Genomic DNA, 461,373 nt, shown 5'->3' on the forward strand with positions numbered 1-461,373 from the left:
GTGTCAGTGGAACTTTGGCAGCAGTGCGTGGAGCTTTTGCGCGATGAGCTGCCTGCCCAGCAATTCAACACCTGGATCCGTCCACTACAGGTCGAAGCCGAAGGCGACGAGTTGCGTGTCTACGCACCTAATCGTTTTGTTCTCGACTGGGTCAACGAGAAATACCTGAGCCGCGTTCTCGAATTGCTCGATGAACATGGCAACGGCCTCGCGCCCGTGCTCTCTCTGTTAATAGGCAGCAAACGTAGCTCCGCCCCTCGTGCTGCGCCGAATGCGCCATTGGCCGCGGCTGCGTCGCAATCCCAGGCGGCGGCCGCACCGGTCAACCACACGCCGACTCCTGCGTCGACGGCTTCGAAAGCCTCGGCGCAGAAAAACGCGCCGGCCAACGTAGAGCCGTCCCGCGACAGCTTCGATCCGATGGCGGGTGCCAGTTCCCAGCAAGCACCGGTTCGCGCCGAACAGCGCACCGTGCAGGTTGAAGGCGCGCTCAAGCACACCAGCTACCTCAACCGTACCTTTACCTTTGAGAACTTCGTCGAGGGTAAATCCAACCAGTTGGCCCGTGCGGCCGCCTGGCAAGTGGCAGACAACCCCAAGCATGGTTACAACCCACTGTTCCTTTATGGTGGCGTTGGCCTGGGTAAGACGCACTTGATGCATGCGGTGGGTAACCATCTATTAAAGAAGAACCCGAATGCGAAGGTTGTGTACCTGCACTCGGAGCGCTTCGTGGCTGACATGGTCAAGGCCCTGCAGCTCAACGCTATCAACGAATTCAAGCGGTTCTATCGCTCCGTGGATGCCTTGCTGATCGATGACATTCAGTTCTTCGCGCGCAAGGAACGTTCCCAGGAAGAGTTTTTCCACACCTTCAACGCCCTGCTCGAGGGCGGCCAGCAGGTCATCTTGACCAGCGACCGCTATCCGAAGGAAATCGAAGGCCTGGAAGAACGCTTGAAGTCGCGCTTTGGCTGGGGCCTGACCGTGGCTGTCGAGCCGCCGGAACTGGAAACCCGCGTAGCGATCTTGATGAAAAAGGCCGATCAGGCGAAAGTCGATCTGCCCCACGACGCGGCGTTCTTCATCGCCCAACGCATTCGCTCCAACGTGCGTGAGCTGGAAGGCGCACTCAAGCGGGTCATCGCGCACTCGCACTTCATGGGCCGCGACATCACCATTGAGCTGATTCGCGAATCCCTGAAAGACCTGCTGGCACTGCAGGACAAACTGGTGAGTGTGGATAACATCCAGCGCACCGTGGCCGAGTACTACAAGATCAAGATTTCCGACCTGCTGTCCAAGCGCCGTTCGCGCTCGGTGGCACGTCCGCGCCAGGTGGCCATGGCACTCTCCAAAGAGTTGACCAACCACAGCCTGCCGGAAATCGGCGATGTCTTTGGTGGTCGCGACCACACCACGGTCTTGCACGCATGCCGCAAGATCAACGAACTTAAGGAATCCGACGCGGATATTCGCGAGGACTACAAGAACCTGCTGCGTACACTGACTACTTGATGACACCAGCGCAGCTTATTAAGGCAAGGGACTAGACCATGCACTTCACCATTCAACGCGAAGCCCTGTTGAAACCCCTGCAACTGGTCGCAGGCGTCGTCGAGCGCCGACAGACCTTGCCGGTACTTTCCAACGTATTACTGGTTGTCGAAGGCCAGCAATTGTCCCTGACCGGCACCGACCTGGAAGTCGAGCTGGTGGGTCGTGTTCAGCTGGAAGAGCCCGCAGAACCTGGCGAGATCACTGTGCCCGCGCGCAAGCTGATGGATATCTGCAAGAGCTTGCCCAACGACGCGCTGATCGACATCAAGGTCGATGAGCAGAAGCTGGTGGTCAAGGCCGGTCGCAGCCGCTTCACCTTGTCGACCCTGCCGGCCAATGACTTCCCTACCGTTGAAGAAGGCCCAGGTTCGCTGACCTGTAGCCTGGAGCAAAGCAAACTGCGCCGTTTGATCGAGCGCACCAGCTTCGCCATGGCCCAGCAGGACGTGCGTTATTACCTCAACGGTATGTTGCTGGAAGTATCGGAAGGCATTATTCGCGCCGTGGCCACCGACGGTCACCGCCTGGCCATGTGTTCGATGAAGGCCGATATCGGTCAGCCGGACCGTCACCAGGTGATCGTGCCGCGCAAAGGTATCCTCGAACTGGCGCGCCTGCTCACCGAGCCGGATGGCAACGTCAGCATTGTCCTGGGTCAGCACCACATCCGTGCCACCACCGGCGAGTTCACCTTCACCTCCAAGCTGGTTGACGGCAAGTTCCCGGATTACGAGCGTGTACTGCCTAAAGGTGGCGACAAGTTAGTGGTAGGTGATCGCCAGGCCCTGCGTGAGGCGTTCAGCCGTACCGCGATTCTGTCGAACGAAAAGTACCGGGGTATTCGCCTGCAATTGGCTAACGGCCAACTGAAGATCCAGGCCAACAACCCGGAACAGGAAGAAGCGGAAGAAGAAGTGGGCGTCGAGTACAACGGCGGTTCGCTGGAAATCGGCTTCAACGTGAGCTACTTGTTGGACGTGCTGGGTGTGATGACCACCGAACAGGTTCGCCTGATTCTGTCCGACTCCAACAGCAGTGCACTGGTGCAAGAATCCGACAACGATGACTCGGCTTACGTTGTTATGCCGATGCGTCTGTAATCATGCTCAGCAGAAGCTAGATGTCCCTCAGTCGCGTCTCGGTCACCGCGGTGCGCAATCTGCACCCGGTGACCTTCTCCCCCTCCCCCCGCATCAATATTCTCCATGGCGCCAACGGCAGTGGCAAAACCAGCGTGCTGGAAGCCATCCATCTGCTGGGGCTCGCTCGGTCTTTCCGCAGTGCCCGCCTGTTGCCGGTGATTCAGTACGAACAATTGGCGTGTACGGTGTTTGGTCAGGTCGAATTGGCTGAAGGTGGCCACAGCAGCCTGGGGATATCCCGTGATCGCGGCGGCGAGTTTCAGATCCGCATCGATGGGCAAAATGCCCGCAGTGCGGCGCAGTTGGCAGAAATCCTGCCGCTGCAGTTGATCAACCCTGACAGTTTCCGTTTGCTGGAAGGCGCGCCGAAAATCCGTAGGCAGTTCCTCGATTGGGGAGTGTTCCACGTGGAACCGCGCTTCATGGCCACTTGGCAGCGCCTGCAGAAGGCCTTGCGGCAGCGGAACTCATGGCTGCGGCATGGTACACTTGACGCCGCTTCACAAGCAGCCTGGGACCGGGAACTGTGCCTGGCCAGCGATGAAATAGATGAATACCGCCGTGCCTATATCAAAGCCTTGAAACCAGTCTTTGAGCAGACCTTGAGTGAGTTGTTAGACCTCGAAGGGCTGACGCTGAGCTACTACCGCGGTTGGGACAAAGAGCGTGAACTGAGCGCAGTGCTCGCCACGTCCTTGCAGCGGGATCAGCAAATCGGCCACACCCAGGCCGGCCCCCAGCGCGCTGATTTGCGTCTTCGGTTAGGCGCACATAATGCCGCGGATATCTTGTCCCGCGGCCAGCAAAAGTTGGTGGTGTGTGCATTGCGTATCGCCCAAGGGCACTTGGTTAGCCAAGCCCGGCGCGGTCAATGTATTTATCTGGTGGATGATTTGCCGTCAGAACTCGACGAGCAACACCGCCGTGCGTTATGCCGCTTGTTGGAAGACTTACGCTGCCAGGTGTTTATCACCTGTGTAGACCACGAATTATTGAGGGAAGGCTGGCAGACGGAAACGCCAGTCGCTTTGTTCCACGTGGAACAAGGCCGTATCACCCAGACCCACGACCATCGGGAGTGAAGGCATGAGCGAAGAACACACGTACGACTCGACCAGCATTAAAGTGCTGAAAGGTTTGGATGCCGTACGCAAACGTCCCGGTATGTACATTGGCGACACCGATGATGGTAGCGGTCTGCACCACATGGTGTTCGAGGTGGTCGACAACTCCATCGACGAAGCTCTGGCCGGTCACTGCGACGACATCAGCATTATCATTCATCCGGATGAGTCCATCACCGTGCGCGACAACGGTCGTGGCATTCCGGTAGACGTGCATAAAGAAGAAGGCGTTTCGGCGGCAGAGGTCATCATGACCGTGCTCCACGCCGGCGGTAAGTTCGACGACAACTCCTATAAAGTCTCCGGCGGTCTGCACGGTGTCGGTGTGTCGGTGGTGAACGCACTGTCCAAAGAGCTGATCCTAACGGTGCGCCGTAGCGGCAAAATCTGGGAACAGACCTACATCCATGGTGTTCCACAAGAACCGATGAGGATCGTTGGCGAGAGTGAATCTACCGGTACGCAGATCCACTTCAAGCCATCGGCTGAAACCTTCAAGAACATTCACTTTAGCTGGGACATCCTGGCCAAGCGGATTCGTGAACTGTCCTTCCTCAACTCCGGTGTTGGCATCGTCCTCAAGGATGAGCGCAGCGGCAAGGAAGAGCTGTTCAAATACGAAGGCGGCCTGCGTGCGTTCGTTGAATACCTGAACACCAACAAGACTGCGGTCAACCAGGTGTTCCACTTCAATGTTCAGCGCGAAGACGGCATCGGCGTGGAAATCGCCCTGCAGTGGAACGACAGCTTCAACGAGAACCTGTTGTGCTTCACCAACAACATTCCACAGCGCGACGGCGGTACTCACCTGGTGGGTTTCCGTTCCGCACTGACGCGTAACCTGAACACCTACATCGAAGCCGAAGGCCTGGCCAAGAAGCATAAAGTTGCCACCACCGGTGACGATGCCCGTGAAGGTCTGACTGCGATTATTTCGGTGAAAGTACCGGACCCTAAATTCAGCTCCCAGACCAAAGACAAGCTGGTGTCTTCCGAAGTGAAGACCGCCGTGGAACAGGAGATGGGCAAGTACTTCTCCGACTTCCTGTTGGAAAACCCGAACGAAGCCAAGCTGGTTGTCGGCAAGATGATCGACGCAGCACGTGCCCGTGAAGCGGCGCGTAAAGCCCGTGAGATGACCCGCCGCAAAGGCGCGCTGGACATCGCCGGCCTGCCGGGCAAACTGGCTGACTGCCAGGAGAAGGACCCTGCCCTTTCCGAGCTGTACCTGGTGGAAGGTGACTCTGCTGGCGGTTCCGCCAAGCAGGGTCGTAACCGTCGCACCCAGGCCATCCTGCCGTTGAAGGGTAAGATCCTCAACGTCGAGAAAGCGCGCTTCGACAAGATGATTTCCTCCCAGGAAGTCGGCACCTTGATCACGGCGTTGGGCTGCGGTATTGGCCGCGATGAGTACAACATCGACAAGCTGCGTTATCACAACATCATCATCATGACCGATGCTGACGTCGACGGTTCGCACATCCGTACCCTGCTGCTGACCTTCTTCTTCCGTCAGTTGCCGGAGCTGATCGAGCGCGGCTACATCTACATCGCCCAGCCGCCGTTGTACAAAGTCAAAAAGGGCAAGCAAGAGCAATACATCAAAGACGACGACGCCATGGAAGAGTACATGACGCAGTCGGCCCTGGAAGATGCCAGCCTGCACCTGAACGACGAAGCGCCGGGCATTTCCGGAGCGGCGCTGGAGCGCCTGGTCAACGACTTCCGCATGGTCATGAAGACCCTCAAGCGTCTGTCGCGCCTGTACCCTCAGGAACTGACCGAGCACTTCATCTACCTGCCGGCCGTGAGCCTGGAACAGTTGGGCGATCACGCAGCAATGCAGGATTGGCTGGCCCAGTACGAATTGCGCCTACGCACCGTCGAGAAATCCGGCCTGGTCTACAAAGCCAGCCTGCGTGAAGACCGTGAACGTAATGTGTGGCTACCTGAGGTCGAATTGATCTCCCACGGCCTGTCCAACTACGTCACCTTCAACCGCGACTTCTTCGGCAGCAATGACTACAAAACCGTAGTCACCCTGGGCGCACAGCTGAGCACTCTGCTGGACGACGGCGCTTATATCCAACGTGGCGAACGCAAGAAGCAGGTTAAGGAATTCAAGGAAGCCCTTGACTGGCTGATGGCCGAAAGCACCAAGCGCCACACCATCCAGCGCTACAAAGGTCTGGGCGAGATGAACCCGGATCAACTGTGGGAAACCACCATGGACCCGGCTCAGCGCCGTATGCTGCGCGTGACCATCGAAGACGCGATCGGCGCAGACCAGATCTTCAACACCCTGATGGGTGATGCGGTCGAGCCTCGCCGTGACTTCATCGAGACCAACGCGTTGGCGGTGTCTAACCTGGATTTCTGATCCAAGTTGTAGGTTCTCAAAGTAGTTGATCATCTTCACAAATAGATGAATCGACGAACTTAGGAAAAAGGCCAATTCTCTGAATTGGCCTTTTTTTGTGCTCGAAAATTCGGTCTCCGACGACGCCCATCCGTAGGTCGTAACAACTGCGAAAAGATAGCCTGAAAAAATCGAGCATTTCGGCACTTTTGTCGAGCGTTTCGGCACAGTAACCGCTCTTTGTTCAATCTATCCTCGAGGCCCACCTAAAAACTCAGATGGAGTCGCGATGAAAATCAGATTAGTCCTGCCTGCACTTTCCATGGCAGTAGCACTCAGTGGTTACGCTGCCGACTTCTCACTGACCAGCCGGGATATTGCTGACAACCGCCCGCTGAGCAGTCGTGAAGTGTTCCAAGGTTTCGGTTGCGAAGGCGGCAATACGTCTCCTGAGCTTTCCTGGAAACACGCCCCCGCAGGTACTAAAAGTTACGCGATCACGGTCTACGATCCCGATGCACCGACCGGTAGTGGTTGGTGGCATTGGACGGTGGTTAACTTACCCGCTTCTACCAATAGCTTGCCGAGAGGAGTGGGAGCGAACCTGCCTGCCGGTGCGGTACAAGGGCGAACCGATTATGGCCTGCCGGGATTTGGCGGGGTTTGCCCTCCTGTAGGGGATAAACCCCATCGTTATCAATTCACCGTATGGGCATTGAAAGTGGATAAGCTACCACTCGACGGTGAGGCCAGTGGCGCCTTGGTTGGGTACATGCTCAATGCCAATGCCCTGGCCAAAGCGACCATTACTTCAACTTACGGACGTTAAGAACAATGCGCCCCTGTGACGGCATACAGCACCGGGAAAACATTATCGATGCGTGTGTCATACGGGCGCGACAGCCCATTACCTTGCCAAGGGTGCCGGTGCTCGTGACCACCTTATGTCGAGTGCGACAGGGGGAAAAACTGTTGCAATGGGATGACAGGGAGATGCGCGCGGGGCCACAACATCTGATTCTGATGCCGGCCGGACGCGAGCTTGGTATCTCAAACTTCCCTGGACTTCACGGTCACTACGTAGCCGATGCGGTGACGTTTCCCGTCTCGACATTGCGTAACTTCAGCGCCCGATATAGCCAGCAGATCATGAGCCGTCGCGGTGTACTGAAGACCGATCTATGCGTACCGCTGGACAGGCACACAACGCAGGCATGGGATCAGCTATTGGCCTCTATCAATGCGAACGCGCCGGACGCATTACGCACGCTCTATGGGGAAGCGGTTCTTCTAAGCCTGTGCCTTGACGGCCAGCTCGGACCTCTGCTGATGGGGCGCAACGACCCCATTTGCGAACGAGTTCAGCAGATATTAATGGGCAGCCCGGAGAGAGACTGGACGGTTGCGAGCGTCGCACAACACCTGAACCTGGGTGAGTCGACGTTGCGTCGCCAACTCGCGAATGAGGGGGACAGTTTCAGGCATATTCTGGAGGGCGTTCGACTGGCGACAGCGTTGCAATGGTTGCAAACGTCTTCCCGCCCAATTGGTGAAATTGCCGGTGCCTGCGGTTACGCCTCGGCCTCGCGTTTTGCGGTGCGCTTTCGCTCACACTATGGCCTGTCGCCACGTGAATTGCGTGCAGCGATTTAAGCACTCCATTCCGCTGAGGTTTGACCCGTTTTATTAGCTAAAGAACACTGCCCATAAAAATGCTCCACGTGGAACATCAGTATTTTTAGCCGGCCGATGCTGCGGCCACACTCTCCAACCGATACCCATACCCATAGATCGTCAACAGTTGCCAACCCCGATCCGCGGTCAACCCCAGCTTGTTCCGCAGCCGATAGATATGTGTATCCAGCGGGCGGGACGAGACCATTTCTTCGTGGCTCCAGAACCGCTCATACAGATACTCGCGAGACAACGGGCGAGCCAGGTTTGCGAACAGGCAACTGGCCAGGCGGTATTCGCGTTCGGTCAGGTTGATCGGTTTGCCCGCACGGGTGACGGTCAGTTCGGCGTCGTCAAAGGTCAGGTCGTTGAAACTTTGCACTTCAGAGGTTGCCGACTTTTGCAGACCATGGCGGCGCAGGACGGCGTTAACCCGGGCTTTGAGTTCATTCGGCCGAAAGGGCTTACTGACGTAATCGTCGGCGCCGCTGTTCAGGGCGGTGACGATATCGGCCTCGGCATCGCGGCTGGTGAGCATGATCACCGCCGGGGGCGATTCCATGTGTTCACGGGTCCAGCGCAGCAAAGCGATACCGCTGATATCGGGCAGTTGCCAATCGAGGATCAGCAGGTCGAAGGTTTCCCGACGCAGTTGGCGCAGCAGGTCATCACCGCGTTCGAAGCAATGCACAGACCAGTGCTGTTCCAGGTTGCTGGGGATCTGTCGCAGTGTCTGTTCCACCCGCTGCAATTCAGCGGGTTCGTCATCCAGTATTGCGACACGCATGGGTAGGTCCTTTCAACTTGAAATATTTCAGCTGTCGGCCGGTCGAAGAGCGGGCGTCCTTGCTGCGCGAATGCCGGTCATTGAATCTGAAGAATTGTGGTCAGATTCAACGAGCCATGGGATCTCTCGGTACGCTGATATCAAAGGGCCGTTAATGCTTTGAAAACCGTGTGGCTCAGGGGGAAAGATACCGACTCCCGTGCGTAAGGAAAAGGATCAGTGCTACTGGCATTGCATAGCCCTGCGCGCAGCTGATACCGCGCCCCGATGTACGGTATGTTTCAACCAACGCATTCAGGAAAACCCCTGGGGCGATCAAAATGAGCTTCACTGGGTTCAGCATCACGCCGCGCACCACCTGGACGGAGAAACCGGGTCTATGACATCTTCAACTATCCATTTTCAGCAGCGGTGCGGGTTCCCGGCGGTCGCGCTGTGAAGCTGTGGCGCAAGGCCGAAAAGCGCCAGCCCACGCAAGCGCAGCTTTTGTTCCACGGCCTGGTCCGCGAGTGGTTGTGGATTGGCCTGGTGTTGCTGCCCTTCACCGCGTATCTGTCTTTAAGCTCGAGCCTTGCCTTTAACAGCCCGTTGTATGACAGCCTTCGCCGCCTGACTCCCCTGCCGGTTGATCCGCGTATTTTGCTGGTGACCATCGATGACCAAAGCCTGAAGAAGCTGGGTCAATGGCCGTGGCCCCGCAGCCTGCATGCGGACTTGATCAACCGTCTGAGCGCGGCCCAGCCGACGGCGATCTTGTTCGATGTGATCTTCAATGACGCGGGTAACATCGCCGATGACCAGCGACTGGCGGATGCGGTGTGCAACGCCGGCAACGTTCTGCTGCCCCTGGAACGCGATGGCACCGCGAGCTTAAGCCCGGCAGGCGAGCAGCTGTTACCGCTGCTCAAGTGTGCCAAGGGACTGGGCCATATCAATGTCGAAGCAGACAGCGACGGTGCTGTCCGTAGCCTGTATCTGCGCGAAGGCCCGCCTGGGAGCACCCTCCCGCAGTTGGCGTGGCAGGCGTATAGGTTGAGCGGGCAAACCGCGCAAATGCCTGGGCGCAGCGAGCAACCCAACACTCAGCGCTGGCATCGGGAATTCAGGGTTCGTGTCCCGTTCACGTCTGAGCAACATGCGTTTCCCAGTGTGTCCTATGTCAGCGTATTACACGGCGAAGTACCGGCCGAGTTGCTGCGTGACCGCCTGATCCTGGTGGGCGCGAGCGCCTATGGGTTGGGTGACCGTTTTGTGACGCCGCTCTCCTCCACTCCAGATACCACTGCGGGCGTGGAGATCCAGGCCAATGTGCTCAACGGCTTGTTGCAGGAGCGCAGCATTGTCGATCTCCCCGGCTGGCTCGCGGCACTGATTGCAACCGCCTGGGTGGCGTTGCTGCTGGGCCTGTTGTTGTACCGTCCGCGCTACGCCCTGTGGATGACCTTGGGTTGCATGGCCGGCGCGTTGCTCGGCGCATGGGCGCTGTTACGCCTTGGTCACTGGTGGTCACCCGCCGCGTGCCTGATCGGCTTGTTGCTCAGCTACCTGATCTGGAACTGGCGCCGCTTGAGCGTGATCCTTGCCTACTTTGGCTGGGAACTGGCGCGACTGGACAACGAACCCAAGGTGTTGCCCGAGCGCCGCCGAGCGCCGGCGAACAAAGGCGATGTGTTGCAAGGGCGCATCTTTGCCCTGGAGCAGGCCGTTAGCCGGACCCGTGATACCCGACGCTTCATGGCCGATGGCCTCGAATGCCTGCCGGTGGCGACCCTAATTACCGACCCACGGGGCAACATTTTGTTGGCCAACCGCATTGCCCGCGAAGTATTCGGTAATGATCTGGTCAACGAAAACCTGCTCGAACAACTCGCCGACCTGGGCTATCCGCCGCTGCATAACGGCGTGCGCCCGGCCCTGTCAGCCCTGGAACTCGTCGAGTTCCGTGACATCCACCAACGCAGCCTGCGCATGGAAATCGCGCCCTTGCTGCCCGCCGAAGGTGATATCGCGCTCGGCTGGTTGCTTAGCCTGACCGACTTGAGCAAGGAACGCGAAGCCCAGCAACACCGCGAAACCATGCTGCGCTTCCTGTCCCACGACCTGCGTGCGCCGCACTCGGCGATCCTCGCGTTGCTGGATGTGCATAACGGTGAGTCCCCGGTGTTTGCCCAGATCGAGCAGCAGGTTCGACGCGCCTTGAGCCTCACCGAATCTTTCGTACAGCTGGCAAAAGCCGAGGCTGACGGCTATCACTTCCAGCCAACCCTATTTGCCATGCTGGTGATGGATGCGTTTGACCAAGTGGCGGTGATCGCCCAGCTCAAGGGCATCCAGTTGGTCAACGACCTGGATGTGGCGGATGAAGGCATGGTGTCGGCCGATCAATCCCTGCTCACCCGTGCATTGTTCAACGTGCTGGAGAACGCGATCAAATACTCGCCGTCCGGAACCACCGTGAGGTTGAGCCACGGCAGCGCGCAAGGTTGGTTGGAATGTCGCATCAGCGACCAGGGCGCAGGCATTGCGGCAGAGGACTTGCCGGAACTGTTCAGCCAGTATTGCCGCTTCGATTCCGCCCAAGGCAGCGAAGGCCTTGGGCTGGGCCTGACCATGGTCAAGGCCGTCGTGGAGCGTCACGGTGGCCGTATCTGCTGCGAAAGCGTGGTGAGCAAAGGCACCACGTTCACCCTGCAACTGCCGCTGCTGGAAGACTGACAACACGTGCTTTTGCGCTGTGTATAAAAAACCGGTCTCAAGGACCGGTTTCTTTATGCAAAAAAATACTTATGCACGGTTTCAGTATTTTTATGAGCTTTGTAAATATCTAAGTAAATCAGCTTGTTACGAAGAAAAAATGCCACTTTTCGAACAAACCGTACACAGGTTATCCACAGATTCTCAGGCGACCGGCGTGTCCACCACCACCGGCTCCGGCGGCAGCGAACCCATGGCACGTTGCTGGGCTTCATTCCAGGCTGCAGCGCGGTCATTCAGCGCGGCAATTGCACGTGGGCCTTCACCTTCGGCGTACATCGGTTTCCCAATCACCACGGTGATGGTGCCTGCACGTTTTAACCAACCGGTTTTTGGCCAGAACCTGCCGGCGTTGTGTGCAATCGGTAAAACAGGCAGGTTGGCGTTGACGGCCAACGCAGTGCCGCCGCGTGAGAACTTACCGACGGTGCCGTAGGGCACACGCGTACCTTCCGGGAAGATCAGTACCCAAACGCCGTCCTTGAGTAGCTCGTGGCCCTTTTTGGCCACGTGCTTGAGCGCCGCCTTGGGGTTGTCACGGTCGATGGCGATCGGGCGCAGCATCGCCATGGCCCAACCGAAGAACGGCACGTACAGCAGCTCACGCTTGAGCACTTGGCTCAGGGGCGAGAAGTACGCCGAGAGGAAGAACGTCTCCCACGTGCTCTGGTGGTTCGACAGAATCACACAGGGCTGATCCGGGACGTTTTCCGCGCCCTTGACCTCAAAGCGAATGTTCAGGAACACCTTGGTCAGCCACAACGCGCAGCGGCACCAATAGACGTTGATGAAGCGATAGCGCGCCTTGAACGGCAAGAAAGGCGCGATAAAAAAGCTCAGGGTGCACCAGAGAAACGAACTGGTGCCCAACAGCAGGTAAAAGAAGAAGGTTCTGATGGCCTGCAAAATCGACATGGCGGCATTTACCGTTGCGGGACACAGCCCGCCTTTTAAAGGCGCACTCCCGAACAATCCTTGGTCAGGAAGTCGAGGGTGGCTAGTTGTTGATAAGTTCTGCGGCAACCGCCGCCAGATCGTCAAAAATCAAGGTGCCTACCGGCAGGTCTTTCGCCTGGGTCTTTTCGCCTTTCCCGGTCTTTACCAAAACTGGCTGAGAGTCGACGGCTTTGGCAGCCTCCAGGTCACCGAGGCTGTCCCCGACGAACCATAGCCCAGCCAGGGGCACGTTGTAATGTTCTGAAATAGTTTTCAACATGCCGGGCTTGGGCTTGCGGCATTCGCAGCCCTCATCCGGCCCGTGGGGGCAGTACACCACCAGCCCCACCTCACCGCCCTGCTCCGCCACCAACGTGCGCAAGCGCGCGTGCATGGCGTCCAGGGTTGCGATGTCGTAGTAGCCGCGGGCGATGCCGGACTGGTTGGTGGCGACGGCCACCGTCCAGCCGGCTTTGCTCAACTGCGCGATGGCCTCGATCGCGCCGGGCAGTGGGATCCATTCCTCCACCGACTTGATGTAAGCGTCGGAGTCGTAATTGATCACCCCGTCCCGATCGAGAATCAGCAGTTTCAACATGATCAGCCCAGTACGGAAATGTCTGCGATGTTGATGAACAGGCCGCGCAGACGCGCCAGCATGGCGTAGCGGTTTTTCCGCACGCCGGCATCTTCGGCATTGATCATCACCGCTTCGAAGAACGCATCCACCGGCTCACGCAACGTGGCCAGGCGCGCCAGTGCTTCGGCGTAGTTACGCTCGGCGATCAACGGCTTCACCGCATTTTCCGCCTTGGCGATGGCCGAGTTCAGCGAGAACTCCTTGGCATCGGCGAACAGGCCAGGGTCGACATCGGCGTTGCCCAGGCCTTCGGCCTTGCTCAGCAGGTTCGACACACGCTTGTTCACGGCGGCCAGGGCATCGGCTTCCGGCAGTTTACGGAAGGCCTGTACGGCTTGCACACGCTGGTCGAAGTCCAGCGCCGAACCCGGTTGCAGGGCACGTACCGACAGGTACACCGAAACGTCCACGCCTTCGTCTTCGTAACGCGCACGCAGGCGGTCGAACACGAACTCCAGCACTTGCTCGGCCAGGCCGGCTTGCTTGACCTTGCCACCGAACTGGCCGACCGCGAACACCACGGCCTGGGTCAGGTCGAGGTCGAGCTTCTTGTCGATCAGGATACGCAGCACGCCCAGGGCCGCGCGGCGCAGGGCATACGGGTCTTTGCTACCGGTGGGCAGCATGCCGATGCCGAAGATACCGACGAGGGTGTCCAGCTTATCGGCAATGGCCACGGCCGCACCGGTCAGGGTGGTCGGCAACTCGGCGCCAGCACCGCGCGGCATGTACTGCTCGTTCAGGGCCAGGGCGACATCGTCTGGCTCGCCGTCGTTGAGGGCGTAGTAGTAACCGGCAACACCTTGCATTTCCGGGAACTCGCCAACCATTTCGGTGGCCAGGTCGCACTTGGACAGCAGGCCGGCACGCGCGGCCCAGGCGGTATCACCACCGATACGCGGCGCAATGTAGGCGGCCAGTTTGGAAACGCGCACGGCCTTGTCGTAGACGCTGCCGAGTTTTTCCTGGAACACCACGTTTTGCAGGCGCAGGTTGAAGTCTTCGAGCTTCTGCTTCTTGTCTTGCTTGAAGAAGAACTCGGCGTCGGTCAGGCGCGGGCGCACGACTTTCTCGTTGCCCGCGATGATCTGCTGCGGGTCCTTGCTTTCGATGTTCGCCACGGTGATGAAGCGCGGCAGCAATTTGCCGTCCACGTCCAACAGGCAGAAGTACTTCTGGTTGTCCTGCATCGTGATGATCAGGGCTTCTTGCGGCACATCGAGGAAACGCTCTTCGAACGAGCACACCAGCGGCACTGGCCATTCAACCAGGGCGGTCACTTCGTCCAACAGGCTTGGCGGCACGATGGCGGTGCCTTCCTGCAGGCGGGCCAGCTCTTCGGTGCGCTTGCTGATCAGCTCGCGACGCTCGTTGGCATCGGCCAGCACATAGGCGGCGCGCAGGTCGTTGAGGTAGTTGGCTGGCGCGGTGATACGCACGCTTTGCGGGTGGTGGAAGCGGTGACCACGGGAATCGCGGCCGGCTTTCTGGGCAAGGATGGTGCAATCGATGACTTGGTCACCGAGCAGCATCACCAGCCACTGGGTCGGACGCACGAACTCTTCCTTGCGCGCACCCCAGCGCATGCGCTTGGGGATAGGCAGGTCGTTCAGGGAGTCTTCGACAATGGTCGGCAACAGGCTGGCCGTCGGCTTGCCTTTGATGACCTGGCTGAAGCGCAGTTTCGGGCCGCTCTGGTCGATCTCGCTCAACTCGACGCCACACTTCTTGGCAAAGCCCAGTGCGGCTTGAGTCGGCTTGCCTTCGGCGTCGAAGGCAGCCTGGCGTGGCGGGCCGTCGAGGTTGATGCTGCGGTCCGGCTGCTGGGTTTCCAGCGCGGTCAACAACACCGCCAGACGGCGCGGCGCGGCATAGACCTGCTTCGCCTCAAACTTCAGGCCGGCGCTTTGCAGGCCTTTTTCGATACCGGCCAGGAACGCATCGGCCAGGGTGTTCAGCGCCTTGGGTGGCAGCTCTTCGGTGCCCAGTTCAACCAGAAAATCTTGAGCACTCATTGTGCAGCCTCCAGCTTAGCCAACACTTCATCACGCAGGTCCGGGGGTGCCATCGGGAAGCCCAGCTTGGCACGTGCCAGCAGGTAGGCTTGGGCGACGGAACGCGCCAGGGTGCGTACACGCAGAATATATTGCTGACGCGCAGTCACCGAGATGGCACGGCGGGCGTCCAGCAGGTTGAAGGTATGGGACGCCTTCAACACCATTTCATAGCTCGGCAACGGCAGCGGCTGGTCGAGTTCGATCAGGCGCTTGGCTTCGCTTTCATAGAAGTCGAACAGTTCGAACAGCTTCTCGACGTTGGCGTGTTCGAAGTTATAGGTCGACTGCTCCACTTCGTTCTGGTGGAACACATCGCCGTAGGTCACTTTGCCGAACGGGCCGTCTGCCCACACCAGGTCGTAGACCGAGTCCACGCCTTGCAGGTACATGGCCAGGCGCTCGAGACCGTAGGTGATCTCGCCGGTCACCGGGTAGCACTCGATGCCGCCCGCTTGCTGGAAGTAGGTGAACTGCGTGACTTCCATGCCGTTGAGCCAGACTTCCCAGCCCAGGCCCCACGCGCCGAGGGTCGGCGATTCCCAGTTGTCTTCGACGAAACGGATGTCGTGGACCAGCGGGTCCAGGCCGACATGTTTCAGCGAGCCCAGGTACAGCTCCTGGAAGTTGTCCGGGTTCGGCTTCAGTACCACCTGGAACTGGTAGTAATGCTGCAGACGGTTCGGGTTTTCGCCGTAGCGGCCGTCAGTCGGGCGTCGACTGGGCTGCACATAAGCGGCGTTCCAGGTTTCCGGGCCGATGGCCCGCAGGAATGTTGCGGTGTGGAAAGTGCCGGCGCCTACTTCCATATCGTAGGGCTGAAGTACCACACAACCTTGCTCGGCCCAGTACTGCTGGAGGGCGAGGATCAAGTCTTGGAAGGTACGCACGGCTGGCGTAGGCTGGCTCACGAAATTCACCTGTTACTTGGGCTGCGATTTAAAGAGCGGGAGTATACCCGATTCGGCCGCGCCACCATCCCCTGGAGCCTTATGCCACGCTGCTTTTGGTGTTCTGAAGATCCGCTGTACATGGCTTATCACGATCAGGAGTGGGGAACGCCGCTGCGCGAAGCGCAGGGTTTGTTCGAGTTACTTTTGCTCGAAGGGTTCCAGGCGGGCCTGTCCTGGATCACCGTTTTACGCAAACGCGAGCATTATCGAAAGGTCTTGTTCGGTTTTGATGCGCAGCGCCTGGCGCGGCTGAGCGATGCCGAAATCGAAGCGTTGATGCTTGATCCGGGCATCGTGCGCAATCGTCTGAAGCTCAACGCCACCCGCCGCAATGCCGCGGCTTGGCTCGCGCTGGAGGACCCGGTGGGGTTGCTTTGGTCGTTTGTCGGCGGCGTGCCTAAGGTCAATCACTTCAAGGACCGCAGCGAAGTCCCGGCGATTACGCCCGAGGCCGAGGCCATGAGCCGCGCCCTGAAAAAAGCCGGTTTCACCTTTGTCGGGCCGACCATTTGCTACGCGTTCATGCAGGCCTCGGGCATGGTCATGGACCACACCCGGGACTGTGACCGTTACGCGGACTTGGCCAACGCCGGTTAGAATGCGCGCTTTGCGCACCACACACGATCAGGAGTGACCTGTGGAAAAGTTTAAAGGCGCCTTGCTGGTAGGCGCTCTCCGGTTATTTGCCCTGCTGCCCTGGCGCGCCGTGCAAGCCGTAGGTTCGGCGATTGGCTGGATCATGTGGAAAACCCCCAACCGCTCCCGCGACACGGTGCGGATCAACCTGTCCAAATGTTTCCCGGAGATGGACCCGGCCGAGCGCGAACGCCTGGTAGGCCGCAGCCTGATGGACATCGGCAAGTCCCTGACCGAAAGCGCCTGCGCCTGGATCTGGCCGGCCCAACGCTCCATTGACCTGGTGCGCGAAGTCGAAGGCCTGGAAGTCCTCCACGAAGCCCTGGCCTCGGGCAAAGGCGTGGTCGGTATCACCAGCCACTTGGGCAACTGGGAGGTGTTGAACCACTTCTATTGCAGCCAGTGCAAACCGATCATTTTCTACCGCCCGCCGAAGCTCAAGGCGGTGGATGACCTGCTGCGCAAGCAACGCGTGCAACTGGGTAACCGCGTGGCCGCGTCCACCAAGGAAGGCATCCTCAGCGTGATCAAGGAAGTGCGCAAAGGCGGCCAGGTGGGTATTCCGGCCGACCCGGAGCCGGCTGAATCGGCGGGGATCTTCGTGCCGTTCTTCGCCACCCAGGCGCTGACCAGCAAGTTCGTACCGAACATGCTCGCGGGCCACAAGGCGGTCGGCGTGTTCCTGCATGCCCTGCGCCTGCCGGACGGTTCAGGCTACAAAGTGATCCTGGAAGCAGCGCCGGAAGACATGTACAGCACCGACACCGCCACCTCCTGCGCGGCGATGAGCAAAGTGGTGGAGCGTTATGTCGGCGCCTACCCGAGCCAGTACATGTGGAGCATGAAGCGCTTCAAGAAACGCCCGCCGGGTGAGGCGCGTTGGTACTGACTCAAGGGCAACACAAAACAATGTGGGAGGGGGCTTGCCCCGATAGCGGTGGTTCAGTCACATATGCATCGACTGACACACCGCTATCGGGGGCAAGCCCCCTCCCACATTTGAGTTCTACTTAGGCCTGGCGGTCGAGTTTCTTCAGGAACACCGTCATCTCTTTTTCGGCCTGCTTGTCGCCATGGGCCTGAGCAGCCGCAATCCCCTGCTCCCAGGCCAAGCGTGCCGCCGCACGGTCTTCCAATCCCAACTGCGCCTTACCCAACAACTTCCACGCCGCCGAATACTTCGGATCAAACTCGACACACTTGTGCAAATGCTCGGCCGCCTTGGTGTTGTCCTTCAGGTCCAGATAACCCTTGCCCAGCCCAAAGCGCAGCAGCGCGTTATCCACACCCTTGGCCAGCATCTTCTCCAGGGATTCGAGCATGTCGGTGTACTCCGTTTAATCAGAAAAAGCTCAGCCCCACGTGGAACAGCTTCTCCACATCGCGGATATGTTTTTTATCCACCAAAAACAGGATCACATGGTCGCCGGTGGCAATTACCGTGTCGTCGTGGGCAATGATTACTTCTTCATCGCGAATGATCGCGCCGATGGTGGTACCCGGCGGTAGGCCGATGTCGCGGATGGCCTTGCCGATGACCTTGCTTGACTTCGAATCGCCATGGGCGATCGCCTCGATGGCTTCCGCCGCGCCCCTGCGCAGGGAGTGTACGCTGACGATATCGCCACGGCGCACGTGGGTGAGCAAGGTGCCGATGGTGGCCAACTGCGGGCTGATGGCGATGTCGATATCGCCGCCCTGGACCAGGTCGACATACGCCGGGTTGTTGATGATGGTCATCACCTTCTTCGCCCCCAGCCGCTTGGCCAGCAGCGACGACATGATGTTGGCCTCGTCATCGTTGGTCAGGGCCAGGAAGATATCGGCGTCGGCGATGTTTTCTTCCATCAGCAGGTCGCGGTCCGAGGCGCTGCCTTGCAGGACCACGGTGCTGTCGAGGGTGTCGGACAAATGCCGGCAGCGCGCCGGGCTCATCTCGATGATCTTCACCTGGTAGCGGCTCTCGATCGCCTCGGCCAAGCGTTCGCCGATCTGCCCGCCACCGGCGATGACGATGCGTTTATACGTCTCGTCGAGACGGCGCATTTCGCTCATCACTGCACGAATATTCGCTTTGGCGGCGATGAAGAAGACTTCGTCGTCGGCCTCGATCACCGTGTCGCCCTGGGGCAGGATCGGCCGGTCACGCCGGAAAATCGCCGCCACGCGGGTTTCCACATTCGGCATGTGCTCGCGTAGCTGGCGCAGTTGCTGGCCGACCAACGGGCCGCCGTAATAGGCCTTCACGGCGACCAGTTGCGCTTTGCCGTCGGCGAAGTCGATCACCTGCAAGGCGCCGGGAATTTCGATCAGGCGCTTGATGTAGTGGGTGACCACCTGCTCCGGGCTGATCAATACGTCCACCGGGATCGCATCGTTGTCGAACAGGCCGGCGCGGGTCAGGTAGGCGGCTTCACGCACCCGGGCGATCTTGGTCGGGGTGTGGAACAGCGTGTGGGCGACCTGGCACGCGACCATATTGGTCTCGTCGCTGTTGGTCACGGCCACCAGCATGTCGGCATCGTCGGCACCCGCCTGACGCAGCACCGTAGGAAATGACGCACGGCCCTGTACGGTACGAATATCCAGGCGGTCGCCGAGGTTGCGTAGGCGCTCGGCATCGGTGTCGACCACGGTGATGTCGTTGGCTTCGCCGGCCAAATGTTCGGCCAGCGTGCCACCGACCTGCCCTGCCCCAAGGATGATGATTTTCATCCGGTCACTCCCTTTAAACCGTTCAGCCGCGTGCGGCGGCGATCTTGATCAGCTTGGCGTAGTAGAAGCCATCGTGCCCGCCTTCTTGCGCCAGCAATTGGCGACCGTGGGGCTGCTTGATGCCGGCTGCCGTAGCGACGTCCAGCTCCCGTGCGCCGCTGGTGCGGGCGAGGAAGGCTGCGATGACCTCGGTGTTCTCGGTGGGCAAGGTGGAACAGGTGGCGTAAAGCAGGATGCCGCCGACTTCCAGGGTCGGCCACAACGCGTCGAGCAGTTCGCCTTGCAGCACGGCGAGGGCGGCGATGTCGTCGGGCTGGCGGGTCAGCTTGATGTCCGGGTGGCGACGGATCACGCCGGTGGCGGAACACGGCGCATCGAGCAGGATGCGCTGGAACGGCTTGCCGTCCCACCAGGTGGCGGTGTCGCGGCCGTCGGCGGCGATCAGCTCGGCGTTCAGGCCCAGGCGTGCGAGGTTTTCCCGCACACGCACCAGGCGCTTGGCTTCCAGGTCGACGGCGACGACGCCGGCCAGGTCTTTTTCGACTTCGAGGATGTGACAAGTCTTACCGCCGGGTGCGCAGCAGGCGTCCAGCACGCGCTGGCCCGGGGCCAGGTCGAGCAGGTCGGCCGCCAGTTGCGCGGCTTCGTCCTGCACGCTGATCCAGCCTTCGGCGAAGCCCGGCAGGCTACGCACATCGGTGGCGGCTTCGAGCACAATGCCGTCGGGGCTGTACACGCACGGCGTGGCCGCGATGCCTGCATCGGTCAGCAATTGCAGATAAGCATCGCGGCGGTGATGGCGACGGTTGACCCGCAGGATCATCGGCGGGTGCGCATTGTTCGCCGCGCAGATGGCTTCCCATTGCTCGGGCCAGAAGGCTTTCAGGGATTTTTGCAGCCAGCGCGGGTGCGCGGTACGTACCACCGGGTCATGTTCCAGTTCGGCCAGCAGCGCTTCGCTTTCACGTTGGGCACGGCGCAGCACGGCGTTGAGCAGGGCTTTGGCCCAGGGTTTTTTCAGCTTGTCGGCGCAGCCGACGGTTTCACCGATGGCGGCGTGGGCCGGCACGCGGGTGTAGAGCAATTGATAAAGGCCCACCAGCAGCAGCGCTTCCACATCGGCATCGGCCGCCTTGAACGGCTTTTGCAGCAGCTTGGCCGCCAGCGCCGACAGACGCGGCTGCCAGCGCGCGGTGCCGAAGGCCAGGTCCTGGGTGAAACCGCGATCGCGGTCTTCGACCTTATCCAACTGGGTCGGCAGTGAACTGTTCAACGAAGCCTTGCCGTTGAGTACGGCGGCCAGGGCCTTGGCGGCGGCCAGACGCGGGTTCATTGGGCGACCACCCCGAGTATCGTGCCCACGGCAAATTTCTCACGACGACTGTTGAACAAGTCGCTGAAATTCAGCGCCTTGCCGCCGGGCAATTGCAGACGGGTCAGACACAGCGCCTGTTCACCGCAGGCGACCAGCAGGCCGTCTTTGCTGGCGCCGATGATTTCACCGGGGGCGCCCTTGCCGTCGGCCAGGGTGGCGGCGAGTACTTTCAAGGCTTCACCATTGAGGGTGCTGTGGCAGATCGGCCACGGGTTGAACGCGCGCACCAGGCGCTCCAGTTCCACGGCCGGGCGGCGCCAGTCGAGGCGCGCCTCGTCCTTGTTCAGCTTGTGCGCGTAGGTCGCCAGGCTGTCGTCCTGCACCTCGCCTTCCAGGGTGCCGGCGGCGAGCCCGGCAATGGCCTGGATCACGGCTGGCGGGCCCATCTCGGCCAGGCGATCGTGCAGGCTGCCGCCGGTGTCTTCGGCGGTGATCGGGGTGCTGACTTTCAACAGCATCGGGCCGGTATCCAGGCCCGCTTCCATGCGCATCACGGTCACGCCGCTTTCGCTGTCGCCCGCTTCCACGGCGCGCTGGATCGGCGCCGCACCGCGCCAGCGTGGCAGCAGCGAAGCATGGCTGTTGATGCAACCCAGGCGTGGGATATCGAGAACCACTTGGGGCAGGATCAAACCGTAGGCCACCACCACCAGCAGGTCCGGTTTCAGCGTGGCCAACTCAGCCTGGGCCTCGGCGTTGCGCAGGGTCGGCGGTTGCAGCACGGGAATGTTGTGCTCCAGCGCCAGTTGCTTGACCGGGCTCGGCATCAGTTTTTGCCCGCGACCGGCCGGGCGATCCGGCTGGGTGTACACCGCGACGATGTCATAAGGGCTGGCGAGCAGCGCCTTGAGGTGTTCGGCGGCAAATTCGGGTGTGCCGGCAAAAACAATGCGCAGTGGCTCGGTCATGGGCGTTCTCGGTTAAAAGCAGTCACAAAAGAAAAAGGCTTGCCGCAGCAAGCCTTTGGAAGAAGGGCATCAAGCTTGCTGGCGGTGCTTTTTTTCCAGCTTCTTCTTGATCCGGTCACGTTTGAGCGTGGACAAGTAATCGACAAACAGCTTGCCGTTGAGGTGGTCGCATTCGTGCTGGATACACACCGCCAGCAGGCCTTCGGCAACCTGCTCGAAAGGCTTGCCGTCGCGGTCCAGGGCCTTGATCCTCACGCGCACCGGGCGTTCGACGTTCTCGTAGAATTCCGGCACCGACAGGCAGCCTTCCTGATATTCGCCCATTTCGTCGGTCAGCGCTTCGAACTCGGGGTTGATGAACACCCGTGGTTCGCTGCGATCTTCGGACAGGTCCATCACCACGACACGCTGATGCACGTTGACCTGGGTCGCGGCGAGGCCGATGCCCGGGGCTTCATACATTGTTTCAAACATGTCATCGACCAACTGACGAACGTTGTCGTCCACTACGGCCACTGGTTTGGCGATCGTGCGCAGGCGCGAGTCGGGGAATTCGAGGATGTTCAAAATAGCCATAAGCGTAATTGCTGCACATGTGAGGTAAAGGCAAATCGGCGTTGGGATGGACCCACACGGCCGGTGTGGAACGCTCGGAAGCCGCGAAGGCTATGGCGTTTCACGCGAACGTACATAATAAAGGAGATTGACCCCATGAGGAAATCGCTACTCATCTTGCTGCTCTGGGCCCCGTTCGCCCTGGCCCTGCTTCCACGGTCTGGCCCGCGCCTGGATCAACCGACGCAACAGGCCATCCAGCAATTTTTGTTACACAATCGCATCCTCGATTCGCCTCTCGATCTCGATAACGCGCCCTACGTTGTCGCGGCAGAGGCCGGGCGTGTGCTGGGGGCTGATGGCGAGCGCGTGTATGCCCGCGGCGTCATGGACCCGGCCCAGCCCAGTTACGGGATCTTCCGCCGAGGCAAGGTCTACACCGACCCCCAAACCCAGGAGCTACTGGGGATCAACGCCGACGACATCGGCACCGCGCGCTGGGTGATGGCCGGCGACCTGACCACCCTTGCCGTGCAGCGGGTCACCCAGGAAGTGCGCCCCGGCGACCGTTTACTCCTTACCGAGCCGCCCGTTGCGCTGGCCAGCCTGGAAGGCGCGCAGGCAGTGCCGTTTATTGAAGGGCACATCATCGACGTACCCAGGGGCGTTACACAGATCGGCGTGCTGGATGCCGTGACCCTGAATAAAGGCCGCCGCGACGGCCTGGTCGAAGGCCAACGGCTGAGCGTGCTCAAGACCGGCGCCACGGTACGCGACGCCCTCAGCGGCGCCCAGGTAAAACTTTCCGATGAGCGCGGCGGCACGCTGCTGGTGTTTCGCACCTATGAAAAGCTCAGTTACGGCCTGGTCCTCAGTGCCTCGCGGCCACTGGCGGTGATGGACCGTTTCGAGACTGCCCGTCAAACGCAATAAATAGGCTGCTAAATAAGTTACCAACAGAGTTATCCACAGCTTGTTCCGGTCAAGGATGATCAGATGTATCCGATAAACAACAGTGAAATTTCCCCGGCAGAACTGGAAGCCCGGCTACGTTTGCACCGGCTGCCGGAACTGGGCCCGAAGCGTTTTCGCCTGTTGATCGACGCGTTCGGCTGCGCCTCGAAGGCGCTCAGCGCGCCGGCCAGCGCCTGGCGCTCGCTCGGGTTGCCCGCCATCAGTGCCGAGGCCCGGCGCAGCCATGAAGTCCGCGAGGGCGCGAGCGTGGCGCTGGCCTGGCTGGCGCGTCCGGCCCAGCATTTACTGATGTGGGACCAGCCTGAGTACCCCGCACTACTGGCCCAGATCGATGACGCACCGCCGTTGTTATTCGTTGCCGGCGACCCTTCGATCCTGGAAAAACCCCAGTTGGCCATGGTCGGCAGCCGCCGCGCATCGCGTCCCGGCATGGACACCGCCGCGGCTTTTTCCCGCAGCCTGGCGAGCGCCGGTTTTGTCATCACCAGCGGCCTGGCTCTGGGCATTGACGGTGCGGCGCATCAAGCGGCTTTGGAGGTCGGCGGGCAGACAATCGGCGTACTCGGCACCGGCCTGGAAAAGTTTTATCCACAGCGCCACCGACGCCTCGCGGCAGCGATGATTGCCCAGGGCAGCGCGGTGGTTTCCGAGTTTCCGCTGGACGCCGCGCCCCAGGCCGGCAATTTCCCTCGGCGCAACCGCATCATGATTCGGTAAACGATTTTTCCGAGTGAAAAACCCAGGCTAATTCACCTGCATGCACGCAACACAGTGGTGATGATGGAGGCATTTCGCTATGCTCAAAAAATGGTCAATTCACCATGCACACGGATGGGTAAAAATGAGGAAACCCCGGATATTTTTGGCCTCTTCAGTTGAAGGCCTTGGTGTAGCTAATGCTATCAATGAGTGCCTCGACTATGACGCCGAGATTGTTCACTGGAAGGATGGTTTCAGTCTCTCGAGTTTCACAATAGACAGCCTGATGGAAAAGGCTAGAACGGTAGACTTTGCGATTTTCGTCTTCACACCGGATGACGTATCTACAATTCGAGAGCAAAGCCATATTGTGGTAAGAGATAACGTGCTTTTTGAGCTTGGGCTTTTTATCGGCAGTCTAACAAAAGAGCGCTGCTTCATTATCAAACCCCGAGGTATTGACCTTCACTTCCCAACCGACCTATTAGGGTTAACTCCGGCTGACTTTGATGGAAATCGTTCAGATAACGACCTGACACAAGCAGTGAACGCCCCATGTAACAAAGTTAAAAAAGAAATTTTACGACTTGGTTTGGCGACGGACGATACGAATATCATTAAAGCTCGCACAAAGAAAACCGGATTTGATTATAAAGTCGGCAATAACGAATGTCGTTTACTGTTAGAAATTTTCGAGAAGGGTTTGCATAACGTAGAAGGCGTGAATTCCGGCGAGATATTCAACGAATCTAACCCGCACGATTTTTTCTCTATTGCAGTAATTAAGCTTGAGCGACTAGGGCTCATTCAGAAAGCCGTGTGTGCTGATGGCAGATACGAATACTATGTGTATTCGGTAACTCCTGACGGGATAGATTATATTCTATCTAACGAAACAGAAATTAAAGAATCCCGAAAGCCAGCACCCGCGAAGAAAGCCGCCAAGCCCAATGACAAGTCTTTTGTCTCTTTTGATGACGACATACCGTTCTAAAGCCTAATGTGATTTTTCGGGAGGAAAATATGAAGCTACCAACCGACTTAGAGATTTTAAATTCAATCTATAAAGAATATTACGAAGCATATAGTAACTTTAGAGAGGGAGAAGAAAATGGGCGTGATAGCAAAGCATATATGCCCATCGACATTAAGCTGATAGCTTCTAAATTGAATGTAGATGCCGGCATCGTTTTTGGTCGCCTTTACAATCATTTGAATAAGCTACATTCATATGCAAATGACGATATACAAAAATCTAAAGTCCCGCTATTTGCGTTACAAGTGGGAAGGGACGTTCACTGTATTCACTTTCCTATGATGTCTTCCGTTCTGGCGGGCCTTCAATCAGAGAAAAGCAAATTTTTCACAACCACTTGGATTTCATTATTGGCCATTTTTGTTTCGCTATCGGCTTTAGCGGTAAGTATCCTGAAGTAAGCTGAAGTTCAAATGGTGCAATCCATCAATAACAAACAACTCCCACATGATTTTTAGGTGATGGGGCGTTGTATTTCCTGGCCGAGGGCAGGTGGGGATTCATGCCCGTTGTCATTGGTCGTCCTACATGTGCCATGTACCAAAGGATTAGGATAGTTTTTGCTAAATTTTAGGTGTCTTTCGCGCCTTTCCGATTAAGTCAACGAGCCTCTTCAGCTCTTCAGCATCAGCGTTGCGGATAACTTCAAAGAGAAAAGCCCTTTGCTCAATCTCACTTTCAAAATCGGTGAAAAACGCTTTTACAGGCACACCTAAAATTTCAGCAAATTTGTACACCGCCTCAATGGTTGGGACGTATTCACCTGTCTCATAGCGACTTATTGTTTTGGGGTCGAATCCTGACCTAATCCCCAATTCTACTTGGGTGATTCCTTTCGCGACCCTGAATCGCTTTATCGCTTTTGCAAGAATCACAGTATTCAGCCCGCTCACACATTTCAAACGTGCACTTAACTGTAAAAATCCACATCCACCAACGCTCTGTGCCATCGATTTTATTGTCATAAATACGATGGCATGCGTAGAATTCATCGTGAGCAGCAGACGACCATCACTACGTCTGTCAGAGGCCCATCGGGGCAATCAGGTCGAGGGTTAAGGAATGGCAAATCGGGATGATGAAGGCTGGTACAGGTCGCATGATGGGCAGAAGCACGAGACCCATTTTCAGGCCAACGAAAAGGACAAAGCTCATGGCAGGGAAATGCGCGAGACGTATAAAAAAGAAGTGAGTCTAAAAGGCAATCTTCTTCAAGTGATATACCTGATTCCCTGCGTGTTGATTTTTGCAGCAGCTCAACAATTCCAGAGTGGCCTCGGATATTTCATGCTGATTCCTTTAGCCTGGGGAATGTATGCGCTCACAAAATTCGTCAACAAATTTACCCAAGAGCAAAGAGATAGAGTGTTTATGTGGACGCTCATTATTATAGCGGCCGTGTCAATTACTATGATGATAAAGGGATTTTGAAATGATACGAAAAATCAGTTGGCTTGTACTTTCAGCGTCGATTTTCGCCATGCCTACTTTTGTTCAAGCAGAGCAGGTTTTCTCGATGAACGGAAGCTACAAAGATAATCAGACAAGTGCTGACATACAAGGTTTAGGAAACCAAATTTTAGACCAGGCCGGAAAGTCTAGTTATCTGAAATTCGATTTGCAAGGCACTGAATATGCTTATGTCATCGAACGTATGGCTTCAAATTCCGTGAATTATACCGGAAGCTCTAGTGATATAAGCGGTGTGGTCTTCGTGCTTGTAAGAGCATTTAAAGACGGTTTCGAGCTTCCGAAACAGGTCAGCACCTTCAAACCCAGTAAATATAATCACGCTATTCGAATAGAAAAAATGAACCGTAACGACGAGCGCCCTTATGAGTTCGATATAGGTATGGATGACGAAAAACAATTATTCCTAATCGACAGCCCTACGTCTATGACTAAACTAGAGCAAGTAGATAAAATTAAGAAGTATGTCTCAAGACGAGACAAAAAAAGCCCATACGCTTTCTAAACGGAATCCCAAATATAAGGATATGATTTTCTAAGAGCAAAAAAGGCAGCAGGCCAATCTGCTGCCTTCTATAAATTTCTTGCATCGAATGCTATTGCCTAGCTTTCAGGCTTTTGATTTTGCTTCTCTTGGATAATTCTAAAATAACTGTCGCATTCAATAATTACTTCATGATGAGCGCAATGCAAATCTTGGAATTGCTTGGATACCCGCTTTATTTATATAAATGCGACAGTGTTATATAGATGCGACAGCATTAAAATATAGATGATAAAAAAGAGCCCCTCGGCCCTTGTGTTTATTTTTTATTTGTTATAATTAAGTTACCACACGTAACTAAAACAAATGAAAAATAACTATACCTCAACTATACCATTTATAAATAGAAAAAAAGCAATAAGCAAAGAGAATCTTGAGGAGATTCATGCTGATGCCGAACTTTATCAAAAGAAAGAAATATCAATTTCTGAGCTTGTTCAAAAACTCAAGATTATCATTTCTCAATTCAATAATGCGACTAAAACGTTTGACCTCGAATATTCATATGACCAGATAGTTACTTTACCTTTTTTGAACAAGGTTGAAGCTATATCACTTGGTGCGTTTGAAATAGTCAAAAACTCTGAAAAACCAAAGACTCACGTTATTCGGGCAAAGAAAGCAAACCATTTCCTATACCAAGATAAAATTGACGATTATCAAAAAGAGACTTTTGCTTTAGCTAACATTATAAATAAGCTATTTGGTTATTTGTCTGCTGATTCACATTTGAAGATTCTCATTTTAAAAGCTAGTGACAGCCCTTCTTTGAAAAAGGAGTTGGAAAGCATTGAGATTTATAAGTCCGTAAGGTTTACAGACTTCCGCTGCGCAGGGACAATTTTCGATAAGTTGAATGAGTATTTTGTTACTAATGAAGCCCTAGACTTTGCTTCGGACATGGCATTCCTAGACAAAGCAATAGATAAAAAAGACAAACGAACGTTCAATAGATTAAATCGCATTATCAAGCGAGTGGCGAGGAAGCAGCGCGAGTTGCATTTGCTGAAAGGCCGAAAAATCGGTACGACTGGTGAGTTGTATTGCAGCGATGAGTTGCTTAAATATCAGAATGAAAGAGATATTGAACAACAGGAATTTATTGATAATACAGAGGTCGTGTATGTTAGGAATGGAAAAGAAGAAAAAATCCCCCTTGCAAAATTTGCTCTGACAGATGAACGCAAATCCTCAGAAATTTATATGAAAGTTAAAGACCTAGAGAAAGAGGCAGACAAAAAAGGTTATATAGCTCTTTTTACTACGTTCACTTGCCCGTCTGAATACCATTCAAACCCAACCAGCGGAAAGAATAGCTGGAATGGTTCGACACCGAGGCAAGCGTCCGACTGGCTATCTAATCGACTAGTAGCTCTCAACAAAGACAGAGAGCGCCATGAAATTCATACGCTGGGAATGTGGTGTAAAGAAGCTCACAAAGACCAGTGCGTTCATATGCATTCCATGTTTTTCGTCCATCCAAATCAAGAAGATGATCTGATTATGCTGATCAACAAGCATTATGCACACAGCTCTAATGCTGTTCGGATTGTGCGAGTTTCAAAAGAGGAGGCTGATAAAGTTGGAAAAAAAGCAGCGAGTCCAGCAAGCTACATAACAAAATATGTCATCAAAAGTCTTCGCGAAAAATCTGACGAATCTATGAAAAACAAAGCGGTCGCTAGGTTATGGGGTTATCGAATGTACGGTTTTTTTGGAAAAACTAAAACCATGCTTTGGAGAACTTATGATAGATTTTTTGGGAAAGAGCTTAATGTGTTAAAGCTAACTCTAAAAAACACAGTTTTTTTAAAACTGGCGGAATTAAGGCAGGCTGGTCGATTTTGGGAGTTTTGCGCATACGCAAATGAATATGTTAAGCCTGTAATTATAGAGCATGAAACGATTTCTTGGAGTGGCTTCGAGTTTATTAGAAAAATCAAGTGGGGGTATCGGGTCATCGGAACAGATGAATGCTTGCAAACAAAATTCGATTGCCAGTTAAAAACTAAAGTTGGCAATATGTGAAGTTTGTTATCACGTAGCCAATATCACCTACTCATGAAGTATTCTTGACAGAGCGTAGAGTAGATGCATTTTTGGCATTCAAATTGTTTGCGAGTTTTTCAATTAGCTGGTCGGCGTCTAATTTTCTTTCAAGAATTTCATAAGAGCTTTGTACCTTTTCTTTTCGCTTATTCACCTCGTCTCGTGATAGGTCTTTAAAAAAGGTTAATACAAAGTCGCTTACAGATGAAGCAAACTCTTCAAATTGGGTCCTAAAACTGTTGAGTTTTTCGTTTTTTAATAAAATAAGTTCGTCTAAGATTGTTCTTTCTGAAATCCTATCTTTTATCTGGTTTTCTAACTTTATTTTTTCATTGAGTAGTGTTTTATGTCCACCACGTTGATTGTTCAGCTTTTCAGTTAGGTCGATAATTTGTTTATTCCAAAAACTTGCGGCTCTCTCAATTTTTGGCTTTTTTGCATCTTCTTCAATCACCGCCATGCGCGCGTTATGCTCTCTAGTTTTTTCAAGCTTTTTAGCTTGAATGTTGTATTTGTCGAGCATCATGTTTGTGTGCTGATAAAATAACGACTGAAAATATTGAGCTTGAAGTTTTTTTGTTAGATATTCTCGTTTAGAAAAGTCCAGGGGTTCGGCGTCAGGATACTCACGTCTTAATTTATCAATATTGTCATTCACAAATTTTTTTTGGGCGGTAAGTAAATCGTATTTACCAGTGCGTCTGTTTCGCGCATCTACAAATATATGAGGATGATGTCCAATTTCGTCGCCGTGGAAAACGATAAGCTTAATTGGATAGTCTGGAAAGTTATTCTTATAAAACAAGTGTATGTTTGTGATGAGGTCTGTAGTGGACACCTCAACCCCATTACGTTTAGGTATTTTGAAAAATGCTTCTTGGACAATGATTTTGCTTCGGGAAATATCAGACCTATTTTTAATAGAGTGGTTATGAAGCTCTAGATATTTTTCAAAAGTCGCTGTTTTCTGATTTTTACGAGAGAACTCAAATTGGCTTAATAAGTCCGTCATGTGTCTTACATCAATCACTTCCTTTTCATTAATAACTTTTAAAAGGAAGTCTTTTAATGAGTCAGGCCCACCAGTTAATGAGTTGTACCATTTGTTAATTTTCGCTTTGTATTTCCTCAAGGCATCAAGAGATTCAGAACTCTTATCTTTCAAATTCTGCTCATTGTTAACTTTCACAATGAAGCTGTTTTGAATTTGTACCTTCTGTTCTTCTGTTAGTGTATTTAATCGTAGAGCTTTCGCGCCTAAAAGAGGAGAGTAAATCAAATTGGTATGGGATAAGTTTTCGTCCCATTCTAAGATTTTAGTTTGCTTAATCTTGTTTTCTATGGTGGGAGAAATCCGAAGTGAGTGAGCTAGAGATTTCAAAAGTTTTGCCTTGCCTTTTCCGTCATTTTTAAAGTTTAGGTGCCTATAAATTATCGTTATTATTTTTTTTGTATTCATTATTTCACCATATGTTTTTCCTTTATAAGATTTTTAAAATACGCGTAAATGCGATATTTCTAAATTGTACCGAGTGGTGCTTTGTTTTTGATTTCTGCTATGTCCTGCTGACAAGCATGAGCTAACTTGAAGCCTCATCTTTTGCGTAGCAAAAGTGTGGCGGAAAGTGTAGCGAGTTACTCTCCACGTACTACAATATAAAATACCATATTGATGGTAATGATTTTGGGTTATACGGCAAATATTTAGACCTTAAGTGGAGTGCTTTTAAAACCTAAATTTTAATTTTGGCTTTAAAAGCACTAATCATGATGGGGTTTAAGGTTGAACATGGATTGTAAATCTTCAAGGCCGAATTCTTGCAGTATGTTTTTCAAAGGAAACACTTTTTCAGTTCCAGAAATTATTTCATCCACATCGGCGTTCTTACGATGCATTTTAAATTTTGTTTGCCGATTATCTTTAAAATGGGAAGCATAGAAGACAATATCATTAGATTTGAAAAATGAGTTCAGTTTCGCTCGACCGTCGTCTGTTTGGAACAAATCAATCACAGACCTAGTGTCTTCAATATCTATGCTTTCATGTTGAGCACTCTCTAGAAGTGCAACGCTTTTCTTTAAGCTATCAATCTCAATTTCAATATTGGACATTTCTTTGATATATGCAGTGGGTACTTTATAATCTGCTTCAATCATTCGTGCATTCATGTCATCAAGCTTTGTTCTTCGAGCTACCAGCAATTTATGTTTCTCTTCCAGAGCCAAACCCTGCTTGGTATCATTGACCTTCAAAAGATTAGAGATTCTAGGGTTTAAGTATCGGGCTTGCGTTGAAATGCCTTTAAAATCTTTTGTAATGTCCCGTGCAATTCTGTTAATTAGCTGTATGCAGTCAAGCAAAGAGCCAAATACATATTCGAAACGAATATTATCTGCCGTGCAAATATGCTTTTGAACTCGAGAGTTGTCGCACTTGAAAAAGGGATATATTTTTCCTTTGTATCTGCTACCCCTGTGGTCGTAGTACATTTTTCCACCGCACTGTCCGCAATATATACAGTGTTTGAAAATATTGAAGTCCTGCTCTGTTCTTCTACCAGACCAGTTTTTTTGTTTGCGGTTTGACATAGTATCAACAACCTTATAAAACATGCCAGGTTCTATAAGGTTAGGATAATAGTTTTCGATAAACCCAGTTAATATTTTCCTGGCTTTACCATCGGCTGTATATTCAATGCGATGTGTCGCCATACATCCAATGACGGTTTTATGCTTAATCAGCTTGTTAACTGTACCATTGTTCCATTTTTTTAGAGACGTTTCGTTTATTTTTGTAATCGCAGTATTAAGTCCAAATTGAAGTAACAGTTCAAAGAGCATTTTTATTTCGCTTTGCTCCTCTTTATGTATAACAAATTTACCTTTTTCCACTCGCAAACCGTAAGGAATGGACTTTCCCTTCTTGATGATTACCTCGCCGTTTTCTGCCTTTGCCTTACGGGCTTTCCAGGCAGAGAGCAAACGCCCAGATTTCGTTTCACTCTCCTCATTGGCTCTCTTTGCAATCAGGCTAATCATCAGGAGATTTTCAAAGTCTCGCGATGGGTCACTATATGAATACGTTTTTTGGTCAACAGTGGTGTAAATATTGATGCCTTTCTTCAAAATGCCTTGGAGAAGCTCGACACCATCAAGCACGCGTTGGCGTGTGATTCGGTCGATGCTTTCAACGACTAGGTAATCACCTGCACGAATAGCACCACTGTCCATCCGGTCCAGCATTTCTTTGAAATTGCCCGACCGGGCGTTGTCACCTCGAAATGCCGATTTACCCTTGTCGTATACGACCTCTGCGATGGTCGTTCCTGTGGACGTTTCAAAGAAGTCCAGAGCCGTCAATTGACGGTGTTCACTGTCCCCGGTCTGCTGAATGGCACGGGAATATCTTATGTAGGCATATGCTTTGGGCATGATAAAAACGTCCTGAAATTACTCGGAAAACTATAACACCTGATGATCAGTGGTCTGTCGCTCGGCGTGCTGGTGGTGGAAGCCGGCATGGCCAGCGGTTCGCTGATCACCGCGCGGCTCGCGGCCGAGCAAGGGCGCGAGGTGTATGCGATTCCGGGCTCGATCCATCATCCAGGGGCCAAGGGTTGTCATCAGCTCATTCGCGATGGCGCGGTGTTGGTGGAAACCATCGAGCACATTCTTGAAGGCTTGCGCGGGTGGCAGGCGCTGTCGCGTCCGGTGCCGATGCCGGTGACCCATCCGCTGGTTGCACTGCTGCACGCGGCGCCGCACACCAGCGAAGCCTTGGCGATTGCCAGTGGGCGGCCGTTGTCCCAGGTGCTGGCGACACTCACCGAGTTGGAGCTGGAAGGCCAGGTGGTCTGCGAAAGCGGGCGCTGGCTCGCGCGCTGCTAGGTTTTGTAACGAAGATCGGTAAACTGCGCAGAGCTTTAGTCTGGAGAGTGAGCAATGGTCAACAGGTGGCGTGTGCTGGAAGCCGCACGAGAAATTCGCGCAGGCGCGGTGATTGCCTATCCAACCGAGGCGGTCTGGGGCCTGGGCTGTGACCCGTGGAACGAAGCGGCAGTGGACCGGCTGCTGGCGATCAAGAACCGCTCGGTGGATAAGGGCCTGATCCTGGTCGCGGATAATATCCGCCAGTTCGATTTTCTCTTCGAAGACTTCCCGCAAGACTGGATCGACCGCATGGCCAGCACCTGGCCGGGGCCCAATACCTGGCTGGTGCCTCATCAGAACCTGTTGCCGGAATGGGTCACGGGGGTGCATGACACCGTGGCGCTGCGGGTCAGCGACCATCCGCTGGTGCGTGACTTGTGCTCATTGGTCGGGCCGTTGATTTCCACCTCGGCCAACCCCCAGGGCCGCCCGGCCGCCCGCACGCGGATTCGCGTCGAGCAGTACTTCCGTGGCCAGGTCGATCTGGTGTTAGGTGGCGCCCTCGGTGGGCGCAAGAACCCAAGCCTGATCCGCGACCTGGTGACGGGTGAGGTTGTGCGGCCGTCGTGAGACCGGGTCGTGGCCATCGCGGGCAAGCCCCCTCCCACATTTGACCGTGTTGTCATGACGGACACTGATCGAATGTGGGAGGGGGCTTTCCCGCGATGGCGCCCTTAACCACGCCAGAAACCCAAAGCCTTACGGCAACAGAATGGTCGACCCCGTCGTGCGCCGCCCCGACAACTCCGTCTGCGCCTTGGCCGCGTCCTTCAGCGAGAAGCGCTGATTGATATCGATGCGCACCTTGCCGCTCTTGATCATCGAGAACAGATCATCGGCCATGGCCTGCAAGTCCTTGGGGTTGCTGGCGTAGGTCGCCAGGGTCGGCCGGGTGACATACAGCGAGCCCTTGGCCGCCAGAATCCCCAGGTTCACCCCGTCCACCGCGCCCGAGGCGTTGCCGAAACTCACCACCAAGCCGCGTGGCGCCGCGCAGTCCAGCGAGGTCAGCCAGGTGTCCTTGCCGACGCCGTCGTACACCACCGGGCATTTCTTGCCGTCGGTCAATTCCAGCACCCGCTGTGCGACGTTTTCCTTGCTGTAGTCGATGGTTGCCCAGGCGCCGAGGGATTTGGCCACCGCGGCTTTTTCCGGCGAGCTGACCGTGCCGATCAGCTTCACGCCCAGGGCCTTGGCCCACTGGCAGGCCAGGGAGCCCACGCCACCGGCTGCGGCGTGGAACAGAATGGTTTCGCCGCCCTTCAACTCGTAGGTCTGGCGCAGCAGGTATTGCGTGGTCAGGCCCTTGAGCATCGCGCCGGCGGCTTGTTCGAAGCTGATGTCGTCCGGCAGGTGAACCAGGTTCGCGGCAGGCAATACGTGCAGTTCGCTGTAGGCACCCAACGGGCCACTGCCGTAGGCCACGCGGTCGCCGACCTTGAATTGCGTGACTTCACTGCCCACGGCGTCGACCACACCCGCGCCTTCCGCGCCCAGGCCCGATGGCAAGGCCGGCGGCGCGTACAAGCCGCTGCGAAAGTAAGTATCGATGAAGTTCAGGCCAATGGCGGCGTTACGCACCCGAACCTGCTGTGGGCCTGGTTCTGCTGGCGTGTAGTCCACATACTCAAGCACCTCGGGGCCGCCATGGGCGCTGAACTGGATACGTTTGGCCATCTGCACTTCTCCTGGGTTCGAATTCGGGTAGCGCCCTATCGGACTCCTTAGCTTGATCTTCGTCAACTGCGACGGACCTGAGTGCGGTGGTATCCTGTGCGCCCATTTGCCGCCGACGCCCAATGGCCTCGCGTAGCTTTGCCCGATTCAAGGTGATGCCATGACTACCCGCACCGAGGCTGTTAAAGCCTATCTGCTTGATCTGCAAGACCGTATTTGCAGCGCCCTGGAAACCTTCGAGACGGACACGCGCTTTATCGAAGACGCCTGGACCCGGCCTGCGGGCGGCGGCGGTCGCACCCGTGTGATCGAAAACGGTGCGGTGATCGAAAAAGGCGGCGTTAACTTTTCCCACGTGTTTGGCAGCGGCCTGCCACCGTCTGCCAGTGCGCATCGCCCTGAATTGGCCGGGCGCGGGTTTGAAGCCCTTGGGGTGTCGCTGGTGATTCACCCGCACAACCCGCATGTTCCGACTTCCCACGCCAACGTGCGCTTTTTCATCGCTGAAAAAGAAGGTGAGGAGCCGGTGTGGTGGTTCGGCGGCGGCTTCGACCTCACGCCCTACTACGCCAACGAAGACGACTGCATCCACTGGCACCGCGTGGCCGAGCAGGCCTGCGCGCCGTTCGGCGCCGACGTTTATGCGCGCTACAAGGCCTGGTGCGACACCTACTTCCATATCAAGCACCGCAACGAACCGCGCGGCATCGGCGGCCTGTTCTTCGATGACTTGAACGAATGGGACTTCGACACTTGCTTCGCCTTCATCCGTGCCATCGGCGATGCGTACATCGACGCCTACCTGCCGATCGTGCAGCGCCGCAAGGCGCAGGCCTATACCGCACAGCAGCGCGAATTCCAGGAATTCCGCCGTGGTCGTTACGTTGAATTCAACCTGGTCTATGACCGTGGCACCTTGTTCGGCCTGCAATCGGGCGGGCGTACCGAGTCGATCCTGATGTCGCTGCCGCCGCAGGTGCGCTGGAGCTACGACTGGAAAGCCGAGGCCGGCAGCGAAGAAGCGCGCCTCACCGACTACTTCCTGCAAGACCGCGACTGGCTCGGCGTGGCTGCGCCCAAGGCGGCTGTCTGATGGACCGCTATGTCGTGTTCGGCAACCCCATCGGCCACAGCAAGTCGCCGTTGATTCACCGCATGTTCGCCGAACAGACCGGCGAGCAACTGGACTACAGCGCTCTGCTTGCGCCGCTGGAGGACTTCATCGGGTTTGCCCGTGAGTTTTTTCAGCAAGGCCGTGGCGCCAACGTCACAGTGCCGTTCAAGGAAGACGCCTACCGCCTGGCCGACACCCTCACCGCACGCGCCGAGCGCGCCGGCGCGGTGAACACCCTGAGCAAGCTGGCCGATGGCCGCCTGCTGGGCGATAACACCGACGGCGCCGGCCTGGTGCGCGACCTGACGGTGAATGCCGGGCTCAGCCTGCAAGGTCAACGCATCCTGTTGCTCGGCGCCGGTGGCGCGGTGCGCGGTGCGTTGGAGCCGTTGCTGGCCGAGCGGCCGGCGTCGCTGATCATCGCCAACCGCACCGTGGAAAAGGCCGAAATGCTTGCCGAGTTGTTCGACGATTTGGGCCCGGTGTCTGCCAGTGGTTTCGACTGGCTGTGTGAGCCGGTGGACGTGATCATCAATGCCACCTCCGCCAGCCTGTCGGGCGATGTACCGCCGATTGCGGGCAGCCTGATCGCGCCGGGCAAGACGTTTTGCTACGACATGATGTACGCCAAGGAACCGACCGCGTTCTGCCGCTGGGCCACGGAACACGGTGCGGCGGTGGCAATGGATGGTCTGGGCATGCTGGTGGAGCAGGCGGCGGAAGCGTTCTTCCTGTGGCGTGGCGTGCGCCCGGATTCGGCGCCGGTGTTGGCCGAGCTGCGCCGCCAATTGGCTTAACGCACGTCCAAAGGTTGGAGGGGGCTTGCTCCCGATAGCGGTGAGTCAGCCAAACATGCATCGGCTGCACGACGGCTATCGGGGGCAAGCCTCCTCCCACAGTTTTGATCGTATTCAGTCTTCGAAATGGATGGGGCAGTTGTCGGCGCCTTCCAGCTTTTTCAATTCCTCAACGACCTGCGGCCGGGCCCGGCGCAAGGTCAGGCTGCGCCCCAGCGCTTTCAATCGCCGCGCTTCCTGGTGCAGCATCTCCACCCCGGAATAGTCGATAAAGTTGATCTGCTGCGCCTCGATCACTACCCGCTCGCCCTGCAGGCTTTGCAGGCGCACTTGCAGGTAATGGCTGGCGCCAAAAAAGATCGAACCACCGACCCGCAGCACCTCTTCCTCGCCGTTGCGCCATTGCTGAACCCGCGGCTGCGAGGTGCGCTTGAGGTAGAAAAACAGTGAGGCCAGCACCCCGGCGTAAATTGCGGTTTGCAGCTCCAGCAGCAAGGTGGCGATGCAGGTCAGGCTCATCACCACGAACTCGGCGCGACTGACCCGGAACAACGCGCGAATGCCCCGATGGTCCACCAGGCCCCAACTGATCAGCAGGATGCTCGCGGCCATGCTCGGGATCGGTATGTGGGCGATCAGCGCCGCGCCAAACAGTGCGAACAACGCCACCCACAGTGCGGAAAATACTCCCGCCAGCGGCGAACAGGCGCCCGCTTCATAGCTGAGGCCGGAGCGCGTAAAGGAACCGGCCGACAGGTAGCCGGAGAAAAATCCGCCGACGATGTTGGATAAACCCTGCGCTCGAACTTCCTGGTTGGCGTCGAGCAATTGCTGCGAGCGCGCCGCCAGCGAGCGGGCAATCGACAGGCTGGTCACCAACCCGAGCATGCCCACCGCCACGGCGCTGGGCAGCAGGCGCAAGACCATGTCCAGGTCCAGCGGCAACGGGCTGAATGGCGGCAGCTTGCCGATAAATGCGCTGACCAGTGCCACATGCCCGAACATCGCCGGCCACAGCCAGGCGGCCAGACTGCCCAGCGCGAGCGTGATCAACAGCGTCGGCCAGCGCGGCAGCAGGTATTTGAGCAGTGCGCCCACCAGCAAGGTGCCCAGCCCGAGCAGGAGTGAGGCGTGGTCCCACTCGGCACCATGGTCGATCAGTTCCAGCAAGCTGTTGATCGCCGTGGCCTGGCTCGGCAAATCCAGGCCCAGCAGGTTGGGCAGTTGGCCGAGGGCAATCACCACGGCGGCGCCGAGGGTGAACCCCAGCACCACTGAATGGGAGATGAAATTCACCAACGCGCCGAAGCGCAGCAGGCCGAGCAACCACTGGAACACTCCGGCGAGGAAGGTCAGCAGCAGGATCAAGGTGATGTAGTCCTGTGAGCCCGGCACGGCCAGGGGGCTGATGCTGGCGTAGAGCACGATGGAAATCGCCGCCGTGGGGCCGCAGATCAGGTGCCAGGACGAACCCCAGAGGCAAGCGATCAACACCGGGATGATCGCGGCGTACAGCCCGTATTCCGGTGGGAGACCGGCGATGAGCGCGTAGGCAATCGACTGCGGCAAGGCCAGCACCGCGCCGCTGAGGCCGACGATTGCATCCCGACCGACGCTGGCGCGGGTTTGGCGCGGCAGCCAACTGAGGAAGGGAAAGAGTGTGTGGCGGTTGGGCCGGCGCATCGCAAACTCGGATAGAAAGGTTTGGCTCAGGGTATCAGTACACGCCGGCTTTTGTGGGAGGGGGCTTGCTCCCGATCGCGGTGAGTCAGCCACACATGCATCGGCTGAACGACGGCTATCGGGAGCAAGCTCCCTCCCACATTTGGACAGTGGCCGGCTTTAGAGTTTGGCTTTTACAGCCGCCAACGCATCCTGGCCGTCCACGGTTTTTACGCCGTCGAGCCACTTGTCCAACACTGCCGGGTTGGCCTTGATCCACGCTTTTGCCGCATCCGCATTGCTGACCTTATTGTTGGCCACCTCGGCCATGATGCTGTTCTCCATCGCCTGGGTGAAACTCAGGTTGGTCAGCAGCTTTCCTACGTTCGGGCAGGCCTGTGCATAACCCTTGCGGGTCAGGGTATACACGCTGCCGGTGTCGCCGAAGTACTTCTCGCCGCCCTTGAGGTAATGCATTTTCAACTGCACGTTCATCGGGTGCGGGGTCCAGCCGAGGAAGGTGATGAAGCGCTGTTTCTTCACAGCCCGTGAGACTTCGGCGAGCATCGCCTGTTCGCTGGACTCGATCAGCTTCCATTTGCCCAGGTCGAAGTCGTTCTTCTTGATGATCTCCTGCAGCGAGAGGTTTGCCGGCGCGCCGGAGCCGATGCCGTAGATCTTCTTGTCGAACTTGTCGGCGAATTTACTCAGATCAGCAAAGTCATGCACCCCGGCGTCCCACACATAGTTCGGCACGGCGAGGGTGAATTCGGTGCCGTCGAGGTTTTTCGCCAACTGCACCACATCGCCGTTGGCCACGAACTTGTCGTAGAAACCTTGCTGCGCCGGCATCCAGTTACCCAGGAACACATCCACCTGGCCGTCCTTGAGCCCGCCGAAGGTGATCGGCACCGCCAGGGTGTCGACCTTGGCCTTGTAGCCCATGCCTGTCAGCAGAAAACCGGCGACGGCATTGGTGGCGGCGATATCGCTCCAGCCTGGATCGGCCATCTTCACCGTCTCACAACGGGCGTCTGCGTACACGGCGGCGCTGCTCAACGCCACCATGCCCGCTACGCCCAGCACCACAGTCAACTTTTGCATGGCTTTCCCTCTGTTTTATGGGTGTTGGCAGGGTTGTGGATAACGTGCCTTGCGCTCCAGGTCGTCGAGGTCGATATGGTTGCGCATGTATTGCTGACTGGCGTCCACCCGTGGCTGGTGATCCCAGCTCTTCAGCTTGCCTTGGCTCAGTGCTTCAAACACCAGGCGCCGACGGCGTTGGCTGGCGAGCACTTGTTGGTGGATCGCCGGGATGTCCCATTTGGCCCGCGCTTCAGTCAGAAAGGCTGCAAACAGCGCCCGGTGTTGCTGCGACTGGCTGAGTTCTTCCTGTTCCCGTGGGTCATTGTGTACATCGAACAGTAGGCAGGGATCGTCTTCGCTGTAGATGAACTTGTAGGCGCCACGGCGAATCATCATCAGCGGGCTGACGGTGCCTTCGGCCATGTATTCGCCGAACACTTCGTCGTGCCCGCCCTGGCCTTGCAAGTGCGGGACCAGCGAGCGGCCGTCCAGGGGCAAGTGCGGTTCGAGTGCGCCGCCGGCCAGCTCCACCAGGGTTGGCAACAGGTCGGCGGTGGAGACGGCCTGGGTCACACGGCGCGCGGCGAACTGCCCCGGCGCGCTGACCAGCAGCGGCACGCGGGCGGCCATTTCGAACCAGTGCATTTTGTACCAGAGGCCGCGCTCGCCGAGCATGTCGCCGTGGTCGCCGGAGAAGATGATGATGGTGTCGTCGGCCAGGCCGGTGTCGTCCAGGGTCTGCAGCAGCTTGCCGACATTGCTGTCGATGTAACTGCACGCGCCGAAGTAGGCGCGGCGTGCATCGCGGATCTTCTCCGGCGGCAGCGGCTTGTCCCATAGGTCGTAGACCTTGAGCAGGCGCTGGGAGTGCGGGTCGAGGTCGCCCTGGGCCGGCGTTGTGGGCAAAGGGATGTCGCTGTCGTCGTACAGATCCCAGAACGGTTTGGGAATGGTGTACGGGTCGTGGGGATGGGTCATCGACACGGTCAGGCAGAACGGCTGGTCGCCGTCCTCGCGAATATGGTCGAACAGGTACTGCTGGGCCTTGAACACCACCTCTTCGTCGAAATCCAGCTGGTTGGTGCGCACGCACGGCCCGGCTTGCAGCACCGAGGACATGTTGTGGTACCAGGTGGGGCGTACGCCCGGCTCGTCCCAGTTCACCGCCCAGCCATAGTCGGCGGGGTAGATGTCGCTGGTCAGGCGCTCTTCGTAACCGTGCAATTGGTCCGGCCCGCAGAAGTGCATCTTGCCCGACAGCGCGGTGCGGTAGCCGAGGCGACGCAGGTAGTGGGCATACGTCGGCACATCGGCGGGGAAATCCGCCGCGTTGTCGTAGGCGCCGATCTTGCTCGGCAACTGGCCGCTGACCAGGGTAAAGCGCGACGGTGCGCACAGCGGGCTGTTGCAGTAGGCGGCGTCGAACACCACGCCTTGTTCGGCGAGGCGACTGAGGTTTGGCAACTTGATCGGGGAAGGTCCGTAGAACGGAAGCATCGGCGCGGCCATTTGATCGGCCATGATGAAAAGAATGTTCTTGCGCTTCATGAGTCTTCGGCATTCCATAGGCGTTGTTTATGCGAATGAGCATGCGGCCCATGGAAAATGGGGTAAAGCCCATGAAAAGCAATGTCTAGGATAAGCACAGCTTATGTATGAAGCCCTCGGCGATGTATCCCTCGATTTGCTCCGCGCCTTCGAAGCGGCGGCGCGCCACCGCAGCTTTACGGCGGCGGCGATGGAGTTGGGCACCACCCAGCCGGCCATCAGCCAGCAGATCAAGCGCCTCGAAGAGCAATTGGCGATCCGCCTGTTTGATCGCATCTACCGTGGCATCGAGCTGACCGATGCCGGTGCCTTGCTGTTCGAACATGTCCAGGGCGGTTTGCAGACCATCAACCAAGGCCTGAGCGCGATCACCCAGCAGGACCAGCACGAAGTGCTGCAAGTGGCCACCGACTTCGCCTTCGCCGCCTACTGGCTGATGCCGCGCCTGCATCGCTTCCATGCGGCCAACCCTCAGGTCGACGTCAGCCTGGTGACCAGCGAACGCAATCACGCCACGTTGCGCAGCGATATCGACGTGGCGGTGCTGTTTGGCGACGGCCGTTTCAAGCAGGGCGACAGCCTGTGGCTGTTCAATGAAGAAGTGTTCCCGGTGTGCAGCCCGCAGTGGCTCAAGGACCAAGCCACGCCGCTGACCGTGCAGACCTTGCCCGACTGCCCGTTGCTGCACCTGCGCCAGGAACACAACAGCCAGTGGTTCGACTGGAGCGGCGTGTTCCGCGAGCTGGGCATTACCACCGCGCCGACCCCCGGCCAACTGCGCTTCGATAACTACACCCTGCTGATCCAGGCCGCGATTGCCGGCCAGGGCGTGGCCATCGGCTGGCGCCACCTAGTGGACAACCTGCTGGAACAGAAGTGGCTGTGCCGGCCGATCAGCGACACGGTGATCTCACGCTTGGGCTACTACGTGGTGCAACCGCAGCGCAAACGCCGGGGGCAGTTGGTCGAGCGGTTCGTCGATTGGCTGGTGGCGGAGCAGGCGCGCAGCGCACAGTCACTGACCGGTCTGGCTCTGCCGTCGATTGCGGTCTAGGATTTGTCGCACAGCGGTTCTGGATCTTGTCATGCAGCGTATCAAGGGCTATCACGCCCACATCTACTTCGATGCCCACACCATCGACCAGGCGCGCACCTTGTGCGAAGACGCGGCAACCCTGTTTCCGCTGCACATGGGCCGCGTGCATGAACGCCCCGTGGGCCCGCACCCGGACTGGAGCTGCCAGTTGGCGTTCGACCCCGAATACATTGGCGCGGTGCTGCCGTGGCTGGCGTTGCATCGCAATGGCCTGGTGGTGTTTCTGCACCCTGATACCGGCAACGACCTAAAGGATCACACCGAGTACGCGATCTGGATGGGTGCGATGCGCGAGCTGGATCTGTCGGTTTTTTAACCTCCCTCGTCAAATACAGCCTGGCCATTCCCGCAGTAAAAGGCGGGAAGGTCGTAGGATCTATTTCGCGTCGTCTCATTATATGGGATTGATATTTATATATTGAGATATCGCCGAGCATAGGTTTATATTCGCCCATCTGCTTTTTTCAGCACCCACTCATTTCAGGTGAAGCGATGCCGGCGCAATTGATCGCGCTCGATTGGGGAACCAGTTCCCTTCGTGCTTATAAACTCGGCCCCGCAGGCGTGGTGCTGGAACAACGTGCGCTGGCGTTGGGGATCATGCATCTGCCCAGCCAACCCCGGGAGATCGCTGGCGTGCGCTGCAGCGATGGCTTCGAGTTGGCGTTCGACGCAGCCTGCGGCGATTGGCTCGACGCCCAGCCGGGCTTGCCGGTGATCGCCTGCGGCATGGTCGGCAGCGCCCAGGGTTGGAGCGAAGCGGCCTACCGCAACACCCCGGTCGACGTCGCCAGCCTCGGCCAGGCGCTGCACCGCGTGCGCAGTGTGCGCGGCGTCGATGTGCATATCGTGCCTGGCGTGATCGAGCAGGTCGGCTTGCCCAACGTGATGCGCGGCGAAGAAACCCAGGTGCTCGGCGTGCTGCAGGGCCTCGCGGCCGAGGTGTTGATCGGCCTGCCCGGCAGCCATTCCAAATGGGTCGAGGTGGTCGACGGCTGTATCACCCATTTCGACACCTTCATGACCGGCGAGCTGTTCGCGGTGTTGAGCAAGCACAGCCTGCTCGGGCGCACCCAACAACCCGCCGAACACTTCCAGGCGGCAGCCTTCGACCTTGGCGTGCAGGTGGCGCTGTCGGTAGACGGCGAGCGCGGCGTGCTGTCGACGCTGTTCAGCGCACGCACCCTGGGCTTGACCGGCAAACTCGCCCCCGACGAGCAGCCCGACTACCTCTCCGGCCTGCTGATCGGCCATGAACTCGCCGGCTTGCCTGCCGCCGCCAAACACCAGCCGATCATTCTGGTCGGCGCCGCGCCGCTCTGTGCCCGTTATCAACGCGCCCTCGACCTCTGCGGCTTCGCCCACGTCAGCCTGGCGCAAGAGGCCACCGAACGCGGCCTCTGGCAGTTGGCCCAGGCCGCCGGGCTCATTCAACCTGCAATGGAGGCCTGACATGCTCAAGCAAGCACTCACGCAAAACGGTTTGATCGCGATCCTGCGCGGTGTGCGACCGGACGAAGCCGAGGCGATTGGCCAGGTGCTGTACCGCGCCGGTTTTCGCGTGATCGAAGTCCCGCTCAATTCGCCGGACCCTTACACCAGCATCCGCACCCTGCGTGACAGCCTGCCCGCCGATTGCCTGATCGGCGCCGGCACGGTGTTGCTGCCTGCGCAGGTCGAGCAGGTCAAAGCCGCTGGTGGCCAGGTGATCGTGATGCCCCACAGCGATGCCAAGGTCTTGCGCGCCGCGAAAGCTGCCGGTCTGTACCTGTCGCCGGGGGTTGCCACCCCGACCGAGGCGTTCGCCGCGCTGGCCGAAGGCGCCGACGTATTGAAGCTGTTCCCCGCCGAGCAAATGGGCCCGGCGGTGATCAAAGCGTGGCTGGCGGTGTTGCCGGCGGGCACGTTGTTACTGCCGGTCGGCGGCGTGAGCCCGGACAACATGCAGGTGTATTTCGACGCCGGCGCCAGGGGTTTCGGCCTGGGTTCCGGGTTGTTCAAACCGGGCATGTCCGTGGCCCAGGTGGCGAGCAATGCCCAGGCGTATGTCGCAGCCTGGAACGCTCTGAACTGATCGCAAGTTTTGCGCCTTGGGCGCTGCATCGACAAGAGAGATAAGAAGATGAAAATCACCAAACTGACGACCTTCATCGTCCCACCGCGCTGGTGCTTCCTCAAAGTGGAAACCGACCAGGGCGTCACCGGCTGGGGCGAACCCGTGGTCGAAGGCCGCGCCCACACGGTGGCGGCTGCGGTTGAGGAACTGTCCGACTACCTGATCGGCAAAGACCCACGCAATATCGAAGACATCTGGACCGTGCTCTATCGCGGCGGCTTCTATCGCGGCGGCGCCGTGCATATGAGCGCGCTGGCCGGCATCGACCAGGCGCTGTGGGACATCAAGGGCAAAGCCCTGGGCGTGTCGGTCAGCGACCTGCTGGGCGGCCAGGTGCGCGACAAGATTCGCGTGTATTCGTGGATCGGCGGCGACCGCCCCGCCGACACCGCCCGCGCCGCCAAAGAAGCCGTAGCGCGTGGTTTCACTGCGGTGAAAATGAACGGCACCGAAGAGTTGCAGTTCGTCGACAGCTTCGAAAAAGTCGACCTGGCCCTGGCCAACGTCGCCGCCGTGCGCGATGCCGTCGGCCCTAACGTGGGCATCGGCGTCGACTTCCATGGCCGCGTACACAAGCCCATGGCCAAGGTGCTGATGAAAGAGCTGGACCCGTACAAGCTGATGTTTATCGAAGAGCCGGTGCTCAGCGAAAACTACGAAGCCTTGAAAGAACTCGCACCGCTGACCAGCACGCCGATTGCCTTGGGCGAGCGCCTGTTCTCGCGCTGGGACTTCAAGCGCGTGCTCAGCGAAGGCTACGTCGACATCATCCAGCCGGACGCTTCCCACGCTGGTGGCATCACCGAAACCCGCAAGATCGCCAACATGGCCGAAGCCTACGACGTGGCCCTGGCGCTGCACTGCCCGCTGGGCCCAATCGCGCTGGCCGCCTGCCTGCAACTGGACGCGGTCTGCTACAACGCGTTTATCCAGGAGCAAAGCCTGGGCATTCACTACAACGAGAGCAACGACCTGCTCGACTACGTGCGCGATCCGGGCGTGTTCGACTATGACCAGGGCTTCGTGAAGATCCCCAACGGGCCGGGCCTGGGCATCGAGATCAACGAGGAATACGTGATCGAACGCGCGGCCATCGGCCACCGCTGGCGCAACCCGATCTGGCGCCACGCCGACGGCAGTTTTGCCGAGTGGTGATGTCTGCCTGAAAAAATGTGGCAAAAAATGTGGGAGGGGGCTTGCCCCCGATAGCGGCGAACCCGCCGCCGAAGATGTCGACTGACACTCACCTATCGGGGGCAAGCTCCCTCCCACATTTGATCCGGTTTATTCAGTAAGTCCGTCCTCAATAAACATAAGAAGAGACAACCCCATGCACCCTGAATCCCTCACCGGGCAGGCTTCTTTAGTCACGCCTAGCAGAAAGCGCTACTTCATCATGGTGCTGCTGTTTATCACTGTGGTGATCAACTACCTCGACCGCAGCAACCTGTCCATTGCAGCGCCGGCCCTGACCAGTGATTTGGGCATCGACCCGGTGCATGTCGGGCTGATTTTCTCGGCGTTCGGCTGGACCTACGCCGCCATGCAAATCCCCGGCGGCTGGCTGGTGGACCGGGTGCCACCGCGCATTCTCTACACCGTCGCATTGCTGCTGTGGTCCATCGCCACCGTGATGCTCGGCTTTGCGGCCAGCTTCATCGCGCTGTTTGTCCTGCGCATGGCGGTGGGCGCCCTGGAAGCCCCGGCCTATCCGATCAACAGCCGTGTGGTCACCACCTGGTTCCCCGAGCGTGAGCGCGCCACGGCGATTGGGTTCTACACCTCCGGGCAGTTCGTCGGGCTGGCGTTTCTCACCCCGGTGCTGGCCTGGTTGCAGCACCAGTACGGCTGGCACATGGTGTTTGTCACCACGGGCGGCGTGGGCATCCTCTGGGCGCTGATCTGGTACGCGGTGTACCGCGAGCCGAAGGACTTCAAAGGCGCCAACGCCGCCGAAATCGAACTGATCCGTGCAGGCGGCGGGCTGGTGGACATGCAGGCACAAACCACCAAGGCACCGTTCAGTTGGGTCGACCTGGGCATCGTGCTGAGCAAGCGCAAGCTCTGGGGCATCTACCTGGGCCAGTTCTGCCTGAACTCCACGCTGTGGTTCTTCCTGACGTGGTTCCCGACCTATCTGGTGAAATATCGCGGGATGGACTTCATCAAATCCGGCCTGCTTGCTTCCCTGCCCTTCCTCGCGGCGTTTGTCGGCGTGCTGTGTTCCGGGATTTTTTCCGACTGGCTGATTCGCCGTGGCGCGTCGGTGGGCTTTGCGCGCAAGTTGCCGATCATTGGCGGGCTGTTGATCTCCACCGCGATCATTGGCGCCAACTACGTGGATTCGACGGCGTGGGTGATTGCGTTCCTGGCGGTGGCGTTCTTTGGCAATGGCTTGGCGTCGATCACGTGGTCGCTGGTGTCGACCTTGGCGCCCGCCCGTTTGCTCGGGTTGACCGGCGGTGTGTTCAACTTCATCGGCAACCTGGCGGCGATTACCACGCCGATCGTGATTGGCTTCCTGGCCAGTGGGGATTCGTTCGCGCCGGCAATCACCTATATCGCCGTGCTGGCATTGCTCGGGGCGCTTTCCTACATTTTGTTGGTGGGCAAGGTCGAGCGGATCGAGTTGTAAAAAACCGGCGACCCCGGGGTTAATGCCAGTCAGTTAAGCGATAGAGCGGGTAACCGGTGGCGAGGGAGCTTGCTCCCGTTGGACTGCGTAGCAGTCCCCTCTGTTGGGGCCGCTTCGCGTCCCAGCGGGAGCAAGCTCCCTCGCCACAGTGACAGTGTTCTTCCTTAATTGACTGGCATTACGACCCTGGGGTGGCGCTTTTTTTCGGATTATGGCACCGACGCATCAGTTCAATACGCCTTCCAGAATCTCATAGACAATGCCCGTGCCCACTGCGATCAACACCACATCCGGGCCCGAACGGCGCCATTCATAGCCCTCGTAGTACGGCAGGCGCGCCAGGGCGCGGTTGTCGAGGCGTTCGCCATAGTAACCGTGGGGCATCGGCCGGCCACGGACCAGGCGCATATCCGGCGGCGGTGGCGCGCCACGGCCGAATTGGCCGTGATTGTCGCGGATGATCTGGCGCACCGGACCGAAGTCCCGGGGTGGGCCGCCGCGACGGTCGTCCTGCGGGCCGCGATGGTCGTCGCCACGTTGTTCGTGCTGGCCTGGTGGGCCGCCACGGTCGTCGTCGCGCTGGTCAGGCGGCGCGGCGTGCGCCAGGGCGCTGGCGGCAAGCACCAGCGCGCCACAACCAGCAATCACGGACTTGGGCATTTTCATCGGGAATTCCTCAGGGCACGCATACAAAAAAGGGATTTCGAACACGGTTCGAAATCCCTTGGTCTTGCTGTTTAGGCCACGGTTTTGCGGGTTGATTCCTCTGTATCAGGAACTTTACCTACCGTATACGAGGCGCTTACTTACGTGCGTTACGGACACCTGCTGACAGCGCTGCACATAGGCTCAGCACGCCGTCGATGGCTTGCTGGTCATTGCTGGCGTTGGCGATTTGATCGATCAGCGCCGAACCCACCACCACACCATCGGCCAAACGTGCGATGGCGGCCGCTTGCTCCGGCGTGCGGATACCAAAACCGATGCTGATCGGCAGGGCGGTATGGCGACGCAGGCGGGTCACGGCTTCTTCGACGTGTTCCAGGGTGGCGGCACCGGCACCGGTCACACCGGCCACCGACACGTAGTACACAAAGCCCGAGCTGCCATTGAGCACGGTCGGCAGGCGCACGTCGTCGGTGGTTGGCGTGGTCAGGCGGATAAAGTCGATACCGGCGGCCTGGGCCGGGTCGCACAGCTCGCCGTTATGCTCGGGCGGCAGGTCGACCACGATCAGGCCGTCGACGCCGGCTTCTTTGGCGTCAGCGATGAACTGCGGCACGCCGTATTTGTGGATGGGGTTGAAGTAGCCCATCAACACCAGTGGCGTGTCGTTGTTGTCTTGGCGGAACTCGCGAACCATTTGCAGGGTTTTGGCCAGGTTCTGCTTGGCTTCCAACGCACGGATGTTGGCCAGTTGAATGGCTGGGCCGTCGGCCATCGGGTCGGTGAAGGGCATGCCCAACTCGATCACATCGGCGCCGGCAGCGGGCAAGCCCTTGAGGATCGCCAGCGAGGTGTCATAGCCTGGGTCGCCGGCGGTGACGAAGGTCACCAGGGCGGCGCGGTTTTGTTCCTTGAGTTGCGCAAAGCGGGTTTGCAGGCGGCTCATTTAGTGTTTCTCCTGCTGGGACTGTTCCATGTGGTGCATCACGGTCTGCATGTCTTTGTCGCCACGGCCGGACAAGTTCACCACCATCAGGTGATCTTTCGGCAGGGCCGGTGCGCGTTTGAATACTTCGGCAAGGGCGTGGGCAGTTTCCAGTGCGGGAATAATCCCTTCCAGGCGGCAGCATTTGTGGAACGCTTCCAGGGCTTCGTGGTCAGTCACCGACGTGTACTGGGCGCGGCCGATGTCATGCAACCAGGCGTGTTCCGGGCCGATGCCGGGGTAGTCGAGGCCGGCGGAAATCGAGTGGGCGTCGATGATCTGGCCGTCGTCGTCCTGCAGCAGGAAGGTACGGTTGCCGTGCAGCACACCCGGTACGCCGCCGTTGAGGCTGGCGGCATGCTTGCCGGTTTCGATGCCATAGCCTGCCGCTTCAACGCCGATGATTTCTACGCTGGTGTCATTCAGGAACGGGTGGAACAGGCCCATGGCGTTCGAGCCACCGCCGATACACGCCACCAGGCTGTCCGGCAGGCGACCTTCCTGGGCTTGCATCTGGTCACGGGTTTCCTTGCCGATCACTGCCTGGAAGTCGCGCACCATTGCAGGGTACGGGTGCGGGCCAGCCACGGTGCCGATCAGGTAGAAGGTGTCATCAACGTTGGTCACCCAGTCGCGCAGGGCTTCGTTCATCGCGTCTTTGAGCGTGCCGGTACCGGACACTACCGGGATCACTTTGGCGCCCAACAGCTTCATGCGGAACACGTTGGCCTGTTGGCGCTCGATGTCGGTGGTGCCCATGTAGATCACGCAGTCGAGGCCGAAGCGCGCAGCCACGGTGGCGGTGGCCACACCGTGCATGCCGGCGCCGGTCTCGGCGATGATGCGTTTTTTGCCCATGCGCCGCGCGAGCAGGATCTGGCCGATGCAGTTGTTGATCTTGTGCGCGCCGGTGTGGTTCAGCTCTTCGCGCTTGAGGTAAATCTTGGCGCCGCCGCAGAACTCCGTCAGCCGCTCAGCGAAATAAAGCGGGCTTGGTCGACCGACGTAGTCGCGCTGGAAGTAAGCCAGTTCTTCGTTGAACGCAGGATCAATCTTGGCCGCTTCGTATTCGCGGGCCAGTTCGAGGACCAACGGCATCAGGGTTTCGGCGACGTAGCGGCCGCCGAATGCGCCAAACAGGCCGTTGGCGTCAGGGCCGTTGCGTAGATCGGTCTGGGACTGAGTCATGGGACGCTCCAGGAAAAGAATTCGGGTGGGAAGCAATGACGGTCACTCTACCCCTGACGTTCGGTGCTGAAAACCGATAAGATCGCCGTAACCTGTCAGGAAAACTCACAGATGAGCCGAGACCTTCCGCCCCTTAACGCCCTACGCGCATTCGAAGCCACGGCGCGCCTCAACAGCGTGAGCCAGGCGGCTGAGCAGTTGCACGTCACCCATGGCGCTGTGAGCCGCCAGCTTAAAGTGCTGGAAGAACATTTGGGTGTCAGCCTGTTCGTCAAGGAAGGACGCGGCCTCAAACTCACAGATGCCGGCGTGCGTCTGCGCGATGCGAGTACCGAGGCGTTCGAGCGCTTGCGCGACGTGTGCGCAGAAATCACCCAAAGCAGCGCCGATGCACCGTTCGTCCTCGGCTGTTCGGGCAGTTTGCTGGCGCGCTGGTTTATTCCGCGCCTGGGCCGCTTGAATGCCGACCTGCCCGATCTGCGCCTGCACCTGTCGGCAGGCGAAGGTGACCTGGACCCCCGCCGCCCCGGTCTGGACGCGCTGCTGCTGTTCGCCGAACCCCCGTGGCCAGCGGATATGCAGGTGTACGAGCTGGCCAGCGAGCGTATCGGCCCGGTCATGAGCCCGCGTTTCGCCGGTTACGAGCGCTTGCGCGACGCACCGGCTGCGGCGCTGTGTGGCGAAGCGCTGTTGCACACCACGTCACGCCCGCAGGCCTGGCCCAGTTGGGCGCAGCAACACGGGATCGAGCCCGGCGCGTTGAAACACGGCCAGGGTTTTGAGCATTTGTACTACTTGCTGGAAGCGGCGGTTGCAGGGCTGGGCGTGGCGATCGCGCCGGAGCCGCTGGTGGCGGAGGACGTGCGCGCCGGTCGCCTGGTGGCGCCGTGGGGCTTCACGCAAACCCCGGCGCACCTGGCGTTGTGGCTGCCCAAGCGCGCCGCAGATGGGCGCGCTCGGCAACTGGCGCAATGGCTCAAGGCTGAGCTGTTGCGCCAGCCGGTATAGCCGGCAAATCAGTTACCGCGTTTGCACAGCAGGTAAGCCGCCAGCAGGCCCAGTGCGCCAACGGCAACGCCGGCTGTGGTCCATGGGTGCTCTTGTGCGTAGTCCCGGGTCGCCACACCGGTTTCGCGGATTTTTACTTTGCTTTCTTCGTAGGCGTCGCTGATCAGGTGACGGGAATGCTTGAGTGCGTTCTCGGCATTGCTTTTCAGGGCCTTCAGGGTCTTGCGCGACTCATCGGAAGCATCGTCCTTGAGGTCCTCAAGGGACTTGAGCAGGCTCGAAATCTCGGCTTCCATGCTTTCCAGCGACGCTTTGCGTAAAGAAGTGTTGGCCATGTGGACTCTCCTGAAATGATTGAGTGGCGTGTGTAGATACCGACTACGGCCGTTTCAGAAAGTGCAGTAAATCTGAACTTTCGAATAGGAATGGTCGCCAGAAGCAGTATGAACTTTCACTGCTAGGCTTTATTGACGACCCTCAGGAGAAACGCCATGTCTGATCATCACACCTACAAGAAAGTCGAATTGGTGGGCTCGTCCGCCACCAGCATCGAAGAGGCGATCAACAACGCCTTGGCCGAAGCCAGCAAAAGCATCAAGCACTTGGAGTGGTTCGAGGTGATCGAAACCCGAGGCCATATCAAGGACGGCAAGGCCGCGCACTTCCAGGTTACGTTGAAGGTGGGGTTCCGAATTGCCAGTAGTTGATCGAAACGGTTGAACTTGCCGGCTGGCCGATTGCCATAACCTGCGCTACAACCAATGGGGGCCGATGCGACCTGCGTCGGCACGCTCGTTTCGATCAGCGCAAGGAAAGTGACGGATGAAGAAGTTCCTGTTAGCGGTAGGTTTGTTGAGCATGGCGGGCACCGTGCTGGCGGCGGGCAAGCCGTGTGAAGAGCTGAAAAGCGAAATTGCTGCGAAAATCGATGCCAATGGCGCTTCGGGTTATTCGCTGGAAGTGGTGGCTAAAGGCGCTGCGGCTGACGGCAAGGTCGTTGGCAGTTGCGAAGGCGACACCAAGGAAATTGTCTACAAGCGCGGTTGATCCTGCGTTGCAGACATAAAAAACCGACGCAGGTGCGTCGGTTTTTTTTCGCCTGCGGGGTTTACTCCTTCATCAACTGCGCGAGCAGTTCGTAGGAATGAATCCGGTCGGCGTGTTCGTACAGGTCGCAGGTAAAAATCAGCTCATCGGCGCCGGTCTGTTCGATCAGCACCTCCAGTTTGGCGCGGATCTTCGCCGGGCTGCCGACCATCGCCAGGCCGAGGAAGCTGCCTACCGCGTCTTTTTCATGGGGTAGCCACAGGCCGTCCATGCTGTTCACCGGCGGACGCTGCACCAGGCTCTGCCCGCGCATCAACGCCAGGATGCGTTGGTAGACGGAAGTGGCGAGGTAATCGGCCTGTTCATCGGTATCCGCCGCGACCAACGGAATGCCGAGCATCACGTAGGGCTTGTCCAGAACGGCAGAAGGCTTGAAGTGATTGCGGTACACGCGAATCGCCTCATGCATCAAGCGCGGTGCGAAATGGGAGGCAAAGGCGTAGGGCAAGCCGCGCTCGCCTGCCAACTGTGCGCTGAACAGGCTGGAACCGAGCAGCCACACCGGGACGTTGGTGCCGGTGCCCGGAACCGCGATCACCCGTTGGTCGGGCGTGCGCGGGCCGAGGTAGGCCATCAGTTCGGCCACGTCGTCGGGGAAGTCGTCCGCGCTGCCGGAGCGCTCACGGCGTAGGGCGCGGGCGGTCATCTGGTCGGAACCGGGCGCACGGCCCAGGCCTAGGTCGATCCGGCCGGGGTACAGGCTTTCCAGGGTGCCGAATTGTTCGGCGATCACCAACGGCGCATGGTTGGGCAGCATCACGCCGCCGGAACCGACGCGGAGGGTCGAGGTGCCGCCGGCCAGGTAACCGAGCAATACCGAGGTGGCCGAGCTGGCGATGCCATCCATATTGTGGTGTTCAGCTACCCAGAAGCGGTTGTAGCCAAACTTTTCCACATGCTGGGCCAGGTCCAGGGAATTGCGCAGCGACTGTGCGGGACTGCCGTTGGCCCGCACGGGCACCAGGTCGAGGGTCGAGAACTTCACGTCGGACAGCGATTTCATAAGCCTGCTTCTCCAATAAGGGCGCAGGCTTCTTAGACGAACCAAAACCTGCCGCTTCATGTGCATGTTCTATGCAATGAGGGCATATACCCGAGATTCAATAGCGCGCGAGAAATTTCCTACCTTGGCGCTAGGTTTTTCTTACAAGTGAACTTTGCCAAAGCTTCTATCCTCAGAACCCTTACTGAAGCAAAACCACCGTTCGAGGAGACCGCTATGAGTATCGTAAAAAAAGCATCCGCGCATTGGGAAGGTGATCTGAAGACAGGTCTGGGTTCCATCTCCACGGAAACCGGCGTGCTGCGCGAAGCGCCCTACGGCTTTAAGGCCCGTTTCGAGGGAGGCAAGGGCACCAACCCTGAAGAATTGATCGGTGCGGCCCACGCCGGCTGTTTCTCCATGGCGTTTTCCATGATTCTCGGCGACGCCGGGCTCAAGGCTGACAGCATCGACACCCAGGCCGAAGTGACTTTGGATCAGGTCGACGGTGGTTTTGCGATCACCGCGGTACACCTGGTGCTCAAGGCCAAGATTCCCGGCGCGAGCCAGGCGCAGTTCGAAGAACTGAGCAAAAAGGCCAAGGAAGGGTGCCCGGTGTCGAAGGTGCTGAACGCGAAAATCAGCCTGGACGCCACGCTCGTCAACTGACACCGCCTTAAAAATGTGGGAGGGGGCTTGCCCCCGATTGCGATCTGTCAGTATCGGATGAGCCGACTGAATACCGCTATCGGGGGCAATCCCCCTTCCACATTTAGTTGTGCGTTAAATCAGAACTCGTGTTTCCCCGATGTGGTCCTATAGCCTATGCAGCCTTAGGCGCACACCCGTGCGCATGCATTCAGGGAGCTTCACACATGAAACGTTTTGCTTTGGCGATCATCTGCGGTGTGTTGGCCACATCGGCCGTGGCCGCACCCAAAGACTGCGAAGAGCTCAGGAAAGAGATCGAGATCAAAATCCAGGCCAAGGCGATTCCGTCCTACACCCTGGAAGTCATCACTGCCGAAGAAGCCAAGAACCACGACCGCGCGATGATTGTCGGTTCCTGCGAAAACGGTACCAAGGCGATCATCTACCAGAAGAACAACGACTGATCAGATGCAGTTCACGCTGCGCTCTTGCGCCAATAACTGACGCGCGGCGTTGTACAGCCGGATACTCGGTGTGTAGGCCAACGAGCGCCCCTCCAGGCGATAACGCTGGCCGGCCTCGAAGTGGTCGTACTGCAAGGTCATGAAGCAGGTCCGGTCCTGGGTTTGTGCCAATCCGCCAAAGCTGCCGCCGGCCGGCACTTCGAAATCAAAGCGCACCATCAGCTCGTGACTGCCCGGCGGGACCTGGAAGAAGCGTCCGTCGTTGAGGTTCTTCCCATCCAGACGTTGGGCCATCACCAGCTTGGCCCCCGGTGTCGGGGTGGCGAAATCGACCCAGGCCTGTTGCGGGTCCACCGGCGGGATGGGCGGCGAAGCACAGGCGCTGAGCAACAGGGCGGCGATGGGAAGCACTAGCTGGCGCATGGCGGGCACTCAACACAAGGAGAGGTTTGAGTATAAACACGCTACGCCATGGAAAAACGCCGGGCAGTCACGATAGGCTGGCGAGCCAATTACCCAAGGAGCAGTCGCGGCATGGTCAGGCGTTTTCTTCCAGGGTTGTGGGTTGTGCTGCTCAGCGGGTGTTCCAGCGTCGGTTATTACGGCCAATTGGCCAGCGGCCAGTGGCAGTTGCTGCAGGCCAGGGAGCCGGTGGCCAAGGTGATTGCCGACCCCGCGCGACCGCAGCCGTTACGTGATCACTTGGTGCAAGCGCAAAAGGCGCGCACGTTCGCCAGCGCGCAACTGCACTTGCCGGATAACCAGAGTTACCGGCTGTACGCCGATATTGGCCGGCCATATGTGGTCTGGAATGTTTTTGCCACGCAGGAGTTTTCCCTGGCGGCGCAAAATCACTGCTTCCCCATCGCCGGCTGCGTCGCCTATCGCGGCTATTACAGCCAGGGTGCGGCGCGGGGTGAGGCCGCGTTGCTCAAGCAGCAAGGCATGGATGTGTCGATTGGCGGCGTCGAGGCCTATTCCACCCTGGGTTGGTTCAATGACCCGATCATGAGTTCGATGCTGAGCTGGGGCGATGAGCGCCTGGCCACGTTGATTTTTCACGAGCTGGCGCACCAGCGCTTTTACGTGAAGGACGACACCGAGTTCAATGAGTCCTTTGCCACCTTCGTCGAACAGGAAGGCACGCGCCAATGGCGCGTCGCCCGGGGCCTGGCGCCGATCGGCAGCGCGGCGCTGCAGCAGCGTGACCAATTTACCCGGTTGGTCCTCGATACCCGCAAACGTCTGGAAACACTCTACGCCCAGCCCTTGGCAGCCGATGCGATGCGGCGGGCCAAGGCGGCCGAATTCGAGCGCCTGCGCAGCGAATACCGGCGGGTGCGGGACAGTCAGTGGGGTGGCGACAAACGTTATGACGCCTGGGTGAATCTGCCGATGAACAATGCGCGGCTTCTACCGTTCGGGCTGTATGACCAGTGGGTGCCGGCGTTTGCGGCGTTGTTCCGACAGGACGGTGGGAATTGGCTGAAGTTCTATGCGGCAGTGGAGCGGATGGGCCATTTGCCGGTGGCACAGCGTAAGGCGGCGTTGAGGCAGTTGGAAGGTGCTGGCCGGTAGGGCCTCATCGGGAGCAAGCCCCCTCCCACATTTTGATCCGTGTACGCAGGCCAAATGTGGGAGGGGGCTTGCTCCCGATAGCGCCCTCAAGGCCGCTGCAAAAACGCCTGATGCATCTGCGCCAACGTCTGGAAATGCCAGGTCGGCGCTTCAGCATTCAACTCTTCGAAACTGCCGAACCCATACCCGACCGCCGCCGAATCCAGCCCATTGCTGCGCGCCCCGATCAAGTCGTGCTTGCGGTCGCCGATCATCAAGGTGGTGGCCGGGTCCAGGCGTTCTTCGCGCATCAAGTGGGCAATCAGCTCGACCTTGTTGGTGCGCGTGCCGTCCAGCTCGCTGCCGTAGATCACCTTGAAGTGCTTGGCAAAATCGAAATGGCGGGCGATCTCGCGGGCAAATTCCCACGGCTTGGAGGTGGCTACATACAACTGGCGACCCTGGCTGTTGAGGGCTTCTAGCAGCGGCATCACCCCGTCGAACACGCGGTTTTCATACAAACCGGTGACCTTGAAGCGTTCACGGTAGAAGTTCACCGCTTCCCAGGCCTTGGCTTCGTCGAAGCCGTAGAACTGCATAAAGGCTTGCAGCAACGGCGGGCCGATGAAGTGTTCGAGTGTGGTGATGTCGGGCTCGTCGATACCGAGTTTGCCCAGGGCGTACTGGATCGAACGGGTGATGCCCTCGCGGGGGTCGGTCAGGGTGCCGTCCAGGTCGAACAGTACGGTTGGATAGTGCAGGGTCATTGATCGAATCCTTGCGCCAGGTGCAGGTCTTTGAGCTTCACGTAGTTCGCGGCGCTGTAGGTGAAAAACGCGCGTTCCTTGTCAGTCAGTTCGCGGATCTGTTTAACCGGGCTGCCGACGTACAAGAAGCCGCTTTCAAGTTTCTTGCCCGGCGGCACCAGGCTGCCGGCGCCGATGATCACCTCGTCTTCGACCACGGCGCCGTCCATCACGATGCTGCCCATGCCGATCAGGATGCGATTGCCCACGGTGCAGCCGTGCAGCATGACTTTGTGGGCGATGGTCACATCGTCGCCGATCAGCAGCGGAAAACCATCGGGATTGAACGGCCCGGCATGGGTAATGTGCAGCACGCAGCCGTCCTGCACGCTGGTGCGCGCGCCGATGCGGATGCGGTGCATGTCGCCGCGGATCACGGTGAGCGGCCAAACCGAGCTGTCGTCGCCGATTTCTACATCGCCGATCACCACCGCCGAAATATCGACAAAAGCCCCGGCGCCCAGGGTTGGCGTGTGGTTCTGATAGGTGCGAAGGGTCACGATAGCCTCTCTCTCTTCTGCTGATAGCTGCGGTGGACGTTGATTGTAATTAAGATGGCCCCATCTTTGTTCTTACATGTTTCTTCAGCCAAGGTGCCAACCGTGAGCGCGAACAACCCTCTTCTGCAGCCCTACGACCTGCCGCCGTTCTCGGCGATACGTGCCGAGCACGTACAGCCGGCCATCGAACAGATCCTCGCCGACAACCGGCTTGCCATCGAAGGCATCCTGCAAAGCCAGGGGAAAAATCCGACATGGGCCGGTCTGGTCCTTGCCATGGATGAACTGAATGATCGTCTGGGCGCCGCCTGGAGCCCGGTCAGCCACCTCAACGCCGTGTGCAACAGCGCCGAGTTGCGTGAGGCGTATGAAAGCTGCCTGCCGGCGTTGAGCGCCTACTCCACCGAGATGGGCCAGAACCGCGAACTGTTCCAGGCGTTCGAGGCTTTGGCCAACAGCCCGCAAGCTGCCGGTTTCGATGTGGCGCAAAAAACCATCCTGGAACATTCGCTGCGCGATTTCCGCTTGTCGGGTATCGATCTGCCGCCCGAGCAGCAAAAACGCTACGCCGAAGTGCAAAGCAAACTCTCCGAGCTGGGCAGCAAATTCTCCAACCAACTGTTGGACGCCACCCAGGCCTGGACCAAACACGTTACCGATGAAGCCACCCTCGCCGGCCTGACCGACTCGGCCAAGGCACAAATGGCCGCCGCCGCCCAGGCCAAAGACCTCGACGGTTGGTTGATCACCCTGGAATTTCCCAGCTACTACGCGGTGATGACCTACGCCCAGGACCGCGCTCTGCGCGAAGAAATCTACGCCGCCTATTGCACCCGTGCGTCGGACCAAGGCCCGAATGCCGGTCAGAACGATAACGGCCCGATCATGCAACAGATCCTCGACCTGCGTCAGGAACTGGCCCGGCTGCTGGGCTATGCGTCCTTCTCCGAATTGAGCCTGGCCACCAAAATGGCCGACTCCAGCGACCAGGTGCTGAGCTTCCTGCGCGACCTGGCCAAGCGCAGCAAGCCGTTTGCCGCCCAGGACCTGCAACAGCTCAAGGCCTACGCCGCCGAACAAGGCTGCGCCGACCTGCAAAGCTGGGACAGCGGTTTCTACGGTGAAAAACTGCGTGAACAGCGCTACAGCGTGTCCCAGGAAGCCCTGCGCGCGTACTTCCCGATCGACAAGGTGCTCGGCGGCTTGTTTGCCATCGTGCAGCGTCTGTACGGCATCGAGATCGCCGAGCAGAAAGGCTTCGACACCTGGCACCCGGACGTGCGCCTGTTCGAAATCAAGGAAAACGGCCAGCACGTCGGCCGTTTCTTCTTCGACCTGTACGCCCGCGCCAACAAGCGTGGCGGTGCCTGGATGGACGGCGCCCGCGACCGTCGCCGCACCGTCGAAGGTGTGTTGCAAAGCCCGGTGGCCAACTTGGTGTGCAACTTCACCCCGGCCGACAGCGGCAAGCCTGCCCTGCTGACCCACGACGAAGTGACGACGCTGTTCCACGAATTCGGCCACGGCCTGCATCACCTGCTGACCCGTGTCGAGCATGCCGGCGTGTCCGGCATCAACGGCGTGGCCTGGGATGCGGTGGAGTTGCCGAGCCAGTTCATGGAGAACTGGTGCTGGGAGCCGGAAGGCCTGGCGCTGATCTCCGGCCACTACGAAACCGGCGAGCCGCTGCCCCAGGACCTGCTGGAAAAAATGCTCGCGGCGAAAAACTTCCAGTCCGGCCTGATGATGGTGCGCCAGTTGGAGTTTTCGCTGTTCGACTTTGAGTTGCATGCCACCCATGGTGACGGCCGCAGTGTGGCGCAGGTACTCGAGGGCGTGCGCGACGAGGTGTCGGTGATGCGTCCGCCGGCCTACAACCGCTTCCCCAACAGCTTCGCGCATATCTTCGCCGGTGGTTACGCTGCGGGTTATTACAGCTACAAGTGGGCTGAAGTGCTGTCCGCCGATGCTTTCTCCAAGTTCGAAGAAGACGGCGTGCTCAATGCCGAAACCGGACGTGCTTTCCGCGAGGCGATCCTGGCCCGTGGCGGTTCCCAGGCGCCGATGGTGTTGTTTGTCGATTTCCGCGGGCGTGCGCCGTCCATTGACGCACTCTTGCGCCACAGCGGCCTGAGTGAGGACGCAGCAGCATGAGTGACGTGCCAGTGATTACCAAAAAGCAGTTTATTGCCGGGGCTGTTTGCCCGGCGTGCAGCGAGCCGGACAAGTTGAAGATGTGGACCGAGGACAACGTTCCGCATCGCGAATGCGTGGCCTGCGGTTATACCGACACGCTGAATGATCAGGGCTTGTCGGTGCCCAAGGAGCTGGGTACGCGGGTCAATACCTCGGCGCTCAAAGCGCCGGACCCGAAGGTGCAGTCGGTGCAGTTCTTTCCTAACCCGAAGCTGAAGAAAGACTGAGATCCTGTCAGGGCGTAATCAGCGCTCTGGGGTCTTTGGTGGGTTCAACAGGGCTGGTGGTACCAGCCGTGTTGAACCAACTTTTCATTGAGCACAGGGCAAACTCGCTGGTGCTGCAATCGCCATTCGCCAAGGCTGTGCGCAACTTGTCGATATCGGCCTTCATCATGTAGCGAACACCGTCCTTGAGGCCCTTGCTGCTGCCGAAGCCGCCCAAGGTCATTTCGTTCAACGCCTCTTCCTTGCTCCAACCCTGAACCACCACGCGATACATCGCCGCCATCAGGCCGGTGCGGTCTGTGCCGTGTTTGCAGTGCATCAGCACTGCACCGTTGGCTTCGGCCTCGCGAATCGCCCTCAGCGCGGCGAGCACGTCAGCGTCATCGACATGGTTGGTGCGATAAACCAACTGGACCTGTCGGATATCAGGAGTTTTCAGCCAATCGCTGTCGGACTCTGGCAGAAAGTTGATTACGGTGCCGATCTTGAGTTTTTCCAGCAGAGGTACCGCGTTGCTGTCTGGCAGCGCGCTGCGATAGAGCGTGGGCGTCATCTGGTGCAGGTTGTATTGATTGCCAACCGGCTGCGCCCATTCGGATGAGCGAAGGGATGCGGTGTCGTCTGCCCAGGCGTGCGCGCTGGTGAACAGTGCCAGGAACGCGAGGCTGAGGGCCGGTAGCCATTGATGCTTGAACATGGGCGACGTAACCGATAGTGGGTTGGTGGGTGATGTCCAGAGTCGGTCATGCGGGGTCAATGGGGTGTGAGGGGCGCGTCAAAGAATCGTGAATCGCCGCCGGGCGACGACCCTGGGGCAGGTGACGCAAAAACACGGACCGCCAAACGGCACTGGTCTTCCCGCTTGCGCCCCTATACTGTATATAAAAACAGTATAGGGGCATTTTCATGTCTGCACCTCTGCCGCCCCGTGGCCGGGGCACGGCGACCAACCTGCACAATCGTTTCGCGCCCACCGTCAGCGTGGCCGAGGACGACGGCTGGTATCAGGAAGTGCCGCCGACCCAGGGCACCGAAGTGCGTATCGAAACGGCCAAGACCATCATCACGCGCAACAACTCGCCGGACTTGCCGTTCGATCGCTCGATCAATCCTTATCGCGGGTGTGAGCATGGCTGCATCTACTGCTATGCGCGGCCCAGTCATGCCTATTGGGACCTGTCGCCGGGGCTGGATTTCGAAACCAAACTGATCGCCAAGACCAACGCCGCCGACGTGCTGGAACAGCAGCTGTCCAAGCCCGGCTACGTGTGTGCGCCGATCAACCTGGGGTCCAACACCGATCCGTACCAGCCGATCGAGCGCGAGTACACGATCACCCGGCAGACCCTCGAAGTGCTGCTGCGCTATCGGCATCCGGTGACCATCATCACCAAGGGCTCGCTGATCCTGCGCGATCTCGACCTGCTCACCGAACTGGCGCGCCAGCGGCTGGTGGCGGTGATGATCAGCCTCACCAGCCTCGACGACGAGCTCAAGCGCATCCTGGAGCCACGCACGGCGGCGCCCAAGGCGCGATTGCGGGCGATCCGGGTGATGCGCGAGGCCGGCATCCCGGTGGGGGTGCTGTGCTCGCCGATGATCCCGATGATCAACGACAGCGAACTGGAGAGCCTGCTCACCGAAGCCCATGCGGCCGGTGCGCAAAGTGCGGCGTACATGATGCTGCGCCTGCCGCTGGAGGTGGCGCCGCTGTTCGAGGAGTGGCTGGCCGCGCATTACCCGCAGCGCGCCGCCCATGTGATGAGCCTGGTGCGCCAGGTGCGTGGCGGGGAGGTGTATGACAGCCGCTTCGGCGTGCGCATGCGCGGAGAGGGGCCGTTTGCCGATCTATTGGCGCAGCGCTTTCGCAAGGCAATCAAGCGCCTGGGGCTCGACCGTCGGGAAGGCTTCAACCTGGATTGCACGGCGTTCTGCCCACCGGGCAGGCAGATGGCGTTGTTGTAGACTATCGAGCAAATATGCGCCGGCCCTGTAGGAATAGTCGCGTTTTGACATCACTGAAACCCGCGATCTAGAGCGGTTCATTCAGTTTGAGTTAAGTTTCGACGGCTACTTTGTCCAGCGAGTGACTGATGAGTCGGAACCTGGCTTTGTGGCGTTCCAAAACTATTTCATCGGCCCGGCGTCGAATTGACCTGAACCCTCCCTGCATTAATCAAGAGGATGCATCATGAGTGACAAGGATAAACAGCCGTTGGCTGCGTCGGCTTCAGCCGCTCAAGTGGCGGAGTCCGCCGATGCAGCGCTAAAGCACATCGTTGACGGCTTTTTGCATTTCCATCACGACGTCTTCCCTCAGCAAGAAGAGCTCTTCAAGAAACTCGCCACGGCCCAGAACCCGCGAGCGATGTTCATTACCTGCGCCGACTCGCGCATCGTGCCCGAGCTGATTACCCAGAGCTCGCCCGGCGACCTGTTCGTGACCCGTAACGTCGGCAACGTGGTGCCACCCTACGGGCAGATGAACGGCGGCGTTTCCACCGCCATCGAATACGCGGTCCTTGCCCTGGGCGTGCAGCACATCATTGTGTGCGGGCACTCCGACTGCGGCGCGATGCGTGCGGTGCTCAACCCCGCGAGCCTGGAGAAGATGCCGACGGTCAAGGCCTGGCTGCGTCACGCCGAAGTCGCCAAGACCATGGTTCACGACAACTGCGATTGCGCCAATGAAGGCGAGAGCATGAAGATGCTGACCGAAGAAAACGTCATCGCCCAGTTGCAGCATTTGCGCACCCACCCTTCCGTGGCCTCGCGCATGGCCAATGGTCATTTGTATATCCATGGTTGGATCTACGACATCGAGACCAGTGAAATCCGCGCCTACGATGCGGAAAAGGCGGCGTTTCGACCGCTGAACGGCACCGAGCCGATCCCCTCCGCGACGCCTAAAGCGCGCTTCTAACACACTTCCCTGCCGGGTAAAGCGGTGGCTGCCATGGATGCAGCCAGGCTTTGCCGCGCCCGGCGAATGCCTCGGGAGAGTCATCATGCGTGCTGCTCAATTAAAAGCTGTATTACCTCGGGAGCTGCTGGCTTCCGTGGTGGTGTTTCTGGTCGCCCTGCCGTTGTGCATGGGGATCGCGATCGCGTCCGGCATGCCGCCGTCCAAGGGCCTGATCACCGGGATTATCGGTGGCCTGGTGGTGGGCTGGATGGCGGGTTCGCCACTGCAAGTCAGCGGGCCGGCGGCGGGTTTGGCGGTATTGGTGTTTGAGCTGGTGCGCCAGCACGGCATGCTGATGCTCGGGCCGATCCTGCTGCTGGCCGGCTTCCTGCAACTGGTGGCCGGGCGTTTGCGTCTGGGTTGCTGGTTCCGTGTCACGGCGCCCGCGGTGGTCTACGGCATGCTGGCGGGGATCGGCGTGCTGATTGTGCTGTCGCAGGTCCATGTGATGCTCGACGGTGCGCCCAAGCCATCAGGGCTGGATAACCTGGCGAACTTCCCGGCCGCGCTGGCCGAGGCGATTCCTACCCTGGGCGGCGGCCTTGGTTGGCAGGCCGGTTTGCTGGGTTTGTCGACCATGCTCGTGATGTACCTGTGGGATAAGTTCCGCCCGCAACCGCTGCGGTTTGTGCCGGGCGCCTTGTTGGGGGTGGGCCTGGCAACGGTCACCAGCCTGGTGCTGGCGTTGCAGGTCAAGCGCGTGGAGGTTCCGGAAAACCTCGCCGACGCCATTGATTGGCTGCGTCCCAGTGACCTGCTGAACCTGGCCGACCCTCAATTGTTGATCGCCGCGTTCGCCGTGGCGTTTATCGCCAGTGCCGAAACCCTGCTTTCCGCCGCAGCGGTCGACCGTATGCACAGTGGTCAGCGTTCCGATTTCGATAAGGAATTGTCCGCTCAAGGTGTCGGCAACATGCTCTGCGGCCTGGTCGGCGCCTTGCCGATGACCGGCGTGATCGTGCGCAGCTCGGCCAACGTGCAAGCCGGGGCCACCACGCGCTTATCGGCGATGTTCCATGGCGTGTGGCTGCTGGGGTTCGTGCTGTTGTTGTCGAGCGTGTTGCAAAGCATTCCGGTGGCGAGTCTGGCGGGCGTGCTGGTGTACACCGGGATCAAACTGGTGGACGTCAAGGCGTTCCGGGCCTTGGGCCGCTACGGGCGGATGCCGATGTTTACCTATGCGGCCACGGCGCTGGCGATCGTCTTTACCGACCTGCTGACCGGCGTGCTGGTGGGCTTCGGGCTGACGTTGCTGAAACTGGCGTTCAAGGCTTCGCGTCTGAAAATCAGTCTGATCGATTTGCCTCAGATCGGCGAAATGGAGCTGCGTTTGAGCGGTGCGGCGACCTTTCTGAAAGTGCCGGCGTTAACCCAGGTGCTGTCGACGGTGCCTGCGGGAACCACCGTGCATGTACCGCTGAGTAACTTGAGTTACATCGACCACTCTTGCCTGGAGTTGCTGGAGGAGTGGGGCCGGGCCAATGCGGCCAAGGGCGCGAAGCTGGTGATTGAGGCGCGGGGGTTGAAGCGTCGGCTGGAAGGACGGGTGCGGACGACGACGGGGATCGGTTCGGCGCCGCTTACCAACTGACGGAACCGGATCAAAAATGTGGGAGGGGTCTTGCCCCCGATGGCGGTGAATCAGTGCCTAATCCGCTAGCTGACACACCGCCATCGGGGGCAAGCCCCCTCCCACATTTGTTTCGCGTCAGGCCGAAGATTCAGGCCGGCTGATCCAGCTCCAACTCAACGCCCAGCTTGCGTGACAGGCACGGCCAGCGCTTCCATGCCGCTTCCGTTGCCACGCTTTTGAGCTGCTCGCGATACGCCTCGACCGATTCCAGCGCAAAGCTGTCTTCGTCGAGCATTTCATCCACCGCATGGTGGACGGCTTCGTCCAACTGGTTGGCAAATGTCTCGCCGATCAGTTGATGGGCAATCAGGTTGGCCACGGTCGTATCCGCCGGAATCAACGGTTGGCCGAAATGCTTGATATACAGGTCATTGACCTCTTCAACCAGACGATGGGCCAGGTAGGCCTCGTCCAGCAGGCCGTCGAGGCCAATATGCCCCGCCAGAATCGCTGGCGGTTGCAGGAAAAATTGCTCGGCGATCTTCAGTACCGGCTTAACCTGGCTTTCGATGCCGGCCTCGCGGGCTACGTCGTTGGCGGCGTCCAGTAGGTCCGGGACGAGGTCGACGTAGGCAGTGACAAAGCGGGTCATGACGATGTTGCGATCCCCTTCCGCCAGGGTGATGGCCGGATGCAGGTGCGGCAATTGTTTCTCGAGTTGCTGGGCCAGTTGGCCAGTGCTGGCTTCGTGTTGATGGGCAAGGGAAATCTGCTCGCGCAATGCGGCGGTGTTCATGAAAGCTCCAGTGAAGCAGGCGTAGGAAAAGGGAAAGGACAAGGTAGTTCGTTTATACGAGCGTCTAAGACGCATTTGTCATAATTATTTCATGGTTATGCACCGCGGTTATATCGAATTGCCATCGTTCGTCGGATAAACGATTCCGTCCCCGACTTTATGGGCTCCGTCCGTCTGTTTTAGCTCATTTGCCCCCGCACATTGCGGGGTTGCAGGTGCTGTCTATACTCGGTTTTGTACGCGATTAGCTGATGACGCCAGACTGCATAAGCAGGTGAGGCTAAGCGGTTGTAAGCAGTATGGAAGCCGCGCCCTTCGCCGCAGGTGCAAACCGGCGGGATAACAAGAACGATAAGGGGAACCCGCAATGACGCGACATCCACATGTTTGGATGGGCCTCCTGTTGTGGTCAGTATTCGGTCAGGCGCATGCCGCCTGGACAACGAATATGGCGCCAGGGGCGACAGAAGTCAGTCACGCTGTGTTCGACCTGCACATGACCATTTTCTGGATCTGTGTGGTGATCGGCATTGTCGTATTTGGCGCGATGTTCTGGTCGATGATCCTTCACCGCCGGTCTACGGGCCAGGTGGCAGCCAAGTTCCACGAAAGCACCACCGTGGAAATCCTCTGGACCGTAGTGCCCTTGCTGATCCTGGTGGCCATGGCCATCCCGGCGACCAAGACCCTGATCAACATCTACGACAGCACGGAATCGGATATCGATATCCAGATCACCGGCTATCAGTGGAAGTGGCATTACAAATACCTCGGCCAGGATGTGGAGTTCTTCAGCAACCTGGCCACGCCTGCCGAGCAAATCCATAACCAGGCCACCAAGGGCGAACATTACCTGCTGGAAGTCGACCAACCGCTGGTGTTGCCGGTGGGGGCCAAGGTGCGTTTTTTGGTGACCGCTGCGGACGTGATCCACTCCTGGTGGGTGCCGGCCTTTGCGGTCAAGCGCGACGCGATCCCCGGTTTCATCAACGAGGCCTGGACCCGTGTCGAGAAGCCCGGCATCTACCGGGGCCAGTGCGCCGAACTGTGCGGCAAGGACCACGGCTTCATGCCTATCGTGGTCGAGGTCAAGTCCAAGGCCGATTACGACACCTGGCTTGGCGAGCGCAAGGCCGAGGCCGCCAAGCTCAAGGAGCTGACCTCCAAAGAGTGGACGCGCGAAGAGCTGGTGGCCCGTGGCGACAAGGTCTACCACACCACCTGCGTGGCCTGTCACCAGGCCGAAGGCCAGGGCTTGCCGCCGATGTTCCCGGCGCTCAAGGGCTCGCCGATCGCCACCGGCACCAAGGAAGACCACCTGCACCGCGTCTACTTCGGCAAACCGGGGACCGCCATGGCGGCTTTCGGCAAGCAGCTCTCGGAAGTGGATATCGCCGCAGTGGTGACCTACGAGCGCAACGCCTGGGGCAACAACAAAGGCGACATGGTCACGCCCAAAGACGTGCTGGCTCTGAAACAGGCGCAAAGCAAATGACAACCTTCATTGGCTGCGCCCTGAACCGCCCCGCCCACTCGTTTGCAGGAGAACGGCCATGAGCGCTGTGATCGATGACCATGGCCACGCCAGTGACCATGCCCACGGCCCCGCCAAGGGTTTGATGCGCTGGGTGCTGACCACCAACCACAAAGACATCGGCACGATGTACCTGTGGTTTGCCTTCACCATGTTCCTGCTCGGCGGTTCGTTCGCTATGGTGATCCGCGCCGAGCTGTTCCAGCCCGGCCTGCAGATCGTCGAGCCGGCGTTCTTCAACCAGATGACCACCATGCACGGCTTGATCATGGTGTTCGGCGCGGTGATGCCGGCGTTCGTCGGCCTGGCCAACTGGATGATCCCGCTGATGATCGGCGCGCCAGACATGGCCCTGCCGCGCATGAACAACTTCAGCTTCTGGCTGCTGCCGGCGGCGTTCCTGTTGCTGGTCTCGACCCTGTTCACCCCGGGCGGCGGGCCGAATTTCGGCTGGACCTTCTACGCCCCGCTCTCCACCACCTACGCCCCGGAAAGCGTGACCTTCTTCATCTTCGCCATCCACCTGATGGGTATCAGTTCGATCATGGGCGCGATCAACGTGGTCGCCACCATCCTCAACCTGCGCGCACCGGGCATGACCCTGATGAAAATGCCGCTGTTCGTATGGACCTGGCTGATCACCGCCTTCCTGCTGATCGCGGTGATGCCGGTGCTGGCCGGTTGCGTGACCATGATGTTGATGGACATCCACTTCGGCACCAGCTTCTTCAGTGCGGCCGGCGGCGGTGACCCGGTGCTGTTCCAGCATGTGTTCTGGTTCTTCGGCCATCCCGAGGTGTACATCATGATCCTGCCGGCCTTCGGCGCCGTCAGTTCGATCATCCCGACCTTTTCGCGCAAGCCGCTGTTCGGCTACACCTCGATGGTCTACGCCACGGCGAGCATCGCGTTCCTGTCGTTCATCGTGTGGGCGCACCACATGTTCGTGGTCGGCATTCCGCTGGTGGGCGAGCTGTTCTTCATGTACGCCACCCTGCTGATTGCCGTACCGACGGGGGTGAAGGTGTTCAACTGGGTCAGCACCATGTGGCAAGGCTCGCTGACGTTCGAGACGCCGATGCTGTTCGCGGTGGCGTTCGTGATCCTGTTCACCATCGGTGGTTTTTCCGGCTTGATGCTGGCCATCGCTCCGGCGGACTTCCAGTACCACGACACCTATTTCGTGGTGGCGCACTTCCATTACGTACTGGTGCCTGGCGCGATCTTCGGCATCTTCGCTTCGGCCTACTACTGGCTGCCGAAATGGACCGGCCACATGTACGACGAAACCCTGGGCAAGCTGCACTTCTGGCTGTCTTTCGTGGGCATGAACATGGCGTTCTTCCCGATGCACTTCGTCGGGCTGGCCGGCATGCCGCGCCGGGTGCCGGATTACAACCTGCAGTTCGCCGACTTCAACATGGTCTCGTCCATCGGCGCCTTCATGTTCGGCGCCACGCAGATATTCTTCCTGTTTATCGTGATCAAGTGCATCCGCGGCGGCCCGCCAGCGCCGGCCAAGCCATGGGACGGGGCCGAAGGCCTGGAGTGGAGCGTGCCCTCGCCCGCGCCGTATCACACCTTCACCACGCCCCCGGAGATCAAATGAACCGGTTTGCACAAATCCCCTGTGTGAGGGAGCTTGCTCCCGATAGCGGTGTGTCAGTCGACACCTTCATTGGCTGTAAGGCCGCCATCGGGAGCAAGCCCCCTCCCACACCGTCGGGTGATCGCCATGGCTGACTCCGTGCCGCTCAAGCGCCTGGTCACCCGCCTGCTGATCCTGGTGTTGGCGATGTTCGCCTTCGGCTTTGCCCTCGTGCCGATCTACGACGTGATGTGCAAGGCGTTCGGCATCAACGGCAAGACGGCCGGGCAATATGAAGGCGAGCAGATCGTCGATCCGTCGCGCCAGGTGCGGGTGCAATTCCTGTCCACCAATGCCATCGACATGGTCTGGGAGTTCCATTCCAAGGCCGATGAGATCGTGGTCAACCCGGGCGCGGTCAACGAGATGCTCTTCGTGGCCTACAACCCCAGCGACAAGCCGATGACTGCCCAGGCGATCCCGAGCATTTCCCCGGCCGAAGCGGCAATGTACTTCCACAAGACCGAGTGTTTTTGCTTTACCCAGCAAGTGCTGCAACCCGGTGAGCGCATCGAAATGCCGGTGCGCTTCATTGTCGATCGCGACATGCCCAAGGATGTGAAGCATTTGACCCTGGCGTACACGCTGTTTGATATCACCGCGCGCCAACCGCCCGTGGCTGTCCATAGCGGCGGCTAGCTACTGTTTGCCCGCTCAATCAGGAGAGCGAATACATGTCGACTCATGATACGTACTACGTACCAGCGCAAAGCAAATGGCCGATAATTGCGACGGTTGGCCTGCTGGTCACCGTGTATGGCCTGGCCGTGTGGTTCAACGACCTGAAGGCCGCCCGCCCGGAGTCCCACGGGCCGTGGATCTTTTTCGTCGGCGGCTTGCTGCTGGCCTACATGCTGTTCGGCTGGTTCGGCGCGGTGATCAAGGAAAGCCGCGCAGGGTTGTACAGCGCGCAGATGGACCGCTCGTTTCGCTGGGGCATGACGTGGTTCATCTTTTCCGAAGTGATGTTCTTTATCGCGTTCTTCGGCGCGCTGTTTTATGTGCGGCATATGTCGGCGCCGTGGTTGGCGGGCGAAGGCTCCAAAGGCGTCGCGCATATGCTGTGGCCGAATTTCGAGTTTGCCTGGCCGCTGCTCAACAACCCTGACCCCAAGCTGTTTCCCGCGCCGGAAGGCACTATCAGCCCGTGGGGCCTGCCCCTGGTCAACACCATCCTGCTGGTGAGTTCCAGCGTGACCATCACCATCGCCCACCATGCCCTGCGCAAAGGCCATCGTGGCGCGCTGAAAATCTGGCTGGCGCTCACGGTGCTGCTGGGCCTGTGCTTTCTCGGGTTCCAGGCCGAGGAATACATCCACGCCTACAAAGAGCTGGGCCTGACCCTGGGCTCCGGCGTGTACGGCGCGACTTTCTTCATGCTCACGGGTTTTCACGGTGCCCACGTGACCATCGGCACCATCATTCTGTTCGTGATGCTGATGCGCATCCTGCGCGGGCACTTCAATGCCGAGCATCAGTTCGGCTTCGAAGCCGCCAGTTGGTATTGGCACTTTGTGGATGTGGTTTGGATCGGGCTGTTTTTCTTCGTTTATGTGCTGTGAGGCGCGTTACCAAGGCGCATGCGACACCAACTGGCCGCTGAAAAAGCCCCAGGCGATCAACGCCACGGTGATCACGGCCAGTACGACACGCACGGTCAAGGCCGTGACGAGGCGGTTGGAGTGGCCCTCGTCCTTGACCAAAAAGAACAAGCCGCTGAACAGGCTTGCGACGGTCGCGATCAGCATCAGGGCAATGGCGGCTTTGAGCATGGTCTGGCTCCAGGGCTTACAGAGGGAGGGGCGATGAAATTCAGTATAGCCAGTGCTATCCAGCGCTTTCGCCCCGGTATAGCGCCGACGTTGGTGGTGCTCGTGTTGCTGCCACTGATGGTGGGCCTGGGCTTCTGGCAACTGTCACGCGGCCATGAAAAACAGTTGATGGTGGACAGCTATGCCGAGCGCCGCGCCGCTGAGCCGGTAGGCAGTGCGCAACTCGGCGGCATGGCTGATCCGGCCTTCCGTCGCGTGCATCTGCGCGGCCAATTCGACGGTGAGCACAGTGTGTTGCTCGACAACCGCATGCGTAATGGCAAGGCCGGCGTCGAGCTGCTGCAACCGTTCCACGACCAGGCCAGCGGCCTGTGGCTGTTGCTCAATCGCGGCTGGTTGCCCTGGCCGGATCGGCGTGCGCCGCCGGTCTTCAGCACGCCGGAGCAGCCGGTGAATCTTGACGCCTGGGTGTACGTCGCGCCCGGCGAAACCTTCCAGCTGCATGCTGACCCTGCGACCGCACAATGGCCGCGCCTGCTCACCGCGCTGCATCCCGCCGCGTTGTGGGCCGAGTTGGGCCGCAGCGGTTTTGTCTACGAGCTGCGCGCCGAAGCCGGCCCCGGTACGTATGAAACCACCTGGCCCATCGTCGCCATGGGCCCGGAAAAACACCTGGCCTATGCGGTGCAATGGTTCGCCATGGCGCTGGCGCTGCTGAGCCTTTACCTCTACCTCGGATGGCACAACGCAAAGGAGAAGCACCATGGGAGCGGCCATGAATCCACTCAACATGTCTGATGCGCCAGCGACGCCCGACCGGCGCAAGGGCCGCTGGCAACTGATCCTGATCCTGCTGATGGTGATCGGCCCGATGGCGCTCGCCACCTTTATGTACAAGCTGCAGTTCTGGGTGCCGGACAGTCGCAGCTACCACGGTGAACTGATCGGCAACGGCCAGACCCGCGCCGACATCGGCGTGCAGGCCGACGAACAGCGCTGGCAGTTGCTGGTCACTGCGCCCAGCGCCTGCGCCGCCGAGTGCCGGCAACTGGTGTACCTGGCGCGGCAACTGCAGATCGGCCTCGGGCGTGATGCCTCTCGCGCCAGTCACGCCCTGGCCAGCGCGCTGCCGATCGGCGCCGATTACGACGCCAAGCTCAAGGCCGAATACCCGCAATTGCAACGCTACCCGCTGGACCTGACGACCTTCGGCAAAGCTGCCGCCGCACCGGGCGAGGCGCAACTGTGGATCGTCGATCCCCACGGCAACCTGGTGCTGCGCTACGACACGACGGTCAAGGGCAAGGACTTGCTCAACGACCTGCGCCAACTGCTGAAACTGTCGAACATCGGATAAGGGCATTGTCATGGCCAAACCTGGATTTCGCCTCGCGCTGTTTGCCACCTTGCTGGCGCTGATCGTCGTGTTGCTCGGCGCCTACACGCGCCTGACCCACGCCGGCCTGGGTTGTCCGGATTGGCCGGGGTGCTACGGCTTTATCAGCGTGCCGCAAAGCGAAGCCCAACTGGCCCATGCCGAGCTGCATTTTCCGGACACGCCGGTGGAGGCCGGCAAGGGTTGGAGCGAGATGGTCCATCGTTACTTTGCCGGCACCCTGGGCCTGCTGATCGTGCTGTTGGCGGCGCGCTCCTGGCGGCATCGGCGCGACCCCGGCCAGCCGGTGAAGTTGCCGCTGTTCCTGTTGGCGGTGGTGTTGGCCCAGGCGGCGTTCGGCATGTGGACGGTGACGCTCAAGCTCTGGCCGCAAGTGGTGACGGGGCATCTGTTGGGCGGCTTTGCGACCTTGAGCCTGTTGTTTCTGCTGACGTTGCGTCTGTCCGGCGTACTGCCTGCGCTGATCGTGCCCAAGCGCCTGCAATATTGGGCGACGGCGGGGTTGGTGCTGGTGATCGGGCAGATTGCGCTGGGCGGCTGGGTGAGCTCCAACTACGCGGCGGTGGCCTGTATCGATTTGCCCACCTGTCATGGCCAGTGGTGGCCGGCGGCGGACTTTGCCAATGGCTTTCACCTGACCCAGCACATCGGCCCCAATTACCTCGGTGGCCAGCTCGACAGCGATGCACGCACGGCCATCCACCTGACCCACCGCGTCGGCGCGCTGCTGGTCACCCTGGTGTTACTGGGCCTGGCCTGGCAACTGCGCGCCGTGGGCATGACCCGGCTCGCAGGCTTGCTGCTGATCGCCCTGGCGGCACAAATCTGCCTGGGCCTGAGCAACGTGTATTTCCATCTGCCATTGCCGGTTGCGGTCGGTCACAACGCCGGTGGTGCAGCCTTGTTGCTGACCCTGGTACTGGTCAATTACCACGCCCGCACCAGCCTGGTTCGGGTGCGCCGCCAGTTGCCGTTCGGCTGGCGCTTCAGCCCGCGCAAACACGTATCGGGCCTCATCACCCTTAAAGGAGAGATGCCATGGCGACCTTGATCGGCGCGCGTCACGGCCAGGCGATCTGGCGTGATTACCTGGAGCTGACCAAGCCGAAAGTGGTGGTGCTGATGCTCATCACCTCGCTGGTGGGCATGTTCCTCGCCACTCGCGCCGGGGTGCCGTGGGCGGTGCTGATTTTCGGCAACCTGGGGATTGCCCTGTGTGCCGGTGGCGCGGCGGTGGTCAACCACGTCGTGGATCGGCGCATCGATACGCTGATGGCGCGCACGCAAAAGCGGCCGATCGCGCAAGGGCGTGTGTCGCCCGTGGCTGCGCTGGCCTTTGCATTGTTTCTGGCTGTTGCAGGGTTGGCGCTGCTGCTGGCGTTCACTAACCCACTGGCGGCCTGGCTGACGCTGGCCTCGTTGCTCGGCTACGCGGTGATTTACACCGGCTTTCTCAAGCGTGCGACGCCGCAGAACATCGTCATCGGCGGCCTGGCCGGCGCGGCACCGCCGCTGTTGGGGTGGGTTGCGGTTACCGGGCATGTCAGCGCCGAGCCGCTGTTGCTGGTGCTGATCATCTTCGCCTGGACCCCGCCGCACTTCTGGGCCCTGGCCATTCACCGCAAGGAGGAATACGCCAAGGCCGATATTCCGATGCTGCCGGTCACCCATGGCGAGCACTACACCAAGGTGCATATCCTGCTCTACACCTGCGCCCTGCTGGCGGTGAGCCTGATGCCCTACGTCATCCATATGAGCGGCCCGCTCTACCTTGGATGTGCGCTGCTGCTGGGCGGGCGCTTTCTGCAATGGGCCTGGGTGCTGTACCGTGGCGCTCAGCCGCACGCGGCGATCAACACCTTCAAGTACTCTATCTGGTACTTGTTCCTGCTGTTTATCGCCCTGCTCGTAGACCACTACTTACTGTTGAACCTATGACTCGAACTCAAAAAACTGTCTTCATTCTGGTGGCCATTGTCGCGTTGATCATGGGCCTGACCGTCAATAAAGTGCTCTCGGGCAAGGGCCAGGGCGACCCGACCGCCTTGATCGATGCCGGCATCATCCTGCTGCCGCAAAGCCGCCAATTGCCGCCGGTGACCATGACCAACCAGGACGGCCAGCCAGTGCTGGTCAATGAGTTGAAAGGCAAGTGGAGCCTGCTGTTCTTCGGCTACACCTTTTGCCCGGACATCTGCCCCACCACCCTCGCCCAACTGCGTCAGATCAAGAGCGAGTTGCCCAAAGAGGCTATGGATAAGTTGCAGGTGATCCTGGTCAGCGTCGACCCGAACCGCGACACGCCGACTCAGCTCAAGCAGTACCTGGGCTATTTCGACCCGCAATTCCAAGGCCTGACCGGTGCGAATGTGGACGATGTGCAGAAGGTGTCGAACGCGGTAAGCATCCCGTTCATTCCGGCGGACACGACCAAACCGAACTACACGGTCGACCACAGTGGCAACCTTGCGCTGATTGGCCCGGACGGTACGCAGCGTGGTTTCATTCGTGCGCCGTTGAACAACCAGAAGCTGGTGGTGCAGTTGCCGGGGCTGTTGCAGCGTAAGTAACAGGCAACACAAAACACAGATGGGAGGGGGCAAGCCCCCTCCTACATTGTTTGATCTGCGGTGTGTTGGAGATCGAGTCGGATCAGAACGCCGGCTTGATCGCGCCTTTGTACTTCTCTTCGATGAACTTCTTCACTTCAGGCGTGTGCAGGGCTGCAACCAGCTTCTTCACGGCGTCCGAATCTTTGTTGTCTTCGCGGGTCACCAGGATGTTCACGTAAGGCGAGTCGCTGCCTTCGATGACCAGGGCGTCCTTGGACGGGTCCAGCTTGGCTTCCAGCGCGTAGTTGGTGTTGATCAGCGCCAGGTCGACCTGAGTCAGCACGCGCGGCAAGGTGGCGGCTTCCAGTTCGCGGAACTTGAGTTTTTTCGGGTTGGCGGTGATGTCCTTGATGGTCGACAGGATGTTGGTCGGGTCCTTCAGGGTGATCAGGTCGTGCTTGGCCAGCAGCAACAGCGCACGGCCGCCGTTGGTGGCGTCGTTCGGGATCACGACGTTGGCGCCTTCAGGCAGGTCGGCCAGGGTCTTGTACTTGCTGGAGTAAGCGCCCAGGGGTTCCAGGTGGACCGCGCCGACGCTCACCAGGTGCGTGCCCTTGGCTTTGTTGAACTCATCCAGGTACGGCTGGTGCTGGAAGAAGTTGGCGTCCAGGCGCTTTTCAGCCACTTGTACGTTGGGCTGTACGTAGTCGGTGAAGACTTTGACCTGCAAGTCCACGCCTTCTTTGGCGAGCACAGGTTTAACGAACTCCAGAATTTCCGCGTGGGGTACCGGCGACGCGGCGACGGTAAGGGTCTCGGCGGCGTGGGCGGAAAACGCGGCAACGGCGGCGAAAGCAACCAGTAGTTTTTTCATTCAACAAGCTCCTTGTTCGGGCATTTATCGGCGTGTGGCCGGCAATAGCCGTTATTTTCGAGAAAAATGCACCACCAGCTTGTCGCCGACGGTTTGCAGAATTTGCACCAGGATCAACAGCATCACCACGGTGACCACCATCACATCGGTCTGGAAGCGCTGGTAGCCGAAACGGATCGCCAGGTCACCCAGGCCACCGGCACCGACGACACCGGCCATGGCCGTGTAGGACACGAGTGTAATAGCCGTCACCGTAATCGCCGCGAAAATGCCGGGACGGGCCTCAGGCAACAACGCATGGGTGATGATCTGGCGCGTGCTGGCGCCCATGGACTGGGTGGCTTCGATGATGCCGCGGTCTACTTCACGCAGCGCGGTTTCCACCAGGCGCGCAAAAAACGGCGTAGCCCCCACGACCAGCGGCGGAATCGCACCGGCCACCCCCAGCGAGGTGCCGGTGATCAGCACGGTGAACGGGATCATCACGATCAACAGGATGATGAACGGCAGCGAGCGCAGGATGTTCACAATCAGCGACAGCAACGCGTACAGGCCTTTTTGCTCGAACAACTGGCGCGGGCTGCACAGAAACAGCAGCACGCCCAAGGGCAAGCCGAGCAGCACGGTGAAGAATAGCGAACCGAACAGCATGGTCATGGTATCGCCGGTGGCGAGCCAGATTTCTGACCAGTCGATATTGGCGAAGAAACTCAACAGCACTTCCATTAGCGCAGCACCTCCATGTGGACGTCGGCGGCGGTGAAGCGGGCAAAGGCTGCTTCCATGTCGCCGCCGGTGACGGCGAGGGTCAGTTGCCCGTAGGGGGTGTCTTTGATGCGGTCGATACGCCCGGCGAGGATGCTGTAGTCCACCCCCGTTTCACGGGCGACGGTGCCCAGTAACGGCGCGTAGGTCGCTTCGCCCTGGAACGTCAGGCGCACGATGCGGCCCGGTACGTGGGCGAAGTCATCGCGCTGCTCGCTTTCGTCGACCTGATCGGCTTCCTGGACAAAGCGCTTGGTGGTCGGGTGCTTGGGGTGCAGGAACACATCGGCCACGGAGCCTTGCTCGACGATCACACCGGCGTCCATCACCGCCACCTGGTCGCATACGCGGCGGATCACGTCCATTTCGTGGGTGATCAGCACGATGGTGAGTTTCAACTCGCGGTTGATCTCGGCCAGCAGTTGCAGCACCGAGGCGGTGGTCTGCGGGTCGAGGGCGCTGGTGGCTTCGTCGCACAGCAGGATTTTCGGTTTGGTCGCCAGGGCGCGGGCAATGCCGACGCGCTGCTTCTGGCCGCCGGACAGTTGCGCCGGGTACTTCTTGGCGTGGTCCGACAGACCGACGCGCGCCAGCAGTTCGGCGACGCGCTGGTCGATGGCCTTGCGCGACAATTCGCCGGCCAGGGTCAGTGGCAGCGCCACGTTGTCGGCGACGGTCTTGGAGGCCAGCAGGTTGAAGTGCTGGAAAATCATCCCGACCTGCTGGCGGAAACGACGCAGGCCGTTGGCATCCAGGGCAGTGACTTCTTCGCCATCGACGTGGATCTGGCCGCCGCTGGGTTGCTCGAGACGATTGATCAGGCGCAGCAGGGTACTTTTTCCCGCGCCGGAGTGGCCAATCAGACCAAACACCTGGCCGTTCTCGACGCGCAGGCTGGTGGGGTGCAGCGCGGGGATTTCCTTACCGGCGACGCGGTAGGTTTTATGGACGTTATGAAACTCGATCACGTAGCGAACCTTGTGGGGCGCATGGAAAAGGGATCAGCGGTTAGCCGGGCGCGCATTTTAGCCTGTCCGTATAGCGTTTCTTAGCATTTATTTCGCTTTCAACCAGCGATTTGGCAATAACGCGATCAAAGGTCATAAAAAAGGAACGGTGCAAATTCGTGTCAGTCACTACTTAAGCAACTCGATTTCCCAGGTGCCGTGCCTGGGGTTTGCTCAAACGAGCCGGGGACCGCTCTGGCCACTTTGAATAAGGAGTTTTGTCTGATGAGTACCAAGAAGCCAGCCACCCCGCCGAAGAGTGAACTTGCGGGCACCGATACCCTGGACCGTGGCAACACCAACGCCAAGCTGCAGGCCCTGGAAGCGTTCCGTTCCGACGCGACCGGCCAGGCCCTGCGTACCAACCAAGGCGTGAAGATTTCCGACAACCAGAACACCTTGAAAGTCGGTGCCCGTGGCCCCTCGCTGCTGGAAGACTTCATCATGCGTGAAAAAATCACGCACTTTGACCATGAACGTATCCCGGAGCGCATCGTGCATGCGCGTGGTACCGGCGCCCACGGCTATTTCCAGACCTATGAGAACCATTCGGCGCTGACCAAGGCCGGTTTCCTGCGCAACCCAGGGCATAAAACTCCGGTGTTCGTGCGTTTTTCCACCGTGCAGGGCCCGCGTGGTTCGGGCGATACAGTGCGTGACGTGCGCGGTTTTGCGGTTAAGTTCTTCACCGATGAAGGCAACTTCGACCTGGTGGGCAACAACATGCCGGTATTTTTCATTCAGGACGCGATCAAGTTTCCCGACTTCGTGCATGCGGTAAAACCTGAGCCGCACAACGAAACGCCTACCGGCGGCTCGGCCCACGATACGTTCTGGGATTTTGTTTCGCTGCAGCCGGAATCGGCGCACATGGTGATTTGGGCCATGTCTGACCGGGCCATTCCGAAAAGCCTGCGCAGCATGCAGGGCTTCGGCGTGCATACCTTTCGCCTGGTGAATGCCGAGGGGCAGTCCAACTTCGTCAAATTTCACTGGCGCCCTACGGTCGGCACCTGCTCGCTGGTGTGGGACGAAGCGCAAAAGCTCGCAGGTAAAGATGCCGACTATCACCGTCGCGATCTGTGGGAGTCGATTGAAGGCGGCGATTACCCCGAATGGGAATTGGGTGTGCAGGTGATTCCTGAAGCGAAGGAACACGCGTTCGACTTCGATATCCTCGACCCCACCAAGCTGATTCCCGAGGAGTTGGTGCCGATTACCCCATTGGGCAAGATGGTGCTGAACCGTAACCCGGATAACTTCTTCGCTGAAGTCGAGCAGGTCGCGTTCTGCCCGGGGCATATCGTGCCTGGGATCGACTTCTCCAATGACCCGTTGCTGCAAGGCCGTTTGTTTTCCTACACCGACACGCAGATCAGCCGGCTGGGTGGCCCGAACTTTCATCAGTTGCCGATCAACCAGCCAGTGACACCGCTGCATAACAACCAGCGCGATGCCATGCACCGCAGCACCCTCGATAAAGGGCGCGCGTCTTACGAGCCGAACTCGATTGATGGCGGCTGGCCGAAGGAAACCCCGCCAGCGGCGCAGGATGGCGGGTTTGAGTCCTATCCGGAGCGCGTCGACGCCCACAAGATTCGCCAGCGCAGTGAGTCGTTCGGCGATCACTTTTCCCAGGCACGCCTGTTTTTCCGCAGCATGAGCTTGCACGAGCAAGAACACATCATCGCGGCCTACAGTTTTGAACTGGGCAAGGTGGAGCGTGAGTTTATTCGTGCGCGTCAGGTCAACGAGATCCTCGCCAACATTGACCTGGAGTTGGCCAAGCGCGTGGCGCAAAACCTCGGGCTGCCCGTGCCGACCAAAGGCACGGTGCCGGAGCGCAAAACCCAACCGGAGCGCTCTCCCGCGCTGAGCCAGGCGAATTTACTGTCCGGCGATATCAAAACGCGCAAAGTGGCGATTCTGGCGGCGAACGGTGTGGATGGCGTGGCGATTGCCGCGTTGAAGAAGGCGCTGGAGGCCGAGGGCGCACATGCCAAGTTGCTGGGGCCGACCTCGGCGCCGGTCACCACGCTCGAGGGTAAGAGTCTGCCGGTGGATGCCTCGATGGAGGGCTTGCCGTCGATTGCGTTCGATGCGGTGTTCGTACCTGGCGGTAAGGCGTCGATCACGGCATTGAGTGGGGATGGCGTGGCGTTGCACTACCTGCTGGAGGCCTACAAGCACTTGAAGGCGATTGCCGTAGCCAGTGACGCGAAGCCATTGCTGGATCTGCTGAAGCTCGAAGCGGATGCGGGGTTGGTCGTGGGATCGGATGCCAAGGCGTTCAAGGTGTTCTTTGAAGCGATTGCCCGGCATCGGGTCTGGGAGCGTGAGCCGAAGGCCAAGGCGATTCCGGCTTAAGTCATCTGCTGTTGGTTAGACCGCCATCGGGGGCAAGCCCCGATGGCTTTATTCCGCCTTACGCGGAATCAGCACAACCTGCGCCGGAATATTCTTCAGAATCTGCCGGTGAATCTTCAGGTCGTACCCCGCATCAATGCGCTTCACCCGTTTGCTCAGCAAGGTCGCCAGCCATGGGTAATCCTGGGTGCGCGGTGCCTGGATGCTCACATCGCACTGGTAATTCACCACGTCGGTGGCGATGGCATCCAGTTGATGGCGCAGTTCTTCGATGTCAGTGAGGTTCAGCGCCACCGTGGTGCTCTGTGCGGCCGGGTCGATGACCTTGGCGACGGGCTGGGCTTCGGCGGCCTTGAGGGCGGCTTCGGCTTTGTCCAGCTCGGCTTTGCGCGCATGGGTGATGGCGCTGTTGACGCCACCGGTCAGCGCCGGGGCCTTGGGCATCAATGCACGGGCCCGGCTGAGGGCGGTGGCGGCGGCGTTGACATCACCTTTTTGCAACACGACCTGACTGCGTTGCAGATAGGCCTCGGCCAATTGGCGCTGATAAGCCACCAGCGCCGGATCGTTGGGCGACTGGGCCTGTAGCGCGGCCAGTTGGTCTTCGGCGGTGGCCAGCTCGCTGCTGGCCAGGTTTTGCTCCAGTTGCGCGATGGCGACAGCGCGTGCGTCCGGGGCCTCGGGGGCGGCGGGCGGTGTACTTTGACAGGCGCCCAGCAGCAGGGAAAATGCGGCAAGGAGCAGATAACGGGAGGTGAACGGCTTCATTCCTGCGACTCTCTATTTGCGCAAAAAGCGAGCAAGTCTACACCCCTCGACGGGGCAGGACAAAACTCAGCAGAAAGAGGGCGGCGGCCGTGACCACAATCGACGGCCCTGCCGGAGTGTCCTTGAACCAGGACAGCGCCAGGCCCCCACACACGGCCAGCATCCCCAGCACGCTGGCGCCGATCGCCATCTGCTCCGGCGAACGGGCGTGGCGCTGGGCTGCGGCTGCGGGAATGATCAGCAGTGACGTGATCAACAATACGCCGACAATCTTCATCGCGACAGCGATCACCACGGCGATCAACAACATCAGGGTCATGCGCAGGGCGGGCACGGGCAAGCCTTCCACCGTGGCCAGTTCTTCATGCACGGTGATTGCCAGCAGCGGGCGCCACAGCGTCACCAGCAGCACCAGCACGGCGGCGCTGCCGCCGAGAATCCACGCAAGGTCAGTGGGGCTGATCGCCAGCAGGTCACCGAACAGGTAGGCCATCAGGTCGATGCGCACTTCGTGCATAAAGCTCAGTACCACCAGGCCCAGGGACAGGGTGCTGGGCGCCAGGATGCCCAGCAGCGTGTCGGAGGCCAGCGGTTGGCGCTGTTGCAGGGTCACCAGCAGCACCGCCAGCAGCAGGCAGCCGACCGTCACGGCGATGGCCGGGCTCACATCCAGCAGGAAGCCCAGGGCCACGCCCAGCAGTGCGGCGTGGGACAAGGTGTCGCCGAAATAGGCCATGCGCCGCCAGACCACGAACGAGCCCAGCGGGCCCGCCACCAGCGCCAGAGCCAAGCCTGCCAGCAGGGCGTAGAGCAGAAAATCAGCCATGCTTGCAGCTATCTCCATGAACGTGAGTGTGGGGCGTAGCGGGATCGTCGACCACGGCGCCATGCAGGTCATGGGCGTGGTCGTGATGGTGGTGATAAATCGCCAGGCTCTGCGCGTTCTTGCCGAACAGCTCGACGAACGCCGGGTCGCCGCTGACTTGCTCCGGGTGGCCGGAGCAGCACACGTGGCGGTTGAGGCACACCACCTGATCGGTGGTGCTCATCACCAAGTGCAGGTCGTGGGAGACCATCAGCACGCCGCAGCCAAGGCGGTCACGCAGGCGGGTGATCAGGCTGTACAGCTCGGCCTGGCCGGCGACGTCGACACCCTGCACCGGTTCGTCGAGCACCAGCAATTCCGGTTCGCGCAACAGGGCGCGGGCCAGCAACACACGCTGCATTTCACCGCCGGAGATGCTTTGCACCGGGCTGTCGATGACCTGTTCGGCGCCGACTTCCTTGAGCGCGGCTTGCGCGCGGGTGCGGTCCACGCCTGGCACCAGGCGCAGGAAGCGCAGCACAGACAAGGGCAGCGTCGGGTCCACGAAGAGTTTTTGCGGCATATAGCCGACACGCAGTTTGGGCTTGCGCCACACACTGCCGGTGTCGGGCTTGAGCAAGCCGAGCACGGCGCGCACCAGGGTGGTCTTGCCGGCGCCATTGGGGCCGATCAGGGTGACGATCTGCCCCGGTTCGACGCTCAACTGGATGTTATCCAGCACGTTTTGCCCGGCGAACGTGACCCCGACCTGTTCCAGGCGGATTAACGCGTTGCTCATCAAGCCCCCTGGCAACCGGCGCAGAGCCCGACGACTTCGACGGTTTGCCCTTCAACCTTGAAGCCGACGTCGGCGGCGCTCTGGATGATGGCGTCGCTGATGCTTTTTTGCTCAAGCTCGATGGCGGCGTGGCACGTGCGGCAGATCAGGAACTGACCCTGGTGCGCGTGTTCCGGGTGGTTGCAGCCGACGAAGGCATTGAGCGAAGCGATGCGGTGGACCAGGCCGTTGTCCAACAGGAAATCCAGCGCGCGGTACACGGTAGGCGGTGCGGCGCGGCGACCGTCCTGTTCGCTGAGCACGCCGAGGATGTCGTAGGCGCCCAGCGGTTTGTGGCTCTGCCAGACCAGTTCCAGCACGCGCCGGCGCAGGGCGGTCAGGCGCAGACCCTGCCGTGCGCACAGGGTGTCGGCCTCCGACAGCGCGGTATGCACGCAGTGAGAGTGGTCGTGGGGACGGCTGGCGAGCGGTGTTATAGGCATGAGCGGCGACAGATATTTGATAGAGACGTTATTATGTTACCCGTTCCTACGCCATTGAGTGGTCATCGTGTCCCGACTTTTTCCCGTTTTTGTCGTATTTGTCGCCAGTTTGTTCATCGCGGGTGCCGCTCAGGCGCAGGTCAAGGTGCTGACCAGCATCAAGCCGCTGCAGTTGATTGCCGCCGCTGTGCAGGACGGGGTGGCGGTTCCCGAGGTGTTGTTGCCGCCGGGTGCGTCGCCGCATAACTATGCGTTGCGCCCATCCGACGTGCGGCGTGTGCAGTCGGTGGATCTGTTGTATTGGATCGGACCGGACATGGAAGGCTTCCTGCCGCGCGTCCTCAAGGGGCGCAGCCTGCCGACGGTGGCCGTGCAGGATCTTCCGGGCATGAAACTCCGCCGTTTCGCCGAAGATAGCCATTCCCATGCCGACGATGCCGACGAACATGACCACGATCATCGCCCGGGCAGTCTGGATGCGCATTTGTGGTTGTCGACGCTCAACGCTCGGGTGATTGCCACTCGCATGGGCGCTGACCTCAGCGCCGCAGACCCGGCCAATGCCGAGCGTTACCAGCACAACGTGAAGGCGTTCCTGGGCCGACTGGATGCATTGGACGCACGCCTGAAAGCGCGGATGGCCGGCATCCAGGACAAACCCTACTTTGTGTTCCACGAAGCCTTTGATTACTTCGAAGACGCCTACGGCCTCAAGCACGCCGGTGTGTTCAGCGTGGCCGCCGAAGTGCAGCCAGGCGCCCAGCATGTGGCGGCGATGCGCACGCGCTTGCAGGAAGTCGGCAAGACGTGTGTGTTCAGTGAACCGCCGCTGCGTCCGCGCCTGGCAGAAACGCTGGTCGCCGGTTTGCCGGTGAAATTGGCGGAGCTGGATGCGCTGGGTGGCTACACCCCGGCGACCGCCCAGGGTTACGAGCAGGTGCTGGACAAGCTGGGCAATGACTTGGCGGGGTGCCTGGAGTCGCTCTGAAAGACCAGGCATAACGTCTGTGCGAGGGGGCTTGCTGCCGATGTGGGGTGTCAGTCACGGCATGTGGCGACTGGTACGCCGTAATCGGGAGCAAGCTCCCTCGCACATTTTAGAGCGCGAACGGCAACTGGATCGCGACCTGCTGGCGCTGCGCCAGCCGATGCTCAAACTCCGCCGGGTCATGAATCAACACATCCTGCCCGGCAAACGACTCCGCCGCGATCAGGCGTGACAACCAGAACCGCACGCACGCCACGCGCAACATCGTCGGCCACAACTCGGCTTCCTTTGCGGTAAACGGCCGCAACCCGGCGTAAGCGCCGAGCAGCGCTCGGGCGCGCTGGCCGTCGAGCACGCCGTCGGCATCCGAGCACCAGTCATTCAGGGCGATCGCTACGTCGTACAGCATCGGGCCCGAGCAGGCGTTGTAGAAGTCGATCAAGCCCGACAGGTGCGTGCCTTCGAACATCGCGTTGTCGCGAAACAGGTCGGCGTGAATATTCGCGCGCGGAAGGGCGAGGATCTGTGCCTTGTGGGCCTCGATCTCATCCAGCGCGTCCTGCAGCAGGCGTTGCGGCGCTGCGTGCAGGTGCGAAATCAGCTGCGCGCCTTCGCTGAGCATCCAGTCCAGCCCGCGATCGGTCTTGCGCTCCAGCACCTTGTCACCCTGTGTTGCCAGGTGCAGGTGGCCAAGCAGGTCGCCGACCTGGGCGCAGTGCTGGGCGTTGGCGTCCTTGATGTGCTTGCCGGCCAGGCGCGGTTGCAGCAGCGCCGGTTTGCCGGCCAATTCGCGCAGGGCCACGCCGTCGGTGGTGCGCAGGGCGTAAGGCACCGGCAAATCGGCGTCGTGGAGCACGTCGAGCAGTTCGATGAAGAACGGCATTTCCTGCACCGGGCCGCGTTCAACCAGGGTCAGGACGAACTCGCCCTGTTCCAGGCTGATGAAGAAATTGGTGTTTTCGCTACCCGCAGCAATCCCCTGGAAGTCAAGCAGGCGGCCGAGCCCGTAAGGGGCAAGAAAGGTTTCCAGCTCGGGCCGAGCCAGGGGGGTGAACACAGACATGGTTAAAACTGCCAGTACGGGCGCCGCGGTGTGTGGCGCCAATTAAAGTTAAGAAATCATTTCCATTCGAAAATCTTCCATGACGGGATCAGCATATCCGGCTGGTCAGAGCGGATGAAGTTTGCATCGGTTCCGTCCGCGCGCACCAGGAAATACGGTGGGAAGCCTTTCTTCGTTATCTTGATTGCGTACAGGAAACCGTTTTGGCGGTATTCCTGAATGGTCCTGTCGCCTTCCGTGCGAATGGTAACTTCCGGATCGCCCGAAGGCGCACTGTCTGCCGCCATGGCAGCCATCGGAGCGAGTGCAAACAAGCCGGTCAACAGCAGGCGATTGAATGTGCGCATGATAACCTTGTCCCTTTGTTGTCTGTGGTCCGGCTATTCTAGCGCCTGACCCGCCGAAAAGGTTGATCCTGCTCATGAGCCAAGCCCCCCTCGTCCTGGTGGACGGTTCTTCTTATCTGTACCGCGCCTTCCACGCGCTGCCGCCGCTGACCACCTCAAAAGGCCTGCCGACCGGTGCGGTCAAGGGCGTATTGAACATGCTCAAGAGCCTGCGCAAGCAGTACCCGGAGAGCCCGTTCGCGGTAGTGTTCGACGCCAAGGGTGGGACCTTTCGCGACGACATGTACGCCGAATACAAGGCCAACCGCCCAAGCATGCCCGACGACATGCGCCTGCAGATCGAGCCCCTGCACCAGAGCGTGATCGCGCTGGGCTTCCCGCTGTTGTGCGTCGAAGGCGTCGAGGCCGATGACGTGATCGGCACCCTGGCCCGCAGCAGCGCAGCGGCTGACCGCCCGGTGGTGATCTCTACCGGTGACAAGGACATGGCACAGTTGGTCGACGGGCACATTACCTTGGTCAACACCATGACCGGTAGCGCCATGGACGTGGAGGGCGTAAAGGAGAAATTTGGCGTCGCTCCGGAGCAGATCATCGACTATCTGGCGTTGATGGGCGATTCGTCCGACAACATCCCAGGCGTTCCGGGCATTGGTCCGAAGACCGCTTCCGGCTTGCTGGTGGGCGTCAATGGCGGCCTGAAAGAGCTTTATGAGCAGTTGGATATTGTGCCGACCCTGCCTATCCGTGGGGCCAAGACGCTGCCGGCCAAGCTGGAAGAGCATAAGGAGATGGCGTTTCTCTCCTATCAGTTGGCGACGATCAAGATCGACGTACCGCTCGATGTTGGCTTGGACGATCTGCACCTGATCGAGCCGGATCGTGAAAAACTCCTGGAGCTGTATACCCTCCTGGAGTTCAAAAGCTGGTTTGACGAAGTGCAGCGCGACGCCAAGCGCACCGGGCTGGAGGTGGCTGCTCCGGTCATCGAGAATGCGCCGGTCGTGAATACTGAGCTCAAGTACGAAACCATCCTCGAACAGGCGCGTTTCGATGTGTGGATGAAGAAGCTCGGCGACGCCAAGCTGTTCGCCTTCGACACCGAGACCACCGGCATCGATGCGCAGCAGGCGCAATTGGTTGGCTTGTCGTTCGCGGTTCAGCCCTATGAAGCGGCCTACATCCCGCTGACCCATTCCTACATGGGGGTGCCGGAGCAATTGGACCGCGACACGGTCCTGCGCGCGCTCAAGCCGATCCTCGAAGACCCGAGCAAGCTCAAGGTCGGCCAGCACGCCAAGTTCGACATGAATATCCTGGCCAACTGCGCCATCGGTGGTGATCAGAGTTGTGGCATCACGGTGCAGGGCATCGCCTACGACACCATGCTCGAATCCTACGTCCTCGACTCCACGGCCACGCGGCATGACATGGACAGCCTGGCCCAGAAATACCTGGGTCACACCACCGTGAGCTTTCAGGATATTGCCGGTAAAGGCGCTAAACAGCTGACCTTTGACCAGATCTCCCTCGAACAGGCCGGGCCTTACGCGGCTGAAGATGCCGACGTCACCCTGCGTCTGCACCAGACCTTGTTCGAAAAACTCACGGCGATCCCCAGCCTGGTCAGCGTGCTGACAGATATCGAGATGCCACTGGTGCCGGTGCTGGCGCGTATCGAGCGCCAGGGCGCACTGGTGGATGCCAAGTTGCTCGGTGTGCAGAGCGTCGAGTTGGGCGAGAAGATGGTCGAACTGGAGCGTGAGGCATTTGCCATCGCCGGTGAGGAATTCAACCTCGGCTCGCCCAAGCAATTGGGCGCGATCCTGTACGAAAAACTCGGCCACCCGATCCTGAGCAAGACCGCCAAGGGCCAGGCGTCGACCGCCGAAGCGGTGCTCGCCGAACTGGCCGAGCAGGATTTCCCGCTGCCCAAGGTGCTGATGCAGTACCGCTCCATGAGCAAGCTGAAAAGCACCTACACCGACCGCTTGCCTGAGCAGATCAACCCGCGCACCGGGCGCATCCATACGTCGTATCACCAGGCGGTGGCGGCCACGGGGCGTTTGTCGTCGAGTGATCCGAACTTGCAGAACATTCCGATCCGCACGGCTGAAGGCCGGCGGATTCGTCAGGCGTTCGTCGCGCCTAAAGGCTACAAGCTACTGGCGGCGGACTACTCGCAGATCGAACTGCGCATCATGGCGCACCTGGCCAAGGACGAAGGCTTGCTGCACGCCTTCCGCAATGACCTGGACGTACACAAGGCCACCGCCGCCGAGGTATTTGGCGTGGAACTGGGCGCGGTCACTACCGACCAGCGTCGCAGCGCCAAGGCGATCAACTTCGGCCTGATCTACGGCATGAGCGCGTTTGGCCTGGCCAAGCAGATCGGTGTCGATCGTAAACAGTCCCAGGCCTATATCGACCGCTACTTCGCCCGTTATCCGGGCGTGCTGGCCTATATGGAGCGCACCCGCGCCCAGGCGGCCGAGCAGGGTTATGTCGAGACGATCTTCGGTCGGCGCCTGTACCTGCCGGACATCAACGCGAAGAACCCGGCCCTGCGCAAAGGTGCCGAGCGCACGGCGATCAACGCGCCGATGCAAGGCACGGCGGCGGATATCATCAAGAAAGCCATGGTCGCGGTGGATAATTGGCTGACCGCGTCGGGCCTGGACGCCAAAGTCATCCTGCAGGTACACGATGAACTGGTGCTGGAGGTTCGCGAGGATCTGGTCGAGCAAGTGCGTGACGAGATTCGCCAGCACATGAGCCACGCGGCGACGCTGGACGTGCCGTTGCTGGTGGAAGTGGGCGTGGGTGATAACTGGGACGAAGCGCACTGATGGCGTGGTTCTGCCACCCCCCGAGCGTGGTGGCAGAACGCTTTAGAGCCGAAAGCGCCGTCGGTTATTACAAATAGTTTTTTGTACCTGCCGGAACTTAACCCATGAAATGCCACTCAGATTTACTGAATGGGTGGTGAAGCCCTTCAATGCTCCTATGTTGTGTTAAGTGTTGGCAGATATCTGGACCCCGCCCTAGCGGTCCGGAACTTGAACCCCGAACTTCCCCTCCCCTACGAAGTCCGGGGTTTTTTTTGCCTGCGCAAAAGTTACTCGGCGATTTCCGCGCCCTTGTCGGCCAATTCCATCCAGCCGGCCAGCACGGTGTAGGCGTCTTCCAGGCCCAGGCGCTTTGGCGCCGAGAACAGCTGGATGGTGATGGTGTCACCCCAACCTTTACGGATTTCCGCCTGCACCTTCAGCAGCGTGTTCTTGGCGGCGCCATAGGTCAGTTTGTCGGCTTTGGTCAGCAGGATATGCATCGGCATGCCGCTGGCGACCGCCCAGTCGAGCATCAGCAGGTCGAAGTCGGTCATTGGATGACGGATGTCCATCATCAGGATCAACCCCTTCAAACTCTCCCGGCCACCCAGGTAAGCCTCGAGGTGACGCTGCCAGTGCAGCTTCAGCGGGATAGGTACTTTTGCATAACCGTAGCCTGGAAGGTCGACCAGACGCCGATCATCGTCTAGCTTGAAGAAGTTGAGTAGCTGTGTGCGGCCCGGGGTTTTCGAGGTGCGCGCCAGGCTGGCGTGGGTCAAGGTGTTCAGCGCGCTGGATTTACCCGCGTTGGAACGGCCGGCAAAGGCGACTTCAAAGCCCTCGTCATCGGGGCATTGGTCCACTTTGGCGGCGCTGAGCATGAAGGTGGACTGTTGGCACAGGCCGAGGATGGGGTTCTTGAGTTGCATGAGATTTCCGATGTGGGCGGTGCCGAAAAAGGGTGCGGCAAGCGGTGTCGTTTCCGTTTCAGTAGCGCCAGTATATAATGCCGCAGATTTTGTGTGTGCTTTGTCCCAGCGAAGGGTGAAGTTCACGGGAGCGATAGACCTTTATTGCGCATTAGAACGCAAAACGCTCCCAAACCCTGAAAAGGTCGATGTATGACCAGATGGTTGCTTGCTATCGGTGTCCTGATGCCGCTTTACGGCGCTCAGGCTACACAGGAACCGGAAGCGGTGTACAACCGAGTTTGCGTGGCTTGCCATGCTGGCCAACTGCCGAACGCCCCGAAGCGGGGTGACCAGGCAGCCTGGGCGCCCAGACTGGCGCAGGGCATGGACACGCTGGTGCAACACGTGACTCAGGGTTTCAAGGCAATGCCGCCGCGTGGTTTGTGCATGGACTGCAGTACCGAGGATTACCAGGCCATCATTGAGTGGATGGTGAGTAAGCCCGGTTAGATAACTCTTTAAACCCTTAGCCGTAGTTGGATTAGCTGATGAACAAACTGATCGTGAGTCTGCTGTTGACCTTGGGCATCACCGGTGTTGCCCATGCTGCAGGCGACGCTACTGCGGGTCAGGCGAAAGCCGCCGTGTGTGGTGCTTGCCATGGACCGGATGGTAATAGCCCGGCACCGAACTTCCCTAAACTGGCCGGCCAGGGTGAGCGCTACCTGACCAAGCAGATGCACGACATCAAGGACGGTAAGCGCACGGTCCTGGAAATGACCGGCTTGCTGACCAACCTCAGTGACCAGGACCTGGCGGATATCGCCGCTTATTTCTCCAGCCAGAAAGGCAGCGTGGGAGCTGCCGATCCGAAGCAAGTGGCCCGTGGTGAAGAGTTGTTCCGCGGCGGCAACCTGGAAAAAGGCATGCCTTCCTGCATCGGTTGCCACTCGCCTAACGGCGCGGGCATCGCCGCTGCGGGCTTCCCGCACTTAGGTGGCCAGCATGCGCAGTACGTCACCAAGCAACTGACGGACTTCCGTGAAGGCAATCGCACCAACGACGGCGATACCAAAATCATGCAAAGCATTGCCGCCAAGCTAAGCAACAAGGACATCGAAGCGGTTTCCCAATACGTTCAGGGTCTGCACTGATCGAAGGGCTACGTTAACACTCGATTAATCCGTTGATGCAAGCATAAAAAGGGTGGCCCAGGCCGCCCTTTTTTGTGGCCGGTGCCGTTACACTAACGAACTCATGCCCGCGTAGACCTGTCACAACAAAGGTCGCGTGAGGCGACCCTATTTGTTCAGGAGTAAAGCATGCGTAATCTGATCCTCAGCGCCGCTCTCGTCACTGTCAGCCTCTTCGGCATGACCGCACAAGCTGCCGACGTGCCGCTTGAAGCCGGTAAAACCTACGTGGAATTGGCCAACCCAGTGCCGGTGTCGGTGCCGGGCAAGATCGAAGTGGTGGAGCTGTTCTGGTACGGCTGCCCGCATTGCTACGCCTTTGAGCCAACCATCAACCCATGGGCTGAAAAACTGCCCAAGGACGTGAACTTCAAACGCATCCCTGCCATGTTCGGCGGCCCTTGGGATGCCCACGGCCAACTGTTCCTGACTCTGGAAGCCATGGGTGTCGAGCACAAGGTCCACAACGCGGTCTTCGAGGCTATCCAGAAACAAGGCAAGCGCCTGACCAAGCCTGAGGAAATGGCTGACTTCGTCGCTACCCAGGGTGTCGACAAGGACAAGTTCCTGGCTACCTTCAATTCCTTCGCTATCCAGGGCCAGATCAAACAGGCCAAGGAACTGGCGCAGAAGTATGGCGTGCAAGGCGTACCGACCCTGATCGTCAACGGCAAGTACCGTTTCGACCTGGGGACCACCGGCGGTCCTGAAGCGACCCTCAATGTGGCCGACCAGTTGATCGCCAAAGAACGCGCCGCCAAGTAAGGGGCCTGCCATGCGCCGCTGGGGTACCGAACGCGTTGTCGGCCTGCATGACCCACAGGTCAACGAAGCTCACCTGGAATCCACAGGACTGCCGGCGGACAGCCGCCTGCGCCTGCTCAGCTTCAATATCCAGGTGGGCATCAGTACCGAGAAGTACCGGCACTACCTCACCCGTGGCTGGCAGCACTTGTTGCCCCACAACGGGCGGGCCGGCAACCTGCAGAAGATCGGCGACCTGTTGGGCGACTTCGACCTGGTCGCCTTGCAGGAAGCTGACGGCGGCAGCATTCGCTCGGGCTACATCAACCAGGTGGAACACCTGGCCCAGTTGGGCGCGTTTCCCTATTGGTATCAGCAACTCAATCGCAACCTCGGGCGTCTGGCGCAGCACAGCAATGGCGTGCTCAGCCGCCTGAAGCCATCGGCTATCGAAGATCACCCATTGCCGGGCCCCAAGGGCCGTGGCGCGATCCTCGTGCGTTTCGGCGAAGGCCCGGAAGCCCTGGTGGTGGTGATGATGCATCTGGCACTCGGGGGGCGTACCCGCAACCTGCAGTTGGCCTACGTGCGTGAGTTGATTGGCGGCTACAAGCACCAGGTGCTGATGGGTGACATGAACACCCATGCCACCGACCTGCTGCAGAATTCCCCGTTGCGTGACCTTGGCTTACTGGCGCCGCAAGTCGAAGCCACGTTCCCCAGCTGGCGCCCGCAACGCTGTCTTGACCATATCCTGCTTAGCCCGACCCTCACGCTTGAAAGCGTGCAGGTGTTGGCGCAGCCCATCTCCGATCACCTGCCGGTCGCGGTGGAGATTCGTCTGCCGGGTTCGCTCACGGCTGATGCATTGCCCGCGTTGAGCCCCGGCCCTCGCGGACCCCTTGCATGAGCGACGAAGCCCAGCGCTGGAAAGAGAAATACCTTAAAAGCATCGAACAACAAGACACGCTCGAACGCCGCTGGGCTGCCCGCCTCGACCTGCTGCGCCGAGGGTTGGTGCGCAGTACGTTGGCCGCTGAAGGCACCGACCGCGCGGTCGATCAATGCATGAAGGAAATGCGCGACGCAGTGCGCACCGACGACATGGATGCCGCCCTCGCTGGGTTGCTGCCGCGCCTGGAAAAAGCCGTACTGGATTCGGAGCAGCGTCGCGAAACCCGGATTGACCAGATGAGTACCGCGCTCGCGGCCCTGGTTGCGCAGTTGCAGAAACTGCCGCTGCCCCGCGAGGTGGCCCGCCCGTTGAAAACCTTCGCCAAACAGTTGGATAGCCGCGTAGGCCAGGCGCGCGAGATCCCACTGTTGCTCAGTGAGCTGAGCAGCCTGCAAGGGCAGGCGTTGAATAACCTGGAGCCGGACGGCGAAACCCCGCGCCCCGGCCCCGGCCTGCTGCAACGCCTGTTTGGCGCCAAGGATGTCGCGAATGAAGCGCCGCCCGGCGAGGCCGCGCCGCCGCCTGCTCCGCCATCTTTACCGCCGCCCCCCGCCTCCAGGCCGGCGCCCGAGCCCGTCGCCGAGACGCCGGCGCAGCCTGACGAATTAGCCCAGGCCCTGCGGGCGTTCGCGCCGTTGCCGCAAGGCTCGGCCTCACCCCAGCCGGAACCCGTAGCGCCGGCCAAGGCGGTCGAGATCGTGACCCCCTCCGTTGCCGTCGAAGCCGTGTCACGAACTGCGCCGATCGCCCGGCCGGTCGAAGTGGCGGAGCCCGAGGCGCCTCCGGTCGAGGCGCAAGAGCCTGCCTCTGAAAGCGCACTCGCTGCGTTTATCGAAACACCGCCGGTCGAGGTCGATGCGCCGCCGCAAACTGTCATCGGCAGCCTGTCACTGCCGCCCGTGCAGGAAGTACCGGACCCGGACGAGTTGCAAGCGGACCCGGTCTACGCCCTGCCCGATTCGCCGGAGCCGTCCTACAGCTCCGTGGCCAAACACATTGAAGACACCTTACTTGGCCTGCTGGAAGACCTGTCGCTGCCCGAGCGACACCGGCCCCAGGCCGAAGCCATGCGCGAACGCCTGGCCCATGGTTTGAACTGGTACGAACTGCTGCCGATCCTCGACGATCTGGCCACGCTGATGCTGGCGATCACCGACAGCGGCCAACATGAGTTCGAGGCTTACCTAAAACAGCTCAACGAACGCCTCGAAGCGTTCCAGGGCCATCTGCAGACGGCCAGCGAAGGGTATGCCGACAGTCGCTCGGCCGCCCGGGAGCTGGACACGCAAATCCGTGAACAGGTCGACGGCCTGCAAAGCAGTGTGCAGGACGCCGCCGACCTGGACAGCCTCAAGCAGGTCTTGGAAAGCCACCTTGAAGGCCTGCTTGGCACCATGGACCAGCACCAGCAGCAACGTGATCAGCGCGAGCAGGAAGTGGCGGAGCGTTTGAAAGGGCTCGCGGAGCGCGTCGCCAATATGGAACAGGAGGCCCAGGGTTATCGCGATCACCTGGAAGTGCAGCGCCAGAAAGCCCTGATCGATCCGCTCACCGACTTGCCCAACCGTGCGGCCTGGAGCGAGCGCCTGGACCATGAGGTCAACCTCTGGCATCAGCGCGGCAATAGCCTGTCGCTGGCAATGCTGGACCTCGATCACTTCAAGCGTATCAACGACGGCTACGGGCATCTGGCCGGCGACAAAGTGCTGAAAATCATCGCCAACGTGCTGCGCAAGCGCCTGCGTCCTGGCGACTTCATTGCGCGATTCGGCGGTGAAGAGTTTGTGTTGCTGATGCCCGACTCCTCCCTGGCGAATGCCCTGGCCGCTGGCGAAGCGTTGCGAACGGCGATTGAAGTCTGCCCGTTCCACTTCAAGGGCGAGCCGGTGACGATCACGGTGTCGATGGGCGTGGCACAGTTCCAGCCCGGCGAGCGCAGTGACTTGGCGCTCAAGCGCGCCGACGAGGCGTTGTACCGGGCCAAGGCGGCGGGACGTAACCGGGTGCAGGCGGCCTAAAAGATGTTCCATTTTGTAATTTGACGTTTGGGCTACAAACGGTACGTTACACTGTTGCATTATCGTCTTCTGCGTAACGTGATCCGCCATGAAATCCGTGTACTTCGCTTTTGTGTTCCTCCTGCTCACCGGCTGCGCCAGCGGCCCGCGCCTGGATACCAGCCACCCCTCGGCCAACCACGACAACCGCGTGCAGTTCGTGGTGGTCCATTACACCTCGGCCAACCTTGAACGCTCCCTGGCGCTGCTGACCCATGGTCAGGTCAGCAGCCATTACCTGATCGGCGACGACGCTTCGGGCACCATCTACAAGCTGGTGGATGAAAGCCAACGCGCTTGGCATGCGGGGGAAAGCGAGTGGATGGGGCGTACCTGGCTGAACTCCAGCTCCATCGGGATCGAGATCGTCAACCCAGGGTTTCGCGACACGCCGACGGGCCGTGTGTGGTACCCGTACTCCGAAGCTCAGGTGCAATCGCTGGAGGTGTTGCTCAAGGACATCAGCACGCGCAATGGCATTGACCCCAAAAACATCATTGGTCACAGCGACATCGCGCCGCTGCGCAAGCAGGACCCGGGGCCGTTGTTTCCGTGGAAGCGCCTGGCCGAGAAGGGCTTGGGCGTCTGGCCCGACGCGCAGGCTGTGGCGCGCTACCAGGCGCAGTACGCCACGGATCTGCCGAGCATCACCTGGTTCCAGGAAGCGTTGGCGCACCTGGGCTACCAGACGCCGCAGACCGGTGAACTGGACGTCGCCACGCGCCATGTGATCGCGGCGTTCCAGATGCACTTCCGCCCTGCGCTGTTCGATGGCACACCGGATGCCGAGAGTGCCGCGATCCTGCGCGCCCTCGACCGGCGTTAATCGCTACAGCGGTAACGCCATATAGAACTGCGTGCCCTGCCCCGGCCTTGAATACACGCCCATGCGGCCGCCATGCAGTTGCACGATCTCCTTGCACAGCGCCAGCCCCAGGCCGGCGCCGCCTTTCTTGCGGCCCACCTGCACGAAGGGTTCGAAGATGCGCCCCTGCTGGCCATAGGCGATACCTTCGCCGTTGTCCTCGACGCTGATAATCACCCGCTCGCCATGACGCCGTGCCTGCAGGCGGATCTGCCCGCCTTCGGCGGTGTGGCGCAGGGCGTTGCCCAACAGGTTGTCGAGCACGCGTTCCAGTTGCGCCTGGTCGGCATACAGTCGGGGCAGGTCGGGCTGGGGCTCTACCAGCAGCTCGATGTGTTGCGCATTCGCCGGCTCGGCGAAGCGCGCACGCGCATGCTCCAGTAGGTCGGTGACATCGCACGGGCCCAGGGTGAGTTTTTGCATGCCGTTCTGGTAGCGCGAAAAGTTGAGCAGGTCGTTGATCAACTGCATCAGGCGCTGCATCTCTTCATTGACCGTATCCAGCAGGTCCGCTTCACGGGACTCCGCAGGAAACTTCGCGCGTTCGCGGAACAAGCCGAAGGCCATGTGCATGCCGGTCACCGGCGTGCGCAATTCGTGGGAGGCGCGCAACACGAACTCGCTGCGTACCCGCTCAAAGGCGCGCTGCTCGGTGACGTCATGTAGCACCATCACTGCGCCGAGGATATGCCCCTGGGTGTGGCTTACCGGCGTCAGGCTGTAGGTCAACAGGCGCAGCTCACCCTCGACTTCCACCTCCAGGTCGTCCGGCGCCCGTTCCAGGTTGCCGCCGCGCAGCACCAGTTGCAGTTGATCGTCCATTTCCGGGCGACCCAGCGCATCACCCAGGCCCTGGCCGAGACGTTCCTCGTCCCAGCCCAACTGGCGCTGTGCGACGGGGTTGAGGTGCTCCAGGCGGCCTTGACGGTCAATCATCAACAGGCCGTCGTCGATACTGTCGAGCACCGCTTGCAGGCGCTGCTGGCCCGCCAGCAGCTCATCGATATTGGTTGCCTGATGCTGGCGCAACGCTTCGGCCATGATGCCGAAGCGTCGGGTCAGTTGGTTCATTTCCGCCGCTGAAGAAATGGGCAGGGTCACTTCGAAATCACCTTGCCCGATCTTGTCGGCGGCCTTGGCCAGCGCTTCGATCGGCCCGCCAAACCGTCGGGCGATGCCATGGGCGGTAATAAAACCGATGATCAGCACCGCGAGGCCTACCAGCCCCAGCAGCCCCGCGATCAACAAGGCGCGCTCGCGGGATTTATGCTCGCTGGCGCTGATGTTTTCCAGGGCCTGCTTGTGCTCGGCGATCAGGCCGTTGCGCAGAACATTGAATGTTTCGGTGATTTTCTCTTTGCTGCCGGGCGGTGGGGACGCTTGTTGAGATTCGTCAAAAGCCGCCAGCAAGCGCTGGTAGTCGAGCCGGGCCTGACTGAAACCGCTGCTATGCCCGTCGCGCTGTTCGTGGGCAATGCCTTGGTCGAGCAGCTCGAAGTAATGCTGTTCCGCCGCTTGCAGTGCCTCCGGATTGGGGCGTTGTTCGAGCATCATCATCAACTGGTCGCCCAGGCTCTGGCGCAGCTTGAGTCCCAGGTCGAGGGTGATGAAGTTACTGCGAATCGATGACTCCTGGGTCTTGGCCATCTGCATCACGCTGACCAGCCCCAGGATCAACCCCAGCAGGGCGACGGTGATCAGCGCGGAGATACTCAGGAATAACCGAGTGCGCAGTTTCATCGCTAACTTCATAAGGTACAGCTCACAGGTTGTACTGTTTGCGTTTGCGGTACAGGGTCGACGCGTCGATGCCCAGGGTGCGGGCAGCCTGATCCAAGGTGTCGCTGGTGGCCAGTACGGCGCCGATATGCGCTTTCTCCAGTTCGTCCAGGCTCAACGCGGCACCGATACGGGGTGCATTGTGGGTCGGCTGTTCGGCCATTCCGAGGTGGCTGATTTCGACCTTTTCCTGCGGGCAGATAATGCTCGCGCGTTCCACCACGTTGCGCAGCTCGCGGATATTGCCCGGCCAGCGGTAGTTGAGCAGCGCTTCGCGCGCTTCATCGCTAAAGCCCCGCGCCGGTCGGGCGTATTCCTTGACGAAGCGGGCGAGGAAGCGGTCGGCCAGGGCCAGGATGTCTTCGCTGCGTTCGCGCAGCGGCGGCAGGTGCAAGGTGATCACGTTGAGGCGGTACAGCAAGTCTTCGCGAAAGCGGCCGTCGCGCACCATGTCTTCGAGATTCAGGTTGGTGGCCGCAAGGATGCGTACATCGGCGCGCCGGGTAACCGGGTCGCCCACGCGCTCGTATTCCTTGTCCTGGATAAAGCGCAGCAACTTGGGCTGCAGGGTGAGGGGAAAGTCGCCGATCTCGTCGAGAAACAGCGTGCCGCCGTCCGCCTGGTTAACCCGGCCCAAGGTGCTCTCGCTGGCGCCGGTAAAGGCACCGCGGCTATGGCCGAACAGTTCGCTTTCCATCAACTCCGCCGTCAGCGACGGGCAGTTGATGGTGACGCAGGATTTCTTCGCGCGCTTGCTCCAGCCGTGAATGGCCCGGGCCAACTCGCCTTTACCGGTGCCGGATTCGCCGAGGATGAGGATGTTGGCGTCAGTCCCGGCCACTTGGCGTGCAGTTTCCAGCACCACCATCATCGCCGGGCTGTGGGAGTCGAGGCCGTCTTTGGGTTGGCGTACTTCGCCTTCCAGCGCCTCCAGGCGCGCGGAGAGCTGGCGCACTTCCAATTGTTTGGCGGTGGCCAGGCGCAGTTGGTCGGGGCTGCACGGTTTGACCAGATAATCAGCCGCGCCGGCCTGGATCGCATCCACCGCAGTGTCCACGGCGGAATGCGCGGTCACAATCACCACGCGCATCCACGGCGCCTGGATGCGCATCTGCGCCAACACATCCAGGCCGTTATCCTCGCCCAGGCGCAGGTCCAGGAAGCACAGGTCGAACACTTGGCGTTGCATCAGGGCATCGGCCTGAGCGGCGCTGTTCGCGGTGGCTACGGTGTAGCCCTCATCTTCCAGGCAATAACGGAAGGTACGAAGGATCGCGGATTCGTCGTCCACTAAAAGAATGCGGCCTTGAAGTTCCTTGGCTGATTCCATTTGTCCCGCGCTCCTGAATATGAATGATGGTGTTTAGTCCCGCAATAATCGGGCAAGTTGCATGGTTCATTCTGATTGATAAAACGCAACGTCGTGCAGCTATCTACGTGTGTCCCTACAAAGCCCGCGCCTGCTGGCGTTTTCATGCCTTCTTGCCACTTCGGCAGTGCGCTATTGGCTTTCTATCCACCCATCCGACCACTGGTGATCGTGCATTTCGCACGGCGTCCAGGTGGCCATCGTGCAGGATGCTGGGCTTCGTGTTGATCAAATATATTTAACTGATTGATTTTGTTGAGTTTTATTTTGTAAAAAAGCTGGCACGCCCTCTGCAATAGCTCTCCTAACGAATAATCAAAATGCGGGAGAAAGCAGCATGACTCGCCAAAGCCTCGCTCAACTGTGTGTATCGCCAGTGCGCTTGCAACAAGGCCTGTTCGCCAGCCTGGCCCTGATGGTCACGTTGATTGGCGGCCAGCAGTTGCAGCATTGGCAGCAGCAGACCCCGCATTTCGAACGTCCGGCAATGACCCAGACCCATTTTCGCTCCATTGATAGCCGTTCCGTTGGCAGCGTCTCTGCCGATGTAACGGCTCCCCAACTGCGGATGGTTGACCAGGCGTCTGCCCTGGGTGAACTGCCATCCCAGGAACGTTGGGTGTTCTAGGCAACAAAAGGTCGCTTGAGTTGAGCGATTGCACGGCAGTACCGCTGTCACCCCTAAAAAAGCGTAAGGAGAATCACCATGTTGAGTTGGGCAATCACATTTCTGATCATCGCCATTGTGGCTGCAGTCCTGGGCTTCGGTGGGATCGCGGGCACTGCCACGGGTATCGCCAAGATTCTGTTTGTGGTCTTCCTGGTGATGTTCATTGCTTCGTTCTTCTTTGGTCGTCGCGGCCGAGGCTGAATATGACCACTTTGTCTCTCAAGGCCATGGCTGCCGTCCTGCTTCTGGGCGGCAGCGGTTTGGCGATGGCCGCTAACGACGGCCAGACCCGGGCCAACGAATTGCTCAGCGCGGACCCGCAGTACCGTGAAACGTGGCAAGGCGTGGTGAAGAAAGAAGAGCGCCTGCCGGAATGGGTCATGAACCTGTCCGGCACGGCCGAGCAAATGAATGCCGTTGAAGAAGAGGGCGACAAGTACTTGGTCGGGCCCCTCTGCGAAACCGCAGACACCTGCCTGAACAAGCGCCTGATCGTCGCCTTCAGTTACGACAAGGAAGATGCCTACGCCATGTTGGTGGAAGTCCCGGCCGGCCTGCCGGCGGACAAGTCTCCAACGCGTCACGCCGATTACCGGTTTATCGGTAAGCCGGATGCAGGCATGCAAAAGCTGCTGATGGAGCAACTGAAGAAAGATCCGAATTGGTACTAGGTTCCGTCTGACGCATCTGTCGTCTGCGGGGCCGGCGTCCATAGAAAGAAGCCCTTGCGCTTCTTTCTGTTTGCATCGCTCACCAAGGGCGATGCATGGCCAGGGGGCCGGGTTGCTCTGATCCGTCGAGATCGGCGTGACCTACGGGTACAGGGAGTGCCTGCGCAAGGGCCGGGTCAGGTGAAAAGCTACGACGCAAGTTCACACGCTCTCGAGCTTGCTGGACTTGCGGCGGGCTTATGAGGTTCATCCCCCGCCTCTCATACTGCTCTTAGCCGAGAATCTGCTTTTTGCCCGCGACTAACCATTACTGGGTATGTCGTGGCGACCATCTATCGAGAAAATTTCGTTCACGCTATAGGACATTTCAGACAACAGACCCCTGAATACACAGGCATTTTTGCGAATGCCTTCAGCGTGTCCTGCATCTCTAAGCGACCCTGATTTGACCGGTTCACGGCATATTCGCCGGGCAAAATGTCGCATTTGAACTGACCGTCCGGTCAGTTATTATGAAAAAAAGCCATGCCGATTCGGCATAGGGTAGGCGTTTACGGCATTAGACGTCGCCCCCTTGCATGGGAATAGTTGCGCCTTTTTTCGCCTGCCAGTAAGCCATTTCGGCCATGCGGCGGTGACTTTCTATGGAGGCAGATGCACACACTTTTTCGCTTCCGAGCGTTGCAGCTGGCGCATTTGCCTTAAGTTCACTTGAAGTAAGGGTAATGACATGAAGAAGGCAAAGCTAAGCCTCGCCTGGCAGATCCTCATCGGTTTGGTGCTGGGGATCGCAATCGGCGCCGTGCTCAACCATTTCAGTGCTGAAAAGGCCTGGTGGATCAGCAATGTGCTGCAGCCGGCGGGCGATATCTTTATCCGCCTGATCAAGATGATCGTGATCCCGATTGTGATTTCCTCGCTGATCGTCGGCATTGCCGGTGTCGGCGATGCGAAAAAGCTCGGTCGAATTGGCGTCAAAACCATCCTTTACTTCGAGGTCGTCACCACCATCGCCATCGTGGTCGGCCTGTTGCTGGCCAACCTGTTCCACCCTGGCACGGGCATCGACATGAGTACCCTGGGTACCGTGGATATCTCCAAGTACCAGGCGACAGCGGCGGAGGTGCAGCATGAGCATGCGTTCGTTCAGACCATCCTCAACCTGATCCCATCGAACATCTTTGCCGCCGTCGCGCGTGGCGAGATGCTGCCGATCATCTTCTTCTCCGTGCTGTTCGGCCTGGGCCTGTCGAGCCTCAAGCCTGAGCTGCGCGAGCCGTTGGTGACGATGTTCCAGGGCGTGTCCGAGAGCATGTTCAAAGTCACCCACATGATCATGAAGTACGCGCCTATCGGTGTGTTCGCGCTGATCGCGGTGACCGTCGCCAACTTCGGCTTCGCCTCTTTGCTGCCACTGGCCAAGCTGGTGATTCTGGTTTACGTCGCCATTCTGTTCTTCGCCTTTGTGATCCTGGGCCTGATCGCACGCCTGTTTGGCTTCTCGGTGATCAAGCTGATGCGCATCTTCAAGGATGAGCTGGTGCTGGCCTACTCCACCGCCAGTTCCGAAACCGTGCTGCCGCGGGTGATCGAGAAGATGGAAGCCTACGGCGCGCCGAAGGCCATCTGCAGCTTCGTGGTGCCGACCGGTTATTCGTTCAACCTCGATGGTTCGACCCTGTACCAGAGCATCGCGGCGATCTTTATCGCGCAGTTGTATGGCATCGACCTGTCGGTCGGCCAGCAACTGATGCTGGTGCTGACCCTGATGGTCACCTCCAAAGGCATCGCGGGTGTGCCGGGCGTGTCCTTCGTGGTGTTGCTGGCTACCCTGGGCAGCGTGGGCATTCCATTGGAAGGCCTGGCGTTCATTGCCGGCGTCGACCGCATCATGGACATGGCGCGTACCGCCCTCAACGTGATCGGCAACGCCTTGGCGGTACTGGTCATCTCCCGTTGGGAAGGCATGTACGACGATGCCAAGGGCGAGCGCTACTGGAACTCCCTGCCGCACTGGCGCACCAAGCAAGTGTTGCCGGCGGGTGAGGCCAGCCGCGGCTGAGGTCTGCCTGATGCGCACAAACCCCGGTAAATCCGGGGTTTGTCGTTTCTGTCAGCCCCGCTATCATTCGCCCCATCTTTCGGGGGATTCAACTGATGCTCAATGGCCTGTGGCTTGGCTTCTTTGTCGTAGCAATGGTGTCAGCACTGGCGCAATGGCTGGTCGGCGGCAACGCCGGGATTTTTGCGGCGATGGTGGAAAGCATTTTCGCCATGGCCAAATTGTCGGTGGAGGTCATGGTGCTGTTGTTCGGCACGCTGACGTTATGGCTGGGCTTTTTGCGCATCGCCGAAAAAGCCGGGATCGTCGACTGGCTGGCCAGGGCCCTCGGCCCGCTGTTTCGCCGGCTGATGCCGGAAGTGCCGGCTGGCCACCCGGCCATCGGTTTGATCACCCTCAACTTCGCCGCCAACGGCCTGGGCCTGGACAACGCCGCGACACCCATCGGCCTGAAAGCCATGAAAGCGTTGCAGGAGCTCAACCCGATCCCCAATACCGCGAGTAACGCGCAGATTCTGTTCCTAGTGCTCAACGCATCCTCGCTGACGCTGTTGCCGGTGACCATCTTCATGTACCGCGCCCAGCAAGGCGCAGCCGACCCGACGCTGGTGTTTTTGCCGATCCTACTGGCCACCAGCGCATCGACCCTGGTGGGCTTGCTCTCGGTGGCAGTGATGCAGCGCTTGCGGCTGTGGGACCCGGTGGTGCTGGCCTATTTGATCCCAGGTGCACTGCTGCTGGGCGGCTTCATGGCGTTGCTGGCGACCTTGTCCGCCACGGCGCTGGCCGGGTTGTCGTCGATCCTTGGCAACCTGACGCTGTTTGGCCTGATCATGCTGTTCCTGCTGGTCGGCGCGTTGCGCAAGGTGAAGGTCTACGAGGCGTTTGTCGAAGGGGCCAAAGAGGGCTTCGACGTCGCCAAGAACCTGCTGCCGTATCTGGTGGCGATGCTCTGCGCGGTGGGCGTGTTGCGTGCATCCGGTGCGCTGGACTTTGGCCTGGAAGGCATTCGTCATGTGGTCGCCTGGACCGGCATGGACACGCGCTTCGTCGACGCGCTGCCGACTGCGATGGTCAAGCCGTTCTCCGGCAGTGCCGCGCGGGCGATGTTGATCGAGACCATGCAGACCCAGGGCGTCGACAGCTTCCCGGCGTTGGTGGCGGCGACGGTTCAGGGCAGTACCGAGACCACCTTCTATGTGTTGGCGGTGTATTTCGGCTCGGTGGGTATTCAGCGGGCGCGGCATGCGGTGGGCTGTGCGTTGCTGGCGGAGTTTGCCGGTGTGGTGGCGGCGATTGCGGTGTGCTACTGGTTCTTTGGTTAAGGCTTGGATGGCTATCGGGAGCAAGCTCCCGATGAGGCCCTCAGCGTTTCGGCGCAGTGTTGCCCTGCGCCACCACCCAATCCACCACCTGCTTGTTCAACTGATCCCCCGCCAGCCCAAACCCGGCCACCACTGCCGGCACTTTGCTGTCGCTGACCGGCTGGCGCACTTCAAACCGTCGGCTGGCAATGATCCGCTGATCACTTCCACGCACCAGCCGCGCATCCAGGCGAATCACCACTTCCACCGCGCTGCTGCGGTATTCGCTCTGGAACGCCTGCAATTGCCCGCCCAGCTCGTAGTCGGCCTGCAGGTTGGTCTCGTCGCTGCTCAACAGCGTGACCCGGCCATCGCGCTGGAAGCCGTCCATGAAGCGGTTGCGCAGCAGGACCGGCGCCGGGTCGCTCCAGCGTGAGTGGGCGTAGCTGCTGATCAGATCGCCCTGGGGCACCACGGCAATGCGCGGGCTGTCGAGGAACTCGCTGGTCTGCGGCTTGGTCACGCGCAGCGACCAGGCTACCGGCGCCGCTTGGGCGGCCACCGGGGCCGAGGCCAGGCGGTAGACGTCCGATGGATCGGCCGTGGGCAGGATCGAGCACGCGCCGATCAGCGCCAGGGCAACGGGGGCGATCAGTTGGTAAGCACGCTTCATGGCGTGAACTCCTTGTTCTTGTCGCTGCCCAGCAGGTAACCGCTGGGGTTGGCTTCCAGGCGGCGGGAGATGGCGCGCAGCGAACCTAGGGTTTCGCGCAGTTCGCGCACGGCCGGCGCCAGTTCGTTGAGGCCCTGCATGCCGCTGTTCACCGCGTTCTTGTTATCGGTCAGCAAGGTGTTGATGGTCGCGGTGCTTTGCTCAAGGGATTTCATCGCCTGCTCAGCGCTGCCGAAGACCTGCCTGCCTTGATCGTTGAGCAGGCCGTTGGCATTGCGCATCAGCGCGGTGGTCTGCTCGAGGGCGGCACCGGCCTGCTTGCTGACCTGCATCAGTTGCTGCATCACCACTTTGATATCGCCGCGCTGGTCGGCAATCGCGCCGGTGGTTCGTTCCAGATGGTCCAGGGTGTTGCTGATGCGCTCGACATTCTGCGCAGAGAACATGTCGTTGGCGTTGTGCAGCAGCAGGTTGATGCTGGTCATCAGGTCGTTGCTGTTGTTCAGCAACCGCGCGATAGGGGATGGCGAGGCGATGATCTCCGGCAGGTCGCCGTCCTTGCCCTTGAGTGTCGGGCTTTGCGGTGTGCCGCCGCTGAGCTGGATGATCGAGGTGCCGGTGATGCCGGTCAGGGCCAGCTTGGCCTGGGTGTCTTCCTTGATCGGCGTCTCCCCGGAAAGGCGGATGCGTGCGAGCACGCGGCGCGGGTCTTTGGGGTCCAGGCGCAGGCTGATGACATCGCCCACCTTGATCCCGCTGTACTGCACCGAGCTGCCCTGGGACAGGCCGCTGACCGCCTCGTTGAAAATCACTTCGTAATCCTGGAACGCGGCGTCGACGCTGGACTTGGCCAGCCACAAGCCAAACAGCATCGCGCCGACCACCACAATCACGCTGAACAGACCGATCATCACATGATGGGCTCGGGTTTCCATGTCATACCTCGTTGAGCGGTTGAGCGGCATCCAATGCCGCGCGGCCCCGGGGGCCGTGGAAATATTCGTGAATCCAGGCGTCGTCGGTTTCCGAGACGACATCGATGGCATCGGCCACCAGCACTTTCTTCTGCGCCAGCACCGCGACGCGGTCGGTGATGGTGTACAGCGTGTCCAGGTCGTGGGTGACCAGGAACACGCTCAGGCCCAGCGCATCGCGCAGGGTCAGGATCAGTTGGTCGAATTGCGCGGCGCCGATCGGGTCGAGCCCGGCGGTGGGTTCGTCGAGGAACAGAATGTCCGGGTCCAGCGCCAGGGCTCGGGCCAGGGCCGCGCGCTTGATCATGCCGCCGGACAGCGACGCCGGGTATTTGTCGGCCGCCGACAGCGGCAACCCGGCCAACGCCAATTTGACTGCGGCCAGGTGCTCGGCGTCGGCGCGGCTCAGGCCGGCGTGCTCGATCAGCGGCAGCGCGACGTTCTCAATCACGGTCAGCGAAGAAAACAGCGCGCCCTTCTGGAACAGCACGCCAAAGCGCCGCTCCACCAGTGAGCGCTCATGCTCCGACAGGCTCGACAGGTTCTTGCCGAATACCCGCACCTCGCCTGCGCTGGGCCGGCGCAGGCCGACGATGCTGCGCAACAGCACCGACTTACCGCTGCCGGAGCCGCCGACCACGGCGAGGATTTCGCCCTTGTACAGATCCAGGTTGAGGTTTTCGTGCACGCGCTGGCTGCCAAAGCGATTGCACAGCCCACGGACTTCGATCACCGCTTCGCTGGGGGCTCGGGGTAGGCGCCTCACCAGCCCATCTCCATGAAGAACAACGCGGCGACCGCATCGAGCACGATCACCACAAAGATCGATTGCACCACGCTGGAGGTGGTATGGGCGCCGACCGACTCGGCGCTGCCGCTGACCTTGAAGCCTTCCAGGCAACCAATGGCGGCGATCAGGAACGCGAAGAACGGCGCTTTCACCATGCCCACCAGGAAATGCTTCACACCAATGTCCGACTGCAGCAGCGAGAGGAACATCGCCGGCGAAATATCCAGGGTCAGCGCACACACCACCCCGCCGCCGACAATCCCCGAGAGCATCGCCAGGAACGTCAGCATCGGCAGCGACACCAGCAGGGCCAGCACGCGGGGCAATACCAGCAGCTCCATCGGGTCCAGCCCCAGGGTGCGGATGGCGTCGATTTCTTCGTTGGCCTTCATCGAGCCGATTTGCGCGGTAAAGGCACTGGCGGTGCGGCCGGCGATCAGGATCGCGGTCAGCAAGACGCCGAATTCCCGTAGGAAGGAGAACGCCACCAGGTCCACGGTGAAAATCGTCGCGCCAAAGCTCTTGAGCACCGTGGCGCCGAGGAACGCCACCACGGCGCCCACCAGAAACGTCAGCAAGGCGACGATGGGCGCGGCGTCGAGGCCGGTCTGTTCGATATGCGCAACCATCGGCGTCACGCGCCAGCGCTTGGGCCGGAAAATGCTGCGGGCGAAGGTTTCAAGGATCAGGCCGATAAAGCCCAGCAGTTGCTTGCTGTCCAGCCACACCGCATCCACCGCGGCGCCGATGCGCGCCAGCACCTGGATGCCGGTGGCTTCTTCCGGGGCTTTTTCCGGTACGCAGAAATCATTCAGGGAGCGGTAGACGGTCTTGAGCAGTGCGCGGTCGGCGGCGGACAGGCTGCAGTCGGTTTGCTCGGCGGATTGCTCGATACGGTCTGGGCCCAGCAGCTCGACCAGCAGTGAGGCGCCAGCTGTGTCGAGGGCGCCGAGGCCATTGAGGTCGACGCGGGCGCCGGCGTCGTATCGGCCGTCGAGCTTGTCCGACAGTTTTTTCAGGTTTGTGTAGTGGGCAAGCGTCCAGTCCCCCGTAATCCTGAGCAACGGGGGGGCGGTGGACGTATCGAGGTGGGCTGTGCCGGCCGAGGTACGAGTGGTCATAAGCTCCGAGCTTGTCTGGCTATCCACAATGCCTACGTAATAGCACGATACAGCCTACTTTGGGTTGTCCGTTTGCGCTGTGTCAGTCACCTTGAAGCGCAGCACGCCGATCACCTGCCCGTCTTCGGTCAGCACCTGGACTTGCCAGCGCCCCACCGCGTCGGCCGGGAAGTTCTGTTTGTGGGTCCAGGCGCGGTAGCCTTCCTTGCGCCCGCCATGAATATCCAGGGCGATGCGGTCGACCTCCTTGCCGTTGAATTTCCACACGTGGTAGATCCGCTCATCCAGCCCGCGCGGGGCATTGATGGCGGTATAGGCATAGAGCCCGGCGCTGCGCAGTTGGGCGGCGCTGACTTCTTTGAGATCGTCGCCCGGCGTGCGGTCTTGCAACTGGGTGCTGATCGCCACTTCAGTCATCCACAAGGTGGCCGGTGGCACCCAACTGCGTAGGAACCATCCTGCGCAGCCAATGGCGGCCGTGACCCCGAGCAGCATCGCCCAGCCTTTGAGACTGCGCAGCGGCAAGCTCACGGCCAGGCTCGGGATCGACAAGGCCATGGCCACGCCGAGGGCCAGTTTGTAGCTCTCGGCGGTGGTCAGGTGCAGGATGATCGGCAGCGCGGTGAGCAGCGCGGCGAACAGGGTGAAGGTGTGTAAGGCGAGGAACAGCGAGCGTTTGGGCGCCAGCCACTTGTAATAGAGCGGGTCGGTGATCGACACCAGCGCCGCCGCGCCGAGCAGCCCGGTGAAGATCGATTGGCCGCTGTTCCAGGCGGTGGTGATGAAAAAGAACGGCAGCACAAAAAACAGACTTTCCTGGTGGATCATCTGGGTGGCGTAACGCAGCAGCGGTTCGGGGATTTCGCGCTTGAAGACTTTGGTGAACAGCTGGGTAAAGCTGTTTTCCAGCATCAGCCACAACCAGCTCACCAGCATGATGACCGCGATCCAACTGGCCATGCCCTGCTGGCGGTCCACCAGGATGAAGCTGCTCACCCCCGAGATGAAGCCGCCGAGTGCGATCACCCCTGGGTAGCGTTTCATCAGTTCGAGGATGCGCTGGATGTAGTGGTTCAGGTTCGGCATTCGGCAGTCACAGTCTTTGTAGGAAAAATCCCCGATAGAATAACGTCTTAGCCCTGGGTACGGTGCCTCATTGCGCGATCCGTTTGCGATAACTGCGCACGCCGATCAATACAATCGCGATCAGCCCGAGCACACCGGCACCTATCCAGTTCAGCATGTCGTAGCTCAGCAGCGGTTTTTCGATGCGCCAGTAGCCCGGCTGCTTGAATAGCTCGCGCATGGCCTGGTTGGTCTGCGCCAGGCTCACGGCCTTGATGCGTTTGACCGGGTCGCTGAAGTGACCGTTGTCGTAGTCGCCCGAGGCGCTCCAGTAATAGTCGGCCAGCGCGCTGTTGCCCTGCACGGCCCAGGCCTGGCGCGCGATGGCGGCCTGTTGCAGGCGTGCGAATGCCGCCGGGTCGAGGCCGTCCTTGAGCAGTTGGGCCTTGAGGTCCTGCAACACCTGTTCGGCTTCGGGGAGGGTTTCCCGTTCGAGGTCGGCATTCAGGCTGAGGAAACCGACGCCGCCGAGCACTTCGCGTTCGCTCCACGGGCCGTAGGACAAACCGTGCTTGAGGCGCAGTTGGCGATACAGCGCCCAGTCGAGGTAGTCCTTGAGCAGGTCGTAGGTTTCGTCATGCTGGTCGTCGAGCACCGGCTCGGGGAACAGCCAGTGCAGTTTGGCGCCGTTGCCGACCCAGCCATGGATCAGGTCGCGACGGCTGGCAGCGGCGTGCTGGATTTCCGGTAGGGCCAGATGCTCGGTCGGCTCGACCGGAACGAGTTGGCCATAAGTGCGTTCCAGGTAGGCCGGCAGCAGCTTGTCGAGGTCGCCGACGATGATCAGCGTCATGTTGTTAGGGGCGTACCAGTTTTTGCGCAGTTGCTCCAGTTGGTCGCGGGTCAACTGGTTGACCTGGGCGCGTTCGGCGCACTTGAGGCCCAGTTCGACCGCCAATTGGTTGCTGGCGGTGTGGCCCAGGTCCTGGCGGTCCAACAGGCGCTGCAGGTGTGAGTAATGGCCGCCGTCCTCGCGCTCGACCACCTGCTTGGCCGCGTTGATATGGGCGTCGGTGAGTTCGGTGCGAGTGAGGATCGCCCGTAGCAGGTCCAAGACCTTGCGCTGGTTTTGCGCGGGCGCCTCGATCACGAAGGTGGTGTCGGCATTGCTGGTGTAGGCGTTCCACTCGCCGCCCAGGGCTTGCATGCGTTCTTCGAGGTCGCCTTCACCGCCGCCGTCGATACCGCTGAACAACAAGTGTTCGAGCAGGTGCGGCAGTTCCTTGTCTGCGCAACGGAAGTCATCCAGGCCCACGCCGACTACCAGGCGAATGGCCACATGCCCGCGTTCGGTGCCCGGCTTGAGCAGTAATTGCAGGCCATTGGGCAAGGTGTAGCCCTCGACTTGCAGGCGGTCAAAGGCAAAGGCGTGTACAGAGCCCATGAGCAGGCAGGCGAATAACAGGCGACGCATAACTGGCTTCCTGGCGAGTGAGGTCAGTGTTAACTGACTTCACTGGCCGTCTTACGTTCAGGGCGAATGTGTGATGTCGGCAATATCTTCGGCGGAGAGCGCGCTGATGTCGGACGTTTCCAACACTGCATAAGCACTGCTGCAGAACAACGAGTTCAAGCGTTTCATGTCGGCAATCAGTTCCAAATGCAGGGAGCTGGTCTCCAGGCTCTGCACGATCTTGCGTTGCAGACGGCTGACGTGGGCGTGTGCCAGGCGGCGCTCCTGGGCGCGGAAGCGGCGTTTCTCGCGCAGCAATTGGCGCGCGCTTTCCGGGTCAGCACTGAGGAACACCGACAGGCCCAGGCGCAGGTTGGCGATCAGTTGGCTGTGCAGGCCGGTGAGTTCTTCCAGGCCCACTTCGGAGAACTGGCGCCGCTGGGAGGTTTTCTGCTGCTGGACTTTGCGCAGCATGCGTTCGATCAGGTCGCCAGCCAGTTTCAGGTTGATCGACAGCTCGATGATCTCGGCCCAGCGGCGGTTGTCCTGTTCGCTTAGGTCTTCGCGAGGCATTTGCGCCAGGTAGAGTTTGATCGCGCTGTAGAGTGCCTCGACGTCGTCGCTGAGGCTGCGCATTTCCTGGGTGATGGCGGTTTGTTTGCCGCGCAGCACTTCGAGCATCGCGGTGAGCATGTTGTCGATCAGGTCGCCCAGGCGCAGGGTTTCCCGCACTGCGTTGGCCAGCGCCAGGCTTGGCGTGGCCAGGGCGGCGAGGTCCAGGTGGCGCGGCGTGGCCTTGCCGTTGGCCTCTTCCCGTTCGGGCAGCAACCACGCGCAGACCCGGGCCATCGGGCCGATGCTCGGTAGCAGGATCAGGCAACGACTGACGTTGTAGAGCAGGTGGAAGCTAATGACCATGCCTTGGGCGCTGTAATCCAGGCTGTCCATCCACAACACGAGCGGGTCCAGCACCGGGATGATCAACAACAGGCCGATCAATTTGTACAACAGGCTGCCCAGGGCTACCTGGCGTCCGGCGGCGTTCTGCATGTTGGTGCTGAGGAACGCCAGCACGCCGCTGCCGATGTTGGCGCCGATCACCAGGCCGATGGCCACGTGCAAACCGATCACGCCGGCGCCGGCCAGGGTGGCGGTCAGCAGTACGGCGGCGAGGCTGGAGTAGGAAATCATCGCGAACAACGCGCCGATCAGGGCATCGAGCAGGATGTCGCCGGTCAGCGAGGCAAACAGCACCTTCACGCCCTGCGCGTGGGTGATCGGCCCGGCGGCTTCGACGATCAATTGCAGCGCGAGGATGATCAGCCCGAGGCCGATCCCGACCCGGCCCAACTGCCCGGCCCGCGTCTGTTTGCGCGACAGGAAGAAGATCACCCCGAGAAAGATCAGCAGCGGCGACAGCCAGGACAGGTCAAGGGTGAGCACCCGCGCCATCAGCGCCGTACCGACATCGGCGCCGAGCATGGTCGCCAGGGCGGGCATCAGCCCCATCAGGCCCTGGCCGACAAACGACGTGACCAGCATGGCGGTGGCGTTGCTGCTCTGCACCATGGCCGTCACCAGGATACCGGCGACAAATGCCAGCCAGCGCTTGGACATGTTTTGCCCGATGACGTGGCGCAGGTTGGAACCGTAGACCCGCAGGATACCGGTACGGACGATATGCGTGCCCCAGATCAGCAGGGTCACGGCGGAAAGCAGATTGAGCAAGGTCAGCATGCTCGGCCTCCCGTGTGGGTGGGCTCCAACAGGAGCCAATGAGAATTGCCGCGTGCCGTTCTACGTCTTGTACTTAAGCTGTAGTTGGCGAATGGGCTCTGCGCCAGCATCGCATAGCTAAAGTTGGGATTGAAACAAAACTGTCATGAGATCAATTTTTTGCAGATGAAAAAATGGGGCGCGAACGCCCCATTTCAGCAGCGGATCAAGGTTATTGACCCGGAATGTCCTTGCGCAGTTTCACAGGGTCCTGCTGTTTCTTCTTTTTCGCGATGGCGGTGCGCATCTTGATGTTCACCACTTCCACCGCCAGCGAGAACGCCATGGCGAAGTAGACGTAGCCTTTTGGTACATGCACGTCGAAGGATTCGGCGATCAGCACGGTACCCACCACCACCAGGAACGACAGCGCCAGCATCTTCAGCGACGGGTGCTTGTCGATGAAGTCGCTGATGGTGCCTGCTGCCAGCATCATCACCAGCACCGCGACCACGATCGCCGCGATCATCACCGGCACATGGGACACCATGCCGACGGCGGTGATGACCGAGTCCAGGGAGAACACGATGTCGATGATCGCGATCTGGATGATGGTGTAGATGAACTTGCCGCCGGTGCCTTTGGGCTCTTCGTGGGTTTCGTCTTCACCTTCCAGGGCGTGGAACATCTCCTGGGAGCTTTTCCACAGCAGGAACAGGCCACCGAAGAAGAGGATCAGGTCGCGCCCGGAAATGCCCTGGCCGAAGACCACGAACAGATCGTCGGTCAGGCGCATCACCCAAGCGATGGACAGCAGCAACAGGATACGCGTGACCATGGCCAGGGCCAGGCCGAAGAACCGGGTGCGCGCCTGCATATGCTTGGGCATGCGGCTGACCAGGATCGAAATCATGATGATGTTATCGATGCCCAGGACGATCTCAAGGGCCGTCAGGGTGAAGAAGGCAATCCAGATTTCCGGATTGGTCAGCCATTCCATGTGTATTCCTTTAAGCAAGTGTTAAACCGCGCCAGCTGCAGCGCCGCGCGGTGAGTCGGTAGGATTATAGAGTGCTGAACAGCGGAAAAATCCCCATCAGCAACGCGGCGAACATTATGCACAGGCACACCAGCACTGCCCACTTCAGGGTGAAGCGCTGGTGATCGCCGAATTCGATACCGGCCAGGGCCACCAGCAGGTAAGTCGACGGCACCAGCGGGCTGAGCAGGTGTACGGGTTGGCCGACGATGGAGGCACGGGCCATTTCCACGGCGGTGATGCCGTAGTGGCTGGCGGCTTCGGCCAGTACCGGCAGTACGCCATAGTAGAACGCATCATTGGACATGAAGAAGGTAAACGGCATGCTCACCAGCGCGGTAATCACCGCGAGGTAAGGGCCCAGGGCGTCGGGAATGACCGCCAGCAGGCTCTTGGACATCGCGTCGACCATGCCGGTACCCGACAGGATGCCGGTGAAAATCCCGGCGGCGAAGATCAGCCCCACCACGGCCAGTACGCTGCCGGCATGGGCGGCGACGCGGTCTTTCTGCTGTTGCAGGCACGGGTAATTGACGATCATCGCGATACTGAACGCCACCATGAACAGCACCGGCAGCGGCAACAGGCCGGCGATCAACGTACACATCAGGGCCAGGGTCAGTACGCCGTTGAACCAGATCAGCTTCGGACGGCGGGCGTCCGGGTATTGCGACACGCTGATTTCGCTGTGGTCGATCTCGTCGCCCTGCAGGTGCAGTTCACCCAGGCGCGCACGTTCGCGCTTGCCGTACATATAGGCGATCACCAAGATCGCGACCACGCCGGCGGCCATGGCCGGGATCATCGGTACGAAGATGTCTGACGGGTCCACGTGCAGCGCACTGGCGGCGCGGGCGGTCGGGCCACCCCAGGGCGTCATGTTCATCACGCCACCGGCGAGGATGATCAGGCCGGCCATGATCCGCGGGCTCATGCCGATGCGCTGGTACAGCGGCAGCATGGCGGCCACGCAGATCATGTAGGTGGTGGCGCCGTCACCGTCGAGGGACACCACCAGGGCCAGCACGGCGGTGCCGACCGAGACTTTCAGCGGGTCGCCCTTGACCATCTTGAGGATCTTGCGCACGGCCGGGTCGAACAGGCCGGAGTCGATCATCAGGGCAAAGTAGAGGATGGCGAACATCAGCATCACGCCGGTCGGCGCGAGCTTGGTGATGCCTTCGAGCATCATCGGGCCGATCTTCGGCGCAAAACCGCCGAACAGCGCGAACAGGATCGGCACGATGATCAGGGCGATCAGCGCGGACAGGCGCTTGGTCATGATCAGGAACATGAACGTGATGACCATGGCAAAGCCAAGGAAAGTCAGCATAGGAATACTCCAGGCGTAGCGCGGCTAGGGAATGGCGAACCGGGTGGGGTCAGCGCAGAACGAGAGGCACTAGGCTTACGGGCGGAGTGTGGGCGAACAGGCGGGTACGGGCGGACATCGGGAATCACCATTGTTGTTAATAGCCGGTCTGTTGCCGGCAGTGGGGGCGATCCTAGACGCGTTAGCTTTCAGCCAGCTTTCGTTGATCAAACACGTGATATGGAAATGACACACGGTCTCCAGGCTTGCGCAGATCAAAATGTGGGAGGGGGCTTGCTCCCGATGGCGCAGTGTCAGCCACGGTTGTATTGGCTGATGCACCGCGATCGGGAGCCAGCCTCCTCCCACATTCAGGGCAATTCGAGGCCGCCGGCGGCTTTGTGCAGTGCGCGTAGATGTTCGCCGACCTGCTTGAGGTTGGCCTCGCAGGCGGCGATTTCGGCTGAGCGTGACGGGTCCAGCAGCGCCCTCACCTCTTTGTCCAGCTCGCCGGTCAGGGATTGCAGCTGTTTTTGGCGCTCGGCGCTTTCCGATTCAAGGCGCTTTGATTCCGAGGGTTGCGGCAGGCCGTAGCCGCTGCTGCCGAGCAGTTCCGCCGGGCGGCTGAGGAAGCCGCTGTTGGCGAGAATTTGTTGCAAGGTGGCGTTGGCTTTCTCCATGCCGCCGTTTTTCAGCTCGCGGGCGCCGAGGTAGCGCTGTTTGACTTCGTCCTGGGCCAGCATCAATTGTTTGCGAAAGCTCGCCTGTTCCAGCAGCAGGAGCGCGGCGCTGGTGCGCAGGTCGGCCTTGTCGAACCATTGGCGGCGCTCTTGCGCACTCAGGGACAGCCAGTCTTCGACCTGGGTCTGCTTGATCGGCAGGTGCTTGCGCAGCACGTCGAACATCGCTTGATAGCGCTCGCGGAACGAGTCGAAGTGATAGCCCAGGCGCAGCGCCTCGCGCTTGTCGTTCAATACGCTGGTGTCGGCCAGGCCGCGCGCCTGCAGGACCTCCAGCAGCCCGTTGGGCGTGATGTTGTCCAGGCCGGTCAGTTGCGGGTTGGCGCTGCCGCTGCGCAACAGTTTCAGGCCTTCGACCGCGCAGTTGTTAGACAGGAAGAAGTAGTTGCCGTCGTAGCTCCAGTGCATTTCAGCCGCGTGCTCGACGGTGTCCTCGATCTCCCGACGCGTCAGCTTCAGCGGCACCGAGGCGAGGCCGCGCAACTCGGTCTTGGTGTACTCGTCGATGACCTGGGCCAGCGGCAGCACGAACAGCCGTGACGGGTACTTGCCCACCAGGCCATCCCAGCTCGACAGCTGTACGTCACCGACAAAGGCGCGGTAGGACAACACCAGATGCTGGTCCAGATCGAGCCGACAGTCCGGGCCGCGAGGGCGACCGGGCGCGCAGATCACCAGGCGCAACATGCTGTGGCCCCAGCGGCTGACCAGGTTTTGGTTGGCTTCGGCGAGCAGGTAATCGATTTCGTAGACCCGTTCCGGGTCGACATGGCCCAGGGGCGTCTTGGCGAAATCGTTGCCGGCGTTGAGAAAGGCGTAGGTCTTGGCGCAGGTGTCTTGCTCGGGCGGCGCCCAGCCAAAGTGTTCCTTGTAATAGCGGAACAGCGCGGGGCGGCGGCAGGCGTAGCTCGGGTCGAGGAGGAAATACTCCATGTTGACCGCGACGAACTCCAGCGGGCTGCTGGTTTCGTAGAGGTCCGGGCTGCGCGCGATCTGGCGGTTGTGCTGCTCGCGTTCACCGCGGCGGCCGACGTATTGCGGCCAGCCGGCGAGGTCCAGCAGGCGTGGGTCGTCGCTGAAGGTGAAGCGGCGGTCGTTCTGGCCACGGCATTGATCGGGCAGGCCGATCAGGCCGGTGATGCTGTTCTGGCGGCTGCAGCGCCGGATCAGCGTGCGCTCGTCGCTGGGCCACAGGCGCGCACGGTCGTAGATGTGGGTCAGTTCATGCAGCACGGTGGCGAGCATTTCCCGGCGCACGGTGCCGTGGGGGCGGTTGGTCTTGCGGGTGGCGGCGCTGCCGTCGGTCAGGCTGGTGAGCAGGTTGCGGTTCAGGTCCAGTTCGGACACCAGCGAGGCCTGGCCGTAGGCGTTTTCGGGCATCTTATCGGTCCAGCCGACATCGATGCGCCGGTCCAACTGCTCGATAAAGCGCGGCGGCAGTGAGCGCAACGCTTCATCGAGCAACGCCTGGCTGGCCTGCTGTTCGGCTGGGCTCAACCCTTCGGTTATGAGCCGCAGTTGCAGGCTGGCCTGGGCTGCGCCGGCACACAGCAGCAGAGCCCCGGCCAGGAGCCAGGCGTTGAGACGCCTCACAGCGCGAGAATGGCTTCGGCGAGGGTCTGGTCGCTGGCATCACGGGCTTCCGGCACGCGGGTGCGCAGGGTGTCGAAGGCGGCTTCGAGTTGCGCGCCACGGATCTCGCCGTTGGTGGCGACGAAGCTGGCGGCGTCATCATGGGCTTCGCGCACGATCTTGGAGTCGCGGATCGAGGTGGTGGTGTCCGAGGTGAAATCAATGGTGCGCCCGGAGGCGCGCACGATGATGTTACTGGTGGCCTTCAAGGTCTGCGCGTGGGCGACATCGGTCAACAACAGCAGGCCGAGAGCGGCGGCGATCAGCGGGCTACGCATGGAATGACTCCGAAATACAAAGATGGTTATTGGACGAGAATTGCTTGCGCCAGTTCAAGGTCACTGGCGTTAAGTTTTGGTTGGCTGCGGCGCAGACGATCCAGTGCTGATTCCAGTCGAGCCCCCCTCCATCGGCCGTCAGTGGCAATGAATGCGGCGGCATCATCCTGGGCGGCCAGTACCCACTTTCTGTCGAACGGCGCGGAGGTCACTTTGCTGGTGGCATACGCGCTCACGACGGTGCTCTGGGTGGACAGATCAAAGGCCGAAGCCAATGGTGACCAGCAGGCGGAAAACATCACAGGAACGATTAACCGGCGGTATGAAAAAGCCATGGGACTCGACAACTGAAAGCGAGCGCCAAGGCTAGCGCAATGCCCGGGCGAGAGCCAGCGCCGAGGCATCCGGGAGCCGCTGGCGCTCCCTTGTCCCGCCCTGTTATCAGATGGCCAGAATGGCTTGGGCCAGTTGTGCGTCTGTCGCGACGTTCAGTTGTGGCGCTTGCTGGCGGATCTGCGCGAGGGCGCTTTCCAGTTTGACGCCGCGAATGGCACCGGCGCTGGCGACGAAGCTGGCGGCGTCGTCACGAGCGGCACGCACGACCTTGTTGTCACGCAGGGAGGACGTGGCATCGGAGCTCGCATCGGAGGTGGCTTTCAGCGCGCCGACGATGGAGTCGGTGGTGACGATGAAGCTGGACGCGTGGGCGTTGGCGGCGAGGGCCAGCAGGGTGGCGGCGCTCAGCAGGCGAAGACGGGACATGGGGTGACTCCTGTAGATGAACAAATAAGGTCGCGCGGAGCGGCCACTGTGAAGCGGATGTGGATGCCATTGGCATCAGACGCCCGTTCTACACGGTTCGCCACGTGGTGAGCGGATATTAAGCTGCGGCCTGTCCATTCGAAAAGCGCCTTGACTGTCTAGTCACGCCAGAATGGCTTGGACAGCTCGACCAGGCGTTCGCCGGGGCTGATACCCGCGTCGGACAGCTCTCGCGGGTCGAGTTGGGCCAGTTGGTGGCGCTCGTGAGCCTGTTGCAGCCATCTGGAGAGCGTAGCGGCAGTGCGACGTAACAACGAGGTGCGCGGGGTTGGTGGGTTCATGGGGAGCGCCTTTCATGGTGTTTTTGGAAGACCATGTTGAGCGGATCGTTTCGACCGATACAGATACACTGGCGCTTAATTGTACTGCTTAATTGTTGTATTTATTAAACTGTACTGGTTGATCTGCAAGCTATCTGTTCCGGGGGGCACAAACACCCAAACCCAGAAACAACAAAGCCCGCCTCCGGTTACCCGGGGCGGGCTTTGCTTAACGAATCAGGTTGCTGGCTGTGGACCCGGTAGGTCAGGGCCAGCGAGCGCCTATTAGCGCCAGAACGGCTTGCTCAGCTCTTCGTAGCGTTGTGCTTCGCTGATACCGGCGTCAGCCAGCAGACGCGAATCCAGACGAGCCAGTTGATGGCGGCTGGAGATGCGGCGCTGCCACAACATCAGGTTGGCGATAACGCGCAGAGGCATGGAAGCCTGGGTGTTTACAGCTTTCTCTTCGAAGAACAGATCGGAACTGAGTGTACGTTCCATGATGACATCCTTCCGCTTGTGGCGGGATTAGGTAGTGGTTTAACTGATGCCAATGATCCTCCTCCCGCGCAAGACTCTCTAGATACAGTTCACCTGTATTGTGAGGGGGCAGTTAACTGTTTATGGCTGCTGTACTGTACGGAAATGAGGCAACTGTACCTGTCTGCACTTAATCAGTGCAAAAACGGCATTTTTGAAGGAGTGTGTGGGATATTTCAGTAGGAAAAGACCAGTACAGCAGTACAGTTTTTCCAAGGAGAGGGGGGTGGTGCAACCGAGCTGATGAAACTGTGTGTGCATCAGCTCGGCTGTGTATCGATCAATCCTTGAGCATGTGCCCGGTTTCTTCCAGGTTAATGTGCCAGCTCAGTGCTTCGCGCAGGATGTGTGGGGTGTGGCCACCAATCGCACAAGCGTCGTTGAAGTACTTGTTCAGCGCGTCGCGGTAGGCTGGGTGCACACAGTTGTCGATGATCACCCGTGCGCGCTCCCGTGGCGCCAGGCCGCGCAGGTCGGCGAGGCCCACTTCGGTCACCAGGATGTCGACGTCATGCTCGGTGTGGTCGACGTGGCTGACCATTGGCACTACGCTGGAAATCGCCCCGGCCTTGGCAATCGATTTGGTTACGAAGATCGCCAGGTGCGCGTTACGAGCGAAGTCGCCCGAGCCGCCAATCCCGTTCATCATCCGTGTCCCGCACACGTGCGTGGAGTTGACGTTGCCGTAGATGTCGAACTCCAGCGCGGTGTTGATCGCGATGATGCCCAGGCGGCGAACCACTTCCGGGTGGTTGGAGATTTCCTGCGGGCGCAGCACCAGCTTGTCCTTGTAGTGCTCCAGGTTGCCGAACACGTCGCTGTTGCGACGCTCCGACAAGGTGATCGAACTGCCGGAGGCGAAGGTCAGCTTGCCGGCGTCAATCAGGTCGAACGTCGAGTCCTGCAGCACTTCCGAATACATGGTCAGGTCTTCGAACGGCGAATCGATCAAGCCACACATCACGGCGTTGGCGATGTTGCCGATCCCGGCCTGCAGCGGGCCGAGCTTATTGGTCATGCGGCCGGCGTCCACTTCCTGCTTGAGGAAGTTGATCAGGTGGCTGGCGATGCCTTGGGTTTCGGCGTCCGGCGGCGTCACTGTTGAAGGTGAGTCGGACTTGTTGGTGATCACGATGGCGACGATCTTCTCCGGCGGAATCGGGATCGCGGTGCTGCCAATGCGGTCGTCGACTTTTACCAGCGGGATCGGCGTGCGCGTCGGCCGATAGGTCGGGATGTAGATGTCGTGCAGACCTTCCAGGTTCGGGTTGTGCGCCATGTTGATCTCGACGATCACTTGCTTGGCGAAAATCGCGAAACTGGCCGAGTTGCCCACGGAAGTGGTCGGCACGATATGGCCTTGTTCGGTGATCGCGACGGCTTCGATCACGGCAATGTCAGGCAGCTTGAGTTGGTTGTTGCGCAGTTGCTCGACGGTTTCCGACAAATGCTGGTCGATAAACATCACTTCGCCGGCGTTGATCGCCTTGCGCAGGGTGCTGTCGACCTGGAACGGCATGCGTCGCGACAGCACGCCGGCTTCGGTCAGTTGCTTGTCGAGGTCGTTGCCCAGGCTGGCGCCGGTCATCAGGGTGATTTTCAGCGGCGACGTCTTGGCGCGCTCGGCCAGGGCTTGAGGCACGGCCTTGGCTTCACCGGCACGGGTGAAGCCGCTCATGCCGACGGTCATGCCGTCCTCAATCAGTGCGGCGGCATCAGCCGCGCTCATGACCTTGTTCAACAGCGAAGGCAAGCGGATACGATCACGGTACATGGATTGTTATCTCGGGATACGGAGGCAAGGTATGCAGTTTAGTGATTTCAAAAAATTTCGGCCCGCTACCATGGTCGAATGCCGGGCAGCGATTTAAGGCCTTTGGTCGGTTTTCATGCTGCAATAAAAAACCCTAGCCTACTGGAGGCCAGGGTTTCGGGTGTTGCGCTGGCGCAGTGTTATTCGACAGCCTTGACCATGTCTTCGATAACCTTCTTGGCGTCGCCGAAGACCATCATGGTTTTGTCCAGGTAGAACAACTCGTTGTCCAGGCCGGCATAGCCGCTGGCCATCGAGCGCTTGTTGACGATGATGGTCTTGGCCTTGAACGCTTCGAGGATCGGCATGCCGGCAATCGGCGAGTGCGGGTCGTTCTTGGCGGCCGGGTTGACCACGTCGTTCGCGCCGAGCACCAGTACTACGTCAGCCTGGCCGAATTCGGAGTTGATGTCTTCCATCTCGAACACCTGGTCGTAAGGCACTTCGGCCTCGGCCAGCAGCACGTTCATGTGTCCGGGCATACGGCCGGCCACCGGGTGGATCGCGTACTTTACGGTCACGCCGCGGTGGGTCAGCTTTTCGGTCAACTCCTTGAGTGCGTGCTGTGCGCGTGCCACTGCTAGGCCATAGCCCGGCACGATGATCACGGTATCGGCGTTGGTCAGCAGGAACGTGGCGTCGTCGGCCGAGCCGGACTTCACCGGGCGCGCTTCTTTTGAGCCGGCCGCAGCAGCGGTATCCGGCGCATTGCCGAAACCGCCGAGCAGCACATTAAAGAACGAGCGGTTCATCGCCTTGCACATGATGTACGACAGAATCGCGCCGCTTGAGCCCACCAGCGAGCCGGCGATGATCAGCATCGAGTTGTTCAGCGAGAAGCCGATCCCTGCCGCTGCCCAGCCGGAGTAGCTGTTGAGCATCGAGACCACCACCGGCATATCGGCGCCGCCGATCGGGATGATGATCAACACGCCCAGCACGAACGCCAGGGCCAGCATCAGCGCGAAGGCGCTGAGGTTGCCGGTGAACATGAAGGTGAGGCCAAGCCCCAGCGTGGTCAGGCCGAGCACCAGGTTCAGTTTGTGCTGGCCGGCGAACTGTACCGGTGCGCCTTGGAACAGACGGAACTTGTACTTGCCCGACAGCTTGCCGAAGGCGATCACCGAACCGGAGAAGGTGATAGCACCGATAGCGGCGCCAAGGAACAGCTCCAGGCGATTACCGGCGGGGATCGAGTCGCCCAAGTTTTTGACGATGCCCAAAGATTGCGGCTCGACCACGGCGGCAATGGCGATAAACACCGCTGCCAGGCCGATCATGCTATGCATGAAGGCGACCAGTTCCGGCATCTTGGTCATTTCCACGCGCTTGGCCATGATCGAACCGGCGGTGCCGCCGATCAGCAGGCCAACGATCACGTAGCCAATGCCGGCGGTGGCAAGCTCAGCGCCCAGCTTATAGATGAGGCCCACGGTGGTCAGTACCGCCAGCGCCATGCCGAGCATGCCGAACAGGTTGCCGCGTCGCGAAGTGGTTGGGTGCGACAGGCCTTTGAGGGCCTGGATGAAACAGATCGACGCAATCAGGTAGAGCGTCGTGACGAGATTCATGCTCATTACTTCGGCGCCTCTTCTTTTACTTTCGGGGCTTTCTTCTTGAACATCTCAAGCATCCTGCGAGTCACCAGGAAGCCGCCGAACACGTTGACCGCTGCCAGGGCCACGGCCAGGGTGCCCATGGTCTTGCCCAGCGGTGTAACGGTCAGTGCGGCGGCCAGCATCGCGCCGACGATCACGATTGCCGAGATCGCGTTGGTCACGGCCATCAGTGGCGTGTGCAGTGCGGGGGTAACGTTCCAGACCACGTGGTAACCGACATAAATCGCCAGCACAAAGATGATCAGGTTGTAGATACCGGGGGAGATAAGCTCTTCCATCGTCTGAATCCCTGCTTAGGCGTTTTTGCGGATGACTTGGCCGTCGCGGCACATCAGGCACGCGGCGACGATGTCGTCTTCGAGGTTGATTTCAAACTGCCCTTCCTTGTTGAAGACCAGCTTCAGGAAGTCCAGCAGGTTGCGCGCATACAGGGCCGACGCGTCAGCGGCGACGGCACCTGCCAGGTTGGTCGGGCCGCAAATGATCACCCCGTTTTCCACTACCACCTGATCGGCGACAGTCAGCGGGCAGTTGCCACCTTGAGCGGCGGCGAGGTCGATCACCACCGAGCCCGGCTTCATTTGTGCAACCGTATCGGCGCTGAGCAGGGTCGGGGCCTTGCGGCCCGGGATCAGGGCGGTGGTGATGACGATGTCGGCCTGCTTGGCGCGTTCGTGGACGGCCAGGGCCTGGCGTTGCATCCAACTGGTCGGCATCGGGCGTGCGTAACCACCGACGCCGACGGCGCATTCACGCTCTTCGTCGGTTTCGTAGGGCACGTCGACGAACTTGGCGCCGAGGGATTCAATCTGCTCCTTCACGGCCGGGCGCACGTCAGACGCTTCGATCACTGCGCCCAGGCGTTTCGCCGTGGCGATGGCCTGCAGGCCCGCGACGCCAGCGCCGAGGATCAGCACGCGCGCGGCTTTCACCGTACCGGCGGCAGTCATCAGCATTGGCATGAAGCGTGGGTAGTGATGGGCGGCCAGCAACACGGCCTTGTAACCGGCGATGTTGGCTTGGGACGACAGCACGTCGAGGCTCTGGGCCCGCGAAGTACGCGGCGCGGCTTCCAGCGCGAAGGCAGTGATGCCCTGCTCGGCCAGCTTGGCGATGGTTTCGTTGCTGAACGGATTGAGCATGCCCACCAACACGGTGCCGCTTTTGATCAGCGTCAGTTCGCTGTCGCTGGGGGCCACCACTTTTAGGATCAGCTCGGTGCCGAATGCATCGCTGGCGCTGCCTATGGTTGCACCTGCCGTTTCATAGGCACTGTCGACGATGCTGGCTTTAATACCCGCCCCGCTTTGTACAGTGACCTTATGGCCCTGGCCGATCAGCTTCTTGATGGTTTCCGGGGTGGCAGCCACCCGCGTTTCACCGGTCTGGGTTTCGAGAGGAACACCAATGTGCACGTCAAATCTCCTGCATGATCTTTTTGCTTTTGATCTTATTGTAAAAAGGCCAGCGCACCGTGAGTGGCACATCTGGGGCGGCCGATCAGCACGATCCCGCTGAAATGACAGCGGGGCGCGGCATTTTGCAGGCGAACTTTACGGCCTTCAAGGGATTATGACGGGTGACGAAAAATTAACTACAAGTCACCCTGTGACTGATTGCCGCAACGCTTTTAAATAACCCATTTAAATACAGATACTTAACATGACTATTTGGATTTTTCTCGGTTTCGCAATCGCCGTTGTGAATAGTCGGGCATTGGCCGGTAATAGTCGCTACAAGCCATGAGGGTTATGGCTTTGAGCCATATTTTCGTCGTACAAGTACAGTTTTCTTAAATGCGACATTTACGGATATCTGTAGTATTTGATGTTATCTGACTACATAGTCCATAAGTGGCGTTTGGTCCTTATATTCCTGGGCTGTAGCGCTGCGACTGGTCGATCAGCCAGTCCCTGAAGGCGTGCAGGGATGCGGATTCGACTTTTCTGTCAGGAATCATCAAGTAATACGCCTTCGAGTTGCTCAGCGCTTCGGGGCTTGCGATTACCAGTTGGTGCTCGTTCAGTTCGCGCTGGATGAGGAACGGTGGAATCAGCGCAATGCCCATGTCATGCATGGCCGCCTGGGACAACATCGAGAATAGCTCGTAACGGGGGCCCGTCATGTCGCGGGGGATGTTCAACTGTTGCGCGTTGAACCACTGGCGCCAGGCATAGGGCCGCGTGGTCTGCTGCAGCAATGGCAGTTCCGCGATTTCCTGTGGGCTGAAATGTGTGCGGCTGCCGAGTAAGCGCGGGCTGCACACGGGGACGGGGTTTTCTCCCATCAGCCGGTGGGACTCGGTACCGGACCAGTCGGCATCGCCGAAATAGATCGCGGCGTCGAATTCAGTGTCGGCAAACAGGAAGGGGCGCGTGCGGTTGGTGAGGTTGACCGTGACTTCCGGGTGCTGGCGCTGAAAGTCCTTGAGGCGAGGGATAAGCCATTGGGTGCCAAAGGTCGGCACCACCGCCAACTCGATGACGTTCGCGCCCTGCTGCCCCATGACCGACAAGGTGTCGCGCTCCACCGCGTCCAATTGCGTGGCGACGCGACGGCTATACGACAGGCCCGCTTCTGTCAGCTTGACCCCGCGCCGCGAGCGGCGAAACAGCTCGACACTTAAAAACTCCTCAAGGCTGGCGATCTGCCTGCAAATGGCGCCCTGAGTGATGGAAAGCTCCTGCGCAGCCTTGGTAAAGCTCTCGTGGCGGGCCGCAGCTTCAAAGCTGACAAGGGCGGTGGTGCTGGGGATTTTTCTGCGCATGTACCTTGTCCTCACTTATAAGGCGCATTTGCGCCCTTCTCGGCTATTACGGAGTGAGAAATTAGCACAAGCCTATGCAAAAACCTCGTTTGCCCTCTGCGCTTGCCGGGCCTAGTCTGCATCCACGACTTCTGATTTTCTTTGCGAGGACTTATTCATGGCTGGCAAGGCAAGCTTCAACTGGATCGATCCACTGCTGCTGGATCAACAGCTCACCGAAGAAGAGCGCATGGTGCGCGACAGTGCTGAGCAATTCGCCCAGGACAAGTTGGCGCCAAGGGTGCTCGAAGCCTTCCGCCATGAAAAGACCGACCCTGAGATCTTTCGCGAGATGGGTGAGACCGGCCTGTTGGGCGCGATGATTCCCGAGCAGTACGGCGGCAGTGGCCTGAATTATGTCTGCTACGGGTTGATTGCACGTGAGGTCGAGCGAGTCGACTCCGGTTATCGCTCGATGATGAGTGTGCAGTCTTCACTGGTCATGGTGCCGATCAATGAGTTCGGCACCGAAGCGCAAAAACAGAAATACCTGCCGAAACTGGCGTCGGGTGAGTGGATCGGTTGCTTCGGTCTGACCGAGCCTGACCACGGGTCCGACCCTGGCGCGATGATTACCCGGGCGCGCAAGGTAGATGGCGGCTACAGCCTGACCGGCGCCAAGATGTGGATCACCAACAGCCCGATTGCCGATGTATTCGTGGTGTGGGGCAAGGACGATGCCGGTGATATCCGCGGTTTTGTCCTGGAGAAAGGCTGGAAGGGCCTGAGCGCTCCGGCGATTCACGGCAAGGTCGGCCTGCGGGCTTCCATTACCGGCGAGATCGTCATGGACAATGTGTTCGTGCCCGACGAGAACATCTTCCCGGATGTGCGTGGCTTGAAAGGCCCCTTCACCTGCCTTAACTCCGCTCGCTACGGGATCTCCTGGGGTGCGCTGGGGGCTGCCGAGTTCTGCTGGCACACCGCTCGCCAGTACACCCTTGATCGTCATCAGTTCGGTCGGCCATTGGCAGCGACCCAGCTTATCCAGAAGAAGCTCGCGGACATGCAGACCGAGATCACCTTGGCCTTGCAAGGTTGCCTGCGCCTGGGGCGGATGAAGGATGAAGGCACTGCGGCGGTGGAAATTACTTCGATCATGAAGCGCAATTCCTGCGGCAAGTCGCTAGATATCGCACGCATGGCGCGGGATATGCTGGGCGGCAACGGCATCTCCGATGAGTTCGGGGTGGCGCGTCACCTGGTAAACCTGGAGGTGGTGAACACCTATGAAGGTACCCACGATGTACACGCCTTGATTCTGGGGCGTGCGCAAACCGGTCTTCAGGCGTTCTATTAATAGGAGCACGGGCATGGGCGCGCTTTCGCATCTGCGGGTACTGGATTTGTCGCGAGTACTGGCGGGCCCCTGGGCCGGGCAGATTCTCGCGGATCTTGGGGCTGAAGTGATCAAGGTCGAGCGGCCGGGTAATGGTGACGACACGCGTGCCTGGGGGCCCCCCTTCCTCAGGGACGCGTATGGCGAGAACACCAGTGAGGCGGCGTATTACCTGTCCGCCAACCGCAACAAAGAGTCGGTGACCATCGACTTCACGCAGCCGGAGGGGCAGAAGCTGGTGCGTGACCTGGCGGCGAAGTCCGACATCCTCATCGAGAATTTCAAGGTGGGCGGCCTGGCGGCGTATGGGTTGGACTATGCGTCGCTCAAGGAGGCCAACCCGGCGTTGATCTATTGCTCTATCACCGGGTTTGGCCAGACGGGGCCTTATGCGACTCGTGCAGGCTACGACTTCATGATCCAGGGGTTGGGCGGACTCATGAGCCTGACGGGGCGGCCTGAGGGTGATGAGGGGGCGGGGCCGGTGAAGGTGGGGGTGGCGCTGACTGACATCCTCACGGGGCTCTATTCAACGGTGGCGATCCTGGCGGCGCTGGCTCATCGCGAGCGTGATGGCGGCGGGCAACATATTGATATGGCGCTGCTGGATGTGCAGGTGGCTTGCTTGGCTAACCAGGCGATGAACTACCTGACGACAGGTGTGCCGCCAAAGCGCCTGGGCAATGCGCATCCGAATATCGTGCCCTATCAGGATTTTCCCACGGCCGATGGTGACTTCATCCTGACGGTGGGGAATGATGGGCAGTTCCGTAAGTTCGCGGAGGTTGCGGGTCAGCCGCAGTGGGCGGATGACCCGCGTTTCGCGACCAATAAGGTGCGGGTGGCCAATCGTGCGGAACTGATTCCCTTGATTCGCCAGGCGACGGTGTTCAAGACGACGGCCGAATGGGTGTCGCAACTGGAGCGAGTCGGCGTGCCGTGTGGGCCGATCAATGATCTGGCGCAGGTGTTCGCGGATGCCCAGGTCAAGGCGCGCGGGCTGGCGATTGAGTTGCCTCACGCACTGGCGGGGATGGTGCCGCAGGTTGCCAGTCCCATCCGGTTATCCAAGACCCCCGTGGAGTACCGCAGTGCGCCTCCTTTATTAGGTGAGCATACGGTCAGGGTGTTGCAGGAAGTACTGGGGTTGATGCCGGCAAATGTGGCTGCTTTAAAAGAGGCAGGGGTTATCTGAGTCCTCTCTTCTATATAGAGCGCGGTGAAGAGCGCTATATAGAAGAAAGTTGGTGATTTTTTAGCCAATTCTAACTAATGGTTAAATAAGCAAAATTAAGGGTTGACGGCAAATCCTGTACGTCTATAATTCGCCCCACTTCCGGCGCAGTCGAAACGGAAAACTCCTTGGTAAACAAAGAGTTATGCGAGATTCGACAGCGGCCTGCTTCAGTTCATCGAAGCCTGGAAGGAGTTGGTAGATCAGTGTTGTTTGGCTCTATTAACGTTTCGATCTTCTCGGTCGAAAGCGGAGAAAAAGAGGTGTTGACAGCAGCGTGTAACGCTGTAGAATTCGCCTCCCGCTAACGAGAGATCGGAAGCGCAAGTGGTTGAAGTTACAAAGGAAACTTTGAAAACTTCTGAAAATAATCACTTGACAGCAAATGAGGCTGCTGTAGAATGCGCGCCTCGGTTGAGACGAAAGATCTTAACCAACCGCTCTTTAACAACTGAATCAAGCAATTCGTGTGGGTGCTTGTGGAGTCAGACTGATAGTCAACAAGATTATCAGCATCACAAGTTACTCCGCGAGAAATCAAAGATGTAACCAACGATTGCTGAGCCAAGTTTAGGGTTTCTTAAAAACCCAAAGATGTTTGAACTGAAGAGTTTGATCATGGCTCAGATTGAACGCTGGCGGCAGGCCTAACACATGCAAGTCGAGCGGTAGAGAGAAGCTTGCTTCTCTTGAGAGCGGCGGACGGGTGAGTAATGCCTAGGAATCTGCCTGGTAGTGGGGGATAACGTTCGGAAACGGACGCTAATACCGCATACGTCCTACGGGAGAAAGCAGGGGACCTTCGGGCCTTGCGCTATCAGATGAGCCTAGGTCGGATTAGCTAGTTGGTGAGGTAATGGCTCACCAAGGCAACGATCCGTAACTGGTCTGAGAGGATGATCAGTCACACTGGAACTGAGACACGGTCCAGACTCCTACGGGAGGCAGCAGTGGGGAATATTGGACAATGGGCGAAAGCCTGATCCAGCCATGCCGCGTGTGTGAAGAAGGTCTTCGGATTGTAAAGCACTTTAAGTTGGGAGGAAGAGCAGTTACCTAATACGTGATTGTTTTGACGTTACCGACAGAATAAGCACCGGCTAACTCTGTGCCAGCAGCCGCGGTAATACAGAGGGTGCAAGCGTTAATCGGAATTACTGGGCGTAAAGCGCGCGTAGGTGGTTAGTTAAGTTGGATGTGAAATCCCCGGGCTCAACCTGGGAACTGCATTCAAAACTGACTGACTAGAGTATGGTAGAGGGTGGTGGAATTTCCTGTGTAGCGGTGAAATGCGTAGATATAGGAAGGAACACCAGTGGCGAAGGCGACCACCTGGACTGATACTGACACTGAGGTGCGAAAGCGTGGGGAGCAAACAGGATTAGATACCCTGGTAGTCCACGCCGTAAACGATGTCAACTAGCCGTTGGGAGCCTTGAGCTCTTAGTGGCGCAGCTAACGCATTAAGTTGACCGCCTGGGGAGTACGGCCGCAAGGTTAAAACTCAAATGAATTGACGGGGGCCCGCACAAGCGGTGGAGCATGTGGTTTAATTCGAAGCAACGCGAAGAACCTTACCAGGCCTTGACATCCAATGAACTTTCTAGAGATAGATTGGTGCCTTCGGGAACATTGAGACAGGTGCTGCATGGCTGTCGTCAGCTCGTGTCGTGAGATGTTGGGTTAAGTCCCGTAACGAGCGCAACCCTTGTCCTTAGTTACCAGCACGTAATGGTGGGCACTCTAAGGAGACTGCCGGTGACAAACCGGAGGAAGGTGGGGATGACGTCAAGTCATCATGGCCCTTACGGCCTGGGCTACACACGTGCTACAATGGTCGGTACAGAGGGTTGCCAAGCCGCGAGGTGGAGCTAATCCCAGAAAACCGATCGTAGTCCGGATCGCAGTCTGCAACTCGACTGCGTGAAGTCGGAATCGCTAGTAATCGCGAATCAGAATGTCGCGGTGAATACGTTCCCGGGCCTTGTACACACCGCCCGTCACACCATGGGAGTGGGTTGCACCAGAAGTAGCTAGTCTAACCTTCGGGAGGACGGTTACCACGGTGTGATTCATGACTGGGGTGAAGTCGTAACAAGGTAGCCGTAGGGGAACCTGCGGCTGGATCACCTCCTTAATCGACGACATCAGCTGCTCCATAAGTTCCCACACGAATTGCTTGATTCATTGAAGAAGACGATAAGAAGCAGCCCGAAATTGGGTCTGTAGCTCAGTTGGTTAGAGCGCACCCCTGATAAGGGTGAGGTCGGCAGTTCGAATCTGCCCAGACCCACCAATTTTGTGTGGGAACCTGTAGAAATACGGGGCCATAGCTCAGCTGGGAGAGCGCCTGCCTTGCACGCAGGAGGTCAACGGTTCGATCCCGTTTGGCTCCACCACTACTGCTTCTAGAAGTTGAAAGCTTAGAAATGAGCATTCCATCGTAATGATGGTGAATGTTGATTTCTAGTCTTTGATTAGATCGTTCTTTAAAAATTTGGGTATGTGATAGAAAGATAGACTGAACGTTACTTTCACTGGTAACGGATCAGGCTAAGGTAAAATTTGTGAGTTGCTCTTAATTGAGTATTATCGAATTTTCGGCGAATGTCGTCTTCACAGTATAACCAGATTGCTTGGGGTTATATGGTCAAGTGAAGAAGCGCACACGGTGGATGCCTTGGCAGTCAGAGGCGATGAAAGACGTGGTAGCCTGCGAAAAGCTTCGGGGAGTCGGCAAACAGACTTTGATCCGGAGATGTCTGAATGGGGGAACCCAGCCATCATAAGATGGTTACCTTACACTGAATACATAGGTGTAAGGGGCGAACCAGGGGAACTGAAACATCTAAGTACCCTGAGGAAAAGAAATCAACCGAGATTCCCTTAGTAGTGGCGAGCGAACGGGGACTAGCCCTTAAGTGGCTTTGAGATTAGCGGAACGTTCTGGAAAGTACGGCCATAGTGGGTGATAGCCCTGTACGCGAAAATCTCTTAGTCATGAAATCGAGTAGGACGGAGCACGAGAAACTTTGTCTGAATATGGGGGGACCATCCTCCAAGGCTAAATACTACTGACTGACCGATAGTGAACTAGTACCGTGAGGGAAAGGCGAAAAGAACCCCGGAGAGGGGAGTGAAATAGATCCTGAAACCGTATGCGTACAAGCAGTGGGAGCCTACTTGTTAGGTGACTGCGTACCTTTTGTATAATGGGTCAGCGACTTATTTTCAGTGGCGAGCTTAACCGAATAGGGGAGGCGTAGCGAAAGCGAGTCTTAATAGGGCGTCTAGTCGCTGGGAATAGACCCGAAACCGGGCGATCTATCCATGGGCAGGTTGAAGGTTGGGTAACACTAACTGGAGGACCGAACCGACTACCGTTGAAAAGTTAGCGGATGACCTGTGGATCGGAGTGAAAGGCTAATCAAGCTCGGAGATAGCTGGTTCTCCTCGAAAGCTATTTAGGTAGCGCCTCATGTATCACTGTAGGGGGTAGAGCACTGTTTCGGCTAGGGGGTCATCCCGACTTACCAAACCGATGCAAACTCCGAATACCTACAAGTGCCGAGCATGGGAGACACACGGCGGGTGCTAACGTCCGTCGTGAAAAGGGAAACAACCCAGACCGTCAGCTAAGGTCCCAAAGTTATGGTTAAGTGGGAAACGATGTGGGAAGGCTTAGACAGCTAGGAGGTTGGCTTAGAAGCAGCCACCCTTTAAAGAAAGCGTAATAGCTCACTAGTCGAGTCGGCCTGCGCGGAAGATGTAACGGGGCTCAAACCATACACCGAAGCTACGGGTATCACTTAGGTGATGCGGTAGAGGAGCGTTCTGTAAGCCTGTGAAGGTGAGTTGAGAAGCTTGCTGGAGGTATCAGAAGTGCGAATGCTGACATGAGTAACGATAATGGGTGTGAAAAACACCCACGCCGAAAGACCAAGGTTTCCTGCGCAACGTTAATCGACGCAGGGTTAGTCGGTCCCTAAGGCGAGGCTGAAAAGCGTAGTCGATGGAAAACAGGTTAATATTCCTGTACTTCTGGTTATTGCGATGGAGGGACGGAGAAGGCTAGGCCAGCTTGGCGTTGGTTGTCCAAGTTTAAGGTGGTAGGCTGGAATCTTAGGTAAATCCGGGATTCTAAGGCCGAGAGCTGATGACGAGTTAACTTTTAGTTAACGAAGTGGTTGATGCCATGCTTCCAAGAAAAGCTTCTAAGCTTCAGGTAACCAGGAACCGTACCCCAAACCGACACAGGTGGTTGGGTAGAGAATACCAAGGCGCTTGAGAGAACTCGGGTGAAGGAACTAGGCAAAATGGCACCGTAACTTCGGGAGAAGGTGCGCCGGTGAGGGTGAAGGACTTGCTCCGTAAGCTCATGCCGGTCGAAGATACCAGGCCGCTGCGACTGTTTATTAAAAACACAGCACTCTGCAAACACGAAAGTGGACGTATAGGGTGTGACGCCTGCCCGGTGCCGGAAGGTTAATTGATGGGGTTAGCTAACGCGAAGCTCTTGATCGAAGCCCCGGTAAACGGCGGCCGTAACTATAACGGTCCTAAGGTAGCGAAATTCCTTGTCGGGTAAGTTCCGACCTGCACGAATGGCGTAACGATGGCGGCGCTGTCTCCACCCGAGACTCAGTGAAATTGAAATCGCTGTGAAGATGCAGTGTATCCGCGGCTAGACGGAAAGACCCCGTGAACCTTTACTATAGCTTTGCACTGGACTTTGAATTTGCTTGTGTAGGATAGGTGGGAGGCTTTGAAGCGTGGACGCTAGTTCGCGTGGAGCCAACCTTGAAATACCACCCTGGCAACTTTGAGGTTCTAACTCAGGTCCGTTATCCGGATCGAGGACAGTGTATGGTGGGTAGTTTGACTGGGGCGGTCTCCTCCTAAAGAGTAACGGAGGAGTACGAAGGTGCGCTCAGACCGGTCGGAAATCGGTCGTAGAGTATAAAGGCAAAAGCGCGCTTGACTGCGAGACAGACACGTCGAGCAGGTACGAAAGTAGGTCTTAGTGATCCGGTGGTTCTGTATGGAAGGGCCATCGCTCAACGGATAAAAGGTACTCCGGGGATAACAGGCTGATACCGCCCAAGAGTTCATATCGACGGCGGTGTTTGGCACCTCGATGTCGGCTCATCACATCCTGGGGCTGAAGCCGGTCCCAAGGGTATGGCTGTTCGCCATTTAAAGTGGTACGCGAGCTGGGTTTAGAACGTCGTGAGACAGTTCGGTCCCTATCTGCCGTGGACGTTTGAGATTTGAGAGGGGCTGCTCCTAGTACGAGAGGACCGGAGTGGACGAACCTCTGGTGTTCCGGTTGTCACGCCAGTGGCATTGCCGGGTAGCTATGTTCGGAATAGATAACCGCTGAAAGCATCTAAGCGGGAAACTAGCCTCAAGATGAGATCTCACTGGGACCTTGAGTCCCCTGAAGGGCCGTCGAAGACTACGACGTTGATAGGTTGGGTGTGTAAGCGCTGTGAGGCGTTGAGCTAACCAATACTAATTGCCCGTGAGGCTTGACCATATAACACCCAAGCAATTTGACTACTCGAAAGAGCATCAGATTGCGGTGTGTGAAGACGAAACGAACCGAAAGTTCGAATCTCACAAAACACCGAAAGCTATCACATACCCAATTTGCTGAAGCGAGGCCAGCTGGCCACGACTCAGTACCCGAATTTCTTGACGACCATAGAGCATTGGAACCACCTGATCCCATCCCGAACTCAGCAGTGAAACGATGCATCGCCGATGGTAGTGTGGGGTTTCCCCATGTGAGAGTAGGTCATCGTCAAGATTAAATTCCAGAACCCCTGTTTGCTTGCGCAGACAGGGGTTTTGTTTTAGTAGAAGTCCACGAATTTCACTGGGACGTTGCCAACGCAACGATCTGGTACACAGAATTTCTTGACGACCATAGAGCATTGGAACCACCTGATCCCATCCCGAACTCAGCAGTGAAACGATGCATCGCCGATGGTAGTGTGGGGTTTCCCCATGTGAGAGTAGGTCATCGTCAAGATTGAATTTCGAAACCCCTGTCTGCTAGCGCAGACAGGGGTTTTGTCGTTTATGGCGTTTGCTTTGGCCACACATCCGCTCAGATAACCCGCGGCCTATGATCAATGGCCAACCTTCTTGAAAGACTGCAAGACTTTGCAGTTTCGGGCACCTTACCGGGACCACCGGTCGGTTTCCCACTCAAAAAGAGGATCTTTCTCACAAAACCTTAAGATTCCACTTCATTTGGCCGAAAGCCTGATGAGCCATGCGTGCACCGATTTAGGGCGACCCAAGCGTCCACCTATGCGTTACATGGATGTTCCACCCTGCACGCTCCCCCCCTTTGGCAAAAGAAGTCGATGAAATGAATCTAAAGTTCAGTCATAAAATTCTGTTGGCCGCGTCAGGCGTCGTCGTCCTGGCTTTCGCTTTATTCACGCTGTACAACGATTATCTGCAACGCACCACCATCAAGCAAAACCTGGAGTCTTCCATCCAGCAATCCGGTGAGCTCACCGCAAGCAGTGTGCAGAACTGGCTCAGTGGCCGTGTGTTGGTACTCGAAAACCTGGCGCAAAACGTGGCTCATCAGGGGAGCGCTGCAGACCTTCCTGGCTTGGTGGATCAACCCGCGCTCACCTCGAACTTCCAGTTCACTTACGTCGGCCAAACCAACGGCGTGTTCACCCAACGCCCCGATGCAAAAATGCCCGACGGTTATGATCCGCGCCAGCGCCCTTGGTACAAGCAAGCCGTGGCTGCTGACAAAACCATGCTGACGCCGCCTTATATGGCTGCCGTTGGCGGACAGATCGTGACCATCGCCATGCCGGTGAAAAAGAATGGCGAGTTGCTGGGCGTGGTCGGCGGTGACCTGAGCCTGCAAACCCTGGTGAAGATCATCAATTCGGTAGACTTCGGCGGCATCGGCCATGCGTTCCTGGTCAGCGGCGACGGCCAAGTCATCGTTAGTCCTGATCAGGACCAGGTGATGAAGAACCTCAAGGACATCTACCCAGGCACCCGCGTAAGCATCGAGAAGCTAAACCAGGATGTTGTCCTCAACGGCCAGGATCGCATTCTGTCCTTCACCCCTATCAGCGGTTTGCCGGGTGCAGACTGGTACATCGGCTTGTCGATCGATAAAGATAAAGCCTACGCCCCTCTGGGTAAATTCCGCACGTCCGCGCTGATTGCCATGCTGATTGCCGTGGTGGCGATTGCAGTGCTCTTGAGCCTGCTGATCCAAGTGCTGCTACGGCCGCTGACAACCATGGGCGTTGCCATGCAGGACATCGCTCAGGGCGAGGGTGACCTGACCCGCCGCCTGAATGTGACCAGCAAAGATGAGTTTGGCGAGGTAGGTAGCGCGTTCAACCAGTTCGTCGAGCGTATCCACGCCTCCATTTCCGAGGTTTCCTCGGCAACGCGCCAGGTGCATGACCTGTCGCAGCGCGTAATGGCGTCGTCCAACGCCTCGATCATCGGTTCTGACGAGCAGAGTGCGCGCACCAACAGCGTCGCGGCGGCAATCAACGAACTGGGCGCCGCTACCCAGGAAATCGCGCGTAACGCAGCCGATGCTTCCCAGCACGCCAGCGGTGCCAGCGAGCAGGCTGACGATGGGCGCAAAGTGGTGGAGAAAACCATCCTGGCGATGTCGGAACTGTCGCAAAAGATTAGCCTGTCCTGCACCCAGATCGAGACTCTGAATGCCAGCACCGATAACATCGGCCACATTCTTGATGTAATCAAAGGCATCTCCCAGCAGACCAACCTGCTCGCGCTCAACGCCGCGATCGAGGCCGCCCGTGCCGGGGAAGCTGGCCGTGGGTTTGCCGTGGTCGCCGATGAAGTGCGTAACCTGGCTCACCGTACCCAGGAGTCGGCCGAAGAAATCCACAAAATGATTACTTCGCTGCAAGTGGGTTCGCGTGAGGCGGTGACCACCATGAACGCCAGCCAGACCTCCAGCGAAGAGAGCGTCGTAGTCGCCAACCAGGCCGGCGAGCGCCTAATCAGCGTGACGCAACGGATTGTTGAAATCGACGGCATGAACCAATCGGTCGCCGCCGCCACCGAGGAGCAGACCGCCGTAGTGGAAACCCTCAACGTCGATATCAATCAGATCAACCTGTTGAACCAGCAAGGCGTGGTCAACCTCAACGAAACGTTGAAAGACTGCGACGCACTGTCCCAACAGGCCAACCGCTTAAAACAACTGGTTGACAGTTTCAAGATCTGACCCCGATGGCAGAGGAGTGAGGCCTCTCGCTCCTACTGCTTAGCCAAGCATCTGTCGGACATTATCCAATGCGCCGTCGGCGAAGCTCTGCATAAAGTGTTCGAACCCTTCCTGCGCGGTATCGACCGGTTCGCCGATGAGCGTCCAGGTCGCCCTGGAACAGCCTGAATCCATTGCTTCCACACGCATTGCCGCCCACAGGCGGGCCACGCCCAAGGTGTTGTAGACGGTGGTCCAGGTCATGTACATGGCCTCTTCGTCACGGCTGTTGAGTTGCTCCACGGCACAATGGCCATCGTGGAAATACTTCGTGCGCAAAGCGCCTACACCGGTGCCGATTATTTCAATGTGCGACAAGGCGGGAATGAACGCATCAAAGCCTGCAAACTCACCCACCAAGCCCCACAGCCTGGCGGCCTCGCAGGCGACTACGACAGAGGCCACGACTGGCGTGCCCCGGGGGTTGCGGATCAATGTATCGGGTTGCAACGGTTTCATGAGGTTGTCCTGAAGCGGTTCAAAGAAAGCCGATGGCCTTGAGGTAGTCGCAGCCTTTGCCTAACAGCGCGGGGCTTTTCTCGGGGTACGGTGTGCCCATTTCTTCCACGCCCCGGCGTGCATTGTCGTGACGGATCATCGACGTATCGCCGATGTCTTCACCCAACCCGTCCAGGTAAAAACCCAGCACGCCAAACAGTGCGTTTTCGCGGCCCACTGTTCGCAGTTGCCGTTGCCATTGCGCAACACTGACCCGGTCGAATGTGTAGCCGGCGTCGCTGAATGCATCGAGGTACTGCTCCCAGCTCAAGGGTTGTGGGTTATGCAGGTTGTACACGCTGCGCCCGGCTGCAAAATGTGTGCAGTGTCGCGCGATAAAACGCGCAAAAAAGTCCACCGGCATTAGGTCGAAGTTCACCTCTAAACGGGGGACCAGGCCCAATTGCAGCGAGCCCTTGAGCATCAGCATCAGGCGATTTTTCTGTGGTTGGCAAACACCGCTTTGGCTGTTGAAGCTGATATTGCCCGGACGATAGATATTCACCCAGGCGCCTTGCTCCAGCGCACGGCCCGATAGCCGTTCGGCCACCCATTTGGACAGGTTGTAACCATTTTTGATGTAGATCGGCAGCGTTGCCGCCGCCGGCGACTCCAGGACCTGTCCCGTGGCGTCGATGGCGCTGCATGCCGACAGTGTCGAGATGAAGTTGAAGACCTTTTTGCTGTGTGTTTCACACAGGCGCATGCATTCCAGTACGGGGTCGACGTTGTCTTTCACCAGCGCCGCGTAGTCCATCACATGATTGACCCGCGCCGCGTTATGCACCAGCGCGCCAAAGTCCCTGGCGAGGCGCTCGTACACCTCACCTGCTAAGCCCAAGCCAGGCTGGCTGATATCGGCGGCGTACACTCGCACCCGGCTCTGGTCCAGATGTTCCAAGCGGTATTCATGCAACGCCTGGGTGAACCGTACCGGTGCCGACTGGTTCGGCAGTTCCCGCACCAGGCATGCCACTTCCGTAGCACCGCGGGCCAGCAACGCTTCGACGATGTGTACCCCGATAAAACTGTTGGCGCCCGTCACGATCACTTTGCGGCGGTCACCGGCGCAGGCCTCGGGCAGCACCTCAAGCGCCGGTTTGCGCTGTGCGTCTTGAACCGCCTGGCCGGAGGGTGCTTCGGCGCGCGGGCCGTCCTCCAGCAGCGTCGCGAGTGTACGAATGGTCGGCATTTCAAAAAAGCTGTTTAGAGGCAGACTGCGACCAAATTGTTCGCGAACCCGTAGCAGCAGGCTCGACAGCAGAATGGAATGGCCGCCGACGTTAAAGAAGCTGTCATCGATGGACAACGTCCCTGCGGGAAGCTGCAACAACTCACTCCACAGCCGCACCAGTTCAACCTGCAGCGGCGTTTGTGCGGCCTCTGCGGTGCGATTCGACGGGGGCGCCGCCGGCAGTTGCAACAAGGCCAGGCGATCGACTTTACCGTTGCCCGCGTAAGGCATGCCGGCTAATTCGATCCACCGCTCGGGTTGCAGGTAGTCAGGCAGCCACTGCCTTGCGTACTGCTTAAGGGCGTCTATCGTGGCGCCAGGCTCCGGCTGGGCGACCACACCGCTAATCCTGTGATCACCGTCGATCACCACCGCCACCTGACGAAACAGCCGGCTGGCGCGCAGGCACTGTTCGATCTCCTGGGGCTCGACTCGAAACCCCCGAATCTTCACTTGCTCGTCCCGACGCCCGCCCAGTTCGATGCCGTCGGCGGTCCACTTTGCGCAATCGCCGCTGCGGTAGGCGCGCAAGGACTGGCCGCCCGACAATGCCAGTTCGACAAAAGGGTCGTCGCGCCGTTGTGTTGCGTTCAAGTACCCCAGGCTCACGCCGGGCCCCACGATGTACAGCTCGCCCATCACCTGCTCGTCCACCGGCTGCAAGTGCTCATCGAGTATCAGCACCTGGCTGTTGGCGATGGGGCGGCCGACGTTGCGATTGCTATCCCCAGGCCGCAACGTCCGATGGGTGACCAGTACCGTGGCTTCGGTGGGGCCATAGAGATTGTGCAACTGGCACTGGCCGGCCAGTCGTTCGATCACGTAGGGCTCACAGGCGTCGCCGCCGGTCAGCAGGTGCGCCAGGCCCAGCGGTTGATCCAGCGGCAGGATGCTGAGCAGCGCCGGCGGCAGGAAGGCATGGGTGATACGTTGCTGGCGGATCAGCTCCAACAGTTGCTGCGGGTCGCGTCGTTGCGTCTCGCTTGGGACAATCAACTCGGCGCCGGCAATCAGGCTGGGGAAGATATCCATCACCGAGGCATCGAAGCTCAACGAAGCGAACTGCAACACCCGGCTCTGCTCATTCAGCCCCATGCAACCGCCGAACCAGGCGGTGAAATGGGCCAGGTTGCCCTGGCTCAGCAGCACGCCTTTGGGGCGGCCGGTGGTGCCCGAGGTGAAGAGCGCCATGCACGGTGCATCGGGGTTGGGGCGATGCCGCAGCAGCGGCGGCAACGTGTCGCGCTGATCGATTGCACTGACATCCAATGAAACGAAGCCATCGCGCAGTGGGTGGCGGCCATCATCCAGCAACACCCTGGCTCCCGCGCTGTCCAGCATGGCCTGTTGGCGTTGCGGTGGATGGTCAGGGGCCAGTGGCAGGTAAACCGCGCCGCAGCCCAGCACCGCAAGAATACTGGCGTACAACGCGGTTGTTTTTTCCAGGCACACCCCGACCACCGGCGGTGCCTCGACGCCTTCCAGCAGTGGGCCGAGCCGTTGCTGGATCGCCCGTGCTTGAGTGTGCAATTGCCGATAGGTCAGCACGCGGCCGGCAATGTTCAGCGCCGGCCGTGTGGCGAAGGTGAGCAGGCTGGCCTGCAATCGTTCGATCATCGGCACCTGCGCCGCCTGTAGCAGTTGCACGTCGGTCGTGTGATTGAACCGATGCACAAACGCCAGCGCTTCGAGCCTTTGCAAGCCGTGTTCGGGCCAGGCATTGGCGCCGGCCCCTGCGGGAAAATACTCAGGGTCGCGGGCGAAGCCGCTCACCAGCACAGCGACCCATTCCACCAGCGCAGTTACCGCTCGCAGGCGCAGTCGCTGGCCATTACCGCTGGGCTCTTCGACAAGGTCCAACACGACCCCCCAGCGTTGGCCAGCGTCATACGCGCGCAACTGTAGCTGCGGCAACCCGTACTCCGTCAGCGGGCCGACGCCCAGGCGCAGGCTGATGCGTGGAGCGGCGGCCAGGTGTGTCGGCAGTGACGCACTACCGTCCTCAATTACCAGGTCGGCAGCGTCATGACTCGACAGATGACCATATTGCTCCAGCTCCAGCCTCAGCGCACCGAGGGCATGGCTGATACCGAACCATCCAATTGTCAGACGTCTCATGCCGCTCTCCCGGCCACTGGCAGATAGTCGGCCAGTGCCTGGGCTACGCTCGGTGTCTGCAGCAAGCCGCTGTGCTGCAGAAAGCCCATGATGTTGCCGATCAGCGGGTGGTGGCGGGTGATGGGGAAATCCAGTGCCGCCATGTCGGCCCTCAGTGCATGGCGAACGTCAGTGCTCACGTCCAACTGATCGATCAGTTGCAGGTCGAAGGATTTTTGCAGCTCGTTGGTCAGGTAGTGCTTCAGGAAGATGGGCAAGACAGGGGCAATGCTGTCGCGCTCATCCGGGCTTGCCGCCTGCCAATAGAGGCGCACCAGGCGCGTCCAGAACTGCCCATGGCGCCCTTCGTCGAACAGGTGATCGGCCATCAAGCCACGGATGGAAGCCTTGACGCTGTGGTCCTTGGAAAACGCCGCCACGTCATGGGTCACGGTGTTCTCGGCGATGGCCACGCCAATCAATTCCACCGCGTCGCGCAGGTGCGCCGGGGCCTGTGCCTGCGCCGCCGGCAGGGCGCGGCTGAGTTCGATTTGCAGGGGCAGGTCCAGTGGCGGTATGCCGGTCATTTCCACGGTCTGTTGCAGGAAGTCCAGTGCGACCAGGGCGTGATAATCCTCGTCCACCACGACGGTCATCGCGTCGTAGCGACACACAAGGGGGAAGGGCAGCGCGAAACGGTTTTTGGCAATGTTGCGCGCGGTCTTGTCGACGATCTCGGTTTCGAAAATCACCACGTCATTGATGAACTTGTAGAAGCTTTGCAGCAGCACGAAGTCGCGCCACTGCGGGCAATGCTCAAGAAAGGTCGTGCTGAGGACCAGGGGCTGGCGGCAGAGCGGATAGATCAGCTTGTCGTCGTTTTCCAGCAGGCGGCGAGGGCGCGTGCGGATGGTGGCGCGGCGTTCCCAGTCTTCGGCGATGGAACGGTAGTCGGCGACGTTCATGGGCGCACCTGTTGCAGCAAGGTACGCACGTCGTCCCAGAGCTTAATGCGGTTTTCCACGGCGTTGATCGCGGTTTCAACGGCTTGTTGCTGGTACTCGGGAGCGCTGAGGGTCAGGCCTTGGAGCATCCTCTGTGCCGCTGGCTCATGGCCTTGGGTGTCCAGTTCGATGTGGCGGTTGAGGTAGTAGCCCAATGTAGGCGCTTGGCGATCGATGATTTCACTGCCCTGCAACAGCCGTTCGAACATGCTTGGGATAATACTTTCGCGGCCGTGCAGGAAGGCGGCGGCCACACAGTGGGTGGGCGCATTCAACGCGATGTGCAACGTGCTCGCGACGAAGCGGGCCACGCCGGGCAGGACATCGACCTGACACAAGGCGGCATTGGCCTCGACACCCCGACGTTGCAGCGCGATGAAGGTATCGATGGCGTGGGTACTGGCGCCCACCTCAAGCATGGCTTCCCGGTACAGCTCGAAGTGACTGCAATGACCACGCCTGGGGTGTTCGTCCGACTCCTCGCCCAGCACGATTTCGTTGATCAGGCGGGCGGCTTGCGGGTCGCTCGGTGGGAGCCAGGGCAACTGCGTACACGTCAGGTCCCGTTGCAGGCGTTTGGTGAGGGTCATGAAGTCCCAAACGGCAAATACATGGTTTTCCATAAAAAGTTGTAACTTGCCAAGTGAAGTTATTTCTTCAAATAACGGGTGACTGCATAACTGCAGCTTTTTTTGTTTAAGTAGAACTTGATACATGGTTGATGCCTATAAGTTGTTGCGACTGCTCTGAAAACAGTGATGGGCTTTTGCAGCCAAAAAGCAGACAGGTAACGTTTTAGCCAAGCCGCGCGCGCAGCGCTGCCCAAACAGGGGTTCGTGCAGGCGGTTGAGGTGTTTGGTTTATTGAAGAGTGATAATAAGCTGATTAAACGTTTGGGCGAGCTTATAAATGTATTAGATGTTTTTTCGAAAAGATTCCGGTTGTGGGTAAGTTGTATTGTTAAACGTGGGAAGTTTCCCGGGCATTACGCAGTCGAATAGTGTTAACCGGGGCATCTTGACGCGGGGCTTTCCCAGGAGGAAGACAGCCCCGCAATGCTTAAAGGGTGAATTCGGCGGAAAACCTTACTTGCCGGCCGCCTCAAGGCCCTTTAGGTATGTGCTGATGACCTCCATGCCTCGCATCAGGTGATTGCGCAGCGTCAGGATGCTTTCGGCGACCTTCTTCTGCGCCACCAGGTTCAGCAGTTCGCGGTGATCTTCCTGGGACGTCTCGCCCAACCCCATCGCCTCAAGGTTGAAGCGCAGGAAGCGCTCCTCTTCATTCAAACCGTGTTCGACCAACGTGAGTAGCCGCCGGTTGGGCGCCTTGCCATACAGCGCCATGTGGAACAGGCGGTTGAGCCGGCCAATCTCGGTATAGTCTTTCTCCTGCTCCAGCGCCGTGATGAAGGCATCGGCCTGGGCAATGTCGTCTGCGCTGAGCAACGGAATCGACAACCGCAGCGCTTCGGATTCCAGCAGCATGCGCAAGGCGTAGGTTTCGGCTGAATTGTCTTCGATCAGCGGTGCAACCACCGCACCCTTGTGCGTCACGACATGCAGCAACGACTGGGCTTCCAACTGCCGAAGGGCTTCACGCACGGGCATGCGGCTGACGCCGAACAGGCTGGCCAGCTCTTGCTGGCGCATGGCGGTACCACAAGGCAAGCGGCCATCAAGGATGGCATTGCGCAAGGTTTCTTCGATTACGGAACGAGCAAGATGGGCGGGAATAGGCCCGCTGACCTTGATACTGCTCAAAGGGCTCGGCTTTTGCGTCACGGCTACGCTAGCCTCCTTATAGAATGGGTATGGCTTATTGGATCCAATGCACACTAGAGATTGCCTACAGGCTTGTCAAACGAGCAAGGTTTTCGGCTTGTAAGCGGCTAAACACGCGACTCTGAGCGCCCACATCAAGCTTTTGCGGTGTCTTACACGCCGGTGTCAGATTGCTCTGAATTGAACACTTCACCGCCGTCGTTTATTCCACTACCAGCGCCCAGCGCAGGTGATCGGCGATACATTCCCATCTATGCATATTCACTAACGGTATTTAAAGTGCTGTTCTTATACCTATAAAGTCACTCTCCTGTCCGACCGGGAGTGAATTCATGTCCGCCACCTCTACTGTTCCAGCAGCGACCCCTAACGCCCAAACCTTCGAGATTCGTCCACTCCCCGGCCGCGTGGGGGCCGAGATCATCGGCCTGGATTTGTCCCGTCCGGTCAACGACGAGGATTTCGCCCGCATTCACCGCGCACACCTGGATCAGCATGTGCTGATTTTTCGCGACCAACGCATCACCCCCCAACAGCAAATCGCTTTCAGCCGCCGCTTTGGCGTGCTGCAGATCCATGTGCTCAAGCAGTTCCTGCTGGCCAACCAACCGGAAATCCTGATCGTCTCCAACATCATCGAAAACGGCCAATCCATCGGCCTGGGCGATGCGGGCAAATTCTGGCATTCGGATCTGTCCTATAAAGAACTGCCCAGCCTGGGCTCGATGCTGCACGCCCAGGAACTGCCAGCCGAAGGCGGCGACACCTTGTTTGCCGACATGCACAAGGCCTGGGACCAACTGCCCGCGCACCTACGCAAAGCCATACACGGCCGCAGCGCCGCGCACGCCTACACCGCGCGTTACAGCGAAAGCAAATTCGAAGGCAACTGGCGCCCGACGCTGACCCCCGAGCAGCTCGCCCAAGTCGCCGAAGTGGTCCACCCGATTGTGCGCACCCACCCGGAAAACGGCCGCAAGGCGCTGTTCGTCAGTGAAGGCTTTAGCACCCGCATCATCGGCCTGCCGGAAGACGAAAGCCGCGACCTGCTGGCCCAGCTCTATGCCCACAGCGTGCTGCCGGAAAATATCTACCGCCATCAATGGCAGCCCCACGACCTGGTGTTCTGGGACAACCGCTCGCTGATCCACCTGGCGGCCGGTTGCCCGAGCCATCTGCGCCGCAAGCTGTACCGCACCACCATCCAGGGCGACGCGCCTTTCTGATTCGGAGCATGACCATGTCCAGGAACATTCCATTTGCACGGCTGGCCGCAACGCTCGGCCTGGGTATCAGCCTGTTGGCTGGCAGCCTCGTCGCCCCAGCGGTTGCGCAGGCTGAAGGTGAGATTCGCATCGCCGAGCAGTTCGGCATCGTCTACCTGTTGCTCAACGTGGTGCGCGATCAGCACCTCATCGAAAAATACGGTAAACAGGAAGGCCTCGATATCAAGGTCGACTGGACCCAACTCTCCGGCGGCGCGGCCGTTAATGATGCGCTGCTCTCCGGCTCCATCGACATCGCCGGTGCCGGCGTCGGCCCGCTGCTGACCATCTGGGACCGCACCCACGGCAAGCAGAACGTCAAGGCCGTCGCCTCCCTCGGTAACTTTCCCTACTACCTGGTGAGCAACAACCCCAAGGTCAAGACCATCGCCGATTTCACCGACAAAGACCGCATCGCGGTGCCGGCGGTGGGTGTGTCGGTGCAGTCGCGCTTCCTGCAATACGCGGCCGCCAAGCAGTGGGGCGACAAGGAATTCAATCGCCTCGATCAGTACACCGTCGCCGTCCCGCACCCTGACGCCACGGCGGCGCTGATCGCCGGCGGCACTGAGCTGACCGGGCACTTTTCCAACCCGCCGTTCCAGGACCAGGCCCTGGCGAACCCCAATGTGCATGTGGTGCTCAATACCTACGACCTGCTGGGCCCGAATTCGCCGACGGTGTTGTTCGCCACTGAAAAATTCCGCAACGACAACCCGAAAACCTACCAGGCCTTTGTCGACGCGCTGACCGAAGCCGCGCAGTTCGCCCAGAACGACAAAGGCGCCGCCGCCGACACTTACATCCGCGTGACCAAGGCCAAGATCGACCGCGCCGAGCTGCTGAAAATCATCGACAACCCGCAATTCGAATTCAGCGTCACGCCGAAAAACACTTACCCGCTGGCGGAATTCCTCTACCGCGTCGGCGCGATCAAGAACAAGCCTGAATCGTGGAAGGACTACTTCTTCCAGGACGCCAAGCCCCTGCAAGGAAGCTGAGATGAACGCGCCCTTGCCAGGCCACGCGGCCAGCAACCTGTCCGCTGCCGCCGCGCTGCTGGCGGTGGATAACGTCAGCCTCGAATACCGTACCCCCGAGCGCGTGGTGCGGGCCACGCACCAGGTCAGTTTCGAAGTCGACCCGGCCGACCGCTACGTATTGCTCGGCCCGTCGGGTTGCGGCAAATCCACCTTGCTCAAGTCCATCGCCGGGTTTATCCAGCCTTGCGAAGGGGAGATCCGCCTGCTGGGGCAGAAGGTCGAACGCCCCGGTCCTGATCGCATCGTGGTGTTCCAGGAATTCGACTAGCTGCCGCCGTGGAAAACCGTCAAACAAAACGTGATGTTCCCGCTGCTGGCGTCAAACACCCTCAAGCGTCGTGCAGCCGAAGAACGCGCGCTGCACTACCTCGACAAAGTCGGCCTCAGCGCCTTTGCCGACGCCTATCCGCACACCCTCTCCGGGGGCATGAAAGCCCGCGTGGCCATCGCTCGCGCCCTGGCCATGCAGCCGAAAATCCTGCTGATGGACGAACCCTTCGCCGCCCTCGACGCCCTGACCCGCCGCAAGATGCAGGAAGAGTTGCTGCGGCTCTGGGAAGAAGTGCGTTTCACCTTGCTGTTCGTCACCCACTCCATCGAAGAAGCGCTGGTGGTGGGCAATCGCATCTTGTTGTTGTCGCCCCATCCGGGACGGGTGCGCGCGGAAATCCACAGCCATCAATACGACCTGCACAGCCTGGGCGGCGTGGAATTCCAGGCATCGGCGCGAAGGATTCATCGCCTGCTGTTCGATGAAGCGCCCGAAGCCGAACGTGAGTTGGGCTTCGCCGATATCCGCATCGCTTACTGAAGGGGCCCGCTCATGCGCCAGGAATATGAAGTCACCCTCGAACCGCTGCTCAGCGTCCCCGTGGAACGCGAGCTGCCCCTGCGCCAGCGCCTGTGGCAACAAGGCTGGTTGCGCAAAGGCTTGATCCTGATCGTGCTCGCGATCCTCTGGGAAGCGGTTGCGCGCTACCAAAACAATGACCTTTTGTTGCCGAGTTTTCTGCAGACGTTTCACGCGCTCTACGACGGCCTGCTCAGTGGCGAGTTGTTGAGTAAAGTCAGCATCTCACTGGTGGTGCTGATCAAGGGCTACCTGATCGGCATCCTGCTGGCATTTGCCCTGACCACACTGGCGGTGTCGACCCAACTGGGCCGCGACCTGCTCAGCACCCTGACCTCAATGTTCAACCCGCTGCCGGCGATTGCGCTGCTGCCGCTGGCGCTGCTGTGGTTTGGCCTGGGCCAGAACAGCCTGATTTTCGTGCTGGTGCATTCGGTGCTATGGGCATTGGCGCTCAACACCTACTCGGGGTTTCTTGGCGTGTCCGAAACCCTGCGCATGGCCGGTCGCAACTATGGGTTGAAGGGTATGCGCTTTGTGCTGTTCATCCTGATTCCAGCGGCACTGCCGTCGATCCTCGCCGGCCTGAAAATCGGCTGGGCATTCGCCTGGCGCACGCTGATCGCCGCCGAACTGGTGTTCGGCGCCACCAGCGGCAAAGGTGGCCTGGGCTGGTACATTTTCCAGAACCGCAATGAGCTGTACACCGACAAGGTATTCGCCGGGCTAGCGGTGGTGATCCTGATCGGCTTGCTGGTGGAAAATTTGGTGTTCGACACCTTCGAGCGATTGACCGTCAAACGGTGGGGCATGCAGCGCTGAGGCTGGCTTGATCAATGAGTGATCAGACTTGCTCCCGCCGGCGTGTAGGAGCGTTCCTGATTTTTGTCCCGTTGAACGATCAACAAGCCTAGGCATTAACCTTTCGACGGTTAACCTTAAGAGACTTCGTTATGTCCGTCGAAAATCCCTACGCTGCTCCACTGGCCGATCTGAGTCAGTCAGCCGCTGATCAACCGATGTTCTTTGTTGTTGCGCCGCGCAAATTGTTGCTGATGATTTTGCTGTCCCAAGGTTTGTACATGGTTTATTGGAGTTACAAACAGTGGGCCTATTATCGTCAGGCAACCGGTGCCCGCATTTGGCCTTGGGCCCGAGGCTTTTTTGCGGTGTTTTTCTTTTACTCGTTCGCGATGAAGGTACGGCGAAAGTTTGAACTGACCAATACGCCGCATCGCTGGTGGCCACGGTGCCTGGCGCTTGGGTTGACCTTCAGCGCACTGCTGCCGCAGGCCTATGTCTGGTTTGTAGCGCCGATGACAGCACTGAAACTCAACCTCTGCCTTTTGATCGTCTATGCAGCCCTGGCGGTGCAGCTTCAGCATGCGGTGAATCGTGTTGAAGATGACGCGGAGGGCAAAGCCAACCATCGACTGACCTGGGCCAATGGCATCTGGATACTCATCGGGATGAGTTTCTGGGCGCTGACGACATTTTTGGCGCTCAACCCACCCGGGCCGTACTGAGTTTTTTCGCTGCGCTAAACACGTGTCCATGCACGGTGGACACGTGTTTCCAAAAAGCATTTTCCAGACACGCGCCTTCAAGGATTGCGCAAAAACACCACATACCCCCGAAACCACTCACTCCCCTTCAAATACCCCGGCGCTACCCATTCTCCGCCCTGGATCAAGCCGATCTTGAACGGCAGCCCCAGCCGATTCATCCGTGGCAGATACGCGGCGTAATCCGGGATGCTCTGGCGCCCCTGGTACGTCTGCACCACCACTTCATCCACCACGCCGTTGAGCTGGGCGATGGCGGCCGGGTCGGCGTTGCTGCTCCAGTCCATCAGGCCGGTGATGCTCAGGCGCAGGTCGGCGGGCAGGCGCTGGCGCAGGTCGCGCAGGAAACCGGCGTATTCGTGCAGGTACTGGGTGCGGGCGTCGAAGTCGATCTGGATGCCGATCACCGGGTTGCCGGCGTCGCGCCAGCGTTGTACCTGGCCGAGCAACTGGGTGTAGACGCGGTCTGGCCAGCGTAGGGTGTGGGCGCGGTAGACCAGCCAGATGTCGCCCTGGGTGATGCGCGGCACACTCATGCCTTGGGCGATCAATTGCACGCCGCGTTGGGGCGCGCGGCGGGTGGCGTTGATCTGGCCCTGGAGGATGTACAGGGTTTTCGCCTGCTTGAGCACCGGCTGTGGTGTGACGCCGCTCCACAGCCAGAAGGCGTCATAGTCGCGGGCGTCGACGGCGCCGAAGGCCGGGCTTGCCAGCAACAGCAAGCCGAGCCACAACGGTTTCACCAGTAGTACTGCAGCGATTTGCCCCACTGCGTGTCGGCAAAGCCCGTCTTGAGCTGGCGGAACCAGGCCTTGCGCACGGCCGGCGTAACGTCTTCGCCGCCGCAACTGTTGTAGCCAGAAGGCGCGTAGCAATTAAGGGCGCGGAACAGCGCGTAGGCCTTGTCGGCTTTAGGTGCCTTGGGGTTGCCGATCACCTGTTGATAGCCGTCGAGACGCGAGAAGGTGGCACCCTTGAAGTCCGATGGTGTGCTGCCCAGGCTGCCGGCGGCGCGCGCCTGCTCAAGGGGCATGCTATCCAGGCTGTTGCGCAGGATGAACTCGCCGAAACAGTTCAGGCCGTGGGGGTTTTTCGCGTCGTTCTGCAAGGTCGCGGCGGTTTGCGCAATGCTCGGGCAGGTGTAGCCGGATTCGGCCTTGTCGCCGTTCCACTGGAACAGTTTCAACGTCTGGCCGGCGCTGTAGACATAACCCAGGCTGGTGCCCAGCTTGTCGTCCGGCGCCGACGCCGGCAGTTGCTTGAGGTCGTCGTCGAAGGTGGCGAACTGGCCGCGCAGCAGGTCTTTATAGAGCAGCACGAATTGGGCGGTCTGGCGCTCTAGCGGGTCGTGCGCCTGGGCGATCTGCTGGCGCAGCAAGTCCGGCCCGGCACTGTTGCGCAGCAGGATGTAGCGCACCTGTTTGGCGCTGATCGGCGAATCGGCGGCGAACACCTTGGCCAACTGGCCGCTGCGTTCGTAATTCATCGCCAGTGCCAGCTCCAACTGGTCGCGTTGCAGCGGTTGCTTGGCCAGCGGCAGCAGTTGCAGCCAGAGTTTTTCGGCGGCTTTCCAGTCTTGCTTGGCTTCCAGGGCCAGGCCGCGCAGGGTCTGTTGGCTGAAGGCGAAGTAATCCGGGTTCGAGGGCACGTCCTGGGGCAGGTGCTTCAACGCGCTGTCGGGTTGATGCTCGACGTACAGGGCATACGCCGCTTGCAGGTAGTCGAACAGCGCCGGTTCGTCGGCAAACACGGCTTTTTGCCCATCGAGGTCGGCGCGGGTGAGGGTCGGCGGCGTATGCGCGCGCATCAGCATCAGGTCGCTGACGAGCAGGATCATCGGGTTCTTGACCGCCTTGCCGTTGACCATCAGCAGCTTGAGGTCGGCTTCGGCCACCAGCTCATCCACGGACACATTGCGCTGGGCGTCGGTGGCCAGGGTCAATTGCCAGGCATAGGCCTCGGCGAGCTTGGCGTGATCGTCCGCCAGCCAATACACCCGGCGCAGCAGGCCACGGGCGGAGGCGACATAATCACCCTGTGGATAAGTCTTCAGGTAACCGAGGAAGCCTGCTTCGGCGTCGCTCAGGGCGGACTTATCCACATGCTCGAGTTGCGGCATGCCGTATTCGTCGAAGGCGTCGGCCTGCGCCTGGTTCAGTGATGTCCGCGCGGTCATGTACAGCGCGGTTTCCTTCAGCCAGGGCAGATGACTGCTGCTGGCGCCGGCAAAACCGCGCTCGGCGTCACTGAAGCGGCCGCTGTAGAAGTCGGCGGCGGCTTGCAGATAAGTGCGAAGCAGTTGGCCTTCGGTCGATTGGATCTGCTGTGCGTCCACCACTTGGCCTTCCCAGGAGCAGGCCGTGAGCAATTGCAAACGCGCCTTCACCAGCAACTCGCGCTCGGCCGCCGGCATGTCGGCCTTGATCACCTGGCGGATAAACGCGGTGGCACTGTCGTCGTCGTTGCTGCGACAGCGGCTGCCTTCGCCATTCAGGAAGTCAGCACCCGCGGATTTGTATTCGTCACGCTTGATGCCCAATGGCTGGAGCAGGGTGTCGAGTTCGGCGCTGGGTGAGGCGTGCGGCGTGTTATCCGGTTCGGCCGGCGTGGCGGCGATCGGCACCAGGCGGTACACCGGGAACGGCACCGGACCGAAGCCTTGGGACAGGTCGTCCTCGCTCAAGGCGTTTGGCGCCAGGGGCGCGGCTTTTTTGTCGGCCAGCAACAGGCGCAGGTTGGTTCGGCTGTCATTGCCGGGGCTCAGGAACGGCAGGTTGTTGCACGTGTCCAGGCTGTCCCGCGAGACCCTCCAGTCGGGGTAGCACGAGTCGTCGGAGCTGGCGAGTGCCGGCTGGGAGAGACCGGCGAGCAATGCCAGTGCCAGGGGTGACAGAAAACCGATGCGCATGACGTGTCCTTGATCCTGAGTCCTTGGAGGGCGCCAATCATAACGTGATCCGGCGAAGGCTTCGGCGAAGGCCTACAAAAATTGCTGATTTATCTGACTGTGGGCAGTGGCAATTCAACTCCGCTGCCCTAGGTTGCGCACCTCGTCAGGGAGGTCGGCGCTGGGCGTGGCCTGGCGCCGAGCGGGAAAGCGGGTTCTGACGGGGTGCATCGGTCGCGCTGTGGATCTGGATCGGCGGCGCCGACCTCTGCGGATGTGCGCTGTTCAGGGGCTGTAAAGCCCGTTGATCCGCCGTGATCGCAGCACGTAGACGCAGGGTTGGCGCGCTGCCTGTCGGTTGCGAAACAGCGAGCGAATCCGGGGCTTTTGTCCTAGAGTGGCGCCTGTTTGCGCAAGCGCAGGTTTGGCCCTGAAAACGGGCAGTGGCAGGGGAATTGGGGTGCGACGGTCTGTGGTAGAGCAAGACGACAAGGTTGGGGCAATTTCTGCCGTCAATCGCCTCGCGGGGAGCCGGGAAGGTAAGGGTTGGTTACGCCGCCTATGGTGGGTGCCGATTCTGGCGCTGGCGCTGGCCGTGCGTTTTTATGGCCTGACGGCCGCAGCGATCTGGGGCGATGAAGGCTCGAGCCTGCTGCTCAGCCAATATGCTGCGGCGGACCTGTGGTTTCACGCCGCCCACGATGTGCATCCGCCGCTGTATTTTTTCCTGCTGCGCGGCTGGATCGAGCTGTTCGGCGATGGCATCTGGTCGATTCGCAGCATGAGTGCGATTCCCGGCGTGGTCGTGGTGGGCCTGGGCATCTGGCTTGCGCGGCAGCTGTCCACCCGTCGCGCCGCCGTGCTGGCCGGTGTGCTGCTGGCGCTGTTCCCCAGCGCGGTGCGCTACAGCCAGGAAGTGCGCATGTACTCGCTGCTCGCCGTGTGGCTGCTGGGCGCGACGCTGGCGCTGGTGTATTGGGTGCGTCAACCCGAGCGCACGCGCTACTTGCTGGCGTATGGGCTGCTGATGGCCGCCGGTTTCTACACCCATTACTTCACCGCGCTGTGTGTGCTGGTGCATTGGGCCTGGCTGGGGCTGTTGAGCGCGGCCCAGCCACCGGGCCGGCGCTTGATCACGCGTCCGGCGTGGTGGGCGGCCAACGTCGCGATTGTGCTGGTGTACCTGCCGTGGCTGCCGAACCTGGTGGGCCTGCTGCAGCATGTCGAGCAGCTCAAGGTCGGTGGCGACATCGGCTGGGAAGCGCCGGTCAGCCTGTTCTCTGTGCCGTCGATGATCTGGCAGTTCATGTTGCAGGACGAAGGTCTTGGCTTATGGCCAGTGCTGTTCTGGTTTTTTCCGCTGCTGCTGGTGACCGTGGTGGGCGTCAGCGCCTGGCGCGATCGGGCGCGCTACCGGCCGGCCGTGCTGCTGGCGTTGTTTTTTTTGCTGCCGCTGCTGTTGGTGTACGGGGTGTCGTTCATCTCGCCGGTGTTTATCGAGCGTTACCTCACGGTCTACGCCCTGGGCTTGCCGATCCTCCTGGGCCTGGCCATCGACCGCCTGCCCAGACGCTTTTCATTGCTGGGCGCGGCATTGTTCGTGCTGGTCGTCGGGGTGGAACTGCTGGGGTTGAAGAACAACTCTACGGTGGATGTGCATGATCAATTCAGCGGGCCGGTGGAGTTCGTCAATCGCAACTACCAAGAAGCTGACCGCATCGTCCTCAGCGACATGCTGTGGTACTTGAGCTACGTGTATTACGACCAGACCGACGCGCAATTGCAGCTTTACACACCGCCCAAGCCTGATGGCACGCCGACGCGGCCGAATGCCTATGGCTTCGGCACCCTGGTGGATCAGGACGGCGGGCGTATTTACCTCGACCGTTTGTCGGAGTTGCCGGCGGATACCCGCCGTGTCTGGCTGATCAGCAGCAACGAAGCGCCGGACGATTTCGCGCCGCTGCCGCATGGGTGGCGTCAAATTATGCAGCAAGATGGCGGTGGTGCCAGGGCGCGGTTGTTCGTGCTATGCCTCGGCCCAGAGCCGTCGCAGCCTGAGGGGTGTCGCTAATACCCATTCGGAATGAGTGGAATACCAAAATAGTGGCAATTGATTTCTAGGGAGCTCTGTAATCATCAATTACGGTTCGCCCCACAAATGGATTTTTGTCCTACTGAGTGGTGAACGGATTGTAGATATAACGTTATCTCCGGCTTATCCCGCTCCGGCCAGCTATCCGCGCAGCAATGCGGCGCACAACTGCAGGCATGGTTGCAAACCCTGTAGCGCGAGTTCGCTCCTGCTGCGGGGGAGGACTAGACTCGGATAAACCCACCTATCCGGAGCTCATCATGCAATCGCCTGAACACAGCTTGCCCTCCCTGTTCAAACAACTCGGCCTGGACGATGACGCGGCCGGCATCGAGCAGTTCATCACCACACATTCACCGCTCAAGCCGGAGCTGCAACTGGCCGATGCGTTTTTCTGGACGGATAGCCAGAAGGCGTTTTTGCGTGAGGAAATTCTGGTGGATGCGGATTGGGCTGAAGTGGTGGATGAGTTGAACCTGATGTTGCGGCGTGGTCGAGAGGTGTAAAAAAATCTTTTATGACGCGCGGTAATGTAAAAAAAAATGGTGTGCGGTAAAAAAAACTGGGCTGTAAGCGACCCAGTTAATTTTTTCTGGAAAGCTTCGCACCATGGCAATCGACCTGCGTGCTGGGGCGGGTGATACACGAGGTTGGGAAATTTCCTATCGACTAAAAGGAAGTAGATGATGGTGGGCAGAGTGAGGAACCCTTATCAACAGGGGCTGACTCCTTCTTCTGGACACAACATGAAACGACTGATCCCCCGCGCTGAAATTGAACAATATGACCTCACAAAAATCGAGAGTCCCTATTTTGCCGGCAGCAAAGTAAGGGAATTTTTTCGTGCGCCTTATGCGTTGCAGGGACTGAGTGAACTTCTTAGTGAATGCAATATTTCCCCTGTTTGTTGTCCTGAGGAAAAAGATCAACGGCGAGTGTTGGATAAACTCGCGGCAGGTGATTGGTTATTCGTGACGGACCATCCCTTCGTTCCTTTAAGTAGAGCGTGTCGCGTTAAATACGGGCATCTGATGGGCCGTCGGCTTTATGTCGGGCCGGGTAAGTGGGAAAAAGTCAGCATCGATTACGATGGCATTAAAAACACCGCACTATTGGTGGCTAATCGGTTAGTTTCCATGGGTGATGAGGGGCGAATGTTCTTATCGGATGGCAAGGATCTCGCGAACACCACTAGGGTTATGACTCAACGGTGGGTGAGGCTTGACAGTCGCGATGATCAGCTTACTCACAGATCGGTTGAGCGTCGGTATGGTGATCTACGGCATATCAAACAACGCTATCTGGATGGGGATGACAATTGGCAACAGGGTGGAAAATCCTGGCACTGGCAACCTGTAACACCTGATGTGGCCTATGAATACAAGGATGTAAAAAAATGACACGCAAGCATGTTTTTTGGTTTTGGGGAGCCATGGATGCCCTTTATCTGATCCGGTATGCAGTGGTCAGCGCAATAGAGGGAAGGATTCCTTATTTAAGCGATCTTGAAAGTGCTTTATGGGTGCTGCGTGATCATAGCGTTGTGCAGTTATACCTGTTCGGCTTTGCCATGCTGCTGCAAGTTTCCATCGTGATCTCGTGCCTACTGTTCTTTCTTGGACGTGAACAGGTGAGGTGGGTTACTTACCTTCAAACACCCTTGCGATTGGCTTTTATTGTGCCTTCTGTTTCGCTGTTGCTGGTAGGTGCTCAGCTTGTTCCTAACTACAACTGGGTATTAATGGCTGCGTTAGTTGTTGTATCCGAGGCAGTGAAAGTCTGGAGCGTCTGGCGGTGGAGCAAAAGGTGCTGATATTTTCCAGCAGAGCCACTTAGGAGACTGAGCGGTCAATAAGCCGGTTGCACAACAATCCTGAAGCCGACGCTGATCCAAATGTGGGAGGGGGCTTGCCCCCGATCGCGGTAGATCAGTCAACCATGTATTGCCTGAACCTCCGCTATCGGGAGCAAGCCCCCTCCCATATGGGTCATGCGGCGTTGTGGCTATCGTTGAAAATCCAACCCTCACGCTGAAACCCGCTTTACTTACCCAGGCGCCGCCTGAATGGCAGGCTGCACAGCGATCCTGAAGCCGACGCCGATCCAAATGTGGGAGGGGCGGTGCGACGATTCGACTTGCCCCCGATAGCGGCAGATGAGTCAACCATGTGTTGCCTGAACCTCCGCTATCGGGAGCAAGCCCCCTCCCACATGGGTCATGCGGCGTTGCGGCTATCGCTGAAAATCCAACACCCGCGCTCAAACCCGCTTTACTGACCTCCATCTCCACCCACCCGCTAAATTGTTTCAAAACTTGACGCATTCGGCTCCATCCACCATATTGATAGTTAGCAAACTAACTGTATGCGAATGATCCAGTGCCCAAGACCCTCGAACAACTCCAGATGAACCTCAGCAGCAGCATGGTGGTGGGCGCCCGTAACTGGCGCAAAATCTGCCAGAACACGCTGGTGAGCTACGGTATTTCCGAAGCCTGCGCCGTGCCGTTGTTGATGATCGGCCGCCTGGGCGACGGGGTGCATCAGGTAAAAGTGGCCCAGGCGTCGGGGATGGAAAGCCCGTCGCTGGTGCGCCTGCTCGACCAACTGTGCAGCGGCGGCTATGTGTGCCGCGCCGAAGACGCCCACGACCGCCGCGCCAAGGCGTTGAGCCTCACCGCACGTGGCCGTGAGCTGGTGCAGGCGGTGGAGGCGCAACTGGTGCGTCTGCGCCGCGAGGTGCTGGCCGATATCGCGCCTGCCGACATGGAGGTTGCGCTGCGTGTGTTGCGCGCCTTTGAAGCCGCCCATCAACCTCCAGCGGTTGCGGCATCTTGAGGGGATTTTTTACCGGCATGCCGCCGGCCAAGGACTGGTTCTACGGGGTACGCACGTTCGCTGCGTCGATGATCGCGTTGTACATCGCCATGCTCATGCAAATGCCGCGTCCGTACTGGGCGATGGCCACGGTGTACATCGTCTCCAGCCCGTTTGTCGGCCCGACCAGTTCCAAGGCGTTGTACCGCGCCATCGGCACCTTCATGGGCGCGGCGGCGGCGGTGGTGTTTGTGCCGATGTTCGTGCAGTCGCCTTACCTGCTGGTGGTGGTGATTGCGTTGTGGACGGGCACCCTGCTGTTTCTCTCCATGCACCTGCGCACCGCGAATAACTACGCCTTGATGCTGGCCGGCTACACCTTGCCGCTGATCGCCTTGCCAGTGGTGGATAATCCCCTGGCGGTGTGGGACGTGGCCGAAGCGCGCACCGAGGAAATTTTTCTGGGTATCGCGGTGGCGGCGGTGGTCGGCGCGATGTTCTGGCCACGGCGCCTGATGCCGGTGTTCGATGGTTCGGTGGCCAAGTGGTTCAGCGACGCCCAGGTCTACAGCCAGCGCTTTCTGAGCCGCAACGTGGCGCCGGCAGAAGTCAGCGCCTTGCGCAGCGGCATGGTCGCCACCTTCAACACGTTGGAGTTGATGATCGGCCAGTTGCCCCACGAAGGCGCCCGGCCGCAGACGGTGCGCAACACCAAGGAATTGCGCGGGCGGATGATCCACCTGCTGCCGGTGGTGGATGCGCTCGACGATGCGCTGTACGCCATCGAGCACCGTGCGCCGGAGTTTCTCGAAACGCTCGCGCCGTTGCTGGCGGCGACGGATCAGTGGCTGCACAGCACCACCGAATCCGCGCCGTTGGAACGCTGGCGCGCCCTGCGTGACCAACTTGACGCCCTGCAACCGGCAGGCGAAGCGCTGGACGACCGCCACACGCTGCTGTTCTCCAACGCCCTGTATCGCCTGGGTGAGTGGATCGACCTGTGGCAAGACTGCCGCAGCCTGCAGGCCGCGATCCAATGTGAAAGCCAGGACACCTGGCGCGCCGTGTACCGCCACTGGCGCCTGGGCCGGCTGACGCCGTTTCTCGACCGTGGCCTGATGCTCTATTCGGCGTTTTCCACCGTCACCGCGATCATCGTCGCCTCGGTGCTGTGGATTCTGCTGGGCTGGACCGACGGCGGCAGCGCCGTGATCCTGGCGGCCGTCGCCTGCAGCTTCTTTGCGTCGATGGACGACCCGGCGCCGCAGATCTACCGGTTCTTTTTCTGGACCGCCATGTCGGTGCTGTTCGCCAGCCTGTATCTGTTCCTGGTACTGCCCAACCTGCACGATTTCCCCATGCTGGTGCTGGCGTTCGCCGTGCCGTTTATCTGCATTGGCACGCTCACGGTACAGCCGCGTTTCTACTTGGGCATGCTGCTGACGCTGGTGAATACCTCGTCGTTCATCAGCATCCAGGGCGCCTATGACGCCGACTTCCTCAACTTCGCCAACGTCAACCTGGCCGGGCCCGTGGGCCTGCTGTTTGCCTTTGTGTGGACGCTGATCGCGCGGCCCTTCGGTGCCGAGTTGGCCGCCAAGCGCCTGACCCGGTTCAGTTGGCGCGACATCGTCGGCCTGACCGAACCGGCGACCCTGGCCGAACACCGGCACCTGGCCGCGCAAATGCTCGACCGCCTGATGCAGCACCTGCCGCGCCTGGCGATCATCGGCCAGGACACGGGCATCGCCCTGCGCGATTTGCGCGTGGCGCTGAACCTGCTCGACCTGCTGGCCTACTCGCCACGGATCTACGGCGTACCGCGGGTGTTGCTCGACCAAGTGGTGGAAGGCGTCGGCGCTTACTACAAGGCCTGCCTCAAGGCGGGTGAACGCTTGCCTTCGCCCAGCGGTCTGCTGCTGACCCTCGACCGCACGCGCCGCGCCCTCAACGGCCAAGGCCTGCAAGACGAAGACGACACCCGCCTGCATCTGCTGCACGCCCTGGCGGGCCTGCGCCTGGCACTGTTGCCCGGCGTGGAAATGATTGGCGGCACCGAGACAGAGGCGCCGCTGCCTGATGGAGCGCCTTTATGATCGGTGATCTGGATATCAGCGGGGTGTTCCTGCCCACGTTGCTGGTGCTGATGGGCATTGCTTACGTGTTGTTTCTGGTGGTGCATGGGTTGTTGACCCGTCTCCACTTCTATCGCCTGGTCTGGCACCGGGCATTGTTCAACGTGGGGCTCTATGCGCTGTTGCTGGGCGCGGTGGACTCACTCAGTCGATACCTGATGACATGAAAAAACCTTTTTTGACCATCGGCCGTGTCGTCCTGACGTTGTTGATCGTGAGCTTCGCGGTCGTCGTCGTATGGCGCATGGTCATGTACTACATGTATGCGCCCTGGACCCGTGACGGCCACATCCGTGCCGACATCGTGCAGATTGCCCCGGACGTGTCCGGGTTGATCCAGCGGGTCGACGTGCGCGACAACCAACTGGTGAGCAAAGGCCAGGTGCTGTTCGCCGTCGATCAGGACCGCTTCAAGCTGGCCCTGCGCCAGGCCCAGGCCGCCGTGGCCGACCGCCAGGAAACCCTGGCCCAGGCCCAGCGCGAGTACAAGCGTAACCGTGGCCTGGGCAACCTGGTGCCGAGCGAGCAACTGGAAGAAAGCCAGTCCCGCGTCGCTCGTGCCCAATCGGCCCTGGCCGAAGCGCAAGTGACGGTGGACTCGGCCCAACTCAACCTCGACCGCTCGGTGATCCGCAGCCCGGTGGACGGCTACGTCAACGACCGTGCGCCGCGCACGCAGGAGTTCGTCACCGCCGGGCACCCGGTGCTGTCGGTGGTGGACAGCAACTCCTTCCATATCGACGGCTACTTCGAAGAGACCAAGCTCGACGGCATCCACGTCGGCATGGGCGTCGATATCCGCGTGATTGGCGACAGCGCACGCCTGCACGGCCATGTGCAGAGCATCGTCGCCGGTATCGAAGACCGTGACCGCAGCAGCGGCGCCAACCTGCTGCCCAACGTCAACCCGGCGTTCAGTTGGGTGCGCCTGGCCCAGCGGATTCCGGTGCGCATTGCGTTTGACGAGGTGCCGGCGGACTTTCGCATGATCGCCGGCCGCACGGCGACGGTGTCGATCATCGGCGACAAGCCCAAGGACGGAGCCCAGCCATGAAGCAGATTGTGGCAACCGCTGCGCTGGGTTTGCTGTTGTCAGCCTGCCAGGTGGTCGGCCCGGATTACCGACTGCCGGAGAAGGCCGCGATGAACCGTGGCGACCTGCAAGGGCAACTGGCGGGCGAGGGCAACAACGTGGTGTCGGCGCCGGTGCCGGCCGACTGGTGGAAGCTGTACAAAGACCCGCGCCTGGATGAACTGGTGCGCCAGGCCATGGCCTCCAACACCGACCTGCGCGTCGCCGCCGCCAACTTGCAGCGGGCGCGTTATCAGGTGCAGGAGGCTCAATCTGTCGGCGGCTGGAGTGCCGGCGCCAAGGCCGAGGCCCAGCGCCTGCAAGAGTCCGGTGAAGCGTTTTTGCTCTCGGAAAAAGTCCCGGTGGGCAATATCGGTAGCGTGGGCATCACCACCTCGTATCAATTCGATCTGTTCGGCACCCTGCAACGCGGCATCGAAAGCGCCCAGGCCAGCGCCGATGCAACCCAGGCCGCAGCCGATATTGCGCGGATCACCCTGGTCGCCGATGTGGTGCGTTCCTATACGCAAGTCTGCGCGGCCAACGAAGAACTGGCGATCGCCAACCAATCCCTCGACCTGCAAGCCCAGAGCACGACGTTGACCCAGCGCCTGCGCGACGCCGGGCGCGGCGATGAAACCCAGGTCACCCGCTCGCAAACCCAGTACAAATCCTTGCGCGCCGATATGCCGCGCTATGCAGCTGCGCGCCAGGCCGGGCTGTTCCGCCTGTCGATGCTGCTGGCCAAGCCGGTGGATCAACTGCCGGCGGGCACCGGCACGTGCGCCGAACTCCCCCACATCGCCCAACTGCTGCCGGTGGGCGATGGCGCGACGCTGCTTAAACGTCGCCCCGATGTGCGCCAGGCGGAACGCCAACTGGCCGCCGCCACCGCACGTATCGGCGTGGCCACGGGCGCGCTGTATCCGGACATCAGCATCGGCGCCAGCATTGGCACGGTCGGGCTGCTCGACAACCTCGGCACGCCCGCCACCAACCGCTGGGGGTTTGGCCCGATGATCAGTTGGACCGTACCGACCAATGGCGCCCGTGCGCGCATCCACGAGTCCGAAGCGGCGACCCAGGGCGCCCTGGCGCACTTCGACGGGGTGGTGCTCAACGCCATCCGCGAAACCCAGACCGGCCTGGCGCAGTACACCGCGCAGTTACAGCGTCGCGATGCGCTGGCCGAAGCCGACGCGTCGGCCAAGGAAGCCGCCGACCAGACCCACCGCTTCTTCCAGGCCGGCCGCGCGTCGTTCCTGGCCGACCTGCAAGCCACGCGCACCTACACCGATGTGCGTGGGCAACTGGCGGCGGCCAACACGCAGGTTGCCATGAGCCAGATCGATCTGTTCCTGGCCCTGGGCGGCGGTTGGGAAAGCGGACGAACGCAAGCCTCACAGCCCGGCAAACCCTGAGCAGGTAGCTATGCTTTGTCAGGCGGGCCGCCATGCTTTTTGACTGGCAGAGAGCCCGCCTGACACAGCTCGCGTTTGCTCATGGGGATTCCAATAATGAAAAACCCTTATGCTCCCGCTTTCTGGTGCGTGTGCTTCGCACTGGTGTTGTTATCGGCGGCTTACTTCTACGGCGTCATGCTCGCTCACCGAATCGACACGGCCATGGTGTTTCTCGACAGCGCCTGCCTGGTGATCGGCACCTTGTCCATCGGCGTCGTGGCCTGGGCGTCCTACCAAAATCTACGGGTGAAGAAAAAGCTCCTCGAACAAGGCAAGACCCGCGTTGCGATCTGGGACACCAAGGTCGCCCTGCGCCGGGTCGAAACCGTGTTCGACCGCTATTTCTGGGGCAGCTATTGGCAGCCCGGGCGTACCTTCCAGGAAGTCATGGGCGACCTGACCGGCACGCCCCTGGAAAAAAGTCTCGAAACCCTGAAAAAACAATGCGTGCTGCTCGATCGACAAATTGCCGAGGGTAGGCATTGGCTGAATAACGCGCGGGAATTGTCCGATGTCGCCACGCAGATGGCCCGAGAGCGCTACCAATTGGACTTCTGTGATCCCAAGGTCGATACCCCCGGCAATGCCGTAATACACCGTGAATTCGAGGTGTTGGTGTACACCTGGACCGCCCGTTTGAAGAGTTTCGACCACCAGTTGGACGAGATCGAAATGGAATACTCCTGAACTTGTGTAGAACTGATCCCTCTGAAAGTCTGGGCCGTTCGCGGCCCCCAGTGCTAATCTTCCCCCCGTTTTTCGGCGGGCTTGAGCCAACCTCACTTGGGGTTCAAGGAAGACAGCCCACTTCTCACAGGATTTGATCAGGTCACTTCATGAATAAGCCAGCAGTCGTTCTTTTGGGTTTCGTTGTCGCCGTTGGCGTCGTCAGTGCAGGCGGCGCCTGGTTTACCGGTAAACAACTGGAACCGGTGCTGCAAACCGCGATCCAGAACGCCAACAAGGAACTCAAGACCTCCATGGCCGGTGTCGACGGCACGATGGCCCTTGAGCTGGTGTCCCTGGACCGTGGCGTGTTCAGCAGCACCGCCCATTACCGCCTGAAAGCACAAGGCGCGGTCTTCGGCGAAGACAACCCGAACCCTGAATTGCTGTTCGTCGACCATATCGAACACGGCCCGCTGCCGGTCTCGCGCCTGGTCACGCTGAAATGGCTGCCAGTCATGGCCACCAGTCACTATGAGCTGGAAAAGAACCCCACCACCGAGAAGTGGTTTGCCGCCGCCAAAGACGTACCGCCGCTCAAAGGCGTGGCCAACATCGGCTACAGCCGCTCGGTCAACGGCAACGTCGAACTGCTGCCGCTGGAGTTCAAGGACGATAAGTCTTCCGTGAGTTTCTCCGGCGCCAACCTGAACTTCGACAGCAGCGCCGAAGGCAAGAAGGTCAAGGCCGACGGCTACATGAACAGCCTCAAGGTCGCCGTAGTCGACGCCAATGGCTCGCCGTTCGAAGCCGAACTGGCCGGGCTGACCGTGGCCAGCAACTTGGAGAAATCCACGTTCGGCTTCTACACCGGGCAGAACACCGTGGAACTGACCGACACCAAGCTCACCATGGGCCCGCAGAAGGCCGTGCTGACCCTCAAGGGCTTCGAGCAGAAAGACACCAGCGAAACCAAGGACAACAACCTGGCCGGCCGCGTCGACTACAAGATCGACGAGATCGGTTACCAGGGCAAACCCGTGGGTTCGGCCGCCATGGCGCTGAGCATGAAAAACGTCGACGTGCCGTCGATGCTGGTGCTGACCAAGCTCTATCAGGACAAAATGGCGCCGGTGCAGGCCGCTGCCGCCGCCGGTGAGCCGGCGCCTGAGCTGCAACTGAGCGAGGCCGAGCAGGCTTTGGCCGATACCAACGTCAACCAATTGCTGAGCGCCAAGCCGCAAGTGGCGGTGGAAAACCTGTCGCTGAAAACCACCCGTGGCGAAAGCAAATTCAACCTGATCGTGGACCTGGCCAAGCCGAGCAGCATGGAACTGCCGCCGATGGAGCTGGGCAAGCAGATCATCGCGTTGCTCGATGCCAACCTGAGCCTGTCTAAGCCTATGATCGCTGACGTTGCCGCCCTGCAGGCGCAGCTCGCCGGTGTGACCGCACCTGAAGCGATCGAGCAGCAATCCCAGATGGCCAGCGAGATGGTCAGCGGCGTTGCCGTCGGCACGCAACTGGCGACCCTGGTCGGCAGCGACGTGGTGTCCAAGCTGCACTACGCCAACAACGAAGTGACGTTCAACGGCCAGAAGATGACGGTTGAACAATTCCTCACCTTCGTGATGTCCAAAGTCGGTGCGATGAGCGGCGCGCAGTAAAAAATTCTGCACCACTCAGGAAAAAATAACGGGGGCGGGGTTGCGGGTGATACGGGTCAAATAGTCGCCATCGCGATTGGCTGATACCCCACTATCCCCGGCAAGTCCGCCCCCGTATTCATTTTTTAGTGTGTCGGGCAATTCTGAACAATTGTTATGAGTTGGCCTTTTTCTCACTTTCTTAAGGGATAGTTCCTACAGGAAAGCTAGGCCGGGTCCCGAGACGCCGGCACCCTGCAGCAAATTGCTCAGGACCACCTATCGTTACAGCTTTCCGTGTGTAAGGAAGCTCACGATATGTTGCCAAACCCACCACTCAGTGCATCAGGCCGGTTGCGACTGCTCGTCGGGGTCGCCTTGTGCAGCCAGTTGCTGATGCCCACCTTTGCCGTGGCCGACCCGGCCTATGACGCCCTGATCATCCAGGCGCGCAACGGCAACTTCACCCCCGCGCTGACCCAACTGCGCCAGCTGTCTGCCGAACGCCAGACGCCTGGCCAGGTCAGCGACCATCTGGTGATCGCCGGGTGGGCCGGCCAGGACGCCGAAGTGCTGAAGGTGTATGAGGCCCAGGGCAAGAATCGCAACCTGAGCACCCAGGCGCTCGCCACGGTGGCGCGCACCTATCGCAACCAACAGCAGTGGGCCAAGGCCGAGGCGGTGTATCGCCAGGCGTTGCTGCGTGAACCGAGCAATGTCGACCTGCAACTCGGCCTGGCGTTGACCCAGGCCGACGGCGGCCAAGCCAGCGAGGCCGTGCAGCGCACCCGCGCATTGGTCGCGGCCAAGCCCGACGACCCCAACCGGCGCATGGCCCTGGGCTACGCGTTGACCCGCGCCGGCTTGAACTACGATGCCCTGTTCGAATTCGACCAGGCCTTTATCCGCGCCGGCGACAAACCTGAAGTGGCCCGCGAATACATCGTCGCCCTGCAAAAGGCCCGCCTGCCAGAGCCGGCCTTGCGCCTGGCGGCCCAGCGCCCGGGCCTGCTCGACCCGGTCACCCAGCGCCGCCTCGAAGGCGACCTGGCCGCCGAGCGGGTACGCATGGCCGAGTTCGCCACGCGCACCGAGAAAGAACGCTACGTGATCGCCGACCGTGCCCTGCAGGACTACGACACACTGCTCGCCCGCTGGACCCCCGATGCCAGCGCCCATGACGACGTGGTGCGCTGGCGCATCGACCGCCTGGGCGCGCTCAAGGCTCGGGCGCGCACCGCCGAGGTGATTCGCGAGTACGAAACCCTCACGGCCGAAGGCGTGCAACTGCCAACCTATGCGGTGCGCTGGGTGGCAGCGTCTTACCTCGACCAGCGCCAGCCGGAAAAGGCCGAGCCGCTCTATCGTCAGGCGCTGAGCGCCACCGACGCCGAGCCCGATGACCGGGTCGAAGACAGCACGGCCTTGTTCTACGCCCTGCAGGAAAGCGACAAAGGTGTCGACGCCCGCGAGGTCGCCAATACCCTCGCCAACAACCAGAAACCTCGGGTCGAACTCAAAGGCTTGCCCATCGGCAACCCCAACGACGCGTGGATGGATGCTCAACAACTGTCGGCCCAGTCCGGCGTGTACGGCGGCGATCTGCCGGGCAGCGAAGCCGGCCTGGATGCGCTGGTAGCACGGGCGCCGGGCAACGTCGGCCTGCACCTGGCCCAGGCTGACATGTACCGCGCCCGCGACCTGCCACGGCGCGCCGAAGCGATCCTCAAGGAAACCGAAGCCCAGGTGCCGCGTGACATCGGCCTGGAAGTGTCCCAGGCCTACACCGCCATGGATCTGCAGGAGTGGCGCCAACTCGACGTGCTTGCCGACGACGTCATCGCCCGCAACCCCGACAGCCGCCAGGTGCAGCGCCTCCAGCGTCTGCGCAACGTCCACGACATGGCCGAGGTGCGCGTCGAGGCCTACACCGGCAAAAGCTATGGCGGCGGTAATAACGGTGACGTGGGGGCTGTCACCGGCAGCCGTGACTGGGGCATTGAAAGCGTGATCTACACGCCGCCCATCGATGAAGACTGGCGCCTGTTCGCCGGCGCCGGCTACGCCACCGCCGACTTTTCCGAAGGCACCGGCCAGCACCGTTGGCAGCGCGTGGGCGTGGAGCGGCGGACCCGCGACATGACCCTGGAAGCCGAGGTGTCCAACCACTCCTACGGCTTTGGCTCCAAACAAGGCGCGCGCGTGTCGATCGCCCGCGACATCAACGATAACTGGCAATACGGCGGCAGCCTCGATTACCTCTCGGCTACCACACCGTTACGTGCGCTGAATGCCGACATCACGGCCAACGGCGGCAGCGGCTTCATCCGCTGGCGCGCCAATGAAAGCCGTGAGTGGAAGCTGTCCCTCAGCCCGTCGCACTTCAGCGATGGCAACGACCGCGTCGAAACCTTGCTCACCGGCCGCGAGGGCATCTATAGCTCGCCGGGCGTGCAAGTGGACCTGGGCCTGGAAGTCAGCGCCAGCCGCAACAGCAAGGCCGACACGGTGTACTTCAATCCGAAGTCGGACTTCAGCGTGTTGCCCACCGTCACCGTCAACCATGTGCTCTATCACCGCTACGAGACCCAGTGGAGTCAGCAATTCCAAGTCGGTGCGGGTACGTATAGCCAGAAGGATTATTCCACCGGCGGCGTCGGCTTGATCGGTTACGGCCAACGCGTTCGCTGGAACGACGTTCTGGAAGCCGGCGCCAACCTGAGCCTGATCAGCCGACCCTATGACGGTGTTCGCGAACGCGATCTGCGTCTGCTCGTCGACCTCACTTACCGCTTCTAGAAGAGCCTGACCATGACTGTCCTCAGCCGTTGCTTGCTGGTCCTGGGTGTATTGCTGGCCAGTGCCTGCGCCCAGCAGCCCGCCCCCTTCACTCCACCCGCCGAGCGGCCGACCTCGGCCAACGAAGCGCCGTGGCCGAAAAACCATTTCCTGGGCATTGCCTACCACGATGTCGAGGATCGCGACCCCGACCAGACGGTAGTGGCAGTGCGTACCGAACGTTTGATCGAGCAGTTGGCCTGGCTGCGGGAGAACGGTTACCAGGCGGTCAGTGTTGACCAGATCCTCGCCGCCCGCCGTGGCGGTCCGGCGCTGCCGCCCAAAGCCGTGATGCTCAGTTTCGATGACGGCTATTCGAGCTTCTATACCCGCGTGATGCCGATACTGCGGGCCTACCACTGGCCGGCCCTGCTCGCGCCGGTCGGCGCTTGGATCGATACGCCGTTGAACCAACCGGTGGACTTCGCCGGCTCACCGCGCCCGCGAGGTGAGTTCCTGACCTGGGAGCAGATCCGCGAAGTGTCCCGCTCCGGCCTGGTGGAAATCGCTGCCCACACCGATGCCAGTCACAAAGGGATCCTGGCCAACCCCCAGGGCAACCTCGAACCGGCTGCGACCTCCCTGCGCTTCGATCCGGCCACGGGCCGCTATGAAACCCAGGCGCAGTTCGAGGCGCGGATGCGCGCGGACGTCGTGGCGATCTCCAACAAGATCCGCAGCGTCACCGGCAAGGCGCCACGGGTGTGGGTATGGCCCTATGGCGCGGCCAAGGGCACCTCGCTGGCGATCGTCGGCGAGCAGGGCTATGAAATGGCCCTGACCCTGGAAGATGGCCTCGATAGCTCGGCTAACCTGATGAACAGCCCGCGCTTCCTGGTGGCGTCCGACCCGGACGGCGAACATTTCGCCAACAGCATCGTCGCGGTGCAAACCCGGGCACCGCTGCGGGTGCTGCATGTGGACCTGGACAACGTCTACGACCCGGACCCGGCCCAACAAGCGCGCAACCTCGACCAATTGGTGCAGCGCGTGGTGGACATGGGCGCGGGCACCGTGTTCCTGCAAGCCTTCGCCGACCCCAAGGGTGACGGCCTGGTGCATCAACTGTACTTCCCCAACCGCCACTTGCCGGTGCGTGCCGACCTGTTCAACCGTGTCGCCTGGCAGTTGCACACCCGTGCCCATGCCAGCGTGTATGCCTGGATGCCGGTGCTCAGTTTTGCCCTCGACCCCAAGCTGCCCCGCGTGACCCGCTGGGACCCGGAGACCGGCAAGGTCGGCCTCGACCCGGATCAATACCAGCGCCTGTCGCCGTTCGACCCGCAGGTGCGCAAGATCATTGGCGAGATCTATGAGGACCTGGCCCGCAACAATGCCATCGACGGCGTGCTGTACCACGACGATGCGTTGCTGTCCGACTTCGAAGACGCCAGCCCCGCCGCGCTCAAGGTCTATGCCGCCAACGGCTTGCCCGCCAGCATTGCGGCCCTGCGCGCCGACCCGGCGGTGATGCAGCGTTGGACACGCTTCAAGAGTCGTTACCTGATCGATTTCACCCAGGAGTTGACTGCCAAGGTCCGCGCCATCGGTGGTCCGCAGGTGCAGACCGCGCGCAACATCTTCGCCGAGCCGATGCTCAATCCGCAGAGCGAAGCGTGGTTTGCGCAGAACCTCGACGACTTCCTCCAGACCTATGACTGGACCGCGCCGATGGCCATGCCGCTGATGGAAGGCGAGACCCTCAAAAATTCCAACGTATGGCTGGAAAAACTGGTCGCCACGGTCAAGGCGCGCCCCGGCGCACTGGACCGTACCGTATTCGAACTGCAAGCCAAAGACTGGCGCACCAAGGCCGCGCCGGACCTGAGCGGTGCGCAATTGGCTGAGTGGATGGGTGTACTCAAACGCCAGGGGGTCACGAGTTTTGGCTACTACCCGGACAACTTCCTGGAAAACTCCCCGGACCTGAAGACAGTGCGTCCGGCCCTTTCCAACCAATGGAACCCTTGACCATGTTCGATAGAATCCTGGCTTTATTCGTACTGGCGCTGGTGTTGGGCGTGCCTCTGGGGCTGATCTTCCTGATCACCGGGCAATTCCTGATGGACTTCGTGTTCTTCTACCCGCTGTTCATGTCGGCGCTGTGGATCGCCGGCGGCTTGTACTTCTGGCTGCACTGGGAACGCCACTGGCCTTGGGAAGAAGACACGCCGGCACCGACCCTGGCCGGCAACCCGCTGATCTCGATCATCATCCCTTGCTACAACGAAGGCGATAACGCCGCCGAAACCATTCATGCGGCGCTGGGCCAGTCGTACCCGAACATTGAAGTGATCGCCGTCAACGACGGCTCCAAGGACAACACGGCGGCGGTGCTCGACGCCTTGGCCCTGGAGCATCCACGCCTGCGGGTGCTGCACCTGGCGCAGAACCAGGGCAAGGCCGTGGCCTTGCGCATGGGCGCCGTGGCGGCGCGCAGTGAGTACCTGGTGTGCATCGACGGCGACGCGTTGCTCGACAAAAACGCGGCGGCCTACCTGGTTGCGCCGATGCTCGACAACCCGCGCCTGGGTGCCGTGACCGGCAACCCACGCATCCGCACGCGCTCGACCTTGATCGGCCGCGTGCAGGTGGGCGAGTTCTCCTCGATCATCGGCTTGATCAAGCGCACCCAGCGCGTATTCGGGCGGATCTTCACGGTGTCCGGTGTGGTGGTGGCGTTCCGTAAAAAGGCGCTCGACCGCATCGACTACTGGAGCACCAACATGATCACCGAAGACATCGATGTCAGTTGGAAGCTGCAACTCGATCACTGGAGCATCTTCTACGAGCCACGTGCCCTGTGCTGGATTCTCATGCCCGAAACCGTCGGAGGCCTGTGGAAACAGCGCCTGCGCTGGGCCCAGGGTGGCGCCGAAGTGCTGTTCAAGAACATCCGTGGCATCTGGCAATGGCGGCATCGCTACCTGTGGCCGCTGCTGTTCGAATACTGCCTGTCCACCGGCTGGGCCTTCACCTTCCTGTTGTCGGTGATCTTCTGGGGGCTGGGCAAATTCATGGTCTTGCCCCAAGCGATTGCGGTGGACTCCCTGGTGCCGCCGGCGTTTACCGGGCTGGTGCTGGCGATGGTGTGCCTGGTGCAGTTTGCCGTGAGCATCCTGATCGACCGGCGCTACGAAAAGGACCTGTGGAAAACCCTGTTCTGGACCGTGTGGTACCCGATGGTGTTCTGGCTGGTCAGCTTGTTCACCACGCTGGTCAGTTTTCCCAAGGTGTTGTTCAAACAGCATCAGAAGCGCGCGCGCTGGGTCAGCCCGGATCGCGGTATCAAACCTGCCAATGAGGACGTGTGATCATGAAACTGGTCCGAACTCGTCAACACCCGGTGATGTGGGGCATCGATGTGCTCTTGACCCTGCTGGCCTGGGGCGGGCTGATTTGGCTGATGATGCGCGGCATTACGTCGATGCTTGACAGCCATGGCGGCCCACGCCTGGAAGCGCCGATTTTCGCGGCGCTCAACACCCTGCAAATCTACCTGTGGATCGCCCTGTTCAACGCGGTGATCCTGATCAGTTGGGCGCGTTACCAGCAACGCAAGGGGCGCAAGTTCGCCCAGCGCCGTGCCGAGGCCAATGTGCTCAGTGACAAGCACCTTAGTGAAAGTTTTAAGCTGGAGGAGGGAGCCCTGGAGCAACTGCGCAGGCCGGGTGTGCTGGTCATCCACAACGATGAGCATGGCGGCGTCGAGGACGTGAAGTCGCATGTCTCGCGCGACGTGGAACGCCCGCCGCTGACCCTGGTGCCCGGCCAGGAAAAAGGCAAGGACATCGGCTGAAGGTCAAACCAAGCCGCCCTTTGTCGTCGCTGTGGAGCCCCGGCGAGGCTCTACAGCGCCTCCACCGGTTCTGCCGCATCAGGCTTGCCGCTCGTCCCCAATCGGCTTTCCCTGCAATGTCGATAAATGAGCTCTAGTTCACAAAATTCTTGCGAACTTTTCCGTCTTTCCCGGTACTAACCTAACTCGGCAATAACTTGATGGCCAAGTAGTGGCAATTAATAAGGTATTCGCTGAATCAACATCAAAATAGTTGCCGTTTGTCGGAACAATACTTCCGATGAAGAACCTTTCGTCTTTTTTGATTATTTTTATTGTTATTAATCAGTGTATTGCATAACTAACTAGAACTGACGTGCAACTAATCCATTTTCTTGGGTCAGCCGAAGTTCGATGTTAGTTTGCCGCGCCTTGATTTTCGACGGATCGAACATGTCTTTGTTATTGCCACGGACTCGGTATCTTCTGTGTACTTTGTTGCTCGCCGGGTTAAGCCTGAACAGCGCCACGGCCGCCCCCACGCCGGGCGATCAGGACCTGATCCGCGACCGCCAGAACCGCCTGCTCGACGAGCAGCGCCGGCGCCTCGACGAGCTCAAGGACCTGCCCGGCAAAGAAGCCAAGCCCCAGGCCCCGGCCACGCCCGCCGACAGCCGTTGCTTCCCGATCCGGGACATCACGCTCAAAGGCGCCGACAGCCTTCCCGCCGCCGACCGCGAGCGCCTGCTCAAACCCTATGTCGGCCAGTGCCTGGGCGTGTCGCAGCTCAATGAACTGCTCAAGGTCATCACCGATTACTACATCGACAAAGGCCGGGTCACCAGCCGCGCCTACTTGCCGCAGCAAGACCTTTCCAGCGGCCACCTCCAGGTGCTGGTGGTCGAAGGCAAACTCGAAGGACTCAAAGGCGCCCAAGGCAGCAGCGTGACCGATCGCGAGCTGGCCATGGCCTTTCCCGGCAAGGTCGGCGCGGCGCTCAACCTGCGCGAAGTCGAGCAACTGGTGGACCAGCTCAGCCGTTTGCCCTCCAAGCAGGCGCAAATGGAGCTGACCCCCGGCACCCAGGTAGGCGGCAGTGACGTCGTGGTCAAGAACACCCCACAAAAGCCCTGGCGCGCCAGCCTGTCGCGCAACAACGACGGGCAGAAAAGCACCGGCGAACAGCAATGGGGCGCCGGCCTGGAGTGGGACAGCCCGCTCGGCCTGGCCGACCAACTGGTGCTGCGCGGCGGCCACGATGCCGTCAGCGACCACCAGAAAACCTCGAAAAACAGCATGCTCTACTACAACGTGCCGTGGGGCTGGTGGAACTTCAGTTACACCTACAGCGAGAGCGATTACCGCACCCTGGCCGACCTCAATGGCTATAAGCTCAAGCAGTACGGCGACAGCCAGAACCACCAACTGCGCGCCGAGCGCGTGATCCATCGCGACGACGTGAGCAAGACCTCGGTCAACGTCGGCCTCGCCCATTTGCGCACCAACAACTACCTGCTCGATGCGCGCCTGGGCCCCAGCAGTAACCGCCTCAGCGAATTGCAGGTGGGTATCAACCACGGGCGGCGTATCGGCAGCGGGTTCGTCAACTTCGACCTGGGCATGCAGAACGGTATTGGCGCCTTCGATGCGCAAAGCAACAACCAGGAACGCGATCGCGAGGGCAACCTCACGTCCACGCCGAACTACCGCAAATACACCGCCACCGTCAGCTACCTGCAGCCGTTCACGCTGTGGGGCGAGTCCTTCAGTTTTTCCAGCCTGGCTACCGGCCAACGCAGTGAAGACGTGCTGTTCAGCCCGCAGCGCATCAGCCTCGGCGGCTCGGCCTCGGTGCGCGGCTTCAAAGACCAGCAACTGAGCGGCGACAGCGGTGGCTACTGGCGCAACGACGTGCGCTGGGCGCGCCCGGTGACGCTCGATTGGCTGCGTCCGGCCTTTGCCGAATACGGCGCCAGCGTCGGCTACGACCAAGGTGTGATCAGCCACGGTCGCTACAACGACGACGTACACGGTCGGGTCTCGAGCAACTCCCTGGAGCTGTTCGCCCGGGGCAAACACGTCAGCACCAGCGTGACGTTTGCCCATTCTTTGGAACGCCCGGCAGTGATGAGCGAGCGCGAAGCGCCGATCTACTTCCGTATGGATTTCTTCCTGTAATTCAACGCCCCGTTACATCGAGAATTTGAAAATGGATGTTCGCCAATTTGCCTTTCTGGCCCGCCAACCTTCTGCCGCACTGAAGCCGCGCGACGCGTTCTTCGGCCTGCCCAAGCGCGGGCTGGCGTTGATCCTCGCCAACGCGCTGTTCTGGCAGCCGCTGCTGGCCCAGGCCGAGGGCATCGTGGTCAGCGCGCCCGGCACCAGCGTCGGCGCCGCGGGCAATGGCGTGCCAGTGGTGAACATCGCCACACCGAACGGCAGTGGCCTGTCGCACAACCAGTTCAAGGACTACAACGTCGGCCCCAACGGCGTGATCCTCAACAACGCCAGCGGCGCGGTGACCAACACCCAACTGGGCGGCTACATCGTCGGCAACCCCAACCTCAAGGGCGGCGCGGCCAGCGTCATCCTCAACGAAGTCAACGGCGGCAACCCCAGCCAGTTGCGCGGCTACACCGAAGTGGCGGGGCAGTCGGCCAAGGTCATCGTCGCCAACCCCTACGGCATCAGTTGCAACGGCTGCGGCTTCATCAACACCCCCAACGCCACCCTGACCACCGGCAAACCCGTCATCGACACCGTCGGCCGCCTGGACCACTACCAGGTCGACGGCGGTGCCGTGACCATTGACGGCCAGGGCTTGAACGCGAGCAACGTCGACCGCTTCGAAATCATCACCCGCTCGGCCAAGATCAATGCGCAGATCAATGCGCGCGAGTTGACCGTGATCGCCGGGCGCAATGACGTCGACGCGCAAAGCCTGAAAACCACCGCGCGCGCCGACGATGGCAGCGCCAAGCCGGAACTGGCAATCGACTCCAGCGCCTTGGGCGGCATGTACGCCGGCGCGATCAAACTGGTCGGCACCGAAGCCGGCGTGGGCGTGAAGCTCGACGGTACGTTGGCGGCCAGTGGTGGGGATATTCAGTTGGATGCCAATGGCCATTTGAGCATGGCGCAGGCCGCCTCCAGCGGCGCGGTAGACATCAAGGCGGCGAGCCTAGACGCCGGCGGGCCGGTGTACGCCGGTACCACGCTCAAGGTGCAAACCAAAGGCGAGCTGAACAACCGCAAGACCCTCGCCGCGCGCGACAGCATCACCCTGACCAGTAACGGCCAGTTGACCAACAACGGCATCATCGAAGCCGGCGTCAACGCCGACAACACCCGCAATACCAATGGCGACGTCAAACTCGACGCCCAGCACATCACCAACACCGGCACGGTGGTTGCCAACCGCACGCTCACCGCCACCGCCACGCAAACCCTGAACAACCGCGGCGGTACCTTGAGTGCCCGACAGGCGCTGAACGTCACTGCCGACAGCGTCGACAACCAGAACAAAGGTCGCCTGCTCAGCGATAACACCCTGACCGTCAACAGCGTCCAGCTCAACAACAGCCATGGCGGCGTGATCTCCAGCGACGGTACGCAAACCCTGATCGTCAGCGGCTTGCTGGACAACAGCCAGGGCGGCTCCATCGACAGCACTGGCGCGATAGAGCTGCGCGGCCAAACCCTGGACAACGGCACCGGCAGCCTGACCAGCGGCGGCGCGATCACCCTCGACCTGATCGGTGATCTGATCAACCGCAACGGCAAGCTGGCGAGTGGCGGGCCGTTGCTGGTCCAGCGTGCCGGCCACCTCGATAACCAGGGCGGAAAACTCGCCAGCCAGGGTCTGCTGACCCTGTTCGCCAACAGTATCGACAACCAGAACAGCGGTACGCTGGCGGCCAACGCTGGCGTGAAACTCACTACCAGCGGCCTGGTGCAGAACGGCACCAACGGTTTGATCCACAGCGAAAAAGCCGGCCTTGACTTGACGCTCGGCAGCCTCGACAACACGGGTGGGCGGCTCGCGGCCAAGGCCGGTGATGTGCTGATCGACGCCAGCCAGTTCAACAACGGCAACGGCGCCGTGTTCGCCGCCAATCGCGTGTCCCTGCGTGGCGGCAATGTCGACAACGCCGGGCAGATCGCCGGGCAAACCGTCGACGTCAGGCTGCGTGGCTCGCTCACTAACCGTGGCTTGATAGAAAGCGCCACGACCCTCGACATCGGCACCGCCAGCCTGACCAACAGTGGCCAGATGCGGGCACTCGGCCCCGGCGGAAAAACCCGTTACGCCATCGATGGCCTGCTGAACAACAGCGGCAGCCTGGAAACCGCCAACACCGAGCTGAGCCTCGCCGCCGGCACGTTCCAGAATACTGGCGGCAGTGTGCTGCATGTGGGCACGGGCGCGCTCGACCTCAGCGGCATCAGCCTCGATGACGTCGGTGGCAGCCTGGTGACCCACGGCGACCTGACCCTCAACAAAGCCAGCTGGACCAACAGCACGGTAATTCAGGCAGGGCGCTTGACGGTCAATGTCGACAACCTGCAGCAGACCGCCAGCGGCAAATTGCTCGGCAGCAGCAGCCTGATCGGCCGCGGCCAGGACTGGACCACCGCAGGCGCCATCGCCAGTAACGGCAGTCTCGACCTGACGTTCGGCGGGGCCCTCAACAACAGCGGTCGCGTCACTGCCGCCACCGACCTCAGCCTGCGCGCTGCCGCCGTCAACAACCTCGGCACCCTCGGCAGCGGCCGGGCAATGACCGTCACCGCCGCCAGCCTGCTCAACGACCACGGTCTGGTCTTCAGCGGTGGCGACATGGGCCTGCGCGTTGACCGCCTGAAAAACCTCGGCGCCGACATTTACGCCATGGGCAACCTGCGCGTGGACCGCGACGGCCAGGGCGGGTTGGCCAGCAGCATTATCAACAGCTCATCCTCGATCCAGACCGACGCCGGCCTGATCCTCGCGGCGAGCACGATCCAGAATATCCGCACGATGCTGACCAGCGAATCGGGTATCTACAGCGCGTCCATCACGCCCACGGCCTGCATCTTCAACGTCACCGGCGGCGACTGCGACGGCGGCAAGGAAAACCGTCCGTACCTGATTGCCCAGCGTGAGCACTTGATTGTCACGCAAGCCAGCGCGGCCTCGAGCATCACCTCCGGCGCCAACATGTTGCTCACTGGTGGAGCGTTGCTCAACAGCAGCAGTAGCATCGCAGCGGGCGGCAATCTGACCGCCACCGTCAACCAACTGACCAACGTGGGCCTGGTGACCCACGACACCCTCAGCGAACGCATCTTCGCCTCCGAGCGCAGTCGCCACCCGGAAATCTGGGCCGGGCCGGCCGCTGCCTTTAGCCAGCGCTATTCGATCGGCGGCGCGAATTACGATCCGCAGAACATGAGCGGCGTCGAAGCTGCCATGGCCGCTTTTATCGGCACCATGGAACGCGAATGGGTCGGCCTCAAGACGACTGAGCTGGCACCCTCGGACCAGCGCTATGGCGCCGTGATCCAGGCCGGTGGTGCGGTCGATGTGAGGGCCCAGGCCGGTATCGACAACAGCGTTGTACGCGGCGGTTACACCTACGTGGGCAGCGGTGTCAAAGCCAACACCCGCGCACCGGGTTACTCCACCCTGATCAGCCTCAACTCGCAATTGCCGCCGGATGTTGCCCAGCAACAGATCAACCCGCTGGGCCTGCCCGGCTTTGGTTTGCCCACCGGGCAGAACGGCTTGTTCCACCTCAACGATGGCAACGGCGTCAACGGCCTGCCCACCAGCCAGTTCACGGCGAGCCCGCATAAGTACCTGATCGAAACCAACCCGGCGCTGACCGACATGCGTCAGTTCCTGGGTTCGGATTACCTGCTGACCAAGCTCGGCTACGACCCCGACACCGCGCAAAAGCGCCTGGGCGACGGCTTCTACGAACAACGCCTGATCCAGCAAGCCGTCCTTGCCCGCACCGGCCAGCGCTTCATCGACGGCCAGACCAGCGACGCCGACTTGTTCAAGCACTTGATGGACAACGCCATAGGCAGCAAAACCGCGCTCAACCTGTCGGTAGGCGTCAGCCTCACCGCCGAACAGGTCGCCGCCCTGACCCACGACATCGTCTGGCTGGAAAACGCTACCGTCGCCGGCCAGCCAGTACTGGTGCCCGTGCTGTACCTGGCCCAGGCCAACAACCGCCTGGCCCCCAACGGCGCATTGATTTCCGGCAGCGACCTCAGCCTGATGGCCGGCACCGACCTCAACAACGTCGGCACCTTGCGCGCCACCAGCAGCCTGCTCGCCAGTGCTGGCGGCAATCTGACCAACAGCGGCCTGATGGAAGCCGGCGGGCGCCTCGACCTGCTCAGCGGCAATAACCTGAGCAACCGCGCCGGTGGCGTGATCGTCGGTCGCGATGTCAACCTCGCCGCCGGTGCCGAGCTGCTCAACCAGCGCACCGTCACCACCCACGAAAGCGCCAGCAACTACCGCACCGAACGCAGCGACTTCGTCGACAACGCCGCCCGCATCGAATCGGCCAACGCCCTCACCCTGCAAGCCGGCGGCAACATCAACAACGTAGGCGGCGTGCTCAAAAGCGGCGCCGACACCACCGCCCAGGCCAAAGGCGACGTCAACATCAGCGCCTCGCAAACCCTGAGCAGCGGCAACATCGGCAGCCGTTCGAACTTCACCACCATCGCCCAGCAAGGCTCCGTGGTCGAAGCCGGCCGCGACCTGCATGTGGTCGCCGGGCGCGACATCAGCGCCGTGGCCAGCCAGGTCGAAGCCAAGCGCGACATCAACCTGATTGCCACCCGCGACCTCAACGCCATCGCGGCAGCCAACGAGCAGCATTCGACGTACAACTCGAAAAAAATCAAAAGCATCGAAGACCACGTGCAGCAAGTGTCCAGCGTGATCAAGGCCGGCGGCGACGCCACCCTGAGCGCCGGGCAGAACCTGCAACTGGTGGCCAGCCAGGTGAATGCCGGCAACGAGGCGTACCTGGTATCCGGCAAAAACCTCAGCCTGCGCAGCGCCGAAGACCAGGACTACAGCTTCTACAGCAAGACCAAGAAAACCTCCCAGGGCAAAAAATTCCGCCTGGATGAAACCGATGTAGTGAACAACGTTGGCAGCCTGGTCAGTGCGGGGACGAACAGCACCGTCGTCGCCGGTGCAGACCTGCTGCTGGCCGGCAGTGCCGTCACCGCCGAAAAAGGCGCCACCCAACTGGTCGCCGGCCAAGACGTGAATATCCTCGCCGTCAGCAATGCCGACAGCGCCCGTCACGAACGCAAGGAAAGCAAAAGCAGCTGGGGCGGCCTGAAGTCGAGCAAGGTCCAGGACAACGTCGACGAAAAACGCACCACCGCCATGGGCAGCATGGTCTCCGGCGAAACGGTCACCGTCGCGGCCAAACGCGATGCCACCGTCACCGGCTCGTCCCTGGCCAGCACCGGCGACCTCGCCGTCCAGGCCGGCCGCGACCTGACCATCGACGCGGCGCAGAACACCTTCGCCCGCACCGACATGCACAAGGAAAAAAATCGCGACCTGACCGGCGTGTTGACCGGCAACAAGCTCGGTCTGGATGACATGACCGGCAACCAGAAGCTGTACATCAACAGCTCGAAGCACAACGGCACGGCCAATGAGATGACCTTGACCGGCAGCACTATTGGTTCGAGTGCGGGGAATGTGTCGTTGACGGCGGGGCGTGAGTTGAAGGTGGTTGCCAGTGATCTGGTGAGCACCAAGAACATGGAGTTGAGTGGTGCCAATGTCACCGTTACTTCAGGGATGGAGACTGCCAGTCAGACCAGTAAGGACAGTTCCAAGAGCTTGGCGGTTGGACGCGTGATCGCGGGCTCGGTAGTGGACACCGCCACCAGCATGCGCGACGCCGTCAAAGCGGCCCGTAGTGCTGATGACCCACGACTTAAGGCAGTCAAAATCGCCCAGGCAGCCCTAGCCGCCTACAACCTGAACGGCCAGGCTTCGGACGCCAATGCGCAAAGCTCCGGCTTCAAAAACAAAACCGGCGGCACGCCCGGCAACGGTTCGCTGATCAAGATCGGTACTGAACTGGCCAATAACCGCAGCAAGAACAGCAGCGAATTCAACAGTGTCACCGCCAAGCAGAGCACGCTCAACGCAGGGCAAGACTTGTCGATCGTTGCCACGGGCGCTGCGGCGGGTACTCAGGGTGATATCCAGATCACCGGCAGCAGCTTGAAAGCCGCCAACACCTTGTTGTTAGCTAAAAACGATGTGTTGATGCAAAGCGCACAAAACACCACCGACCGCAAAAACGAAGGGTCGAAAAGTAAAACCGCCATCGGCGCCAGCTTCAATATTGGCGAGCAAAACGGCTTCACCCTCGACCTCGGAGCGCAGGGTGCCAAGAACAATGGCAACGGTAACTCCGTCACTCAGGTCAATAGCACCCTCGATACAGGCAGCCTGTTGTTACAAAGCGGTGGCGATACCACCCTCAAAGGCGCCCAGGTTCGTGCGGACAGTATCAAGGCAGATATTGGCGGCAACCTCAATATCATCTCCCTCCAAGACACCGAGTCTTCGCGCAGCAAACAGAGCAGCGCAGGCTTCGGCGCCAGTATCTGCATCCCGCCGTTCTGCTACGGCTCTACCGTAGCGGGCTCGGCGAACCTTGCCGCCGCCAATATGAACAGCGACTACAAGGGCGTGACCGACCAGAGCGGTTTGTATGCGGGCACGGGCGGCTACGAAATCAATGTCGGCAAGAACACCACCCTGCAAGGCGCGGTGATTGCCAGTGAAGCGTCAGCTGATAAGAACCGGCTCAGCACTGACCGCCTGATCGTCAGCGACATCAAGAATGTCAGCGAAATCAAAAGTCAGTCTGCCGGTATTTCGGTGTCTTCCAGTAGTACCAGCGGTGCGTCGATGGGCGGCAGCATCCCGATAGCACTCAAGGAGAAAGACCATAGCTACACCCGTAGCGCGGTCAGCGAAGGCACGATTGTGGTTCGCAATGCCGAAGGCGCCAATGACCTAGTGGGGCTGAACCGTGACACCGCCAATGCCAATCAGAAACTTGACCGGCCTGATGAAAAGGCCATGCAAGAGCGTATTGACCTGATCCAAAGCTCGGCGCAGTTGGCCAGTGGGGTGATCAGTGCGGTAGGCAGGGCGAAGGCCGATGAGGCCAAGAAGCTTGGGCAGGCGGCGAAGGAACAAGCAGACGCAGGCTCGCCTGGTGCTGCTGATACCGCCCGTGCTGCTGATCTGGCTTATTCGGAAGCCAAGCGTTGGCAGTTCGGCGGCGACAAGAAAATGATGGCCGATATCGCGACGGGACTGATCGCCGCGGGGCTTGGTGGCGCGCCCGTCGGTACGACAGTCGGTATCGTTGCCAATACAGCTTCCAGCGAGATCTTCAAGCGAGTGGGTGATTACGCCGAGGCGCAATCCCTGAACCCGAAATCGGATGCGGCCACCCGAGCCGCATGGGCAGAAGGTGGAGCAGCACGCGTCATGTTGCACGCGTTGGCAGGTGCCGCCATTGGGTTGTCCAGCGGCAGCGTGGAAAGTGGCGCGTTGGGGGCCGGTGCTTCTGCTGCGTTGATGCCCTCGATTGCAAAGGCGTTGGAAAACAGCAAATTATCTGAGGCCAGCCAGGACAACATCGCCGCGTTGGTTGCGACCGGGATCGGCGCTGGAGCAGGCGCCGGGAATGGCACCGGCGGCGCTGCTGTCGGGGCCGGGACCGGTTACGGCGTCGAAGTATTCAATCGACAACTTCACCTGACCCAAGAGGTGCCACTACTCAAGAAGAAAGCTGAAGAGTTAGAGAAAACCTGGCGCAAGCCAAAATCGGATGCCTCTTGGGAAGACTTGTTGCGTATGGCAGCAGGATCAAAGGTCGATGCCGTCGAAAACGCCCGTTTAGATGCACTGGAAAAGAACTGGGGCAGCGACCCGACGCGGGATTGGCTTGATCGTGATTTGGCGATTGCCAGAGGCGCGATTCAAGAATTGGCTGATCAGAAGATTCGATTAACGTGGAAAGACGGCACCGCAATTATTGCCAATGGCTCTGCAGTTTATGCGTTCAACTCCACCAAAGAGCAGTTTGTAGACACGAGCCTTTTTAATGGTTTGGGCGACGGCCTTTATGGCGAATTGAGCTTGTTTGACAAATGGGTTCAATACGGTCGGGAGCAGGCAGATGCACATGCGACAGAATTCATTAACGTCTCGACCGACGAGCTGGCTTCAAAAGACGCGATGTCGAGGCTGTTGTTATTAGCTAGGAAATCGGCTGAACCGGTCACGGCGTTGGATGAGGCGGCCCTTTCGCTCACAGGTGTAGGTCTGGGAGCGAGGATTTCGGCGGCCATTGCCGCTGCCTTTGCGAAAAGGAAATTGGCGACGGAGGCGTCAGGTGAGGTTTTCGTCCTTGGGGCAAACGGTACAAAAGAAATACCTAAGGAATTAGGTAAAGTGTCTTTTGATGCAGCTAATGGTGTGGGAACCATCTACTCTCCAAGAGTCACCATGAGCGGAAGTGAAATAACATTTGATGAGTTTGCGATAGGTACTTCGAAAGGATTCATTGGCGTTGGTGCTGATGGGGCCGCTGAATTAGCAGGACCATTGAAGAAAATGCTTGCTTATGCTCAGTCCCAAGGTGCAGTAAAAATTACTCTGACAGGTCGCTATGCATCCCCAGAAGGCTCTAAGCTTGGGACAGGTAGTTTTTATAATGTAAATCAGAATTTTTCCTTTAGCTTTCCCGCGACTAAGGAAGGCTTGAGGGATTTTTTAAAAGGGGTTGGACAATGAAGGTTCGTCGAACACTTGAAAAAAGGATGAAAGATGTTGAAGCCTTAGGTCGTGGGTTCTTTCATGAGGAAGCTGAAGATGGTGACATTTTATTTTCTACTGGGATAGAGGGTGGAAGGTTAGATGTATATGTTGACGGTTTTTTCTTTGGAAATAATGAAGTTGCGAATAAGGTGTTGTTTGCTGATATTTCTAGTATTGAAAGTCACCTGAATGTAGAACTTTTTTCGAATTCGAGTCGCTCGGGGGATGTTGATTTTTACGTTCCCTTAGATGTGAAATGTGGCTTGTCCAATTTTGCGTTATTTTTACCATTCTTGACTTACTCTAATGTTATGAATATTTTGGTTGGGCTTAGAGAGGATTGGGTGAGGCAGATATCTCCTAAAGGATAGTTGGTACAAAAGAGGTAGGCACGTCCTTATCGCCGGTATTTAAAGATACAGATACAGGTTTGAACGCTGTAAATCCTATTGCCTCAAATAACCGAGGGAGAATTCAGGAGTTAGGTATGGACCCTGACAAAGGAAAGCTGGCGTTGCATGAAGGCCAAGCAGCCGTTCAGCTAGAAAATACGTTTGGAAGTACGTTGGAACGGGTAGAGCCTATCTTAGGACAGAAAAATCCTGACTTTGTATTTACGGATGGGCCATATTCTGGGAAAACGGTTGATTTTATGTGGACTGACTCAAGTCGATCCTCGCAAATTAATAAGTTTTTTTCAAATAATGCAGCGCAAAATCAAAGGCAGCTCATTGATCACTTAAATAAAGCTGATATAGTTCCTATCGACTATAGAAATCTTACGCCCGGTAACCAAGGGATGGTCAACGGCTGGATTAAGTTGCTGCCACAAGAGCAACAAAATAAAATATTAATTTTGCGGTGATCTCTATGGGTATGTATATATCAATAAATGAGTCTTCAGGCTGGGGGACTTCAGGTGGGGTGTTTGATTGTATTGTCGAAGGTACAAGAGCACTCTTCACTCATGATCAATGTAGCTGTATGAGGAAGATATACGAGGCTCTAGATGAGCAAGCGCAGAGCTTCATCGTTCTAGATAATATTACAGACGATTGCTTCAATTTGTTCTATAGCCATTGCGAAGCGGCAATGAAGATTTTTCCTGAAAGTGACCGCGGAAAGATTGTGCCTGAAAATCATATCCCAGGAATACTGTGGAATTGGTCTGAAGTTTTACGGCTTATGCGAGAAGATATTCGCTATAAAGATAAATAATTTGGTGCAAAAGGGCCAGGTTCTGCTGGTACGGGCACGACGGCGGGTAGTAATGTTGCAAGTACAACGCCTAAAGTTGATGTTTTTTGGAATAAAACAACAGTTCTAGATAGGACTGTTTATCAACGTAACGACCTCTTTGACCCAGAGGCCCTATCGACCTGGAGAGTACGAGGTAAAACTGTTGAAGGCTCAAACCTTGAGAGGATGGCCTCGGGTCGAGCACCAATTGGGTATGATGGGAAATCAGTTGAGTTACATCATCTCTCGCAAACTGAAGTTAATGGATTCGCTGGTACTCGTGGTTCACTTGCAGAAGTTGGTTCTGTTTTCCATAGCCAGAATAGCAGTGTTCTTCATGTCCCATCCAATGCCGCTCAAAGCTTTAGGTATACTCGTTACAAAGACTCTGCAGAATACAGAAACCCTACGACTGATTATGTTTCAGTTCCTACGGACTTGAATGCAAAAACATTGACAAAGCAGGCTAAAGAGTTTAACTCTTATCAGTCGGATTATTGGAAGTTGCGGGCTCGGAGCGGGGAGTAATTAGGCGTGGATTATTCGAGAATAATTAATCTTATTGAAGAGTCGGATTTCGTTGAGTTTGCTGATTATGGTGACGGGATTGCTGATGAGTGGATTTATAAAGCTGAAGCTCGTCTTGGGTTGAAGTTGCCTGATAGCTATAAATGGTGGCTGAAGTTTTATTCTGGCGGGGAAATATCTGGGGAGGAGATTTATAGTATCTACGAAATGGATTTTGATAGTGTAAGGGGTGGTGATATCGTTTATATGTCAATCGTTAACGGTCGAAATGGGTTGTGTGGGAAGGAGAGGCTATTTATCTGCGAACCGCCGGGTGCAGGGGAATCATTTTATTTTGTCACGGACGATGGTCTTAATGATGGAGAGTATCCTGTTTATAGGCTTGAACTTTCTGATCAAACTTCTAGTTTGTATGCGAAAAACTTTATCGATTTCTTAGAAAAAAGAATAATGTCTTTCAGTTGAATAACGATTCTGCGTTTAAAAAATGGTTGGGGGAAATAGGGGTCAGACCACGATTAGTACACCAATGTATATTGGTGGTCTGACCCCTATTTTTGCCGATCTGTTATGGCTCCCCGGTAACCGCGTCCGCGAGCCTGGCGGCGTCGAAAATGAACAGCGACTACCAGGCCGTCACCGACCAGAGCGGCTTCTTCGCCGGTAAGGGCGGCTACACCATCGACGTGGCCAAGAACACCACCTTGCAAGGTGCGGTGATTGCCAGTCACGCCACGGCCGACAAAAACCTGCTGCTGACGGATCGCCTGTTGGTCAGCGACATCAAGAACAAGAGCGAGATCAAGAGCCAGTCGGCCGGCGTCAGCGTCTCCGGTTCCTACAGTGGCGGCGCGAGTACCCTCACACCGGGCGCCCTGTACGGCATGGCACTCAACGACTCGGACCACAGCTACACGCGTAGCGCGGTTAGCGAAGGCACGATCGTGGTGCGTAACCCTGAGGGGGCGGGTGACCTGGTCGGCCTTAACCGTGACACGGCCAACGCCAACCAACGCCTCGACAAGCCTGACGAAAAGGCCATGCGGGAACGCATGGACCTGATCAAAAGCTCGATGGAGCTGACCAAGGGCATTGGCGATGCGATTGCTGCGGCCAGGATCAGGGCCGCCGACGACCCTAACAGCGATGTGAACAAAGCGACACGAGACAAGCTCGTGCAGGAAGGGGTTACCAACCCGACGCGGGATCAGATCAACCAACGTGCCCAGCAGGACTATGGCGTAGGGAGCAGCTTTCAGAAAGCCAGCCAGGCAGTGACGGCTGTGGTGCAAGCGGCCATGGGCGGCAGTGTTGGTGGAGCGTTGGCGGGGGCGGCGGCGCCGTACCTGGCAGAAACCGTCAAGGACATGACCAAGGGAGACCCGAATGCCAACGTGATGGCTCACGCGGTGTTGGGTGCCATTCTTGCCAAAGCTGGCGGTAACTCAGCACTCGCAGGTGCAGTGGGTGCTGTCGCTGCGGAGGGAACCGCGCGGCTGATCAAGGAAAGCCTGTATGGCGATGTCAGTAACGAAAACCTGTCCGAAGCGCAAAAGCAGACAATTTCCAGTCTCTCGACCCTGGCGGCTGGGCTCTCCGGATCGTTGGTTGGCAAGGACGCGCTGAATGCGGTGGCAGCCGCGCAGGTTGGGAAGAACGCTGTTGAAAATAACCTTTTGAGCCCATCCAACGAGTCTTTGCTTCAAAAGGCTCGCGACTCGTTCAAGCGCAACAAGTACACCGTCGAGGACGCAAAGACGCTTATCGCGCTCGATCAGCGAGGTCAGATTTCAGATGCTCTGGTTGAGCGCCTGCGCCGCAACCCAGACTCGATGTCGGCTGCCGATAAAGCCGCAGCGCTGGCGTACCTCGCGGATTACGCAAACGCACTCGTTGCGGCGTATGGGCAGGATGAGGCTGATCGTCGCATCTACGCGCTTATGCGGCCCGGTCCTCTGCGGCAAAGCAACGATGTGGCGTACGCGGCTGGGAATTCCATTAAAGACGCTTCACTGGAACGGCTCTATCCCGGCGATTTGTCGGCGCAGATGAACCGCACTCCTAGCGAAAACGAACAGCTTTACCGCGAAGCGCAAAAGACATTGCGCATCGGACAGAACTACCAAGGAGAGGCTGCAATCGGTACGCCGGCTTTGTATGTGCTGGGCGGGGGCGTGGGTTTGGCGATACGGTTGGTGACGGCTGAAAGTGGCGTATTGCAGGCTACTTATGGTGGGGTGCAGACCTACAACGGTGATTCGGGCGACGGCGCCCAAAACATTTTCCTTGGGCTTTTGAACGCGTCAGCTGCTGGGTTGCCGAGCGTGTTTAAGGGGCAGTCGGTTGCAGGCAGCACGAAGGGGATGACACCCAAAAATGAGAGCGTGGTTGGGGCAATACCTGACGCGGAGCTCGGCGTTTTGGTTGATAGAAACGTTCTGCAAGCCGGTCCAGATTTCGCCAAAGGTCCAAAAGCGACAGTTCAAGCGCCTCTGGTTTCCAAGGGGGCGGATGTAACTCCTGAAATTATTCAAAAAGCTTTACAAGTCGATTCGACTATTAGTGCACAAAATTTTGTGTCGCTACCTGCGATTCAGAGATACGTTGATCGACTTCTTGCTGGAGATACAGCTCCGGCAATCAAGATGGACGGTAATGTAATTGTTGATGGAAATCATCGATATATTGCTGCCAAAATACTGGGGCTAGAGCCTGATGTGGTACCGTGGGTGCTACCACCTAACAAAGTGGGTATGACTAAGCCTATATCTGATGTCAAAGTTGATCCGGCTGATTGGGGTAATAAATGATTACTTTGTATTTTGAAACCGGTGAGGCTTTGCAGTATTCATGCGACAGTTTTGTTGGTTTGGATTTTAATGGAGCTAGCTTGCATCGTGCTATATTTCAAGGGCTGGATGTCAGTAATGCAAATTTTGCCAATGCAAATCTAAGAAATGCTATTTTTGACTTTGCTATTTTGAATGGCTCCTGCATGAGTAATGCAGCATTAATGAATGCCACATTGACCTGTGCAGAAATGGAAGGTGTCGATCTTTCGGGCGCTATTGCTGTTGGTGCAATTTTTGCTGGGGCAAATCTTTCGATGTCAAATCTAAAGAGTTTAGATGTGCGAGGGGCTTGCTTTAAAGGAGCTAATCTATGTGGTGCTAATTTTTTAGTCGAACAAATAGAAGAGTCTGAGTTGTCTGGTGCTCAGTATGACAGCGAGACTGTTTGGCCCAGTGGGTTCAACCCCGTTTTGTACGGTGCAATAAAGATTTGAAAAGTTGCTGAAACGGTAACGGTGCAAAAGGTTTTGGCAAAGTTGAAGGCACCTATTCGGCGGTGAAACCAGGGGGAAATAGGGGGCAGACCACGTTTTGCATTTAAGTGGTTTTCGCGGATATTGTTCATTTTTTTAAAAATATTTTGCAATTATTGTGTTGAGTTGCTCTCGTTAAGGGGGGCTGAGCTGAAATGCCTTAATCTTATAAGGAAAATAGGGGTCAGACCACGATTAGTGCACCAATGTATATTGGAGGGAATAGGGGTCAGACCACGTTTTGCATTTAAGGAGCTTTCGTGGCTATTGTTATGTTCTTTAAAAGAGAGAGTTATTCGAGGAGTGGTGTATCGTCCGAAGGCTGTTTTTCTAAGTCTTATAATGGTGGCCTGATCCCTATTTCTTCTATTTCTTACTTCCAAAGTTATTGGTGGAAAGGTCGGAACACTGGGGGGCAAGAAATGATTAATCCGAAATCGAGTTTGCAAGCATTTGCACTGTTGTTTGTATATTGTTTTGTAGTGTTTATGTCCGTAAGCATTATTGGAGTACTTTTAGGAGCAGTAATAAATTTTCTTAAAGGTGGTCTATGGAAGTTCGGATGGTCTGATATAACAGGTTTAATCGCTGGTGCTTTGATTTATACCGTTTTTGCTACAGTAGGGATTTGGTTTTTGTCTAGATTGAATGCGCATAAAGCTGCAAAGAGGAAATAGGGGTCAGACCACGTTTTGCATTTAAGGAGTTTCCGTGGCTATTGTTCGGTTCTTTAAAAATAGAGTTGTCCGAGGAGTGGTGTGTCGTCCGAAGGCTGTTTTTTCTTAGTCTTATAATGGTGGTCTGATCCCTATTTCTCCGGGGTTTGTAAAAGTGCCTCTGAAGATGGGGTTGGCTGATGGTTTGAACAAGAAAAAATCAATGTTTGATGTGACGGTCAGAAAGTTTGATAATAACCAATTTATTCTTGGTAAAAAGGCGCCGTATGGTGGTGCAATGTTGCTGTATTTTCTGTCCGTGGGCACGAAAGGCAATAGCCTTTACAATGAGGCGGTCGATGCGAGCAAGTAAACTTATAAATACCCTGCTGCTGATAGTTTCATTGTTGGCGGTGGTGTGTGGGGTGAGTACGTTTTTCGGCATGATGGTCGCCATAGTGGTTGGTATACTGCTTCGCACAGATTCGAACTGGGTGTTCATCTGGATTGGATTTCCCTTGTCAGGAATATTTGCTGTGTACTGGATAGTTACACGGTGGGATTATGTGAAATCTTTTATATCCGGGCGTGGTGGGTGGTAGAGCGGGTAATCGGGGTCAGATAACGTTTGTTTGAGTGGCTGTGGAGCTGACCTTGAAATATTACGATCTTTAAAAATTAGTTTTTTATTTTTATCTATTTGAAATGCTTTAAATAAGGCGGTTATAAAAATAACCGTCCATTTTCATTTGTGAATTTTGTGAATTCAACTTCCGCCCAATCACACCCATACCGCAGCGGAATAGCCAGCAACAGCGCAAAGTCGTGAAGCACTATCGCGTCACTGCTGATCTCCTCCCGAAATGCGAGGTTCTCCAGAAATTTAGTTGCCGCACGAATGCGATACGCGGCGGCGTCATAGAGAACATCGAGGGGTGCTTGCGTATCGATCACCAGTGCGGGGATGGTAGGAAATAGAGGTCAGACCACGTTTTGCATTTAAGGAGTTTTCGTGGCTATTGTTCTGTTCTTTAAAAAGAGAGTTATCCGAGGAGTGGTGTGTCGTCCGAAGGCTGTTTTTTCTTAGTCTTATACTGGTGGTCTGACCCCTATTTCTAATTGTCATCAATACCTGAGCAGGGCGGCCTGGACGGGCCGCCCGGTATAACTCAGGACGGGTTGGCGTTCAGCCTGCGACTGATCACATCCAACAAATCACACCCATCGCGCAGCGGAATCGCCAGTAGATGGGCGAAGTCCTGCAGCACCACGGCATCGCTGCTGAGCTGATCGCGGAAGGCCAGGTTTTCCAGGAGTTGGGTGACGGCTTGGATCCGGTGCACGGCGGCTTCGTGGAGGACGTCGAGGGGGGCTTGGGTGTCGATGAGCAGCGCGGGGACGGTGCAGTCGTGGCCGGTCAGGGGCATGTAACGGTTCATAATTGGCACTCTGTTAAGTGGTTGAGGCCACCACTCAATCGTCGCCAAACGAATGGGTGGCAGCTGTACGCAGGTTGGCGAACCGGCAACAGAGTAAACCGGCAGACCCGGGGGTCTCCCGCGCACAGCCGCCATAAAAGGCACGACTTTGCGGGTGCAAAAACACCTGCATGAAAGCGGATTGCTTTTGCACTCTGTTGTCAGGTCGCCAAACCTGATCGCCATTTGGGCGACGGCCGGACTATAAGCCCCTCACCCAAAACCGCGCAAGGTATCAGAGTGATGGCACAATGCCTCATGCAATGCCATCCGCTGCCGACACACTGGTGATGCCCAGACGCATCAAAAATCTGAACCGGCCTTCGCCAGCGTTTTCGAAACCGCCCCACCGCTACCCACAAGGAAGAAATACATGATCAAGTTGTTCTGCAAAGCCGCTGTCGTTGTGTCCCTGGCCACGCTGTTTGGCTGTTCTTCGACCCCGTCGGTGGAGAAGATGCAGGCTGACGTGGCGAGCTATTCGCTGCCCAAGGCTGCCGTGGCCGATAAAGGCCTGGTGTATGTCGTGCGCCCTAGCAACGTCGGGATGCTAGTACGGTTCAACGTGTTCCTGGATGACAAGGAAGCCGACTCGGAGATGGGTTACAACCGCGGTAACCAGTACATCTATTTTTTCGTGACGCCAGGCAAGCACGTGATCAGCTCCAAGGCTGAAAACTGGGCGGACATGCCAATCGACGTCAAGGCCGGTGAGGTGGTTTACCTCAAGCAGGAAGTCGAAATGGGCTTTGCCGTGGCGCGCAACAGCCTCAAAGTGCTGAGCGATCTGGAAGGCCGTTATCTGGTCAAGGATGCGTCCTTGGGCACCGTGGCAAAAGAAAGCAAGTAAGTTAAAAGCGCTTAAGGCGGCCGAGCTCGGAGCCCGGCCGTTGTCGCTGTTCATCCGCCCTGCACACTTAGCTTGATAAGGGGCTGACACGCGACTCTTCAACCCTCGTTGACTGACACGCGACATAAGCCGGAGTGGCACCGTATGGACGCAAATCCCCCGCTAAACGCCCGACCCTTCCGGCCCGCAATTGTTTAGACCCAAGGAAGCTCTTCAATGAAACTGCATCGTCTGTTTATCTCGCTCACTGCTCTGGCGACCTGCACCAGCAGCTTCGCCGCGGCGCCTGCCCTGCAAAGTTTTCTCGCCTGCGACCAGAACTCCCTGGCGGTGGTAAGCCAGCCAGGGCTCAAGGAACGTGTCGCCCATAAGGTGGAGAACGGCAGGATCACGCTCAGCGGCGGCACAAAATCCGATATGGGCCAGCGTTGGATGTTCGATATGCCACTGACGCTTGACGGTATGACCTTGACCGGCTTTTTCGCCGAAGACCAGGACCTGATGGGCTCGCGCATCATCAACTGGGGTTTCTACACCGAGCAGGCGCCCGACGCGCTTTACGCACAACTGAGTAAAGTACCGGGTACGGGGTTGGAGAAAGCCAACGGTATCTACGCGCGTGCGCAGATCTGGTCGCAGAAGCAATCAGCCTGGGTACCGGAGGGCGGCGATGACAACGCGGGCAAGCTGGTCACCGATACGGCCGAACGCATCTTGATGGTCGAGCCCGCACCCAGTGACCTGGCCAAGACCAGCAAAGGCATGATCACCTGTTCGGTTCAGGGTGCGGTGAGCGCAGCGATGCTCAAGACCACTCGACCTGACCTGATCAAGTGAACTGAGGCCGGCAACGATACCGCGGGCATGCTGAATGCCTGCGGTGTTCTCTGGTTTTTCGCGAGCAAGCTCGCTCCTACAGAGGGCGGGGTTACAGCAACTTGCGTTGCACCGCTTCATCCAGCGTGCTGCGCGTCAACGCCTCGACCACTTCCCGCGTGTCCGCCTGGAACGGGATGCCCACGATCAGCACCAGGTGCATCCAGGTGCGTACCGACTCACTCTTTTTGACGCGCCCGAGTTCTTTGCCGTCTTTGTCCTTGAACACGGTTTCCAGGGTGAAGGTGTTCTTCGCCGTGGACGGGATGATGAAGAACGTCACGCCAGTGATGATCGCCGAGGCCATGCTGAACTGTTCGTTGTTGTACAGGGTGGCGTCGGCGTAGATGTCCGAGTCGACCTTGTCGGTGCTCACCCGCGAGAAGCGGTTGGACTGGCGAAACGAATCCGCCACGGCCTTTTCCCACAACGCCGCCGGAGCGCCGGCGGCGGTGTTGCCCGGGCCGCTGTTGACCTGGTTGAGCGCGGTGGTGCGCACGAACGCGGTGGGTTTTTGCGCCGGTGCGTTGGCGGTCGGCGGCCAAGTTTGCACGGGAGGCAGTTCGTGTTGCGAGTAAGACACGCAACCTGTCAGCAAGATGGCCGCGAGGACCAGGCTGTGTTTGATCAATCCTTTCATGTGTCGCTCCTTGAAATTACGGTTTGGCCAGCTTGGCAGTGGCGCTGTCGAGCAGTTGCGCGACCAGTTCGTTCAGTTGCTTGGCGCCCATGGTCGGGGCCCAGTATTCGCGACCGTAGAGGCCGACGTTGCGCTCGAACTTGACCTCGTGTTTGGCGCTCGCCAGTTGCTTGCCCTCGCGATCGACGATCACCAGGTCGCCGGCCACGTCGAAGGTGTCGACGTAGATCGGGCCGTTGACCCAGATCCAGACCGTCAGCGTCAGCAAGGCGCCGGGGACATAGCCCGGGTGGATGCCACGGTGGCCCTTGAGGGAGGTCATGTTGAACTTGAGCGACACGTCCTGCTCGCCCAGGCGCACGGGGTATTCGGTGACCTGCTTGAAGTAGCCCGCAGTACTCACGTACTGATTGAGTTGGGCGGTGAGCGAGCGGCTGATCGCGGTCTTGTTGGCGTCGTTGACGTCGGCGACGCTCACCGTCACATCGGCGACTTGTGCGCTGCGCGGGCTGGTGACGGCGGCAGGGTGGAGCGGGGCGCCAATGGGGCCGGTGACGGTGTAGGACACACAACCGGTCATCGACAGAGCGGCGATCAGGGTCGCTGCTCGGAAGAGGTTTTTCAACACGCAATATCCCTATTAATAAGTGAGCCAAGTCACTGTCTCGACCGACTGGCCGAAAACTTGAGGAATGTGCGTCACCGCACGCCCTCCGACGAAACACCTTGAGAACCCCTCTCAACCCCGTAAAATGCTGCAGCCGTTGCGACACGACATGTTCAGGGATGAAGTCAGTTACGCGCGTGTTCTTGCCGTTTAGCAGGCTTGCCTCCCTCCCTGAAACTGCCGCCCTTGGCCCGACGCCTTCGACCTCGAAGGAGTGGGTATCGCCTCGTGCCCGGTTTCCCGTTACACCGAGCTCTGCTGACTTCCTCACTTTAGGAGCAACATGTGAAAACACTGTCCCAAATCCTGCTCTCCGGCCTTGCCGCTGCAGCGCTGCTGACCGTGGCCGGTTGCGCCACGGAGAGCAACCGCGCGATGCCGGTGGAACAAGTCGCCAGCGCCAACATCGCTTATTCCGGCGTGCGCGTGCCGATTGCCGTGGGCAAGTTCGATAACCGCTCCAGCTACATGCGCGGCATCTTCTCCGACGGCGTCGACCGTCTCGGCGGCCAGGCCAAGACCATCCTGATCACCCACTTGCAGCAGACCAACCGCTTCAGCGTGCTGGACCGCGACAACATGGGCGAAATCTCCCAGGAAGCCGCGATCAAAGGCACCGTGCAGAAGCTCAAAGGCGCTGATTACGTGGTGACCGGCGATGTGACCGAGTTCGGTCGCAAAGAAACCGGCGACCGCCAGTTGTTCGGCATTCTCGGCCGTGGCAAGACGCAAGTGGCTTACGCCAAAGTCGCGCTGAATATCGTCAACATCAGCACCTCCGAAGTGGTGTATTCCACCCAGGGCGCCGGCGAATACGCGCTGTCCAACCGTGAAGTGATCGGCTTCGGCGGCACCGCCAGCTACGACTCCACCCTCAATGGCAAGGTGCTCGACCTGGCCATGCGCGAAGCGATCAACCGCCTGGTCGACGGCATCAACGCCGGCGCCTGGAACCCGCGCAACTGATCAGCAACACCTCAAGGAGCAATACACGGATGAGCAAGGCAGTGAAGTTGGCGCTGATGCTGACAGCAATCGCGACGGTCGCCGGGTGCCAGACGGCGCCCCAACCCCTGTATCAATGGGAAAGCTACCAGCCGCAGGTTTACGAGTACTTCAAGGGCGAGCCCAAGGAAGCGCAGGTCGAGGCCCTGGAGCGCGATCTGCAAAAGATCAACGCCAGTGGCCGCAAAGCGCCGCCGGGTTACCACGCCCACCTGGGCATGCTGTACCTGAGCATGGGCAAGGATGACCAGATGGTGCAGGAGTTCCGCACCGAGAAGGCGCTGTTCCCCGAGTCCGCCGCGTACATGGACTTTTTGCTGAAAAACGCCAAGACCGGAGTCGCCACTAAATGAGCCTATTGAAACTCACCGGCGCCTTGCTCGCCCTGGCCTTGCTCGGCGGTTGCGCTGCACCCAAGACCATTGATTACACGGCGTACAAGCAGGCGCGGCCGAAGTCGATCCTGGTGCTGCCGCCGATCAATGAATCGCCGGAAGTGCAGGCGTCCTACAGCATGGTCTCCCAGGTGACCTACCCGTTGGCCGAAGCCGGCTACTACGTGCTGCCGATTGCCCTGGTGGACGAAACCTTCCGCCAGAACGGCCTGACCACCGCCAACGATATCCAGGGCGTGGCGCCGGCCAAACTGCATGACATTTTCGGTGCGGATGCGGCGCTGTACATCACCGTCAGCGAATACGGCACCCAGTACATGCTGATCTCCAGCAACACCACGGTGACTGCTTCGGCCAAACTGGTGGACCTGCGCACCGGCATCACCCTGTGGACCGGCTCGGCGCGCGCGTCTAGCGAGGAAGGCAACAACAACAACGGTGGCGGCCTGGTGGGCATGCTGATCACGGCGGCGGTCAAGCAAGTGATCAACAGCTCCACCGACGCGGCGCATCCGATCGCGGGCATCACCAGTGCGCGTCTGCTCTCGGCAGGGCAGCGTACCGGGCTGCTGTACGGTCCGCGTAATCCGAAGTACGGCACGGACTGATCTCACCGACGATCAAATGTGGGAGGGGGCTTGCTCCCGATGGCGGTGGGTCAGTCACCCGATGCAGTGGCTGATACTTGGCAATCGGGAGCAAGCCCCCTCCCACACTGATTGAGGTGTTATCTAAACCAGGATTCGATCCGAACGCTAACGGCGGGGCAGCGCACTGGACCGAGTTAACCGTCTCGATTCGGGCACCACCGAAGATCAAATGTGGGAGGGAGCTTGCTCCCGATAGCGGTGGGTCAGTCGCCCGATGCAGTGGCTGATACTTGGCAATCGGGAGCAAGCCCCCTCCCACACTGATTGAGGTGTTATCTAAACCAGGATTCGATCCGAACGCTAACGGCGGGGCAGCGCACGGGACTGAGTTAACCGTCTCGATTCTGGCACCACCGAAAATCAAATGTGGGAGGGGGCTTGCTCCCGATAGCGGTGGGTCAGTCGCCCGATGCAGTGGCTGATACTTGGCAATCGGGAGCAAGCCCCCTCCCACACTGATTGAGGTGTTATCTAAACCAGGATTCGATCCGAACGCTAACGGCGGGGCAGCGCACTGGACTGAGTTAACCGTCTCGATTCTGGCGCCACCGAAGATCAAATGTGGGAGGGGGCTTGCTCCCGATAGCGGTGGGTCAGTCGCCCGATGCAGTGGCTGATACTTTGAAGTGCGCCCCAAAAGTTGGACAGTGATTGTTAGGCTACAGCGGACCTGGCTCTGTACGCTACAGGGCTCAGTCCGCCAAGTTTCGTTTTGATTCGCTTATGGTTGTAGTAATGGATGTATTCAGCCAGTCCAGCCTGCAACTGAGCCACACTCTCGAAGCTTTCCCGGTAGTAAAACTCTGACTTCAACGTGCCGAAGAAGCTCTCCATTGTGGCGTTGTCATAGCAGTTTCCTCTGCGTGACATGCTCTGTTCCAACCCTGCTTTTTCTAGTCGATCCCGGTACTTCGGGTATCGATAGTGCCAACCTTGATCCGAGTGCAACATGGGCTTGACGCCCTCAGGCAAGCGCTCAAGAGCTTGTTCCAGCATGTCGCCCACCAGGGCATATTGGGGGCGCGTGGCGGTTTGATAGGCCACAATTTCTCCGTTGTACAAGTCTAAAACTGGAGACAGATATAGCTTTTCGCCTGCCACTTTGAACTCGGTGACATCCGTTACCCATTTCTGATTCGGTTGCTCAGCCTCGAACTGACGAGCCAGGATGTTAGGCGATACTTCTCCCATTGGTCCTCGATACGATCTGTATTTCTTCGGTCGCACCGTACATTTCAGACTCAACTCCCCCATCAGTCGCCGCACAGTTTTACTGTTGATCAACTGTCCGTCGCTCCGCAGAGCTAAAGTCATACGGCGATAGCCGAATCGCCCCTTATGCTCGTCTTGAAGGCTCTGGATAGAGGCTTTTAGCGAAACGAACCGGTCTGCTCCGTCCATCGCCTTGAGTTGGTAGTAGTACGTGCTGCGGGCGAGCCCAGCCAGCTTGAGCAAATGGTCCAAGGGGAAGCTGTGCCTCAACTCAGAGACTAATTGGGCTTTTTCTTCGCTTCTTTCTCGCGCCTCATCACTGCCTCGCCTAACTCCCCAAGCTTTTTTAGGTAGGCGTTCTCCATGCGCAAATACTGGAGTTCATCAAGTAAAGCCTTGTGAGCACGTTCTTGGTCGGTGAGTGGAATGGCCGTTTTTCGAGGTTTAGCAGGTAGCTTGGACATAGCGGTATTCGATCCTTTTTCCCCTGAGGCCAGGGCTTCAATACCGCCACTGTAATACTGCTGCTGCCATCTGCCCACTTGGGTAGAGTCACCCAGATTGAAGAGTGCCGCTGCGCGGCGAAAAGAAAGGGAGTCACGCCACATGCGTTGCAGAACGGAGAACTTGAACAAAGCACTGTAACGTCCACCGGTACTACTCAGACTGGCCTCACCGTGCAGCCGGTAAGCTTCCACCCAACGGCGAAGTAAAGTGGGGTCCATTTGAAATCGAGCAGCAATATGGCGAAAGCCTCGGCCTCGTTCCAGGAAGGCGGTAATGGCGGAAAGCTTGAACTGCGTTGTGTACTTGCTCATGAAAAAGCCCCAGGAGTTGGATGGGTGTCCAACTTCTGGGGCGCACTTCAACTTGGCAATCGGGAGCAAGCCCCCTCCCACACTGATCGAGGTGTTATCTAAACCAGGGTTTAACCCGAACACCCCGCGCCCTGCGTCTGACCTTGTGAACGGATCATTTATTCACGAGGTTCAGTCCATGTCCCGTCCTCTGCTTTTCCTGCGTCCTGCTGCCCAGGGCTTTGCGGTTACCTTGCTGGTGGCGCTGGCCGGTTGTGGGCTGTCTTCGTCGCCTGATTTAGCCAAACCGGCTGAGCCCGTCGTCGAGCTGCAAAACACGCCGGTCCAGGGTGCTTTGGTCAAGCGCATGGCGATGCCTGCACCGATGCGGATGCAGGCGTCGGCGAGCCTGGATTACCGCAGCGAGCCCCGCGAGCAATACGCCAACCTGCCGGACAATCCGGTGCATCGGGTCGCCGAAACGCCGGTCTCGACCTTCAGCATCGACGTCGACACCGGCAGCTACGCCAACGTGAGGCGTTTCCTCAACCAAGGCCGTCTGCCGCCCGAGGGCGCTGTGCGACTGGAGGAAATGCTCAACTATTTCCCCTATCACTACGCGTTGCCCACCGACAGTTCGCCCTTTGGCGTGACCACCGAACTGGCGGCCACCCCGTGGAACCCGCGCACTCAACTGCTGCGCATCGGCATCAAGGCGTCCGACCGCGCCGTGGCAGAGTTGGCGCCGGCCAACCTGGTATTTCTGGTCGATGTGTCCGGCTCCATGGACCGCCGCGAAGGCTTGCCGCTGGTGAAAAGCACCCTGAAATTGCTGGTGGATCAGTTGCGCGACCAAGACCGCGTGTCCCTGGTGGTCTACGCCGGTGAGTCGCGCGTGGTGCTTCCGCCGACCTCCGGGCGCGACAAAGTGAAGCTGCGCAACGCCATCGATCAGCTCAGCGCAGGCGGCGCTACCGCCGGCGCATCAGGCATCGAATTGGCCTACCAGATGGCCCGCGAAGGCTTTATCGAGCAGGGCATCAACCGCATCCTGCTGGCCACCGATGGCGACTTCAATGTCGGCGTCAGCGATTTTGACAGCCTCAAGCAGATGGCCGTCGAACAGCGCAAAAGTGGTGTGTCGCTGACCACCCTCGGCTTCGGTGTGGATAACTACAACGAACACCTGATGGAACAACTGGCCGACGCGGGCGACGGCAACTATGCCTACATCGACACCCTGCGCGAAGCGCGCAAGGTGCTGGTGGACCAACTCAGCTCGACCCTGGCGGTGGTGGCGCGGGACGTGAAAGTGCAGGTGGAATTCAACCCGGCCCAGGTCAGCGAATACCGCTTGCTGGGTTATGAAAACCGCGCATTGAAGCGTGAGGATTTCAACAACGACAAGGTCGACGCAGGAGAGATCGGCGCCGGGCACACGCTGACCGCGCTGTACGAAATTGTACCGAAGGGCGAGCAGGGCTGGTTGGAGCCGCTGCGCTACGCCTCCGCACCTGCGGCGCAGGGCCAATCCGCTGAGCTGGCCATGTTGCGCGTGCGCTATAAGCCGGCGGCCGGTGGTGCGAGCCGTTTGATCGAGCGGCCGGTGGCCAGCCAGTCGGCCAAGGCCAGCGACGACCTGCGCTTCTGCGCCGCCGTGGCCGCCTTCGCCCAGCAACTCAAGGGCGATGGCCGCTACACTGGCAGCATGACGTTGCAGGACACCGCCGCACTCGCCCGCTCGGCCCGGGGCGACGACCCGTTCGGGCTGCGCAATGAATTCGTGCAACTGGTCGAAGTGGCCCAAAGCCTCAAACCTTGATCGTCAACACGCCGACCGGAAAGGAGTTCGCCACCGACATGCCCGCTCCAGATGATTCACCCAGCGACGAATCGCTGCTGGCCCGCTACCGAACCGGTGACGGTGCCGCGTTCGAAGTCTTATACGCGCGGCATCGCCAGGGCCTGTACCGCTTCCTCGTGTCCCTGAGCAACAAGGCCGAACTGGCCGAGGAAATTTATCAGGAGACCTGGCTCAGCCTGATCCGCAGCGCCACCCAGCCACAAGGCCGGGCGAGTTTTCGCACCTGGCTGTTCCAGATCGCCCGCAACCGCCTGATCGACTACTGGCGCAAGCACGGCATCCACAACCCGTTGCACGACAGCTACGATGAGCAACTGCACGCCCAGCCCGACACCTGCGCCGGCCCCGAGCAGCAACTGAGCCTGAGTCGCGACCAGGCGCGTCTCGACGCCGCGTTGCAAGACTTGCCCGAAGACCAGCGCGAAGTCTTCCTGCTGCGCCTGCACGGCGACCTCGAAGTGCCGCAAATCGCCGCGCTCACCGGCGCCCCGCTGGAAACCGTCAAAAGCCGCCTGCGTTACGCCCAGCAGAAACTGCGCCGCCTGCTGGCCGAGGAGATACCCGCATGACCGACTCCCGACACACCCCCGACGACCGGCTCATCGAGCATGTTCGTCAATACAGCAGCGGCGAACCGCCGGCGTCCCTCGACGCCTTCATCCTTGCCACCGCCCGCCGCGAAACCCCGGCGCCGCAACCGAGTGTGTGGCAACGCTGGCTGCAAGCCTGCCAACGTCCGCGCTGGCAAATGGCATTCGCCACCGTCGCAGGCTTGGCGCTGATGATCGGCGTGGTCATGCGCTCGCCCGTGCCAGCCCCCGACATCTCCCCCGCGACCTTCTCCGCGTTCCACGAAGAAGCAAGCCGCCCCGCCCCGCCAGCACTCTCCGCTCCCGCGCCGATGGCCCGAATGGCCGCCGCGCCCAAGACCGAAAGCGCGCCGGTCCAAGCCGAAATTGCCGGTGCGCTGGCGGATCAATCGATGGCCAAACTCAGCAAGCGTGCGCCGGTCGCACTGCCTTCATTGGAGGAGGCGTTGCAGGAGATCGTGAACCTGCGCGCAGCCGGGGAAAGCAAAGCGGCGGATGAGAAGTTGCTGGCGTTGCACGCGCGCTTTCCCCAGGAGGACTTGCCGGCGCGGTTGGAGATGTTGCAGCAGTAGTCAGAAGCTGGCGTGTGCGAAGCACGCGCCAGTATCAATCGACGCTGACGGGCTCAACGTCGGCCCAGTGTTCGCGTATCTCGAGAATGTCGGGTAGGCAGTCCATAAAAACCTCGACCAGTTCCGGATCGAAGTGTTGGCCGCTTTCCTGCTGGATTAACCCTGTGGCGTCTTCAACTGACCAGGCAGGTTTATAGGGGCGCACGCTGGTCAGAGCATCAAACACATCAGCCACGGCAACTATTCGGGCGGCATGGGGAATGTCTTCACCCGCAGTCCTGCTTGGGTAGCCGGTGCCGTTCCATTTTTCGTGATGGTTCTGCGCGATGATCTGCGCCATATGCAGCAGTCCAGAAGGGTGCTCACCGATGATTTTGGCACCGATAGACGTGTGCTGGCGCATGATGGTCCACTCGTGTTCAGTGAGCTTTCCCGGTTTTTGCAGGATCGCGTCGGGAATGCCTATCTTGCCAACGTCGTGCATGGGCGCTGCATGCAGCAAGTCTTCTGCTGCCAACCGGCTGTAACCCGCGCCCAGGGCCAGCGTCTTGGCATAGTGGCTCATGCGGATAACGTGCAGTCCAGTTTCGTTGTCCTTGAACTCGGCTGCGGTACCCAGCCGCTGAACGATCTGCAAACGTGTATCGCGTAGTTCTTGTGCCTGCACCAAGGACAGATGGGTGCGCACACGCGCTTTGACGATGCCGGGATTGTAAGGTTTGCTGATGTAATCCACGGCCCCTAGCTTAAGGCCGAGCATCTCGTTGTCAGCCTCGGCCAGGGCACTGACGAAGATAATGGGGATCGAGGTCGTACTCGAGTCCTGCTTGAGCGCCGTGCAGACGTCATAGCCCGAGAGCCCGGGCATCATGATGTCGAGCAGAATCAGATCCGGCCGATCAGCCTGCGCCAGCTCTAGCGCCTTGTAACCGTCCTTGGCGAAGAGTAAGCGGTACTCATCTTGCAGCGTGTGGCGCAGCACCTGGAGATTGGTCGCTTCATCGTCGACCACCAGCAAGGTCTGGCGAGTGTCCTTCATGTACTTCATGCAATGGTCCTGCTCATGCTTGAGTTTCCAGGGTGTGGTCGGCAACGAGTTGCTGCAGCAGGGTTTGAGCTCGCCCAAACTCAAAAGCATCGACCGCCGTTCGCAACACCTGAACGTGTGTATGTTCGCCCAGGCTCTCGAGCCCGGCGCAGACCTTCTCTAGCGCTGTGTCGTTCAATTCGTTGTGCGCAAGACAGGCCAGCAGTTGGTGCATATGGGCTAGCAGTTCGGAAGCGGAGGGCTGCGCCAAGGGGCGTTGCTTCTCAACGAGTAGCGCGTTGCTGGCTTGTAATTCTCGGGTTACGGACGCTAGCAGAGTACGCAGCTCGGTGATTTGAGGGCGTGCCTCTTCATGCCTTCCTGTCCTGACCCTATCCTCCAGCGTGCAGGCCAGTTCGGCCACGGAGGGGAGCGCTAAGTTGCCGGACGCCCCATGGATGCCATGTAGGCTGAGAAGTGTCGTCTCCCAGTCGATATCGGCGTCCGCGTCACCCGGCAGCGGATGGTTGGTAGCCGCTGACTCCAGGAACTGCTTGAGTGCCTTGGCCAGGCGCTTTTCACTGCCCCATAGTGAGATGCCTGAGTTCCAATCGATCAGTGGGTGCGGTGCAAGGGGTTTATCGGTGTCGCCGCGGAGAGCGAGGGCGCGTTCGATCTTCAAGACCCCGGCGATCTCATCGAACAGTCGAGGGACGTCTAGCGGCTTGACCGCGAAGCCGTCCATTCCGGCCAGCTGTGCGGTTTGTCGGTCTTCGGCCAACACGCTGGCGGTGAGCGCGATGATTGGGGTGTGAGCGCGAGCGTGTGTGCGCTCGTACTGACGGATCAGCCGCGTTGCCTGCAGGCCGTCAGTGCCTGGCATGTGCACATCCATCAAGATGAGATCGAAGTGATCGCTTATGAATTTCGCGACAGCTTCGCCACCATCGCGCGCAGCCACGACCTGATGTCCGCGGCCACTGAGTGTCAGGGTCAACAACTCGAGGTTTTGGGGCACGTCATCGGCGATCAGAATCTTCAGCGGTGGCAACACCTGCTGGGGCGCCGCAACCGGTGTCGCCTCGGGTTTTTGTCCTATCGGCAGGGGCAGTTGCACATGGAAGATACTGCCATGTCCGAACTCGCTCACCACCTCAATACTTCCCCCCATCTGCTCGACCAACTGACGCGCAATAGTGGTGCCCAAACCGGTACCGCCGAAACGCCGGCTGATGGACGCGTCGGCCTGAGTAAACGGTGCAAAAATCAGTTCGATTTGCTGGGGCGTCATGCCAATGCCGGTGTCCGCGACTTTGACGTGCACCATGGCGTCCGTATAGCTAAATGAAACTTCAATACCACCACGCTCGGTGAACTTGATGGCATTGCCGACAAGGTTGGTCAGGACTTGCAAGATTCGAAGGGGATCACCTTGAAAGTATTCAGGCATGTCGGTCGGGTAGTGCGGGGTGAGCGTCAGGTGCTTACTCTGCGCGCCCAAGCGCATTGAGGATTCGATCTGTAGAGCAAGCCCTTTGAGCGAAAAATCAATGGACTCCAGCGTCATGCTCCCATTTTCCATCTTGGTGGTATCAAGAATGTCGTTGATCAACCCGAGTAGCAGTCTGGATGATTGCCCCACTGTGTGCAGGTGGTTGCGCTGGATCGATGTCAGATCACCCTGGAGAAGTAACTCGGTGAAACCGATGATCGAGTTCATCGGTGTACGAATTTCGTGGCTCATATTGGCCAAAAAGGTGCTCTTGGCGATGGCCGCGCGTTCGGCGCGTTCAGCGGTCTCGCGTAATGAGGCTTCCAGCGTGTGGCGCTCGGTGATGTCGGTGACGAAACCGACAAACAGTAGCTCATTGGGCAGGTCTACCCGGCCGACGGCAAGCCGCATTGGCATCAGGCTGCCGTCCTTACGCAAGCCCATGACCTCCCGGCCGATGCCGATGATCTTCGGAGCACCCGTGGTCTTGTAGTTATGCAGGTAACCATCGTGCTGCGACTGATCGGGTTCGGGCATCAGCATATTGATGTTGCGGCCAATGGCTTCATCGGCGTTCCAGCCAAACAGCCGTTCCGCCGAATGGTTGAAACTTTGGATCAGGCCTCGGCTATCGATAGTGATAATGCCATCGACTGCGGTGTCTAGGATGGCATCCATGCGTGACTTGCTTTCCTCAATCTTGAGGTTGTTCTCTTCCATCGTTCGGTACAGCTTGCGTGAATGGATCAAGCCATTGAGTGCAAGCACCAGCACCGTCACCGTGACGGTGAACGTGGAAAGCGCGATAGACGCGAATGTAGTGTTAAGCAGAACACCTGGCGAGGTGCTGTTCGGCACACCGACGAACCGGACTGCTGCCATGCCGGTGTAGTGCATGCCAGCAATTGCCGACCCCAAGACGCTCCCACTGACCAGCAACCGTTGCATTGAGGTCAATGTGGTTCGTAGCAGTCGGTAATGCACCCACAAGGCGAACACGGCGAGGACGATCGCCAGCACGATGGAAAGCGTGAAGATGAGCGGGTCATAACGCATCTGCAATGATGTTTGCATCGCTGCCATGCCGCTGTAGTGCATCGCCCCGATACCTAAGCCCACCAGGGTGCCACTCATGACGAGATGCAATCCGGTGACGGTGGGACTTGCAAGCATGCGCAGAGCGAGCCAGGAAGCCACGCAAGCCGGCAGCAGAGAAAAAAGGGTCAGGCCGGTGGCGTAGTGGACGTGGGTATGCAGCTCGAACGCCAACATGCCGATGAAGTGCATGGTCCAGATGCCACCGCCCAGGGCGAATGCACCTGTGCTGACAGCCATGTGTCGATGCAACGCGCTTTCGGCTTTGCGTGCAATCTGTGCGGTTTGCAGCGACATGGTGGCCGAAAAGATCGACACCAGGATAGATAGCACTACCAAGCCCGGATTGTGCGAGCCCGGCACGTAGAGTGCTGCGACCGGCGTGTCGATAAACAGGCTATAGAAACCCCCCATGTCGCGTTGACTCCTTAATGCGGAAGATGGTCGGTTAAAGGGCACAGAACCGGTGATTAGAAGCATCGGCGAGTGAGCTGAATTCTTGAGGGAGGGGCGACGATACGTGTTGCCAATGGGCTTGCAGGGTCGGGGCTGGCGGCGAGACGCAGCGTCTCACGGTCTCGTCGCCACTTCGTGCGGTCTGATATGACGCGTCTCATTCGAACGCGATCCCGGCCCTGCTTGGGTTTCCATCGGACCGCTCTAAGCAAGGGCTATTCAGCTGTTTTTGCGGATCTGGCACCGGCCTTGCTCTAGCTCTGGCTACCAGCCCGACTGGCAACCCAATAATAAAAACAGGTGCCCGATGTCCAGCCCAGCCCCTTTCCCTGTTCTGCCCGTGGCGGCGTCATGAGTCGTGTGTCGCTGACCGTTGGCATCACCCCGAGCAGGCCAATCGACTGATTCTGGACGTTGTGCAACCGCACTGACGCCCCTGCTGGCGGACGCTGGCGGGGCGCCAGGACCAACCGTTTCAAGGAGATTTCGCGATGACCCTTTCGATCAATCCGCAACGCAGCATGCGTGCCGCTGTCTGGCACGGCCGTAACGATATCCGCGTCGAAGACGTTCCGCTGCCCATTTCGCCGCCTGCGGGTTGGGTGCAAATCCGCGTGCAGTGGTGCGGAATTTGCGGGTCCGATTTGCATGAGTACGTGGCCGGGCCGGTGTTCATACCGGTTGACGCCCCGCACCCGCTGACCGGGATAAAGGGCCAGTGCATTCTCGGTCATGAGTTTTGCGGCGAGATCGTCGAACTCGGCGCCGGCGTGCAGGGCTTCAGCGTCGGCGAGCCGGTGGCGGCCGATGCGTGCCAACATTGCGGCACGTGCTACTACTGCACCCACGGGATGTACAACATCTGCGAGAACCTGGCCTTCACCGGGCTGATGAACAATGGCGCCTTCGCCGAACTGGTCAACGTGCCAGCCAACCTACTGTACAAATTGCCGGCGAACTTTCCGGCTGAAGCCGGGGCACTGATCGAACCGCTGGCCGTGGGCATGCACGCAGTGAAAAAAGCCGGAAGCCTGCTCGGGCAAAACGTGGTGGTGGTCGGTGCCGGCACCATTGGCCTATGCACCATCATGTGCGCCAAAGCGGCCGGTGCCGCGCAGGTGATCGCGCTGGAAATGTCCGGAGCGCGCAAGACCAAGGCCCGGGAAGTGGGAGCGACCCATGTGCTCGATCCGAATGAGTGCGATGCCCTGGCCGAAGTACGACGCCTTACGGGCGGGCTCGGCGCGGATGTCAGTTTCGAATGCATCGGCAACAAACACACGGCCAAGCTCGCGATCGACCTGATCCGCAAGGCCGGCAAGTGCGTCCTGGTGGGAATCTTCGAAGAGCCCAGCGAGTTCAACTTTTTCGAGTTGGTGGCGACGGAAAAACAGGTAATGGGGGCGCTGGCCTATAACGGTGAGTTTGCTGATGTGATCGCGTTTATCGCTGATGGACGGCTGGATATCACGCCGCTGGTGACGGGGCGCATTCAGTTGGAACAGATTGTGGGGCAGGGCTTTGAGGAGTTGGTTAAGAATAAGGAGCACAACGTGAAGATTATTGTGTCGCCTGCTCGGGTTTGAAGTGGGCGACGACCGTTCACTGATCGAGCCATCGCTTCGACCGCCGCTCCATGCTCCCGGTTGAGGACTGGCAAAAGCTCAATCGCACAAAAAAGCCCCGCCAGAGCATCACCCTGCGGGGCTTTTTATTAGCCTGCTGCTGTCACGGTTTTTTGCCGGCCGATTTGCCGTTCTCTTTAATATAATCGCCATAAAAAGCGGCCAGTAGCCACTAGACAACTGATGTATAGCCTCGTACCTTCAATCTAAACGCCCTGCGAAACCTTTCTTACGCCTCATTTGCTGGTGTGAAATAGCCAACCTAAAAACCGACGTATACCCGGATATTGAGGTAACAGGTTCGATGCAAGGGACACACTCAGAAAGCCTACCCAGACGCGACGCTCGGCCAGAATTTTGGCAGCTTTCCATGCGTTGTTGCCAGTTGGCGGGTAGCGTAGACGTTGCCTTCTTTTTTATTTTTCTCATTCTGGGCTCGCCCATTTTGGCGTGGATAAACGTGGTCAGTGTGGCCATGTATGTCTATGCCTATCACGCCTTCAAGCAGCGACGAAATCGGCTGGCAGTTCTCCTGATACGCATTGAAGTACTTGTACACGCAGGGCTGGGCACCGTTCTAATCGGCTGGGGAAGTGGTTTTCACTATTTCTTGTTAATGTTTATTCCAGCCCTGTTCGTCAGTATGCGGGCCCGTAGCGCCTGGATATACGCCGGTTGGCTTTGGGCCTACTACGTAAGCCTGGATGTAGTGATGTGGTTCGTAAGTCCTCTGCAACCCATCTCCTCCAATGCTCTGTTGGGTGTGCATGTTTTCAACCTGACAGTGGTGTTCTGCATGTTCAGCTATCTCGCGCTGTTCTATGTGGTCACGGTATCCCGCGCGCACAAGAGCCTGGCGCGCATGGCAACGACGGACTCATTAACTGGCCTATTCAACCGTCGGCACATGATTGCGCTGACCGAGAAAATTCTGGCACGACATCATAGGCGCCCCAGCAATCTCACCTTGATGTTGATGGATATAGATCACTTCAAGCAGGTCAATGATTTGCACGGTCACGATACCGGCGATCGTGTCCTCGAAGCGGTGAGTGAACTACTCAAATGTTCAATGCGAGAGCAAGACTTTATCGGCCGCTGGGGCGGCGAAGAATTTCTCTGCATATTGCCGGACACGGATTTTAGCCATGCAACTGATAGCGCAGAACGTATACGCAAGGCTGTGCAGGCGTTGGAGATTTACAGCAATGGCAAAAAAGTCAGCGTGACTCTGTCCATCGGCGTCACTCAATATCGCGTTGAGGAGGTGCTCAGCGACGCTATTGCACGGGCCGATTGCGCGCTCTACGAGTGCAAGTTAGCCGGACGCAACAGGGTCGAGGTAGTTGGGGTCTAGATCTCTGATTTCGGCCGATTCGGGTAGCCCAGCTTTTTTTGCCTATTCCACAAACCACCTGATCGACACCGAGCACGGCGTGGTCTTACTGCTTACGGGGCCGCGCCGATGCTAGCCGGCGTTCAGACAATCTAAACATCCGACTGTTTTCAGCAGGATCGTCCGATCGCTGCCTGTCGAGACGAACGGGAGTCGGCCCAGAGCTGACGCATGCGACAGACGCCTGTCGGCCTGGACCGGACTTTTGAGTGCGGGAATTGCCCCATTCTCATCTTCCAGACACGAGCGACTGCTATGCAGATACGTAAACTGACCTACGACGACCTGCCTCACGCGAGCGCTCTTTGCCTCGACGCGTTCATGATTGCGGTTGCGCCCTCGCTGTCGACGCAGGGTGTGGAGACCTTCGCCAAGGTGGCAGCGGCGCAGGCGTTTGCCGACCGTATGGAGGGCGACAACCTAATGCTGGTGTGTGTCGCGGATGGGGCGATAACGGGGCTGATTGAACTCAAGGAAGGGCGCCACGTGGCGATGCTGTTCGTCGCGCCGGGCTCGCAACGTAGGGGCATCGGCATGCGCCTGATGAGCGCTGCACTGGAGCAAGTCAGGGATGAGGTCGTGACGGTCAGGGCATCGTTGTGTTCGGTGGCAGCCTACGAAAGCTATGGATTCGCCCTGTCAGGAGACGTGGGCGAGTTCGCAGGGCTTATCTATCAGCCGATGGAGAAGCGGCTGCCTTGATTCTCGACAGTAGTGTTCGGCGTTTGATTTCAGTGCGCCTTACTTCCTGTATGCCTCCAGTTATAGGGGCAGACAGGGACGGATAGCCAGAAACAAGAAAGCCCGCACAGGGCGGGCTTCTTGGGGTGTTTCGTAGACTGTCTGAGACAGCCAGAAACTAGTATGTGGTGCCCCGGCGGGATTCGAACCCACGACCCCTGCCTTCGGAGTCCTAAAAGTCGACGTTTAGAATCAATACGTTAGCGGGCATTAGCTGGGGAATCAATGGGTTGTATTAGCTGGGGTTAGCGGGTTTTCGCCCCAGTGATCGGGGCGAGTGTGGCAAATTTGTGGCATTCCGATCAGTAAGTAAGTCTCTCGACGCATCTATTCGACTGAGCTCACCCTAAGTAGTCAGTAATGAAGGGCAGTAAGCGGCCAATAGCCGACGTTCGCCTAGAACTGCAAACTGCGATAGCGAAAACTACACTCCGGTTCGCTCCTAATCAGAGTCAAACGCTAAGATGTCCGAAGGATCTAGGACAAGCTATTTGAGCCTTTTTTTGATGATTCGGGCATCGCTGTGGGGGGCCAAAATTTTGTACGCATGGGCAATCGTGGCCGACTCCGCGTTCGGCTTCCATTCCCATAATCGCTTCAATACACTATGGCTAAAATGGTCTTTTAAATGACTGAAGGTATGCGTATGGATAATGTCATAGTAAAAAAAGGATTATTGCTAGGAGCCGGTTTTTCTTACGACTTTGGAATGCCTCTAGCAATAGAGCTTACCGAAGTGTTCTTAGGATTATTCACTACGAAATCAACTGAGCGCTTTGTGGATATGCTCGCACAAAACTCACCCTATGGAGATGACCGCCCAATAAGTAGGCCTGCATTGAAGCGAGGTATGGATCTATTACTAAGCTATAAGGTTGGGGGTGGAAAAAACTACGAAGAACTATTATCAAACATTCAATCTGCGGCAGCAGACTATAAACACCCTCAAACAGACAAAGACACTTTCCATTATTTGTTTGGCGTATTTTATAGCATACTTCATAAAATTTTGTGCGACTACCAATTCGAAGCCCACAAAAACCTATACCCAAAGAACCTTCAATGGTTCGGAAGCTTCGGCGCCCTTCTATCCGATGAAGAAACTTGGGTATACAGCCTAAATCATGACCTTTTCGTCGAATGTTTAGCCATTGACTTGAATATCCCTATTACTTTTGGCGATAAATACAATATCAGCTTTCCATTGAGCAACTTACAAATGGACAATCTGATCAACCTAACTTACTCGAATCGCCATGACCTCAAAAAATTTGAGTCCGACTTTTTTCAAGGTTCTTATGGTATTAATCTATTGAAACTCCACGGAGGCTTGTCAGAGCTTCACTATCAAGATGGAAGCAAACTTTGCAATCAGACCCTGCAACATAAAACTTCAGATTTTTTATTGTCTGATTTTTCTAATATTTTGAGAATGGGATATTTTCATAATGGCGAACAAGTCCCATCAAGCAGAGATAGGGTTATAACGGATCTCAACGGCGATTTAGATATTATTTGCCAGTCGATGCTAACTGGTGGTAGCAAATATAGCTTAACAACAAATGAAAAACCTGGCGAAGAGAAGCTTCAAGTCTTTTCTAACACCCTCAGAAATCTAGATGAGCTCACAATTATTGGCTATGGCTTCGGAGATAAGCACGTGAATAATCGGTTGGTTAACGCTATGGTGCTTAACGATAGTCTCAAATTGGTAATCGTTGATCCTATACACAAGCCAGTTCCAGAGTTTCTTGAGCAATTCAATTACAAAGACCGGATAAGAACTGCGCAGTGCGGAGCTGCTCACTGGATGGAATACATGAATACCAAGAAATGGAATACGGTTCAGATAGAGGAACTGAAAGCTAACGCGCCCATCAGAACCATGATAAAAGAAAACATCACCCGCAAAATTGGTGGCTGAAATACTAGCGCCTTGTTACTGATCTCAATGCTCAATTCGGTTGATGAAGTCTGCCACTCCTCATAGCCACGTGAATGAGTCTATTGGCAAACAGTTGCACTCACCACTGACCACTATGGATGATTCAACCCGTCGATACTGGCAGCTATCGGCCAGAAGCAGTCTGTGAACTTCGACTTGCCACCTGAACTACTAACGAGTTTGAGGTTGGTAACAAGCTGAGCATTGAGGTAATTGATGGCGCGATAGTTTTCAGGCCTGCGTGCACCTCACCCCCGACACCGTGTACCAACGTTAAGCGCTTTACTCGCCTTTATGCAGGCTTTGGCGAGGCGGCACGTGGCCAGTTCAGACTATCGATGATAGCCGTGCCTTTGAAGGTGATTTCTTCCATCTTCAGGAGGTGTAACCCTGTTCTAGACACCTCCTAAGTCGCCCAGGCGCCAATCAGTTCGCGCATTCATGACCGAGTTTATAGCCCGTCGTAGGTGGCATTCAGCCATAAAAGCGCTTGTATCAATTTTGGCTGCCTGCTAGGTTCAGCCTATGCAGGGAATCATCAGGCGGGAAGCCAATGTTACGCCCATCTGAAATGTGACCAGCCAAAACACCTATGTCAGAGGGGAACGGTTACATGGAAGGCTTTCATGATCCTATTAGGCATTTAAAATATCTTCGTCAATCTTTATCACAAGATAATGAATCAATCGGCTTTTTTTTATCTGCGGGATGCCCTCTCTCAGTAAGCATGCCAACAGATGAATGGCCATTAATCCCTGATGTAGCAAACCTTACAAAATTCATTAACAGCCAGCTAATTGAAGACGCCCAATATAAAATTCTTTTGACTGAGTTAGTTAAGGCAGAACGAAACTCTGAAAATATAGAGGACACCCTAAGCTTCTTAAGAAGTCTCTTAACTGTATCCAAAGGCGGAGACGTTAGAGGATTAAGCGAGACGAATCTTTTAGACCTTGAGAAAAAAATCTGCAAGATTATTGTTAAAAAAATTGATGTATTACTTCCAAGCCAAGACACTCCTTATCACCAGCTGTGCAAATGGATACGTTCTATAGACAGGAAAACCCCCGTCGAAATATTTACCACGAATTACGACTTGCTTATGGAACAATCACTTGAGGATCTTGAAGTCGAGTATTTCGATGGATTCGTGGGTGCCCGAAGATCGTTTTTTGACTTGCGAGCTCTAGAAGACAATCTAATACCCGTTCACTGGTCTAGACTTTGGAAAATTCACGGATCAATTAACTGGTACAAAGAAGAAATATCTGGCCAGAAGAAAGTCTATCGATCTTCAGAAATAAAGGAGGATGCGTCCCACCTGATCTACCCTTCACACTTGAAGTATGAAGAAAGCCGGAAGATGCCTTATCTTGCACTCATAGATCAACTAAATAGATTCATTCGTAAAAAATCTTCATTACTCATAATGTCAGGCTACTCATTTAATGATGGTCATTTAAATGACACCATAATAAACGCTCTAAAAGCAAACCCTACTGCGATGGTGCTAGCGCTGATGTATGGAAATTTCGAAGATCAGCTTCCTGGCGGGATTGCGAAAGAAAAGTACCCTGAGGCATATCGATTAGCAAAAAACCAGCACAACCTAAATATTTGGACATTCAACAAGGCCATTATTGGTACAAACCCAGGGCGGTGGTCTCTATTTCCTGAAAACGACGATGCTGACGTGGATATCAGGGCGTTTATTACCTCTTCCAAGGTTGATGACACATCAGACAAGACAGAGAACATTATCAAACTTGGTGACTTTGCTGTCTTTACGAGCTTTTTGAAAAGGATAATCGGCTCAACAGCAGGGGGAAGTTAATGGCTAGCAAGGAAACCTACTTGGGCGATGTCCAAGATGTAAACGGGACGGCGGTTAGCATTTCATTATCAAAACAATCATTGACAGGCTTCATTTATATAGACGGCCAAGGATATAGGGTCGGACAGATCGGTAGTTTCGTGAGAATACCTATAGGCTTTTCTGATTTATTCGGAATTGTCAGTCAAGTAGGCGCAAGCGCTGTACCAGAAAATAAAACCAGCATCGACGATAAAAGTAATAGATGGATGAGAATCCAGCTTGTCGGTGAGGGTCAACGAAATGGCTCATTTCAAAGAGGTCTATCACAGTACCCCACCATTGGGGATGAGGTACACTTAGTATCCGAAAAGGAGCTAAAAACAATTTATGGCCGTCCAGATCGACCCTACTTCGTAAAGTTAGGGCATATCTCAAACGCTGAATCTATACCGGCCTTGATTGATATTAATAAGCTTGTCACTCGTCACTCCGCTATCGTTGGTACGACAGGATCTGGTAAGTCCACAACGGTGGCAAGCATTATGAATGCACTATCCGACACTGAAAAATACCCTTCTTCGCGAATTATTATGCTCGACTTACATGGGGAGTATGGTTCTGCCCTTAAAGACAAGGCTGACATCTTCAAAATTAACTCATTTAAGTCGTCTAAACTCGCAGAAAGCGAGCTACGAATTCCATTCTGGGCGTTAAATTTTGATGAACTTTGCGAAGTTAGCTTTGGCGAGTTCAGCAACGAGAAAGAAAAAAATGTTGTTATGGAGCGAGTCCATAAACTAAAAGCCGAGTCAATCGCCAAATATCCAAGAGCTGGCGCATCCCTTGATTCGGTTAGCGTTGACTCCCCTATTCCTTTTAGTATTCATCACCTGTGGTATGACCTTTTCATCGAGACATTTGCAACTTACTACAAAGGCCGCCCAGGAAAGCCTATGGATAATCTTGCATTTGAACTTGACCCTGCCGGCAATGAACTAAGAGGAAATCCCGCTGCAGGGATACCTCCAATATTTAAGAACATCGTTACCGAGGCCAATGAGGAGAAAATCAACTATCTACCAGGCTCATTGAACATCGGGAAAAATGTTCTGCTACTCGGCACAAAACTTCGAATACCTAGGTATGACTTTATATTTCGTCCCGGCGATTGGATGCCGGAAGCAGACGGTGCAGTAGTTACTGATCTAGATGCATTACTTGAGAGCTGGATTGGCGAAAAATCAATTTCTATCTTGGATTTATCTGGCGTGCCCCCAGACATATTGCAAACTACCATAGGGGCGGTACTAAGGATACTGTATGAAGCTCTTTTTTGGGCGAGAAACCTATCTCAAGGCGGCAGGCACCGTCCTTTATTAATTGTCATGGAGGAAGCGCATATATATCTCAATGATAGTTTCAAGGGCATGGCTTCTAAAATTGTGCAGCGGATAGTAAAAGAGGGGCGAAAATACGGTATCGGCGCAATGATCGTCAGCCAACGTCCGTCTGAAATAGACCCTACAATTCTATCTCAGTGCGGGACTTTTTTTGCCCTTAGATTGACCAATTCGACAGATCGCGCGCACATCACATCCGCACTCTCAGATAATCTGGACGGACTAACTAGTATGCTGCCTATCTTGAGGACCGGGGAAGCGATCATCTTAGGCGAGGCGGTAAAACTTCCTATGAGGACGTCTATTCTAGCCCCGCCGAAAAATCGACGACCAGACAGCCAAGACCCTATAGTTTACGATGAGCTTCCTATGGATGAATCTCTTTCTCCAGGTGGATGGGGTATAAAAATGGAGGATAATCCTAACTATGAAGAACTAGTAGAAACATGGCGAGCTCAGAATCCTCGAATTGATAAGATAAAACCTTAGGAGTAATTATGGAACGAAGCCCGGTGTCATCTTCAAACGTAGAGTCTGTAGGCTATGACGAAGATAGTGAGACTTTAGAGGTAGAGTTTAAAAATGGTACGCTTTACCAATACTTCGATGTACCACAAAGCGCCTTCAACGGGTTGGTAAACGCCGACTCGGTTGGAGGTTATCTCGCCGAGAATATTAAAGGCGTATACAGATATTCTCGCGTTTGAACAAACTTCACAAATGGAGTGGATTTCTCGATCTGACAGCACGCGGACATCCACTCTAGCAGTGAGCTTTCCCCACGCCCCAGCAGAAATATTCGTCCTTCATCCTTGGACACTCTGCTCCTCCGCTTCACCGCGGGCATTGCGCGCAGCGTCGCGCGCGTAACGTTAGCAATATGCAGGTGCTGTGAATCGCCCTTAATTTTGTAGGCGGCGATTGACTGCTTTTGGCCGATTCTGTTGAAAAAGTCGGCTTGCCCAAAGCGCTCGAATATTGATGGATGAAAACACCTCTTTTACACGCTGCTACGTGAAATCCGACTCATCAACCTTCTGCGCAAAACTCAGATTTCAATCTCAGGCGCGTACTTTTCTGCCGTGGAATTCGAAGCCGACTTTTTCAACAGAATCAGCCGATAGCTGCCCTTCCACAAAAAGCAGTAATCGATATATGTGTACAATCTCAAAGTCGATTTACCGGAAAAAAGTAGGATTTCAACTACAGCCTTCGTGATACATTAAATTTGCTTGTCGACCATCTGATACGCCCGGTAGCACCCTGCTGCGGAGGCTGCACACATCCATGCAGGACACATCAAATTCAAGAAAACAGCAACGATGGCGATACATTTGTGCGTCATCATATCGCCCATGCATGTGTGCTCGCCAAGAACAAGACGTCTCAACATACGGATATAGAAAGGTAATAAATGCTTGCCACCTTCACTTTACTTATAATATTTGGAATTCTACCTGCACTGTCTGGCTACATCGCCAACGTTTGTGGCTCACTTGAGAAGCGCACCTGGTACCACCAGAAAGCTCAGGATGTAAAGGGTTGGACCGCGAGCGAGTATTCACTCGCTGCTTTTATCACCTCCACGACCTTGCTGTATGCCGTTGGTTTTTTTACGTTGATTGGCATGAAGCCAGGCCTGATGACAGGCGTGGGATTACTGTTGCTTTCCTGCCTCTCCGCATTGGCGTACCTCTGCTGCTACTGGAAAATTCCGGCAATTGTCGCTAAATACGGAGGGCTGTTGAAAGTACTGTTAGGCGCTGTAGCAATTGGCGTAGCCACACTCTCTAAAATCTATTCGGACGCAGGGATTGCCGAGCTGACTAGCTTGTCACCGCAGGATTTGCCGGGAGCTCAATTATTGCTTACCTTCCTGCTTACTCCGACAATCTGGTTCTTGGGTTTGTCATTGACGCTCGGTTATTTGAGCTTACCCGTGCTCGCTATTCTGTTTCTGCGCAGTCTGTACCGTGATTTTCGTAAGATAAAGGATGGCAAAAAAAATGAATCAAATCTGCGTGATGTGGCCGCGCTGGTGGCCGTGTTCTTTTCTGTGATCATTTTGCTTAGCATTACTGAGAAAATAGCCAGCAAGCGTTTTTATGAGCCCCGATTAAAGCAGGCAATCGTGTTCGCCTCATTCCACTTGCCCACTTCGTACTGTGGGCTCATCGATACAAAAGGGGTTCAAATAGCGCCGATGTCAGATGGCAGAGCGGCTATTGCGATACCCGATGGAAAACTCGATTACACTTTCGACATTATCGACTGCAAACCCCAAAAAAAGGATAGCGATCAAGTTAACGCAATATTGGAAAAATCCAATTCAAAAAAAATGCAGTAGATTCGCTGAGCCTGACTCAGGCAATAATCGATACCAAGTATGAAGATAAACCGAAGAGGGCTGGGCGTCGGGCTCGATGGGTAGCTTGGCTCATTGTCGGCTACCTATAGAAAATGATCCGACCTCATCACCTTTAATTTCACTTACTCCGCGCCTGCTAGGGCCGATATTGGCCGGTTAGCGACGAATGCTGCCCCTCTGGAGGGTTCGCTTAGGGGCACAAATCTCTGCCAGTCATGACCTGCTGGATACAAGCAGGATTGTGATGCATTACCCCTCTTTGAGGTCTTGCTCATACGTTTTAGAAAAGCTTGAGAGATCAGTCTTAAGGACGAGACAAAGATCGCGAAGCTGAACGATATCGAGCCTTCTGACTCCTCGCTCGACATCACTCATAAATGATTGCGGCCTCCCCAGGGCAGCAGAGCACTGTGCTTGAGTCATTCCGGACTCGACGCGCATGCGTTTTAGCACTTGAAGAAAAATTTCGTGCTCACGTCGATAGATCGCTTTGGTCATGGCCGCGTATCTGGAGGGGCGGCTTTCTAAGCTATATCTGCTTTTAAGATATCTGATTATCAGATATTTTATTGCTGAATATTCGCAGCGGGAAAAGTGATGAGGCAGATTTGGGAGCTATTTCGAGTGCTATGGATTGTTGGAGGTCTGCCGGTTGGTGCGTTGCTGCTGGTTGTGGTGGTTTTGTGCGGTTTCAACCTGCCGTTCTTTTTGGGGGTTTCTGGCGGTGCTGATCCGGCCATTCGATGGTTGTTCTGGGCCCTGGCTTTCTACTTCGTCGGAGGGGGCTGGTTGTTTTGGCGTGTTAACCAACGCTATGCAGAGAAGCTGAAGCAACTGGTTGCAGGTTTCCAAAGCGCAGGTTTTCAACCGCAGCTCGAAATATTCGCAAAGATTAACGATGCTTACCTGGGTATCGATGGATCTGCACCTAGGCTGTTAGCCTACCCAGTGAAAGGCGCAGCGCATTTTTTCAGGTTCGATGAAATCAATGCTTGGCGGATCGTCTCAGTAGGTAAGCACAATCATCGTTTGGAGGTACTGACCACCAATCTTGATGTTCCCGTGTTCAGCCTCGTTTTGAAGCCGACAGAGGTACTCAATACGGAGGCTCGACTTGATACGTTGCTTGGTACCTAGCTGCGCCTCTGGACTACCATTCTTGAACGTCAGTTCATCATTCAGTAGGAGCAATCTATGAGTAATCCCGTCAGAAGCATTCCTGTGCCAACGGATATCATTCAACTGGAGCAGGCAAATGCGATGATGCGCTCGGCTAATCTGGCTCTTGCCCGCGATGATGTCGCCACTCTTTCTGCTCTCGGATTTTCCCATCAACACATCGGAGAGCTGAAGCAAAAAGGCGGCTTCCGGTCTTCTTCGATCGCGCAAAACACAAGAGTGATTACACGTCTTCGCAATATGGTAGACCAGTATGCACAGTGACAGCACGCCGCTATCGATCGCGGCCAACGTGTTGGCGAGCGCCACTATTGGATCCGTCCGCCGCTCTCCGTCTTATCACGCCCGTGGCTGGCAAATACTTGATCGTTGGGCCTTTAGCTTTCCAGAGCAGCTTCGTAGGCTGGAGGCGGACGGAGAGGTCATCTTGTTGGGAAGGTTGTTGGAGCAACAGGAAATCGAGCATCAAGTGCTGAGCTCGACGGCAGGGCTGGAACAGTGTAGCCGTGGCCTAGCAGAGCATGAAATCCTGGCATTGTATGAGATAAGCACAGAGCTGTGAGTCACCAAGGCACCAGCGGGTTTACCTCAACACCAGATACGCTTAATGGCCTCGGTTATCTCGACCAAGACATTTGCGTACCCTTGAAAAGCGCGCCGTTGCTCTCCGGGAAAAGATGTTTCTGACGGCCACCTAGGCGCCGCAGCTCATTGATTAGGTGGGAGTTAGTTTTGCTTCTGGTCTGTCGCTTCAATGCGGCGGCCAGCACGTACTGACCAACACTCATTCCGCTGTCGTTGGCTTTCTTGCGCACCAATGCTTCTGCTTCCTCGAAACAACGAATTGCCGGCAGCCATCCTGTGCGTCGGCGTTGTTCGCTAAGACTCATGAGCTTTCCTTTTCCAGGTGTTGGGGTCTCGGGGCTTGCCCTGAGCGGGGAAGGTAGGCAAAGCAGAGGGAGTGGAACGACTGGTGCGCGCCGGTTGTGAGGCGCCAGGTACTGGCGGTATAGCAAACCCTACCTTGTCCTAGCCTTTTCTCTCAGAATTTAGATGATTTTTTGCACTATCCGCTTACAGCGGGGGGCAAGAGGCGTTGGTATTTAGGAGGGCGCCATGGGGTACGAAAAAAAGACGAATTCAAGACGATTACATGTGCGAAAAATGCGTAACTTATTTGCAGCTGAGGATGAGACGATTGGACGGCGTGAAAGACGGTGGAGCGACGGTTAGGATTCCCAAGCCTTGAGTGGCTTTCTGCTGCAGAGTAAGGGGAAAGCAGCATGTGTGTGTACTTGACGCTGATAAGCGCGAGACGATTTTTCGACGCTTGTGGTGATGCGGAAGCACAAAGGCTAAAGTGACGAATCTGAGAGAGCTATTTGACGCTGCCGTTTAGTTCTCCGGTGATGCATCTCAAGATGCCTTGGAGGTTGTTATGGAACAATCCAGTGACGGCGAAAGTAGCTTCGCCGAGATTATGCTTCTGAAGCGCTCCAATCGTGAGCGGTTGATTTGTGCTATCCGAAAAGCCTCCCCTGAAGAGCTCGAGATTTCCGCTCAGCGCATCAAGGACGTTTTGCTTGGCTCTGTTGATCCTAGCTTTCGCCGACAGCGCATTGCCCCGCCAGCGTTCGTGAGCGACAAATAGCTCCTCTGTATTGAACGATTTTCGCGAAAAATCGGCATGCGGTTCGTCGTTTTCATTTCGGAGTCCGCACGTTTCATTGTGTAGTACGACGTCATAATCAGTTAATTATCAGGCTGGCTACTATTGCCCAGGCTCCGCATGGGCGGTAGTAGGCAGCAGTTATCTTTTGGATTCACCCCACTATGTTTTTTCCGCACAGGAATCGTTGGGGAGCGATTGCACCAATTCACCTTAGGCGCCGTGCCCGAATGATTTACTGGGCTCATTTGTGCGGCGCTCAAAGTATCAAGCGTGCGACATAGCACTTTGGTGAGCTTCCAAATTTCGTGGGCTTCGCGTCTCCAGTACCGATACTTGTATTGGCTGAACTGTTGGGTACTCCTTTGACAGCTACGCCCATTAGCCAAAGAATAGCGATATGCAGCTATCTCATCCGGACATCGACCCAACAGAAGCCTTCCAGTTCGTCTTTCGTGAGATTAAGCGTCATGAGGACACAGGTAGGAAAAATTTCGTTGTGCGCGTGCCTGTGGATATGGTCGAGTACCTGTTCTCTGGTATTGCTCTGAAGTCGGGCATGTCCAAGGTCAAGCTGGAGCGATTGCTTACTGAGCTTGGGATTTATGGTTTTAGGGACGCCGACGGTCGAATCCTGCGACGTTATCTAAGTGGCCATTCGCGCATTGCTTGGGATACCTACCATCGGTTGTTGTTTTGGGCATTCGCGAAGGGGTGGATCTCTGAATGGGTTTTTCGCGATCTTCTACTCGGGTCATATCTGCGAGAGGCGGCCCAACTCAGCGCCCGCAAAATTCTGAACAGGCTGAAGCGTCAGATATCGGCGCCAAGTTTGACTCAGGAGCAGATTGTCGAGTGTTTTACCGAGGTGTATCTGGCCAAAGAGAAGGAGCGAGCGCAAGCCGTGGTCAGCCGCTTACGTGTCGATTCAGAAGCGCGAGAGCTGGCAAACTCATTAGGCCTCGAGGTAACCGATTGCTCCAAATAACATGCGGCTTACAACATTTGCCCACGCTGGCAATTTTGCGAAAGGAATCCTGATGTCCGTTCCTACATACGACAAATTTATTGAGCCGATCTTGCGTTACCTAGCGGCTAATCCGGAAGGTGCGACAGCACGCGACGCGCATGAAGCTGCGGCCCGGGCTTTGAATTTATCCGAACTACAGCTTCAAGAGCTGATTGCAAGTGGGCAAGCGACCTATAAGAACCGCGCAGGATGGGCTCACGACCGTCTCAAGCGCGCAGGATTATCCTCCAGCGCCAAACGGGGTTACTGGAAGCTAACCGAAGCTGGCGTTGTTTATTCCAAGCAGCACCCTTCACCGCTCACTACGGATCAGGTTGAACAACTTGCCATCGGCTTCATGGACGTGAAGCTTAGGAGCGCCTCCGATGCTGTCCCGCTAGATGAACGTGATCAGGGGGCAGACACACCGATATCAGCAACTGTAAGCCCAGACGATCGGTTGGAGCAGGCTCTGCGTGAGCTACGCAATGCGACAGCCGCAGATCTACTGGATAACCTGCTACAAGTCAGCCCCAACCGCTTTGAAGTCATTGTTCTCGACGTGTTGCACAGCCTTGGCTACGGGGCTAGTCGAAACGACTTGCAGCGTGTTGGTGGAAGCGGAGATGGCGGAATTGACGGGGTAATTTCGCTTGATAAGCTCGGACTGGAAAAAGTCTATGTCCAAGCAAAGCGCTGGCAAGGCACTGTGGGCCGTCCTGAGTTGCAAGCGTTCTATGGAGCACTTGCTGGGCAAAAGGCCAAGCGAGGGGTCTTTATCACTACTTCGGGCTTCACTGCCCAAGGCATCGACTTTGCCCGCTCAGTGGAAGGCATGGTACTGGTGGACGGCATCCGCTTGGTCAACCTGATGATGGACCATGAGGTTGGGGTAACGTCCCGGCTTCTCAAACTGCCGAAATTGGATAGCGATTACTTCGACGAGGAATGAAGATTTTTGGGCTCGACATACGTTTCTCTATACCGGGGCAGGGCTAGTAAACGGGCACCGGACACTAGCTCCCCAATGATCAAAAAAACATCACCAATCAGACTCCAGCTCGGTGCTTAGGTGGATACCCATCACCTTAGCTTTGCGATATTTCAACGGCTCCGCATTTATCTCCAGGGCAACAAGTCGACTAGCAGCGGTGACCAAGCTGTTGAAACGTTCATTGTGAACGGCGACGTATGCGATAAGCCTACTACCCGTCGCCTGCATGGAGCCGATGCAGAGAGGAACCGACTTGTCGCTTAGGAGCAGTGGATCAACGTATAGGTAGCATTCTAGGGTCGGGTATTTGAATGTTTCGGGGTATCGAACGGAGCCGTAAAGCTTGATCACAGTATGCTCTGAATAATGGTGGCCGATTGTTCTTGTATCGGACCGCGTGGCCATGCTGAACGACCAGGACATATCCCACCCCCATATCCGAGCTTGGAGGATTATTCGCTCAACGGCGGTATGACTCCTTCTAGCCATGGCATTCATCCTCCCCGTTTGAGTTGGCTTCAGACAAACCTAGCTCACTTCGTTACCGCCATTCAGATTCTCGGCCAGATACAGAGTTAAGGCCATGGCGTTATGCGGCTTACCTGATGCAGATCGGTAATTTTCTGCCATCGCGTTGACTACGAGTTGCGGCCTATGTCTAAGTTTTCCGCTTACCTTCGCCTTCACAAGCGCTCTGTGGACATCCGTCCGATGTTCAGGAGGGATTCCTGACATATCCAATTCGTAAGAGGTGGGCAAAGACGTTGGTGTTTTGGTTGAGAGTTTGGGTTGAGGTTTAGTGTTAGGTATGACATTGGCTGATACGGTATCGATATGGCATCCGTGTGATATCGAGTCCTCTTCTACGTATCGCTTTGAGCGCGGTCGGAGGGATTCATCTATCCAATCCTGCTGGTCGTCGCTCAGTCTTTCTTTGAAGTCATTCAGAAAGTCGTTTAACCACTCGCTTGGGATATGGCGAATTTCTTCCAGCGCTCTGGCTCGTAGTTTTGGCCCTGTCACTTGAGTAGCAGAGTGGTGATCCCACCAGATTCTTACCCAAACGATGAGTCTCACGTTGTCATACCTGGCTAGGTCTTCATCCTGAAGGCGGTGGATGACCTGCAACCACTGATCCGCCGTCCATCCAATTTCTGCTCCGGCAATGCGTGGAACAAGTGGGTATACGCCCGTAATGTTGCTGTCAGGAGCAGTTAACAGGTGCAGCAAAGCGACTTTGTCCTCTGTGGTGCAATTCAGTAAACGTGGGGAGCGCCAAAAATTTTGGTCCCGAATGGTTCGCTGTCTACTCATGCTCACTGCTCCCGGTGCAGCGGAGATGAATCGAGCCAGGGCAGGTCATTGTCGCCCCTCCACCTGTGCTTTTTTTGTGGGTCTCCCTGTGCGTTTCGGATGTGAAAAAGGTGCGATGACGGTGGCTGAATCTCGACTCTCGGTGTTGCCGGTGCGCATCCAAGTTCTCAGATCACCCAGTCTCCATCTCAACCTTGACAGTCCCGGTACAGGCTCAAGCCCCGGCAATTTGCGCTGACGGACCGTAAGCACGCTGAAGCCGGTCAGCGCCGCAACTTCAACTACGCCAATCAGAACGTCGTCGCCAAGCTTCTGTATTTTCTGGATGGTTTCATAATCTACTGTCATCGCTTTATCGCTCGATTGATCTGGTGAGGCCAGCTTTTGCCAATCAGACGCTCAATCACTAGGACAGCTTTTTAACAGATGAAAGGTTTTCTGAATGACGGGGCCGCAATAAGAGGCGATTGCTGACCCGGCAACAGTGCCTCGTAGACCTATGCTGGGTTCGCGCGGGCGTGTTGCAAGATCAGTGGTCAGCTCGAAGCTGACCACTGAGAATTAGCCATAGGTCTGATCAAGCCAGCTTTGCCGCGAGCTCTTCTGCGGTGATGTTGTAGTAACGCTTCAGCATGTTCACCATCCCGATGGCCCGTCACGCTGGCGAGCTCGATCAAATTCGGCAGCTTGGTCGCAAGCCTACATGTCGCTTCATGCCGCAGATCGTGAAAGCGTAGATTGATCAGGAAGTCTTCCTGAGGCGTTACCTGCGCCGCCCCGCAATCCCCCAGGTATTTCAGCCTCGCTCGCTCCAGGCCTCGCACAAAGGCCTTCTTGAGAGCGTCGGCGGTGGTGGGGAAGACTCGACCGCACAGCGAGCGCGGCAAGTCCTTCAGCAGCTGAATAGCCCTTGGTGAAAGTGGGACGGTTCTGGGCAGTCCGTTCTTGGTCGCTGGAAGATGCGCGGTCCTGCGATCTAGGTTCACATGCTTCCAGCGCAGCTCGAAAATTTCGCCACGGCGCATGGCTGTCTCAATTGCCAGTTGGACAATGGGCCGTATCCATGGATTGTGGGAGGCGTCGGCATAGGTGCCGTCAGCACGGCGCTCACGAAGCTCCAGGGCGTTGAGGATGTATTGCTCTTCAATTGGGTCGAGCCGCCGCGAGCGTTCGTCGTTGTAGCTGGGACGGCTGACCATCCTGACGGGGTTCTCGGCAAGATGAATTCCCCACTCGCGGCGAGCAACCTCGATCACGCATTGAAACAAAGCCAGCTCACGCTTAACCGTATTGCCCTTACGGATCTTCAGGCGCTCGTCACGGTAGCGGGCAAAGTCAGAGGAGGTGAGGGTGGCAACGATGCGTGTCGCCAGCGGATGACGCTTGAGTGCTTCCAGACGTTTGATTTCCGAATACGCGCCTTTGTGCTTCGGCGCGATCTCGGAGATGTAGCGATCAATGAGTTGATGAAAGGCGGTGCGTTCAGCCTCGACGCGAGAGACAAAAATACCTCGGTCGATTTCGCTTTCGATCATGCGCGCCCAGGCTTGGGCATCGACTTTAGTTTCGAAGGTTTTTCGTTGGGCTGGATAGCCCTTGCGACGGATTTGCGCTTCCCACTGATACTCGCCGCGATTCCTGATTGTTGCCATTTCGACCATTCCCGCCACTTTTGAGTGTGGCAAATTTGTGGCAAAAACGACTTTCAGGACTAGGACAGGTTTCTGTCAGGAGCGCTATCCCCTTGTAATACAAGGGAAAAAAGATGGTGCACCCGGCGGGATTCGAACCCACGACCCCTGCCTTCGGAGGGCAGTACTCTATCCAGCTGAGCTACGGATGCTTGTGCGGGCGCCATCATACCCATGTCGACCTTGGGCGTCCATGCTGGTTTTTGGCCGTTGGCGGGTAGGAATTGTCTGTATCGGGGCTCTGCGCCGGGCGCCATGGAGCGGTGGCGGGGAACCGGGTTGAAGGTCGCTGATCCGATAAATCTGGCAAATGTGCGGTTTTTGTTCTTTTTTTCGAACATCCTATTGCCCTATACCCCCATTGATCCTAGGATTCGTTTGAGATTTCAAACGCTCTGTCTCCCGTGCGCTATCCACTTGCTTGCACGCTGGGGCTGATTTCCCTGACGGCAGCCCACAAGGCGCCTTTCAAAAACTCTAATTCGCTCCGCGCGCGCGCGGTGCTGTTAAGGAAAGCCGACATGCAGCTTAAAGATGCCCAGTTGTTCCGCCAGCAAGCCTTTATCGATGGGGCTTGGGTCGATGCGGACAACGGTCAGACCATCAAGGTCAACAACCCCGCCACGGGCGAAATTCTCGGCACCGTGCCGAAGATGGGCGCCGCTGAAACCCGCCGCGCTATCGAAGCCGCCGACAAGGCGCTGCCGGCCTGGCGTGCGCTGACCGCCAAGGAGCGCGCCAACAAGCTGCGCCGCTGGTTCGAGCTGATCATCGAGAACCAGGAAGACCTGGCCCGTCTGATGACGCTGGAACAGGGCAAGCCGCTGGCCGAAGCCAAGGGCGAAATTGTCTACGCCGCGTCCTTTATCGAGTGGTTCGCCGAAGAAGCCAAGCGCGTCTACGGTGACGTGATTCCCGGCCACCAGCCGGACAAGCGTCTGATCGTGATCAAGCAACCGATCGGCGTGACCGCCGCCATCACACCGTGGAACTTCCCTGCTGCGATGATCACGCGTAAAGCCGGCCCGGCCCTGGCCGCTGGTTGCACCATGGTGCTCAAGCCAGCATCGCAAACGCCGTTCTCCGCGTTCGCCCTGGCTGAATTGGCCCAGCGTGCCGGCATTCCGAAAGGCGTGTTCAGCGTGGTCTCCGGCAGCGCTGGCGATATCGGCAGCGAGCTGACCAGCAACCCGATCGTGCGTAAATTGTCCTTCACCGGCTCGACCGAAATCGGTCGCCAGTTGATGGCTGAATGCGCCAAGGACATCAAGAAAGTGTCCCTGGAACTGGGCGGCAACGCGCCGTTCATCGTGTTCGACGACGCTGACCTGGATAAGGCCGTCGAAGGCGCGATCATTTCCAAGTACCGCAACAACGGCCAGACCTGCGTCTGCGCCAACCGTCTGTACGTTCAAGACGCGGTGTACGACGCGTTCGCTGAAAAACTCAAAGTGGCGGTGGCCAAACTCAAGATCGGCAACGGTCTGGAAGACGGCACCACTACCGGCCCGCTGATCGACGGCAAAGCTGTGGCCAAGGTCCAGGAGCACATTGCTGATGCCCTGGCCAAAGGCGCTACGCTGCTGGCGGGTGGCAAGGTCATGGAAGGTAACTTCTTCGAGCCGACCATCCTGATCAACGTGCCAAAAAACGCCGCTGTGGCGAAGGAAGAAACCTTCGGCCCGCTGGCGCCGCTGTTCCGTTTCAAGGACGAAGCCGAAGTGATCGCGATGTCCAACGACACCGAGTTCGGTCTGGCGTCCTACTTCTATGCTCGCGACCTGAGCCGTGTGTTCCGTGTGGCCGAAGCCCTGGAATATGGCATGGTCGGCGTCAACACCGGGCTGATCTCCAACGAAGTGGCACCGTTCGGCGGCATCAAGGCTTCGGGCCTGGGCCGTGAGGGTTCCAAGTACGGGATCGAGGATTACCTGGAAATCAAATACCTCTGCCTGGGCATCTAAGCCCGGCAAGGCATTGCTGCAAGCGCAAAGGGCACGAGAGCGCTGACCCTTTGCGCGTTTTACATCGTTATTCGTAGTGGCCGGGAACGCTGTGGCAGTCGATCATCGCATGCTGCCCTAGTTGCCTCCCCGCCACGTATTCCTTGGACCACGCCACCCGATGAGTGGCGAATGAGGACTTTATGAGCAAGACCAACGCTTCTTTGATGAAACGCCGCGAAGCCGCTGTACCACGCGGTGTTGGCCAGATTCACCCGATTTTCGCCGAATCCGCGAAGAACTCCACGGTGACCGACGTTGAAGGTCGCGAGTTCATCGACTTCGCCGGCGGTATCGCCGTGCTGAACACCGGTCACGTACACCCGAAAATCATCGCGGCCGTGACCGAGCAGCTAAACAAGCTGACCCACACCTGCTTCCAGGTACTGGCCTACGAGCCTTACGTGGAACTGTGCGAAAAAATCAACGCCAAGGTCCCAGGTGATTTCGCCAAGAAAACCCTGCTGGTCACCACCGGTTCCGAAGCCGTTGAGAACGCCGTGAAAATCGCCCGCGCCGCCACTGGCCGTGCCGGCATTATCGCGTTCACCGGCGCGTACCACGGTCGCACCATGATGACCCTGGGCCTCACCGGTAAAGTCGTGCCTTACTCGGCCGGCATGGGCCTGATGCCAGGCGGCATCTTCCGCGCGCTGTTCCCGAACGAGCTGCATGGCGTGAGCGACGACGACTCCATCGCCAGCATCGAACGCATCTTCAAAAACGATGCCGAGCCGCGTGATATCGCTGCCATCATCATCGAGCCGGTGCAGGGCGAAGGCGGTTTCTACGTCGCGCCTAAAGCCTTCATGAAGCGCCTGCGCGAACTGTGCGACAAGCACGGCATCCTGCTGATCGCCGACGAAGTGCAAACCGGTGCCGGCCGTACCGGTACGTTCTTCGCCATGGAACAGATGGGCGTGACTGCCGACCTGACCACCTTCGCCAAATCCATCGCCGGCGGTTTCCCGTTGGCCGGTGTGTGCGGCAAGGCCGAATACATGGACGCCATCGCGCCAGGTGGCCTGGGCGGCACCTACGCCGGTAGCCCGATCGCTTGCGCCGCGGCCCTGGCCGTGTTGGAAGTGTTCGAAGAAGAGCACCTGCTGGATCGCTGCAAAGCCGTCGGCGAGCGTCTGGTCACCGGCCTCAAGGCCATCCAGGCCAAGTACCCGGTGATCGGTGACGTGCGTGCCCTGGGCGCGATGATCGCGATCGAGCTGTTCGAAGGTGGCGACAGCCACAAGCCAAACGCCGCTGCCGTCGCCTCCGTGGTGGCCAAGGCGCGTGAGAAGGGCTTGATCCTGCTGTCCTGCGGCCCTTACGGCAACGTGTTGCGCGTACTGGTTCCGCTGACCGCGCCGGATGCGCAGTTGGACAAAGGCTTGGCAATCATCGAAGAGTGCTTCTCCGAGCTGTAAGCACGGGCTGAACCGATCGATAGAAAAAACCCGCTTCGGCGGGTTTTTTTGTGCCCGATACAGCACATTCAACGGCTGTTCGTTGTACGTAGGCCACCGCATTGTCTAAGGTGCAGGCATTGCGGATGGAGCGTGCTGGATGAGTGCTGTTGATTTGCCCGCTGTACCCCGAGTGTTGATTGCCGAGGCAGACCCTTGGTCGCGGGACCTGCTCAAGCAGGTGCTGTTGAATGTTCGCTGTGACGCACGGTTGGATGTGTGTGCCGATGGCCGGCAAGCGGCTACGCTGCTGCGCGACAATGCCTACGACCTGATCATGGCGGATTGGGACCTGCCGGGCATCGATGGCCTGAGCCTGTTGCGCACCGTGCGCCAGCAGCGTCGTTCGCCCGCGCTGCCGTTCATCCTGCTCAGTAGCCGCAATGACAGCGCCAGCGTGCGTGAGGCCTTGCCCCTGGCGCCCACGGCGTATCTGACCAAACCCCTGAACATGGAAGGCCTGACCCAGCGCCTGCAAGACCTGCTGCTCAACGAAGGCGAAAGCGTGTACTGCGAAGTGCCGCGACTGGCGCCGGGCATGACCTTGCCGGTGTTCCTCGAGCGCCGCCGCGATGCCTGCGATGGCGCGCCGCTGTGGGTCGATGTGAAGGCCTCCGTGCAAGACAGCCTCGGGCCGGAGGGCCTGGACCTCAATCGCCTGGAAGACCGGGTGCGCATGGACCCGCAGATCACCGCCGTGCTGATTGCCGCCGCCAACAGCGCGGGCAATCACGGCACGCCGGTGCAGACCCTGTCGGCGGCGCTGCACACGCTGCTGGCCGGGCAAAGCATGAACCTGATCCTCGGCCTGGCCCTCAAGCACAACGTGGTGTTGGGTGATCCGGGCCTGGTGGCGTATGCCGAGCGTCACTGGCAGTTGTCCCAGGACACCGCCGACTTCGCCCGCCGCCTGGCGCGCATGCTGGAGCTGGACCACGAGCGCTGTTACAGCGCGGGCATCCTGCATCGGCTCGGCGACCTGGCTTTATTGCGCTGCCTGGAAGACTGGCGCCAGGGTGGCGGGGCGTTGGATGACGAAGTGATTGGCGAGTCCCTCCACGCCTTGGGTGCCGCTTACGGTTCGTCGTTGCGCACGCGTTGGCGCTTGCCGCTGGAGCTGCGCCAGTTGATCGCGGCGGTCTACTCGCTGGAGGGCGGGGTGTATTCGCGGGAGGCGCTGGTGATGAACCTGGCGGCGCAGATGGCGCGGTTGACCGAGCATGAAGGGCTGGAAGCACTGGCCAGGAGCAAAACCGCGCGCTTGCTCAAGGTGGGGTTGTCGGAGCTGATGAGGTTGCGCAAGGCCAAGAGGGCGATGCAATTCAAATGTGGGAGGGGGCAAGCCCACTCGCACATTTGATCTGTGTTGATCCTCTAGCCAGCAACCACGCGGTTTTTGCCCAGGCGCTTGGCTTCATACATGGCGGCGTCGGCGCGGCCGAACAGGCTGTTCAAGGTCGAGTCTTGCTCGTTGAGGCTGGCCAGCCCCTGGCTGACCGTCACGGTAAACGCATGGCCGTCATAGCTGAAGCTCAACGCCTGGATTTCCTTGCCAAGCCGTTCAGCGACTTGCAGGGCCGTCTCCGGCGCGCAACCGGGGAGTACAGCGGCGAACTCTTCGCCGCCAATCCGCCCGAACAGGTCGCCACGGCGTAATACGCTACGACCGCTCTCGGCGATGCGCCGCAACACTTGATCGCCCTCCAGGTGGCCGTAGGTGTCGTTGACGTCCTTGAAGTCATCGATGTCCAGCAGCAGGAACGCCAGCGGCGCAGCCTGGGCGCAGGCACTGTCGAAGGCCTGGTTGGCGCATTCGAAAAAGTGCCGGCGGTTGCTGCTCTGGGTCAGCACGTCGGTGGTGGCCAGACGGTGCAGCTCCAGCTCCATTTGTTTCTTGTCGGTGATGTCCTCGGCCATGCCGACCACAATCAGCGGTTCACCCGGCTCGACCTGCTGGTTGATATAGCACTTGTCGCTGAGCCAGCGAATCTGCCCGTCGGCCGTGATGATGCGGTACTCGCGGTCTTCCACGGCGCCTTGGTCCAGCACGCGGGCCAGGCTGTGTTCGGCGTAGTCGAGGTCTTCGGGATGAATGCTGTTGCGCCATTCCCGGTGGTCGGCCAGCAGCAGGCCGGCTGAACGGCCGAACACCCGCTCATACGCCGGGCTCACATACAGCACGCGCCGCGACTCCCAGTCGATGGCCCATAGCACCGCACTCACGCTGACCAGCAGTGAACTCAGTAATTGTTCACGCTCACTCAGCCGCTCGACCTCGCCCTGGGCGTGCATCAACGCCAGCAAGTTCGCTGCGGTAGGGGGGCGTGGGGTTTCAGCGGTCGGGGGATCGAGTAGGTGAGTCTTTTTTTGGACCATCGGCACAACTCTCTCTGGGCGCGCCGCAGGGTTCAGCAGCGGTCACAACAAGGGGCCGCCATGATGGCGAAGTGTTGTTTGAGAGGGGTGAATTGCGTCTAAGTTCCGTCATCGGGGGCGATTTTGACGGATTAAGGGGTGTCTGGAGAATGGCGTCAAAAAAGTGATCGCGGGGGGAAGGCAAGCCTTCCCCCGGCGTGTTCACACCGCTGCTGGGCGCAACGAATAAGTCTTCAGTTGGTGGGCAAAATCGCGCAGGGACTGGATGCCGCTGGCCTCGGCCTCATGCACCCACTCCTTGATCGCGGCCAGCATATCGTGGCCGTTGGAGCTGGTTTTGAGCCAGATCTGCTGCAGGGCCAGACGCTTTTCGTAGATCACTTTCAGGGCCTGGCTGTGTTCCAGCATGCTCTGGATACGCAGGTGGTGACGGTCATCCAGCAGGCTGGTTTCCCGCGACAGCAGGCGTTTGGCACGGTGGAACTGGTGGCGCACCGAGTGATCGACCTTCTCCAGTTCCTGCTTGACCAGCGGGCCGATCACCAGCTTGCGGTACTGGGCCATGATCTGGAAACGGTTGTTGAGGATCGCCATGGCGGTGTCCATGTCCAGGTGGCCCTTGCCTTCCACGCGGTGGGCGATCGGCGCGACACGCTGCACCTTGGCCAGGCGCAGGAAGCTGAACAGTTTGATCCACGCCCAGCCGAGGTCGAACTCCCATTTCTTCACCGACAGCTTGGCGGAGTTGGGGTAGGTGTGGTGGTTGTTGTGCAGCTCTTCACCGCCCACAATGATGCCCCACGGCACCAGGTTGGTCGCCGCGTCCCGGCATTCGAAGTTGCGATAGCCCACGGCATGGCCCAGGCCGTTGATCACGCCGGCGGCCCAGAATGGAATCCACATCATCTGGATCGCCCAGATAGTGATACCGATGGTGCCGAACAGCAGAAGGTCGATCACACCCATGATTGCCACACCCAGCAGCGGGTAAGGCGTGTAGAGTTTGCGTTCGATCCAGTCGTCCGGGCAGTTCTTGCCGTAGATGCGCAGTGTCTCGGGGTTCTCCGCTTCGGCGCGATAGAGCTCGGCGCCTTTGCGCAATACGGTAGACAGGCCTTTAATGACGGGACTGTGTGGATCGTCGACGGTTTCGCATTTGGCGTGGTGCTTGCGGTGGATGGCGGTCCACTCGCGGGTGTTCTGCGCCGTGGTCAGCCACAGCCAGAAGCGGAAGAAGTGTTTCAGGCCAGCATTGAGCTCCAGGGAGCGATGGGCTGAATAGCGGTGCAGATAGACGGTGACCCCAATGATGGTCACGTGGGTCATCAACAGGGTGACTGCCACCAGTTGCCAGGCTGACAGGTCAAGAAAACCGTTGTACCACATAGGCTGTATGGCCCTCAGATAAAGAAAAAAACAGCTTACGCATTATCACTAAGCCTACAGAGAAAACCAGCCGACCTTTCAGATAGAAGTGAGCGGATGTTTCTTATTCTATAATCCCTAACCTTTGTAGGGCGAATCTAGCTTTTTAGTAAGGATTATTGGCCATATGTTGTTTTCATACCGAGGGGCCCGGCGCGCAGGGTTGGTATATCTGCTGGTTTCGCTGCTGTGGGTCGTGCTTACTCACCGGGTATTGATCGAGTTTCTCGATAACCCGGACGAGTTAAACCGGTGGCTGCAGCTGCGCGGCTACGTGTGGGTGGCCATCAGCGCCCTGGTGATTTACCTGATTTGTGCGCGCTTTGCACACGTCAACCAACGGCTGCAACCGCTGAAAGAGAGCCGCGAACGCCTGCGCCAGGCCGCTGCCGTGTTCGATTGCACCCGCGAAGGGGTGCTGGTCACCGATGCCCAGGGGCAGATCGTCCATGTAAACCGGGCCTTTATGGCGATCACCGGCTACCGGCGCGAAGATGTCATGGGTGAGCAGCCCAGCCTGTTCAAGTCAGGCCGCCATTCGTCGAGTTTTTATCAACAGATGTTCCAGGCTCTGGAGCAGACCGGCGAGTGGAGCGGCGAAATCTGGAACCGGCGCAAAAGCGGCGAAATTTATCCACAATGGCAAACCATCCGGGTGATTCACGATGACCTGGGCCAGGTCAGCCATTACGTCGCGGTGTTTTCCGATATCAGTGCGATCAAGGATTCCGAGCACGAACTGGCGCACCTCGCTCACCACGATCCGCTGACCGACCTGCCCAACCGTCTGCTGTTCACCGACCGCGCCGAGCAGGCCCTGGCTTCGGCGCAAGTGCATAAACGCGGCTGTGCATTGCTGCTGCTCGACCTGGACCACTTCAAGATCATCAACGACAGCCTTGGCCATAACGTCGGCGACCAATTGCTCAAATTGGTCGGTGAACGCCTGAAAAGCCAGTTCGGCCCCGGCGTGACGCTGGCGCGGCTGGGAGGGGACGAATTCGCGGTGTTGGCGGAAAATTGTCCACAGGTGGTGCAAGCCGCCGCGTTCGCGCAACGCATGCTCGATGCGATGAAACTCCCGTTTGTTTTTGATGGACATCAATTGTTTATCAGCGCGAGCATTGGCATCAGCCTTTTTCCCAGCGACGCGCTGAGCGCCGAACAGTTGTTGCGTAACGCTGATTCCGCGTTGTTCAAGGCCAAGAGCGTCGGCCGTGAAGGCTACGCGTTGTACACCGAAGAGTTGACCGCCCACGCCCAGAACCGCGTGGAGATTGCCAGCGAGCTGCGCCGCGCCCTCGACCAGCAGGAGCTGCGTGTCTACTACCAGCCGGTTCACGACCTGCAAACCAGCCGCCTGATCGGCGTCGAAGCCCTGGTGCGCTGGCAGCACCCGGAGCGCGGCCTGGTGCCGCCGGTCGAGTTCATCCCCATCGCCGAACGCACCGGCCTGATTGCCGATATCGACGCCTGGGTCATGCACCAGGCGTGCGCCCAGATGTGCCAGTGGCTGGCTGACGGCGCGCCGCTGAGCTTTATGGCGATCAACGTGTCCAGCCGCATGTTTGCGCGACGCGAGTTGTATGAGCAAGTCGCCCAGGTGCTGCATGACACCGGCCTGGACCCGGCTTACCTTGAGCTGGAAGTCACCGAAAGCGCAGTGATGGAAGACCCCGAAGTGGCCCTGGAGCAGCTGCACCGCCTGCGCGAGCTTGGCCTGCGCCTGGCCATTGACGATTTTGGCACCGGCTATTCCTCGCTGCTGCGCCTCAAGCGCCTGCCGGTGCAGAAGCTCAAGATCGACCAGGGCTTTGTTGCCGGGTTGCCGTGGGATGAAGACGACGCCGCCATCGTGCGCGTGGTGATCGCCCTGGCGAAAAGCATGGGCATGCAGGTCCAGGCGGAAGGGATTGAACAGGTGGAACAGGCGCGGTTCCTGTTGGATCACGAATGCGGCATGGGGCAGGGGTATTGGTTTGGGCGGCCGATGCCGGCGAGTGAGATCGATTGGGCGCTGGCGCCCGTTATTCGACAGCCCTCCTCGAACGAGACTTGAAACACCGCCAAAATGTGAGTGCGGGCTTGCGCTCTGTGAGGGACTGTCGGACGAAATATTCGCAGCCTGTCGACACCCTCATCGCGAGTAAGCGCGGCTCTCCCAGGGGTCAGCAGCGTCTGTGCGTCTGTATTTTCACCCTCAAAACCTTCGCAACCCCGCGTCCTGCCAGAAAATTCTTTTTGGTTATATAAACATTCTTAAATAGTATTTTTAAGAATATCCGCGCTTATCTACTATCGCCCTCACGCCGCAAGCAGTGCCGCTACTGCGCGGCACTCTTCATTTCAGGAGCGAGACCATGAGCGCATCTCTACGTAGCGTCGACGGCCAGGACGAAGCAGCCATTTTGCGTGAGATCCAGAGCGCGTTGCGCGATCTGCGCTTTGGCGCGGTGGAAATCACTGTGCACAACGCTCAAGTGGTACAGATCGAACGCAAAGAAAAATTCCGCCTGCAGAACCCGGGTAACAAACCGAGCTAAGCAACCACGGCGATTCGCACGCTAGACCCGCAACTATAAGAAAAAGCCAACACCCCAGAATTTCAGGAGCTTTCTATGTCGTCGATTCGCCGTTACGCCCTGGCTGCGTTGGCCAGCGCCGTGTTTGCTGGCTCTGCCGTGGCCAAGGACTACGAGTTGCTCAATGTCTCGTATGACCCGACCCGTGAGCTGTACCAGGACTACAACGCTGAGTTCACCCATTTCTGGAAACAGTCCCACCCCGGCGACACCGTCAAGATCCAGCAATCCCACGGTGGCTCGGGCAAGCAAGGCCGTGCGGTGATCGACGGCCTGCGCGCCGATGTGGTGACCCTGGCGCTGGCCGGTGACATCGACGAAATCGCCAAGTTGGGCAAGACCCTGCCGCAAAACTGGCAGACCCGTCTGCCGGACGCGAGCACCCCGTACACCTCGACCATCGTGTTCCTGGTGCGCAAGGGCAACCCAAAAGGCATCAAGGACTGGGGCGACCTGATCAAGAAAGACGTGTCGGTCATCACCCCGAACCCGAAAACCTCCGGCGGTGCGCGCTGGAACTTCCTCGCCGCCTGGGCCTACGGCCTCAAAGCCGGGGGCAGTGAAGCCAAGGCCCAGGAATACGTGCAAGCGCTGTTCAAGCACGTACCGGTCCTCGACACGGGCGCGCGCGGTTCGACCATCACCTTCGTCAACAACGGTCAGGGTGACGTGCTGCTGGCCTGGGAAAACGAGGCGTTTCTGGCGTTGAAAGAAGACGGCGGCGCCGGCAAGTTCGACATCGTCGTGCCGTCCTTGTCGATCCTCGCCGAACCGCCGGTGGCCGTGGTCGACAAAAACGCCGAGAAAAAGGGCAACACCGAGATCGCCACCGAATACCTCAAGCACCTTTACAGCCCGGCGGGCCAGGAGATTGCGGCGAAGAACTTCTACCGCCCACGCGATGAGAAAATCGCCGCCCAATACGCCCAGCAGTTCCCGAAACTGGACCTGGTGACTATCGACAAAGACTTCGGCGGCTGGAAAACTGCGCAGCCGAAATTCTTCAATGACGGTGGCGTGTTCGACCAGATCTACACGGCGCAGTAAAAACACCGCCCTCTGTAGGAGCGAGCTTGTTCGCGAAGAAGGTCCAGGCACCGCGTGCACCCAGAATGTGCGCGTTATCGTTGACGTTTTTCGCGGGCAAGCCCGCTCCTACAGAGCACGCATTCACCTGCGGGTTTTGTGTGTCAGACCTGCTAACCAAGGACTCTTATGTCGCGTCGTATTTCCCCCGTCATACCCGGCTTCGGGCTGACGCTGGGCTACACCGTGGTGTACCTCAGCCTGATCGTACTCATCCCGCTCGCGGCGATGTTCGTACACGCCGCTCAACTTACCTGGGATCAGTTCTGGAACATCATCACCGCACCGCGTGTGCTGGCGGCATTGAAATTGAGCTTCAGCACCGCGCTGTACGCCGCGCTGATCAATGGCGTGATCGGTACGCTGCTGGCCTGGGTGCTGGTGCGCTACACCTTCCCCGGGCGCAAGATCATCGATGCGATGATCGACCTGCCGTTCGCCCTGCCCACCGCCGTCGCCGGTATCGCGCTGACCGCGCTGTACACGCCGACCGGCCTGGTCGGCCAGTTCGCCGCCGACCTGGGTTTCAAGATCGCCTACAGCCCCTTGGGCATCACCCTGGCGCTGACCTTCGTCACGTTGCCGTTCGTGGTGCGCACGGTGCAGCCGGTCCTCGCCGATATCCCCCGGGAAATCGAAGAAGCCGCCGCCTGCCTGGGCGCCAAGCCGTTGCAGGTGTTCCGCTACATCCTCGTGCCCGCGTTGCTGCCGGCCTGGCTGACCGGCTTCGCCCTGGCGTTTGCGCGTGGCGTCGGTGAGTACGGCTCGGTGATTTTCATCGCCGGCAACATGCCGATGAAGACCGAGATCCTGCCGCTGCTGATCATGGTCAAGCTCGACCAGTACGACTACCACGGCGCCACCTCCATCGGTGTGCTGATGCTGGTGGTTTCCTTCGTGTTGCTGCTGCTGATCAATTTGCTGCAGCGGCGCATCGAACGTCCATAAGGAGGCGCGGAACATGTCCCAATCGTCTATCTCCGCCGCGTCCTCGGCCAACGCCGCCCGGCGTGGCAGTGCGCTGTCGCGGCGCATCCTGATCAGCCTGGGCTGGCTGGTGTTCTTCCTGTTCCTGCTGCTACCGCTGTTTATCGTGGTGTCCCAGGGCTTGAAGAATGGCCTCGGCGCGTTCTTCACCGCGATTCTTGAGCCCGACGCGCTGTCGGCGCTCAAGCTCACGCTGGTCGCCGTGGTGATCTCGGTGCCGCTCAACGTGGTGTTCGGCGTCAGCGCCGCGTGGTGCGTGAGCAAGTACTCGTTCCGTGGCAAGAGCATCCTGGTGACGTTGATCGACCTGCCGTTCTCGGTGTCGCCGGTGATCGCAGGTCTGGTCTATGTACTGATGTTCGGCGCCCAGGGCTTCTTTGGCCCGTGGCTGCAAGACCACGACATCCAGATCGTGTTCGCCTTGCCCGGCATCGTGCTGGCGACCATCTTCGTCACCGTGCCGTTCGTGGCCCGGGAGCTGATCCCGCTGATGCAGGAACAAGGCACCCAGGAAGAAGAAGCCGCGCGGCTGCTCGGCGCCAATGGCTGGCAGATGTTCTGGCACGTCACCGTGCCGAATATCAAATGGGGCCTGATCTACGGCGTGGTGCTGTGTACCGCGCGGGCCATGGGTGAGTTCGGCGCGGTGTCGGTGGTGTCCGGCCACATTCGCGGCGTGACCAACACCTTGCCGCTGCACGTCGAGATTCTCTACAACGAATACAACCACGTTGCCGCGTTTGCGGTAGCGAGCCTGTTGCTGATCCTGGCGCTCTTCATCCTGCTGCTCAAGCAGTGGAGCGAGAACCGTATCAACCGCCTGCGCGCAGCAAGCGGTGAGGAATAATCCATGTCCATTGAAGTCCGTAATGTCAGCAAGAATTTCAACGCCTTCAAGGCCCTGAACAGCATCAATCTGGACATCCAGAGTGGCGAGCTGGTGGCGTTGCTCGGCCCGTCCGGCTGCGGCAAGACCACCTTGCTGCGCATCATTGCCGGCCTGGAAACCCCGGACGAAGGCAGCATCGTGTTCCACGGTGAAGACGTCTCCGGCCACGACGTGCGTGATCGCAACGTCGGTTTTGTGTTCCAGCACTACGCGCTGTTCCGCCACATGACCGTGTTCGACAACGTCGCCTTCGGCCTGCGCATGAAGCCGAAAAACCAGCGCCCGAGCGAAAGCCAGATCGCGGTCAAAGTCCACGAATTGTTGAACATGGTGCAGTTGGACTGGCTGTCGGACCGCTACCCGGAACAACTCTCCGGCGGCCAACGCCAGCGTATCGCCCTGGCTCGCGCCCTGGCGGTGGAGCCCAAAGTACTGCTGCTCGACGAACCGTTCGGCGCCCTCGACGCCAAGGTGCGCAAAGAGCTGCGCCGCTGGCTGGCGCGCCTGCACGAAGACATCAACCTGACCTCGGTGTTCGTGACCCACGACCAGGAAGAGGCGATGGAAGTTGCCGACCGTATCGTGGTGATGAACAAGGGCGTGATCGAGCAGATCGGCTCACCGGGCGACGTCTACGAAAACCCGGCCAGCGATTTCGTCTACCACTTCCTCGGCGACTCCAACCGCCTGCACCTAGGTGAAGACCAGCACGTGCTGTTCCGCCCCCATGAAGTGTCGCTGTCACGTCATGAACTGGAAGACCACCATGCGGCCGAAGTGCGCGATATCCGGCCGCTGGGGGCGACCACGCGGGTGACCTTGAAAGTCGAAGGCCAGAGCGAGCTGATCGAGGCCGAAGTGGTGAAAGACCACGACAGCCTGACTGGCCTGACCCGTGGTGAAACCCTGTTCTTCAAGCCCAAGGTCTGGCAAAAAGCCTAAACCCCGCCACAAACCCAATGTGGGAGGGGCGGTGCGACGATTCGACTTGCCCCCGATTGCAGTGGATCAGTCAACATCTTTAGTGACTGATCCACCGCTATCGGGGGCAAGCCCCCTCCCACATTTAGGCTTCTCTCGGCTTTAGATCGCGGCGAGCGACTGGCCCGGAGCGGTGTTCAATCTGCTCTTTGAGCTCATGCCGCAACCCCAGCAAAAACGCCAACTCCGCCACCACGAACAACGGCCCGACGATCAGCCCCGACACGTCATCCACAAACGCTGGCTTCTTGCCTTCGTAGTAATGCCCGACAAACTGAATCACCCAACCCACCACGAACATACCGACACCGCCGCTGAGCCAGACCGTCGTGCTTTGCGCCGCCAGCACGTGCCCGGCCCATACCGACAAGCCCATCAGCACGCTCATCAGCACGCCCAGCGCGAGTTCCAGGCGCAGGTAGAACCACGCGGCAAGCAACGCGACGATCAGCGCCGGCGACAGCCAGAACCCGGCCAGCGGCCACTCCGGGCGTGAAAGCAACCCGGCGACGGCGAGCACGATCAGCGGGATGCCGATAAAGTGGCTGGCGATATTGCGCGGGTCGCGGTGGTAGGCGGCGTATTGACCGAGGTGGTCGACGAGGCTTTTCATTGTTATTCCTCCTGTAGGATGTTTGATCATGCCTTGTCAGCCTTCGCCTAACTGTCAGCTGGGCGACAATCTTCGGAGTTCTCATGAACGCAGAGCAATGGCGACCCCGGCTGGCTACCGGGCACTGGTTCCGCCACCTGCCCGCCGCTTTTCAGCAGAGTTTGCTGGCCCACGCCCGGCTGCGGCAGCTGACGGCGGGGCAATACCTGTTCAAGCGTGGTGACCCGCCCTGCGGCTTGTATGCGGTGCTCGACGGCACCCTGCGTATCAGCGCGGTAAGCGAGCAGGGCAAGGAGGCGGTGCTGAGCCTGGTGGAGTTGCCCTACTGGTTCGGCGAAATCTGCCTGTTCGACGGCCTGCCACGCACCCACGACGCCTGCGCGGTCGGACCCTGTACGGTGTTGCAGGTGCCCCAGCAGGCATTGCTGAATATTCTCGATGAAACCCCGCAGTACTGGCGCGACTTGGCGTTGTTGATGAGCCAAAAGTTGCGCCTGAGTTTTATCGGCCTCGAACAGCTCAGCCTGATGCCGGCCTCGGTGCGGCTGGCCCATCGCTTGTTGATGATCATTGAGGGGTACGGCGACATCGAGCACTCAAAACGTCGGCTGCAGTTGCCCCAGGAAGACCTGGCGGCGATGTTGAGCCTGTCGCGCCAGACCACCAACGCCTTGCTCAAGGACCTGCAAGCCCAGGGCATCGTGCGCCTGGGTTATGGCGAGATCGAAATCCTCGATGCACAGCGCCTGCGTGAGGCGGCGCATGCCTGAGGGTGTTAGCCTGCAAGCCTGACCAATCGAGGTGTGTTATGCACGTGCTGTTAGTGGAACATGAATCCGAAGAGGCACAGCGGATGGCCCAGGGCTTGAACGAAGCCGGTTATTCGGTGGAAGTCGCGGCCAACGGGATGGTGGCGCAGCGGCTTGTCGAAGGCACCGAGTACGACCTGGTGATTCTGGATGTGATGCTGCCCGGGCAGAATGCCTGGAAGTTGCAGCAGGCGATTCGGCACAAGGGCGAGACGCCGGTATTGTTTCTGACCAGTCCGGGTGGGATCGAAGACCGTCTGCGCGACTTGGAATTGCATGAGGATGATTATTTGCTCAAGCCGTTTGAAGACAAGGCGCTGGTCATGCGGGTGAAAAAGCTACTGCGTCGTGATCGCGGGCGCTGACAGATGTGTGGCCTGGGCTCTCGCGATCGCGGGCAAGCCCGGCTGTTAAATATGGGAGGGGACTTTCCCCCGATGACGGTGGATCAGTTGATGAATGCGCTAGCTGATACACCGCCCCTCTCATAGTTTGATTTTTTAGTTATTAATAAATAGCTTCTTATTCCTTAACGAATATAAACCCCGTCCCTATACTGTTCAGCAACGTTAAACGCTGCAGGAGGGCACACCCATGCACAGCGAATCGATTCGTTACCTGATCGTGCCGGGCTGGCAAGGATCGCCAGAAGATCATTGGCAAACTCATTGGCAGAACAGCCTGCCCAACAGTGCGCGGGTGGAACAGGCCGATTGGCTGACGCCGCGTCGCGAAGACTGGGTGGCCGCGCTGGCCGAGGCGATTGCCGCCGACAGCACCCCGGTGATTCTGATCGCCCATAGCCTGGGCTGCATCACCGTGGCCCATTGGGCCGCCACTGCACCGCTGCAGTTTTTGCGGCAGGTACGTGGGGCGTTGCTGGTGGCGCCGGCGGATGTCGAACGCCCGACCTGTGCCCCCGCCTTGCGCAACTTTGCGCCGATTCCGCGCGACCTGCTGCCGTTTCCCAGCCAGGTGGTCAGTTCCGACAACGACAGTGCCGTCAGCGCCCCCAGGGCCCTGGAGCTGGCGCGCAATTGGGGCGCCGAAGCGGGCATTTTGTCCGGCGCCGGGCATATCAATGTGAAGTCCGGCCACCAGCGCTGGGAGCAGGGTTTCGCGTATCTCTATCGCCTGCAAAGCCGCCTGGAGCATCACGCCCGGCGCACGGCCTGAACATTTTTCAACGCCCCGTCCCTGAGCGGATTGGGGGCGGGAGCCTGCCATGAGTCTGCATGAAACCTTCGGTCAGCCGCTGCTGACCTTCCCCGACGCCGAAAAAAGCCCGCTGAGCATCCGCGCCAAGGCGCTGGTATTCGTCGACCCACGTTCGCGGCAACTGCGCGAAGCACTGGAAAACCTCGCGCCTCGCGCCTTGCCGGTGTTGATTCGCGGCGAGACCGGCAGCGGTAAAGAGTTGCTCGCGCGGCATATTCACCGGGGCAGTGATCGCCCCGGGCTGTTTGTCTCGGTCAATTGCGGCGCGATCAGCCCGACGTATGCCGATGCCGAGCTGTTCGGCTACGCCGCCGGCGCCCACAGTGGCGCGGCGAGCAGTCGGGCCGGCTGGTTTGGCTCGGCCAATGGCGGCACCTTGTACCTGGATGAAATCGGCGACTTGCCGCTGCCGATCCAGGTCAAATTGCTCGCCGCCCTGGAAAACCACGAAGTCACCCGCGTCGGCGCCCATCAGCCGAGCCCGGTGGACGTGCGCCTGGTAGCGGCGACCAGCATTGACCTGGCCCAGGCCGTGGCCGTAGGCAAGTTCCATGAGCGCCTGTTCCATTACCTCAGCGAAGGCCGACTGGACCTGCCGGCCTTGCGCGAGCGGGTCGGCGACATCCTGTCCCTGGCCGAATACTTCCTCGGCATCTACAGCCAGCGCCTGGACCTGCCAGTGCCGCTGATCAGTGACGCGGCCCAGCGTGTGCTGGAACACCATAGCTGGCCGGGCAATACCCGCGAGCTGGAGAACGTCATCCACTTTGCCTTGCTGGTCAGCAGTGGCGACGAGATTTTGCCGGAGCATTTGAACCTGCCGACCGCCGGCTCGCCGCTGGAGCAGGTGCAGCGGATATTCGAAAGCGCCAGTGCGGCCGAGCAGGCAACCTTGCGCAAATTCCTACATGAACAAAATGGAATATCAACGTGAATAAAAGATATTGTTCGGGAATAAAAAATCTAGGTATTGTCGCTCTCACGCCGCGATAGCACTTCGCTGGCACTCCACACCCATACGGTCGTCAGAGACGCCCCGGAATGTCGATAAGGACACTGCATGAAAAAGGTTCTGTTGTTTACCGCATTGGCGGCTGCCCTGACTGCAGGCTTCGCCCAGGCCAACGAAAAACTGGTGGTGGCCGCCACCCCGATCCCGCACGCCGAGATCCTCGAACTGGTCAAGCCGACCCTCGCCAAAGAAGGCGTGGATCTGGAAATCAAAGTCTTCACCGACTACGTACAGCCCAACGTGCAGGTGGCCGAGAAGCGCCTGGACGCTAACTACTTCCAGACCCTGCCGTACCTGGAAAACTTCAACAAGGGCAAGGGCACCAACCTGGTCACCGTGGTGGGTGTACACGTTGAACCCTTCGGCGGTTACTCGAAAAAGATCAAAAACATCTCTGAGCTCAAAGATGGCGCCACCGTGGCCATTCCGAACGAAGGCTCAAACAGCGGCCGTGCCCTGTTGCTGCTGCAGAAGGCCGGTGTGATCACCCTGAAAGACCCGACCAACGCGCTGGCTACGCCAAAAGACATCGCCAGCAATCCGAAACACCTGAAGTTCAAAGAGCTGGAATCGGCCCTGCTGCCACGCGTGCTGGACCAGGTTGACCTGGATCTGATCAACACCAACTACGCCCTGGAAGCCGGCCTCAACCCGGCCAAGGACGCGTTGATCATCGAAGACGCCAAGTCGCCGTATGTGAACTTCCTGGTGGCGCGCCCGGACAACAAGGACAGCGTTGCTATCCAGAAACTGGCCAAGGCCCTGACCAGCCCGGAAGTCAAAGCCTTCATCGAGAAGAAATACAACGGCGCGGTCGTGCCGGCGTTCTGATCGAGCAGTAAAACCCTTCAAGGTTTAAACGCCGACGGCTCACACAGCGTCGGCGTTTTTTTAGGGTTGGAATTTGGAATACGCTCAAAACGGTGGGAGGGGGCTTGCCCCCGATAGCAGGGGTTCAGTCAATGCATCGGTGACTGTCATACCGCCATCGGGGGCAAGCCCCCTCCCACATTTGATTTTCATCTCACAGTGGATTTTTCAGGGTTTCATAGCGCTCGGGTGTTGATCGCCCTTCGCAACGCCACCAGCCACTTCACCAGCTTCTGCGGATCAATCGGTTTTGCTTTGTTCATTGTTCACTCCCTCGAATCACAGACCCCACAACCATAGCTGCCACTCGCCGAACCCGCGAATCCGGCGGTCATCTTTTACTGTGCCTGTTCTACCGCTATCGGGAGTCAGTCGAGTCGTCCTGATGGCGGGCCTCGGGTGAGGCCCGCTTTAGCTATCTAAACTCCAGCAAAATGGCTACTACTATCATCCAGGTAAAACCAGTGGCCATTACCATCAAATTGATGACTAAATGCCGTTTTAGGTGAGGTGGGAAGTGTTCAAGGTCAGCAGGGTTTACCTCTCCAATAATGATGGACGCCCTTGACCACACGACCATTCCGGCAATCTTTGATATTTCCAAGAGAGACCAGATCAATCCCCGTCTCCCCAGGCTTGGCCCCCAAAGATAAATGTAACGGCTGTTCTTCAAGGCTTCCTTTATATCATCAAGGTGGCAGCGGCTTAGGTACAGACTGTGTGCAATACCGGCAATTGCGAGCAGACCGGGCACCCCTATAAAAATGATCGCAACCCAGGGATTCCAATTATCGATACTGGTCAAGGTTGTGTGGCCTCGTAGATTTTCCCACCTATATATTCTCCACCCATACCACCGACAGTCGTACCTACCCATGCGCCAGTTCCCACTATGGCAGCGACGCAGACGACGCCTCCGATACCTCCTGTAGCTACACCGATTGCTAAGCAGATCGAACCGCTTGCAGAACTAGCCAAAGCGCCACCTGCAACACCGAGGGCAGTAGAAAATCCGAACTTTCCTCCTTCAGTAAACTTGATCTTCTCGCAAGCCGCGTCAGAACCGCCTTTACACACCTGCTGAATAGCCAGCAACGAGGACACGCCACCAATACCAATGGCGATATAGCCCCCCGTCTTCATATATTTGGCTGCACGACTGACCGCCTCTACATGGGCGGAATACCCCGGAATCTTCCCCGCCGCACCGGCCTTGTCCCAATGATGTACCAGGCTCCGACTGGATATTCCGAGTGCCGTCTTCAACTTGGGATGATCGCCCAAGGTTGTCTGGCCGCGCAGACGAGTGGAGTTCAGAAGGTGAGCATCCAACTGCGCGAGCAGGCGCTGGCGTTCGGCGAAGAACTGTGGCGATTTGAGGTGGCCGTGCTGGCGATAGGTTTCCTGGTGCAAACGTTCGATGGCTTGGAGGGTGTCGCGCAGATTGGCCAGGTGCTTTTCCATCACCACCGCGCTGACGCCTAGCCAGGTTGAGGTATGGCCGATAAAACCGGCGATTTCTGCGCCGTGTCGATATAGAAAGTCGGCCTCGTCTGGCGTCAAGGGATCGAGGGAGGCGTCGACCTGTTGAGCGGCCTGCATCAGATGCGCTTCCTGGTAGGTACAAGAGGTGTTGTTCGGATCGCTCAGCACGATCATGGAACCGGCTTTAACTTCGCTCAGATTAGGGTTGAGCGCCTGAAACTTGCGCATCACGGCCGTGTTGCGGGTGGAGAAAAGCGTGGCCTCCAGTGCTTCGCGAGTCATGCTTTTTGGCACCACATAGAAGCCTGGTTCCTGGGCCTCTACGCTGTTGAATGCCACGGGTGCCGGATGGCTTGAAGGCGTGAAACTTGATGGGGGCGGCGTTTGCGGGCGGCTGGTGACGGGGGGTGGGGCCGGTTCAGCGGCTTGCCTGGCCGCTTGTGGTGCGACGCCTTCATTGCCGTAGGTTGCCGTGAACACGGAGGGGAGCAACTGCGCTTGGCATGGGCAACTGCTGAAACTATCCAGCGTGCCGGCCACACGCTTGCCATGACTTACTATGTGCGATACGCCACCGACTATCGTATAAGTTTGCCCATTTTTTCCACACGTGACGTCGCCGCCTTCACGAGCATGAAGCAGGCCGAATATGTTAACTCTCGGATCACCATCCAGAACTATCCCGCCGCAGGTCGTTTTATCACCCCGGCCAATGAAATAACCTTCAGTCATTGTTCTTCTCCATTAGAGACGGCCGCGTAAAAAGGTGTGGCCGTTAGTTAGCTGTCCGTTTAAAAATTATCCAATGGCGGTACGCTAAGTAATCATCAGGTGGTGTTACGTCTTCTGGTTAAACACTCAAACAGAGGGCAAAAAATCTTCAGCCATCGGCACACCCTCACGCGCTATGAGTAACGTATGGTTTTGGGGTGTATTGATGATTTGGTCACCATTACTGAGCAGGCTACCCACCAGCGCAATATGGCTATTACCTTCTCCGGCGGCCGTTACAATTTGTGCCTGAGTGCCATCGGCGTACACGACGTAATCGCCTTTCTGCGCGGCACGTACTTGTTGACCGTTATCCAACTTGAATTGCATCGGCGAAGTTGCGTGTTGAATGACTCAGCCGTTGCCGGTTTGGCTGCCTTGCGCTGCGATGCGGTAAATAGCGATAGGCGGATGAGCTTTGATGTGCTCCTGCCGCTGCTTGACTATCGCTAACACGTGTTCGTTGCAGGTATCCGGTGTTCTCTCTGCCAATCTTGATTTGTCTAAATTGCTTAGGAACTCTGATGAAACTTCATTGGTGTACAACGGCGACGATACTACATTCATTTTTATTATCCTGATCCGTGGGTTTAGTGCGCTGCTTTCCTTTGTCACTGCAGTTGGAATGATGTGTCTGGTGTCTATCAGACGGTGACAGTGGTCAGCGTGTGTTTATTACTCCGCTAACGTGATGATGTGGAAGTTGAAAGTAAAGTCAGACGTTTCCGAAAACAGAGTCGTAAGAGTCTGAGTAGGTAGTGGTATTTTTATAAGGAGGGAGAGTGATTTCGCGTATAGGCGGCAATTACGTTGGAGCTGCATGGTTAGTGTCTATTCTCTGCGCAATCTGCGAAGTTCACGGCGCCGATGGTTTTGGCTGAGAGTGCTCCAACTGATCCATCGCTATCGGGGGCAAGCCCCCTCCCACATTTGGAATGTATTGTCAGGCGGCTATTCAGGTTTTGCGCCAGACGCTGGCCAACCAGGGCTGTTGCTCGCGAGGTAGTCCGGCTGGGCGGTAGTAGTGCTCCAGTTCCACAAAACCGGCGGTTGTCAGCAACGATTGCCACGCCTCCACGTCGTGATAGGAACCATACCGCGGCCCATTCCAGCCTTCCCGGTTGTCACCGCGTGGATTGGAGCTGAACAACACCCCGCCCGGTTTCAGCGCGCCCTGCAACTGCTTGAGCACGCGTGGCAGTTCCTGCTTGGGGATATGAAACAGCACCGCATTGGCAAAGATCCCATCGAAGCGTTCGCTGGGTAGATCCAGCTTCAAGAAGTCCTGCTGCAGCACCTCGCAGCCGCTGTCTTCGCGCGCCATCTGCGCAAAGCGCTCGGAGCCGTCGAGCCCCACGGCGATATGGCCCATGCGCGTAAAGGTCTGCAAATCCCGCCCCGGCCCGCAGCCGAAGTCCAGCACGGTAAACGGTGGCACGCCCTGGAGATGCCGCAGCAGCGCCTCGATGTTCTGGCTCACATCGTGATCGCGGGTGCCTTCACGGAAGTCCTCGGCCACGCTGTTGTAGTGGCCGAGGGTGGTGGCAGTGATCTGGTTGAGGTCGTCGGGCTTGAGAGTCATGACGGGGAATACCGGGCGCTGAGATGGCCCGACTATACCTCACCGCTTGTTCAGCCCCCGCGCCAACCGATCCCCACCCAACTGAATCACCGCCACCAGCACCACCAACAGCACAATCACCGTCAGCATGATCTGCGTATCAAAGCGCTGATAGCCGTAGCGGTAAGCGATATCCCCCAACCCGCCCGCACCGATCGCCCCGGCCATCGCCGAGGAGTTGATCATGGTCACCAGGGTGATGGTGAACCCGCCGACGATCCCCGGCAGCGCTTCGGGCAGCAGCACATGCCAGATGATGTGCCAGCGCCGACAGCCCATGGCTTGCGCGGCTTCGATCAAGCCGTGGTCGACTTCGCGCAGGCTGACTTCGGCGATGCGCGCAAAGAATGGCGTGGCGGCGATGGTCAGCGGCACCACCGCCGCCCACACGCCGTAGGTGGTGCCGACGATCAGCCGGGTGAACGGGATGAGCGCCACCATCAGGATCAGAAACGGAATCGAGCGGAACAGATTGACGAACGCTCCCAGCGCCCGGTTCAGCGCCGGAGCCTGATAGATGCCGCCCTTGTCGCTGGTGACCAGGAACACCGCCAGCGGAATCCCCACCAGCAACGCGATCAGCGACGACACACCGACCATCAACAGCGTGTCGATGGCGCCCTGCACTAAACGATCAAACCACATAACCCAGCACCTCCACGTGTTGTGCCCAATTCCCGGCACGGCTGCGCAGTGTGTCGGCCTCATGCGGCGAGCCGTTCACCGCCAGCAGCAATTGCCCCAGGGCATGCCCCTGAATCCGTTCCACGCCGCCTTGCAGCAGGCGCACGCGCCCGCCGAGGGCGCCGAACAGCGCGGCCAGGTCGGGCTCATCGGTGGCGCTGCCGGTGAACTGCAAACGCAGGACCAGCGCTGCGTCAGCCGAGGCCGGCGTGGCTTGCAAACGGTTTTGCAGTTCTTCCGGCAGGCCGTGTTGCAGCGGCGCCAGCAGGGTTTTGCTGACCGCGTGCTGCGGGTCGCCAAACACCTGCCACACCGGGCCTTGCTCGACGATGCGCCCGTGTTCGAGCACCACCACGCGGTCGCAGATCTCGCGAATCACCGCCATTTCATGGGTGATCAACACGATGGTCAGGCCTAGGCGCTGGTTGATTTCGCGCAGCAGGCCGAGGATCGATTGGGTGGTCTCCGGGTCGAGGGCCGAGGTGGCCTCGTCGCACAGCAGAATCTCCGGGTCGTGGACCAGCGAACGGGCAATGCCCACGCGCTGTTTCTGCCCGCCGGAGAGTTGCGCCGGGTAGGCCTTGTGCTTGTCCTGGAGGCCCACCAGTTCTAGCAGTTCACGCACCTTCTGCTCGCGCTGCAACTTGGGGATGCCGGCAACTTTGAGCGGCAACTCGACGTTCTGCCACACGGTCTTGGCCGACATCAGGTTGAAGTGCTGGAAGATCATGCCGATGCGCCGCCGTAGCGCCACCAGGCGGTCTTCGTCGAACTCGCCGATGTCGACCTGATCGATCAGCACGCGCCCGCTGCTGGGCTGTTCCAGGCGGTTGATGGTGCGGATCAGCGACGACTTGCCGGCGCCGCTGCGGCCGATGATGCCGAACACTTCGCCGCGCTGGATCGCCAGGTCGATGCCTTGCAGGGCATGCACGCTACCGTCGTAGGTCTTGCCCAGGTTGATAAAGCGCACGTGGGCGCGGTTAAGGTGCGGATGCAGTTCAGTCTGCTCGGCGGTCCTGGGCGCGGTGCCCTGGTCGCGCTGTTGGGCGTTGGCGGCCGTCATGTTCAGCCTTCCCAGCCGACTTGATAGAGCTTGCCGAGGGATTTATCCAGCGCGGCGCGCACCACCGGCGAGTGCTGGTAGATGTCGACGAACTTGATCACCCGTGGGTCGGTTTTGGCTTTCGGCTGGATCACGAACTGGATCACGTATTCCGGGTGGTCGAGGCCGTCGAACAGCAGCGCCGACTCGGCATCGAAGGTCTTGGACAGGCGGATATACGCCGGATAACCCTGCACCAGGTCCGCATCGTCATACGCGCGCACCAACTGCACGGCCTCGACTTGCAGGATTTTGAGCTTCTTCGGGTTGGCGATGATGTCTTCTTCGGTGGCTTTGTAACCCACGCCCGGCTTGAGCGTGATCAGCCCCGCCTTGGCCAGCAATTGCAGGCCGCGCCCGCTGTTGATCGGGTCGTTGGCAATCGCCACGCTGGCGCCTTGGGGCAGGTCGTTGAAGGTTTTGAATTTCTTCGAATACAGCCCGACGTTGTTGATGATGCCCGGCGCATACGGCACCAGATCAAACCCGGCGGCGGCCTTGGCGTTTTCCAGGAACGGGATGTGCTGGAAGTAGTTCACGTCGATATCGCCAGCCGCCAGGCTGACGTTGGGCGCGATCCAGTCGGTGAACTCCACCAGCTCGACTTTCAAACCTTGTTTGCCAGCCTCGGCCACAGCGGCTTCCAGGGGAATCGCGAAGGCGGCGGTGGTGCCGACTTTCAGCGGCGCATCGGCGGCGAATACCGCCGAGCTGAACAACCCGAAGGCCAGGGCCAGTGCTTTGACTGGGTTGTTGAGGAATGTCTTTTTCATATTGGATTTCCAGTCATAAGGTATTAGGACCAACAATGCATATCCAATGTGGGAGGGGGCTTGCCCCCGATAGCGGTGGTTCAGTCACCTGATTCGTTGCTGATTCACCGCTATCGGGGGCAAGCCCCCTCCCACATTTTTCGATCAGTGTCGGTAGGTGGAACCGGTGTGTTGTTCGGGTAAGCGGGCGCCGGTGTGAAAGACTTTTTCCCGCAGCGTCCCCGGCTCATATTCGGTTTTGTACGACCCACGCCGCTGCAACTCCGGCACCACCAAGTCGATGAAGTCCACATAGCTTTCCGGCGTGACGATGCGCGTGAGGTTAAAACCATCCAGCCCGGTTTCACCGACCCAGGATTCCAGCTCGTCCGCCACCTGCTCGGGCGAACCGACCAGGGTGATGTAGCGCCCGCCGAGGGCGTGCTGCTCGAGCAATTTGCGCCGGGTCCAATCGTTGTTTTGCAGGTGCTGGGTGGCCGACTGGATCGCATTGCTCTTCACGTACTGGATCGGTTCGTCCAGTTCGTACTGGGAAAAATCGATCGCCGTGGACGCCGAGAAATGCGCCACGCCGGCTTCCGCGCTGGCGTAGCTCAGGTACTCGGCGTGCTTGGCCCAGGCCAGTTCCTCGGTGGCGCCAACGATGACGTTGAGGCCCATGAACACCTTGATGTCGTCCGGGTTGCGCCCGGCCGCCACGGCGCTGGCGCGCACCTTGTCCACCTGCAGCTGGGTGCTGGCCTTGTCCCGCCCGCTGATGAACACGCACTCGGCATGCTGCCCGGCGAACACCAAGCCACGCGCCGAAGTGCCGGCCTGGAACAGCAGCGGTGTGCGTTGCGGCGACGGCTCGCACAGGTGATAACCCTCCACCTGGTAGAACTCACCGTGGTGCTCGACTTTGTGGACCTTGCCCGGCTGCGCATACACCCGCGCCTGCGGATCGTTGAGCACGGCGTCATCTTCCCAACTGCCTTCCCAGAGTTTGTAGAGCACCTCCAGGTATTCGTCGGCCTGGTCGTAGCGCCGGTCATGTTCGACCTGTTCGGTCAGGCCCATGGCCTTGGCGGCGCTGTCGAGGTAGCCGGTGACGATGTTCCAGCCGACCCGGCCACGGCTCAGGTGGTCGAGCGTCGACATGCGCCGGGCGAACAGATACGGCGGCTCGTAGGTCAGGTTGGCGGTCAGGCCGAAGCCGAGGTTTTTGGTCACGGCGGCCATGGCCGAGAGCAGCAGCAACGGGTCGTTGACCGGCAGTTGGATCGACTCTTTGAGCGGCACGTCGACCGATTGCTGGTACACGTCATAGACGCCGACGATATCGGCGATGAACAACCCGTCGAACAGCCCGCGCTCCAGGGTTTGCGCCAGGTCGGTCCAATATTCGAGGGTTTTGTATTGGGTGGACGTGTCCCGTGGGTGCGTCCACAAGCCGTGATTGATATGCCCGATGCAGTTCATGTTGAAGGCATTGAGCAGGATTTTTTTCTTCGCCATTCAGAGGGTCCCCCGCAGTGGCGGTTTCTCATCGTTGAGGTAGTAATTGCCGACGGCGTGGTACTTCCAGCGCACCGGGTCGTGCAGGGTATGCACGCGGGCGTTGCGCCAGTGGCGATCGAGGCCATGCTCGGCCAGGGTCGCCTGGCTGCCGGCGAGTTCGAACAGGGTGCTGCCGGCCGCCAGGGAAATGTCGGTACTCAGGGCGCGCACTTCGGCGACCGCGATCGAGGCGGCGGCCACGGTCTGGGCGTTGCTGTCGGCCTGGGCGCGGTCGAGAAACTCACCCGCGCGTTCCAGCAAGGCTTCGGCGGCGTGCAGGCGGATGCTCAAGTGGCCGAAGCTCTTCAGCGTCAGCGGGTCTTCGCTGGCTTTGTCGTGGCCGGAGTCGATCCACGGGCGGGTCTTGGTGCGCACAAAGTGCAGCGCATCCTCGAAGGCGGCGCGGGCGATGCCGGTGTCGATGGCGGCGTGGAGGATCTGCGCCAGCGGGCCGACCGTGGTCGGGCGTTCGAAAGCGCTCTGGAACGGGATCACGTCGTGCGCCGCGACCCACACGTTGTCGAACACCACCGAACCGCTGCCGGTGGTGCGCTGGCCGAAGCCGCTCCAGTCGTCGATCACCGTCAGGCCCGGGCTGTCGCGCGGCACGAAGGCCAGGTGCTGGATACCGTGTTCATCCACCACGGACGTCGGGATGCGCTGGGCGTAGATCGCGCCCGTGGCGTAGAACTTGCGGCCGCTGATCCGAAAACCGTCGCCGTCGCGGGTGATAGCGGTCACGCGGTCATGGGCGGTCTTGGTGCCCAGTTCCGCCAGGGCATTGCCGAAGCGTTGGCCGGCGAGTACTTCGGCGTACAGGCGTTGTTGCTGCGCGGGGCTGCCGTTCACGCGCAGCACGTCGAGGGCGTAGAAATGATTTTGCGGGATCTGGCCCAGCGAGGCATCCGCCTGGGCGATCAGCGCAATGACCTTGGCCAGGGTGACGTTGGACACGCCGGCGCCGCCGTAGGCTTTCGGCACACTGATGCCCCACAGGCCGGAGCGGGAAAATACGTCCAGTTCGGGCAGCGGCAGGCGGCGCTCGCGGTCGCGTTGGGCGCTGTCGCGGCGCAAGTCGTCGGCCAGGTCACTGGCGACAATGAGGGCTTGTTCGTCGCTGGTGATAACCGCGACGTGGTGAGAAAGAGTCATGCGTATTTCTCCAGAGGTCTGGTCGGTTAAATCCAGGAGTGGCGAGCCGGCAACGTGCCGTTCAGGCGATAAGCGCCCACTGCGTGATACTTCCAGCGCACCGGGTCGTGCAGGGTGTGGACCCGTGCATTGCGCCAGTGGCGGTCGAGGTTGAATTCGGCGAGGGTGGCGCGGCTGCCGGCCAGTTCGAAGAGCTTTTCGCTGACCAGCAGAGACACTTCAGTGGTCAACACCTTGGCCTCGGCCACGGCAATCGAAGCGCGTGCGGCGGATTGCGCGGTAATCGGCGCGGCGCTGACCTGGTCCAGCACCTGGCCGGCCTTGCGCAGCAGCGCTTCGGCGGCGTGCAGTTCGATCTTCAGCTTGCCGATATCGGCGATCACATACAGGTCATCGCTGGCGCGTTCGACCTTGGCGTCGATCCATGGGCGTGAGCGTTCGCGGACGAACGCAATGGCGTCATCCAGCGCACCACGGGCGATGCCGGCGTCGATGGCGGCCTGGATCAACTGCGAGACCGCGCCCTGGATATTCGGGCTTTCGCCGAGGCGCCAGTTTTCGACCACCAGCTCTGCATCCACCGGCACCCGGTCGAGCAGCACGGTGCCGCTGGCGGTGGTGCGTTGGCCGAAACCGGACCAGTCATCGACGATGCGCAGCCCTTGCGTGCCACGGCGCACAAACGCCATGACCTGCTTACCGTCATCGTTCAGCGCCTTCACCGCGACCCAATGGGCAAACAGTGCCCCGGTGGAGTAGAACTTCTCGCCGCTGATCACGTAACCGTCGCCTTCGGCGCTGATCCGCGCCTTGAGCTCCAGGGTGTTTTTGGTGCCGCGTTCCGGGCCGCCATTACCGATGCGCCAGCCGTCGAGCACGCTTTGGAACAGCTGTTTTTTCTGGCGTTCGGTGGCGGCGCCCTGCAGCAGGTGCAGGATGCCGAAATGGTTCTGCGGGATCTGCCCGAGTGCCGGGTCGGCCGCGCTGATGATCGCGAAGACGTCGGCCAGGGTGGTGAACGACACCTGCGGGCCGCCGTACTCGCGGGGAATGGAAATACTGCCCAGCCCGCTGCGGGTGAACTGCTCGATCTGCGCCCATGGCAGCTTGCGCAGTTGGTCGCGCTTGGCGGCCTGCACGCGCGCGGCCTGGGCCAGCTCGTGGGCCGCGCTCAGCGCTTGGGCGTCGTCGCGCAGCACAGCGGCCGGCAACAGCAGGGGGGCTACGTCCAGATCACGCTGGGGGGGTGTTAGAGCCAAATTAGACATCAGCGCCGCTCCTTGGCTGCACGTAATGCCCTGGCGTTCTGCACCGGGGTAATTCTGACCATACCGACCTCGCATTCAATGAAATGAAAACAAAACAATCAGGAATGTCCGGTGGTCCGGTGTATATACCCTAAGCGTGTTAAATTTATAAATAAACTAACTTTTAGGAATATGCATAGAAGGGCCGTTACCCACGTTTCAGGGGCGACGCGGTTGATAGACCGGCGCGGCGCTGGCCGGGCGCTTCGGCGCCGCTGGCACATAGGCGGCGATGCGCAATGTGCGGGCCGGCGCCCAGCGTGAGTTATTGCCCACGCGATCGAGAATGCAGTACGTGACCTCCAGCCGGCTGTCGTCGCCGGCTTCGATAATGATCGCCGAGGGCACCCACACCTGCACCGTAATGCCGACGGTTTTGGCCTGGATTTTCGGCAGGTCCAGGCGCACATCGCCCCAGCGCAGGGTGATGGCGTCGCCGCTGGTCATGTTCAGGTAGGGTTCGATGGTCAGCGGAATGCCGCGCCGCACCTGGCTGCTGTTGACGCCGTAGCGACGAATCATGTCGGGCAGGCCCACGGGGGCGAGGTTCTGGTTTTCGTCGCGGTACAGCGCGCTCGGTTGGCCGCCTGGGTAGTTGGTCTTGACCCGCACCGTGGTCACGGCTGAGCGCGCGGGGCCGTGGCCGATCTGCATGACCTGGTAGTGAACCTGCGCATGGCCGTCCTGCACAAAACTTTCCGGCACCCGCAGTTGGGTGGCGGTGCCGACCTTGCACGCGGTGACGCGCCGTGAGTCGGCAAAGCAGTTGTTCCAGAACAGCTCGATCAGGTCACCCTCGTCCATGCCGGGGTAGGGCGCGATGTTGACTTGCAGTTGTGTCGCCGCCAGGGCATTGATGCCATTGCGAAGCGCCTGGGGCAGGGTCGGGGCAGTGAGCAGGGCCGGGGTTGCGGTGCGCGTCATAGTAATCTCCTTGATGCAGCCAGCAGCAATCGTTCCGGACCCTTGGCGCGGGAACGCGACGGGGCCGAAAGGAACGATTCAGTGAAAAGCCGGGATAGGATCCAATCCTCTGGGCGCTAGATAAGAGCGTTGGCCGGAGGGCGTCAATGGCGGCAAAAGGCTAAACGGCGGGTTTGGGAAGATTCAGAACGGTCTGACCGGGAGGGGGCATTTTAAGGGCAGTGCGGGGGGGTGTTTTACTTAGGCAGGCCGGGCGTTCTTGTAGGGTGGGAGCGGGCTCCCACCCTAGCGTTGCACCGCGTTAATGCGCGAGAAACTTGCTCAGGAACTGCTTCGTGCGTTCTTCCTTGGGGTTGGCGAACAACGCCTTGGCCTCACCTTGTTCGACGATCACGCCCTTGTCGAAGAAGATCACCCGGTTGGCGACATCCCGGGCAAAACTCATTTCGTGGGTGACGATCACCATGGTGCGGTTTTCTTCGGCGAGGCTGCGAATGGTCGCCAGCACTTCGCCCACCAGTTCCGGGTCGAGGGCCGAGGTGGGTTCGTCGAACAGAATCACTTCCGGCTCCATGGCCAACGCCCGGGCAATCGCCACGCGCTGTTGCTGGCCGCCGGAGAGGCGCCGTGGGTAGGCGTCCTCCTTACCGGCCAGGCCGACCCGGGCCAACAGCTTGCGGCCCAGGGCGGTTGCCGCCTCGCGGGGCATCTTCTTGACCACGATCGGGCCTTCGATGACGTTTTCCAGCGCGGTGCGGTGCGGGAACAGGTTGAAGTTCTGGAACACAAAACCCACGTGCTGGCGCAGGCGCCGCACCAGGCCTTGTTGCTGATTGAGCGGCTTGCTGCTGTCGATCTCGATGTCACCGACCTTGATCCGACCGCTGGTGGGGGTTTCGAGGAAGTTCAGGCAGCGCAGGAAGGTGGTCTTGCCGGAGCCGCTGGGGCCGATGATGGCGACGACTTCGCCTTCCTTGACCTCCAGGTCGATGCCGTTGAGCACCACCTGGCCGTTGAATTGCTTGGTCAGTTTTTCAACCACGATCATGCTTCAAGACTCCTGGTCATGCCGGTTGACCCGGTCTTCCAGACGATTTTGAAAATACGCCAGGATACTTGCCAGGACCCAGTAGATCAGGGCAGCGGACAGATACATGGTGAAGATTTCGAAGGTACGCGCCGACACCAGTTGCGCCTGGCGGAACAGCTCGGGCACCTGGATGGTGGCGGCCAGCGCCGTGTCCTTGACCAACGAAATAAAGCTGTTGCCCAGCGGCGGCAATGCGGTGCGCATCGCTTGCGGCAGGATGGCCCGGCGCAGGGTCTGCGCGCGGGTCATGCCGATACTGGCAGCGGCTTCCCACTGGCCGCGCTCGATGGACGAGATGGCGGCGCGCAAGATTTCACAGGCGTAGGCGGCCATGTTCAGCGAGAAGCCGATCATGGCGGCCGGGATCGGGTCCAGCTCGATGCCCACTTGCGGCAAACCGTAGTAGATCAGGAACAGCTGCACCAGCAGGGGCGTACCACGAAAGAACGACACGTAGACGCGAGCGATCCAGCGCAGCAGCATGAGGCGCGACAGGCGCATCAAGGCCAGGCCGAAGCCCAGCAGCAAGCCGAAAAACATCCCGCCGAGGCTGAGGATTACCGTGAAATACGCGCCCTTGAGCAGAAAGGGCGCGGAGTCCAGCGCGAGTTGGAAACCTGCTTCCATTATTGAGTGACGTCAGCGTTGAAGTACTTCTCGGACAGCTTCTTCAAGGTGCCGTCGGCGCGCAGTTTGTCGAGCGCCTTGTTCACTGCCTCGAGCAATTCAGGCTCGCCTTTGCGCAGGGCGATACCGGCTTCCTGGCGGGAGAAGGCGTCGCCGGCAGCGGCGGTGTCCTTGGCTTTCTTGGCGTATTCCAGCGCGGCCAGGCGGTCGATCAGAATCGCGTCGATGCGGCCGATGCGCAGGTCCTGGAACTTGGTGGGGTCATCGTTATAGGTCTTGATGATGGCTTTGGGCTGATTGTCCTTGAGCCATTGTTCGTAGTTGGTGCCCAGGCCCACACCGACTTTCTTGCCGGCCAGGTCGGCGGCGGTCTTGATGGTGTCGACGTTTTTGGCCAGGGTCAGGGCCTGGATGCCGGAGACGGTGTAAGGCTTGGAGAAGTCGTACTTCTTCTTGCGCTCGTCGGAGATGGTGACTTGGTTGACGACGGCATCCAGGCGCTTGGATTCCAGGGCGGCGAGGATACCGTCCCATGGCGTGGCTTGCAGTTTGACCTTGACGCCCAGCTCCTTGGCCAGCGCTTCCGACAACTCAACCTCGAAACCGCTGAGCTTGCCGCTTTCGTCGACAAAGCTGAACGGTGGGTAGGTGCCTTCGAGACCGATCTTGATCTCACCGGCTTTCTTGATGTTGCCCAACTGTTCGCCAGCCACGGCCTGGCCCAACCAACCAGCGCCGAGGGCCAGGCCCAGTGTGCCGACCAGCAATGTGCGACGGAATACAGAAATAGTCATGAAGAGCCCCTGTGTTGTTATGTTGAGCGAAGCAGGTGACGCGGTAGGCGTATCCTGCCTTAAAGCGCGTAGCGCGTCTTCGCCTACGGCGCGATGATAAAGCCGGTTTTTAAGACTTGAAAATAATATAAATCTAAATTTATATTCTATTTTTGAATATGTACTGAATCCAATGTGGGAGGCGGCTTGCCCCCGATAGGGCCGAGTCAGTTTATGCATGTATCACTGACCTACCGCTATCGGGGGCAAGTCGAATCGTCGCACCGCCCCTCCCACATGTTGATCCCTGTTTATTCAGTTAAATACGGCGTTGTAAGCAAACAACGCCGGCGCGCCGCCGGTATGCAGGAAAATGATTGGGCCATCCTCAAAGCGCTGACGCCCGATACCGTCCAGCAAGCCGGCCATGGCCTTGCCCGTGTAGACCGGGTCCAGCAGCAAGCCTTCCTGGCTCGCCAATAGCTTGACCGCTGAAAGGGTGCCGGCGTTCGGTTCGCCATAACGCGGGCCGAAGTATTCGTCCCACAGGATCACCTTGAAGGCCTCGGGGATGTCCACACCGAGCAACGCGGCGGTGCGTTCGGCCAGGCCCTGCACTTTTGGGAACTGCGCTTCTTCAGTGCGCGATACGGTGATGCCGATCACTGGCAACTGCGGCAGCACTTCGCTCAACGCCAGGGCCAGGCCGCTGTGGGTGCCCGCACTGCCCGAGGCCAAGACCACGGCGGCAAATTCAATCCCGCTGTCTTCGATCTGCGCGGCCAGTTCCAACCCGGCCCGCACATAGCCCAGGGCGCCGAGCGCATTGGAGCCGCCGATGGGCACCAGATATGGCTTCTTGCCGTTGCTGCGCAGGCGATCGGCGATGGCGTTGAGCTGGTCGTCGACGTTGTCGAGGTTCTCCACCAACTCGACCTTGGCGTCGAACAGCTCTAGCAGCAGACGGTTGCCGTTGCCCAGATAGTTGGGGTCTTCGGTGCCGGTGGGGTTTTCCAGCAGGGCGACGCAGCCCAGGCCCAGCTTGGCGGCCAGGGCGGCGGTCTGGCGCACGTGGTTGGACTGGATGGCGCCGGCGGTCACCAGGGTGTCGGCGCCCTGGGCGATGGCATCGGCCGCCAGGTATTCGAGTTTGCGCAGCTTGTTGCCGCCCATGGCCAGCGGCGTGGTGTCGTCGCGCTTGACGTAGATATCCCTGCCCAGCCAGGTCGACAGCCGCTCAAGTTTTTCCAGGGCGGTGGCGCCGCCCAGCAGTTCCAGACGGTTAAAGCGGTCGAGCTGTTGTTTGATCATGGCTACGCACGGTGGCTAAGTGATGGGGCGACTATAGGCAGGCACTTTTCATCGGGCAACCGCCAATCGCTTATGCTCGATGGTTCTTAGCATTGCACCATTGGTTCTTAAGGGCGCCCAGGGTGCCTATCGTAAAGTGATGGCCATTTTGTCAGGAGTGAATACCGTGAGTGAGCGTTCCAGTCATTGGCAATTACCCACCATCGTCAGCCAATTGCGCAGCGCGCGGGACCAGTGGCGAACGCGCAATGGCCGCATGAGTGGTGAGCACGGCGGTCGCGAGTTGCCCTCGCGCGAGGCCGTTGGGCAGATCCTTGAAGCGCTGTGCGGCGCACTGTTTCCGATGCGTCTGGGGCCGGTGGACCTGCGTGAAGAAAGTGAAGACTTCTACGTCGGCCACACCCTCGACGTCGCCTTGAATGCCTTGCTCGCCCAGGCGCGCCTGGAGCTGCGCTACGCCGCGCGCCAGGGCGGCCAGGATGACAGCGCGGTCGACGCCCACGCCATCCGTCTGATCCAGGATTTCGCCCTGGCCTTGCCGTCCCTGCGCAGCCTGTTGGACACCGATGTGCTGGCTGCCTACCACGGCGACCCGGCTGCGCGCAGTGTGGATGAAGTGCTGCTGTGCTATCCGGGCATTCTGGCGGTGATTCACCATCGCCTGGCCCACCATCTGTACCGCGCCGGCCTGCCTTTGTTGGCGCGCATCAGCGCAGAGATCGCCCACTCGGCCACGGGCATCGACATACACCCCGGCGCGCAGATCGGCCCGAGTTTCTTTATCGACCATGGCACGGGTGTGGTGATTGGCGAAACCGCGATCATCGGCGAGCGCGTGCGTATCTACCAGGCGGTGACGTTGGGGGCTAAGCGCTTCCCGGCGGATGAGGACGGGCAATTGCAGAAAGGCCATCCGCGGCATCCGATTGTCGAGGATGACGTGGTGATCTATGCCGGGGCGACGATCCTCGGGCGGATCACCATCGGCAAGGGCTCGACCATTGGCGGCAACGTGTGGCTGACCCGCAGCGTGCCAGCGGGGGCGAACATCACGCAGGCGAATCTGCAGCATGACGACGGCACCCAAAAGTAGCGCACACCCTTAAACATCACACCAAACCCTGTGGGAGGGGGCTTGCCCCCGATAGCGGTGGACCCGTCAATGCTTGTGCTGGCTGACCCACCGCCATCGGGGGCAAGCCCCCTCCCACAGGTTGACTGCATTTCAAATGTGAGCCGTATTGCAGTCTGCAACCGCTGGATGATTTACCTCGCCCAAATGTCATACCAATCCTTGAGCATTAGTTCCAAACTGCCTATCGATGTTCAATTTGAACGTTCGTTCATCAGCATGACGACGGCACTCAAAAGTAGCGCACACCCTTAAACATCACACAAAACCTGTGGGAGGGGGCTTGCTCCCGATAGCGGTGGACCCGTCAATGCCTGTGCTGGCTGACCCACCGCCATCGGGGGCAAGCCCCTCCCACAGGTTGACTGCATTTCAAATGTGAGCCGTATTGCAGTCTGCAACCGCTGGATGATTTACCTCGCCCAAATGTCATACCAATCCTTGAGCATTAGTTCCAAACCGCCTATCCATGTTCAATTTGAACGTTCGTTCATCAGCATGACGACGGCACTCAAAAGTAGCGCACACCCTTAAACATCACACCAAACCCTGTGGGAGGGGGCTTGCTCCCGATAGCGGTGGACCCGTCAATGCCTGTGCTGGCTGACCCACCGCCATCGGGGGCAAGCCCCCTCCCACAGGTTGACTGCATTTCAAATGTGAGCCGTATTTCAGCCAGCAACCGCTGAACGATTTGCCTCGCCCAAGCGTCATACCAATCCTTGAGCCAGTGTAGGAATCATCTACCACTCAGCCCTGCGATTAGTCCAAAACCGCCTATCCATGTTTAACTTGAACGCTCGTTCAAGTTAAATCGGTGGTTCGCTGCCCGCTCACAACAGGAGGCTTACCTTTGCTGAGTCCGTTATACACAGCCACATCTCACACCCCCGGGGTGCATCGTTCATGAGTGCGCCGACCACCCCACCCAGCGGTCTGGTGCGCATGAATGCGCCCGTGTTCTATTTCGCCGCAAGTTTCATCCTGCTGTTTGGCATCACCGTTATTGCAATCCCGCAACAGGCCGGTGCCTGGCTGCTGGCGGCGCAAAACTGGGCGGCCAATACGGTCGGCTGGTACTACATGCTCGCGATGACCCTGTATCTGGTCTTCGTGGTGGTCACCGCGCTATCGGGCTACGGCAAGATAAAACTCGGTGCCGACCACGACGAGCCCGAATTCAGTTACCTGTCCTGGGCCGGCATGCTGTTCGCCGCCGGGATCAGCATCACGCTGTTTTTCTTCTGCGTCTCCGAGCCGCTCACGCACCTGGTGCAACCGCCCCAGGGCGCGGCGATGAACGCCGACGCTGCACGCCAGGCCATGCAGATCCTGTTTCTGCACTGGGGCCTGCACGGTTGGGGTGTGTTCGCCTTCGTCGGCATGGCCCTGGCGTACTTCGCCTATCGGCATAACCTGCCGCTGGCGTTGCGCTCGGCGCTGTACCCGCTGATCGGCAAGCGCATCAACGGCCCGATCGGCTACGCCGTGGACGGCTTCGGCATCATCGCCACGGTGTTCGGTCTCGGTGCTGACATGGGCTTCGGTGTGCTGCACCTCAACTCCGGTCTCGATTACCTGTTTGGCATTGCCCACACCCAGTGGATTCAGGTGGGCTTGATCACCCTGATGATGGGCGCGGCGATCCTGGTGGCGGTGGCCGGTGTGGACAAGGGCGTGCGCGTGATGTCCGACATCAACATGCTGCTGGCCTGTGCGCTGCTGCTGTTCGTGCTGTTCGCCGGGCCCACCCAGCACTTGCTCAACACCCTGATCCAGAACATCGGTGACTACCTCGGCGCGCTGCCGACCAAGAGTTTCGACGTGTACGCCTACGACAAGCCGAGCGACTGGCTGGGGGGCTGGACGGTGTTCTATTGGGCCTGGTGGATTGCATGGTCGCCGTTCGTGGGCCTGTTTATCGCGCGCATTTCCCGTGGCCGTACCATCCGCGAGTTCGTGTTCGGCGTGCTGCTGATCCCGCTGGGTTTCACCCTGGCGTGGATGTCGATCTTCGGCAACAGCGCCATCGACCAGGTGCTCAATCACGGGTTGACCGCGCTCGGCCAGTCGGCCATCGATGACCCGTCGATGAGCCTCTACCTGCTGCTGGAAACCTACCCGTGGAGCAAGACGGTGATCGCGGTCACGGTGTTTATCAGCTTCGTGTTCTTCGTCACCTCCGCCGACTCCGGCACTGTGGTGCTCTCCACCCTGTCGTCCAAAGGCGGCAACGCCGATCAAGACGGGCCGAAGTGGCTGCGGGTGTTCTGGGGCGCGATGACCGCGCTGGTGACCAGTGCCTTGCTGTTTGCCGGGAGCATCGATTCGCTGAAGTCGGCGGTGGTGCTGACCTCGTTGCCGTTCTCGTTGATCCTGCTGCTGATGATGTGGGGGCTGCACAAGGCCTTCTACCTCGAATCGCAGAAGCAGATCGCCCAGTTGCATTCGTTGGCCCCGGTGTCTGCGGCGGGCAAGGGTCGTGGCGGCTGGCGTCAGCGTTTGAGCCAGGCGGTGCATTTCCCGTCGCGCGATGAGGTGTATCGCTTCCTTGAGTCGACGGTGCGCCCGGCGATTGAAGAAGTGACCGCCGTGTTCGTCGAGAAGGGCCTGAGTGTGGTGACCCAGCCTGACCCGTCCAACGACAGCGTCAGCCTGGAAATCGGCCATGGCGAAGAGCACCCGTTTGTCTACCAGGTGCAAATGCGCGGCTACTTCACACCGTCGTTTGCCCGTGGCGGCATGGGCTCCAAGGAGCTCAATAACCGTCGCTACTACCGGGCAGAAGTGCACTTGAGCGAGGGCAGCCAGGACTACGATCTGGTGGGCTACACCAAGGAGCAGATCATCAACGACATCCTCGACCAGTACGAGCGCCACCTGCAGTTCCTGCACTTGGTGCGGTGACGTCCAAGGCCCTGTTCCCGAGTGGGCAGGGCTCGCTTCACTTCACGCCAAGCCCCGTAATGCGGGGCTTTCTTAAATTTAATTTCATGTGCCCCAACCGCGTTTTGACGCGCAACTGTCATCTGGCCACTGCGTAATTGTGTGAAGCGTTTGACGCTTTCATTTCAGAACAGTGACGGAGACCGGTAACAATGAAGACGTTATTAAGCCCCATGGTGGGTGTCGCCATGGCGAGCTTTATGCTGTCCGCCCATGCCGATTTTATCGATGACAGCCACGCCGATGTGACCCTGCTCAACCGCTATCTCAACCAGCAGGGGCGTGACGTGGTCGGCAGCAACGCCAAGGCCCATAGCATTCGTGATTGGGGCCAGGGTTTCGAGTTCAACTTCAAGTCCGGCTACACCGAGGGCCCCGTGGGTTTCGGCCTCGACTTGCAGGCGTTCTACGGTTTGAAACTGGACTCCGGCGGCGACCTCAATGACAAAGACCACCAGGGCCGCTACCCCGGCAGCATGTTCCCGCTGGACAACGGCAAATCCGCTGACCAGTTCGGCGTGCTGAGCCCAACGTTCAAGACGCGCTTCGCCAAGGATGAACTGCGGATCGGTACGCTGTATGGCAACAACCCGGTGCTGGCCAACACCGACGGCCGCCTGTACCAGCAGACCAACACCGGTGTGCAACTGGTCTCCAAGGACCTCACCGACTTCACCTTCACCGGTGGCGATATCTTCAAGACCAAGATCCGCAATGAAACCGGCGACCAGGGCATGATCACCGCCGGCGGCACCAAGGAGAGCGATCGCTTCCTCTTCGGCGGTGCCGACTACACCGGCTTGCCGGGCACCACCGTCAGCCTGTGGTATTCCAACCTTGAGGATTACTACCAACAGTTCTTCCTCGGTGCCAAGCGCCATGACGCCTTGTCGGTCGGTGCGATCGACACCGATGTGCGTATGTTCCGCAGCCTGGGGGTGGGCGGTAACGCCGATGGCGACAAGAATTATTCGGCGGCGGGTGTCTATGGCGATGGGGTGAACAAGGGCCGCATCAACCAGTCCACCGTCAGCCTGTTGGAAAGCTACAGCCTGGACGGTCACACCGTCGGTCTCGGCATCCAGAAAAACAGCGGCAGCAGCGACTTCCCGTACCTGGATTCCGGCCTGAACAGCGGCGACAACCGTCAGGGCCCAGGCTCAGGTGCCGACACCCCGGCGCTGACCAACATGCAGTTGAACAAATTCCAGCACGCCGGCGAACGCACCTGGCTGGCGCAGTATAAATATGACTTCGGCAAACTGGGCCTCAACGGTCTGACATTCTCCGCCGCCTATGCCCATGGCGATGACATCCGCACCGCACAGGGCACTACCAGCGAATGGGAACGCAACGTTGCCGTGGCCTACCAAGTGCCGACCGGCACCCTCAAGGGCCTGGGCGTGACCTGGAAAAATGCCCACGCCAGCCCGGACATTACCGGTGCCACCGTGCAGGATGAAAACCGCTTTTATGTCAGCTATGTCGTTCCACTTTGGTAGGCGTTTGCTGTAAAACGGAAGGGCAACGTTAAGCGATTCAGCTGCTTAAAAGGCCTGGGAATAGGCTTATTCCCAGGCCTTATTTGCCCCCGTCCAAGAGAGGATTCGATGACTTATATCGCTGCCGAAAACCGCTATGAATCTATTCCTTATCGCCGCGTCGGCCGCAGTGGCTTGGTGCTGCCGGCGCTGTCCCTGGGGCTGTGGCACAACTTTGGCGACAGCACTCCGATTGATACCCAGCGCGCCCTGCTGCGCACCGCGTTCGACTTAGGCATCAACCACTTCGACCTGGCCAACAACTATGGCCCGCCGTATGGCAGCGCCGAGATCAACTTCGGGCGTTTGCTGCGCGAAGACTTCAAGCACTACCGCGACGAATTGATCATCTCCAGCAAGGCCGGCTGGGACATGTGGCCCGGCCCATATGGCCAGGGCGGCGGTTCGCGCAAATACATCCTGGCGAGCCTGGACCAGAGCCTGCAACGCCTGGGCGTCGACTACGTGGATATTTTCTATTCGCACCGCTTCGACGCCGACACACCCCTGGAAGAAACCGCCAGCGCCCTTGCCACCGCCGTGCAACAAGGCAAGGCGTTGTACATTGGTATTTCCTCCTACTCCGGGGTGAAAACCCGCGAAATCGCAGCCCTGCTCAACGAGTGGAAAGTCCCGCTGCTGATCCACCAACCGGCCTACAACCTGCTCAACCGCTGGGTGGAAAAAGACCTGCTCGACACCACCGAAGCCCTCGGTGCCGGGGTGATCGCGTTCACGCCGTTGGCCCAGGGGCTGTTGACCGACAAGTACCTCAATGGTGTGCCGGCCGATGCGCGGGTGAATCGCCCCGGTGGCGGTTCGTTGCAGGCCAAGCACCTGTCCGAAGCCAACATCGCTCACGTGCGTGCGCTGAATGAAATCGCCAAGCGCCGCGGCCAAAGCCTGGCCCAACTGGCCTTGGCCTGGACCCTGCGTGACCCACGGGTGACCAGTGCGCTGATCGGCGCGAGCCGGCCGGAGCAGATTATTGAAAACGTCGGGGCGCTGAAGAACCTGAGTTTCACCGTCGAGGAACTGGCGGAGATCGATCGGTTTGCGCTGGAAGGCGGGATTAACTTGTGGGAAAAGCCATCGACGGCTGAATAACCTGGCAGCACACAGTCAATGTGGGAGGGGGCAAGCCCCCTCCCACATTTGATTTTCAGTGTGGCGACTCTCGTGTTCGGCTCAGAACGGCACATCCCCCAAAATCGTCGCCCGGTGCATCACCCGCCGCTGCGGCCGGTAGTCATCCACCGCGTAATGCTGGGTGACGCGGTTATCCCAGAACGCCACGTCATTCTCCTGCCAGCGCCAGCGAATCGTGAACTCCGGGCGTGTCGCGTGGGCGAACAGCAGCTTCAAGATCGCCTCGCTTTCCGCCGGTTCCAGTTCATTGATTTTGGTGGTGAAGCCCTCGCTGACAAACAGCGACTTGCGCCCGCTTACCGGGTGGGTGCGCACCACCGGGTGCGTCAGCGGTGGGTTCTTCTTGCGGGTTTCTTCCCAGCGCGCCAGGTCTTCGGCAGTGTTGCCAAAGCGCTCCAGCGGGAAGGATTTGATGAAGTCGTGCGTGGCGGTGAGCCCATCGAGCAGCCCCCTCAACGGCTCGGACAGGGCCGCATACGCGGCAATCCCGCTGGCCCACAACGTGTCGCCACCAAACGCCGGCAGCAATTTGGCACTCAGCACCGCACCGAGGGCCGGAGTCGGCAGGAAGGTCACGTCGGTGTGCCATACGGCGTTGTCACGCACGTCGGTGACGGCGGTATCGAGGATCAGTACTTCGGGCTGTTCCGGCACGTTAGGGTAGATCGGATGAATGTGCAGGTCGCCGAAGTTCGCCGCGAAACGTGCTTGTTGCTGCGGGGTGAGCGGCTGGTCACGGAAGAACAGCACCGAATGGGTGAGCAACGCCTGTTCGATGGCGTCGCGCTGTTCGGGGTTCAGCGGCTGGGTGATATCGACGCCACTGATCTGGGCGCCAAGGGCGGTGCTTAATGGGGTAACGGTCAGGCGGCTCATGGGGTTCTCATCACTCAGTGTGCCTGGCCATGCCACGGCACTAATTTACGCTGCAGGGCACGCAGGCCCATTTCCATGGCGAAGGCGATCAGCGCGATCACCAGAATCCCCAGCACCACCACATCGGTGACCAGGAACTGCGCCGCCGACTGCACCATGAAGCCCAGGCCGCTGGTGGCGGCGATCAGCTCGGCGGCGACCAATGTCGACCAGCCCACGCCCAGCCCGATGCGCACACCGGTGAGGATGTCGGGCAGGGCGCTCGGCAGGATCACGTGGCGAATCAGTTGGGCGCGCGTGGCGCCCAACGACTGCGCGGCACGCAGCTTGGCCGGGTCGACCGTGCGCACGCCGGTCGCGGTGGCGATGGCGATCGGCGCAAAGATCGCCAAGTAGATCAGCAGCACCTTGGACAGCTCGCCGATGCCGCACCAGATCACGATCAGCGGCAGGTAGGCCAGGGGTGGAATCGGCCGGTAGAACTCAATCAGCGGGTCGAGAATGCCCCGGGCGATACGATTCGAGCCGATGGCAATTCCCACCGGCACCGCGGTCAGCACCGCAAAACCCAGGCCCAAGCCGATGCGGCCGAGGCTCGCGCCGAGGTGCTGCCACAAGGTGGAGTCCATGTAGCCCGTGGTCGCCAGCAACCAGCCTTTTTGCAGCACGGCGGACGGCGGCGGCAGGAAGAGCGGTTCGATCTGGCCGCTGGCGGTCACCGCCCACCAGATCGCCAGCAAGGCGATCAGCGTCAGCAGGCTGATCCAGCGTGTGCTGAGGCTGCGCCGCAGCGGGATAACCGCGTGCGCCACCGGCTTGGCGGCCGTGGCGGGAAGTTCGTAGCTGCTCATGCGCACACCTGCCGTTGGGAGAACACTTTGCCCAGTACGTGTTCGCGGGTTTCGATAAAGCGCGGGTCGGATTTGATCGCTCGCGCAGACTCGCCGGCGGCATAGCGCTGGCCGAAATCCAGGTGCAGGCGCTCGACGATCTGACCGGGGTTGGGTGCCAGCAGGATCAAATCGGTGGCGAGAAATACCGCTTCTTCGATGTCGTGGGTAATCAGGAACACCGGCTTGGCCGTGCGCCGCCAGACTTGCAGCAGCAGCTCCTGCATCTGTTCGCGGGTGAACGCATCGAGGGCGCCGAAGGGTTCGTCCATCAGCAGCACACGCGGGTCTGCCGCCAGAGCGCGGGCCAGGCCGACACGTTGCTTCTGGCCGCCGGACAGTTGCCAGATGCGGCGGCTGTCGAAACCGGCCAGGTCCACCAGTGCGAGCATTTCCCGGGCGCGCACTTCGCGTTGAGCCTTGCTCACGCCGGCCAGCTCCAGGCCGAAGCCGACATTGGCCAGCACGTCCTGCCAGGGCAGCAGGGCATCGTCCTGGAACACCACGCCGCGCTCGGCACTCGGGCCTTTGACCGGCACGCCATCGAGGCTGATGCGCCCGGCAGAGGGTTCGACAAAACCGGCAATCAAGTTCAACAGCGACGTCTTGCCACTGCCGGACGGGCCGAGGGCCACCAGCAATTGCTGGGGCCCAAGTTCGAGTGAAATGTCAGACAGTACCGGTTCTGTGGCGCCTGGGTACTGTGCGCTGATGCGCTCCAGTTGTAGCAAGGCCATCGCGATGAACTCCTGATCAGTGGGTAATGAACTTGGCGCTGATATAGGGGGCGTAGTCCGGCAGCACCGCTTCGACCTTGCCTTGTTCCTTGAGGAACGCCGCGGTATCCGTCACTGCCTTGGTGGTTGGCGCGCCCAGCAGGGTCACCTGCTCAGCGGCCAGCGGGTAGACATTGCCTTGCAGCAGCGCAGGGATGTCGCTGGCCTTGGCGCCGGAGAGCTTCACCAGCTTGTCGACGTTGGCTTTGTCGGCGAGCCAGGCTTGTGGGTCTTTGCGGTATGCGGCGTAGGCATCCAGGGTGACTTTGGCGAAAGCGCTGACGATTTCCGGGTGCTTCTCGGCGAAGTCCTTACGCACGATCCACGCGTCGAAGGTCGGCGCGCCGAACGTGGCCAGCTCGCCGGAAGTGATCAGCACCTTGCCGTTTTCCTTGGCCACGCCCAGGGCCGGGTCCCACACGTAGGTGGCGTCGATATCACCGCGCTTCCAGGCGGCGATGATGGCTGGCGGCGCTAGGTTGAGGATGGTCACTTTCGACGGGTCGATGTTCCAGTGCTTCAGCGCGGCCAGCAGGCTGTAGTGGCCGGTGGAAACGAACGGCACGGCGACTTTTTTGCCGATCAGGTCCTGCGGGCTGTTGATCCCCGAACCGTTGCGCGCCACCAGGGCTTCGGCACCGCCAATCTGGGTGGCGACGAGGAAGGTCTGCACCGGCACTTTGCGCGTGATGGCTGCGGTCAGCGGGCTGGAACCGAGGTAGCCGATCTGCACGTCGCCGGACGCGATGGCGGCGATGATGTCGGCGCCGTTGTCGAATTTGCGCCAGTCGATCTTGGCGTTCGTGGCTTTTTCATACGCACCGTCGGCCTGGGCGACTTTCGCCGGGTCCACGGTGGTCTGGTAGGCGATGGTCACATCCGTCGCCTGGGCAAACAGGCTGGCACCGGCCAGGGACAACGCGGCCAATAGGCGCAGAGGGGTAAGCAGTTTCAAGGGGAAGCTCCTCAATCAGGCCGCCGAGAATCGGCATGTGAGGAGACTAAATGATCTAAGAACTCGAAAATAAATAACTTTTTCGAATTAGCTTATGAGGAGAAGAGTGGAGGGGATTCTTCACCCCAATGAGGACAAATGTGGGAGGGGGCAAGCCCCCTCCCACATTAGAGCTCATTCCCCTGAGGGAACGAGTTCGGCGTTTAGTTGCTGATCGCGAGGATGCTGGCCTGGTACGAGCCGACAAACACATCGAAATCGCCCACTTCGTTCTGCTCCAGTTCCGCCTGTTGCGCCAGCGAGGTGCGCGCCAGTTCTTCAAAGTGCGCCTGCTCTGCGGCCGGCAGCGGCTCCTTGCGGAAATACTCGGCATGCACCTCGCTCTGGTGCAGGGAGAACTGCGCAAAACTTTCCTTGCGCTCGGCCATCGCGGCCAGCACCTGGGCCGACGGCGTCAGGGACGGGTCGTTGACCTTGGCCAACTGGGCGTCCAGTGCCTGGCTGTGTTCGGTAATGCCGTGACTCTCGTCGAGCAGGGCGGCCAACGGTGCGATCTTTTCCAGCAACTCGGTGGCCCATTCCTTCATGTCCACCGCCTGGCCCTTGCGCTGCAGTTGCAGACCCGGACGCCGGCCTTCCTTGACCACGCTGAGGAAGTTCGACGTGGCGTTGCCGCACTCGTTGTCGGCGAACAGCGGGCTGTCGTTCAGCGCGCAATACAGCAGGAACGCATCGAGGAAACGCGACTCCTGCAGGTCGATACCCATCGGCAGGAACGGGTTGATGTCCAGGCAGCGCACTTCGATGTACTGGATGCCACGGGCCATCAGCGCCTGGATCGGCCGCTCGCCGGTGTAAGTCACACGCTTGGGACGGATGTTGGAGTAGTACTCGTTTTCGATCTGCAGGATGTTGGTGTTGAGTTGCACCCACTCGCCGTCCTTGTGGGTGCCGACTTCGACATAAGGCGCGTAGGGCGTTGCCACCGCTTCGCGCAGGCTGTCGGTGTAGCTGGCCAAATCGTTGTAGCACGGTGTCAGGCCGGCCTGGGCGTTGCTCTGGTAACCCAGGTCGCTCATGCGCAGGCTGGTGGCATACGGCAGGTACAAGGTGTCGGCATCCAGCACGTCCAACTGGTGCGAACGGCCGCGCAGGAAGCCTGCGTCCAGTGCCGGCGAGGCACCGAACAGGTACATCAGCAGCCAACTGTTGCGGCGGAAGTTACGGATCAGGGCGATATAGGCGTTGGACTGATAGTCGCGATCGGTGCCGACAAACCCTTCCGCTTCCTTGAGCAGCGGCCACAGTTGTTCCGGCAGGGAAAAGTTGTAGTGGATACCGGCAATGCACTGCATGGTCTTGCCGTAACGCAGGGCCAGGCCCTTGCGATACACGTACTTGAGCTGTCCGATATTGGAGGTGCCGTAGTAGGCAATCGGAATGTCTTCCTCGGCCGGCAACGGGCACGGCATCGAGGGGCTCCACAGGTATTCGCTGCCGAGCTTGCTGTAGGCAAAGCGATGGATCTTGTCCAGATTGCTCAGGGTATCGGCCGGGTTGGGCAGGGCTGGGGTGATGAACTCCAGCAACGATTCCGAGTAGTCGGTGGTGATCTGTTCGTGGGTCAGCGCGGCGCCCAGGGCTTCGGGGTGCGGCGTCTGCGCCAGGCGACCTTCATGGGTGACACGCAGGCATTCGCGCTCGATGCCGTGCAAGCAATGCTCCAGCAGGGAGAGGTGTTCGCGCTTGCCGAGCAGGGCCAGGCGGCGGTTGAGAAGTTCGCTCAAGTTGGATTCCTTCACGCGTCAGTCGCCCCAATATGGGGGTGGGCAGGACGGTCTACAAGGGTGAAGTTAAAACTGGCGTGATCGCCTGGTTTTGAGTCGATTTGACCCGTTTTGAAAAAGCCTACTTCACTCCATGAATTGGGCTATAGCGCAGCAAGAAAATTCCGACGCCGTTATCGCAGCGCCGAAATTAACTCAAATCGAGGGTGGGGAGCTATAGGACAGCGAAGGTGCCCTGCGCTTTTGCGACAAGTCTTTCACCTTGGTACACGTCGGCCTCGACCACCAACGTGCGCCGACCCGGGTGAATAACCCGTGCGGTACACAGCACGTCGCCGTTTTCCACCGCACGGATGTAGTTGATTTTGCATTCGATGGTGGCGCTCTGCTGGTCGAACCCGTGGGCGCTGGAACAGGCCAGCCCCATGGTGATGTCGACCAGGCTGAAAATCACCCCGCCATGGAGCTTGCCTGCGCGATTGCGCAGTTGCGGCTCCAGGCTCAGGGCCACCTCGGCAACGCCCTGCTCCAGGCGTTGCAGGCGGCAGCCGATCAGTTCGCTGAACGCGCTCTGGGTCAAACCGGCCGGAATCTCCATCAGCGCTTCTTCAACTGTTTGGCGTTGGCGAACAGCGAGGCCATGGCATTGTTGCTCGGCGCTGCGATCGCGGTTTCCTTGCGCGGCGCGTTGTTTTGCGACTGGCGTGGCGCCGAGCCCGGGCGGGCGCCACGGGCACCGTCGATTTTCTCGCCGGGGGTGTCGCTCATGCGCATCGACAGGCCGACGCGTTTGCGCGGGATGTCGACTTCCATGACCTTGACCTTGACCACGTCACCGGCCTTCACCGCTTCGCGTGGGTCTTTGATGAACTTCTCCGAAAGCGCGGAGATATGCACCAAACCGTCCTGATGCACGCCGATGTCCACAAAGGCACCGAAGTTGGTCACGTTGGTCACCACGCCTTCGAGGATCATGCCCAGTTGCAGGTCCTTGAGGTCTTCGACGCCGTCCTGGAACTCGGCGGTCTTGAACCCTGGGCGTGGGTCGCGGCCAGGTTTTTCCAGCTCTTGCAGGATGTCGGTGATGGTCGGCACGCCGAAGGTTTCGTCGGTGTACTTCTTCGGGTCCAGGCGCTTGAGGAACGCGGCGTCGCCAATCAGCGAGCGGATGTCGCGGTCGGTCTCGGCGGCGATGCGTTGCACCAGCGGGTAGGCTTCCGGGTGAACCGCCGAGGCGTCCAGCGGGTTGTCGCCGTTCATGACGCGCAGGAAACCGGCAGCCTGTTCGAAGGTTTTTTCACCCAGGCGTGCGACTTTTTTCAGCGCGGCGCGGGTCTTGAACGCCCCGTTTTCGTCGCGGTGGGTCACGATGTTCTGCGCCAGGGTCGCGTTGAGGCCGGAGATCCGCGCCAGCAGTGCGACGGAGGCGGTGTTCACGTCCACACCCACGGCGTTTACGCAGTCTTCCACCACCGCATCCAGGCCGCGCGCCAGTTTCAGCTGCGACACGTCGTGCTGGTATTGGCCGACGCCGATGGATTTCGGATCGATTTTCACCAGTTCGGCCAGCGGGTCTTGCAGGCGACGGGCGATGGACACCGCGCCACGGATCGACACGTCGAGGTCCGGGAATTCCTTGGAAGCCAGTTCCGATGCCGAGTACACCGAAGCGCCGGCCTCGGAAACCATGACCTTGGTCATCTTCATGGCTGGGTATTTTTTGATCAGTTCGGCGGCCAGTTTGTCGGTTTCACGGCTGGCGGTGCCGTTGCCGATGGCGATCAGGTCTACCGCGTGCTTGGCGCACAGGGCCGCCAGGATCGCGAGCGTCTGGTCCCACTTGTTGTGGGGCACGTGCGGATACACGGTGGCGTGGTCGAGCAGCTTGCCGGTCGAATCGACCACGGCGACCTTGCAGCCGGTGCGCAGGCCTGGGTCGAGGCCCAGGGTGGCACGCGGGCCGGCCGGTGCGGCCAGCAGCAGGTCGTGCAGGTTGTGGGCGAATACGTTGATCGCTTCGGTTTCGGCGCCGTCACGTAACTCGCCGAGCAGGTCGGTTTCCAGGTGGGTGTAGAGCTTGACCTTCCAGGTCCAGCGCACCACTTCACCGAGCCACTTGTCCGCAGGACGGTTCTGATTCTGGATGCCGAATTGTTGACCGATCATGCCTTCGCACGGGTGCATGGTGCCCGGCAGTTCGTCGCCGACTTTCAGCGCGGAGCTGAGAATGCCTTCGTTGCGGCCGCGGAAAATCGCCAGGGCGCGGTGGGACGGCATGCTTTTGAGGGGTTCGTCGTGTTCGAAGTAGTCGCGGAACTTGGCGCCTTCTTCCTCTTTGCCGGCGATCACGCGGGCGCTGAGGATGGCTTCCTGCTTCAGGTAGGTGCGCAGCTTTTCCAGCAGGCTGGCGTCTTCGGCGAAGCGCTCCATCAGGATGTACTTGGCGCCTTCGAGGGCGGCCTTGACGTCGGCGACACCTTTTTCGGCGTTAATGAAGCGCGCGGCTTCGGTGTCCGGGGTCATCGAGGGGTCGTTGAACAGACCGTCGGCCAGGTCGCCGAGGCCGGCTTCCAGGGCGATCTGGCCCTTGGTGCGGCGCTTCTGTTTGTACGGCAGGTAAAGGTCTTCGAGGCGGGTCTTGGTATCGGCGAGTTTGATGTCGCGTTCCAATTGCGGGGTCAGCTTGCCCTGCTCCGTGATGCTGGCGAGGATGCTGATGCGCCGTTCGTCGAGTTCTCGCAGGTAGCGTAGGCGCTCTTCCAGGTGCCGCAGTTGAATGTCGTCGAGGCTGCCGGTCACTTCTTTTCGGTAACGGGCGATGAAGGGCACCGTGGAGCCCTCATCCAGTAGAGCGACGGCCGCTTCGACCTGTTGGGGGCGTACACCGAGTTCCTCGGCGATGCGGCTGTTGATGCTGTCCATAAAACCACCTGAAATTCTTAAAAGCAGCTCGCAGGCCCGGAAAAACAAGGCCCGGCGAGGCTGGTTGAGCGGCCCGACTGGCGCCGCTGCCTGGGTCAAGAGGCTGCCTATTGACCCTCGAAATCGAAAAAATCACGACAAGCGGGTGAAAAAAGCCCGGCAGTAAACGGTAACGATCTGACGTTGCCCTGCACGAAGGCGCCGCATTATAACCAGCGTTCTGTCCTTGGGGGGTACTGCGCCACAGGTTGTAGGGCGCGGGTTCGCTGGCAGTAGAGGAAAAATCTGCTAACAATGCACTCGGTGCGTATAACCGCAGCTAGGCCATAATGCGCGCCGAGATAAGAGGAGCATCCAATGAGCAGCACTGCACAAACTGCTGAAGGCGAAAAAATTCTCATCGTTGATGACGATCCGGGGCTGAGCAGCCTGCTGGAGCGTTTTTTCAACTCCAAGGGCTACCGTGCCCGCTCGGTGCCAAACACTGAGCAGATGGACCGCCTGTTGGGGCGTGAGGTGTTCAACCTGGTCGTGCTCGACCTGATGTTGCCCGGTGAAGACGGCCTCACCGCCTGCAAACGCCTTCGCGGCGCGAACAACCAGATTCCGATCATCATGCTCACCGCCAAGGGCGATGAGCTGAGCCGCATCAAGGGACTCGAACTGGGCGCTGATGACTACCTGGCCAAGCCGTTCAACCCGGACGAGCTGATGGCGCGGGTCAAGGCCGTATTACGTCGCCAGGCAGCGCCGGTGCCGGGCGCACCCGGTAGCGAGGACGAAAGCGTCACCTTCGGCGATTACGAACTGTCGCTGGCCACCCGTGAGCTCAAGCGTGGCGATGAAGTCCACATGCTGACCACCGGCGAGTTCGCCGTGCTCAAGGCGCTGGTGATGAACGCACGCCAGCCGCTGACCCGCGACAAACTGATGAACCTGGCCCGTGGTCGGGAATGGGATGCTTTGGAGCGCTCCATCGACGTGCAGATCTCTCGTCTGCGACGAATGATCGAGCCGGACCCGTCCAAACCGCGTTATATCCAGACGGTGTGGGGCGTGGGGTATGTGTTTGTGCCGGATGGCACTGCAACCAAGTGACCGATGATTTGCAGGGGCGGGCATCCTGGCGTTTGGCTCCGTGAGGGTCGACGGGATGTCCGGCGTCTGCAATTCTGCGAGCGCTGCTCGTTCCTGCAAGGTGTCTAGCTGTTTCCTATGAAAACCCCGCTGTGGTTCCCGCAAAGTTTTTTCTCCCGCACCCTTTGGCTGGTGCTTATCGTCGTTCTGTTTTCCAAGGCACTCACGCTGGTTTATCTGCTGATGAACGAAGACGTGCTGGTGGATCGACAGTACAGCCACGGTGTCGCCCTGACCCTGCGCGCCTATTGGGCGGCCGACCCCGAGAACCGCGAAAAAATCGCCAAGGCGGCCACGCTGGTGCGCGTGGCGGGTGCAGGTGTGCCGGAAGGCGAGCAACATTGGCCCTACAGTGAGATTTACCAGCGCCAGATGCAGGCGGAACTGGGCGACGACACCGAAGTGCGGTTGCGTATGCATGTGTCACCCGCACTCTGGGTGCGCGCGCCGAGCCTGGGGGAAGATTGGCTGAAGGTGCCGCTGTATCCGCACCCTTTGCGAGGGCAGAAGATCTGGAACGTGCTGGGCTGGTTCCTGGCTATCGGCTTGCTTTCAACGGCATCGGCGTGGATTTTCGTGCGTCAGCTCAATCAACCGCTTAAACGCCTGGTGTTTGCCGCCCGCCAGTTGGGACAGGGGCGCAGTGTGCGCCTGCCGGTCAGCGACACGCCCAGTGAGATGACCGAGGTATACAGTGCGTTCAACCAGATGGCCGAGGATGTCGAACAGGCCGGGCGCGAGCGCGAGCTGATGCTCGCGGGCGTGTCCCATGACTTGCGCACGCCCTTGACGCGTTTGCGGCTGTCCCTGGAGTTGATGGGCGACCATACCGATCTCACGGATGACATGGTGCGTGATATCGAGGACATGGATGCGATTCTTGACCAGTTCCTGGCATTTATCCGCGACGGCCGTGACGAGGTGGTGGAAGTCGTCGACCTGACGGACCTGGTGCGCGAGGTGGTGGCGCCTTACAACCAGAATGGCGAGCAGGTGCGCATGCGCCTGGAGCCGATCCAGCCGTTCGCGTTGCGTCGGGTCTCGATGAAGCGCCTGCTGAACAACCTGATCGGCAACGCCTTGCACCACGCCGGCTCGGATGTGGAAGTGGCGGCGTATGTCTCCGGTGACAGTGCTGCGCCCTATGTGGTGCTGAGCGTGATGGATCGGGGGGCCGGTATCGACCCGGCCGAGCTGGAAGGCATTTTCAACCCCTTCACCCGTGGCGACCGCGCTCGGGGTGGCAAGGGCACCGGTTTGGGGCTGGCGATTGTGCGGCGGATTGCCTCGATGCATGGCGGCAATGTTGAGTTGCGCAATCGCGAGAACGGCGGGCTTGAAGCACGGGTCCGCTTGCCGTTGGGTTTGATGTTGCCCCGAGATGCGGTTTAAACAACCAGGATCAAATATGGGAGCGGGCAAGCCCGCTCCCATATAGGTTTTTCAGCGTGTTTAAGGTGTTACGCGATCAGCCCTTGCCTTTGGTCCTGGTCATATTCGCCCCACCACTCTTCTCCAGATGCTGAATGATGATCCCCGCCACATCCTTGCCGGTGGTAGTCTCGATGCCTTCCAGGCCGGGTGATGAATTGACTTCCATCACCAGTGGGCCATGGTTGGAGCGCAGGATATCCACACCCGCCACGCTCAACCCCATGACCTTGGCCGCCCGTAGCGCGGTCATGCGTTCTTCGGGGGTGATCTTGATCAGGCTGGCGCTGCCGCCACGGTGCAGGTTGGAGCGGAACTCTCCAGGCTTGGCCTGGCGTTTCATCGCGGCAATCACCTTGTCGCCGACCACGAAGCAGCGGATATCCGCACCGCCGGCTTCCTTGATGTATTCCTGCACCATGATGTTCTGCTTGAGGCCCATGAACGCCTCGATCACCGACTCCGCCGCCGTGGCGGTTTCGCACAGCACCACGCCGATGCCCTGGGTGCCTTCCAGCACCTTGATCACCAGCGGCGCGCCGTTGACCATTTCGATCAGGTCGGGAATGTCGTCCGGAGAGTGGGCAAAGCCTGTAACCGGCAGGCCGATACCCCGGCGCGAGAGCAATTGCAGCGAGCGCAGCTTGTCCCGTGAGCGCGCAATCGCGACGGATTCATTCAGCGGGGAGACGCCCATCATTTCAAACTGGCGCAGCACCGCGCAGCCATAAAAGGTCACCGAGGCGCCGATACGCGGGATTACCGCGTCAAAGCCTTCCAATGGTTTGCCGCGGTAGTGGATCTGCGGCTTATGGCTGGCAATATTCATATACGCACGCAACGTGTCGATCACCACCATTTCATGGCCGCGTTCGGTGCCGGCCTCGACCAGGCGGCGGGTGGAATATAGGCGCGGGTTTCGCGACAGCACAGCAATCTTCATGCAGCACCTGGGGCAGAAATAGTAGAGACCGGGAACACCGGCTTGTCTTGAACGTACTTGACGCCGGGATTGACCACCAACTGGCCGTCAATCAGCGCTTTGGAACCGAGGAGCAGGCGGTAGCGCATGGCCTTGCGGCAGGCGAGGGTGAATTCGACCCGCCATACCCGGTCGCCCAATGCCAGGGTGGTGCTGATCACATAGCGCACCTGCGCATGACCATTGGAGCTCTTGATGGTTTTCATCGCCATCAGCGGCGCTTCGCAGCGTCGGTGACGCAACTGCACGACGCTGCCCAGGTGTGCGGTAAAACGCACCCATTTCTCACCGTCGCGCTCAAAGGGCTCGATATCGGTGGCATGCAGGCTTGAGGTGCTGGCTCCGGTGTCGATCTTCGCGCGCAGGCCTGCCACTCCCAAGTCGGGAAGTGCCACCCACTCACGCAGACCGACAACGGTCAAATGGTCAAATGTCTTCAATATGGGTAACCGGTCAATTCGCCCAGGCTTGAGGGGAAACCTCGGCCAGCGCGTTGAATGCGGGTCTGGCGAACCAGTAGCCCTGCATCAGAAATATTCCACAGTCGGACAGGAAGTCACGCTCACCGGCACTTTCAATGCCTTCAGCGATGACAGTAACGCCCAACTGCTCACAGATTGTGACAATCCCCCGGACGATGACCTGGCGGACACGATCCTGGTCGATATTGCGGATCAGCGCCATGTCGAGTTTGATCAAGTCAGGTTGGAAATCGGCCAGTAGGTTCAGCCCCGAATAGCCCGCGCCGAAATCGTCGATGGCAGTTTTGAAGCCGAATTCGCGGTATTCACGCAGAATATTCGTCAAATGGCGATGGTTATCTATGTGCTCGCTTTCCAGCGTCTCGAAAATCAGCTGATTCAGCGGAAAATTGTGCGTGCGGGCGGCCTCCAGGGTGCTGCGAATGCACAGCTCGGGTCGATACACCGCGTTGGGCATGAAATTGATGGAAAGATAGGTTTGCATCCCCAGGGCGGCGGCGCCGGCGATCGCTTTGGTGCGGCAGCGCTGGTCGAAACGGTAGCGGTTGCTATCGTTGACCTGGTTTAACACCGACAACGCGCCCTCACCCTGCGTGCCTCGCACCAAGGCTTCGTGGGCGAACACCGAATGGTCGCGAAGGTCTACGATCGGTTGGTAGGCGAATGCAAAATCAAAACCCAATTGCTCGCTTTGCTGGCAGCCCACGCAACGCTGGTTGGGCGATGTGAGTGAAGTCGGGAAGTCGGTCACAGCGTATCCTCGCGAAAACAGGCGGCTACCTGGCGTATCTTAGGTGAGCCTTGGGGTTTATGCGTCGAAGCGTTTCAACAGTTAAAGTTGCGGCATTTTTCAGTGCGAGGAATTCAAGTGGCTCAGAAGCAGGCAGAGGAAGACAAAATCCGTCTGGACAAGTGGCTATGGGCGGCGCGCTTCTATAAAACCCGTGCCTTGGCCAAGGCCGCTATCGAGAGTGGCAAGGTGCATCATCGCGGCGAACGCTGCAAGCCGGGCAAAGAGCCGCGCGTCGGCGATGAGTTGCAGATTCGTATAGGGTTTGACGAAAAAACGATCGTGGTCCAGGCGCTTTCCGCCGTGCGCCGTGGCGCGCCCGAAGCGCAGGCGCTGTACGCCGAGACCGAAGCCAGCATTGCCAAGCGCGAAAACGCAGCGGCCATGCGCAAGGCCGGTGCCACAGGCATGACCACCGATGGCAAGCCGAGCAAGAAGCAGCGCCGTGACCTGTTCAAGTTTCGCGGCAGTGGTAATGACGATTGACCGCGCACATCTTCAGCGCAAAGCAGATCGATGCATGTGGCAGCGCGCGCCGGCCCCCAGATCAGCAACACCGAAGCATGATCCCCAGGGACACCCTGGCTCGAACGGTCTTTCAACGCGCAGGTTTTCTCCAGCCCCGGGAAATAGTCGCTCATCTGAATCAGCGCCGCTGAGCAGCATCGACATCAAACGCCGCTGGCTGGCCACGGCCCACGCATGCAGCCAGGTCGAATTGTTCGCCAGCGGGGCATTGAGCAGGTGAAACAGCCACTCGTCGAAAAACACGCACAGCATCTGGCCCGCGGGCCACAGCCAAAAACACAGCAGCCCGATTGCGAGTAAATTGCAAAGAGCCCATCGCCGGGGATTCCACTTGGCTTGGAACAAACCCGGATTGTTCATAAACTGTCCCTCTTCGCTCTCTATAAGCTCTCTGTTTTCAGGAGAGGGCCGCACCATAATGGTGCTAAAGCGTTCATTTTTATAAAATTTGTAATAATCTTGTCATCAATTCAGATACCTAGACCTATGACTGATTTACCGGATACCGACTTCACCCAACGCTTCATCTTCGACGAGAACGACGCCCGTGGCGAACTGGTCTCGCTGGAGCGCAGCTATGCCGAAGTCCTCGCCAAGCACCCCTATCCGGAGCCTGTCGCGCAACTGCTCGGTGAGTTGATGGCCGCCGCGGCGCTGCTGGTAGGCAGCATGAAATTCGACGGCTTGCTGATCCTGCAAGCCCGCTCCGAAGGTCCGGTCCCGTTGCTGATGATCGAGTGCTCCAGCGAGCGTGAGATCCGTGGTCTGGCCCGGTATGACGCTGACCTGATCGCCCCTGACGCCACCCTGGCCGACCTGATGCCCAACGGCGTGCTGGCGCTCACCGTCGACCCGACCGAAGGCCAGCGTTACCAGGGCATCGTCGACCTCGACGGCGAAAACCTGTCGGACTGCTTCACCAACTATTTCGTCATGTCCCAGCAGATTGGCACGCGTTTCTGGCTCAACGCCGACGGCAAGCGCGCCCGTGGCCTGTTGCTGCAACAGTTGCCCGCCGACCGCATCAAGGATGACGACGACCGCACTGAAAGCTGGCGCAACCTCACTGCCCTGGCCGGCACCCTGACCGCTGAAGAGCTGTTGGCCCTGGACAACGAAACCATCCTGCACCGCCTGTACCACGAAGAGGCTGTGCGCCTGTTCGATGCGCAGGGCCTGCGCTTCCATTGCAGTTGCTCCCGCGAGCGCTCGGCGAATGCGCTGGTCAGCCTCGGCCTGGAAGATGCGCAAAACCTGGTGGTGGAACACGGTGGTCATATCGAGATCGACTGCCAGTTTTGCAACCAGCGGTACCTGTTCGACGCCGCTGATATCGTCCAATTGTTCGCCGGCGCTGGTATCGACACGCCCTCTGATACCCGCCACTAAAACGTTTAAGCACAGGTAAATCACCTGACAATTGCCGGATTAGCGCTGTTCTGACGGGAGGGCCCTACTTTTTTTGGGCTTTTCTGGCATAATCCGGCCCACTTTTTTCGCGGTAGTAGTGCGCAACTTTCTACTACAAAACGTTTGGAGCACTCGGCCATAGGCCGACGGGGAACCTCATGACGCAAGCCAATAACGCCGTATACACCGATCTGAGTGTTGACGATCTGGTCAAAGAAGCCCTGCAGCGCGGTGAAGGCGTGCTTGCCGATACTGGCGCGCTGGTCGTAGAAACCGGTCACCGTACCGGCCGTTCGCCAGTTGACCGTTTCATCGTTGAAGAGCCTTCGACCCAGGACGCCATTGCCTGGGGCCCGATCAACCGCAAGTTCCCGGCCGACAAGTTCGATGCCCTGTGGGCTCGCGTCGAGGCATTCAACAACGCGCAAGAGCATTTTGTTTCCCACGTCCATGTAGGGGCTTCCGAAGACCACTACCTGGCCGTGAAGATGACCACCCAGACTGCCTGGCATAACCTGTTCGGTCTTTGCCTGTTCATCAACCCGGCCCAGTACAACCCGGCCGGCCGTGATGAGTGGCAAGTGCTCAACGTGGCCAACTTCGAGTGCGTGCCTGAGCGTGACGGCACCAACTCCGACGGTTGCGTGATCCTCAACTTCGCCCAGAAAAAAGTGTTGATCGCCGGCATGCTTTACGCCGGTGAAATGAAGAAAGCCATGTTCTCGGTGCAGAACTTCCTGCTGCCGGCCGTCGACGTACTGCCGATGCACTGCGCCGCCAACATCGGCGAAGCAGGCGACGTGACCCTGTTCTTCGGCCTGTCCGGCACTGGCAAGACCACTCTGTCCGCCGACGAAAGCCGTTACCTGATCGGTGACGACGAACATGGCTGGGGCGAGGGCGTAGTGTTCAACATCGAAGGCGGTTGCTATGCCAAGTGCATCGACCTGTCCGAGAAGAACGAGCCGGTTATCTGGAAAGCCATCAAGCACGGCGCCGTTCTGGAAAACGTCGTCATCGACGAGGCCAAGCACGCCGACTACAGCGATGTCAGCCTGACCCAGAACAGCCGAGCCGCCTACCCGCTTGAGCACATAGCCAAGCGTTCCGAGAAAAACCTCGGTGGCGAGCCAAACGCGGTGATCTTCCTGACCTGCGACCTGACCGGCGTACTTCCGCCTGTGTCGATCCTCAGCGAAGAACAAGCCGCCTACCACTTCCTGTCCGGCTACACCGCACTGGTGGGCTCGACTGAAATGGGTTCGGGCAGCGGCATCAAGTCGACCTTCTCGACTTGCTTTGGCGCGCCGTTCTTCCCGCGCCCGGCTGGCGAATACGCCGAGCTGCTGATCAAGCGCATCCGCGGCTTCGGCTCCAAGGTCTACCTGGTCAACACCGGCTGGACCGGCGGCGGCTACGGCGTCGGCCAACGCTTCAACATCCCGACCACCCGTGGCGTGATCGCAGCGATCCAGAGCGGCGCGTTGATCGGCGTTGAAACCGAACACCTCAACACCATCAACCTGGACGTGCCATTGGCTGTGCCGGGCGTTGAGACCGGCCTGTTGAACCCCCGTAACACCTGGGCTGACAAGGCTGCCTACGATGAAGCGGCGAAGGCGCTGGCGGGTTTGTTCGTTGAGAACTTCAAGAAGTTTGACGTGAGCGAAGCGATCAAGGCAGCGGGTCCGAAGTTGTAAGATTCGGTCGTTGTGAAAAGGCCGCCCCATGTGGGCGGCTTTTTTTTGCGCGAACGGTCAGTTGGCGCCTGCGGCTGTTTTGCTGGTTAGCTCAGATTTTCCAGCGTCTGCGTGTCCCAGCTATGGGTTTTGATCGCCAGATAAAGCATGCCGATGGTCAGCGGCACCTTTTCGCCACGCCCCTTGGCCCGCCGCTTGAGGAACACATCAAACACCGGTGGGTTGAAGTAACGATAAGTGTCGTAGTCGCCCAGATCGAGGGCGAATTCCTGCTCCAGTGCTTCCATGAGTTGCTTGGCCTCGCTGCCGTCGCAGCCGAGGTCGAAGTTGAGTGAGGTTTCGAGGCGAATGATCTTGTGTTTCGGCAGGCCGATTTCTTCGTGCAGCAGTTGCAGGAGCTGCTGCATGACGGGGTCTTCGGGGAAGTTGGGGGCGAGGTTCATGGTGGGGGCACGCAGGAGTGGGTGAGGGGGATGGTTGCGTTTGAGGCGAAATTTGTTTCGGGTGATGAAGAGTGCCAAGCCTATCAATAACAGGGCTAGAGGAAGGAGTTGAATGCTAAGGATGATGGCGACGTAGGGTAGCCAGAACAAAAGGACTAACCCAGTGACGACGAAGGTAACGGCGAAACGCTTTCTTAGCATGCAGTCGGTGATTTTGTAGTAAAGCAATAAATAGAAGGCAAGAAATAACGCCGTCTGTAGGTAAAGCCATTGATTATGGTTCATGTGAATACACGTGCATTGAGATGCTTGAGCGCTGAGTGTCTATGCCACCGCTCGCCTGAGCATCGAGGCCGATGATGATGTCTGCGCTATGCAAGTTGCAGGGTTTGCGAGATATCAAATCGCTGAGCGCTTGCTTGCCGTTAGGCTTTACGGTGAAGCGAATCACGGAGAGCGTGACGCCGTAATGACCGATGTATTGAGTCCTTTCTAAATTCACGGGCTTTTGCCGAAATAGTTGAGAAGCCGCTATTTTCGGTCAGCCGCAGGTCACTTCTATAGAGGGCCACGCGGGTGTTTGAAGCGGTTTAGGAAGAGGATTACGCTGTATTTGACGGTTTCTTACAGGCGCTTCCGGCATTTTTTATTTCGCTAGCGACTTGCCGGGTAAAACCAATCAATTGTGGGCGCTGCGTTTGCCCGTCCTCCAAGGCAAAAGCTGATCTTGGCGTAGTACCCAGTGCTCGATAAAACCACATCACAATCTGTAGAAAAATTCTGCCAGCGCTCTAAATTCAGCGTATGTTTCACCGCAAAATCTTGTAGGACGATCCCGTCCACTACTTAAAGGGAGTTAAGCATGGGTTTGCTTCGTGTCGCTTCGGCGATGTCATTGTGTGCGGTAGCGTTTTCAGTTCAGGCCGAGCAGTTGCCAATCGAGGTGCTCAGTGCGGTGGTCAAGGACCAGAAAATCGCCGACGCCGAAGTCCTGCTGCAACGTAACGGCGCACAGAACGTAGTGGGCCGTACCAACGCCCAGGGCCAGGTGACCCTCACCAGCGAAGCGGCCGATGATGCCAGCAACCTGCTGATCATCAAGAAGCCCGGCTATTCCAACCTGGTAGTGAAGTGCCCGTGTGCAGGCATGACCTACGCCATCAGCCCAGTGATGGAAAACCTCGACGGCCTGCGTGTGGTGCTGACCTGGGGCAAGACCCCGGAAGACCTCGACTCCCACATGATTTTCCCCGGCAACAACATCTACTTCGAGAATCAGCAGGGTGCCGATGCTGAGCTGGATGTGGACGACGTCGACAGCTACGGCCCGGAAACCATCACCCTGCAGAAAAAACACTTCGGCGAAAGCTACGTGTATGCCGTGCATGACTTCACCAACATCGCCAACCCAGGTTCGCGTCAGCTGTCCAACAGTGAGGCCAAGGTGTTCGTGTACATGGGCCAGTCCCTCGTGCGTACTTACTACGTGCCGAAAAACCGCAGTGGCAACCTGTGGACAGTGTTCCGCATGACCGGAAGCGGTGACTTCCAGGATATCAACACCTTCAGCGGTGTGAAGGTGGACGCCAAGGACGTGCTCAATGAAGTCAAACCGTTGCTGGATGACAGCGTTGCAGTCGCGGCCGTGGCTGTCAGCTCTTCCGCGCAAACGGATGCGAAGCGTCTGAACCTGCAAGGTGAAGCGGCCTACCAGGCTGGCAAGCTGGAGGAAGCCATCGACCTGTTCCGTCAGGCCATCGACCTGGACAATAGCTTCGGCAAAGCCTACGGCAACCTGGGCCTGGCCTATCAGAAGGCCGGCAACACCGCCGAGTCGATCTGGGCCAACCGCAAGGCCATCGCCCTCGCTACCGGTGCCAATGCTGCGACCGTGCGTGCCGGCGCCTACTACAACATTGCGCGGATCTACGAAGCAGCGGGGCAGTTCGCGGATGCGTTGCGTCACTACCAGTTGGCCAAGGAGCAGAAGGCCAATCCGGTGTATGACACGGCTATCGAGCGCGTGCAAAACCGCTGATTTAGCTGTAGGGCAGTTCTAATGTGGGAGGGGGGTTGCTCCCGATGGCGCTAATTCAGTCGATTAATTTCTGACTGATACACCGCCATCGGGAGCAATCCCCTTCCCACATTTGGTTTGTGATGTTCCTACTGACACAGTCGAACTTGTCGCATTTGGCCCAAGGCCATTGCCCCAGTCTGTGTATCATCCTGTCTCTTTTTTCCTTGCGACCTATCTCGATTCGCTGAGCATCCCAGGCTATGTTTTTGAGCCACCTTCAGCGGTCAATGGAGTGACAGCTTATGCACGACACCCTCCAGCAGGTCTTTGGTTATCCACAATTTCGTTTGGGCCAGGAAGCCGCGGTCAGTGCCGTGCTGGCCGGTCGTTCGGCGGCGGCGATTTTTCCTACCGGGTCGGGTAAGTCCCTGTGTTACCAGTTGTCGGCGGTGTTGCTACCGCACCTGACGCTGGTGGTGTCGCCGTTGCTGGCGCTGATGCAGGACCAGTTGGGTTTCCTGCAACGCCATGGCATCTCGGCCGGTAGTATCGATTCGGCGCAAAGCCGCGATGAGGCCAATGAGGTGATGGCTCGTGCGCGTTCGGGTGAGTTGAAAATCCTGATGATTTCCGTGGAGCGCTTGAAGAACGAGCGTTTTCGCAACTTCCTGCAAAGCGTGCCCATTTCGTTGCTGGTAGTGGACGAGGCGCACTGTATTTCCGAATGGGGCCACAACTTCCGTCCGGACTATTTGAAGCTGCCGGACTACCAGCGTCAGTTCAATATCCCACAAGCGCTGCTGCTGACGGCTACAGCGACGCCCAAGGTGATTGCCGACATGCAGGCCAAGTTCGCCATTGCGCCTGACGACGTGATCACCACGGGCTTCTACCGGCCGAACCTCAACCTGTTGGTAGAGCCGGTGAGCGGCGCGGACAAGCGTCGGCGGCTGGTGCAATGGATGAGCGAGCGGCCCAACCAACCGAGCATCGTCTACGTCACGTTGCAGAAAACCGCCGAACAGATCGCCGAGCACTTGAATCGCAATGGCATCCAGGCCGAGGCGTATCACGCCGGCCTGCCCCACGACAAACGCGAGGGCATCCAGCAGCGCTTCATGGGCGGGCGTTCCAATTGCATCGTCGCCACCATCGCGTTTGGCATGGGCATCGACAAGAGCGATATCCGCAATGTGGTGCATTTTGACCTGCCCAAATCCATCGAGAACTACAGCCAGGAAATCGGCCGTGCCGGGCGTGACGGGCAGCCCTCGGATTGCCTGGTGCTCGCCAACCGCGACAGCCTCAATGTGCTGGAAAACTTCGTGTACGGCGACACGCCCGAGCAGGAAGGCATTCGCCGTGTGCTGGAAGAGTTGCAGGCGGCGCGGGGGGATGGGCAGTGGGAGTTTCTGCTGCGGTCGCTGTCGGACCACAGCAACATCCGCGAGCTGCCCCTCAAAACGCTGCTGGTGCAGTTGGAACTCAAAGGTGTGATCGCGCCGCGCTATGCGTTTTACGCCGAGTACCGGTTCAAGTACCTGATCGAGCCCGACGCCTTGTTGGCGCGGTTTTCCGGGGAACGGCAGGCGTTTGTCGCAGCGATCATCCAGGTGTGTAAACGTGCCAAGACCTGGGCGACAGTGGATTTCGACGCGCTTTATCAACAGCACCACGCCGAGCGCAATCGCGTGGTGAAAGCGCTGGATTACTTCCAGGAACAGGGCCTGATCGAGCTGGAAAGCAAGCAGATGACGGAGGTTTACAGCCTGCTGAATACCGATTTCGACCCGCAGGTGTTGAGCGCCGAGTTATACACAGGCTTCAAGCAACACGAGGTCACAGAAGTGGCGCGGATTCACGCGATGCTCGATCTGTTTGCCACCGAACACTGCCTGGGCCAGCGCCTGGCCCGGTATTTTGGTGATGAAAATGCGCCGCAGCGCTGCGGGCATTGTTCTGTGTGTCACGGCCATGTCGCGCATCTGCCCGCGCCGCCGAGCCTGGCGCCGCTTGTGGATAAAAACTTCATGGCGCTGTGCGGTGATTTTATCCACAGGCATCATGAGCACAACGGCCAACTGCCCGGCGCCGAACGGCTGACGCGGTTCCTGGGGGGTATCAGCGTGCCGCTGTTCACCAAGTTGAAGGCACGCGGCATTCCTGGCTTTGCTGCGCTGGAGGACTACCCCTACGCCGAGGTCCGCGAGTGGGCCGAAATCCATTTGAGTAATCTGTAAACCCACTTTGACGAGAGGTGCCCATGCCTGACTCCATGCCCCAGCGCGCCGATTACCGCCACTTCCAGCCGATCATCACGCGCTGGCACGACAATGATGTGTATGGCCATGTGAACAACGTGACCTATTACAGTTTCTTTGACACCGCAGTGAATACCTACCTGATCGAACACGGTGGCTTGGATATTCATGACGGCGAGGTGGTGGGGTTTGTGGTCAGCTCGGCGTGTGATTACTTTGCGTCCATCGCCTTTCCCGAGCGCATCGAAATTGGCCTGCGTGTCGGCAAGTTGGGCAACAGCTCGGTGCAGTATGAGTTGGCGGTATTCAAGGCTGGCGAGGAGGACGCCTGTGCGGCGGGGCGCTTTGTGCATGTGTTTGTGGATCGGGGAACGAACCAGCCGGTGACGATTCCGGGGATGTTGCGCGAGGCGTTGCAGCGGTTGGTGGCCTAGAAACCCATGTGGGAGGGAGCAAGCCGAATCGTCGCACCGCCCCTCCCACATTGTTTCTTCAGTGTTCTCTAGATCTGATCAATCACGGTCGTGATGCTTGTTCTTGCGATGCCCATAGGCATGGCCACGACCACGGTGATCATCCCGGTCATAACGACGGTTGTCACGGCCACGGTAACCACGGTCGTCTTCATTGCTCTTGTTGCCCATGTAGTTGCCCAGTGCGCCACCCGCACCGCCGCCTGCGGCTGCGCCGATCAGGCTGCCGGTGGTGCCGCCCATGCTGCGGCCTACCACGTTGCCGCCCGCTGCGCCCAGGGCGCCGCCAATGGCTGCTTCGCCGCGGCTGCGCTTGTCGGCGCCAACCGCACTGCCGCCCGCGCCGCCCAGGGCCGCACCGATGGTCGAACCGGTGTTACCGCCGACCTGCTGGCCGACAACCGAACCGAGTACCCCGCCCAATGCGCCGCCCACACCGGCTTCGGTGGTGCCGCCGGCCATGGCTGCGCCACTGACCAGTCCAAGGGACAACAAGAGAATCGAGGAGAACTTCATAGAGAGACCTCAAGAGGATGACGGCGCGATCCTGAGGCTGTGTCGACATTGTGACAATAGAAATCCGACCAGTAACACGACTTGTACACAATTCGCCAAGTTATTGTTTTCACTAAGGAACTTAAGTGATTTTGGCGGGTCTGTAGTTACTTCGGAAGGGCCGCTTTTATGCAAAAGCGGCCTTTTTTGTGCCCGGAATTTACGCCGAGCGCGCCATGATCAGGCCATTGTCGCTCGCCGCCTCCAGGCGAATCGCCACAAACTTCGACGTCGGCGTATGGCTGCCATCCCCGGTGCTTTCCAATGGCACCAGCGGGTTCACTTCCGGGTAGTAAGCCGCTGCCTGTCCCGCCGGAATATCGAACGCCAGTAAGGTGAAGCCTTTTACGCGGCGTTCACGGCCGTCTTCCCACAGCGACACGATGTCCGCCTTCTGCCCCGGTTTGAAGCCCAGGCGGATGATGTCGGCTTCGTTGACGAACAACACGTCACGCTGACCTTTCACCCCGCGATAGCGGTCGTCCAGGCCATAAATGGTGGTGTTGTACTGATCGTGGGAGCGCATCGACTGCATGATCAGGTCCGGCACGCGTCCGGTGGCGTGAGTGCGTTCGTGGATCAGGTCCTTGGGCAGGACGTTCGGGCGGAAGTTGGCGCGGCCCGAAGGCGTGCTCCAGCGACGTGCCCCGGCGGAGTTGCCCAGGTAGAAACCGCCTGGGTTCTTGATGCGTTCGTTGAAGTCCGTGAAGCCCGGGATGGTGTCGGCGATCAGCTCGCGAATACGCCCGTAGTCGGCCACCAGCCAGTTCCAGTCCACCGGTTTGCTGCCCAGGGTCGCGGCGGCGATGCCGGCGAGAATGGCCGGCTCGGATTTCATCAGGGGCGACAGCGGTTGCAACTGGCCGTTGGAGCCGTGGACCATGCTGAACGAGTCTTCTACCGTGACCGCCTGCGGGCCTTCGGCCTGGATGTCGATGTCGGTGCGGCCCAGGCACGGCAAGATCAGCGCGTCTTTACCGTGCATCAGGTGGCTGCGGTTTAGCTTGGTACTGATTTGCACGGTCAGGTCGCAATTGCGCAGCGCTTCGAAGGTGCGCGGGCTGTCTGGCGTCGCTTGGGCGAAGTTGCCGCCCAGGCCGATAAACACTTTGGCGCGTCCTTCCAACATGGCGTGGATCGCTTCGACCACGTTGTGGCCGTTGGTTCGCGGCACCTGGAACTGGAAACGCCGCTCCAGAGCGTCGAGGAACGCCACCGGCGGACGTTCGTTGATGCCCATGGTGCGGTCGCCCTGCACGTTACTGTGGCCGCGCACCGGGCACAGGCCGGCGCCCGGGCGCCCGATATTGCCGCGCAGCAGCATCAGGTTGGCGATTTCCTGGATGGTCGGCACCGAGTGACGATGCTGGGTGATGCCCATCGCCCAACACATGATCACGTTCTTGCCTTTGGCGTACATGCGCGCCGCTTGCTCGATTTCCACCAGGGGCAGGCCGGACTGCGCGACGATTTCATCCCAGGAGGTGTCGTCGATCTGGCCGAGGTAATCGAGCACGTTGATGGTGTGTTCGTTGAGGAAGTCGTGGTCGAACACCGCTTCCTTGCCTTCGGCCTGGGCCTGGCGTTCCCATTGCAACAGGAACTTGGCCATGCCGCGCAGGATGGCCATATCGCCACCCAGCGCCGGGCGGAAGTACGCGGTGTTGGTCGGCTTGTCGCCGTTGGTGAGCATTTCCAGCGGGTGTTGCGGGTGCTGGAAGCGTTCCAGGCCGCGCTCTTTGAGCGGGTTGATGCACACCACCTGAGCACCGCGTTTCACCGCTTCGCGCAGCGGTTCGAGCATGCGTGGGTGATTGGTGCCGGGGTTCTGGCCCCAGACGAAAATCGCGTCGGCGTGTTCGAAGTCATCAAAGGTCACGGTGCCTTTGCCGACGCCGACACTTTGCGCCAGGGCCACGCCGCTGGCTTCGTGGCACATGTTCGAGCAATCCGGGAAGTTGTTGGTGCCGTAGGCGCGCACGAACAACTGGTAGAGGTACGCCGCTTCGTTGCTGGCGCGACCCGAAGTGTAGAACTCGGCCATGTCCGGGCTGGGCAGGGCGTTGAGGTGCTTGCCGATCAGCTCGAACGCCGCCGCCCAACTGATGGGCTGATAGCGGTCGGTCTGTGCGTCATAGCGCATCGGCTCGGTCAGGCGGCCCTGGTATTCCAGCCAATAGTCGCTCTGCTCGATCAGGGCGGTGACGCTGTGTTTGGCGAAAAATGCGGCATCGACGCGGCGTTTGGTGGCTTCCCAGTTGACCGCCTTGGCGCCGTTTTCGCAGAACTTGACCATGCCGCTTTCCGGCGAATCGCCCCAGGCGCAGCCCGGGCAGTCGAAGCCGCCGTTCTGGTTGGTCTTGAGCATCATGCGCAGGTTTTTCAGCGCGTTGTCGCTGGTCAGCCATGCCTGCGCCACGCTGATCAGCGCGCCCCAGCCGCCTGCGGCACCTTTGTAAGGCTTGTAGCGCGGGGTCGGGGTTTGGTCGGCTTGATGATGATTGCTCACGGCTGTTTCTCCATCGCAGGGCTGTAGACCCGCGGCGCACTTTTCTGCGGCAGGTGGATGAGATTGAGGTTGTGCCGGCGTGCCCATTGCAGGGCCAGGCCGGTGGGCGACGACAGGCTGACCAGGGTCTGGATGCCCGCGCGCAGGACTTTCTGGATCAACTCAAGGCTGCAACGGCTGGTGACAATTGCCAGGCCGCCTTCGCTGGGAATCCGTTGGCGGATCAATGCGCCGATCAATTTATCGAGGGCGTTGTGTCGGCCAATGTCTTCGCGGCCCAGCAACAACTCGCCCTGGTTGTTCATGAACACTGCCGCATGCACCGCGCCGCTGTGCTGGCCCAGAGGCTGGAACGCGCTGATGCGCTGGCGCAGGCCGTCGAGCCATTCGGCCGGTGGCAGGGGCGCGCCGGGCAGTACCTCAAGGTCCGGCAGGGCTTGTTCCAGCGCTTCCACGCCGCATAACCCGCAACCGCTGGTGCCGGCCAGTTGGCGGCGCTGCTGCTTGAGGTTCCAGAACGCACGGCTGGAAATCTGCACCTGAGCGTACTGGGCAGAGCCCGTACCGCTGAGTTTGAGGTCATAAATGTCGCTAACGTCGGCGATAATGCCGCTGCCGATGCTGAAACCTACAATGAAATCTTCCAGGTCCGTCGGCGTCACCAGCATCACGGCCTGGCTGATGTCGTTATAGGTGATCGCCAACGCCACTTCTTCCGCCAGCGCGGTGCTGGCGACTTCAGTGCGTTCGAGAGTGCAAAACTGGTAGCTCTGGCTGGCGGCGGGCGCGGGCGTTTGAAGAGCGGGCGCCGCGCAGACTGGGCGCTTGGCGTTCATGGGGCAGTACCGACGGCGGATGGGTCAGTGGTTAGACTAGGCGCGACAAAGCGTCGCGTCTAATTGCCAGTACTGATCTACCGATAGATGACGTCGATCAAGACTCTGTCTGCGATTTCTGAAACAGCGCGAAACATGCTTCCGCCAACGCCGAACGCGGGGCGCTGCGTCGCATGATCAACCCCAGGCGGGCCAGGGTGCGGGCGTCTTCAATCGGTTGCAGGCGCAAATGCTCGGTCAGGGCGTCCAGGCCGCCGTCCAAGGGCATCACCGCACAGCACAGCCCGCCGTGGACAGCTTGTAACAACTGATGGACCGCATCGGTCTGCAACAGCGGCTGCGGCTGCAGGCCTCGGCTATGGAAGTTGTGATCGATGGACTGGCGGAAGTGCATGCCACTGGTGAGCATGCCCAGGGGCAGTTCGATCAGTGCCTCCCAGCTCAGCGGCTTTTCGCCGAAGCTGAAATAGCGTTGGTCGTACAGCAGGCCCATGCGGGTTTCGCCGAGGGCCAGGGAGTCGAAGCGCTCGTTGTCCAGGCGGTCGAGGTACGACACGCCGAGGTCCAGGCGATTGCTCGCCAACTGTTCGAGGATTTGTTCGGAGCTGAGTGCCGACAGCTCAAAGCGCAGGCTTGGGTGTTCTTTGTGCAGTTGTTGCATCAGCGCCAACGGATCGAAACTCGACAGCGGCACCACGCCCAAACGCAACGTCCCCACCAGGTTACCGCGACAGGCGGCGGCTTCGGCCAGCAGGCCGTCATACGCCGCCAGCACCGTGCGCGCCCAGGCCAGCACGCGTTCACCCGGTGCGGTGAAGCCTTCGAAGCGCTGGCCGCGGTTGACCAGCGGAAGCTCAAGTTCTTCTTCGAGGCTGCGCAGGCGCATCGACAGGGTAGGCTGGGTGATATGGCAACGCGCTGCCGCCTGGCCGAAGTGACGGGTCTCGTCGAGGGCGATGAGGAATTTCAGCTGCTTGATGTCCATCTTCGCTCCAGGGCTTATTCCAATGGCGGGGGGATTCTAGCGCGTTTGGATCTTTGGCCGGGTTGGAACCCGATTCTGTAGGACTGGTCTAGTCTTTTGCATCTGGAACTTAACCCCCAAGGAGAGAGCACCATGAGTATTCTCAGCTTTGTAAAGGAAGCCGGCGAGAAGTTGATCGATCTGTTGACGCCGGGTAATGCAAACGCCAGTGATCAGTTGAAGGCGCATGTGGCCAAGGTCGGTCTGGGTAATCCGAACGTACAGACCGCTGTCGACGGCGACAAAGTGACCGTGACCGGTGAAGTGGCCAGCCAGGAGGAGAAAGAGAAGATCCTGTTGGCGCTGGGCAACATTGCCGGTGTCGCGAGCGTGGATGACCAGATCAAGGTCACCAACACCGACCCGATTGTGGCAGCGCGTTTTGTCGTGGTGAAAAAGGGCGACACCCTCAGCGCGATTTCCCTGGCGGTGTACGGCAAGGCCAACCTGTACAACAAGATATTTGAGGCCAACAAGCCGATGTTGTCGAGTCCAGACAAGATCTACCCAGGGCAGACACTGCGTATTCCTGAGTAGTACACGCGGTAAAACTGTGGGAGGGGGCTTGCTCCCGAACGCGGCGTTTCAGTCGATACATAAGTTGACTGACCTACCGCTATCGGGAGCAAGCCCCCTCCCACAGTTGTTCAGAGTCCGGCAATGAGATCTCGGTAGTCATCTACCGCTGCAAATTCAGCTGTGTCCTTGGGCCCTTTCTGGCTGTCCGGTGCTTTCACCGCCAGCAGATGCCCCACGCCAAAGTCTCGGGCGCTGCGCAGGATCGGCAAGGTGTCGTCGATAAACAGGCTGCGCGCCTGGTTGAAGTCAATGTCGGCTTGCAGGGCGTCCCAAAACTGTGGGTTTTCCTTGGCGAAACCGTAGTCGTGGGAACTGATCAACCGCTCGAAATACGGCGCCAGTTCAATGCGCTCCATCTTCAATGAGAGCGAATCACGATGCGCGTTGGTGATCAGGATCACGCGCTTGCCGGCCTGTCTGAGCGCGGCCAGAAAGGTGTCCGCATCCGGGCGCAGCGCGATTAAGTGGGCGGTTTCCAGCTTGAGTTCGCGCACTGGGATCTTCAGCTCCGCACTCCAGAAATCCAGGCAATACCATTGCAACTGGCCGGCGTTACGCTCGAACAGCGGCTGCAGCTCCATCTCGGCCATGGCCCGGCTCACCCCGTGCAACTCGGCGTAGCGTTGGGGCAGGTGCTCCATCCAGAAGTGGTTGTCGTAATGCAGGTCGAGCAGGGTGCCGTCCATGTCCAGCAGGACGGTGTCGATGGCGTGCCAGGGCAAAGAGGGCATGGGGCGTTCTCATGTAAGTAAAGATATCCGACACAGACAATCGGAAAAGCCACGGTATAGTAACCCGATCACGCCAAGGAGCCGCTCATGCGCCAGAAACCCACCGTCCTCGCCCGCGAAATAGTCGCCAGTAGCCGTTTGTTTCGCGTGGAGGAAGTGCAACTGCGCTTTTCCAATGGCGTTGAACGGACCTACGAACGTCTGGTGGGGCGCGGTGCCGGCTACGGCGCGGTGATGATCGTGGCGATGATCGACGCCGACCACGCGCTGCTGGTGGAAGAGTACTGTGGCGGGACCGACGCCTATGAGATTTCCTTGCCCAAGGGCCTGATCGAACCGGGCGAGGATGTGTTGGCGGCGGCAGACCGCGAACTCAAGGAAGAAGCCGGCTATGGCGCACGCCAGTTGGAGCATCTCACCGAGCTTTCGCTGTCGCCTGGCTACATGAGCCAGAAAATTCAGGTGGTACTGGCCACCGATCTGTATGAAGAACGCCTGGAAGGCGATGAACCCGAGCCGATGCGTGTAGACAGGGTCAACCTGCGCGAGCTGTCGCAACTGGCGCAAAACGAGCAGTTCAGCGAAGGCCGTGCCCTGGCCGCGTTGTACCTGGTACGAGACCTGTTGACCCAGCGTGGAGCGTTCAGCGCATGAGCGAATTGTTTCTAGGCCATCCTTTTATAGCCCCGGTGATCGAGCTGGCCCGCCAGGCCGGTGAAGTCATCATGCCGTACTGGCGTGCCAACGTGGCGGTGACGTCCAAGTCCGATGATTCACCTGTGACGGCGGCGGACCTTGCCGCTCATCATCTGATTCTCGCCGGCCTGACCGCACTTGACCCGAGCATCCCGGTGCTTTCCGAAGAAGACGCCGATATCGACCAGGACGTGCGCGCCGGCTGGCAGCGCTGGTGGTTGGTGGACCCGTTGGATGGCACCAAGGAGTTTATTTCTGGCAGCGAGGAATTCACCGTCAACGTCGCCTTGATCGAACAGGGCCGCGTCGTGTTTGGCGTGGTGTCGATGCCCACCAGCGGCCGCTGCTACTTTGGCGGCGCGGGCCTGGGGGCCTGGCGTTCGGATGTGAATGAAGCGCCGATGCCGATCCAAGTGCGCCAGGCCCCGGCCGCCGGCGAGGCGTTTACCGTGGTTGCCAGTCGTCGGCACAGCAGCCCTGAGCAGGAGCGTTTGCTCAAGGGTTTGAGCGACGGGTTGGGCGAGCTGAAGCTGGCGAATATCGGCAGCTCGTTGAAGTTTTGCCTGTTGGCCGAAGGCAGCGCCGATTGCTACCCGCGCCTGGCGCCGACATCCCAGTGGGATACCGCCGCAGCCCAGGGCGTGCTCGAAGGCGCGGGCGGTGAAGTGCTGGAGTTGAGCGGTGAGCCGTTCAGCTACCCGGCGCGGGCCTCGCTGTTGAACCCGTTCTTCCTGGCGTTGCCGGCGAAGGCCGCGTGGCGTGAACGCTTGTTGACCCTGGCCCGCTCTTAAGGCCTCAGCAGATCAAAATGTGGGAGGGAGCTTGCTCCCGATGACGGTGGTTCAGTCACAGATGTACCGACTGATACCCCGCCGTCGGGAGCAAGTCGAATCGTCGCACCGCCCCTCCTACTTGTTTTTGTGGCCTGGCGGCTAGCGGTGGAGGACGTACTGGCCGCTGAACGCCACTGCGTGCTCGTCACTGCCGTCATTCACAATCCACGTCTCCAGCGTCAACCGCGCGCGACCGTGTCGCTTGTACGTCGTCACAAAGCGCTTCCACACCTTCTCCTCCGGGGCCTGGCAGACCACGGTCGCGTCTCGTGTGACCGGCAGCGGATAACTGATCTGCCCTTCCTGGATCACGATATGCCCGTCTTCAACACCTTCTTCGCGCAGTTGCAAATGCAGCCAGCCCCAACCCGCTAATACGGCGCCGCAATAGAGGCTGCCACCGAACATGGTGCTCTTGTGGTTGATATTGGCTTGCAAGGGCAAGTGCAATTGCAATTGGCCGTGTTGCCAGTCGAGCACCTTGAGGCCCATTTCCCGGGTGAGGGGAATGTCGTGGTGGAGGATGGATTCCAGGTAACGGCTGTCGCGGCTCATGGCGGCCTCTTGGTGGGTAGGGTGGGTCATTCGTCGTCGCTGCTGTGGCTGGAGCTATCGGCAAAGTTGAGGCCGTGCTTGCGCAGCTTGTCGTGCAGGGTTTTGCGCGGTACGCCGAGGGCTTCGGCGAGGCTGCGCAGGGAGCTGTGGGGGCGGGTCAGTTCGGCGGCGATCAGGCTTTTTTCGAACTGTTCGACTTGTTCGCTCAGGCCGCCGGGGGTGGAGGTCAGCACGCTGGCGGACGGGTTGTCCGGGGTGTTGTCCAGCGCCAATTCCAGGCCCAGGGCAAAGCGCTCGGCGGCGTTCTGCAATTCGCGCACATTGCCCGGCCAACTGTGGCGCAGCAGCAACGCACGCTGGCCCGGCTGCAGTTCGTGCAGCGGCAGGCCATGGCGGCTGCTGGCTTCGTCGGCAAAGTGCTGGAACAGCATCAATGCATCTTCACCGCGCTCGCGCAGAGGCGGAATGCGCAACGGTGCGACGTTGAGGCGGTAGTACAAGTCGGCGCGGAAGCGGCCCTGGTCGGCGGACTGGCGCAGGTCTTCCTTGGTGGCGGCAATGATGCGGATATCCAGCGGGATCAGTTGATTGCCGCCCAGGCGTTCGACCACGCGCTCCTGCAGCAGACGCAGCAGCTTAACCTGCACGTCCAGGCTCATGCTTTCGATTTCATCGAGGAACAGCGTGCCGCCGTTGGCGAATTCGAATTTGCCGATGCGGCGTTTTTGCGCGCCAGTAAAGGCGCCTGGCTCGTGGCCGAACAGCTCGCTTTCGACCACCGATTCGGCGAGCGCTCCGGCGTTGATCGCCACGAAAGGCCCACTGCGCCGGCTCGACAAGTCGTGCAGTGCGCGGGCGACCACCTCTTTGCCGGCGCCGGTTTCGCCGAGGATCAGCACATCGGCCTTGGTTGCCGCCAGCGCGCCGATCTGCTCGCGCAGGCGCAGCATTTGCGGGGAGTGCCCGACCAGGCGCGTGCTCAATTGCTGGCGATCGCTGAGGGCCAGGCGCAGGCTGCGGTTATCCAGCACCAGCCGGCGCAGGGCCAGGGCGCGGCGCACGCTGTCGAGCAGGGCGTCGCTGGCGAACGGCTTTTCAAGGAAGTCATAGGCCCCGGCACGCATGGCCTGCACCGCCAGCGGCACATCGCCGTGGCCGGTGATCAGCAGCACCGGCAGGTCCGGGTCCTGGCCGTGCAGCTCGGCCAGCAGCTCCAGGCCATCCATGCCGGGCATGCGGATATCGCTGACCACCACGCCCGGCCAATCCCGCGACAGGCGTGCGGTGAGGCCGGTGGCTTCGCCCAGGGGCAGGACTTTCAGCCCGGCCAGGTCCAGGGTCTGGCACAGGGCCTGACGCAAGTGTGGATCGTCGTCGATCAACACTACCTGGATCTGGTTATCGATACTCATACACTGCGGTCCTCGGACGGTTGCAGACTGACGCCCGGCGAGCCGGCACGCAATTTCAAGGTTAACAGCGCGCCGCCTTGCTTGTGGTTGGCAAACAGCAGTTCGCCACCAAAGGCACGCATCAAGGTGTCACAGATCGCCAGGCCCAGCCCGAGGCCTTGGGTGCGGGTCTTGGTGGTGTAGAACGGCTCGCTGGCGCGGCCCAGGGCTTCCATGCAAAACCCCGGGCCGTTGTCGCGAATGTACAGATTGACGCCCTGTTCGGTGGTTTCGGCACTCAGCCAGAGTTTGCGCGGCGGGCCTTTTTCGGTGAGGGCGTCGAGGGCATTGGCCAGCAAGTTGCCCAGCACCTGGCGCAGGCGGGTTTCACCGGCCTCGACCCATAGGGTGGCCTCGGGCAAGTCACGGATCAACTCGACTTCCATCGCACGCCGCCGCTTGGCCAGCAACGCCAGCGCGTCGTCCAGCGCCGGTTGCAGGGCGACGCTTTCCGGCGCATGCCGATCGCGCCGGGCGAAAGCGCGCAAGTGGGCGATGATCGAGGCCATGCGCCCGGTCAGTTCGCTGATCAGCTTGAGATTGCCGCGGGCATCGTTGGTGCGCTCATGGTCGAGCAGGATTTCGGCGTTTTCCGCATAACTGCGAATCGCCGCCAGGGGTTGATTGAGCTCGTGGCTGATACTCGCCGACATGGTGCCCAGCGCCGATAATTTGCCGGCCTGCACCAGGTCATCCTGGGCGCGCACCAGTTCCTGCTGGGCGTGTTCGCGCTCCAGTACTTCCTGTTTCAGGCGCCGGTTGAGGCCTTCCAGGTCGCTGGTGCGCTCGGCCACGCGCATTTCCAGCTCGCGCCGGGCCTTGGCTTCGAAGGCGATGCGGTCCAGGTAGTGCCGACGGCGCTGCATCATCAGGCCCAGCAGCAACATCAGCACCAACAGCGTGGCGCCGCCCACCGCGACCACGGTGCGCACCGGGCGGTTGATCAACGATTGTGGCGCGAGGATCTCCACGTTCCAGCCGGTTTCGGCGATGACCGTGGATTGGCGCAGCCACGCCGTCGGGCTCAAGACCAGCGGTTGCGGATCGCGGGTGGGGTAGGGCTGGATGGCGATAATCGCTTGGTGCTCTTCGGCCGTCAGTGGCCGGGTGGCGCGAAATCGCCATTGTGGGCGCGAGGTCAGGATCACGACGCCGTTGTGGTCGGTGACCAGCAGTTGCTCCGGGGTGTTGCCCCACAGGCTTTCGGTGTGGTCCAGGTCGACCTTGACCACCAGCACACCGATGATTTTCGCGCCATCGCGCACCGCGGCGGCGAAGAAGTAGCCGCGTTTGGCCGAGGTGGTGCCCAGGCCGAAGAACCGCCCCAGGCGCCCGGCCATGGCTTCGCTGAAATAGGGGCGGAACGAGAAATTGCGCCCCACGAAGCTGTCTTGCTTGTCCCAGTTGGACGCGGCTAGGGTCTTGCCGGTGGTGTCCATCAGGTACATCACTTCGACCCCGGCCTGGGCGGCGACGTCCTTGAGCAGCAGGTTGGCGTTGACCAGATTAGTACTGACCTGCGGTGCCGCCAGCGCGGTGCGCAGGGCTGGCAAGTCGCCGAGGATCTGCGGCAGTACTTCATAGCGATGCAGGGTGCCCAGCAGGTTGGCGACGTACAGGTCGAGGGTCTGACGGTTCTGCCCGGCCAGCTCGCTGCGATAGTAGCGCTCGGCCAGGTGCTCCAGCGGCCACAGCAGCGGCGCCAGGCACAGCGCCAACAGGGCGAGGCTGCGCCAGCGGGGTCTTCGCGGGAGGGATGGGGTCATGGGAGTCATGCGCCTGAGGGTACCGGCGCATTATGCCTAGTGCTGCCGTGCAAGACACTCGCGCAATGCGTCTTGCCACGACGGTTGGCTGACCTGCCACTGCTGTTGCAGGCGGCTGCAATCGAGGCGCGAGTTCAGTGGGCGCTTGGCCGGCGTCGGGTAGGCGCTGGACGGGATCGCTTCCAATTCGGCGCAGGGTTGGCCAGCGGCGCGCAGGTGCTCGCCAATCGTCTGGGCGAAGCCGAACCACGATGTTTCGCCTTGGGCGGTCAGGTGATAGACGCCCCAGTCGCCCGCCTGCCCGGCCTGCCAGCGCTCGATCAACGCGCGGGTACTGTTGGCGATGGTGCCGGCCCAGGTCGGCGCGCCGATCTGGTCGGCGACGATGCGCATCTGCGGTTTTTCTTGCAGCAGGCGCTGCATGGTCAGCAGGAAGTTCTTGCCGTGAAGGGAGTAGACCCAACTGGTGCGCAGGATCAGGTATTCGCCCCCCGCGGCCGCGATCGCCTGCTCACCGGCGAGCTTGCTCTGGCCGTAGACGCCCAACGGGTTGGGGATGTCGGTTTCGGTGTAAGGCGCAGGTTTGCTGCCGTCAAACACGTAGTCGGTGGAGTAGTGGATCAGCGGCACGCCCAAGGCCTTGGCTTCTTCGGCGAGGACGCCGGGCGCGGTGGCGTTGACCGCGAAGGCCACGTCCGGCTCGCTTTCGGCCTGATCGACCGCAGTGTGGGCTGCGGCGTTGATGATCAGGTCGGGGCGATGGGCGCGCACTTGCTCGCGGATCTGGTCAACGTGGGCCAAGTCCAGCCTGTCGCGGCCCAGCACGATGAGTTCGCCCTGGCCCTGGAGCCGTTGTTGCAGCGCTTGAGAGAGTTGGCCGTGTTGGCCGGTGATCAGGATTTTAAGGTGGCCGCTCAAGGGAACAGCTCCGCGTCCTTCAGGTCTTTGCCGTTCTGATCCTTGGCCGACAATGTCGGTGCGCCGTCCAACTGCCAATCGATGTTGAGTTCGGCGTCGTTCCAGCGAATGCAACGCTCTGCAGCAGGCGTGTAGTAATCAGTCGTCTTGTAGAGAAACTCGGCGTAGTCGCTGAGTACCACAAAGCCGTGGGCGAACCCCGGTGGAATCCACAGTTGGCGGCTATTGTCGGCAGATAGGCGCACGCTTGCCCATTTGCCGAAATTAGGTGAGCTGCGGCGGATATCCACCGCCACATCCAATACTTCACCCGCCGTCACGCGTACCAGTTTGCCCTGGGCGTGTTCGATCTGATAGTGCAAGCCCCGCAGCACGCCTTTTTGCGAGCGCGAGTGGTTGTCCTGCACAAATTGCGTTTGAAACCCTGTGGCCTGGGCAAAGTCCCTGGTGTTGAAGCTCTCGTAGAAAAAGCCGCGCTCATCGCCAAAAACCTTCGGCTCGATGATCAATACACCGGGCAACTCAGTGGCGGTCACATTCATTCGGTATCCCCGGCGAGCGTGTACAAATATTGTCCATAGCCGGTTTTGCCGAAGTACTTGGCGCGTTCCAGCAGATGCTCACGATCGATCCAGCCATTCTCGTAAGCGATCTCTTCAAGGCACGCCACTTTCAGTCCTTGACGGTGCTCAATGGTCTGCACATAGGTCGAGGCTTCGAGCAGGCTGTCATGGGTGCCGGTGTCGAGCCAGGCAAAGCCACGGCCGAAGCGCTCTACATGCAGGTCACCGCGTTGGAGATAGGCATTGTTTATATCGGTAATCTCCAGCTCTCCGCGTGGCGAAGGCTTGACCGCTTTGGCGATCCTGATCACATCGTTATCGTAAAAATACAGGCCAGTCACGGCATAGCTGGATTTCGGCTTCGCCGGCTTCTCTTCGATAGACAGGGCACGGCCCTCCTTGTCGAAGTCGATTACGCCGAAACGTTCTGGGTCTTTGACCCAATAGCCGAACACGGTGGCACCTGACGGGCGTTTGGCGGCGGTGCGCAGTTGATCACCGAAGTGTTGGCCGTGAAAAATGTTGTCGCCCAGAATCAGGCACACGGGGTCGTCGCCGATGAACTCTTCGCCAATGATGAAGGCTTGAGCCAAACCGTCTGGAGACGGCTGCTCGGCATAGGTGAAACGCACGCCAAACTGGCTGCCATCCCCCAGCAGGTTGCGATACTGCGGCAAGTCCACCGGTGTGGAGATCACCAGGATGTCCTTGATTCCGGCGAGCATCAGCACCGAGATCGGATAGTAGATCATCGGCTTGTCATACACCGGCAACAGTTGCTTGGACACGCCCAGGGTAATGGGGTGTAAACGGGTGCCGGAGCCGCCGGCCAATACGATTCCCTTCATCATGCAATTAGATCCTTCATGTCTGTGTTGCCCAATCGTTGGCCCTGATAACTGCCGTCCTGGACCCTGCGGCACCATTCCAGGTTATCGAGGTACCACTGCACGGTTTTGCGTAGCCCGGTTTCAAAGGTTTCTTCCGGCACCCAGCCCAACTCGCGTTCGATCTTGCTGGCATCGATGGCGTAGCGCTGGTCGTGGCCGGGGCGGTCCTTGACGAAGGTGATCAGGTCGGCGAAGCGCGCGACACCGGTCGGGTGTTGCGGAGCCAGCTCTTCCAGCAGGGCGCAGATGCTGCGCACCACGTCGATATTCTTCTGCTCGTTGTGGCCGCCGATGTTGTAGGTCTCACCGACCACGCCTTCGGTTACCACCTTGAGCAGCGCGCGGGCGTGGTCTTCGACGAACAGCCAGTCACGGACTTGCAAGCCATCGCCATACACGGGCAACGGCTTGCCGGCGAGGGCGTTGAGGATCACCAGGGGGATCAGCTTCTCGGGGAAATGAAACGGCCCGTAGTTGTTCGAGCAGTTGGTCAGCAATACCGGCAGGCCATACGTGCGCTGCCAGGCGCGAACCAGGTGGTCGGACGCGGCCTTGCTGGCCGAGTAGGGCGAGCTGGGGGCGTAGGGCGTGGTTTCCGTGAACAGATCGTCCACGCCGTGCAGGTCGCCGTACACCTCGTCGGTGGAAATATGGTGGAAGCGGAACGCGCTCCTGGCAGGCTCTGCGAGCGTCTGCCAATAGGCGCGGGCGGCTTCCAGCAGGCTGTAGGTGCCGACGATGTTGGTCTGGATGAAATCCGACGGGCCGTCGATGGAACGGTCGACATGGGACTCGGCTGCCAGGTGCATGATCGCCTGGGGCTCGAAGCGCGCGAGTACGGCGCTGACGGTGGCCTGGTCGACGATATCGGCCTGGACGAACTCGTAGCGGCTGTTGGACGCGATGCTGGTCAGCGACTCCAGGTTGCCGGCGTAGGTCAGTTTGTCCAGGTTGAGCACTTCGTGCTCGGTGTGTTGAATCAGGTGGCGGATCAGGGCCGAGCCGATAAAACCAGCGCCGCCAGTAACAAGAATGCGCATGTCGGAGGGCCTTTTCCTTAGACGGACATTAAGCGAATGGGGCATAGCTTGAGTTGTGCGACAAGGCGGCGCAAGCACGGTATGCGAGGGGGGTTGCCTAATCCCCCTCAATAATGGCGATATAAGTACCTGATAAAAACCCGAGGTCGCCCCATGTTGCTCGCCACGTTGATCCATCGCGCCAGCCTGCCCTGCCCACAAGTGGGGCCCGACCAGGCGGTACGGTTACTTGAGCAGCATTACGGCCTCACGGGCACCTTACGGTCCCTGGGCAGCCAGCAAGACCTCAACTACAGGGTCGACAGCGACGGTGGCCGGTTTGTGCTGAAAATCTGCCTGGGCGACTACGCCGCTGTTGAACTGCACGCCCAGCACGCCGCGCTCCGCACGTTGCAGACACAGGACAGGTTGCGCGTCCCACGGGTGATCAAGGCCCTGACCGGTGAAGACCTGCTGACCGTGACCGTCGACGGGCAAACCCTGCACCTGCGGCTGTTGGATTACATCGACGGCCAACCCTTGACCCACCTGCCTCACGTGGGCCGCGAGGTCATCGCAGGTTTCGGTGAATTGTGCGGGCGGATGAGCCAGGCGCTGGCCGATTTCGCTCACCCAGGCCTGGAACGGACCCTGCAATGGGACCCGCGCCACGCTCAGGAACTGATCAGCCACCTGCTGGCGACCCTGCCAGACCTGCCAGACCTGCCCCACCGTGCCGCATTGGAGCAAGTGGCCGAGCAAGTTGGTACGCGCATTCGGCCCCTGGCGGATCACTTGCCGTGGCAAGCGGTACACATGGACATCACCGATGACAATGTGGTCTGGCAGCGCGATGCCCTGCGCCATTGGCAAGTCCAGGGGGTGATCGATTTCGGCGATCTGGCGCATACCTGGCGCATCGCCGACCTGTCGGTGACCTGTGCCGCGCTGTTGCACCATGCCGAGGGTGATCCCTTTGCCATCTTGCCGGCAGTCCAGGCTTGTCACGCCGTTACGCCTTTGCAGCGCGCAGAATTACAGGCGCTGTGGCCGCTGATCGTCGCCCGTGCGGCGGTGCTGGTACTCAGCAGCGAACAGCAGCAACGCCTTGATCCCGATAACGACTACCTGTTGAAAAACGCCGAGCATGAGTGGGAAATTTTCCACGTTGCGACGTCGGTGCCGTTTGAATTGATGGAGGCGGCGATCCTGTGCAGTGTCGGGCAGACGCTGCCGCCGATCGCTAGCGAGGGGTTTGCGCCGCTCTTGCCGGGGCTGGTGGGGCGTGAGTTCGCGCTGATCGACCTGGGGGTGCTCAGCCCGCACTTCGAGGCGGGCAATTGGGAACAACCCGGGATTGACCGGCGGTTACTGGACGAGGCCGCGGCGGTGCACGGGTTGGCGGCCAGTCGATACGGCCAATACCGTTTGTCGCGCACGAACCCAGACAGCGCCACAGAGCCGCAGACGCTCCCGCTGCATGTCGAGTTGCACCTGCCCCACGGCACAGCGGTGGAAGCGCCTTTCGCCGGGGTGCTGCATGTCGGCGCCGATGGCCTGTTGTGTGTGCAGAACGGCCCGTTGAGCCTGCGGTTGTGGGGCGTAAAAACCCTGTTGAAAGCGGGTTCGACGGTGGTGGAAGGGCAAATGCTGGGGGAGGTCCACGCCCCCCTGACCGTGCAATGGTGCCGCGCCGATCTTGAACCGCCTTTGTTCTGCACGCCGAGCCGAGCATTGGCGTGGCAAGCGCTATGCCCGTCACCCTCGGCGCTGCTGGGGCTGGCCTGCGATGCCGAACCCGAACTCGACCCTGAAGCCCTGCTGGCGCGCCGCGACGCCAGCTTCGCGCGCTCGCAGAAGCACTATTACGTCGACCCGCCGCGCATCGAACGGGGCTGGCGCAACCACCTGATCGACATGCAGGGCCGCTCCTATCTGGACATGCTCAACAACGTGGCCGTGCTCGGCCATGGGCACCCCCGCATGGCGGCGGTGGCAGCGCGGCAGTGGTCGCTGCTTAACACCAACTCGCGCTTTCACTATGCGGCGATTGCCGAATTCTCCGAGCGTTTGCTGGCGCTGGCGCCGGACGGCATGGATCGGGTCTTCCTGGTCAACAGCGGCACCGAAGCCAATGACCTGGCGATCCGCCTGGCCTGGGCCTACAGCGGTGGGCGCGACATGCTCAGTGTGCTGGAGGCCTACCACGGTTGGTCGGTGGCGGCGGACGCGGTGTCCACGTCGATTGCCGACAACCCCAAGGCCCTGAGCAGTCGTCCGGAGTGGGTGCATCCGGTGACCGCGCCCAATACCTATCGCGGCGAGTTCCGCGGGCAGGACAGCGCGCCGGATTACGTGCGAAGTGTGGAGCACAACCTGGCGAAAATCGCCGCAAGCAAACGTCAATTGGCCGGCTTCATCTGTGAGCCGGTGTATGGCAATGCCGGGGGTATCTCCCTGCCGCCGGGCTATTTGCAGCAGGTGTATGCGTTGGTGCGCGCCCAGGGCGGTGTGTGCATCGCCGATGAAGTGCAGGTGGGTTATGGCCGCATGGGGCATTTCTTCTGGGGCTTTGAAGAGCAGGGCGTGGTGCCCGATATCATCACCATGGCCAAGGGCATGGGCAACGGTCAGCCGTTGGGGGCGGTGATCACCCGTCGGGAGATTGCCGAGGCGCTGGAGGCCGAGGGGTATTTCTTCTCGTCATCGGGGGGCAGCCCGGTCAGTTGCCGGATCGGCATGGCGGTGCTGGATGTGATGGAGGAAGAAAAGCTCTGGGAAAACGCCCAAGTGGTCGGTGCGCATTTCAAGGCGCGCCTGGAAGCCCTGATCGACCGTCATCCGTTGGTCGGCGCCGTTCACGGCTCCGGTTTCTATCTGGGCCTGGAGCTGGTGCGCGACCGGCATACCCTGGAACCCGCCACCGAAGAGACCACACTGCTGTGCGACCGCTTGCGTGAGCTGGGGATTTTCATGCAACCGACCGGCGACTACCTGAACATTCTCAAGATCAAGCCGCCGATGGTTACTTCCAAACGCAGTGTGGATTTCTTTGTCGACATGCTGTCGAAGGTGTTGGATGAACAGCTGTAAATAATCGATTGTTATCGGTTATTTGCTGTCATATTTATCGACTATGTTCTTTTGATGCTGTTAAGGCCGATTTTTATCCGCTATAAAGTCGGCTTTCACCCTTTCGGAGCCCTGATTGCCATGACCACCCTGCACAGCACACCTCGCGCCGATGGCTTTCATATGCCTGCCGAATGGGCGCCACAGACCCAGGCCTGGATGATCTGGCCCGAGCGCCCGGACAACTGGCGCCTGGGTGGCAAGCCGGCGCAGGCCGCGCACGTGGCAGTGGCCAAGGCCATCGCGCGTTTTGAGCCGGTCACTGTCGTGGTTTCCGCCGGCCAATACGAAAACGCCCGCGCCCGTTTGGATGTGCCCAATATCCGGGTGGTGGAAATGTCCAGCGACGACGCTTGGGTGCGTGACACCGGCCCGACCTTCGTGATCAACAACAGTGGCGAAGTGCGCGGCGTGAACTGGGATTTCAACGCCTGGGGCGGTTTTGACGGTGGCCTGTATGCACCGTGGAACCGTGACGCGCAGGTCGGCGGCAAGATTCTCGGGATCGAGCGCGCGCCGCGCTACGGCACCGAAGGGTTTGTGCTGGAAGGCGGTTCGATTCATGTCGACGGCGAAGGCACCCTGATCACCACAGAAGAATGCCTGCTCAACCGCAATCGCAACCCGCATCTCGACCGCGAAGCTATCGAGGCGGTGCTGAGCGCCAACTTGGCTGTGGATAAGATCATCTGGTTGCCGGACGGTCTGTTCAACGACGAAACCGATGGCCATGTGGATAACTTCTGCTGCTATGTGCGCCCAGGCGAAGTTTTACTGGCCTGGACCGACGACCCGCAAGACCCGAACTACTCCCGCTGCCACGCGGCCATGGACGTGCTGCTAAGCAGCACTGATGCCCAGGGACGCTCGTTCACAGTGCATAAAATGCCGATTCCGGGGCCGCTCTATGCCACCGAGGAAGAGTGCGCGGGTGTGGACCCGGTGGACGGCAGCCAGGAGCGCAATCCTTGCGTGCGTCTGGCCGGTTCCTACGTCAACTTCCTGATCGTCAACGGTGGCATCATCGCGCCGAGCTTCGACGACCCGCTGGACAGCCAGGCCCGGGAAATCCTGCAGAACCTGTTCCCGCAGCACGAAGTGGTGATGGTGCCGGGCCGCGAACTGTTACTGGGTGGGGGTAATATCCATTGCCTGACCCAACAACAGCCTGCCCCGCAGAAAAATTGAGTGCAGTTGTAACAACGCCGGAACGGCGAGCGGGCGCCAGCCGTTTTTAGCGTTCACAACAAGCCCGCGGCCCCGTAAGGCCGTGGGCTTTTTTGTGTCCGATTGCCTATAAACACGGCACATTGGCATAGCTCTTGTATTGGCATTGTCACAGTAGCTCACGGTGATGACTGCGCAGTTCTGTCATAAACCTTGAGTAAGTTAGCCGCTCACGCAGTAGGAGAGAGCGCTGAAATGAATGCCAATATCGACGTGATGCACGCGCGCACGTTCCACCCCGTGCGGGTCAACAGTGACGAAATTCATGCGCTGGCGCTCTGGTTGAAGACACACGGCTCACGGCAGATCAGGCAGCAGCCAGATTTACGCAGCGTGATGAATGAGCGCTACCCGGCTGGTTTTTTCAGCGAGGATGAAATGCATGCATTGTGTGAATTGATGCACAACTAGGAGCGCGCCTATCAAAATGTGCGAGTGAGCTTGCTCGCCATTGCGGTGTGCCCTCCACTGAATAAGTGGCTGACCGACACCGACCGCGCGCAAGCGCCCAATTCAATTTGCACGCGTTATGTCTTCCCAAACGTCTGACTTGAAAAATACGTTACTAAATACGTATTTTTTCTGTATGGATGAGATTTCCAGGCGATGGCTAAAGCGCTGTAGGCCGTGGCTTAGAATTTTTTTGCCTAAATACAGACGATTCGCGAAATTGACACATAGTTCAGCGCGAGACTAGCATTGCGTCCAACGCCTGTGGCTAACAGCCATGACTCAACCAATAAAAAAAGGCCCGCGGCAGTTAAGTCGTCCGCGGGCTTTCTTTTTTTCGGAAAAAGTCGACACCAAAACAGCAAAAAGGAGCTTGGTGTCGTAGCGCGTATTCAATCAGTAATAAGGAATAAAAAAAATGTTGAAACAACGGATGAGTCTGATCGCTCTGGGGATTTTGAGCGCATCGACAGCAATGGCAAACGACCAGGAACAATCCAAGGGTTTCGTTGAAGACAGCCATCTGAACATCGCAGCACGTAACGCCTACATCAGCCGTGACTACAAGAACGGCAAGCAAGACAAAGCCGAATGGGGCCAGGGCTTCATCGGCAAGTTTGAGTCCGGCTTCACCCAAGGCACCGTCGGTGTGGGTGTGGACGTGATTGGCCAGTACGCCATTCGCCTGGACGGCGGTAAAGGCCGCAGCGGCGCGGGCGGTATCGACTTCTTCAAGCAAGGCGACAGCGGCTCAGCCGCCAACGACCTGGCCAAAGGCGGCGCGGCGGTGAAGTTCCGCCTTTCCAACACGGTGCTCAAGTACGGTGACCAGTTCCCGAACGTGCCCGTGCTGGCTTACGACAACTCTCGTCTGTTGTCGGAAACCTACACCGGTACCTCGATCGTTTCCAAAGAGATCGAAGGTCTGCAACTGGACGCGGGTCACTTCACCAAGGAAGCGCGCAAAAGTGCTGAAGGCACCGATAGCGGCAACCTGAAGAACATCAGCTACTTGGGCGGCAGCTACAAGTTCACCGAAAGCCTGTCTGCAGCGCTGTATGCCTCCGACATGGAAGACGTGCTGAAGAAGCAATACGTCAACGTCAACTACGTGCTGGCCCTGCCAGAAAAGCAGTCGCTGACGTTTGACTTCAACGGCTACAAAACCAAGCTGGATCGCAGCTTCGCCGAGCAACGTGGCGATGCAGACGCGCGCGACAACAAGATCTGGAGCCTGGGCGCCACATGGGCCGTTGGTCCGCACAGCTTCACCTTGGCCCACCAGCGCAGCACTGGCGACACCGGTTATCTGTACGGCGGCTACCGTGACAACACTAACGAGACCGGCATCGGCGACGGTGGCAACACCATCCTGCTGGCCAACTCCTACTGGTCCGACTTCAACGGCAAGGACGAGCGTTCGTGGCAAGCGGCCTACGGCATCGACTTCGCTACCTTCGGTGTGCCTGGCTTGACCTACAACGTGGCTTACGTTCGCGGTACCAACATCGACGACGGCAGCGGCCGTGGCGATGGCACCGAGCGTGAAATCTGGAACCAGTTCAAGTACATCGTTCAGAGCGGCCCGGTCAAAGACCTGAGCCTGCGTGCTCGTGCCTCGTGGTTGCGCGTTTCCAACAACGCCAGTGATTACAACGTAGGCGGCAACGAATACCGTCTGTTCGTCGACTACCCGATCAACGTTTTCTAATTGATCCGGCGTCGCGCCTGATTGCAGGCGATAAAAAACCCCGACTGGTTCGGGGTTTTTTTATGTCGGTGGGTCAACCTCAGGCTTTGGCCGGCGCCAGTTTCTTGCAGTTTGCCTTGCGGGTCGGGTATTGCTCGCACTTGCGCAGCACGGTTTGCGCCTGCTGCGCGTTCTGCAATTGCTGGTTGGCCAGCAACTTCTCGGTGATGAACCGTTCTTCCGAGCCCAGGTTGCGTTCGGCCTTGTCGATCATCGCCAGCGCCGATTTGCCATCGCCGCGCTTGAGGTGGTCGCTGATCATCAGGTCATAGGTCGACGGGCCTGCGAGGCTCCGGTCCTTGATGGCCTGTAAACACGGGGTCAGACCCCTATTTCCCCTTGCCAACGGCGTCAGCTATGCGGCGGCGTGGAGGGGCTGGTCGATGCTTCCCGTTTGTTGTAGAAGACGCAACCCGCTGGCACGTCTTTGTTGACCAGGGACATCGCCCCGATAGTGGCGTTGTCTCCCACCACCAGTTTGTCAGCGATGATGCAACTGTTTGCCCCCACGCTGACGTTGTCGCCGATCCTCAGATCGTAATGGTCCAGCCCAAGCGTTTTGACACCCACAGTTGTGTTTTGCCGAATGAAGAAGTTACGGCCGATCCTGGCGTGGCCGGTGATCACAACACCTGGTAGATGCGCAATTCTCAGCCCAGGACCAATCACCGCGCCAAGGTCGATATCAACCGCGTATTTGAGATTCAGCTTTTGCTGCATCCGGCGTGCGCGTGCAGCCCAGAATCCACCCTTCCCATTGAGATACTGGGCAAGCCGGAAAGAGAACAGGAAGCGCAATTTGTTGTCCTTTCTGGCCCGGCGAACGATGTTCGAGAACAGCCCTATCCGGCTTCCCACCCGCTTCTTGTTTGATACTTCAAGTCGCCAACACTCAAACAACTGATCCAGATTCACGATTTCTTTCCCATCATCAATAAGTCGTCCGCGAGTAAGCGGTTGCAGGTGAGCCTCAGGCCGCAACCACGGCGAGCCCGAGGCGTTGCACAAATCTCGTTGTGAAAACGGGGTCAGACCCCTATTTCCCGAACACATTCGCCAGTAACTGACTGCCCCGTGCCGGATCGCCGAAAGAGTGGTCATGGCTATACAGCAAATCCACAAACACCGCCTTGGGTTTGAACGCCGGCAAGCGCTTGAACAACTTGCTCTGCTCGCCATAGGGCATCGGCCAGGAGGTTGCGTTGCGCATCAGGTGCGCATCATCGATCAACACCACCGCCACCCGCTGCTAGCCGTCATTGGCGTAGTGACAGGCGAACATACGGTTGAGCCACTGCGCCGACGCCTTGTCGCTGGAACTGGCCAGGCCGAAAGAATCGAGGATCGCCAGCTGCGCGATGATGGCGGCCAGCCAATAGCGGCGATGTTTGAACAGCGGGGGGTCGACAACATCCATGTCTTGATAAAAAGCACAAGCAAGACAGGGGTTTTAACGTGGTGGGGAGGGGGTGTCAATTGGGGTGGTGGCGAAGTGCCATATTTCTGTGCGTGGGTTGCCTCCGTAAACTGAAACGCCTTGGTCTGTGCCGTCCGAGGCGTTTTGTGTGGGGCTTGGAGACCGTTACTCAGCGTTGCAAGGCGACGCCAACACCTTCACCACGTCATCAATCACCGCCTTGCTCATCTCCTGCAGATAATGCGACGCCCAGGCATAACGATCCGTCTCCCGCACCATCGCCGCATCTTCCGCGAGTAGCTTGGCGACATGGAGTAAGTCGGAGACGTGGTGCAAGGCTTCATGCAGAGAAACACCGCTGTTGACGCGGAACAGAGGTTGGTCGGAGTGAAAGGAGAAGGGGGTGACACCGAGGGTGGTTAATGCAGATGGATTTGTAGCGGTCATTGGTAAAACTCCCATATCAAGTGAGAGCTACCACGTTCGTTCTCAGGCGAATGGGTGGCAGCTGTGCGCAGGCTGAGAAACCGGAGATACAGGAACCCGGCAGACCCGAAGGTCTCCCACGCACAGCCGCCATTGCACGAAATGGTGGGCGAAAAAAAACGCCTGCAAATCGGGTTTTGGGGCGCTTGGTGCGCCTGCATCTTGCGGGGTTCTCAGGCCCGATCGCTGAATTGGCAGCGACAGAGTGGAGGGTAGCGTGGTGAGCGGTGGGGAGCAATCAGGAAAATAGATTGGTGGTTTTGCTATCCGTCTGTGGTTTGAGCCTTATTGCTCCACAACGTTGCATGCGGGAAAGGTATGAACACGGACGCCGGAAACCCGCTACCGCTGAACCTGCGCCAAGTCGACCTGCGCGCCGTCTTGGTCGAAATCAGCCAGCACACCGGCCTTCGCTTTCGCGTCCCGGAACGGCCTTACGCCGGGGTCAAGGCGCCATTCTTCTACAGCCTGGCTGCCGGATACCAAGCCATGGACAGCCTGGCCCGGGTTTTCAACATCCCCGACTTCATCTGGCAGCAGCAGGGTGACGGGGAAGTGTTTGTGGGCAGTTGGGCCGACAGCTTCTTTGGCGTTCGCTCGCCGCTGCAGCTGCCGGTGGAGCTGTTCGACGGCTACCAGGGCAACCAAAGCGCAATGATTGCAGCCCTTCCCGGGTTGCGACCAGGTGCAACGATCAACCACGGCGAGCGAATCACCAGTGCGGCGCTCATCGACAACCAGATGGCCATCCGATGGACGACGCAATCCGCCGCAGCGTAGAACGACAATTCCCTGAACTCACCGGCGGTTACCACCTGCCACGCTTTGCCCGGGTTGTCGCCGTGGCCGACGCTCCGGCCGGCGCCGGGATCTGTGACGACTTCCGCCCGCGCTATGCGGTCGACATCGAGGTCATGGGGCCAGACGGCGAGCCAGACACCAAGCTGCCGATCCTGGCAGGCGTGCCGTTGCCACTGCCCACCGGTGGCGAAGAGATGGGCATCTATGCCTTCCCGGAAGAGGGCACCCAAGTAGTGGTGTGCTTTGCCTACGGCCTGCCGCACAAGCCCTATATCCAAACGATCCTGCCCCACGGGTTGAGCATGCCCAGCGTGCCGAAGGGCGACCAGGTGTGGCAGCACAGCGAAGCCTGTCAGCAGCGCGTTGACGCCGATGGCAACTGGCTGCGCCAGACTGACGGCAAGATCCGGGACAAGGCGATCGAGCGGGAAGTAGAGGCTATGGGGAATATTGAGACGTTCCAGAATCACACTAGGACGGTGGACGACCATTCCACAGAGTCAGTGGGTGGGATCAAGACGATCGAGGCGCTGGGCGCGCTCAAGCTGCTGTCGGGTGGGTCTGCGAGCCTGGCTGCGGTGGATGATTTGCACCAGGCAACCGGGCGGGATTTGAACCTGGTGGTAGGGCAGAAGCATAACGCCACGGTGGGTGGGGATATGGAGGAAAGTATTCAGGGGCTGCGTAAGAGCGTGGCGGCGGTCAGCCAGCGGCTAGTCGCGCCCAAGATCTGGTTGGGATCCGAAGGGGTGAGCGTGCTGCAGGTGCTGTGTGATTTGCTCGACCTGGTGCAGCAGTTGAGCGCGCAACTGGCTGCGCATACTCACACACCGGGTCCAACGCCGGCGCCAAGTGATGCTGTGGCTTTCAACGGAAATGCAGTTAAAGCAGGAGCATTAGGTGCGAAGTTAAAGATGATTACTCTATAAAAAGATAATTAGCTCGCTCGGTTTACAGAGCAGTGAATGTCGTTTAAGTCTTAATGGGGAGTAATGAGGGCCTCATGAGGGCCTCATAAGTGTCGTAGTCAGTAGATGTAAAATTCTAGAATAAAACATTGCATTACCGTTCGTCTGAAATGCTGGGCGGTAGTGGTGTTTACAAGTGTTTACCTTGTAAACCGAATACGGTTTACAAATATAAGCAAGATCCCAGTCAAACCCTTATGTTGCAGGAGGCGGTGCTCAAAAATGCGTGATCTCACAGCACCAGATACGACAAAGCCCGCTTAGACGCGGGCTTTATTGTGCTTCTAAGATGCACCAGGCTGGCTGGTTGCTCGCAGAATGGCTGTGGTAGCATCCCTCAACCATTCGAAGCTGTACTTCTTTGTTACCGGAATCTCAAAGGGTATGGCTATGTGACGAACCCGTCAACCCGAAACGGTTGACCATAAATGGCTAAAGTTGCGTAAGTTGCATTAGCGTAATTGGTGCGATTAAAAGTAAACGTTGTAAGCATATTGTTTGCAACGTTACAGGGTGAGTCACTAAACGAGTGGGAAGTGCTGTGGGCTCTTTTATAGAAGCACAGCTTTTTGTTTTCCCTTGGAGCTTTTGCCAATGAAGTCATTCATTAGCCGATACCTTCCTGAAGAGCTGATTCGAGCATTGCAGACCGCGTATTGGTCGATCCGCTTGATCAGAATCCTTCAGCAGTTGTAGCGCAGCACAGCAGGGGCCATCGGCCCCTGCTTCTATAGCCGCTTGATCAAGCTCTTGACCCAAGACATGCAAAACTCGATGGTTTGATCTATCTGCTGCGTTGTGAAGTTCGGCATGTCTTTTGAGCCGGGTCCATGTCCCAAGTCGTTTCGCACGTCGCTGTAAAACCGCTGCATTGATTGCCGTTCCCAGCCATCTATGAATGCGCCATTCGCTTTACTCTCAAGATGATTCAGGAAATCAGACACACCTTTCTCATGATTGGTAGTCCATTTTTTGAGTTCGCAAATGATTTTGATCGTGCTTTCCAGTGCCTTGGCGGCATAGAACGATGGGTCTCGGCCACCGGTGTCTCTGCGATCAATCGCCTCGGCCATGTCTATGCTGACGTTCTTCCATTGAGCGTCGTTGACCAAGAGCCAGAATGGCTGCTCGACATGTTCCTGAAGCTGCGCATCCTGTGTGATCTGCAAGTACCCATTGTGATAGTGCAGAGGCATACCCGCTTGCTTTAGGCGCTCGTTCAGCTCATTCACATGGGCTGCAAACGTGCTGTTCAAGTGCTCATTAATAGCTCGAACGCCGCTGCATCGCGAGCCAGGAACTGTCATGGACCCCCTGGGTTTCTTATCTTGAATTTCGGCGTCGGCCAGCTGGCGCGGAAACTCGGAATTTGCTTGAGCTACCTGCTCCTCTCGGGTGCGGAAGGCCAATTCGACGAAGCTTAGTCGGCGCTTGACGAACATGTCGGGGTCCAGGCCGGCAGTAAACTTGAGGTTGAGCCACTGCTCGACCACTAGGTTGATATTGTACAAACCCGAGTTCGTGTGAGGCTTGCCCATATACTCGGTTTGATAGGAGTAGTACCTCGGCGACAGTTCCTTGAGCCCGATCTCCATCGCCAAACGGTCGTGAATATCAGTCCAAGTCTTCTTAACGCCTTCGTCGACCTTCTGGCTGTGTCCGTAGTACTTCCAAATCTGCTCGTTGACGATTCTGTATGACTGCACAAAAAGTGCAGATTCGTTTTGTCCGACGCTTTCGAACATTGGGCGATTCGCATACCTGCGAAAGAAGACATCAGTAAGCATGGCTAAATTCTCTTGCTCCGGCACTTAGTGGTGACTTCGAGGCCGGCGGGGCGCCTCTGGTCTATCTGAAGCAATCTTCCGAAGGGGCGAGGTATCAATCCGCCCTTGGCCGTTTGCTGCCCGTCACGGTTGACCTGGCTGGAGGGTTTACCGATCTACAACAAGATAGTGCGTTCTGTTCAAACCGAATCAACGTGCACGCATTTTTAGCTAAACAAAAGTCTGAGGGCGAGAAAAATCGCTATGAAAAAGCACTTATCCCCCTCCCGCCGACGGGCTCTGCGTCCCTTTTTTGTGCAAAGCCAGGTGGTGGTGCAAACCATGCCCGCGCCCAAGCCCGCTGCGGGGGCTGTGGGGCGTTTGGTGATTGCACAAAGTGAAAGGTATTGCAGAGAAATGTCATGCGCTTGCATCGCGTGGCACGACGTCCTCGGTGATGATGAGATTCTAAATGCCCCGGCCGGCCTGAGCGCACGCCAAGAAAACAAGCCGAAACCTCTATTTTCATTTTGAGTGCAGCTCAAAAACATGAGTTCTGCGCTCTGAGTAAGGCTGAGGGCGTAAAGAGCTACAAGCCGCTGCTGGCGGGGGCTGGATCAGGTTTACTGAGTTTCAGAGGCTTTCACTGCGTCTCGCTCGGCCTGGAAACGAATATGCGGGAGATTCGCCTCATTCACCAGCCTGCAATGTTCCTCCTCAACCACGGGGTGTAAGAGACTTTTAAGCAGTTGAGCCAGCTTTAATGCCGTTGCCTCCTCCACCCTCCTAACTGTGCCAACGCGGGCCGAGGGTCGGCATAGATCGCCTGCTGAGAGTCCCAGGGTAGCCAGGATGCCGCAAACATACCCGTCTAAGAACTCTGCCTTCTTGGTAAGGATTCGGCTTTCCGGAGCTTCCTGATAGTCCCAATCTACGCGCCAATGTCGATCGTCTTTAACGACGCTGATCTTCGGTAGTGCTGCTTGTGGGTGGGGCTTACTCATTGCTGTTCTCCGGATCGGTCAAAGGGCTGGGCGTGGTTTGCAGCATACCTTCGAGGTTCCCGAAAAAAACATTTCCTGGGTCACCCCCTCCTGACACGTAAGTGGCGTCTACGGGTGAAAGAAAGTCCTGGAGCCCGCGTATTCCGTGGGGTACGTCGCTTACAGTTGTGCCGTCTAAAAGCGTCAGCTGAGAGCGCATTAAAGAAATGTCGTTATAAATCAATAGGTTATTGCTGTGCGCACTTACAGTGCCAAACTGTGTGGCTCAGACGGTGTTCTTACAGTCGACTTACTATTTTTATTGTGGCTCAAGCCATTGATTTGTAAGGGTTTGAAGAGGCTCTAAAATCTCACTTACACTTCTGACGCACTTTTGAGGTGCACACCGGAGAATTTTTTCCCGTGTATAGGGTGGGGGGGACGCTCGACGTGCACACTCACAGCGGCGACCCTATTTCGGGCGGACTATTCCTCAGGACGCCGGGCTATTACAACCTGGCCAGCGCTCCTTTGAAGTATTACTTGCCCAGACCTCTTGCGACTCGACTCGGAAGAACGAACAGGAATTGAGCTAGGGCAAGTGCAAATTCGGTGGCGCGCGTCGCATCGCTTGTATTGGGCAAATCGGCCCCTTCGTCTGCATGGCGCTCATCGTTTGCATCGAGTCGGACTTCGTGTGCCCAGGCTGCCATCTCCTGGGTGATCAGGTGCTGAGTTGCCGCCTGATTAATCCGTCCGTACAAATTGCCCTCTTTGAGGCCCTTTTCCTTAAGCATCGCGTCTACAGCCGATGCAGCCAGCATGACTGCTCCAGATGGCGCATGGATGCTGGCGATCGCCTGCTCAAGATATTGCTTGGCACGTTGAGGAATAGTTGCGTCTACGGAAGCTGGCGTTGGCCACATCTCATGAATGGCCTGGGGCCTGCTTCTCTCGTCAATCATGGCAGTGGTAAGAATTACCCCACCGCACGTTCTGCAGACATAGCAAGCCCAATTGCGACGGAAATTGCCGCTAGAGTTGCTCGTCTCAAAATGGGATGCATACGTCAGATTGGGCTTTGCGGTGCTGCAGTGGGGGCAACGCTCAAGAGAAATGGTGCCTTCCTGCTTCATACATTGCCTCCGATGGCTGAAAGCCGACATACAAGTCAGCTTTTGTTACGTGCCTTGTTACGTCTGACACAAAAAACAAAGGCCTGCATCGCTGCAAGCCTTTGTTTTTAAATGGTGCCGGCACCAGGAGTCGAACCCGGGACCTACTGATTACAAGTCAGTTGCTCTACCAACTGAGCTATACCGGCGTGTTAGGGCGATGATTATAGCGATTGAAAAAGTTCTGTAAACCCCTGAAATCTGACTATTTTTGCGAAAACCCAAGTTTTCGCACATTGCCCTGCATTTACCTGCTGTTCCAGCAACAAGTTGCCCCGATCAACGCTCGTGCATGGCCTCTGCACGGGACTTGATGATCGGCTTGAGCAGGTAGCTCAAGATGCTCTTCTTGCCGGTGATGATGTCCACGGAGGCCACCATGCCGGGGATGATCAGTAGGGGTTTGTCGTCGGTGCCCAGGTGGCTGCGGTCGGTGCGCAGTTTGATGAGGTAGAAGGTGTTCTTCTTCTCTTCATCCATCACGGTGTCGGCGCCGATCTGTTCGAGTTTGCCTTTTAGGCCGCCGTAGATGGTGTAGTCGTAGGCGGTGAATTTGATCATCGCTTCCTGGCCGGGGTGGAGGAAGGCGATGTCTTGCGGGCGGATTTTGGCTTCTACCAGCAAGGTGTCGTCCAGCGGTACGACTTCGGCGATATCGCTGCCGGGCTGGATCACGCCACCCACGGTGTTGACCAGCATTTGCTTGACGATGCCGCGCACGGGCGAGGTGACCATGGTGCGGCTGACGCGGTCTTCCAGGCCTTTGGATGTGGCCTGGGCCTTGCTCAGGTTGGTGCGCGCTTCATTCAGTTGACCCAGGGCTTCGCTGCGGAATTTGCCGCGGGTCTCGTCGATTTTGCGTTGCACTTCGTTGATGGCGGCCTGGGCGCGAGGGATGGCCAGGGTGGTGCCGTCGAGCATGCCGCGGGTTTCCACTTCGGAGCGCTTGAGACGCAGCACTTCTACCGGCGAGATCGCGCCCTGTTGTACCAGTGGCTCGGACATGCTGATCTCCTGGCGCAGCAGGCTCAGGCTGTTGCGGTATTGCTCCTGTTTGGACGCAAATTCACGCTGTTCCTGCTGGCGTTGCAGCAGTTGTTGTTGCAGCCCGCCGATTTCGTCCGACAGTTGCTGGCGCCTGCTCAGGTACAGCGACTCTTCGTTCGAGGCCTGATTGGGCACCGCTTTGCGCGCGTCTTCGGTGATATTCAGGGGGCGATTTTCGATTTCTGCGCTGAGGCGCTCCACACGCAGCTCCATGGCCACGCGGTCGGCTTCGGTTTCGCCGACGTTGGAGGCAAAGCGTGTGTCGTCCAAGCGTACCAGTGGCGCACCGGCGTCGACGATTTGCCCTTCATGCACGTAGATCTGAGCGACGATGCCGCCTTCCAGGTTTTGGATCTTCTGGATGCGCGAGGAGGGGATCGCCTTGCCTTCGCCTTTGGTCACTTCATCGATGATCGCAAAGTGTGCCCACAGCAGCAGGAACACAAAGAAGCCGATCACGCCCCAAATGGTCAGGCGCACGATGCGCGGGGCGTCGTCGACCAGGGCTTTTTCGACTTCGGGCAAGGGTTGGTCTTCGAGCGAGTCGGTGCCCCTGAAATAGCCGAAGATGACGTCTTTCAAACGGCGTGGGCCGGAATTAAGCGACACTGATTTGCCCCTTTTTCAGTGCTTCCATAACGGCCGCTTTTGGACCGTCTGCGAGTATCTGGCCACGGTCGATCACCAGCAGGCGATCCACCAGGCTCAGCAGTGAGGCGCGGTGCGTAACCAGAATCACCGTCTTGTTTTCGATGACCGACTGCAAGCGCTGTTTCAAGCGCTCTTCGCCAGTGTTGTCCATGGCGCTGGTCGGTTCGTCCAGCAGCAGGATCGGTGGGTTCAACAGCAACGCACGGGCGAGGGCGACGTTTTGTCGCTGGCCGCCGGAGAGGTTTTGCCCGCGTTCGCCCACTTGCAGTTCGTAACCTTGCGGATGCAGCCTGGCAAATTCATGCACGCCGGCAAGTTCTGCGGCTTGCAGCACCATTTCATCATCCACGTAGCGCGCGCCCGAGACGAGGTTGTCGCGCAAGGTGCCGGCCAGCAGTTGGATGTCCTGGGCCACATAGCCGATGTTATGGCGCAATTCGCTGACATCGATCTGGCGAATGTCCACGCCATCGACCAGCAATGAGCCCGAATCCGGCTGGTAAAGACCGACCAGCAGTTTGGCCAGCGAGCTTTTACCCGAGCCGCTGCGCCCGATGATGCCGATTTTCTCGCCCGGCTTTACATTCAGGTTGATGCCGCGCAGTGCCAGGGTCTGTTGGTTCGGGTAGGTGAAGTCGACTTCGCGGAACGTCATCGCGCCTTGCAGTGCCTTGCGGCTGAGCGGGCGTTCGTCGTAGTTGCGTTCTTGCGGCAACTCCATCATCTGGTCGACCGAGACCATCGTCACCTTGGCTTGCTGGTAACGCGTCAGCAGGCCCGACAGTTGGGCCAGCGGGCCCAGTGCGCGGCCGCTGAGCATGTAGCAGGCGACGAGGCCGCCCATGCTGAGGACGCCATCAATGATCTGGTACACGCCGAAAATGATCATCGCCACGCCGGCCACTTGCTGGATCAGCAAGGTGATGTTCATGGCCAGGCCGGACAACACCTTGACCCGCAGTTCCAGGCGGCTGAGGGTGCCAATAGTATGTTCCCATTGATACTGGCGTTCGCTTTCTGCGTTATTGACCTTGACCGCATCGAGCCCGGCGAGGGTTTCGATCAGGCTCGACTGGCGCTCGGCGCCTAGGGCCATGGTGCGCTCCAGTGTCGCAGTCAGCGGTTTTTGCAGCATGTGGCCGATACCCAGGGCCAGCGGGAAGGCGATGATCGGAATCCACACCAGGTGGCCGCCGAGCATGGCGATCACCACCAGGATGATCAGCGTAAAGGGCAGGTCGATCAGGCTCGCGAGGGTCAGCGAGGTGAGGAAGTCGCGCATCCCCTGGAATTCATGGATGTTCTGCGCAAAGCTGCCGACCCGTGCCGGGCGTACTTTCATCGCCATGCCCACGATGCGCTCGAACAGCGTCGCGGAAATGATCAGGTCGGTTTTTTTGCCCGCCAGGTCCAGGCATAAACTGCGCAGGCTCTTGAGCAGCAGGTCGAACAGGTAGGCGCCGCAGATACCAATAGCCAGCACCCACAGGGTCGAGGTGGCTTGGTTAGGGACTACGCGGTCGTACACGTTCATCACGAACAGCGGTGCGGCCAGGGCGATCAGGTTGATCACCAGGCTCGCGGCGATCGCGTCGGCGTAGAGCCAGCGCGAGCGCTTGAGGGTGTCTCGAAACCACGAGCGTGCGCGCGGGATCAGCGTGCCGCTGGTGATGTCAAATTTATGCTGCGGTTGGGCGAAAAATACCCGACCGCTGTAATCTTGACTCAATACTTCACGGGCAACGTGTACTTCGCCGCCGTCGCTTTCGCTGAGCAGCAGGCGCGCCGTGTCACCGTCCCATCCCAACAGCACCGCGCTGCGCCCTCCCTTGAGCAGTAGCATGGCGGGCAGCGCGATGGACGGAATCTGTTCCAGCTTGCGTTGCAGCAACCGGCCCTGCAAACCCGCCCGAGCGGCTGCACGCGGCAGCAACTCGGCGCTCAGACGCTGGGCCGCCAGTGGCAGCCCAGTGGTCAGCATCGCGCGGCTGGCGGGTTTGTAATGCAGTGAACAGAGTGTCAACAACCCATCCAGCAGGGGGTCGTCATGCTGACTGCGCGGGTCATGGTTGAGTTGCGCCACACCTATTTCAGAATCCAAGCTGACTCTCTCTTACTGCTGAGTGGTCCAACGCCGTCAAGAATCAGTTCATCCCTGGCAGGTTTACCGACGGTTTAATATCGTTCTGCACAACCGATGCCATCGGCGCTACCACGCCCTGACTTCTCAGCAGTTGGCCCATGTCGGCCTTGATTCGATACTGCGTATATAGCTGCAGGTTTTTGATCTGCGCCAGGCGCTGCTGAGCGGTGAACAGTTCATTCTCGCTGTCGAGCAAGTCGAGCAGTGTACGCTCACCGAGGCTGAACTGCTGTTGATACGAGGTACGTACTCGCGTGCTGCGGTCCACGTATTCCTGCGCGATCGGTACTTGCTGGGTGGCGTTATTGTAGGCGTTCCACGCCAGGCCCAGTTCTTCGTTCAACTGACGCAGGGCGTTGTTGCGGATATCCAGCGCCTGGGTGGCCTGGGAGGCCTTGGATTGCAGGTTGGCCTTGTCGCTGCCGCCGTTGAACAGGTTGAACTGCATGTTCAGCATGGCGGAATAGCTGTTGTCATGGCCTGGGTCGCCGGCGATGTTGTCGTTGGCCGAACGTTGCAGCACGGCATCAAAGCGCGGGTAGAAGGTCGCCTTGGCGGATTCGTACTGCTTTTCAGCGGCGGTGATATCCGACTCGGCAGAGCGCAATGCCGGGTTGTCCGCAATCATCTGGCGGCGTGCTTCATCCAGGCTGGCCGGCAGCAAGGTCACGATACCCAGTGGCTTTTCGAGTTGGTCGGGGTCTTGGCCGACCACGCTCATATAGTTGGTATTGGCGTCGGCCAGGTTGGTCTGTTCGGTGATCAGGTTGTTTCGAGCTTGAGCCAGGCGGGCTTCGGCCTGGTCCATGTCCGCCATTCTTCCGACGCCACGGCTGGTGCGCAATTTGATCTGGTCAAAAATACGTTCGTGGCTTTTCAGGTTTTCTTCTGCCAGTTGCACCATCTCGCGACGGGTCAAGACATCCAGATAAACCTGGGCGACCGTCAGGGCGGTGCGCTCGGTCGTGTTGAGCAGCGCATAGCCACGGGAATTGGCGGTGGCTTGTTGGCGGCCGATTTCATTTTGGGTGCCAAAACCTTGGAACAGGTTTTGCTGCAGACGAATGGTCGACTCGCCGCGGTTCAAGGTTTTCCAATCGTGGCTGTTGCTGGCCGCGCGGGTAGTGGTGTTGTCCGAGCTTTCACGGCCATAACCGCCCAGCAAGTCGACTTTAGGCAGGTAGCCGCCTTTGGCTGCGTCGACTTGGTAGTCAGCAGCAATGCGTGCATTGACACCCGATTGGATCTCCGGGTGAACTTCCACCGCTTTCTGCATGGCCTCCGGCAGGGTTTGAGCCTGTACGAAACTGGCGGCTAGAGCAAAAGGCAAAGCTTTGAATAAGTGCAAACGCATTGTGATTCTTCCCTGGGGATTGGTTGCCTGAAAAACCGCAACAGACTTGGATAGTGCATTGGAGTGGCAACCGAAATCACTGCTCGTCATTGGAGCTGGACGGTGCAAACAGAAAGTCGCGATGCCGCTTAAATATCAATGTGACATTACCGGGCGGATTGTTTAGGATGGCGTCAAATAGGTCAATACCTTGACGGAAAAGTAATTTGCCGCTTGAAACAACAAATTATTGACGCCAAATTTTTTTACATGGGATTAACGTACTCCAGCTATTGAATCGGCACGAGAGAAAAAGGCCGGTCTCCATGATGGATACCCCTGCACGGTAATACACGGAGAGTCTTTTATGAGCAGCGTTGCGGTCGTCAAAAGTATTGTCGGTCAAGTGTTTGCGGTATCCCCGGAAGGGATTCGTCGCCTGCTGGTAGAAGGGGATCGCTTGTTCACAGGGGAACTGGTGGAAACCGGTCCTGCTGGCTCCGTGTCGCTGGAGCTTGCCGATGGCCGCACCCTTGACGTGGGTCGTGACACTCAATGGAGCGCGAACACGCCTGACTCGGTGACCGACCTGAGTGCCGCCACTGCCCAGGCGGCACCCTCCGTTGCCGAACTGCAGCAAGCCATCGCTGCCGGTGCCGACCCGACCCAAGACTTCGAAGCCGCCGCTGCTGGCCCAACTGCCGCCGGTGCGGACGGCGCCGTGGGCGGCGGCCATAGCTTTGTCGTGCTGGAGACCACCGCAGGCACCGTTAACCCTACTATCGGTTATCCGACGACCGGCTTAAATGCAGCCGATGCCGCAGCCAATCAATTCAGCGCCGCTACCAATAACAGCCTCGCCGCGCGCGACGTCACCATTACCCTGACCGCCACGCCGAGCATCACCGAAGCCGGTGGCGTCGTCGTCTATACCGCGTTTATCACCCAGGCGCCGACCAGTGACCTGACCGTCACCTTGTCCAACGGTCTGTCCGTCGTGATCCCCGCCGGCCAGACCTCGGGTGCGCTGAACGTCACGTTCGCGGGCAATGACACGCCTTACCTGGATGCCTCGTCGATCTCCGCCACCATCGCCGGCACGTCCGGCGGCGGCAACCTGGTCATTACGACGGACCCGGCGCCGGCGGTTACACTGATCAAGGACACCATCGATACCACCACCGTCACGCTGAGCGCGAACGCGTCAGTCGATGAGGGCGGCAAGATCGTCTATACCGCGACCGTGAACAACGCCGCGCAAACCGACGTCACCATCACGCTGTCCAACAACACCACCATCACCATCGAAGCCGGTAAAACCACGGGCACCGTCAGCGTCGATACGCCGGCGAACCTGGCCGACGGCAAAGACCTGAGCATCAGCGCCACCATCACCGCTGCGAGCGGCGGTAACTACGAAAACCTGGCGATCAACCCGGAAGCCGCGACTACTACAGTGGTCGCTGTCGACAATCCGAGCGTGCTGGTCGCGGACACCAACACCGTTGTCGAGGATCAGGCTGCCACTGGCAACGTGCTGAGCAATGACAGCGACATCGACAACGTGCTGAGCGTCGCGACGTTTACTGTCGACGGCAATACGTATGCCGCAGGCAAAGTCGCCTTTATCGAAGGTGTCGGCTCCATCACCATCGGTACGGATGGCGCGTATACGTTTACCCCGGTCAAGGATTACAACGGTGAAGTGCCGCAGATCGGCTACACCACCAATACCGGTTCGAGCAGCACGCTGGACGTGACGGTGACGCCGGTTAACGATGCGCCGGTGGCCGCGGTCGTTGAAGCTGGCGGGGCTGAAGATTCGGCCCAGGGCATTGCGGTCAAACTGAGTGCGACCGATGTGGATGGCCTGGCCAACGTGAAATCGTTCACCGTCGGCACGCCGACTAACGGCACGTTCTACACCGACGCGGCCATGACCAAGCCGGTGACGGGCGCTATTGATGCCACCAATGGCGAAGCCACGGTGTACTTCAAGCCAAATGCGAACTTCAACGGCACCGCGGACTTCACCTACACCGCGACCGACAGCGGTAATGCTGACGGCAGCAATCCGCTGACTTCTGCTCCGGCTAACGGCACCATCACCGTGACTGCGGTCAACGATGCGCCGGTGGCTGAAGTCACTACCGCGACCGGTGCTGAAGACCCAAGCGTAGGGATCGCGGTCAAGCTGAGCGCCACCGACGTAGATGGCCTGGCGGACGTGAAATCCTTCACCGTCGGCACGCCAACCAACGGCACCTTCTACACCGACGCGGCGATGACCAAACCGGTGACCGGCGCTATTGACGCAGTCGACGGCGAAGCTACCGTTTACTTCAAGCCAAACGCGGACTTCAACGGCACCGCGAACTTCACTTACACCGCCACCGACGGCGGTATTACTGACAACGGCAGCCCGCTGACGTCGGCTCCCGCCAACGGCACCATCACCGTGACTGCGGTCAACGACGCGCCGGTGGCTGAAGTCACTACCGCGACCGGTGCTGAAGACCCAAGCGTAGGGATCGCGGTCAAGCTGAGCGCCACCGACGTAGATGGCCTGGCAGACGTGAAATCCTTCACCGTCGGCACGCCAACCAACGGCACCTTCTACACCGACGCGGCGATGACCAAACCGGTGACCGGCGCTATTGACGCAGTCGACGGCGAAGCCACCGTTTACTTCAAGCCAAACGCGGACTTCAACGGCACCGCGAACTTCACTTACACCGCCACCGACGGCGGTATTACTGACAACGGCAGCCCGCTGACGTCGGCTCCCGCCAACGGCACCATCACCGTGACTGCGGTCAACGACGCGCCGGTGGCTGAAGTCACTACCGCGACCGGTGCTGAAGACCCAAGCGTAGGGATCGCGGTCAAGCTGAGCGCCACCGACGTAGATGGCCTGGCAGACGTGAAATCCTTCACCGTCGGCACGCCAACCAACGGCACCTTCTACACCGACGCGGCGATGACCAAACCGGTGACCGGCGCTATTGACGCAGTCGACGGCGAAGCCACCGTTTACTTCAAGCCAAACGCGGACTTCAACGGCACCGCGAACTTCACTTACACCGCCACCGACGGCGGTATTACTGACAACGGCAGCCCGCTGACGTCGGCTCCCGCCAACGGCACCATCACCGTGACTGCGGTCAACGATGCGCCGGTGGCGGAAGTCACTACCGCGACCGGTGCTGAAGACCCAAGCGTAGGGATCGCGGTCAAGCTGAGCGCCACCGACGTAGATGGCCTGGCGGACGTGAAATCCTTCACCGTCGGCACGCCAACCAACGGCACCTTCTACACCGACGCGGCGATGACCAAACCGGTGACCGGCGCTATTGACGCAGTCGACGGCGAAGCTACCGTTTACTTCAAGCCAAACGCGGACTTCAACGGCACCGCGAACTTCACTTACACCGCCACCGACGGCGGTATTACTGACAACGGCAGCCCGCTGACGTCGGCTCCCGCCAACGGCACCATCACGGTGACTGCGGTTAATGACGCTCCTGTGCTGGGCAACGCTTCGACCAACGCATTCGGCGACACCTATATTGAAGGCAAGCCTGGCGGCTACGTGGCGGCGACCTTGACCGTCAGCGACGTCGACAACAGCACCCTGCAAAGCGCCAAAGTCACACTCGTCAACCACCTGGCAGACGATGTGCTGATCGCAGATGTCAGCAACACCAAAATTGCAGTCAGCTACGACAAAGCCACTGGCATCCTGACCCTGTCTGGTGAAGCCACCAAGGCGGAATACCAGGAAGTCCTGCGTTCGGTGCACTTCGCCAGCGAAAGCGAGAACCCGGACCCGGCCAATCGCACCCTGACCATCACCGTCAACGACGGTCAGTTGGATTCGGCCCCCGTGACCTCCGTGGTGAACGTGGTTCCGGTGAACGATCCGCCTGAGGTCAAGTTCGACAGCACCACGTTCACTGAGCAAAAAGACGCGGTCGCGCTGGTCGAAAACCTGACCATCAAAGACGTCGACAACACCACCTTCAGCAAAGTCGTGGTCACCGTCGACCACCTGGCTTCGGGGGATGTGCTCAGCAATACCGACGTGCTCAAGGCCCTGGCCGTTGCCGGCATTACCATCACCCAGAGCGGCAGCGCCGCTGACGGGAAAATCGTCTACACCCTCACCAGCGACTCGGCGACCGGCAGCAGCGCCGCCGACTTCGTCAAGGTGGTTGAAGCCATCACCTTCCAGAGCCCGGGCGACAATCCTGTCGGCACCGATCGTACCGTCACCATCGCTGTGACTGACGTCGGCGGCGGCAACCTGGATCGCGAACCACCGGAAACCGGCAGCGCCACCGGCAAGGTCACTATCGACCTGTTCAACGACGCGCCGATTGCATCGGCCGACAACACCACCGCCGATGAAGACCATACGGCCAAGATCGTTCTGGACGGCAAGGATGTGGACGGTACCGTCTCCAACTTCGTCATTACCACCTTGCCGGAGAACGGCAAGCTGTACAGCGACGCCACGCTGCAAACTGAACTCAAGGTCGGCGACTCGGTGCCAGCGGGTGCCGACGGCAAGGCAGCGGTTTACTTCGCCCCGACCGGCGACTGGAGCGGCAAAACCGAGCTGACCTTCACTGCGGTCGACAACGGCGGTAAATCGAGTACCGTAACCACCGCCGACATCACGATCGCGCCGGTTACCGACACCCCGCACCTGGGCCTGCTTGGCGGCGGCGTGGTGACCTCGATCAACTTCGACGGCGCCAATCTCAATGGTTCGTGGGGCGACGTCGCGGTAGGTAATGCTAACAACCCGGCCGTCAATGGCACCCCGAGCACTCCGTGGCTCACGGGTAATGCCGACGGCCAAGTCGAAATCGGCCAAAGCAGCATCTACGGCGTAGAGACCCCAGGCAACAGCCAGGTCATCGAGCTTGAGAAAAACGCCGGCGACGACTCCAGCCTGTACACCATCATCAAGGCGGAAGCCGGCACGGCTTACACCATCTCGGTCGACTACTCGCCACGTGCGGGTGCCGAGGACAATTCGGTGATCGACGTATTCTGGGGCGGCGTCAAAGTCGGCACCCTGGACACCACCACCGTTGGCATGAAGACTTACACCTTCGTCGTGCCGGTCACTGCTGACGGCGATGCCAAGCTCGAATTCAAAGCCCCGGCTGGCGATACAAACAACTCGGTGGGCGGCGTGCTGGACAACATCAGCGTCACCCAGGTGCTGAACACCGGCCTGGAAGACCATGCGATCAAGCTGTCGACCATCGACGCATACGCCACCGACAAGGATGGCTCCGAGACGCTCAAGCTGGAAATCAGTGGTGTCCCGGTCAACGCGACCATCACCGATGGCACGCCGGGTCACACCTTCACAGCGACGGCTGGCAATCAAAGCGTCGACATCAGCGACTGGAACAAGGCCACCCTGGTCTTCAACCCGGCGGAAAACGCCAACGGCCTGGTGAACCTGACTGTCACTGCGACTGCGCAGGACGGCACCGCTGATCCGAAATCCGAGTCGATCACCCTGCCGATCAATGTGATTGCAGTGAATGATGCACCGGAAGCCATGGCCACTACCGCGACCGGTTCCGAAGACCCGGTTCAAGGCATCGAAGTTAAGCTTTCGGCTACTGATATCGATGGCGTGGAGAACGTGAAATCGTTCACCGTCGGCACGCCAACCAACGGCACCTTCTACACCGACGCGGCGATGACCAAACCGGTGACCGGTTCCATTGACGCAGTCAACGGCGAAGCCACGGTTTACTTCAAACCAAACGCGGACTTCCACGGCACTGCGGACTTCACCTACACCGCGACCGACGGCGGCAACGCTGACGGCAGCAGCCCGCTGACGTCGGCTCCCGCCAACGGCACCATCACCGTGACTGCGGTCAACGACGCGCCGGTGGCTGAAGCCACTAGCGCGACCGGTGCTGAAGATCCAAGCGTAGGGATCGCGGTCAAACTGTCCGCCACCGACGTAGACAGCCCGACGGACGTGAAATCGTTCACCGTCGGCACGCCTACCAACGGCACCTTCTACACCGACGCGGCGATGACCAAACCGGTGACCGGTTCCATTGACGCGGTCAACGGCGAAGCGACCGTTTACTTCAAGCCAAACGCGGACTTCCACGGCACTGCGGACTTCACTTACACCGCCACCGACGGCGGCCCGCTGACGTCGGCGCCAGCCAACGGCACCATCACCGTGACCCCGGTCAACGACGCGCCGGTGGCTGAAGCCACTAGCGCGACCGGTGCTGAAGACCCAAGCGTAGGCATCGCGGTCAAACTGTCCGCCACCGACGTAGACAGTCCGACGGACGTTAAATCGTTCACGGTCGGCACGCCGACCAACGGCACCTTCTACACCGACGCGGCGATGACCAAACCGGTGACGGGCGCTATTGACGCAGTCAACGGCGAAGCCACGGTTTACTTCAAACCAAACGCGGACTTCCACGGCACTGCGGACTTCACCTACACCGCGACCGACGGCGGCAACGCTGACGGCAGCAGCCCGCTGACGTCGGCTCCCGCCAACGGCACCATCACCGTGACTGCGGTCAACGACGCGCCGGTGGCTGAAGCCACTAGCGCGACCGGTGCTGAAGATCCAAGCGTAGGGATTGCGGTCAAACTGTCCGCCACCGACGTAGACAGCCCGACGGACGTTAAATCGTTCACCGTCGGCACGCCGACCAACGGCACCTTCTACACCGACGCGGCCATGACCAAACCGGTGACCGGCTCGATTGATGCGGTCAACGGCGAAGCGACCGTTTACTTCAAGCCAAACGCGGACTTCCACGGCACCGCGGACTTCACCTACACCGCGACCGACGGCGGCAACGCTGACGGCAGCAGCCCGCTGACGTCGGCTCCCGCCAACGGCACCATCACCGTGACTGCGGTCAACGACGCGCCGGTGGCTGAAGCCACTAGCGCGACCGGTGCTGAAGACCCAAGCGTAGGCATCGCGGTCAAACTGTCCGCCACCGACGTAGACAGCCCGACGGACGTGAAATCGTTCACCGTCGGCACGCCGACCAACGGCACCTTCTACACCGACGCGGCCATGACCAAACCGGTGACGGGCGCTATTGACGCAGTCAACGGCGAAGCCACGGTTTACTTCAAACCAAACGCGGACTTCCACGGCACTGCGGACTTCACCTACACCGCGACCGACGGCGGCAACGCTGACGGCAGCAGCCCGCTGACGTCGGCTCCCGCCAACGGCACCATCACCGTGACTGCGGTCAACGACGCGCCGGTGGCTGAAGCCACTAGCGCGACCGGTGCTGAAGATCCAAGCGTAGGGATTGCGGTCAAACTGTCCGCCACCGACGTAGACAGCCCGACGGACGTTAAATCGTTCACCGTCGGCACGCCAACCAACGGCACGTTCTACACCGACGCCGCCATGACCAAACCGGTGACTGGCTCAATTGACGCGGTCAACGGCGAAGCGACCGTTTACTTCAAGCCAAACGCGGACTTCCACGGCACCGCGAACTTCACTTACACCGCCACCGACGGCGGCAACGCTGACGGCAGTAGCCCGCTGACTTCGGCGCCAGCCAACGGCACCATCACCGTGACCCCGGTCAACGACGCGCCGGTGGCTGAAGCCACTAGCGCGACCGGTGCTGAAGACCCAAGCGTAGGCATCGCGGTCAAACTGTCCGCCACCGACGTAGACAGCCCGACGGACGTTAAATCGTTCACCGTCGGCACGCCGACCAACGGCACCTTCTACACCGACGCGGCCATGACCAAACCGGTGACGGGCGCTATTGACGCAGTCAACGGCGAAGCCACGGTTTACTTCAAACCAAACGCGGACTTCCACGGCACTGCGGACTTCACCTACACCGCGACCGACGGCGGCAACGCTGACGGCAGCAGCCCGCTGACGTCGGCTCCCGCCAACGGCACCATCACCGTGACTGCGGTCAACGACGCGCCGGTGGCTGAAGCCACTAGCGCGACCGGTGCTGAAGATCCAAGCGTAGGGATTGCGGTCAAACTGTCCGCCACCGACGTAGACAGCCCGACGGACGTTAAATCGTTCACCGTCGGCACGCCAACCAACGGCACGTTCTACACCGACGCCGCCATGACCAAACCGGTGACGGGCGCTATTGACGCGGTCAACGGCGAAGCGACCGTTTACTTCAAACCAAACGCGGACTTCAACGGCACCGCGAACTTCACTTACACCGCCACCGACGGCGGCAACGCTGACGGCAGCAGCCCGCTGACGTCGGCTCCCGCCAACGGCACCATCACCGTGACCCCGGTCAACGACGCGCCGGTGGCTGAAGCCACTAGCGCGACCGGTGCTGAAGACCCAAGCGTAGGCATCGCGGTCAAACTGTCCGCCACCGACGTAGACAGTCCGACGGACGTTAAATCGTTCACGGTCGGCACGCCAACCAACGGCACCTTCTACACCGACGCGGCGATGACCAAACCGGTGACCGGCTCGATTGACGCAGTCAACGGCGAAGCCACGGTTTACTTCAAGCCAAACGCGGACTTCCACGGCACCGCGGACTTCACCTACACCGCCACCGACGGCGGCCCGCTGACGTCGGCGCCAGCCAACGGCACCATCACCGTGACTGCGGTCAACGACGCGCCGGTGGCTGAAGCCACTAGCGCGACCGGTGCTGAAGACCCAAGCGTAGGCATCGCGGTCAAACTGTCCGCGACCGACGTGGACAGTCCGACGGACGTGAAGTCCTTCACCGTCGGCACGCCAACCAACGGCACGTTCTACACCGACGCCGCCATGACCAAACCGGTGACTGGCTCAATTGACGCGGTCAACGGCGAAGCGACCGTTTACTTCAAGCCAAACGCGGACTTCCACGGCACCGCGAACTTCACTTACACCGCCACCGACGGCGGCAACGCTGACGGCAGCAGCCCGCTGACTTCGGCTCCCGCTAACGGCACCATCACCGTGACCCCGGTCAACGACGCGCCGACTGCGAGCAATGGCCACATAGAAAGCAGCGAAGACACCCCAGTCGATCTGAAATGGTCGACGTTCGGGGTCAATGATGTGGATTCCACGAACCTGAAAGTCGTCTTCACCAGCTTGCCCAACGGTGCCATCGAGTACAAAGTCGACGGTGTTTGGGTCCAGCTCAACGCAGCTGATCTGAAAACTGATACGTCGCCGGGCAAGGCTTTCAGCCAGGCCGACTTCGACAATCACAATGTGCGTTACAGCCCAGCGGCCAACGAGTCGGGTGATAGCAGCTTCGGCAACACCGGCGTCGGTAACAAACAGGGCGATTACACCGAACTGAAATTCCAGGCTACCGATGGCCTGCTCAACAGCGGCACTCAAACCATCACCGTGGATATCCACCCGGTGACGGACGTTCCTGTCGTGACGGTCGGCTCGTTCGGTGACGTGCCAACTGGCTTGACCATTCAAACCTGGACCGGCGGGAACCTGCCTGGTGAATTGGGTACGAACGGTAATGGTGTTGTTCAGTCCAGCGATTTGATTCGGGTCATCAACGCCCAAACGCCTGGCAGCGCAGCCTCCACGGGTGTGACCGCAAACGTGAGCAACGGTAATGTGGTGGAATTCACCGCGACCAAAGTCTCTGGCCTGGTTTACCTGGAAGCCGGCAAGAGCTACAGCTTCACCGGCAGCGCCGATGACAGCCTGGCGGTTACCGTCGGCGGCAAGTTGGTGTCGACCGAGACCTGGAGCCAGGGCAGCGGTATCAACGCAACCCCCTTTACGCCGACAGAGTCGGGTTATTACACCCTCGACATCTATCACTACAACCAGAACGGCCCGGGCAACTACGACGTCAATGTCTCGATCAACAGCGGCCCGTCGATGGCGTTGGGTAGCAGCGGCGTGCAGACCTATACCAGCCTGGACGCGTTGAAAGCCGCCGGCGCGGTCTTTAACGATGCTCACGTGGTCAACGGAGAAGGCTATTACACCGGCTACGTTTACAACCACGGCCTGGAAGACAGTGCGATCAAGATCAGCCCGATCACGACCACGTTTGTCGACAATGACCAGTCGGAATCGCACAAGGTAGAAATCAGCGGCCTGCCTGCAGGCGCTGTCATTACCGACGGCGCCACGGGCCACAGCTATACCTCGACGGGTGCGACCACCCAGTACGATGTCAGCAATTGGAACCTGGGTACCTTGACCGTCACTCCGGCCAAGGATGCGACGGCCAATTTCGATCTGACTGTGACGGCAACGGCCAAAGAGTTGAGCACGCAGGTTGAAGAAGTCACGACTGGCAAGGTGAGCGTCGTGATCACTGCGGTCAACGATGCGCCAGTGGCGATCGCCACCACGGCGACCGGTGCTGAAGACCCAAGTGTCGGGATCGCGGTCAAGCTGTCCGCCACCGATGTCGATGGTCTGGCCAACGTCAAGTCGTTCAACGTCGGGGCGTCGAGCAATGGCACCTTCTACACCGATGCGGCCATGACCAAACTGGTGACCGGCGCCATTAACGCGGTCAACGGCGAAGCCACGGTTTACTTCAAACCGAACACGAACTTCAACGGCACGGCGAACTTCACCTACACCGCCACCGACAGCGGCAACGCTGACGGCAGCAACGTACTGACCTCGCCAGCGGCCAACGGCAGCATCACCGTGACTGCGGTCAACGATGCGCCGGTGGCTGTGGCGACCACCGCGACCGGTGCTGAAGATCCAAGCGTAGGCATCGCGGTCAAGCTGAGTGCGACGGACGTAGATGGCCTGACGAACGTGAAATCGTTCACTGTCGGCACGCCAACCAACGGCACCTTCTACACCGACGCAGCGATGACCAAAGCGGTGACCGGCGCTATTGACGCGGTCAACGGCGCAGCCACCGTGTACTTCAAGCCAAACGCGAACTTCAACGGCACTGCGAACTTCACCTACACCGCCACCGACAGCGGCAACGCTGACGGCACCAACGTACTGACTTCGCCAGCGGCCAACGGCGCCATCACCGTGACTCCGGTCAACGATGCGCCGGTGGCTGTGGCGACCACCGCGACCGGTGCTGAAGACCCAAGCGTAGGTATCGCGGTCAAACTGAGCGCAACCGACGTAGACGGCCTGACGAACGTGAAATCCTTCACTGTCGGCACGCCAACCAATGGCACGTTCTACACCGACGCGGCGATGACCAACGCGGTGACCGGCGCCATTAACGCGGTGAACGGCGCAGCCACCGTGTACTTCAAGCCAAACGCGAACTTCAACGGCACCGCGAACTTCACCTACACCGCCACCGACGGCGGCAACGCTGACGGCACCAACGTACTGACTTCGCCAGCGGCCAACGGCGCCATCACCGTGACTCCGGTCAACGATGCGCCGGTGGCTGTGGCGACCACCGCGACCGGTGCTGAAGACCCAAGCGTAGGTATCGCGGTCAAACTGAGCGCAACCGACGTAGATGGCCTGACGAACGTGAAATCGTTCACTGTCGGCACGCCAACCAACGGCACCTTCTACACCGACGCAGCGATGACCAAAGCGGTGACCGGCGCTATTGACGCGGTCAACGGCGCAGCCACCGTGTACTTCAAGCCAAACGCGAACTTCAACGGCACGGCGAACTTCACCTACACCGCCACCGACAGCGGCAACGCTGACGGCAGCAACGTACTGACCTCGCCAGCGGCCAACGGCGCCATCACCGTGACTCCGGTCAACGATGCGCCGGTGGCTGTGGCGACCACCGCGACCGGTGCTGAAGACCCAAGCGTAGGTATCGCGGTCAAACTGAGCGCAACCGACGTAGACGGCCTGACGAACGTGAAATCCTTCACTGTCGGCACGCCAACCAATGGCACGTTCTACACCGACGCGGCGATGACCAACGCGGTGACCGGCGCCATTAACGCGGTGAACGGCGCAGCCACCGTGTACTTCAAGCCGAACGCGAACTTCAACGGCACCGCGAACTTCACCTACACCGCCACCGACAGCGGCAACGCTGACGGCAGCAACGTACTGACCTCGCCAGCGGCCAACGGCAGCATCACCGTGACTGCGGTCAACGATGCGCCGGTGGCTGTGGCGACCACCGCGACCGGTGCTGAAGATCCAAGCGTAGGCATCGCGGTCAAGCTGAGTGCGACGGACGTAGATGGCCTGACGAACGTGAAATCGTTCACTGTCGGCACGCCAACCAACGGCACCTTCTACACCGACGCAGCGATGACCAAAGCGGTGACCGGCGCTATTGACGCGGTCAACGGCGCAGCCACCGTGTACTTCAAGCCAAACGCGAACTTCAACGGCACGGCGAACTTCACCTACACCGCCACCGACAGCGGCAACGCTGACGGCAGCAACGTACTGACCTCGCCAGCGGCCAACGGCAGCATCACCGTGACTGCGGTCAACGATGCGCCGGTGGCTGTGGCGACCACCGCGACCGGTGCTGAAGATCCAAGCGTAGGTATCGCGGTCAAACTGTCCGCCACCGATGTCGATGGTCTGGCCAACGTCAAGTCGTTCAACGTCGGGGCGTCGAGCAATGGCACCTTCTACACCGATGCGGCCATGACCAAACTGGTGACCGGCGCCATTAACGCGGTCAACGGCGAAGCCACGGTTTACTTCAAACCGAACACGAACTTCAACGGCACGGCGAACTTCACCTACACCGCCACCGACGGCGGCAACGCTGACGGCAGCAACGTACTGACCTCGCCAGCGGCCAACGGCAGCATCACCGTGACTGCGGTCAACGATGCGCCGGTGGCTGTGGCGACCACCGCGACCGGTGCTGAAGATCCAAGCGTAGGCATCGCGGTCAAGCTGAGTGCGACGGACGTAGATGGCCTGACGAACGTGAAATCGTTCACTGTCGGCACGCCAACCAACGGCACCTTCTACACCGACGCGGCGATGACCAAAGCGGTGACCGGCGCTATTGACGCGGTCAACGGCGCAGCCACTGTGTACTTCAAGCCGAACGCGAACTTCAACGGCACGGCGAACTTCACCTACACCGCCACCGACAGCGGCAACGCTGACGGCACCAACGTACTGACTTCGCCAGCGGCCAACGGCGCCATCACCGTGACTCCGGTCAACGATGCGCCGGTGGCTGTGGCGACCACCGCGACCGGTGCTGAAGACCCAAGCGTAGGTATCGCGGTCAAACTGAGCGCAACCGACGTAGACGGCCTGACGAACGTGAAATCGTTCACTGTCGGCACGCCAACCAACGGCACCTTCTACACCGACGCGGCGATGACCAAAGCGGTGACCGGCGCTATTGACGCGGTCAACGGCGCAGCCACTGTGTACTTCAAGCCGAACGCGAACTTCAACGGCACGGCGAACTTCACCTACACCGCCACCGACAGCGGCAACGCTGACGGCAGCAATCCGCTGACCTCGACCCCGGCTAACGGCACTATCACCGTGACCTCGGTCAACGACGCACCGACCCTGGACCTGAGCACCGCAGACGGCTCCGTCCTCACCAGCTACAGCACGGCCTACGCCGAGCGCGGTACGGGTGGGGTAGCAATCACCGGTAGCGTAGCGATCGGTGACGTCGACAGCACCCAGATGCAAAGCGCGACCATCACCTTGAAAAACGCCAGCGCGGGCGACCAGCTCAGTTCGAGCCTGGTGACGGTGGGCGGTACTTACAAAGGCGTCACCCTGACCAGCGTCGGCACTGACGTCAGTGGCAAAATCGTCCTGACCCTGTCGGGTGCAGCTGACCCGGCCACCTACAAGTCGCTGCTTGAGTCGTTCCAGTACTCCAGCACCAGCAAGTATCCGACTACGGGTGATCGCACCGTCGAGATCTCGGTGAAGGACAACGAAGGTTCTGACAGCCTGAGTTCGTCGGTGGCGACCAGCACCATTACCGTTACGCCACAGGCTTATGTGGTGACTGAAGGCGGCGGCGCTGCCGATGTCATCGACCTGAGCAGCACCTCGGCCAACAACGTGGTGGTCGGCGACAAAGGCGGTATCGTCAATGCGGGCAGCAACTACAACATTGCCTTCATCGTCGATACCTCGGGCAGTATCGGTAGCAGTGCGATGACGTCGATCAAGACACAGCTTGCGACCGTGTTCGATACCTTGATCAGCAATGCCGGTAAGAGCGACTCGGGTATTGTGAAAGTGTTGCTGGTCGACTTCGATACTCGGGTCGAAGCGCAGGTCTCGGTCAACCTCGCCGACGCGGCCGGTGCCAAAGCTGCCTTGCAGGCTGTGTTGACTCAGATGGCGTCAAAATCGAGCGACATGACCAACTATCAGGATGCGTTCAACGCCGCCACCAACTGGTTCAAGAGCGACGAAGCCACGAGCAATGTGGGTGCAAAAAACCTGACGTACTTCATTACCGACGGTGCGCCGAACGTGTACACCGCCGTTCAGGGCAACCCTCTCCTGGGCTCGACCGGCTGGTTCGGCTCGAATGTTTACTTTGACAGCATTGTCAAGAACTCCAACTACGTCTTGGGTCAGACCAACTCGGTCACCGCGGTAATCAATGGCAAGACGCAGGTGATTGTCGATGGAACCGGCCAGGTCTATTCCTACGATGGTTGGGGCACTAAAACTTACGAAGGCACCGTGGTTGCCAACAGCAGCGGCGGCTTTGACGTGGCGTCGGTCTATAACAACGCCAGCACCGCCATGAGCAACGCCCAGTCGGCCTACTCCGATCTGGTCAACGCGGTGCCAGGCAAGGTTGTCGTCGAGGCCATCGGTCTGGGCTCGAGCATTGATACCACCGTGCTCAAGCAGTTTGATACCGATCACACCGTCGCCACGATCGACACTGCGAAGCTGGCGGATGCCATCACCGGCCACGCGGCCGATACCGGCGCCGACACCCTCACCGGTGGTTCGGGTAACGACATTCTGTTCGGCGACCTGATCAGCTACAAAAACCTTGAAGGCAGTGCTGCACTCAAGGCGTTCGCGGCCGACAAACTGTCCACGACGGTCGACCACATTGACGACCGCACCTTGCATCAGTTCATCAGCGAGCACGTCGCCGATGTGGGTGCATTGGCCAGCGCGTCGAACATCTACGGCACTAACGATGGTGCTGACAGCCTGATCGGCAACGCCGGCAACGATATTCTGTTCGGCCAAGGCGGTAACGATGTGCTCTCCGGCGGTGCGGGTAACGACATCCTGGTAGGCGGCAAGGGCAACGACACCCTTACCGGCGGCGCGGGGGCGGATACCTTCGTGTGGCTCAAAGGGGATACCAACACCGGGACTGGCGTCGATACCATCACCGACTTCAAGCACGGTGAAGGCGATAAGTTGGACCTGTCCGATTTGCTGCAAGGCAATAACGACACCAACTTGTCCAGCTACCTGAAGTTGACCACCGACTCGTCAGGCTCGACGCTGAGTGTCAGCAGTACCGGTTCGTTCACGGCGCAGGGTGGCGGTACGGCTGATGTCACGATCAAGATCGATGGCGCGAGCTGGGGCAGTGGCAGTGCCGCAATCAACAGCCTGATCGCTGGTGGCGACCTGACCGTCAAGCATCACGACTGATCACCCTGGAGCGCCAATCTTTCGGGATTGGTGCTCCACGGGCACCAGCTTTGGGAAAATGTGTGTAATCTCTGTGGGAGCCAGGTGGGCGCCTGCAGGGATTTTTTATTGGGAGAACGCTGATGTTCTACGTGCAACGCGATCAATACAACGCTTTGGTTCGCGTCGAGGCGCAGGCCTTCGCCGAATCCACCGGGACTCTACCGGCGGATCATCAGGACATTCAGGCGTGGTTTGCCACGGATGTGATCGACAACAGCCTCAAGCAGCTCCAACAGAGCGACTCCGAGATGATTCGGGTGCTCGATGACTTGATCCAGGTGCTGACCGCCAAGGGCGTGATCCGCATCACGGACTTGCCGCCCGCCGCGCAGGTCAAGGTGATGGAGCGTACCCATGCTCGGACGGCGCTGGGCGGGTTGAGTGAGCTGATCAATGACGATGAAAGCGGTTTGATCTGAGGCGAGCGCACCTCCTTAACGGCATGAGCGTCAAGGAGGCATGATTATTCGTCGCTCCACTTCCACGGCGACGGCTCACCGACCAGTTGGCCTTGCACCCCTTCAATACCCATCTCGCGAATCACGCGTAACTCACCTTCGGTTTCCACGCGCTCGGCAATCAACGGCAAGTCAATGCTGTGGGCGGCCCGCTGGATCGCCTCGATAAAAATGCGCTTGTGGCTTTCCTGATCAATGGCTCGGATATAGCTGCCGTCGATTTTGAGGTACGCCAGGCCCAGTTTCGCCAGGTTGCCGATCATGCTGAAACGCCCACCGAAACGTTGCAGGCCAAGGCTGTATCCCAGGCTGCGCATGCGTCGGGTGAGACGCTCCAATTGGAGTTGCTCGGGCACTTGCTCTTCGCCGATCTCCAGCGTCAGGCGCGCGCCGAGTGCGGGATGTTGCGCCAATCGCTCGAACATCCGCTCCAGGGCTTGCGGGTCATTCAGGGTCGCCGCCGAGAGGTTCAATGCCACCGATTGGTTGTGCTCTGCCAGGTGCTTGATCACCAGGTCGAGCATCAGTTGGTCAAGCCGTGCCGTCCAGCCGAAGCGCTCCAGCCAGGGCAGGAAGTGCCCCGCCGCAATGGTCTGGTCCTGGTTGTCGAGCAGGCGTGAGAGCACCTTGTAGTGCAGCACCTGACGGGTATCGCTGCTACTGACCACCGGCTGGAAAAACAAGCGGAAGCGCCCTTGATTCAGGGCATCGTCGAGCAGGGTGTGCCAGCTGTGCGAGTCGTCGCTGACGGTGCCCGAGGTCTGCTGCTCCAGGCATACCCAGGTTTGGCCGCCACCGGCTTCAGCTTGGGCCAGGGCCTGGTCGGCCAGCATCAGCAGGTCTGCCGAGGCATCGCCGGGTTTGTAGGGTGCGAGCCCGATGTAGGCCACGATCGACATGTCGGTGGCGCCCGTTTCGTGCAGGCTCTGCAGGATGATTTCCAGCGCCTGGGCCAGTTGCACCGCTTCGTGACGCACCAGGCCTGGGGCAAGCACCGCGAACTCGCCGCCACGGCTGCGGGTGATCAGGTTATGGGTTTCCGGGTACTTGGCACAGGTACGCACCAGTTGCTGGCTGACGGCTTGCAGCAGTTGGTCGGTGCGTTGCCCGCCCAGGCGCTGGTTGAGACCGCCCAGGTCGTTGACCCGCAAGATCAGCAGATAGCCTGAACTGGCTTCCTCCAGGTTGCTGACCCGCGAGTTGAGCTGCATTTCGAAATAACGCCGGTTCGCCAACCCGGTCAGGCTGTCCTGATAGGACTCCACGCGCAGCTTCTCGCTGCGTTCGGTCTGTTCATTGAACAACGCCTTGAGCTTCTCGACCATCTGGTTCATGGCCTGTACCACGCGCCGCAATTCGGGGGTGCGGGGCAGGTCGGGCAGGCTGATGAATTCGCGCCGCGCAATGGCGTGGGACTGCTCGACCATATAGTCCAGCGGCTTCAACTGACGGCGCAGCAACAGTGCGCCCAGCACCGCACTCGCGGCACCGCAGAGCAGCAACCAGCCCAGGCTGCCCAGCGCGCTCTGCCAGAGTTTGGCCAGGGCAAACATCGGGTGGCTGACCACCTCGACCCGTGCCGCCTGCTGCCAGCCACGGCTGACGATCGCATCGCCGCCGGCTGGCGCGAGGCCGATCATCTTCACGAACCAGGCCGGTACGCCGCTGGCATCAGGCTCGGCGGCACGCTCCACCAGCACCTGGTTATTGCTCAGGTCCACCACGCGGATGCTCGCGTAGTAGCCACTGTCAAAGATCGAGCTGACCATCAGCTCGGTCATCGCCGGGTCATCGATGTTCGGCGTCAGCGACAGCGCCAGTGCGGTCGCCGCGTCCTGGGCGTGGGAACGCAACTGGTTGACGTACTGCGCACGCGAGCTTTCCAGGCTGACGAAGAAGCTACCGCTGAAGGCGACCACTAGAAACACACAGATAGCGATCAGCAATTGTTTGAACAGTGACATCGTAGCTCCTGTTAATTACCCGAATTGGCCGGAAACCCTTCGGCGGTCATTTTTTTCAAGACGTCCTGCCAGCGTGACAGGCGCTTGGTATCACCGACTTTCTTGTTGCCCGCCGCGCCGGTCAGCCACAGCCCCTCGCCGTTGAACGCGTAGACCGGCAGCAGGTCCGGACGCTGGCTGGCCGGCAGAATGGGGTCCATCAGGCTGTCCAGTACCAACGGCATGGCTTCCGGGCTTGCATAGTAGGTCAGTACCATATGCGCACGATTCTGGCGCAAGGCCTTGACGTAGGTTATGCGCAGCTTCTCGGCCGGGACACCCAAGTGACGCAGGCTGAAGTATTTGGCGATGGCATAGTCTTCACAGTCACCGGCGCCTTTCCACAGGGATTGAATGGGCGTCGCCCAATAATCAATCTCGTGCCACAGGTCGATATCTTCCTCGTAGTGCAACTGGCGGTTAAAGAACAAGTTGACCACGTTGAGTTGTTCGGTCTCGCTGACCTGCTTTTGCGTCGCCAGCAGTTGCTGCCAGGCATCGATACGCTGGCGCCCTGCGCCCAGAGGCCCGTAAAGCGCCTCGGCGCGGCGGCTGATCTGGCTGAAATCCCAATCGGCGAGCAGATTGCCCAGCAGGCCGCCACCCAGCAACAGCGTGATGGCCAGACCGTACAGGAACCGAGGGAAGTTAAAGCGTATCGCCACCGCGATTACCCGAGCTTGCAGCATTTAAGGTGTGGCAATGGTGCGGTGATACCGGGTAAAAAACAATGGCACGATGAAATCACTTTGCAGCAATTTAGCCTAATTGAGTGCCGGTAAATTGGCTGTTTTCCGCTCGTCTGAAAGGAATGCGCCAATACCATCAAAATAATGACACCTCATACCGCCTGCTACAGAATGTCGCAACGAAAGCGCCGACAAAAAGACCTGCGGTCGGCCTTATCTGCCGACCGTTAACGTCTTTGATTGCGCCGTGAAGGAGCTCTGGCCATGAGTCGTACCGATGATCTATTTGCCCTGTGCGGCAATAGCCGGCCCCGCGACCCCAAGGGGCGAAACGCACGGCTGCATTTTTTCGGCACCCTTCCGTTCGATGATGGCACCCGCCTGAACCAGAAAGACGGCTCGCGCTTTTCCACCCATGCGCCATCGGCCTATGAGCAACCCCAGCCTTACGACTTGAGCGCACCGTGCCCTACAGTGGTGGCACTGGTCTCGGTCAATGGCGGCGTCGGCCGCAGTACCTTGGTCACGGCGTTGAGCAGCGGCTTGCAGCGCCTGGGCGAGTCGGTGGTGGCGCTGGACCTCGACCCTCAAAACGCGTTGCGCCAGCACTTCGGCGTGGACCCTGAACTCCTTGGCGTCGGCCGTGCCAGCTTGCTCAACACGCGATGGGAGACCCTCCTGCAAGCAGGGTTCGCCGGTTGCCAGGTGATTCCCTTTGGGAACACCGGCATCCAGCAGAAGGACAACCTGCAGGGTTGGCTCACGCGCGAACCGAAGTGGCTGGCACAGCACCTGTCGACGTTGGGGTTAAGTGAACGACAGATCATGCTCATCGATACCCCGGCCGGCGATAACGTCTATCTGCATCAAGCGTTGAGCGTGGCTGATTTCGTGTTGGTCATCGTCCAGCCGAATGCCGCCTGTCTCGGTACGCTGGACCAATTGGACGCCGTGCTGGCGGGTTACCTTGAGCGTGAGCGCCCGCCACAACGCCTCTACGTAATCAATCAATTGGATGAGCGCTCGGCGTTCAGCCTGGACATGGTTGACGCATTCAAACTGCGCCTGGGCGACCGTCCGTTGGAAGTCGTGCATCGCGAACCGTCGATCAGCGAAGCGCTGGCCTTTGCGACGGACCCCTTGGATAAACTCGCGGGGAGCGTGGCCTGCGACGATATCAACGCCCTGTGCCGGTTATTGATCGCGCGGAAAAAGGCTCGCTAAATCACGCTTTATGCGCTTAACGCCAAATGCTTATGCACAATCGGCAGGTTGGCAGCGCCCCGGAACCGGCCCTGGGTGGAGCCATTCTCAACACGCTGCAACTGCCTGTTTTGCGTGCGTTTTATTCTGTGAACAAAAAATGACCAATGTGGCGTTTTGCCTGTAGCGCAGACGTTTAAATCCTCGGTAAAGATTTCATCAACAGAGTTATCCACAGGGCGAGTGCAGAAAAAGCCGCCCCTTAATCGCGCTCAGCCAGCACCATAAGGTTGCGCGGGGTCAGCGTGGTTTCGCAGAAGCTGCCTACTTCAACCTTGTAGCCTTGTTCGCGCAGAAACAGTGCCCGATCCAGCACCAACCACAGCTCCAGCGGGCGCCGAAACAACCCTCGCAGCAGTTCCAGGTTTCTGACCTCGGCCAAGCGCCGCCACCCGTGCGCCTCCAGCGCTGCCCAATCCTGCTCGCCTGTGGATAACCCTTTGAGGCTGGCCAACTCGCGGCAATAGTCGGCAAAGGGTTTATCCAGCCAACTGGCAGGCAAGGAAGGCGTGGGCAAGTACGTGTCGCAATGGCGCAATTGGCGCTGCAGGTGATCGAAACCCAGGCGCCTGGCCATGGACGTATCCCGTTGCTGGCGTACCCGCTTGCCGGCGGTGACGGTTTCGCTGAGGGGCAGACCCAGGTCATCGACCGATAACTGCAACGCCGAAGCGCGGCCTGCGCCCGACAGCGGCTGGTAGCGGTCGGCGTGGATGCGGTTGTAGCAGCACGGCGCCAGCGCCAGTTGCTTGCAGCCGGCAGCGCTGGCCAGTTGCAGCAGGCGCACGTGCAGGTCACCGCAGGCGTGCAGGGCGACGGGGGTGTGTTCGGCGCTGAGCGTTACATCGGCCAGCACGTCTTGCAGGCGATGGGTGACCGGCAGTTGATGGTGGTCGCTCAAGGCCTGGCCGGAGATGATCAGGGCCGGATCGTATTCCAGGCAGGTCAGCTGTTGCCCGGTGTGCAGCAGGCGGCGGCCGAGGTGGCCTTTGCCGGCGCACCAGTCCAACCAGTGCCTGGGTGTTTGCGCGAACCGCAGGGCGGCGCCGAAGGCTTCGATCTGTTGCCACTTGCGGCCGGGCACATCGACGTTCAGGCGGTGGCGGGCGGGTGCCAGGGGCTGGGTCGGTAACTTATCCACAGCGCTGAGACGCAGCGCTTGCGCGGCCAGTTGTGGAAAAGGCGCGGGGGCGGGCAGCTCGTGGGGCTGGTTGTGGCTGCTTTCCGCGTCGGCCAGCGAGCGCCGGCGCAGCCACTGGGCGAGCCCGGGGTGTTGGTGTTCCCAGGGTAGCTGGCGATGCGTGAAGGGCCGCGGTCGCCACAGCCCCTGGTGCTCGGTGAGGAACGCATCCAGCGCCTGGAAACGCGCTTCAACGTCCCTGGCAGGCATCGACTCGCAGCCAGCGTTCCAGCAGTTTGAAGCCGCGCACCAGTACGTAGGCCATCAGCAGGTAGAACAGCCCGGCGGCGAAGAAGATCTCCACCGGCAGGTACGTGCGCGCAATGATGGTGCGCGCCATGCCGGTCAGTTCCAGCAGCGTCACGGTGCTGGCCAGGGCGCTGGCCTTGAGCATCAGGATCACTTCGTTGCTGTAGGCCGGCAGGCCGATGCGCGAGGCGCGCGGCAGGATGATGTAGAACAGCGTCTTCGGCTTGGACATGCCCAAGGCCCGCGCTGCTTCGATTTCACCCGGCGGGATGGCCTGGATCGCACCGCGCAGGATCTCGGCGATATAGGCGGCAGTGTGCAGGGTCATGGTGGCGGTGGCGCACCAGAACGGATCGCGCAGGTATTGCCACATGAAGCTGTTACGCACCGCATCGAACTGCGCCAGGCCGTAGTAGACCAGGAACAACTGCACCAGCAACGGCGTGCCGCGAAAGAAGAAAATGTAGCAATAGGGCAGGGTACGCACGTACCAGCGGCGCGAAGAGCGGGCGATGCCCAGCGGGATCGCCAGCAGCAGGCCGGCAATCACCGCGATAGCCACCAACTCAAGGGTGAGGGTTGCGCCCTGGGCCAGTTTGGGCAGCCATTTGATGATCACGGCCCAGTTCAGGCCCAGGTCGAAATGGGACAGCCAGCTATAGTCGCCGCTCATTGGGTGCTCCTTGCAAAGCCACGACTGGCGCGTTTTTCCAGGAAGTGCATGCCGGTCATGGCCAGCACGGTGAGGCCCAGGTACATGAACGCCGCCACCATGAAGAAGGTGAACGGCTGCTTGGTCACGGTCACACCGATCTGCGCATGGCGCATGATTTCTTCAAGACCGATCACCGATACCAGCGCGGTGTCTTTCATCAGGATCATGAACAGGTTGCCCAGGCCCGGCAGGGCAATGCGCCACATCTGCGGCATGATCAAGCGGGTGAAGATGCGAAATTTCGACAGGCCCAATGCCACACCGGCTTCGCGGTGGCCCTTGGGAATGGCGAGGATCGCGCCACGGAACACTTCCGTGGCGTAAGCGCCAAAGCACAGGCCCAGGGCGATGACCCCGGCGGCAAAGGCGCTGAGAGACAGGTCGGGGTTACCGAAAAACTCCCCGAGGGCACGCATCAGGTTGACCGTGCCGAAGTAAATCAGCAGCACCCACAACAGTTCGGGAATACCGCGAACGAGGGTCGAGTAAGCCCCGCCCAGCCATTGCAACGGCTTGTACGGGGAAGTCTTGGCCAAAGCGCCGGCCAGGCCGAGTACCAGCCCCAGGCACAGGGCCGTGAGCGCCAGCTTGACGGTCATCAGCGCGCCAGCGGCGAGCGCCGGGCCGAATCCGTAGAGATCGAAATTCATGGTGTTTTCATATCGCGGCAGGCAAGGCTGAAAGCCGACGCGCCCCTGGGAGCGCGCCGGGCATACCGTTCAGATCATTCGATGCTGAAAGGGAAGTACTTGTCGTTGATCTTCTTGTAGGTGCCGTCGGCCTTGATCTCTGCCAGGGCTTTGTTCAGGCGTTCGCGCAGCGGGTCGCCTTTGCGCACGGCGATACCGATCTTGTCGCTCTCGACCACCGGGTCGCCCTTGAACTCGTAGGCGGAACCGTCTTTGCTCTTGAGCCATTCGTACTGCACGTACTTGTCGGCGAGGATGCCGTCCAGGCGACCTGATGTGAGGTCGAGGTAGGCGTTTTCCTGGGTGTCGTAGAGCTTGGCGGTGGTGTCAGGCAGCTTGTCTTCCAGGTAGGTACCGGCCAACGTTGCGCGTTGTGCGCCGATAATCTTGCCCTTCAGGTAATCCGCGTCGGGCTTGAAGTCTGCTGTGGCTTTCGGCGCGATGAACTGCAGCTTGTTGGAGTAGTACGGGTCGGTGAAGTCGACGGCTTGTTTGCGTTCGTCGGTGATCGACAGCGAGGACACCAGGAAGTCGAACTTCTTGGCGTTCAGCGCTGGGATGATGCCGTCCCAGTCCGACACATACACTTCGCACTTCTCGACTTTCATCTTGGCGCAGAGGGCGTCGCCGATGTCTTTGTCGAAGCCGACGACGTTGCCGCTGGCATCTTTATTGTTGAACGGCGGGTAGGCCGCTTCGATCCCCATTTTCAGGGTTTCTGCCATGGCCGTGGCGCTGAACGCCATCGAAACGGCCGCGGCCAGAAGGAATTTTTTATAGTTCTGCATGCAGGTTGCTCCGTTAGCGGTTGCTGGACATGAATTGTTTGCAGCGCGCCGAAAGCGGGTTGTCAAACACCTGCTGTGGCGATCCTTGCTCTTCGACCAGGCCCTGGTGCAGGAACACCACTTCACTGGACACCTGGCGGGCGAAGCCCATTTCATGGGTGACCAGCAGCATGGTGCGGCCTTCTTCGGCCAGCGCGCGGATCACATTAAGTACTTCCTGGACCATTTCCGGGTCAAGGGCCGAGGTGGGCTCGTCGAACAGGATGACTTTGGGCTGCATCGCCAGGGTGCGCGCGATAGCCGCCCGTTGCTGCTGGCCGCCGGACAATTGCGCGGGGTAGGCGTGGCGCTTGTCGCTGATGCCGACCTTGGCCAGCAGGGCTTCGGCTACTTCGATGGCTTCGGCCTTGCTCTGGCCGAGTACACGGCGTGGGGCCTCGATGATGTTGTCGAGGATGCTCATGTGCGGCCACAGGTTAAAGTTTTGAAACACAAACCCGATTTCGCTGCGCAGGCGGTTGATCTGCTTGCCGTCGGCGGCCATCAACTCGCCGTTCTTCGCCGCCTTGAGCTTGAGCTCTTCGCCGGCCACCAGGATCTGCCCCTGGTGCGGGTTTTCCAGCAGGTTGATGCAACGCAGGAATGTGGACTTGCCGGAGCCGGAGGAACCCAGGATCGAGATCACATCGCCATCGCGAGCGGTCAGCGAGATACCTTTGAGTACCTCCAGCTCACCATAGCGTTTATGCAAGTTGCGGATTTCAAGCGCGGGCGCGGCCAGAGCCATGTGCGGTCCTCATTGTGTTCGTTGCGTTCCTGCTGTTGGGTCGCCTTCCTGGCGAGGCGCCAAGCTAGCATAGCGTTTGGATGGCAGCCAACAGCGCGGCGGATGGTCAACAGGTGGTCTGCGGCAGGGTGTCGCATCGGCACAGCAGCGTGTCGCGCCAGCAACAACCGAACAGCCGTTCGAACCTGAAAATCCCGCAGGCTTCGCGTGAAAAAGGGCGCGATGGTGCCAGCTTTGGGCGGGTGTTGGAAGGGTTAACCGGGCAAACGGTATTCCTCGGCCCTCTTATGGGGCGTTACGTACTTTTTGTGTGTATTTATGGTGCGCGCGTTCGGGTAAAAGTGGGTCGCTCGGTAACGCTATAGCGGAATGCCATGATTCTCAATGACTTGCGAGGGCTGTTGGATCGTCCTACAGCCCGCGTCAATTGGGGTTTTGTAACATTTTGGCGCAAATATTGCGTAAAAAATAAAGAACGCCCTGTTTGTTTCTTTTCACGAGGAAGGCACACACCGGGCGGATCGTTTTCGCAATTCCTCGTATAGGTGTGTCAATGAGTAGTACGCAAAGCTCCAATGACCTCGAACAGGGGCTCAAACCGCGTCACGTCACCATGCTCTCGATTGCCGGCGTCATTGGTGCCGGTTTGTTTGTCGGCTCCGGCCACGCGATTGCTGCCGCCGGCCCTGCGGTACTGCTGGCCTATGCCGCTGCCGGCGCGCTGGTGGTATTGGTGATGCGCATGTTGGCCGAGATGGCCGTGGCGTCACCGGACACCGGTTCGTTCTCTACCTACGCTGATCGGGCGATCGGGCACTGGGCCGGTTTCACCATCGGCTGGCTGTACTGGTGGTTCTGGGTGCTGGTGATTCCATTGGAAGCCAACGCCGCCGCGACCATTCTTAATGCCTGGTTCCCCAACGTGGCCATCTGGGCGTTTACCCTGATCATCACCTTGCTGCTGACGGCGACCAACCTGTTCAGCGTGAAGCACTACGGTGAGTTCGAGTTCTGGTTTGCGCTGATCAAAGTCGTGGCGATCGTCGGCTTTGTGATCCTCGGCCTGCTGGCGATCTTCGGCTTCCTGCCGAACAGCCAGGTCAGCGGTGTCTCTCACCTTTTCGACACCCAGGGCTTCATGCCGAACGGCATGGGCGCGGTCCTGGCGGCGATCCTGACCACCATGTTCTCGTTCATGGGCACCGAGATTGTCACCATCGCTGCCGCTGAGTCGAAGGACCCGGGCCAGCAAATCACCAAGGCCACCAACTCGGTGATCTGGCGGATTGGTTTGTTCTACCTGCTGTCGATCTTCATCGTGGTGTCCCTGGTGCCTTGGAACGATCCGACCCTGGCTGCCGTAGGTTCCTACCAGACCGTGCTGGAAGGCATGGGCATCCCGAATGCCAAGCTGATCGTCGATCTGGTGGTCTTGGTTGCCGTGACCAGCTGCCTCAACTCGGCGCTGTACACCGCCTCGCGCATGCTGTTCTCCCTGGGCCGTCGTGGTGATGCACCCGCCGTGGCCAAGCGCACCAACAAAAGCGGCACGCCTTACTGGGCGGTGATGCTGTCCACGGGCGCAGCGTTCCTGGCGGTCTTCGCCAACTACGTGGCGCCGGCGGCAGTGTTTGAATTCCTGCTGGCCAGTTCCGGTGCCATCGCGTTGCTGGTTTACCTGGTGATCGCGGTGTCGCAACTGCGCATGCGTCAGAAACGTATTGCGGCGGGCGAGACGCTTGTCTTCAAGATGTGGCTGTTCCCAGGCCTCACCTACGCGGTGATGGTGTTCATCGTTGGTACGCTGACCATCATGCTGTTCCAGGAAGCCCATCGGGTCGAGATCATCGCGACCGGGGTCCTGAGCTTGCTGGTGGTGGCGGCGGGGCTGTTCGTTTCGAGCCGTCGCAAGGCACAGAGAGTCGGCGCTGCGGTGCTGAATTGATGTGATGGAAGGCGGTGCTTGAGTGCGCCGCAGTTCAAATGTGGGAGGGGGCTTGCCCCCGATAGCGGTGTATCAGTCAATTAGATATCGACTGACACACCGCTATCGGGGGCAAGCCCCCTCCCACATTTTTTTGCGTCAGTCTTGAAGTTGGTGGCGTCTTCTTCGCCTTCCTGCTCCAGCACCAATGCCAACAGTGGGTGCGCGAGGAACGCCGCGCACAGCGCGTGCTGGCTGATTTCGCCGGCAAACGCATCCGGCTTGGTTGCGACGGCGCGCTGAATTGATGTGATGGAATGCGGTGCTTGATTGCGCCGCAGTTCAAATGTGGGAGGGGGCTTGCCCCCCGATAGTGGTGTATCAGTCAATTAGATATCGACTGACACACCGGAATCGGGGGCAAGCCCCCTCCCACATTTTTTTGCGTCAGTCTTGAAGTTGGTGGCGTCTTCTTCGCCTTCCTGCTCCAGCACCAATGCCAACAGTGGGTGCGCGAGGAACGCCGCGCACAGCGCGTGCTGGCTGATTTCGCCGGCAAACGCATCCGGCTTGGTTGCGACGGCGCGCTGAATTGATGTGATGGAATGCGGTGCTTGATTGCGCCGCAGTTCAAATGTGGGAGGGGGCTTGCCCCCGATAGTGGTGTATCAGTCAATTAGATGTCGACTGACACACCGGAATCGGGGGCAAGCCCCCTCCCACATTTTTTTGCGTCAGTCTTGAAGTTGGTGGCGTCTTCTTCGCCTTCCTGCTCCAGCACCAATGCCAACAGTGGGTGCGCCAGGAACACCGCGCAAAACGCATCCGGCTTGGTTGCGACGGCGCGCTGAATTGATGTGATGGAATGCGGTGCTTGATTGCGCCGCAGTTAAAATGTGGGAGGGGGCTTGCCCCCCGATAGCGATGTATCAGTCAATTAGATATCGACTGACACACTGGAATCGGGGGCAAGCCCCCTCCCACATTTTTTTGCGTCAGTCTTGGGAAGTCACCAGCGCCTGGGATGCGGCGACGTAGTCCGCCTGAAACGCCGACGACTCGATCCACGCCAGCGCCGCCGCTTCATCCTCGGTGTCGGTGGCCCACTGCCGATATTCGATCAGTGCCGCCAGGATAAAGTCGGTGGCGTCTTCTTCGCCTTCCTGCTCCAGCACCAATGCCAACAGCGGGTGCGCCAGGAACACCGCGCACAGCGCTTGCTGGCTGATTTCGCCGGCAGTGCGCATCTCGACAAACAGTTCGGTCAAATCCACCGACTCAAGATCGATGCGGCTGTCATCGCCGGCAAACGCATCCGGCTTGGTTGCGACGGCGCGTTGGGTGCGGTTTTGCTTGGCCTTGGCCTTTGCCCGGTGGGCGCGTTTTTGCTGCTTGTCTGGCGAGGCCATGGGCTCACGTCCTTGGTTCAGGATCTGGATCGGGTATTGAAGCGCAGGTTGGGGAAAATCCCAAGGAGTTCTAAGCACGCGTCGCCATGCGTTGGCCCGGTGTGCCGGGTGTCAGCTCGCCATGCTTTAGCCACGCCAGTGCAATCGGCCACAAGCGATCCTTATATTCGCTGCGAAAGAATGCGAAATGCCCGACCTGCGTTTCTCCAATATCACCAAGAGCGATGCGCAGGTGAGTGCGTTCGCTGCGGTCGAAGTAGTTCAGCAACCGCTCGATGGCCGGCACGGTGCCGAAGGGATCGTCGGTGATGCTGATCGCCAGCACGTGCGCCGTTACCCGAGCAAAGGTTAGTTCGCCCAAGTCGCGCGCGCTGGGCCGTGTTTCATAGCTGGGCGTCGGCGTACTCCAGTCCCGCACCACGCCGGCCGGGGTATCCTCCAGCCAGCCCAGGCGCTTGCCCGGGAAGTAGCCGAACAGCGCCGTTACCAGTGGCATCAGCACATGCCACTTGCCAACCATCCGCCAACGCCCGCTCGCCGCGTAATCGCGCCAATAGGCGAATTGTGCGCCCACCGTCACCAGGCGCCGAATCACCGCGCCCGACGCCCCCAGCCCCGCCGCACAACCGCCAAAGCTGTGACCGACCACGTCGATCGGCTGCCCCGGGAACTCGCGCTGCGCCCGCTGCAATATCGCCTCGAAATCCAGGCTGCCCCAATCCGACCATGAGGCTTTGAAGCCTCGCAGCGAGCCGCAGCGAGACTCGCCGATGCCGCGATAGTCGTAGGTGATGACGTCGAAGCCGTTGGCGAACAGGTAGTCGGCAAAGCGTGAATAGTGGCGACAGCGCACGGAGGTGGCGGCGTTGATGATGACGACCGAGCGCGTAAGGTCGGTTCGGATATGGCGCCAGGTGAAGCCGCCAAGCGGGTAGCCGTCTGCGGCGGGGTCGAGGAATGCTTCGGGGGTGGGTCTGGTGGGCAGGTCCATAGGTCAACTCGATATCTGCGCTTTTGTTGTGGGCGTGTAGGCCCGCGCGCTTTTTATAAGAAGTCGAAACTACCAAATTTAGGCCGTCATGGGCACGAAGACTGTCACGTTGCTCGACGTTATCCTCTTGGGTGCTTAGGCTGGCGATCTTTCGATCGAGCTGAGTCAGCCCATGACCCGCAACACCCTCGAACACCGCCAGATCCCGCTGTACTTCGTCGCCGTCCTCCTGGCCGCCGCTTTCGGTCTGCTCGCGCCGTCATTGGCGCATGGCCTCGGCTTGCTGGTCACGCCGGCCATCGCGGTGCTGATGTATGCGATGTTCCTGCAAATCCCGTTTCTGGCGCTGCGCCAAGGTTTGGGCAACCAGCGTTTCCTGGCGGCGTTGCTGCTGGCCAATTTCATCCTTGTGCCCATGCTGGTGTGGCTACTGACGCGTGGCCTGGTGGAGCGCCCGGCCTTGCTGGTGGGCGCGTTGCTGGTGTTGCTGACGCCGTGCATCGACTACGTGGTGGTGTTTACCCATATCGGCAAGGGCGATTCGCGCTTGATGCTGGCCGCGACGCCGGTGCTGTTGTTGCTGCAGTTGGTGTTGTTGCCGGTGTACCTGGGTTTGATCCTGGGTGCGCAGTCCGCGGTGGTGGTGGAAGTGCGGCCGTTTGTCGAGGCGTTCCTGTTGTTGATCGTGGTGCCGATGGTGCTGGCGGTGAGCACCACGTCGCTGGCGCGGCGATCTTCGGTCGTCAACGCTTGGAACAGTGCCTGGGCCTGGTTGCCGGTGCCGGCGATGGCAGCGGTGCTGTTTGTGGTGATCGGCTCGCAAATCACCTCGGTGGTGCGCGATATCGGCCTGCTGCTGCCGGTGATTCCGGTCTACGTCGGCTTTGTGCTGCTGGCGCCATTGATGGGGATGTTCGCCGCGCGACTGTTCGCGCTGCCGGCGGTCACGGCGCGGGCGGTAACGTTCAGCGCGTCGACGCGTAACTCGCTGGTGGTGTTGCCCCTGGCGCTGGCGTTGCCCGAAGGCGTGCGCGGGTTGGCTGCGACGGCGGTGATCCTGCAAACCCTGGTCGAGTTGATTGGCGAGTTGATCTACGTTCGCCTGATCCCGGCGTTGGTGTGGCGCGCAGATCGGCCAGAAGCATGAATGTTCAGGTCTGTTCAGGCGCTATTTGGGATGCGTTCGGCACCATAACCCGGCGCTTCCCACCTGGCAGGAAAATCGATGGATCACCGCAACCGTTTTCGCCTGGAGTCCCTGGGCATTTTCCTGATTGCTTTGTTGCTGTTTACCTTGGGAATCTGGGATCAGCAGCCCCAAGGGTTTGACGGGCGCTGGGCGCTGTTCCTGCAGGAAATGTTTCGTCATGGGGCGAGTCTTTTTCCGACCACCTACGGCCAGCCTTACGCGGACTATCCCGGTACCGCGACGTTCTTCAGTTTTGTATTCGCCCGGTGGTTCGGCGCGCCCAACCACCTGGCGAATATCCTGCCCACCGCGTTGGCCTCTGCCGGAGTGGTGGCGCTGATCTATCGCTTGCTGGTCCCTTCCAGTCGCCCCTGGGCGCTGCTGACGGTGCTGCTGACCTTGCTCACCACCCAGTTGCTCGAAAAGTCGCGCTCGGTGTGCCTGGATCAGATGGTGGCGCTGTTATGCGTCGGCAGCTTCTACCTGCTGCACAGTGGCGAACGCCTTGGCTCGCGCCTACGGCGGCTGGCGGTGTTCCCGCTGTTCATCCTGGGCTTTGCGATTCGCGGGCCGTTGGGCTTGATCGAAGTCTGCGGTGTGGTCTGCGTGTACTGGGCGTTGGGTCGCCCGGGAGAGCGGCTCAAGCAAGTGCTGATCCACGGCGTTCTCGGGTTGCTGCTGTTGGCGTGTTGCTGGTGGCTGCTGATGCAATTGGCACGGATCAGTGGGGGCCAGGCCTTTGCCGATGAAGTGTTCAAGATGCAAGTCGGTGGGCGCCTCGATGAAACCGGCGAACCGTTCTATTTCTACTTCCAACTGAGCCTGTACCGTTACTTCCCCGTGGTGCCCCTGGCCTTGGCGAGCATGGTTGCGCTGCGGCATCGCTGGTCGGAACGCTGGGGCAGCGACGACGTGCAGCTGGTCGCACGGCTCGGCGCCTGCGGCTTGATGATTCTGCTCGGGCTGTCGGTGCCGCACTTCAAGCGCGCTTATTACATCCTGCCCATGGTGCCGATGTTTGCCGCTGTCGCCGCCTATGGGCTGCTCCACGCGCAGAAAGGGTTTGTCGGGCTGCGTCGCTGTTACACGTGGCTCGTCGCAGCGCTGCCGGCGTTGTGCGTGGTTGCAGTCTTTGTGTGTCGGCACGGGTGGCAAAAGCACGGTTACTGGCCGGATGTTTCGTTGCCGTTGCTGATCGGCGTGTTGGTGATCCTGCAGGTGGCGGCATTGATCGCCTGGCGCCGGGAGGGGCGCTTGGTGTGGCTCAGTGCGATCGCACTGGCCGCGCAGTGGTTGTTGCTGGTGACGGTGGTGGAGCCGGCCAAGGACCTGCAGTTCGACACCCGGCAGTTTGTCAGTCAGGTGGAAGCGCTTCGCGCAGAAGAACCGGGAACGTTGGTGTTTGTCGGCCTTGGGCGGGACACCTGGGGGGTGCGCTACATGATGAACCTGGATCACGACGAGCAGCCGCTGTTTATCGGGCGCAACCAACTGGATCAGTTGGAGGCACTGCCGCGGCCGTCCTGGGTGATCGTGGCGCGCAAGGAAACCGAGCAGTTGAAGGGGACTCCAGTGGAGCACCTGGCACCGATGTTCAACGGACGACTGAACGACAATCCGTTGTTGGTGTTTTTGCTCAAGTAGACGGCGCGAGGCGGGTATTGCATGCTGGGGCGGCGGTGAGCCGCCCCGCTTTGGATCGGTAAAACGAAGACAACAAAAAACCCGCACTGGGCGGGTTTTTTGTGTGCTTCAGATGATACTTGCACCACCTGAAACTTAATAGTGGTGCCCAGAGACGGAATCGAACCGCCGACACGGGGATTTTCAATCCCCTGCTCTACCGACTGAGCTATCTGGGCAACGGGGCGCATTAAACTGGTTTTTCAGGGGGTCGTCAAGCAAGTTTTCAAAAAATATTTAATTATTACCGTCGCTTACGTGCCGACCCCGATTTTTGCTCAATTATTGAGCAGGCGGCACGTAGCCTTCGGCCTTGGCGTAATCCTCGCCGGAAAAGAACTTGTCCATCTCGCCTTGCAGGTATTTGCGGTCTTCGGCGTTCATCATGTTCAGGCGCTTTTCGTTGATCAGCAGCGTTTGGTGTTTCTGCCAGTCGGCCCAGGCTTTGGCGGAGACGTGATCGAAAATGTCCTGGCCCTTGGCACCCGGGAACGGGGCGCGCTCCAGGGCGGGCAGTTCTTCGTGGTACTTGCGGCAGATGATGGTGCGGGTCATGACGAAACTCCTGCGTTCAATACGTCGGCCGCGCGCTTCAGCAGTTTTTTCACCGGGGCGGCAAGGCCCAGGCGCGGCGGGGTGGCGAGGTTATACCAGAGCCAGTCGGCCTCGGCCACGTGGTGGGCAGATTCCTCGACCTGGACCAGCCAGGGTTCGATGGCCAGTTGGAAGTGGCTGAAGGTGTGGATCAGCCCCGGCAGTTCCTGTTGTTTACCCAGTTCCAGCGCGTGCTGGTGGGCGAGGTGTTCGAGGTCTTGCAGGTCGTCCAGCTCCGGCAAGCTCCACAGACCGCCCCACAGGCCCGTGGACGGGCGACGGTAAAGCAGGATCGCGCCGTCGCCGTTGGCGAGCATGGGCATCAGCGTGCGCCTCTGGGGGATGGTCTTGCGCGGCTTGGGGATCGGGTAGCGCGTCTCCAGGCCGAGCATGTGGGCTTCGCAGCCTTTTTCCAGCGGGCATAGCAGGCAACTGGGCTTGCTGCGGGTGCAAAGGGTGGCGCCCATGTCCATCATCGCCTGGGTGTAGGCGTTGACGCGGTCGTGGGGCGTGAAGCGCTCTGCGGTGGCCCAGAGTTGTTTGGCCACCTTGGGTTCGCCTGGGTAGCCTTCCTGCGCGGTAAAGCGTGCCAGCACGCGTTTGACGTTGCCATCGAGGATCGGCGCGCGCAGGCCCATGCTCAGGCTGGCGATCGCGCCGGCGGTGGACAGGCCGATGCCAGGCAGTTCGGTGAGTTTCTCCACGTCGCGGGGAAACTCGCCGGCGTACTCGGCCACGACAATCTTCGCGGTCTTCTGCAGGTTGCGCGCGCGGGTGTAGTAACCCAGGCCGGTCCACAGGTGCAGTACCTCGTCTTCCGGTGCGGCGGCCAGGGCTTCGACCGTTGGCAGGGAGGCCATGAAGCGGTCGAAGTAATTGAGCACGGTGCTGACCTGGGTCTGTTGCAGCATGATCTCCGAGACCCACACCCGGTAGGGCGTGATGCCCTGTTGCCAAGGCAGGTCATGGCGACCGTGGCGGTCGTACCAGTTCAGTACCGCCTCGGAAAACTGCTCGTTTTTCATCGTTTGAACAGGCCTTTCAACGCGTCTTTCAACTGTGGGTTAACTTTGTCGAGCTTCTCTTCCAGCTTCTCGTTGAGGCGGTTGCCGGCGGCCTTGATGGCGACCTGGCCGAGGCCGTCCTTGTCCAGGCGGCACGCCTTGGCGCCCAGCTCCAGCGGGCCACGGCAGCGCAGCGGGACTTCGATGCCCTGGAAGTTGGCGCCTACCTCGCACGCAGGGTCCGGCACTTCGCGCTGGTCACCCTCGACGACGATGCCGACGCGATAATCCATACCCAGCACGCGCAGATCGATGTCGCCGTTGCCGTTGACCGTGAGGCCCGGGATGCGCACCTTCAGGTCGGGGTTATTGGCCACGCCGTTGCGGAACGTCAGGTTGCCCTTCAATTCCTGGAACGGTGTGTCCTTGGCGCGTGGCTCGCTGCTCAGGGTCTTGCGGTTGAGCAGGGCGATGCCGGTACACAGTTGCTGTTCAAGGTTGGCATTGAGCAGCACGCCGTTGTTGATCACGAAGCTGGCGTTGCCGTTGAGGCTATCGATCAGTGCCTTTTGGCTGTTGCCTCGGCCGCTGAGGTTGCTGTCGAGGGTGATCTGGCCCTTGATCGGCGGCGTCTGCCCCTGGGCTTGCAGGATGCGTTCGACCGGCACTTGCTTGATATGGCTTTGCAGCGCCAGCACTGGAATATCCTGGCGTACATCGAGGCTGCCATTGGCCTGGAAGCTGCCGTTGTAGAGGCCGCCGCTCAGGCTTTCGAGCTTGAGCTGGCCGTTGAGGCCGCTGGCCTTGAGCACGGCGTTCTGGATCGGCAGCTTGCTCAGGGTCAGTTGGCCGAAGGCCAGGTCGGCCTCCACGTCCAGTGTGCGCAGGCGGGTCAACGGCAGCAGCTTGTCGGTGCTCCAGGCGCCTTTGGTGGGGGCGTCCGGCAGCGGTGTGGTGCCGCCGGCGGCCATGGCGCCGGCTTCGCTGTCCTGAACTTCGGCTTGGCGTGCGGCGGTTGCGCCCTTGGCGGATTCGGACTTGACCGGCAGGTAGTCGTCGGCGTTGAAGGTGTCACCCTTGAGTTGCACGCGCAGCGATTGCTTGGCGAAATCGTCCACGGCGACGCGGCCGGTGAAGGTGCTGCTGTCGAGTTTCAGGTTGAGGTCTTCCAGGGCCAGGCGGGTGGGCGTGCCTTGGAGGCGGCTGACCAGCTCGACCTTGCTCAGGCTGTCCTCGGCCATCGGTGGCAGCGGGTTGCCGATGCTGTCGAGGAACTTGGCCAGGTCAAACTGGGCGATGGACAGCGCGCCGCTGATCTGCGGGGTCTTGTCCAGGTCGTTGACCTTCAGTTCGCCGAGGGCGCGCAACTGGTTGGCCGAGAGTTTCAGGTTGGTCCATTCGGCAATGTTGGCCGCCAGGTCCACCAGCAGTTGGCCTTGGGTGGAGAAGGTCACGGTTTTGCCTTGCAGCGGCTCGCCGGTGGCTTCACCACTGATCCTCATGTCTTCGAACTGATAACGCTTGAGCGCACGCTGAATGCGCAGGTTGCCGTTGAGTTCGGTCTTGACGCGCATGACCGGCTGGTTGCTGCCGAGGAACGCGGTGAGCTTCAGCGGAATACTTGCCCCTTCGTGGATGGCGCCCGCACTCAGTTGGATGCTTTCGGCGCTGAACTGCTTGCCGGTCTGTTCATCGTTGTATTCGATGCGGGCGTTGTTGATGGTCAGGCTGTCGATGTCCAGGCGGATGGGCTGCGGCGGTTTCTCTGCCTTCACCTCGGTCGCCGGTTCCGCCGGTTGCGCTGGGGCTGGGGTATCGGTGGTCGCCTCGGGGGCGTTCTTGCCGATGTCTTCCCAGTTGCCGTGGCCTTGCTTGTCGCGGTTGAGGCGCAGGTTCAGGCCTTCGACACGCACATCGCTCATCTGTACTTCGCGGCGCAGCAGCGGCAGCACGCGTACCGACAGGCCGAGCATCTGCAGATCGGCGAACGGTTGGGTCGGGGTGGTCAGGGTCGCGACGCTGGCTTCGTGCAGTTCCAGGCCCAGCCAGGGGAACAGGCTCCAGCCGATGTCGCCATTGAGCGTCAGCTCGATGTGGGCCTTGTCGCGGGCAATCTGGCGAATCTCGTCTTTGTAGTCGTTGGGATCGAAGAGATGGGTCAGGGCAAAGCCGAGAGCCACAATGATCAGCAACAGCCCGAGAAGTACCAGACCCAGGATTTTGCCGAACGCTTTCATGGGCGAGTCCTTGTATGTCGATTTCAAAATTTAGCCGCAGAGTATAGCGCCCGATGGCCTGCGTCAGTTCACGGATCGTTACATTGTATCTAGCGTCGGGACGGTATTCTGGCGTCAAAAAACACAAATAATTCCCAAAAGGTAGTGGCACTTTGGTTTTTCTGTACGCCGTTGATGCTAATCTCTGCGCGTTCGTCCGCCTTCTGCGACGTAACGTCGCGCTTTAAATGGAGTTCTATTCAACAAAACGGCCACGCTTTGCGTGCAAGGCCGAAGGAGAGCGCGCCTGACGAACACATACTAATAACTGGGGGAAACACCAATGAGCACTAGCACTGCGGCGGGTATCACTGCCGCGCAGCCTGCGTTCCTGTCCAAGGAGCGCATCATCGCCAAGCCCGGGTTCAACCGTTGGCTGGTTCCACCGGCCGCCCTGGCCATCCACCTGTGTATCGGCATGGCCTACGGCTTTTCGGTGTTCTGGCTGCCGCTGTCCAAGGCGCTGGGGATCACCACGCCGGTCGCCTGCGCGCCGGATATGAGCTTTATCGCCCAGGTCTTCTCGTCCCAGTGCGACTGGCCGATCTCCATGCTCGGCTGGATCTACACCCTGTTCTTCATCTTCCTGGGCTGCTCGGCAGCGATCTGGGGCGGCTGGCTGGAACATGCCGGGCCACGCAAGGCGGGCGTCGTCTCGGCATTGTGCTGGTGTGGCGGCCTGCTGATTTCGGCGCTGGGGATTTATACCCACCAGATCTGGTTGATGTGGATCGGCTCCGGCGTCATTGGCGGTATCGGCCTGGGGCTGGGCTATATCTCGCCCGTGTCGACCCTGATCAAGTGGTTCCCGGACAAGCGCGGCATGGCTACCGGCATGGCGATCATGGGCTTCGGCGGCGGCGCAATGGTGGGTGCGCCCCTGGCGGCGGCGCTGATGGGGCACTTCGCTTCGCCAACCAGCGTGGGCGTGTGGCAGAGCTTTTTGGTGATGGCGGCGATTTACTTCGTGTTCATGATCGGTGGCGCACTGTCGTACCGCGTCCCGCCGACCGGCTGGAAGCCTGAGGGCTGGACCGCACCGGAGAAAAAAGCCAGCAACGCGATGATCACCCACCGTCACGTTCACGTGAACGTGGCCTGGAAAACTCCGCAATTCCGCCTGGTATGGCTGGTGCTGTGCCTGAACGTATCTGCCGGTATCGGCATCCTCGGCATGGCTTCGCCGCTGCTGCAGGAAGTGTTCGGCGGCAAGTTGCTGGGTGTGGATGTGCCGTTCGGTCAACTGAATGCCGGGCAACTGGCGTCGATCGCGGCGATTGCGGCGGGCTTTACCGGGTTGTTGAGCCTGTTCAACATCGGTGGCCGGTTCTTCTGGGCGTCGTTCTCCGACTACCTTGGCCGTAAAAACACCTACTTCGTGTTCTTCGCCCTGGGCTTTGCCCTGTATGCACTGATCCCGAACCTGGGGCACCTGGGCAACGTGGCGCTGTTCGTGGCGGCGTTCTGCATCATCCTGTCGATGTACGGCGGCGGTTTTGCGACCGTTCCGGCTTACCTGGCCGACCTGTTCGGCACCCAGATGGTCGGCGCGATCCACGGTCGCCTGCTGACCGCTTGGGCTGCGGCGGGCGTGCTGGGCCCGGTGTTGGTGAACTACCTGCGTGAGTATCAGTTGAGCATCGGCGTCGAACGCGCCGCTGCCTACGACATCACCTTGTACATCCTCGCCGGCCTGCTGGTGCTGGGTTTCATCTGCAACTTGCTGGTGCGCCCGGTGGACGACAAGTACTTCATGACCGACGCCGAACTGGCCGCCGAACAGGCGCTGGGCCATGACAAGGGCGCCGATTCGAGCACCGTGCTCGAATGGCAAGCCTCCGCCGGCAGCAAGCCGCTGGCTGTCGCGGCATGGTTGGTCGTGGGTATTCCGTTGGCGTGGGGTGTGTGGGTGACCCTGCAGAAGACGGCGGTACTGTTCCACTAAGACCGTCTGCCCCTGTGGGCAGTCTTGTTGTGGCGCGACCCCAATCGATTTACCGCATGCCTCAGGCAGGTCGCGGTGACAGGTTTTGGGGCTGCTGTGCAGCCCAGCGGGAGCAAGCTCCCTCGCCACGCAAGCCCGCCCCCCTACTTGTACGCACATGTCTATCCCCGACCCTCCTCGCTTCAACTCGTCAGTCTTATCCCCTTCGATGTTTCTGTTTAGCGCCGGCGCCCCTATAATGGCTGCCTTTTTCGCCCAATGATTTTGCGGAGCTGGTGATGGCCGAACGTAAGGCGTCCGTCGAGCGCGACACTCTGGAAACCCAGATCAAAGCCTCGATCAACCTGGATGGCACCGGAAAGGCCCGATTTGATATCGGTGTACCTTTTCTTGAGCACATGCTGGACCAGATCGCCCGTCATGGGCTGATCGACCTGGATATCGTCAGCAAGGGCGACCTGCATATCGACGACCACCACACGGTGGAGGATGTCGGTATCACCCTCGGCCAGGCGTTTGCCAAGGCCATCGGCGACAAGAAAGGCATCCGTCGCTACGGCCACGCCTATGTCCCGCTGGATGAAGCGCTGTCGCGTGTGGTCATCGACTTCTCCGGCCGCCCAGGCCTGCAGATGCACGTGCCCTACACCCGCGCCACCGTGGGCGGTTTCGACGTTGACCTGTTCCAGGAATTCTTCCAGGGTTTCGTCAACCACGCACTCGTCAGCCTGCACATCGACAACCTGCGCGGCACCAACACCCACCACCAGATCGAAACCGTGTTCAAGGCATTCGGTCGCGCGCTGCGCATGGCGGTGGAGCTGGATGACCGTATGGCCGGGCAAATGCCATCGACCAAGGGCGTCCTGTAATGCAGACGGTCGCGGTTATCGATTACGGCATGGGTAACCTGCACTCGGTGGCCAAGGCCCTCGAACACGTAGGTGCCGGCAAGGTGCTGATCACCAGCGATGCCAATGTGATTCGCGAAGCCGACCGCGTGGTGTTCCCAGGCGTTGGCGCGATTCGCGATTGCATGGCTGAAATTCGTCGTTTGGGCTTTGACAGCCTGGTGCGTGAAGTCAGCCAGGACCGACCGTTCCTGGGTATCTGCGTGGGCATGCAAGCCTTGCTCGACAGCAGTGAAGAGAACGACGGCGTGGACTGCATCGGCTTGTTTCCAGGCCAGGTGAAGTTCTTCGGCAAGGACCTGCATGAAGACGGCGAGCATCTGAAAGTCCCGCACATGGGCTGGAACGAAGTGCGTCGCACCGTCGATCACCCGCTGTGGCATGAAATCCCGGACATGGCGCGCTTTTACTTCGTCCACAGCTATTACATCGCCGCCGGTAACCCGCGCCAGGTGGTGGGTGGCGGGCACTATGGCGTCGACTTTGCCGCCGCGCTGGCCGAAGGTTCGCGTTTTGCGGTGCAGTTCCACCCGGAGAAGAGCCATACACATGGCCTGCAATTGCTGCAGAACTTCGCTGCGTGGGACGGTCGCTGGTAAATGGCCAAGAAGCCGAAGCTGCCGATCCTGAACCTCACGCCCGAACAGGAGCGTGAGGCTACCAACAAGATCAAGCGCTTCATGGAGGACCGTTTCGAGCTCAAGCTGGGCTCGTTCGAGGTCGCTGAGATCCTTGAGTTGTTCACCCTTGAAGTTGCGCCGCACTATTACAACAGGGCGATTTTCGATACGCAGACGCTCCTTAGAGAAAGGTTCGAAAGTATCGAAAGCGACCTGTGGTCGCTTGAGAAACCCTGATTTCCCAAGCATTGCTGAATATCGAATAAGGTTTGCCAGATGCTGATTATCCCCGCTATCGATCTCAAGGACGGCGCTTGCGTGCGTCTGCGCCAGGGCCGCATGGAAGATTCCACGGTGTTCTCCGACGACCCGGTGAGCATGGCTGCCAAATGGGTGGAAGGTGGTTGCCGTCGTCTGCATCTGGTGGACTTGAACGGCGCCTTCGAAGGCCAGCCGGTCAATGGTGAAGTGGTGACCGCGATCGCCAAGCGTTACCCGAACCTGCCGATCCAGATCGGCGGCGGTATCCGCTCCCTGGAAACCATCGAACACTACGTCAAGGCTGGCGTGAGCTACGTGATCATCGGCACCAAGGCCGTGAAAGACCCAGCCTTCGTCGCCGAGGCCTGCCGTGCGTTCCCGGGCAAAGTGATCGTCGGCCTGGACGCCAAGGACGGTTTCGTCGCCACCGACGGCTGGGCTGAAATCAGCACGGTGCAGGTGATCGACCTGGCCAAGCAGTTCGAAGCCTGCGGCGTGTCCGCCATCGTTTATACCGACATCGCCAAAGACGGCATGATGCAGGGCTGCAACGTGCCGTTCACCGCTGCGCTGGCGGCAGCCACTAAGATCCCGGTGATCGCTTCCGGTGGCATCCATAACCTGGGTGACATCAAGTCGCTGCTGGACGCCCGGGCCCCTGGGATCATCGGCGCCATCACCGGCCGTGCGATCTACGAAGGTACCCTGGACGTCGCTGAAGCCCAGGCTTACTGCGATGCCTACAACGGCTGAGGACTGACCATGGCGCTGGCCAAACGCATCATCCCTTGCCTGGACGTCGACAACGGTCGCGTGGTCAAGGGCGTCAAGTTCGAGAACATCCGTGACGCCGGCGACCCGGTGGAAATCGCCCGTCGCTACGATGAGCAAGGTGCCGACGAGATTACCTTTCTCGACATCACCGCCAGCGTCGACGGTCGCGACACCACGCTGCATACCGTCGAGCGCATGGCCAGCCAGGTGTTCATCCCGTTGACTGTGGGCGGCGGCGTGCGCACCGTGCAAGACATCCGCAACCTGCTCAATGCCGGTGCGGACAAGGTCTCGATCAACACCGCTGCAGTGTTCAACCCGGAGTTCGTCGGCGAAGCCGCGCAGCACTTCGGCTCGCAGTGCATCGTGGTGGCCATCGACGCCAAGAAAGTCTCCGGCCCCGGCGAAACCCCGCGCTGGGAGATCTTCACCCACGGCGGGCGCAAGCCGACCGGCCTGGACGCGGTGGAGTGGGCGATGAAGATGGAAGGCCTGGGCGCCGGTGAAATCCTGCTGACCAGCATGGACCAGGATGGCATGAAAAACGGCTTCGACCTCGGCGTGACCCGCGCCATCAGCGATGCGCTGGGCATTCCGGTGATCGCCTCTGGCGGCGTCGGCAACCTGCAGCACCTGGCCGACGGCGTGATCGAAGGCCACGCCAGCGCCGTGCTGGCGGCGAGTATTTTCCACTTTGGCGAATACACCGTCCCCGAGGCCAAGGCATACATGGCCGCGCGCGGTATCGTGGTGCGCTAAACGCTGCTGGACACCATGGCAAGTGCGCGGCACTCTCTGCGCTTGCCATGGATTCCGGTAACTTTCATGTTCAAAGACCTGCTGCTCGCCCTCGCCAGTACTTCCGTGCTCATGATCGGTGCGGTTCAAGCCGAAGAATCGTCTGACGCCTCCCTGGTGTTGCTGACGGAAAACTTCCCGCCCTACAACATGGCGAAAAACGGCAAGAACTTCGCCACAGACGAGAACATCGAAGGCATCGCCGTGGACATCGTGCGCGAAACCTTCAAGCGTGCAGGCATTTCCTACAACCTCACCCTGCGCTTTCCTTGGGAGCGGATCTACAAACTCGCCCTGGAAAAACCCGGCTATGGCGTGTTCGTGATGGCTCGTCTGCCAGAGCGTGAAGCGCTGTTCAAATGGGTCGGCCCTATCGGCCCGGACGACTGGGTGATGCTGGCCAAGGCCGACAGCAAGATCCAACTTGGCGAACTGGCGCAGGCGCGGCGCTACAAGATTGGCGCCTACAGGGGCGACGCGATTGCCGAGACCCTGGAAAGGCGTGGCCTCAAGCCCGTGCTGGTGTTGCGTGACCAGGACAACGCGCAAAAGCTGCTGGATGGTCAGATCGACCTATGGGCCACCGGCGACCCGGCCGGCCGCTACCTGGCGCGCCAGGTCGGTGTGACCGGGCTCAAGACAGTCCTGCGTTTCAACAGTGCCCAGTTGTACCTGGCGTTGAACAAGGACGTGCCGGATGAGACGGTGGCCAAGCTGCAGGCGGCGTTGGATCAATTGCGCCAGGAAGGCCTGCTGGACCAGATCATGGCGCGCTATTTGTAGCGATAGGTGCCGTTCTTGCCGTGCGCCGCCATCGCCTGATTGCTGCGCACGCTGATCATCAGCTTGATATCAATCCATTCCACGCCCTGGGCCTTGAGCTTGGGCAGTTCGCGTTCGAGCACCGCCAGGGTCTGTGGATAAGGATGGCCGATCATCACCGCTGAGCCCTGTTTATGGGCCAGTCTGATTGCGCTCTGCAATTGCGTGGTGATCGCGGCTTCGGTGCGTTCATCGTCGAGGAACACATCCCGCGAGATACTGGCCAGGCCGATCTTCTGCGCTTCGGCGGCACCGACGGTCTGCGCGCTGGTGCGGCTGTCGACAAAGAACTTGTGACGCCGTTGCAACTCGCCCATCAGCCAGGCCATGGCTTCGGGCTGGGCGGTCATGCGGCTGCCCATGTGATTGTTGATGCCGGCGGTGTAGGGCACGGCCTTGAACGCGGCGTCCAGGCGTTTGCCGAGTTCTTCGATAGGCAGCTCGGGGTGCCAGGCGAACGGCCCGGTGGCCGGGTCCATGGGCATGTGCAGGATCACGACCTTGCCGGCTTTGTGCGCTTCGCGGGCGAATTCGGCGGCATGGGGCGTGTCGGGCATGATCGCCGTGGTCACCGGGCCGGGCAGGGCCAGCACGCGGCGATCTCGGGGCAGGTTTTGCCCCAGGTCGTCGATGATCAGGGTCAGGTAGGCTTTGTGCGGCTCGCTGGCCGGGGTCGCGTGGGCGACCCCGGCCAGGCTGCACAGTGCAGCGATGATCAGGGCAGCGCGCATATCAACGGCTGCGCGTGATGCTCAAGCCCTTGAGCAGGCTCAACGCCTGGGCCAGTTGATAATCATCGTCCTGCGGCATTGGTTTGGCTTTGGTGCTGCTGCCGGTAGGCTGGTCGGCGCCGCCGTTGCCATTGCCCAGGTGACCTTGCAGGTCGGCTTCCTTGTAGTACTCGCTGTCGGCCTCGTTGGTGATCTTGGCCTTGCGCACTTCGATGTCCGGCACGATGCCCTGGGCCTGGATCGAGCGGCCGTTCGGCGTGTAGTAAAGCGCGGTGGTGATTTTCAGGGCGCGCTCGTTGTTCAGCGGCAACACGGTTTGCACCGAGCCTTTGCCGAAGCTGGTGGTGCCCATCAGCACGCCGCGCTTCTGGTCTTGCAGGGCGCCGGCGACGATCTCCGAGGCCGAGGCGCTGCCGCCGTTGATCAGCACAGCCAGCGGCACGTTTTCGCTGAGGTCGTTGCCGGTGGCCGAGAAGCGCAGCTCGGAGTTGGCGATACGGCCCTTGGTGTAGACGATCAAGCCTTTGGTGATGAAGTGGTCGACCACTTCCACCGCCGACTGCAGCACGCCGCCGGGGTTGTTGCGCAGGTCGAGCACGATGCCGTTGAGCTTCTTGCCGTTGTCTTTACGCAGCTTGGCCAGGGCCTTGGCCACTTCGTCGCCGGTCTTGACCTGGAACTGGGTGATGCGGATGTAGCCGTAGCCCGACTCCAGCAACTGGCTCTTCACGCTCTTGACCGTGATGGTCGCGCGGGCCAGGGTCACGTCGAACGGGTTACCGCCGTCGCGCACCAGGGTCAGGGTAATTTTCTGGCCGATCTTGCCGCGCATCTTGTCGACGGCTTCGGTCATGGTCTGGCCGCGGGTCGGTTGGCCGTTGATCTTGACGATCAGGTCACCGGCCTGGATGCCGGCCTTGGACGCCGGGGTGTCGTCGATCGGCGAGACCACTTTGATCTGGCCATCTTCGGCGCCGACTTCAATGCCCAGGCCACCGAACTCACCGCTGGTGCTTTCCTGCAGCTCGGCGAAATCTTCCGGGCCGAGGTACGCGGAGTGCGGGTCGAGGTTGCTGAGCATGCCCTTGACGGCATTTTCCAGCAGGGTCTTGTCGTCTACGGGTTCGACATAGGCTGCCTTGATCCGGTCCATGACCTCGGCAAAGGTGCGCAGCTCGTCCAGCGGCAACGGCGCCTTGGTGGTCGCGGCCGTGCCAGCGGGTGCAGCCGGTGCGGCCTGGTCGGCGAAAGCCAGAGGCGCGCCGATCACCAGAGCGATCGTCAGGGCCAGCGAAGTGAGGCGGGACAAATGCAGCATGTCGAACGAACTCCTAATGTAGATGCGACCCTATCCTTGGGTGCGGCACCATTGTGCAGGGTCGCTCGGGCGGCCCTGCTGACGAATAGCGAAGTACAGCGCCGGGGTGTCCTGGCCGCCACTGTTACCGACAGTGGAGATGGATTCACCGGCTTTTACCACATCACCTGCCGACTTGAGTAAAGTCTGATTGTGGCCATAAAGACTCAAATAGCCATTACCGTGGTCGAGAATCACCAATAGACCGGCGCCCCGCAACCAATCGGCAAACACCACGCGACCGCCGTGGACGGCGTGGACCTGGCTGCCGGCGGCGGCACTGATCATCACCCCATCCCACTTGGCGCGGGTGTCATCGCCACGGGTTTCCCCAAAGCGTGCCAGTAGTCGACCATCAACGGGCCATGGAAGTTTGCCGCGAGCTGAAGCAAAAGGGCCGCCGAAGGATTCGCCCGCGCTGGAAACCAGCGGGCCAGGCGCTGCATGCGCCGGTTTACGTGGGGCCGGAGCGTCGGTAGTGGCTGCCAGTTCGGCCTCACGCTGACGCTTTTTTTCTGCTTCCTGCTGGGCGATCAGCGCTTTTTGTCGCGCTTCCTCGGCCTCGCGTGCCTGGCGGGCCAGGGTTTCTTCGATGGTTTTCAACACTTTGCCGAGGTCGGCCTGGTCCTGCTCGCGGGCTTGCAGCTTAGCGTCACGGGCCTTCACGTCGTCATTGAGCTTGGCCAGGGCCAGTTGGCGTTCCTTGCGCACCTTGTCGAGCTGGTCGCGCTGGGTGTCGAGGGCGCTTTTCTGGTCGAGCAACTGTGACTGCTGGTCGGCGATTTCCTGTTCGACGTTGGCCAGTTGGCGCAGGGTTTCGTTGAAACCCTTCAATTGAGCCAGGCGGGCCTTGCTCAGGTAATCGTAGTAGGTGAGGGTGCGCGCGAATTTTTCCGGGTTCTGCTGGTTGAGCAGCAGCTTGAGGTATTCCTGGCGGCCGCTCTGGTAGGCGGCGCGGGCCTGGATCGCGATCAGGCGTTGCTGTTCAACGCGTGCGCTCTGGAGTTTTTTTTTCTCAGCGTCGAGTCGCTCCAGTTCCGACTCGCTCTTCTTTAATTCTTTTTGTAGCTCCTGGACTTGTTTCTCCAGCTGGCCCATTTCGGTTTCCGTGCCGCGCAGGTCTTTCTGCACCCCGGATTTTTCTTCCTGGAGCTTGCCGAGCAGTTTTTTCAGCTCGGTAATGTCCTGACGCGTAGCGTCCAACTGTTGTTGGGTTTGTGCGCGCTCATCGGCAAATGCCGGTTGGAGCAAGCAGACAAGAGCGAGGGTAATCAAGGCGCGAAGCATAGAGGCGGGCGACACCAGGGAAATGGACGGCCTAGTATGCCCGCCAAGCGCTGCAAAAAAAACGCCCATTTGGGGCTTCTGGGCAAGATAGGTGCCGAGTGGCAGTGGTATGGCGAAAAGACACCTACCCAACGCAGAGAGTCCAATGTGGGAGGGGGCTTGCCCCCGATTGCGGTGTGTCAGTCACCTGATGAGTTGACTGGTCCACTGCTATCGGGGGCAAGCCCCCTCCCACATTGATTTTCGGTGTTGCTTAGATCAGACCAGGATTGAGGTGCCGGTCATCTCTTTCGGCTTCTCCAGCCCCATCAACATCAACATGGTCGGCGCCACATCGGCCAGCACGCCGCCGTTGCGCACTTTGAAGTCGCGCTTGCCGACGTAGATGAACGGCACCGGCTCGGTGGTGTGGGCAGTGTGGGCTTGTCCGGTGGATTCGTCGGACATTTGCTCGCAGTTGCCGTGGTCGGCGGTGATAAGCGCTTCGCCGCCGACTTTTTCCAGGGCTTCGACGATGCGGCCCACGCACAGGTCCAGGCATTCCACCGCCTTGACCGCGGCGGCCAGGTTGCCGCTGTGGCCGACCATGTCGCCGTTGGCGTAGTTGACCACGATCACGTCATAACGCTGGTGATCAATGGCATCGACGATCTTGTCGGTCACTTCCGGCGCGCTCATTTCCGGCTGCAGGTCGTAGGTCGCGACTTTTGGCGACGGGATCAGGATGCGCTCTTCGCCCGGGAACGGTTCTTCGCGGCCACCGGAAAAGAAGAAGGTCACGTGGGCATATTTCTCGGTTTCGGCGATGCGTAGCTGGGTCTTGCCGTTTTTCGCCAGGTAGTCGCCCAGCACGTTTTCCAGGCTGCCCGGGGCAAAAGCCGACGGGGCCGGGATGTTGGCGGCGTATTGGGTGAGCATGACGAACTCGACGTTCGGCTGGCGCGCGCGTTCGAAGTCCTTGAAACCGGCATCGACGAATACGTGGCTCAGCTCGCGGGCACGGTCGGCGCGGAAGTTCATGAACACTACGGCATCGCCGTCTTCGACTTTCACCGGCTCGCCGATGGTCGTGGCTTTGACGAACTCATCGCTCTCGCCACGCGCGTAGGCGGCTTCCAGGCCTTCCTGGGCGGTGGCGGCGTTGAATTCGGCCTGGCCGTCGACGATCAGGTTGTAGGCCTGGGACACGCGGTCCCAGCGGTTGTCGCGGTCCATGGCGAAATAGCGACCGACCAGGCTGGCGATACGGCCCTTGCCCAGGGCGGCGAAGGCGGCGTCCAGCAGTTCGATCGACGACTGCGCGCTTTTCGGCGGCGTGTCGCGGCCGTCGAGGAAGGCGTGCAGGTAGATCTTGTCGGCGCCGCGCTTGAAGGCCAGTTCGGCCATGGCCACGAGATGGTCCTGGTGGCTGTGTACGCCACCGTCGGACAGCAGGCCCATGAAGTGAACGGCCTTGCCGGCGGCGACGGCTTTATCGACTGCCGCGCAGATGGTCGGGTTCTCGAAGAACTCGCCATCGCGGATCGCTTTGGTCACGCGGGTGAAGTCCTGATAGACCACTCGTCCGGCGCCGAGATTCATATGGCCGACTTCCGAGTTGCCCATTTGGCCGTCCGGCAGGCCCACATCCATGCCCGAACCGGAGATCAGGCCGTTGGGCAGGGTGGCGGTCAGGCGGTCCAGCACCGGCTTGTTGGCCGAGTACACGGCGTTGTCGTGGTGGCTTTCACTGTGTCCGAAGCCATCGAGAATTATCAGGACCAAAGGTTTAGGCGTCGTAGTCATAGATCCTCTCGCGGCGGTAATTAATGAAGGGGATTGAAAAGGGAGTGGCAGTTTAAAGCGAAGTTCCGACCACGTCACCGCTTTACGGGGGTTGGCCCCCCCTGACGGCTGTGTATACTTACCGCCATTTTAACGCCCTGGAACCTCCTTGATGGTTGATCACCTGATTGCATTTGCCACTGCCCACTACCTGCTCGCGGGTGCCTTCGTCATCCTGCTGGCGCTGCTGATCGCTCATGAAATGAGCCGCGGTGGCCGCAGCCTGAGCACGTCGGAGCTGACCGCGCTGGTCAACAAGGATGAGGCCGTTGTCGTGGATATCCGTCCGGCCAAGGATTTTGCCGCCGGTCATATCGTCGGTGCCCTGAACATTCCCCAGGACAAGCTGATCGCGCGCCTGGCCGAGCTGGAAAAGCACAAGGCCAAGACCATCATCCTGGTCGACGCCCAAGGCCAGCATTCCGGCACTCACGCCCGCGAAATGCTCAAGACCGGCTTCACCGCCGCCAAGCTGTCTGGTGGTATCAGCAGCTGGCGCGCCGATAACCTGCCGCTGGTGAAGTGATATGAGCCAGGTTGTCGTGTATTCCAGCGATTGGTGCCCTTACTGCATGCGGGCCAAGGCCTTGCTGGAGAAGAAGGGTGTTGCCTTCGGAGAGATCAAGGTCGACGGCAAACCCCAGGTGCGCGCCGAAATGGCCCAGAAGGCGGGGCGCACGTCCGTGCCGCAGATCTGGATCGGCGCCAAGCACATCGGCGGATGCGATGACCTGTTTGCCCTTGAGCGCGCCGGAAAGCTGGACGCGCTGCTTCACGTCTGACTCCTAAACCCTAAAAGACCCCAAGATCAAGAAGGATCTGCGATGACTGACCAACAGAACACCGAAGCAGCAGAAGCCCAAGGCCCACAGTTTTCGCTGCAGCGCATCTATGTGCGCGACCTGTCGTTCGAAGCACCGAAAAGCCCGGCCATCTTCCGTCAGGAATGGACCCCAAGCGTTGCGCTGGACCTGAACACCCGTCAAAAAGCGCTGGAAGGTGACTTCCACGAAGTCGTGCTGACCCTGTCGGTCACCGTCAAGAATGGCGAAGAAGTGGCCTTCATCGCTGAAGTGCAACAGGCCGGTATCTTCCTGATCCAGGGCCTGGACGAAGCGTCCATGAGCCACACCCTGGGTGCGTTCTGCCCGAACATCCTGTTCCCGTATGCCCGCGAGACCCTGGACAGCCTGGTCACCCGTGGCTCGTTCCCGGCGCTGATGCTGGCTCCGGTGAACTTCGATGCCCTGTACGCGCAAGAGCTGCAGCGCATGCAACAGGAAGGCGCACCGACTGTTCAATAAGTCGATGCGGTAAAAAATGTGGGAGGGGGCTTGCCCCCGATTGCGGTGGATCAGTCAGGTAGATGTCGACTGACACTCCGGCATCGGGGGCAAGCCCCCTCCCACATTTGTTTTGTGCGTTACTTGAAGCCGAGTTGGCGCCAGCCTTCGTAGACGGCTATGGCGACGGTGTTGGACAGGTTCAGGCTGCGGCAACCTTCGCGCATCGGCAGACGCAGGCGATGGCCGTCGGGCAGGGCGTCGAGCACCTCGGCGGGCAGGCCACGGCTTTCCGGGCCGAACAGGAAGGCGTCGCCGTCGGCGAAGCTGGCATCATGGAACGGCCGCGAGCCCTTGGTGGTGAACGCGAACAACCGAGGGTGGCCCAGGCTTTCCAGGCAACTGGCGAGGTCGGCGTGGCGCTTGAGGGTGGCGTACTCGTGGTAGTCCAGCCCGGCGCGGCGCAGGCGCTTGTCGTCCATGTCGAAGCCCAGGGGCTCGATCAAATGCAGGTGGCAGCCACTGTTGGCGCACAGCCTGATAACGTTGCCGGTATTCGGCGGAATTTCTGGTTGAAAAAGGATGACGTGAAACATGCACGGCTCCGAAGGCAAAGATGCGCTGCATTCTACCCTCGAAGAGGACCCCAGGCCGAAGCTATTGCCGAGGGTTTTGGGCTCTTTGGCGATTGTCGGCCTGATGGTCGGCCTGATGATCGGTCGTCTGACTACCCCGGACCCGGTCGAGTTGCTGCAGGTGACGCCGGCAACTGACGGTGCGGTGGTGTGGTTCAACAGCGAACCCAAGCTGCATGGCGAGCATATCGACGGCACCGTGGCGCTGTTGTTCGACGCGCAGGGCCAGGCTGCCAGCGGGCAGCTCAAGGTCAATGACAAGGATGTGAACTGGCGCGTGCGCAAGACCGATGGCGGTCTGTTGCTCAGCCTGGTGGCGGCGCGGCCGTTGCGTGGGGAATGGTCGGGAGAGAAGGCTGAAGGCCGCTGGCGGCTGGAGATCCATCTCCAAGAGCAATAAAAGAGGGAATCCCCGGCCTGCCTGTACCAAGGTTCCCGAAACGGGCTGGGGCTATGGGCGCTGTGCCGCATAAGCCCCGGGTGTAAAGAAGGGAGTTCCCGGCCTGCCTGTACCAGGGCTCCCAAAACGGGGTGAAGCCAGTGGGCTTCGGTGTTAAAGAGGGAATCCCCGGCCTGCCTGTACCGAGGTTCCCCAAAGCGGTGTGGAGCGCGACGCGGTTCGCATCAAGCACCCCGGGTGTAAAGAGGGGATTCTCGGCCTGCCTGTACCAAGGTCCCCGAAACTGGGTTGTATCGGGGTTGTTGCAGGGGGCGTGCCACAGTGGCCAAGGTGCCCAAAAAAAACTCTCCAGACAGCGCAAAGCCCCGGGATACGGGGCTTTGGTGTTTTCGGTTTTCAGATTTTATTCAGTGAGGCTGAGGTTTCAGGTGTTGGTGCCGTGCTCGATGCCGGTTCATGCTGCATTGAAGCGGTGCATGCTTGTGAAACCTTGTGAAGATCTAAATGTGGGAGGGGGCTTGCCCCCGATGGCGGTGGGTCAGTCAAATAGATGTCGACTGACACTCCGGCATCGGGGGCAAGCCCCCTCCCACATTGGATCTTCAGTGGACCTGAGATTCAGCCCTCATCACCTTCGTCATCATCCCCGCCATCCACCTTCATCCCCAGCTCCTTGATCTTGCGCGTCAGGGTGTTGCGGCCCCAACCCAGCAGCACGGCAGCATCGCGGCGGCGACCGGCGGTGTGCTTGAGGGCGGTTTCGATCATGATCCGCTCGAAGGCCGGCACGGCGCTGTCCAGCAGGTTCGACTGGCCGCGTGCCAGGGCCTGGTCGGCCCATTGGCGCAGCGCCTGTTCCCAGTTGGTCACGGGGGCCGAATCCTGCGGCAGGCTGAGCAATTCCGGTGGCAGGTCGCCGATATGCACTTCGCGCCCGGACGCCATCACCGTGATCCAGCGGCAGGTGTTCTCCAACTGGCGCACGTTGCCGGGCCATGGCAGGTTCTTCAGGTATTCCTCGGTCTCGCTTTTCAGCAGCTTCGGCTCGACGGCCAGCTCCTGGGCGGCGCGGCTGAGGAAGTGGCGCGCGAGGGTCGGGATGTCTTCGCGACGGTCCGACATGCGCGGGATATGGATGCGGATCACGTTGAGGCGGTGGAACAAGTCCTCACGGAACTTGCCCGCATGCACCAGGGTTTCCAGGTTCTGGTGAGTCGCGGCGATGATGCGCACGTCGACCTTGACCGGCGTATGCCCGCCCACACGGTAGAACTCGCCGTCCGCCAGTACGCGCAGCAAGCGGGTCTGGGTATCGGCCGGCATGTCGCCGATTTCATCGAGAAACAGTGTGCCGCCGTCCGCTTGTTCAAAGCGCCCGCGTCGCAGGTTGGCCGCGCCGGTGAAGGCACCTTTCTCGTGGCCGAACAGCTCGGATTCCATCAAGTCCTTGGGAATCGCCGCCATGTTCAGCGCGATAAACGGCGACGCCGCCCGTGGGCTGTGGCGGTGCAGGGCGTGGGCCACCAGTTCTTTACCGGTGCCCGACTCGCCATTGATCAGCACGGTGATGTTGGAGTGGCTCAAGCGCCCGATGGCGCGAAACACTTCCTGCATCGCCGGCGCTTCACCGATGATTTCCGGGGTGCGGGTCAGGGCGGGCGGGGCTTCCTGGTTCTGCTGTTCCTGGGCGTGCTGGTTGGCGCGCTTGACCAGCGCCACCGCTTCATCCACGTCGAACGGCTTGGGCAGGTATTCAAAGGCACCGCCCTGATAGGACGCCACAGCGCTGTCCAGGTCCGAGTGCGCGGTCATGATGATCACCGGCAGGCGCGGGTGTTGCTCGCGAATCCGTGCCAGCAGGTCCAGGCCGCTGGCACCGGGCATGCGGATGTCGGAGATGATCACGTCGGGCTGCTGGCGCGCCAGGCGGCTCATCACCCCATCAGCGCTGTCGAAGCTCTGGGTGGTCATGCCTTCCTGTTGCAGGGCTTTCTCGAGGACCCAGCGGATAGAACGGTCGTCATCGACGATCCAGACAGTTTCACTACGGCTCATGTCGATGGGGCTCCTTGTTCCAGAGGCAGAAAGATCGAGAACGTGGTGTGGCCAGGATGGCTCTCACATTCGATCAGACCCTGGTGCTGGCTGATGATGTTCTGGGTAATGGCCAGGCCCAGCCCGGTACCGTCCGGGCGGCCGCTGACCATGGGAAAGAAAATGGTTTCCTGCAGTTCTGCAGGAATGCCCGGGCCGTTGTCGGTGATTTCGACTTTGGTTACCAGGCGATGGCGCACGTGGCCGATGGTGAACTGGCGCAAGGCGCGGGTGCGCAGGCTGATGCGGCCCAGGCGCAGCTCGTTCTGGCTGCTGATGGCCTGCATGGCGTTGCGCACGATATTGAGTACCGCCTGGATCATCTGCTCGCGGTCGATCAAGACGTCGGGAATGCTTGGGTCATAGTCGCGCACCAACGTGATGCAACCCTGGCTTTCGGCCTCGACCAGATGACAGACACGCTCCAGCACTTCATGCACGTTGGTCATCGCCAGCGACGGCAGCTTGTTGGAGCCGAGCATACGGTCCACCAGGTTGCGCAGGCGGTCGGCCTCTTCGATGATCACGTTGGTGTAGTCCTTGAGGTGCTCGTCCGGCAGCTCGCGCGCCAGCAATTGCGCCGCGCCGCGAATCCCGCCCAGCGGGTTCTTGATCTCGTGGGCCAGGCCGCGCACCAGCATCTTGCTGGTCTCCTGCTTGGACAGCTGCGCTTCTTCCTTGGTGATGCGCAGCAGGCGGTCACGCGGGTGGACTTCGAGCAGCAGCAGGGTGCTGCCGTTGCTCAGGATCGGGGTCACGGCGTAGTCGACGGTCAGGGTCTGGCCGGTCAGGGCGGTGAGCATCGCTTCGCGCTTGGTGAACGGGTGTGCCTGCTCCACCGCCTGGCGCAACGAGCTCAAGGCTTCGGCCGACTCGGTGAACAATTCGCTGATGAACTGCCCATGGCTGCGCTGGCCGCTGATGGCCAGGAGCATCTCTGCCGCCGGGTTCATGTACTCAAGGCGCAGGTCGTCATTGAGCAGGATGGTCGCGGTGGTCAGGTTGTCGAGTAACAAACGGTGCAGTGCATCGCTGATGGTCATCAGGACCTCTTTTGGAGCAAGGCGCGGGCTTGAGGCACACGCTGATACAAGGAAAATGCAAAAACCAAACCAAGGCTCCGAAAAGAAGCGTTTAAGCCCTGAAATAGGGGTTTAAGGCGCGAAACTGTGGCGTTCTGCCAGCTTTGTCGGGTAGTTTCGAACCAAAATGGGCTGGGCCGGTGGGAAGGGTGCAATGCGTTGCACCAATGTAGTGCGGTTTTGTGACGTTTGTTCAGAAATATGCCGCGTGAACCTCCGATTGCACGCAATACCAACGTGGGAGGGGGCTTGCTCCCGATGGCGATGGCCGAGTTACCCATGAGGTAGCTGACACACGGCTATCGGGCCCAGGCCCCTTTCCGCTTGGGTACGCTGCCTTAATCTGGGTGGCGGCACAGTTCGGCGGTAGCGCGAATCATCGCCAGCTGGCGCAGCGGCTCATTGCGCCGCTCATGCACCGCCTCGGCCAACCATTGCGGGCACTGCGGGTCACTGCGCTGGGGGGTGAAGTCGGCCAACTGCTGTAGTAGGCGCTTTTGCAGTTGGTCCAGTTGCGGGCGAATCTGCTTGACCAGATCCGGGCGTGGATCGTCGGGTGCCTTACCCTGGAACTGCCAGTCGGACAGGTGGGCGTACTGCACCAATTTGTTCGCTTCGATCTGCGCCGAGAAAAATTGCCCGGCAGCGGCAGGGTCGAGCTTGTAGCTCGGTGCCAGGGCGACGACGCTGGCGATTACCTCTTGCTCGCGTTTCTTGTCTTCCACGGGCTTGTGGCTGTCCCACTTGCTCAGGGCGACCTGGTCGGCGATTGCCAGGCGTTCGGCGACGCTGTTGAGTAAAGGTTCGAGGCTGGGCGGCGCAGCGCTCGCACTGGCACTGACCAATAACAGAGCGAACACAAGTCTACGTTTCAATGCTGATCTCCTTGTGGGAGGGGGCTTGCCCCCGATAGCAGAGTGTCCGTCAGCACCTGTATCAACTGATCCACTGCTATCGGGAGCAAGCTCCCTCCCACCTTTTTGATTGGGTTTGCAGGTGCGGAGCTGTGTAATCCGCGGGCAAAAAAAGACCTCCCGAAGGAGGTCTTTTTCGATCACGCCACGTTAAGCGACGCTACCGGATCAGCAGCTGTAGTACAGCTCGTATTCCAGTGGGTGCACGAAGGTACGCACCTTGATTTCTTCTGCGCTTTTCAGCTCGATGTAGGCATCGATGAAGTCGTCGCTGAACACGCCGCCTTTGGTCAGGAACGCACGGCCCTTGTCCAGCTCTTCCAGGGCTTCTTTCAGGCTGCCGCACACTTGTGGGATCTCTTTGGCCTCTTCAGGCGGCAGGTCGTACAAGTTTTTGTCGGCGGCGTCGCCAGGGTGGATCTTGTTCTGGATACCGTCCAGGCCAGCCATTACAAGCGCAGCGAAGGCCAGGTATGGGTTGGCTGCCGGGTCCGGGAAGCGAGCTTCGATACGGCGAGCGCGAGGGCTGGACACGTAAGGAATACGGATCGAGGCGGAGCGGTTACGGGCCGAGTAGGCCAGCATTACCGGTGCTTCGAAACCTGGGACCAGACGCTTGTAGGAGTTGGTCGATGGGTTGGTGAAGCCGTTCAGGGCCTTACCGTGCTTGATGATACCGCCGATGAAGTACAGGGCAGTGTCGGACAGGCCGGCATAACCTTCGCCAGCGAAGGTGTTCTTGCCATCTTTGGCGATGGACAGGTGAACGTGCATACCCGAACCGTTATCGCCGTACAGTGGCTTAGGCATGAAGGTCGCGGTACGGCCGTAGGCAACGGCAGTGTTGTGTACGCAGTACTTCAGGGTCTGAACTTCGTCAGCCTTGGCCACCAGGGTGTTGAACTTCACACCGATTTCGTTCTGGCCGGCAGTGGCCACTTCGTGGTGGTGTACTTCGATGACCAGGCCCATGTCTTCCATGGCGTTGCACATGGAGGTACGGATTTCGTGGTCGTGGTCGAATGGTGGAACCGGGAAGTAACCGCCTTTGATGCCTGGACGGTGGCCATGGTTGCCGCCTTCAACGTCCTGGTCGGACATCCACGAACCTTGTTCGGAGTAGATCTTGAACATGGAACCGGAGATGTCGGACTTGAACTTCACTTGGTCGAAGATGAAGAATTCTGGTTCCGGGCCTACGAATACGGTGTCGCCGATACCGGTCGACTTCAGGTATTCCTCGGCACGCTTGGCGATCGCACGTGGGTCGCGGTCATAGCCTTGCATGGTCGACGGCTCGATCACGTCGCAGACGATGATCAGGGTTGGCTCTTCGGTGAACGGGTCCAGCACGGCAGTGCTGTCGTCCGGCATCAGGATCATGTCGGAGGCTTCGATGCCTTTCCAGCCGGCAATGGAGGAACCGTCGAACATTTTGCCTTCTTCGAAGAACGCGTCATCCAGCGCGTCGCGAGCCGGCATGGTCACGTGGTGCTGAGTGCCTTTTGTGTCCGTGAAGCGCAGATCAATCCATTTAACGTCATGATCTTTGATGAGTTGAACCGACTTCGACATGGTGTCCTCCGGGGTGGCTTCGGGCTGGGTAGTGGAGTTAGCCCTTAGAATGTGGGTGATGCCGGCGCGGATAGTCCGCCATGGCAACCTGCCTCACAAGAGAGCAAATTGCATGCCAGTGCGCCAACATGGCTTTTTTGCGTCAAAATGGCCCCTATAAAGGTGCAAACTGCTGAATTGGAATAAATAACGCACCTCAATGTAGCGACGCCTCGCAGAAACGACCCGTTTTGGTGCGTTGCGTCGGTGATGCATATTAACTGGTTAAACCTTGAGCGATTTCCGCTATAATCCGCGCCCCCCTTTTTCGGCAGGCCCGGCGCGCGCTGTTTCCATGAAATTAATCGTTAAAGTCTTCCCCGAGATCACCATCAAAAGCCGACCGGTACGGATGCGTTTCATCCGTCAGTTGGCCAAGAACATCCGTACCGTGCTCCGCGATCTGGACCCGGCGGTGGTGGTGAACGGTGTGTGGGACAATCTCGAGCTGGAAACCCGTGTCACCGACGCCAAGGCCTTGAAGGATATGACCGAGCGCCTGAGCTGCATGCCGGGTATCGCGCATTTCCTGCAGGTGGACGAGTACCCGCTGGGCGACTTCGACGACATTACCGAAAAGTGCAAACAACACTTCGGCAGTGAGCTGGAAGGCAAGATTTTTTCGGTGCGTTGCAAGCGTGCCGGCAAGCATCCGTTCAGCTCCATGGATGTGGAAAAATACGTCGGCAGCAAGCTGCGTCGCGAGTGCGGCGCCGCCGGAATTTCCCTCAAAGCGCCGCAAATTGAAGTGCGCATGGAAATTCGCGACCAACGGTTGTTTGTGATCCACAACCAGCACAATAGCATCGGCGGCTACCCGCTGGGCGCCCTGGAACAGACCCTGGTATTGATGTCCGGCGGTTTCGATTCCACGGTGGCGGCCTACCAGATCATGCGCCGCGGCCTGATGAGCCACTTCTGCTTCTTTAACCTGGGCGGGCGTGCACACGAATTGGGCGTGATGGAAGTCGCGCACTATATCTGGAAGAAGTACGGCAGCTCCCAACGCGTGCTGTTTGTCAGCGTGCCGTTCGAGGAAGTGCTGGGCGAAATTCTCGGTAAAGTCGATAACAGTCATATGGGCGTAGTATTGAAGCGTATGATGTTGCGCGCGGCGTCCCGAATTGCCGATCAACTGCAGATCGACGCGCTGGTGACCGGCGAAGCGATTTCCCAGGTGGCCAGCCAAACGCTGCCGAACCTGTCGCTGATCGACTGCGTTACCGAGAAGCTGGTGCTGCGCCCGCTGATCGCCAGCCACAAGCAGGACATCATCGACCTGGCAGAACAAATCGGCACCGCCGACTTTGCCAAGCACATGCCTGAATATTGCGGGGTCATTTCGGTGAACCCCAAGACCCACGCCAAGCGCAACCGCGTGGAGTATGAAGAACAACAGTTTGACATGGCGATTCTGGAGCGTGCGCTCGAGAACGCCAAACTGGTCCCGATCGATCGTGTCATCGACGAGTTGGGCCAGGATGTGCAGATCGAAGAAGTCAGCGAAGCCCTGGCGGGCCAGATCGTCATCGACATCCGTCACCCGGATGCCGCTGAAGATGAGCCGCTGGGCATCGCTGGCATCGACGTACAAACGCTGCCGTTCTATGCATTGAACGCGCGTTTCAAGGAACTGGATAACAGCCGTCAGTACCTGCTGTATTGCGACAAAGGCGTGATGAGTCGCCTGCATGCCCACCATTTGCTCAGTGAGGGGCATGCCAATGTGCGCGTTTATCGACCGAGCTAAGAGCCCGGGGCTGTACGCCTGTGGCCTGCGTCACCGGCCCCCCGACTCTGCCGTCAAGCCGTAACGGCAAGGCCTGACTCTACTGTTAATCGCTGCCACGACCTGTCAGCACACCGAATCCTCTGATCGAGATACACAAGTGATCGAAAATCTACGTAACATCGCCATCATTGCTCACGTTGACCATGGTAAAACCACCCTGGTAGACAAACTCTTGCGTCAATCCGGCACCCTGGAGCGCAACGAGCTCAACGACGAGCGCGTGATGGACTCCAACGACCAGGAGAAAGAGCGCGGTATTACCATCCTGGCTAAAAACACCGCTATCAACTGGAACGGCTACCACATCAACATCGTGGACACCCCGGGCCACGCCGACTTCGGCGGCGAAGTAGAACGCGTAATGTCGATGGTTGACTCCGTTCTGCTGCTGGTTGACGCTCAAGACGGCCCTATGCCGCAAACCCGTTTCGTGACCAAGAAGGCTTTCGAAGCCGGCCTGCGTCCGATCGTGTGCATCAACAAGGTTGACCGTCCAGGCGCGCGTCCGGACTGGGTTCTGGACCAGATCTTCGATCTGTTCGACAACCTGGGTGCTACCGAAGAACAACTGGACTTCCAGGTGATCTACGCTTCGGCCCTGAACGGTATTGCCGGTCTGGAACACACCGCCATGGCGGAAGACATGACCCCGCTGTACCAGGCGATCGTTGACCACGTTCCACCACCGAAGGTTGACCGTGACGGTCCGTTCCAGATGCAAATCTCGGCACTGGACTACAACAGCTTCCTGGGTGTTATCGGCGTTGGCCGTATCGCTCGTGGTAGCGTCAAGCCGAACACCCCGGTTGTCGCTATCGGCGCCGACGGCAAGAAACGCAACGGTCGTATCCTGAAGCTGATGGGTCACCACGGCCTGCACCGTATCGACGTTGAAGAAGCGTTCGCCGGCGACATCGTGTGCGTCAGCGGCATGGACTCGCTGTTCATCTCCGACACCCTGTGCCAGCCGGACACTGTCGAGGCGATGAAGCCTCTGACCGTTGACGAGCCAACCGTTTCCATGACCTTCCAGGTAAACGACTCGCCTTTCTGCGGTAAAGAAGGCAAGTTCGTGACTTCCCGTAACATCAAGGAACGTCTGGACAAAGAGCTGCTGTACAACGTGGCACTGCGCGTTGAAGAAGGCGACTCGGCTGACAAGTTCAAGGTTTCCGGCCGTGGTGAGCTGCACCTCTCGGTACTGATCGAAACCATGCGTCGCGAAGGCTTCGAAATGGGTGTTGGTCGTCCTGAAGTGATCATCCGTACTGTTGACGGCGTGAAGCAGGAACCGTTCGAAAACGTCACCATCGACACCCCTGAAGAATCCCAGGGCAAGGTCATGGAAGAGATGGGCCTGCGTAAGGGCGACCTGACCAACATGGTGCCGGATGGCAAAGGCCGTGTGCGTCTGGAATACAACATCCCTGCGCGTGGTCTGATCGGTTTCCGTAACCAGTTCCTGACCCTGACCAACGGTGCTGGCATCCTGACCTCGATCTTCGATCGCTACGACACCATGAAGTCCGGCGACATGTCCGGCCGTCAGAACGGTGTTCTGGTTTCGGTTGAAACCGGCAAGGCGCTGACCTACTCCCTGGAAACCCTCCAGGCGCGTGGCAAGCTGTTCGTTGAACACGGTCAAGAGATCTACAACGGTCAGATCGTTGGTCTGAACAGCCGTGACAACGACATGGGCGTCAACCCAACCAAAGGCAAGAAGCTCGACAACATGCGTGCTTCGGGTAAAGACGAAACCATCGCTCTGGTTCCACCGGTGAGGTTCTCCCTGGAACAGGCCCTGGAATTCATCCAGGACGACGAGCTGTGCGAAGTCACGCCTAAGTCGATCCGCCTGCGTAAGAAGATCTTGGACGAAGGCGAGCGTACCCGCGCTGCCAAGAAAGCCAAGAACTGAGTTAACTCAGGCTGAATGAAAAACGCCCCCGGTCGAAAGGCCGGGGGCGTTTTTTTATGTCTGGGATTTTTGTGGTGACTATGCGGGCCTCATCGGGGGCAAGCCCCCTCCCACAGTTTGATTTGTGAACGCCTTCAAAATGTGGGAGGGGGCTTGCCCCCGATAGGGCCCTTAAGAACCCTGCAAAACGTGAATCAGAACTTATCGAGCGTCTTGAAATTGGTCTCGCGCACCACTTCCTTCGGCTTGTACGCGCAATACCCTGGCCGTGGGCCGATTTTCGGGTGGTTGCGGCAGGTATCCGGGCGCTTGTCATAAATAGTGCAAAAGCGCGTCTTACGATCCAGGTACAGGCAGTCGTTGTTGCTCATGCGCTGCAGGGTGAAGATCTCGGATTTGCTGTTGTAGCGCTCGACGATGCCTTCCTTCTGCAAGCGCTTGGCGATGTTCTTCGGCGGGTCGCCACGCTCGAATTCATCGACGATGCCAATGCGGATCAAGTCTTTGATCTTCACTTCGACCGGCAGCGTGCAGCAACTGGACACGCAGCCCCCGCACATGTGGGCGGAATATTTCTGCCAGGTCTCGAGACGGTCGAGTTCCGCGGCGGCGATCAGTTGAGGCTTCATCAGGGTTCCAAGGTGGGGCGGTATCCGGGCGCGCGATCATACCGGGATTGATGGTTTTTTGAACAATATTTTCGGGTTTTCAGCTGGAAGGCCGATCGAGTGGTGATCGGGCACGACCCCTGCATCAGATTTATGCCAAGGTGAATGAGTTAAAAAACTGCCGAACCGGAGCGTCGGCCGTCTGTCAGACCGACTAGTCTCTAGCAACTCCTTCAATCTCGCCCGAGGTCGCACCGATGTCTCAGGAACCGCTTGCACGAGAAGCAGAGGTAGCCGCATTTCGCGATGCTGTCTTGACCAAACTCACCTACGCGGTGGGCAAAGACCCGGATCATGCCTTCGACCACGACTGGTTCGAAGCCATTGCCCTGGCCGCCCGCGACCAGATGGTCGAACACTGGATGGACCACACGCGGCGTATCTACCGTAAAGGCCAGAAGCGGGTGTATTACCTCTCCCTCGAATTTCTCATCGGCCGCTTGCTCTACGACAGCCTGAGCAACCTCGGCCTGCTGGAGATCGCCCGCGAAGCGCTGGTGGACCTCGGGGTAGACCTGGAGCGCATCCGCCTGCTGGAGCCCGATGCGGCGCTCGGTAACGGGGGCCTGGGTCGACTGGCGGCGTGCTTTATGGAAAGCATGTCGACCTTGGGCATTGCCGGCCACGGTTATGGCATTCGTTATGAGCACGGGCTGTTCCGCCAGGCGATTGTCGATGGCTGGCAGCAGGAACAGACCGAGCGCTGGCTGGATTTCGGCAACCCGTGGGAGTTCGAGCGGGCCGAAGTGATTTACCCGATCGGTTTTGGCGGCAGCGTCGAAACCCTGCCGGATGCCGCCGGCAAGCTGATTCAGGTGTGGTCGCCCAGCGAAACCGTGCGGGCCGTGGCCTACGACACCCCGGTGGTGGGCTGGCGCGGTGCCAGCGTCAACACCCTGCGGCTGTGGCGCGCGCGCGCCGTGGAAGACCTGCACCTGGAGCGCTTCAACGCCGGTGATCACTTGGGCGCCGTCGCCGAAGTGGCCCGCGCCGAAAGCATCTCCCGAGTGCTTTACCCGGCCGACAGCACCGAAGCGGGGCAGGAACTGCGCCTACGCCAGGAATACTTCTTCGTCTCGGCCTCGCTCCAAGACTTGCTGCGCCGCCACAAGAACATGCACGGCTCGGTGCTGAGCCTGGGCGAACACGCCGCGATTCAGCTCAACGACACGCACCCGTCCATCGCCGTCGCCGAGTTGATGCGGCAACTGGTGGACCTGCACGACGTTCCCTGGGAAGCGGCGTGGGATGTCACCGTCGAAACCCTGTCGTACACCAACCACACGCTGCTGCCCGAAGCCCTCGAAACCTGGCCGGTCGGCCTGATGGAACGCATGCTGCCCCGGCACATGCAGATCATCTACCTGATCAACGCGCAGCACATCGACTCGCTGCGCGCCAAGGGCATCCACGATTTCGACGTGCTGCGCGCCGTGTCGCTGATCGAAGAAGACAACGGCCGCCGCGTGCGCATGGGCAACCTGGCGTTCCTCGGCTCCCATAGCGTCAACGGCGTATCCGGCCTGCACACCCAACTGATGCGCAGCACGGTGTTCTCCGAACTGCACAAGCTGTACCCGGAGCGCATCAACAACAAAACCAACGGCATCACCTTCCGCCGCTGGCTGTACCAGGCCAACCCCCAGCTCACGTCGATGCTGGTGGATGCGTTGGGCCCGGATATTCTCGACAACATGGAAACCCGTCTGGTCGAACTGGAAACCTTTGCCGAGAAGCAGGCCTTCCGCAAGGCCTTCGCCGAGCAGCGCCTGCACAGCAAGCGCGCACTGGCCGAGATCATCCACGAGCGCCTGGGCATTGCGGTCAACCCGGCGGCGATGTTCGACGTGCAGGTCAAGCGCATCCACGAATACAAGCGCCAGTTGCTCAACCTGCTGCACACCGTGGCGCTGTACCAGGCGATCCGTGCCGAGCCTGAGACCGACTGGGTGCCACGGGTGAAGATCTTCGCCGGCAAGGCGGCGGCGAGTTATCACCAGGCCAAGCTGATCATCAAGCTGACCAACGACATCGCTCGCACCGTCAACAACGACCCCACCGTGCGCGGCTTGCTCAAGGTGGTGTTCCTGCCCAACTACAACGTCAGCCTGGCGGAAAGCATCATTCCGGCGGCGGACTTGTCGGAGCAGATCTCCACCGCCGGCTATGAAGCGTCGGGCACCAGCAACATGAAGTTCGGCCTTAACGGCGCGCTCACCATCGGCACCATGGACGGCGCCAACGTGGAGATGCACGAGCGCGTGGGCGCCGAGCACATGTTCATCTTCGGCCTCAGCGCCCAGCAGGTGGAAGCCCGCAAGCATGCCGGTGAATTCAACGCCGGGCCGGAAATCGCCGCGTCCCATCGTTTGAGCGATGTGTTGCAAGCGATTCGCGGCGGGGTGTTCTCGCCGGATGATCCGGGCCGTTATGTGGGCTTGATCGATGGGCTGATCGACTACGACCGCTTCCTGGTGTGTGCCGACTTCGATTCCTACTGGGATGCCCAGGCCCGGGTCGACGCGCATTGGCATGACTCCAAGGAATGGTGGCGTTCGGCGGTGCTCAATACCGCGCGAATGGGCTGGTTCTCTTCGGACCGCACCATCCGCGAGTACGCCACCGAAATCTGGAAAGCGCTCGACTAAGCCCCGCAGTACAAGTGTGGGAGGGGGCTTGCCCCCGATAGCGGACTGTCAGTTTGCAGATATGTCGACTGGCACACCGCTATCGGGGGCAAGCCCCCCTCCCACATTGGTCTCGCGTCGATATACTAGGCCCCGGTTTGCTTAGGGAATATCGACCATGCAATGGATTTTCATGCTGATTGGGCTGGCGCTTGGCTGGACACTCGATGAGTCGTTCAGCGACGCGGGCATCGGCGCGCTGCTGGGGTTGGGCATTGGCCAGGCGATTCGCCTGTCGATGCTGGCTTCGCGCACGGATGAACAAGGCCGTCAGTTGGAGACCGCGCAGAAAGCGCTCACCGCGCTGGAGCAACGCCTGGCGCAGTTGGAAAAACCCGCACCAGAACCTGCGCCGCTCGCACACAGTGTGTTGGTCGAATCCCCCGTTGCCGAATCTGCCCTGCCAGCCGAGGCACCCGAACTTGTCTGGGAGTTGCCCGTTGAACTGGCGCCAACGCCCGTCGCCATCGTTGCCGAGCCAAGCCAGGCATTGCCGGCGGATGTCTGGACACCTGCCGAGAAACCGCATGCGCATGAACCACTAATCCCCCGAGGCCCCAACCTGATCGAGCGCGCCATCAGCGGCGCGCGCAATTGGCTGTTCGGCGGCAATACCGTGTTGCGCGTCGGCGTGGTGCTGTTGTTCCTCGGCTTGGCCTTTTTGCTGCGCTATGCCACCGAAGGCATGGTGGTGCCGATTGAACTGCGTTATGCCGGGGTTGCCGCCGCTGCATTGGGCTTGCTGGGCCTGGGCTGGTGGTTGCGGCTGCGCAACAGCAATTACGGCCTGATGCTGCAAGGCACTGGCATTGCGGTGCTGTACCTGACGGTGTTTGCCGCGATGCGCCTGCACCCGTTGATCGACCCGAGCGCGGCGCTGGGCTTGCTGGTGGCGGTCACGCTGTTTTCGGCGATCCTGGCGATTACCCAGGATGCGTTGGGCCTCGCCTGCGCGGCGGCGCTGGGCGGTTTTGCCGCGCCGATCCTGACCTCCACCGGCGCCGGTAACCATGTGGCGCTGTTCAGCTACTTCGCCCTGCTCAATGCTGGCATCCTCGCCATCGCCTGGTTCAAGGCCTGGCGTCTGCTCAACCTGATCGGCTTTGTCGGCACCTTCGGCATCGGCTTCGCCTGGGGCCTGCGCTCGTATGCCCCGCAGCTGTTGTGGAGCACCGAGCCGTTCCTGATCGTGTTTTTCCTGATGTACCTGGCGATCGGTTTGCTGTTCACCCGGCGCAAATTGCTGGAGATGAGCGACGCGCCCGAAGACGACAGCCGGGGCGCGCTGCTGCGCTGGTCGGCAGCCAAGGGCGATTATGTCGACGGCAGCCTGCTGTTCGGCCCGCCGCTGGTGGGCTTCGGCTTGCAGTTCGCACTGGTACAGCACCTGGAGTTTGCCGCTGCGTTCAGTGCCCTTGGCCTGGGCATTATTTATATGGGCCTGGCCCGCTTACTCAGTGGCGGGCGCGCCATGCTGCTGGCGGAAACCTGCCTGGCCCTGGGCGTGATCTTCGCCAGCCTGGCGATTCCCCTGGGCCTCGATGCGCGCTGGACCGCAGCGGCCTGGGCCGTGGAAGGCGCCGGGATCTTCTGGCTCGGCTTGCGCCAGCAACGGCCATTGGCGCGGGCGTTTGGCCTGTTGTTGCAACTGGGCTCGGCGCTGGCGTTCCTCAGCGAACTGCGCGTCGGCACACACACATTGCTGGACGGCGCGCCATTGGGTGCGTTGTTGCTGGGCGCTGCGTTGTTGTTCAGCTTCGCGCAGTTGCGCAAAGCATCCACAGAACAGGCGGCGGCGTGGGAGCGCAAGGGCCTGCCGGTATTGGCCAGCCTCGGGCTGACCTGCGTGTACCTGCTCGCACCGCTGCTGTTGCTGACCCAAGGCACCGCCATCAGTTGGGCGCTTGCTGGCCTGGTGACGCTGTCTGTCGGCTTGCGCATTGGCTCGCGGACCTTCCTGTTCACCGCGTTCGCCGTGCAACTGCTGGGCGGCGCGCTGTTCCTGCTGCGCCTGCAAGGCGGTGAAGGGGCGGCGGTATTCAGCGCAGGTTGGGGCGGTTTGCTGACGGCGTCGCTGATCGGGCTGGCGTTGATCGGCGGCATGCTGCTGGCGGCCCGCGACGACATGGTGCGCAGCGATGTGCGGCTGTTGCGCGGGTTGTCGGTGGTGCTGCTGGCCGGCCTGGTGTTGATCAACCTGGCCGTGCTGTTTGTGCTGCCCTGGGACAGCGCCAGCGGGGTGTGGGCGGCGAGTGGTTTGCTGGTCATCTGGTTGAGCCTGTACCTGCAACAGCGCGTCAGTTTCGTCTTCGGTTTGCTGCTGCAACTGCTCGGCGGCGCTTCGTTCCTGTTGGCGGTGCCGGAACTGCTCGGGCCCTTGACCCATGAAGGTTTGCGTCCGTTGGGGCACAGCGGTTTCTGGACGCCGATGGTGCTGGGCCTGGCCGCCCTGGTCGGCGCCTGGCGCTTGCAGCGCGAACCCCATGCGCCGGTGTTTGCCGTGCTGAAGCTGCAACGCCTGTCCGACTTGTTGTTGGTGTGGGGCGCGGCCTGGTGGGCGCTGGCGCTGATCGGCGAAGTGCTGCAGTTCATCCCGCAAGAGCTGCAGGGCGCCTTCCTGCTGGGTATCGCAGCGGTGAGCGTGGCGATCTGGACGCTGTTCGCGGCGCGTCTGCGCTGGGCCTCGCTGGGTATGCTCTGCACCTTGCTGATGCCGGCTGCGGCTGCGGTGTTGTTGGTATCCGCGCATAGCTACTATCACCCGGCGGCGCAGTTCGGCTGGCTGGCCTGGCTGGCGGTGTTCGCGGTGCATTTCATCTCGTTGCGGCGCTTGGCGGCGGTGGCGCCGGCCAACGTATTGAGCGTTGCCCACGTGTTGGGGAGCTGGATGTTGATCGGCGTCCTGGCGCTGGAGCTGCGCTACGGCCTGTTGTTGCTGTCGAGCGAATACAACGCCTGGCGCTGGCTGGGCTGGGCGCTTCTGCCGAGTCTCTACCTGGTGCTGGCGGCTGCGCCACGCAGTTGGCCGTGGCCGGTGTCGGCCTATCCCAACGAGTATCGAGTGCTGGCGGCGCTGCCGTTGGCGCTGCTGATGCTCGGCTGGTTCTGGCTGGCCAATAGTTTCAGCGACGGTACGGCCGAGCCTTTGCCCTATGTACCACTGATTAACCCGCTGGACCTGGGCCTGCTGTTTGCCCTGCTCGGTGTGTATCTGTGGTCGCGCAGTGTGGCGCCGCAGCGCGGGCCACGTGCGCAATGGATCGCGCAGGGTGTGGCGGGGGTTTCGCTGTTTGCGTTCTTCACCGCGCTGGTGATGCGCACAGCCCACCATTGGGGCGGCGTGCCGTTCCAGTTGGACGCGTTGCTGGAGTCGATGCTGGTGCAAGCCGGCTTGTCGATCGTCTGGACCCTGATCGCCCTCGGCCTGATGATCGGCGGTCACCTGCGCCATCGTCGCGAAGTGTGGCTGATCGGCGCGGCACTGATTGCCGTGGTGGTGGCCAAGCTGTTTTTTGTCGAGCTGAGCAATCGTGGCGGCTTGGCGCGGATCGTGTCGTTCATTGGCGTAGGCGGGTTGTTGCTGGTGGTGGGTTATTTCGCACCGCTGCCGCCCAAGCGTGCCGAACCTGTGTTGGAAACTGAAGGAGCATCCTCTTGATCGGTAAGTTGAGCGTGGCGGTAGTGGGCGTGTGTGCGACGTTGTCGGTGTGGGCCCAGGAAACACCCGCCGACTTCACCACCCAGGTACCGCTGAGCGTCAGCGGCAATGGCCCGTGGTATCGCCTCGAATTGCCGTTGGCCGTGCAACTGAGCGCCCGCCAGACCGACCTCAGCGATCTGCGCGTGTTCAATGCCGCCGGCGAGCCCCAGGCCTATGCGCTGTCGCGCCAATCCGCGCAACACACCGAAAACCGTAACGTTGCCGATGTGAAGTGGTTCCCGCTGTACGCTGCCGACACCCGCGAAACCTTGCCGGCGGTGGTGATGAAGTCCAGCGCCGAAGGCACCTTGCTGGAAGTGCGCCCCTCCACAGCCTCCGCGGCCGGCCAGCAGGTGCTGCGCGGCTGGGTGCTCGACGCCAGTGCGATCAAGGCCCCGTTGCAGCAACTGAGCCTGGACTGGAGTCACGAGCAAGAAGGCTTCCAGCGGTTCAGCATTGAAGCCAGCGATGACTTGCAGCACTGGACGCCCTGGGGCGACGGGCAAGTGGCGCGCTTGTCGTTTGCCGACGAGCGCGTCGAGCAGCATGACGTCAGCCTGCCGGGGCAACCGGCGCGTTACCTGCGCCTGTTGTGGCAGGGTCAGGCAGCGCCGCTGTTGACCTCGGCCAAATTGGCCAGTGCCACCCGCAGTAGCCAGCCGACGCCATGGGTGTGGTCGCAGCCGCTTTCCGGCACGCGGCTGCAGGCGGGGGAATACACCTGGCAGTTACCGGCGGGGCTGAATGTCGAGCGCCTGCGCGTCGAATTGACACAACCCAATACGCTGGCGCCCGTGACCCTGTCGGGGCGGCGTGACAGCAAGCAAGCCTGGCAGCCGCTGAGCAACGGTTTGCTGTACCGCCTGACCCAGAACGGCCAGGACGTGGTGCAGGATCAATTGCAGTTGCCGGGCCAGGCGGTCGCCGAACTCAAGTTGCAGGTGGATGAGCGCGGCGGTGGCCTGGGCGCTGCCGCGCCGACCCTGCGGGTTGCCGTGCGCGCCACGCAGTTGGTGTTCCTGGCGCGAGGTGAGCCGCCGTTCACCCTGGCGCTGGGGAACGCGTCGGCCAAGGCGGCGAACCTGCCGCTGTCGACCCTGATCCCTGACTACAGCACCGAGCGTCTTAACACCTTGGGGCAGGCGAAGGTGGCCGGGGAAATCGCGGTCACGTCGCCTGCGCTCGTAGCTGCTGTCGACACCGAACCGAACTGGAAAAAACTCGGGCTCTGGGCCGTATTGCTGCTCGGCGTGGCGGCGCTGGGGGCCATGGCCTACAGTTTGCTGCGCAAGCCAGCGGCGGCGCGTTAAATAAAGTCCATGAACTCTATTGGGTTTAAATCCTCTGATAGGAGGAAATACGCCCCAACTCGCGTTAAACTGCGCGGGTTTTTAGCCCCCCCCATACATCGGAGCCTTCCATGTCCCGCGTTACCCTGAGTCGCTATTTGATCGAGCAGACCCGCAGCAACAACACGCCTGCCGATCTGCGCTTCCTTATCGAAGTGGTGGCGCGTGCTTGCAAGGAAATCAGCCACGCCGTGTCCAAAGGCGCGTTGGGTGGTGTCCTGGGCAGCATGGGCACTGAAAACGTCCAAGGCGAAGTGCAGAAGAAACTCGACGTGATCTCCAACGAGATCCTGCTCGAAGCCAACGAATGGGGCGGTCACCTGGCCGGCATGGCGTCCGAAGAAATGGACAATGCCTACCAGATCCCGGGCAAATACCCAAAAGGCGCCTACCTGCTGGTGTTCGACCCACTGGACGGTTCGTCCAACATCGACATCAACGCCCCGGTCGGCACCATCTTCTCGGTACTGCGTTGCCCGAACGAACACCTGAGCCAGAACGAAGCCCTGAACGAAAAGGCCTTCCTGCAACCGGGCACCCAGCAGGTTGCCGCCGGTTATGCGATCTACGGCCCGCAGACCATGCTGGTCCTGACCCTGGGCGACGGCGTCAAAGGCTTCACCCTGGACCGCGAAATGGGCAGTTTCGTCCTGACTCACGAAGACATCGTGATTCCTGCGGCTACCCAGGAATTTGCGATCAACATGTCCAACCAGCGCCACTGGGAAGAACCGGTCAAGCGCTACGTCAACGAGTTGATGGAAGGCGAAGACGGCCCGTTGAAGAAAAACTTCAACATGCGCTGGGTCGCGGCGATGGTTGGTGACGTACACCGCATCCTGACCCGGGGTGGCGTGTTCATGTACCCCCGTGACAGCCGCGAGCCGTCCAAACCGGGCAAACTGCGCCTGATGTACGAAGCCAACCCGATGTCGTTCCTGGTTGAACAGGCGGGCGGTGTGTCCACCGACGGCCACCAGCGTATCCTCGACATCCAGCCCGAAGGCCTGCACCAGCGAGTGGCGGTGTTCCTGGGTTCGAAGGAAGAAGTTGAGCGTGTGACCGGCTACCACAAGCAGTAACGGTGGAAGGGAGCCAGCGCTCTCTCCTGGTTTAAGACGTGAAGTCTTGAACGATAAGAAGCCCCGAAACGTTTCAGCGTTTTCGGGGCTTTTTTGTTTTCGTTCGTCGGGAACCAGACACCTGTTTTCCCTTCTAAGCTTCTGGCAGATCCCCAACCTGCTTTGTCCCTCCAGGAGTTATTCCATGTCGTTACGCCGTCTCGCTTTGCTGGCTTTTTGCGTGCTGTTGGCCGCTTGCAGCAAGGTCAATCAGGAAAATTACGCGAAGCTGTCGGCTGGCATGGCCAAGACCGAAGTGGAGTCGTTGCTGGGTAAGCCGACCGATTGTTCCGGCGCGCTGGGCATGTCCAGCTGCACCTGGGGCGATAAAAACAGCTTTATCAGCGTTCAATATGCCGGTGACAAGGTTCTGATGTTTTCCGGGCAAGGCCTGAAGTAAACCGGGGCGAAAGCCTGCGGGAGAAGAAGAATGATGCGTTTTGTTTTGTTTCTTTGCGCCAGCCTGTTTTTGGCGGGCTGCGCCAGCCATTCTGGCGATGATCTGCAACCCAAGACCGCGAGTAACGTCAACCTCAAGCGTTACCAGGGCACCTGGTACGAATTGGCGCGATTACCGATGTACTTCCAGCGCAACTGCGCGCAGTCCGAGGCCCGCTACACACTGCTGCCAGATGGCGATATGTCGGTGTTCAACCGCTGCCTGACGACAGAATGGAAGTGGGAAGAAGCCAAGGGCACGGCCACGCCGCAAGTGCCGGGCAAGACCGACAAGCTCTGGGTGGAATTCAATAACTGGTTTACCGCGCTGTTGCCGGGCGTCGCCAAGGGCGACTACTGGGTGCTGTACGTCAGCGATGACTACAAGACCGCCCTCGTCGGCAGCCCGAGCCGGCGCTATATGTGGATCTTGTCGCGCACGCCGACGGTCAGCGCCGACACCCGCGAAGACCTGCTGAGCAGGGCGCGGCAGCAGGGTTATGACACCACACGTTTGATCTGGCGCACGTCGGACAAACAGATGGCGAAGACCTCGCAATAATCCTGGATCAGCACAAATCCAATTGTGGGAGGGGGCTTGCTCCCGATTGCAGTGTGTCAGTCAGCACATCTGATACTGATACATCGCTATCGGGAGCAAGCCCCCTCCCACATTTTTAACCGAGTAACTCTCTCAAAACCTGGGTGAACGCCCGGCGGCTCTCTTCTTCACCGGCATGCCGCCCGTCGCGCACCACCCACTGGCCGTTGACCATCACATCGCGCACCTGCCGATCGCCGCCGGCGAACAGCCAGCGATTGAGAATCCCGTCCGCCGTCGCCGTCGCCAGGTACGGATCGTTACCGTCCAGCACCAGCCAATCGGCGCGCTTGCCCACTGCCAGCCGACCAATCGGCTGGCCCAGCGCCTGGGCGCCGCCGTCCAGCGCGGCATCGAACAGCGTGCGGCCGACCATCGGCTGATCGTGGCGATACAGGCGATTGCGCCGCTGATCGCGCAGGCGTTGGCCGTATTCCAGCCAGCGCAGTTCTTCCACCACGCTCAGTGACACATGGCTGTCGGAACCAATGCCCATGCGCCCACCCTGGGCGAGGAAATCCACCGCCGGAAAAATCCCGTCGCCCAGGTTGGCTTCGGTGGTCAGGCACAAACCGGCAATTGCACGGCTGCTGGCCATGCGCGTCACTTCCGCGGGATCGGCATGGGTGGCGTGTACCAGGCACCAGCGTTCATCGACGTCGACATTGTCGTACAACCATTGCAGCGGGCGTTTGCCGCTCCAGGCCAGGCAGTCGTCGACTTCTTTCTGTTGCTCGGCGATGTGGATATGCACCGGGCAGGCCTTGTCGCTGGCGGCCAATACTTCGTTGATCTGTTGCGGCGTGACGGCGCGCAGGGAGTGGAAACACAAGCCCAACTGCTGCGCCGGTTGTGCGGTGAGGATCGGTTTCAGGCGCGCCTGCAGGTCCAGGTAATGTTCGCTGCTGTTGATAAACCGTCGCTGGCCTTCATTGGGTGCCTGGCCACCAAACCCTGCGTGGGTGTAGAGCACCGGCAGTAGTGTCAGGCCGATCCCGCTGCTGGCGGCCGCCTGGCTGATCTGCCGCGACAGTTCCGTGCGGTCGGCATAGGGCTGGCCGCTGACGTCATGGTGGACGTAATGAAACTCCGCCACCGAGGTGTAACCGGCCTTGAGCATCTCGATATACAACTGGCGCGCAATGATCTGCAGTTGCTCCGGACTGATCTTGCCGACCATGCGGTACATCAGCTCGCGCCAGGTCCAGAAGCTGTCATTCGGGTTGCCGGCCACTTCGGCCAAGCCCGCCATGGCGCGCTGGAACGCGTGGGAGTGCAGGTTCGGCATGCCCGCCAACACCGGGCCCCTGAGCCGTTCGGCGCCATCTGCACTGGCATTGGCCGCAACGTGGGTCAGCAGGCCATCAGCGCCGACTTCAAGACGTACATCGTTGGCCCATCCATCAGGCAGCAGTGCGCGTTCGGCAAAGAAAGCGGACATGTTCAGGGCGCTCCGGTCGTGTGTTTATTTGTATATACATATACAGACGTTTGCCTGCTCGGTAAACTCCGGCAATCTATGCATCTTTTTCCCCTGCAAGGATTCCCCGTGCCGACTCCGCCCGCCAAGTCTTCACTGGCTGCCCACCTGGACGAAAGTCCGGCGCCCTTGTATGCCCGCGTTAAACAGATGATCAGCCAGCAGATCCTCAGCGGCAACTGGCCGCCGCATTACCGCGTGCCGTCGGAGAGTGAACTGGTCAGCCAGCTGGGTTTCAGCCGCATGACCATCAACCGCGCCCTGCGCGAACTCACCGCCGAAGGTTTGCTGGTGCGCATGCAAGGCGTCGGCACGTTTGTCGCCGAGCCCAAGAGCCAGTCGGCGCTGTTTGAAGTCCACAACATTGCCGATGAGATCGCCTCCCGTGGTCATCGGCACACCTGCCAGGTCATCACCCTGGGCGAAGAGGCGGCCGGTTCCGAGCGCGCCGTTGCCCTGGAAATGCGCGAAGGCGGGCGGGTATTCCACTCGCTGATCGTTCACTTTGAAAACGATATTCCCGTGCAAATCGAAGACCGTTTCGTCAACGCCCTGGTCGCGCCGGAATACCTGCAGCAGGATTTCACTCAGCAAACGCCCTACGCCTATTTGAACCAGGTCGCACCGTTGACCGAGGGCGAGCACGTGGTCGAAGCGATCCTCGCCGATGCGGCCGAGTGCAAGTTGCTGCAGATCGAACCGAGCGAGCCGTGCCTGTTGATTCGTCGACGCACCTGGTCCGGTCGCCAGCCGGTGACCGCCGCGCGCCTGATCCACCCAGGTTCGCGTCATAGCCTGGAAGGACGTTTCAGTAAATGAGTGCCGTGACCGTCTGGCGCGCCGCGAATTATGTGCGCATGCCATGGAAAAACGGTGGCGGCAGCACCGAAGAAATCAGCCGCGATGCCGGCCACGGCCTGGAGGGCTTTGGCTGGCGCCTGTCGATTGCCGATATTGGCGAGTCGGGCGGGTTTTCCACCTTCGCCGGTTACCAGCGCGTGATCACGGTGATCAACGGCGCGGGCATGGTCCTGACCGTGGACGGCGAGGAACAGCGTGGGTTGTTGCCGCTGCAACCGTTCGCGTTCAAGGGTGACAGCCAGGTGTCGTGCCGTCTGATCAGCGGGCCGATCCGCGATTTCAACCTGATCTATTCGCCCCAGCGTTTCCAGGCGCGGTTGCAGTGGATCGATGGGGTGCAGCGGTTTTTCAGCACGGCGCAGACTGTGCTGGTGTTCAGCGTGGCCGATGAAGTGAAGGTGCTCGGCCAGGTATTGGGCCATCATGACTGCCTGCAGGTGGACGGTAATACCGGCTTGCTGGATATCTCGGTCACGGGCCGCTGCTGCCTGATCGAACTGACTCGACTCGGTTAAAAAATGTGGGAGGGGCGGTGCGACGATTCGACTTGCCCCCGATAGCGGTGGACCAGTCAGCTTATCTGTAGCTGACCCACTGCAATCGGGGGCAAGCCCCCTCCCACATTGTTTCCCACTGTTTTTGCGATCTGTTTCCAGCACCCCGCACCACTTTGTTACCGAACGCCCCAGCGTGGCGCAAACCCGCAGCGTTGCTGTCAACCCTCCTCGCTGCAAACCGCCCTCGCAAGAAATTTCATCAAGCCTCGAAGCCTTAATTTCCAAGGCTCCCACGTGTTCGCAAAAAAAATCCCCACGACTCACTCATCAAGTTGGCCGCTCGATTGCATATGCTTGTATGTACAAGTAAAGGTGTGTGCGTAAGAGTCAACTTCGCACGCATCCAGTTCGCGCATCGATCGCTGAGGAGTTCTGGTTGTGACCGATTTTTCTAACGCTAAGCCTACAAAATACCGTGACGTCGAAATCCGCGCCGCTCGCGGCAACACGCTCACCGCCAAAAGCTGGCTGACCGAAGCGCCGCTGCGCATGCTGATGAACAACCTTGACCCGCAAGTGGCCGAAAACCCGAAAGAGCTGGTGGTGTACGGCGGCATCGGTCGTGCGGCGCGCAACTGGGAGTGCTACGACCAGATCGTCGAGAGCCTCACGCGTCTGAACGACGACGAAACCCTGCTGGTGCAGTCCGGCAAACCGGTCGGCGTGTTCAAGACCCACAGCAATGCCCCGCGTGTACTGATCGCCAACTCCAACCTGGTGCCGCACTGGGCCAGTTGGGAACATTTCAACGAACTGGACGCCAAGGGCCTGGCCATGTACGGCCAGATGACCGCCGGCAGCTGGATCTACATCGGCAGCCAGGGCATCGTCCAGGGCACCTACGAAACCTTCGTCGAGGCCGGCCGCCAGCATTACGACAACAACCTCAAAGGCCGTTGGGTGCTGACCGCCGGCCTCGGCGGCATGGGCGGCGCGCAACCGTTGGCCGCGACCCTGGCCGGTGCGTGCTCGCTGAACATTGAATGCCAGCAGGTCAGCATCGATTTCCGCCTGAACAGCCGCTATGTCGACGAACAAGCCAGCGACCTCGACGACGCGCTGGCGCGCATCGCCAAGTACACCCAGGAAGGCAAAGCGATCTCCATCGCCCTGCTGGGCAACGCCGCCGAAATCCTGCCGGAACTGGTCAAGCGCGGCGTGCGCCCGGACATGGTCACCGACCAGACCAGCGCCCACGACCCCCTCAACGGTTACCTGCCGGCCGGCTGGACCTGGGACGAATACCGCGCCCGCGCCAAGACCGAACCGGCCGCCGTGATCAAGGCCGCCAAGCAGTCGATGGCCGTTCACGTCAAAGCGATGCTGGACTTCCAGAAACAAGGCATCCCGACCTTCGACTACGGCAACAACATCCGTCAGATGGCGCAGGAAGAAGGCGTGGAAAACGCGTTCGACTTCCCGGGTTTCGTACCGGCTTACATCCGCCCGCTGTTCTGCCGTGGCATCGGCCCGTTCCGCTGGGCCGCGCTGTCGGGCGACCCGCAAGACATCTACAAGACCGACGCCAAAGTCAAAGAGCTGATCCCCGACGACGCGCACCTGCACAACTGGCTGGACATGGCCCGCGAACGCATCAGCTTCCAGGGCCTGCCGGCGCGTATCTGCTGGGTCGGCCTGGGCCAGCGCGCCAAGCTGGGCCTGGCGTTCAACGAAATGGTGCGCAGCGGCGAGTTGTCCGCGCCGGTGGTGATCGGCCGCGACCACCTCGACTCCGGCTCGGTGGCCAGCCCCAACCGCGAAACCGAATCGATGCAGGACGGCTCCGACGCCGTGTCCGACTGGCCGCTGCTCAACGCCTTGCTCAACACCGCCAGCGGTGCGACCTGGGTTTCGCTGCATCACGGCGGCGGCGTGGGCATGGGCTTCTCGCAGCACTCCGGGATGGTGATTGTCTGCGACGGCACCGACGAAGCGGCCGAGCGCATTGCCCGCGTGCTGCACAACGACCCGGCCACCGGGGTGATGCGTCACGCCGATGCGGGTTACCAGATCGCGATCGATTGCGCCAAAGAGCAGGGCCTCAATCTCCCAATGATCAAGTAACAAATGTGGGAGGGGGCTTGCTCCCGATAGCGGTGGGTCAGTGCCAGATGTTCCGGCTGTCACACCGCCATCGGGAGCAAGTCGAATCGTCGCACCGTCCCTCCCACACTGAACCTGTAAACAATCCATCAGAGGTTGAACACCCATGGCTGCAAATGACGCGCGTGCAAGCACCACCCCGTTGATCGAAAGGCGTTCGATCGACTACATCCCGGAAGCGGAAAGACACGGTCGTCTGTTTAGCCAGTTCACCCTATGGATGGGCGCCAACCTGCAAATCACCGCGATTGTCACCGGGGCCCTGGCCGTGGTGCTCGGCGGTGATGTGTTCTGGTCGTTGATCGGTCTGTTGATCGGCCAACTGCTCGGCGGCGGCGTTATGGCGTTGCATGCGGCGCAAGGGCCGAAACTTGGCCTGCCGCAGATGATCTCCAGCCGGGTACAGTTCGGGGTTTATGGTGCGGCCATCCCGATCGTGCTGGTGTGTTTGATGTACCTGGGTTTCACCGCCACCGGCACCGTGCTTTCCGGTCAGGCGCTGGGCCAGTTGTTTGGTGTCAGCGACAGCGTCGGTATCCTTATCTTTGCCAGTGTCATCGTGCTGGTCACGGTGCTCGGCTACCGGGTGATCCACTTCATCGGCCGGGTCGCCAGCGTCATTGGTGTGATTGCCTTTGCCTACCTGTTCAGTCGCCTGATGAGCCAGGCCGACATTGGCGCACTCCTGCAAATCCGCCACTTCAGTTGGAGCAGTTTCCTGCTCGCGGTGTCGCTCGCGGCCTCCTGGCAAATCGCCTTCGGCCCCTACGTGGCGGACTATTCACGCTACCTGCCGAGCAAGACGTCCTCGGTGAAAACCTTTCTGGCCGCTGGCGCGGGTTCAGTGATTGGCGCACAGGTGGCGATGGTCCTCGGTGTGTTTGCCGCCGCCCTGTCCAACGGGCAATTCGCCGGTCACGAAGTGGCCTACATCGTGGGCCTGGGCGGTACGGGGGCCACCGCTGCGCTGCTGTACTTCAGCATCGCGTTCGGCAAGGTCACCATCTCCACGCTGAACTCCTACGGCAGCTTCATGTGCATTGCGACCATCATCAGCGGCTTCCGGGGTCGCCTGGAAGTCACGCGCTTGCAGCGCCTGGCTTTCGTGCTGGCCATCGTCGGTACCGCGACCCTGATCGCGTTGCTCGGTCAGCACTCGTTCCTCGGTGCGTTCAAGTCTTTCATCCTGTTCCTGCTGGCGTTCTTTACGCCCTGGAGCGCGATCAACCTGGTGGACTACTACTGCATCACCCGCGAGCGTTATGACGTGACCGCGCTGGCCGATCCGAACGGGCGCTACGGGCGTTGGAACCCGCTCGGTATCAGCGTCTATGTGTTCGGCGTGCTGGTGCAATTGCCGTTCATCTCCACCAAGTTCTACACCGGTCCACTGGTGGCCGCCCTGGGTGATGTGGATATTTCCTGGATCATCGGTCTGATACTTCCGGCAGCCATGTACTACGTGTGTGCGAAAAAATGGCACGGCGCCGTGCCCGATCAACTGATTCTGCCGCTCGAGCAGAACAGTGCAGTACCACCTGCAACGAGCGGGGCCGGTCGCGCTGCGGCGCAGGCCTGATTGGATGTGGACCGGGCAGGATGCCTCTTGACTGCCGTAAGCCAATTCATGATTAGGAGCGTCACACAATGAAATCGAACAAGACCCTGCTGACCACATTGCTTTCCCTGGGCTTGCTGGCAAGCACCGGCGCCCAGGCGGCCGGTTGGTGCGAGTCCGGTAAACCGGTGAAATTCGCCGGCCTGAACTGGGAAAGCGGCATGTTGCTCACCGACATCCTGCAAACCGTTCTGGAAAAGGGCTACGACTGCAAAACCGACAGCCTGCCGGGCAATTCCATCACCATGGAAAACGCCCTGAGCAGCAACGACATTCAAGTGTTTGCCGAAGAGTGGGTCGGTCGCAGCGAGGTGTGGAACAAGGCCGAGAGGGCCGGCAAGGTCGTCGGCGTCGGCGCGCCGGTGGTGGGTGCGATCGAAGGTTGGTACGTGCCGCGTTACGTGATCGAAGGCGATGCCAAGCGCAAGCTGGAGCCCAAGGCGCCGGAACTGAAGAACATCGCCGACCTGGCCAAGTACGTCGCCGTTTTCAAGGACCAGGAAGAACCGTCCAAAGGCCGTTTCTATAACTGCCCGGCCGGTTGGACCTGCGAGCTGGACAACAGCGCGATGCTCAAGAGCTACGGCCTGGAAAGCACCTACACCAACTTCCGCCCCGGCACCGGCCCGGCGCTGGATGCGGCTGTGCTGTCGAGCTACAAGCGCGGCGAGCCGATCCTGTTCTACTACTGGTCGCCAACGCCGCTGATGGGCCAGGTCGATTTGGTCAAGCTGGAAGAAAAACCCGGCGTGGATAAAAGCGTGAGCATCAAGGTCGGCCTGTCCAAGACCTTCCACGAGCAAGCGCCGGAACTGGTGGCCATGCTGGAAAAGGTCAACCTGCCGATCGATCTGCTGAACCAGAACCTCGGTCGCATGGCCAAAGAGCGTATCGAATCACCGAAATTGGCGCAGCTATTCCTCAAGGAACACCCTGAAGTCTGGCACGCCTGGGTGAGCGACGACGCTGCCAAGAAAATCGACGCGGCCTTGTAGGTCATGCGTACCCGGCTACCCTGAGGGGCAGCCGGGCGCCTGGCCACAACCCACTGGATCGAGAGCACGCTATGTTTCCTGAGAGTTTTACGTTTTCCATTGCCAACTGGGTCAACGGTTGGGTGGATTCGCTGGTGACCAACTACGGCGATGTGTTCCGGCACATCTCCGACACCCTGCTATGGGCCATCGTCAACCTGGAAGGCCTGCTGCGCGCCGCGCCCTGGTGGCTGATGCTGGCCATCGTCGGCGCCGTGGCCTGGCATGCCACGCGCAAGGTGGTGACCACGGCAGTGATCGTCGGCCTGTTGTTCCTGGTCGGCGCGGTCGGCCTGTGGGACAAACTGATGCAGACCCTGGCCCTGATGCTGGTCGCCACGCTGATCTCGGTGCTGATCGGCATTCCGCTGGGCATCTTGTCGGCGCGCAGCAATCGCCTGCGGTCGGTGCTGATGCCGCTGCTCGACATCATGCAAACCATGCCCAGCTTCGTGTATTTGATCCCGGTGCTGATGCTGTTCGGCCTGGGCAAGGTGCCGGCGATTTTCGCCACGGTGATCTACGCCGCGCCGCCGCTGATCCGCCTGACCGACCTGGGGATTCGCCAGGTCGACGGCGAAGTCATGGAAGCCATCAACGCCTTCGGCGCCAACCGCTGGCAACAGCTGTTCGGCGTGCAACTGCCGCTGGCGCTGCCGAGCATCATGGCCGGCATCAACCAGACCACCATGATGGCGTTGTCGATGGTGGTGATCGCCTCGATGATCGGCGCCCGTGGCCTGGGCGAAGACGTACTTGTCGGTATCCAGACCCTCAACGTCGGGCGCGGCCTGGAAGCCGGGCTGGCCATCGTGATTCTCGCCGTGGTCATCGACCGCATTACCCAGGCCTACGGCCGTCCACGGCATGAGGCGAGCAAATGACGACTGTCAGCAAAATCGAAGTGAAAAACGTCTTCAAGATCTTCGGCAACCGCGCCAAGGACGCGCTGGGGCTGATCGGCCAGGGCAAGACCAAGGATCAGGTGCTGGCCGAGACCGGTTGCGTGGTCGGCGTCAACGACCTGTCCCTGAGCATCGGCACCGGCGAGATCTTCGTGATCATGGGCCTGTCGGGCTCGGGCAAGTCCACCCTGGTGCGCCACTTCAACCGCCTGATCGACCCCACCAGCGGCGCGATCCTGGTCGACGGCGAAGATATCCTGCAACTGGACATGGATGCCCTGCGCGAATTCCGTCGGCACAAGATCAGCATGGTGTTCCAGAGCTTCGGCCTGCTACCCCACAAGAACGTGCTCGACAACGTCGCCTACGGCCTGAAAGTGCGCGGCGAAACCCAGCAGGTCTGCGCCGAGCGCGCGCTGCACTGGATCGACACCGTGGGCCTCAAAGGCTACGAAAACAAATACCCGCACCAGCTCTCCGGCGGCATGCGCCAACGGGTCGGCCTGGCCCGCGCACTCGCGGCGGACACCGAGATCATCCTGATGGACGAAGCCTTCAGTGCTCTCGACCCGCTGATCCGCGCCGAGATGCAGGACCAGTTGCTCGAACTGCAAAAGACCCTGCACAAGACCATCGTGTTCATCACCCACGACCTCGACGAGGCGGTGCGTCTTGGCAACCGCATTGCAATCCTCAAGGACGGCAAGCTGATCCAGGTCGGCACGCCCCGTGAGATCCTGCATTCGCCGGCGGATGAGTATGTGAACCGGTTCGTTCAGCGGCGGGCGGCGGTGGTCTGATCCGGATTATGTGGGGCGGCTGCTGGCCTCATCGGGAGCAAGCCCCCTCCCACCTTTGGAATGCATTCCCCTGTGGGAGGGGGCGTGCTCCCGATAGGGCCGGTAAGGCTGCTCAAGAACTGAAGAAGGTATGAAGATGTCCCAGGCAGCAAAAGTCATCATCACCAACGCCCCCCTGCGCTGGCAGGACGTGGTCGCCGTGGCCTGTCACGGCGCGGTGCTCGAACTCTCGGGCCAGGCCTGGGCACGCATCGACAATGCCCAGGCCATCGTGCAGCGCATTGTCAGCCGCGGCGAGCGCGCTTATGGCGTGAACACCGGCCTGGGCGCGCTGTGCAATGTGTCGCTGGAGGGCGAGCAACTCAGCCAGTTGTCGCGCAACACCCTGTTGAGCCACGCCTGTGGTGTCGGCCCGGTGCTCAGCGACGAACAGACCCGCGCAATCGTCTGCGCGGCGATCGTCAACTACAGCCAGGGCAAATCCGGCCTGCATCCGCAGGTGGTGCATGCGCTGCTGGCGCTGCTCAATCACGGCATCACACCGCAAGTGCCGTCCCAGGGTTCGGTGGGCTATCTGACTCACATGGCCCATGTCGGCGTAGCGTTGCTGGGTATTGGCGACGTGAGCTACCTGGGCCAAATCGTCGCGGCGCAACAGGCCCTGAGCGCAGAAGGGTTGCAGCCGGTGGTGCTCGGCGCCAAGGACGGCCTGTGCCTGGTCAACGGCACGCCGTGCATGACCGGCCTGAGCTGCCTGGCCTTGGCCGATGCCCATCACCTGTTGCAATGGGCCGACGTGATCGGCGCCATGAGTTTCGAGGCCCAGCGCGGCCAGATCGATGCGTTCGACGCCGAAATCCTCGCCCTCAAACCGCACCCCGGCATGCAGCAGGTCGGCATCAACCTGCGGGCGTTGCTCGACGGCAGTGAAGTGATCGCGAGCAGTAAAGGCGTCCGCACCCAGGATGCCTTGAGCCTGCGTTCGATCCCGCAGATCCACGGCGCGGCCCGCGACCAAGTGGAACATGCGACCCGGCAGGTCGAGACCGAACTCAACAGCGCCACCGACAACCCGCTGCTGCTCGGCACGCCGGACCGCTACCGCGTGGTGTCCCAGGCCAACCCGCACGGGCAGTCCGTGGCGTTGGCCGCTGATATGCTGGCGATTGCCATGGCCGAGATCGGCGCCGTCGCCGAGCGCCGCCTGGACCGCCTGATCAACCCCCACGTCAGCGGCTTGCCGGCGTTCCTGGTGAGCAACCCGGGAGTCAACTCCGGGATGATGATCGTGCAATACGTTGCCGCTTCCTTATGCGCGCAGAACCGCCAGTTGGCGCAACCGGCGGTGCTCGACAACTTCGTCACCTCGGGCCTGCAGGAAGACCACCTGAGCATGGGCACCAACGCCGCGCTCAAGCTGCACCAATTGTTGGCCAACGTGACCCAGATCCTCGCCATCGAGTACCTGCTCGCGGCCCAGGCCTTCGAGTTTCTCAAGGGCCAGCGTTTCGGCGCGGGCACCGACCGTGCCTGGCGCCTGCTGCGTGAGCAGGTCGCGCCTTACGCGCAGGACCGCTGGCTGGCGCCGGACATCGCGACCGCCGCCGCGCTGCTCAAGCACAGCACTTCGCTGCACCAGACGTTTCCCGAATTGCACTGAACAATAATTTCCAAGGAGCATGAATGTGACTGCGCTAACTCTGATTCCAGGCCAACTGACCCTTGCCCAACTGCGGGCCATCTACCAGCAGCCGGTAACCCTCAGCCTGGATGACAGCGCCACGGCGCAGATCGAGGCCAGTGTTGCCTGTGTAGAGCAGATTCTCGCCGAGAACCGCACCGCCTATGGCATCAACACCGGTTTCGGCCTGCTGGCCTCGACCCGCATCGCCAGCGAAGACCTGGAAAACCTCCAGCGCTCCCTGGTGCTGTCCCACGCCGCCGGTGTCGGTGAGCCGATCAGCGATGCGCTGGTGCGGCTGGTCATGGTGCTCAAGGTCAATAGCCTGAGCCGTGGGTTTTCCGGGATTCGCCGCCAGGTGATCGACGCGCTGATCGCGCTGATCAACGCCGAGGTGTACCCGCACATTCCGCTCAAAGGCTCGGTCGGTGCCTCCGGTGACTTGGCGCCCTTGGCCCATATGTCCCTGGTGCTGCTCGGCGAAGGCAAGGCGCGCTACAAAGGTGAATGGCTGGAGGCGAATGCCGCGCTGAAAATCGCCGGCCTCACGCCGCTGACCCTGGCCGCCAAGGAAGGCCTGGCGCTGCTCAACGGCACCCAGGTGTCCACGGCGTATGCCCTGCGTGGCCTGTTCGAGGGTGAGGATTTGTTCGCCGGCGCCCTCGCGTGCGGCAGCCTCACCGTGGAAGCGGTGCTGGGCTCGCGCTCGCCGTTCGATCCGCGCATTCACGCCGCGCGCGGCCAGCGTGGGCAGATCGATTCGGCGGCGGCTTATCGCGACCTGCTGGGCGAAAGCAGCCAGGTGTCGCAGTCGCACCAGAACTGCGACAAGGTGCAAGACCCTTATTCCCTGCGCTGCCAGCCACAAGTCATGGGCGCCTGCCTGACCCAGTTCCGCCAGGCCGCCGAGGTGCTGGTGATCGAGGCCAACGCGGTGTCGGATAACCCGCTGGTATTCGCCGCCGAAGGTGACGTGATCTCCGGCGGCAACTTCCACGCCGAGCCGGTGGCCATGGCTGCCGACAACATGGCGCTGGCCATCGCCGAAATCGGCTCCCTGAGCGAGCGGCGTATTTCGCTGATGATGGACAAGCACATGTCGCAACTGCCGCCGTTCCTGGTGGGCAATGGCGGGGTGAACTCCGGCTTCATGATCGCGCAGGTCACGGCTGCGGCACTCGCCAGCGAAAACAAGGCGCTCGCCCATCCCCATAGCGTCGACAGCCTGCCGACCTCGGCCAACCAGGAAGACCATGTGTCCATGGCGCCGGCTGCGGGCAAGCGCTTGTGGGAAATGGCTGAAAACGTTCGCGGCATTTTGGCCGTGGAATGGCTGGCGGCGTGCCAGGGCCTGGACCTGCGCGAAGGCCTGAAGACCTCGCCGAAGCTGGAAAAAGCACGCGCCATCCTGCGCGGCAAAGTAGCGTTCTACGACAAGGACCGCTTCTTCGCCCCGGACATCATCGCCGCCACCGAACTGCTCGCCAGCCGCTGTCTGAACGAGCTGGTGCCGGCCAAGTTGCTGCCGAGCCTGTAACCCGAGGAGTCTGGGATGAAAGCCCTTTGGCAACACTGCCACATCGCAACCATGGCGCACGGCAACTACTCGATCATCGAGGACGCCGCCATGGTCACCGCCGGTCAGTTCATTGAGTGGATCGGTCCGCGCAACGAAGTGCCGACGGCGGATTACGCCCAGGTGCATGACCTGCAGGGTGCGTGGGTCACCCCCGGGCTGATCGATTGCCACACCCACACGGTGTTCGGCGGCAATCGCAGCGGTGAGTTTGAACAACGCCTCGAAGGCGTCAGCTACGCCGACATCGCCGCCCAGGGCGGCGGTATTGCCAGCACCGTGCGCGCCACCCGCGCCGCCAGCGAGGATGAACTGTTCGAAAGTGCCCACAAGCGCCTGCGCAGTTTGCTGCGCGACGGCGTGACCACGGTGGAGATCAAATCCGGCTACGGCCTCGACCTGGCCAGCGAGCGCAAGTTGCTGCGGGTGATTCGTCGCCTCGGTGACGCGCTGCCGGTCAGCGTGCGCGCCACGTGCCTGGCCGCCCACGCCTTGCCGCCGGAGTACAAGGACCGCGCCGACGCCTACATCGATCACATCTGCAGCGAAATGCTCCCGGCCCTGGCCGCGGAAGGGCTGGTGGATGCGGTGGATGCGTTCTGCGAATACCTGGCGTTCTCGCCCGAACAGGTGGAGCGCGTGTTTAAAGTCGCCCGGCAACTCGGCCTGCCGGTGAAGCTGCACGCCGAGCAACTGTCGTCGCTGCACGGTTCCAGCCTGGCCGCGCGTTACCAGGCGCTGTCGGCGGATCACCTGGAATTCATGACCGAACAAGACGCTATCGCCATGGCCGCTGCCGGCACCGTCGCGGTGCTGCTGCCGGGCGCGTTTTACTTTCTGCGCGAAACCCAGTTACCGCCGATGGACGCCCTGCGCAAGCACGGCGTGAAGATCGCCATCGCCAGCGACCTCAACCCCGGCACCTCGCCGGCCTTGTCGGTGCGCCTGATGCTGAACATGGCCTGCACCCTGTTCCGCATGACCCCGGAAGAAGCCCTGGCCGGCGCCACTCAACATGCCGCCACCGCGCTGGGCATGGGCGCCACCCATGGCTCGCTGGAAGTGGGCAAGGTCGCCGACTTTGTCGCCTGGCAGATCGATCGTCCCGCCGACCTGGCCTACTGGCTGGGCGGCGAGCTGGATAAACGCGTCGTGCGCCATGGCGTCGATGTCACTGTTTAAGGAGTCGCGCTGTGGATAAGGTTCTGAGCTTCAAACAAGGCCGCGTACCGCTGCTGATCAGCATGCCTCACGCCGGCCTGCGCCTGACGCCTGCCGTGCAGGCCGGGTTGATCCCCGAGGCACAAAGCCTGCCGGACACCGACTGGCACATCCCCACGCTGTATGACTTTGCCGAAGCGCTCGGCGCCAGCACCCTGGCGGCGGAGTACTCGCGGTTTGTCATCGACCTGAACCGGCCGTCCGACGATAAACCGTTGTACGTCGGCGCCACCACCGGCCTGTACCCCGCGATCCTGTTCGACGGCGTGCCGTTGTTCCGCGACGGCCTGGAACCGTCCAAGGAGGAGCGCGCCACCTACTTGGAACACATCTGGGCGCCATACCACCGCACCCTGCAAGACGAACTGGCACGGCTCAAGGCCGAATTCGGCTACGCGCTGTTGTTCGATGCACATTCGATCCGCTCGGTGATCCCGCACCTGTTCGACGGCAAGCTGCCGGACTTCAACCTCGGCACCTTCAACGGCGCCGCCTGCGCTCCTGAACTGGCCAGCCAATTGGAAGCCATCTGCGCCGCGCATCCGCAGTACACCCATGTGCTCAACGGGCGCTTCAAGGGCGGCCATATCACCCGGCATTACGGCAACCCGGCGCAGGACATCCATGCCGTGCAACTGGAGTTGTGCCAGAGCACGTATATGGAAGAGTTCGAGCCGTTTCGTTATCGCGAGGATCTGGCGGGGCCGACGCGGGGGGTGTTGAAGCAGTTGTTGGACGGTTTTCTGGCGTGGGGGCAAAAGCGTTACGGCTGAAATCGTTCCAAGTTTGGGGGGGCGCCACTTCCAACACACCGCCCAGGCGCACAGTCAAATGTGCGTCAGGTAGGGAGTAACGGCTTCAGGCGTGCAGGTTAAAGAGCCGCGTGTTTTTCAGGGCGGCCCGCTGGGCGTTTTCGACATCGCCCATGGGCTGGGCCTTTACGTAACTCAGGGCGAGCAGTTGGCGAGAACCGAGCACGACCAGCCCTAACTGATATTGATAAATGCGCTCGGTACCTCTGCAGAACTGGTTGTGAGGGTAAATGGCGTCCACGTCCTGCTTGGCATCGTACTGATGTTACGTTGGCACGAGGTCTCGGTGAGATATTCAGACGATGATATTTCCCTTAGTTAGGGCTATCCAGATATGGAGATTGAAACAACTCAAAATACAGTTTGCTGTTTCCTCTCGGAAAGCAAACGTCTGCATCAATTCTCGAGACTAAATACATGTAGTAGTCATAGCCAAAATGAAACTCACAGACTGGCGATTTCAGCTTGCACCAAATCCTTTCTCTCAGTATTGCTGTGAGAACTGGGGCCAGCCGATCGACCTCAACTTCTTGCCCTTCCGTGTAAGGCTCGCCCTCGGAATTAAACTCAAGATTGTTAACTGTAAAAGAGGACGCGCCCAAGCACCGGCAAATACTGATAACTGTATTTATATAGTCGGTTTCGGTGAGCAGATACTCCTCTTCCGAAACGCTATTTCCAATGTCATGAAAGCTGGTCCAGTCGTCACCCTGCAGAGGCCCATATTTCGTAATTCGATAGGAGTATTTCATCTAATGAACCCTCAGGGTCAGCCCCCCCTATTAATATTGTCATTAAGCGTAATAATCAATGAAGTCTTCCAGAGACGACTCGATTATGGCCTTTCTGAAGGGGCTTTTAATGACTTCTATTTGCGACAATATTCGTGTTTTCAGCTCGTTAGCTACTTCGGCCATGTCGTTATCCAATGCTTCGACTGTGTTGTCCGAGATGGTCTCAAGCAAAGCGCTCATCAATAGATATTCGTCATCGTTGGCCCGATTTTCATGATCAATGGGATCGTCCGGCTTGGTTGCCAGATAGTCCAACGGGTTGGACAGTTCGAAGCCAAAATACTCGTCGCCCGACAGGAGTATCGTGAGATCGTTTGCAAAGTTGACGCGGGTGAGGATTCTCCCCCCCATCGGCGCGGCCATGAAGCATGAGAGCCGTCTTTTTTTTGGGTCAAATAACCTGAGTGTGGTTTGTGGAACACTATAGAGCGATTTGTGAAGTTTGATTCGACCCGCGATAGTTTTTTCTATATTGATCTGTGCCGTGTGGTTCTCACCCGGGACCGAGAACCTTAGGCAGGCGAGGTCACCCTGTTCAGTGAATGAAAAAATGTCCGAGTTTTCTGAAATCCAATGCTCTGAACTCACATGCTGCTTATTTGATGCTTCGAGGCAGACGACGGAAGAGTTGGTGTCGAAAACCCATCTGACAGAAGCGTCTCCATAACATATCAGCGAGGTTTCTATGAGTTCAAGGTCAGGGATGATGAACATTATTAAAAACCTTCCATTTTTATTGCGGGAGGAATGAGACCACCATTGGGTCTCGGAATCGTCCCTTTCAGAATCATATCAGACGTTATCGGCAGACCAGGGTCAGTGGATTTTCCGCCGTAAATGGCGGCACCGCTTTCGCCACGGGGGCCGCTAGGTCCATAACTCGTAATGACATTTCCTTGGGCTCCACCTTTACCATGAGTTACCACAATGTTGCCCTCATTATGGAATATCAGGTTGCCATTTTTGGCTTGATAGATCCCTTGAGGACTACTTAGGACGTGTCGCTCCAGACCGCTATCCAGTCGCCCGTGATAATCCTTTCCGCGTCTGACTTTTCCGTTTTTTGCGTTACTGATGATTTTGGATACCGGACAGCCTGCGAATCCCAGTGGGTCGATCCAGGCAATCGGGTTTATACCGTAAGCATATAAATTCAGCCCTCCCGCCAACCCAATCGGATCCGGCGTCGTAAACCGCCCCACATCCGGATCGTAAAACCGAAACGTGTTGTAGTGCAGCCCGATTTCCCGATCCAGATACTGCCCCTGAAACCGCAGGTTCTGCTCTTCAATGTAGTAAGGCTCACGCACCTCTTCTACCGTGTTCCCCCACACCCGATAAGTCGCCCGCCACACCGTTTCCCCATCAGCTTCCGTCAGTTGCTCCGGCAACCCATTCAAGTCGTTGTGGTAATAGCGCACGCTCTGGTGTTCGCCCACGCCATCAACCCGGGCCAGCGGCGTATAGCCATCGTCCTCATAGAGATACAGGCTGGTTTGACTATGCCGATGCTCCTGCAGCAGGCGCAGGCTATCCCAGGTGAAGCGGGTTTCTCCCAGCGCATAACCCCGGCTGTCGTGTTCGGTTTTGGCGATGCGTCGGCCAAGCGGGTCGTAGGTCATGTTCACTACCGTTTCTCGCTCGCCTTTTTGGCTGCGCACTTGGATCAAGCGGTGTTCAGCGTCGTAAGCGAAATGCTGCACACCTCGCGCAGCACTGCGCTTTCCGATCATTCGGCCAAAGCCGTCGTAGCGGTAACGCTTGTCCTGATAGGTCAGCAATCGGTTATGGCGCACCAAGCCGCCAGAGGTTTGCGGGCCGTCGAGCAGGTTGGCGGCGGCGTCGTAGGCGAAGGTTTCGCGCTGACCTTGAGTGTTGTCCTGGGTGGCGATGATGCGGCCGGTGGCGTCGTAGTGCAGCAGTTGGCGGTGTTGCGCTGCGGGTTGCTGGTCGAGTTTGCCGATCAGGTTGTCGGCGGGGTCGTACTCGAAGTGCTTTTGCGCCGCTGCCGGCATCAACGAGGGCTGGCCGGCGTGGCGGCGCTGGCGTGCGCGCAGGCGGCCGCTGCGGTCGTATTCGCTGCGGGTGGTGATCTGGCCTTGGGTACGCAGCACTTCGCGGTGTAGACGGTCGCGTTCGAAGTCGCTGATGACGTGGCCGTCGAGGTTTATCTGGTGCAGGTGGCCGCTGCCGTAGTACAGGCGATTGAGCCAGCGGCCGTCGGGTAGTTGGGTTTGGATCAGGTTGCCGAGTTCGTCGTAGTGATGGTTCAGGCTTCCAGCGGCGCTTTGTTCGGTAAGCAGTTGGCCCAGCGGGTCGTAGGCGAAGGCCAACGCCTGCGTAGTCTTATCGTTGCCGGTGAAAGTGATGGCGGTGAGTTGATCCAACGGGTCGTAGGCGTATTCGGTACGGCCGTCATCGGTCACTTTCGCCAGCAAGCGCCCGACGGCATCGCGCTCCAGGCGATGCACTATGGAAGACGCCTCATTCAAGGGCACGTATTCGACAGCGGCCAGGTTATCCAGGGTGTCATAGGTATAGCGCCGCGCACTGCCGTCGAGGTCTTGCTGCGCAGTGAGACGGTCGCCCTGGTCCCAGGTGAAACAGTATCTTTCGGCGTTTTCGTTGGTCAGGGTTTGCAACCGGCCATAGGCGTCGTAGCGGAATTCGATCTGCCTGCCGTGCGCATCGACCCGCTGGCGTACCTGGCCGCGACGGTTGTGCTGGTAGAGCGTGGTGTGGCCGGCGGGGTCGGTATAGCCCACCAACTGACCGCTGGCATCACGCTGATACTGCTCGGTGCGCCCGTCCGGCAGTTGGCTGCTGAGCAAGCGCCCTTGAGCGTTGTAGCTGAATTGAGTGCGTTCGCCGAGGGCGTCGGTGATGACCTGCAAATAGCCTCGCTCGTCGTAGCGAAAGCACGTGGGGTGGCCTGAGCAATCGACATGCTCGGACAATTGCCCGAATGGGTTCCAGCGCAGCTTTTTATTTTTGCCGGTGGCGTCGATGATTTCCACCACCTGGCCAAACGCGTCATAGCGGTAGCGCGTTGTCTGACCAAGTGGATCGATTTCGCTGACGCAGTTGCCGCGCGGGTCGTACCGGTATTGCCAGGCCTGTCCGGCGGCATCGGTTTCCACCAACGGCAGCGACCAATGCTGCAGCCAAAAGGTGGATTCGATCCGCCCCAACGGATCTTGCGTCTCGCACAGGTTGCCGGACTCGTCGTAACCGAACCTCCACTGACCGCCCTGAGGATCGGTGGCACTGAGCAACTGGCGCTCGTCATTCCATTCGAATTGCCAGGTTTGGCCGAGGTTGTCGGTGTATTCGGTGATCTGGTACTGGGCATTCCACCGACGGGTGCTGACCCGTTGCAAACCATCGGTAATCCGCGTGATCCCAGCGTGTAGGTCATAGTCGAACTGGTAGTCGTCGCCCTCGTCGGTCCAGTGTCGGATCACGCGCCATTCGGCGTCGTCCACACAGGCCCACTGGTAATAGCAGCGCTGCCCGGTAGGCCGTTGGTGCTCGACCATGTGCCGGCCGCTGTCGTAGGCAAAGCGGCGCTGTAGATGCCCGGAAGTATCGCGAACTTCGGCCAGGTCGCCATGAGCGTCATAGACATAGCTGACTAGGGTTTCGCGGCTGTGGTCGGCGAACAGCCGTTCAATTTGCTCGACCCGCCCGAGTTTTTGCTGGCTGTAGCCCAGCTCGATTCGCACATCATTGAAGGAATCGCGTAACCGGCTCAAGCGACCTTGGGCGTCATAGTCGAGGAGGATGCGGTTGTCGTTGCGGTCCCCTAACTGGCTCAGGCGCAGGTGCGACGGGTTGCCGGGCGTTGGTTCGAACAGCCGATAGAGCCCGTCGACGCTTTCAATCAGCAACTGCCCATTGGCATGGCGCCGCACGCTCAGGCCTTCGCCCGCGCTGAACACCGCGCCGCCCAAGGGGATCACGCCCATGTCGATCTGCCGGGCCTGCTCGTCGGTGTAGACCAGGCGCTCGCCGCCCTCAGGAAGCCCACCCGTCTCGACGAAGACTTCGTAGATCACACTCCAACCGGCGCCGAACAGGCCATCGCGGCGTTCATCCCGACTGCTGTAGTAACGCTGCCACTCGATCGGCAACAGGCCCGGCAGGGCGAAGTCCACGTCGTCTTCACCGTCGAGAACTTTCGCGCCCGTGGCGCTGTGTACCGGGTTGGGCGAACCTGCGGCCGCAGCGGTCAACGCATTGCTCACCTGGCCGCTGCCCCACGACACCAGCCCGCCCACGGCCATGCACGGCAACTTGCTGAAGAATTTCGCGCCACCGCCGCGCAACGTCAGCAGCGCCGTCACCGCCAGCCCGACACCGGGCGTCTTGCCGCTGCGAATCTCGCGAACCACCACGGGCGCTCCGCCGATGATCACATTCGGCGAAATCTGTACCGTCCCAACCTTGGCCTCGCAGGTGCTGCGATCCCCACTGCGCACGGCGGGCTGGCCGTTGATAAATACGCGACTGGAACCCTCGGCCATGTATTGCTCTGGCATCGGCGGGTGTTTATGGCAGTCGACTTTATCGCCAGGACAAGGCGCAGCGCCCGCCACCGGAGAGGCCACCGTTGGGCGCCATAGCTGAGAGAAAAACCCTTCAGCGATATCCAGATAAGAAGGCTCACCACCTGGCGCTGCGATTACATCCGAGATTTTGCCAGCCGCCCGCGCAGCGGGTTTGCCGTTGATGAATACGTTGGGCGAACCGCTGCTGATGAAGGCGTCGATGACGGGAGGAAACAGGGCATTGGCGAAATACTCACATAATCGTGAGAGGCCTTTATCCGCGCCGGTTTTGCTCATGCCGACGCCGACCACCGCACCCACCACGGCGCCGAGTACTACGCAGCCGAGACCGCCAGTCGCCACGGTGACACCCGCCGCCGCAACCACCGCCGCTGTCGCCAATGCGGTCACGGCCACGTTGGCGGCAATCTCCAGGACTCCGCCTAAAACGTCGGCCAGCATTGAACTGTGCAGAAGCGCATCGCCCTCGCGGGCAGCCCAAGGCGTGTCAGTCATGCGTAACGATCCGTGTCTGAAAAAGACCCGGATCAAATCACGCAGTGGCGGTATTGCTCAGGTGAGACTTTCCGATGCGCTTGTAGGAATGCTCCTGAGGTTGATCGGCCAAACTCTCCACTTGTATGCCAAGCACCTGCACGCGGCGGGCGTAAGCGCGCTGCTGTACTGCGGCCAAAGTCTGGTCCATGGCTGTTTGCGGGCGCAGAGCGAGGTGGAGGAGGGCGACTGGCTTTGATAGCTGCCTGTTGGCTCACCTGGGTAGCGAACTGCTGACACAGGTCTAAGCGCTCAAGGACATGCTCATTGCACAATTCGGGTTTATAGTGCCAGACGGCAGAATAAAAGACGTCCCCCCAGGGATGAACCCGACCCCCTACGGAGCGCGCAATGCAGACTTGGTACCCGCAGATCAAACCCTACGCCCGGCACGATCTGGCTGTCGACGACACCCACACCCTGTACGTCGATGAAAGTGGCTCTCCCGAAGGCTTGCCCGTCGTATTCATTCATGGTGGCCCTGGCTCCGGTTGCGACGCCAACAGCCGCTGCTATTTCGATCCGAACCTGTACCACATCATCACCTTTGACCAGCGTGGCTGCGGGCGTTCTACCCCCCGCGCCAGCCTGGAAAATAACACCACCTGGGACCTGGTCGCCGACCTTGAGCGCATTCGCGAGCACCTGGGCATCGATAAATGGGTCTTGTTCGGCGGCTCCTGGGGTTCGACCCTGGCGCTGGCCTACGCGCAAACCCATCCCGAGCGCGTGCACGGTTTGATCGTGCGCGGGATTTTCCTGGCCCGGCCCCAGGACATCCGCTGGTTTTACCAGGAAGGCGCCAGCCGTCTGTTTCCGGATTACTGGCAGGATTACCTTGCGCCGATCCCCCTGGACGAGCGCCACGACCTGCTCGCCGCGTACCACAAACGCCTGACCGGCAACGACCAGATTGCCCAGATGCACGCCGCCAAGGCCTGGTCCACCTGGGAAGGGCGCATGTTGGGCCTGTGCCCGAGCCCGCAGTTGATCGAGCGTTTCGCCGAGCCCCAGCGTGCGCTGTCGATCGCCCGCATCGAGTGCCACTACTTCACCAACAATTCCTTCCTGGAACCCAACCAGCTGATTCGAGACATGCACAAGATCGCCCATCTGCCTGGCGTAATCATCCACGGCCGCTACGATATGATCTGTCCGCTGGATAACGCGTGGGAGTTGCACCAGGCCTGGCCGAACAGTGAACTGCAGGTGATCCGCGAGGCGGGCCATGCGGCGTCCGAGCCCGGCATCACCGATGCCTTGGTGCGCGCGACCGGCGAGATGGCGCGCCGCCTGCTGGACCTGCCGCCTGAAGAAGCATGAAGGGCCTGTTGCAACGGGTGCGTGGCGCCCGGGTCGAGGTCGCGGGCGAAATCGTGGGGGCGATCGACCAGGGTTTGCTGGTGCTGGTGGCCGTGGAACCTGCGGACACCGTCGAGAGCGCCGACAAACTGCTGCATAAGCTGCTTAACTATCGGGTGTTCAGCGACGACGACGGCAAGATGAACCTGTCGCTCAAGGATATCGGCGACGGTTTGCTGCTGGTGTCGCAGTTCACCCTGGCGGCGGATACCAAAAGCGGGCTGCGGCCAAGTTTCTCCACCGCCGCGCCGCCGGCTCTGGGCGCAGCACTTTTTGAACACTTGCTGTTACAAGCGCAACAATTGCATGGCAAGGTGGCGTCCGGGCGTTTTGGTGCGGATATGCAGGTACATTTGGTCAATGATGGCCCTGTGACCTTCCTCTTACAGACATGAATGTATTAAAAACGACGTTAATGCCTAAAAACGCAGGGTTTCGCTATAAATACTTCGTTGTCCCTGATGCGTTGTCTCGCGGGCTACTAGATAATCGCGCGCTACGGGGATCAGCGTTGTTTGGTCCATTTTTGACTTAGGTAGAGACTTGTCCGACAGCCTCAGGGGAATCATTTTGCCCCAGGGGAGTCGGAACAATGCTCGCCAACCTGGCATATAGATAGCTGGCCGTTGGTTTTTTGATCTGTTTTCGGCGAGGGTTGCTCGTGATTGTTAGTCCCTGTAATGCACCAAAATTGTCTGCCAAACGGTTACGAAACGCACTGGTGACGGGCTCCGCCCTGTTTTGCCTGTTCGGCGCGGGTCAACTGTGGGCATTCAGTCTGGATGATGTGTCGGCCAAGGCAAAAGAGCTGGCCGGGCAGAAATACGAAGCTCCGCGCAGCAATCTGCCGAACGAATTCCGCGAAATGAAATTCGCTGATTATCAGAAGATTCGTTTCCGTAACGAAAAAGCCGAGTGGGCCGATCAGAACACCCCGTTCAAGCTGTCCTTCTATCACCAGGGTATGCACTTCGATACACCGGTGAAAATCAACGAAGTCACCGCCGACAACGTTCAGGAAATCAAATACGACCCGACGCGCTTCGATTTCGGCGACGTCAAGTTTGATCCCAAGTCCACCGAGCAGTTGGGTTATGCCGGTTTCCGTGTGCTGTTCCCGATCAACAAGGGCGACAAGCAAGACGAAATCCTGACCATGCTCGGGGCCAGCTATTTCCGCGTCGTGGGCAAGGACCAGGTGTATGGCCTGTCCGCCCGTGGCATGGCGATCGATACCGCGCTGCCGTCCGGCGAAGAGTTCCCGCGTTTCACCGAGTTCTGGATCGAGCGTCCAAAGCCGGGTGACAAGCACCTGGTGATCTTCGCTCTGCTGGATTCGCCGCGTGCCACCGGTGCCTATCGCCTGATCCTGCGTCCTGGCACCGACACCGTGGTCGACGTCAAGTCCCAGATGTTCCTGCGCGACAAGGTCAGCAAGCTGGGCGTTGCCCCGTTGACCAGCATGTTCCTGTTCGGCGCGAACCAGCCGTCCAAGGTCCTCAACTACCGTCGCGAGCTGCATGATTCCAGCGGTCTGTCGATCCATGCCGGTAATGGCGAGTGGATCTGGCGCCCACTGAACAACCCTAAACACCTGTCGGTCAGTAACTTCACCGTAGAGAACCCGCGTGGTTTCGGCCTGCTGCAACGCGGTCGCAACTTCAGTCACTACGAAGACCTGGACGACAACTACGACAAGCGGCCAAGCGCCTGGATCGAGCCTGAAGGCGACTGGGGCAAGGGTTCCGTGGACCTGGTAGAGATCCCGACCGCCGACGAAACCAACGACAACATCGTGGCCTTCTGGAGCCCGGAAAAACTGCCGGAAGTCGGCCAGCCGCTGGATGTCGCCTATCGCCTGCACTGGACCCTGGACGACGCCGCGTTCCATTCGCCGGACAGCGCCTGGGTCAAGCAGACCCTGCGTTCCACCGGCGACGTGAAGCAATCCAACCTGATCCGTCAGCCGGATGGCAGCGTCGCGTACCTGGTGGACTTCGAGGGCCCGTCCCTGAAGAAACTGCCACCGGACGCGCCGGTTCGCAGCCAGGTGAGCGTGGGTGACAACGCTGAGTTGGTCGAAAACAGCGTGCGTTACAACGAGCACACCAAAGGCTGGCGCCTGACCTTGCGCATGAAGATCAAGGACGCAGGCAAACCGACTGAAATGCGTGCGGCCCTGGTCCAGGACATCGTGCAGCCTGAGCCCGAGAAGGTGTCGACCCAAGTACTCAAAGCCGACAAAGTGCTGGCCAAACAGCATGAGAAACAGGCCAAGAAAGACAAGGAAGCCAAGCAGCCAGAAGCTGCCCCAGCCACACCGGAGCCGATCAAGACCGAGCAAGTCCTGACCGAAACCTGGAGCTATCAGTTGCCTGCCGATGAGTAATTCTCAAGTCCAGCCAGAGACTCTGTCCGAGTATCTGGCGCACCTGCCGATGACCGCAGAGCAGCGCGCCGAACTGGCGGGCTGCACATCCTTCAGCGAACTGCACGAACGTTTGTCGTCCAAGGTGTTCGATGCGCCGGTCGACGCTGCCCAAGCGTCGGTTGGCCGCCGGTTGACCCTCAGCACGGCGGAAGAGCTGGAGGATGCCGAAATGCTGGCGCTCGACGCCAGCGGCCGTGTGTGCCTCAAGGCCACTCCGCCGATTCGTCGGACCAAGGTTGTGCCTGAGCCGTGGCGCACCAATATCCTGGTGCGCGGCTGGCGCCGGCTGACCGGCCGCACCAACCCGCCGACGCCGCCGAAAGACGAACGCGTGCTGCCGGCGGCGCGCTGGCGCACCGTCGGTTCGATCCGTCGCTACATCCTGCTGACGCTGATGCTCGGCCAGACCATCGTGGCCGGCTGGTATATGAAAGGCATCATGCCGTACCAGGGGTGGTCGCTGGTCGACTTCGACGAGATCCGCAACCAGACCCTGCTGCAAACCGCGACCCAGGTACTGCCTTACGCGCTGCAAACCAGTATCCTGATCATGTTCGGGATCTTGTTCTGCTGGGTGTCGGCAGGTTTCTGGACCGCGTTGATGGGCTTCCTCGAGCTGCTGACTGGCCACGATAAATACCGGATCTCCGGTAAAAATGCCGGTAACGAGCCGATTCCGAAAAATGCGCGTACCGCGCTGGTGATGCCGATCTGTAACGAAGACGTGCCCCGCGTATTCGCCGGTCTGCGTGCGACGTTTGAATCAGTCGCGGCTACCGGTGATCTGGACCGCTTCGACTTCTTCGTGCTCAGCGACAGTAACGACGCCGACATCTGCATTGCCGAGCAGCAAGCCTGGCTCGACGTGTGCCGCGAAGCCGGTGGCTTCGGCAAGATCTTCTATCGTCGCCGTCGCCGTCGCGTCAAACGCAAGAGCGGCAACCTCGACGACTTCTGCCGTCGTTGGGGCGGTGATTACAAATACATGGTCGTTCTCGACGCCGACAGCGTGATGAGCGGCGAATGCCTGACCAGCCTGGTGCGCCTGATGGAAGCCACGCCGGATGCCGGGATTATCCAGACCGCGCCACGGGCGTCGGGTATGGACACCCTGTATGCGCGCATGCAGCAGTTCGCCACCCGTGTGTACGGTCCGCTGTTTACCGCCGGCCTGCACTTCTGGCAGTTGGGTGAATCCCACTACTGGGGTCACAACGCAATCATCCGGATGAAGCCATTTATCGAGCACTGCGCCCTGGCGCCGTTGCCGGGTAAAGGCGCGTTCGCCGGTGCGATCCTGTCCCACGACTTCGTTGAAGCCGCGCTGATGCGCCGTGCCGGCTGGGGCGTGTGGATTGCCTACGACCTGCCGGGCAGCTACGAAGAACTGCCGCCGAACCTGCTGGACGAACTCAAGCGTGACCGTCGCTGGTGCCACGGCAACCTGATGAACTTCCGCCTGTTCCTGGTCAAGGGCATGCACCCGGTCCACCGTGCGGTGTTCCTCACCGGCGTGATGTCCTACCTGTCGGCACCGTTGTGGTTCTTCTTCCTGGTGCTGTCCACCGCGTTGCTGGCGGTGAACACCTTGATGGAGCCGCAGTACTTCATGGCGCCGCGCCAGTTGTACCCGCTGTGGCCGCAATGGCATCCGGACAAGGCGGTGGCGTTGTTCTCCACCACTGTCGTGCTGCTGTTCCTGCCGAAGTTGCTGAGCGTCATCCTGATCTGGGCCAAGGGCGCGAAAGAGTTCGGTGGCAAGTTCAAGGTGACAATGTCGATGCTGCTGGAGATGTTGTTCTCCATGCTGCTGGCGCCCGTGCGGATGATCTTCCACACCCGCTTCGTCCTCGCCGCGTTCCTCGGCTGGGCTGCGACCTGGAATTCGCCGCAGCGTGACGACGACTCCACCCCATGGGGTGAAGCGGTCAAGCGCCACGGTCCGCAAACCCTGCTCGGCTTTCTCTGGGCGCTGTTGGTGGTGTGGTTGAACCCGAGCTTCCTGTGGTGGCTGATCCCGATCGTCGGTTCGCTGATGCTGTCGATCCCGGTGTCGGTGATTTCCAGTCGGGTCAAGCTGGGTCTCAAGTCCCGTGACGAGAGCCTGTTCTTGATCCCTGAGGAATACAATCCGCCGCAAGCGCTGCTGTCGACCGAGAAGTACACCCACGAAAACCGTTGGCACGCCCTCAATGACGGGTTTGTGCGTTCGGTGGTCGACCCGCAGCAGAACGCCCTGGCTTGCGCCTTGGCGACCTCGCGTCACCGTGAGGCGGAGCCGATCGAGTACCTGCGTGGCGAGCGCGTGCGTTATGCGTTGAAAGTCGGCCCTGCCGGCCTCACCAACGCCGAACGCCTGGCCTTGCTCAGTGACCCGGTGGCCCTGGCCCGCTTGCACGAGCAGGTCTGGAGCGAAGGGCATGCCGAGTGGTTGGGGGCCTGGCGCGAGTCGATCAAGTCTGATCCCCACGCGCCATTGCTGCCGTTGCAACCGCTGTCGTCCCAGGCTCAACCGGCCTGATTCAGACGCCCCCGAGGGTTCTCCTCGGGGGCATCTCAAGCGCTGGTCCTACAGCGTTTCCCGCTTCTTCCTTTGCACCCTAACTCCTTGTTATTTCGAAACAAAAGTCCCCGGTTCGAGGCGTATTGCCGTGCCTGTGTCTGAGTTAGCATCGCCCCCCGAAATTTGACTCGACCACAGGGGGATTCATGATCAAAAGGTATTGTTCGGCATTGCTGATGGGCGCTGTCGCATTGATTCACGGTGGTCTGGTGCAGGCCGGCGCGCTGGACGACGCCGTTCGGCGTGGCGTGCTGAAAGTGGGCACCACGCCCACCTACGTGCCATTCGAGATGACCGATAAACAGGGGCGTATTGTCGGTTTTGAAGTCGATTTGCTCCAGGCGATGAGCCGTGCCCTGGGGGTTGAACTTGAGCTGGTGGCGGTGCCGTACACCGAGTTGCTATCGGGGCTGATGGCGAGGAAGTTTGATCTGATTGGCAGCGGCATGACGGTCACGCAGGAGCGCAACCTCAAGCTGAATTTCAGTGACTCCTTTATCGTGGTAGGCCAAACGGTGTTGCTGCATCCCCGCCTCGCCGGCAAGGTTGCCAGTATCGAGGACCTGAACGAAGCCGGCTACCGCATCGCCACCACTGAAGGCACTACCGCAGAGGCTGCGGCGCGACGATTCCTCGGGGCGGCTCGGCTAAGCAGTTTCGCGACGCCGGAGGAAGGGGTGCGCCAGGTGGTGATCGGTGCGGCCGATGCGTTTATCCATGACGCGCCCTACAACCTGATCGCGATGACTCGGCCGGAAAACCAGGCGTTACTGGCGCTGGAGCAACCCTTCACCTACGAGCCCCTGGCGTTCGGCCTGAAAAAAGGCGATTACGACAGCCTGAACTGGATCAACCATTTTCTCAACCAAGTGGCGCAGGACGGCACCTACGATCGGCTGTACGACAAGTGGTTCAAGGACACCGACTGGATGACGGAGGTCGACTGAAAGTCATAAGTGCTTACACATCAACCCATTGCCTGAGCCGGGCGATAAGGTGTCTATCCCTGCGCCTCTGCGCGGCGCTGTAGGGATATTCCGACATGCATCGACAACAATTACCCGCGAAACCTTTGTGCCGGGCAGCGAGTGGGTTAGGATCGCACCCCGAAATGGTGCAGCCCTTTTGCGCGCCGCCCTCATAAGAATCGTTCAGGGGACTTGATGATGAAAAAGTATCTTTCGATGCTGCTGCTCGGCGTCACCGCGCTGGTCGCGGCCAACGCGGCTCAGGCCGGAGCCATCGACGATGCGGTCAAGCGTGGCACGCTGAAAGTCGGCATGGACCCGACCTACATGCCGTTCGAAATGACCAACAAGCGCGGTGAAATCATCGGCTTCGAAGTCGACATCCTCAAGGCCATGGCCAAGTCCATGGGCGTCAAGCTGGAGCTGGTGTCCACCGGCTACGACGGCATTATCCCAGCCTTTCTCACCGGCAAGTTCGACATGATCGGCAGCGGCATGACCCTGACCCAGGAACGCAACCTGCGCCTGAACTTCAGCGAACCCTTCATCGTGGTTGGCCAGACCCTGCTGATTCGCAAGGACCTGGAAGGCACCATCAAGTCCTACAAAGACCTGAACGACGAGAAATACCGCCTGACCTCCAAGCTCGGCACCACCGGCGAGATGGTGGCCAAAAAGCTGATCTCCAAGGCCAAGTACCACGGCTACGACAACGAACAGGAAGGCGTGCTGGACGTGGTCAACGGCAAGGCCGATGCCTTTGTGTATGACGCGCCGTACAACGTCGTCGCCGAGAAGAAAGTCGGTAACGGCAAGCTGGTGTTCCTTGAAGAACCCTTCACCTTCGAGCCGTTGGCCTTCGGTCTGAAGAAAGGCGATTACGACAGCATCAACTACATCAACAACTTCCTGCACCAGATCAGGAACGACGGCACCTACGATCGCATCCATGACAAGTGGTTCAAGAGCTCCGAGTGGCTCAAGGACATGGAATAAGGCTGGCGGAATACCGAGTCGCGCCTATCGCGAGCAAGCCCGCTCCCACACTCGACCGAGTTCCAGCATGAGAATGCGGTCGAGATGTGGGAGCGGGCTTGCTCGCGATGGCGGTATGACAGGCGACACACATCCCGGAACCTGAAATGAAACAGAAAAAAGCCCAATGGCCCTGGCACCTGCTGACCGTGGTCGTGCTGGTCGGCCTGGCGGGCGCCTTGTACTACGCCACGTCGCTGATGTCCTACGAATGGCGCTGGAACCGCGTGCCGCAATATTTCGCCTATCAGGCCGAAACGTCCCAGCGCGCGGCGGATGTGTCCACCGTTGTCGAGTTGGTGCGCAAAGGCGATGTGGCCGAAGTCACCCTGCGCAACGACGCGGGCACCGAGCAAAAACTCACCGTGGCCGACAACAGCCTGCAAGTGGCACGTGGCGATGACGTGGCCGAAGGCGATGTAGTGGGCGTGACCCGGCAGTGGGCGCTGGGGCCATTGATGTGGGGCTTATGGACCACCTTGTGGCTGTCCGTGGTGTCCGGTGTCCTGGGCTTGGCGATCGGCCTGGCGACCGGTTTGTGCCGGCTGTCCAGCAACCCGACCTTGCGCGATCTGTCGACGATCTACGTCGAACTGGTGCGCGGCACCCCGCTATTGGTGCAGATCTTCATTTTCTATTTCTTTATCGGTACGGTGCTCAACCTGTCCCGGGAGTTTGCCGCGATCGCTGCGCTGTCGCTGTTCACCGGGGCCTACGTGGCGGAAATCGTCCGAGGCGGTGTGCAGTCGATCACCCGTGGCCAGAACGAAGCCGCACGCTCGCTGGGCTTGAGTGCGGGCCAGTCGATGCGCCATGTGGTGCTGCCGCAGGCGCTCAAACGCGTGCTGCCGCCCCTGGCCGGGCAATTTATCAGCCTGGTGAAAGACACCTCGCTGGTGTCGGTGATCGCGATTACCGAGCTGCTCAAGAGCGGCCGCGAAGTCATCACCACCTCGTTTTCGCCGTTTGAAATCCTGTTCTGCGTGGCAGGCCTGTACCTGTTGATCAACCTGCCGCTGTCGAAAATGGCCAGCCGGCTTGAGCGGAGGCTCGCGCAAAGTGATTGAAGTCCGCGATCTGGTAAAAGTCTTCGACACCCGTGGCCAAGTGGTGCGCGCGGTGGACCACGTCACCACCCAGGTCGCCAAGGGCGAAGTGCTGGTGGTGATCGGCCCGTCTGGCTCGGGCAAGTCGACCTTCCTGCGCTGCCTCAATGGCCTGGAAGCGTTCGATTCGGGTTCGGTGAGCATCGACGGGCTGCAACTGGCTGATCCGAGAACCGACGTGAACGCCTATCGCCGCGAAGTCGGCATGGTGTTCCAGCACTTCAACCTGTTCCCCCACATGACGGTGCTGGAGAACCTGTGCCTGGCGCAAAAAGTCGTGCGCAAGCGTGGCAAGCAAGAGCGTGAAGCCAAGGCCCTGGCGTTGCTGGAAAAGGTCGGCATTGCGCAAAAGGCCAACGAGTTTCCCTCGCGGCTGTCCGGCGGCCAGCAGCAGCGGGTGGCGATTGCCCGTGCGCTGGCGATGGAACCCAAGGTGATGTTGTTCGACGAGCCCACCTCGGCCCTCGACCCGGAAATGGTCGGCGAAGTGCTTGACGTCATGAAAACCCTGGCCCTGGAAGGCATGACCATGGTCTGTGTCACCCACGAAATGGGCTTTGCCCGTGAAGTGGCGGACCGCGTGCTGTTCTTTGACCATGGCAAGCTGCTTGAAGACGCGTCCCCGGCCGAGTTCTTCGATGCGCCGAAAGACCCGCGCGCCCAGGCCTTCCTGCGCCAGGTGCTGTAATCACGCTCACACTATGGAAGCGTTAAAGTCGGAACTTGCTGACAAGCGTCTGTAGGTCCAGGCTCAACTGGGTCAACTGAGCGCTCGCTGCCGCCGTTTCTTCACTGGCGGCGGCGGTTTGCTCGGACACATCGCGCACCTTCAACACACTGCGATTGATCTCCTCGGCCACCGCGCTTTGTTCCTCGGCGGCGGCGGCAATCTGCGGGTTCATTTCCTGGATGACCGACACCGTGCGGGCAATCGCCGCCAGGGCGTCGCCGGCGTCGCGGGTCAAGCCGACGCTGTTGTCTGTCAGGCTGCGACTGCTGTCCATGATGTCCGCCACCTGTTGGGTGCCGGAATGCAGGCTGAGGATCAGTTCTTCAATTTCCTCGGCCGACGCCTGGGTGCGCCGGGCCAGGCTGCGCACTTCATCGGCGACTACCGCAAAGCCTTCTCCGGCACTGCCCGCGCGCGCGGCTTCGATGGCGGCGTTCAACGCCAGCAGGTTGGTCTGCTGGGACACTGATTTGATCACGTCCAGCACACTGCCGATCTTTTGGCTCTCTTGCTGCAACGCCAGCATTGCTCGGCTGGAGAGGGCCATTTCACTGGCCAGGTGGCCGATCTGTTCAACGGCCTGTGCAACCACCTTGTCGCCGACGCGGGTCTGTTGGTCGGCTTCACTCGCCGCGATCGACGCTTGTTCGGCATGCCGCGCGACCTCCTGGGCGGTGGCGAGCATTTCATTCATTGCCGTGGCGACCTGATCGGTTTCGTCCTTTTGATTGTTGACGCCGGCGCGGGTCTGTTCGGTGACGGCCGACAACTGCGTGGCCGCACTGGCGATTTGCCGGGCGCTGTCGCCAATGCCGCTGATCAGGCCGCGCAGGTTGCGGATCATCTGCCCGATGCTCTGCTGCAACTGGCCCATTTCATCACGGCGCTCCACGGCGGGGTTTTCGCTTAAATCGCCCGCTGCGATGCGGTTGGCGGCGACCAAGGCTTCACGCAACGGCAGGGTGATCTGCCGGGCGATCCACCAGGCGGCCAGGGCGCCGAGCAGCAGAGCGGCAAGCGTGACGCTGACCAGCAGTGTTCGGGTGTGCTCCGCTTCCCGGTCGCGTTTGAGGATCTGGCCCTGGCTCACCAGGTCACTTTGTTCGAGCAACTGGTTGAGTTGCTGTTCAAAGCGGTTCTGCGCGGTTTCGGTGGTGACTTGGGTCTCCTTGAGTTTGATCAACAAGGTGCGGTAGGTGGCCAGATCCGTGGTGAGCACGACAGAGTCGACGGGTAGGCTTGTGACGGCGGCTTGAGCGATATCCAGGGCGTCGAGGGTCTTGCCCACCGCTTCGGCATAGGCTTGCAGCGACTCGGCGGCCCAGGCGGGGCTCTGGGCGCGATCTTCGGCCTGTTCCATGGCTTGGCGCAGGCTCTCTATAGCGTCGAGGGCCTGCTGGTCTTGCTGGTCAGGCAGTTCGCTGGCCAGTTGCGCGAGGGTATCGCTGGCTTGCAGGGCGATCTTATGCAGCGGCGGCCGGGTGTTTTCCCGCTGTTCGATCAAGGGCGGCAATTCCATTAGCGCCGCTTTGAAGCTGGCCACGAGACGCTCCGCTTCCTTGAGGCGCTGCAGGTCGGTCGGATCAATGACGTGCTGTGACAGGTAGTCGAGATGCTGATCGATTTTTTTGATCTGCTGCGTCATTTTGCCCAGGCTGGCGGTGTCCGTGAGGGTGCGGTAAACGATGCGGTCGGCGCGCATCGCCTCGGCGTCGGCCGCCAGTTGGCCCAGCACCGTCAGGTTGCTGGAGCGGAACAGGGCGGCATTCAAGGCCTGCCAGCCGGTCATGGCAATGATGAAACTGAGGATCAGCACCTGGCCAAAGCCCAGGGCGAGTTTGAGTCGGACGCTGGCGTTGACCAGCAAGTGGGTCAGCCGAGGAAACATGGTGAACCTCCAAATCTGAAAAAGCGCTGCGCAACCATGCAAACGCTAAATCGATTTGGGGTGAGGGCGGGCTGATAAGTGCGTAGGAAATTTCACAAGTTGCTGAAGTGCGGCGACCCGGATGGCTCGCCGCCCAGCGCCGGTCAGATGCGGAAGCGCCCAACCAGGGTTTGCAGGTAGATGCCCAGGCGCGCCAGTTCAGCGCTGGAGGCGGCGGTCTCTTCACTGGCCGAGGACGTTTGCTCCGACACATCGCGCACGTTCAATATGCTGCGGTTGATCTCTTCGGCCACGGCGCTTTGTTGCTCGGCGGCGGTGGCAATCTGCGAGTTCATCGCCTGAATGGTCGACACGGTGCGGGTGATGTTTTCCAGGGCGCTGCCGGCGCGGCGAGTCAACTCGACGCTGCTGTCGGTCAGCCCGCGGCTGTTGTCCATGATGGTTGCCACCTGCTGGGTGCCCGTTTGCAGGCCGCCGATCAGCTCTTCGATCTCTTCCGTGGATTTTTGCGTGCGTTGAGCCAGGCTGCGCACTTCATCGGCCACCACCGCGAAGCCACGCCCGGCTTCACCGGCTCGTGCCGCTTCAATCGCAGCGTTAAGCGCCAGCAGGTTGGTTTGCTGGGCCACCGACTTGATCACGTCGAGCACGCTGCCGATCTTGTCGCTTTCGCGCTTGAGATGGCCCATGGCCTCGGTGGAGTTGCCGACCTCAGTGGCCAGGCGTTCGATCTGGGCGATGGCTTCACCGACCACCTTGTCGCCTTCGCGGGCCTGCTGGTCCGCCACCAAGGCCGCTTCGGAGGCTTCCTCGGCGTTGCGCGCAACTTCCTGCACGGTCGCGGCCATTTCATTCATGGCGGTGGCGACCTGGTCGGTCTCGATTTTCTGATTGTTGACCCCGGCGCTGGTCTGCTCGGTGACCGACGACAATTGTTCGGCGGCGCTGGCGATCTGGGTGACGCCGTCGCTGATGCCGCCGATCAGTTCGCGCAGGCCCACGGTCATGCTTTGCATGGCGCGTTGCAGTTGGCCCAGTTCGTCCTGGCGTGTGGATGTCAGGTCGTGGCTCAGGTCGCCCGAAGCAACGCGCTCGGCCACCTTGAGGGTCTGATTCAGCGGGATGACGATCTGGCGCGTGATCGCCCAGGCGGCCACCAGGCCAAAGATCAATGCCAGTACGGTGGCGAGCAGCAGCAGGTACCTGGCCTGGGCGGCATCGGTGTCGCGCACTGCGGTCTGGGAAAGCGTGAGTTTATCGCTGCGGCTCAGCAGGATATCGCCTTGTGCGCTCATGGTTTTGAGTGCGACGGCGGTGGCCACCTGGGAGTCGCGGAACTGGCTGACAGCGGCGCGATAGGCTTGCAGCGAGACACTGGCCTGTTGCAGGTCCGCCTGGTATTGCGCCGGCAATGCGCCTTGCAGTTCAGTGATCTTCTTCAGGGCGTTGTCGATGGCGTCGAGCGCAGGTTGCTCAGCCTCGACCTTGCCGCTGTAGGTGTAGCCGCGAACCTGGAAGCGCGCTTGCTGGATCAGCTTGCTCAGTTCGACCACGCTATTGAACTGGGTGACGCTGTCGCCTTGCAGCAGGGACTTCTCGACTTCATTCACCTTGAGCACTGCATTGTCGGCGGTATTGCCCAGCTTGCTGCGCGCGTCTTCGCGGTTGGCGCCGGCTTGCGCCATATCGCTGAATGCGCGTTTGTATTGGTCCACGGCGGCCAATTGCTCATCGACCAGGGCGATGTCCGTGGGGTTTTCGATCAGTGTACGGGCGGTCTTCATGCCGCTGTCCAGCCGGTTCAGCAGGTCGCTGACGGCTGCCGTGCCTTGTTCGCCACGGCGCATTTCATAGTCCAGGCGGGCGATACGCAGGTCTTTGGTCAAGACATTGAGGCTGGAGATATACCCCAATTTGTCGCCACGGCTGGTCACATCGCCCAGGCCGGTCCAGCCGGTGAAGGTGATCAACAAGGTAAGGAGCAACACCAGGCCAAAGCCTACGCCCAGCTTGTGGTTGACGCTGACATTCCCCAGCTTTTCGGCTAACCAACGATACATGCTGCGAACTCCCCTAGAGCAAGGCTTGGAATTATTCGAAGGTTATCGGCGGCGCATGAAAAATCTGTAGGAATAGGGTGGCTAGAACAGCCGGGCGAGCAGGGCGGTGACGGCGGTCTCCACGCGCAGGATGCGTGCACCCAGTTGCACCGGTTGCAGGCCTGCCTTGGTCAGCAGGTCGACCTCGTAGGGAATCCAGCCGCCTTCCGGGCCGATAGCCAAGGTCACCGGCTCATCCAGCCCGCGCGGGCAGGATGGGTAATCGCCGGGATGGCCGATCAGGCCAAGGGTGCCTGCGGTCAGAGCGGGCAGGCGGTCTTCGACGAAGGGTTTGAAGCGTTTTTCGATGATGATCTCGGGCAGCACCGTGTCCCGCGCCTGCTCCAGGCCGAGGATCAATTGCTCGCGAATCGCCTCGGGCTCCAGGAAGGGGGTTTGCCAGAAGCTCTTTTCCACGCGGTAGCTGTTGAGCAGCACTACCTTCGGCACGCCCATGGCGGCGACGGTTTGCAGCACCCGGCGGAGCATTTTCGGGCGGGGCAGGGCCAGCAACAGGGTCAGCGGCAGTTTGGCCGGTGGCGGCAGGTCGAAGGCTACTTGCAACTCGGCTTCGTGGGCTTCCAGGCGCAGCAGTTGTGCATTGCCCATCAGCCCGCCGATGCGCCCGACCCGCAGGTTGTCGCCCACCGTCGCGCGGTGCACGTCCTGCATATGCACCAGGCGCCGGTCACGCAGGATCACCCGGTCGGCCGCGATAAAGTCGGCCTCTTCAAGCAGCAGCAGGTTCACGGCTGGGTTGCTGGCGGCTGGTCGTTGTCGTCGGCGGCTTGGTCGTCGGGGTGTTCGCCACGCTTGGTGATCAGGCTGCTGAACAGGATGCCGATCTCGAACAGCATCCACATCGGCACTGCCAGCAATGTCTGGGAGAAAATGTCCGGCGGGGTCAGGATCATGCCGACCACGAAGCAGCCGATGATCACGTAGGGGCGGACCTTCTTCAGGTATTGCACGTTGACCACGCCGATCCACACCAGCAACACCACGGCCACCGGGATTTCGAAGGCCACGCCGAAGGCGAAGAACAGCGTCATCACGAAGTCGAGGTAGCTGGTGATGTCGGTCATCATCTCAACGCCGGCCGGGGTGGCGGCGGCGAAGAACTTGAAGATCAGCGGGAACACCAGGAAGTAAGCGAACGCCATGCCGGTGTAGAACAGCAGGATGCTCGACACCAGCAAGGGCACTGCGATGCGCTTCTCATGCTTGTACAGGCCGGGGGCGATAAAGCCCCAGATCTGGTGCAGGATCACCGGGATCGCGAGGAACAGCGAGACCATCATCGTCAGCTTCAGCGGCGTGAGGAACGGCGACGATACGTCGGTGGCGATCATCGTCGCGCCCGCTGGCAGGTAATGGCGCAGTGGCGTGGAGACGAAGGTGTAGATCTGCTGGGTAAAGGCGAACAGCCCGGCAAAAATTACGAAGATCGCCGCCACGCAACGCAGCAGGCGGGTACGCAGCTCGGTGAGGTGCGAGACCAGCGGCATGTGCTGGTCGTTTTCCGGTTTATCAGCGCTCATGGGGCTCGCGGCGGCAATGTAGGGTCATGGGGAGCAGGCGCCGCGATGGGCGCCTGCGCTGGCTCGGTTGGCGTGGTCGGGGTGGCGGGCGTTGCTTCAACTGCGGGCGTGGGAGCGATGCTGTGCTCGGCCACGGGCGCCACCGGCTTGGCCTGCTCCTGCACCGGCGTCAGAATATTGCGCGTCTCTTGCTCCAACGACAGGATGTGTTCGTTGTGCAGTTGGCGGCGGATTTCGTCGGCGCCGATTTCCCGTTCAACTTCCTGTTTGATGGCGTTGAAACTGCGTTTCAGGCGCCCGATCCACAGGCCAGCCGTGCGCGCGGCACCGGGCAGGCGTTCCGGCCCCAGGACCAGCAAGGCCACGAGGCCGACGAGCAGCAGTTCAGAGAAGCTGATACCAAACATTAGTCAGTGCTCACGAGTCTTTGCGGATCGGCTCTTCAACTTTTTCAGCCTGCACGTCGAAGGTCCGACGCTCGGTGATCGGCTGGGCCGCCTGGGGGTGCACAGGCTGGACCGGTGGCGCCGGGTTGACGGCGGGGTCGGCCGGCTTTTCGTCGTCGTTCATGGCCTTGCGAAAGCCCTTGATCGACTCGCCCACGTCGGTGCCGAGGTTTTTCAGTTTCTTGGTGCCAAATACCAGAACGACTACCACCAGAATAACGATCCAGTGTTTCCAGTCAAAAATGCCCATGCTGCAATTCCTCTGTAAAAGTTATTCAGGCGGACGGGCGCGAGGCCTTTTCGACATGCCCGGACAAGCCGAAGCGACGGTCCAGTTCATCCAGCACCGCCTGCGGATGCTGCCCCAGTTGAGCGAGCATGACCAGGCTGTGGAACCACAGGTCGGCGGTTTCGTAGATCACATCGCTGCAGTCGCCGCTGATCTCGGCATCCTTGGCGGCAAGGATGGTCTCGACGGATTCTTCGCCGAGTTTTTCCAGGATCTTGTTCAGGCCTTTGTGGTACAGGCTGGCGACGTAGGAGCTTTCGGCATCCGCGCCTTTGCGCTCTTCCAGCACCTGGGCCACACGGTTCAGGGTATCGCTCATGTTCAGTGTCCTGCCGAGTAAATGGCGTGCGGGTCTTTGAGTACCGGCTCTACAACCTTCCACTCGCCGTTCTCGAACACGCGATAGAAGCAGCTGTGGCGGCCGGTGTGGCAGGCGATACCGCCGATCTGCTCGACCTTGAGGATCACCACGTCGGCGTCGCAGTCGAGGCGTATCTCGTGCAGGGTTTGTACGTGCCCGGACTCTTCACCCTTGCGCCACAGTTTGCCACGTGAACGTGACCAGTAAATGGCGCGCTGCTCAGCGGCGGTGAGGCTCAGCGCCTCGCGGTTCATCCAGGCCATCATCAGCACGCGCCCGGTCTTGTAGTCCTGGGCAATGGCCGGCACCAGGCCGTCACTGTCCCACTTGATCTCATCCAGCCAGTCTTTCATCTTCGGCTCCGGCAATTTGCGACAGTGTATAACCGGATTGGCTACCGACGCACGATCAGATAAACACCCACGGCGACCATGATACCGGCCGGCCAGTGGCCCAGTTGGTTCAGCGGCCCGCCGATGGCCAGCATTACACCGCCGACCAGATGCGCGGCGCCCAGCAGGCGCAGGAACCAGTCGTCCTTGCGCGTGTGCCACGGCGGCGCCGGGTCCTTGGCGTGGGGCTGGGACATGCGCTCCAGCAGGTCGCGGGTCATGTTGGCCAGGTGCGGCAGTTGCTCCACCTGGCTCTGCAGGTTGCCCAGCAGGGTTTTCGGGCTGACCCGTTCGCGCATCCAGCGTTCGAGGAACGGCTGGGCGGTGTTCCACAGGTCGAGGTCCGGGTACAACTGGCGGCCCAGGCCTTCAATGTTCAGCAGGGTTTTCTGCAGTAGCACCAACTGCGGCTGCACTTCCATATTGAAGCGCCGCGCGGTCTGGAACAGGCGCATCAGTACCTGGCCGAAGGAAATGTCTTTTAGCGGTTTTTCGAAGATCGGCTCGCACACGGTGCGGATCGCCGCTTCGAATTCATTGAGCTTGGTTTCTGCGGGCACCCAACCCGAATCGATGTGCAACTGCGCCACGCGGCGGTAGTCACGCTTGAAGAAGGCGAACAGGTTGCGCGCCAAGTAGTCCTGGTCTTCCGGGGTCAGGCTGCCGACGATGCCGCAGTCGATCGCAATGTACTGCGGGCTCCACGGGTTGATGGTGCTGACGAAGATATTGCCGGGGTGCATGTCGGCGTGGAAGAAACTGTCGCGGAACACCTGTGTGAAGAAGATCTCGACGCCGCGCTCGGCGAGCATCTTCATGTCGGTGCGCTGGTCGGTCAGCGTCGCGAGGTCGGTGACCTGCACGCCGTAGATGCGCTCCATCACCAACACTTTAGGGCGGCACCAGTCCCAATACACTTGCGGCACGTACAGCAGCGGTGAGCCTTCAAAGTTGCGCTTGAGCTGGCTGGCGTTGGCCGCTTCGCGCAGCAGGTCGAGTTCGTCGTAGATGGTTTTTTCGTAGTCGGCGACCACGTCGACCGGGTGCAGCAGGCGCGCGTCGGCGGAGAAGCGTTCGGCGGCGCGGGCGAGAATGAACAGCCACGCCAGGTCCTGGCCGATGATCGCCTTGAGGCCTGGGCGAATCACCTTCACCACCACTTCTTCGCCGGTCTTGAGCTGCGCCGCATGCACTTGCGCCACCGAGGCCGAAGCCAGGGGCTCGACGTCGAAACGGCTGAACACGTCGCTGATCTTCTTGCCCAACTGCTCTTCGATCAGCTTCATCGATTGCTGCGAATCGAACGGCGGCACGCGGTCCTGCAGCAGCATCAGCTCGTCGGCGATGTCTTCGGGCAACAGGTCGCGACGGGTCGAGAGGATCTGCCCGAACTTGATAAAGATTGGCCCCAAATCCTGCAAGGCCAGGCGCAGGCGCGTGCCACGGCTCAGGTCCAGTGGCTTGCGTGGGAACCAGCGCCACGGCAGCACGTAACGCACGGCCAGCAGGAACCACGGCAAGGGCAGGGCGAACAGCAGGTCATCGAGGCGGTAGCGGATGACGACGCGCTGGATACGGAACAAACGGCGGACGGCGAGCAGCTTCATGCGTTATCGCTTGGATCAAGGGAACGGCTCAGGCGCTCGAAGCGGGCCTCAAGGCGTTCCAGGTCGATTTTGGCCTTGTCGAGTTCACGAAAGCGCGCTTGCGCTTCCCGTTGTCCGACCAGGGTGCGCGATTCTTCGCTCAGGTATTCGGCGAGGTTCTGGTTGAGGCTGGCGAACCCCTGCTGGTACCAGCGCGTGCGGCTGCGCAGGTGACCGCTGATCAACTGGGTGGCCACGGGGCCGATCCAGCGCGACAGTTCGTATTCCCAGTCCAGTTCCAGGTCTTGCAGCACGGCGGCCAGGTCCATCAGCGCCGCGCTGTCGCCTTCCAGCGCTACTTCGGGGCTGTGGAGGATGGCGGTCTTGTTGCGGCTCAGCGCCAGGTGCAACAGGCTCGAGGCCGGCGCACGCAGGGTGCAGTCGGCCTCGGCGGCCCACTGGGTCGCGAGCAATAGGCCTTCATCGCTGGGCAGGATAAACAGCTGCAAGGCCGGGCTCGTGCAGTCGACGGCGATGATCTTGCCGTTCAAGTGCGCGAGCCGCGCCAGGGCGGTGCTGTCCAGGCGCAGCACCCGGTTGACACCGAGTTCGACGCTGGCGAGCAAGCCTTGGAACAGCATCAGGGCTTGATGCCGCGGTGCAGGGCGACGATGCCTGAGGTCATGTTGTGGTAGGTCACGCGGTCGAAACCGGCGTCCACCATCATCGACTTCAGGGTTTCCTGGTCGGGGTGCATGCGGATCGACTCGGCCAGGTAGCGATAGCTCTCGGCGTCGTTGGTGATCAGCTTGCCCATCAACGGCATGAAGGCGAACGAGTAGGTGTCGTAGACCTTGGACATCAGCGCGTTGGTCGGTTTGGAGAACTCCAGCACCAGCAGGCGGCCACCGGGCTTGAGCACGCGCAGCATCGAGCGGATCGCGTCTTCCTTGTGGGTCACGTTGCGCAGGCCGAACGCGATGGTCACGCAGTCGAAATGGTTGTCGGGGAACGGCAGCTTTTCCGCATCGGCCTGGACGAATTCGATATTGCCGGCCACGCCTTTGTCGAGCAGGCGATCACGGCCGACCTTGAGCATCGAACCGTTGATATCCGCCAGCACCACCTGGCCGGTCGGGCCGACGAGCTTGGAGAACTTGGCCGCCAAGTCGCCGGTACCACCCGCGATGTCCAGCACGCGGTTGCCAGTGCGTACACCCGACAACTCGATGGTGAAGCGCTTCCACAGGCGGTGCATGCCGCCGGAGAGCACGTCGTTCATCAGGTCGTACTTGGCCGCAACGGAGTGGAACACTTCAGCGACTTTTTCCGCTTTCTGGCTTTCCGGGACGTTCTTGAAGCCGAAGTGAGTGGTGGGTTCGGCATCGCTGCCTTTGCGCTGATCAGTCATATCGCTGTCACCAAAATTGAATGCGGGACATGATAATCCCCAAGGCCTGCTTTGTCTTGGCAAGGCTGAAGGTAAGATAGGTGCTCACCGAGACCTTTTGCCGCATGGCAGGTGTTCAAGTCGTTATAAAGAGGAGTCATTGCAATGGCCCGTATCACTGTTGAACGTGCGCATTCCCTGGGTAAAGAAGGCGCACGGGCGAAGGCCGAGAAGCTGGCACAGAAACTCCAGGATCAATATGGCCTGCAGCCTTCGTGGTCGGGCGATACGTTGAACCTCAAGCGTTCGGGGGTTAAAGGCACGGTGTTGGTCGCCGATGATCTGTTGCGTATTGATGTGGAACTGGGCCTGTTGATGTCGGCCATGAGTGGCACCATCAAGACTGAAATCGAGAAAGCCCTGGATAAAGCCTTGGCCTGATCCCGCTGTTCTTAGGGTGCCGATTCTAATTTTTCTGCCTACTTTGTGCCCACGCCCTCAACTTCTGCGGGCCGTTCCTCCACCCTTTTTACGTGAGGTGCATCATGGCCAAAGTTATCCTGAAGAAAAAAATCGACGCCCCGAGCCACGCCCTGGACGACGTTAAAACCTATGCCCGCAAGATCTGGCTGGCAGGCCTAGGGGTCTATGCCAAGGTCGGAAGCGAGGGCGGCGAGTACTTCAAAGAGCTGGTTAAGACCGGTCAACATGTTGAAAGTAAAGGCAAAAAAGTTGCACTTGAACAACTTGATGCGGCCAACAGTCAGATTGACCAAGTAACGAGTAATATCGCCAGCGTCAAAGGTCGGGTAGAAGTTCAACTGGATAAAGTTGAAAAAGCTTTTGACACGCGTGTTGCAAGTGCCTTGAATCGAATCGGCATTGCGTCTAAACATGACGTGGAGACACTCTCTGCTAAGCTCGAAGAGCTGACGGCATTGCTCGAACGTGTCGCGCGTAAACACTAAGGAGACATCGGGATGGCTGTTAAAAAGACTACTCAGAAAGAAGGCAGCTCGTGGGTCGGGAAAGTTGAAGAATATTCCCGCAAGATCTGGCTGGCTGGTTTAGGCGTTTACTCGAAGATCGACAGTGACGGCAGCAAACTCTTCGAGACATTGGTTAAAGACGGCGAGAAGGCCGAGAAGTTGACCAAGAGCACCGTCGGCAAACAAGTGGATGCAGCCAAAGCGACTGCAGGTTCCGCCAAGTCGAAACTCAGTGATAAATGGGGCGAATTGGAAGGGGCTTTCGACAAACGTCTCCACAGTGCCATTTCACGACTGGGTGTTCCTAGCCGTAGTGAAGTGAAGGCACTGCACAGCAAGGTTGACACGCTGACCAAACAAATCGAAAAACTCACCGGTGCCAAAGTGACGCCGGTGAAGGCTGCTGCTGCGGCTAAGCCAGCGACTAAAACCGCTGCCGCCAAGCCACTGGCTAAAGCCGCCGCCAAGCCGGCTGCCAAACCTGCGGCCAAAGCGCCCGCCAAAGCCGTGGTTAAACCGGCTGCCAAGCCGGCTGCGAAAGTTGCGGCGGCTAAACCGGCGGCCAAGCCTGCCGCTAAACCAGTGGCCGCTAAAGCCGCTGCCAAGCCGGCCGTTAAACCTGCCGCCAAGGCCGCAGCCAAACCCGCTGCTAAAACGGCTGCCGCCAAACCTGCGGCCAAGCCAGCGCTGGCCAAACCTGCCGCCGCGAAGAAGCCGGTAGCCGCGAAGAAGCCCGCAGCAGCGAAGCCGGCCGTGGCCGCCAAGCCTGCGACCCCGGCGCCCAGCGCTTCAAGCGCCAACTCGGCAACCGCGCCGACTGCTGCGCCTGCACCGACTGCAGCGTCGGTAACCCCGACGCCATCCAGTCAGTCCTGATCTACTCGGGACACAAAAAAACGCCCGGCCTGTGAAGGTCGGGCGTTTTTTTACGTGCGCATAATGGGGCGGTCAGTTGTACGTGATCGACACCGTCACGGCGCTGGCCAGGGTGCCTTGGGTGACCGCTGCGCCGGTTTTATGGTACGCCGCTGTGAGTGGCAACACCGCCTTGTTGCTGCTGGTCTCCACCGTGCGGCTGCGCTGGGCGTCGGTGCCGTTGGCGGGGATGGTGTAACCGGGTGTCGCGCGGTGCAGCAGCCAAAGGGCCGTGCCGCCTGAGGTTCCCGTATTGGCAAACAGCACGGCGTTGCCGGTCGAGGCGCTGCCCGCGAACAGGAACGTGACGTTGCGGATGTCCGATTCGCAGTCGGCCGATATCTCGAAATCGAAGGCGCCTGTGGAGGGCGTTGCATCAAAGTCGGCGATCTTGATGGTCGGCAGTGTGAGGGTACGGTTCAGATCGCCGGCCGCCAGGTTGCAGGTACCGGCGTTGACCTGGCCGACAAAGTTCAAGGTGCCTGTGGTTGCGGCCTGAGCCGCATGGGCGCTGAGGCCAGCAGTGATTGCCAGCAGTCGCGGCAGCGTGCGGATGTTCATCGGGTAATCTCCGGCGTTTCAGTTATAGGTAATGTTGACGGTGGCGGTACTGGCGAGCGTGCCTTGGCTGACCGCGCCGTTTTGGTGATAGGCGGCGCCGAGTGGCAAGACCGCACGGTTGTCGGAAACCACCAGCGTGCGGCTGCTATCGGTGCCGTTGGCGCTAATCGTCTGGGCCACCCCATTGATCCGCGAATACAGCCACAGCCCGATGCCACCGGCGCTGCCGGTATTGGCGAAGAGCGCGTCGTGCCCAGGGGCGGGGGTACCGGCAAACCGAAAGGTGACGTGGGTGGCGTCGCTGCAGTTCGCCGTCAACTCGAAGTCGCGCGCGCCTGCGCTGATGGCATTTTCGAAGGCGCTGACTTGAACGGGGTCAAGCGAGATCGTGCGGTTGACGTCACCGGCCGCCAGGTCGCAGGTGGCGGCGGGTCTGACGAAGCGTACCGAGTTGTTGAGCCTCAGGCTAAAGCGGCCTAAGTAACCCCAGGGGCCGTGCAGTCTGTATTCAAAGATAGTTCCGGCAGGCACGACCCCGTCTGTTACCGGCCCGATTTTGTAAAGGATCACCTCCGCGTTCGTGAAGGAGGGGTGCCTTCCGGGCGGCACGACGGCGCCGCTAAAACTTTCGATGGCATAGGCGCTGGTCGATGGGCGGGCGTCGGTGATCAGCAGCCGCATGCCAACCCCGGGTGCCTCGGTCGGATAGGACCCGGTTATCGGGTCCAAGGGTCTTGCATAGCGCCCGAAGGCCGAAGCTGGGGTGCCGGTGCGGCAATTGTAGAAGAGGGCCGGCACCGAGCCGCTGAATGCGTGTTGGGCGATCACACTTCCCAGCGGCAGGCTGTCGGGGACGGTAATCACGGCCGGGAGGGAGAGGCCAAGCTCGGCGTCAGGAGGATAGCTCTCGCACGCCGCTTGAGCCGCGATTGGCAAGCCAAGCACGAGCAGTATTGAAACGAGGTTTGTGGAGTGTTTCATCTTCAGTCCCGCCATAAAAAGTAGGGCGCTTGCCTGCGCCGGATCAACCGCCCGCACTGCCTTTGCAGGCGCCCGCGTTCAGATGGCGCAGGCGGTTAGCGCCTTTAGCCGCCGATTTCGTACCCAGGTCGTAGTCCAACTGGCATATGCCCCCGGCATCGGCCCCCCACTTGACCGTCAACGGCCCCTTAGGGCGCGCCACACGGACAAACGCCTTACCGCCCTGCCCGACAATGCCGACACTGGCACCGTCTTCATCGAAGACATCTGAACCAAAGGGAAGTGGATTGCCATCCTCGCGCAGGGCCGTGATCAACAAGGCCTGGCCGCTGACCGTGGCGAATTGCAGCTTCACCACCGAACCGGCGCGGGGGGCGACGTTTTGCGCGGCGCTCTTGAGCTCCACATCGATGGAAAGGTCCTTGGGGTCCAACTCGACGACGTTGCGGCGGTACGGCGTGAGGTGGGGGACCACGGCATAACCGCGCTTGCCGATTTGAGCGCTGTGGTTGCCGTTGATCCGTGCGCCCTCGGCGTCGGGCGCCTGGACGATGCCGACGGTATCGCCCAACTCCGGCGCGAAGGTCACGCCGCCGGCATGCGCGACCATGCCGCCGGTCATGCCGAACGATGCCGAACGGTAGGCACTGCTCTGGCCAACGCTGGCGGAAAGCACACCTTGGCCGGTCTGGTATTTCATGTCGGCACTGCTGGCGTTGCCTCTGCCGTGCGTCTGGCTGGCGCCGATGCCGTAGCTGAACTCGCTGCGTTCACCCAGGCTGCCGCCGAGGGTCACGCGCTCGCCGCTGCTTTGATCGCCGCGATAGGCCGTGGTGGTCAAGGTCGGCGAGCGTGGGCCGTTGCCCAGGGGCAGGCTCAGGGTCAAGTCCACTTGCTTGTCGACGCGTTCGCTCAGCAAGTCACGGCTGCGCTGGGCGCTGAGGGTGTAGTGAATGCCTTTCCAGGCACCGCTGTAACCGGCGGTGAAGGTCAGGTTGGCGCTTTTGCGGTTCCAGTAGTTTTGTGAGGAACCGGTCAGGTACACCGTGCCGACGCCCAGGCTCTGGTTGAGGCTGATATCCATCCGGTCACGCAGCCGCGACAGGCTGTCGACGCGCAGCCCGTCGATGGCGAGGCCACGCACGCGTGCCGCGTCGGCCACGCTCAGGAAGCCTTCGGTGGAATACCGGTAGGCGCCGAGCGCAAAGTGGGTGCCGGTGTCTGCGAAGTTCTTGCTGTAGCGCATCTGCAGGCTTTGCCCCTCAAGGAAGCCGTGCCCTTTCAGGTGAGCGCTGGAGTGGGTCAGGTCCAAAGACAGCGCGCCAAACGCCGTGTTGAATGCCGCACCCGCCAGTTGCGAGCTGTAGTCGTCGGCCAGCACCGCGCCGGTGTAGCCGGTCAACAGGTTGCTGAGGCCATGCTGGTAGGTGGCCTGCAGCAGTTTGGGAGGGTGGCGCACGCCAATTTCATCCAGTTGGCCGAGACTCACCGAGTAGCGCTTATAGCCGGCACGCAACAGGTTGGCGTTGGCGGCGAACGGCACGACGAACTCGCGCCGACGCCCATCGGCTTCGGTGATCGTGACGTTCAGGTCGCCCCCATAGCCGGTCGGGAACAAGTCATTGAGCACGAACGGGCCGGGGGCGACGGAAACCTCGTCCAATAACACGCCGCGTTGGCGCACGCTGACCCGCGCGTTGGTCTCGGCGACGCCACGCACGACGGGCGCAAAGCCGGTCTGGGAGTCTGGCAGCATGCGGTCATCGCTGAACAGGCTGGCCCCGCGCAGGCGCACGCTGTCGAATAACTCGCCCGGGGTGTGGATCTCGCCCACCATCAGTTGTGACTGCAGCGGGCTTACGTCGCGTTGCACGTAGGTGGCGTTGCTTTGATAACCCGAGGCGCTGTCGGTTTGGCTGTAGCTGCCGTTGTGGCGCCAATGCCAATCGCCCAGGTTAAGCCCGGTATTGAGGCCTAGATAATGGGAGCTGAGCGCGCGACCGTTGGTGCGGGTCGCAAAGGTATTGGCGTTGTAGCGCACAAAGGCGGCATCGATGCCGCTGTCCCACTGGCGCGGGTCGACATAGCCGCGCGCCTTGCGTGCCAGGTAGATCTGCGGAATCTGCAGGTCCAGGCGGTTTTCGCCGGCGTCGAATGGGCTGCTGGCGCCCGGCAGGTAGGTGGCGATATCGGCACAGTCGGTAAACGGTGAAGGGGCGGCGACACCGGCTTGGGCGGATTGCCGGTCGACCGCGTCCAGGTCGACGCCGAACCTGAGCAGCGCCTCACGCCCTAGGCACAACTGCGTGCTGTTCTGGCCTTCGACCGCCGCGAACGACACGGTTTCGCGCCCGATCCACTGGCCGTTGAGGTGGACGTCGGCGCGGTAGCTGCCGGGCAGCACAATGTTGCCCTGGCTGAACTTTGAAATATCGACCTGCAGGCCGCCCGCGCGATCCGCAAAGAAGGCCGGGTTGAATGCGACATGCTCCGCCGCGTGGGCATCCAGGGCATGAGCGCTGCTCAGCAGTAACAGGCATCGTGTCGTTAGCCGCAATCGAGGGTGTGTCAGGGGCCCGTGGCCTGGCCTGGCGGGCATGTTCAAACGCATGGTGACCGTTCCCGGAAAATAGGTGCTGTTCGAATTCGGGCATGGGTAAGCCCTGCCCTGAAAAAAGGGCATCAACCGAACGTGTGGAATGCAGTGAGTGAGGCGGCCAGCCGGCCTGCAGAGGTGCTGGCGGACGTATTTAGGCGGTCATGGCGCGACCTTGGTGCTGTGCGAGACCTTGGCCCCGAAATCGTCGAGCGTGCGGAACTCTACGGTGGCCGCGGCACCTGGCGGCGTTTTCAGGGTGGGTAGTTCGAAGCGTTGGCGAGCGCCGGGTGTCACCATGTTTTCGGCGCCTGATGTGGCGACCTGGCGGGGATGACGCCGCCCCGACTCCAGCAGGTCGATCTGTTCGAAGGTCACGTGATAAGGGCTCGGGTTGTAGACCTCCAGCGCCTGGCCTTGCGCGTTCGAAACGCGGCGCCATTGCAGTTTTCCAGGCGCGGCCTCGACCGCGTAAGGCAGGTTCTGCGGACGGAAAAACAGCTTGATCCGCGAGCGGAAGGCGAGCTGCAACTGATTGCCCTGTTGGGCGCCTGGCGTTTGCGCGGGCACTTCCAGTACGTTGAACCAGAACAGGCTTTCCTCGGCCGACGGCAAGGTGTCGCCCGTGTAGGCCAGGCGCACGACCTGTTGTTTACCCGGCTCCATGCGAAAGATCGGTGGCGTGGCGACAAAGGGCGCTGCGGCGAGGTCCGGCGTCAAGCGCTCGTCGCCGTTGTCCAGCCATGCCTGGATCAGCACCGGCGCCTGGTTCTTGCTTTCGAGCCGGACCGTCACCTCCTTGGCTTGCTGCGGGTAGACGATGCGCGTGCTGTTGATCACCACGCTGGCCTGCACGACGGCGGCGCCGAACAGCGCCCACGTCAACAGCAGGCACTTGGCTGGCAGGTGTGAAAGGGAAGTAGCGTTCATACCGTCAGTCACTGGGTGGAGGCAGGGGTGAGGCCCGCCGAATGGCGCACGCGGGCGCCGAAGTCGCTGACCGTCGTGAACTCAACCTGGGGCGCGCCGCTGGGGCGTTCGCGCAGCAGCGGCAGTACAAAGCGTTTCACATCACCGGCCGGCATCAACAGGCTGTCGTTGGCGGCCTTGTTCGGTGCTTTGCTGAAGCGTTTGCCGTCGCTCAGCAAGTCAACCGAGGTGAGGGAAATATGGTACGGCGTCGGATTGGTTGCCTGTAGGGCAAAACCCTGGTCGTGGCGCACCAGTTGCCATTGCAGTTTCGCCGGGGCGCTGCTGACCGGGTAGGGCAGTGCCTGCGGTCGCAGGAATACCCGCAAGCGGCTGCGGAACGCGAGTTCGATCTGGTTGTTCTGCGCGGCATCGGCGGCCAGCGGGGGGACTTCGAGCACATTCAGCCAGTACAGGCGTTCACGGTCGCCGGGGGCTGATTCGCCGGCATAGCGCAGGCGCACCGCCTGTTGCTGATGGGGCTCGATGCGGAAGATCGGCGGCGACAGGCTGAACGGTGTTTGCGCTGTCGCGGGTGTCGAGCGCACGTCGCCGGCATCCAGCCAGGTCTGCACCAGCGCCGGGCGGTTGCCCTTGTTCTCCAGGCGTACAACCACCTCTTGCCGGTCGGCTGGGTAGATTACGCGTGTGCCGTAGATAATCACGCCCGCGTGGGCGCTGGATGCTAGCAGCGAGAACCCTCCGACAGCACAGCAGGCTAGGGCAAGGCGGGCGATTGTTTTCATCATCTGAATGCTCTTCGAGTCAGCGGGCAGACCCTGCACGACGGCGCAGGTCCGTTGCGTGCAAGGCCGGCATGCTGGTCCCTTAATCGGCGTACTCGACCAGGAAGCCGACCCGCGTGCGGACCGTTCCTTCGGTGGCGGCGCCGCTGGCGTACATTTGCGCGGCCAGTGGGATGACGGCCTGGTTGTCGGCGATCACCACCCCCGCCGATTTCTCGGTGTAGACGTGGATGGGAGAGCCATCGCGGTTAGTCACTTCGATCTGTACGTTCTTGGCGTTGGTGGTGTCGGCCGGGTCGTTGTAGCCATCGATGTTCAAACGCCCGGTCGCCACATCGATGGCCGGGCTGGTTGGGTCGAAAGCCACCATCGCGGTGCGGCCGTTAGCGCAACTGCCTTCGCCCGGCCCACCGATGCGAATGGTGAAACCGGTCAGGTTGGCGCGATCGCCCGGGTTCGCCAGGCGCGCAGCGGCGACGCCTCCCAGGTTGACGTCCTTGACCACTGCGCCGGTGCCCGGCGCCGAGCCTTCGACGGTACAGGTCACGTCGTTCACCAACCCACTGAAATTGAGGGTGCCATCCGTTGCCGCGAGAGCGGGTTGCGAGACGGCGGCGGTCACGGCAAGCATGGCCGCAACGGTGGATAGTGCGTTGTTGTTCATAGTGTTTCCGATCGTAAATTAGCGGTAGCCCCGTCACCACTTCAAACCATGGGTCTGAAGTTTGTTTGTCGTTTTCAAGTGGAGAGGACGGCGTAATTGTTCGCTGGAACCAGTGGTTTTCCTATAGAGAAGTAACGAAATTTGTCTCGTGATTGTTCGAAAAAACAATCGGCGCCTATTCGGGTTTTTTCTAAATAGCGCTGTTGCAACTTTTCTGTAAGACACAACTGTCAGACACTGCTGAAAGCGTCAGTCTTAGTCTGTTTCAGTATTGCTCAGTGGTTTGGCCTGGGATATACCGAGCGTGTAATGGCGAGAGTTTGTTTGTCATGAGCTGAATCCACTTATGCAGGTTTCGTGATGACTACTTCACTTTCCGATACCTATGCGGTCATGTTGCTCGATGACCATGAGATGGTTCGACAGGGGATCGAATTGGGGCTGAGCAAAGAGGCCGATCTCACTGTCATCGGCTCCTTCGGGACCGCCAGGGAGTTGCTGGAGGCGCTCGCCCAGCGGTCGGCGGATATCGTGGTGATGGACTTTATCCTGGGGCCCTCGGACATGGATGGCCTCAGTCTGATCCAGACGCTGAATCGACGATTCAGCCAGTGCAGGCCTATTGTTGTTGCTTCGCACTACACCCCCGCTACGGTCTCACTGGCGTTGAACGCCGGAAGTTGGGGCGTGTTGGGCAAAACCCAGAATCTGATTGAATTGATCACGGCGATTCGCACGGTCGCCCAAGGCGGGATTTACTTGCAGCCTTGTATGTTGCCGACACTACGGGGGATACCGCCGATTCGCGATATTGCGACAACCGGATCGAACAAAGAGTTATCGATCCCGCAACGCTTGCATGCTTGCCTCACGCCCAAGGAGCAGGAAGTACTGCGTTGTTTTTTGGATGGTATGACCGTCAATTCGATTGCGGCAAAGTTCTCGCGCAGCGCAAGTACGATCAGCACGCAAAAACAATCGGCTTATCGAAAATTGGGCATCCGGAGTGACTGCGAGCTGTTCAAGTTCTCTCACCAGTTCGGTGAGCCTCAATGACGCAGTGTCTGTAAGACGGACAGTTAAACCGGATCGTCCATATAGCGCAGCGCCAAGCGCTCCGTTGCTTCCCGCGCCGCCGGCAACAGGTGCGGCGCGACCAGCATCATGATCTGGTACACCACCACCTGCACCTCGCCTTCTCGGTCGAGAATGCGTTGGTAGTCCAGGGAAAACAGCAGGGTCAGCGTGATCTGTTCCACCAGTTGGCCCAGCGCCTGGGTGCCGCTGACCAACTGCCCCGCCGCCTGCAGCCGTGCGAGCAATGACGCCAGGGTGCGCTTGAGCGCCGTGAGCAGGTTGCGAATGCCCCTTGCCAGCTTCGGCAGGCGCCCCGCCAGGTTCGACAGGTCCTGGAACAGAAACCGGTAATGGGCCATGCGCTCGACAATCAGGTGCAGGAACAGCCAGTAATCCTGGGCCTCCAGTTGCGCGCCCGGCGGTGGATCGAGCAGGGGCGACAGCTCACTCTGAAAACGCTCGAACAGCCCGAGCACCAGCGGCTCCTTGCCATGGAAGTGGTAGTAGAGATTGCCGGGGCTGATCCCCATTTCATTGGCCACCTCCATGGTCGACACGTTGGGTTCGCCCTTGTGGTTGAACAACTGCAGGGCACATTCGAGGATACGGTCGCGGGTCTTCATCCGGTCTTCTTAAATAGGATCGTTGAGCTCAGCGGACCCGCACGTAAGTGCCTGGCGCTGCTTCCATCGGAGGGTAATTCTGGTTGCCCAGGGCGGTGAGGGTTTCGCGTTGTACGCCCGAGCGCTGTTGAATCCAGGCCAGCCACTGTGGCCACCAACTGCCTTCGACATGGCTGGCGTCGTAGTACCAGGCGCGCGGGTCGCTGCTCAGCTTGAGGTTTTCGACGTAGTTGGCCTTGGGGTTGCCCGGCGGGTTGAGGATGCTCTGGATATGCCCGCTGTTGGACAACACGAAGCGCCGCTCACCGCCCAGCAATTGGGTGGAGCGGTACACCGCATCCCATGGCGTGATGTGGTCGTTGATCCCGGCCACGCTGAAGCTGTCCACCGTGACCTTTTGCAGGTCGATGGGCGTGCCGCACACCTCCAGGCCACCGGGATGGCTCAGCGGGTTGTGCTTGAAGAAGTCCAGCAGGTCGCCATGCAGGGCGGCGGGCAGGCGCGTGTTGTCGTTGTTCCAGTACAGGATGTCGAAGGCCGGCGGTTCCTTGCCCAACAGGTAGTTGTTGATCCAGTAGTTCCAGATCAGGTCGTTGGGGCGCATCCAGGCAAACACCTTGGCCATGTCGCGGCCATCCAGCACGCCCTGCTGGTAGGAGCGGCGCTTGGCGGCTTCCAGGGTTTGCTCGTCGGCGAACAGGGTGGCGGGGCTGTCGATCTGGCTGTCGAGCAGGCTCACCAGATAGCTGGCGCTGGAGACACGGCGCAGTTGGCGCTTGGCTTGCAGGTGGCCTTGCAGGGCGGCGATGGTCAGGCCGCCGGCACAGGCGCCCATCAGGTTGACCTCGCGGGCGCCAGTGATGGCGCGGCAGACGTTGAGTGCCTCCTCCAGCGCGGCCACATAGGTGGACAGGCCCCATTCGCGGTGGCGTACATCCGGGTTGCGCCAGCTGACGATGAAGGTCTGCAGGCCATTTTTCAGGGCGTACTGCACAAAGCTGTTGGCTGGGCTCAGGTCGAAGATGTAGTACTTGTTGATTTGCGGCGGCACGATCAGCAGCGGTTTGGCGTACTGTTTTTCGCTCATGGGCTTGTACTGGATCAGCTCCAGCAGTTCATTGCGAAACACCACCGAGCCTGGGGTGGTGGCAACGGTCTTGCCCACTTCAAAGGCGTGCTTGCTGACCTGGCGCGGCAGGCCGTTGTTGTGCAGCAAGTCTTCGAACAGGTTGCTTACGCCGCGCACCACGCTGTTGCCGCCGGAGTTGAGCAACTCCTTGATGGCTAGCGGGTTGAGCAGGGTGTTGGAGGGCGATACCGCATCGTTGATCAGGCTGAAGGCGAAGTGCGCACGGGCGCGGTCATCGGCGTTCAGGGTGCTGTCATCGATCCAGCGGCGGGTCTGTTTCTGCCAGCTCAAATACGCCTGCAGGCTACGCCGATACAGCGGGTTGAGGGCCCAGGTCGGGTCGATGAAGCGGCTGTCGTGGGGGTTGGGTTCATGCACCGTTTCGCCGAGCAGCACGCGCCCCAGTTGGCCGCCGAGGGCCAGGGCATGACGGGCGGTATGCACCGGGTTGCGCAAACTGTGGGCGGCGACGCTGCGCAGAGTCGACAGCAAGTCCCGGCCGCGCAGGCCGGTGATCGCATTTTGCGCGTTGATGAACACGGCAGGGGTGGGCGCCGGGTTCGTCACGGGTCTTTCTCGCATGAGCCAACACTCCTTCGTCAAACCATCAACAGGCACGCCAATTCAGAACCATAGTCGGTTCTCGGCAAGTTGCGCGGCGGTGTGGTCCTTACACCGCCGGACGGGGATGAATCACCGCGCGCAGGCGCTCCTCCTCGAGAAATTTCATGATGATCGGCGCCACGGCTTCGGCGCGGGTGATCAGGAACAGGTGGCCATCATCGATGATGTGCAACTGTGCGTTGGGAATACGCCAGGCGAGCATGCGCATGTTGATCAGCGGGATCAGCGGGTCGTCGTCCCCGGCCAGCACCAGGGTCGGCTGACGGATCTTGTGCAGCCAGTGGATGCTGGTCCAGCCCAGCCCTGCGAACAGTTGCCAGTAGTAGCCCAGCTTGCCGGCCGAGCGCACTTTGCTCGCGTGTTCGGCGGCCAGTTTCGAATCGCGACGGAACGAGCCGCCATAAATCATCGGCGCAATGCGCACCACGTGGGACGGCTGGATATAGCGCCGCGGGCTCGCCATCAGCCACAGCACTTTCGGCTTGCCTGGCACCATCACCGCACCGGCGGCGGTCGCGGCGAGAATCAGCTTCTTGCAGCGCTCCGGGTAGTCGTAGGCAAACTGCTGCGCCAACGCGCCGCCCCAGGACACGCCCACCACATTCACCTGGCCGTAGTCCAGGTAATCGAGCATGCGCGCGGTGAGTTTGGCCAGGCCGGGAAAGCGATACGGCCGCTTGGGCGTGGAGGAACCGCCGACGCCCGGTACATCGAAGGCGATCACTTCCAGGTCCGGGTCCAGCGCCTGGACGAACGGAAACACCAGCTCGAGGTTGGCGCCGATGCCGTTGAAGATCAGCAGCGGCGTCAAGTGCGGCTTGCCCGGGCGTACCGCCGTGCGGATGGTTTGGCCATCCAGGTCGATGGTGCGGAAGATGAACGGTTGCGGCATGCTCAAGCCCTGTGAAGTATTCCAGCTAGAATGCACTCCAAATGTGGGAGGGGGCTTGCTCCCGATAGCATCACTGCGGTGTAACAGATACACCGCGCCGCCTGCATCGGGGGCAAGCCCCCTCCCACATTTGATCCCATTTCAATGCAAAAAAAGTGTGCTCTAGCGTTCATGCACATAGGTACCCGGTGCGGCTTCGGCTGCGGCGTAGGTTTTATTGCCTAATGTCGTCGGTGCCTTCTTCAACTTGCCCGCCCGTTCTGCCTGCCACACCTGCCAATGCAACCACCAGGAATCCGTGTGCTTGGTGGCATTTTCCTGCCACTCCAGCGGTTTTCCCGCCAGGCTGTCGCTGGTCTGGTAGCGCGCCTTGGGGTTGCCCGGCGGGTTGAGAATGCTCTGGATATGCCCGCTGCTGGACAGCACAAATTCCACCTTGCCGCCAAACAGTTGCGCCGACTTGTAGCAGGACTGCCACGGCGTGATGTGGTCGTTGGTGCCAGCCAATGAGTAGATATCGGCTGTGACCTGCTTGAGGTCGATCGGCGTGCCGCACACCTCCAGGGCATTGGCGCGCACCAGCGGGTTGTTCTTGAACAGCTCGATCAGGTCGCCGTGGAATGCCGCCGGCAAGCGCGTGGTGTCGTTGTTCCAGAACAGGATGTCGAACACCGGCGGCTCGTTGCCCAGCAGGTAGTTGTTGACCCAGTAATTCCAGATCAGGTCGTTGGGGCGCATCCAGGCAAACACCTTGGCCATGTCGCGGCCTTCCAGTACGCCGGCCTGGTAGGAATGGCGCTTGGCCGCTTCCAGCGTCTGCTCATCCACAAACAGCGCCACCTGCGTGTCCAGCGTGGTGTCGAGCACGCTCACCAGCAGGGTCAGGGCGTTGACCTTCTTCTCCCCCAGCGCCGCGTAGTGACCGAGCAGGGCGGTGCAGGTGATGCCGCCGGAGCAGGCGCCGAGCATGTTGATGTCTTTGCTGCCGGTAATCGCGGTGACCACATCGACCGCTTCCTTGAGCGCCTCGATATACGTCGACAGGCCCCATTCGCGCTGGGCCTTGGTCGGATTACGCCAACTGACGATAAACGTCTGCTGGCCGTTGCGCAGGCAGAAACGTGCCAGGCTCTTATCCGGGCTCAGGTCGAAGACATAGAATTTGTTGATCTGCGGCGGCACCACCAGCAGCGGGCGTTCGTGGACCTGTTCGGTGATTGGCTTGTACTGGATCAGCTCCAGCACGTCATTGCGAAACACCACCGCGCCTTCGGTGGTGCCCAGGGACTTGCCCACTTCAAAGGCGCCCATGTTGACCTGGCTCGGCATGCCGCCGTTATGCACCATGTCCTTGGCCAGGTGGGACAGGCCGTCCAGCAGGCTTTTGCCGCCGGTTTCAAAGAAGCGCTTGACCGCCGCCGGGTTGGCCGCCGTATTGGAGGGGGCCATGGCTTCGGTCATCAGGTTGATCACGAAGTGACCGCGGCTGATGTCCTGCTCCGACAGGTTGCTGTCGCCGATCCAGTCGTGCAGTTCCTTGCGCCACGCCAGGTAGGTTTGCAGGTAACGTTTGTAGAGTGGGTTCTGGCTCCAGGCCGGGTCTTGAAAGCGACGGTCATCGCTTTCGGGCGCTAGCACGGACTTGCCGAACATCACATTTTTCAATTCGACGCCAAAGTGGGCGACATGCTTGACGCTGTGCAACGGTTGTCTGATGGCTTGGCTCAGCACCATCTTCGCCGAGGCCAATAAGTCCTTTTTACGTAACGCGATGATCGGGTTCAGCCCCAAGGTGTTTTCCGAGGCCTGGCGTTTCAAGTCATCGTTATTCTTGTTACTCATCTACGACGCTCCATTGTCCGAAAGACGAGTACCGGGTACCGCTGCGCACCACGTTTCGATACACAACACAAGCCAGGTACTGCGACTCGGGTGACCGTTGATACCGCATCGTCAAATGCAGGGAACTTGCCAGTTCCATTGGTTACCCGAGTTTATTTTTTTTCGCAAGTGGGCCAATCATTGGCCACAGGAGTGGGCATTCAAGCAGATGGAATTAGAAAATGCCCTCTAAAGAGCAAGAAGCCTGGGCTAGAGCATCAGCCGCACGACCGACTGATCCGGGTCGCGGGTTTTACCGGCCGCTTTGAGTTCGGCGAGGTAATCGATCCACAGCGCGTCCTGACGCACGGCCAATTGATAGAGGTAGTCCCAGGTGAACAATCCACTGTCGTGCCCGTCGTCGAAGATCAATTTCAGTGCGTACTGACCGGCCGGTTCGATCTTGCTCAAGCGCACGTTGAGCTTGCCGAATTGCAGGATCGGTTTGCCGTGGCCCTGGACTTCGGCGGAAGGCGAATGTACCCGGAGGAATTCGGCGGGCAACTGGTAGACCTCTTCGGCGCCGTAGGTGAGGCCGAGGGTGTTTGAGGTTTTGTGCAGGTTTACAGCCGTAGGAAATTTCGACATTGATGAGGGTCCTGAATAAACCGGCTTCAAAATGTAGGAGGGGGCAAGTGTAGTGGTCAACTCATCCCGGACACGGTTTTGAGTTTTTCTTCCGTTTTCGCTGGGGCCAATCCATCGTTAAATTGATGAGGTCGGATCCAGTTGTAGTGATGCATCAGGTACTGGCTAATGTCTCTCTGAGCCTGGTGGCCGGTCATGTAGCCAGTGGTTGGTATCCACTCTGTTTTCAAGCTGCGAAAAACCCTCTCCATCGGCGCATTATCCCAGCAGTTTCCTCGGCGGCTCATACTCTGACGCATGCGATAACGCCACAGCCGCTGGCGAAAGTTGCGGCTGCCATATTGCGATCCCTGGTCTGAGTGAAATAGCAGGCCTTGCGGCTTGCCACGCTGCTCGTAAGCCACGTCCAACGCCTTGATCACCAAGTCTGCATCCGGCTTTTCTGATAACGCCCAGCCCACCACTCGACGAGCGTAAAGATCCATGACAACCGCAAGGTAGTGCCATTTCCCCTGTGCCCAGATGTAGGTGATGTCGCCGCACCAGACCTGGTTGGGCGCTTCGACATCAAATTCTCGGTTCAATATATTTGGGATATCCGGCCGCTCGACTGTCGCCTTTTTATAGGCGTGTGATCCTGGCTGCTTGCTGACCAACTCCAGCTCACGCATCAGCCTGCGTACCTTAAACCGTCCAATTTGCTCACCTTCTTCTTGCATCATCAACGTGATGCTTCGACTGCCGGGAGCACTTCGGCCCTGGGTGAACAACTCGCTCACTCGGCTACGCAGCCTGAGCCGCTCAACATCTGGTGTTCGCCGCCTTAGACGATGCGCGTAGTACCCCGAACGAGCGACCTCAAACGCCTCGCACAAGCAGTCAACAGGCTCATGGACGCTTAGCTGATTGATCAGCGCGTACGCTCGAGATCTTCCGACATCAAGAGCGCGGTAGCCTTTTTTAATATTGATTTCTCGCGCTCGAGGCGAGCAATCCGAGCTTCCAACTCCTGGATTTTTTGCTGCTCTGGTGTCAGGGCCTTGCTCTGGGGCGTGACGCCGGTGCGCTCTTGCTGAAGCTGGTCGACCCAGCGGCGCAGCGCCGACTCACCAACACTCAGTGAACGACTGGCTTCGATGAAGCTGTAGTTTTGCTTGAGCACGAGGTCGGCAGCCTCGCGTTTGAATTCAGCGGAAAAGGTACGGCGTTGTTTGGTCATCTGACACCTCGATCTGGCGAGTATTCTCGCCTAAAAGGGTGTCCGGTTTCATTAGACCACTACAAAGCCCCCTCCTACATTGAAGCAAAGCAGTGCTGTGTGAGGTTTACAGGATATAGCGAGACAGATCTTCGTTCTGCGCCAATTCGCCCAGGTGGCTGTTGACGTAGTCGGCGTCGATCTGGATCGCTTCGCCATTCTGCGCACCGGCCAGGTCGCCGGCGCTGAAGGACACTTCCTCGAGCAGGCGTTCGAGCAAGGTGTGCAGGCGACGGGCACCGATGTTCTCGGTCTTCTCGTTGACCTGCCAGGCGATTTCCGCCAGGCGCTTGATGCCGTCCGGCAGGAACTCGATGGCGAGGCCTTCGGTTTTCAGCAGCTCACGGTATTGCTCGGTGAGCGAGGCGTGCGGCTCGCTGAGGATGCGTTCGAAGTCGCCCGGGGTCAGCGCCTTGAGCTCCACGCGAATCGGCAGGCGGCCTTGCAGTTCCGGCACCAGGTCGCTTGGTTTGCTCAGGTGGAACGCACCGGACGCGATAAACAGGATGTGGTCGGTCTTGACCATGCCCAGCTTGGTGTTGACGGTGCAGCCTTCGATCAGCGGCAGCAGGTCGCGCTGTACGCCCTCGCGGGACACGTCGACGCCGCCGGAGTTACCGCGCTTGGCCACTTTGTCGATCTCATCGATAAACACGATGCCGTGCTGCTCGACCGCTTCCAGGGCCTTGGCCTTGAGTTCTTCCTCATTGACCAGGCGCCCGGCTTCTTCGTCGCGCACCAGCTTCAGCGCGTCCTTCACCTTGAGCTTGCGGCTTTTTTTCTTGCCCTTGCCCATGTTGGCGAACAGGTTCTGCAACTGGCTGGTCATTTCTTCCATGCCAGGCGGCGCGGAGATGTCGACGCCGGACATTTCGGCGACTTCGATCTCGATTTCCTTGTCGTCCAACTGGCCTTCACGCAGGCGCTTGCGGAACAGCTGACGGGTGTTGGAATCCGAGGCGGGTGCGGCGTCTTCGTTGAAGCCCATGCGGGCCGGTGGCAGCAGGGCGTCGAGGATGCGTTCTTCGGCGGCGTCTTCGGCGCGGTGGCTGACCTTGGTCATTTCCTGTTCGCGCAGCAGTTTCAGAGCGGCGTCGGCCAGGTCACGAATGATCGATTCAACGTCGCGGCCCACGTAGCCGACTTCGGTGAACTTGGTCGCTTCGACCTTGATGAACGGGGCATTGGCCAGCTTAGCCAGGCGCCGGGCGATCTCGGTTTTACCGACGCCGGTCGGGCCGATCATCAGGATGTTCTTCGGCGTTACTTCAACGCGCAGTTCTTCCGGCAGTTGCATCCGGCGCCAGCGGTTACGCAGCGCAATGGCAACGGCGCGCTTGGCATCGTCCTGGCCGATGATATGGCGATTGAGTTCATGGACGATTTCGCGGGGAGTCATGGACATAGTGTTTGCGGTCCTCAAGCGGGAATAAGCCTACGGCTTACTCGGCGAGGTCCTGCTCCTCAATGGTGAAGTTGTGGTTGGTGAACACGCAGATATCGCCGGCGATACCGAGTGCGGTCTCGACGATTTCGCGGGCCGACAGGTCGGTTTTCTTCAACAGTGCGCTGGCTGCCGCTTGGGCGAAGCCACCGCCGGAACCCATGGCTATCAGCCCGTGTTCAGGCTCAACCACATCGCCGTTACCGGTGATGATCAGGGACGCGTCTTTGTTGGCGACGGCCAGCATGGCTTCGAGGCGGCTGAGGGAGCGGTCGGTGCGCCATTCTTTGGCGAGTTCGACGGCGGCGCGAACCAAATGACCCTGGTGTTTTTCCAGTTGGCCTTCGAAACGCTCGAACAGGGTGAAGGCGTCGGCGGTAGCGCCGGCAAAGCCCGCGAGCACCTGGCCGTGGTACAGGAGGCGCACTTTCTTTGCGTTGCCTTTCATCACGGTATTGCCAAGAGAAACCTGGCCGTCGCCGCCCATGACGACTTTGCCGTGGCGACGTACTGAAACGATGGTGGTCAAGAGGAGAGTCTCCACGCAGCGGGGCGAAAATGCCCTGGTGGGAACTGATATGGGGGTAGCGGGGATGATTTCAACCTTGGGAGGTTGGTACGGACGAATGGTGTCTATTGGTCTGACACACTTTCGAGAACCGCCTAAAACCAATGTGGGAGGGGCGGTGCGACGATTCGACTTGCCCCCGATCGCGGTGTATCAGTCGCCGAAAATATTGACTGATCTACCGCTATCGGGGGCAAGCCCCTCCCACATTTTGATCCGTATTGGCTTTAGATCAGCGGCTCTGGCGCTGTTGTAACAACAGGTTGCTAAAGCCCGCGCCGGCCAATTGTTTCTGCGCCACGGTCAGTTGTTCACGGTTGCTGAACGGCCCCACCAACACGCGATACCACGTCGCGTCCTTCACGGTGCCGGATTCCACCGTGACCGCCTGGCCAAGCAGGATGATCTGCGCCCGCACGCGATCGGCGTCCGCCTGTTTCGGGAACGAGCCCGCCTGCAGGAAGAACTTGGTCACCGGCGCCGCCTTGGTGGTCGCAACCGGCGGCGGTGGCGGCGGGGTGATCCCGGCCAGCGCGGCCTGGGCCCGTGCCGTGTCGATTTTGGCCGCTTCCGCCGGGGTGACCGGCGTGGTCGGTACTTGCGGCGTCGGCAGGGTTTTCTCCGGCACGGCGTCGGGCGGCACGATCACTTCCGATTCCGGCAGCAGCGTGTAGAAGTCGTACTTCGGCTTCACCGGCGCGGTCGGGCTTGGGGCGGTCTTGTTGGCTTCGGCCATTTTCGTGGCTTTTTGCTGCTCCTGTTTGACCCGTTTGACGTCATCGCCCTGGCCTGGGTCCAGCTTCATCAGAAATACGATGAACGCGCCGACCGTGAGGCCGATGGCCATCCACAGCCAGCCCGGAATAGGCTTCTTCGCCGGAGCCTGGTAGCGGCTGGCGCCACGCTTGGGTGCAGGTTTTTTCTTGGCAGCCAACTTACATACGCTCCAGAGTTTCCAGGCCCAACAGTTCCAGGCCTTGCTTGAGGGTCCGTCCAGCCAGTGCGGCGAGGCGCAGGCGACTTTGCTTGTGGGCTTCGTCGTCGGCGGTGAGGATCGGGCAGTTCTCGTAGAAGCTGGAGAACAGCCCGGCGACTTCGTACAGGTAAGTGCAGAGGATATGCGGCGTGCCTTTCTCGCCGACGCTGTTCAGCACTTCAGCGAATTGCGCCAGCTTGGCGCCCAGTTCCTGTTCCTGGGGCGCTTCCAGCACGATCTGCCCCTGCACTTCGCTGAAGTCCTTGCCCAGCTTGCGGAACACCCCGGCCACGCGGGTGTAGGCGTACAGCAGGTACGGCGCGGTGTTGCCTTCGAAGTTGAGCATCAGCTCGAAGTTGAAGCTGTAGTCGCTGGTGCGGTGCTTGGACAGGTCGGCGTATTTCACCGCGCCAATGCCCACCACGCGAGCGATGTTGCGCAGGTCGGCGTCCGCCAGCTCCGGGTTCTTTTCCTTCACCAGGTTGTAGGCACGTTCCTGAGCTTCGTTCAGCAGGTCGATCAGCTTCACGGTGCCGCCGTCACGGGTCTTGAACGGGCGGCCGTCGGCGCCGTTCATGGTGCCGAACCCCATGTGTTCCATGTGCATCGGGTGCGTGACGAAACCGGCGCGGCGCGCTACTTCGAACACCTGCTGGAAGTGCAGGGCCTGGCGCTGGTCGACGAAATACAACGCACGGTCGGCCTTGAGCACGCCGCTGCGGTAGCGCACGGCGGCCAGGTCGGTGGTGGCGTAGAGGTAGCCACCATCGGCCTTGACGATGATCACCGGCAGCGGCTCGCCCTCGGCGGTCTTGAATTCTTCGAGGAACACGCACTGCGCGCCGTTACTTTCCACCAGCAGGCCTTTGGCCTTGAGGTCGTTGACCACGTTGATCAGGTCGTCGTTGTAGGCGCTTTCGCCCATGACGTCGGCCATGGTCAGCTTGACGTTGAGCAGTTCGTAGATTTTCTGGCAGTGGGCCAGAGAGATTTCGCGGAAACGCGACCACAACGCCAGGCATTCCTTGTCGCCGGCTTGCAGCTTGACCACCAGGCCACGGGCGCGGTCGGCGAAGGCTTCGGATTCGTCGAAGCGCTTCTTCGCGGCGCGGTAGAAGTTTTCCAGGTCCGACAGCTCGTTGCTGGTGATCGGGTTTTCCTGCAGGTAGGCCATCAGCATGCCGAACTGGGTGCCCCAGTCGCCCACGTGGTTCTGACGGATCACGGTGTCGCCGAGAAACTCCAGCACCCGTGCCACGCCGTCGCCGATGATGGTCGAGCGCAGGTGGCCGACGTGCATCTCTTTGGCCAGGTTGGGCGCCGACAGGTCGATGGCCACGCGCTCTGCGGGGCCGGCCTTGCGCACGCCGATTTTGGCGTCGGCCAGGGCGGCATCGAGGCGTGAAGCCAGGGCCTCGGTGTTCTGGAAGATATTGATAAAGCCCGGGCCGGCGATTTCGGCCTTGCTCACCTGCGGATCGGCCGGCAGCGCGGCGATGATTTTCTCCGCCAGGTCGCGCGGCTTCATGCCGGCCGGCTTGGCCAGCATCATCGCGATGTTGCTGGCGAAGTCACCGTGGGTCTTGTCGCGGGTGTTTTCCACCTGGATCGCCGGCGTCAGGCCTTCAGGCAACACACCTTCGTTGACGAGTTGGGTGAGGGCTTGTTGGATCAGCTGGCGAATGGTGTCTTTCATGGTGTTCTCTTTCGACCGCAAGCGGTGGCGCGCGATGCGCAGGTGGAAAAACTGGGCATTATCCGTGGCGAGGGCAGGCTTGCCAACCGTTCAGACCAGATGGCGGACCTGCGGGCCTCATCGCGGGTAAGCCCGCTGCCACATTTAAGCGTGTTCACATTTCAAAATGCGGGGCCTGGCGTGCCGGTGATGGCGATTTAACTATCAATACAAATCGACCGGGTCCACATCCATCGACCATCGCACCTGGCGTCCGCTGGGCATTTGCTCCAGCGCAAGTAACCAGCTACTTAATAGCCGATGCAGCGGCGCGCGTGACGTCGCCTGCAAGAGTAGCTGAGCGCGATACCGTCCGGCTCGGCGCTCCATGGGCGCGGGCACCGGGCCGAGCAATTCGATGCCGCTCAGGCCCAGTTCGCCGAGCAGACGTTCGGCGGCGCTGCAGGCTTCATCGAGAAACCCCTCCGCCTGGCCCGGCTTGTGCGCCTCGGCACGCAGCAGCGCGAGGTGAGCAAAGGGCGGCAGGCCGGCGGCGCGGCGTTCGCTCAAGGCCTGCTCGGCAAACGCGAAATAACCTTGTTCGGTCAGTTGAATCAGCAGCGGATGGTCAGCCAGGTGGGTCTGGATGATCACCTTACCCGGCTCCTCGGCACGCCCGGCACGCCCGGCCACTTGCACGATCAACTGCGCCATGCGCTCGCTGGCGCGGAAGTCCCCGGAGAACAAGCCGCCGTCGGCATCCAGGATCGACACCAGGGTCACCCGGGGGAAGTGATGCCCCTTGGCAAGCATCTGCGTGCCCACCAGGATGCACGGTTGGCCCTTCTGGATGGTGGCGAACAGCTGGTTCATCGCGTCTTTGCGCGAGGTGCTGTCGCGATCGACCCGCAGCACCGGGTAGTCCGGGAACAGAATGCCCAGGCGTTCTTCGGCGCGTTCGGTGCCCGCGCCAACCGGTCGCAGGTCGACTTTGCCGCATTGCGGGCAATGACGCGGCACGCGTTCCACATGGCCGCAGTGATGGCAGCGCAACTCGCCATGGCGCTGGTGGACGGTCATGCGCGCATCGCAGCGTTCGCATTCGGACATCCAGCCGCAGTCATGGCACAACAAGGTCGGCGCGAAGCCGCGACGATTGAGAAACACCAGGACTTGCTGGCCAGCGGCGAGGGTCTGGCCGATGGCTTGTTGCATCGGCCCGGAAATGCCGCTGTCCAGTGGCCGGCTTTTTACATCCAGGCGTAGGAAGCGCGGTTGCTTGGCGCCGCCTGCGCGCTCATTCAGCCGTAGCAGGCCATAACGGCCGGTGTAGGCGTTATGCAGGCTTTCCAGGGAAGGGGTGGCCGAACCCAGTACGATCGGGATGTCTTCCTGGCGCGCACGCACCAGGGCCAGGTCGCGGGCGTGGTAGCGCAGGCCTTCCTGCTGCTTATACGAACCGTCGTGTTCTTCGTCGATGATGATCAGCCCGGGGTTTTTCATCGGGGTGAACAGCGCCGAGCGGGTGCCGATAATAATGTCGGCCTCGCCGTCCCGCGCCGCCAGCCACGACTCCAGGCGTTCACGGTCGTTGACCGCCGAATGCACCAGGGCGATGCGTGCGTTGAAGCGCTGTTCGAAACGCGCCAAGGTTTGCGGGCCGAGGTTGATCTCGGGGATCAGCACCAGCGCCTGTTTGCCCGCCTGTAGGGTTTCGCGGATCAACTGCAGATAGACTTCGGTCTTGCCGCTGCCGGTCACGCCGGCCAGCAGGAACGCGTGAAAGCTGTCAAACCCTGCGCGAATGGCTTCATAGGCCGCACGCTGTTCGGGGTTCAGCGGCAATTCCGGTTGGGCCAGCCAGTGTTCATGGCGCGGGTCCGGGGCGTGCTTGCGGATCTCGACTTGCACCATGCCTTTGGCGAGCAGCAGGTCGAGGCTGTCTTTGCTCAGCATCAGCTTGCTCAAGAGCTGATGGGCCACGCCATGGGGGTGCTGGGCCAGCGTCGCGAGGGCTTCACGCTGGCGCGGAGCGCGGGCGATGCGCGGGTCGTCGAGGCGTGCGCCGGGCACCGTCGACCAGAAGCGCTCCTGGCGTGCTTCAGCCAACTCGCCCTGGCGCAGCAGCACCGGCAGCGCCCAGCTCAAGGTGTCGCCCAGGCTGTGCTGGTAATACTGGGCAGTCCACAGGCACAGCTTGAACAGCGCGGGTGGCAGCGGCGGGGTGGCGTCGAGGATGGCCACGGCCGGCTTGAGCTTTTCTGCCGGGACTTCGCTGTGATCGGCCACTTCTACCAGGATGCCGATCATTTCCCTGCGCCCAAAGGGCACCCGTACCCGCATGCCTGGCTGCAACTGCGCCCGCAGCACGCCAGCCGGGGCCCTGTAGTCGAACAGGCGGCGCAGGGGCGAGGGCAGGGCTAGGCGCAAAATGGCGTCGGGCACGCGAGGGGTTCTCTATAAGGAGGGTGATGACGAAGGGCGGGAGCCTAGCAGACGAGGGATGCGTTGGGTATGCCGCGGTTTTCGGATGAAAGGGGCGTTGGTGTACTGAATCGATGCAGAGCGGCGCTTGCGCGTTTAAAAAGGTCTGGTAGAATTCGCGGCCTAATTACGTGCGGTATTCGACAATGGTGTCGAGTGGCGGCACGCTAGCCTGAGGAAGTCACCATGAAAGCCGGTATCCATCCAGCGTACGAAACCATCGAAGTCACCTGCAGCTGCGGCAACAAGTTCGAAACCCGTTCGAACCTGTGCAAGCCACTGGGCACTGACGTATGCAACGAGTGCCACCCGTTCTACACCGGTAAGCAGAAAACTCTGGACACTGGCGGCCGCGTACAGCGCTTCGCAGATCGCTTTGGTGCTTTCGGCAAGAAGCCTGCTGCTACTCCGGCAGAGTAAGGCTCAAAAGCCCTATGGGCTTTTGCCAGCTGTTGAAAAAGGCGCCCCTTGTGGGCGCCTTTTTTGTGCCCGCGATTTGGCTGTCGGCGGCCAGGCAGGAACTCCAGCGCGATTGCGTTTGTTGAAATCGATATCGGAAGAAAAATTGTAGACATCTTTTAAGCAGATTGTGAGCAGTCCGCTCCTTGTATCCCGCAGCTCTTGGCCAAAAGTCGTAGTGCATAGCCCTTGACACCTGTGACTGTCCAGTCTTGTAGGGGCTTTACGACACGAGTATCCTCGGCGGTCCGTCGACCAACAGTAAAAGCGGAATGCCGATATGTCTGATTTGAAAACTGCCGCTCTCGAATATCATGCCCTTCCTCGTCCAGGAAAGCTGAGTGTAGAGCTCACCAAAGCCACTGCCACCGCCCGCGACCTGTCGCTGGCCTACAGCCCTGGCGTTGCCGAGCCTGTACGTGAAATCGCCCGTGACCCTGAATTGGCGTACAAATACACCGGCAAAGGCAACCTGGTTGCAGTGATTTCCGATGGCACCGCGATTCTCGGCCTGGGTAACCTCGGCCCATTGGCCTCCAAGCCAGTTATGGAAGGTAAGGGCGTGCTGTTCAAGCGCTTTGCCGGCATCGACGTGTTCGACATCGAAGTCGATTCCGAGAGTCCGCAGGCTTTCATCGACACCGTCAAGCGCATTTCCATCACCTTCGGTGGCATCAACCTGGAAGACATCAAGGCACCTGAGTGCTTCGAGATCGAAAAGGCCCTGATCGAGCAGTGCGACATTCCGGTATTCCACGATGACCAGCACGGCACCGCGATCGTTACTGCGGCCGGCATGATCAACGCCCTGGAAATCGCTGGCAAAACCCTGGCTGACGCCAAGATCGTCTGCCTGGGCGCCGGCGCTGCGGCCATCTCGTGCATGAAGCTGATCGTCAGCATGGGCGCCAAGCTGGAAAACATCTACATGGTCGACAGCAAGGGCGTGATCCAGTCCGAGCGTACCGACCTGAACCAGTACAAGGCGATGTTTGCGCATCCGTCCTCCAAGCGCACCCTGGCTGAGGCCCTCGACGGTGCCGACGTGTTCGTCGGCCTGTCCGGTCCGAACCTGCTGAGCGCTGAAGGCCTGAAGGCCATGGCGGCCAACCCGATCGTGTTCGCCTGCTCCAACCCGGACCCAGAAATCGCGCCGGAACTGGCACACGCCACCCGCGACGACGTGATCATGGCCACCGGCCGTTCGGACTACCCGAACCAGGTCAACAACGTACTGGGCTTCCCGTTCATCTTCCGTGGTGCCCTGGACGTTCGCGCCAAGCGCATCAACGAAGAAATGAAAGTGGCTGCCGCCAACGCCCTGCGTGAACTGGCCAAGCTGCCGGTGCCTCAGGATGTGTGCGATGCCTACGGTGGCGCCAAGCTGGAATTCGGTCGTGAGTACATCATTCCGAAACCAATGGACAAGCGCCTGATCACCCTGATCTCCGACGCCGTGGCCAAAGCCGCGATCGAGACCGGTGTGGCCACCCTGCCGTATCCGAAAAACTACCCGCTGCAAAGCGTGGATGATGTGTTCAACGGCTAAGCCGTTGTAGCGCACCAACAAAAAGCCCCGGCTCTCGCGAGTCGGGGCTTTTTGCTGTCTGGCTATAAACCCAAGGCCTGCGCAGAACCAAATGTGGGAGGGGGCAAGCCCCCGATAGCGGTGTGTCAGTCACCTGATGAGTTGACTGGTCTACTGCTATCGGGCTCCCACATTGGATCTGTGTCCAAACACAGACTCCGTCAGAACAGATCGATCGGTGCCGCCTCATCCGCCGGCAGCGGGCTGCCCGGTGCCACGCCATTGCCCAGTTCGTTGATCGACGGCGGCGTGTCTTCGCTCTTGAACAGCTCGAAGTACGCATTCGGCGTGCTCGGCGATGCCGCACGGCCACTGACCGGGTCGATCCGCAGGCTGAGGATGCCTTCCGGTTCTGGCTGGGTATGCAGCGGCTTGTCCTTCAGGGCCGCGCCCATGTAGCTCATCCAGATCGGCAGCGCGACGGTGCCGCCGAACTCGCGGCGGCCGAGGCTTTCCGGCTGGTCGTAGCCGGTCCACACGGTGGTCACGTAGTCGGCGTTGTAGCCGGAGAACCAGGCGTCCTTGGATTCGTTGGTGGTACCGGTCTTGCCCGCGATGTCCGCGCGGCCCAGGGCCAGTGCGCGGCGGCCGGTACCTTTCTTGATCACGTCTTCCAGGATGCTGTTGAGGATGTAGGTGGTGCGGCCATCCACCACGCGCTCGGCCACCGCCGGCGCTTGCGGTTCAGGTGCGGCCGCCGGGTTTGCCGCGGGCGTGGCGCCTGGGGTCGGCTCGATGGTGATACCGCCGTTGCTCGGTGCGGCCAGGCCATCGCTGGCTACCACGCCGTTGACCACATCCCCTGGCACCCGTGGCGGGTTGGCGGTGAAGAGGGTGTCGCCATTGCGGCTTTCAATCTTGTCGATCAGGTACGGCGTGATCTTGTAACCGCCGTTGGCAAACGTGCTCCAGCCGGTGGCGATTTCCATCGGCGTGAGGGTCGCCGTCCCCAGGGCCAGGGACAGGTTCGGCGGCAGGTCCGACTTGTTGAAGCCAAAGCGCGTGATGTAGTCGATGGTCTTGCTCACGCCCATCGCCTGCAGCAAGCGGATCGACACCAGGTTGCGCGACTTGTACAGCGCCTCGCGGATGCGGATCGGGCCGAGGAAGGTATTGGTGTCGTTCTTCGGGCGCCAGACCTTGTCCAGGTACTCGTCGACAAACACGATCGGGGCATCGTTGACCAGGCTGGCGGCCGTGTAGCCATTGTCCAGGGCGGCACTGTAGACGAACGGCTTGAAGCTCGAGCCCGGCTGGCGCTTGGCCTGGGTGGCACGGTTGTAGTTGCTCTGCTCGAACGCGAAGCCGCCGACCAGGGCGCGGATCGCACCGTTCTGTGGGTCGAGGGAAACCAGCGCGCCTTGGGCGACCGGCACCTGGCTGAATTTCAGGTTGTCGTCTTTCTGGCGTTGCACGCGTATCAAGTCGCCCACCTGCGCCACGTCCGACGGCTGCTTGGGCATCGGGCCCATGCTGTTGGTATTCAGGAATGGGCGCGCCCATTTCATGCTGTCCCACGCCACATGCGCTTCGCCGGTGCGGGTCAGTACCTGCACGCCGTCCTTCTTCACCTGGGTGACGATGGCCGGTTCGAGGCCGCTGATCGTGCGCTGCTTGCCGAGTTCGGTGGTCCAGGCGCTCAGGGTCTTGCCCGGCAGGCGTGATTCGGGGCCGCGGTAGCCGTGGCGCTGGTCGTAGGTGATCAGGCCTTCATGCACCGCGCTGTTGGCGATTTCCTGCAAGTTGCTCGGAACGGTCGTGGTTACGCGAAAGCCTTCGGTGTAAGCCTCGCTGCCATAACGGCCGACCATCTCGGCCCGCGCCATCTCCGCAATATACGGGGCGTTCACTTCCGGGGTCGGTACGTGGTAGCTGGCGTTCAACGGCTCGGCCACCGCGCTTTCATAGGCGCTCTGGTCGATTTTACCCAGCTTGTACATGCGCCCCAGAATCCAGTCGCGCCGCTCTTTGCTGCGCGCCGGGTTGGCCAGCGGGTTGAAGCGCGATGGCGCCTTGGGCAGGCCGGCAATCATGGCCATCTGCGCCAGGCTGGCATCACGAATCGACTTGCCATAGTAGACCTGGGACGCGGCTTCGATGCCGTAGGCGCGGTTGCCCAGGTAGATCTTGTTGACGTACAGCTCAAGGATCTCGTCCTTGGTCAACTGACGTTCGATCTGCAGTGCCAGCAGGATCTCGGTGGCTTTGCGCGAAAAGCTGCGCTCGCTGGTGAGGAAGAAGTTCTTCGCCACCTGCATGGTGATCGTGCTGCCGCCGGATTGAATGTGTCCGCTTTTTACCAATTGCGTGGCGGCCCGCACCAGGCTGCTGGGGTCGACGCCGTAGTGGTTGGCGAAATTATCGTCCTCGGCCGACAGCAGGGCGTTGATGAAATTGGGCGGAATATCCGCGAAACGGATCGGGGTGCGGCGCATTTCGCCGAACTCCGCGATCAGTTTTTCATCGCTGCTGTAGACCCGCAAAGGAATCTGCAACTGGATGCTTCTCAGGGCCTCTACGGAGGGCAAACCCGGACTAAGGTAGAGGTAGGCGCCGCTGAGGACGAGCAGCAGCCCGCAAACCATGGCGACAATGGAGTACCCGAAAAACTTCAGCAGACGAATCAAGGCTTTTGGATTTCCAGAGAAAAGAATGGGTTAGGCGCCGGGGCATGCATGGCAAACGATGAATCGCCCCGAGCTGCAGATAAAAAGCGGGAAAAAACGCTGGGCATTAAAGCATTTTTCAGCTTGGGGCGTCATTCGCGCCTCGCAAACAAGGCGACCGAATGCACGGTGCCCCGCGCCAATCAGGCGGTATGACAGGGAAAGTTTTAGGGAGTTTTATGAGAAAGGGATTTTTCAGGCAAAAAGTCGAGACCGTCCTGGGTGTCGACATTCAGGACACGGGCATCCGGCTGATCGAACTCGGCCGCTCGCCCACTGGCTACACCGTACAACGCTACGCCACGCAGACGCTACCGGCCCAAGCCGTGGTCGATAGCAGCATGCTCGACCTCGACGGCGTCGGGCAGGCGTTGTCCCAGGCGTTAGCCCGGTTGCGCACCTCGGCCCGGCAAGCGGCCGTGGCCGTGTCGGGCCCCTCGGTGATTACGCGGGTGATCGAGTTGGAGGCAGGGCTTAGTGAGGAAGAAATGACCTGGATGATCCAGATGGAGGCCGACCAGTACATCCCGTACCCGCTGGATGAGATGGCCCTGGATTTCCAGGTTCGCGGGCCATCGGCCCAGAACCTGGCGCGGGTTGATGTATTGCTCGCGGCGTGCCATAAGGCCCAGGTAGAGGCTCGGGTCGCGGTTTTGAGCCTGGCTGGGCTGGTGCCGACGGTGGTGGATGTGGAAGCATTTGCATTGGCGCGCGCTTGCAGTCAGGATTTCGCCAGCTTCACGCCGGGCCATCGAGTCGATGGCGCACAATGGGCCGTGGATGCCCACGGGATGGGAATTGCTTGCGGGTTGGCCCTGAGGAGTTTCGCTTGATGACACGAATCAACCTTTTGCCCTGGCGCCAGGCGCTGGCGGAACGGCGGCGCAAATTCTTCCTGGTGCTGCTGCTGGCGTTTGCCTGCGTGGCGCTCGCTGCAGTGTGGCTGGCCGATCAGGTGATCGACCAGGCGATCAATCGACAAGTGACGCGCAATAGCCACTTGGACAACGACGTTGCCGTCCTCGACTCGCGCATCAAGACCATCGATGACCTGCAGGAACAAAGCCAGCAATTGGCGGAGCGCATGAAGGTCGTGCAAGACTTGAACGAAGCCCGCTCGGCCGGTGCCCAGCTCTTGGATCAGTTGGCTCGCGCGGTGCCTGACGGGGTGCATTTGCACGAGGTTGTGGCGAAGGGCGATACGGTCAGCATCCGAGGCAGCGCTGACTCCAGCCAGGACATCGCCCAACTGATGCGCCGCCTGCAAGCGTCCGAAGGCGCCCACGCCACTCGGCTGCAACATGTGCGGATGGAAGATGGCCAGGGCAGCAACGAGTTTCAATTGATGGTGCGCCAGGGAGAGTCCGTCGAGGCCCAGCCGTGAGCCTGCCCAGGCTCGACTTTTCCGCTCTCACCCATAACGCTGCGAACTGGCCCTTGCCCGCCAAGGCCCTGCTCGGCTGCGCGCTCGCCGGCCTGGTGCTGTGGGTGGGCGATGGGATGTACCTGAGCCCATCGCGGGAGCGGCTGGAGGGGATCGAGGCGCAGGGCGCCGTTTTGCAGCGCCAAGTGGCCGAAAAGGCTGGCCTTGCTGCCAGCCTTGAGGCGCGCAGCCTGCAGTTTCAGGCGATGCAGGCGAGCTTTTCCGGGCTGATGCAGCAGTTGCCTGGCGCGGCCGAGGTGCCCGCTTTGCTCGAAGATATTGCCCGGCTGGGCGCGGCCAATGCGGTGCTCGTCGACGATATCGTGCTGTTGGATGAGCAGCCCCGGCCACTCTATATCGAGCAGCCGTTACGCCTGCGCGTCACCGGGGCTTATCACGACCTGGCGATGTTTGTGAGCGCCTTGGGCGGCTTGCCGCGCATCGTCACGGTGCATGATGTCGCGCTGCGAGTTGATGGGGCGGCATTGCGCCTGGAGTTGCTGGCCAAGACGTATCGCAATCCATCGCCGGGCGCTCAGCCGGGCCAGGCCGCCGAGCCGGGGCCGCGCTTTGTCTATGACGCGCTTGCCTTGCGCAATCCGTTCCAGCCACGCGCCTTGCAGGTCGATCACGTGCCTGGCCGGCCCGCGCTCGCGCCGGACCTCGGCCGCGCCCGTGGGGTCCTGGAAGGTATCGCTGTCGACCAGTTCGAAATGGTCGGCACGCTGTCCCGAGGCATGCAGACCTTCGCCCTGCTACGTGCCGCGACCACCGTCCACAGGCTGGCGGTCGGCGATTACCTTGGGCCGGACCACGGTCGGGTCACGGCCATTGATGAAGGCCATGTCGAATTGGTCGAGTTGTTTCCCGATGAACAGGGCGCATGGCTGGAGCGCCCGCGAACCCTCGTGCTAAACGTCAACTCATAACGGAATCAAACAATGAAAAGGACTTTCTCGTCCTTCGGTGTGGCGCTATGGATAGCGTTCACGGCACCGATGGCTGCTGCTGTGCCCAATCGTGTGGATCTGATCCAACTGCCGCCCCCCGGCAGCGCGGCATCAGGCACCTATACCGGCGACAAGCTGAACCTCAACTTCCAGAACATCGAGCTGCGCGCTGTATTGCAGCAGATTGCCGATGTGGCGGGCCTGAACCTGGTCGCCAGCGACGATGTGCAGGGTTCGATCACCCTGCGGCTCAAGGGCGTGCCTTGGGATCAGGCGCTGGACCTGGTGTTGCAAAGCAAGGGGCTGGACAAGCGGGTAAAGGCCGGCGTGCTGTTGGTGGCGCCCGCCGAAGAGTTGGCCGCGCGCGAACTGCTGACGCTGGAGGCGCGCAAGCAGATGGCCGAACTGGCGCCATTGCGTCGCGAGCTGCTGCAGGTCAATTACGCCAAGGCTGCGGACCTGGCCAAGTTGTTCCAGTCGGTGACGGGCCTTGAAGGCACCACCGATGAGCGTGGGTCGGTGGCGGTGGATGACCGCACCAATAACATCATTGCCTACCAGACCGGCGAGCGCCTGGAAGAGCTGCGACGCATCGTGGCGCAGTTGGACATTCCGGTGCGCCAGGTGATGATCGAAGCGCGGATTGTCGAGGCCAATGTCGACTACGACAAAAGCCTGGGCGTGCGCTGGGGAGGGCAGGTCAATCGCGGTAACTGGGGCGCCGGTGGTGTCCAGCAACCCCCGGCGCCAGGGACGGAGCCTGTGGACAATCCGCCCAGTGCGCCCTTCGTCGACTTGGGCGCGCTCACCGGCACTTCCGGCCTGGGTATCGCGTTTATCACCGACAACCTGCTGCTGGACCTGGAACTGACCGCCATGGAAAAAACCGGCAACGGCGAGATCGTCTCGCAGCCCAAGGTGGTCACGTCCGACAAGGAAACTGCACGCATCCTCAAGGGCACCGAGATTCCCTACCAGGAGTCCAGCTCCAGCGGTGCAACCTCGGTGTCGTTCAAGGAGGCGTCGCTGTCCCTGGAAGTCACCCCGCAAATCACGCCTGACGACCGCGTGATCATGGCGGTGAAAGTCACCAAGGATGAGCCGGATTATCTGAACAAACTCAACGACGTACCGCCGATCAAGAAAAACGAGGTCAACGCCAAGGTGCTGGTCAGGGACGGCGAGACCATCGTCATTGGCGGAGTTTTCTCCAATACCCAAAGCAAAGTGGTAGATAAAGTGCCATTTTTGGGCGATGTGCCGTATCTTGGCCGCCTTTTCCGGCGCGATGTGCTGGCGGAGAAAAAATCCGAGCTGCTGGTATTCCTGACTCCACGTATTATGAATAACCAGGCGATTGCTGTGAGTCATTGATTCTGTGCGAAATTTGATTCTTGTAGGACCGATGGGCGCTGGAAAAAGCACCATCGGCCGTTTGCTGGCCAAAGAGCTGCGCCTGCCATTCAAAGACTCCGATAAGGAAATTGAATTGCGCACGGGCGCCAATATCCCGTGGATCTTCGATAAGGAAGGCGAGCTGGGCTTTCGTGACCGTGAGCAGGCGATGATTGCCGAGCTGTGCGGCTGCGACGGCGTGGTCTTGGCGACCGGCGGCGGTGCCGTGATGCGCGAGGAGAACCGCCGGGCACTGCATGCCGGTGGTCGGGTGGTCTATTTGCATGCCTCGGTCGAGCAGCAGGTAGGGCGCACCGCGCGCGATCGCAATCGCCCACTGCTGCGCACCGCCGACCCGGCGAAAACCCTGCGGGATCTGCTGGCGCTGCGCGATCCGCTGTATCGGGAAATCGCCGATCTGGTGGTGGAAACCGATGAGCGGCCACCTCGGATGGTGGTGCTCGACATTCTTGAGCGCCTGCAACGGCTGCCACCCCGTTAAAGCCAGGCCCGAAATGCGCTATTCTCGGCGGCGCGTTATTACCCTGTGGGGTGTGGCGTAGAGCCATCAGGCGACGTCGGATCGCGACATTGCCGGTCGTTAATACATCTTCAACGCGGGGACACATGCAGACACTTAAGGTTGATCTAGGCGAGCGCAGCTATCCGATCCATATTGGCGAAGGTCTGCTGGACCAACCCGAGTTGCTCGCACCGCATATTGCCGGTCGGCAAGTGGCGATCATCTCCAATGAAACGGTCGCGCCGCTGTATCTTGAGCGTCTGAGCCGTAGCCTGGCGGCGTATTCGGTGATCTCCGTGGTGCTGCCCGACGGCGAAGCCCATAAGAACTGGGAAACCCTGCAACTGATTTTCGATGGCCTGCTGGCCGCACGCCATGATCGGCGCACCACCGTGGTCGCCCTCGGTGGCGGCGTGATTGGTGACATGGCCGGTTTTGCAGCCGCCTGTTACCAGCGCGGCGTGGATTTCATCCAGGTGCCGACCACCCTGCTGTCCCAGGTCGATTCGTCGGTGGGTGGCAAGACCGGCATCAACCATCCGCTGGGCAAAAACATGGTGGGCGCGTTCTATCAGCCCCAGGCCGTGCTGATCGACACCGCGACCCTCAACACCCTGCCACCGCGCGAACTGTCGGCGGGCTTGGCGGAAGTCATCAAGTACGGGCTGATCTGTGACGAACCGTTCCTGACCTGGCTGGAAGAACATGTCGACGCCCTGCGCGCGCTCGACCAGGTGGCGCTGACCGAGGCGATCTCGCGTTCCTGCGCCGCCAAGGCGCTGGTGGTGAATGCCGACGAACGGGAGTCCGGCGTTCGGGCCACCCTGAACCTGGGCCACACCTTCGGCCATGCGATCGAAACGCACATGGGCTATGGTGTGTGGTTGCATGGGGAAGCCGTAGCGGCTGGCACAGTGATGGCATTGGAGATGTCGCAACGCCTGGGCTGGATCAGCGCCCAGGAGCGGGATCGTGGCATCCGCCTGTTCCTGCGCGCAGGATTGCCGGTGATCCCGCCTCAGGAGATGACCGAGGCGGATTTCCTCGAACATATGGCGATAGACAAGAAAGTGATCGACGGTCGACTGCGACTGGTGCTCCTGCGTCGCATAGGCGAAGCGGTAGTGACCGACGATTATCCGAAAGAGATTTTACAGGCCACGCTGGGAGCGGATTACCGCGCCCTGGCCCAGCTTAAAGGTTAATAAGAGCCCGATGACTAGTTTGCATGCCGACGAGGCGTTCCTCGGCCATTACCAGTTAAGCCACGACCCTTTTGCTCCACGGGTACCTGGTTTCAAATTTTTCCCTGCGCAGCGCAAACCGGTGCTCGGGCAATTGCATCATCTCGCGCGCTACAGCCAGCTGTTGCTGGTCGTCACCGGCCCGTTGGGCAGTGGCAAGACCCTGTTGCGCCAGGCGCTGGTCGCCAGCACCAACAAGCAATCGGTCCAAAGCGTGGTGGTGTCGGCCCGTGGCGCCGGTGATGCGGCGGGTGTGCTGCGCCAGGTGGCCCAGGCCCTGAATGTTTCCAGCGCCGAGCCGAATGCGATCCTCAAGCAAGTGGTGCAACTGGGCCTGACCGGCCAAGAAGTCTACCTGCTGGTGGATGACGCCGAGCAGCTTGACGAATCTGCCCTCGAAGCGCTGCTGGCGCTGGCGGCGGGCACGCCCGAAGGTCGCCCCCATGTGTTCCTGTTCGGTGAATCGTCCCTGATCGCCGCTCTGGAGCAGATCAGCGGCGAGCAGGAGCTGTTCCACGTCATCGAATTGCAGCCGTATGAAGAGGAAGAAACCCGCGAATACCTGGCGCAACGTCTCGAAGGCGCCGGGCAGGGCATCGAACTTTTTTCCGCTCAGCAGATCTCTGATATTCACGAAAGCTCCGACGGCTGGCCTGGCACCATCAATCAGGTCGCCCGGGATGCCATGATCGAAGCCATGATTGCCAGCCGCTCTGCGGTTAAGCGTCCAAAGATGGGGTTCACTATGCCTAAGAAGCACGTATTGGCTATTTCCGCCGTTGTCGTGGTCGCTGTCGCCGCTGCCTGGTTGATCCCGGGTCGCAGCAAGGCACCGACCACTGCTGGCGCGCCAACCGAACAGGCGCAGTTGCCACTGGGTAAACCGACGCCAAATGTCGAGTTCGCCAACTCCGGCCAACCGACCAGCCTGCCGATGGTCGGCCAGCCTGTCATGCGTGGCCCGCTCGCCGAAGCGGCCGGCGGTATCTCCGAAGGCGACGACGGCGTGCCGGTGGAAGGCTCCAGCGCCGTACCGCCGACCGTGACCACCACCGCGCCACCTGCGGGCGTCCCCGCCGGTCAACCGGCGGCAAAACCAACGCCTGCGCCTACGGTCGCGACTGCCAAGCCGGCGCCCGTCACCAAACCGGTCGCACCAGCGCCAGCACCTGCCGCCAAGCCAGCACCGGCGCCCGTCACCAAGCCGGTTGAAAAACCCGTGACCGTTGCCAAGGCCGGCGCCACCGGCAGCAGTTGGTACACCGGCCAGCCTAGCGGTAACTTCGTGGTGCAGATCCTCGGCACCAGCTCCGAAGCCAACGCTCAAGCCTTCGTCAAAGAGCAGGGCGGCGAGTACCGTTATTTCAAGAAAGTGCTCAACGGCAAGCCGCTTTACGTGATCACTTACGGCAGCTTCTCAAGCCGTGCTGCCGCCGATACCGCTATCAAAGCCTTGCCAGCGAAGGTTCAGGCTGGTAAACCTTGGCCTCGCACTGTTGCCAGCGTTCAACAAGAACTGGCAGCAACTCGCTGAAGATCCGGCGGCCTTACCCAGGCCGCCCTCCCGGCACCTCAAAAAAACCGCAAGTGCGTGCAGCCTTCAAGGCCGCGCGCGTTGTGGTGTCTGCGTCACAGTGGCTTTTGAGTCGTAGCGGTCAAAATTAAAAAAGTTTTGACTAGCACAGCATATCGCTTTAAACCTTTCATAAATGCGACATAGATTTGCGACATCTCGTCGCTAAATTTGTGAGCGTCTGTGTCGGTGTGTACAATGACCTCCCTTTTGCCCCTGCAAAGCCGACGAACGTTCGGCGTGGAAGGTAACTGGTTGAATTGAAAAGAAATTTGCCTCGATATAAGAGGCAGCCTGGTGAGAAAGCGTCTATGAAAGCAGGTCTGTACCAACCCGATGAATTCAAGGATAACTGCGGTTTCGGCCTGATTGCCCATATGCAGGGCGAGCCCAGTCATACCCTTTTGCAAACGGCCATCGAGGCCCTGACCTGCATGACCCACCGTGGTGGGATCAACGCCGACGGCAAGACCGGTGACGGGTGTGGCTTGCTCATTCAAAAGCCCGACCTGTTCCTGCGCGCTGTCGCCAAAGAACATTTCGCGGCCGACCTGCCCAAGCAGTACGCGGTGGGCATGGTGTTCTTCAACCAGGACCCGGTCAAAGCCGAAGCCGCTCGCGAGAACATGAACCGCGAAATCCTCGCGGCCGGCCTGCAACTCGTCGGCTGGCGCAAAGTGCCGATCGACACCAGCGTGCTCGGCCGCCTGGCCTTGGAGCGCCTGCCGCAGATCGAACAAGTGTTCATCGCGGGCGACGGCCTGAGCGACCAGGACATGGCGATCAAGCTGTTCACATCGCGTCGTCGCTCGTCCGTGTCCAATGCCGCTGACACCGACCACTACATCTGCAGCTTTTCGCACAAGACCATCATTTATAAAGGCCTGATGATGCCGGCGGACTTGACCGCCTTCTATCCGGACCTGAGCGATGAGCGCCTGCAAACCGCAATCTGCGTGTTCCACCAGCGCTTCTCCACCAACACCTTGCCGAAATGGCCGCTGGCCCAGCCATTCCGCTTCCTCGCCCACAACGGCGAGATCAACACCATCACCGGCAACCGCAACTGGGCTGTGGCCCGTCGCACCAAGTTCGCCAACGATTTGATGGACCTGGAAGAACTCGGCCCGCTGGTCAACCGCGTCGGCTCCGACTCCTCCAGCATGGACAACATGCTCGAACTGATGGTCACCGGCGGCATCGACCTGTTCCGTGGCGTGCGCATGATCATTCCGCCTGCGTGGCAGAACGTCGAGACCATGGACCCCGATCTGCGGGCGTTCTATGAGTACAACTCGATGCACATGGAACCGTGGGACGGCCCGGCCGGCGTGGTCATGACCGACGGCCGCTACGCGGTGTGCCTGCTCGACCGTAACGGCCTGCGCCCGGCGCGTTGGGTGACCACCACCAACGGTTTCATCACCCTGGCGTCGGAAATCGGCGTATGGAACTACCAGCCGCAAGACGTGATCGCCAAAGGCCGCGTCGGCCCTGGGCAGATCCTTGCCGTTGACACCGAAACCGGGCAGATCCTCGACACCGATGCGATCGACAACCGCTTGAAGTCGCGTCATCCGTACAAGCAATGGCTGCGCAAGAACGCCCTGCGCATCCAGGCAACCATGGAAGACAACGACCACGGTTCGGCGTTCTACGACATCGACCAGCTCAAGCAGTACATGAAGATGTACCAGGTCACGTTCGAAGAACGCGACCAGGTGCTGCGTCCGCTCGGCGAGCAAGGCTACGAGGCGGTCGGCTCGATGGGCGACGACACGCCGATGGCCGTGCTGTCCCAGCGCGTGCGCACGCCATACGACTACTTCCGCCAGCAGTTCGCCCAGGTGACCAACCCACCGATCGACCCGCTGCGTGAAGCCATCGTGATGTCCCTGGAAGTGTGCCTCGGTGCCGAGCGCAACATCTTCCAGGAATCGCCTGAGCACGCCTCCCGCGTGATCCTCAGCTCGCCGGTCATTTCCCCGGCCAAGTGGCGCTCGCTGATGACCCTGGAGCGCCCAGGCTTCGACCGTCAGATCATCGACCTGAACTACGACGAGAGCCTCGGCCTTGAAGCCGCGGTGCGCAATGTCGCGGACCAGGCCGAAGAAGCCGTGCGCGCCGGGCGTACCCAGATCGTGCTGACCGACCGTCACATTGCACCGGGCAAGCTGCCGATCCACGCCTCCCTGGCCACCGGCGCGGTCCATCACCGCCTGACCGAAAAAGGCCTGCGCTGCGACTCCAACATCCTCGTGGAAACCGCCACCGCCCGCGACCCGCACCATTTCGCGGTGCTGATCGGTTTCGGCGCCTCGGCGGTGTACCCGTTCCTCGCCTACGAAGTGCTCGGTGATCTGATCCGTACCGGCGAAGTCCTGGGCGACCTCTACGAGGTGTTCAAGAACTACCGCAAAGGCATCACCAAGGGCCTGCTGAAGATCCTGTCGAAGATGGGCATCTCCACCGTCACCTCCTACCGTGGCGCGCAGTTGTTCGAGGCCATCGGTCTGTCGGAAGAAGTCTGCGACCTGAGCTTCCGTGGCGTGCCGAGCCGCATCAAGGGTGCGCGTTTCGTCGACATCGAAGCCGAACAGAAAGCCCTGGCGGCCGAAGCCTGGAGTGCGCGCAAGCCGATCCAGCAAGGCGGCCTGCTCAAGTTCGTACACGGTGGCGAATATCACGCCTACAACCCGGACGTGGTCAGCACCCTGCAAGCCGCCGTGCAGCAGGGCGACTACGCCAAGTTCAAGGAATATACCGCGCTGGTGGATAACCGCCCGGTGTCGATGATCCGCGACATGTTCAAGGTGAAAACCCTGGATACGCCGCTGGACATCAGCGAAATCGAACCGCTGGAATCGGTCCTCAAGCGCTTTGACTCCGCCGGTATTTCCCTGGGCGCCTTGTCGCCCGAGGCCCACGAAGCCCTGGCCGAAGCCATGAACCGCCTGGGTGCGCGTTCCAACTCCGGCGAAGGCGGTGAAGACCCGGCGCGCTACGGCACGATCAAGAGCTCGAAAATCAAGCAAGTGGCGACTGGCCGTTTCGGTGTAACCCCCGAATACCTGGTCAACGCCGAAGTGCTGCAGATCAAA

389 protein-coding genes, 5 tRNA genes, 4 rRNA genes and 11 pseudogenes (1 of these 409 only partly in view) are annotated in these 461,373 nt (G+C 59.8%); 217 read left to right on the top strand and 192 right to left on the bottom strand.

The features are described 5' to 3' along the window. The 6 genes from dnaA (at window position 1) to ACS5Q8_RS00030 (ending at window position 7,838) form a co-directional block, all read left to right on the top strand. Window positions 1–1,518 (top strand): chromosomal replication initiator protein DnaA, encoded by a 1,518-nt coding sequence (dnaA, locus tag ACS5Q8_RS00005; RefSeq protein WP_247396743.1) that lies wholly within the window; start codon window positions 1–3, stop codon window positions 1,516–1,518. A 38-nt stretch (window positions 1,519–1,556) separates the two neighbouring features. After that, window positions 1,557–2,660 carry a DNA polymerase III subunit beta gene (dnaN, locus tag ACS5Q8_RS00010; protein WP_276195574.1) on the top strand — a complete coding sequence of 368 codons (1,104 nt, stop codon included), beginning with the start codon at window positions 1,557–1,559 and terminating at the stop codon, window positions 2,658–2,660. Window positions 2,661–2,680: 20 nt separating this feature from the next. Continuing rightward, window positions 2,681–3,784, top strand: a complete 1,104-nt coding sequence (recF, locus tag ACS5Q8_RS00015) for a DNA replication/repair protein RecF (RefSeq protein WP_010565854.1) — start codon at window positions 2,681–2,683, stop codon at window positions 3,782–3,784. Window positions 3,785–3,788: 4 nt separating this feature from the next. Then, entirely contained in the window at window positions 3,789–6,206 is a 2,418-nt protein-coding gene (gyrB, locus tag ACS5Q8_RS00020; protein WP_276195575.1) for a DNA topoisomerase (ATP-hydrolyzing) subunit B, read from the top strand. Window positions 6,207–6,474: 268 nt separating this feature from the next. Next, complete coding sequence (locus ACS5Q8_RS00025) at window positions 6,475–7,014, top strand: kinase inhibitor (RefSeq protein WP_465159714.1); 540 nt, start codon at window positions 6,475–6,477, stop codon at window positions 7,012–7,014. 5 nt (window positions 7,015–7,019) lie between these two features. Beyond that, window positions 7,020–7,838: a helix-turn-helix transcriptional regulator gene (locus ACS5Q8_RS00030; RefSeq protein WP_276195576.1), complete on the top strand. Its 819-nt coding sequence runs from the start codon at window positions 7,020–7,022 to the stop codon at window positions 7,836–7,838. Between the two features lie 85 nt (window positions 7,839–7,923). Here the strand turns inward: ACS5Q8_RS00030 and ACS5Q8_RS00035 are convergent, their stop codons facing one another. Then, window positions 7,924–8,646, bottom strand: coding sequence for a response regulator transcription factor (locus ACS5Q8_RS00035; RefSeq protein WP_276195577.1), 723 nt, complete (start codon window positions 8,644–8,646; stop codon window positions 7,924–7,926). Window positions 8,647–9,081: 435 nt separating this feature from the next. Here ACS5Q8_RS00035 and ACS5Q8_RS00040 point away from each other — a divergent pair, with 435 nt between their 5' ends. Then, window positions 9,082–11,361, top strand: a complete 2,280-nt coding sequence (locus ACS5Q8_RS00040) for a CHASE2 and HATPase_c domain-containing protein (protein ID WP_276195578.1) — start codon at window positions 9,082–9,084, stop codon at window positions 11,359–11,361. 183 nt (window positions 11,362–11,544) lie between these two features. Here ACS5Q8_RS00040 and ACS5Q8_RS00045 read toward each other — a convergent pair whose 3' ends face one another. The 4 genes from ACS5Q8_RS00045 to glyQ form a co-directional block, all read right to left on the bottom strand. Continuing rightward, window positions 11,545–12,315, bottom strand: coding sequence for a lysophospholipid acyltransferase family protein (locus tag ACS5Q8_RS00045; RefSeq protein ID WP_443693477.1), 771 nt, complete (start codon window positions 12,313–12,315; stop codon window positions 11,545–11,547). Window positions 12,316–12,397: 82 nt separating this feature from the next. Next, the gene (gmhB, locus tag ACS5Q8_RS00050) at window positions 12,398–12,937 is read right to left on the bottom strand and encodes a D-glycero-beta-D-manno-heptose 1,7-bisphosphate 7-phosphatase (RefSeq protein WP_426101979.1); all 540 of its coding nucleotides are present in this window, start codon (window positions 12,935–12,937) and stop codon (window positions 12,398–12,400) included. Then, window positions 12,937–14,991 carry a glycine--tRNA ligase subunit beta gene (glyS, locus tag ACS5Q8_RS00055; RefSeq protein ID WP_276195580.1) on the bottom strand — a complete coding sequence of 685 codons (2,055 nt, stop codon included), beginning with the start codon at window positions 14,989–14,991 and terminating at the stop codon, window positions 12,937–12,939. The genes gmhB and glyS overlap by 1 nt, the downstream gene beginning before the upstream one ends. After that, window positions 14,988–15,941, bottom strand: a complete 954-nt coding sequence (glyQ, locus tag ACS5Q8_RS00060) for a glycine--tRNA ligase subunit alpha (RefSeq protein ID WP_276195581.1) — start codon at window positions 15,939–15,941, stop codon at window positions 14,988–14,990. The genes glyS and glyQ overlap by 4 nt, the downstream gene beginning before the upstream one ends. Window positions 15,942–16,022: 81 nt before the next feature. On the opposite strand from glyQ, the gene ACS5Q8_RS00065 reads away from it, so the two are divergent. Together ACS5Q8_RS00065 and ACS5Q8_RS00070 are read left to right on the top strand one after the other, a co-directional pair. Further along, entirely contained in the window at window positions 16,023–16,580 is a 558-nt protein-coding gene (locus ACS5Q8_RS00065; protein WP_247396758.1) for a DNA-3-methyladenine glycosylase I, read from the top strand. A gap of 40 nt (window positions 16,581–16,620) precedes the next feature. Next, complete coding sequence (locus ACS5Q8_RS00070; protein ID WP_247396760.1) at window positions 16,621–17,508, top strand: lysophospholipid acyltransferase; 888 nt, start codon at window positions 16,621–16,623, stop codon at window positions 17,506–17,508. A gap of 121 nt (window positions 17,509–17,629) precedes the next feature. Here the strand turns inward: ACS5Q8_RS00070 and ACS5Q8_RS00075 are convergent, their stop codons facing one another. The 5 genes from ACS5Q8_RS00075 to def all read right to left on the bottom strand — a co-directional run bounded on the left by ACS5Q8_RS00075 (window position 17,630) and on the right by def (window position 22,193). After that, window positions 17,630–17,941: a hypothetical protein gene (locus ACS5Q8_RS00075; RefSeq protein ID WP_276195584.1), complete on the bottom strand. Its 312-nt coding sequence runs from the start codon at window positions 17,939–17,941 to the stop codon at window positions 17,630–17,632. Between the two features lie 19 nt (window positions 17,942–17,960). Continuing rightward, on the bottom strand, window positions 17,961–19,334 hold the full coding sequence (gene trkA / locus ACS5Q8_RS00080; protein ID WP_247396765.1) for a Trk system potassium transporter TrkA: 1,374 nt from the start codon (window positions 19,332–19,334) through the stop codon (window positions 17,961–17,963). Between the two features lie 22 nt (window positions 19,335–19,356). Next, a complete protein-coding gene (gene rsmB, locus ACS5Q8_RS00085) occupies window positions 19,357–20,667 on the bottom strand; it encodes a 16S rRNA (cytosine(967)-C(5))-methyltransferase RsmB (RefSeq protein ID WP_443693475.1) in 1,311 nt (436 codons plus the stop codon). Beyond that, window positions 20,664–21,617, bottom strand: a complete 954-nt coding sequence (fmt, locus tag ACS5Q8_RS00090) for a methionyl-tRNA formyltransferase (RefSeq protein ID WP_426101886.1) — start codon at window positions 21,615–21,617, stop codon at window positions 20,664–20,666. Before fmt ends, rsmB begins: the two co-directional genes overlap by 4 nt. A 69-nt stretch (window positions 21,618–21,686) precedes the next feature. Continuing rightward, window positions 21,687–22,193, bottom strand: a complete 507-nt coding sequence (gene def, locus ACS5Q8_RS00095; protein WP_443699524.1) for a peptide deformylase — start codon at window positions 22,191–22,193, stop codon at window positions 21,687–21,689. A gap of 135 nt (window positions 22,194–22,328) precedes the next feature. Here def and ACS5Q8_RS00100 point away from each other — a divergent pair, with 135 nt between their 5' ends. The 4 genes and pseudogenes from ACS5Q8_RS00100 to ACS5Q8_RS00115 all read left to right on the top strand — a co-directional run bounded on the left by ACS5Q8_RS00100 (window position 22,329) and on the right by ACS5Q8_RS00115 (window position 25,283). Further along, window positions 22,329–23,105, top strand: coding sequence for a peptidoglycan-binding protein (locus ACS5Q8_RS00100; RefSeq protein WP_465159715.1), 777 nt, complete (start codon window positions 22,329–22,331; stop codon window positions 23,103–23,105). 63 nt (window positions 23,106–23,168) lie between these two features. After that, window positions 23,169–23,855, top strand: a pseudogene (locus ACS5Q8_RS00105) (DNA-processing protein DprA); the annotation flags it as partial. 88 nt (window positions 23,856–23,943) lie between these two features. After that, entirely contained in the window at window positions 23,944–24,840 is an 897-nt protein-coding gene (locus tag ACS5Q8_RS00110) for a TIR domain-containing protein (RefSeq protein WP_465159716.1), read from the top strand. A 29-nt stretch (window positions 24,841–24,869) separates the two neighbouring features. Then, entirely contained in the window at window positions 24,870–25,283 is a 414-nt protein-coding gene (locus tag ACS5Q8_RS00115; RefSeq protein WP_465159717.1) for a hypothetical protein, read from the top strand. A gap of 162 nt (window positions 25,284–25,445) precedes the next feature. Here the strand turns inward: ACS5Q8_RS00115 and ACS5Q8_RS00120 are convergent, their stop codons facing one another. After that, a complete protein-coding gene (locus tag ACS5Q8_RS00120; protein WP_465159718.1) occupies window positions 25,446–25,874 on the bottom strand; it encodes a helix-turn-helix domain-containing protein in 429 nt (142 codons plus the stop codon). Between the two features lie 70 nt (window positions 25,875–25,944). On the opposite strand from ACS5Q8_RS00120, the gene ACS5Q8_RS00125 reads away from it, so the two are divergent. The 3 genes from ACS5Q8_RS00125 (at window position 25,945) to ACS5Q8_RS00135 (ending at window position 28,924) form a co-directional block, all read left to right on the top strand. Then, window positions 25,945–26,313, top strand: a complete 369-nt coding sequence (locus ACS5Q8_RS00125; RefSeq protein WP_465159719.1) for a hypothetical protein — start codon at window positions 25,945–25,947, stop codon at window positions 26,311–26,313. 1 nt (window position 26,314) lies between these two features. Beyond that, the gene (locus ACS5Q8_RS00130; protein WP_465159720.1) at window positions 26,315–26,857 is read left to right on the top strand and encodes a hypothetical protein; all 543 of its coding nucleotides are present in this window, start codon (window positions 26,315–26,317) and stop codon (window positions 26,855–26,857) included. 345 nt (window positions 26,858–27,202) lie between these two features. Further along, entirely contained in the window at window positions 27,203–28,924 is a 1,722-nt protein-coding gene (locus ACS5Q8_RS00135; RefSeq protein WP_465159721.1) for a replication endonuclease, read from the top strand. A 31-nt stretch (window positions 28,925–28,955) separates the two neighbouring features. Here ACS5Q8_RS00135 and ACS5Q8_RS00140 read toward each other — a convergent pair whose 3' ends face one another. Continuing rightward, on the bottom strand, window positions 28,956–30,404 hold the full coding sequence (locus ACS5Q8_RS00140; protein ID WP_465159722.1) for a hypothetical protein: 1,449 nt from the start codon (window positions 30,402–30,404) through the stop codon (window positions 28,956–28,958). Window positions 30,405–30,706: 302 nt separating this feature from the next. Then, a complete protein-coding gene (locus ACS5Q8_RS00145) occupies window positions 30,707–32,377 on the bottom strand; it encodes a recombinase family protein (protein WP_465159723.1) in 1,671 nt (556 codons plus the stop codon). 42 nt (window positions 32,378–32,419) lie between these two features. Here ACS5Q8_RS00145 and ACS5Q8_RS00150 point away from each other — a divergent pair. Together ACS5Q8_RS00150 and tsaC are read left to right on the top strand one after the other, a co-directional pair. Continuing rightward, window positions 32,420–32,833, top strand: a pseudogene (locus tag ACS5Q8_RS00150) (DNA-processing protein DprA); the annotation flags it as partial. Between the two features lie 54 nt (window positions 32,834–32,887). Next, complete coding sequence (gene tsaC, locus ACS5Q8_RS00155) at window positions 32,888–33,445, top strand: L-threonylcarbamoyladenylate synthase type 1 TsaC (RefSeq protein WP_276195589.1); 558 nt, start codon at window positions 32,888–32,890, stop codon at window positions 33,443–33,445. A gap of 129 nt (window positions 33,446–33,574) precedes the next feature. Here the strand turns inward: tsaC and ACS5Q8_RS00160 are convergent, their stop codons facing one another. Beyond that, window positions 33,575–34,552 (bottom strand): NADPH:quinone reductase, encoded by a 978-nt coding sequence (locus ACS5Q8_RS00160; protein WP_253400248.1) that lies wholly within the window; start codon window positions 34,550–34,552, stop codon window positions 33,575–33,577. Window positions 34,553–34,712: 160 nt separating this feature from the next. Between ACS5Q8_RS00160 and hemF the strand changes: the two genes are divergently transcribed. Together hemF and aroE are read left to right on the top strand one after the other, a co-directional pair. Next, the gene (gene hemF, locus ACS5Q8_RS00165) at window positions 34,713–35,645 is read left to right on the top strand and encodes an oxygen-dependent coproporphyrinogen oxidase (protein ID WP_443693471.1); all 933 of its coding nucleotides are present in this window, start codon (window positions 34,713–34,715) and stop codon (window positions 35,643–35,645) included. Then, a complete protein-coding gene (gene aroE, locus ACS5Q8_RS00170) occupies window positions 35,645–36,463 on the top strand; it encodes a shikimate dehydrogenase (protein ID WP_276195590.1) in 819 nt (272 codons plus the stop codon). Before hemF ends, aroE begins: the two co-directional genes overlap by 1 nt. Before the next feature lie 114 nt (window positions 36,464–36,577). On the opposite strand, the gene ACS5Q8_RS00175 is transcribed toward aroE, so the two are convergent. The 3 genes from ACS5Q8_RS00175 to betC all read right to left on the bottom strand — a co-directional run bounded on the left by ACS5Q8_RS00175 (window position 36,578) and on the right by betC (window position 40,759). Beyond that, window positions 36,578–38,146, bottom strand: a complete 1,569-nt coding sequence (locus ACS5Q8_RS00175) for a SulP family inorganic anion transporter (protein ID WP_443693469.1) — start codon at window positions 38,144–38,146, stop codon at window positions 36,578–36,580. A 159-nt stretch (window positions 38,147–38,305) separates the two neighbouring features. Next, on the bottom strand, window positions 38,306–39,229 hold the full coding sequence (gene choX / locus ACS5Q8_RS00180; RefSeq protein WP_276195592.1) for a choline ABC transporter substrate-binding protein: 924 nt from the start codon (window positions 39,227–39,229) through the stop codon (window positions 38,306–38,308). A 15-nt stretch (window positions 39,230–39,244) separates the two neighbouring features. Beyond that, complete coding sequence (betC, locus tag ACS5Q8_RS00185; protein WP_465159724.1) at window positions 39,245–40,759, bottom strand: choline-sulfatase; 1,515 nt, start codon at window positions 40,757–40,759, stop codon at window positions 39,245–39,247. Window positions 40,760–40,862: 103 nt separating this feature from the next. On the opposite strand from betC, the gene ACS5Q8_RS00190 reads away from it, so the two are divergent. The 6 genes from ACS5Q8_RS00190 to ACS5Q8_RS00215 all read left to right on the top strand — a co-directional run bounded on the left by ACS5Q8_RS00190 (window position 40,863) and on the right by ACS5Q8_RS00215 (window position 46,606). Beyond that, on the top strand, window positions 40,863–41,813 hold the full coding sequence (locus ACS5Q8_RS00190; protein ID WP_443696618.1) for a choline sulfate utilization transcriptional regulator: 951 nt from the start codon (window positions 40,863–40,865) through the stop codon (window positions 41,811–41,813). A gap of 31 nt (window positions 41,814–41,844) precedes the next feature. Further along, entirely contained in the window at window positions 41,845–42,171 is a 327-nt protein-coding gene (locus ACS5Q8_RS00195; protein ID WP_426101903.1) for a DOPA 4,5-dioxygenase family protein, read from the top strand. Window positions 42,172–42,347: 176 nt separating this feature from the next. After that, window positions 42,348–43,307: a 2-dehydro-3-deoxygalactonokinase gene (locus tag ACS5Q8_RS00200; protein ID WP_276195596.1), complete on the top strand. Its 960-nt coding sequence runs from the start codon at window positions 42,348–42,350 to the stop codon at window positions 43,305–43,307. Window position 43,308: 1 nt separating this feature from the next. Next, complete coding sequence (locus ACS5Q8_RS00205) at window positions 43,309–43,929, top strand: 2-dehydro-3-deoxy-6-phosphogalactonate aldolase (RefSeq protein ID WP_247407616.1); 621 nt, start codon at window positions 43,309–43,311, stop codon at window positions 43,927–43,929. A gap of 48 nt (window positions 43,930–43,977) precedes the next feature. Beyond that, window positions 43,978–45,126: a galactonate dehydratase gene (gene dgoD / locus ACS5Q8_RS00210; RefSeq protein ID WP_003170741.1), complete on the top strand. Its 1,149-nt coding sequence runs from the start codon at window positions 43,978–43,980 to the stop codon at window positions 45,124–45,126. 175 nt (window positions 45,127–45,301) lie between these two features. Then, window positions 45,302–46,606, top strand: a complete 1,305-nt coding sequence (locus tag ACS5Q8_RS00215; protein WP_443693464.1) for an MFS transporter — start codon at window positions 45,302–45,304, stop codon at window positions 46,604–46,606. A 225-nt stretch (window positions 46,607–46,831) separates the two neighbouring features. Here ACS5Q8_RS00215 and ACS5Q8_RS00220 read toward each other — a convergent pair whose 3' ends face one another. From ACS5Q8_RS00220 to trpB, 3 genes are all read right to left on the bottom strand, one after another. Then, window positions 46,832–47,272, bottom strand: a complete 441-nt coding sequence (locus tag ACS5Q8_RS00220; protein ID WP_276195599.1) for an anti-virulence regulator CigR family protein — start codon at window positions 47,270–47,272, stop codon at window positions 46,832–46,834. Between the two features lie 136 nt (window positions 47,273–47,408). Then, window positions 47,409–48,218, bottom strand: a complete 810-nt coding sequence (gene trpA, locus ACS5Q8_RS00225) for a tryptophan synthase subunit alpha (RefSeq protein ID WP_443699529.1) — start codon at window positions 48,216–48,218, stop codon at window positions 47,409–47,411. After that, complete coding sequence (gene trpB, locus ACS5Q8_RS00230) at window positions 48,219–49,445, bottom strand: tryptophan synthase subunit beta (RefSeq protein ID WP_247408049.1); 1,227 nt, start codon at window positions 49,443–49,445, stop codon at window positions 48,219–48,221. 111 nt (window positions 49,446–49,556) lie between these two features. Here trpB and ACS5Q8_RS00235 point away from each other — a divergent pair, with 111 nt between their 5' ends. Continuing rightward, the gene (locus tag ACS5Q8_RS00235) at window positions 49,557–50,453 is read left to right on the top strand and encodes a LysR family transcriptional regulator (protein ID WP_276195601.1); all 897 of its coding nucleotides are present in this window, start codon (window positions 49,557–49,559) and stop codon (window positions 50,451–50,453) included. Window positions 50,454–50,461: 8 nt separating this feature from the next. On the opposite strand, the gene ACS5Q8_RS00240 is transcribed toward ACS5Q8_RS00235, so the two are convergent. After that, window positions 50,462–50,788 carry an ElaB/YgaM/YqjD family protein gene (locus tag ACS5Q8_RS00240; RefSeq protein WP_247408555.1) on the bottom strand — a complete coding sequence of 109 codons (327 nt, stop codon included), beginning with the start codon at window positions 50,786–50,788 and terminating at the stop codon, window positions 50,462–50,464. Window positions 50,789–50,944: 156 nt separating this feature from the next. Here ACS5Q8_RS00240 and ACS5Q8_RS00245 point away from each other — a divergent pair, with 156 nt between their 5' ends. Beyond that, window positions 50,945–51,160, top strand: coding sequence for a dodecin (locus ACS5Q8_RS00245; RefSeq protein ID WP_276195602.1), 216 nt, complete (start codon window positions 50,945–50,947; stop codon window positions 51,158–51,160). Window positions 51,161–51,275: 115 nt separating this feature from the next. Further along, window positions 51,276–51,500: a DUF1161 domain-containing protein gene (locus ACS5Q8_RS00250; RefSeq protein WP_247408551.1), complete on the top strand. Its 225-nt coding sequence runs from the start codon at window positions 51,276–51,278 to the stop codon at window positions 51,498–51,500. 61 nt (window positions 51,501–51,561) lie between these two features. Here the strand turns inward: ACS5Q8_RS00250 and ACS5Q8_RS00255 are convergent, their stop codons facing one another. Beyond that, on the bottom strand, window positions 51,562–52,563 hold the full coding sequence (locus ACS5Q8_RS00255; RefSeq protein WP_465159725.1) for an LLM class flavin-dependent oxidoreductase: 1,002 nt from the start codon (window positions 52,561–52,563) through the stop codon (window positions 51,562–51,564). Between the two features lie 216 nt (window positions 52,564–52,779). Here ACS5Q8_RS00255 and ACS5Q8_RS00260 point away from each other — a divergent pair, with 216 nt between their 5' ends. Both ACS5Q8_RS00260 and ACS5Q8_RS00265 read left to right on the top strand, forming a co-directional pair. Beyond that, window positions 52,780–53,211: an OsmC family protein gene (locus ACS5Q8_RS00260; protein ID WP_247400226.1), complete on the top strand. Its 432-nt coding sequence runs from the start codon at window positions 52,780–52,782 to the stop codon at window positions 53,209–53,211. Window positions 53,212–53,417: 206 nt separating this feature from the next. After that, window positions 53,418–53,657, top strand: coding sequence for a DUF1161 domain-containing protein (locus ACS5Q8_RS00265; protein ID WP_247400228.1), 240 nt, complete (start codon window positions 53,418–53,420; stop codon window positions 53,655–53,657). Here the strand turns inward: ACS5Q8_RS00265 and ACS5Q8_RS00270 are convergent, their stop codons facing one another. Then, window positions 53,658–54,080: a PA0061/PA0062 family lipoprotein gene (locus ACS5Q8_RS00270; protein WP_426101911.1), complete on the bottom strand. Its 423-nt coding sequence runs from the start codon at window positions 54,078–54,080 to the stop codon at window positions 53,658–53,660. A 111-nt stretch (window positions 54,081–54,191) separates the two neighbouring features. Between ACS5Q8_RS00270 and ACS5Q8_RS00275 the strand changes: the two genes are divergently transcribed. After that, window positions 54,192–55,235, top strand: a complete 1,044-nt coding sequence (locus ACS5Q8_RS00275) for an aminopeptidase (protein WP_276195607.1) — start codon at window positions 54,192–54,194, stop codon at window positions 55,233–55,235. Window positions 55,236–55,321: 86 nt separating this feature from the next. On the opposite strand, the gene ACS5Q8_RS00280 is transcribed toward ACS5Q8_RS00275, so the two are convergent. Then, window positions 55,322–55,981 (bottom strand): HAD family hydrolase, encoded by a 660-nt coding sequence (locus ACS5Q8_RS00280; protein WP_276195608.1) that lies wholly within the window; start codon window positions 55,979–55,981, stop codon window positions 55,322–55,324. Beyond that, a complete protein-coding gene (locus ACS5Q8_RS00285; protein WP_247400236.1) occupies window positions 55,978–56,520 on the bottom strand; it encodes a gamma carbonic anhydrase family protein in 543 nt (180 codons plus the stop codon). Before ACS5Q8_RS00285 ends, ACS5Q8_RS00280 begins: the two co-directional genes overlap by 4 nt. 54 nt (window positions 56,521–56,574) lie before the next feature. Between ACS5Q8_RS00285 and prlC the strand changes: the two genes are divergently transcribed. Further along, entirely contained in the window at window positions 56,575–58,674 is a 2,100-nt protein-coding gene (gene prlC / locus ACS5Q8_RS00290; RefSeq protein WP_426101917.1) for an oligopeptidase A, read from the top strand. Further along, a complete protein-coding gene (locus tag ACS5Q8_RS00295; RefSeq protein WP_247400240.1) occupies window positions 58,671–58,943 on the top strand; it encodes a YheV family putative zinc ribbon protein in 273 nt (90 codons plus the stop codon). Before prlC ends, ACS5Q8_RS00295 begins: the two co-directional genes overlap by 4 nt. Before the next feature lie 7 nt (window positions 58,944–58,950). On the opposite strand, the gene ACS5Q8_RS00300 is transcribed toward ACS5Q8_RS00295, so the two are convergent. After that, the gene (locus ACS5Q8_RS00300; RefSeq protein WP_276195610.1) at window positions 58,951–59,640 is read right to left on the bottom strand and encodes a phosphatase domain-containing protein; all 690 of its coding nucleotides are present in this window, start codon (window positions 59,638–59,640) and stop codon (window positions 58,951–58,953) included. Between the two features lie 209 nt (window positions 59,641–59,849). On the opposite strand from ACS5Q8_RS00300, the gene ACS5Q8_RS00305 reads away from it, so the two are divergent. From ACS5Q8_RS00305 to ACS5Q8_RS00315, 3 genes are all read left to right on the top strand, one after another. Next, entirely contained in the window at window positions 59,850–60,908 is a 1,059-nt protein-coding gene (locus ACS5Q8_RS00305; RefSeq protein ID WP_443696614.1) for a PA0069 family radical SAM protein, read from the top strand. A gap of 226 nt (window positions 60,909–61,134) precedes the next feature. Further along, window positions 61,135–61,866, top strand: coding sequence for a carbonic anhydrase (locus ACS5Q8_RS00310; protein ID WP_247400246.1), 732 nt, complete (start codon window positions 61,135–61,137; stop codon window positions 61,864–61,866). Between the two features lie 85 nt (window positions 61,867–61,951). Then, a complete protein-coding gene (locus ACS5Q8_RS00315; protein ID WP_247400248.1) occupies window positions 61,952–63,499 on the top strand; it encodes a SulP family inorganic anion transporter in 1,548 nt (515 codons plus the stop codon). Between the two features lie 130 nt (window positions 63,500–63,629). Here the strand turns inward: ACS5Q8_RS00315 and ACS5Q8_RS00320 are convergent, their stop codons facing one another. Continuing rightward, window positions 63,630–64,277 (bottom strand): hypothetical protein, encoded by a 648-nt coding sequence (locus tag ACS5Q8_RS00320; protein ID WP_276195613.1) that lies wholly within the window; start codon window positions 64,275–64,277, stop codon window positions 63,630–63,632. Between the two features lie 367 nt (window positions 64,278–64,644). Between ACS5Q8_RS00320 and coxB the strand changes: the two genes are divergently transcribed. From coxB to ACS5Q8_RS00340, 4 genes are all read left to right on the top strand, one after another. After that, window positions 64,645–65,772, top strand: a complete 1,128-nt coding sequence (gene coxB / locus ACS5Q8_RS00325; protein ID WP_276195614.1) for a cytochrome c oxidase subunit II — start codon at window positions 64,645–64,647, stop codon at window positions 65,770–65,772. Window positions 65,773–65,830: 58 nt separating this feature from the next. Continuing rightward, the gene (ctaD, locus tag ACS5Q8_RS00330; protein ID WP_276195615.1) at window positions 65,831–67,420 is read left to right on the top strand and encodes a cytochrome c oxidase subunit I; all 1,590 of its coding nucleotides are present in this window, start codon (window positions 65,831–65,833) and stop codon (window positions 67,418–67,420) included. Window positions 67,421–67,546: 126 nt separating this feature from the next. Continuing rightward, window positions 67,547–68,098: a cytochrome c oxidase assembly protein gene (locus ACS5Q8_RS00335; RefSeq protein WP_026140285.1), complete on the top strand. Its 552-nt coding sequence runs from the start codon at window positions 67,547–67,549 to the stop codon at window positions 68,096–68,098. 35 nt (window positions 68,099–68,133) lie between these two features. Beyond that, on the top strand, window positions 68,134–69,021 hold the full coding sequence (locus tag ACS5Q8_RS00340) for a cytochrome c oxidase subunit 3 (RefSeq protein ID WP_276195616.1): 888 nt from the start codon (window positions 68,134–68,136) through the stop codon (window positions 69,019–69,021). 6 nt (window positions 69,022–69,027) lie between these two features. On the opposite strand, the gene ACS5Q8_RS00345 is transcribed toward ACS5Q8_RS00340, so the two are convergent. Continuing rightward, complete coding sequence (locus ACS5Q8_RS00345; protein WP_017849009.1) at window positions 69,028–69,231, bottom strand: twin transmembrane helix small protein; 204 nt, start codon at window positions 69,229–69,231, stop codon at window positions 69,028–69,030. Window positions 69,232–69,264: 33 nt separating this feature from the next. Here ACS5Q8_RS00345 and ACS5Q8_RS00350 point away from each other — a divergent pair, with 33 nt between their 5' ends. From ACS5Q8_RS00350 to ACS5Q8_RS00370, 5 genes are read left to right on the top strand one after another with little or no spacing between them, the layout of a single operon-like run. Next, window positions 69,265–70,029 carry an SURF1 family protein gene (locus ACS5Q8_RS00350; RefSeq protein ID WP_276195618.1) on the top strand — a complete coding sequence of 255 codons (765 nt, stop codon included), beginning with the start codon at window positions 69,265–69,267 and terminating at the stop codon, window positions 70,027–70,029. Further along, window positions 69,995–70,588 (top strand): PA_0111/PP_0108 family protein, encoded by a 594-nt coding sequence (locus tag ACS5Q8_RS00355; protein WP_276195619.1) that lies wholly within the window; start codon window positions 69,995–69,997, stop codon window positions 70,586–70,588. The genes ACS5Q8_RS00350 and ACS5Q8_RS00355 overlap by 35 nt, the downstream gene beginning before the upstream one ends. Window positions 70,589–70,598: 10 nt before the next feature. Further along, window positions 70,599–71,678: a COX15/CtaA family protein gene (locus tag ACS5Q8_RS00360; RefSeq protein WP_443699532.1), complete on the top strand. Its 1,080-nt coding sequence runs from the start codon at window positions 70,599–70,601 to the stop codon at window positions 71,676–71,678. After that, the gene (gene cyoE, locus ACS5Q8_RS00365) at window positions 71,666–72,565 is read left to right on the top strand and encodes a heme o synthase (RefSeq protein WP_426101943.1); all 900 of its coding nucleotides are present in this window, start codon (window positions 71,666–71,668) and stop codon (window positions 72,563–72,565) included. Before ACS5Q8_RS00360 ends, cyoE begins: the two co-directional genes overlap by 13 nt. Next, entirely contained in the window at window positions 72,562–73,197 is a 636-nt protein-coding gene (locus tag ACS5Q8_RS00370; RefSeq protein ID WP_247399134.1) for an SCO family protein, read from the top strand. Before cyoE ends, ACS5Q8_RS00370 begins: the two co-directional genes overlap by 4 nt. Before the next feature lie 82 nt (window positions 73,198–73,279). Here the strand turns inward: ACS5Q8_RS00370 and ACS5Q8_RS00375 are convergent, their stop codons facing one another. Genes ACS5Q8_RS00375 through ACS5Q8_RS00385 form a run of 3 tightly spaced genes read right to left on the bottom strand, consistent with a single transcriptional unit; the run spans window position 73,280 to window position 75,786 of the window. Further along, on the bottom strand, window positions 73,280–74,053 hold the full coding sequence (locus tag ACS5Q8_RS00375) for a MetQ/NlpA family ABC transporter substrate-binding protein (RefSeq protein WP_247399137.1): 774 nt from the start codon (window positions 74,051–74,053) through the stop codon (window positions 73,280–73,282). Window positions 74,054–74,104: 51 nt separating this feature from the next. Next, window positions 74,105–74,779 (bottom strand): methionine ABC transporter permease, encoded by a 675-nt coding sequence (locus ACS5Q8_RS00380; RefSeq protein ID WP_247399170.1) that lies wholly within the window; start codon window positions 74,777–74,779, stop codon window positions 74,105–74,107. Next, complete coding sequence (locus ACS5Q8_RS00385) at window positions 74,779–75,786, bottom strand: methionine ABC transporter ATP-binding protein (protein WP_276195625.1); 1,008 nt, start codon at window positions 75,784–75,786, stop codon at window positions 74,779–74,781. Before ACS5Q8_RS00385 ends, ACS5Q8_RS00380 begins: the two co-directional genes overlap by 1 nt. Window positions 75,787–76,029: 243 nt before the next feature. On the opposite strand from ACS5Q8_RS00385, the gene katE reads away from it, so the two are divergent. Next, complete coding sequence (gene katE / locus ACS5Q8_RS00390; protein WP_426101945.1) at window positions 76,030–78,192, top strand: catalase HPII; 2,163 nt, start codon at window positions 76,030–76,032, stop codon at window positions 78,190–78,192. Between the two features lie 48 nt (window positions 78,193–78,240). Here katE and ACS5Q8_RS00395 read toward each other — a convergent pair whose 3' ends face one another. From ACS5Q8_RS00395 to zur, 4 genes are read right to left on the bottom strand one after another with little or no spacing between them, the layout of a single operon-like run. Next, window positions 78,241–78,960 (bottom strand): PA5502 family lipoprotein, encoded by a 720-nt coding sequence (locus ACS5Q8_RS00395; protein ID WP_426101947.1) that lies wholly within the window; start codon window positions 78,958–78,960, stop codon window positions 78,241–78,243. Window positions 78,961–78,997: 37 nt separating this feature from the next. Further along, window positions 78,998–79,786 (bottom strand): zinc ABC transporter permease subunit ZnuB, encoded by a 789-nt coding sequence (gene znuB, locus ACS5Q8_RS00400; protein ID WP_017849020.1) that lies wholly within the window; start codon window positions 79,784–79,786, stop codon window positions 78,998–79,000. Continuing rightward, window positions 79,779–80,564, bottom strand: a complete 786-nt coding sequence (gene znuC, locus ACS5Q8_RS00405; protein ID WP_247399181.1) for a zinc ABC transporter ATP-binding protein ZnuC — start codon at window positions 80,562–80,564, stop codon at window positions 79,779–79,781. The genes znuB and znuC overlap by 8 nt, the downstream gene beginning before the upstream one ends. After that, on the bottom strand, window positions 80,564–81,046 hold the full coding sequence (gene zur, locus ACS5Q8_RS00410; protein ID WP_247399200.1) for a zinc uptake transcriptional repressor Zur: 483 nt from the start codon (window positions 81,044–81,046) through the stop codon (window positions 80,564–80,566). The genes znuC and zur overlap by 1 nt, the downstream gene beginning before the upstream one ends. 58 nt (window positions 81,047–81,104) lie before the next feature. Between zur and ACS5Q8_RS00415 the strand changes: the two genes are divergently transcribed. Further along, entirely contained in the window at window positions 81,105–82,034 is a 930-nt protein-coding gene (locus tag ACS5Q8_RS00415) for a zinc ABC transporter substrate-binding protein (RefSeq protein ID WP_253400291.1), read from the top strand. 109 nt (window positions 82,035–82,143) lie between these two features. Here the strand turns inward: ACS5Q8_RS00415 and ACS5Q8_RS00420 are convergent, their stop codons facing one another. Beyond that, the gene (locus ACS5Q8_RS00420; protein ID WP_276195629.1) at window positions 82,144–83,097 is read right to left on the bottom strand and encodes a homoserine kinase; all 954 of its coding nucleotides are present in this window, start codon (window positions 83,095–83,097) and stop codon (window positions 82,144–82,146) included. A gap of 56 nt (window positions 83,098–83,153) precedes the next feature. Next, entirely contained in the window at window positions 83,154–83,444 is a 291-nt protein-coding gene (locus ACS5Q8_RS00425) for a DUF2782 domain-containing protein (RefSeq protein WP_276195630.1), read from the bottom strand. 74 nt (window positions 83,445–83,518) lie between these two features. Here ACS5Q8_RS00425 and polA point away from each other — a divergent pair, with 74 nt between their 5' ends. Further along, a complete protein-coding gene (polA, locus tag ACS5Q8_RS00430; protein ID WP_276195631.1) occupies window positions 83,519–86,293 on the top strand; it encodes a DNA polymerase I in 2,775 nt (924 codons plus the stop codon). Window positions 86,294–86,562: 269 nt separating this feature from the next. On the opposite strand, the gene yihA is transcribed toward polA, so the two are convergent. Beyond that, window positions 86,563–87,204: a ribosome biogenesis GTP-binding protein YihA/YsxC gene (gene yihA, locus ACS5Q8_RS00435; protein ID WP_048721487.1), complete on the bottom strand. Its 642-nt coding sequence runs from the start codon at window positions 87,202–87,204 to the stop codon at window positions 86,563–86,565. Between the two features lie 192 nt (window positions 87,205–87,396). Here yihA and ACS5Q8_RS00440 point away from each other — a divergent pair, with 192 nt between their 5' ends. The 6 genes from ACS5Q8_RS00440 to ACS5Q8_RS00465 all read left to right on the top strand — a co-directional run bounded on the left by ACS5Q8_RS00440 (window position 87,397) and on the right by ACS5Q8_RS00465 (window position 92,961). Next, entirely contained in the window at window positions 87,397–87,696 is a 300-nt protein-coding gene (locus tag ACS5Q8_RS00440) for a c-type cytochrome (protein WP_276195634.1), read from the top strand. Window positions 87,697–87,734: 38 nt separating this feature from the next. Continuing rightward, complete coding sequence (locus tag ACS5Q8_RS00445; RefSeq protein ID WP_276195636.1) at window positions 87,735–88,340, top strand: c-type cytochrome; 606 nt, start codon at window positions 87,735–87,737, stop codon at window positions 88,338–88,340. 168 nt (window positions 88,341–88,508) lie between these two features. Continuing rightward, window positions 88,509–89,144: a thiol:disulfide interchange protein DsbA gene (dsbA, locus tag ACS5Q8_RS00450; protein ID WP_276195638.1), complete on the top strand. Its 636-nt coding sequence runs from the start codon at window positions 88,509–88,511 to the stop codon at window positions 89,142–89,144. Window positions 89,145–89,154: 10 nt separating this feature from the next. Next, a complete protein-coding gene (locus tag ACS5Q8_RS00455) occupies window positions 89,155–90,033 on the top strand; it encodes an endonuclease/exonuclease/phosphatase family protein (RefSeq protein WP_247399221.1) in 879 nt (292 codons plus the stop codon). Next, the gene (locus tag ACS5Q8_RS00460; RefSeq protein WP_443693440.1) at window positions 90,030–92,096 is read left to right on the top strand and encodes a GGDEF domain-containing protein; all 2,067 of its coding nucleotides are present in this window, start codon (window positions 90,030–90,032) and stop codon (window positions 92,094–92,096) included. The genes ACS5Q8_RS00455 and ACS5Q8_RS00460 overlap by 4 nt, the downstream gene beginning before the upstream one ends. Before the next feature lie 88 nt (window positions 92,097–92,184). After that, a complete protein-coding gene (locus tag ACS5Q8_RS00465; protein ID WP_443693438.1) occupies window positions 92,185–92,961 on the top strand; it encodes an N-acetylmuramoyl-L-alanine amidase in 777 nt (258 codons plus the stop codon). Between the two features lie 3 nt (window positions 92,962–92,964). On the opposite strand, the gene ACS5Q8_RS00470 is transcribed toward ACS5Q8_RS00465, so the two are convergent. Both ACS5Q8_RS00470 and algB read right to left on the bottom strand, forming a co-directional pair. Then, complete coding sequence (locus ACS5Q8_RS00470) at window positions 92,965–94,752, bottom strand: ATP-binding protein (RefSeq protein WP_443693437.1); 1,788 nt, start codon at window positions 94,750–94,752, stop codon at window positions 92,965–92,967. A 10-nt stretch (window positions 94,753–94,762) separates the two neighbouring features. After that, window positions 94,763–96,109, bottom strand: coding sequence for a sigma-54-dependent response regulator transcription factor AlgB (gene algB / locus ACS5Q8_RS00475; protein ID WP_276195646.1), 1,347 nt, complete (start codon window positions 96,107–96,109; stop codon window positions 94,763–94,765). Window positions 96,110–96,485: 376 nt separating this feature from the next. On the opposite strand from algB, the gene ACS5Q8_RS00480 reads away from it, so the two are divergent. The 5 genes from ACS5Q8_RS00480 (at window position 96,486) to ACS5Q8_RS00500 (ending at window position 100,876) form a co-directional block, all read left to right on the top strand. Continuing rightward, entirely contained in the window at window positions 96,486–96,776 is a 291-nt protein-coding gene (locus tag ACS5Q8_RS00480; protein ID WP_247403435.1) for a hypothetical protein, read from the top strand. A gap of 78 nt (window positions 96,777–96,854) precedes the next feature. Continuing rightward, entirely contained in the window at window positions 96,855–97,019 is a 165-nt protein-coding gene (locus ACS5Q8_RS00485; protein ID WP_003170804.1) for a DUF1328 domain-containing protein, read from the top strand. 2 nt (window positions 97,020–97,021) lie between these two features. Further along, entirely contained in the window at window positions 97,022–97,489 is a 468-nt protein-coding gene (locus ACS5Q8_RS00490) for an inhibitor of vertebrate lysozyme family protein (RefSeq protein ID WP_443693435.1), read from the top strand. Window positions 97,490–98,219: 730 nt separating this feature from the next. Next, on the top strand, window positions 98,220–99,551 hold the full coding sequence (gltP, locus tag ACS5Q8_RS00495) for a glutamate/aspartate:proton symporter GltP (RefSeq protein WP_276195666.1): 1,332 nt from the start codon (window positions 98,220–98,222) through the stop codon (window positions 99,549–99,551). 95 nt (window positions 99,552–99,646) lie between these two features. Continuing rightward, window positions 99,647–100,876 (top strand): nucleoside recognition domain-containing protein, encoded by a 1,230-nt coding sequence (locus ACS5Q8_RS00500; protein ID WP_276195667.1) that lies wholly within the window; start codon window positions 99,647–99,649, stop codon window positions 100,874–100,876. Window positions 100,877–100,916: 40 nt separating this feature from the next. Here the strand turns inward: ACS5Q8_RS00500 and ACS5Q8_RS00505 are convergent, their stop codons facing one another. The 20 genes from ACS5Q8_RS00505 to ACS5Q8_RS00600 all read right to left on the bottom strand — a co-directional run bounded on the left by ACS5Q8_RS00505 (window position 100,917) and on the right by ACS5Q8_RS00600 (window position 121,469). After that, window positions 100,917–101,528, bottom strand: coding sequence for an ABC-type transport auxiliary lipoprotein family protein (locus tag ACS5Q8_RS00505; protein ID WP_426101959.1), 612 nt, complete (start codon window positions 101,526–101,528; stop codon window positions 100,917–100,919). Continuing rightward, window positions 101,525–102,463, bottom strand: coding sequence for an MlaD family protein (locus ACS5Q8_RS00510; protein WP_426101961.1), 939 nt, complete (start codon window positions 102,461–102,463; stop codon window positions 101,525–101,527). The genes ACS5Q8_RS00505 and ACS5Q8_RS00510 overlap by 4 nt, the downstream gene beginning before the upstream one ends. A 1-nt stretch (window position 102,464) precedes the next feature. After that, complete coding sequence (locus tag ACS5Q8_RS00515; RefSeq protein ID WP_426101963.1) at window positions 102,465–103,268, bottom strand: ABC transporter ATP-binding protein; 804 nt, start codon at window positions 103,266–103,268, stop codon at window positions 102,465–102,467. Further along, window positions 103,265–104,413: an ABC transporter permease gene (locus ACS5Q8_RS00520; RefSeq protein ID WP_426101965.1), complete on the bottom strand. Its 1,149-nt coding sequence runs from the start codon at window positions 104,411–104,413 to the stop codon at window positions 103,265–103,267. Before ACS5Q8_RS00520 ends, ACS5Q8_RS00515 begins: the two co-directional genes overlap by 4 nt. A 54-nt stretch (window positions 104,414–104,467) precedes the next feature. Then, on the bottom strand, window positions 104,468–105,499 hold the full coding sequence (locus ACS5Q8_RS00525; RefSeq protein WP_276195673.1) for a DUF5924 family protein: 1,032 nt from the start codon (window positions 105,497–105,499) through the stop codon (window positions 104,468–104,470). A gap of 67 nt (window positions 105,500–105,566) precedes the next feature. Further along, entirely contained in the window at window positions 105,567–106,952 is a 1,386-nt protein-coding gene (locus ACS5Q8_RS00530) for a M16 family metallopeptidase (RefSeq protein ID WP_426101967.1), read from the bottom strand. A gap of 57 nt (window positions 106,953–107,009) precedes the next feature. Then, a complete protein-coding gene (locus ACS5Q8_RS00535) occupies window positions 107,010–108,668 on the bottom strand; it encodes a Na/Pi cotransporter family protein (protein WP_465159726.1) in 1,659 nt (552 codons plus the stop codon). Between the two features lie 211 nt (window positions 108,669–108,879). After that, window positions 108,880–109,647 carry a TerC family protein gene (locus ACS5Q8_RS00540; RefSeq protein WP_276195678.1) on the bottom strand — a complete coding sequence of 256 codons (768 nt, stop codon included), beginning with the start codon at window positions 109,645–109,647 and terminating at the stop codon, window positions 108,880–108,882. A 64-nt stretch (window positions 109,648–109,711) separates the two neighbouring features. Next, complete coding sequence (locus ACS5Q8_RS00545; protein WP_247406788.1) at window positions 109,712–111,019, bottom strand: CitMHS family transporter; 1,308 nt, start codon at window positions 111,017–111,019, stop codon at window positions 109,712–109,714. 350 nt (window positions 111,020–111,369) lie between these two features. Next, complete coding sequence (locus tag ACS5Q8_RS00550; protein ID WP_465159727.1) at window positions 111,370–113,331, bottom strand: DUF7844 domain-containing protein; 1,962 nt, start codon at window positions 113,329–113,331, stop codon at window positions 111,370–111,372. After that, entirely contained in the window at window positions 113,328–113,648 is a 321-nt protein-coding gene (locus ACS5Q8_RS00555) for a DUF2388 domain-containing protein (protein WP_247403113.1), read from the bottom strand. The genes ACS5Q8_RS00550 and ACS5Q8_RS00555 overlap by 4 nt, the downstream gene beginning before the upstream one ends. Before the next feature lie 26 nt (window positions 113,649–113,674). After that, window positions 113,675–113,983 (bottom strand): DUF2388 domain-containing protein, encoded by a 309-nt coding sequence (locus tag ACS5Q8_RS00560; RefSeq protein WP_276195682.1) that lies wholly within the window; start codon window positions 113,981–113,983, stop codon window positions 113,675–113,677. A 106-nt stretch (window positions 113,984–114,089) separates the two neighbouring features. Then, window positions 114,090–114,410, bottom strand: a complete 321-nt coding sequence (locus ACS5Q8_RS00565; protein ID WP_276195683.1) for a DUF2388 domain-containing protein — start codon at window positions 114,408–114,410, stop codon at window positions 114,090–114,092. A 158-nt stretch (window positions 114,411–114,568) separates the two neighbouring features. Further along, window positions 114,569–114,751, bottom strand: a complete 183-nt coding sequence (locus tag ACS5Q8_RS00570; RefSeq protein WP_276195684.1) for a DUF1127 domain-containing protein — start codon at window positions 114,749–114,751, stop codon at window positions 114,569–114,571. Window positions 114,752–115,015: 264 nt separating this feature from the next. Beyond that, the gene (locus tag ACS5Q8_RS00575; protein WP_099236514.1) at window positions 115,016–115,231 is read right to left on the bottom strand and encodes a DUF1127 domain-containing protein; all 216 of its coding nucleotides are present in this window, start codon (window positions 115,229–115,231) and stop codon (window positions 115,016–115,018) included. 319 nt (window positions 115,232–115,550) lie between these two features. Next, window positions 115,551–117,044, bottom strand: a complete 1,494-nt coding sequence (gene scpC, locus ACS5Q8_RS00580; protein WP_276195686.1) for a succinyl-CoA:acetate CoA-transferase ScpC — start codon at window positions 117,042–117,044, stop codon at window positions 115,551–115,553. 179 nt (window positions 117,045–117,223) lie between these two features. Then, window positions 117,224–118,660 carry an NAD(P)(+) transhydrogenase (Re/Si-specific) subunit beta gene (locus ACS5Q8_RS00585; protein WP_426101975.1) on the bottom strand — a complete coding sequence of 479 codons (1,437 nt, stop codon included), beginning with the start codon at window positions 118,658–118,660 and terminating at the stop codon, window positions 117,224–117,226. Beyond that, window positions 118,660–118,980: an NAD(P) transhydrogenase subunit alpha part 2 gene (locus tag ACS5Q8_RS00590; protein ID WP_003187417.1), complete on the bottom strand. Its 321-nt coding sequence runs from the start codon at window positions 118,978–118,980 to the stop codon at window positions 118,660–118,662. The genes ACS5Q8_RS00585 and ACS5Q8_RS00590 overlap by 1 nt, the downstream gene beginning before the upstream one ends. A gap of 15 nt (window positions 118,981–118,995) precedes the next feature. Next, window positions 118,996–120,117, bottom strand: coding sequence for a Re/Si-specific NAD(P)(+) transhydrogenase subunit alpha (locus ACS5Q8_RS00595; RefSeq protein ID WP_276195691.1), 1,122 nt, complete (start codon window positions 120,115–120,117; stop codon window positions 118,996–118,998). A 452-nt stretch (window positions 120,118–120,569) separates the two neighbouring features. Next, complete coding sequence (locus ACS5Q8_RS00600) at window positions 120,570–121,469, bottom strand: LysR family transcriptional regulator (protein ID WP_465159728.1); 900 nt, start codon at window positions 121,467–121,469, stop codon at window positions 120,570–120,572. Window positions 121,470–121,626: 157 nt separating this feature from the next. Between ACS5Q8_RS00600 and ACS5Q8_RS00605 the strand changes: the two genes are divergently transcribed. The 9 genes from ACS5Q8_RS00605 to ACS5Q8_RS00645 all read left to right on the top strand — a co-directional run bounded on the left by ACS5Q8_RS00605 (window position 121,627) and on the right by ACS5Q8_RS00645 (window position 132,344). After that, window positions 121,627–122,808 (top strand): acyl-CoA dehydrogenase, encoded by a 1,182-nt coding sequence (locus ACS5Q8_RS00605; protein ID WP_276195693.1) that lies wholly within the window; start codon window positions 121,627–121,629, stop codon window positions 122,806–122,808. A 13-nt stretch (window positions 122,809–122,821) separates the two neighbouring features. Then, window positions 122,822–124,042, top strand: coding sequence for a CaiB/BaiF CoA transferase family protein (locus ACS5Q8_RS00610; RefSeq protein WP_465159729.1), 1,221 nt, complete (start codon window positions 122,822–122,824; stop codon window positions 124,040–124,042). A gap of 639 nt (window positions 124,043–124,681) precedes the next feature. Then, a 16S ribosomal RNA gene (locus tag ACS5Q8_RS00615) occupies window positions 124,682–126,218 on the top strand. An 82-nt stretch (window positions 126,219–126,300) separates the two neighbouring features. After that, window positions 126,301–126,377: transfer RNA gene (locus ACS5Q8_RS00620), tRNA-Ile, on the top strand. A 27-nt stretch (window positions 126,378–126,404) separates the two neighbouring features. Beyond that, window positions 126,405–126,480: transfer RNA gene (locus ACS5Q8_RS00625), tRNA-Ala, on the top strand. Window positions 126,481–126,729: 249 nt separating this feature from the next. Next, a 23S ribosomal RNA gene (locus ACS5Q8_RS00630) occupies window positions 126,730–129,620 on the top strand. A 157-nt stretch (window positions 129,621–129,777) separates the two neighbouring features. Beyond that, window positions 129,778–129,893 (top strand): 5S ribosomal RNA (gene rrf, locus ACS5Q8_RS00635). Window positions 129,894–130,002: 109 nt separating this feature from the next. Beyond that, window positions 130,003–130,118 (top strand): 5S ribosomal RNA (gene rrf / locus ACS5Q8_RS00640). Together the 16S, 23S and 5S rRNA genes with 2 tRNA genes alongside form the textbook arrangement of a ribosomal RNA operon. Before the next feature lie 345 nt (window positions 130,119–130,463). Continuing rightward, window positions 130,464–132,344: a methyl-accepting chemotaxis protein gene (locus tag ACS5Q8_RS00645; RefSeq protein ID WP_276195695.1), complete on the top strand. Its 1,881-nt coding sequence runs from the start codon at window positions 130,464–130,466 to the stop codon at window positions 132,342–132,344. 39 nt (window positions 132,345–132,383) lie between these two features. Here the strand turns inward: ACS5Q8_RS00645 and ACS5Q8_RS00650 are convergent, their stop codons facing one another. From ACS5Q8_RS00650 to ACS5Q8_RS00670, 5 genes are all read right to left on the bottom strand, one after another. Next, the gene (locus ACS5Q8_RS00650) at window positions 132,384–132,842 is read right to left on the bottom strand and encodes an SRPBCC family protein (protein ID WP_276195696.1); all 459 of its coding nucleotides are present in this window, start codon (window positions 132,840–132,842) and stop codon (window positions 132,384–132,386) included. A 19-nt stretch (window positions 132,843–132,861) separates the two neighbouring features. Further along, window positions 132,862–136,233 (bottom strand): amino acid adenylation domain-containing protein, encoded by a 3,372-nt coding sequence (locus ACS5Q8_RS00655; protein WP_443695900.1) that lies wholly within the window; start codon window positions 136,231–136,233, stop codon window positions 132,862–132,864. Next, the gene (locus ACS5Q8_RS00660; RefSeq protein WP_276195698.1) at window positions 136,230–137,177 is read right to left on the bottom strand and encodes a diiron oxygenase; all 948 of its coding nucleotides are present in this window, start codon (window positions 137,175–137,177) and stop codon (window positions 136,230–136,232) included. The genes ACS5Q8_RS00655 and ACS5Q8_RS00660 overlap by 4 nt, the downstream gene beginning before the upstream one ends. Continuing rightward, window positions 137,174–137,932: a DUF3050 domain-containing protein gene (locus tag ACS5Q8_RS00665; RefSeq protein WP_465159730.1), complete on the bottom strand. Its 759-nt coding sequence runs from the start codon at window positions 137,930–137,932 to the stop codon at window positions 137,174–137,176. Before ACS5Q8_RS00665 ends, ACS5Q8_RS00660 begins: the two co-directional genes overlap by 4 nt. A gap of 369 nt (window positions 137,933–138,301) precedes the next feature. After that, entirely contained in the window at window positions 138,302–139,000 is a 699-nt protein-coding gene (locus tag ACS5Q8_RS00670) for a GntR family transcriptional regulator (protein WP_465159731.1), read from the bottom strand. Between the two features lie 332 nt (window positions 139,001–139,332). On the opposite strand from ACS5Q8_RS00670, the gene ACS5Q8_RS00675 reads away from it, so the two are divergent. The 5 genes and pseudogenes from ACS5Q8_RS00675 (at window position 139,333) to ACS5Q8_RS00695 (ending at window position 143,684) form a co-directional block, all read left to right on the top strand. Then, window positions 139,333–140,226, top strand: coding sequence for a TauD/TfdA dioxygenase family protein (locus tag ACS5Q8_RS00675; RefSeq protein ID WP_465159732.1), 894 nt, complete (start codon window positions 139,333–139,335; stop codon window positions 140,224–140,226). 14 nt (window positions 140,227–140,240) lie between these two features. After that, window positions 140,241–141,266, top strand: a complete 1,026-nt coding sequence (locus tag ACS5Q8_RS00680) for an ABC transporter substrate-binding protein (protein ID WP_276195703.1) — start codon at window positions 140,241–140,243, stop codon at window positions 141,264–141,266. A gap of 1 nt (window position 141,267) precedes the next feature. Next, a pseudogene (locus ACS5Q8_RS00685) lies at window positions 141,268–142,119 on the top strand (ABC transporter ATP-binding protein). Between the two features lie 12 nt (window positions 142,120–142,131). Next, entirely contained in the window at window positions 142,132–142,980 is an 849-nt protein-coding gene (locus ACS5Q8_RS00690; RefSeq protein ID WP_247397856.1) for an ABC transporter permease, read from the top strand. Window positions 142,981–143,111: 131 nt separating this feature from the next. Continuing rightward, window positions 143,112–143,684 carry a hypothetical protein gene (locus ACS5Q8_RS00695; protein WP_426102737.1) on the top strand — a complete coding sequence of 191 codons (573 nt, stop codon included), beginning with the start codon at window positions 143,112–143,114 and terminating at the stop codon, window positions 143,682–143,684. 77 nt (window positions 143,685–143,761) lie between these two features. Here ACS5Q8_RS00695 and ACS5Q8_RS00700 read toward each other — a convergent pair whose 3' ends face one another. Together ACS5Q8_RS00700 and ACS5Q8_RS00705 are read right to left on the bottom strand one after the other, a co-directional pair. Next, window positions 143,762–144,466, bottom strand: coding sequence for a DUF3142 domain-containing protein (locus ACS5Q8_RS00700; protein WP_463897983.1), 705 nt, complete (start codon window positions 144,464–144,466; stop codon window positions 143,762–143,764). Continuing rightward, on the bottom strand, window positions 144,463–146,631 hold the full coding sequence (locus ACS5Q8_RS00705; protein WP_465159733.1) for a PA5441 family protein: 2,169 nt from the start codon (window positions 146,629–146,631) through the stop codon (window positions 144,463–144,465). The genes ACS5Q8_RS00700 and ACS5Q8_RS00705 overlap by 4 nt, the downstream gene beginning before the upstream one ends. Before the next feature lie 439 nt (window positions 146,632–147,070). Between ACS5Q8_RS00705 and ACS5Q8_RS00710 the strand changes: the two genes are divergently transcribed. The 25 genes and pseudogenes from ACS5Q8_RS00710 (at window position 147,071) to ACS5Q8_RS00830 (ending at window position 181,776) form a co-directional block, all read left to right on the top strand. Next, window positions 147,071–148,684, top strand: coding sequence for a glycosyltransferase family 39 protein (locus tag ACS5Q8_RS00710; protein WP_463862454.1), 1,614 nt, complete (start codon window positions 147,071–147,073; stop codon window positions 148,682–148,684). Window positions 148,685–148,965: 281 nt separating this feature from the next. Then, entirely contained in the window at window positions 148,966–149,211 is a 246-nt protein-coding gene (locus tag ACS5Q8_RS00715) for a DUF2789 domain-containing protein (RefSeq protein ID WP_426102743.1), read from the top strand. Window positions 149,212–149,451: 240 nt separating this feature from the next. Next, a complete protein-coding gene (locus ACS5Q8_RS00720; protein WP_426102745.1) occupies window positions 149,452–150,105 on the top strand; it encodes a hypothetical protein in 654 nt (217 codons plus the stop codon). Further along, window positions 150,102–150,518, top strand: a complete 417-nt coding sequence (locus ACS5Q8_RS00725; protein ID WP_463862460.1) for a hypothetical protein — start codon at window positions 150,102–150,104, stop codon at window positions 150,516–150,518. Before ACS5Q8_RS00720 ends, ACS5Q8_RS00725 begins: the two co-directional genes overlap by 4 nt. A 592-nt stretch (window positions 150,519–151,110) precedes the next feature. Next, window positions 151,111–151,542 carry a MarR family winged helix-turn-helix transcriptional regulator gene (locus ACS5Q8_RS00730; protein WP_276197879.1) on the top strand — a complete coding sequence of 144 codons (432 nt, stop codon included), beginning with the start codon at window positions 151,111–151,113 and terminating at the stop codon, window positions 151,540–151,542. Further along, window positions 151,539–153,617, top strand: a complete 2,079-nt coding sequence (locus tag ACS5Q8_RS00735; protein WP_276195725.1) for an FUSC family protein — start codon at window positions 151,539–151,541, stop codon at window positions 153,615–153,617. Before ACS5Q8_RS00730 ends, ACS5Q8_RS00735 begins: the two co-directional genes overlap by 4 nt. After that, the gene (locus tag ACS5Q8_RS00740) at window positions 153,614–153,823 is read left to right on the top strand and encodes a DUF1656 domain-containing protein (RefSeq protein WP_276195726.1); all 210 of its coding nucleotides are present in this window, start codon (window positions 153,614–153,616) and stop codon (window positions 153,821–153,823) included. The genes ACS5Q8_RS00735 and ACS5Q8_RS00740 overlap by 4 nt, the downstream gene beginning before the upstream one ends. After that, window positions 153,820–154,710, top strand: a complete 891-nt coding sequence (locus ACS5Q8_RS00745) for an efflux RND transporter periplasmic adaptor subunit (protein WP_276195728.1) — start codon at window positions 153,820–153,822, stop codon at window positions 154,708–154,710. The genes ACS5Q8_RS00740 and ACS5Q8_RS00745 overlap by 4 nt, the downstream gene beginning before the upstream one ends. Further along, window positions 154,707–156,149 (top strand): efflux transporter outer membrane subunit, encoded by a 1,443-nt coding sequence (locus ACS5Q8_RS00750; RefSeq protein ID WP_443695804.1) that lies wholly within the window; start codon window positions 154,707–154,709, stop codon window positions 156,147–156,149. The genes ACS5Q8_RS00745 and ACS5Q8_RS00750 overlap by 4 nt, the downstream gene beginning before the upstream one ends. 96 nt (window positions 156,150–156,245) lie before the next feature. Continuing rightward, window positions 156,246–156,878, top strand: a complete 633-nt coding sequence (locus tag ACS5Q8_RS00755) for an NADH:ubiquinone oxidoreductase subunit N (protein WP_276195732.1) — start codon at window positions 156,246–156,248, stop codon at window positions 156,876–156,878. Window positions 156,879–157,027: 149 nt separating this feature from the next. Continuing rightward, window positions 157,028–158,524, top strand: a complete 1,497-nt coding sequence (locus tag ACS5Q8_RS00760; protein WP_465159734.1) for a YdgA family protein — start codon at window positions 157,028–157,030, stop codon at window positions 158,522–158,524. 297 nt (window positions 158,525–158,821) lie between these two features. Beyond that, a complete protein-coding gene (gene pgaA / locus ACS5Q8_RS00765) occupies window positions 158,822–161,302 on the top strand; it encodes a poly-beta-1,6 N-acetyl-D-glucosamine export porin PgaA (RefSeq protein ID WP_465159735.1) in 2,481 nt (826 codons plus the stop codon). Window positions 161,303–161,314: 12 nt separating this feature from the next. Next, window positions 161,315–163,312: a poly-beta-1,6-N-acetyl-D-glucosamine N-deacetylase PgaB gene (gene pgaB, locus ACS5Q8_RS00770; RefSeq protein WP_276195735.1), complete on the top strand. Its 1,998-nt coding sequence runs from the start codon at window positions 161,315–161,317 to the stop codon at window positions 163,310–163,312. A 2-nt stretch (window positions 163,313–163,314) separates the two neighbouring features. Next, a complete protein-coding gene (pgaC, locus tag ACS5Q8_RS00775; protein ID WP_276195736.1) occupies window positions 163,315–164,655 on the top strand; it encodes a poly-beta-1,6-N-acetyl-D-glucosamine synthase in 1,341 nt (446 codons plus the stop codon). Window positions 164,656–164,657: 2 nt separating this feature from the next. Further along, window positions 164,658–165,140: a poly-beta-1,6-N-acetyl-D-glucosamine biosynthesis protein PgaD gene (gene pgaD / locus ACS5Q8_RS00780; RefSeq protein WP_465159736.1), complete on the top strand. Its 483-nt coding sequence runs from the start codon at window positions 164,658–164,660 to the stop codon at window positions 165,138–165,140. Window positions 165,141–165,572: 432 nt separating this feature from the next. Next, on the top strand, window positions 165,573–167,297 hold the full coding sequence (locus ACS5Q8_RS00785) for a ShlB/FhaC/HecB family hemolysin secretion/activation protein (protein WP_465159737.1): 1,725 nt from the start codon (window positions 165,573–165,575) through the stop codon (window positions 167,295–167,297). Between the two features lie 31 nt (window positions 167,298–167,328). Next, window positions 167,329–175,983 carry a hemagglutinin repeat-containing protein gene (locus ACS5Q8_RS00790; RefSeq protein ID WP_465159738.1) on the top strand — a complete coding sequence of 2,885 codons (8,655 nt, stop codon included), beginning with the start codon at window positions 167,329–167,331 and terminating at the stop codon, window positions 175,981–175,983. Next, window positions 175,980–176,378: a hypothetical protein gene (locus ACS5Q8_RS00795; protein ID WP_226501951.1), complete on the top strand. Its 399-nt coding sequence runs from the start codon at window positions 175,980–175,982 to the stop codon at window positions 176,376–176,378. Before ACS5Q8_RS00790 ends, ACS5Q8_RS00795 begins: the two co-directional genes overlap by 4 nt. 116 nt (window positions 176,379–176,494) lie before the next feature. Beyond that, window positions 176,495–176,872, top strand: coding sequence for a hypothetical protein (locus tag ACS5Q8_RS00800; protein WP_465159739.1), 378 nt, complete (start codon window positions 176,495–176,497; stop codon window positions 176,870–176,872). A 5-nt stretch (window positions 176,873–176,877) separates the two neighbouring features. Further along, a complete protein-coding gene (locus tag ACS5Q8_RS00805) occupies window positions 176,878–177,225 on the top strand; it encodes a hypothetical protein (RefSeq protein ID WP_426102763.1) in 348 nt (115 codons plus the stop codon). Window positions 177,226–177,432: 207 nt separating this feature from the next. Next, window positions 177,433–177,774, top strand: coding sequence for an HNH/ENDO VII family nuclease (locus tag ACS5Q8_RS00810; protein ID WP_083351518.1), 342 nt, complete (start codon window positions 177,433–177,435; stop codon window positions 177,772–177,774). A 6-nt stretch (window positions 177,775–177,780) separates the two neighbouring features. Then, the gene (locus tag ACS5Q8_RS00815) at window positions 177,781–178,239 is read left to right on the top strand and encodes an SMI1/KNR4 family protein (RefSeq protein WP_128591908.1); all 459 of its coding nucleotides are present in this window, start codon (window positions 177,781–177,783) and stop codon (window positions 178,237–178,239) included. A 95-nt stretch (window positions 178,240–178,334) separates the two neighbouring features. Next, window positions 178,335–180,584, top strand: a pseudogene (locus ACS5Q8_RS00820) (VENN motif pre-toxin domain-containing protein); the annotation flags it as partial. Further along, a complete protein-coding gene (locus ACS5Q8_RS00825; RefSeq protein ID WP_426102765.1) occupies window positions 180,581–181,060 on the top strand; it encodes a pentapeptide repeat-containing protein in 480 nt (159 codons plus the stop codon). The pseudogene ACS5Q8_RS00820 and the gene ACS5Q8_RS00825, both read left to right, overlap by 4 nt. A 299-nt stretch (window positions 181,061–181,359) precedes the next feature. Further along, on the top strand, window positions 181,360–181,776 hold the full coding sequence (locus ACS5Q8_RS00830) for a hypothetical protein (RefSeq protein WP_426102767.1): 417 nt from the start codon (window positions 181,360–181,362) through the stop codon (window positions 181,774–181,776). Between the two features lie 199 nt (window positions 181,777–181,975). Here the strand turns inward: ACS5Q8_RS00830 and ACS5Q8_RS00835 are convergent, their stop codons facing one another. The 3 genes from ACS5Q8_RS00835 to ACS5Q8_RS00845 all read right to left on the bottom strand — a co-directional run bounded on the left by ACS5Q8_RS00835 (window position 181,976) and on the right by ACS5Q8_RS00845 (window position 183,182). Then, window positions 181,976–182,257 carry a hypothetical protein gene (locus tag ACS5Q8_RS00835; RefSeq protein WP_426102769.1) on the bottom strand — a complete coding sequence of 94 codons (282 nt, stop codon included), beginning with the start codon at window positions 182,255–182,257 and terminating at the stop codon, window positions 181,976–181,978. Between the two features lie 221 nt (window positions 182,258–182,478). Further along, window positions 182,479–182,721, bottom strand: coding sequence for a hypothetical protein (locus tag ACS5Q8_RS00840; protein WP_426102781.1), 243 nt, complete (start codon window positions 182,719–182,721; stop codon window positions 182,479–182,481). A gap of 203 nt (window positions 182,722–182,924) precedes the next feature. Beyond that, window positions 182,925–183,182: a hypothetical protein gene (locus ACS5Q8_RS00845; protein ID WP_426102783.1), complete on the bottom strand. Its 258-nt coding sequence runs from the start codon at window positions 183,180–183,182 to the stop codon at window positions 182,925–182,927. A 508-nt stretch (window positions 183,183–183,690) separates the two neighbouring features. Here ACS5Q8_RS00845 and ACS5Q8_RS00850 point away from each other — a divergent pair. Both ACS5Q8_RS00850 and ACS5Q8_RS00855 read left to right on the top strand, forming a co-directional pair. Next, window positions 183,691–184,083: a DUF2846 domain-containing protein gene (locus tag ACS5Q8_RS00850; protein WP_247401806.1), complete on the top strand. Its 393-nt coding sequence runs from the start codon at window positions 183,691–183,693 to the stop codon at window positions 184,081–184,083. Window positions 184,084–184,299: 216 nt separating this feature from the next. Beyond that, on the top strand, window positions 184,300–184,920 hold the full coding sequence (locus ACS5Q8_RS00855) for a hypothetical protein (protein WP_443692773.1): 621 nt from the start codon (window positions 184,300–184,302) through the stop codon (window positions 184,918–184,920). 91 nt (window positions 184,921–185,011) lie between these two features. Here ACS5Q8_RS00855 and ACS5Q8_RS00860 read toward each other — a convergent pair whose 3' ends face one another. Both ACS5Q8_RS00860 and ACS5Q8_RS00865 read right to left on the bottom strand, forming a co-directional pair. Beyond that, the gene (locus tag ACS5Q8_RS00860) at window positions 185,012–185,599 is read right to left on the bottom strand and encodes a hypothetical protein (protein WP_465159740.1); all 588 of its coding nucleotides are present in this window, start codon (window positions 185,597–185,599) and stop codon (window positions 185,012–185,014) included. A gap of 16 nt (window positions 185,600–185,615) precedes the next feature. Beyond that, window positions 185,616–186,227: a hypothetical protein gene (locus tag ACS5Q8_RS00865; protein WP_247401795.1), complete on the bottom strand. Its 612-nt coding sequence runs from the start codon at window positions 186,225–186,227 to the stop codon at window positions 185,616–185,618. Window positions 186,228–186,551: 324 nt separating this feature from the next. Between ACS5Q8_RS00865 and ACS5Q8_RS00870 the strand changes: the two genes are divergently transcribed. From ACS5Q8_RS00870 to ACS5Q8_RS00880, 3 genes are read left to right on the top strand one after another with little or no spacing between them, the layout of a single operon-like run. Continuing rightward, window positions 186,552–187,232, top strand: a complete 681-nt coding sequence (locus tag ACS5Q8_RS00870; protein WP_247401792.1) for a CsgG/HfaB family protein — start codon at window positions 186,552–186,554, stop codon at window positions 187,230–187,232. A gap of 29 nt (window positions 187,233–187,261) precedes the next feature. Next, window positions 187,262–187,624: a DUF4810 domain-containing protein gene (locus ACS5Q8_RS00875; protein WP_017848623.1), complete on the top strand. Its 363-nt coding sequence runs from the start codon at window positions 187,262–187,264 to the stop codon at window positions 187,622–187,624. Further along, window positions 187,621–188,274 (top strand): DUF799 domain-containing protein, encoded by a 654-nt coding sequence (locus ACS5Q8_RS00880; protein ID WP_276195756.1) that lies wholly within the window; start codon window positions 187,621–187,623, stop codon window positions 188,272–188,274. The genes ACS5Q8_RS00875 and ACS5Q8_RS00880 overlap by 4 nt, the downstream gene beginning before the upstream one ends. Before the next feature lie 696 nt (window positions 188,275–188,970). On the opposite strand, the gene ACS5Q8_RS00885 is transcribed toward ACS5Q8_RS00880, so the two are convergent. Continuing rightward, window positions 188,971–190,346 (bottom strand): IS3 family transposase gene (locus ACS5Q8_RS00885; protein WP_465159113.1). Its coding sequence is split into 2 segments (ribosomal slippage): window positions 188,971–189,843 and window positions 189,846–190,346, totalling 1,374 coding nucleotides; the frame shifts between segments, so codons are not numbered across the junction. A 178-nt stretch (window positions 190,347–190,524) separates the two neighbouring features. Here ACS5Q8_RS00885 and ACS5Q8_RS00890 point away from each other — a divergent pair. From ACS5Q8_RS00890 to ACS5Q8_RS00900, 3 genes are read left to right on the top strand one after another with little or no spacing between them, the layout of a single operon-like run. Further along, entirely contained in the window at window positions 190,525–192,147 is a 1,623-nt protein-coding gene (locus ACS5Q8_RS00890; protein WP_465159741.1) for a vWA domain-containing protein, read from the top strand. 38 nt (window positions 192,148–192,185) lie between these two features. Continuing rightward, window positions 192,186–192,758, top strand: a complete 573-nt coding sequence (locus ACS5Q8_RS00895) for an RNA polymerase sigma factor (RefSeq protein ID WP_276195759.1) — start codon at window positions 192,186–192,188, stop codon at window positions 192,756–192,758. Continuing rightward, window positions 192,755–193,351: a hypothetical protein gene (locus ACS5Q8_RS00900; RefSeq protein ID WP_276195760.1), complete on the top strand. Its 597-nt coding sequence runs from the start codon at window positions 192,755–192,757 to the stop codon at window positions 193,349–193,351. The genes ACS5Q8_RS00895 and ACS5Q8_RS00900 overlap by 4 nt, the downstream gene beginning before the upstream one ends. 34 nt (window positions 193,352–193,385) lie before the next feature. On the opposite strand, the gene ACS5Q8_RS00905 is transcribed toward ACS5Q8_RS00900, so the two are convergent. Together ACS5Q8_RS00905 and ACS5Q8_RS00910 are read right to left on the bottom strand one after the other, a co-directional pair. After that, window positions 193,386–194,399, bottom strand: a complete 1,014-nt coding sequence (locus ACS5Q8_RS00905) for a response regulator (protein WP_465159742.1) — start codon at window positions 194,397–194,399, stop codon at window positions 193,386–193,388. A 13-nt stretch (window positions 194,400–194,412) separates the two neighbouring features. Then, complete coding sequence (locus ACS5Q8_RS00910) at window positions 194,413–197,379, bottom strand: MHYT domain-containing protein (RefSeq protein WP_465159743.1); 2,967 nt, start codon at window positions 197,377–197,379, stop codon at window positions 194,413–194,415. A 563-nt stretch (window positions 197,380–197,942) separates the two neighbouring features. On the opposite strand from ACS5Q8_RS00910, the gene ACS5Q8_RS00915 reads away from it, so the two are divergent. From ACS5Q8_RS00915 to ACS5Q8_RS00950, 8 genes are all read left to right on the top strand, one after another. Then, on the top strand, window positions 197,943–199,007 hold the full coding sequence (locus ACS5Q8_RS00915; protein WP_247400187.1) for a 2,3-butanediol dehydrogenase: 1,065 nt from the start codon (window positions 197,943–197,945) through the stop codon (window positions 199,005–199,007). A 343-nt stretch (window positions 199,008–199,350) separates the two neighbouring features. Then, window positions 199,351–200,403 carry a GGDEF domain-containing protein gene (locus ACS5Q8_RS00920; protein WP_465159744.1) on the top strand — a complete coding sequence of 351 codons (1,053 nt, stop codon included), beginning with the start codon at window positions 199,351–199,353 and terminating at the stop codon, window positions 200,401–200,403. A gap of 294 nt (window positions 200,404–200,697) precedes the next feature. Next, window positions 200,698–201,144, top strand: a complete 447-nt coding sequence (locus tag ACS5Q8_RS00925; protein ID WP_426101761.1) for a GNAT family N-acetyltransferase — start codon at window positions 200,698–200,700, stop codon at window positions 201,142–201,144. A gap of 667 nt (window positions 201,145–201,811) precedes the next feature. Beyond that, on the top strand, window positions 201,812–203,107 hold the full coding sequence (locus tag ACS5Q8_RS00930) for a hypothetical protein (RefSeq protein ID WP_465159745.1): 1,296 nt from the start codon (window positions 201,812–201,814) through the stop codon (window positions 203,105–203,107). A gap of 634 nt (window positions 203,108–203,741) precedes the next feature. Next, complete coding sequence (locus ACS5Q8_RS00935; RefSeq protein WP_465159746.1) at window positions 203,742–204,962, top strand: SIR2 family protein; 1,221 nt, start codon at window positions 203,742–203,744, stop codon at window positions 204,960–204,962. Then, complete coding sequence (locus ACS5Q8_RS00940; RefSeq protein ID WP_465159747.1) at window positions 204,962–206,833, top strand: ATP-binding protein; 1,872 nt, start codon at window positions 204,962–204,964, stop codon at window positions 206,831–206,833. The genes ACS5Q8_RS00935 and ACS5Q8_RS00940 overlap by 1 nt, the downstream gene beginning before the upstream one ends. Window positions 206,834–206,841: 8 nt before the next feature. After that, window positions 206,842–207,051, top strand: coding sequence for a KTSC domain-containing protein (locus ACS5Q8_RS00945; protein WP_080274897.1), 210 nt, complete (start codon window positions 206,842–206,844; stop codon window positions 207,049–207,051). A 707-nt stretch (window positions 207,052–207,758) separates the two neighbouring features. Further along, complete coding sequence (locus tag ACS5Q8_RS00950) at window positions 207,759–208,691, top strand: hypothetical protein (RefSeq protein WP_465159748.1); 933 nt, start codon at window positions 207,759–207,761, stop codon at window positions 208,689–208,691. Window positions 208,692–208,961: 270 nt separating this feature from the next. Here ACS5Q8_RS00950 and ACS5Q8_RS00955 read toward each other — a convergent pair whose 3' ends face one another. Beyond that, on the bottom strand, window positions 208,962–209,210 hold the full coding sequence (locus ACS5Q8_RS00955) for a helix-turn-helix domain-containing protein (protein ID WP_065872782.1): 249 nt from the start codon (window positions 209,208–209,210) through the stop codon (window positions 208,962–208,964). Between the two features lie 126 nt (window positions 209,211–209,336). Here ACS5Q8_RS00955 and ACS5Q8_RS00960 point away from each other — a divergent pair, with 126 nt between their 5' ends. Together ACS5Q8_RS00960 and ACS5Q8_RS00965 are read left to right on the top strand one after the other, a co-directional pair. After that, complete coding sequence (locus tag ACS5Q8_RS00960; protein ID WP_465159749.1) at window positions 209,337–209,849, top strand: hypothetical protein; 513 nt, start codon at window positions 209,337–209,339, stop codon at window positions 209,847–209,849. Window positions 209,850–209,906: 57 nt separating this feature from the next. Then, complete coding sequence (locus ACS5Q8_RS00965) at window positions 209,907–210,155, top strand: hypothetical protein (RefSeq protein WP_465159750.1); 249 nt, start codon at window positions 209,907–209,909, stop codon at window positions 210,153–210,155. 353 nt (window positions 210,156–210,508) lie between these two features. Here the strand turns inward: ACS5Q8_RS00965 and mobA are convergent, their stop codons facing one another. Further along, window positions 210,509–210,781, bottom strand: coding sequence for a plasmid mobilization protein MobA (gene mobA / locus ACS5Q8_RS00970; RefSeq protein WP_465159751.1), 273 nt, complete (start codon window positions 210,779–210,781; stop codon window positions 210,509–210,511). A 548-nt stretch (window positions 210,782–211,329) separates the two neighbouring features. On the opposite strand from mobA, the gene ACS5Q8_RS00975 reads away from it, so the two are divergent. From ACS5Q8_RS00975 to ACS5Q8_RS00985, 3 genes are all read left to right on the top strand, one after another. Then, entirely contained in the window at window positions 211,330–211,542 is a 213-nt protein-coding gene (locus ACS5Q8_RS00975) for a hypothetical protein (RefSeq protein ID WP_065872785.1), read from the top strand. A 418-nt stretch (window positions 211,543–211,960) separates the two neighbouring features. Further along, on the top strand, window positions 211,961–212,548 hold the full coding sequence (locus tag ACS5Q8_RS00980) for a hypothetical protein (protein ID WP_464697990.1): 588 nt from the start codon (window positions 211,961–211,963) through the stop codon (window positions 212,546–212,548). A gap of 52 nt (window positions 212,549–212,600) precedes the next feature. Next, complete coding sequence (locus ACS5Q8_RS00985) at window positions 212,601–213,521, top strand: restriction endonuclease (protein ID WP_065872787.1); 921 nt, start codon at window positions 212,601–212,603, stop codon at window positions 213,519–213,521. A 570-nt stretch (window positions 213,522–214,091) separates the two neighbouring features. Here the strand turns inward: ACS5Q8_RS00985 and ACS5Q8_RS00990 are convergent. The 4 genes from ACS5Q8_RS00990 to ACS5Q8_RS01005 form a co-directional block, all read right to left on the bottom strand. Further along, a complete protein-coding gene (locus tag ACS5Q8_RS00990; protein ID WP_465159752.1) occupies window positions 214,092–214,877 on the bottom strand; it encodes a hypothetical protein in 786 nt (261 codons plus the stop codon). 45 nt (window positions 214,878–214,922) lie between these two features. Next, the gene (locus ACS5Q8_RS00995; protein WP_465159753.1) at window positions 214,923–215,225 is read right to left on the bottom strand and encodes a hypothetical protein; all 303 of its coding nucleotides are present in this window, start codon (window positions 215,223–215,225) and stop codon (window positions 214,923–214,925) included. Between the two features lie 188 nt (window positions 215,226–215,413). Beyond that, entirely contained in the window at window positions 215,414–216,538 is a 1,125-nt protein-coding gene (locus tag ACS5Q8_RS01000; RefSeq protein WP_465159754.1) for a site-specific integrase, read from the bottom strand. 105 nt (window positions 216,539–216,643) lie between these two features. Continuing rightward, a tRNA-Arg gene (locus ACS5Q8_RS01005) sits at window positions 216,644–216,720 on the bottom strand. Window positions 216,721–217,089: 369 nt separating this feature from the next. Between ACS5Q8_RS01005 and gabD the strand changes: the two genes are divergently transcribed. The 3 genes from gabD to ACS5Q8_RS01020 all read left to right on the top strand — a co-directional run bounded on the left by gabD (window position 217,090) and on the right by ACS5Q8_RS01020 (window position 221,391). Next, entirely contained in the window at window positions 217,090–218,532 is a 1,443-nt protein-coding gene (gene gabD, locus ACS5Q8_RS01010; protein WP_247400181.1) for an NADP-dependent succinate-semialdehyde dehydrogenase, read from the top strand. Between the two features lie 182 nt (window positions 218,533–218,714). Further along, window positions 218,715–219,992 carry a 4-aminobutyrate--2-oxoglutarate transaminase gene (gene gabT, locus ACS5Q8_RS01015; protein WP_247400183.1) on the top strand — a complete coding sequence of 426 codons (1,278 nt, stop codon included), beginning with the start codon at window positions 218,715–218,717 and terminating at the stop codon, window positions 219,990–219,992. A 139-nt stretch (window positions 219,993–220,131) separates the two neighbouring features. Continuing rightward, entirely contained in the window at window positions 220,132–221,391 is a 1,260-nt protein-coding gene (locus ACS5Q8_RS01020; protein WP_465159755.1) for an HDOD domain-containing protein, read from the top strand. Window positions 221,392–221,405: 14 nt separating this feature from the next. On the opposite strand, the gene ACS5Q8_RS01025 is transcribed toward ACS5Q8_RS01020, so the two are convergent. Together ACS5Q8_RS01025 and desA are read right to left on the bottom strand one after the other, a co-directional pair. After that, a complete protein-coding gene (locus ACS5Q8_RS01025; RefSeq protein ID WP_276195773.1) occupies window positions 221,406–222,407 on the bottom strand; it encodes a GGDEF domain-containing protein in 1,002 nt (333 codons plus the stop codon). Window positions 222,408–222,608: 201 nt separating this feature from the next. Then, complete coding sequence (desA, locus tag ACS5Q8_RS01030) at window positions 222,609–223,793, bottom strand: delta-9 fatty acid desaturase DesA (protein ID WP_276195775.1); 1,185 nt, start codon at window positions 223,791–223,793, stop codon at window positions 222,609–222,611. Between the two features lie 166 nt (window positions 223,794–223,959). Here desA and dibA point away from each other — a divergent pair, with 166 nt between their 5' ends. The 6 genes from dibA to ACS5Q8_RS01060 all read left to right on the top strand — a co-directional run bounded on the left by dibA (window position 223,960) and on the right by ACS5Q8_RS01060 (window position 230,318). After that, window positions 223,960–225,891, top strand: coding sequence for a phosphodiesterase DibA (gene dibA / locus ACS5Q8_RS01035; RefSeq protein WP_465159756.1), 1,932 nt, complete (start codon window positions 223,960–223,962; stop codon window positions 225,889–225,891). 301 nt (window positions 225,892–226,192) lie between these two features. Further along, window positions 226,193–226,375, top strand: a complete 183-nt coding sequence (oscA, locus tag ACS5Q8_RS01040) for a sulfur starvation response protein OscA (RefSeq protein WP_003170956.1) — start codon at window positions 226,193–226,195, stop codon at window positions 226,373–226,375. A 75-nt stretch (window positions 226,376–226,450) separates the two neighbouring features. Continuing rightward, window positions 226,451–227,461, top strand: a complete 1,011-nt coding sequence (locus ACS5Q8_RS01045) for a sulfate ABC transporter substrate-binding protein (RefSeq protein ID WP_276195792.1) — start codon at window positions 226,451–226,453, stop codon at window positions 227,459–227,461. Window positions 227,462–227,629: 168 nt separating this feature from the next. Then, window positions 227,630–228,448 (top strand): sulfate ABC transporter permease subunit CysT, encoded by an 819-nt coding sequence (gene cysT, locus ACS5Q8_RS01050; RefSeq protein ID WP_443695531.1) that lies wholly within the window; start codon window positions 227,630–227,632, stop codon window positions 228,446–228,448. A gap of 13 nt (window positions 228,449–228,461) precedes the next feature. Continuing rightward, window positions 228,462–229,334 (top strand): sulfate ABC transporter permease subunit CysW, encoded by an 873-nt coding sequence (gene cysW, locus ACS5Q8_RS01055; protein WP_426101793.1) that lies wholly within the window; start codon window positions 228,462–228,464, stop codon window positions 229,332–229,334. Between the two features lie 3 nt (window positions 229,335–229,337). Continuing rightward, window positions 229,338–230,318 carry a sulfate/molybdate ABC transporter ATP-binding protein gene (locus ACS5Q8_RS01060; protein WP_276195795.1) on the top strand — a complete coding sequence of 327 codons (981 nt, stop codon included), beginning with the start codon at window positions 229,338–229,340 and terminating at the stop codon, window positions 230,316–230,318. A gap of 124 nt (window positions 230,319–230,442) precedes the next feature. On the opposite strand, the gene ACS5Q8_RS01065 is transcribed toward ACS5Q8_RS01060, so the two are convergent. Further along, window positions 230,443–230,970: an Mpo1 family 2-hydroxy fatty acid dioxygenase gene (locus ACS5Q8_RS01065; RefSeq protein WP_276195796.1), complete on the bottom strand. Its 528-nt coding sequence runs from the start codon at window positions 230,968–230,970 to the stop codon at window positions 230,443–230,445. Window positions 230,971–231,053: 83 nt separating this feature from the next. Between ACS5Q8_RS01065 and ACS5Q8_RS01070 the strand changes: the two genes are divergently transcribed. The 5 genes from ACS5Q8_RS01070 (at window position 231,054) to ACS5Q8_RS01090 (ending at window position 234,840) form a co-directional block, all read left to right on the top strand. After that, complete coding sequence (locus ACS5Q8_RS01070; protein ID WP_443695535.1) at window positions 231,054–231,740, top strand: Crp/Fnr family transcriptional regulator; 687 nt, start codon at window positions 231,054–231,056, stop codon at window positions 231,738–231,740. Between the two features lie 38 nt (window positions 231,741–231,778). Beyond that, on the top strand, window positions 231,779–232,144 hold the full coding sequence (locus ACS5Q8_RS01075; RefSeq protein WP_247395715.1) for a response regulator: 366 nt from the start codon (window positions 231,779–231,781) through the stop codon (window positions 232,142–232,144). 229 nt (window positions 232,145–232,373) lie between these two features. Next, complete coding sequence (locus ACS5Q8_RS01080; protein ID WP_276195798.1) at window positions 232,374–232,955, top strand: alpha/beta hydrolase; 582 nt, start codon at window positions 232,374–232,376, stop codon at window positions 232,953–232,955. Between the two features lie 49 nt (window positions 232,956–233,004). Next, a complete protein-coding gene (locus tag ACS5Q8_RS01085) occupies window positions 233,005–233,931 on the top strand; it encodes a sigma 54-interacting transcriptional regulator (protein WP_443695538.1) in 927 nt (308 codons plus the stop codon). Window positions 233,932–234,057: 126 nt separating this feature from the next. Then, window positions 234,058–234,840, top strand: coding sequence for a MetQ/NlpA family ABC transporter substrate-binding protein (locus ACS5Q8_RS01090; protein ID WP_276195799.1), 783 nt, complete (start codon window positions 234,058–234,060; stop codon window positions 234,838–234,840). A 454-nt stretch (window positions 234,841–235,294) separates the two neighbouring features. Here the strand turns inward: ACS5Q8_RS01090 and ACS5Q8_RS01095 are convergent, their stop codons facing one another. The 16 genes from ACS5Q8_RS01095 to ACS5Q8_RS01170 form a co-directional block, all read right to left on the bottom strand. Beyond that, on the bottom strand, window positions 235,295–235,684 hold the full coding sequence (locus ACS5Q8_RS01095) for a hypothetical protein (RefSeq protein ID WP_276195800.1): 390 nt from the start codon (window positions 235,682–235,684) through the stop codon (window positions 235,295–235,297). Beyond that, on the bottom strand, window positions 235,681–237,096 hold the full coding sequence (locus ACS5Q8_RS01100) for a PAAR domain-containing protein (RefSeq protein ID WP_247395710.1): 1,416 nt from the start codon (window positions 237,094–237,096) through the stop codon (window positions 235,681–235,683). The genes ACS5Q8_RS01095 and ACS5Q8_RS01100 overlap by 4 nt, the downstream gene beginning before the upstream one ends. A 126-nt stretch (window positions 237,097–237,222) precedes the next feature. After that, entirely contained in the window at window positions 237,223–237,465 is a 243-nt protein-coding gene (locus ACS5Q8_RS01105; protein WP_276195801.1) for a hypothetical protein, read from the bottom strand. Between the two features lie 24 nt (window positions 237,466–237,489). Continuing rightward, window positions 237,490–237,702 (bottom strand): hypothetical protein, encoded by a 213-nt coding sequence (locus ACS5Q8_RS01110; RefSeq protein ID WP_276195802.1) that lies wholly within the window; start codon window positions 237,700–237,702, stop codon window positions 237,490–237,492. Window positions 237,703–238,090: 388 nt separating this feature from the next. After that, window positions 238,091–238,717 carry a class I SAM-dependent methyltransferase gene (locus ACS5Q8_RS01115; RefSeq protein ID WP_443695540.1) on the bottom strand — a complete coding sequence of 209 codons (627 nt, stop codon included), beginning with the start codon at window positions 238,715–238,717 and terminating at the stop codon, window positions 238,091–238,093. Window positions 238,718–238,756: 39 nt separating this feature from the next. Further along, on the bottom strand, window positions 238,757–239,401 hold the full coding sequence (locus ACS5Q8_RS01120; RefSeq protein WP_247395707.1) for a methionine ABC transporter permease: 645 nt from the start codon (window positions 239,399–239,401) through the stop codon (window positions 238,757–238,759). Next, window positions 239,391–240,506 carry a methionine ABC transporter ATP-binding protein gene (locus ACS5Q8_RS01125; RefSeq protein WP_465159757.1) on the bottom strand — a complete coding sequence of 372 codons (1,116 nt, stop codon included), beginning with the start codon at window positions 240,504–240,506 and terminating at the stop codon, window positions 239,391–239,393. Before ACS5Q8_RS01125 ends, ACS5Q8_RS01120 begins: the two co-directional genes overlap by 11 nt. 2 nt (window positions 240,507–240,508) lie before the next feature. Continuing rightward, entirely contained in the window at window positions 240,509–241,318 is an 810-nt protein-coding gene (locus ACS5Q8_RS01130; protein ID WP_247395703.1) for a MetQ/NlpA family ABC transporter substrate-binding protein, read from the bottom strand. 144 nt (window positions 241,319–241,462) lie between these two features. Continuing rightward, entirely contained in the window at window positions 241,463–242,815 is a 1,353-nt protein-coding gene (locus tag ACS5Q8_RS01135) for an LLM class flavin-dependent oxidoreductase (protein ID WP_276195808.1), read from the bottom strand. Next, window positions 242,816–244,009, bottom strand: a complete 1,194-nt coding sequence (locus ACS5Q8_RS01140; RefSeq protein ID WP_465159758.1) for an SfnB family sulfur acquisition oxidoreductase — start codon at window positions 244,007–244,009, stop codon at window positions 242,816–242,818. A gap of 26 nt (window positions 244,010–244,035) precedes the next feature. Next, the gene (locus ACS5Q8_RS01145) at window positions 244,036–245,277 is read right to left on the bottom strand and encodes an SfnB family sulfur acquisition oxidoreductase (RefSeq protein WP_276195812.1); all 1,242 of its coding nucleotides are present in this window, start codon (window positions 245,275–245,277) and stop codon (window positions 244,036–244,038) included. Between the two features lie 198 nt (window positions 245,278–245,475). Then, window positions 245,476–246,240, bottom strand: a complete 765-nt coding sequence (locus tag ACS5Q8_RS01150; protein ID WP_465159759.1) for a hypothetical protein — start codon at window positions 246,238–246,240, stop codon at window positions 245,476–245,478. A gap of 301 nt (window positions 246,241–246,541) precedes the next feature. Next, window positions 246,542–247,288: an L-cystine ABC transporter ATP-binding protein TcyN gene (gene tcyN / locus ACS5Q8_RS01155; protein ID WP_247406662.1), complete on the bottom strand. Its 747-nt coding sequence runs from the start codon at window positions 247,286–247,288 to the stop codon at window positions 246,542–246,544. 3 nt (window positions 247,289–247,291) lie between these two features. Beyond that, window positions 247,292–247,957, bottom strand: coding sequence for a cystine ABC transporter permease (tcyL, locus tag ACS5Q8_RS01160; RefSeq protein WP_465159760.1), 666 nt, complete (start codon window positions 247,955–247,957; stop codon window positions 247,292–247,294). Beyond that, window positions 247,957–248,751 carry a cystine ABC transporter substrate-binding protein gene (gene tcyJ / locus ACS5Q8_RS01165; protein WP_443696066.1) on the bottom strand — a complete coding sequence of 265 codons (795 nt, stop codon included), beginning with the start codon at window positions 248,749–248,751 and terminating at the stop codon, window positions 247,957–247,959. The genes tcyL and tcyJ overlap by 1 nt, the downstream gene beginning before the upstream one ends. A gap of 294 nt (window positions 248,752–249,045) precedes the next feature. After that, on the bottom strand, window positions 249,046–250,041 hold the full coding sequence (locus tag ACS5Q8_RS01170; RefSeq protein ID WP_247406665.1) for a D-cysteine desulfhydrase: 996 nt from the start codon (window positions 250,039–250,041) through the stop codon (window positions 249,046–249,048). Window positions 250,042–250,207: 166 nt separating this feature from the next. On the opposite strand from ACS5Q8_RS01170, the gene epsC reads away from it, so the two are divergent. From epsC to mgrA, 4 genes are all read left to right on the top strand, one after another. Next, entirely contained in the window at window positions 250,208–251,134 is a 927-nt protein-coding gene (gene epsC / locus ACS5Q8_RS01175; RefSeq protein ID WP_253392577.1) for a serine O-acetyltransferase EpsC, read from the top strand. Between the two features lie 984 nt (window positions 251,135–252,118). Next, window positions 252,119–254,080 (top strand): choline transporter BetT, encoded by a 1,962-nt coding sequence (gene betT / locus ACS5Q8_RS01180; protein WP_465160345.1) that lies wholly within the window; start codon window positions 252,119–252,121, stop codon window positions 254,078–254,080. 212 nt (window positions 254,081–254,292) lie between these two features. Beyond that, a complete protein-coding gene (locus ACS5Q8_RS01185; protein ID WP_276197881.1) occupies window positions 254,293–255,621 on the top strand; it encodes an OprD family outer membrane porin in 1,329 nt (442 codons plus the stop codon). A gap of 108 nt (window positions 255,622–255,729) precedes the next feature. Next, on the top strand, window positions 255,730–256,767 hold the full coding sequence (gene mgrA / locus ACS5Q8_RS01190; protein ID WP_276195816.1) for an L-glyceraldehyde 3-phosphate reductase: 1,038 nt from the start codon (window positions 255,730–255,732) through the stop codon (window positions 256,765–256,767). Between the two features lie 81 nt (window positions 256,768–256,848). Here the strand turns inward: mgrA and tauD are convergent, their stop codons facing one another. The 7 genes from tauD to ACS5Q8_RS01225 all read right to left on the bottom strand — a co-directional run bounded on the left by tauD (window position 256,849) and on the right by ACS5Q8_RS01225 (window position 265,015). Then, on the bottom strand, window positions 256,849–257,685 hold the full coding sequence (gene tauD, locus ACS5Q8_RS01195) for a taurine dioxygenase (protein WP_443696792.1): 837 nt from the start codon (window positions 257,683–257,685) through the stop codon (window positions 256,849–256,851). A 14-nt stretch (window positions 257,686–257,699) separates the two neighbouring features. Further along, window positions 257,700–258,536, bottom strand: a complete 837-nt coding sequence (gene tauC / locus ACS5Q8_RS01200) for a taurine ABC transporter permease TauC (protein ID WP_426101817.1) — start codon at window positions 258,534–258,536, stop codon at window positions 257,700–257,702. Further along, window positions 258,533–259,312, bottom strand: a complete 780-nt coding sequence (gene tauB, locus ACS5Q8_RS01205; protein ID WP_253392582.1) for a taurine ABC transporter ATP-binding subunit — start codon at window positions 259,310–259,312, stop codon at window positions 258,533–258,535. The genes tauC and tauB overlap by 4 nt, the downstream gene beginning before the upstream one ends. Before the next feature lie 16 nt (window positions 259,313–259,328). Beyond that, window positions 259,329–260,306: a taurine ABC transporter substrate-binding protein gene (tauA, locus tag ACS5Q8_RS01210; RefSeq protein ID WP_276195818.1), complete on the bottom strand. Its 978-nt coding sequence runs from the start codon at window positions 260,304–260,306 to the stop codon at window positions 259,329–259,331. 203 nt (window positions 260,307–260,509) lie between these two features. Beyond that, the gene (gene gshA, locus ACS5Q8_RS01215; protein ID WP_247402328.1) at window positions 260,510–262,093 is read right to left on the bottom strand and encodes a glutamate--cysteine ligase; all 1,584 of its coding nucleotides are present in this window, start codon (window positions 262,091–262,093) and stop codon (window positions 260,510–260,512) included. 214 nt (window positions 262,094–262,307) lie between these two features. Further along, window positions 262,308–262,691, bottom strand: a complete 384-nt coding sequence (locus tag ACS5Q8_RS01220) for a PaaI family thioesterase (RefSeq protein WP_276195820.1) — start codon at window positions 262,689–262,691, stop codon at window positions 262,308–262,310. Continuing rightward, on the bottom strand, window positions 262,691–265,015 hold the full coding sequence (locus ACS5Q8_RS01225; protein WP_443695049.1) for a Tex family protein: 2,325 nt from the start codon (window positions 265,013–265,015) through the stop codon (window positions 262,691–262,693). The genes ACS5Q8_RS01220 and ACS5Q8_RS01225 overlap by 1 nt, the downstream gene beginning before the upstream one ends. 357 nt (window positions 265,016–265,372) lie before the next feature. Between ACS5Q8_RS01225 and ompR the strand changes: the two genes are divergently transcribed. Together ompR and ACS5Q8_RS01235 are read left to right on the top strand one after the other, a co-directional pair. After that, window positions 265,373–266,113: an osmolarity response regulator transcription factor OmpR gene (gene ompR, locus ACS5Q8_RS01230; protein ID WP_133103043.1), complete on the top strand. Its 741-nt coding sequence runs from the start codon at window positions 265,373–265,375 to the stop codon at window positions 266,111–266,113. A 117-nt stretch (window positions 266,114–266,230) separates the two neighbouring features. Beyond that, a complete protein-coding gene (locus ACS5Q8_RS01235) occupies window positions 266,231–267,544 on the top strand; it encodes an ATP-binding protein (protein WP_247401471.1) in 1,314 nt (437 codons plus the stop codon). Between the two features lie 76 nt (window positions 267,545–267,620). Here the strand turns inward: ACS5Q8_RS01235 and rimK are convergent, their stop codons facing one another. The 3 genes from rimK to rimA are packed head-to-tail and all read right to left on the bottom strand — an operon-like array spanning window position 267,621 to window position 269,798. Further along, window positions 267,621–268,526, bottom strand: a complete 906-nt coding sequence (gene rimK, locus ACS5Q8_RS01240) for a 30S ribosomal protein S6--L-glutamate ligase (protein WP_049710586.1) — start codon at window positions 268,524–268,526, stop codon at window positions 267,621–267,623. Continuing rightward, window positions 268,523–269,005 (bottom strand): retropepsin-like aspartic endopeptidase RimB, encoded by a 483-nt coding sequence (gene rimB, locus ACS5Q8_RS01245; protein ID WP_443695047.1) that lies wholly within the window; start codon window positions 269,003–269,005, stop codon window positions 268,523–268,525. Before rimB ends, rimK begins: the two co-directional genes overlap by 4 nt. A gap of 13 nt (window positions 269,006–269,018) precedes the next feature. Further along, window positions 269,019–269,798, bottom strand: coding sequence for a S6 modification regulatory phosphodiesterase RimA (gene rimA, locus ACS5Q8_RS01250; protein ID WP_443695046.1), 780 nt, complete (start codon window positions 269,796–269,798; stop codon window positions 269,019–269,021). Between the two features lie 117 nt (window positions 269,799–269,915). On the opposite strand from rimA, the gene ACS5Q8_RS01255 reads away from it, so the two are divergent. Beyond that, complete coding sequence (locus ACS5Q8_RS01255; RefSeq protein ID WP_426101825.1) at window positions 269,916–270,323, top strand: RNA-binding S4 domain-containing protein; 408 nt, start codon at window positions 269,916–269,918, stop codon at window positions 270,321–270,323. Between the two features lie 53 nt (window positions 270,324–270,376). Here ACS5Q8_RS01255 and ACS5Q8_RS01260 read toward each other — a convergent pair. After that, a pseudogene (locus tag ACS5Q8_RS01260) lies at window positions 270,377–270,725 on the bottom strand (phosphatase PAP2 family protein); the annotation flags it as partial. A 126-nt stretch (window positions 270,726–270,851) separates the two neighbouring features. On the opposite strand from ACS5Q8_RS01260, the gene hslO reads away from it, so the two are divergent. Next, window positions 270,852–271,754 (top strand): Hsp33 family molecular chaperone HslO, encoded by a 903-nt coding sequence (hslO, locus tag ACS5Q8_RS01265; RefSeq protein ID WP_276195823.1) that lies wholly within the window; start codon window positions 270,852–270,854, stop codon window positions 271,752–271,754. Window positions 271,755–271,933: 179 nt separating this feature from the next. After that, window positions 271,934–273,475, top strand: coding sequence for a phosphoenolpyruvate carboxykinase (locus ACS5Q8_RS01270; RefSeq protein WP_276195824.1), 1,542 nt, complete (start codon window positions 271,934–271,936; stop codon window positions 273,473–273,475). An 86-nt stretch (window positions 273,476–273,561) separates the two neighbouring features. Here the strand turns inward: ACS5Q8_RS01270 and ACS5Q8_RS01275 are convergent, their stop codons facing one another. Continuing rightward, entirely contained in the window at window positions 273,562–274,203 is a 642-nt protein-coding gene (locus tag ACS5Q8_RS01275; RefSeq protein ID WP_465159761.1) for a DUF1493 family protein, read from the bottom strand. A 577-nt stretch (window positions 274,204–274,780) separates the two neighbouring features. On the opposite strand from ACS5Q8_RS01275, the gene ACS5Q8_RS01280 reads away from it, so the two are divergent. The 3 genes from ACS5Q8_RS01280 to ACS5Q8_RS01290 all read left to right on the top strand — a co-directional run bounded on the left by ACS5Q8_RS01280 (window position 274,781) and on the right by ACS5Q8_RS01290 (window position 278,633). Continuing rightward, window positions 274,781–275,956 carry a tetratricopeptide repeat protein gene (locus ACS5Q8_RS01280; protein ID WP_276195827.1) on the top strand — a complete coding sequence of 392 codons (1,176 nt, stop codon included), beginning with the start codon at window positions 274,781–274,783 and terminating at the stop codon, window positions 275,954–275,956. Window positions 275,957–276,240: 284 nt separating this feature from the next. After that, entirely contained in the window at window positions 276,241–278,178 is a 1,938-nt protein-coding gene (locus ACS5Q8_RS01285) for a RecQ family ATP-dependent DNA helicase (RefSeq protein WP_276195828.1), read from the top strand. Between the two features lie 23 nt (window positions 278,179–278,201). Next, a complete protein-coding gene (locus tag ACS5Q8_RS01290) occupies window positions 278,202–278,633 on the top strand; it encodes an acyl-CoA thioesterase (protein WP_253392607.1) in 432 nt (143 codons plus the stop codon). A gap of 78 nt (window positions 278,634–278,711) precedes the next feature. Here the strand turns inward: ACS5Q8_RS01290 and ACS5Q8_RS01295 are convergent, their stop codons facing one another. The 4 genes from ACS5Q8_RS01295 to ACS5Q8_RS01310 all read right to left on the bottom strand — a co-directional run bounded on the left by ACS5Q8_RS01295 (window position 278,712) and on the right by ACS5Q8_RS01310 (window position 283,557). Further along, window positions 278,712–279,188 (bottom strand): glycine zipper domain-containing protein, encoded by a 477-nt coding sequence (locus tag ACS5Q8_RS01295; protein WP_276195829.1) that lies wholly within the window; start codon window positions 279,186–279,188, stop codon window positions 278,712–278,714. Between the two features lie 199 nt (window positions 279,189–279,387). Further along, window positions 279,388–281,736, bottom strand: coding sequence for an FdhF/YdeP family oxidoreductase (locus ACS5Q8_RS01300; RefSeq protein WP_276195830.1), 2,349 nt, complete (start codon window positions 281,734–281,736; stop codon window positions 279,388–279,390). Further along, a complete protein-coding gene (fdhD, locus tag ACS5Q8_RS01305) occupies window positions 281,733–282,572 on the bottom strand; it encodes a formate dehydrogenase accessory sulfurtransferase FdhD (RefSeq protein ID WP_465159762.1) in 840 nt (279 codons plus the stop codon). Before fdhD ends, ACS5Q8_RS01300 begins: the two co-directional genes overlap by 4 nt. A gap of 97 nt (window positions 282,573–282,669) precedes the next feature. Beyond that, the gene (locus ACS5Q8_RS01310) at window positions 282,670–283,557 is read right to left on the bottom strand and encodes a LysR family transcriptional regulator (protein WP_443696796.1); all 888 of its coding nucleotides are present in this window, start codon (window positions 283,555–283,557) and stop codon (window positions 282,670–282,672) included. A 132-nt stretch (window positions 283,558–283,689) separates the two neighbouring features. Here ACS5Q8_RS01310 and lysM point away from each other — a divergent pair, with 132 nt between their 5' ends. Beyond that, window positions 283,690–284,133, top strand: coding sequence for a peptidoglycan-binding protein LysM (lysM, locus tag ACS5Q8_RS01315; RefSeq protein WP_276195832.1), 444 nt, complete (start codon window positions 283,690–283,692; stop codon window positions 284,131–284,133). 110 nt (window positions 284,134–284,243) lie between these two features. On the opposite strand, the gene yrfG is transcribed toward lysM, so the two are convergent. Next, on the bottom strand, window positions 284,244–284,906 hold the full coding sequence (gene yrfG / locus ACS5Q8_RS01320) for a GMP/IMP nucleotidase (protein WP_443699865.1): 663 nt from the start codon (window positions 284,904–284,906) through the stop codon (window positions 284,244–284,246). Window positions 284,907–284,993: 87 nt separating this feature from the next. On the opposite strand from yrfG, the gene nudE reads away from it, so the two are divergent. Together nudE and cysQ are read left to right on the top strand one after the other, a co-directional pair. After that, the gene (gene nudE, locus ACS5Q8_RS01325; protein ID WP_247404398.1) at window positions 284,994–285,560 is read left to right on the top strand and encodes an ADP compounds hydrolase NudE; all 567 of its coding nucleotides are present in this window, start codon (window positions 284,994–284,996) and stop codon (window positions 285,558–285,560) included. After that, window positions 285,557–286,393, top strand: a complete 837-nt coding sequence (gene cysQ / locus ACS5Q8_RS01330) for a 3'(2'),5'-bisphosphate nucleotidase CysQ (protein WP_426101835.1) — start codon at window positions 285,557–285,559, stop codon at window positions 286,391–286,393. The genes nudE and cysQ overlap by 4 nt, the downstream gene beginning before the upstream one ends. A 141-nt stretch (window positions 286,394–286,534) precedes the next feature. Here the strand turns inward: cysQ and ACS5Q8_RS01335 are convergent, their stop codons facing one another. Genes ACS5Q8_RS01335 through rfbB form a run of 7 tightly spaced genes read right to left on the bottom strand, consistent with a single transcriptional unit; the run spans window position 286,535 to window position 293,618 of the window. Next, on the bottom strand, window positions 286,535–286,990 hold the full coding sequence (locus ACS5Q8_RS01335) for a YiiD C-terminal domain-containing protein (RefSeq protein ID WP_276195835.1): 456 nt from the start codon (window positions 286,988–286,990) through the stop codon (window positions 286,535–286,537). A gap of 26 nt (window positions 286,991–287,016) precedes the next feature. Then, entirely contained in the window at window positions 287,017–288,402 is a 1,386-nt protein-coding gene (locus tag ACS5Q8_RS01340) for a sigma-54-dependent transcriptional regulator (protein ID WP_443695034.1), read from the bottom strand. Further along, window positions 288,399–290,207 (bottom strand): sensor histidine kinase, encoded by a 1,809-nt coding sequence (locus ACS5Q8_RS01345; protein ID WP_276195837.1) that lies wholly within the window; start codon window positions 290,205–290,207, stop codon window positions 288,399–288,401. Before ACS5Q8_RS01345 ends, ACS5Q8_RS01340 begins: the two co-directional genes overlap by 4 nt. A gap of 36 nt (window positions 290,208–290,243) precedes the next feature. Further along, window positions 290,244–291,125, bottom strand: a complete 882-nt coding sequence (gene rfbD / locus ACS5Q8_RS01350) for a dTDP-4-dehydrorhamnose reductase (protein WP_465159763.1) — start codon at window positions 291,123–291,125, stop codon at window positions 290,244–290,246. Beyond that, entirely contained in the window at window positions 291,122–291,667 is a 546-nt protein-coding gene (rfbC, locus tag ACS5Q8_RS01355) for a dTDP-4-dehydrorhamnose 3,5-epimerase (RefSeq protein WP_443696798.1), read from the bottom strand. Before rfbC ends, rfbD begins: the two co-directional genes overlap by 4 nt. Then, window positions 291,664–292,539 carry a glucose-1-phosphate thymidylyltransferase RfbA gene (rfbA, locus tag ACS5Q8_RS01360; protein ID WP_426101839.1) on the bottom strand — a complete coding sequence of 292 codons (876 nt, stop codon included), beginning with the start codon at window positions 292,537–292,539 and terminating at the stop codon, window positions 291,664–291,666. Before rfbA ends, rfbC begins: the two co-directional genes overlap by 4 nt. Next, window positions 292,536–293,618: a dTDP-glucose 4,6-dehydratase gene (gene rfbB, locus ACS5Q8_RS01365; protein ID WP_276195841.1), complete on the bottom strand. Its 1,083-nt coding sequence runs from the start codon at window positions 293,616–293,618 to the stop codon at window positions 292,536–292,538. The genes rfbA and rfbB overlap by 4 nt, the downstream gene beginning before the upstream one ends. Window positions 293,619–293,771: 153 nt before the next feature. On the opposite strand from rfbB, the gene ACS5Q8_RS01370 reads away from it, so the two are divergent. The 4 genes from ACS5Q8_RS01370 (at window position 293,772) to ACS5Q8_RS01385 (ending at window position 300,117) form a co-directional block, all read left to right on the top strand. Beyond that, window positions 293,772–296,690, top strand: a complete 2,919-nt coding sequence (locus ACS5Q8_RS01370; RefSeq protein WP_465159764.1) for an aminotransferase — start codon at window positions 293,772–293,774, stop codon at window positions 296,688–296,690. A gap of 120 nt (window positions 296,691–296,810) precedes the next feature. Next, window positions 296,811–297,917 carry an agmatine deiminase gene (gene aguA, locus ACS5Q8_RS01375; protein ID WP_465159765.1) on the top strand — a complete coding sequence of 369 codons (1,107 nt, stop codon included), beginning with the start codon at window positions 296,811–296,813 and terminating at the stop codon, window positions 297,915–297,917. 234 nt (window positions 297,918–298,151) lie between these two features. Further along, entirely contained in the window at window positions 298,152–298,367 is a 216-nt protein-coding gene (locus ACS5Q8_RS01380; protein ID WP_247400211.1) for a hypothetical protein, read from the top strand. A gap of 457 nt (window positions 298,368–298,824) precedes the next feature. Next, window positions 298,825–300,117 (top strand): OprD family porin, encoded by a 1,293-nt coding sequence (locus ACS5Q8_RS01385; protein WP_247400213.1) that lies wholly within the window; start codon window positions 298,825–298,827, stop codon window positions 300,115–300,117. Window positions 300,118–300,196: 79 nt separating this feature from the next. Here ACS5Q8_RS01385 and ACS5Q8_RS01390 read toward each other — a convergent pair. The 4 genes and pseudogenes from ACS5Q8_RS01390 to ACS5Q8_RS01405 all read right to left on the bottom strand — a co-directional run. Further along, window positions 300,197–300,469 (bottom strand): annotated as a pseudogene (locus tag ACS5Q8_RS01390) (peptidase M48); the annotation flags it as partial. A gap of 38 nt (window positions 300,470–300,507) precedes the next feature. Next, window positions 300,508–301,071 carry a serine acetyltransferase gene (locus ACS5Q8_RS01395; protein WP_426101849.1) on the bottom strand — a complete coding sequence of 188 codons (564 nt, stop codon included), beginning with the start codon at window positions 301,069–301,071 and terminating at the stop codon, window positions 300,508–300,510. Between the two features lie 130 nt (window positions 301,072–301,201). After that, window positions 301,202–301,573 (bottom strand): annotated as a pseudogene (locus tag ACS5Q8_RS01400) (CHASE2 domain-containing protein); the annotation flags it as partial. 165 nt (window positions 301,574–301,738) lie between these two features. Further along, a complete protein-coding gene (locus ACS5Q8_RS01405) occupies window positions 301,739–302,020 on the bottom strand; it encodes a DUF3077 domain-containing protein (RefSeq protein WP_426101851.1) in 282 nt (93 codons plus the stop codon). Window positions 302,021–302,395: 375 nt separating this feature from the next. On the opposite strand from ACS5Q8_RS01405, the pseudogene ACS5Q8_RS01410 reads away from it, so the two are divergent. After that, window positions 302,396–302,839 (top strand): annotated as a pseudogene (locus ACS5Q8_RS01410) (hypothetical protein); the annotation flags it as partial. After that, the gene (locus tag ACS5Q8_RS01415) at window positions 302,812–303,789 is read left to right on the top strand and encodes a hypothetical protein (protein ID WP_426101853.1); all 978 of its coding nucleotides are present in this window, start codon (window positions 302,812–302,814) and stop codon (window positions 303,787–303,789) included. The pseudogene ACS5Q8_RS01410 and the gene ACS5Q8_RS01415, both read left to right, overlap by 28 nt. A gap of 767 nt (window positions 303,790–304,556) precedes the next feature. Here ACS5Q8_RS01415 and ACS5Q8_RS01420 read toward each other — a convergent pair. The 6 genes from ACS5Q8_RS01420 to ACS5Q8_RS01445 all read right to left on the bottom strand — a co-directional run bounded on the left by ACS5Q8_RS01420 (window position 304,557) and on the right by ACS5Q8_RS01445 (window position 312,947). Further along, window positions 304,557–305,615: an AbiJ-NTD4 domain-containing protein gene (locus tag ACS5Q8_RS01420; protein ID WP_426101855.1), complete on the bottom strand. Its 1,059-nt coding sequence runs from the start codon at window positions 305,613–305,615 to the stop codon at window positions 304,557–304,559. A gap of 1,501 nt (window positions 305,616–307,116) precedes the next feature. Then, window positions 307,117–307,713 carry a DUF4145 domain-containing protein gene (locus ACS5Q8_RS01425; protein WP_426101857.1) on the bottom strand — a complete coding sequence of 199 codons (597 nt, stop codon included), beginning with the start codon at window positions 307,711–307,713 and terminating at the stop codon, window positions 307,117–307,119. Between the two features lie 112 nt (window positions 307,714–307,825). After that, a tRNA-Thr gene (locus tag ACS5Q8_RS01430) sits at window positions 307,826–307,901 on the bottom strand. 130 nt (window positions 307,902–308,031) lie between these two features. Next, complete coding sequence (locus tag ACS5Q8_RS01435; RefSeq protein WP_426101859.1) at window positions 308,032–309,408, bottom strand: HlyD family type I secretion periplasmic adaptor subunit; 1,377 nt, start codon at window positions 309,406–309,408, stop codon at window positions 308,032–308,034. Continuing rightward, window positions 309,398–311,551, bottom strand: coding sequence for a type I secretion system permease/ATPase (locus ACS5Q8_RS01440; RefSeq protein ID WP_276195852.1), 2,154 nt, complete (start codon window positions 311,549–311,551; stop codon window positions 309,398–309,400). Before ACS5Q8_RS01440 ends, ACS5Q8_RS01435 begins: the two co-directional genes overlap by 11 nt. Window positions 311,552–311,594: 43 nt before the next feature. Beyond that, complete coding sequence (locus tag ACS5Q8_RS01445) at window positions 311,595–312,947, bottom strand: TolC family outer membrane protein (RefSeq protein WP_276195853.1); 1,353 nt, start codon at window positions 312,945–312,947, stop codon at window positions 311,595–311,597. A gap of 346 nt (window positions 312,948–313,293) precedes the next feature. Here ACS5Q8_RS01445 and ACS5Q8_RS01450 point away from each other — a divergent pair, with 346 nt between their 5' ends. Together ACS5Q8_RS01450 and ACS5Q8_RS01455 are read left to right on the top strand one after the other, a co-directional pair. Further along, window positions 313,294–328,518: a retention module-containing protein gene (locus ACS5Q8_RS01450; protein ID WP_465159766.1), complete on the top strand. Its 15,225-nt coding sequence runs from the start codon at window positions 313,294–313,296 to the stop codon at window positions 328,516–328,518. Window positions 328,519–328,640: 122 nt separating this feature from the next. Beyond that, a complete protein-coding gene (locus ACS5Q8_RS01455) occupies window positions 328,641–328,979 on the top strand; it encodes a tryptophan synthase subunit beta (RefSeq protein ID WP_247400469.1) in 339 nt (112 codons plus the stop codon). A gap of 44 nt (window positions 328,980–329,023) precedes the next feature. Here the strand turns inward: ACS5Q8_RS01455 and lapD are convergent, their stop codons facing one another. Together lapD and lapG are read right to left on the bottom strand one after the other, a co-directional pair. Beyond that, window positions 329,024–330,982 carry a cyclic di-GMP receptor LapD gene (gene lapD / locus ACS5Q8_RS01460; RefSeq protein ID WP_465159767.1) on the bottom strand — a complete coding sequence of 653 codons (1,959 nt, stop codon included), beginning with the start codon at window positions 330,980–330,982 and terminating at the stop codon, window positions 329,024–329,026. Window positions 330,983–330,993: 11 nt separating this feature from the next. Further along, complete coding sequence (lapG, locus tag ACS5Q8_RS01465; RefSeq protein ID WP_276195856.1) at window positions 330,994–331,686, bottom strand: cysteine protease LapG; 693 nt, start codon at window positions 331,684–331,686, stop codon at window positions 330,994–330,996. Window positions 331,687–331,974: 288 nt separating this feature from the next. Between lapG and bcsQ the strand changes: the two genes are divergently transcribed. Next, window positions 331,975–332,934, top strand: coding sequence for a cellulose biosynthesis protein BcsQ (bcsQ, locus tag ACS5Q8_RS01470; RefSeq protein WP_443697483.1), 960 nt, complete (start codon window positions 331,975–331,977; stop codon window positions 332,932–332,934). A gap of 241 nt (window positions 332,935–333,175) precedes the next feature. Here the strand turns inward: bcsQ and ACS5Q8_RS01475 are convergent, their stop codons facing one another. From ACS5Q8_RS01475 to ACS5Q8_RS01495, 5 genes are all read right to left on the bottom strand, one after another. Continuing rightward, window positions 333,176–334,363 (bottom strand): methyltransferase, encoded by a 1,188-nt coding sequence (locus ACS5Q8_RS01475; RefSeq protein ID WP_465159768.1) that lies wholly within the window; start codon window positions 334,361–334,363, stop codon window positions 333,176–333,178. Further along, window positions 334,344–335,033, bottom strand: a complete 690-nt coding sequence (locus ACS5Q8_RS01480; protein ID WP_276197883.1) for an ABC transporter permease — start codon at window positions 335,031–335,033, stop codon at window positions 334,344–334,346. The genes ACS5Q8_RS01475 and ACS5Q8_RS01480 overlap by 20 nt, the downstream gene beginning before the upstream one ends. Window positions 335,034–335,071: 38 nt before the next feature. Beyond that, entirely contained in the window at window positions 335,072–335,767 is a 696-nt protein-coding gene (locus ACS5Q8_RS01485; RefSeq protein WP_104904104.1) for an ABC transporter permease, read from the bottom strand. Window positions 335,768–335,841: 74 nt separating this feature from the next. After that, a complete protein-coding gene (locus ACS5Q8_RS01490) occupies window positions 335,842–336,594 on the bottom strand; it encodes an ABC transporter substrate-binding protein (protein WP_247405986.1) in 753 nt (250 codons plus the stop codon). Window positions 336,595–336,607: 13 nt separating this feature from the next. Continuing rightward, the gene (locus tag ACS5Q8_RS01495; RefSeq protein WP_247405983.1) at window positions 336,608–337,381 is read right to left on the bottom strand and encodes an ABC transporter ATP-binding protein; all 774 of its coding nucleotides are present in this window, start codon (window positions 337,379–337,381) and stop codon (window positions 336,608–336,610) included. 553 nt (window positions 337,382–337,934) lie between these two features. Here ACS5Q8_RS01495 and gabP point away from each other — a divergent pair. After that, window positions 337,935–339,326, top strand: a complete 1,392-nt coding sequence (gabP, locus tag ACS5Q8_RS01500) for a GABA permease (protein WP_247405981.1) — start codon at window positions 337,935–337,937, stop codon at window positions 339,324–339,326. Between the two features lie 80 nt (window positions 339,327–339,406). Here gabP and ACS5Q8_RS01505 read toward each other — a convergent pair whose 3' ends face one another. From ACS5Q8_RS01505 to ACS5Q8_RS01515, 3 genes are all read right to left on the bottom strand, one after another. Then, on the bottom strand, window positions 339,407–339,694 hold the full coding sequence (locus ACS5Q8_RS01505; RefSeq protein ID WP_465160378.1) for a hypothetical protein: 288 nt from the start codon (window positions 339,692–339,694) through the stop codon (window positions 339,407–339,409). Between the two features lie 606 nt (window positions 339,695–340,300). Then, window positions 340,301–340,714, bottom strand: a complete 414-nt coding sequence (locus ACS5Q8_RS01510; RefSeq protein WP_276195859.1) for a hypothetical protein — start codon at window positions 340,712–340,714, stop codon at window positions 340,301–340,303. A 70-nt stretch (window positions 340,715–340,784) separates the two neighbouring features. Continuing rightward, window positions 340,785–341,705, bottom strand: coding sequence for an alpha/beta hydrolase family protein (locus ACS5Q8_RS01515; RefSeq protein ID WP_465159769.1), 921 nt, complete (start codon window positions 341,703–341,705; stop codon window positions 340,785–340,787). A 172-nt stretch (window positions 341,706–341,877) separates the two neighbouring features. Between ACS5Q8_RS01515 and ACS5Q8_RS01520 the strand changes: the two genes are divergently transcribed. Both ACS5Q8_RS01520 and ACS5Q8_RS01525 read left to right on the top strand, forming a co-directional pair. Further along, window positions 341,878–342,852, top strand: a complete 975-nt coding sequence (locus ACS5Q8_RS01520; protein WP_465159770.1) for an arsenic resistance protein — start codon at window positions 341,878–341,880, stop codon at window positions 342,850–342,852. 78 nt (window positions 342,853–342,930) lie between these two features. Then, a complete protein-coding gene (locus ACS5Q8_RS01525) occupies window positions 342,931–344,538 on the top strand; it encodes an ArnT family glycosyltransferase (protein WP_465159771.1) in 1,608 nt (535 codons plus the stop codon). A 142-nt stretch (window positions 344,539–344,680) separates the two neighbouring features. Here ACS5Q8_RS01525 and ACS5Q8_RS01530 read toward each other — a convergent pair. The 4 genes from ACS5Q8_RS01530 to ACS5Q8_RS01545 form a co-directional block, all read right to left on the bottom strand. Then, window positions 344,681–344,756, bottom strand: a tRNA-Phe gene (locus tag ACS5Q8_RS01530). A 103-nt stretch (window positions 344,757–344,859) separates the two neighbouring features. Continuing rightward, window positions 344,860–345,132 carry an oxidative damage protection protein gene (locus ACS5Q8_RS01535; protein ID WP_017849944.1) on the bottom strand — a complete coding sequence of 91 codons (273 nt, stop codon included), beginning with the start codon at window positions 345,130–345,132 and terminating at the stop codon, window positions 344,860–344,862. Beyond that, complete coding sequence (gene mutY / locus ACS5Q8_RS01540) at window positions 345,129–346,196, bottom strand: A/G-specific adenine glycosylase (protein ID WP_276195863.1); 1,068 nt, start codon at window positions 346,194–346,196, stop codon at window positions 345,129–345,131. The genes ACS5Q8_RS01535 and mutY overlap by 4 nt, the downstream gene beginning before the upstream one ends. Next, complete coding sequence (locus ACS5Q8_RS01545; RefSeq protein WP_276195864.1) at window positions 346,193–348,412, bottom strand: AsmA family protein; 2,220 nt, start codon at window positions 348,410–348,412, stop codon at window positions 346,193–346,195. The genes mutY and ACS5Q8_RS01545 overlap by 4 nt, the downstream gene beginning before the upstream one ends. Before the next feature lie 322 nt (window positions 348,413–348,734). Here ACS5Q8_RS01545 and ACS5Q8_RS01550 point away from each other — a divergent pair, with 322 nt between their 5' ends. The 7 genes from ACS5Q8_RS01550 (at window position 348,735) to ACS5Q8_RS01580 (ending at window position 354,543) form a co-directional block, all read left to right on the top strand. Continuing rightward, window positions 348,735–350,396 carry an OFA family MFS transporter gene (locus tag ACS5Q8_RS01550; RefSeq protein WP_247397308.1) on the top strand — a complete coding sequence of 554 codons (1,662 nt, stop codon included), beginning with the start codon at window positions 348,735–348,737 and terminating at the stop codon, window positions 350,394–350,396. A gap of 278 nt (window positions 350,397–350,674) precedes the next feature. Beyond that, window positions 350,675–351,268, top strand: a complete 594-nt coding sequence (gene hisB, locus ACS5Q8_RS01555) for an imidazoleglycerol-phosphate dehydratase HisB (protein WP_003218037.1) — start codon at window positions 350,675–350,677, stop codon at window positions 351,266–351,268. Next, on the top strand, window positions 351,268–351,906 hold the full coding sequence (hisH, locus tag ACS5Q8_RS01560; protein ID WP_145159878.1) for an imidazole glycerol phosphate synthase subunit HisH: 639 nt from the start codon (window positions 351,268–351,270) through the stop codon (window positions 351,904–351,906). The genes hisB and hisH overlap by 1 nt, the downstream gene beginning before the upstream one ends. Further along, a complete protein-coding gene (locus ACS5Q8_RS01565; protein WP_247397309.1) occupies window positions 351,907–352,164 on the top strand; it encodes a DUF2164 domain-containing protein in 258 nt (85 codons plus the stop codon). It begins immediately after the preceding gene. Between the two features lie 39 nt (window positions 352,165–352,203). Beyond that, window positions 352,204–352,941, top strand: a complete 738-nt coding sequence (gene hisA, locus ACS5Q8_RS01570) for a 1-(5-phosphoribosyl)-5-[(5-phosphoribosylamino)methylideneamino]imidazole-4-carboxamide isomerase (protein WP_276195865.1) — start codon at window positions 352,204–352,206, stop codon at window positions 352,939–352,941. Window positions 352,942–352,950: 9 nt separating this feature from the next. Then, window positions 352,951–353,721 carry an imidazole glycerol phosphate synthase subunit HisF gene (gene hisF, locus ACS5Q8_RS01575; protein ID WP_003171107.1) on the top strand — a complete coding sequence of 257 codons (771 nt, stop codon included), beginning with the start codon at window positions 352,951–352,953 and terminating at the stop codon, window positions 353,719–353,721. A 66-nt stretch (window positions 353,722–353,787) separates the two neighbouring features. Continuing rightward, on the top strand, window positions 353,788–354,543 hold the full coding sequence (locus tag ACS5Q8_RS01580; protein ID WP_426102695.1) for a substrate-binding periplasmic protein: 756 nt from the start codon (window positions 353,788–353,790) through the stop codon (window positions 354,541–354,543). Here ACS5Q8_RS01580 and ACS5Q8_RS01585 read toward each other — a convergent pair. The 4 genes from ACS5Q8_RS01585 to gpmI all read right to left on the bottom strand — a co-directional run bounded on the left by ACS5Q8_RS01585 (window position 354,534) and on the right by gpmI (window position 359,742). Then, window positions 354,534–355,313 (bottom strand): divergent polysaccharide deacetylase family protein, encoded by a 780-nt coding sequence (locus ACS5Q8_RS01585; RefSeq protein ID WP_465159772.1) that lies wholly within the window; start codon window positions 355,311–355,313, stop codon window positions 354,534–354,536. The two genes, ACS5Q8_RS01580 and ACS5Q8_RS01585, sit on opposite strands and share 10 nt — an antisense overlap. 1 nt (window position 355,314) lies before the next feature. Next, window positions 355,315–356,631, bottom strand: a complete 1,317-nt coding sequence (locus ACS5Q8_RS01590) for a S41 family peptidase (protein ID WP_465159773.1) — start codon at window positions 356,629–356,631, stop codon at window positions 355,315–355,317. A 30-nt stretch (window positions 356,632–356,661) separates the two neighbouring features. Then, window positions 356,662–357,957 (bottom strand): murein hydrolase activator EnvC family protein, encoded by a 1,296-nt coding sequence (locus ACS5Q8_RS01595; RefSeq protein WP_247397316.1) that lies wholly within the window; start codon window positions 357,955–357,957, stop codon window positions 356,662–356,664. 258 nt (window positions 357,958–358,215) lie between these two features. Beyond that, window positions 358,216–359,742, bottom strand: coding sequence for a 2,3-bisphosphoglycerate-independent phosphoglycerate mutase (gpmI, locus tag ACS5Q8_RS01600; RefSeq protein WP_276195871.1), 1,527 nt, complete (start codon window positions 359,740–359,742; stop codon window positions 358,216–358,218). Between the two features lie 151 nt (window positions 359,743–359,893). Here gpmI and ACS5Q8_RS01605 point away from each other — a divergent pair, with 151 nt between their 5' ends. The 3 genes from ACS5Q8_RS01605 to secB are packed head-to-tail and all read left to right on the top strand — an operon-like array spanning window position 359,894 to window position 361,085. Beyond that, window positions 359,894–360,307, top strand: coding sequence for a rhodanese-like domain-containing protein (locus tag ACS5Q8_RS01605; protein ID WP_017849931.1), 414 nt, complete (start codon window positions 359,894–359,896; stop codon window positions 360,305–360,307). A 1-nt stretch (window position 360,308) separates the two neighbouring features. Beyond that, window positions 360,309–360,563 (top strand): glutaredoxin 3, encoded by a 255-nt coding sequence (grxC, locus tag ACS5Q8_RS01610; RefSeq protein WP_276195874.1) that lies wholly within the window; start codon window positions 360,309–360,311, stop codon window positions 360,561–360,563. A gap of 42 nt (window positions 360,564–360,605) precedes the next feature. Then, window positions 360,606–361,085 carry a protein-export chaperone SecB gene (gene secB / locus ACS5Q8_RS01615; protein ID WP_014716520.1) on the top strand — a complete coding sequence of 160 codons (480 nt, stop codon included), beginning with the start codon at window positions 360,606–360,608 and terminating at the stop codon, window positions 361,083–361,085. A gap of 119 nt (window positions 361,086–361,204) precedes the next feature. Here the strand turns inward: secB and ACS5Q8_RS01620 are convergent, their stop codons facing one another. Beyond that, the gene (locus tag ACS5Q8_RS01620; protein ID WP_247397321.1) at window positions 361,205–361,660 is read right to left on the bottom strand and encodes a tRNA (cytidine(34)-2'-O)-methyltransferase; all 456 of its coding nucleotides are present in this window, start codon (window positions 361,658–361,660) and stop codon (window positions 361,205–361,207) included. Here ACS5Q8_RS01620 and ACS5Q8_RS01625 point away from each other — a divergent pair. Beyond that, window positions 361,659–362,099, top strand: a complete 441-nt coding sequence (locus ACS5Q8_RS01625) for a hypothetical protein (RefSeq protein ID WP_276195878.1) — start codon at window positions 361,659–361,661, stop codon at window positions 362,097–362,099. The genes ACS5Q8_RS01620 and ACS5Q8_RS01625 overlap by 2 nt on opposite strands. A 618-nt stretch (window positions 362,100–362,717) precedes the next feature. On the opposite strand, the gene ntrC is transcribed toward ACS5Q8_RS01625, so the two are convergent. From ntrC to glnA, 4 genes are all read right to left on the bottom strand, one after another. After that, window positions 362,718–364,154, bottom strand: coding sequence for a nitrogen regulation protein NR(I) (ntrC, locus tag ACS5Q8_RS01630; protein WP_247397323.1), 1,437 nt, complete (start codon window positions 364,152–364,154; stop codon window positions 362,718–362,720). Continuing rightward, window positions 364,151–365,236: a nitrogen regulation protein NR(II) gene (gene glnL / locus ACS5Q8_RS01635; protein WP_276195879.1), complete on the bottom strand. Its 1,086-nt coding sequence runs from the start codon at window positions 365,234–365,236 to the stop codon at window positions 364,151–364,153. The genes ntrC and glnL overlap by 4 nt, the downstream gene beginning before the upstream one ends. Window positions 365,237–365,613: 377 nt before the next feature. Further along, window positions 365,614–366,150, bottom strand: coding sequence for a chorismate mutase (locus tag ACS5Q8_RS01640; protein ID WP_276195880.1), 537 nt, complete (start codon window positions 366,148–366,150; stop codon window positions 365,614–365,616). 207 nt (window positions 366,151–366,357) lie between these two features. Further along, on the bottom strand, window positions 366,358–367,764 hold the full coding sequence (glnA, locus tag ACS5Q8_RS01645; protein ID WP_003171128.1) for a type I glutamate--ammonia ligase: 1,407 nt from the start codon (window positions 367,762–367,764) through the stop codon (window positions 366,358–366,360). A gap of 334 nt (window positions 367,765–368,098) precedes the next feature. Here glnA and thiI point away from each other — a divergent pair, with 334 nt between their 5' ends. Then, entirely contained in the window at window positions 368,099–369,553 is a 1,455-nt protein-coding gene (thiI, locus tag ACS5Q8_RS01650) for a tRNA uracil 4-sulfurtransferase ThiI (RefSeq protein WP_276195881.1), read from the top strand. Window positions 369,554–369,692: 139 nt separating this feature from the next. Then, window positions 369,693–371,513 carry a translational GTPase TypA gene (typA, locus tag ACS5Q8_RS01655; RefSeq protein ID WP_247397328.1) on the top strand — a complete coding sequence of 607 codons (1,821 nt, stop codon included), beginning with the start codon at window positions 369,693–369,695 and terminating at the stop codon, window positions 371,511–371,513. A gap of 194 nt (window positions 371,514–371,707) precedes the next feature. Here typA and ACS5Q8_RS01660 read toward each other — a convergent pair whose 3' ends face one another. Then, a complete protein-coding gene (locus tag ACS5Q8_RS01660) occupies window positions 371,708–372,142 on the bottom strand; it encodes a YkgJ family cysteine cluster protein (RefSeq protein ID WP_017849920.1) in 435 nt (144 codons plus the stop codon). Window positions 372,143–372,378: 236 nt separating this feature from the next. On the opposite strand from ACS5Q8_RS01660, the gene ACS5Q8_RS01665 reads away from it, so the two are divergent. The 6 genes from ACS5Q8_RS01665 (at window position 372,379) to ACS5Q8_RS01690 (ending at window position 382,038) form a co-directional block, all read left to right on the top strand. Next, the gene (locus ACS5Q8_RS01665) at window positions 372,379–374,829 is read left to right on the top strand and encodes a glycogen/starch/alpha-glucan phosphorylase (RefSeq protein ID WP_276195882.1); all 2,451 of its coding nucleotides are present in this window, start codon (window positions 372,379–372,381) and stop codon (window positions 374,827–374,829) included. 157 nt (window positions 374,830–374,986) lie between these two features. After that, window positions 374,987–378,526: a DUF2339 domain-containing protein gene (locus ACS5Q8_RS01670; RefSeq protein WP_465159774.1), complete on the top strand. Its 3,540-nt coding sequence runs from the start codon at window positions 374,987–374,989 to the stop codon at window positions 378,524–378,526. Next, complete coding sequence (locus tag ACS5Q8_RS01675; RefSeq protein WP_276197884.1) at window positions 378,526–379,878, top strand: DUF3999 domain-containing protein; 1,353 nt, start codon at window positions 378,526–378,528, stop codon at window positions 379,876–379,878. Before ACS5Q8_RS01670 ends, ACS5Q8_RS01675 begins: the two co-directional genes overlap by 1 nt. Before the next feature lie 110 nt (window positions 379,879–379,988). After that, the gene (locus tag ACS5Q8_RS01680) at window positions 379,989–380,999 is read left to right on the top strand and encodes a class 1 fructose-bisphosphatase (protein ID WP_276195885.1); all 1,011 of its coding nucleotides are present in this window, start codon (window positions 379,989–379,991) and stop codon (window positions 380,997–380,999) included. 184 nt (window positions 381,000–381,183) lie between these two features. Further along, window positions 381,184–381,438 carry an outer membrane protein assembly factor BamE gene (locus tag ACS5Q8_RS01685; protein ID WP_247400529.1) on the top strand — a complete coding sequence of 85 codons (255 nt, stop codon included), beginning with the start codon at window positions 381,184–381,186 and terminating at the stop codon, window positions 381,436–381,438. Between the two features lie 30 nt (window positions 381,439–381,468). Beyond that, window positions 381,469–382,038, top strand: a complete 570-nt coding sequence (locus ACS5Q8_RS01690; RefSeq protein WP_276195887.1) for a lipocalin family protein — start codon at window positions 381,469–381,471, stop codon at window positions 382,036–382,038. A gap of 115 nt (window positions 382,039–382,153) precedes the next feature. On the opposite strand, the gene ACS5Q8_RS01695 is transcribed toward ACS5Q8_RS01690, so the two are convergent. Then, window positions 382,154–383,518 (bottom strand): formimidoylglutamate deiminase, encoded by a 1,365-nt coding sequence (locus ACS5Q8_RS01695; RefSeq protein WP_443697437.1) that lies wholly within the window; start codon window positions 383,516–383,518, stop codon window positions 382,154–382,156. A gap of 78 nt (window positions 383,519–383,596) precedes the next feature. Here ACS5Q8_RS01695 and hutC point away from each other — a divergent pair, with 78 nt between their 5' ends. The 11 genes from hutC (at window position 383,597) to hutG (ending at window position 396,686) form a co-directional block, all read left to right on the top strand. Next, window positions 383,597–384,376, top strand: coding sequence for a histidine utilization transcriptional repressor HutC (gene hutC / locus ACS5Q8_RS01700; protein ID WP_247400535.1), 780 nt, complete (start codon window positions 383,597–383,599; stop codon window positions 384,374–384,376). Further along, window positions 384,373–384,933 (top strand): HutD/Ves family protein, encoded by a 561-nt coding sequence (locus ACS5Q8_RS01705; protein ID WP_426102707.1) that lies wholly within the window; start codon window positions 384,373–384,375, stop codon window positions 384,931–384,933. The genes hutC and ACS5Q8_RS01705 overlap by 4 nt, the downstream gene beginning before the upstream one ends. Before the next feature lie 420 nt (window positions 384,934–385,353). Continuing rightward, a complete protein-coding gene (gene hutU, locus ACS5Q8_RS01710) occupies window positions 385,354–387,039 on the top strand; it encodes a urocanate hydratase (RefSeq protein WP_465159775.1) in 1,686 nt (561 codons plus the stop codon). A gap of 145 nt (window positions 387,040–387,184) precedes the next feature. Continuing rightward, a complete protein-coding gene (locus ACS5Q8_RS01715) occupies window positions 387,185–388,657 on the top strand; it encodes a purine-cytosine permease family protein (protein WP_276195894.1) in 1,473 nt (490 codons plus the stop codon). A 68-nt stretch (window positions 388,658–388,725) separates the two neighbouring features. Next, window positions 388,726–389,691 (top strand): ABC transporter substrate-binding protein, encoded by a 966-nt coding sequence (locus ACS5Q8_RS01720; protein ID WP_465159776.1) that lies wholly within the window; start codon window positions 388,726–388,728, stop codon window positions 389,689–389,691. A gap of 71 nt (window positions 389,692–389,762) precedes the next feature. Beyond that, window positions 389,763–390,614, top strand: coding sequence for an ABC transporter permease (locus ACS5Q8_RS01725; RefSeq protein ID WP_017849906.1), 852 nt, complete (start codon window positions 389,763–389,765; stop codon window positions 390,612–390,614). Next, on the top strand, window positions 390,611–391,435 hold the full coding sequence (locus ACS5Q8_RS01730; RefSeq protein WP_276195898.1) for a quaternary amine ABC transporter ATP-binding protein: 825 nt from the start codon (window positions 390,611–390,613) through the stop codon (window positions 391,433–391,435). The genes ACS5Q8_RS01725 and ACS5Q8_RS01730 overlap by 4 nt, the downstream gene beginning before the upstream one ends. A gap of 136 nt (window positions 391,436–391,571) precedes the next feature. Then, the gene (locus ACS5Q8_RS01735; RefSeq protein ID WP_443696135.1) at window positions 391,572–393,095 is read left to right on the top strand and encodes an HAL/PAL/TAL family ammonia-lyase; all 1,524 of its coding nucleotides are present in this window, start codon (window positions 391,572–391,574) and stop codon (window positions 393,093–393,095) included. Between the two features lie 19 nt (window positions 393,096–393,114). After that, complete coding sequence (gene hutH, locus ACS5Q8_RS01740; RefSeq protein ID WP_276195900.1) at window positions 393,115–394,653, top strand: histidine ammonia-lyase; 1,539 nt, start codon at window positions 393,115–393,117, stop codon at window positions 394,651–394,653. Between the two features lie 15 nt (window positions 394,654–394,668). Beyond that, window positions 394,669–395,874, top strand: a complete 1,206-nt coding sequence (gene hutI, locus ACS5Q8_RS01745) for an imidazolonepropionase (RefSeq protein ID WP_443696136.1) — start codon at window positions 394,669–394,671, stop codon at window positions 395,872–395,874. An 11-nt stretch (window positions 395,875–395,885) separates the two neighbouring features. After that, the gene (hutG, locus tag ACS5Q8_RS01750; protein WP_465159777.1) at window positions 395,886–396,686 is read left to right on the top strand and encodes an N-formylglutamate deformylase; all 801 of its coding nucleotides are present in this window, start codon (window positions 395,886–395,888) and stop codon (window positions 396,684–396,686) included. An 85-nt stretch (window positions 396,687–396,771) separates the two neighbouring features. Here hutG and ACS5Q8_RS01755 read toward each other — a convergent pair whose 3' ends face one another. The 3 genes from ACS5Q8_RS01755 to ACS5Q8_RS01765 all read right to left on the bottom strand — a co-directional run bounded on the left by ACS5Q8_RS01755 (window position 396,772) and on the right by ACS5Q8_RS01765 (window position 402,585). Then, window positions 396,772–396,966 carry a DcrB/PsbP domain-containing protein gene (locus ACS5Q8_RS01755; protein ID WP_276195904.1) on the bottom strand — a complete coding sequence of 65 codons (195 nt, stop codon included), beginning with the start codon at window positions 396,964–396,966 and terminating at the stop codon, window positions 396,772–396,774. A gap of 553 nt (window positions 396,967–397,519) precedes the next feature. Further along, window positions 397,520–398,233, bottom strand: a complete 714-nt coding sequence (locus tag ACS5Q8_RS01760; protein WP_247407335.1) for a hypothetical protein — start codon at window positions 398,231–398,233, stop codon at window positions 397,520–397,522. Between the two features lie 2 nt (window positions 398,234–398,235). Next, window positions 398,236–402,585: an RHS repeat-associated core domain-containing protein gene (locus ACS5Q8_RS01765; protein ID WP_465159778.1), complete on the bottom strand. Its 4,350-nt coding sequence runs from the start codon at window positions 402,583–402,585 to the stop codon at window positions 398,236–398,238. On the opposite strand from ACS5Q8_RS01765, the gene ACS5Q8_RS01770 reads away from it, so the two are divergent. The 9 genes from ACS5Q8_RS01770 to ACS5Q8_RS01810 all read left to right on the top strand — a co-directional run bounded on the left by ACS5Q8_RS01770 (window position 402,584) and on the right by ACS5Q8_RS01810 (window position 412,777). Beyond that, a complete protein-coding gene (locus ACS5Q8_RS01770) occupies window positions 402,584–402,823 on the top strand; it encodes a hypothetical protein (protein WP_426100489.1) in 240 nt (79 codons plus the stop codon). The two genes, ACS5Q8_RS01765 and ACS5Q8_RS01770, sit on opposite strands and share 2 nt — an antisense overlap. A gap of 152 nt (window positions 402,824–402,975) precedes the next feature. After that, window positions 402,976–403,947 carry a prolyl aminopeptidase gene (pip, locus tag ACS5Q8_RS01775; protein WP_276195908.1) on the top strand — a complete coding sequence of 324 codons (972 nt, stop codon included), beginning with the start codon at window positions 402,976–402,978 and terminating at the stop codon, window positions 403,945–403,947. Further along, complete coding sequence (dtd, locus tag ACS5Q8_RS01780) at window positions 403,944–404,381, top strand: D-aminoacyl-tRNA deacylase (protein ID WP_465159779.1); 438 nt, start codon at window positions 403,944–403,946, stop codon at window positions 404,379–404,381. Before pip ends, dtd begins: the two co-directional genes overlap by 4 nt. Window positions 404,382–404,647: 266 nt before the next feature. Beyond that, on the top strand, window positions 404,648–406,375 hold the full coding sequence (locus ACS5Q8_RS01785) for a glucan biosynthesis protein G (RefSeq protein ID WP_276195909.1): 1,728 nt from the start codon (window positions 404,648–404,650) through the stop codon (window positions 406,373–406,375). Beyond that, window positions 406,368–408,938, top strand: coding sequence for a glucans biosynthesis glucosyltransferase MdoH (gene mdoH, locus ACS5Q8_RS01790; protein WP_465159780.1), 2,571 nt, complete (start codon window positions 406,368–406,370; stop codon window positions 408,936–408,938). The genes ACS5Q8_RS01785 and mdoH overlap by 8 nt, the downstream gene beginning before the upstream one ends. 188 nt (window positions 408,939–409,126) lie before the next feature. Next, window positions 409,127–409,927: a transporter substrate-binding domain-containing protein gene (locus ACS5Q8_RS01795; RefSeq protein ID WP_276195910.1), complete on the top strand. Its 801-nt coding sequence runs from the start codon at window positions 409,127–409,129 to the stop codon at window positions 409,925–409,927. 219 nt (window positions 409,928–410,146) lie between these two features. Next, complete coding sequence (locus tag ACS5Q8_RS01800) at window positions 410,147–410,944, top strand: transporter substrate-binding domain-containing protein (protein ID WP_276195911.1); 798 nt, start codon at window positions 410,147–410,149, stop codon at window positions 410,942–410,944. Window positions 410,945–411,090: 146 nt separating this feature from the next. After that, complete coding sequence (locus ACS5Q8_RS01805; protein ID WP_443693711.1) at window positions 411,091–412,050, top strand: amino acid ABC transporter permease; 960 nt, start codon at window positions 411,091–411,093, stop codon at window positions 412,048–412,050. Then, complete coding sequence (locus ACS5Q8_RS01810) at window positions 412,043–412,777, top strand: amino acid ABC transporter ATP-binding protein (protein WP_443693713.1); 735 nt, start codon at window positions 412,043–412,045, stop codon at window positions 412,775–412,777. Before ACS5Q8_RS01805 ends, ACS5Q8_RS01810 begins: the two co-directional genes overlap by 8 nt. A gap of 22 nt (window positions 412,778–412,799) precedes the next feature. Here the strand turns inward: ACS5Q8_RS01810 and ACS5Q8_RS01815 are convergent, their stop codons facing one another. The 12 genes and pseudogenes from ACS5Q8_RS01815 to ubiE all read right to left on the bottom strand — a co-directional run bounded on the left by ACS5Q8_RS01815 (window position 412,800) and on the right by ubiE (window position 422,832). Then, window positions 412,800–414,707 (bottom strand): methyl-accepting chemotaxis protein, encoded by a 1,908-nt coding sequence (locus ACS5Q8_RS01815; RefSeq protein ID WP_443693715.1) that lies wholly within the window; start codon window positions 414,705–414,707, stop codon window positions 412,800–412,802. Window positions 414,708–414,850: 143 nt separating this feature from the next. Beyond that, window positions 414,851–415,723 carry a methyl-accepting chemotaxis protein gene (locus ACS5Q8_RS01820; RefSeq protein WP_426244274.1) on the bottom strand — a complete coding sequence of 291 codons (873 nt, stop codon included), beginning with the start codon at window positions 415,721–415,723 and terminating at the stop codon, window positions 414,851–414,853. Between the two features lie 33 nt (window positions 415,724–415,756). After that, a pseudogene (locus ACS5Q8_RS01825) lies at window positions 415,757–416,767 on the bottom strand (methyl-accepting chemotaxis protein); the annotation flags it as partial. Between the two features lie 81 nt (window positions 416,768–416,848). Beyond that, window positions 416,849–417,556 (bottom strand): 16S rRNA (uracil(1498)-N(3))-methyltransferase, encoded by a 708-nt coding sequence (locus ACS5Q8_RS01830; protein WP_276195915.1) that lies wholly within the window; start codon window positions 417,554–417,556, stop codon window positions 416,849–416,851. Continuing rightward, window positions 417,553–418,347 carry a twin-arginine translocase subunit TatC gene (tatC, locus tag ACS5Q8_RS01835; protein ID WP_247402944.1) on the bottom strand — a complete coding sequence of 265 codons (795 nt, stop codon included), beginning with the start codon at window positions 418,345–418,347 and terminating at the stop codon, window positions 417,553–417,555. Before tatC ends, ACS5Q8_RS01830 begins: the two co-directional genes overlap by 4 nt. Next, window positions 418,344–418,754, bottom strand: a complete 411-nt coding sequence (gene tatB, locus ACS5Q8_RS01840) for a Sec-independent protein translocase protein TatB (protein ID WP_465159781.1) — start codon at window positions 418,752–418,754, stop codon at window positions 418,344–418,346. The genes tatC and tatB overlap by 4 nt, the downstream gene beginning before the upstream one ends. A gap of 10 nt (window positions 418,755–418,764) precedes the next feature. After that, entirely contained in the window at window positions 418,765–419,043 is a 279-nt protein-coding gene (locus ACS5Q8_RS01845; protein ID WP_276195917.1) for a twin-arginine translocase TatA/TatE family subunit, read from the bottom strand. Between the two features lie 25 nt (window positions 419,044–419,068). Then, window positions 419,069–419,401, bottom strand: coding sequence for a phosphoribosyl-ATP diphosphatase (locus ACS5Q8_RS01850; protein WP_247397012.1), 333 nt, complete (start codon window positions 419,399–419,401; stop codon window positions 419,069–419,071). A gap of 2 nt (window positions 419,402–419,403) precedes the next feature. Next, entirely contained in the window at window positions 419,404–419,796 is a 393-nt protein-coding gene (gene hisI, locus ACS5Q8_RS01855) for a phosphoribosyl-AMP cyclohydrolase (RefSeq protein ID WP_017849884.1), read from the bottom strand. 41 nt (window positions 419,797–419,837) lie between these two features. Then, window positions 419,838–421,442 (bottom strand): ubiquinone biosynthesis regulatory protein kinase UbiB, encoded by a 1,605-nt coding sequence (gene ubiB / locus ACS5Q8_RS01860; protein WP_276195919.1) that lies wholly within the window; start codon window positions 421,440–421,442, stop codon window positions 419,838–419,840. Continuing rightward, window positions 421,439–422,062 carry a ubiquinone biosynthesis accessory factor UbiJ gene (locus ACS5Q8_RS01865; RefSeq protein WP_276195921.1) on the bottom strand — a complete coding sequence of 208 codons (624 nt, stop codon included), beginning with the start codon at window positions 422,060–422,062 and terminating at the stop codon, window positions 421,439–421,441. The genes ubiB and ACS5Q8_RS01865 overlap by 4 nt, the downstream gene beginning before the upstream one ends. Then, complete coding sequence (gene ubiE / locus ACS5Q8_RS01870) at window positions 422,062–422,832, bottom strand: bifunctional demethylmenaquinone methyltransferase/2-methoxy-6-polyprenyl-1,4-benzoquinol methylase UbiE (protein ID WP_106577513.1); 771 nt, start codon at window positions 422,830–422,832, stop codon at window positions 422,062–422,064. The genes ACS5Q8_RS01865 and ubiE overlap by 1 nt, the downstream gene beginning before the upstream one ends. A 144-nt stretch (window positions 422,833–422,976) precedes the next feature. Between ubiE and ACS5Q8_RS01875 the strand changes: the two genes are divergently transcribed. From ACS5Q8_RS01875 to ACS5Q8_RS01885, 3 genes are all read left to right on the top strand, one after another. Continuing rightward, entirely contained in the window at window positions 422,977–423,252 is a 276-nt protein-coding gene (locus tag ACS5Q8_RS01875) for a polyhydroxyalkanoic acid system family protein (protein WP_247397021.1), read from the top strand. Window positions 423,253–423,356: 104 nt separating this feature from the next. Then, window positions 423,357–423,779 carry a phasin family protein gene (locus ACS5Q8_RS01880; RefSeq protein WP_247397023.1) on the top strand — a complete coding sequence of 141 codons (423 nt, stop codon included), beginning with the start codon at window positions 423,357–423,359 and terminating at the stop codon, window positions 423,777–423,779. A 12-nt stretch (window positions 423,780–423,791) separates the two neighbouring features. Continuing rightward, the gene (locus tag ACS5Q8_RS01885; RefSeq protein WP_465159782.1) at window positions 423,792–424,676 is read left to right on the top strand and encodes a phasin family protein; all 885 of its coding nucleotides are present in this window, start codon (window positions 423,792–423,794) and stop codon (window positions 424,674–424,676) included. Window positions 424,677–424,748: 72 nt separating this feature from the next. On the opposite strand, the gene ACS5Q8_RS01890 is transcribed toward ACS5Q8_RS01885, so the two are convergent. The 6 genes from ACS5Q8_RS01890 to ACS5Q8_RS01915 all read right to left on the bottom strand — a co-directional run bounded on the left by ACS5Q8_RS01890 (window position 424,749) and on the right by ACS5Q8_RS01915 (window position 431,232). Next, the gene (locus tag ACS5Q8_RS01890; RefSeq protein WP_276195925.1) at window positions 424,749–425,276 is read right to left on the bottom strand and encodes a fimbrial protein; all 528 of its coding nucleotides are present in this window, start codon (window positions 425,274–425,276) and stop codon (window positions 424,749–424,751) included. A gap of 18 nt (window positions 425,277–425,294) precedes the next feature. After that, a complete protein-coding gene (locus tag ACS5Q8_RS01895) occupies window positions 425,295–426,257 on the bottom strand; it encodes a fimbrial protein (RefSeq protein WP_465159783.1) in 963 nt (320 codons plus the stop codon). A gap of 43 nt (window positions 426,258–426,300) precedes the next feature. Further along, on the bottom strand, window positions 426,301–428,868 hold the full coding sequence (locus ACS5Q8_RS01900; protein WP_465159784.1) for a fimbria/pilus outer membrane usher protein: 2,568 nt from the start codon (window positions 428,866–428,868) through the stop codon (window positions 426,301–426,303). 147 nt (window positions 428,869–429,015) lie between these two features. Then, window positions 429,016–429,783: a fimbrial biogenesis chaperone gene (locus tag ACS5Q8_RS01905; protein WP_465159785.1), complete on the bottom strand. Its 768-nt coding sequence runs from the start codon at window positions 429,781–429,783 to the stop codon at window positions 429,016–429,018. An 8-nt stretch (window positions 429,784–429,791) separates the two neighbouring features. Further along, window positions 429,792–430,568 carry a fimbrial biogenesis chaperone gene (locus tag ACS5Q8_RS01910; protein WP_443693755.1) on the bottom strand — a complete coding sequence of 259 codons (777 nt, stop codon included), beginning with the start codon at window positions 430,566–430,568 and terminating at the stop codon, window positions 429,792–429,794. Between the two features lie 82 nt (window positions 430,569–430,650). Further along, a complete protein-coding gene (locus ACS5Q8_RS01915; protein ID WP_276195929.1) occupies window positions 430,651–431,232 on the bottom strand; it encodes a fimbrial protein in 582 nt (193 codons plus the stop codon). 360 nt (window positions 431,233–431,592) lie between these two features. On the opposite strand from ACS5Q8_RS01915, the gene ACS5Q8_RS01920 reads away from it, so the two are divergent. After that, the gene (locus ACS5Q8_RS01920) at window positions 431,593–432,288 is read left to right on the top strand and encodes a response regulator transcription factor (RefSeq protein ID WP_276195930.1); all 696 of its coding nucleotides are present in this window, start codon (window positions 431,593–431,595) and stop codon (window positions 432,286–432,288) included. Window positions 432,289–432,311: 23 nt separating this feature from the next. Here ACS5Q8_RS01920 and ACS5Q8_RS01925 read toward each other — a convergent pair whose 3' ends face one another. The 10 genes from ACS5Q8_RS01925 to argS form a co-directional block, all read right to left on the bottom strand. Next, on the bottom strand, window positions 432,312–432,932 hold the full coding sequence (locus ACS5Q8_RS01925; RefSeq protein WP_276195931.1) for a TetR/AcrR family transcriptional regulator: 621 nt from the start codon (window positions 432,930–432,932) through the stop codon (window positions 432,312–432,314). Between the two features lie 28 nt (window positions 432,933–432,960). Beyond that, on the bottom strand, window positions 432,961–434,643 hold the full coding sequence (gene phaC / locus ACS5Q8_RS01930) for a class II poly(R)-hydroxyalkanoic acid synthase (protein ID WP_276195932.1): 1,683 nt from the start codon (window positions 434,641–434,643) through the stop codon (window positions 432,961–432,963). Window positions 434,644–434,731: 88 nt separating this feature from the next. Further along, the gene (gene phaZ, locus ACS5Q8_RS01935) at window positions 434,732–435,577 is read right to left on the bottom strand and encodes a poly(3-hydroxyalkanoate) depolymerase (RefSeq protein ID WP_247399872.1); all 846 of its coding nucleotides are present in this window, start codon (window positions 435,575–435,577) and stop codon (window positions 434,732–434,734) included. A gap of 162 nt (window positions 435,578–435,739) precedes the next feature. Beyond that, window positions 435,740–437,419, bottom strand: a complete 1,680-nt coding sequence (gene phaC / locus ACS5Q8_RS01940; RefSeq protein WP_276195933.1) for a class II poly(R)-hydroxyalkanoic acid synthase — start codon at window positions 437,417–437,419, stop codon at window positions 435,740–435,742. A 249-nt stretch (window positions 437,420–437,668) separates the two neighbouring features. Beyond that, window positions 437,669–438,046 carry a gamma-butyrobetaine hydroxylase family protein gene (locus ACS5Q8_RS01945; RefSeq protein WP_276195935.1) on the bottom strand — a complete coding sequence of 126 codons (378 nt, stop codon included), beginning with the start codon at window positions 438,044–438,046 and terminating at the stop codon, window positions 437,669–437,671. Window positions 438,047–438,102: 56 nt separating this feature from the next. Then, a protein-coding gene (locus ACS5Q8_RS01950) for an IS3 family transposase (RefSeq protein ID WP_095019831.1) occupies window positions 438,103–439,265 on the bottom strand; the annotation gives its coding sequence in 2 pieces (ribosomal slippage) (window positions 438,103–439,010 and window positions 439,010–439,265; 1,164 coding nt in all). 106 nt (window positions 439,266–439,371) lie between these two features. Beyond that, the gene (gene hslU, locus ACS5Q8_RS01955) at window positions 439,372–440,709 is read right to left on the bottom strand and encodes an ATP-dependent protease ATPase subunit HslU (protein ID WP_276195936.1); all 1,338 of its coding nucleotides are present in this window, start codon (window positions 440,707–440,709) and stop codon (window positions 439,372–439,374) included. A 37-nt stretch (window positions 440,710–440,746) separates the two neighbouring features. Further along, window positions 440,747–441,277 (bottom strand): ATP-dependent protease subunit HslV, encoded by a 531-nt coding sequence (hslV, locus tag ACS5Q8_RS01960; RefSeq protein WP_247399883.1) that lies wholly within the window; start codon window positions 441,275–441,277, stop codon window positions 440,747–440,749. A gap of 271 nt (window positions 441,278–441,548) precedes the next feature. Beyond that, window positions 441,549–442,250 carry an SPOR domain-containing protein gene (locus ACS5Q8_RS01965; protein WP_276195938.1) on the bottom strand — a complete coding sequence of 234 codons (702 nt, stop codon included), beginning with the start codon at window positions 442,248–442,250 and terminating at the stop codon, window positions 441,549–441,551. A gap of 1 nt (window position 442,251) precedes the next feature. Beyond that, window positions 442,252–443,988: an arginine--tRNA ligase gene (gene argS / locus ACS5Q8_RS01970; RefSeq protein ID WP_276195939.1), complete on the bottom strand. Its 1,737-nt coding sequence runs from the start codon at window positions 443,986–443,988 to the stop codon at window positions 442,252–442,254. Between argS and ACS5Q8_RS01975 the strand changes: the two genes are divergently transcribed. Beyond that, a complete protein-coding gene (locus ACS5Q8_RS01975; RefSeq protein WP_276195940.1) occupies window positions 443,959–444,189 on the top strand; it encodes a hypothetical protein in 231 nt (76 codons plus the stop codon). The genes argS and ACS5Q8_RS01975 overlap by 30 nt on opposite strands. A 3-nt stretch (window positions 444,190–444,192) precedes the next feature. Here ACS5Q8_RS01975 and ACS5Q8_RS01980 read toward each other — a convergent pair whose 3' ends face one another. After that, window positions 444,193–446,412 (bottom strand): primosomal protein N', encoded by a 2,220-nt coding sequence (locus ACS5Q8_RS01980; protein WP_465159786.1) that lies wholly within the window; start codon window positions 446,410–446,412, stop codon window positions 444,193–444,195. A 225-nt stretch (window positions 446,413–446,637) separates the two neighbouring features. Between ACS5Q8_RS01980 and rpmE the strand changes: the two genes are divergently transcribed. The 3 genes and pseudogenes from rpmE to ACS5Q8_RS01995 all read left to right on the top strand — a co-directional run bounded on the left by rpmE (window position 446,638) and on the right by ACS5Q8_RS01995 (window position 448,459). After that, the gene (gene rpmE, locus ACS5Q8_RS01985) at window positions 446,638–446,871 is read left to right on the top strand and encodes a 50S ribosomal protein L31 (protein WP_247406541.1); all 234 of its coding nucleotides are present in this window, start codon (window positions 446,638–446,640) and stop codon (window positions 446,869–446,871) included. Window positions 446,872–446,885: 14 nt separating this feature from the next. Beyond that, window positions 446,886–446,975: pseudogene (locus tag ACS5Q8_RS01990) on the top strand (thermonuclease family protein); the annotation flags it as partial. Window positions 446,976–447,190: 215 nt separating this feature from the next. Beyond that, entirely contained in the window at window positions 447,191–448,459 is a 1,269-nt protein-coding gene (locus tag ACS5Q8_RS01995; protein WP_247406539.1) for a malic enzyme-like NAD(P)-binding protein, read from the top strand. A gap of 200 nt (window positions 448,460–448,659) precedes the next feature. Here ACS5Q8_RS01995 and ACS5Q8_RS02000 read toward each other — a convergent pair whose 3' ends face one another. Beyond that, window positions 448,660–451,125: a penicillin-binding protein 1A gene (locus ACS5Q8_RS02000; protein ID WP_426100467.1), complete on the bottom strand. Its 2,466-nt coding sequence runs from the start codon at window positions 451,123–451,125 to the stop codon at window positions 448,660–448,662. Between the two features lie 48 nt (window positions 451,126–451,173). Here ACS5Q8_RS02000 and ACS5Q8_RS02005 point away from each other — a divergent pair, with 48 nt between their 5' ends. From ACS5Q8_RS02005 to gltB, 9 genes and pseudogenes are all read left to right on the top strand, one after another. Next, window positions 451,174–451,320 carry a hypothetical protein gene (locus ACS5Q8_RS02005; RefSeq protein ID WP_276195944.1) on the top strand — a complete coding sequence of 49 codons (147 nt, stop codon included), beginning with the start codon at window positions 451,174–451,176 and terminating at the stop codon, window positions 451,318–451,320. A 23-nt stretch (window positions 451,321–451,343) separates the two neighbouring features. Next, window positions 451,344–451,997 (top strand): type IV pilus biogenesis protein PilM, encoded by a 654-nt coding sequence (gene pilM / locus ACS5Q8_RS02010; RefSeq protein WP_276195945.1) that lies wholly within the window; start codon window positions 451,344–451,346, stop codon window positions 451,995–451,997. Next, window positions 451,997–452,548: a PilN domain-containing protein gene (locus ACS5Q8_RS02015; protein WP_276195946.1), complete on the top strand. Its 552-nt coding sequence runs from the start codon at window positions 451,997–451,999 to the stop codon at window positions 452,546–452,548. Before pilM ends, ACS5Q8_RS02015 begins: the two co-directional genes overlap by 1 nt. After that, window positions 452,545–453,516, top strand: coding sequence for a pilus assembly protein PilP (locus tag ACS5Q8_RS02020; RefSeq protein WP_276195947.1), 972 nt, complete (start codon window positions 452,545–452,547; stop codon window positions 453,514–453,516). The genes ACS5Q8_RS02015 and ACS5Q8_RS02020 overlap by 4 nt, the downstream gene beginning before the upstream one ends. A gap of 141 nt (window positions 453,517–453,657) precedes the next feature. Continuing rightward, window positions 453,658–454,911: pseudogene (locus tag ACS5Q8_RS02025) on the top strand (type IV pilus secretin PilQ); the annotation flags it as partial. A gap of 4 nt (window positions 454,912–454,915) precedes the next feature. Continuing rightward, window positions 454,916–455,434, top strand: coding sequence for a shikimate kinase AroK (aroK, locus tag ACS5Q8_RS02030; protein ID WP_024072964.1), 519 nt, complete (start codon window positions 454,916–454,918; stop codon window positions 455,432–455,434). A gap of 125 nt (window positions 455,435–455,559) precedes the next feature. Further along, window positions 455,560–456,660, top strand: coding sequence for a 3-dehydroquinate synthase (gene aroB / locus ACS5Q8_RS02035; protein WP_276195948.1), 1,101 nt, complete (start codon window positions 455,560–455,562; stop codon window positions 456,658–456,660). 10 nt (window positions 456,661–456,670) lie between these two features. Further along, window positions 456,671–458,233 carry an SPOR domain-containing protein gene (locus ACS5Q8_RS02040; RefSeq protein ID WP_276195949.1) on the top strand — a complete coding sequence of 521 codons (1,563 nt, stop codon included), beginning with the start codon at window positions 456,671–456,673 and terminating at the stop codon, window positions 458,231–458,233. 350 nt (window positions 458,234–458,583) lie between these two features. Then, window positions 458,584–461,373, top strand: partial view of a glutamate synthase large subunit gene (gene gltB / locus ACS5Q8_RS02045; protein WP_276195950.1) — the 5' portion only. Its footprint extends 1,656 nt past the window's final position; only the first 2,790 of its 4,446 coding nucleotides appear in the window; it begins with the start codon at window positions 458,584–458,586; the stop codon falls past the right edge of the window.

Source organism: Pseudomonas sp. PAMC25584 (genome assembly GCF_058135675.1).

Bases quoted from the DNA above. Each gene is read 5' to 3' on its own strand.
- dnaN (WP_276195574.1), top strand. From the start codon at position 1,557: ATGCACTTCACCATTCAACGCGAAGCCCTGTTGAAACCCCTGCAACTG.
- recF (WP_010565854.1), top strand. From the start codon at position 2,681: ATGTCCCTCAGTCGCGTCTCGGTCACCGCGGTGCGCAATCTGCACCCG.
- gyrB (WP_276195575.1), top strand. From the start codon at position 3,789: ATGAGCGAAGAACACACGTACGACTCGACCAGCATTAAAGTGCTGAAA.
- ACS5Q8_RS00025 (WP_465159714.1), top strand. From the start codon at position 6,475: ATGAAAATCAGATTAGTCCTGCCTGCACTTTCCATGGCAGTAGCACTC.
- ACS5Q8_RS00030 (WP_276195576.1), top strand. From the start codon at position 7,020: ATGCGCCCCTGTGACGGCATACAGCACCGGGAAAACATTATCGATGCG.
- ACS5Q8_RS00035 (WP_276195577.1), bottom strand. From the start codon at position 8,646: ATGCGTGTCGCAATACTGGATGACGAACCCGCTGAATTGCAGCGGGTG.
- ACS5Q8_RS00045 (WP_443693477.1), bottom strand. From the start codon at position 12,315: ATGTCGATTTTGCAGGCCATCAGAACCTTCTTCTTTTACCTGCTGTTG.
- glyS (WP_276195580.1), bottom strand. From the start codon at position 14,991: ATGAGTGCTCAAGATTTTCTGGTTGAACTGGGCACCGAAGAGCTGCCA.
- ACS5Q8_RS00065 (WP_247396758.1), top strand. From the start codon at position 16,023: ATGCCACGCTGCTTTTGGTGTTCTGAAGATCCGCTGTACATGGCTTAT.
- ACS5Q8_RS00075 (WP_276195584.1), bottom strand. From the start codon at position 17,941: ATGCTCGAATCCCTGGAGAAGATGCTGGCCAAGGGTGTGGATAACGCG.
- trkA (WP_247396765.1), bottom strand. From the start codon at position 19,334: ATGAAAATCATCATCCTTGGGGCAGGGCAGGTCGGTGGCACGCTGGCC.
- rsmB (WP_443693475.1), bottom strand. From the start codon at position 20,667: ATGAACCCGCGTCTGGCCGCCGCCAAGGCCCTGGCCGCCGTACTCAAC.
- fmt (WP_426101886.1), bottom strand. From the start codon at position 21,617: ATGACCGAGCCACTGCGCATTGTTTTTGCCGGCACACCCGAATTTGCC.
- def (WP_443699524.1), bottom strand. From the start codon at position 22,193: ATGGCTATTTTGAACATCCTCGAATTCCCCGACTCGCGCCTGCGCACG.
- ACS5Q8_RS00100 (WP_465159715.1), top strand. From the start codon at position 22,329: ATGAGGAAATCGCTACTCATCTTGCTGCTCTGGGCCCCGTTCGCCCTG.
- ACS5Q8_RS00110 (WP_465159716.1), top strand. From the start codon at position 23,944: ATGCTCAAAAAATGGTCAATTCACCATGCACACGGATGGGTAAAAATG.
- ACS5Q8_RS00115 (WP_465159717.1), top strand. From the start codon at position 24,870: ATGAAGCTACCAACCGACTTAGAGATTTTAAATTCAATCTATAAAGAA.
- ACS5Q8_RS00120 (WP_465159718.1), bottom strand. From the start codon at position 25,874: ATGAATTCTACGCATGCCATCGTATTTATGACAATAAAATCGATGGCA.
- ACS5Q8_RS00125 (WP_465159719.1), top strand. From the start codon at position 25,945: ATGGCAAATCGGGATGATGAAGGCTGGTACAGGTCGCATGATGGGCAG.
- ACS5Q8_RS00130 (WP_465159720.1), top strand. From the start codon at position 26,315: ATGATACGAAAAATCAGTTGGCTTGTACTTTCAGCGTCGATTTTCGCC.
- ACS5Q8_RS00135 (WP_465159721.1), top strand. From the start codon at position 27,203: ATGAAAAATAACTATACCTCAACTATACCATTTATAAATAGAAAAAAA.
- ACS5Q8_RS00140 (WP_465159722.1), bottom strand. From the start codon at position 30,404: ATGAATACAAAAAAAATAATAACGATAATTTATAGGCACCTAAACTTT.
- ACS5Q8_RS00145 (WP_465159723.1), bottom strand. From the start codon at position 32,377: ATGCCCAAAGCATATGCCTACATAAGATATTCCCGTGCCATTCAGCAG.
- tsaC (WP_276195589.1), top strand. From the start codon at position 32,888: ATGGTCAACAGGTGGCGTGTGCTGGAAGCCGCACGAGAAATTCGCGCA.
- ACS5Q8_RS00160 (WP_253400248.1), bottom strand. From the start codon at position 34,552: ATGGCCAAACGTATCCAGTTCAGCGCCCATGGCGGCCCCGAGGTGCTT.
- hemF (WP_443693471.1), top strand. From the start codon at position 34,713: ATGACTACCCGCACCGAGGCTGTTAAAGCCTATCTGCTTGATCTGCAA.
- aroE (WP_276195590.1), top strand. From the start codon at position 35,645: ATGGACCGCTATGTCGTGTTCGGCAACCCCATCGGCCACAGCAAGTCG.
- ACS5Q8_RS00175 (WP_443693469.1), bottom strand. From the start codon at position 38,146: ATGCGCCGGCCCAACCGCCACACACTCTTTCCCTTCCTCAGTTGGCTG.
- choX (WP_276195592.1), bottom strand. From the start codon at position 39,229: ATGCAAAAGTTGACTGTGGTGCTGGGCGTAGCGGGCATGGTGGCGTTG.
- betC (WP_465159724.1), bottom strand. From the start codon at position 40,759: ATGAAGCGCAAGAACATTCTTTTCATCATGGCCGATCAAATGGCCGCG.
- ACS5Q8_RS00190 (WP_443696618.1), top strand. From the start codon at position 40,863: ATGTATGAAGCCCTCGGCGATGTATCCCTCGATTTGCTCCGCGCCTTC.
- ACS5Q8_RS00195 (WP_426101903.1), top strand. From the start codon at position 41,845: ATGCAGCGTATCAAGGGCTATCACGCCCACATCTACTTCGATGCCCAC.
- ACS5Q8_RS00200 (WP_276195596.1), top strand. From the start codon at position 42,348: ATGCCGGCGCAATTGATCGCGCTCGATTGGGGAACCAGTTCCCTTCGT.
- ACS5Q8_RS00205 (WP_247407616.1), top strand. From the start codon at position 43,309: ATGCTCAAGCAAGCACTCACGCAAAACGGTTTGATCGCGATCCTGCGC.
- dgoD (WP_003170741.1), top strand. From the start codon at position 43,978: ATGAAAATCACCAAACTGACGACCTTCATCGTCCCACCGCGCTGGTGC.
- ACS5Q8_RS00215 (WP_443693464.1), top strand. From the start codon at position 45,302: ATGCACCCTGAATCCCTCACCGGGCAGGCTTCTTTAGTCACGCCTAGC.
- ACS5Q8_RS00220 (WP_276195599.1), bottom strand. From the start codon at position 47,272: ATGAAAATGCCCAAGTCCGTGATTGCTGGTTGTGGCGCGCTGGTGCTT.
- trpA (WP_443699529.1), bottom strand. From the start codon at position 48,218: ATGAGCCGCCTGCAAACCCGCTTTGCGCAACTCAAGGAACAAAACCGC.
- trpB (WP_247408049.1), bottom strand. From the start codon at position 49,445: ATGACTCAGTCCCAGACCGATCTACGCAACGGCCCTGACGCCAACGGC.
- ACS5Q8_RS00235 (WP_276195601.1), top strand. From the start codon at position 49,557: ATGAGCCGAGACCTTCCGCCCCTTAACGCCCTACGCGCATTCGAAGCC.
- ACS5Q8_RS00240 (WP_247408555.1), bottom strand. From the start codon at position 50,788: ATGGCCAACACTTCTTTACGCAAAGCGTCGCTGGAAAGCATGGAAGCC.
- ACS5Q8_RS00245 (WP_276195602.1), top strand. From the start codon at position 50,945: ATGTCTGATCATCACACCTACAAGAAAGTCGAATTGGTGGGCTCGTCC.
- ACS5Q8_RS00250 (WP_247408551.1), top strand. From the start codon at position 51,276: ATGAAGAAGTTCCTGTTAGCGGTAGGTTTGTTGAGCATGGCGGGCACC.
- ACS5Q8_RS00255 (WP_465159725.1), bottom strand. From the start codon at position 52,563: ATGAAATCGCTGTCCGACGTGAAGTTCTCGACCCTCGACCTGGTGCCC.
- ACS5Q8_RS00260 (WP_247400226.1), top strand. From the start codon at position 52,780: ATGAGTATCGTAAAAAAAGCATCCGCGCATTGGGAAGGTGATCTGAAG.
- ACS5Q8_RS00265 (WP_247400228.1), top strand. From the start codon at position 53,418: ATGAAACGTTTTGCTTTGGCGATCATCTGCGGTGTGTTGGCCACATCG.
- ACS5Q8_RS00270 (WP_426101911.1), bottom strand. From the start codon at position 54,080: ATGCGCCAGCTAGTGCTTCCCATCGCCGCCCTGTTGCTCAGCGCCTGT.
- ACS5Q8_RS00275 (WP_276195607.1), top strand. From the start codon at position 54,192: ATGGTCAGGCGTTTTCTTCCAGGGTTGTGGGTTGTGCTGCTCAGCGGG.
- ACS5Q8_RS00280 (WP_276195608.1), bottom strand. From the start codon at position 55,981: ATGACCCTGCACTATCCAACCGTACTGTTCGACCTGGACGGCACCCTG.
- prlC (WP_426101917.1), top strand. From the start codon at position 56,575: ATGGCCCCATCTTTGTTCTTACATGTTTCTTCAGCCAAGGTGCCAACC.
- ACS5Q8_RS00295 (WP_247400240.1), top strand. From the start codon at position 58,671: ATGAGTGACGTGCCAGTGATTACCAAAAAGCAGTTTATTGCCGGGGCT.
- ACS5Q8_RS00300 (WP_276195610.1), bottom strand. From the start codon at position 59,640: ATGTTCAAGCATCAATGGCTACCGGCCCTCAGCCTCGCGTTCCTGGCA.
- ACS5Q8_RS00305 (WP_443696614.1), top strand. From the start codon at position 59,850: ATGTCTGCACCTCTGCCGCCCCGTGGCCGGGGCACGGCGACCAACCTG.
- ACS5Q8_RS00310 (WP_247400246.1), top strand. From the start codon at position 61,135: ATGAGTGACAAGGATAAACAGCCGTTGGCTGCGTCGGCTTCAGCCGCT.
- ACS5Q8_RS00315 (WP_247400248.1), top strand. From the start codon at position 61,952: ATGCGTGCTGCTCAATTAAAAGCTGTATTACCTCGGGAGCTGCTGGCT.
- ACS5Q8_RS00320 (WP_276195613.1), bottom strand. From the start codon at position 64,277: ATGAACACCGCCGCATTGCGCGAGCAGATTTCCCTTGCCCATCAACAC.
- coxB (WP_276195614.1), top strand. From the start codon at position 64,645: ATGACGCGACATCCACATGTTTGGATGGGCCTCCTGTTGTGGTCAGTA.
- ctaD (WP_276195615.1), top strand. From the start codon at position 65,831: ATGAGCGCTGTGATCGATGACCATGGCCACGCCAGTGACCATGCCCAC.
- ACS5Q8_RS00335 (WP_026140285.1), top strand. From the start codon at position 67,547: ATGGCTGACTCCGTGCCGCTCAAGCGCCTGGTCACCCGCCTGCTGATC.
- ACS5Q8_RS00340 (WP_276195616.1), top strand. From the start codon at position 68,134: ATGTCGACTCATGATACGTACTACGTACCAGCGCAAAGCAAATGGCCG.
- ACS5Q8_RS00345 (WP_017849009.1), bottom strand. From the start codon at position 69,231: ATGCTCAAAGCCGCCATTGCCCTGATGCTGATCGCGACCGTCGCAAGC.
- ACS5Q8_RS00350 (WP_276195618.1), top strand. From the start codon at position 69,265: ATGAAATTCAGTATAGCCAGTGCTATCCAGCGCTTTCGCCCCGGTATA.
- ACS5Q8_RS00355 (WP_276195619.1), top strand. From the start codon at position 69,995: ATGGGAGCGGCCATGAATCCACTCAACATGTCTGATGCGCCAGCGACG.
- ACS5Q8_RS00360 (WP_443699532.1), top strand. From the start codon at position 70,599: ATGGCCAAACCTGGATTTCGCCTCGCGCTGTTTGCCACCTTGCTGGCG.
- cyoE (WP_426101943.1), top strand. From the start codon at position 71,666: ATGGCGACCTTGATCGGCGCGCGTCACGGCCAGGCGATCTGGCGTGAT.
- ACS5Q8_RS00370 (WP_247399134.1), top strand. From the start codon at position 72,562: ATGACTCGAACTCAAAAAACTGTCTTCATTCTGGTGGCCATTGTCGCG.
- ACS5Q8_RS00375 (WP_247399137.1), bottom strand. From the start codon at position 74,053: ATGAAAAAACTACTGGTTGCTTTCGCCGCCGTTGCCGCGTTTTCCGCC.
- ACS5Q8_RS00380 (WP_247399170.1), bottom strand. From the start codon at position 74,779: ATGGAAGTGCTGTTGAGTTTCTTCGCCAATATCGACTGGTCAGAAATC.
- ACS5Q8_RS00395 (WP_426101947.1), bottom strand. From the start codon at position 78,960: ATGAAGCCGTTCACCTCCCGTTATCTGCTCCTTGCCGCATTTTCCCTG.
- znuB (WP_017849020.1), bottom strand. From the start codon at position 79,786: ATGGCTGATTTTCTGCTCTACGCCCTGCTGGCAGGCTTGGCTCTGGCG.
- znuC (WP_247399181.1), bottom strand. From the start codon at position 80,564: ATGAGCAACGCGTTAATCCGCCTGGAACAGGTCGGGGTCACGTTCGCC.
- zur (WP_247399200.1), bottom strand. From the start codon at position 81,046: ATGCCTATAACACCGCTCGCCAGCCGTCCCCACGACCACTCTCACTGC.
- ACS5Q8_RS00420 (WP_276195629.1), bottom strand. From the start codon at position 83,097: ATGTCTGTGTTCACCCCCCTGGCTCGGCCCGAGCTGGAAACCTTTCTT.
- ACS5Q8_RS00425 (WP_276195630.1), bottom strand. From the start codon at position 83,444: ATGCGCACATTCAATCGCCTGCTGTTGACCGGCTTGTTTGCACTCGCT.
- polA (WP_276195631.1), top strand. From the start codon at position 83,519: ATGAGCCAAGCCCCCCTCGTCCTGGTGGACGGTTCTTCTTATCTGTAC.
- yihA (WP_048721487.1), bottom strand. From the start codon at position 87,204: ATGCAACTCAAGAACCCCATCCTCGGCCTGTGCCAACAGTCCACCTTC.
- ACS5Q8_RS00440 (WP_276195634.1), top strand. From the start codon at position 87,397: ATGACCAGATGGTTGCTTGCTATCGGTGTCCTGATGCCGCTTTACGGC.
- ACS5Q8_RS00445 (WP_276195636.1), top strand. From the start codon at position 87,735: ATGAACAAACTGATCGTGAGTCTGCTGTTGACCTTGGGCATCACCGGT.
- dsbA (WP_276195638.1), top strand. From the start codon at position 88,509: ATGCGTAATCTGATCCTCAGCGCCGCTCTCGTCACTGTCAGCCTCTTC.
- ACS5Q8_RS00455 (WP_247399221.1), top strand. From the start codon at position 89,155: ATGCGCCGCTGGGGTACCGAACGCGTTGTCGGCCTGCATGACCCACAG.
- ACS5Q8_RS00460 (WP_443693440.1), top strand. From the start codon at position 90,030: ATGAGCGACGAAGCCCAGCGCTGGAAAGAGAAATACCTTAAAAGCATC.
- ACS5Q8_RS00465 (WP_443693438.1), top strand. From the start codon at position 92,185: ATGAAATCCGTGTACTTCGCTTTTGTGTTCCTCCTGCTCACCGGCTGC.
- ACS5Q8_RS00470 (WP_443693437.1), bottom strand. From the start codon at position 94,752: ATGAAGTTAGCGATGAAACTGCGCACTCGGTTATTCCTGAGTATCTCC.
- algB (WP_276195646.1), bottom strand. From the start codon at position 96,109: ATGGAATCAGCCAAGGAACTTCAAGGCCGCATTCTTTTAGTGGACGAC.
- ACS5Q8_RS00480 (WP_247403435.1), top strand. From the start codon at position 96,486: ATGACTCGCCAAAGCCTCGCTCAACTGTGTGTATCGCCAGTGCGCTTG.
- ACS5Q8_RS00485 (WP_003170804.1), top strand. From the start codon at position 96,855: ATGTTGAGTTGGGCAATCACATTTCTGATCATCGCCATTGTGGCTGCA.
- ACS5Q8_RS00490 (WP_443693435.1), top strand. From the start codon at position 97,022: ATGACCACTTTGTCTCTCAAGGCCATGGCTGCCGTCCTGCTTCTGGGC.
- gltP (WP_276195666.1), top strand. From the start codon at position 98,220: ATGAAGAAGGCAAAGCTAAGCCTCGCCTGGCAGATCCTCATCGGTTTG.
- ACS5Q8_RS00500 (WP_276195667.1), top strand. From the start codon at position 99,647: ATGCTCAATGGCCTGTGGCTTGGCTTCTTTGTCGTAGCAATGGTGTCA.
- ACS5Q8_RS00505 (WP_426101959.1), bottom strand. From the start codon at position 101,528: ATGAAGCGTGCTTACCAACTGATCGCCCCCGTTGCCCTGGCGCTGATC.
- ACS5Q8_RS00510 (WP_426101961.1), bottom strand. From the start codon at position 102,463: ATGGAAACCCGAGCCCATCATGTGATGATCGGTCTGTTCAGCGTGATT.
- ACS5Q8_RS00520 (WP_426101965.1), bottom strand. From the start codon at position 104,413: ATGACCACTCGTACCTCGGCCGGCACAGCCCACCTCGATACGTCCACC.
- ACS5Q8_RS00525 (WP_276195673.1), bottom strand. From the start codon at position 105,499: ATGCCGAACCTGAACCACTACATCCAGCGCATCCTCGAACTGATGAAA.
- ACS5Q8_RS00530 (WP_426101967.1), bottom strand. From the start codon at position 106,952: ATGCGTCGCCTGTTATTCGCCTGCCTGCTCATGGGCTCTGTACACGCC.
- ACS5Q8_RS00535 (WP_465159726.1), bottom strand. From the start codon at position 108,668: ATGCTGACCTTGCTCAATCTGCTTTCCGCCGTGACCCTGCTGATCTGG.
- ACS5Q8_RS00540 (WP_276195678.1), bottom strand. From the start codon at position 109,647: ATGGAATGGCTGACCAATCCGGAAATCTGGATTGCCTTCTTCACCCTG.
- ACS5Q8_RS00545 (WP_247406788.1), bottom strand. From the start codon at position 111,019: ATGCTGACTTTCCTTGGCTTTGCCATGGTCATCACGTTCATGTTCCTG.
- ACS5Q8_RS00555 (WP_247403113.1), bottom strand. From the start codon at position 113,648: ATGCGTAGCCCGCTGATCGCCGCCGCTCTCGGCCTGCTGTTGTTGACC.
- ACS5Q8_RS00560 (WP_276195682.1), bottom strand. From the start codon at position 113,983: ATGGCTTTTTCATACCGCCGGTTAATCGTTCCTGTGATGTTTTCCGCC.
- ACS5Q8_RS00565 (WP_276195683.1), bottom strand. From the start codon at position 114,410: ATGTCCCGTCTTCGCCTGCTGAGCGCCGCCACCCTGCTGGCCCTCGCC.
- ACS5Q8_RS00570 (WP_276195684.1), bottom strand. From the start codon at position 114,751: ATGAACCCACCAACCCCGCGCACCTCGTTGTTACGTCGCACTGCCGCT.
- ACS5Q8_RS00575 (WP_099236514.1), bottom strand. From the start codon at position 115,231: ATGGAACGTACACTCAGTTCCGATCTGTTCTTCGAAGAGAAAGCTGTA.
- scpC (WP_276195686.1), bottom strand. From the start codon at position 117,044: ATGTACCGTGATCGTATCCGCTTGCCTTCGCTGTTGAACAAGGTCATG.
- ACS5Q8_RS00585 (WP_426101975.1), bottom strand. From the start codon at position 118,660: ATGAGCATGAATCTCGTCACGACGCTCTACCTGATTGCGTCGATCTGT.
- ACS5Q8_RS00590 (WP_003187417.1), bottom strand. From the start codon at position 118,980: ATGGAAGAGCTTATCTCCCCCGGTATCTACAACCTGATCATCTTTGTG.
- ACS5Q8_RS00600 (WP_465159728.1), bottom strand. From the start codon at position 121,469: ATGCGCAGAAAAATCCCCAGCACCACCGCCCTTGTCAGCTTTGAAGCT.
- ACS5Q8_RS00605 (WP_276195693.1), top strand. From the start codon at position 121,627: ATGGCTGGCAAGGCAAGCTTCAACTGGATCGATCCACTGCTGCTGGAT.
- ACS5Q8_RS00610 (WP_465159729.1), top strand. From the start codon at position 122,822: ATGGGCGCGCTTTCGCATCTGCGGGTACTGGATTTGTCGCGAGTACTG.
- ACS5Q8_RS00645 (WP_276195695.1), top strand. From the start codon at position 130,464: ATGAATCTAAAGTTCAGTCATAAAATTCTGTTGGCCGCGTCAGGCGTC.
- ACS5Q8_RS00650 (WP_276195696.1), bottom strand. From the start codon at position 132,842: ATGAAACCGTTGCAACCCGATACATTGATCCGCAACCCCCGGGGCACG.
- ACS5Q8_RS00655 (WP_443695900.1), bottom strand. From the start codon at position 136,233: ATGAGACGTCTGACAATTGGATGGTTCGGTATCAGCCATGCCCTCGGT.
- ACS5Q8_RS00660 (WP_276195698.1), bottom strand. From the start codon at position 137,177: ATGAACGTCGCCGACTACCGTTCCATCGCCGAAGACTGGGAACGCCGC.
- ACS5Q8_RS00665 (WP_465159730.1), bottom strand. From the start codon at position 137,932: ATGTATCAAGTTCTACTTAAACAAAAAAAGCTGCAGTTATGCAGTCAC.
- ACS5Q8_RS00675 (WP_465159732.1), top strand. From the start codon at position 139,333: ATGTCCGCCACCTCTACTGTTCCAGCAGCGACCCCTAACGCCCAAACC.
- ACS5Q8_RS00680 (WP_276195703.1), top strand. From the start codon at position 140,241: ATGTCCAGGAACATTCCATTTGCACGGCTGGCCGCAACGCTCGGCCTG.
- ACS5Q8_RS00690 (WP_247397856.1), top strand. From the start codon at position 142,132: ATGCGCCAGGAATATGAAGTCACCCTCGAACCGCTGCTCAGCGTCCCC.
- ACS5Q8_RS00695 (WP_426102737.1), top strand. From the start codon at position 143,112: ATGTCCGTCGAAAATCCCTACGCTGCTCCACTGGCCGATCTGAGTCAG.
- ACS5Q8_RS00705 (WP_465159733.1), bottom strand. From the start codon at position 146,631: ATGCGCATCGGTTTTCTGTCACCCCTGGCACTGGCATTGCTCGCCGGT.
- ACS5Q8_RS00715 (WP_426102743.1), top strand. From the start codon at position 148,966: ATGCAATCGCCTGAACACAGCTTGCCCTCCCTGTTCAAACAACTCGGC.
- ACS5Q8_RS00720 (WP_426102745.1), top strand. From the start codon at position 149,452: ATGAAACGACTGATCCCCCGCGCTGAAATTGAACAATATGACCTCACA.
- ACS5Q8_RS00725 (WP_463862460.1), top strand. From the start codon at position 150,102: ATGACACGCAAGCATGTTTTTTGGTTTTGGGGAGCCATGGATGCCCTT.
- ACS5Q8_RS00730 (WP_276197879.1), top strand. From the start codon at position 151,111: ATGAACCTCAGCAGCAGCATGGTGGTGGGCGCCCGTAACTGGCGCAAA.
- ACS5Q8_RS00740 (WP_276195726.1), top strand. From the start codon at position 153,614: ATGATCGGTGATCTGGATATCAGCGGGGTGTTCCTGCCCACGTTGCTG.
- ACS5Q8_RS00745 (WP_276195728.1), top strand. From the start codon at position 153,820: ATGAAAAAACCTTTTTTGACCATCGGCCGTGTCGTCCTGACGTTGTTG.
- ACS5Q8_RS00750 (WP_443695804.1), top strand. From the start codon at position 154,707: ATGAAGCAGATTGTGGCAACCGCTGCGCTGGGTTTGCTGTTGTCAGCC.
- ACS5Q8_RS00755 (WP_276195732.1), top strand. From the start codon at position 156,246: ATGAAAAACCCTTATGCTCCCGCTTTCTGGTGCGTGTGCTTCGCACTG.
- ACS5Q8_RS00760 (WP_465159734.1), top strand. From the start codon at position 157,028: ATGAATAAGCCAGCAGTCGTTCTTTTGGGTTTCGTTGTCGCCGTTGGC.
- pgaA (WP_465159735.1), top strand. From the start codon at position 158,822: ATGTTGCCAAACCCACCACTCAGTGCATCAGGCCGGTTGCGACTGCTC.
- pgaB (WP_276195735.1), top strand. From the start codon at position 161,315: ATGACTGTCCTCAGCCGTTGCTTGCTGGTCCTGGGTGTATTGCTGGCC.
- pgaC (WP_276195736.1), top strand. From the start codon at position 163,315: ATGTTCGATAGAATCCTGGCTTTATTCGTACTGGCGCTGGTGTTGGGC.
- pgaD (WP_465159736.1), top strand. From the start codon at position 164,658: ATGAAACTGGTCCGAACTCGTCAACACCCGGTGATGTGGGGCATCGAT.
- ACS5Q8_RS00785 (WP_465159737.1), top strand. From the start codon at position 165,573: ATGTCTTTGTTATTGCCACGGACTCGGTATCTTCTGTGTACTTTGTTG.
- ACS5Q8_RS00790 (WP_465159738.1), top strand. From the start codon at position 167,329: ATGGATGTTCGCCAATTTGCCTTTCTGGCCCGCCAACCTTCTGCCGCA.
- ACS5Q8_RS00795 (WP_226501951.1), top strand. From the start codon at position 175,980: ATGAAGGTTCGTCGAACACTTGAAAAAAGGATGAAAGATGTTGAAGCC.
- ACS5Q8_RS00800 (WP_465159739.1), top strand. From the start codon at position 176,495: ATGGACCCTGACAAAGGAAAGCTGGCGTTGCATGAAGGCCAAGCAGCC.
- ACS5Q8_RS00805 (WP_426102763.1), top strand. From the start codon at position 176,878: ATGGGTATGTATATATCAATAAATGAGTCTTCAGGCTGGGGGACTTCA.
- ACS5Q8_RS00810 (WP_083351518.1), top strand. From the start codon at position 177,433: ATGGCCTCGGGTCGAGCACCAATTGGGTATGATGGGAAATCAGTTGAG.
- ACS5Q8_RS00825 (WP_426102765.1), top strand. From the start codon at position 180,581: ATGATTACTTTGTATTTTGAAACCGGTGAGGCTTTGCAGTATTCATGC.
- ACS5Q8_RS00835 (WP_426102769.1), bottom strand. From the start codon at position 182,257: ATGAACACCCAGTTCGAATCTGTGCGAAGCAGTATACCAACCACTATG.
- ACS5Q8_RS00845 (WP_426102783.1), bottom strand. From the start codon at position 183,182: ATGCCCCTGACCGGCCACGACTGCACCGTCCCCGCGCTGCTCATCGAC.
- ACS5Q8_RS00850 (WP_247401806.1), top strand. From the start codon at position 183,691: ATGCAGGCTGACGTGGCGAGCTATTCGCTGCCCAAGGCTGCCGTGGCC.
- ACS5Q8_RS00855 (WP_443692773.1), top strand. From the start codon at position 184,300: ATGAAACTGCATCGTCTGTTTATCTCGCTCACTGCTCTGGCGACCTGC.
- ACS5Q8_RS00860 (WP_465159740.1), bottom strand. From the start codon at position 185,599: ATGAAAGGATTGATCAAACACAGCCTGGTCCTCGCGGCCATCTTGCTG.
- ACS5Q8_RS00875 (WP_017848623.1), top strand. From the start codon at position 187,262: ATGAGCAAGGCAGTGAAGTTGGCGCTGATGCTGACAGCAATCGCGACG.
- ACS5Q8_RS00880 (WP_276195756.1), top strand. From the start codon at position 187,621: ATGAGCCTATTGAAACTCACCGGCGCCTTGCTCGCCCTGGCCTTGCTC.
- ACS5Q8_RS00890 (WP_465159741.1), top strand. From the start codon at position 190,525: ATGTCCCGTCCTCTGCTTTTCCTGCGTCCTGCTGCCCAGGGCTTTGCG.
- ACS5Q8_RS00895 (WP_276195759.1), top strand. From the start codon at position 192,186: ATGCCCGCTCCAGATGATTCACCCAGCGACGAATCGCTGCTGGCCCGC.
- ACS5Q8_RS00900 (WP_276195760.1), top strand. From the start codon at position 192,755: ATGACCGACTCCCGACACACCCCCGACGACCGGCTCATCGAGCATGTT.
- ACS5Q8_RS00905 (WP_465159742.1), bottom strand. From the start codon at position 194,399: ATGAAGTACATGAAGGACACTCGCCAGACCTTGCTGGTGGTCGACGAT.
- ACS5Q8_RS00910 (WP_465159743.1), bottom strand. From the start codon at position 197,379: ATGGGGGGTTTCTATAGCCTGTTTATCGACACGCCGGTCGCAGCACTC.
- ACS5Q8_RS00915 (WP_247400187.1), top strand. From the start codon at position 197,943: ATGCGTGCCGCTGTCTGGCACGGCCGTAACGATATCCGCGTCGAAGAC.
- ACS5Q8_RS00920 (WP_465159744.1), top strand. From the start codon at position 199,351: ATGCAAGGGACACACTCAGAAAGCCTACCCAGACGCGACGCTCGGCCA.
- ACS5Q8_RS00925 (WP_426101761.1), top strand. From the start codon at position 200,698: ATGCAGATACGTAAACTGACCTACGACGACCTGCCTCACGCGAGCGCT.
- ACS5Q8_RS00930 (WP_465159745.1), top strand. From the start codon at position 201,812: ATGACTGAAGGTATGCGTATGGATAATGTCATAGTAAAAAAAGGATTA.
- ACS5Q8_RS00935 (WP_465159746.1), top strand. From the start codon at position 203,742: ATGGAAGGCTTTCATGATCCTATTAGGCATTTAAAATATCTTCGTCAA.
- ACS5Q8_RS00940 (WP_465159747.1), top strand. From the start codon at position 204,962: ATGGCTAGCAAGGAAACCTACTTGGGCGATGTCCAAGATGTAAACGGG.
- ACS5Q8_RS00945 (WP_080274897.1), top strand. From the start codon at position 206,842: ATGGAACGAAGCCCGGTGTCATCTTCAAACGTAGAGTCTGTAGGCTAT.
- ACS5Q8_RS00950 (WP_465159748.1), top strand. From the start codon at position 207,759: ATGCTTGCCACCTTCACTTTACTTATAATATTTGGAATTCTACCTGCA.
- ACS5Q8_RS00955 (WP_065872782.1), bottom strand. From the start codon at position 209,210: ATGACCAAAGCGATCTATCGACGTGAGCACGAAATTTTTCTTCAAGTG.
- ACS5Q8_RS00965 (WP_465159750.1), top strand. From the start codon at position 209,907: ATGAGTAATCCCGTCAGAAGCATTCCTGTGCCAACGGATATCATTCAA.
- mobA (WP_465159751.1), bottom strand. From the start codon at position 210,781: ATGAGTCTTAGCGAACAACGCCGACGCACAGGATGGCTGCCGGCAATT.
- ACS5Q8_RS00975 (WP_065872785.1), top strand. From the start codon at position 211,330: ATGGAACAATCCAGTGACGGCGAAAGTAGCTTCGCCGAGATTATGCTT.
- ACS5Q8_RS00980 (WP_464697990.1), top strand. From the start codon at position 211,961: ATGCAGCTATCTCATCCGGACATCGACCCAACAGAAGCCTTCCAGTTC.
- ACS5Q8_RS00985 (WP_065872787.1), top strand. From the start codon at position 212,601: ATGTCCGTTCCTACATACGACAAATTTATTGAGCCGATCTTGCGTTAC.
- ACS5Q8_RS00990 (WP_465159752.1), bottom strand. From the start codon at position 214,877: ATGAGTAGACAGCGAACCATTCGGGACCAAAATTTTTGGCGCTCCCCA.
- ACS5Q8_RS00995 (WP_465159753.1), bottom strand. From the start codon at position 215,225: ATGACAGTAGATTATGAAACCATCCAGAAAATACAGAAGCTTGGCGAC.
- ACS5Q8_RS01000 (WP_465159754.1), bottom strand. From the start codon at position 216,538: ATGGTCGAAATGGCAACAATCAGGAATCGCGGCGAGTATCAGTGGGAA.
- gabD (WP_247400181.1), top strand. From the start codon at position 217,090: ATGCAGCTTAAAGATGCCCAGTTGTTCCGCCAGCAAGCCTTTATCGAT.
- gabT (WP_247400183.1), top strand. From the start codon at position 218,715: ATGAGCAAGACCAACGCTTCTTTGATGAAACGCCGCGAAGCCGCTGTA.
- ACS5Q8_RS01020 (WP_465159755.1), top strand. From the start codon at position 220,132: ATGAGTGCTGTTGATTTGCCCGCTGTACCCCGAGTGTTGATTGCCGAG.
- ACS5Q8_RS01025 (WP_276195773.1), bottom strand. From the start codon at position 222,407: ATGGTCCAAAAAAAGACTCACCTACTCGATCCCCCGACCGCTGAAACC.
- desA (WP_276195775.1), bottom strand. From the start codon at position 223,793: ATGTGGTACAACGGTTTTCTTGACCTGTCAGCCTGGCAACTGGTGGCA.
- dibA (WP_465159756.1), top strand. From the start codon at position 223,960: ATGTTGTTTTCATACCGAGGGGCCCGGCGCGCAGGGTTGGTATATCTG.
- oscA (WP_003170956.1), top strand. From the start codon at position 226,193: ATGAGCGCATCTCTACGTAGCGTCGACGGCCAGGACGAAGCAGCCATT.
- ACS5Q8_RS01045 (WP_276195792.1), top strand. From the start codon at position 226,451: ATGTCGTCGATTCGCCGTTACGCCCTGGCTGCGTTGGCCAGCGCCGTG.
- cysT (WP_443695531.1), top strand. From the start codon at position 227,630: ATGTCGCGTCGTATTTCCCCCGTCATACCCGGCTTCGGGCTGACGCTG.
- cysW (WP_426101793.1), top strand. From the start codon at position 228,462: ATGTCCCAATCGTCTATCTCCGCCGCGTCCTCGGCCAACGCCGCCCGG.
- ACS5Q8_RS01060 (WP_276195795.1), top strand. From the start codon at position 229,338: ATGTCCATTGAAGTCCGTAATGTCAGCAAGAATTTCAACGCCTTCAAG.
- ACS5Q8_RS01065 (WP_276195796.1), bottom strand. From the start codon at position 230,970: ATGAAAAGCCTCGTCGACCACCTCGGTCAATACGCCGCCTACCACCGC.
- ACS5Q8_RS01070 (WP_443695535.1), top strand. From the start codon at position 231,054: ATGAACGCAGAGCAATGGCGACCCCGGCTGGCTACCGGGCACTGGTTC.
- ACS5Q8_RS01075 (WP_247395715.1), top strand. From the start codon at position 231,779: ATGCACGTGCTGTTAGTGGAACATGAATCCGAAGAGGCACAGCGGATG.
- ACS5Q8_RS01080 (WP_276195798.1), top strand. From the start codon at position 232,374: ATGCACAGCGAATCGATTCGTTACCTGATCGTGCCGGGCTGGCAAGGA.
- ACS5Q8_RS01085 (WP_443695538.1), top strand. From the start codon at position 233,005: ATGAGTCTGCATGAAACCTTCGGTCAGCCGCTGCTGACCTTCCCCGAC.
- ACS5Q8_RS01090 (WP_276195799.1), top strand. From the start codon at position 234,058: ATGAAAAAGGTTCTGTTGTTTACCGCATTGGCGGCTGCCCTGACTGCA.
- ACS5Q8_RS01100 (WP_247395710.1), bottom strand. From the start codon at position 237,096: ATGACTGAAGGTTATTTCATTGGCCGGGGTGATAAAACGACCTGCGGC.
- ACS5Q8_RS01105 (WP_276195801.1), bottom strand. From the start codon at position 237,465: ATGCAATTCAAGTTGGATAACGGTCAACAAGTACGTGCCGCGCAGAAA.
- ACS5Q8_RS01110 (WP_276195802.1), bottom strand. From the start codon at position 237,702: ATGAATGTAGTATCGTCGCCGTTGTACACCAATGAAGTTTCATCAGAG.
- ACS5Q8_RS01115 (WP_443695540.1), bottom strand. From the start codon at position 238,717: ATGACTCTCAAGCCCGACGACCTCAACCAGATCACTGCCACCACCCTC.
- ACS5Q8_RS01120 (WP_247395707.1), bottom strand. From the start codon at position 239,401: ATGTGGTTTGATCGTTTAGTGCAGGGCGCCATCGACACGCTGTTGATG.
- ACS5Q8_RS01125 (WP_465159757.1), bottom strand. From the start codon at position 240,506: ATGACGGCCGCCAACGCCCAACAGCGCGACCAGGGCACCGCGCCCAGG.
- ACS5Q8_RS01130 (WP_247395703.1), bottom strand. From the start codon at position 241,318: ATGAAAAAGACATTCCTCAACAACCCAGTCAAAGCACTGGCCCTGGCC.
- ACS5Q8_RS01135 (WP_276195808.1), bottom strand. From the start codon at position 242,815: ATGGCGAAGAAAAAAATCCTGCTCAATGCCTTCAACATGAACTGCATC.
- ACS5Q8_RS01140 (WP_465159758.1), bottom strand. From the start codon at position 244,009: ATGACTCTTTCTCACCACGTCGCGGTTATCACCAGCGACGAACAAGCC.
- ACS5Q8_RS01145 (WP_276195812.1), bottom strand. From the start codon at position 245,277: ATGTCTAATTTGGCTCTAACACCCCCCCAGCGTGATCTGGACGTAGCC.
- ACS5Q8_RS01150 (WP_465159759.1), bottom strand. From the start codon at position 246,240: ATGACGCGCACCGCAACCCCGGCCCTGCTCACTGCCCCGACCCTGCCC.
- tcyN (WP_247406662.1), bottom strand. From the start codon at position 247,288: ATGATCGTGGTTGAAAAACTGACCAAGCAATTCAACGGCCAGGTGGTG.
- tcyL (WP_465159760.1), bottom strand. From the start codon at position 247,957: ATGGAAGCAGGTTTCCAACTCGCGCTGGACTCCGCGCCCTTTCTGCTC.
- tcyJ (WP_443696066.1), bottom strand. From the start codon at position 248,751: ATGACTATTTCTGTATTCCGTCGCACATTGCTGGTCGGCACACTGGGC.
- ACS5Q8_RS01170 (WP_247406665.1), bottom strand. From the start codon at position 250,041: ATGATCAAACAACAGCTCGACCGCTTTAACCGTCTGGAACTGCTGGGC.
- betT (WP_465160345.1), top strand. From the start codon at position 252,119: ATGAATGCGCCCGTGTTCTATTTCGCCGCAAGTTTCATCCTGCTGTTT.
- ACS5Q8_RS01185 (WP_276197881.1), top strand. From the start codon at position 254,293: ATGGTGGGTGTCGCCATGGCGAGCTTTATGCTGTCCGCCCATGCCGAT.
- mgrA (WP_276195816.1), top strand. From the start codon at position 255,730: ATGACTTATATCGCTGCCGAAAACCGCTATGAATCTATTCCTTATCGC.
- tauD (WP_443696792.1), bottom strand. From the start codon at position 257,685: ATGAGCCGCCTGACCGTTACCCCATTAAGCACCGCCCTTGGCGCCCAG.
- tauC (WP_426101817.1), bottom strand. From the start codon at position 258,536: ATGAGCAGCTACGAACTTCCCGCCACGGCCGCCAAGCCGGTGGCGCAC.
- tauB (WP_253392582.1), bottom strand. From the start codon at position 259,312: ATGGCCTTGCTACAACTGGAGCGCATCAGCGCACAGTACCCAGGCGCC.
- ACS5Q8_RS01220 (WP_276195820.1), bottom strand. From the start codon at position 262,691: ATGGAGATTCCGGCCGGTTTGACCCAGAGCGCGTTCAGCGAACTGATC.
- ACS5Q8_RS01225 (WP_443695049.1), bottom strand. From the start codon at position 265,015: ATGGACAGCATCAACAGCCGCATCGCCGAGGAACTCGGTGTACGCCCC.
- ompR (WP_133103043.1), top strand. From the start codon at position 265,373: ATGAGCAGCACTGCACAAACTGCTGAAGGCGAAAAAATTCTCATCGTT.
- ACS5Q8_RS01235 (WP_247401471.1), top strand. From the start codon at position 266,231: ATGAAAACCCCGCTGTGGTTCCCGCAAAGTTTTTTCTCCCGCACCCTT.
- rimK (WP_049710586.1), bottom strand. From the start codon at position 268,526: ATGAAGATTGCTGTGCTGTCGCGAAACCCGCGCCTATATTCCACCCGC.
- hslO (WP_276195823.1), top strand. From the start codon at position 270,852: ATGACTGATTTACCGGATACCGACTTCACCCAACGCTTCATCTTCGAC.
- ACS5Q8_RS01270 (WP_276195824.1), top strand. From the start codon at position 271,934: ATGACGCAAGCCAATAACGCCGTATACACCGATCTGAGTGTTGACGAT.
- ACS5Q8_RS01275 (WP_465159761.1), bottom strand. From the start codon at position 274,203: ATGAACCATAATCAATGGCTTTACCTACAGACGGCGTTATTTCTTGCC.
- ACS5Q8_RS01280 (WP_276195827.1), top strand. From the start codon at position 274,781: ATGGGTTTGCTTCGTGTCGCTTCGGCGATGTCATTGTGTGCGGTAGCG.
- ACS5Q8_RS01285 (WP_276195828.1), top strand. From the start codon at position 276,241: ATGCACGACACCCTCCAGCAGGTCTTTGGTTATCCACAATTTCGTTTG.
- ACS5Q8_RS01290 (WP_253392607.1), top strand. From the start codon at position 278,202: ATGCCTGACTCCATGCCCCAGCGCGCCGATTACCGCCACTTCCAGCCG.
- ACS5Q8_RS01295 (WP_276195829.1), bottom strand. From the start codon at position 279,188: ATGAAGTTCTCCTCGATTCTCTTGTTGTCCCTTGGACTGGTCAGTGGC.
- fdhD (WP_465159762.1), bottom strand. From the start codon at position 282,572: ATGAACGCCAAGCGCCCAGTCTGCGCGGCGCCCGCTCTTCAAACGCCC.
- ACS5Q8_RS01310 (WP_443696796.1), bottom strand. From the start codon at position 283,557: ATGGACATCAAGCAGCTGAAATTCCTCATCGCCCTCGACGAGACCCGT.
- lysM (WP_276195832.1), top strand. From the start codon at position 283,690: ATGAGTATTCTCAGCTTTGTAAAGGAAGCCGGCGAGAAGTTGATCGAT.
- yrfG (WP_443699865.1), bottom strand. From the start codon at position 284,906: ATGCCCTCTTTGCCCTGGCACGCCATCGACACCGTCCTGCTGGACATG.
- nudE (WP_247404398.1), top strand. From the start codon at position 284,994: ATGCGCCAGAAACCCACCGTCCTCGCCCGCGAAATAGTCGCCAGTAGC.
- cysQ (WP_426101835.1), top strand. From the start codon at position 285,557: ATGAGCGAATTGTTTCTAGGCCATCCTTTTATAGCCCCGGTGATCGAG.
- ACS5Q8_RS01335 (WP_276195835.1), bottom strand. From the start codon at position 286,990: ATGAGCCGCGACAGCCGTTACCTGGAATCCATCCTCCACCACGACATT.
- ACS5Q8_RS01340 (WP_443695034.1), bottom strand. From the start codon at position 288,402: ATGAGTATCGATAACCAGATCCAGGTAGTGTTGATCGACGACGATCCA.
- ACS5Q8_RS01345 (WP_276195837.1), bottom strand. From the start codon at position 290,207: ATGACCCCATCCCTCCCGCGAAGACCCCGCTGGCGCAGCCTCGCCCTG.
- rfbC (WP_443696798.1), bottom strand. From the start codon at position 291,667: ATGAATGTGACCGCCACTGAGTTGCCCGGTGTATTGATCATCGAGCCG.
- rfbA (WP_426101839.1), bottom strand. From the start codon at position 292,539: ATGATGAAGGGAATCGTATTGGCCGGCGGCTCCGGCACCCGTTTACAC.
- rfbB (WP_276195841.1), bottom strand. From the start codon at position 293,618: ATGCGCATTCTTGTTACTGGCGGCGCTGGTTTTATCGGCTCGGCCCTG.
- ACS5Q8_RS01370 (WP_465159764.1), top strand. From the start codon at position 293,772: ATGTTGCTCGCCACGTTGATCCATCGCGCCAGCCTGCCCTGCCCACAA.
- aguA (WP_465159765.1), top strand. From the start codon at position 296,811: ATGACCACCCTGCACAGCACACCTCGCGCCGATGGCTTTCATATGCCT.
- ACS5Q8_RS01380 (WP_247400211.1), top strand. From the start codon at position 298,152: ATGAATGCCAATATCGACGTGATGCACGCGCGCACGTTCCACCCCGTG.
- ACS5Q8_RS01385 (WP_247400213.1), top strand. From the start codon at position 298,825: ATGTTGAAACAACGGATGAGTCTGATCGCTCTGGGGATTTTGAGCGCA.
- ACS5Q8_RS01405 (WP_426101851.1), bottom strand. From the start codon at position 302,020: ATGACCGCTACAAATCCATCTGCATTAACCACCCTCGGTGTCACCCCC.
- ACS5Q8_RS01415 (WP_426101853.1), top strand. From the start codon at position 302,812: ATGGACGACGCAATCCGCCGCAGCGTAGAACGACAATTCCCTGAACTC.
- ACS5Q8_RS01420 (WP_426101855.1), bottom strand. From the start codon at position 305,615: ATGCTTACTGATGTCTTCTTTCGCAGGTATGCGAATCGCCCAATGTTC.
- ACS5Q8_RS01425 (WP_426101857.1), bottom strand. From the start codon at position 307,713: ATGAAGCAGGAAGGCACCATTTCTCTTGAGCGTTGCCCCCACTGCAGC.
- ACS5Q8_RS01445 (WP_276195853.1), bottom strand. From the start codon at position 312,947: ATGCGTTTGCACTTATTCAAAGCTTTGCCTTTTGCTCTAGCCGCCAGT.
- ACS5Q8_RS01450 (WP_465159766.1), top strand. From the start codon at position 313,294: ATGAGCAGCGTTGCGGTCGTCAAAAGTATTGTCGGTCAAGTGTTTGCG.
- ACS5Q8_RS01455 (WP_247400469.1), top strand. From the start codon at position 328,641: ATGTTCTACGTGCAACGCGATCAATACAACGCTTTGGTTCGCGTCGAG.
- lapD (WP_465159767.1), bottom strand. From the start codon at position 330,982: ATGTCACTGTTCAAACAATTGCTGATCGCTATCTGTGTGTTTCTAGTG.
- bcsQ (WP_443697483.1), top strand. From the start codon at position 331,975: ATGAGTCGTACCGATGATCTATTTGCCCTGTGCGGCAATAGCCGGCCC.
- ACS5Q8_RS01475 (WP_465159768.1), bottom strand. From the start codon at position 334,363: ATGCCTGCCAGGGACGTTGAAGCGCGTTTCCAGGCGCTGGATGCGTTC.
- ACS5Q8_RS01485 (WP_104904104.1), bottom strand. From the start codon at position 335,767: ATGAATTTCGATCTCTACGGATTCGGCCCGGCGCTCGCCGCTGGCGCG.
- ACS5Q8_RS01490 (WP_247405986.1), bottom strand. From the start codon at position 336,594: ATGCAGAACTATAAAAAATTCCTTCTGGCCGCGGCCGTTTCGATGGCG.
- ACS5Q8_RS01495 (WP_247405983.1), bottom strand. From the start codon at position 337,381: ATGGCTCTGGCCGCGCCCGCGCTTGAAATCCGCAACTTGCATAAACGC.
- gabP (WP_247405981.1), top strand. From the start codon at position 337,935: ATGAGTAGTACGCAAAGCTCCAATGACCTCGAACAGGGGCTCAAACCG.
- ACS5Q8_RS01510 (WP_276195859.1), bottom strand. From the start codon at position 340,714: ATGGCCTCGCCAGACAAGCAGCAAAAACGCGCCCACCGGGCAAAGGCC.
- ACS5Q8_RS01515 (WP_465159769.1), bottom strand. From the start codon at position 341,705: ATGGACCTGCCCACCAGACCCACCCCCGAAGCATTCCTCGACCCCGCC.
- ACS5Q8_RS01520 (WP_465159770.1), top strand. From the start codon at position 341,878: ATGACCCGCAACACCCTCGAACACCGCCAGATCCCGCTGTACTTCGTC.
- ACS5Q8_RS01525 (WP_465159771.1), top strand. From the start codon at position 342,931: ATGGATCACCGCAACCGTTTTCGCCTGGAGTCCCTGGGCATTTTCCTG.
- ACS5Q8_RS01535 (WP_017849944.1), bottom strand. From the start codon at position 345,132: ATGACCCGCACCATCATCTGCCGCAAGTACCACGAAGAACTGCCCGCC.
- mutY (WP_276195863.1), bottom strand. From the start codon at position 346,196: ATGAAAAACGAGCAGTTTTCCGAGGCGGTACTGAACTGGTACGACCGC.
- ACS5Q8_RS01545 (WP_276195864.1), bottom strand. From the start codon at position 348,412: ATGAAAGCGTTCGGCAAAATCCTGGGTCTGGTACTTCTCGGGCTGTTG.
- ACS5Q8_RS01550 (WP_247397308.1), top strand. From the start codon at position 348,735: ATGAGCACTAGCACTGCGGCGGGTATCACTGCCGCGCAGCCTGCGTTC.
- hisB (WP_003218037.1), top strand. From the start codon at position 350,675: ATGGCCGAACGTAAGGCGTCCGTCGAGCGCGACACTCTGGAAACCCAG.
- hisH (WP_145159878.1), top strand. From the start codon at position 351,268: ATGCAGACGGTCGCGGTTATCGATTACGGCATGGGTAACCTGCACTCG.
- ACS5Q8_RS01565 (WP_247397309.1), top strand. From the start codon at position 351,907: ATGGCCAAGAAGCCGAAGCTGCCGATCCTGAACCTCACGCCCGAACAG.
- hisA (WP_276195865.1), top strand. From the start codon at position 352,204: ATGCTGATTATCCCCGCTATCGATCTCAAGGACGGCGCTTGCGTGCGT.
- hisF (WP_003171107.1), top strand. From the start codon at position 352,951: ATGGCGCTGGCCAAACGCATCATCCCTTGCCTGGACGTCGACAACGGT.
- ACS5Q8_RS01580 (WP_426102695.1), top strand. From the start codon at position 353,788: ATGTTCAAAGACCTGCTGCTCGCCCTCGCCAGTACTTCCGTGCTCATG.
- ACS5Q8_RS01585 (WP_465159772.1), bottom strand. From the start codon at position 355,313: ATGCGCGCTGCCCTGATCATCGCTGCACTGTGCAGCCTGGCCGGGGTC.
- ACS5Q8_RS01590 (WP_465159773.1), bottom strand. From the start codon at position 356,631: ATGCTGCATTTGTCCCGCCTCACTTCGCTGGCCCTGACGATCGCTCTG.
- ACS5Q8_RS01595 (WP_247397316.1), bottom strand. From the start codon at position 357,957: ATGCTTCGCGCCTTGATTACCCTCGCTCTTGTCTGCTTGCTCCAACCG.
- gpmI (WP_276195871.1), bottom strand. From the start codon at position 359,742: ATGACTACGACGCCTAAACCTTTGGTCCTGATAATTCTCGATGGCTTC.
- ACS5Q8_RS01605 (WP_017849931.1), top strand. From the start codon at position 359,894: ATGGTTGATCACCTGATTGCATTTGCCACTGCCCACTACCTGCTCGCG.
- grxC (WP_276195874.1), top strand. From the start codon at position 360,309: ATGAGCCAGGTTGTCGTGTATTCCAGCGATTGGTGCCCTTACTGCATG.
- secB (WP_014716520.1), top strand. From the start codon at position 360,606: ATGACTGACCAACAGAACACCGAAGCAGCAGAAGCCCAAGGCCCACAG.
- ACS5Q8_RS01625 (WP_276195878.1), top strand. From the start codon at position 361,659: ATGCACGGCTCCGAAGGCAAAGATGCGCTGCATTCTACCCTCGAAGAG.
- ACS5Q8_RS01620 (WP_247397321.1), bottom strand. From the start codon at position 361,660: ATGTTTCACGTCATCCTTTTTCAACCAGAAATTCCGCCGAATACCGGC.
- ntrC (WP_247397323.1), bottom strand. From the start codon at position 364,154: ATGAGCCGTAGTGAAACTGTCTGGATCGTCGATGACGACCGTTCTATC.
- glnL (WP_276195879.1), bottom strand. From the start codon at position 365,236: ATGACCATCAGCGATGCACTGCACCGTTTGTTACTCGACAACCTGACC.
- glnA (WP_003171128.1), bottom strand. From the start codon at position 367,764: ATGTCGAAGTCGGTTCAACTCATCAAAGATCATGACGTTAAATGGATT.
- thiI (WP_276195881.1), top strand. From the start codon at position 368,099: ATGAAATTAATCGTTAAAGTCTTCCCCGAGATCACCATCAAAAGCCGA.
- ACS5Q8_RS01660 (WP_017849920.1), bottom strand. From the start codon at position 372,142: ATGAAGCCTCAACTGATCGCCGCCGCGGAACTCGACCGTCTCGAGACC.
- ACS5Q8_RS01665 (WP_276195882.1), top strand. From the start codon at position 372,379: ATGTCTCAGGAACCGCTTGCACGAGAAGCAGAGGTAGCCGCATTTCGC.
- ACS5Q8_RS01670 (WP_465159774.1), top strand. From the start codon at position 374,987: ATGCAATGGATTTTCATGCTGATTGGGCTGGCGCTTGGCTGGACACTC.
- ACS5Q8_RS01680 (WP_276195885.1), top strand. From the start codon at position 379,989: ATGTCCCGCGTTACCCTGAGTCGCTATTTGATCGAGCAGACCCGCAGC.
- ACS5Q8_RS01685 (WP_247400529.1), top strand. From the start codon at position 381,184: ATGTCGTTACGCCGTCTCGCTTTGCTGGCTTTTTGCGTGCTGTTGGCC.
- ACS5Q8_RS01690 (WP_276195887.1), top strand. From the start codon at position 381,469: ATGATGCGTTTTGTTTTGTTTCTTTGCGCCAGCCTGTTTTTGGCGGGC.
- ACS5Q8_RS01695 (WP_443697437.1), bottom strand. From the start codon at position 383,518: ATGTCCGCTTTCTTTGCCGAACGCGCACTGCTGCCTGATGGATGGGCC.
- hutC (WP_247400535.1), top strand. From the start codon at position 383,597: ATGCATCTTTTTCCCCTGCAAGGATTCCCCGTGCCGACTCCGCCCGCC.
- ACS5Q8_RS01705 (WP_426102707.1), top strand. From the start codon at position 384,373: ATGAGTGCCGTGACCGTCTGGCGCGCCGCGAATTATGTGCGCATGCCA.
- ACS5Q8_RS01715 (WP_276195894.1), top strand. From the start codon at position 387,185: ATGGCTGCAAATGACGCGCGTGCAAGCACCACCCCGTTGATCGAAAGG.
- ACS5Q8_RS01720 (WP_465159776.1), top strand. From the start codon at position 388,726: ATGAAATCGAACAAGACCCTGCTGACCACATTGCTTTCCCTGGGCTTG.
- ACS5Q8_RS01725 (WP_017849906.1), top strand. From the start codon at position 389,763: ATGTTTCCTGAGAGTTTTACGTTTTCCATTGCCAACTGGGTCAACGGT.
- ACS5Q8_RS01730 (WP_276195898.1), top strand. From the start codon at position 390,611: ATGACGACTGTCAGCAAAATCGAAGTGAAAAACGTCTTCAAGATCTTC.
- ACS5Q8_RS01735 (WP_443696135.1), top strand. From the start codon at position 391,572: ATGTCCCAGGCAGCAAAAGTCATCATCACCAACGCCCCCCTGCGCTGG.
- hutH (WP_276195900.1), top strand. From the start codon at position 393,115: ATGAATGTGACTGCGCTAACTCTGATTCCAGGCCAACTGACCCTTGCC.
- hutI (WP_443696136.1), top strand. From the start codon at position 394,669: ATGAAAGCCCTTTGGCAACACTGCCACATCGCAACCATGGCGCACGGC.
- ACS5Q8_RS01760 (WP_247407335.1), bottom strand. From the start codon at position 398,233: ATGTTCATCATCCCTGACCTTGAACTCATAGAAACCTCGCTGATATGT.
- ACS5Q8_RS01770 (WP_426100489.1), top strand. From the start codon at position 402,584: ATGCGTAACGATCCGTGTCTGAAAAAGACCCGGATCAAATCACGCAGT.
- ACS5Q8_RS01765 (WP_465159778.1), bottom strand. From the start codon at position 402,585: ATGACTGACACGCCTTGGGCTGCCCGCGAGGGCGATGCGCTTCTGCAC.
- pip (WP_276195908.1), top strand. From the start codon at position 402,976: ATGCAGACTTGGTACCCGCAGATCAAACCCTACGCCCGGCACGATCTG.
- dtd (WP_465159779.1), top strand. From the start codon at position 403,944: ATGAAGGGCCTGTTGCAACGGGTGCGTGGCGCCCGGGTCGAGGTCGCG.
- mdoH (WP_465159780.1), top strand. From the start codon at position 406,368: ATGAGTAATTCTCAAGTCCAGCCAGAGACTCTGTCCGAGTATCTGGCG.
- ACS5Q8_RS01795 (WP_276195910.1), top strand. From the start codon at position 409,127: ATGATCAAAAGGTATTGTTCGGCATTGCTGATGGGCGCTGTCGCATTG.
- ACS5Q8_RS01800 (WP_276195911.1), top strand. From the start codon at position 410,147: ATGAAAAAGTATCTTTCGATGCTGCTGCTCGGCGTCACCGCGCTGGTC.
- ACS5Q8_RS01805 (WP_443693711.1), top strand. From the start codon at position 411,091: ATGAAACAGAAAAAAGCCCAATGGCCCTGGCACCTGCTGACCGTGGTC.
- ACS5Q8_RS01815 (WP_443693715.1), bottom strand. From the start codon at position 414,707: ATGTTTCCTCGGCTGACCCACTTGCTGGTCAACGCCAGCGTCCGACTC.
- ACS5Q8_RS01820 (WP_426244274.1), bottom strand. From the start codon at position 415,723: ATGCAAAGCATGACCGTGGGCCTGCGCGAACTGATCGGCGGCATCAGC.
- tatC (WP_247402944.1), bottom strand. From the start codon at position 418,347: ATGAGCGCTGATAAACCGGAAAACGACCAGCACATGCCGCTGGTCTCG.
- tatB (WP_465159781.1), bottom strand. From the start codon at position 418,754: ATGTTTGGTATCAGCTTCTCTGAACTGCTGCTCGTCGGCCTCGTGGCC.
- ACS5Q8_RS01845 (WP_276195917.1), bottom strand. From the start codon at position 419,043: ATGGGCATTTTTGACTGGAAACACTGGATCGTTATTCTGGTGGTAGTC.
- ACS5Q8_RS01850 (WP_247397012.1), bottom strand. From the start codon at position 419,401: ATGAGCGATACCCTGAACCGTGTGGCCCAGGTGCTGGAAGAGCGCAAA.
- hisI (WP_017849884.1), bottom strand. From the start codon at position 419,796: ATGAAAGACTGGCTGGATGAGATCAAGTGGGACAGTGACGGCCTGGTG.
- ubiB (WP_276195919.1), bottom strand. From the start codon at position 421,442: ATGAAGCTGCTCGCCGTCCGCCGTTTGTTCCGTATCCAGCGCGTCGTC.
- ACS5Q8_RS01865 (WP_276195921.1), bottom strand. From the start codon at position 422,062: ATGCTGTTCCAAGGCTTGCTCGCCAGCGTCGAACTCGGTGTCAACCGG.
- ubiE (WP_106577513.1), bottom strand. From the start codon at position 422,832: ATGACTGATCAGCGCAAAGGCAGCGATGCCGAACCCACCACTCACTTC.
- ACS5Q8_RS01875 (WP_247397021.1), top strand. From the start codon at position 422,977: ATGGCCCGTATCACTGTTGAACGTGCGCATTCCCTGGGTAAAGAAGGC.
- ACS5Q8_RS01880 (WP_247397023.1), top strand. From the start codon at position 423,357: ATGGCCAAAGTTATCCTGAAGAAAAAAATCGACGCCCCGAGCCACGCC.
- ACS5Q8_RS01885 (WP_465159782.1), top strand. From the start codon at position 423,792: ATGGCTGTTAAAAAGACTACTCAGAAAGAAGGCAGCTCGTGGGTCGGG.
- ACS5Q8_RS01890 (WP_276195925.1), bottom strand. From the start codon at position 425,276: ATGAACATCCGCACGCTGCCGCGACTGCTGGCAATCACTGCTGGCCTC.
- ACS5Q8_RS01895 (WP_465159783.1), bottom strand. From the start codon at position 426,257: ATGAAACACTCCACAAACCTCGTTTCAATACTGCTCGTGCTTGGCTTG.
- ACS5Q8_RS01900 (WP_465159784.1), bottom strand. From the start codon at position 428,868: ATGCGTTTGAACATGCCCGCCAGGCCAGGCCACGGGCCCCTGACACAC.
- ACS5Q8_RS01905 (WP_465159785.1), bottom strand. From the start codon at position 429,783: ATGAACGCTACTTCCCTTTCACACCTGCCAGCCAAGTGCCTGCTGTTG.
- ACS5Q8_RS01910 (WP_443693755.1), bottom strand. From the start codon at position 430,568: ATGAAAACAATCGCCCGCCTTGCCCTAGCCTGCTGTGCTGTCGGAGGG.
- ACS5Q8_RS01915 (WP_276195929.1), bottom strand. From the start codon at position 431,232: ATGAACAACAACGCACTATCCACCGTTGCGGCCATGCTTGCCGTGACC.
- ACS5Q8_RS01920 (WP_276195930.1), top strand. From the start codon at position 431,593: ATGACTACTTCACTTTCCGATACCTATGCGGTCATGTTGCTCGATGAC.
- ACS5Q8_RS01925 (WP_276195931.1), bottom strand. From the start codon at position 432,932: ATGAAGACCCGCGACCGTATCCTCGAATGTGCCCTGCAGTTGTTCAAC.
- phaC (WP_276195932.1), bottom strand. From the start codon at position 434,643: ATGCGAGAAAGACCCGTGACGAACCCGGCGCCCACCCCTGCCGTGTTC.
- phaZ (WP_247399872.1), bottom strand. From the start codon at position 435,577: ATGCCGCAACCGTTCATCTTCCGCACCATCGACCTGGATGGCCAAACC.
- phaC (WP_276195933.1), bottom strand. From the start codon at position 437,419: ATGAGTAACAAGAATAACGATGACTTGAAACGCCAGGCCTCGGAAAAC.
- ACS5Q8_RS01945 (WP_276195935.1), bottom strand. From the start codon at position 438,046: ATGTCGAAATTTCCTACGGCTGTAAACCTGCACAAAACCTCAAACACC.
- hslU (WP_276195936.1), bottom strand. From the start codon at position 440,709: ATGTCCATGACTCCCCGCGAAATCGTCCATGAACTCAATCGCCATATC.
- argS (WP_276195939.1), bottom strand. From the start codon at position 443,988: ATGAAAGACACCATTCGCCAGCTGATCCAACAAGCCCTCACCCAACTC.
- rpmE (WP_247406541.1), top strand. From the start codon at position 446,638: ATGAAAGCCGGTATCCATCCAGCGTACGAAACCATCGAAGTCACCTGC.
- ACS5Q8_RS01995 (WP_247406539.1), top strand. From the start codon at position 447,191: ATGTCTGATTTGAAAACTGCCGCTCTCGAATATCATGCCCTTCCTCGT.
- ACS5Q8_RS02005 (WP_276195944.1), top strand. From the start codon at position 451,174: ATGGCAAACGATGAATCGCCCCGAGCTGCAGATAAAAAGCGGGAAAAA.
- pilM (WP_276195945.1), top strand. From the start codon at position 451,344: ATGAGAAAGGGATTTTTCAGGCAAAAAGTCGAGACCGTCCTGGGTGTC.
- ACS5Q8_RS02015 (WP_276195946.1), top strand. From the start codon at position 451,997: ATGACACGAATCAACCTTTTGCCCTGGCGCCAGGCGCTGGCGGAACGG.
- aroB (WP_276195948.1), top strand. From the start codon at position 455,560: ATGCAGACACTTAAGGTTGATCTAGGCGAGCGCAGCTATCCGATCCAT.
- ACS5Q8_RS02040 (WP_276195949.1), top strand. From the start codon at position 456,671: ATGACTAGTTTGCATGCCGACGAGGCGTTCCTCGGCCATTACCAGTTA.